Origin of the sequence: Neomicrococcus aestuarii, assembly GCF_014201135.1 — a bacterium.
In the GTDB taxonomy this organism is placed as follows: Bacteria; Actinomycetota; Actinomycetes; order Actinomycetales; family Micrococcaceae; genus Neomicrococcus; species Neomicrococcus aestuarii.
In genome coordinates this window covers 2,187,082-2,646,864 of record NZ_JACHDR010000001.1, presented here as the reverse complement: position 1 = coordinate 2,646,864, position 459,783 = coordinate 2,187,082, and the positions used below count along the sequence as shown (strand labels likewise).

The window sequence follows — 459,783 nt, the reverse complement described above, 5'->3', positions numbered from 1 at the left end:
ATTGCTCACGTGGCACGGACCCGGTCAGTTGGTGGGTTACCCCATTATCGAGCTGGCTGACAAAGCCGCCATCCGCCCCTACGTGGAGACGCTCGAGCAAGCGCTCATGAACGTCATCGCCGATTACGGCATCAAAGGCGAACGCGTCAAAGGCCGCTCCGGCGTTTGGATTGTGGGCGACGGAATCACCCCAGATCGCAAGATCGCCGCTATTGGAATCCGCGTGGACCACGGCGTCACCATGCACGGATTCGCATTGAACTGCTCCCATACCTTGGACCCCTACAACATCATTGTTCCTTGCGGAATTAGCGATGCAGGCGTCACCACCATGTCCCTCGAAGCCGGACGGACCATCACCCCGTCTGACGTCGTCGAGCGAGTCTCCGAAGAATTGGTCAAGTTGCTGACGCCTCTCATGAAGAGCGTAGCGCCAGCCACCGAAGCACCCCAGATGGAAGGAATCAGCGCATGAGCCCGGCACCCGAAGGTCGTCGCATGTTGCGGATCGAAGCACGCAACGCGCAAACTCCCGTAGAGCGCAAGCCCGAATGGATCAAAGCCAAGGTCAACATTGGCCCGGAATACGTTGGGCTCAAAAAGCTGGTTCAGGGCGAAAACCTCCACACCGTGTGTGAAGAAGCTGGTTGCCCCAACATCTTTGAATGTTGGGAAGACAAGGAAGCAACCTTCCTCATTGGTGGCTCCGAGTGCACGCGCCGTTGCGACTTCTGCCAGATCCACACCGGCAAGCCATCCCCACTGGACGTTCTGGAACCACTTCGCGTTGCCGAATCCGTCAAGCAGATGGGCCTGCGCTACGCCACTGTCACCGGCGTTGCTCGTGATGACCTCGAAGACGAAGGCACCTGGCTGTACGCCGAGACCGTGCGCAAGATCCACGAGTTGAACCCCAACACGGGCGTTGAGCTCTTGATCCCTGACTTCTCCGGCAAGCGCGAGTACCTCGAAGAGATCTGCGCATCCGCTCCTGAGGTCTACGCTCACAACCTTGAGACCGTGCCCCGCTTGTTCAAGTCCATTCGTCCCGCGTTCCGCTACGAGCGCTCCCTGGACGTCATCAGCATCGGTCGTGAATTGGGCATGATCACCAAGTCCAACCTCATCTTGGGCATGGGCGAAACCCGTGAAGAAGTCTCCGAGGCGCTTCGCGATCTGCATGCTGCCGGCTGTGACTTGATCACCATCACCCAGTACTTGCGTCCAACCGAGCGTCACCACCCAGTGGAGCGTTGGGTCAAGCCACAGGAATTCGTTGACATCTCCGAAGAAGCTGAAGAGATTGGTTTCTTGGGCGTCATGTCCGGACCGTTGGTTCGCTCTTCTTACCGCGCTGGCCGCCTGTGGGCACGCGCTATGCGCAGCAAGGGTCGCGAGATTCCTGCAGAGCTGGCACACATTGCCGATTCCGGCAGCACGCGCCAAGAGGCAGCAACCCTGGTTGCCAGCCACTAGCTCGTAGTCAACACAAGTGAAGGGCCCAGTTCAGCTGGGTCCTTCACTTGTTTAAGCCTTGTTGTCCAGTTATGTCAGAACAGGCGAAATTTGGCCGAGTGCTGACGTAGAATAGGCCATTATGGCTTCACGTAATTCCCCAGAATCTTCGGCGGCAGAACCGCGCCGCGGTTTGTTCAATCGCAAACCAAAAGCGGAAAAGACCGACAAGCAGCCGGGTCGCTTCCGTCAGTTTGGTCAAGTCTTCCAAATGACGCGCCGCGAGGACCCCACCGTTGTGTGGGTCATGATTCTCGCGTTCCTCGGTGTTGTGGCAGTTGGCCTGCTTCTTGGCCTCTTGTTCAACAACTGGATTACTGGTTTGTTGATCGGTATTCCACTCGGCCTTCTTGCTGCCGTCTGGATCTTGTCTCGCCGCGCCGAACGTGCAGCCTTTAGCCAACTTGAAGGACGTCAGGGCGCCGTTGGCGCCTCCATGTCCGTCTTGCGCCGCGGGTGGATTCTGAAGGAACAGCCAGTAGCCATCAACCCACGCACCCAGGACTTGGTGTTCATGGGTATTGGACGCGCTGGTGTGGTACTCGTGACGGAAGGTCCTCCCGCTCGAGTACGCCCGTTGGTGGATGGCGAAAAGCGTCGCCTCAGCCGCGTTTTGCCAAACGTTCCCATTCACGTCATCAACGCTGGCTCGCTCGAAGGTCAAGTTGCCCTCGCAGACGTCGCCAAGACCATGAAGAAACTTCCGAAGTCCATCACCAAGGACGAGGTTCACGCAGTGGATATGCGTATTTCCACGTTGCCAAGCGCACGCTTGCCGATTCCGAAGGGCATCGACCCCATGAAGGCACGCCCAGACCGCCGTGCGATGCGGGGACGCTAAACCGAAGCTTTAAAGCGAGGGGCGTGGAGCAATCTTGATGATTGCTCCACGCCCCTCGCTTCTGTTTCTCTATATTTCTTGTCTTTGGTTGATTTCTTTTCTTCGTTTCGAGAGTTCGAATCCCTTAGATCCGAACTAGAACGGTGTTAACCGCGCGATCGTGAAGACCGCGCTGGTCTCCATCAATAATGAATGCCGGAATGAACAGCGCAAGAAGTACCGAACGGATGGTTCCGGAGAGTAGGTCGCTCGCAGTTCCATTCATCTTTTGAACCTGCATACCGAAGGCGCGGTGCCCCACCGAATGACCCGTCACCCCGACAAAAAGAATCTGTGTGACTAGGAATATCAGCAGTGTGACCATGGAATCGTAGTTAAAGAACACCGCCGAAATGATCAGCGCAATCCCCCAGTCAATGACAATCGCGCCGATGCGGCGAGGGAAACGGGCAATACTTCCAGGGCCGGATTCCGGCCTGCCTAGGCGCTGACCTGGGTATTCCTGCTGGTTGATTTGCGGCGGACCTTCCAGCCACGAGCCAACGTCTTTCCTGTTAATACGTGCAGGGTCGCGACCTTCTGAGCCGCCTTGATTCGACATACCCTCGAGCTTATCCAATCTGATTCTTGTAACCTGCCCGAAACAATTGCGATACACACACTTAACTGGCTGTTAGTACGGTGGTATGCAACGAGGACGCAAGAAAGTATGCTTCCTCACGGGGCTAATCGCCCCACCTTCTCTGTAACTACAGGAGCAAATAGATGTTCAAAAACGCGGATGAGGTCCTCAAGTTCATCAAGGACGAGGACGTCAAGTTTGTCGATATCCGATTCACTGACCTCCCAGGCGTGCAGCAGCACTTCAACGTGCCAGCAAGCACGGTAGACGCTGACTTCTTCGAGAACGGTCAGCTGTTCGACGGTTCGTCGATCCGCGGCTTCCAGGGCATCGCAGAGTCTGACATGCAGTTGATCCCAGATCCAACCACTGCATTCGTTGACACCTTCCGAGTCGAGAAGACGCTCGCGTTGAACTTCTCGATCGTGAACCCACGCACCGGCGACCCATACCACCGTGATCCACGTGGTGTTGCTGAGCGCGCTGAAGCTTACTTGGCTTCCACCGGCATCGCTGACACCGCGTTCTTCGCACCTGAAGCTGAATTCTTCATCTTCGACAACATCCAGTACGAATCCAGCCCACAGGGTTCTTTCTACAAGCTGGATTCTGAGGAAGCCTACTGGAACACCGGCCGCGAAGAGCAGGGCGGAAACCTCGGCTACAAGACGCCTCAGAAGGGTGGCTACTTCCCAGTGGCTCCCGTTGACAAGCAGGCTGACCTCCGTGACGCCATCTCCCTCGAGCTGGCAGCAGCTGGCCTTGAGGTTGAGCGCGCTCACCACGAAGTTGGATCCGCCGGCCAGGCAGAAATCAACTACAAGTTCGACACCCTGACACACGCTGCTGACGATCTCTTGAAGTTCAAGTACATCGTCAAGAACGTTGCTGACCAGTGGGGCAAGACCGCAACCTTCATGCCGAAGCCAGTCTTCGGTGACAACGGTTCCGGCATGCACTGCCACCAGTCGCTCTGGGCAAACGGTGAGCCTTTGTTCTACGACGAGAAGGGCTACGCAGGCCTTTCTGACCTCGCTCGCTGGTACATCGGTGGCTTGCTCAAGCACGCTTCTGCTGTCTTGGCATTCACCAACCCAACCGTGAACTCCTACCGCCGCTTGGTCAAGGGCTACGAAGCTCCGGTCAACATGGTGTACTCGCAGGGTAACCGCTCCGCTGGTATCCGTATCCCGATCACGGGCTCCAACCCGAAGGCAAAGCGCATCGAATTCCGCGCGCCGGATCCATCGAGCAACCCTTACCTCGCGTTCTCGGCACAGCTCATGGCTGGCCTTGACGGAATCAAGAACCGCATCGAGCCTGCTGCTCCGATCGACAAGGATCTCTACGAGCTCCCACCAGAGGAAGCTAAGGACATCCAGAAGGCTCCAGGCTCCCTCGAGGAAGCTCTTGAAGCTCTTGAGAACGACTACGAGTTCTTGCTTGCAGGCGACGTCTTCACCGAAGACCTCATCCGCACCTGGATCGAATACAAGCGCGAGAACGAGATTCTCCCGCTCTCGATCCGCCCGAACCCTTACGAGTTCGAGCTCTACTACGGTTGCTAAGTAGTACGAGAGGCTAAAGCTTCTCGAGCGAGAAGGTCCGCATCCCTCCACCTCTTGGTGGATTCGGATGCGGGCCTTCTTCTTTATGTTCAACGCGCGGCAACTGCGGCAAGAGCCCAACGAATGCCTTCAGGGCCCGGCGAATGTTTACAGGGCGCAGCGAATCGCAGCGCTTTCCTAGTGCTTCTGCCTAGTTCTTACGCGACGACGCGAGTCAACAGGAAGCACGCGGCGCCACCGAGGGGCGAAACGTTATGAACGGCGTTCGGGAGGACAAAGAGATCCCCCGTGGCGATCTCTTCTTGCTGAGCCACACCATTTTCGCCAGTCCACGCCACCGTGATGGTGCCACGCAGCACCTGGAGCGCCGCCGCAGGTGGTTTTGGATGGTCAGAAAGCTGGCCGCCCTCTGCTAGGTACACGAGCAATTGCGAGAGCTGCCCGTCACGCACCAATTCGTGCACAGCGTGCTTGGTGGGTCCCTCGGAAGTTTGACGCTCCATCAGCGCAATGTAGCGGTCAACTTGTTCTTGTGATTGCTTCGTCATGGCGAGGGTCCCTTGTCCTAACAGTCAGCGTAGAAGTGCTTCTCAAACACAGTTCGGGCACGGCGTGCCGACTTGAGGTAGTCGTCCTCGAGCTTGGTCGCTTGTCCTGCGGCGTATCCACACCATCTCGCGGCCGCTTCCATGTCCCGAATGTTGCGGGGTAATTGATCCGAGGCTCGCCCGGACACGATGATGTTTGCGCACCTGATTCGGGTAGCCAAGACCCACGCATGGTCCAGTACTTCGACGTCAGCGGCCGGCAGGATCCCCGCTTCACTAATCGCCCGAAGTGCCGCGCGCGTAGAGGTGGTCCGCAAGGACGGATAGGTCTTTGCGTGACACAGCTGAAGGTACTGGGCCAGCCATTCAACGTCGCTGAGTCCGCCGCGGCCCAGCTTGAGCTGGCGAGAGGGGTCGGCTCCACGGGGCATGCGTTCTGATTCCACGCGCGCCTTGATACGACGGATTTCGACGACGTCGCTCGGCGAGAGCCGCGCGTTATAGCGAACGCTGTCCACAAGTTCGAAGAACTCGGCGGCCAGGGTATCGGAGCCGCCTAGCGGGCGCGCTCTCAACAGAGCTTGCGTCTCCCACACGCCCGACCAGCGGGAATAGTATTCGCGGTAGGCGTCGAGAGTTCTCACAAGCGGACCTTGCCGCCCTTCAGGCCGAAGGTCAGCGTCCACTTCCAGCTTGGGTTCAGCCAAAATTGCTGGTTTGAGAGGCATGCCGACGAACGCCTGAATGTTGCCGACAATGCGGAGCGCCTGCTCTTGGGCTGCCTGCTCGTCGGCGCCGTCAACAGGTCGATGAACATACATTACGTCCACGTCAGAGCCATATCCGATCTCTCGGCCGCCCTGACGACCCATCGCCACAATCAGCAGTTCTGTGAGCTTGGTGTGTTCGCTGTATTCCTCTTGTTCGGCTACGCGAAGAATGCCGAGCACGGCGGCACGATCTGCGTCAGAGAGCGCTCGGCCCACCTGGTCCTGGTCGATGAGGCGTGCCGAGTCGGCCAACGCGATACGCAGAAGTTCTCGGCGACGAATCAGCCGGATGAGCCGCAGTCTTTTCTCGCGGTCCTTGTGGCGTCCCAGCTTGGAAGAGATCTCCGACCACAGGCTGTCGAAGGTGTACGGTTCGAGGTCGGCATCGTTCCCTAGCCACGCCGCCGACTCCGGCGAAACCTCCAGGAGATCCGTGATGAATCGGCTCGAGGACAGAATGGAGCACAATCGTTGCGCGCCCGCTGGTGAATCCCGGAGCATCCCCAAGAACCAGTGGGACTCCCCCAAGGATTCGGACAAGCGTCGGAAGCCCAAGAGTCCGGCGTCCGGGTCCACGCCCTCAGCGATCCATCCCAACAGCACGGGCAACAGTTGCCGCTGCAATTGTGCACGCCGGCTCACGCCCGAGGTCAACGCTTCGATGTGCCGCATGGCGTTCTTGGGATCCGCATAACCAAGGGCCTTGAGGCGAGCTTGAGCAGCCTCTGGGGTCAAGCGGACCTCGTCGGCGGACAAGTTTGCGGCCGTTGCCAAGAGAGGACGGTAGAAGATCTTTTCGTGAAGTCCGCGGACTTCACGTTTAGTGGACTGCCACCTCGCCAGCATTTCGTCGCCCGAGATCCAGGACTGCGCGTCCATCCCGAGAGACGCGCGCGCGATCGTGCGAATCTCCTCAGGCTTGGTGGGCATCAGGTGAGTACGGCGCAACCGCGTCAATTGGATGCGATGCTCCAGCACGCGCAAATAACGGTAGGCGCCACCAAATTTGGCGGCGTCCGCGCGGCTCATATACCCCGCTTCAGCAAGCACCTCGATGCCGCTGAGAGTGTCCCGAACGCGCAAAGATTCCTCAACTCGACCGTGGACCAGCTGCAGGAGCTGGACGGTAAATTCCACGTCTCTCAGACCGCCGGGGCCCAGTTTGATCTGGCGATTCACTTCGGCCGCTGGAATATTGTCTGTCACGCGACGACGCATGGCCTGCGTGGACTCCACAAACCCTTCGCGCTCGGAGCTGGCCCAGATCATAGGAGCCACAGCGGCCTCGTACTCGACCCCCAGCTCGGGATCACCTGCCAAGAAGCGAGCCTTCAACAGCGCTTGGAACTCCCACGTTTGAGCCCATCGCTTGTAGTAGGCGAGGTGGGAATCAAGAGTTCGTGAGAGGGCACCGTCTTTGCCCTCGGGACGCAAATTGGCGTCGAGCTCCCACAAGCCAGGCTCCGGTGCCGTCGCGTTCATGGCACGGGCAGTGAGCGTCGCCAACTGGGCCGCCATCTTAGATGCCGCTTGCTCATCAAGCCGCGCTGCGTCGTCGTCCTTCACGGAGTCCCGAACCGCATGCACGTAAATCACGTCAACATCGGAAATGTAATTGAGCTCGCGCGCGCCGCACTTACCCATGCCCATGACGGCGATGCGCAAGGAATCCACGATCTCCGGCGAGGATTTTTCCGATACGTCCGCGCGTGCCAAAGCCAACCCGGCGGCAATGGCTGCGCCCGCCAAATCGGCAAGCTCGGCCGCCACCTGGGGGAAAGCCTCTTCCGGATCACCGCAGCACAAATCCCGCATGGCAAGATCCAAGAGCAGAGCCCGGTACCGCACGCGCAGGGCAACGATCCCCGGCGTTCCGGTCACGGTGGCGACTGGGCGCTCGGCCTCAGGATCAGCACCGACAGAACGCAACATCTCCGCCGTCAAGGACGCAACATCGCGCTCGTGAAACGTACGTTCCGGGACCGTTTCCAGGGTGCTTAGAAAGCGCGGCTGGCGCACCAAGAACTCACCAAGTGCCTCACTGGCGCCCAGCACGCGAAACAGCGGGATGCTGGATTCTCCACGCCCCACGAGTTTCAGGACAGATTTGTCCCGTTCGGCAATCCGGACCAGCAGCAACAGAGCGCTGTCTGGATTCGCGCAGTGAGATAGTCCCTCAAGCAACTGCTCCCGGGAGACGGATTCGAGTTCGCGCGCTTGCAGGAAGCGCTCGGCTCGCTCAAGATCTGCGAAGCCGACCGCTATCAAGTCCCGCTGCGAAGCGACACGCACGATTAAAGGATCCCGAGGTACCGGTTCAGTTCGAACGGGCTCACGTCGTGACGGTACTCATCCCATTCATCGCGCTTGTTGCGCAAGAATGACTGGAAGACCTGTTCGCCCAGAATGTCAGCGACCAACTCCGACTCCTCCATGGCGCGGATTGCGTCATGCAAGCTACCAGGCAATGGCGTGTGTCCGGATGCGCGTCGCTCCGCCGTGGAGAGGCTCCAAATGTCATCCTCTGCGATCGGCATAAGTTCGTACTCTTCCTCGATGCCCTTCAAGCCAGCACCCAACAAGCACGCAAAGGCAAGGTACGGGTTCGCCGCAGAATCGATGCCGCGGTACTCAACACGAGCAGACTGGCCCTTGTGCGGCTTGTACAACGGGATGCGCACCAAAGCGGAACGGTTGTTGTGACCCCACGACAGGTGGCTTGGCGCTTCGCCGCCGCCCCACAGACGCTTGTAGGAGTTCACGAACTGGTTGGTCACGGCGGTGAACTCGGGAGCGTGCTTCAGGATGCCCGCAATGAAGTGACGCGCCGTGGTGGAAAGCTGGAATTCGCGGCCGGCTTCGAAGAACGCGTTGGAGTCACCCTCGAAGAGCGAGAAGTGCGTGTGCATTCCGGAGCCTGGGTGCTCCTTGAAAGGCTTCGGCATGAAGGTGGCGTAGCTTCCTTGCTGGAGCGCCACTTCCTTGATGACCGTTCGGAAGGTCATGATGTTGTCCGCGGTCTGCAGAGCATCCGCATAACGCAGATCGATCTCATTCTGACCCGGACCACCCTCGTGGTGGGAGAACTCTACGGAGATGCCAACGGCCTCAAGCATGTTGACTGCCGTGCGGCGGAAGTCCTGGGCAACGCCGCCAGGAACATGATCGAAGTAGCCGCCGTAATCTACCGGGACGGGCTGGCCACTGGCGCCGATTTCATCCGAGCGCAAGAGGTAGAACTCGATCTCGGGGTGCGTGTAGCACGTAAAGCCCATGTCAGCGGCGCTCTTGAGCTGGCGCTTCAGGACGTAGCGGGGATCCGCGTTAGAGGCGGTGCCATCCGGGTTCTGAATATCGCAGAACATACGGCTGGTGGGTTCTTCTTTGCTGCGCCACGGCAGGATCTGGAACGTGGACGGATCCGGCTGTGCCAGCATGTCCGATTCGAAGATGCGCGACAGTCCCTGAATCGAGGAACCGTCAAAACCAAGACCCTCTTCGAACGCGCCCTCAACCTCAGCCGGCGCCAAAGCGACGGACTTCAACGAACCCACAACGTCCGTGAACCACAAACGCACAAAACGAACGTCTCGTTCTTCAATGGTTCGCAGCACGAACTCTTGTTGACGATCCATGAAGGACTCCTCTCGCACGGCGGCAGACTGGATAGCGGGCGCTAGTCAGCTAAGAAAAACTTACTGCCCCAATGATGGTCACTTCCACTTTACTCAATGGTGTCCCTTTGTCCGCCTTGTTGTGGGTGATCTCCGCTAACGTCCTCCACGCCGGGGCGTAAACTAAGCCCCATGACGGCTCAAGAAACAGCACCCTACGCATCGTCGACGCCCCTCAAGAAGATCCGCACGGTCCACCTTGCAGAGATCAAGAAGAACGGCGGTCATTTCTCGATGCTGACCGCTTATGACCAGTACACGGCGGAAATCTTCGATGCCGCGGGCATCGAAATGTTGTTGATTGGTGATTCAGCGGCCAACAACGTCATGGGCTACGAGACCACGCTGCCCATCACCATGGATGAGATGGTCGTTTTCGCTAAAGCCGTTGCCGCAGGTGCCAAGCACTCGTTCTTGGTCTGCGATCTACCTTTCGGCTCCTATGAGATTTCTCCGCAGCAGGCCGTGGAATCGAGCATTCGCCTCATGAAAGAGACCGGGATTCACGCGGTCAAGATTGAATGCGACGAGCGTCATGCGGAGACGGTTGCGGCGATCGCGGCAGCTGGCATTCCGGTGCTCGCACACATTGGTTTTACTCCGCAATCAGAGCACGCCCTGGGCGGATACCGAGTTCAGGGCCGTGGCGAGGAAGCCGCGGCCGCAATGATTCACACGGCAAAGACGCTAGAAGAAGCTGGAGCCTTCTGCGTCCTAATGGAAATGGTTCCCGCCGAGGTTGCGCGCCGAGTCGACGAAGCACTCACAGTTCCAACGATCGGCATTGGTGCCGGCAACGGCACCACCGGACAGGTCTTGGTGTGGCAGGACATGCTGGGGTTGCGCTCTGGGCGCATGCCGAAATTCGTGAAGCAATACGCCCAGCTACGCCCCATCATTGAACAGGCCGCCCAGGCCTACAAGACTGACGTGGCTTCTGGAGCCTTCCCGGCCCCGGAACATAGCTTTGACTAAGCTTCTTCCTCGTCATCCCACGCGTCATTGTTGCGGTGGACCTTGTCCATGGCCTTCTGGGCCTCTTCGCGACTAGCGTAGGGACCAAGCAATTTAGTCCAGTCTGACTGGGCTCCAACTTCTACTTCGCCCGTTTCAACGTTGTACCAAAAGTCGCCCTGAGGGGCGTCTGGCGTGACTGCGTCATCGCTCATGGTTCCTCCTGAGTATGTGGTGAATCGCGGTGGATGTTTCTCAGAGTACTCGCTCGTGAAGTCGTTAGGATCAAGGTATGTCTGTTTCTGTTGCCCCCGTCGGGAATCTCAAGCCCGGTACGCTCTCCCCTGTTCGCTCGGTTCCGAATCACATCGCGCGCCCCGAGTACGTCGGGAAGCCCGCGCCACAGAAGTGGACTGGTGGCGACGTTCATTCTGCGGAAACCATCGAGAAGATCCGCGTTGCTTCCAAGCTTGCTGCGCAGGGTCTGCAGGAAATCGGTAAGGCTATTCGGCCGGGTATCACCACGGATGAGCTGGACCGCATTGGTCACGAGTTCCTGATTGATCACAACGCCTACCCGTCCTGCTTGGGGTATCGCGGATTCCCTAAGTCTGTCTGCACCTCGCTGAACGAAGTGATTTGCCACGGCATCCCGGACAGCACCGTGCTTCAGGACGGCGACATCATCAACATCGACATCACGGCCTACCTCTTTGGCGTCCACGGCGACACCAACGCGATGTTCCTCGTGGGCGATGTCGACGAAGAGTCCCGCTTGCTCGTAGAGCGCACCGAAGAGTCTTTGCGCCGTGCCATCAAGGCCGTCATGCCTGGGCGTCAGCTCAACGTCATTGGCCGCACTATTGAGTCGTACGCGAAGCGCTTCGGCTACGGTGTGGTTCGCGATTTCACGGGCCACGGTGTGGGCCCGGCCTTCCACACGGGCTTGATTATTCCGCATTACGACGCCGCACCACGGTTCTCAGATCTGATCGAACCGGGCATGACGCTCACCATTGAACCGATGCTGACGTTGGGTACCGTGGAGTGGGACATGTGGGAAGACGGCTGGACCGCCACCACGAAGGATAAGAAACGCACCGCTCAGTTCGAGCACACGCTTCTGGTCACCGATTCCGGCGCCGAAATTTTGACACTTCCGTAGTTATTTGTTGCCTAAATACGCCTTGTCCCGTTGAGCCTTGCTCAGCGGAGCTTGACCTCGTTAGCCTTTGTTAGGCGGCATCCGCCATCTAACGCACTGCACTCTTTGAGAGGACGTTCGTCCCATGTCTTTGACACCTGCTTCAGGCATCACTCCGCGACACCACTTCGGTATCGGTGTTGATATTGGAGGTACCGGCATCAAGGGAGGCATCGTCAATCTTGAGACGGGCGACCTGGTGGGTGAGCGATTCCGCATCGATACCCCTAAGCCGGCGACGCCTGAAGCGGTGGCCGAGGTTCTCAAGCAGATTGTCGACGAGCTCATGAGCCGTCCCGAGGCGCCAGAGGCGGATACTGCCGTGGGCGTGACGTTCCCGGCGATCATTGACAACGGCGTAGCGCTCTCAGCGGCAAACGTTGACAAGAGCTGGATTGGAACGGACGTAGATTCGCTTTTTACTGCGACGCTTGGCCGCCCCGTCACTGTGATCAACGATGCTGACGCTGCCGGGCTTGCGGAGGCTCGTTACGGTGCTGGCAAGGGGGTTGCCGGGACCGTGCTGACCATTACGTTGGGTACCGGTATTGGTTCCGGAATGGTCTTCAACGGTCAGTTGGTACCTAACCTTGAGTTGGGTCACTTAGAGATTGACGGGCACGACGCCGAAGCTGAAGCAAGTGCCTCAGCTCGCGAGCGCAAGGACTTGAGTTGGAACGAATACGCGAAGCTCTTGCAGCGCTATTTCAGCCATGTGGAGTTCTTGTTCTCCCCCAGCTTGTTCATTGTGGGCGGCGGTATTTCCAAGAAGTCTGAGAAGTACCTGCCACTTCTGGATCTTCGCACCAAGATCGTTCCCGCACAGTTGATCAACAACGCTGGCATCGCCGGCGCAGCGCTTCAGTCAACACTTCACGCTGAAGTCACCGGCGTTATCGCCAGTTAGTCACGATCGCGTAGCCTACTTAGCTCGTAGCTGCGCGATAGCTGTCTCGAAGTCATCCAGGGAATCAAAGCCCTGGTACACGCTTGCGAACCTCAAATACGCCACTTGATCTAGCTTTTGAAGAGGCTCGAGAATCGCAAGACCCACTTCGTGGGCTTTGATTTCTGCTGCTCCCGTGGCGCGGACGGCTTCTTCCACGTCTTGAGCCAGCACGGCGAGGTCATCATCGGTCACCGGCCGCCCCTGACAGGCTTTACGCACTCCACTAATCACTTTGGAGCGGCTAAACGGTTCAACCACACCTGAGCGCTTCACAACGTTCAGGGCTGTAGTTTCGAGCGTGGTGAATCGCTTAGAGCACTGGGCGCATTGGCGACGGCGACGAATCGCTGCGCCATCGTCGGTGACACGTGAGTCCACCACTCTGGAATCCGGATGACGGCAAAACGGGCACTGCATTAGCTTTGACTCCGTTCATTCATGCGAACCAGGACGGCGTCGCCGTGCGCTGGCAGATCCTCGGCTCGCGAAAGCTCCACGACGTGCTCGGCCACTTCTCCCAGCGCTTGTTCGCTATAGGAAATGTATTGGATGGCTTTGAGGAACACCGTGGGGTTCAGTGCGGACGAGTGAGCCGCGCTTCCCATGGTGGGCAGCACGTGGTTTGAGCCAGCCGAATAGTCACCCAAAGACACCGGGCTGTAGGGGCCAACGAAGATCGCCCCGGCTACCGTGATGCGGCCCGCGACATCCTGCGCGTTTTCGGTGTGAATCTCGAGGTGCTCGGCACCGTACGCGTCGCACACTTCAATTCCAGCGTCGAGTGAATCAACCAGCACAATGCTGGACTGCGCACCGGAAAGGGCTTGCTGGACTCGTTCGTGGTGCTTGGTTTGAGCCACTTGCTGTTCGAGTTCGGCCCGTACCTTGGTTGCCAGGTCCGAGCTCGGGGTAATCAGCACGGACGCCGCATTTGGATCGTGCTCTGCTTGGGAGATCATGTCCGCGGCTACAAAAGCCGGGTTGGCGCTGTCATCGGCGAGGATCGCGATCTCGGTCGGGCCAGCCTCAGCGTCAATGCCCACTCGACCCTTGACCAGCCGCTTGGCGGTCGCCACAAAAATGTTGCCCGGTCCCGTGATGACGTCTACGGGTTCAATGGCTGCGTCACCGGAGGCTTGATCCTCGGACACACCATAGGCGAGGGCTGCGATAGCCTGCGCGCCGCCGAGCGCGTACACCTCGGTAACGCCGAGCAAGTGAGCTGCCGCAAGGATAGTGGGGTGCGGGAGACCATTGAATTCTCGCTGTGGCGGAGAGACAAGGGCAATCGATGTGACGCCAGCTGCTTGGGCAGGAACCACGTTCATCACCACGCTGGACGGGTATACGGCCAGTCCGCCTGGCACGTACAAGCCCACACGACGAACAGGAACCCAGCGCTGGCTCACCGTGCTGCCATCGCCGTACGAAACTTCAGCGTCACGAGGCACGGAGGCCTGCGCAAAGATCCGGGCTCGACGAATCGACTCCTCAAGCGCCTTGCGCACCTTGGGATCCAAGTTCTCGAGCGCTTGCTCTAGCTGCTCCTCGGTGACCCGGAAATGTTCGGGGGCTGCGCCGTCGTACTTCTTAGCAAGCGAACGCAAAGCCGCGAAGCCTTCCGCGCGCACCGAAGCAATAATCTCCTCAACCGCAGCCGTGGCGTATTCGACGCTTCGCGTTGAACGCGGCATCGCAGCCAAAAGCTCGGCGCGGGTCAGCGACGATCCGCGCAGATCAAGGGTGGCCAGGGAAGGAAACAGCTCAGAATTCACCCCACTAGTCTACGGACGTCAAGTGCCCCGCCGAGCGAATAGCGGCCCGCATGACGAAAATCGGAGGTAATTCACGGACAAACGCCCCGCCTTAGATACCGACTGTCGCCCCCGAAGGCTTCGATTCAAGTGCGTCGGGACCCAAAAGCACCTTCAGGTCACCGAACATCGAGGAGCTCGGATTCACGCGGTATTTGGAACCTAAACGCATCAGTTCAACGCTTCGGTCTCCCGTGAGCTTGAGCCGAACCTCGGTCTTACCCGGGTACATTCTCAAAACCTCACCTAGTTGCGTCAACAACTGTTCGTTGGCGCGATAGTGCGGGAGGCTAATGACGATGGGACCACCAAGTCCGTCCTCGTGGATTTCCGGAATGGTCATTTCCTGAGCGCTCAACGTGATGCTGCCATCATCGCGGCGCTGGACGCGGCCCTTGATGGAAACAATGAGATCTTCTACGAGCAACGGGGCAATTGGCCCGTAAACCTTGCCGAAGAACATCACTTCCATGGAACCGCTCAGGTCCTCGAGCTCGCAGCGCGCGTACGGATTGCCACTGTTTTTGGCGATACGGCGTTGGAGGGAGGTAATCATGCCCGAGATCGTCACGAAGGATCCATCGGCAGGACCGTCTTCCGAGAGCACTTGGGAAATCTGGTGATCCGCATTGTCGTTGAGCACTTCGCCGAGACCCTGCAACGGGTGGTCGGAGACGTACAGGCCCAGCATTTCGCGTTCGAAGGACAGCTTGTCTTTCTTCTCCCACTCCGGAAGATCCGGGATGGACACCGCAAGGCTGGATCCGGCGCTCGGGTCATCGAACGCGCTGAAAAGGTCGAACTGGTTGGCGGCCTCGTTGCGCTTGAGAGCGATCACCGAGTCGATGGCTTCTTCGTGGATCACCAATAGCGCGCGGCGATGATGACCCATCGAGTCGAACGCGCCGGCCTTGATGAGGGATTCAATGGTGCGCTTGTTGCACACCACGGCAGGAACCTTGCTCAGGAAGTCGGAGAAGTCCTGGAAGGCGCCTTTCTCTTCGCGAGAAGCCACCATGGCGTCCACCACGTTGGAGCCCACGTTGCGGATAGCGCCCATGCCGAAGCGGATGTCCTCCCCCACTGGCGTAAAGGTCAGCGCCGATTCGTTCACGTCCGGCGGCAATACCGTGATGCCCATGTGACGGCACTCGTTCAGGTACAGCGCCAGTTTGTCTTTGTCATCGCCCACGGAGGTCAAGAGCGCGGCCATGTATTCGGCCGGGTAGTGAGCCTTCAAATAGGCGGTCCAGTAGGAGACCACGCCATAGGCCGCCGAGTGAGCCTTGTTGAACGCGTAGTCGGAGAACGGCAACAGGATGGCCCACAGTGTGTTGACGGCTTCCATCGAGTAACCGCGGTCCACCATGCCCTGGGAGAAGCCAGCGAACTGCTTATCCAGTTCAGACTTCTTCTTCTTACCCATGGCACGGCGCAGAATATCTGCTTGACCCAGCGTGTAGCCAGCCAGCTTCTGCGCGATTGCCATCACCTGCTCCTGATACACGATCAGGCCGAAGGTTCCGCCCAAAATCTCCTTGAGCGGCTCTTCAAGCTCAGGGTGAATCGGGGTGACCTCTTGGAGTTTGTTCTTTCGCAGCGCGTAGTTGTTGTGCGCGTTCGCACCCATGGGGCCCGGACGGTAGAGCGCCAAGACGGCGGAAATGTCTTCAAAGTTGTCCGGGCGCATGAGCTTGAGCAGCGAACGCATGGGTCCGCCGTCGAGCTGGAAAACGCCCAGCGTATCGCCGCGCGCCAGAAGGTCGTAAGAGTCTTTGTCATCAAGCGCGAGGGTCTCAAGGTCAAGCTCGAAATCACGATTCTGCTTGATGTTGTTGATGGCGTCGGAGATGATCGTCAGGTTTCGAAGGCCCAAGAAGTCCATCTTGATCAGCCCCAAGCCTTCGCACGTGGGGTAATCAAACTGGGTGATGACCTGTCCGTCTTGAAGGCGGCGCATGATCGGGATGACGTTGATGATCGGTTCCGAGGACATGATGACGCCAGCGGCGTGCACGCCCCACTGACGTTTCAGGCCCTCGAGGCCCTTGGCGGTTTCGAATACCGTCTTGGCTTCTGGGTCCGTGGCGATCAGCTCTCGGAAGTCCCCTGCCTCGCTGTAACGCTTGGCGTCGGGGTTCTCGATGTCCGCAAGCGGGATGTCCTTTGCCATCACCGCTGGCGGCAAAGCCTTAGTGAGGTTGTCACCCATGCTGAACGGGTAGCCCAGCACACGGGCGGAGTCCTTCAGAGCCTGCTTGGTCTTGATGGTTCCGTACGTCACGATCATTGCAACGCGTTCGTCACCATACTTCTTGGTCACGTACTCGATCACTTCGGGGCGGCGACGATCGTCAAAGTCCACGTCGAAGTCGGGCATGGACACACGGTCCGGGTTCAGGAATCGTTCGAAGATCAGACCGTGCTGGAGCGGATCCAGGTCCGTAATACGTAGCGCGTACGCCACCATGGAACCTGCACCGGAACCACGACCGGGACCCACGCGAATGCCGTTGTCCTTGGACCAGTTGATGAAGTCGGCCACCACCAGGAAGTATCCCGGGAAGCCCATCTTGGTGATGACGTCCAGCTCGTAGTCCGCTTGAGCGCGCACCTCATCCGTGACGCCGTTCGGGTAGCGGTACGCCAGACCCTTGGCGACTTCCTTGATGAGCCAGGATTCTTCCGTCTCCCCTTCCGGGCAAGGGAAGCGTGGCATGTAGTTGGCGCTCATATCGAAGGAGACTTCGCACTTTTCGGCGATGAGCAAGGTGTTATCGCATGCCTCTGGCAGCTCCTTGAAGACCTCACGCATCTCTTGCGAAGACTTCAAGTAGTAGCCGGTGCCGGCGAACGCGAAGCGCGAACCGCCCTCGTCATACGTGGGCTCGTCCAGCTTGGAACCCGACTGGATGGCAAGAAGGGCTTCGTGCGCTTTCGCGTCATGCTCGTGCGTGTAGTGAAGATCGTTCGTGGCAACCAGCGGCAAGTTGAGCTCTTTGGCCAACCGCATGAGACCTTCGCGCGTGCGACGCTCAATGCTCAGACCGTGATCCATGAGCTCGCAGTAGTAATTCTCTGCACCGAAAATGTCCCGGAACTCGGAGGCGGCCGCACGGGCTTCCTCATACTGACCCAAACGGAGACGGGTCTGAATCTCTCCCGAAGGACAACCCGTGGTGGCGATGAGGCCCTCACCGTATTTGTTGAGAAGTTCACGGTCCCACCGCGGCCATTTCGAGAACGGTGAATCCAGAGAGGCAATCGAGGAGGCCTCAAAGAGGTTGTGCATGCCCACGTTGTTGCGCGCAAGCAAAGTCATGTGGGTGATCACACCACCACCGGAGACGTCATCGCCCTTCTGGCTCATGTCACCCCAGCGCACACGGGTCTTGTCAGTGCGGGCTATGCCCGGGGCTACGTAGGCTTCAACACCGATGATCGGTTTGATGCCCGCGTCCGTTGCCTGACGCCAAAAGTCGAAAGCTCCAAAGAGGTAGCCGTGGTCTGTGATGGCCATGGCTGGCATCTCTAGGCGTTGCGCCTCAGCGAACAGCTCTTTGAGTCGCGCAGCCCCATCAAGCATCGAGTACTCGGTGTGAGTGTGTAGATGGACGAAGTTCTTCTCATTGCTGCTAGCCACCCATCCAGTCTAATGAGCATCCCCAACACTTAGAGGCAGCCCGGGTGAAGTCGCTAGTGAGCGCCGTCTCGAAGCAGCTCAAGGGCGTGTCGCAAATCCTCCGGGTAGTCGCTGACAAACTCCACGTACTCGCCCGTGACCGGGTGCGGGAAGCCCAGCTTATGAGCGTGCAGCCACTGGCGCACCAGCCCCAGCTCAGCGGACAATCGAGGGTCTGCTCCGTAGGTTTGATCGCCGGCACACGGGTGCTTCATCGCGGAGAAATGCACGCGGATCTGGTGCGTGCGTCCTGTTTCCAAGTGCACTTCCACCAAGGAAGCAGCACCAAAAGCTTCAAGCACTTCGTAGTGGGTGACCGCGTTGCGGCCATCTTCCAAGACCGCGAACTTCCACGAGTGATTCGGGTGGCGCCCAATGGGTGCATCAATGGTGCCCTTGAGCGGCTCTGGTAGACCCTGAACCACTGCGTGGTACACCTTGGTGGGCGTGCGCTCTTTGAACGCACGCTTGAGGGCTGTGTAGCCACGTTCGGTCTGGGCGACCACCATCACTCCCGAAGTGCCAACATCGAGACGGTGAACAATGCCCTGACGTTCCGGGCTTCCGGACGTAGAAATTCGGTAGCCAGCCCCGGCCAACGCACCCACCACGGTGGGACCAACCCATCCTGGGCTGGGATGAGCAGCTACGCCCACTGGCTTATCGATCACCACAAAGTCGGGGTCTTCGCCAAGAATCTTGAGATCTTGCACAGTCTCCACCTTTACAGCCATGGGATCGAAACGCTCGGGAACCCGAACGTTCACAGTTTCGCCAGCGCGGACCTTACGGGACTTCGCGGCAGGTTGCCCGGCAACGCTGACCCAACCAGAAGCGCACCACTGGGCCACTTCACCGCGAGGCTCCCCCAAGCGCGCAGAAAGGAAAGCATCCAGACGCAAGCCTGCGTCGTCGTCCTCTATCAGAAAATCTTCGGAAATCTCAGGCTTCACCTAGCCGCGCTCCGACTCACTCGAAGCATCCTCAACGGCACCCTTCGGCGCCACAACGTCCTTGGTGCCGTCAACGCGACGGCCCACGAACATGAGCAAGCAAATACCAATCATCGAACACACAATGAACGAATCAGCGATGTTGAAGATGGCGAAATTCGGCACCGAAATGAAATCCACTACGTGCCCCTGGAAGAACGCCGGCGGTCGGAAGAGACGGTCCGTCAGGTTTCCCGCGACGCCGCCCAACAAACCACCCAACGCCACAGCCCACCAGAGGGAGCCGAGCTTACGGAGCAAGAACAAGACAAAAATGAACACCGCGGCCATCAGCAGCGAAAAAACCCACGTAAATTCTGTGCCGATCGAGAACGCGGCCCCCGGGTTGCGAATGAAGTACCAGTTCAGAACGGGTGGAATCACCGGAATGACTTGGCCCTCATACATGTTGTTCTCAACCCACCACTTCGTGAGCTGATCGGCTGCGTACGCAATAATCGCCAGCGAAAGCGCCATCGCCACCAAACGCCCACGCGAATGCTTCTTGGCCGGTTCTTCGGTTGCTGTCACCACAGGGTCATCGTTCATTGCTCACCTTTTCTCAAGCCCACGAAACAACAATGTCGGCGACCCAAGGGCCACCGACATTGTGCCTAAATCACTCAATTAAGCCCGAGAGGCTTAGCGCTGCGTGTTCTCCGCCGATGCGGTCTCCACGGAGCCCTTGGACTCGAGATCGCGCAACTGACCCTCGATGTACGTCTTGAGACGTCCACGGTAGTCACGCTCAAAGCCACGCAACTGGTCAATCTTAGATTCAAGAACGGTCTTCTTCTGGTCAAGATCGGTCAGCGTCTTGCGAGTGGTTTCCTCGGCGTCGCTCACCATCTTCTTGGAACGCGTATCTGCGTCCGTGACCAGCTTCTGGGACTTGGCGTTGGCGTCAGACACGAGGGTCTCAGCCTTGCTCTTCGCCTCAGCGATGAGCTTGTCGCGCTGCTCGATGCCGGCGCTGACGTATTCGTCATGCAAGCGCTGAGCCATGGCAAGAACGCCGGTGGCAGATTCTGCCGTAACGCGGTGCTGTTCTCCACCTGGAGCGGCGGTTGCGGTGGCTGCCGACTGAGTCGAAGCGAAGTTCGCAGCAGCAACAGTCTTATCTGCACCCTTGTCATCAGCTGCAGCAGCGTCCTTGACGGCTGGAACCGGAGCCGGAACCTTGGTGTCATCCGCAGTAGCTGCAGCAGGAGCGGCGGCTTCCTTGCCAGCCTGAAGTTCTGTAACGCGCTGACGAAGCTCGTTATTTTCCTTGTTCAGGCGGCGCAACTCAGTCACGATCTCATCGAGGAAGTCATCCACCTCGATCTGGTCATAACCTTCACGGAACTTGGTGGGCTGGAACCGCTTGTTGACAACGTCTTCAGGCGTGAGCGCCATAATTCACCTCTGATACTCGTTTGTTCGCCCGCACCTCGTATGAAAATGCGGACTTGGCCGGGGGAATCTCTGCATCCGTCATTGACACACTGGGACGCGTCCCTCTGTTTACTGACGATTGCACAGCCCCACCCGGAGACTACTCGTTGTTCATAGTATCGCGACGACACGCAGACTATTAACTTTCGGCCACAAGAAAAATGGGCCAACAGTCCTCAGGGGACGCGAATTATCCGAATTGCAGAACGATGAACTTCAAAATGATGACAGCGAAGAACAGCAAGATGAAGGCCAGATCCAGGCGAATACCGCCGAAATCCAACGTAGGAACCTTGGAACGGATCCAGCGCATCGGCGGATCCGTCACGGTATACACCGCCATAGCTGTCATGAGGGCAACACCCTTAGGACGCCAGGATCGCGCGAAAGACTGGGTCACATCCAGCACAATGCGGATAATGAGCAGCACTTGAATAACTGTCAGTGCCGCGTAGAGCAAACCGAATAGAAGACTCACAGCGTGAGCTGACCTCGCCTAGCTTTGGTTGAAGAAGGTCGTCTGACCTTCGGCAGCTTTTTTGTCCTCGCCGATGACCTCAACGGTCGCTGGCGAGAGCAAGAACACCTTGTTGGTGATGCGATCAATCGTACCGTGTAGTGCGAACACGAGTCCGGCGGAGAAATCAACGAGGCGCTTAGCGTCCGACTCTCCCATGTCCGTCACGTTCATGATGACCGGAATTCCTTCACGGAAAGCCTCGCCAATGAGCTTCGCATCGTTGTAAGAACGCGGGTGCACGGTGGTGATTTGACGCACGGAGAATTCCTCTTCACGACTTGAGCTAGCGCGCTTAATAGGGGTAACAGGTGCGCGGTACTCTTCCACGCGGCTCACGGTAGCAGGACGCGGAGCGGCTTCTTCTCGAAGCGGACGCACCACGTCATCATCGCGGCGCACTGGTGCAACCTGGGCACGAGCGTCATCGCGATCATCGTCACGCTCGTCGACAGCGACGCGGCGCGATTCTGGGCGCGCTTCGTGCTCAATTTTGTCGTTGTAATCCTGGTCTTCGCTATCCGCGAGGCCCAAGTAAATCATGGTCTTCCGCAAGGCGCCGGACATGGCTTCTCCTTAGTGCTGTTCCTTGATCATGCGGCGCCAGAGGGCACTACCACACGATTTGTCTTCGCTGATTCGACGCTACCGCACAGCAGGGCGGGGCCCGAGGACATCCGAGCCAATCCGCAGGTGTGTCGCACCAGACTCTATGGCTGCTTCTAAATCGTGGCTCATGCCGGCAGACATGATGCTTGCGTCTGGGTAGAGACGGTTCAGTCCGTCCAGTTCCTCACGCAATCGGTCAAATACTTTGCCCGGTTCAGCACCCAGCGGGGCTACCGTCATGAGACCTCGCAAGGTGAGGTGCTGGGTTTCGCTGATGGCCGCGGCGAGTGCGGCAATTTCTTGGGGTACGACGCCGCCACGTTGCGCGCCGCTACTCGCTGGCGTTGCGTCGTGGTCGGGTGAGAATTCCTCACCGAAATCTACTTGGATGAGCACTTCGAGATCCGGACGCGCTGGCTCGCCGGCTTCTTCAGCAGCGGCGATTTCCCGGGCCATGGCTTTACCCAAAGCGTTCACGATTGAAGCGCGGTCCACCGAATGCACCATAGAGGCATACCGCACGACGCTCTTGGCCTTGTTGGATTGCAGCTGGCCAATGAAGTGCCACCGCAGGTTCAGGTCGCTGAGTTCGGCCGACTTAGCAGCTGCCTCTTGATCCTTGTTTTCGCCGAAGTCGGTCATGCCAAACTCGTGCAGGATTTGCACGTCGCTGGCTGGGAAGAACTTGGAGACCACAATGAGCTGGGGAGCTTGTTCCCGTCCCGCTTTTTCTGTCGCCTCTGCGATTCGCCGCTGGACGCTTTCAAGCCGGGTGCGCAGATCACGTGCGCGGTCTTCAGCCGAGGCGGTCATTTTTGTCCCTCCACGGACAACCAGACGAGTCCCGCTAGACGTCCGGTCTTGGAGTCTCGACGGTAGGAGAAGTAGGAATCGTTTTCGAGGGTGCACTCGTGAGTCTCGTGTGGGATGCCTCCGAGCTCACGCACGATCTGTGCGGCGGTGCGTGGAAGATCGAGAGCAGGAGTGTCCCACGAAGTAGTGCTGGCGATACCGGGGTGGGTAGCTTCGGCATCCTCTTGCATCTGCTGCGGAACTTCGTAGCACGATCCGCAAATGGACGGTCCAATCCATGCTTCGAAGGATGTGGCACCTGCTGTGCGAAGTTCAGCGACGGTGTTCTCGATGATGCCGTCTAAAAGTCCTTTTCGCCCCGCGTGTGCAACCGCAGTGACGGGAGCACCGTCCGCTTCGTTGACACCTACAAAGACCAGTGGCACGCAATCGGCCACAAGCACCGCCATGGGTTGATTGCCGGCGGCGCTGATGAGACCGTCAGCGGTGGGCGCATCCTGACCCGGACTTGCTGGCTCCGCCACCACGGCAGAATGCACTTGGTTCATGTAAGCGATGGGGGTTTCGGTTAGTCCCAGCTGCTTTTCTAGACTCGCGCGATTCCTTGCCACGTTAAAAGGATCATCCCCCACGTGGCCTGCCAGATTGCCCTCTTCTTGAGAGGTGAATGCAACCTTGACGGCGGGGGCCAGCGTGGAGGAATAGATCTTCATTCGTTATGCAACTTTTCGTACGTGTTGCCGCATCCCCTCATGCAAGCGGATGCGGCAACGGGCGTTTACGTTTACTTCAAGAAGTCTGGAACATCGAGTTCGTCGCCGCCGCCGGCGTTCAAGTCTGGCTCTACGACTGCAGGCAACTCTTCGAACTGCTGCTGTGGAGCGGCAGAGTTGTTATTGAAGTTGTTGTTCTGCTGGTTTCCCGGCTGGTTGCCTGCCGAGCCTGCGTTAGCTGGCTGAGCTGGACGGGTTGGGGCTGCGCCCCATCCACCGGACTGGCCTGGCTTGAGTGGCATGGTTCCTGGAACAGACGGAGCCTGTGGTGCGGTGGCCGGAGCAGGGTTGTTCTGCTGAACGGCCGGACGCTGAGCTGGAGCCTGAGCCGGCGCGGAAGGCTGGTTGTTCTGCGGAGCCTGCTGTGGCACTGCGCGCTGGTGATTCTGTGGCGACTGGCTGGTGGCATCCACCTGGTCAAAGCCGGCAGCAATCACGGTCACGCGAGCCTCATCTCCCAGAGCATCGTCAATGACGGCACCGAAGATGATGTTGGCTTCTGGGTGAGCGACTTCCTGAACCAAGCGAGCGGCTTCGTTGATTTCGAACAAGCCGAGATCCGAACCACCCTGAATGGACAACAGCACACCGTAGGCGCCGTCGATGGAAGCTTCAAGCAGTGGGGATGCGATGGCGAGCTCGGCTGCCTTGACCGCACGGTCTTCACCGCGAGCGGAGCCGATACCCATCAAAGCGGAGCCTGCGCCCTGCATGACGGACTTTACGTCGGCAAAGTCAAGGTTGATCAAACCTGGAGTGGTGATGAGGTCCGTGATGCCCTGAACACCGGAAAGCAAGACCTGGTCTGCGGAGCGGAAAGCATCCAAGACCGAGACGTTGCGGTCACTGATGGACAGCAAACGGTCGTTCGGGATCACAATGAGGGTGTCAACTTCGTCGCGCAACGAGTCAATGCCAGTCTCGGCAGAGTTTGCGCGGCGGCGACCTTCAAAAGTAAACGGACGCGTGACAACACCGATCGTCAACGCACCGAGGGACCGGGCGATGCGTGCAACGACGGGAGCGCCACCGGTACCGGTTCCGCCACCTTCGCCGGCGGTCACGAACACCATGTCTGCGCCACGAAGAACTTCTTCAATTTCTTCAGCGTGATCTTCGGCTGCCTGACGGCCAACCTCTGGGTTGGCACCGGCGCCAAGTCCGCGGGTAAGTTCACGTCCTACATCGAGCTTCACGTCAGCGTCGCTCATCAGGAGGGCCTGAGCATCGGTGTTGATAGCGATGAACTCTACGCCTCGCAAACCGACCTCGATCATTCGGTTCACGGCGTTGACGCCACCGCCGCCAATTCCGACGACCTTAATGACGGCCAAGTAATTCTGAGGAGCTGCCACAGCGTTTGTCCCTTTTTCTTGTGGTGTTGTACTGCTAGTTTCAAGTCTGCCAAGACGCGAACGGCGACACGCGCAACATTCGCAACCTTAACCCTTAACTTCAGGGTTAGAGTTATGTCAAGTTCTTCTGTTAGAACGCTATGGGGTGTGCCCTAGCGATTCAATGACATCCGTTGCGTGTCGCGAAATAACGATCATTCACACGCTTTACGCAGGATGCCTCAACCTACTTTGTCACGGGATGGTCCGGGCTCGAGACATCAATGGTCTCCCCTGATTCTTCAGGATCAACCGTCAAGAGTGCGGCGAGCACTGCAGCCTTCTTAGAACCCTCATCCGCTGAACCCCACACAATGGTGCGGCCATCGTTGAGTTTGAGCTGAACCGAATCAATTGAGGATGCCGTTGCCGAGGCAAGTTCCGCACGAACTTCTGAGGTGATCTCACCGAGCACTTGAGTTACGGCTAGAAAGACGTCCTGGTCCTTGCTTCCGTTGGCCAGCTCGATCACGGGAAGTGATTCGCTGTTCTTCTCGGTTGCAGGCGCTAGTGCGTGACCATCGGATGCCACCAAGTTCTGGGAGCTCCCGTCGCGCATCACGGCAACAGGAACGTACTCAATGACCTGGACATCCAGAGTGGCTGGCGTTTGGGCCTGAACCACTACGTCCTCCACCGCTGGGTCATCTTTCAAGAGCTCGAGCACGCGATCCGAACTGATTTGTGGAAGCGGGGTGCCCTTGATTGATTCCAGTCGTTCGGTCACAGCCTTAGCCGTGGTCAACGAAGTGCCATGGACGTTAATGTTTTTGACGGCCAGCAACGGCGAGAACCACAAAATCAGCATGACTGCAACAACGACTCCCACGGCACCGCCGAGCCACCACAGCAACTTTCGTCGTCGAAGTTTCGCCTCCACCACAGGCAGTCCAATAACGTTGGAGCTTTCCTCTGGGGAACCGGTTTCCTTGTTCCGAAGCAAGGAATTGGAGTTCAAATCTGTGGAGTCTTGATTCTTAGCCATTCAGCTCCGCCACGATCCGCGGGCCCAGTTCAGTCACATCGCCAGCACCGATGGTCATGATGATGTCGCCAGGCTCAGCCTTGGCAACAAGCTCGGACGGCGCGTGCTCAAAAGTAGTGAGGCTGCCGCTGATTTCAAGAGCGTCAACGATGAGGTCACTGGTAACCCCGGGGATTGCTTGTTCGCGAGCTGGATAAATATCCAGAATCAGTGCGGTATCAGCCAAAGAAAGCGCCTCAGCAAATTCACGCGTGAACTCTTTGGTCCGGGAGAACAAATGAGGCTGGAACACTACGTGTACTTTTCCGCCGCCAGCCACCGTGCGCGCTGCCTTGAGCGCGGCGAGAACTTCGGTGGGGTGGTGCGCGTAGTCATCGAATACACGGATATCGCGGGCTTCGCCCTTGGCTTCGAAGCGACGAGCGGATCCTCGGAAGAGTCCCACCGCGCGGGCGGCTTCCTCTGGATCGAGTCCGGCGTCCACGCCAACGGCGAAAGCGGCGGTGGCGTTGAGCAAGTTGTGGTTTCCAGGGACTTTCAGTTCAAGGTCAACGCTCTCGCCGCTCCCCCACTCTAGGGTGGCGGAGAAGGCGCTGCCTTCGGTTCTGACGTCGGTGATGCGCCGATCAGCGAAGTCAGCGAAACCATAGGTTTGGACTCGGATGTCGTCACGCTCGGCGCGCATTCGCTTTGCCAGCGCTAGGGATCCAGGATCATCCGCGCAGCACACCAGCAAGCCGTCGGCTGGCAGCAATGAAGCGAAGAGATGGAAGGCTTCATGAACAGCCTCGGCGGTGCCGTAGTGGTCCAAGTGGTCCGCTTCAACGTTCGTTACGACTACTGCGTTGGGGCGGTAGTTCAAGAACGAGGCATCGGATTCATCGGCTTCAGCAACAAAAACCTGACCTTCGCCAAGTTCGGCATTCTTACCAATACCGGCGACGTTCGCGCCAATGGCAAAGCTGGGCGACAACCCGGCTTCGCGGAACATCACGGCAATCATGGAAGACGTGGTGGTTTTTCCGTGGGTACCGGCAACGGTCACCGTGAAGTACCCGTTCATCACGGCGGAGAGCGCTTCGGAGCGGTGCAGAATGCGCAAGCCACGGCGCACTGCTTCGTCGTACTCAGGGTTTCCCGGCTTGATGATCGAAGAGATGACGACCGTGTCAACGTCTTCGAGGTTCTCTGCCGCGTACCCTACGAACGTGCGGGCACCGAGCTCTTCAAGTTCGTGAAGTACTGGTAGGTCCTTGGCGTCAGTACCGGACACGGTTACCCCGCGCGCCACGAGAAGCCGTGCTACCGCGGACACGCCCACGCCGCCGATGCCCAACAAGTGGGTCCGGCCCAGATCGTTGACATGAAGTTGCTGTTGCATTAGTCCTCTTTTGCGGCGGTGGATTGAGTGCGGAATTTGATAGCTTCTTCGCGAATAAGCACGGCCATGCGTTCGGCGGCATCGCGCCTACCCACTCGGGTTGACGCTTCGCTCATTGCATCGAGTCTCTGGGGGTTGAGCGCAAGCGGGACCACCGTCGAGAGGAACCACTCCGGAGTGAAACCGGTGTCCTCCACCATGTGCGCGCCACCAGCTTCAACCAAGGGCCGTGCGTTCAACTTCTGTTCGCCGTTTCCAATGGGAAGCGGCACCAGGATTGCTGGAACACCGACGGCGGCCAGTTCGCAGACAGTTCCTGCACCTGCCCGTGAAATGAAAAGATCTGCCGCTGCGTACGCGTTTTCCATACCGTCAACAAACTCAGTCTGGACGTAGCCTGGCTGCTGAACCGGCTGCCCTTGCTGGTCAAGAATGGCCTTGCCTTTTCCGGTGATGTGCAGAATCTGCAGCTCGGATGCGGGAAGCTTGGGCAGGACGGACTTCAAAGTCTGGTTCAGCGAAGCGGCCCCCAAGGATCCGCCTGTCACCACAATGGTGGGACGGTCTGGATCCAGGCCGAAGAACTCGCGCGCTTGACGCTGACGGGCCTTTCGGTCCAGGTTAGCGATTGCGGATTTCATCGGCATGCCGACGATTTCTACGCGCTCCAGCCCCGTGCCCGGGAATGCCGCCGCAATTCGAGCAGCGAAACGGGCGCCCAACTTGTTCGCTAAGCCGGCCTTCGCGTTCGCTTCGTGGAGCACAACAGGGATCCGGCGGCGTCGTGCAGCGAGGTACACCGGCGTACACACATAACCACCGACGCCCACGGCAACATCAGCCTGTGCGGCGTCCAAAATGTCACCGGCTTGACGAATCGCGGCTGCAAAACGGCCCGGGAACTTGAGCAGATCCACGGAAGGACGTCGCGGCATCGGCACGCGATGAATGGTCTTCAGCTCGTAGCCTGCAAGCGGAACAATGCGAGTTTCCATGCCTGAGGGCGTACCCACCACGGTTACGTCGGTGGCAGCGTCTTCCACCTTCAGAGCGTCGGCGATTGCGAGCATGGGAGAGATGTGCCCCGCGGTGCCGCCGCCCGCCAGGACGATCGAGACTGGCCTTGAGATCGAATTCTCCACAGTGTCCTTCAGTGTTGCGTTAGTTGCACGATCCGCCGTCGTGTGGAAAGCGCATCAGTTAGCGGGTGGTCAAGAGTGGGGACTCTGCGCATCCCAAAAATGGGCGGCACAGGGGCTGAGTCATTTTCCTCGTTTGGAAGCAACAGCAGCTTTCGAGGTCGCCCCGATGGAATCGTTGTGCGAATCTCGAGCAAAAGCCATTACTACGCCTACTGCCAAGAGGACCATGAACAAAGCAGTACCACCATAACTAATGAACGGCAATGGAACACCGATCACGGGCAGTAGACCCGTAACCATGCCAATGTTCACGAATGCTTGACCCACTACCCAGACCATGATGCCACCCGTTGCAATGCGCACGAACGGATCCTTGGCACGCGCTGCTACTCGGTACATCGCAACAGCCAGGGCACCGAAAAGAACAATCACCACGAGGGATCCAAAGAGGCCCAGCTCTTCTCCGAGGATGCTGAAAATGAAGTCGTTGTGCGCTTCGGGAATGTACTTCCACTTTTGGCGAGACTGGCCCAGCCCCACGCCAAACCAGGATCCGGAAGCCAGGGCTTGAAGTCCGGCAAGTGGCTGGTCGCACGCGGAGTTGGTGTCACAGTCAATGCGCAACCACGCGTTGATACGGCCTACGCGGTTACCCGAGAGCAGCACCATGGCGATAGCACCCACGATGGCAACGAGGCCGGTGATGCCAAAGAGTTTCATATTTGCCCCGCCCAAGAACAGGAGGGCGGTGAGGATCAGGCCAAGGATGATTGCGGTACCCAAGTCCTGACCCAACAGCACCAAGCCAATGAGCAGGGCGCCACCTGGGAAGACCACGGGAACGATGGCGTGAAGAGTCCGGTGCGCCAACGCGCCCTTCATCGCAAGGACGTGAGCGCCCCAAATGGCGAGAGCTAGCTTGGCGGCTTCAGAGGGCTGACCGGTGAATGAACCGATCTTGATCCAGTTACGGTTGCCGTACACTTCCACGCCGAGCGGTGTGAAGACCAAGCCCAATAAGCCCACAGCCAGCACCAGAAGGATCCACGACATTTTGCGAAAAGCAGCTACGGGGAAGCGAGATAACGCCAGCATTCCCACAACGCCTAAGGCAGCGAAGAGTCCCTGCCGCAAGAACAACGCGTAGGAGGAGTCCTCTTCCGTGATGGCTTCCACCGATGACGAGGACAGCACCATGACAAGGCCAATGACGGTCAGCGCTAGCGTGACACCCAAGATGACGTAGTACAAGGGGCCGGAGCCTTGGCTGGGGTTTCCGTCGATGCGCTTCCAGAACCGGTCCATGAACGTGTTGCGTCCGCGGTTTGACCCGTTGCGAGGAGACTTCTGTGCGGCGCCCGTTGGTGCTGATGCGTCGATAGCCACGAGGATCTCCTAACTGGGTAGTTTCTGTAGCAGAAATCCCTATCTCAGAAGATCCTGCACTGCTTGAACAAAAGCGTTGCCGCGATGCGCATAGGACTGGAATTGATCCATGGACGCGGCCGCTGGCGCCATCAACACGGTGTCCCCGTCTTGAGCCACACTCGCGGCTGCGGCAACGGCTTGTCTCATGACGTCTTCGCCACTCGACGAACGTTGCTCTACCGAGCCTTGCTCAGTCGCTTCACTTCCAGTTTCCTGCACTCCGGGACCTATCACCGGGACGTCTGGCGCGTGTCTTGCCAATGACTCAGCAAGCTTTGAGGAATCCGCTCCGATGAGGACGACGGCCCGCAATCGCTCGCGGTGCTTCAGCACTAGCTCGTCGTACTCCACACCCTTGGGCAGGCCACCGGCAACCCACACGATGGACTTGAAGGCGGATAGCGAGGCGCTGGCGGCGTGGGGGTTCGTGGCTTTGGAATCGTTGATCCAGGTCACGCCGTCTTTGGAGGCGATGACTTGGATGCGGTGATCGCCGGGCTCAAAATCGCTCAGGCCCTGCTTCACAGCTGCGGCGGAAACTCCGTAGGCGCGGCAGAGTGCGGCTGCCGCGAGAGCGTTGGCGGCGGTGTGCTGTGGCACGATTTCACCGAGATCACTCAGTGAGGCCAGTTCGGCGGCGGACGAGCGTCGTTCTTCAATGAAAGCACGGTCTACAAGGAGGCCTTCGACCACACCGAGCATGCTCAGTCCGGGAATGCCGGTGGTGAAACCGATTGCTCGGCAACCATCCACCACGTCGGCTTCTTCCACCATTTTCTCGGTTTCGCGCTGCTCCACGTTGTAGATCACGGCGGCACGGGTGCGTTCGTAGATCTTCGCTTTCGCGGCGAAGTACTCTTCGATGCTTCCGTGCCAGTCCACGTGGTCTTCAGCCAAATTCAGGACGGCGGAAGCTAGCGGTGACATGGTGTGCGTGTAGTGCAGCTGGAAGCTGGAGAGCTCGATCGCGAAGACGTCGTACCCTTGCGGATCACGGATTGCGTCGAGGATGGGAGTGCCTACGTTGCCCACGGCGATGGCTCGTTTGCCGGCGGCGCGAAGGATGGAGGCGGTCATTTCTACCGTGGTGGTTTTACCGTTGGTTCCGGTCAGCACTAGCCACTCAGCGGGGGTGCGGCCAGCTCGCTCACGGACTCGCCAAGCCACTTCGATGTCCCCCCAAATGGGGATTCCTGCCTCCGTTGCGGCGGCAAGTACGGGATGGCGGGGGTTCCAGCCTGGGGAGGTGACGACGACGTCTGGTTGCGCTCCGTCGATCAGCGGCAAGGAGTCGAGGTGTTCCGATCCCAACAGAACGTCGTGGGCACCCACAATTTTTAGGGTGTCGGCGCGCTGGGCTACGAGCTCGCTCGTTGAGCCATCTACCACCACCACAGTGGCGCCGAGCTCAATGAGCGTATCGGCGACGGAAAAACCGGTGACTCCGAGTCCCGTTACCAGGACGCGGACGCCCCTCCAATTGGCATCCCACGAAGTCAATTCATCAAGGTTGGTCACAGTCCAACAAGCCATTCTGCGTAGAAGATTCCAAGGGCAACGGCGACGCACAGTCCGGCAATGATCCAGAAGCGGACCACCACAGTGACCTCTAGCCATCCCTTGAGTTCAAAGTGGTGCTGCAAAGGTGCCATCAAGAACACGCGCTTACCGCCGCTCATCTTGAAGTAGAGCACCTGAATAATGACGGATGCGGAGATGATCACGAACAATCCGGCCAGGATCACGAACAGAACTTCCGTGCGGGACAGGATGGCGAACGCAGCGAACGCGCCACCGAGGGCCAGAGAACCGGTGTCCCCCATGAAGATCTTCGCGGGCGAGGTGTTCCACCACAAGAAGCCAACAAGGGCGCCACACAGGATGGCAGCAAGGAGTGCAAGGTCCATGGGGTCACGGACTTCGTAGCAGACGTTGCCAATGGAGCGCACGGAACCGCACGCTTGGTTGGTCTGCCAGATGCCCATCAGAACGTAGGCGGAAGACACCAAAATGGAAGCGCCCGTTGCCAAGCCGTCCAAACCGTCGGTGAGGTTCACACCATTGGTGCTGGCGGTAACAATCAGGTTGGCCCACAGGACAAAGAGGATAGCCCCGACGATCGGCCCGAAAACCGCGAGATCAAGCCACGGAATATCGCGAATGAAGGAGATATTCATGGACGCCGGAGTCAGGCCGGTCTCGTCCGGGAACTGAAGTGCCATGATGGCGAAGGAGATACCAACCACCGCTTGCAAAACGATCTTTTGCCATGCGGTCAATCCCAAGGATTGCTTCTTGGAGATCTTCTTGAAGTCGTCCAAGAAGCCCACAAGTCCCATGCCGGTCATCAAGAAGAGCAACAGCAGACCAGAAGCCGAAGGGCCAGAGATCTTTTCTTGGAACATCCCGGTGATCAGGTGGGTGGCGAAGTAGGACACCAGCACTGCCAGCACAATGACGAGTCCGCCCATGGTGGGGGTACCGCGCTTGACGTGGTGCGAAGTAGGTCCGTCATCGCGAACGAACTGACCGTAGGAACGGCGCACCAACAGCTTGATGAACAGCGGGGTGCCAAGGAAAGAAATCAGCAAGGCGATGCCGGCGCCAAGGATCATAGAAATCATGGTCGAGCATCCTCCGAATTATTCTGCTGCGGGGAGAGAGCGGCGATGCGGTCCCCCAGATACCGGAGGCCGGCACCGTTAGAAGACTTGAACAACACAATATCGCCTGGAGCCAGCTTCTCAGAGAGCAGCGCTTCAGCTTCGTTCACATCATTGACGAAGCAGGCCTCGTCACCCCAAGAACCTTCCAGGACTGCTGAGTTGAACGCAGCTTTTGCGCCCAGACCCACCACTACGAGCTTTTTAATGTTCATGCGCACCGCGATGCGGCCCAGCATGTCATGTTCCAAAATGCTGTCTTCGCCCAGCTCGAGCATTTCGCCGAGCACCGCCCACGTGCGCCGAGCGTTGCCGTTTTCGTCGGGAACACCGAGCTCAGCAAGCGTGCGGAGTGCGGCTCGCATGGATTCGGGGTTGGCGTTGTAGGCGTCGTTGATGATGGTGACACCGTCGGCACGTTCCGTGCGCTCCATGCGCCAACGGGAGGAAGCACCTAGACCGTTGAGGGTCTGTGAAATGACGCTTGGCTCCAGTCCCAAAGCAAAAGCAGCGGTTGCAGCAGCCAGAATGTTGCCCACGTTATGTCGGCCAATCAGGCCAGACACAATCGAGTGTGAAGAACCATCCGGGAATACCAGATCAAAGGTCGGGTGACCGTTTGCGTCAACGTTGAGATCTTCTGCGGTCACCGAATTTTCCGGAGCTGACGCCGCATCCCCCACACCGAAAGTCATGATGCTGGCAACGGTGTGCCCAGCCATTTCCATGACTCGCTGATCGTCGCGGTTGAGAATTGCCGTACCCACAGCGGGAAGCGATTCAACAAGCTCCCGCTTGGCGATGGCGATGTTCTCCACGCCGCCGAACTCTCCAGCGTGCGCTGAGCCCACGAAAAGTTCAATACCGATTTCGGGGTGGACCAGATCCGTCAAGTATTTGATGTGGCCGATACCCGTGGCACCCATTTCCACTACCAAATACTTGGTCTCCTCCGTGGCGCGGAAAACCGTCAGCGGAACGCCGACCTCGCCGTTGAACGAACCCACAGGAGCCACAGTTGGACCGGCGGTAGAAAGAAGAGCGGCTAGCAAATCCTTGGTCGTCGTCTTGCCAGCGGAACCGGTAATACCCACCACACGTGTGCCGCGCTCGCGCAGGGAAGCCACAACGAAAGCCGCGATCTTACCCATGGCGAGCACCGCGTCCTCAACAATGACTGCGGGATCCACCGCGGCGTCGTCGTCCTGGGTTTCACGTTCGGCCAGCACCAGAACGGCACCGTTGGAGCGCGCCTTCCCAATGAAGTGGTGACCGTCCGTGGTCTCCCCCGGCTTCGCAACGAACATCCAGCCTGGCTGGCACTCGCGGGAATCCGTGTCGACGCCGAGGACCACCGAGTTGGGGTCCGCCGTGGCGGTGAGGTATCCACCTGTGATGTCCGCAATCTGTGCGGCGTTTAGTTCAATCATGACCCTCTGGACTTTACTCTGCCGCGTTGTTTTCTGTGGACTGTGGCGCGTGATCCTGGACAGCAGTGTGAGCTATCCCAAATCCGCTCCGCGCACTCAAGGCGTCTCGCAGTTCTTGACGATCATCGAGCGGGAGATTAACTCCCTTGACCTCTTGCCAGATTTCGTGACCGCGGCCCGCCACCAAGATGGTGTCCTCGGATTTGGCCAGGCGAACTGCTTCCTCGATGGCTTCGGCGCGTGGGAAAACCTCGCGAACCAGCGGTGCCTTGGCCCCCATCGCGGCGGCTTCGTCAAGGACGCCAGCCATGACTGCGGTGCGGATGGTTTGTTCGTCTTCGTCGTGCGGATCGTCGTCCGTCACGATCACCACGTCGGCACCGCGCGCAGCGATTGCTCCCATGATGGGTCGCTTAGCTTGGTCGCGTTCGCCGGTAGCACCGAAGACCACAATCACGCGGCCTGACGTTCCGGGTCGAACAGCTTCAAGCGCACGGACCATGGCGTCCGGGTTGTGCGCAAAGTCGACGATAGATGCGGGCTCATGGCCCACCACTTCCATGCGTCCGGGGACGTTAGCGCTGAGAGGATCGTGCTCATCGAGTGCTTTTTGCAGGACCTCAAGCGGCACCAGATCCGCCGCAACCATCATGGTGAGCGCCAGCGCGGCGTTCGCCACGTTGAAGTCGCCCGGTAGTCCGGTATGCGCGCGAAGCGTCCGGCCATCGCGGTGCGTGAGGCTGAAGTTATGACCAAGACCGGAACGTTCTACGTTCGCCACAGTCCAGTCCGCGGCTTCCGTGGGCGTTCCCGTGGGGGTTGCGAACGTGATCACGGGCAGTCCGGAGTCACGAGCGGCTTGCGCTATGCGCGCACCCCACTCACTATCAATAAGGACGACGCCGCAGCTTGCGAACTCAGGCGTGAACAGTTTCGCTTTGGCCGCGAAATACTCCTCCATGGTGCCGTGAAGATCGAGGTGATCCTGAGTCAGGTTGGAGAATCCGGCAACCTTGAAGTTCAAGCCTTCAATGCGACGGAATTCGATCGCGTGGCTCGAAACCTCCATGGCTGCCGCCGTCACACCGGACTCGCGCATGCGAGCCAGAATCCCGTGAAGTTGTGAGGCTTCGGGCGTGGTCAGCACGCTAGGGATGACTTCCTCATCCGCCACGATTTCAATAGTGCCAATCAACCCGGTCTTATGGCCGAGAGCGCGAAGTAGCGCGCGCAAGAAGTAGGTGGTGGTGGTTTTGCCGTTCGTGCCGGTCACGCCAAACATCGATGGCGCCTCCGGCGTCGTACCGTAAATGAATTGCGCCGCAATTCCGGTAGCCTTCCGCGGATCTTCGGTGACAATAATCGGTGTGTCCGCTGGTAGTGAGCCTTCGCTCTGGAGGCGAGCTGCGGCGTCGTCGTCCGTCAAAATTCCTACGGCACCAGCGGCCAAAGCCTGCGCCGCGAATTCACTACCGTGCCGTTTGGCACCTGGCAGAGCCGCGTAGAGGTCCCCCGGCTGAACCGCTCGCGAGTTCAAACAGACACCCTGAACGGTGACCTGGTGTGCTCGCTCAACGTCACCCGACTCCAACAGCGTGGCACCGATAGCCCGCACTACCGCGTCGAGAGAGACGTGTGGTGCTGTGCGCGGTCGAAGCTCACGCTCTGTGTCGGCCGGTGAATTTTCTACCATGGGTACTTTTGCTGCTCTCCAATGAAGACCTTGTAAGGGTCAGGCTCTGTAGTATCTGGTGCCACGTTGTAGTGATTCAGAGTGGCACTCATGATGGTTTTGAAAGTATCCCCCACGGACCAGTCGCGCCAGTAGCCCTGCGGACGGTACATCGTCACCAGGACCATGTACTGAGGATCTTCGATAGGCACCATGCCGCCGAAGGAGCTCGTGTAGCCATCGTAGGTGCCGTTCTCGCCAGCGGCCTGACCGGTACCGGATTTTCCGCCCACGCGGTAACCATCGATCTGCATCTGCGTGCTGGTTCCGTTCGTCACCACGGTCTCCATCATGCGGCGCATTTCCGCAGACGTCTCATCCGAGTAGACGCGCTCTTGTTCCGGATCAGCAACGGCATGTTCCGTACCGTCCGCATCAACGTAAGCCTCAATGAGCTGTGGCTCAATGCGCACGCCGCTGTTGCCGATGGTCTGGAAGACGGAAGCCGTGTGAAGCGGCGTCAACGAATAGCCCTGGCCAAACATGGTGGTGTACTGCTGACGGCGATCCCACGCTGCGGGAGGCAGGAAGATGCCCTTGTTCACGCCCGGCAAACCGATGTCTAGGGTTTCGCCGATGCCCAGCTTCTTCATGTACTCATAGCGAGTCTCGGCCGGAACCTTGTCACCCACCATGACCGTGCCGGTGTTGTATGAACGCGCGAAGATGCCCGCCAACGTCATGTCATACGTGGCGTGCGGGAGGGAGTCGTTGATGGTCTCGTTGTTGACCGTGTACTTGTTGGGAACGCTGAACGCGTCCTCGGGGTTAGCCACGCCGGTTTCGAGCGCGGTAGCGAACGTGGCAACCTTGCCCGTCGAACCCGGCTCCACCGCCTGCGTAACGGAAGCGGAAGAACGATACTCAGCATCCGTGGCGGCTGGATCCTGCGGATCAACCGACTGGGAGTCCGCAATAGCGCGAATCTTGCCGGTCTTGACCTCAATAACAATAGCCGAAACCCACTCGGCACTGAACTGCTCTTGCTTAGCCATGACGGCTTCCTGAGCGGCCCACTGAATGTCCTGATCAATGGTGAGCTTGACGCTCTGACCGTCTTGGGCAGGAGTCTCTTCATTGGTGGCCATCGGAATACGGATACCGTCCGCGCCGACCTCGTAGGAACGCTCACCCGGAGTACCGGTCAGGACCTCATTCTGGGACTGTTCAATACCGGCGATGCCGTTGCCATCCGTGTCCGTGAAGCCCACCAAAGGCCCCGCCACGGAACCGCTGGGATAGTGACGCTCGCTCTCCGCGGTGGACCCCAGACCAGGCAATCCCACGTTGATCACGGCGTTCTTGATATCCGCGCTCACGCCTTCCACCAAGAGCGAGTAGCCCTTCTTGGTAGCGCCGTCCTCACCCACAATGATCTTCTTGACTTCAGCAGCGTCCTTGTTCAAGATCTGCGCGATCTCGCTCACGGCCTGCTCTTTAGTGACGGTTTCCGTCTGGTTGGTCTCTTTGTTGGTTCGATGGAAACTATCCGGAACGTGGCGCTGATCCGCTGCCAGATCGAAGCGCACAATCGAGGATGCCAACGTGCGACCCTGCGTGTCCAAGATGGACCCGCGGACCGGCTCAATAGTTTGAGTACGAAGACGATTGTTGACGGCCGCTTGCGCGAAGCCCTCGGGGTCAATGCCCTGAACTAGAAAAAGCCTGCCGGTGAGCAGCGTCAGCATCACCAGAGCAATGCCAATACCCATGCGCAAACGCCGGGTTCCGGTTGCGGTCCACTGAGCAGCCGCCTTCTTGCGAGCCGCGCTGGTGGGTTGGCGGGACATGGGGTGCTCCTTGCAGTGAAAATCAGTGAATGGGAACCACTCCAAGGGCGAGTGACGGCGCGGTTACCACATATGTTCGACTTTACGGTTCCGTCACGGTTGGGGCCGGAATTGACCCGCCGTTAAGGGACTGTTTGTCAAAGTCTGGTCGGCTCGCTTTCGCGTCCGATGCGGAATCTGCCGTAGCCGAATCCGCCGTGGCTTCCTCAGCGGTGGCGGTGTTCGTCAAGGAATCAGCCGTTGCCGCGTCCGCGGTTCCTGCTTCAGCGCTTCCAGCTTCAGCCTGCGAAGGAACCGGCATTTCGGCGGTTGCCTCGTCAGTGGCCGTTTCCTTCTCCGGAGCGGCCGCATCAGCGGGAGCAGCTTCGGCCGGATCAATGGTGCCAACCTCGGCCGTCACCGGGTTCTCCGGCACCGAGACCAGCTGGCCGACCTTCGTTTCAGACTCCGCAGCGGTGGTGGTGCCGAAAACCTTGCCCTGAGACAAGTCGATCGTCGCCGTCGTACCGGGAGCAACCATGCCCAACTTAGCCGCGGCAGCCGCCAAATTCTGTGGCGCCTGCAAGTATTCAGCCTGCTGACGCAAAGCCTCGTTCTGCTGGGTCAAGATGGTTTCTTGGCCGCGCAACTTCACGAGGTCGTACTGACCGTTGGACACCGTGATGTTCAAAACCAACACAGCGCCCAAAGCGGCAGCCAAAATCAGACCCAAGATGACCGCAAGTCGGCCGCGCTTCTGGGGTGCCACCGCGGGAACAATAGACAGCGGAATACGACGACGCTCGCTGACGGAACGCTGTTCTCTTTGCTTCTCGCGCTGTGGGGCGAGAAATTCTTGGACCAATGCTGGTGCACTCATGACGAGCTCCTGGGAAGGGTGCGCTCAGTGGCGCGGAGTCGGGCAGATGCTGCGCGAGGGTTTTCAGAGATTTCTTGTTCCGTAGGCTGTTCCGTGCCACGCGTGATGGTCTTGAAACGAGCCTTATGTTCTTCGAGTTCCACCGGGAATCCGGCAGGAGCCGAAGATTTTGCCGCGGAGGCAAAAAACTTCTTGGTGATCTTGTCTTCGAGCGAGTGGTAGCTCATGACTACTACTCGGCCTCCAACGTTCAGAACGTCCATAGAAGCCGGGATGGCTTCCTCGAGAACGTCCAATTCTTCGTTAACGGCAATGCGTAGCGCCTGGAAGGTTCGCTTTGCCGGGTGGCCTGCCGTCCGAGCCGCTGCTGCGGGAACGACCTTGCGAATGGATGCCACCAATTCGCCCGTGGTTTCGAAAGGCTTCTCTGCACGATCCTTGACGATCGAGCGTGCGATGCGGCCCGCGAACTTTTCCTCGCCGTAAACCCGGAGGATGCGAACGAGTTCTTCTTCGCTGAGAGTGTTGACGAGATCGGCGGCTGTTTCGCCCTCAGTGCGGTCCATGCGCATGTCCAACGGCGCGTCATAGGAGTACGCGAATCCGCGCTCGCGCTCGTCGAGCTGGAGGCTGGAAACACCGAGATCAAAGAGCACGCCGTCAACGCCAGGCAATGAGAGCTCGTGGACAATATCGTCCACTTCCGAGTACACAGCGTGAACTAAGTGGGTGCGGTCAGCGAAGCGAGCGAGCCGCTCGCCGGCAAGGGAGAGAGCCATGGTGTCACGGTCGATGCCAATGAGCAGGGCGTCCGGGTAACGCTGAAGCATCGCTTCGGAGTGGCCGCCCATGCCCAAAGTGCAATCAACAAGGACAGGCTGACGACCGGCAGCACGGGCGCTCTCTACTGAATCGGCAAACAGCGAAACGCAACGCTCAAGGAGAACCGGAAAGTGTCGCTCTGCCGTGTCTTTGCTGGAAAGCGAGGCAGCGTCGTCGTGCGCGCCAAGAGAGGCGGCAGAAACTGAAGGGTCAGCGGAGGAGCCAACTGCGGCGTCGTTGTGCACGGCGTCGTCGTGAGTCAAGGCGTACCCCGTTCCCTGATGTGGTGTCCGCTACGTACTAAGTAGTGCTGCTGTGTCTTGCTGAATTACGTGAATATTTGAGAAAGAGGCTTTCGATGCAACTGGGTCCCCCTCCGCAGTGCGTTCGTCCTGGCCTCGGGGAAGTGAGGTCAGGCACTAGCAGAGCGGCTGGAGACCCAGCTGCACCGATCGGCCCCTGAAGATCGGTGTTGTTCAACATCGATCTAGAAAATGCCCGGGAGCACGTCCTCATCGGTTTCGGAGAAAGCATTCTCCTGATCCTCCAAGTACTTGTCCCACGCGGCCGTATCCCAGATCTCCACGCGAGTGCCCGCCCCAATTACGGTCACATCGCGGTCCAGTCCTGCGTAAGTACGCAGCGCTGGCGGAATAGTGATTCGGCCTTGCTTGTCCGGAACTTCATCAGAAGCGCCGGAAAGAAAAACGCGGATGTAGTCGCGGGCCTGACGTGAAGACAAAGGCGCGCTGCGCATTTGCTCATGCACTCGCTCAAACTCGCCTGCGCTGAACACGTAGATGCACCGTTCTTGCCCTCGTGTTAGCACCAGACCAGCTTCAAGCTCGTCCCGATACTTAGCCGGAAGGATGAGTCGCCCTTTCTCATCAAGGCGCGGCGTATACGTCCCTAAGAACATGTGCACCGCCTCTTCATGGGATTGGGATTATCGCTTCTCGGCCCCTCGTTCCTCCTACATCCTCCACTTTACTCCACAACACTCCCCTGTCAACGCAAAACGGGCTCCGCAACACCGTTTTTAAGCTGGCAAATTCCTGAACACGCTTGAAATCGCGCGGATGGAGGCGATGTGGGAGGAAGTGGAGGGAAAATGGCGCACTTTGGGGTCCGTTTCCGCCAAAGGGGCGCATTGGGATGCCTTGTGGCGGAAAATCGGCCGAACTCTGGGGTTCTTTCGCGCGCGTGGAGGAAAGTGGGGGGACTTTGGGATGCTGCCGACGCTCATCGATGCAACATTCGCTTCGATCCCCGCCACACGCCGACACACGCCCTCCATGCGAGGCCATTTCTCTGCAACCCGCCACCAATGTGAGGCCAGTTCTCTACAACCCCTGGCATGTGAGAACGATTTGAGACTAGAACTAGCTGAAAACTTGTAGAAGTTTGACCACGCATCAGGGTGTGCGTGCGCACGCGTGGCCTCAGATGGTTTCAACCAGGACTATGAGGCCAGCTTGAAGAGGGGGACCCGTTAAAAAGAATGAACCGAGCACGAGGCTCGGTTCATATGTACAGTCGGCGGATCTCGAGGATCCACTGACGAGTCATGCATTTGCGCTAGATGTCGCGCCCGCGCTCTTCCCACTTCTTCTCAAGATTCTGCATGAAGGACCCTTGACGGTTTCCCTTGGCTTTAGAGGTGGCCGGCTTCGATGAGCCCGCTGCAGACTTAGTGCCGCGTGAGAGCGCGAAGTACATGGATCCGCACATCAGCAAGAAGCCCAGAACGCCAACGATGATGAGTTGCTGATTGATGCCCAGCAAAAGCACGACGATTCCCACGACCGCGCCGATAGCGCCGATCACTAGGCTCCGTGGCGAAAATCCACCTGGAGAGGTTGCTGATTCGAACGAGGACGTGAACTCGTGGTCGGCGTTGAGCTGCTTCTCAAGCTGTTCGAGCAATTTTTGCTCATGTTCTGACAGCGGCATTGCCATCCCCCGTTCTTCTATCTGGGACTTCATCAATTTTCTTGGCCACTATTTCGATGTCAGTCTCACACCCCATCCAGAAATGTGGCGGGAACTGTTAAGAGATCTAACGTCTTCCATAGGCTTTTTGTTCCCAAGTAGTTCCCGTTTCTTCCCCGTTACGGAAACTACTTGGACTTCTACTGTAGTCACTTGGGAGGCTCGGGCGGTAGTCTCGGCGACTGTGCCTTCGCTGGGGATTTCAGGAGTGTTGCCGGCAGGGGGCTGACGCCTGGGAATTTCTCCGCAATTGCGTCCGCAACGGTGTCCAGAGCGGGCCAATTACTGTCTGCTCGTTCAAAGGTGAACTGACGCTCCCCGCTGTCCTCTTGAAGGTGATCACACCGAACGCCGATGAGCCTGACGGCGCGCAGTCGCGGACGCTCATTCTTTAAAAGCTGGGTAGCCGCTTGGGCCACCACTGTTGCCGCGTTGCTCGGCGATCCAAGGGTGACACTGCGGGTGATCGTGGAGAAGTCTTCAAACTTGATTTTCAGGGTCACTCCTCGCGCAACGGCGGAGGAACTCCGGAGTCGGCGCGCCACCTTGTGGGACAGCTTGAGTATCTCAACTTCAAGGGAATCGAAGTCCCAGACGTCACTCGCGAACGTTTCTTCTGCCCCGATGCTCTTTTCTTCACGCTCGGTTTGAATGCCACGTTGGTCGATCCCCCACGCGAGGTCATGCAAGTGCGCACCAGATGAACCCAGCAACTTGGAAAGAGTGGCGCGAGGCGTGTGCGCGAGATCCGCGACGGTCTTGATTCCCACTCGCTCCAAGGTTTCTGCGGTTTTCGGTCCCACTCCCCACAGGGCGCGAATTGGCTTGGGATGCAGGAATGCCACCACGTCGCGCGGTGGTACTTCCAAAAGTCCCTGCGGCTTTGAACTGGTGGACGCCATCTTGGCGACGAACTTGTTCGGCCCAATTCCCACCGAGCAGGGCAAACTCAACCGTTCCCAAATCAGCTCGCGAACATGCTGCCCAATCTCGCGCGGCCGCCCTAAACGCCGCAGGGAACCCGTGACATCCAAAAATGCCTCGTCAACGCTGACCTGTTCCACGAGCGGGGTGATTTCACGAAGTGCGTCCATCACGCGATGCGAAGCCTCGTAGTAAAGAGTGTGCTTTGGTTCAACCACCAGCGCATGAGGAGCAAGTTGCTTGGCTCGCGAAATCGGCATAGCCGAACGAACCCCCAAGGCTCGACAGTCATAGGATGCCGAGAGCACCACGGAGCGGTCGGAATCGTGCGCCACAATGACTGGTCGGTTCGCCAGCGATGGATCGTGCAGAATCTCCACCGACACAAAGAACGCGTCCATATCCACGTGCAAGATCACCGCAGAGGGCCGCTGGCGCCCACCGCTGGTTTTCGGTTGCTCGATAGACATGCAAACAGTCTATCCGCCCACCACCTCAAAATCGAACATACATTCTAGAATTTTCCAAGTTGCTCAGCCTTCTTAGCGCCGAAACGACTAGAGTGTATGGGTGTCCGATTCATCCCCCAGCGCCACGTACATCGCTGCCCTCAACGAGCAATTAGCCGACTTCCTGAGTGAGCAGCGCACCATTGTCACCGCAATATCCCCCCACGCCACGGAGTTGATGGATTCCATTTCCGAATTGGCTACTGGCGGCAAGCGCTTGCGTGCGTCCTTGGCTTACTGGGGATTCAAGGGTGCTGGCGGCCAGGACGACGACGCCGCGATCGTTGCGCTGGGAGGTTCCATTGAGCTATTCCAAACGGCAGCGCTGATTCACGATGACATTATTGACGCTTCAGACACCAGGCGGGGAAATCCCAGTATTCACCGTCGTTTCGAGGCGATTCATCGACGCGAGAAGTGGCATAAGAACGCAGAACGATTCGGTGAGTCTGCAGCAATTCTGGCGGGAGATCTGTGCCTTTCCTTGAGTGAACAACTTTTCGGCACTATTGGAAACGTTCCCCGCCAAACTCGAATCATTTTTGATGAGATGCGCTTGCAAGTGATGGCTGGCCAGTACCTTGATGTACTCGAAGAGAACGCCGGTCCCGTGTGGGATCCGGCTGGCGCCCTTGACCGAGCTCGATCAATCCTGAGGTACAAATCCGCTAAATACTCGGCCGAGAATCCTGTTCTCTTGGGCGCATCTTTAGCGGGGGCAAACCAACACCTACTTGAAGGTTATTCGCGGTTTGCGCTGCCCTTAGGAGAGGCGTTTCAGCTTCGGGATGACGTACTGGGAGTCTTCGGAGATCCGGCAACCACGGGCAAGCCCAGCGGCGATGATTTGCGAGAAGGAAAGCGTACGGAGCTTATTGCCCACGGACTCCAGCTGTCCTCCGAATCGGAACGCACCTTCATTCAGTCCCGCCTAGGTGCGGCGGATCTGAGCGATGCAGAAGTGGCGCAGATGAGCCAACTACTTGTTGATTGCGGAGCCTTGGCAGCAACTGAACGCTCTATCGAGCAGCTCTCCACACAGTCCTTCGAGGCACTTGCTGAGCTTGATATCCCCGAGGAATCCCGTCAAGCCCTCCGCATCATCGGTGAAGCGGCCGTTAACCGCTCAAACTAAGGAACGCGGGGTGCGAGCCAAGTGAAATCACCTGACCCACACCCCGCGAATCTTTAGCCCCGATTAACGGATAGTTACCACGCCATCGCTTGCGCGCGTCGTCGTATTTCCGTCTTTCGACCCTGACGAAGCGCCTCGATAGGCGTGCCCGGTAGGGACTCGTCCGGGGTAAAGAGCCAACGGATAATTTCATCGTCTTGGAACCCGGAATCCAACAGCACCGAAATGGTGCCAGGAAGCGAATCCACTACTTCCCCGTCCTGGATGAAGGCGGCGGGGACGGCTCGAATGTTGTTTTCACCCACTCGAGCTTCAACAATTTGGTGGTCGCTGAGAAGTCCATGAACCTTCCGTAGTTGAAGGTTCAGAAGCTCTGCAACGTCGGGAAGAGCAAGCCATTCTCCGACGATTTTTTCTAGTTCTTGCACGCATCTAGGGTGCCACAGGATTATCCGACACGCGATATCAACGTATTCGCAAGCTTAAAAGGGGTTTTATGCTAGTGAATTTTCGGGTACATTTTTTACTAGCTATAGATGAGATTCACCTCATCCTTAGCTGAAATACTCGCACGCGGTCCCAACAATTCAACCGTTCACTCTGAATTGCCGCGACAAATTTGAGGAATATATGTCTGCCGTACCATCTGAAAAGATCACGGCGCGCCAGCCCCTGCGCGTCGCCATCGCCTCCGGAACGACTGTCTCCGCTCTGCTTCTGGCCTCTGCGGGCGCCACAGGCGCAATGGCTGATGACGTCATTACCGTCAAGCGCGGAGATACGGTTTCACACATCGCCGCCGCTAACAAGGTCTCTGTTTCCTCTGTTCTTTCCCTGAATGGGCTGAAGGGAAGCAGCTACATTTACCCGGGTCAGAAGCTTGTTGTCCGAAAGACCGGCACCAGCTCCACAAAGACTCCTACCAAGACCAGCACGCCAGCGAAGTCCACCACCACCTCGTCTTCACGTTCTTACGTCGTGGAGCGCGGGGACACGCTTTCACAGATCGCACGTCACCTGGGCGTCAGCCTTCAGGCCTTGCTCTCGGCGAATAACTTGAAGGTTACTTCGACCATTTACCCGGGTCAGCGACTCGTTACTGCGGGTGGTTCCACGAGCACCTCAACGGGCTCCACCGTGACCAAGCCAGCTACCAGCACGTCGTCTTTTTCGTCCCGCGTGTACATCGTGCAGCGCGGCGATACGCTCTCTCAGATTGCGGGCAAGCTCGGCGTCACCCTTCAGAAGTTGCTCACTGCTAACAATTTAAAGGCCACGTCCGTGATCTACCCGGGTCAGCGCATTGTCGCTGCGGGCGGCTCCACAACCACCACCACGAAGCCTGCTACCAGCACGACCAAGCCGGCTACCAGCACCGCATCCTCGAAGGTCTACACGGTGGTTCGTGGCGATTCGCTCGATTCGATCGCTCGCCGCATGAACAGCCAAGTTGATGCCATCATGAACGCCAACAAGCTTTCCTCGACGTTCTTGAGCGTGGGACAGCGACTGGTCATTCCTACGATTTCCTCAACGGGATCTACGCTCGTGGGCGGTTCCTTCTTGGGATACACCTATTCCAGCTCCACCGTGAACTCCGCGAACACCAACAAGCAGATCCTGTTGTCTCGTGGTGTTCCGTCCAAGGCTGAGATGAAGGCCATGATCATCCGCACGGCTCGCGCAATGGGTGTTGAGCCTCAGCTGGCTCTGGGCCACGCTATGCAGGAGTCCAGCTTCAACCACGCATCGGTCTCCCCCGCAAACGCCATTGGCGTGATGCAGGTGATTCCTTCGTCTGGCGCTTGGGCGTCTGATCTGGTGGGTCGCAAGCTGGATCTGTTGAACCCACAAGACAACGTGACTGCCGGTATCGCGATCATCCGTTCCCTCCAGCGCACCATGCCAACGATGCAGCAGGGCATTGGTGCTTACTACCAGGGCGCGGGCTCCGTTCGTAAGAACGGTCTGTACTCGGATACGCGCTCTTACGTCAGCAAGGTGCTAGCGTACCGCGCGCAGTTCTTCTAAACCGAAGACCTTTTCAACCGCATTGTTGCTCACGTGTTGAGCAGTGGGGATCAGCGTTCGCGCTGATCCCCTGCGACTTTAACCGACCGCTCCCACCTGGAACTTCAGGGTAACGGTGGTTCCGTTAGGCTTTCGCTCTTCCCAGGTGATGTCGCCGCGAAGGTCGTTGGAGACCAGGGTTTGCACAATCTGGAGGCCGAGGCCCGCGGTGGGTTGTTCGCCGCCGAGCCCGGCGCCGTTGTCGCTGACTTTGACGGTGACAAATTGCATGCCATCTTCGATGCTGCGTTGCGCGTCAAGCCACACGGTGCCGCCTTCCGTGGCGAGACCGTGCTCTACCGCGTTGGAGACCAGTTCAATAATGACGAGCGACAGCGGCGTCGCAAGTTCGCTTGAGAGGGATCCGAAGGTACCGGAACGCTCGGTGGTGATCTTGCGATCAGGTGTGGCGACCTCTGCCGCGAGCCTGAACTGACGGTCGATGAGCTCATCAAAGACCACATTCTGGGTGAGTCCTTGGGAGAGGGTCTCGTGAACCAGTGCGATTGCGGAGACGCGTCGCATCGCTTCTTGAAGCCCCTGCTTGCCCTCTTCAGAGTTCATACGGCGAGATTGGAGGCGCAACAGTGCCGCTACCGTTTGCAGGTTGTTCTTGACGCGGTGGTGGATTTCGCGGATGGTTGCGTCTTTGGACATCAGTTCTAGATCACGACGACGCAGCTCGCTGACATCTCGAACCAAGACTAGGGCTCCATAGCGTCGGTCGTGATCCCGAAGAGGGATAGCTCGCAAGGAGAGATTCACGCCCCCGGATTCGACTTCCGTGCGCCACGGCATCTTTCCAGTCACCACGAGCGGGAGCGATTCGTCTACCAGCCTGCGATCCTTCATGGCCGAGGCTGTAACTTCGGCGAGGGATCGGCCCTCAATTTGGTCGGCTCCGCCGAGACGGCGATAGGCGGAGACGGCGTTGGGGCTCGCATACTCCACCACGCCCTCAGCATTTAGCCGGACAAGTCCGTCACCCACGCGGGGTGCGCCGCGTCGTGCTCCCGTAGGGGTCGCAAAATCAGGCCAGAGCCCTCGCGAAATCATACGAAGCAAATCCTGGGCACACTGGCGGTACACCAGTTCCAGACGAGACGGCATTCGCGAACTGCCCAAGTCCATGTGCATGGTGATTACCGCGATGGCGCGCCCATTACGCGTTACAGGGATGGCCTCGACGCGCATCGCAGAATCGGTAGTCCAGTGATCTTCGCTGGCCCGCTGAACATCTTTCGCGTTGAAAGCCTGATCCACGAGACCGCGAAGCTCGCGCCGGATGCGCTCCCCCACGAAGTCCGTGTAGAACACGGTGGCCGTCGTGGAGGGGCGCACATGCGCGATAGCAACATAGCTTTGATCCTCCACTGGATACCAGAGGACCAGATCGGCGAACGCCAAATCCGCAACCATCTGCCAGTCCCCCACCAGAAGATGGATCCACTCCTGATCTTCGGAGTTAGAGGACTCGTAGTCGCTGATACTTGCGAATATGGCCATTCGCGTCATTCCTTACTTTCGAGCGATAGAACGCAAAACCCGCAAAGCCACGGACAAGGACGCCATGTCGTCGTGGTCAAGGGCGTTGACTTCCTCAAACACCTGCTTTGCTCGACCCAATTGTTCCTCATGATCGCTCAGCCACTCGTTTATTGCGACTTCTGCGTCCACCGGTGCGTCTTCACCTTCCAGCGAGGAGCGCGTCATATCGATGACGGTGGAGTACAGATCATCACGCATGGCAGCTCGGGCCAGGGCCTGCCAGCGGTCTTCTCGCGGCAACGTAGTGATGCGATCCAGCATGGAGTCCACATCAAAGGTTGCGTAGAAGCGGAAGTAGACCTCCGCCACCAAGCGCGCCGGTTTGCCAGACTGGTGAGCAAGCCGTGCGATCTCCAAGAGCGGGAACTCTTCGAAGAGCTGGCCGTAGCGAACAGCAACCTCTTCAGGGGCGCCCCACTCGCGAGCGGTGTCTGCGAAGGCGTTGACTCGTGCCACATCTTGCTCGAGGAGAAGCTCGGGAAGGATAGCGCGTAATTCCGTCACCTTGTCGCGGAACAGTTCCACGTCAGAGGCAATGTCCGTGCCGCTGCCCACGTTGTTGATGAACCAACGCACCGAGCGGTCTAGGAGTCGACGGATGGTCAAGTGGAGCTGCCACCAACCCTCTAGAGGGAAGCCCGCCGGGAGGGAGTTGATGGCGTCCAGGAGTCCGCGCAGGTCAAAGATGTCCATGATGGCGAGGTGGCTTCTGGCCACAACTGCCGCCGGAACACCCGTTTCTTCAAGCGCGCGGAACGCAAAGGTAATTCCACCAGTGTTTATGATCTCGTTGGAGACCACGGTGGAGATGATTTCTTTGCGCAGCGGATGCGTTTGAACCTGATCCCCAAACCGTTCCCCGATGGCGTCGGGGAAGTATCGCGTGAGCGTGTCCTGGAAATACGGGTCATCTGCGAGTGTGGAGTCCGCGAGATCCTTCGTGAGCTGGATCTTCGAGTACGCCAACAAGACGGCAAGCTCCGGAGAGGTGAGAGTCTTACCCTCATCAAGCCGCACTTCGAGCTCCTGATTGCTGGGCAGGAACTCAAGCTTTCGATCGAGATCTGCGTGCGTTTCGAGGTAGTCCAAGAAGCGTTCGAAGCTAGGGCTCCAGATCTTGAGCCGGAACTTGTCGTTGAGCAACGCGACGTTCTGGGCCACGTTGTTCTCGAGAACCATGTCGCCCACGTTGTCCGTCATGGACATCAAGAATTCGGTGCGTTCGCTTTCTGGCAGTTCACCGGCGCGAACCATGCGATCCACCAGGATCTTGATGTTCACTTCGTGGTCAGAGCAGTCAACGCCTGCTGAGTTGTCGATGGCGTCGGTGTTGAGTATGACGCCGTTGAGTGCAGCTTCGATGCGTCCAAGCTGCGTCATACCAAGGTTTCCACCTTCGCCAATGACGCGTGCGCGTACCTCGGCGCCGTCGATGCGGATGGCGTCGTTGGAACGGTCACCCACTTGCGTGTGGGTCTCGGTGGATGCCTTGATGTACGTGCCCACGCCGCCGTTGTACAAAAGATCAACCGGGGCTTTGAGGATCGCACTCAAGAGTTCTGGTGGGGAAAGTTGCTGGACGGAGTCGCCCAGCCCCAGCACCTCACGAACTTCGGCGCTCACCGGTACGGACTTCACGTCGCGGGCGAACACGCCACCGCCGGCGCTGATGAGTTCCCGGTTGTAGTCGTCCCAGCTTGAGCGAGGAAGCGCGAAGAGTCGTTCACGCTCCGCGAAGCTAGCAGCAGCGTCAGGATTCGGATCCAGGAAGATGTGCCGGTGGTCGAAGGCTGCCACGAGCTTCATGGTCTGCGAGCGCAACATGCCGTTACCGAACACGTCTCCGCTCATGTCGCCAATACCTGCCACCGTGAATTCTTCGGTTTGCGTATCTAGGCCAAGTTCAAAGAAGTGACGCTTCACGGATTCCCACGCGCCGCGAGCAGTGATGCCCATGGCCTTGTGGTCATAGCCCACGGAACCGCCTGAGGCGAAGGCATCGCCGAGCCAGTGGCCCACTTCCAAGGAAATGGCGTTGGCAATATCGGAGAAGGACGCGGTGCCCTTGTCTGCGGCCACTACCAAGTAGGTGTCATCGCCGTCTCGACGCACCACGTTTTGTGGAGGCTGCACTCGTTCTTCGCCGTCAACGGTGACCAAGTTGTCAGTGATATCCAGCAAGGAGCGGATAAAGATCCGGTAGGCGTCCTTGCCCGCTTCCATCCAGGCTTGACGATCGACGGCCGGGTTAGGCAGCTTCTTGGCAAAGAATCCGCCCTTGGCTCCGGTAGGAACAATCACTGCGTTCTTGACCAGCTGTGCCTTCACCAGCCCCAAGACTTCAGTGCGGAAATCTTCCGCGCGGTCGGACCAGCGTAGTCCGCCACGTGCAACGTCTCCGAAGCGCAAGTGCGTTCCTTCAACGCTAGGGGCGTAGACCCAGATCTCATGCTTGGGCCGCGGGAATGGTGCTTCTTCAAGTTCGTGTGGAGCAATCTTGAATGACAGGCTCGAGCTTCCTTGGAAGAAGTTGGTGCGTTGGGTCGCTTCAATGACGTCAACGAAGCGTCGCAAGATCCGGTCAGCGTCGAGGGTTGGCACGTGTTGCAAAGCGTCGGCAAGCTTCTCACGGGCAGACTCTACAGCTGGCGTCCGGTCCGCTTCAGAGAGCTCAGGATCAAAGAGTGCGTGGAATAGGGCAATGAGTGACTTGGTGACGTCAGGGTTGGCATCAAACGCTTGGGCGATGAAGCCATAGGTATTCGTGACACCCAGCTGACGCAAGTACTTGGCGTATGCGCGGAGTATGGAAACGTCTCGCCACTCGATGTGATGAGCCAGGACCAAACGGTTGAGCTGATCCGATTCCGACAGTCCGGTACTGACCGCAACGAATGCGGATTCCAGCAAACCGGTTACCGAGTCAAGGTCAATGGACTCGGGGACGCGAACGCCGAGGTCATACATGTGAAATTCGGTGTTGTCCGACCGCTTGAATTCGTACGGCCGTTCGTCAACAACCTCAATGCCGAAATTCTGGAAGATCGGCAGCAAGTGGGTGAGCGATTGCGGTCGGTCCAAGTAGAGTTTCACGCGCGTGGAGGTCGTTGGATGCTCTTGTGTGGGCTCTGGCCGATACACCGAAAGAATCGGGTCACCGTTGTCCGGCGATTCCAGCTGTTCGAACCGAACAATGTCCGTCAGGGCATCTTCGACTTCGAAGTTGACCTTGTACGCGGTAGGGAAAGCATCCCGCCACAAACGAGACGCCTCAGGGGCATCCGCATCTGGAAGATTCTCGGCCAGAACCTGGCTCACTCCGTCTTGCCACGACCGAACGGCCCGAGCAATCTTGGCTTCCAGCTCACGTTCGTCAATGCGAGAGGACTGGCTGTCGCGCGGCAACCGAATGCGGTAGAAGAGGCGGACAAGCGCAGACTCCGTGAGTCTCGCTTCGAAGTCCATCGATTCGCCGTTGAAGGCCTTTTGGAGTTCGTCTTCCACACGAAGACGCACCGAGGTGGTGTATCGATCTCGGGGGAAGAAGATGACAGCGGAGACAAAGCGTCCGTAGACGTCTTGTCGCAGGATGAGGCTGGTGCGGCGTCGTTCCTGAAGACCCAGAATTCTATGGGAGGTTGATTTGAGTTCCTCGTCGCTCATTTGGAAGAGCTCATCACGCGGATAGGTCTCAAGAATGGTCAAGAGGTCTTTGCCCGAGTGCGAGTTTCGTGCAAACCCGGAGCTCTGGAGCACTCGCTTGACCTTGTCCCGCACCAACGGAATGTTTATGACGGAGCTGATGTACGCGCTCGAGGCGAAGAGGCCGATGAAGCGGCGCTCCCCCACCACACGACCATCTGGACCGAATGACTTGATGCCGATGTAGTCCAAGTACACCGAACGGTGCACGGTGGACCGGGAGTTGGCCTTGGTAATAACCAGCGTTTTCCGCTCGCGAGCTTTCTTCCGGCCCGAGTCGGTCAAGTGTTGAACCTTCTGCTCGGGTACTCGGCGAAGCAGGCCTAGACCTGATTCAGGAAGCGGCCGCAATGCATCGACGCCGTCCTCGTTGATCAGTTGATATTCGCGATATCCCAAGAACGTGAAGTTGTCATCCGCTAGCCACTTCAAGAGATCTGTAGACACTGCTAGATCATCAATTTCGGAGGCGAACGGGTACCACGAGATTTCTTCGGTGATGCTGCGCATGCGATCTCGCATGGCGCTCCAGTCCTCGACGGCCGCGCGTACATCGCCGAGGGACCGTTCAAGGGAGTTCTGGACTTCGCGCTGCTGATCTTCGGAGAGCTGCCCTTCAAGCTCGATCGAGATCCAAGATTCAACGCCGATGGACTCATCTGGTGAAGCGACAAGTCCGGAGAGCACGGGTAAAGCTGCTGTGTCTCCGCTGGAGAGTGGAGTTGCGGTTCGCACGGTATTGATTCCCACGAGTTCGTGGGTGTGATTGTCTCGGCGTACCGCGAAAGTGGGGTGAATGACGCGCTCTATACCGAGCTTCATGGCGGTCAGCGCACCGGTCACGGAGTCCACCAAGAAGGGCATGTCGTCCGTGACGACCTGGACCAGAGTGGAGGCTCCAAGATTCGTGACACCGATTTGTGGAGTTTTTGGCGCTCGCGTGTTCCCGAGAGCTAAGTGGCTCTCTAGTACTCGATGGAGATGCGGGTCGTTGTCCTCCTCCGCAACCTCCGGTACGTGTAGGAAATAAGCGGCTTCAAGTTCCGGGGTGTGGAACTTAGAAAGCGTTGGCTCAACTGATGACGTGCCATGTTCGGACACAGTAATCCTCCGGTAATCGGTTTGCCGCGACGTTGCGGCTCAGCTCACACCAGCCTAGCCTTTTCGGCGCCCAAAGGTGGCCAAACGCCGAGATTGTCGAACAATTTTTGGCCTTTGTGGGAGATCTCGGTCACCCAACAGCTTTACGATGGCTTTTCGGAGGCTGCTCTTAGGCGCGGACTCAATGAGAGCCGTGCCGGACAGCAACGCCGTATCCGCTGCGTGCCCGTCAAAAGGCAAGAATCCGGAGATTGAAATCTTGGGCCCAAACCGTTCCCAGGACTCTGCAATCTGAGTCTCCGGTGTGGGGCCAACGGCAGCGGCACGCACTTTGTTGAAGTACACCTCGAGGTTTGCTTCCGGCGTCCGCGTGAGAATCTCATCCACGGCCTTGACCATCCGAGGAATTCCCACCGCGTCGCTGCGTCCCACCGCTATGACACGGTCGGCTTGTTTGACGAGCTCCGCGGCCACTGCGTTGCGTTGCGGTGCAGTGGTATCAAAACTCAGGTCTTCGTCCGTCTCTAGCGGGGAGGCAACGTCCACCACAATGAGGTCGAGTTCGTGCCGGAGCTCTTTGATGGCTCGCATGAGTGATTGCGGCCGAATTTCGGGCCACCGTGAGGATCGAGGAAGGCCCGTCGCCACCAAAAGGTTGACCCCAGCAAGGCTCACTCGGACCAGCGCCCGCTCCATCAACCGGGACGCTGGAGTTGCCTCGTCGGCCAGACGGCACAGGATTCCCACGCCTGCAGCCTCGTCGAAGAGCCCCAGATGGGAAGCAACCGCCGCACCATAGGTGTCCGCGTCAATCAACGCCACTCGGCGTCCCTGAGCAGCCGCCTCAGCCGCGAAATTCACCGCAACCGTTGTCGTTCCTGGCGCACCCTGTGGACCCCAGACAACTACAACCTCCGCGCGCTCGGAAGCTGCGTCGTCGTACTGTGAATCCTCGGTCTCCCCCGGCCGTTCGGCCAACGGTGTGGAACGATGTGACGGCCGTGCGGACGTGCTGGCGTTATCAGGACGCGATGGAAAACTGGAGCGCGCGCGTGGGCTCGCTGCCATGGTTTGGAGCTCAATGAGGTCCGCCACCGACTGTGGATCGGCGAGTGGGTTCTCAATGGCCACCCCGAGCGACCTCAATCGAGCACTCACGTCTGCATCAGCAACGAGCGCAATCACCGCTGTGCCCGCCGCCAGCAGAGCGTCAATGAGTTCGGCGTCAACGTCCTCCCACGAACCCGTCAACAAGGTCGCGTCGATCAAGCCGGAATCGGCCAAAGACACGGCCTCTGGAAGATCCACGCATTGACGAACCACAGTGACGTCGCTGTGGAGCTGTTCTATTCGCTGCGTCCAGTCGTCTCCGTCGCCCCAGACGGCAAGCGAAACCCTCATGACGTGGCGCTCGAGGTGTCGTGAATGACCGTTAATCGGGATTCATTGGCCAGCGCTTCCAGCAGATCCTGAAGCGATTCCTCCGGGACCATCACTTCGATGGAAGCTTTGGTGCCGCTTGAGAAACTGGCATCCGAAACACGAAGCGCAGAGACTTCGGAGCTATCAAGGAGCAACTCCGGAACATCGAACGTGTTTCCCGTCCCGGCCTTCTTGGCGCTCCAGATATCCACTCGACTGCCCGGCGTCACAGCTTCTGGCAACGTGTGGTCAAGATCGATGGTGACGGGCTTCGCGCCTTCATCTTGAGTGCTCGTTAACGCGTGCACGGGGACTAATTCACCCTCGCGCAAGAGCGACGCCGCCCGAGTCCCGGGCTCGAAAGCATGATCCGAGGACACATAAGCGCCACTCAGATCATCGAGCCGAACTTCTTTGACCGTGAATTTTGAGGCGTCCAGCTCTTCACCCAGGGTGATGTTCGCGGTGGGCACCAACATGGGTTGCGTGCGTTCGAGCGCGGAAATGAGGGCCACGATTCCTGCCACGGATGCCAGCACCAAAAGCAGCCCCAGTATCAGTCGCCCGTCTTTCCACCCCGGCCTCTTGAACCTGCCTACTGTTGGTACCTCTGAGATCTCGGTCAATGAATCCCCCTGACCCTCGCTTCTGGATGTTGTTCAAATCCACCAAGGCGAGCTTAAGGGTTCGGGGCACTTGAGCGACGTTTCGGTAAATCACTGTGGAAAACTAGGTGAAATCCTGACGTAGCCCTGTTCCAGATGTGGCGGTGCCGTTTAGTCTTGAGCGTCTCTGCGCAGACTCACAAGCGATTCCCACGGCATTACGAGGACTCCAGAAACCGCACCATGCCGGGAGAATTCGTCTCGAGGGTGTTCGAGGATTTCCAAGAAGTCTTTGCCAGGGGCTGCGAGAGTTCCGGATACCTCCAGACGGTCTGTGGGTGAACTGCGCAAGCGAGCCACCACGGCAGATCGGTCCCGCGCAATCGCGCGCATGGCGCTTCCAAAGCTAATTCGGCGTCGTGGATTTGCAGGATCCGTTTCCAAGTGCGCTCGAGTTGAGAGCTCGGAAATGGCGCTGACAGAACCGAGCGGCACCACCAGTTCGCTACGCCCTTGCCGCAAGCTGATCCAGTTCTCCCCCACAATTCGAAGCTCCCCGCGCTCTTGATCGCTGTTGATCAGGCGCAGGATCAGCGATTGCCCGATATGCCCTTCGAGCCGGTCCACCAGCCGAATCCGCGATCGCTGAACTCGAATCATGTCCTGAATCTCGGACGCTCGGTTGCGACGTTCTTCGCCGGCAAGTTGCGCTTCTAGGTCAATAAAGAGGGACTCCCACCGCATAAACCACAGCGTAGCGGACTCATCGGAAATCCACTGACTTTTATAACCCTTGATAAAAGTGCGTCAAAGTTGCTAATCTCAACTTGAAAGCACCAAATGATATCAAATTGCATGATTGGACTACAGATGATGCGACGGCATGTGCACGATCTCCTCACCCTGATTTCATTTCTTCTTCTCGGCGGCTTCTTCCTGGTAGTCGGCCACAGTCAGCTGACCCTTGCGGGAGCGCGTTTGAGCGGCATTTTTTCCCAGCACGACGCCGCAGCTTACGTCTCGCTCAAAGACGTTGAGTTCGTTGTGGGGCTTGCGTGCGGGACGGCCGGTCTGGCGATTCTCACGTGGCTTGCCGTGGGCGCCCTCTTCGGAACCGTTTCGGTGCTAGCTGCCCGGAGAGGTTTGCACTCGGTCTCTCAAAGGACAGCGAGTTACACGCCGCGCTTCATGAGATCGCTTCTGGCGCTTGTCTTCGGCGTCTCGCTTTTGGCGGCGCCGGGCGCTTTTGCCGAGAACTCCTCTTCTACTCAAGAGGTGCCAAGCCCCGCGTTCGTCAGCCAATCCATCACCGTTGAAACCGGTCCGGCCTCACCACCGGCCGCTCCCAGTAAAGCCGAGCGGGCGGTGCCACAAGCAGAACAGTCCCCCACTCCAGGCATCTCCGCCGAGACGTCATCAACACCTGTGCAGCACGAGGTGAATGAACATGTAGCGAAGAAGCACGAGGCGAAAGAACGCGAAAGCATGCGCGGGATTCCCGCTCAGCACCTCACGAGCGTCCTCTCGAGTGGTCAGCGGCAGAGCACCGCAGATCATCAAGAGATCACCGTGAAGAACGGTGACTCACTATGGGCGATTGTGTCCGAACACCTAGGTCCTCAGGCCACGAGCTCTGAAATCCATGCCGCTTGGCCCAAGTGGTACGAACGAAACCGTGCCGTGATCGGCGAGAATCCCCACGTGATTGTGCCTGGCACCGTCCTCATCAACCCCAATTTCTGAGTAACCCCACTAATTCTTAGGAGCACGTCATGGCACTTTCCACCCACGAAACCTTCGATTACCTAGACCACTCATTTGCCCGATCGGCCACGTCGCTGAAGCGCCCGGAGAGCTCGCGCAATAACGTGATCCATTTGCCGCAGCGTAGAAGTTTTCCGGCGATTGATGGCCAAGGCGCAGAGCCAGAGGGCGCCCCTGCATCACGTGACCTAGAGATTGCAGACTTTGAAACAAAGAGCACGCAGCTAGGCAAAACTCAGCGGCATGAGGCCACCGACATTGTGTCTCATTTGGTGACGTTCGTCAGCATTGCCTCTTTAGAGGCGGTGGCCGGCCAACGAAGCATGACGCAACTCCAACGCTTCGTCTCCGCCGCAGTCTTTGAAAAGCTCAAGCGCCGCGCAGAGCTCTTGGCATCCACCAGCTCTCCGATGGGATCGCGCGTCCATACCCTCCGCACGGCTGAAGGACGGAAACCGTCAAGGATTGCGCATGTGCGTTCCGTGCGCGTGTGCAATATCAGCGATCGCGTGTTTGAGGCTGTGGCGATCATTCAGGATCAAGAACGCGTTCGGCCGATCGCTATGCGCGTCGAGTTCCACAGAAACAATTGGCGTGTCACCCACTACGAAGTGGGGTGACACGCCAATTGTTCTAGGACTGCACTGTGGTGCTAGCTGTTCTTACGAGCCCGGCGGCCTTGCTTAGGTGCAGATTCCGACTTGCTAGGGGCTTCGTTGAAGGCCTCTTCTGCGCCTTCAAGAACGTTGACCTCTTCGACTTCTTCCGCGTCGCCGTCTTCAGTCGGTGCGGTGTAGCGCAAGGTGGCTGGTCGTGCTGGGGCGTTCAGGCCTGGTGTGGATAGCGGCGCCGATTCAGTAAGAACGCGTGCGTCCCGGATACCGGGAAGATTCACGGGTGCTGGCTGCTGACGTTCTACCTTCAGATTGAAGAGGTAGTTCACGCTCTCTTCACGGATGGATTCCATCATGGTCTGGAAGAGCGTAAATCCTTCACGCTGGTACTCCACCAGTGGATCACGCTGGGCCATGGCTCGAAGGCCAATGCCTTCTTTGAGGTAATCCATCTCGTACAGGTGCTCTTGCCACTTGGTACCGATGGTAGAGAGGATGACTCGGCGTTCTAGCTCGCGCATGTTATCTGCGCCAACTGCCTGTTCCCGCTCTTCGTACTGCACCTTGGCATCGGAGGATAGTTCCTTGATGAGGAACTCTGGAGTCAAGCGTGCACGGCTTCCAGCCTCTTCCACCACTTCGTCAACCGTAATTGAGACCGGGTAGAGGTTCTTGAGGTCAGCCCACAGTTTGTCCAGATCCCACGAGTCGCCGTGACCGGTGGCGGTCTGCTCGTTCACGATCGCGCCAATGGCGTCCTCAATGAATTCGAGTACGCGGCTGCGAAGGTCAGTTCCTTCGAGGATCTGACGGCGGTCACCGTAGATCGCTTCGCGCTGGCGGTTCATGACGTCGTCATACTTGAGAACGTTCTTACGCTGTTCAGCGTTGACCGCTTCAACCTGCGCCTGAGCGGACTCGATAACTCGAGAGACCATCTTGGATTCGAGCGCCATGTCATCTGGCATCGAGGGGTTGTTCATGATGGCCTGTGCGGGCTTCGCGTTGAAGCGGCGCATCAGTTCATCCGTCATGGACAAGTAGAAGCGAGATTCGCCGGGGTCGCCCTGACGTCCCGAACGTCCGCGCAACTGGTTATCGATGCGACGGGATTCGTGACGCTCGGTACCCAAAACGTACAGGCCACCGAGTTCGCGGATGCTGTCACCTTCGCGGTCTACTTCAGCCTTTGCGGCTTCGTAGACGCTGTCCCACACGAGCTCGTACTCTTCTGGGTTATCCGCGGCGTCCAGGCCGCGACGTTCCATTTCAGCGACGGCCATGAATTCGGCGTTTCCGCCCAGCATGATGTCCGTACCGCGACCAGCCATGTTGGTGGCAACAGTCACTGCGCCACGCTTACCGGCTTGGGCCACAATGGCGGCTTCACGAGCGTGCTGCTTTGCGTTAAGCACTTCGTGGCGAACGCCAGCCTGCGCGAGCTTGCGGGAGAGGTATTCGCTCTTTTCCACCGAGGTGGTACCCACGAGGACCGGCTGGCCGTTCTTGTGGCGCTCCACGATGTCCACCACAACCGCGTCAAACTTGGCAATCTCATTCTTGTAGATGAGGTCGGCTTTGTCTTCGCGCTGCATGCCGCGGTTAGTAGGAATTTCCACCACGCCGAGCTCGTACGTGCTCATGAATTCGGCGGCTTCGGTCTGTGCCGTACCGGTCATACCGGAGAGCTTGTCGTAAAGACGGAAGTAGTTCTGCAGCGTAACCGTTGCCAGCGTTTGGTTTTCGGGCTTGATCTCGACGCCTTCTTTGGCCTCGATCGCCTGGTGCACGCCTTCGTTGTAGCGGCGGCCGGACAGCGTACGTCCGGTGTGCTCGTCAACAATCATGACTTCGCCGTTCATGACGACGTAGTCCTTGTCCTTCTTGAACAGTTCCTTGGCCTTGATGGCGTTGTTGAGGAAGCCAATCAGCGGGGTGTTCTGGGATTCGTAGAGGTTGTCGATGCCCAAGTGGTCTTCAACGCGCTCAATACCCGGCTCCAAGATGCCAACGGTGCGCTTCTTTTCGTCGACCTCGTAGTCCTTACCGAGGGTCATCTTCTGCACGACGCGCGCAAACTCTGCGAACCAGCGATGCACATCGCCCGAAGCCTGACCGGAGATGATCAGCGGCGTACGGGCCTCGTCAATGAGGATCGAGTCAACTTCGTCAACGATCGCGAAGTAGTGGCCGCGCTGAACCAATTCGTCACGGGACCATGCCATGTTGTCGCGCAGGTAGTCGAAGCCGAATTCGTTGTTCGTACCGTAGGTGATGTCCGCGTTGTACTGCTCGCGGCGCTGCGCAGGATCCATGTGGGACAGGATGCAACCGGTCTGGATTCCCAAGAAGCGGTGGACGCGACCCATCAGATCTGACTGGTACTGCGCCAGGTAGTCGTTCGTGGTGACCACGTGGACACCCTTACCCGTGATGGCGTTGAGGTAGGACGGGCTCGTAGCAACGAGGGTCTTTCCTTCACCGGTCTTCATTTCGGCGATGTTGCCCAAGTGAAGAGCGGCGCCGCCCATCATCTGCACATCGAAGTGGCGCATGCCCAGCGTGCGGTCAGCGGCTTCGCGGACTGCGGCGAACGCTTCCGGCAGCATGATGTCGAGCGACTCACCGTCGATGTAACGCTGCTTGAACTTGTCAGTCTCGGCGCGCAATTCGGCGTCCGTCAACGACTTGAACTCGTCTTCGAGGACGTTGATGGCGTCCGCGTAGCCTCGCAGCGTGCGAAGAATCTTCTTATCGCCGGTCCGCAAGACGCGTTCTAGCAGTGATGCCACGTGGCAACTCCTGTTCGGGTGGGTGTTTTCGGCTGTCCTAGTCTACGGGAGCAAGCTCTCTGCCCCGTGCAAGCTTCCGCAGAGTTAGCTCAAAGCGTGAGAGACAGCCGCTGCAAGATCCCCGCGGGGAACAACTTCCACAGTACTCAGCTTCAGCCATTCGGCGAGCAGTTCGAGCTCTGCGGCGAGTTCGGTCGCCGTATCATCCGTAGCGTTCGCCTCTGCATGCGAGGCCTGCACCAGGAGTCTGCCGGCCGCACGGTCAGCTTTTAGATCCACCCGAGCCACCATCTGATCACGGAGCAAGAACGGAAGCACGTAGTACCCGTAGTGGCGTTTGGGTTCCGGCGTATAGATTTCCAGTCGGTACCGCATGCCAAAGAGGGATTCAAGGCGGTGCCGCTCAAAAACCATGGAATCAAAGGGACTCAGCAGCGCTCTTCCCTTTGCTTGCCGTGGTCTCTTTGCGTCCGGGTGAAGGTAGGCGGGCTCTTTCCACGCCGGTACGACGACGCTGGCTAGCGTTCCGTCCGCAACCATACGGTCCAGGATGGGTTGCACTCGCGAGTGGCGGATCCGGAAATAGTCGGCGAGGTGTCGGTTTGTCCCGATACCCAAGGCTTGCGCTGCCGCTAAGAGCAACCGACGCAACGCGTCGTCGTCGTCTTCCGGATCGTCAGTAATCTCTGGAACGAAACCGGCACGGACACTTGGCGGCAAAACGTTGGCGGTGAGCGCATAACGACGTTCGAAGCTGGAGTTTCGTCCCGCGCTCGAGACTAAGCCGCGCTCGAAGAGGATCTCTAAGGCGCGCTTGATGGTTGACCAGTTCCATCCCCATTCCTTGGGCGCGGAGGGGTCACGCGGCGGAATCAGATGGGAAAGTTCCAGTTCTATTTCGCGATTCGTCTTCGGACCTGAGCTAGAAAGAACCTTGAGGACAGCTTCTTCGGCAATGAGGAGATCTTGGGGATCAAACTGGTGGCTGCTGACCCACCGCCGGTATTGAAGACGGCGCAGGTCGTGGAAGTGTTCTGGCCGGATGTAGCTTGCCTCGTGTGCCCAGTACTCGATCATGGATCGCGGCGCCTTCGCGGACATCGAGTCGAAGTCCGCCACGCTGTAATTTCCGACTCGGGAAAACATCGGCAAGTAGTGGGATCGCGTCAGGACGTTGACTGAATCGATTTGAAGCAATTGGATTCGACGAAATTCGCGCCCCAGGCTTCGGGAGGAAGCTGGGGCGCTGATTCGTTCTTGGGAAAGGCCCTGTGCCGCTAACGCGATTCGTCGCGCTAGCGGCACAGGGATTACCGGTGAGGTCAAAACTTAGCTCTCTTCGGGTGCATGCACGGTGTCTCGGTAGGAGCGCGCGCCTTCAACAGGTTCGCTGCCATTCTCGAGGGAAATGATGCCGTAGGACCAACCGCGTCGACGGTACACCACCGAGTGGCAACCGGTTTCCTTGTCGATGTACAGGTAGAAGGGGTGTCCCACCAATTCCATGCGGTCAACAGCGTCGTCGGCAGTCATTTCATCCGCGGGGAATACTTTACGACGAATTTCCACGGGGCTTTCCGTGAGGGCTTCGAAGTCTTCTGAATGCTGAGATTCAGCGGTAGGTTCGGCGCTCAAAAGTGCATCAGCCAAAGTCACGTTGGTGGCCGCTGGTGGGAGCGAGGCCGTGGCCTCGTGAACTGCCACGGGAGCATGGCGCCCATGATGAACCTTGCGTCGATCTCTAGCCCTTCGTAGCTGTTCAAGCAGCTTTCCAAAGGCGAGATCAAAGGCCGCGAACTTATCTGCGGCGTGAGCTTCAGCGCGAATTGCGGGTCCGGAACCCACCACGGCGATTTCAACACTGACCTGATTGTCGGCATTGCGCGCATGCGGTTGATTGGTGACCTTCAGGTCGAGTCGCTGAACCTTCTTGGCCAGCTGTGAGACCTTCTCGATCTTCTCGGTAGCGTACTCGCGGAATCGGTCCGATACGGCGCCGTTCCTTGCGCTGATGTTCATCTCCACGGTGTCCTCCTTGGGAGTTCGGGTGACACAACAGCGGCACCAAGTTGCCCTTGAAGCCGCTGAAGATGGGGGTGTTTATTCCCGTTTCTGGGTGCCCATACTTCACCGTAGTCTGCTTTTACCGTTAAGCGAAGCTTTCTCGAGAATTAATCTGAAATTTCCAGAAAGCACACTTGTTTCACCTAGTCACCTAGGACTTTGAGTGGCTGCTAGAACTACCGCTCCGCACACGTCATAGCCAGCGTCGGCCAATGCTAGGTGCGCTCGAGCTACCGTTGAGCCGGTCGTTAAGACGTCATCAACTATGAGCACTTTGCATTTTGGCGGACTCGCCAAAACCACCGTCATAGTGCCGCGCCGCGAACGACGATCTCTGGCCCCGGCGCCTTGGTGCGAGCTCGTCCTTGACGAGCTCACCCGCAACAGTTGCGCCGCCTCCACCTGCTCGCTGCTTCGAAAGTTCCGCATGGCAACGTCCAGTAAGACGTTGACGGGCCTATAGCCACGTTTGCGAACACTCGCTGCACTCGCGGGCACCGGAACTATCAAGAGCCGTTCGCCAGGATCGAGCCCGACCCCCTCGATGGCTTCTCGCAGGGATCTGGCCAGCACTCGCCCTAGCTCTTTTCGCAGCGAATACCGTTCATGGTTCTTGAACGCCAAGATGCTTGCTGAGACGTGACCCTTATAAAGACCGGCCGCCCAGACTGGAAGCACACTGAAGGTTTCAAGGTCTAGCGGTAGCGCTTCTGCGGCTTCCTCAGCGCGAAATGGATGTGCGGTAGAGCGGTGCAATTCGCGCGTGCACCCCCGGCACAGGATCGCATCGTGTGCCCCGCAGGCGACGCAATCGGAGGGTAGGAAGACCCACGTCAGATCGGCGATGGCCCGCAACATGTGCTGAAGCCATCCCCACCTGCGAGCGCGATCCAACCAGCGCCATGCCCACTCAAGTTCCATACCCACAGTGTGCCGAGGTGAGGAACGCAAGCCAGCGTCGTCGTACTTTGTTGTGGATGAACCCCCACTCAACGGCAGCGCCAGCGGAACTGTGGGTGAATCCCTACCCGGGGTAGGCGAGCCCGGTAGCTTGGCCCTCGAGCTTGCGCCACGAGTTGCCCGAGCGCACGTAAATGCCCTCCGGGTTCTCCGCGTAGATATTGCGACGATCGCCGGCACCCGCCGAAACATTCGTAAGCCCCAGAAGCGGCGAGAACTCTTCACTCTTTCCGTCGATGGTTGCGCGGACCGGAGCCACCGGTTCCTCCGTGTCAGGGTTCCAAGCGATGATGCTGTCATCGCGCTCCCAGACCGCCCGTGTGAGGTGCTGCGAGAGCTGTAGCTTGACGGGCGTCTGCACGCCGCGGGGCACGCCTGCAGAATCGCGGATCAAACCGGCGATGTAGATCCCGGCTTCACCGTCGATCGTTGCAGCCACCACTACGCGGGCCCCATCGCGGGAGACACGGAAGCTCGTGACCTCGGCTCCGTCTAGCCATTCGGCCGAAATGTCTCTGGCTTCGCCGTCCAAAGCAGTATCGGAGGGCACTGCGATCACGTGCGCCCCGCCGTTGTGATTGACGGTCCACGTCCAACCCAAGTAATCCACGCTGGGCTGCGTGAAATTCGTGCCCGTAATAGCCACTCGCACCGTGCCGGCGTCGTCCACGGTGACGAGTCGTTTCCGGTCTCCCGACAAGAACGCGTAGCGCGTACCCACCGGCGACATGGCCGGATCCACCGGGTTGTAGGCGGAGACGTCCGGGATGTTTCCGATTGCCGTATAGCCGTTGCCCTGGAAATACACCAGAGCCTTATCCGCTACCGCAATTTGCGTGTTCGGCACAGACGCGTTGACTTGGGCCGCCTTGAACTCAGGGTCGGCTGCGCCAAGATCCACGGCTTGCTGATCCACCGTCATCACAACCGAACTGACGTTATCTAGTGAAGAGAGCGTGAGCTCGAGCTGCTGGCGCATGTGTTTGCGGCGCAGATCGGAAGCGTCCGCAAAGACGGTCGCGTCAAAATCGACTCGCGCCTCACCCGATTCAACCGGGACGGACGGCTGAGCGAGAGTAGCGCCCGGCGGGAACGCGCTGAAGACAGCATTGTTCAAGTGCGGAGCGGCGCCTTCCAGCATCGCGGAGATCACGGTTGCTGCGAGGCCCTGCTTGTTAGCGAACCAGCGCACGTCAGGGACCGCGTATTGGAAGGTTGAATCGTAGAAATACAGGGTGTGCGGCGAGAACAATGACTCAAAATTCCCCGCCTCAATGAGCACGCCATCTGGGGCTTGGCTGATACGCCATTGGCCGTTGACTTGGGTGAGCTGAAACGTCAGCAGTTGTGACGAACGATCCGGAAGAACCGCCCGGATTCCGGAATCATCCACGGTGGAGGACACTTCCACCGACACCCCGTAACTGCCTTCTTCAACATTGGAGACCACGGCAGGATCCGCGTCATAGACCGTCGCCTTGGCGGCGGGGTTCCAGGTGCCGGCGAACTCGGTGGTGAGGTATTCGCGCGCCGTTTTGTAGTCGTCGTTCGTGTCGACGCCGGCCTTGTAGAAGCCCTCAATGATTTCTTCGGGCGTCATGCCGTCACGCGGGCTGGCGGCGCTGAAGGAGAGGCTTCCGTCCGGTCCTTGCGTGGGCACGGTGGTGCTTACGCCAAGGGGCCCGGAGGTGGGAATTCCAGCGCAGCCGGTCAGCAACGCCATGACGGCGATGGTGACCGCGGCAACCATGTGTCTACCGTTCACTGCGTCCCTCCTGGTCGGTGAGCTGCTGGACTGGATGTGGTTCCGCTGCTGTGTCCGCAGCGTGTTGGATGGCCTCGGCGGTAGGTTCCTCGAAGGACGACGACGCAGCTTCCGTTTCAGGATCAGCCTCGGCTTCCGCGGCTTCAAGATCTGAGATCAGGGGCGCAATTTCCGGAGTCGGGGCATCCGCGGGGATCAGTGGCAGAGGAGACTCCCCCAGCACCATGTCCTTGGACTTCGGCAAAGTCAGCAGGAAGTTTGAGCCGTCACCCACCTGTCCCCAAGCCTGGAGCAGACCGCCGTGCAAGCGCGCATCTTCGGTGGCAATCGAAAGACCCAGACCGGAACCGCCTGTGGTTCGAGCACGAGCCGGATCCGCCCGCCAGAAGCGGTCAAAGACGCGGCTAGCCGCTTCTTCGGTGAGACCGATTCCATGGTCGCGCACGCTGACTGCGACGGCATGTTCGTTCTCGCCTATGAAAATGTCGATGGGCTTGCTTTCCGAGTGCTCCACCGCGTTGAGAACCAGGTTGCGGACCACGCGTTCGATTCGCCGCGGATCCATCGAAGCAACGATGGGCCCTTGCGGGTAGTGCGTGCGCAGTTCGGAGCCGATGCGGTCCGCGTGGATCTGAGCCATGTCTACCGCGCGCTGGACAATGGGCTTGATGTCCCAATTGTCCGAGTCCAGATCCACCACGCCGGCGTCGAATCGCGAGATTTCCAGCAGGTCGTTGAGCAGACTTTGGAAGCGCTCCACTTGGTTATAGAGCAGTTCGGCGGAGCGACGATTGATGGGGTCGAACTCGTCACGAGCGTCGTGCAGCACTTCGGCCGCCATGCGGACAGTGGTCAGCGGGGTGCGCAGCTCGTGGGACACGTCCGAGACGAAGCGTTGTTGCATGTGGGACAGCGTTTCGAGCTGTTGAATCTGGTCTTGCAAGCTATCCGCCATGCGGTTGAAGCTCTGTGCAAGTCGGGCGACTTCGTCCGCGCCGTGAACTTCCATTCGTTCTTCCAGCTGGCCCGCTGCAAGCTTCTCTGACACAGCCGCCGCATGGGCAACAGGTTGAAGGGACTGTCTGGTCACGTACCAGCCAATTCCACCAATGACGACCAACAGCAATGCGCCCGCGATCCATAGGATCCGGTGGATATAGTTCAGAGTTTCTTGGACGCTCTCAAGGTCATAGACCAGGTACAAGGCGTATTCGCGGCCCGGTGGCAGGGCCACTTTGGTACCGAAAACGAGTCCGGGTGAAACTCCGTCCGAGGTTGGAAGTGCGGTGGATTGCCAATACTGGCCCTGGTTCTCTCGAACCGCCGTGGCCAATTCTTCGGGAACCACAGCTGAGGTGATGCCACCGGAAGCTTGGGCCGAAACGTAGATGTTTCCTTCGCCCGGTAAAGGCGTCAAGATGAAGTCTCGTTGGACGGTGGCGCCGTCGCCTTCCAGCGTGCGCAAAGTATCCCGCACAAAAGCTACGGTTCCCGTACGGTCAGTGGAGCTCACCGCTTCGAGGGTGCTCTTGACCTGGCTCAGGCCTCTGTTGGCTTCGGACTCAACCTGTCGGAACCGTTCTTGAAACAGCCCACTGGCGATCTGCTGGGACAAGAACACACCTGTTCCCAGCAGCGCCAACGTAGAGAGAAGGACCGTAATCACCACGGTCCGGAGCTGCATAGAGCGGGCCCACCGCTGGTGCAACGCCGGAATCCACGTGCCGGGATTTCGCCATACGAAACGTGACTCTTCCGCGGTGATGGCCGGTCCACGGAAGAACAACAGACGTCGCGCGCGATCTCGGAGAACGGCAGACGCGGAAAACGGGACTATTCCACGCTGCGAGGGCGCGTGCTGTGATGCTTTTTCCGTGCTCGCTAAAGGCGCAAGCGTTGAGCCCTGATTCTTCTCGGGATCACGTGAATCGTCTGCCGCCGGTACCGCCTCAGACGATGGATCGCTCAGTGAGTTGGTCAGGACTTACCGGCCCGGTATCCCACGCCACGGACCGTGAGCACTACCTCAGGCGAATCCGGGTCAGTTTCCAACTTGGAGCGCAAGCGCTGAATATGCACGTTGACAAGGCGAGTATCCGCTGGGTGCTGGTAACCCCAGACGGCTTCCAAAAGCATGTCTCGGGTGAAGACTTGCCACGGCTTGCGAGCCAGCGTCACCAAGAGCTCAAACTCCAGTGGGGTCAGCGGGATCGCCTGGCCACCGCGGCGCACTTGGTGGCCAGCAACGTCAATCTCCACGTCAGCCACTTTGAGAACTTCGGGCATGCGGGTGTCGTTATCGCGCAAGCGCGCGCGAACACGAGCCACGATCTCGGCTGGCTTGAACGGCTTCGGAACGTAATCGTCGGCACCGGATTCAAGGCCGCGAACCACATCCGCAGTATCCGACTTCGCGGTGAGCATCACGATGGGAACGTCTGACTCAGCACGAATTTGGCGGCAAATCTCGATGCCGTCCATGCCAGGGAGCATCAGGTCCAGCAACACGAGATCGGGCTTGCTTGCGCGAAACGCTGCAAGAGCTTCGCCACCGTGATGACAAAAGACTGGTTCGAAGTCATCGTTCCGTAGAACGATGCCAATCATTTCTGAAAGGGCCTCGTCATCATCGACGACCAATACGCGCGCTTTCATTGCTCACCTCAAAGAGTTAATTTTCTCCCGCACAGAACCCTGTTGCGGCATCCCTCCCAGTATAGAAGCCAAGTTATCAACAGGCATGATCGGAGCACCGTGATTCTCACTAATCTGAAATTACCGAGAGAGGAACGGATCATGACTCACATCCCAAACGAGCCAATCGACCCCCACCGCCCACACACCACGCACTATTCCTACGAACCGCCTCGCCCAACGACCGTTGGAACCCAATACATCCCAGTTCCCGCACAACCAGGTTCGGTCCCGTTGCGGCCCCTCAACTTCAGCGACTTCCTGAGCGGATTGTTCAAGTCATTCGCTTACTCACCGTCTGTCTACATTGCTGCGTCTTTGGCTGGCAGCTTCTCATGTCTAATTGTTGCTGCTTCGCTCTACTTCTATTCCTTGGCCGGCGCTGTCATCGCTCTGATCTTCGCAACCTACGCGGTTGGCGCCATTTCCATTTCTGTCACACGCGGCATCGCAGGCCACAGGACGTCACTGAGCCAATCACTCAAACTGACCGTTCGCGGCTTCGTGGGAATCGCACTCCAACTCGGGATCCTCGGAATATTGCTACTCTTCATCACCTCGGCCAACACAATCGGAATTTTCTTGATGATGCTGATCGCAGATGTCTATCAGCACGATCCGTCAGTGACGTGGGTTTTGGCGGTGTTCTTCATCTGCCTATTGTTGGCAATTGGTCTGGCGTTCTTTTTCGTCAACTTCGCCGTGGCTCCTGCCGCCGCAGCCGTGGAGAGAGTCGGACTCTTTCGATCACTGAAGAGATCTTGGCGGCTTGTTCGAAAGCGCTACTGGAGAGTGCTTGGTACAACTCTCCTATCCGTCGTAGGAGTGCAGGCAGCCATCGGCATCTTTGGTGCCTTGCTGACAACTGTCGCAATTCCGCTCATCCCCGTCATCGCCCTTCTTGTAGGTGATGGGCTGACTTCTGGTGCGGTGTATCTCCTTGTAGTTCTTCTTGGGCTGCTCGTTGGAGCGGTACTCATTGCTCCATGTTTGGGGTTGGTCGTGATCAACGTCCTGCAATACATTGACTTGAGGTTTCGCCACGAAGGTTTGGATCACGTGATCGCTAGCGAAGACGCAACAGGTCAGAAACCCTTCATCCCAGGAACAGGCGCTTACGCGTCGGCGATGCGCTGACGCCCTGCGTCCACGAGGTCGGTCAATCGCCTGAGCGTGCGCGTAGCGTGCGCCGGCGATTGACTCTGTAGACCTTGGGTGGGTGTGAGAACGGTCTGGTGGAACTGGTCGAAGGACAAGCCCACGTTCCGCCATGGTTGAGAGATGCTCTCAAAGATCTGGGTCACGGGCTCGCGATCGTGAACTGCCAGCCCGGATCGCGACACATCAAGCGCCCCCAACCAGACCGACTTATCAGCCTCAATAAGTTCTGCGACGCCTTCCCACACACCCATGTCAGGTCGGTGTTTGAGGGCATCGACATACCAGCCGTCGGCTCCGATGCTAGCGAATCGGCCCAACGTCTCGGCATGCGCCCGCCCAACGGCACCGGACGTGTCCGAAAGGTTCAGAACGACGGAAGCTGCGTCGTCGTCCTTAATAACGCTCACGAAATTTGTCCATGTAGCCAGGGCCTCGGCGCGATCCACGGCACGAAGTGTCCGGTAACCGCTGATCGTCTTGATCTGTCCGGAAAGTGCGGCGTCTGCGTGGGGTTCTGAAACCAGCACGACGACGCTGCTCACCCCGGTAGCGCGGCGAACGGTGCGTACCCATTCAGAAATTCCGACCGCGAGCGATTGCGCAATATCGCGGCGCGCGCCCGAGTCGGAAATGACCTTTTCGCCGAAGTGCAAGTGCAGGCTCGAGGCGAGACTCAACGGCCCCAAGAACGGGAGCACGAGAGTCTCAGGCTGGTTCTGGGTCTCACCGATCACGTCGGCCATGATTCCCAGATCCGAGGTTCGAGCCGAAACGGCGCTTCGAACATCCTTGCCCGGGGCGTCCGTGACGCGCCAACCGTAAGGCTGAATATCGGCGAAGATTCCTTCAAGTACAGAAACGCTTCGGCCCAGTGTGTCAGAGGTGCGCCCACGATCAGGCAGCTCAAACACGGCTGGTAAATGAGGATGAACTAGCTCCCCGAGCACGACCTTTGCGTTCTCAACCGGGTCCGTTCCCGGCATCTGCCCGTGAACACTTGCTCGTAGCTCACGCTCGGGCATTCGACTCCCGGCTACCGACGCCCTCTTCAGAAGCGTGCTCTTCAGAGATCACCTGGTGATGGTGAATAACCTCGCTGATGATGAAATTCAAGAACTTCTCAGCGAATACCGGATCAAGATGAGCCTCAATAGCCAGTTTTCGAAGACGCTCTATCTGCGCCTTTTCGCGCTGCGGATCGCTCGGCGGCAACTGGTGACGAGCCTTGAGGTAACCCACCCGCTGGGTGGCCTTGAACCGCTCCGCCAACAAGTAGACGAGCGTCGCATCAAAGTTGTCGATGCTCCCGCGAATCGCATACAGCTCGTCAAGAACTGCTGGGTCCGTGGTGTTCACAAGCGACGATGCGTGCGGATCGTACTCTGCTCCAGACGCAGTGGTGGGGTCCTCAATACTCATGCGTTTCAGTCTATAGAGGTGCGCGCTCCGAGTTCGATTTTCGAAACACGCCCGTAACGCTAGACCTTAGATGGATCCCACGCTTGCGAATACGCCGCGTCAATGGTTGCCTGACCCAGCACTCGCGTTCCCTGGTAGAGCACCATCGTCTGGCCCGGAGCCACTCCGCCAAGCGCCTCGTTGAGGGTCGCGATCAACGTGCCCTCCGACGTGACGTGTGCGGTAGCCGCTACGGGATCAGCGTGTGCGCGCACCTGAACGGTGCACTCGAACGTCTCGCCTGTAATGACTTCGGGGATCGGAACGCCGGCCCAAGACACCTTGATGCCTTCAAGGCGATCCACCTTGAGCAAGTCCTTGGGACCAACAACAACCTTGTTTTCCTTCGGGCGCACCTGAAGGACGAAGCGCGGGCGGCCATCGGGAGCGGGACGCGAAATCGCCAATCCCTTACGCTGGCCCACCGTGAACGCTTCGGAGCCAGGGTGCTCACCAAGATCATTACCCTCATGATCCACAATGCGGCCCGGATTCATATCGATGCGCTCGGCAAGCCAACCACGGGTATCACCATCAGGGATGAAGCAAATATCGTGGCTGTCCGGCTTCTGGGCAACGGAGAGTCCGCGGCGTTCCGCTTCGGCGCGAACCTCGGCCTTAGACGGCGTATCAGCGAGCGGGAAGAACGCGTGCTTCAGCTGTTCGTGCGTCAGAACACCCAGCACGTAGGACTGATCCTTGGCCCAGTCAGCGGCGCGGTGAAGTTCCTTATTGCCGGCCTCATCCTCTGTAACCTTGGCGTAGTGACCGGTGACTACGGCGTCGAAGCCCAGCGCGAGGGCGCGGTCCAGGAGGGCCGCGAACTTGATGCGTTCGTTGCATCGCATGCAGGGGTTCGGGGTGCGTCCGGCGGCGTATTCGGAGACGAAGTCGTCAACGACTTCCTCGGCGAATCGCTCGGAGAAGTCCCACACGTAGAACGGGATGCCGAGCTTGTCGCATGCACGCCACGCGTCATTGGAGTCTTCAACGGTGCAACAACCACGGCTGCCGGTCCGCAAGGTTCCGGGCATGCGTGATAGCGCCAAGTGAACGCCGACCACCTCGTGGCCCGCTTCCACGGCGCGTGCCGCTGCAACAGCGGAGTCCACTCCGCCGCTCATTGCTGCCAAAACCTTCATGAAGACCTCTCTGACACGGTGGATTCATGCAACCCCGTGCGGATTATTAGTGAAATTCTCGGTTGCTCGATGCTTATTGGTATCGCTCAGTAGCTACTTACGCCCCGCAGCCATACCGGCCGCCTTGGAACGCTGATAAACGTCGGCAATTACGCTCAATACAGCGTCAACGTCTTCTTGGCTCGAAGTATGCCCCAACGTGATGCGTTGCACGCTTCGCGCGTCGTCGTCATTGCGTCCCATCGCCACCAGGACGTGGCTCGCGCGTGCCACCCCAGCGGTGCACGCGGACCCCGTCGATGTCTGCAAGCCTACGGAATCCAGCAAGAAGAGCAAGGTATCGCCCTCGCAGCCGGGGAAGGTGAAGTGGACGTTTCCGGGCAAGCGCTCCCCTTGATGGTCAGCATCCCGAGAGCCGTTCAGCGTGGCTTCCGGCACGCGCTCTTCGATGCCTGCAATGAGCGTGTCCCGCAAAGAAGCGATCCGCTCGTATTCGGCCTCCAAGTGTCCGACCGCTTCCTCCGCCGCTACCGCGAAGGCCGTAGCCGCCGCAGCGTTGAGCGTTCCCGAGCGCAAAGATCGCTCGTGCCCACCGCCATGTTGGACCGGCGTGAGTTTGACATCTCGGCGCACCAAGAGCGCCCCGATGCCTACCGGCCCGCCGATCTTGTGGGCCGAGATTGCCATGGTGGCTGCGCCGGAATCTTTGAAGGACACAGGCACTGAACCAAAGGCTTGCACCGCGTCCGTGTGCAAGGGCACGCCGTGTTCGGCGGCCGTTCGAGCCACCGCGGCAATGTCCTGAACCGTGCCGACCTCATTATTGGCCCACATCAGCGTGGCAAGGGCAATAGTTTCTGGCTCGTGCGCCACGGCCTTCGCGAAGGCGTCGACGTCAAGACGGCCGTCGCGATCCACGGGAATCACCTCGAGCACAGCGCCCTCGTGCGCTTCGAGCCACTCGGCGGTATCTAGCACCGCGTGATGTTCAATCCCTGTCAGCAAAATACGACGGCGACGTGTGTCCTCGGCTTGGCAAGTCCAGTACAGACCCTTGAGTGCCAGGTTGTCCGCTTCGGTTCCGCCCGAGGTGAAGATGATCTCGGTGGCGTGTGCGCCGGCGGCTTTCGCTAGGCGCTCGCGTGCTTCTTCCATCACTCGGTGTCCGCGCCGGCCGGAGGTGTGAAGCGATGACGGATTGCCAGTAGTGGCAAGCTCGCGGGTCATCGCCTCGAGCGCCGCGGGTGTCATAGACGTGGTGGCGGCGTGATCAAGATAAATGGGGGGATTAAAGGAAGAAGAGATCATTTCTCACCATTTTACGCCGTCTGTGACAGTAAACTGCGGGAGGTCCCACCACCTCATGGAGAGTCAGCCGCATATGTTTGAACCCACCTTCCGAGCGCCAGTCCACACGTTTGTCAACGATCTCACCCAGCAGTCGCGAACCATCGACTTTTCGCGCCGCCTTGTGGTGATGGCGGTGGTGAATCGCACGAAGGATTCGTTCTTCGATTCGGGTGCGACGTTTGCGTTGGATCGAGCCGTCGAGGCGTCCCTGGCTGCCGCAGATTCCGGCGCGGATTGGGTGGACATTGGGGGCGTTTCCTTCTCCCCCGGCCCGGCATTGAGCTGGGAAGAAGAAGCCGATCGCGTGGTACAGGTCATTCAGGCCGTCCGCGAGCGCAGCGACGTGATCCTCTCCGCGGACACCTTCGACGCCAAGGTCGCAAATGCTGCGCTCTCGGCCGGCGCGAACGTCGTCAATGACACCACGGGCCTGAGCGATCCTGATTTGCTGGGTGTGGTGGCGGACCACGGCGCGCATTTGGTGATCACTCACTCCCTCGCCGCGCCCCGGACGGTGTACCCGCGGCCACAGTATGACGACGTCGTAGCATCCGTCCGCAGCTTCCTTGAGGTTCGCATTGAGCGGGCGTTAAGCGAGGGCGTTGCCGCTGACAAGATCCTGATTGATCCCGGTCACGACTTGAACAAGAACACGCTGCACTCTCTCGAGCTGACGCGACGATACGCGGAGATCGCGAATTTGGGATTCCCGGGGTTGGCTGCGGTGAGCAACAAGGACTTCATCGGTGAAGCCATTGGTGTCCCGAAGTTTGAGCGTCAATCCGCGTCCATCGCGGCAGCCACCATGAGCGTGCTCAATGGTGCACGGGTAGTTCGCATGCATAACGCGGCCGAGTCCGAGAAGGCCATGCGCTTCCTCGAGGTAGCGCTGGGGTGGCGAGAGCCCGTTGAACTCAAACACAATATGGGTGACGTGAATCAGCCTGCGGACTTAGCGCCGCTCACCAACGGAGCGCAACCCGCTGACGCAGCACAACGCCGCCTCTAGGATGAACGCATGAGAAACCTGACGGGTAGTGGTGAGGTACTTTCCGAAGACGATCTCTTGGCGCTCTATGAGCCACCAGCGGATTCGTCCGCAGGGTTTGTGCGATTCAACTTCGTCATGACGGCCGACGGCGGGGCGACGCATCGCGGCGTCTCCGGAGATATTGGCGGGCCCGCGGACAAGCAAATGTTCCAGCTGCTACGGCGCTTCGCACACGTGCTGCTCATGGGCGCGGGAACAGTGCGGGCGGAAGGCTACGAGGGCGACGTGCTCAGCCTCGAGGACAAGTCGTGGCGTTCCCAGCGCGGGTTATCCGAGTACCTCCGGGTGGCGCTAATTTCAGGCAGCCTTCATCTTGATCCCCAGGATAAATTCTTTCAGCAGTCCCCTACCGTGCCTCTGATCTATACGTCGGAGAGCTCTTCGCCAGATCAACGCGCCAAGCTGTCGGACGTTGCAGAAATCGTCCTTGCGGGAAAGGACCGAGTGGAGCCACAGCTGGTGGTCCAGGACTTGCTCCAACGCGGCTACTCCATGATTCATTCGGAGGGCGGTCCTACGGTGCTAGGAGAATTTCAACAGGCGAACCTCGTGGATTCGCTGTGCGTGACGCTCGCACCTAAGACAGCCGGCCCGGGCGAAAAGCGCATCGGCGGAGACGCTGGAAACACCGCCACCAACGAGCTGCGGGACATGCAGCTTCATCACGTCCTCAAACAGGACGGCGAGTTGGTGCTCGAATACCGCAAGTAGTTCTTGCGGGCGCAGACCGGACAAAGGGCCAGACCACAAAGCTAAACCAACAGCGAGATCGCTCGAGGAATCACCGTCACGCTGACAGGTGCTGGCCCCAGTGCCTCACCATCACCGAACGCCGTCATGTTGGGGGTCTCTAACGCGACCTGTGTGACGCGCTGATTGGTCATCGCATCACGACTGGCGTGCCTGCCGGAGAAGATTCGTGGGAAAAGGGTAGCAAACTCTCGCAGGTTCAGCGGCCTGATAATGCCCAAGTCAAGCAGACCGTCATCGAGCAGCGCGTCCGGAATAATGCGCATCCCACCCCCGAGGTACTGGCCGTTCGCTACGGAGGCGAGCCACGCCGTCGTACTCCATTGCGTCACGGAACCCGCAGCGTCCGTAGCCTCAATGCGGTAGGTGCGCGGTTTCAAACTGCGAAATTCGCGGGCCAACCCCACCACGTATTTGGCTTGCCCGGGCGGAAACCGCAACGCGTTCGCCCGCTGATTCACGATGGCGTCCACGCCGACGCTCACGATTCCCATCACGATCCTGCTCCCCCACGCCCCGCTGACCTGCATGGCGTCCACCTCGCGAAGGCTGCCGGTTCGCAGGCTGTTCGCCAGTTTGGCCGCAGCCGCCGCCATGTCCCGACGCTGTCTCCGTGATTGCCGGGTTCCGAGCGACCTCACGAAGTCATCTCCACTTCCGACGGGCACGATCCCGAGCGGCACGGGCGCGGGAACTTCGGTTCCTGCCAAGACGTTGGCACCTATATGCACCATTCCATCCCCGCCCAGCACTACCAGCGCAGCTACGGGGGTGGAGGTATCGGCGAGCTCTTGCGTGAAGGCCGCTTCAAGCTCGGTAGCGGACGGCGCAGTCATCAACAGCACGGGAACGCTAGGAATTTCGCGGCGCAAGTGCTCCACGAAAGTGCTGGCCAGTCGGGGGCGGTTGCTGGCCACCAGGATGCGAGATTCCGGGCGGAGAGTCCACGCGCTACGTTGCGCTGCAGGCTGATTCATGACCAGAGCGTACGATACTCCCGCAGGATCGATAAGATTTGTTCACAATTGCGGCCTGACGTGGCCGCCCGAGTTGCTGTCAGCAAGGAGACCCCAGAGTGAGCGAGGCCCCCAGCCACTACCGCGTCTTGGGTGTGTCCGTCACCGCCACCGCCGCTGAAATCAAGAGTGCCTACCGGCGCAAAGTGCGCGAAACTCACCCCGATTTGGGTGGAGATTCGGCGCAGTTCGACGTCGTGCGGCGCGCTTTTGAGGTGCTCTCTGACGAGAAAGCCCGCGAGAGTTATGACCGTAGCTTTGGTTCGCGGCGGCCCGCTGGTCAGCCTGCGAATTACGGTTCGGGCTATTCCGGCGCGGGGTACGACGACGCTGGCCCCGGAAATTCTGGAGCGGACCGTAACGCTCGGATGTGGCGTACGGACGCCCACGGTGACACGCGTTCCGGCAAAGCGAAAGCAACGGATCCGGTGGATTTTGTGCCTCCTTTCCGAGACGGCGAGTATTCCGAGCTGACGCGAGCGCAAGCCATGCAGCGGGTTTACGGCGCACCCCGGAAACGCGGGTTGTTCTCGCAGCGTTCGCGGCTCGAGCGTGAGGCGCGCGTGATTCGTCTGCTCATGAGCAATGTGCTGGAGGCGTTCCCTTCCGCACGGCTGGTGAACGGACTGCACACCCCACACGGCCGCGGCTACATTGATCACGCCGTGCTCTCTGGTTACCGGCTGGCGTTGATCGACTCCATGATGTTGCCCGAAGGCGTGTACCAGTGGGACGGGCAGACCTTGCGCCGTGACGGACGAGTGATCGAGCCTCCGCGCTTGATCGATTCCGTCCGGCTCATGCAATCCGTGTTCCCGGAACTGAATGTGATGGGCTTTGCGATAGTGCTGACCCCTGGAGGGTCTCCCTTTGAACCGGTGATCGATGAAGTGCGGCGCGGGAACTCCGAGTTCACTTCACCGTTGGAGGTCACCAACTCGGCCAACGCTATGCGTGAGCTCAAAATGTTCTTGGGCTCTGGCCCGCAGCCGAATGTGGTGGATGTTGGCTTGTATGCGCGCCTCATTCGGGCGATGCACGACTAACCCAGACGCCCACGCCACTATGATGGCTGAGTGTTTCGCATTCTCTTTGTAAATCCAGAAATCCCCGGTAACACCGGAAATGCCATTCGTCTAGCTGCCGTTACCGGCGCTGAACTGCACATCGTGGAGCCGGTGGGCTTCGACTTTGAGGACGCCAAGCTACGCCGGGCCGGACTGGATTATCACGACCTCGCCGTCATGACGGTGCACCCGAACTTTGAGGCCGCTCTTGAGGCTCTCGGTGAAGGCCGGCTCTTCGCGTACACGTCCCGCGGAGAAGTGCGTTACTCGGATATTGAGTACCGTGCTGATGACATTTTGATGTTCGGCAAAGAATCCACTGGTTTGGATGAAGAACATTTGGTTCACCCCCGCGTCACGTCGCGAGTGAACATCCCGATGCTTCCGGGGCGGCGCTCCTTGAACCTCGCAAACTCTGCGTCACTTGTGGTTTACGAAGCGTGGCGACAGGTTGGCTTCAGCAACGCCGGGTAGTCTGGGCACGTAGTCCTCGCACAACACCGCGACCACCTCAAAAGCCCGCAGTTTCCGCCGTACCAAGGCCGGAACCTCGCCAAGGATTCTTCACATGAGCTTCAATTCGCCCTCCGCCCCTCGTTCTTCTGACGGACGGAGCTTGGACGACCTCCATGGAGTCAACCATCCGGATGCAGACTCTCAGGATGACTTTGGCTTAGACCTCGTTGATGAGCTCAGCGAGCATCCCGAGGAGCCCGCGAACCGTCCGGTGAAGAAGTGGATGCTGGTTGCCGGAATGTTGGCCATTCTGGTGGTCGGCGGAATTGTGTTGCTGACGCTGCTGACGCCTAGGGACTCCTCCGGGAAGATCGTTGACGCCTCCGACGCGCAGACCTCTGCCCAGGACATCACCAATGGCGGCAGCGCAAACATTGTGATCTCAGAGTCCGAAGATGGAATTGCCGTTCAGGCGCTTGACCTTCCGCTGGCTCCCGAAGGTTTTGACTACCAGTGGTCCGCAACCGCGAGCGATGGTTCCATTCGACTCTTGGACGCCCTTGAGGATGACAAGACGGACAAGTGGGTGAGCGTTCACGATCTTGCACGACTCGACGATCTCACCCTGTCCCTTGAGACCGACGGCGGACTCGATGTTCCTGAGGGCGAACCCCTTGTGGTGATCGCAACCCCGTAAGGTCCGCCGCTCAGGAACTACGTTCTAATACCCCGGCACCGGAATCAGAAGAACTTTGTTGTCAGAGAGATTCTGAACTTAGAAGCCGGAGATGGTCGATGCTCCATTGACGGTGACCGCGTGGAAAGCTTCGCTCAGCGCACCTTCTGGCTGTCCCCCGCGACGTGCAACATTCACTAGTTTGTTGTTGACGTGGTCCATCATGCGCGCCGGATCCGGATGCTGGCTCAAGTGAGCCATGAGAGCCTCGTGCTTCTTGTCCAGCACGCTGGAGATGTCCACGAAGTGGTTCTCCCGCTCTTCCGGTCCGCCGAACAGCCACAGTTCGCGCAACCGATACGCTTCAAGCCCTTGAGCCTGCAACTCTGGGAACGCAAAAGGATTCTCTAGCGCCGGGTAGCTCGCACGCACCACGGCCTCTCCCACGGAGAGGTGATCTGGGTGCTGGCTCTGCATGTTGCCCCAGTTCCGCTCGGGATGGTGGGCCAAAACAACTTGTGGCCGCAGTTGGCGCAAGAGCGCAACGATCTTCTTCTGCAGTTCAAGCGTCGGAGCCACATAGCCGTCCCGCTCGCCCAAGAAGTGAACGTCGGCAACGCCTACTCGGGCGGCGGCCGCGCGTTGCTCATCTTGGCGCATGCGCTCAATATCCGGGCGGTGGCTTTCATCGAATCCGCCCGCGTCACCGTTGGTAACGAGGCAGTATTCGACGTGGACGCCGGCCTGGGTCAACCGTGCAATGGTTCCGGCAGCCCCGAAATCAAGATCATCCGGGTGAGCTGCGATGGCTACCACGTGCGTGAGCTCAAAGTCGTCTCCCCCGAGGAATCGTGGCGCTTCAGTCATTGCGCTTCCGAAGCTCCGCTGCAGCCTGTGGCAACACATTCTTCAGATCGCCCACGATGCCGAGGTCAGCGATCTCAAAGATCGGCGAATCGGGATCATCATTGACGGCGACGATCACACGCGAGGTCTGCATGCCGGCCTTGTGCTGGATGGCCCCGGAGATACCGGCGGCGATATAAAGCTGCGGAGCAACCGTCTTACCGGTCTGACCCACTTGAAGATCATGGTTGATCCAGCCCGCATCAACGGCGGCACGGGACGCGCCCACGGCTGCACCCAGTGCGTCGGCAAGATCCTCCACGGGAGTGAAGTCACCATCCACACCGCGACCACCGGAGACCACGATGCGTGCGGCTGTCAGATCCGGACGACCGCTAACGGCCTTCTCCCGAACCTCCACCACACGAGCGCCAGGAGCCGGATCCTCGACAGGAATTTCCAGCAGGTCAGGTTCCTCAGCGGCAGCTGGAGCGGTGTACTCCACGCTGTTTGCCTTGAGCGTCACGATCAGCGGGCCTTCGGTCACTCGAGCCTGCGTGGTGTACGCGCCAGCCAGTACCGACTTGGTCACGGTGCCGTCTTCAGCGATATCCACGGCGTCCGTGACGACGCCGGCGTTGAGCTTGACGCCGAGCCGGGCCGCAATTTCCTTGCCGTTGAGGGAGTTAGGAAGTACGACGCCGCTGGCTTCCGTCTCGCTCAAAGCGATAGCAAGCAATTGGGTTTCGAAAGTGAGGAAGTTGGTGTGCGCTTCAGTGCCTGCGTTTTCAGGAACTACGACGCCGGAGACGCCAGCGGCGCCTAGCTCAGCCACCGATTCGTCGCTGACTGGTTGAGCGGAAACTACCACGGGGTCTCCGAGACGACGGCCAGCCGCAATGAGCTCTAAGGACGCGCCGCTGAGAGGGGAAGAAATCGAATCAAGATAAACCAATGAAAATGCCATGTGTGAAACCCCTTAGAGAACCTTCTGGGCAAGAATAAATTCAGCCAAGCGCAAGCCGGCTTCGCCGTCGTCCGTAATGACGTTGCCGCCCACGCGAGCTGGGCGTTCCTCAGAAGCAACCACTACAGTGCGGGAACCGGCCGTGCCCACCTCATCGGCGCTCACGCCGAGATCGGCGAGGGTCAGCGTCTCAACGGTTTTACGCTTCGCGGCCATGATGCCCTTGAAGTTCGGGTAGCGGGGCTCGTTCGCCTGGTCCGTCACCGAGAGCACCGCGGGAAGGTCTGCTTCAAGCACGTAGGACACTGCGTCAGAATCGCGAGTGATGCGAAGGGTCGAACCTTCGAGCTCCACGCTGTTCGCGAAGGACAACAACGGCACGCTCAGACGCTCAGCCAATTGAGCGGGGACCAACGAGGTCTCGGCGTCCGTGGAAGACAAACCGGTGATGACAACGTCGAACGGGCCAGCCTTCTCAATCGCTGCCGCGAGCACGCGGGAGGTCGCCAACGCGTCCGAGCCAGCAATCGCAGGATCGCTCACGTGAATGCCTTCGTCGGCACCCATCTGCAGAGCCTTCTTGACCGCGTTAACGGCTTGCTCCGGGCCTACGGTAAGAGCCACTACCGTGCTGCCTGCAGCGCTTGATTCTTTGAGCTGCAACGCTGCTTCAACCGCGTATTCGTCCAGTTCCGACAGAATGCTTTCGGTGCGCACCATGCGGTGCTCGGCCGAATCGATGTGCCGGTCAAACTGTGCATCGGGAACGTACTTGACGAGCGCAAGAACACGCACGGGATTGGGTGAACCCATGATGGCCTCTCGATAGTGGGCGGGAAAATAAACCTTCTTTCAATGCTAGTGGGTGCTTCGCAGGCCACCGTCTGATCTAGCTCAGGGTGAAAGGAACCCCACACCGAAAAGTCGATGCGGGGTTCCTCAGAAGGTTGTGCTGTGGGGTGAGCCGAGCTCGCTTAGTTGGCTTCGGTCACTTGCTCAAACGTGACGTCTACCGTCTGCTCTTGGCCGTTACGTTCGAAGGTGACCTTCGCGGTGTCACCCTTGGCGAACTCGCGCACCGCAGCGGTCAAGGACTCGGAATCGCTGACCACGCGCTCACCGATTCCCACAATGACATCGCCCGACTGCAGGCCGGCCTTCTCAGCAGCAGAGCCGCTCGAGACCTCGGCAACTTCGGCGCCGACGCTGAACGAAGTGTTGCTTTCGTTTACGACCGAGGCCTTCGCTTGAACGGTCACGCCCAGGAGCGCGTGCGTTGCTTCGCCGTTATCGATGATTTCCTGGGCCACACGCTGCGCGTAATCCACCGGGATCGAGAATCCAACGCCGATGTTGCCGGTGTCACCCGTGGAGGCGGAGCTGGAGCTCGAAGAAGCAATAGCCACGTTGATGCCAATCAGCTTTCCGTTGACATCCACCAGCGCGCCGCCGGAGTTACCCTGGTTGATCGCCGCATCCGTCTGGATCACGTTCAAGTAGATGGAACCCTGCGAGCTAGTGCTCTGCTGTGGGACGCCCGGGATGTTGAAGTTGAACTGGTCGCTGCCGTCCTCTTGAGTGGACGTATCAGCGGACTCTTCCGGCACTGCCGAGGACTGGACCGAGATGGTGCGGTTCAGGGTGGACACGATGCCGTCGGTGACGGTTCCGCTCAATCCCAGCGGCGCACCAATGGCGATCGCCGTGTCACCGACGTTGAGCTCGGACGAGTCACCAATTTCAACTGGCGTCAGGTTTTCGGCATCGATCTTGATCACGGCAAGATCAGAGAGCGGATCCGTGCCCACTACCGTCGCTGAGTACACCTGACCGTCGGACAACTGAACCGTTACTTGCGGATCGGACACCTCACCGCCGAGCGTGACCACGTGCGTATTGGTGAGAATGTGTCCTTCTTTATCCAAAATGACGCCTGAGCCTGAGCCCGAAGTAGAACCGCTCGAAACCTCAATGGTGACAACGCTCGGGCTCGCCTTAGCGGCTGCCGCGGTCACTGCGGTGACGTTCTCAGGATTATTGATGACGACGGCGCTATCTGCGGTCCCCGAGGACACTTGCGACGAAGAAGAGGTCAGCAAGGAATTACCGGTCAGTGCGTTGACTCCTACGACCGCGCCGCCGCCCACCACGCCACCGAGCAACCCTGCTAGAACCATGCCGCCAACGAGCGACTTTGCCGTAAAACGCTTTGCAGAACGGTTGTTCTCCGCGGCAGCGTCGCTGACCAGAAGCGCTTCCGCCGACTGGTCACCGTTCTCAGTGCTGTATGCCTGGGAATACGGTGACTGAGAATTCTGTGGGGCCTGAGGCACTCCGTACTGACCGTAACGAGGCTGCACGGGAATAGGTGAGGTCCGCGGATCTCCCTGCTCAGACTCGTGGGCTGTAGGAATAGCCTCGGTGTGCTGAGCGTCGTCTTGCAAACCAGCCTGATGGCTCTGACCTGGCGCACGGTTTGGCACCTCTGGGATGCTGGAACCGCTTGCGTTACGAGGAGTTGAGTCATTCATGGCTCGGACCTTTCAAAAAGTTTTCTGTGAACATCTGCAAGCAACTTTGCCATTGCTCACTGTGCCGTTCTCATGTGACTCCTGAGTGTTTTCTGAGTGTTACATGGGGGTGCTCTGTAGTTCGCTCTAGGCGCATGTGTTGCGGTGGACTCAGGAGTTTTTCAAAACATAGACTCTAATAAGACTTGCTCGTTGAGATTTGTCAACGCAGTCGGAACTACCGCACAACGAAGGGTTCCACATGCTTTCGAAGGTCTCCCGCGCCGCGGGGGTTGCTAGCGTCCTGCTCATTGCCGGTGCCTTGACAGCGCCTGCAGCTTTTGCCGAGTCCCCCGTTACCATCCCACCGGGCGAGTTTTTGGTGGACTCCGCAAACGTCTTGAGCTCTGCCGAAGAGTCTGAGGTCAATGCTGCAATCGAGAAGATGCAGGATGAGACTGGCCAGAACCTCTTCGTCATCTTCGTGGATAAGTTCACGTCCCCGACGGATGCGAAGACCTGGGTAGCAGAGGTCGCCAGCAACAAGAGCATGGGAACCTCGGATACGGTTTTCGCGGTTGCCGTTGATTCTCGTGTTGCACGATTGGTGTCTAATTCTTCGTCGAAGTTCGCTTCCGTTGATCAGGCCGTCTACCGAGACTTCGTTACGCCTGAACTCAGCGACTTGAACTGGGTAGATGCCGCAGTGGCCGCTACCGAAGGCTACATCGAGGCAGATCAGAGCGGTTCCACCACCTCGAGCGGCGGAACTTCTTCCTCTTCCGGTTCCTCTTCTGGCGGTAGCTCCGCCGTGCCGTGGATTATTGGCGCGGGAGGTGTCGGTGTCATTGCCGCCGTCATGTACGCACGCCGCAAGAAGGTGCCAAACGCTCAAACTCAGCAAGGACCTCTGCCCGGCCAAGACGGCAAGCCTGTTGATCCGCTCTCCACGTTCTCTGTTGAAGAGTTGCGCACCAAGGCTGGCAGCCTTCTGATTGCCGCCGATGATGCCATCCGTTCCAGCGAACAAGAGCTCGGATTTGCTGAAGCCTCCTACGGCAAGGATGCCGTAAAGGTTTTCGCTGAGGACATCGCCAGTGCCAAGGAGCACATGAACGAGTCCTTCAAGCTCCAGCAGCAGCTCGATGACCACATTCCTGACACGGAAGAGCAGCAGCGCACGTGGCTTGGCGACATCATCCGCCGTTGCGAAGCTGTCAACGAGTCCCTTGAAGAACACCGTGCGGACTTCCAGGCTCTGCGCCAGTTGGAGGACAAAGCTCCGGAAGCCATCTCGGTACTGAAGGCCGAGGCGCCGTCGTACCGCCAACGACTCGCGACCGCAGAATCCTCGCTCTCCGCGCTGGCACAGAAGTACGCTCCTACTGCCCTTCAGCAGGTTCAGGACAACGTAGCCCAGGCCAAGGAACGCTTGGACTTCGTGGATAACGCTGCTGAGACCGCGGAGCGCAAGATTTCAGAAGGAAGCAAGAGCGAAGCCGCGCTTGCTGTCCGAGCGGGCGAAGAAGGCCTACACCAGGCTGGCGTTCTCTTGGACGCCATCGAGCGCACTGGCGCCGATCTGGACAAGGCGCAGCAGGATGTGGAAGTTGCCATCTCCTCAACCGCCCAAGACTTGGCTCAGGCGAAGGCTCTTGTTTCGAGTGGCCAGAACCCTGAGCTTGCTGGCCCCGTGACCCGCGTTGAACAAGCGTTGGCGCGGGTCAAGCAGCAGTTCGCCAGCGGTAAGACGGATCCGAACGCCATTTTGGACACCATTGAGCGCGCGCACGCCGAGCTCGACGGGCCGCTGACCTCCATCCGTGATCAACGTGAACAAGCCGCTCGCGCGTCGTCGCAGGTACAGACGGCCATCCGTCAGGCGCAAGCCAAGATCGCCGGTACCGAGGACTTTATCCAGGCTCGCCGCGGCGCGGTGGGTTCCACGGCTCGTACGCGTATCGCCGAGGCGAAGCGCAACCTCGAAGAAGCTATGCGTCTAGCCGGCTCTGACCCAGTGCAGGCTCTCACCTACGCGCAGCAGGCTAGCTATCTTGCCGAGCAGGCTGCCCGTGATGCTGAAAACGACGTCAACCACTTTGACGACGGCGGCTATGGTGGCGGCGGCTTCGGCGGACGACGCGGCGGCGGCGGACCTTTTGGTTCTAACGGTTTGGGTGGCGCCATCCTTGGCGGCATCTTGATTGATTCAATTCTCCGTGGCGGTACCGGTGGAGGACACTCCTCCGGTGGCGACTCCTTCGGCGGTGGCGGCTTTGGCGGCTTCGGCGGAGGCGGGGGCTTCGGCGGTTTCGGCGGAGGCGGAGGATTCGGCGGCGATGGTGGAGGCGGAAGCTTCTAGCCGGGCCAGACCCCCAAGACGGCCCAACCGCTCCGCGGCCTCGGCCAGCATTCATCCAAGGAAACCCCACTGAAAGGTGACACCGTGGTTAAGCAGTCAATTTTTGGACGTATCACCCAGCTAGCACGAGCCAACATCAACGCCATTCTTGATCAGGCTGAGGATCCACAGAAGATGCTGGATCAGATGGTTCGCGATTACACGAACAACATTGCCGAAGCTGAGACTGCAGTTGCTCAGACCATCGGTAACCTGCGCATGACCCAGGCTGACTACAAAGAAGACGTTGAGTCGGCCAAGGAGTGGGGCAACAAGGCACTCGCCGCGTCCAAAAAGGCAGACGAGTACCGCACCGCCGGCGATGCAGCTAACGCCGACAAGTTCGACAACCTCGCGAAGGTGGCTCTTCAGCGCCAGATGCAGTCCGAGCGCGAAGCTAAGGCTGCCGAGCCCACCATTCAGTCTCAGGAAGAGATTGTTGAGAAGCTCAAGTCTGGCTTGAACGCCATGAAGGGCAAGCGCCAGGAACTCGTTTCCAAGCGCGACGAACTGGTGGCTCGCCAGAAGTCTGCCGATGCGCAGACCAAGGTTCACGACGCCATCAAAAGCATCGACATCTTGGACCCAAGCAGCGAAGTCAGCCGTTTCGAGGAGAAGATCCGTCGCGAAGAGGCTCGCGTCCTCGGCGCTCAGGAACTTGCAGCATCCAGCTTGGACGCTCAGTTCAACTCCCTCGAGGACTTGGGCGAGCAGACCGAGATCGAAGCACGCTTGGCCGCGCTGAAGTCCGGTGGCAAGCCTGCTCCTGCAGCCATCGAGGCGGATTCTGACGACTCCCCTGTTGACTACAGCCTCAACGCTGAAGCACCAACCAAGCAGAACACCTACGAGTAAACCTCAAGGGATTCCGGCCGTTGACGGAAATTAGCTAGGTCAAGCGGCGGGTTCAGAGTTTTCTGGGCTCGCCGCTTTTCTTCTGCCCGCTAGCCACTTTGGAGACAAAAAAGAAGAACGGTCTGGATGAATAAACATCCAAACCGTTCTTTTTCGTTGCGGGGATAGGATTTGAACCTATGACCTCCGGGTTATGAGCCCGGCGAGCTACCGAACTGCTCCACCCCGCGGCGACTTGTTTAACTATACCGGTATCGAAGAGTCGTTTCAAATCGGGAGGGCCTTTTGCGGTGCACATCACAAATAGCCTCTGAGTAGCCCCTTTAAACGGAGAAGGCCACCGGACTAATGTGTCCGGTGGCCTTCCCTCAGATACGTCGTGCTACCTACGGTTGGCTAGAGCTTTCCGCGGCTGCACTCTCACTTGCCGGAGCCGATTCGGTGGAGGCAGCGTCTGAGGACTCTGCAGCACCAGATTCGGTGGCGGCTTCACCGGTGATCTCTTCATCGGCAGCAATGGCGCGAGACAAAGCAGACTGCAGCTTCGTCTGCTCTTCGCCGTACTTCGCGAAGTCGCCTTCAGCGAGCGCTTCCTGACCGGCCTTGATGGCAGCGTCTGCATCCGCAAGCGCCTGCTTGAGGCGAGTTTGGGCATCTACTTCAGCAGGCGGCGTCGTACCACCATCGCCACCGGAAGAAGTGCCATCCTCCTCCGTCACCACAGCGCCGGAGGAACCTTCGAACAAGTCGTCCAAAGCTTCAGACAACGTGTCGGCGAAGCCAACTCGGTCACCGAAGGACACTAGGACCTTACGAAGGGTCGGGTAGGACGTCTGGCCCGTGGATTGCACGTAGACCGGCTGGACGTACAAGATGCCGCCACCCACAGGGAGCGAAAGCAAGTTACCGTTCAGAACGGTCGATGCACCCGTACGGAGCAGGTTCAGCTCTCGAGACACCGTGGTGTTGGAGTCAAAGTTCTGCTGCGCCTGACCGGGACCAGGGACTGAAGTGGAACGCGGAAGTTCCAGCAACCTCAAGGTTCCATAGCCTTCGGACTTGACGCCTGCCTCCCCTGTTCCCGCGTCAGCTTCAGCGGACAAGAATCCGTACAGCACGTTGCGCTGTGCGCCGCTGGCTGCAGAGGCTGGGATGAAGGTGGACGTCAGGGAGAAAGTTTCCTCTTCCTGATCCGGCATGCGCAAGGACAAGTAGTACGGAGGCTGCTTGACGCTAGCTTCGGTCACCGTGGGATCATTCGGGACGGACCATGCATCGTTGGACTCGTAGAAGTCCTCGGGGTTGGTCACATGGTACAGGCTCAGGAGCTCGCGCTGAACCTTGAACTGATCCTCGGGGTAACGCACGTGAGCCATCAGCTCTGCACTCATCTCAGAGAACGGCTTGATGGAGGTCGGGAAGACCTTCTGCCATGCCTGAAGAATCGGCTCGTCCGGCTCCCAAGCGTAGAGCTCCACAGAACCGTCGTAGGCATCAACCGTTGCCTTGACGGAGTTACGCAAGTAGTTGACCTGACCGCTCAAAGCCGCGGTGGTCTGCTGACCAGTCAGTGAGTCCGTGACCGCCGAATCGAGACGCTGCGACTGTGAGTACGGGTACTCATTGCTGGTGGTGTAGGCGTCAACGATCCACTTGACGCGGCCGTCAATGATGGCCGGGTAAGCGTTGGAATCCACGGTCAAGTACGGGGCAACCTTTTCAACGCGCTCGCGAGGTGTGCGGTCGTACAAGATCTGCGATTCCGAGTTCACATCGCCCGAAAGCAAGAGGTCCGTGGAACCGAACTTGATGGAGTACACCAAGCGGTTGAAGAAGTTACCGACGCTTGGTCCGCCGTCGCCTTGGAAGGTGGTTTTCGCATCGCCGGCACCGTCGGACTGATCCTGTGGGCGGTCCAGTTCGCGTGGGTCCCAGTTCTCGGTTGGTCCACCCACTACTGAGTAGCTAGGTGAGGATTCACCGAAGTAGATGCGAGGTTCGTAGGTTGAGTCATCGCCCAGAACACCCGTGGATGGAATGCCCTCGAGCATGAAGGACGGGCGGCCACCGTTAGCAACCTTCGCACCGTACGCTGCCACCACGCCGTAGCCGTGGGTGTAGGTGATGTGCTGGTTGACCCAGGAGTCGTTCGGGTCAACGCTGACTTCGCGCACCGCGATCACCGTGTCCTGCATGCTTCCGTCAACCTCGTAGCGGTCAACGTTCAGCGTGCTGGCGAAGCTGTAGTACGGGCGGAACTGCTGCAATTGGGAGAACGCGTCAGAGACCAGGTTGGGGTCTAGCAAACGGATGTTCGTGGTGGTCGCAGAGTCTTTCGCGAGAGCGTTTTGCTTGGTATCAACTTCAGCGCGGTACGGCTGCATCTGGACGTCGGTGAGCCCGTAGGCGTCGCGCGTCATGTTGATGTTCCGCTCGATGTACTCCTTTTCAAGAGTCTTCTCGGAGGGCTGCACGTTGTATTCCTGCACCACGTACGGGTAGAGACCGCCGGCAACGATTGCCGTGACGACCATCATCGCTGCACCGATCAACGGCAACTTCCAGCGGCCCAGGACGGCGCCCACAATGAACAGAAGCGCAACAATGATCGCGGCAATCGCCAAGATGGTCTTGGTGGGGATGACAGCGTTGACATCCGTGTAGAGGGCACCAGCCACGCGGCCTGACTGGTTCGTCAGCGTCGCGTAACGGTCCAGGAAGAAGGTGACACCTTGAAGGATCAAGAACAGCGCCGCGGCGATTCCCACGTGTACTTGCACGGCGCGGGAGAATTTGATGCCGCCGCGTTCCTCGATACGAATTCCACCATAGAGGTAGTGGGTCAGAATGCCCGCGATTCCGGCGATCAGCACTACGGAAATCAGGTAGCCCACCAAGAGAGAGATGACAGGCAACGTGTTGATGTAGAAGCTGAGGTCAAGCCCGAATTCCGGGTCAGTCTTACCGAACTCCACCTGGTTCAGGAAGAGCAGCACTTCTTTCCACTGCGAAGAAAGCGCGGTAGCGGAGAAGACTCCGAGTGCAATGGGGATACCCACCATCATGAGACGGCGCACGGGTTCCAGCTGTCGCTGGTAGCGGTACAGGCTGTCCGTGGTGGTGTCCGGCGCGTAGACCGGTCGGTGCTTGTAAGCCGAACGAAGGCTGAACCAGACTGGGACGGCCATGAGCACAAAGCCGACCAAGAAGATCAGCGCTCGTGTGATGATCTCCGTCCACAGCACTTCTTCAAAGCCCAGCTGGGTGTACCAGAGGATGTCTGAATAGAAGTTCGCGAAGAACACGAACCCCGCCACCAAAATGGCCACCACAATAATGGTGATCAGTAAGGGCGACGGCTTACCAGGCGTTGCCCCTCCTACCGGACTCGATGTTCTCTCCGGACCGCCGGGGCCGCCAGGGCCTCCGGGGGCTGGGAAATCTGTTCCAAAACTCACAAGTTACCTCAACAAGGTCGAAAATACGGCCACCCCCACCTCACTGTGGAAAGGGGATACTTCCATTCTGCCTTGTTGCAGGGTGCGCTTGGCTAATCATTCCGCTAAGAGGTTCATATCGATACCAATTTGAAACTCTGTTTGGCTCAATAAATACGACGACGAAGCTCACCTTGCGCTGTTTCGTTACGGAGCTGAACTGGTGACGAACGTGCGCGGGTTAGCTCGCAGTGCATTGCGGCAACGAGGAGGTGTCTTCTCCGGCGCCGATGGTTTTCACTGCGTCGATGGCCTCATCCAGTGTGGACACCTTGATGACCTGAAGTCCGTCGGGAATGCGTCCCAGCACGTCTGCGCAGTTGTCCGCTGGGGCCAGGAAATACTCTGCACCGGAGTCCTGGGCACCCACGAGCTTCTGGGCAATTCCTCCGATTGCTCCCACCTGACCGCCGGCATCAATGGTTCCGGTTCCGGCAATGTGCTTGCCTCCGGTGATACTTCCGGGGGTCAGCTTGTCGTAAATACCCAGCGCGAACATCATGCCGGCGCTTGGTCCACCCACGTTGTCGAGCGCAAAATCAACCGACAGCGGGAACGTGTAGCTGGTGCCCAAATAGATTCCCATCACGCGCCCGTTTTCCGGAGACACTTCGGTCTTGATGGGGACCTTTACTTCGGAGCCGTCGCGGCGAACCGTGAGTTCGCTGTCCTCGTCGCCTCTATCCTGAATTTCTTGGCGGAATTGCTCGGTACCAGTGACGGGAACGCCGTTGATCGCAACCAGGATGTCCCCTTCTTCTACTGAGCCCTTGTTCAGGTCCGTGGCAAAGCCAGCAACCTTGATCTCTTGTTCAAAGGAAATATCCAGTGCCGAGAGCGCTGCGGCTATGGAATCTTGTTGCGAGTCGGTCATCGCCAACTCGTTCTCTTCATTTACCTCATCCTGCGAGGTGCCTCGTGGGTAGACGTAGTCCTCCGGCTGAATGTCGTACTGCGGATTCGCCCAGGCGTTGATGACTTCAGCCGTTGTTGCTTGGCGGTCAGTTCCACCGGCAACGTACACGGTGGTCATGTCCAGATTGCCTTCAGCGGGGTAGGTTTCGTGACCTGAAATCGTGAAGAGGTCTTTGCCCTCGTATTGGCCAATGGTGTTGAGCGCTGGGCCAGGCGATTCGATGACATACGGCGAAGGCAAGATGAGCGCAATGGCGCCGATGACAATGGGGACGGTCAGTGACAACGATTTGAGGTTCCGACGATTTCCTCGCGGAGCGCCGCTAGCGGCTGCGTTGCTGGTCTCACCCATAGGTGCTGACCATCCTGGGAGATTCTTGTTCGCTCTTGGCAAGGTTTTCCTTAGAATTGGGCTCGCTTCTAGGGTACTGCCAGTCCGGGCGGGTACCGTTGACACATGGCAGAATTCCCCCCAAACAACAACCCGAATGATCCTGACGACAATGACCCGATGCAGGAAATGTTCAAGCGCATGTTTGGGGGTCAGTTACCACCTGGCTTTGATCCTTCCGCGCTTGGCATGACGCCTGGTCAGGGAGCAGATCCTGTTCAGATGCAAGCTATCTTCCGGCAGCTCCAAGGTCTCTTCGGAGCCATGGCATCTGGCGAAACCGGTCCAGTGAACTGGACGCTGGCTCAGCAATCCGCACGCGAGGCCACAGCGGGTCAGGATCCATCGCTCACCACTAATGCGAAAGCTGCCGTGGAGAATGCCACCAAGTTGGCCGATCTCTGGCTGTCTCAAGCAACTTCGTTCGGTCCTGTGATCCAAGCTCCTCAAGCGCTCACGCGTTCCGAGTGGGTTGATAAGACCATGGCGTCGTGGAAGCGACTCACCGAACCCGTTGCCATCTCGGTATCCCAGGCAATGACTGCTGCAATGCAGGCCCAGGTGCCCGAAGAAATGCGCGCCATGATGGGCGGCGCTCAGGGCATGATGCAGTCGTTGGGCGGCGCGCTCTTTGGCTCCCAGCTCGGTGCTGCCGTAGGCGCGTTGGCACAAGAAGTGTTGGGTTCCACGGACATCGGTCTTCCGCTGTCCGGTGATCGTCCAGCCTTGTTGCCGGTCAACATCACGGGTTTCGGCGAAGGACTCGATCTCCCAGAGAACGAGATTCTGCTCTTTGTAGCGCTTCGGGAACTGGCTCACATGCGCTTGTACCACGCAGTTCCGTGGCTCAAGGATCACGTGATCGGGGCCATCGAGGACTACGCTCGCGGCATCACTATTGATACCTCCCACTTGGATGAAGCGCTTCGAGGATTCGACCCTTCACGCCCTGAAACCATGCAAGATGTCTTCAACGAAGGTCTCTTCACTCCGCAACGTAGCCCCGCTCAAGAGGCTGCGCTCGCCAAGTTGGAGACCGTGCTTGCCCTGATTGAAGGATGGGTTGACGAAGTTGTTGCTGACGCGGCAGTGAATCTTCCATCTGCCGGAGCACTTCGCGAGACCATGCGTCGCCGTCGAGCATCCGGCGGTCCTGCCGAGCAGGCCTTTGCGTCAATCGTGGGACTCGAGCTTCGCCCTCGGCGTTTGCGCGAGGCCTCCCAGTTCTGGGCTCATCTAAAGCAAGAGCGTGGACTTGAGGGCCGCGACGCAGCATGGGATGCAGAAGATCTCATGCCAACCGGCGAGGATCTCGACGATCCAGCAGGCTTCACCTCGCGTCGAGCCCTCGTCAACGCGAGCGACGAAGACTTGGACGCCGCTTTGGATCGCTTGCTCTCTGGCGGTTACGAAGAGCAGACGGAGTCCGGCGATGACTCCCCGTCTAGCGATTCAGGAGATGCGCCTGATTCCGGCGACGAGCCAACCGATCCTCAGGACAAGCCGCAGGGCTAAGGTCGAGATTCAGAGAACCCGCTAACTAGCGACAATCAATAAGGGTGGCCCAGCACATCTCGTGTCGGGCCACCCTTATTGCGTCACGAGCTTTCTCCTAAAGTTCAAAAGGAGCTCTCCTCAGCTTTCTAGCTTTCGCCGTCACCCCGCCGAGTTAGGCGCCGTCGTCATCATCATCGCCGAGGAAATCGTCGTCGAAAATACCCGGCGCCTCCTCAAGTGTTGCCCCGTGGTAATGACCTGAGTTCTGCGCTTGCCACTCGGCGAAGGCTTTTCCATGGCTAAATCCCTGAAGGAAGATATCCGCTTCATCCATTCGGGGGTAACTGGCAATTCGCGCCTTGAAAGCTGCACCGTGACCGTCGGGCGCCACCAGGTGTGAGAGTTCGTGGACAAGGACTGCGTCAATGACCCAGTCCGGCATAGCCATGAGTCGATGCGAAAGATTTATGGACTGCTTGCTATAGGTCGCCGAACCCCAGCGACGGTTTTGGTTTGTCACCCACCGAACGCTCTGCGGATTGGCCTTCCCACCCATATACAAAGCGTTCAACCGAAGGGCTCGGTCCATGAGGTCGTCCTTGCCCTTTTCCCCGTATTTCAGTTCACGTTTTTGAAGTACTCGCGCGGAGAGTTTCAGGGCAACGTCCCGTGTTGCCTCAAAGCTCATGAAGGACGGAGTACGCACTTCAACGTAGTTGGACACCCATCGGGCTTGCGACGAGCGCGTTCGCCGCGGTGACTTGATGATCTTGATGCGCACACCTGTGGCGGTGGTCATCCATGAGATCTCTTCTTTTGAGCTCACAATCTCTCCTGTGGAAAACGGCTGATAGTCAACGATTCGATGGAATCATAAATTTTGTTGGCATTTGATGGAATTTAATGAATTGGGGATAACGTGCGCATCAACCCGGGTTTAAGAATCGTTGATCTGCAAGATGGCTACCTGAGGATCGGCACCGATGACTTCTCGGTGTCATTCTCTGGTCTTACTCCACGAGAACGAGAGTTCATTCATTCTCTCAGCCACCCCGGACAAGGGGCCGGTTATGACGGCCGGGACATCCCCGAAGCGCGTCGCGCGTGGATACTTGGACGGCTCAAAGAAGTGTCGGTACCGTCTCCTCGCTACCGCATCTCTGGCACACTCAACGACGTCCTGAGCCCAGAAATCACCCGCGCTTCGGCGACCTACAGAACGCATGCGGGACCGCTGATCCAACGACGCCACGAATCTCATGTGCACCTCTTCGGGCTGGACCGCTGTTCGGTGCAACTGGCCATCACGCTGGCAAACGCAGGGGTGGGACATCTGCACCTGTACGACCTTGCCGATGTTGATCTGACCGATCTGGGCGGAGCATTGCTCACCATTGCAGATCTGGGTCTCCCCCGCGCCATTCAAGTAGCCAAACAGCTCAAGCGGCTCCATCATCGACTCGACGTGACGGTGCACCGGCAGATCTCGATCTCCCCCGCGGACGGTTCTCTTGTCAACGGGCGTTCCTCCACAGACTCGAGGCCTGTCGTTTCCGTGGCAATGGGAAGAGATAGCCTCCAGCCTGCCGTCCGCGAAGCACTCACGACCTCGGCGCACGCCTACACGCAAGTCATCTTCAGTGACTCGGCGGCCACGCTCGGACCCATGGTTCTGAGCGGCATTCCGGGCTGTTTCGATTGTCTCGATCACAAGATCCCTCCCCTTACGGACGCCGATCACGACGCTTCCACTCAGTTCCCACTGCCACCGGGCGTCTTAATTCCCGATGCTGCGAGCGCCAGCGTCATGGCAGGTCTGGCTGCTCAACAAATCCTGATGGTGCTGGACGGACAGCTGCTTCCTGCGACCGTGGGTGCGCTGATGACGTTTCAGTTGGAGACTGGAGCGACTGTCACCAGGTCCATTCCGGACAACATCCTGTGCGCGTGCCACAGCTCAGCCGCCTAGTCCCGAACGCTACTCGGCGACGTGCTCTTTGAGGATGCCCAACACTTGCTCACCAAAACGCTCCAGTTTGGATTCACCCACACCCGAGATTCGAGAGAGCGCTTCCATGGTCTCCGGGCTGTCCTCGGCGATAGCCATCAACGTGGCATCAGTAAACACCACATAGGCCGGAACTTCGGCGGCGCGTGAGGTCTCTAGACGCCAGGCTTTCAACGCATCGAGCAGAGCTTCGTCGTAGGACGCCGGGCAATCCAGGCATCGCTTGAGTTTGCGCTCAGCCGGGGTGTCCAGAACCTTGCCACACGTACGGCAACGGACGGGACCACGAGCCTTGGCCCGCGGAGCCGAACGGGACAGCGAGGCTGAACCTGCGGCGTCGTCTTCTCGCCTCATCCGGGCCTTCTGCGGACGCAAGCCATCAAGGAATCGGGACGGCGTGCGGTGAGCGCGTCCGCCCGGGGTGCGTGCAAGGGACCAGCTCAAGTGCAGGAAATCTCGGGCTCGGGTGATGCCCACGTAAAGCAGTCGCCGTTCTTCGTCGTAACCGGCTTGGTCTTTCGCGAAGGAGATCGGCAAGAGGCCTTCGCTCAGTCCGGCTAAGAACACGGCGCCCCACTCGAGGCCCTTGGCGGAGTGAAGGCTCGCCACGGTGACGCCTTCAACCTGGGGTGCGTGCTGGGTGGCTGCTCGCGCTTCCATTTCCGCCACGAACTGACCCAAGGATGCTGCGGGGCCCTCCGTGGTTGCGTCCCCTAGCTCTTCGGACAAGGTGACCAAGGCGGAGAGGGACTCCCAGCGCTCGCGGGTTGCTCCACCAGATTCCGGCGCTTGGGCCGAGTAGCCGATGCTCATGAGCAGCTCGGCAACCGTGCCGGAGGCCGGCTCACCGGATCGAGTCTTTGCCGCCGCGCGAAGCAGCATCATGGCCTCACGGATCTCGTTGCGCTGGAAGAACCGTTCGCCACCACGCAACTGGTAGCTCAACCCTGCAGCGGAGAGGGCGCGCTCGTAGGCTTCAGTTTGGCCGTTGGTACGCAAGAGGATCGCGATGTCTCGGGCACTGGTGCCGTGATCCACCAGATCCTTGATGCGTGCGGCGATGCTTGAGGCCTCGGCTTCATCATCCGGGAATTCTTTGAACTCCACGGTCCTGCCGCTCTCGCGCTGAGATACCAAGTGCAGCGGTTGCGGCCAGCGCACGTCGGCGTCAGGCATGTTGCGTTCAATACGCCGCGACTCCAACAGTTTGTTGGCCAGCTGAACCACTTGAGGAGTGGAACGGTAGTCGCGAATCAGGCGAACCACTTTGGCGTCCGGGTAGGTCTTGGAGAACTCCAGCAAGTGACGAGGCGTCGCGCCCGTGAAGGAGTAGATGGTCTGGCTAGCATCGCCCACAACGCACAGCTCGTTGCGATCGCCGACCCAGAGTTTGAGGAGCCGCTCCTGAAGCGGCGAAACGTCCTGGTACTCGTCCACGGTGAAGTGGCGGTACTGGCGGTGAATCTCCCCCAAGATCCGCGGATCCTCTTCAAGGATGGCCACCGTCAGCAGGAGAACGTCTTCGAAGTCGATCAGCACTCGATCCTTCTTGACGTCCTCATACGCAGAGAAGAGCCGGGCCACCGTTTGCGGTTCCAAATCCCCCACTCGAGCACGACCCTCAGCAGCCTTCACATAGCTGTCCGCTGTGAGCATCGAAACTTTGGCCCACTCAATTTCAGAAGCGAGGTCTCGGATCAATGCCCGGTCCGCGCTCAAGCGCAATCGGCGCACGGCTTCAGCGATGTGTGGCGCCTTGTGGTCCACCAATTGAGGAATAGAGCCACCCACGGCCTGCGGCCAGAAGTACTGGAGCTGACGCAACGCGGCGGAGTGGAAGGTGCGCGCTTGAACCAGCGGCGCCCCCAACTCTCGCAATCGTGTGCGCATCTCTCCAGCTGCTCGCGCCGTAAACGTCACGGCCAACAGTTGCTGCTGAACGTACACTCCTGAATGCACGCCCAGGGCAATGCGGTGCGTGATGGCACGGGTCTTACCGGTACCCGCACCCGCGAGGACGCACATGGGCCCGGACAGGTTGCTAGCGACTTCGCGCTGTTCTTCGTCAAGGCCGGCGAGGATTCGTTCCTCAGACATTTCTAGAGAGATGCTCAACTACTTCTTCTTCAGCAAGGAATGGGTGACTGCAGGGATTCTAGTTTTCCAGAACCTTCGGCTCCGGAACGGGCCCGCCGTACCAATCATCTATAAGCGCACGCGCAATGGAGACCGATGAAGGAATTCCCATTCCTCCCTCTTCCACAGCACGTGCCAGTTCTTCACGGCTGAACCACTTCACGCTCAGGATCTCTTCGCCGTCCGCTTTCACCTCTTGCGAGGTGGCTTTCGCAGTGAAGCCCAACATCAAAGACGCGGGGAAAGGCCACGGCTGTGATCCCTTGTAGGTGACATCCGTGACCCACACACCGGCTTCTTCATGGATTTCTCGGACCACGGCAGCTTCGAGTGACTCTCCCGGCTCCACGAAACCTGCAAGAACCGAGTATCGCGTTCCGCCCCAGGCGGCGTTTGCCCCCAAGAGAATTCGATCCTCGTGATCGGTGATGGCCACAATCACGGCGGGGTCCGTACGCGGGAAGTGCTGAGACTGATCCTGCGTGCACTCGCGCACCCACCCGCTCTGCGTGACTACGGTCTTCGCACCGCATCGTGGACAAAAAGCGTGCTTCTCATGCCAGTTCGCAATGGCCACGGCCTCAACGAACGTTCCCGAGTCCACTGGGCTCAGCGTTGCCGCAACATCTCGAAGCCCCAGCCACTGCAGAGATTCCCCAGCCGGAACGGGACCGCCGCCGGCAATGAATTCGCCCAAGCGCTCCACGCTTTCATCCGGCCTGGCAACGGCCAGCACCACATGGCTCTGCGCGGTTCGACCCAAGTACACCACCAGGCGTGGTTCCGCGCCTTCTTGAGCGGCGTCGTCGTACTGCAAAGAATCAGCACCCGCGAACTGCAAGGCACCGTGGCGCACTGGAGCGTTGCCGCCGTGCAGCCACAGCACTCGCGTGGCCGGATCCGTCAAAAGGGTTGGTAGGAACTCGGCATCGGCGCGCTGTTCGCACGCGCGGTCCAAGCCGGTTCGTGAAAGGGGCAAGCGGTCAGTGAATTTTTCCGTCACCCCTCTACCGTACCCACCCTTCCTGACACTTACATCGCCCACAAGAACACTGTGAGTAACTGCGACTCGCCCGCAAGCGCGCAACGGGAGCGCTAGAAAACGTCTACGGTGGAATGTGTGAAACGGACAGCTATGGAACTTGCGGCCCTTGCGACTGCCGCCGTGCCCGGCCTCACTCCCGCTGGCGTGGCCTCGATCCCAGATGAGCCCGAGGATTTTGACTCGGCCATGATCGTCGACGACGCCAACCAGCGTTGGCGTGTGCGTGCTCCTCGGCACGAAGAAGCCTCCATGCGGCTCGAACGAGAGCTCACCGTACTCCACGCATTTTCACCTGCTGTGCGCGCGGAATTGCCGTTTTTGATTCCGTCTGTGGTGGGAACTATCCGCCAGGGTGCCTTGCGAACGTTTGTGTACAACCACGTGCAAGGCACGCATTATGACCTCGATGGCATGGCGATTCTTGGCGAATCCACTGCCATTCAGTTGGGTCGCGCGCTTGCCGCGGTCCACGGTTTGCCGGATGACGTTGCCGAACGTGGCGACTTCCCCTCATACTCTGCGGAAGAATTTCGCCAGCGCCGGCTCAACGAGCTTGATCAGGCTGCGATGACCGGGAAGATTCCCGTCACGCTGTTGCGCCGTTGGGAGCACGCTCTCGAAGACGTCAATCTTTGGCGGTTCAACCCCACGTTGGTTCACGGTGATCTGCATGAGGAGAGCTTCCTCATCAACGATTCCCGTGTGGTGGCTATTTCAGGGTGGACGGATGTTCATGTAGGCGACCCGGCCGATGATTTCGCGTGGTTGCAGGCGTGCCAGGACTCCGCGTTTGTTACGAGCGTTATGGACGCCTACGTTGCCGAACGCGGCGAACATGCCGACCCACACTTGTCCCGTCGTGCCGCCCTTGCCGCTGAGTTTGCGCTGGCGCAGTGGCTCTCTCGATCAATTGCTTCCGGCGACGAGGAATCCATCACCGAGGCCCAGCACATGCTGGAGGATTTGGATAAGGACATCCGCGAGTTCGGCGGTCAGCCGATCAGCGTGATTGAGCAGCCTCAGATGCCAGCTCACTCCCCTACGGTTTCCGTTCTTGAGGACGACGACGCAGCTTCCGTCAGCGACGAGACTTCGTCTATCGCTGTGGTCCCCGTAGGTGACGCCGACGTTGCGGCTGACGAGGAAGACTCTGAGTCCGTGGCTGAGTCTGAGCCTGAGTCTGAGCCTGAGTCTGAGGACGATTCCGAAGAGTCCCCGGTGACGATTTCGAACGAGGATTCTTCCGAGATCAGCGTTGAGGAAGACGAGGCTGACCCGGAAGCTTCCGAGCCAGCCAACGCCAAGGATTCAGACCAGCGCTAGTTCGTCGACGCCGACCTGTAGGTGTCGATCAGCGCTTCGAGTTCAGCTTCGGAATGGAACTCCGTAAAACGTAACGTCTGGCCGTGGTTCACGTAATAGAACGCCGCGCTGACCTTTTCCGGGTCTACTCCGCGACTGCGTGCGAACGCTAGCCGGTACATGGACAGCTGAACCTTCTTGTTTTCCCGGTCCTGGCCGGATGGGACGTGGCCGGTTTTCCAGTCCACGATCTCAAAGGTGTCTCCGTGTTTGAACACGGCGTCGATGCGCCCTCGAACGGGTACTCCTGCGACCAGCTGATCGAAGGGGACTTCCACTTCCTCAGCTTGTTTCGAGGACCATTCGGAGGCCCGGAACTTGTCTTTGAGTACTTCGAGCTGCTGCAAGGATTCCTCGTCCGAGGCTGGCATGACATCTTCGAGGTCCAAGAGCACAGGCGTTTTGTAGAACCGCTCCACCCACTCGTGGAAGAGGTTGCCCAAGTGCGCTTCCTTTGATGGACGCGAGGGCACGGGCCGCAAGTATTGACGTTGAGCGGCTTCGGCATTGGAGGCCGCTTCCACGAGCATCGACGGGCTCAAGTGCTTTGGTACACCCACCGAGTGAATTGCGCGAGAACCCGAAAGTTCCATGCGTCGGGTCAACACGGCGAGGGTCTCCTGAAGAAGGTCCTTGCCAAGATCTGATTGCATCAAGCTTGAAGGATCCGATCCCGGCTGAGTTCTCAGCGTCTCCCACGGCTCGAAGCCATCGCGAACTAGACGGGCGAGTGTGGTCAGCGCAGGCCGACGTGAGTTCAGCGGCTCTTTGACGATCGGCACTTCAAGCTGCGGTCCCCTTTCCGTCACCGTAGGCCCGGCAAGCGGGTCGAAAGGCCAGGCGGCCGCGCTTTCACGTCCCGCTTCAGGGTTGTCTGCTGGGATTTCGTCTTCTTCGAGCCACTCCAGCACGCGTACTGAGGTTGCGTCCGAGCTTTCTTTCAGGGTGTTGTCGCTCAGTTCCTTCACTTCTAAGAGGAATGGAGAGGGTTCGTGTGGTTTGACGGCCGCACCGTAGTAGGCGGCGGCAGTGCATAACAACAAGTCCTTTGCCCGAGTTAGGGCCACGTAGGCGAGGCGCCGCTCCTCGTTCTCTCGATGCTCTTTCTCATCCTCCGCGTACGCCTTCTCTGCTTCAACAACTTCTTTGAGTGTCTCTCCGTCCGTTCGCCATTGCGGGAGGGACCTGTGGTCACCGCGAAGCTCCCACGGCAAGGCGGAAGAACCCACCGTCCACCGCGATGAATTCGACATCGACGGGAATTTCTTAGCCGTCATGGACGGGACAGCCACAACATCCCATTCGAGTCCCTTCGACGAGTGAACGGTAAGGATCTGAATGGTGCCCGGCTTCGGTTCGTCCGGAGCCAGATCCAGTCCGTTTTCATGTTCCGCGGCAGCGTCCACCCAGTCCAGGAACTCTTGAAGACGCGGGCGATCTGCAGCACGCACAAATTCGTCCACCACATCAAAGAACGCATCAAGCTGCTTCCGCGCCGAGTGGTGGTTGACCCCTGGTTTGGCATCCAACTCGATATCGAGATTGGTGGTGCGCTCAACGAGTCGCACCAGATCTCCCAGATCATCGTGCGCGTGGCGCCGCAGGCTCTTGAGCTCAGCAGATAAAGTCTGGAGTCGTTCCCGAGCGACGGCAGACAGCGTTCTGCCGCTACGGCTACTCACCCAATCGGTGCGCGGAAGCTCCTCAATGGCCTCAATCAGCGAAGCCGACTCCAGCAATTCCGTTGCAAAAAGTGGTGTGTCCGCATCATCCGCTACCGCTTGACGCGGGCTGCGTCGTCGTTCAAGCTCTCTGGACCAATCATTCAACGCAATCAGATCCGCGGCACCCAAACGCCATCGCGCGCCCGCAAGCAAGCGCCACAAGTGATCAGGGCGATGAGGATTAGAGATGATCTGAAGCGTGCTGACAATGACACCGACCTCTGGGGCATCCAACAACCCACCCAATCCGGTGGTCTCGTAGGGCAGCCCACGTTCGTCCAACGCATCGGCAATGGCAGCGAAGCCCGCCTTGGTGCGGCTCAAAACCGCCGCAGACTTCAACGGCTCTTTTCCTTCAAGCCCAGGCCTGAGCTCGAGATCCAGTTGCTCGGCGATCAGCCGCGCTTCGGCGACTTCGGTTTCAACGAACGCAATGTGCACTCGCCCTTCCGTTGCTGCCGGGCTTTCGGTGAGCTTCTTGAGTGGAACACTGCGGCCGTCCGCCATCGAGGCGGTCAACAGTGGTGCTGCCACCTGATTTGCTGCGCTCAAGACCGTACGGGAATTGCGCCATGCTGTGGTGAGGTAGGCGACCTTTGCTCGCTCGCGATTACCGTCTGGTTGTACCAGCGGGAACTGAAGCGGGAACTCGTTGAGCTGGCCAGCAGAAGCGCCGCGGAATCCGTAGATGGACTGGTTCGGGTCACCCACAGCGGTTACGGGATGACCGTCGCCGAAGATCTTCGAGAACAACACCATCTGCGCGTGTGAGGTGTCTTGGAATTCGTCCAGGAGCACCACTTTGAAGCGGTCACGCTCGGTCTGACGGGCAACGGGGACCCTCTCAGCAATATCTGCCGCAATGGCTATCAAGTCACCGAAGTCCAGGAAGTCGTGTTCGTGCTTGTACCGTTGGTAGGCGCCCACGAGCTCGGCGACAATTTCCCGCTCAAGCAGCTTGCCGAGAAGCTTCGTGTCAGCTGCGATTCTCTTTTTTCGTCCGAGGGGAAGCGCTTCTAGCTGCAAGCGAAGTGATTTCAAGTAGTCTCGAGCCTGCTCCTGAGAAACCTGATGCTCCGCGAGCTCCCCGGAAAACTTCAGCACGGCCTGGGTCAGGGTGCTGGCATTCGAGTTCTCGACGCTTTCGAGATTGCCCGAATAATTGCGAACAATCCTGTGCGCGATTTGCCACGCTTCGGCCTCGCCCAGAAGCCGCGCGTCCGGTTCAACCCCGAGTCGCAGACCGTAGTCCTTGACCAGATCGCCAGCGTACGAGTGGTAGGTGGAGATGCTGGGCGGAACTGGGGTGTCCTCCATCGGACCGATCCCAGCACGTCGAAGCATGTCCAATTGTGCGTTGATGCGTGCCGTGAGCTCGCCCGCGGCTTTACGGGTAAAGGTCACGCCAAGAATCTCTTCCGGTTTGGCGAAGCCATTGGCAACGATCCACACCACGCGGTCAGCCATGGTCGCAGTCTTTCCGGAACCCGCGCCGGCCACCACCAAGAGCGGTTCGAGCGGACTCTCAATGATCCGCGCCTGATCTTCCGTAGGGAAAATCTGTTTGCCGCGGTACTGATTCAACACGGCGGCGAGCTCGTGAGGCGAGTATTTCACTGATGCTTCGTTGACGAGTGGTTGGTTGTTCATGGTTGCGTCACTTGCCTTCCGCTCGCACACAATGGGCACATCAAGCCCACTCGGCAATTTCCGTTTTCTCCCTTGGGGTGGATTGACTCGAACTGCGAGTCCCCCATCAATTCGGCAGCCTTGAGCACCAGATCTTTGGCCCAGTTGTCCCCCGGGTCAATTCCGGGCTGATCGCGTTCGCTGGGGCTGACCCCCGTTACACCCACATACACGAGCTTTGCACCAGCTGTCTGCTGCCCAACGCTCGGAATTGCGCCTTCAACAATCGCGGCTTGATAGGTGGCCATCTGAGGATTCTCCACGGCATCACCATTGGCGATTGCAGAGCCTCCCGTCTTCAGATCCACGACGAGCGGAAGGCCGTCCTCTCCCACCTCGAGACGGTCAATTGACCCACTGACTATAGCAGTGCGTGACCTGTGCTCGGCCTCAAGTCGTGCCTCAAAACGAAGTTCTCGATGCTCCACTGTCCGCTTTTCCCTGATGGACTTGGAGAAGTACTGAGCGAGGAGATCGATGATGTGCTCGGCCCGGACTCGCAGGCTGTGGGAGATCCAAGAATCGTCAAGTCCTAACGTGTGCCACCGCTGTTCCAAGGCTTCCAGAAGGACATCACGAGGCGCGTCGGGATACTCTTCGGCAATAGCGTGAACCAGGCTTCCGAGGGCGCTCGCGGCGATCTCACGAATCTCTTCACCACCCGAGGCTGAAACAAACCAGGCAAGCGGACTCTTCAGCGCCATTTCCACTTTGGAAGGCGAAACGCCTACGGGCTCGTCGAGAGGCGTCACCGGCTGGTCGGAAGAGAGCTCGAGCAATCCCCACCACTCGTTGGGGTCCGCTCCGCGCACCGGTGGCGCGGCAGACGCCAGCAGGGACAGGACAAGTCCCAAATCGTGAACCAAAGACACCGAGCGAGGGTCGGTACCGGATGGGTCAGCTTCGAGGGCCTCCTCGGCTGTTCGGCGGAGGTACCCCACCATGCCGGGCAGGGTTCGAGGACGCTTTACAGGGGTGATTGGCCGGGCTGACTCTGGATCCGTCCAGGGGTCAACGAAGTCCAGGAAGGATGACGGCGCGGATTCTTCGCTACTCACGCCTATGCATAGAAGTTCTTTGCGCGCCCGACTGCAAGCCACGGCGAAGAGCCTGAGCTCATCTGCGCGCACGGCGTTCAACAGAGTCGAGTAGGTCCTCTGCCCCAGAATTTCGGTTCCGTAGTCTGCAACATCAGCGATGGCGTCAGCACCGAGGAGCGCTCCGCGCAAGCGCGTATTGGGCCACATGCCCTCTTGAAGACCCACCACGATGACAAGGTCCCATTCCCGTCCGGCGGCGTTTGCTGGCGTAAGAACTTCCACGCCAGGCGCTATGTGCGATGGCCGCGCGAGGGTATCCATAGGCACGTCTTGATCCAGCAAGAACTCTGCGAACTGGCGCGCGCTGGCACCCGGGTTCTGAGAGCTGAAGCGTTCCGCGGCTTGGGTCAGAGACATGACAGCGTCGAGGTCTGCATTTGCGCGGTCGATGTCCTCAGCAGAAACGCCCTGTTTCTCGCCCGCAAGCACGCGTTCTTGCCATTCATCCGCTAAACGCGCGGCCTCCCAGATGGCCCAGAGGACGGTCTGCGGTGTGGCTCCTGGCTTAGCTTGTTCGGCTAGTCCGGCGCGCGCCATGCTGAGCACCCGCAAGATGCCACGAGACCTGTTGCCCGCAAGCTTCCACATCTCTTCGTCGCCGGGCTCACCGAAAACCTGCTCTTCGAAGTAAGCGGCGAGAAGTTCCGTGGAACCTCGCAACCCGTTCCCGGCGCGTTCACGGTTGAGCAGTCCGCGGCGGATTCTGCGCACGTCCATCACGGTGGCTTCGCCGTAGCGTGAAGCCAGCAAGGACTCAATCAATGCCACGCGATCCTCGAGACCTTGACGGCGCACCACGTCCATGACGCCGTCCTCATCCCCCAGCGTTAGCAGAGGTGTGGGGGCTAGCATCATGAGATCCAGCAGCGGACGCACGGCCGGCGCATCCTTGAGTGGGATCTCAGACGGCGGCACCGCTACCGGAATTCCCTGAATGCTCAGATGACGCGAGAGCGTCCGCAACCGTTGCCCGTGGCGTGCGATCACCACCATGCGATCCCAGGGCAGCCCCTCGTCAACGAAGGCTTCAAGGAGTCTGTTGGCCACCATTCGCTCTTCATGAAGCGGCGTATCAACGAGGGCTACCTTCGCGATGCCATCTTCTTGACCTTCCCGCAGGGCTTGACGACCTCGACCACCCACGGCCACGGGAATCGACTGCGCCATACGCTCCCATGCCGCGGCAATCGATCGAGGCAAGCGGAAGGAGCCTTCAAGCTCGCTAGTCTCGGCTCCGCGAACGCTGCCGCCGAAGATCTCATCAAAGCGGGACAGCATGTCTGGGCGCGCACCGCGGAAGCCTTGGACCGCGGATTCGGGGCTGGCAAACATGACGACCCGTGGCGCCGGATCTGAACCGGCCAGAACGTTCAGCAGTTCCCACTGTGACGGGGTCATCTCTTGAGCATCGTCCACCATGATGAGGTCTAGGCCTGCTCGCTCGTCGGCCAAGAATTCGGGCCGTCCGTCCAAGATAAACGCGGCCGCCGAGATGAGTTCTGCGGGGTCGTAAGCGTTCTCGTTGGAGATCCCCAAGAGTTCCAGGTATTCGCGGTACACGGAGGCGGTGGAGATCCAGTCGGGACGGCCTACCGCACGGCCCATGTCGCCGAGCGCTTCGGGGGCTAGTCCGCGCTCAGAGAGACGGTCAAACACTTCGCGCAGCTCAGCTCGGAATCCGCGTGTCTGCACAGCCTCGGCGAGATCGGCTGGCCACTTTGGGTCGCGTCCAATGCCGCGCGCGTGCCCCTCGAGGATGTGCCCAATGAGGCGATCCTGTTCGGCTCCGGTGAGGAGTCGTTCACGGGAGCCGAAGGCGTTTTCATCAAAGTAGTTGCGTTCGCGACGGATGACGTCGAACGAATAGGACTGCCACGAACGTACGGGCGTCTCGGCGAATTGCGCGCTTCCTTGCGCGCTCAGTAGGTCGCGAATCGAACCGGCAGAAAGTCGTGATGGTGTCAGAATCAGCAAGCGTGACGGATCCATCCCTGCACTCAAGGACGAGCTCGCAAGCCCGAGCAGCGTCGTCGTCTTCCCAGATCCCGGTGCCCCGAGAACTAAGCGGTGCGCTGTATCTTCTTGCATTTTCTCCCCGCCGTTGACCCATCGTTTCTGAATTCCATTCAATCAGCACCCGCTGACACTTAGAACGTCACGGCCTGCTCGATCGCGTCAAAGTCCTCATCTAACGGTTGCCAACGTGCCGTCGCTATGCGCACTGCCGCCTCGCCGTCCCCAGTTTCACGCACAGGCGTCTGCTCGGAAACCCATGACGGATGTGCAAGCGCGGCAAGATCCGCCGGAAGCGTGCCGTTCGATCGCACCACCCGCCACCACGGCAACTGACCGTCGCTCGTGGACATGATCTTCGCTACTTGCCGCGGCCCTCCCCGGAGTTGAGGCCATTCGCTGAGAATTTCCGCGATATCCCCATAGGACAGCACGGTTCCCGCCGGAATCAGGCGCACCAGTGCGTAAACGGCGGCCCGGTAATTTTCTTGCACGCTTAGACATTACGACGACGCAGCTCGGTTTCCAGCGTCGCTTTCGTGGGGAGGTTATCCCCACAGCGGGCGGTGGCATTCTGAAAAACGTGCAGGCTTCGATAACTTGGAGCCATGAACAACTGGCATGAACTTCCCCGAGCAGCATTTGACCTCGAGACCACGGGGCGCGATCCACACGCCGCACGAATCGTCACGGCGTCGATTCTGGTGGTCAACGCGAAGGCGGAGATCCTGCAGCATCGCGAATGGCTCGTGAATCCGGGCGTCCGCATCCCTGAGGAAGCCAGTGACATTCACGGTGTCACCACGGAGATCGCCGAGCGGGACGGTATGGATCCACGCCAAGCGGTCACCGAAATTTCGGAGTTCTTGGACGCGCTCTTCCAGACCATGCCGGTGATGGTCTTCAACGCCCCCTACGACTTCACGGTCCTGCGCCAAGAGGCCGAGCGCTACGGGGTGGCCCAAATTGATCCGCGACCCGTGATTGATCCGTTCATCATCGACAAGCAAGTGGATAAGTACCGCCGCGGCAAGCGCACGCTGGTAGCGATTTCCGAGTTCTATCAGGTTCCGTTGATCAACGCCCACACTTCAGTTGCTGACGCGGCCGCGACCATCGCCGTGGCGGATCGCCTCGCGGAGAAGTATCCGAAAGAGCTCCAGATCGATCCCCTGCTGTTGCACTCAAACCAAATTGAATGGTCCGCTGATCAGGCTGCGAGCTTCCAGGAGTACTTGCGCCGCCGCGATCCATCTGCCGTCGTTGACGGTGAATGGCCGCTCAAGCAACAGCACTAGAACATTCTTGGCGTGACGGGCGTAACATTTCGCCCGTCACCTTGCCGGGAAACCGGCGCTCTAACCGTTGAATCTTCGACTAAGAGGGCGACTTCTCGCGTCATTATTTGACAAATTCCGCAACATTTACGTGAGTTACGAACGGAATACACCAAAATAGGCCGATTGGTTTAGTTTTGTTCGAAGGTGCTGTAATGGTACGTCCGCTGTTCATGCGGCCTGTTTACCAATCGGCAGTTTTTCGAGAGGCTGATTTGATCTCCGTTACTGATCTCCGCAAGGTTTACCGTCAAGGTAACCGCGAAGTTGTTGCGCTCGATGGCGTGACAATGGATGTTCCTCAAGGATCCATCCATGGCATCATCGGCCACTCTGGCGCGGGCAAGTCCACGCTAGTGCGTTGTTTGACTCTGCTCGATCGCCCTACGTCCGGCTCCGTTGCCCTCAACGGTAAAGACCTGACCAATGTGAGCGACAAAGAGCTGTTGACCGCACGCCGCCGCATCGGCATGGTGTTCCAGCACGCAAACCTGTTTGACTCACGCACCACGGAAGAGAACGTGGCGTTCCCACTGGAACTCACGGGACAATCCAAAGAGGAACGCGCCAAGAAGGTGCAGGACCTCTTGCGCTTGACCGGTCTCACCGACTTCGCAAAGGCCTACCCCTCCCAGCTCTCCGGCGGTCAGCGCCAGCGCGTGGGCATTGCCCGAGCGCTCGCTGCAGACCCCGACGTGTTGCTGTGTGATGAGCCAACGTCCGCGTTGGACCCACGCACCACGGAAGAAATTCTTGACCTCATCCGCTCGTTGCGCGATCGCCTCAACATCACCGTCTTGGTCATCACGCACGAGATGCACGTGGTCAAGCGCATTTGCGACTCGGTCTCCCTGCTTGAAGGCGGAAAGATCGTAGAAAGCGGTGCCCTGTCTGAGGTTGTCTCCGCGGGCGGACGCCTGTCTGAGGCCGTCTTGCCGCTTCCTGGAAACGCAGCGACCATCGCCGAGGGACCCATCCTTGAACTCTTGTACTCGGGAGACCAGGCGTACTCGCCCGTCATCTCTGCGATCACCAAGACTTTCGGCATCGACGTCAACGTTTTGGCCGGATCCATCGAGGAACTGGGAACCAACAAGTTCGCGCACTTGCGCTTGCAGCTTGATCCCAGCACAGACGTCGACGCGGTCCTCCAGTTCCTGACTGACCGCGGTATCTCTGCAACCGTGAAGGGGACATAACGTGGACTGGTTTACAGCACTTTTGAACAACCCGGGCATTACGCGGGCCCTCCCACCGGCAATTCTTGAAACGTTGCAGATGGTTGCCATCTCCGGCGTTGCCACCATTCTCATTGGTTTGCCGCTCGGAATCCTGCTCTTCACTTCGCGCCCCGGCGGCCTCGCCCCGGTGCCGTGGTTGCACGCCATCTTGTCCAATATCATCGTGAATATCACTCGCTCGGTGCCTTACGCCATCTTGATGGTTGCGCTGATCCCGTTCACGCAGTTCATCGTGGGCACCGCCATTGGTCCCATCGCAGCAACCGTGTCCCTCACCATCGGTACCGTGCCGTTCTTTGCACGCCTGGTGGAAGTGGCATTGCGCGAAGTCAACAGCGGAAAGCTCGATGCCGCCCACGTCATGGGATCAACTCGAATGCAGATCATCCGCAAGGTGCTGCTGCCTGAATCCCTCCCCGGAATCATCTCCGGCATCACCACCACGCTCGTCATGCTGGTGGGATACTCCGCGATGGCTGGTCTGATTGGCGGCGGCGGCTTGGGCCGGCTCGCCTACAACTATGGCTACCAGCGCTTTGACACCACGGTCATGGTCATCACGATCATCCTGATGGTGGTTTTGGTCCAGGTGATTCAGATCATCGGTGACCGCATCGCCCGCGCAGTCGACCACCGCTAACCCACCCAATACTTTCTCTCCATTTTCACAACACTCACCCTGAAGGAAACACAATGCGCAACAAGCTTATTCTGTCTGTCGCCTCACTCGCAGCAGCTGTCTCTTTGACGGCCTGCGGTGCGTCCACCACCGGTTCGACGTCCTCTGCCGCTTCCTCCGCCGCTTCCGGCGAGGTTGCAGTAGTCAAGGTTGGCGCCAACCCAGTTCCACACGCAAAGGTCCTCGAGTACATCGATGAGAACTTGGCCAAGGATGCTGGCATTGATCTTGAGATCACCGAATTCGATGACTACCAGACGCCAAACATCGCACTGAGCGAAGGCAGCATCGACGCCAACTACTACATGCACGAGCCATTCTTCAACGATCAAGTGAAGACCAAGGGCTACAAGTTCGAGCACGGCGCTGGCGTCCACATTGAGCCATACGCTGCTTTCTCTGAGAACTACAAGACCACCGAAGAGATCCCAGAAGGCGCAACCATCGCCATCACCAACGATCCAGGCAACCAGCCACGCGCACTCAAGATGCTTGAAACCGCTGGCCTCTTGCAGAACATTGAAGATGACTCTGCGGCTCTCACCCTGACGGATGAGCAGAACCCTAAGAAGCTCAAGTTCGAAGAGAACCAGCCAGAAATCTTGGTACAGGTTGCCAAGGATCCAAAGGTTGACCTTGCGATCATCAACGGCAACTACATCCTTCAGGCCGGAATGTCCACGAAGGACGCCGTGATTGTGGAGTCCACCGAGGACAACCCATACGCCAACTTCCTTGCATGGCGCACCGGTGAGCAGACGGACGCTACCAAGAAGCTGGACGAGCTCTTGCACTCTGACGAGGTCAAGAAGTTCATCGAAGAGACCTGGCCAAACGGCGACGTCATTCCTGCCGCCTAATTTGCAGCAGAACAGCGCAACCTAGCGCACCGTACCTCACCCGTACATAAGTGAAGGGCCCGAGTTCAATGAACTCGGGCCCTTCACCGTTGTAGAACTCTGTAGCCCTACTTAGCCGGGACGGCACTAGCGGCTGCCTTGGCGGCCGCGGGAAGTGCGCTGATAATGCGATCCATCGCTGCGTCGTCGTGCGCCGCCGACAAGAACCAGGCCTCGAAAACGCTCGGCGGCAAGTAGACACCAGAATCCAAGAGCGAGTGGAAGAACGGTCCATAGCGGAACGCTTCCTGAGCCAACGCGTCTGCGTAGTTGTGCACGCCGCGCTCGGAGGTTCCGAACGAGACGGAGAAGAGGTTGCCAGCGTGCTGGATCGAGTGGTCCACACCTTCGGCCTTGAGCGCCTCTGAGAGCGCCGTGGAGAGCTGCAAAGAGCGCGAGTCCACCGTCTGGTACACGCGGTCGTCGGCGAGCGTCAGCGTCGCGACACCAGCAGCCATAGCCACGGGGTTACCGGACAGCGTGCCTGCCTGGTACACCGGGCCCAACGGCGCGAGGCGATCCATCACCACGGCCTTGCCGCCCACAGCAGCGGCTGGCATGCCGCCACCAATGACCTTGCCGAACGTGAACAGGTCAGGCGTCCAGCCCTCTGCAGCTCCCGTAAGACCCCAGTAGCCGGCAGGTCCGGTGCGGAATCCGGTGAGAACCTCGTCGAGGATCAGCAATGCGCCGTTCTCCGAGGTGATGCGAGCCAGCGAGGCGTTGAAGCCATCGCCGGGCGTCACCACACCCATGTTGGCAGGAGCGGCCTCGGTGATGACGGCAGCGATGCGGTCACCGTGCTGGGCGAAGACTTCGCGGACAGCTTCGATGTCGTTGTACGGAAGCACCAGCGTCTCGGCGGCGGTCGCGGCGGTGACACCAGCGGAACCCGGAAGAGCCAACGTAGCCACGCCGGAACCGGCCTGCGCCAAGAGCGCGTCGAGGTGGCCGTGGTAGCAACCGGCGAACTTCACGATGAGATCGCGGCCCGTGTAGCCGCGCGCCAAACGCACAGCGGTCATGGTGGCCTCGGTGCCGGTAGAGACCATGCGCACGCGCTCCACACCGGGAACGCGCTTCATGATCAGCTCAGCCAAGCGGGATTCATCCAGCGTGGATGCGCCGAAGGACAGACCGCGGGAAACGGCCTCCTGAACGGCGGCGATCACGTCTGGGTGCGCGTGACCTAGCAACGCTGGCCCCCACGAGCACACCAAGTCCACGTATTCGTTTCCGTCGACGTCCGTGAGGTACGCGCCGCGAGCCGATGCCATGAACGGCGGCACACCGCCCACGGAACCAAACGCGCGTACCGGCGAGTTCACGCCGCCTGGCATGAGGCGCTGGGCGTTCTCGAAATATTCAGATGACTTCGTCATGCTTATCGTCCTTCTCGTAGCCACTGGGCAATTTCGCTCGCCCAATACGTCAAAACGGTGTCCGCGCCAGCGCGGCGAATGCTCAAAACAGATTCCACAATGGACGCTCGGCGGTCAATCCAGCCGTTCGCTGCGGCCGCTTCGATCATCGCGTACTCGCCGGAGATCTGGTAGGCGGAGACAGGAACTGGGGACATCTCGGCAACGTCCGCCAAGACGTCGAGGTAGCTCATGGCCGGCTTGACCATGATCAGATCAGCGCCTTCGGCAAGGTCCAGTTCTACTTCGCGAATGGCTTCGCGGCGGTTGGCCGGATCCATCTGGTACGTGCGGCGATCGCCCTTGAGCTGGGAGTCCACGGCTTCGCGGAACGGGCCGTAGAACGCGGAGGCGTACTTCGCGGCGTAAGCCAGGATGCTGGTGTTCTGGAGTCCTGCGGCGTCGAGTGCTTGGCGCATGACGGCGACTTGGCCGTCCATCATTCCGGAGGGGCCTAGCATGTGAGCGCCGGCCTGTGCCTGCACCACGGCCATCTCGGCGTAGATATCCAGGGTGGCGTCATTGTCTACGGAGCCGTCTGCGGCAAGGACGCCGCAGTGGCCGTGATCGGTGAATTCGTCGAGGCAGACATCGGACATGATGACCAGGTCATCGCCCACTTCTTCGCGCACGGCTGCAATGCCGCGGTTCAGGATGCCGTTCGGGTCAATGCCAGCGGTGCCGCGCGCGTCGCGGGTTTCCGGGATGCCGAACAGCATGATGCCGCCGAGCCCCAGCTCCACGGCTTCCGCGGCCGCACGACGCAGCGTGTCTTCGGTGTGCTGGACGACGCCCGGCATCGAGACGATCGGGTTGGGTTCGGTGATGCCTTCGCGAATGAAAGCGGGCAGGATCAGCTCTTGGGGCTGAATCTTCACTTCGGATACCAACCGGCGCATGGCGGGGGTGGTACGCAATCGGCGTGGTCGTACCGCTGGGAAATTCATGATGGTTCCTCTCCGTTCAAGAATTCTTGGTCTCAAGCTGTGCCAACATCGAGGCGGCATCGGGGCGTTCGGCAATTCCGGCCACGGTCAGGCCAAGCGCGGTGGCTTCCGCACCGGTGCTCTTGCCGATCGCTACCACGCGGGTTTCCGGGGGCACGGTTCCCACGAGTTCAACGAACTTGCGTGCAATGGACGGCGACGTCAACAGCACGGCCTCAATTCTGCCACTGCGTACCTCTTCCGCGAAGTCTTGCGGTTCCAGCGTGATGCTGTCATCCAGTACGACGCCGCCTGCACCGGACATTGCCACCTTCAGTGGGGCGGTGATGCGGTGGGTGGGATCTGCTGGAGCATCCACCGTGAGGTAAGCATCAACGGCGTCGACCTCATACCCCAAGGCCTTGAGTCCGATTTCGAGCTTGGGGTCTGCGAGATTGGCGTGCGGCAAGTAAATCCGCTGTCCGCCATTTCGGATGGGTTCCTTCGAGAGCATTTCGAGGATTCCTGCCGCGGATTGCTCCGGCGACGGCATCCGATCAACTCCGAAGCCTTCAGCTTCGAGGGCGCGTTTCGTGGGATCTCCCACGGAGATCAGCTCACCTGCCGGGCGCTCCCACTGCACGGATGCGCCCGAAGCGCCGAGGGCGATTGCTCGCTGTTTGAGCGCGCGGACAGTGGTGATGGACGTGAAGATGGCGGCGTCGTACTCCCTCGCAAGCCACCGCTTGAGTGAGCGGTCGATCGCCGTCGTATTTTCTGGGAACGCGAAGTCGATCAGTGGGCACAGTACCGGGGTGTGCCCACTGTTGCGGATCTCGGTGACGAAGGCGCCTGCTCGATCCGCGCTTCGCAATACCGCAATGCGCATGTGAACTCTGATGCCCTACCGAGTGAGCCCGGCGATGTCCGCCGCGCCCGCATCAAGTAGCTCGGTGGCCAGCTGGACGCCGAGTGCACGCACATCCGCGAGGGAGGCGACGGTCTTTTGCGCACGGCGGCGCATCATCCGCGAGCCATCTGGGCTGCATGCAACAGCTTCCAGGACCAGCTCGCCTGCTACTGAGACCGAGCTGTGCTCGGAACCTAGCGTGAACCGTCCCAGCGCACCGATGGGTGCTGCACAGCCGGCCTCGAGGTGACCCAAGAGCGCTCGTTCAGCCGTGACTTCCCAACGGGCAGCCTGATTCTCTACGGTGTGCAGAGCGGTGCTGAGCAAGTCACCGTTGAGAGCAGTTTCTGGCCGGCACTCGATCGCGAGGGCACCTTGCCCAGGAGCGGGCAACACGATGGACGGATCCAAGCGTTCGGTGATGAACCGTTCGAGTCCCAAGCGTTCCAGTCCGGCGGTCGCCAACACCACGGCGTCCAAGTCAGAGCGCAATTCTCCACCGACCCCAACGTCTACCAAACTAGGGTCTTCGCCGAAGACGCGAGCCAAACGCGTCGGCACGTTGCCGCGGATATCCACGATCGTCAGATCCGGACGAGCAGCCAGCAGCTGAGCCGCACGACGCGGCGAACCCGTGCCGACCTTGGCGTTCGTTGGCAGGTCATCAAGCGTCAAACCATCCCGCGCGCAGAGTGCATCGCGCACATCGGCGCGCTCAGGAACCGTTGCAATGACCAAACCCTCAGGCTGAGCGGTGGGGAGGTCCTTGAGGGAATGCACCGCGAGATCGCACTTGCCCTCCAAGAGGGAGACTCGCAACGCGGCAGCGAAGACGCCGGTTCCACCCAACTGGGCCAAAGGCCCGGTAACAATGTCTCCCTCGGTCTTGACCTGAATGAGCTCGAACCCAAGACCACTGGCCTGCTCAAGGAGCTGCGCGGTGGCCGTCGATTGCGTGACTGCGAGCGCAGACCCACGGGTTCCTACCGTGAACTGCGAGCGCGGTGTTCCAAGGGATTCGCTCACAGTGCTGGTGCTTTCACTTCGGCGTCGACCGCGGCGATCGTGGGCTTTGTGGTGCCATCACGCATCACCTTGACGCAGCATTCGGGGCGGCAAACATCGAACCACGCGCCGCACGTGGTGGCGGCTGCGCGACCGGTGGACAGGCCAAGGCGTTCCTTGACGAGTCCCACGAGTCCTTGCACGAACGCGGGGTGCGTTCCTGCGGTAGGTGCGCGGTGGAAGGCTAGGCCAAGATCCGCCGCGGTTTGCTTTGCTTCGGTGTCCAGGTCCCAGAGCACTTCCATGTGATCGGAGATGAAGCCGATCGGCATCACCACCACGCCTGCTACGCCTTGCTCTTTGTATTCTTCGAACGCGTCGTTGATGTCAGGTTCAAGCCACGGAATGTGTGGCGCCCCGGAGCGCGATTGGAACACCAACGAGTGCTCGAGCCCGGCAGCTTCCGGAACCTGAGCAAGGATCTCTTGGGCCACCGCTAGGTGCTGCGCGCTGTAGAGATCGGCGGCGGGCCACTCCTCTACTGGGAACGTGCCTTCAAGGTAGCTCTTGTCCCGCGGTCCGGCAGCGTCGGCGTCCGAGTTCGGGATGGAGTGCGTCGCAAAGACAATCTTGATCTGCCCATCGGGGTTGCCCGACTGAGCCAATTGTTCGCGAACGGAGGCGAGGCCTTCCTTCAATCCCTCCACGGACGGCTGGATGAAGCCAGGAGTGTTGAAGTACTGACGCACCTTGTCCACTTCGAGCTTGCCTTCAAGCCCGGACGCTTTCAGTGCCACTCCGGCGTCCTCGCGGTACTGGCGGCAGCTTGAGTACCCGGAGTAGGCGCTCGTGGACAGCATGAGCACGCGACGGTGACCGGATTCGTACATCTGCTCGAGCGTGGGCTGGATGAACGGATCCCAGTTACGGTTGCCCCAGTACACCGGCAGGTCGATGCCCTGAGCTGCGAGCTCTGCTTCGAGCGCAGCCTTCAGTGCCCGGTTCTGTTCGTTGATAGGGCTGACGCCACCGTTTGCACGGTAGTGGGTGGCCACTTCTTCGAGGCGCTCATCAGGGATGCCGCGGCCTCGCGTGACGTTGCGCAAGAACGGAATGACGTCCTCTTGCCCTTCCGGTCCACCAAAGGATGCGAGCAACAACGCATCGTATGGCTTAGGGGTCATCACACCTTGTGCATCGTAATCAGCTGTGCTGGTCAAGGCACTCTCCAGATCGTTCATAGATGTCGAATGGGGCCGAGTTAGTGAGAGGGAAGCTCCTCGGCACTACAACACTTCGCTGCCGTGCATTACGGAAGCAAAGCGCGGGATCTTTAGCGCAAAACTTCAGCGATTTGCGCGGTGGTGATGCGCTTGCCCGTGTAGAACGGGGTCTCTTCGCGCACGTGGTTGCGGGCCTCGGTGTAACGCAAGTGACGCATCATGTCCACGAGGTCAATGACGTCCGGGGCCTCAAGAGCGATCATCCACTCGTAGTCGCCAAGAGCGAAAGCGGCAACCGTGTTGGCGAGGACGTTCGGGAAGTCGCGGCCCAGGATGCCGTGATCGCGCAGCATCTTGCCGCGTTCCTTGGGATCCAGGATGTACCAGTCGTGGGAGCGCACGAATGGGTAGACCGTGAGCCATTCCAAGGGCTCAGCACCGCGAGCGAAGGCTGGGCTGTGATCCTTGGCGAACTCTGCTTCGCGGTGGACGCCGAAGGAAGACCAAGCGATCTCCGCGCCGTCGAAGAGGTAGGTGCGGCGAATCTGTCGGACAGCCGCCTGAAGACCTTCAAACGTGGGGCCGTGAAGCCACACCATGACGTCAGCATCTTCGCGCATAGCGGAGACATCGTAAGCACCGCGCAGGGTCACGCCCTGAGCCTTGAGCTCTTCCACGAGGGTGTCGAAGGCTTCTGCACCCTCGGAGCGGTCTTCACCGGAATCTCCACGACGGAACACGGTCCAGAGCGTGTAGTAGAAGGTGTCGTTCTCGCGTTCGCGCTCACCCATGACCGGGCTCGCGTGCGTTGGACGGTATTCGCTAGGAGTGGTTGATGCTGCTTGTTCCGGGCGTTGCGCCTGATCGCTCATGGGCTCTTTCCTTCTTGTTGTTAATCGTCGTTTAGGACTGTGAGCTAGCTGAGACGCGTCTTCGCGTATCGGCAACTACTGCCGCAAGTCCTGTTCCTGCAATCCATGCTCCTACAACGTGGAGCCCTTCATGCTGTTCCAGCTGCTCCCGCAAGGAAGCCATGTGCTGGCGATGGCCGGGACGTGCAAAGGGCAGGCCGGCGCGGAAACGAACCACGTCAGAAGCCAGCACGTCAGCGTCAGAAAGGCTCACGCCCAAGAGCGTACTCGCGTCCGCGACGGCGGCGGCAACGAGTGCTTCATCTTCCGAAGTCGCGGAGACGGAACCTGCGCCAGAACCCGCACCTTCAGCTGCCACATCATCCAACCGGCCAAAGGACAGTCGCACTACGTGGGTTCCAGGACCTGCTGCGTCGGCAAGCCATTGCCACTTGGCGCTCGCGTGTGTGAGCGCCTTCGCGGTGACCCCGGGCGTTCCCGGTGCTACCAAAAGTCCGGTTCCTCGAGGCGCTTGATCCAGCAGCGGGGCGTCCAACACCAACGTGACGAGGGCAATCGGAGCACCAGTGCTGGGTATCTGGCTGTTGACCGTCTCAGTGGCGTGGGCGAACTGCTCTGGCAAGAGCGCGGCGGCGGTTGGCCCGTCCGTTGCCATGACCAGGTGCTCGGTGGCAAAGGAGTCTTCGCCGGTTTCCAGGCGCCACGATTCGTCATCGGCCTGCGTCACCGACACCACGGAAGTGTTCAGCAACAGCTCCGCGCCGCGTTCTTCAAGATCGCTCACAAGCGCCCGCGTGAAGCTCTGCATGCCGCCCACCAATCCGCCCACGGCGGACCCGGCGGGTGCTGCTGCCCGAAGCGATGCGGCAGCCCGCGCTAACGAGCCCTCGCGAGCGAGCGCTGCCCGCAAGCCCGGGGCTGCGGCGTCGCAATCCAAAAAATCAGGGTGAGCGGATAGCACGCCCGCAACCACAGGGGTGACCAGTCGGTCCAGGACGGCCTCGCCCATGCGGGCGCGCACCACCTGACCAAGGCTGACACCAGGTTCGAGCAACGCCGAATCCACGGGCAGCTCAAGATCGCGGGCGGCTTCAATTGCGGCCGCCTCACCAATGATGACGACGACGTCCGCTGCGGTCGGGTCAGCCGGAATTCCAAAAAGCCCCTGCTTCGGGGAGGGGAACGCTTCCGGCACGCCTTCGCTGTTGACCGTGTAGAGCCACGAACCGCCTGGCCGTGGGATCACGATCTCAGAGTCCAGCCCCAGTTCCTTCAACAGATCCGGAACGGCCGTGGACTTCGTCGCAAAAGATTCCGCTCCGGCATCCAGGCTGAGGCCATCGAGTTCGTGCGCGTACACGCAACCGCCCCAGTGCTCAGCAGCTTCTAGGACGGTCACTTCGAAACCTCGCACCGCAAGCTCGCGCGCGGCAACGAGGCCAGAAATTCCGCCGCCCACCACGATGGCCGGCTGCGCTGGCGCTGACTGTGCTGTGTCCTCAGCCATGATCTAGGAGTTCATCTCCGTTGCCCCAGCGACCGGAATGGAGTGGATCAGTTCAACTACGCGTGTGAGGATTTCCGGGTCCGTTTCCGGCGGGACGCCGTGACCCAGATTGACCACGTGGCCTGGAGCGGATTCGCCGGCAGCAATGACTTCGCGAACGTGCGCTTCGAGAACCTCCCACGGAGCGCTCAAGAGAGCCGGATCAATGTTGCCCTGCAGCGGAACGCTTCCACCGAGGCGACGGTTCGCTTCATCGAGCGGGAGACGGTAGTCAACGCCCACGACGTCCACGCCAACATCGCGCATGGCCACCAAGAGCTCCGAAGTGCCGGTGCCGAAGTGAATGAGCGGGGCGCCCAGATCACGCACATGATCCAAAGCGCGCGCCGATGCCGGAGCGGCAAACTTGGTGTAGTCGGCAAGCCCCAAAGAACCCGCCCATGAATCGAAGAGCTGTCCTGCGGAGGCGCCAGCCTCAAGCTGGGCGCGCAAGAACTTTCCGGAAGCGTCCGCGGCCCAGTTAGCGAGCGCCGTCCAGGTTTCCGGATCTGCGTGCATCATGGTGCGCGGGCCCAAGTGATCGCGGGACGGCTTTCCCTCAACCATGTAGGCAGCCAAGGTGAACGGTGCCCCCGCGAAGCCGATCAGCGGCGTCGTCCCTAATTCTGCAACCGTCAGCGCAACCGCCTGGCGGATTGGTTCGAGTGCCTCGTCCGTGAGCTCGGGAAGGTAGGCAACGTCCGCAGCGGTGCGAACAGGCGATCCCAGCACGGGTCCCACACCGGGGACGATCTCCACGTCAACACCTGCGAGCTTGAGCGGAATGACAATGTCAGAGAAGAAAATGCCTGCGTCTACGTCGTGACGACGCACTGGTTGCAGGGTAATTTCGGAGGCGAGATCCGGTCGCAAGCACGAATCCAGCATGGAAATACCCTCGCGAAGCTTGCGGTATTCGGGCAACGAACGGCCCGCTTGGCGCATAAACCACACCGGACGGCGGGAGGGCTTTCCCCCGCGCAACGCTGTCACGAGGGGTGAGTTTGAAGTACGACCATCAACAAGCGGGTGATTCGCAGAAAGGCTCATGAATCAATTCTCGCCAATTTAACCTCAGTTCTATAATCCGTTCACCTGTAAGCCGAAGAGTTGTGGGGTTATTCACTCATTGCCAAATTAGGCTTCCCTAACAGGTTCACGTGGCACTGACAGGCTATCCTTGAGGCACTGTGGTTTTAGTTTCACTCGTTGCCTCTCACTCGAATTTAGACCTGGAAACCGTTGCCCGCTTAAGCGAAGGCGCCTCCCAGGTCGCTTCTCGCGTGCTTGAAGCCGACGTCCCAGTCAAAGGCGCAGTGGTTCTCTCCACGTGTAACCGCTACGAAATCTACGTTGAAGCCGAATCCGCGCAAGACGTCCACACCGCCCGCGATGCCGTGGTTTCCCACGTTGCCGACGCCGCCGGATTGGACATTGAAGACGTCACCAAGGCGCTCCAAACCAAAATTGATGACGACGCCGTAGCTCACCTCTTTTCTGTCGGCGCTGGACTCGATTCCGCGGTCATTGGCGAACGCGAAATCGCCGGTCAAGTGCGGCGTGCGCTGATTGAGGCACAGCAAGGCGGGACCGCTTCAGGCTCGCTGGTCCGTTTGTTCCAGACCGCTTCCCGCACGGCCAAGGATGTTGGCACCAAAACTTCGCTGGGTTCGCGCGGACTCTCCATTGTCTCCGTGGCACTGGATCTTGCCGCGGACCTGGATTCGCGTACCTGGGCTGAGAAGAACGTTGTGGTCTTCGGAACCGGCGCTTACGCTGGCGCCACCATGGCGTTGCTGAAGGAACTCGGCGTCAAGAACGTCTCCGTGTACTCGCAGACCGGCCGCGCCGAAACCTTTGTAGAGACCCGCGGCGGCGTTGCACTCGATGCCATGTCCTTGGGTCCGGCGCTTCTGAACGCAGACGTGTTGGTAGGTTGCTCCGGCGGCGGCCAGCAGATCTCCGCCGCAGACCTGGCCGTCGACGGAAACCGTGCACACCCATTGGTGCTCGTTGACCTTGCCTTGACGCACGACTTTGACCCAAACATCGACGAGCTGGACGGCGTTCATTTGATCTCGCTCGAGTCCGTTCGTATGGCCGCTCCTACCGAGACGGCCGACGCGGTCCGTGCCGCCCGCCGCATTGTTGAGGTCGCCACCTCCGAATTCACCACGAGCCTCAAAGAGCGCTCGGCTGACTCCGCGATTGTCGCTTTGCGCAAGCACACCATGAGCGTGCTGGACGAAGAGATGAACAAGGTTCGTGCTCAGCACGGTTGCACCGCAGCGGCTGAAGAGGTCGAATTCGCGATGCGCCGTATGGTCAAGCAGCTGTTGCACGTACCCACCGTGCGTGGTCGCGAGCTTGCTGCTCAGGGCCGTGCCGATGAGTACGCGAAGGCGATCGAGACCCTGTACGGCATCACCGTGGAAGACAAGCGCGCTGAGGCTACAACTCCGGTAGCAACCGAAGTGGCCCCGGCTTCTCCAGTGGATACTCCTGCCGCCGAGTGCCCGGTGGATCACCGCCTCATCGGCTAATAGCAGTCGCTGTTAATACACCGATTAGTACACCGACCCGCCAGGTTGCCCCGAGGAAATCCACGCGTTGACTCCCCCACGTACGTGGCGAACGTGCTCGTAGCCCTGCGCCATGAGGAACCTTCCCACTTCGGCTGAGCGCCCTCCGGACTTGCAGTGCAAAATAATCTCCGCGTCTCGCGGCAGTTCCACTTCGCCGGACAGGACGTCGGCGCGTGGCACCAGTGTTGCCCCCGAAATACGCGCGATATCCGCTTCTCCTGCTTCTCGAACATCAATGAGCTCGAAGCTCTGCGTTCCCGCTTCGCGCGCGTCGAGTAGCTCTTTGAGCTCTTGAACGCTCACTTCGGGAACCTCGATGCTGGGTTCGCCCCGGGACGGCATCCCGCAGAATGCTGGATAGTCCGCCAAAAGCTCGCGCGGTTGAACAGTCTCCGGGTCCTTCTCGAGAGTCACTTCGGTCCAGGACATTTCCAGAGCATCCAGAATCATGACTCGACCCACCAGCGGGTTGCCGATTCCGGTGATGAGCTTGATGGCTTCGCCGGCCATCACGCTACCAATTTGTGCGCATAAGACTCCGAACACGCCAGCCTCCGCACAGGACGGCACAAGGCCCGCGGGCGGCGCTTCCGGGTAGAGGTCCCGGTAGGTTGGACCCTTCTCATTCCAAAAGACGGAAACTTGCCCGTCAAAACGCAGGATCGATCCCCAAATGAGTGGAATCCCCGCGATAGCGGCCGCGTCATTGACCAAGTAGCGCGTGGCGAAGTTATCCGTCCCGTCCAGAACCAAGTCATACCGGCGGAACAGATCTAAGACATTGCTCGAGTCAAGGCGCAGCTGGTGCCTGACGACAGTCACGAGAGGGTTCAGGCCATGAACAAAGTGCTGCGCGGAATCCACTTTCGGCTGGCCCACGGCGTCTTCACGGTGGATGACTTGGCGTTGCAGGTTGGAGCTGTCCACCACATCGTCATCAACGATCCCAATGGTCCCCACGCCCGCCGCCGCGAGATACATGATGGTGGGAGCGCCCAAGCCACCGGCGCCGATGATCAGTACGCGCGCATTCTTGAGTCGTCGCTGACCTTCAAGACCCACTCCAGGCAAGATAATTTGTCGCGAATAGCGCTCAATTTCTGCAGAGCTCAGAGTTTCGGCGGGTTCCACTTGCGGATCAAAGCCAGACATGCCCTCCAGCTTAGTCCGCCTGCGCCCACGAGAGGCTGTGAGTATTTAGCCGAGGATGAGGACGTAACCTTGTCCCCCGGGATACCATGCAAGTGAGCAGTACAGATCCCCAGAAAGGCCCACTCGTGTCATCCGACCCCAGTCCCACTGGACGAACCGTTCGCATGCCGCGGGACGAACGCCGCCGTCAACTCCTCAGTGCCGCGCACAAGGTCTTCGTGGACAGCGGCTATCACGGCGCCTCTATGGATGAAATCGCCGAACTCGCACAGGTTTCTAAGCCCGTCTTGTACCAGCACTTCCCTGGTAAGCGAGATCTGTACCTCGCAATTTTGGATTCCCATGTGGAGTCTTTGTTGTCCAAGCTGCTCGATGCCGTCCAGTCCACAGACAACAACAAGGCACGCGTACGGGCAACCATCGGTGCCTACTTTGAGTTCGTTGCCTCGGACTCTCAAGCCCACCGGCTGCTCTTCGAATCGGACGTCGCACGAGACCCTGATGTTGCGGAGCGTCTGGAGAACTTCAACCAGACCTTCGCTGAAGCGGTTTCCCGCGTGGTCCACGACCAGACCAGCCTGCCGGAATCCTCCTCGATCCTGCTAGGTCACGCGTTGATTGGGATGTCCCAGGTTGCGGCCCGCGCGTGGCTCGACCAAGAGGGATCGGTAGATCTGGAAACAGCCATCGATCTGGTGTCTCGTTTAGCTTGGCGCGGAATCGGGCGCGTGGATCAAGAAGCACCGGCCGAATAACATAGCGTTAGAACACGTCCACCCTTTGTCTTAGGAGCAGTCATGGAAATTCGCGTCGGAATTCAGCATGTCAACCGCGAAATTGTGCTGGAATCAAACAAGACCGCTGAGGAAATCATCGAGGCTGCTTCCCGCGCCACGAATGGCGGCACGGAGCTTCGCCTCGAGGACTCAACCGGTCGCGTGGTGTTGATTCCTGGAGCCAACATTGGCTACGTCGAAGTTGGCGCCGAACAGATTCGCCGCGTGGGCTTCGCTCACTAGTCCGTCAGCGATGACGCACCAGTAGGCCTCACGCCTAGATTCCGAATTGCTCTCCGTAGCGCGCTGGCTCGGCGGTCCCGCCTAGTTCAGCAGCCGTTGCGGAGAGCAATTCTGCTAAATGGGCATCCAACGTTGTGATCTGCGAACCTTTCGAATGAGTTGAAAGGGCCAAGAACACCGTATTCCACCGCCACTCGAGGTCCGGGTGGTGGTTTGCCTCTTCCGCGGCCGCACCCACGCGCGCAATAAATTCCACGGCCGTTGCGGATCGCTTGAACTTGAACACCGCAACTAGTCGTGACGCGTCTTCGCGCCAATCCGTAAGGGTTTCTAGCACGGTGATAATGGCCGAGGTGGATAAAACTTTTGGCTGATCTTCAGACTCGCTCATGGTTTCAGCGTACGCGCAGCCACTACGCCTCGGTAGGGTAACACCATGGTGCATCAGCATATTGACCTCAGCAGTAGCGCTCACAGCACGCGGTTGGAGAAGGCGCTTTCCGCGCTGGTTCTCAAACTCGAGCTGCCCACGGATTTCCCTGCAGCCGCCGTGCAGGAGGCCCAAGAGGCTGTCGCGCGCAAGCCGCTTCAGGAAGAGGACCGCACGGACATCGAGTTCGTCACCATTGATCCTGAGTCCTCCACGGATCTGGACCAAGCTGTCTGCATTCGGCGCGAGAACAGCGGATATCGGGTCTTTTACGCCATCGCGGACGTTCCCTCCTTCATCCTTCCTGGCGGCGCACTCGATGCCGAGACGCGTGCCCGAGGGATGACCATCTACTTGCCGCAGGGTCGCATTCCGCTGCACCCCGAGGTCATTAGCGAGGACGCCGGTAGCTTGCTGCCGGATCAGGTGCGCGGTGCGTACGTCTGGGATTTTGAGCTCGACGACGCAGCTCAGGTAGTGCGCGTGGGCTTGGGTCGGGCGCAAGTGAAGAGCCGCGCCAAGCTTTCCTATGTGGGAGTGCAAGAAGAACTCGATTCCGGGAAAGCTTCGGAGAATCTGCAGCTTCTCAAAGAAGTAGGTCAAAAGCGCATCGCTTTGGAACGGGCTCGCGGCGGCGCAAGCCTTCGCATCCCCGAGCAAGAAGTGGAAGCTGACGGCAGCCACTATAAGTTGGTCCAGCGAGCTCCTTTGCCGGTGGAGGACTGGAACGCCCAGATCTCCCTCATGACAGGCATGGCCGCCGCCTCCATCATGGTGGAGCACAAGGTGGGAATCCTCCGAACCATGCCTGCACCGGATGAGTCGAGCGTTGCCAAGTTCCGAGCGCAAGCTCGTGCCCTGGGAGCGCCATGGTCTACCGAGGTGCAGTACGGCGAGTTCTTGCGCTCACTTGATTTGAACGATCCCAAACAGCTGGCGCTCATGCATCAGGCTGCGAGTCTCTTCCGCGGAGCGGGCTATACAGCTTTCGACGGTGAAGTGCCTGCAGACCCAACGCAAGCTGCTATCGCGGCACCCTATGCTCACACCACGGCACCCCTGCGACGTCTCGTAGACCGCTTCGTGCTGGAACTGTGCGATTGCCTGGTCAACGGACGCGAGGTACCTCAGCTTCTTCGTGAGTCCCTCCCGTTGCTGCCTGAGCTCATGCAGAAGGCGGGCCAGTTGGTGTCCAAGGCGGAGCGCAGCGCTATGGATACAGTGGAGGCTGCCATCCTCGCGAGCCACGTCGGGGAAGAGTTTGAGGGCGTCAGTATTGAGGGCCCGGATGCTCAGCAAGTGGAGAAGGCTAAACAGAATGGTCGGTCTCCTTACGGCACCGTGCAGCTGACGAACCCGCCGGTCACGGCGAAATACGTCGGCAATATGCCGGTGGGCCAAAAGATTCGGGTGGTGCTCAAGGAAGCAAACATTGAAGAGGGCAAGGTTTCCTTCGACGTTGTTGGCGGTTCCGTGGAGGGCGACGATGCGGCGCCTAACGGGGAAAACACGGCCGACACGGTAGACTAAGCACGTAGTTAAGGATGCCCGGTCGTATCTTTCAATTTTTCTCACAGGATCTCCCAGCGAACCTGTACGCGAGAACGCTCAAGCTTTTCGCACGTTAGCCCACGATCGGCTCCGCTGGACAGCGCTCCCCTTCCGCACCATTACGCCACACGGCGATGCGGCACTACAGGGTTGAGGCGCACGAACGAATGTGAATATTGCACGTGAACACCACTGATCTAAATACGAGTGAACCCATTGAAGAAGAATCACTCGAAAACTTGCCCCTTGCCGGGGACATCGAGGTAGAAGCCACTCGCGAGGCCATCGAAGAGAAGACGTTCGCCGAATACGGCGTGCGCCAAGACATCGCTGATTCCCTCGCAGCGGATGGAATTCTGCACCCCTTCCCCATTCAGGCCATGACACTCCCAGTGGCTCTGGGCGGAAATGACATCATCGGCCAGGCCAAGACCGGTACCGGTAAAACCCTCGGCTTCGGCATCCCAGCACTTCAGCTGGTCGTCGGACCGGACGACGAAGGCTACGCCAGCCTTCCCGTTCCTGGCGCCCCTCAAGCACTCATCATTGTTCCCACCCGTGAGCTCGCCGTTCAGGTCGGCGCGGATCTGAACACCGCCTCGAAGTACCGCAACGCTCGCGTTGCCGTCATCTACGGTGGCCGTTCCTATGACTCGCAGATCGAAGAGCTCAAGCGTGGCGTTGAGATCGTCGTGGGCACCCCCGGACGCTTGATGGACTTGCAGCGCCAGCGCTTCTTGAACCTCAAGAACGTCAAAATGGTCATCCTTGATGAGGCTGACGAAATGCTGGATCTTGGCTTCTTGCCTGACGTAGAGAAGATCCTCTCCAGCATTCCTGCCACCCGCCAGACCATGCTGTTCTCCGCCACCATGCCCGGTCCTGTGATCGCCATGGCGCGTCGTTACATGTCCCGCCCCATGCACATTCGTGCGGCTGATCCTTTCGATGAGTCCATCACGAAGAAGAGCATCCGCCAGCTGATCTACCGCGTCCACCAGCTGGACAAGGAAGAAATGGTGGCTCGCCTCCTTCAGGCTGAGGGCCGCGGACGCACCATCATCTTCACCAAGACCAAGCGCAGCGCCGCAAAGCTTACCGAAGAACTGTTGGACCGCGGCTTCGCAGCCGGCGCACTTCACGGTGACCTCGGCCAGGGCGCTCGCGAGCAAGCTCTCCGCGCGTTCCGCAATGACAAGGTGGACGTCCTTGTAGCAACGGACGTCGCCGCTCGGGGTATCGACGTAGACGATGTCACTCACGTGATCAACTTCCAGTGCCCTGAAGACGAAAAGGCGTACCTGCACCGTGTGGGCCGCACTGGCCGCGCGGGCAACAAGGGTACTGCCGTGACGTTCGTGGACTGGGAGGACGTCCCTCGCTGGAGCCTGATCAACAAGGCCCTCGGCCTGGATTCGGCAGCGCCGCAGGAAACGTACTCCTCATCCCCACACTTCTTTGAAGACCTCAACATCCCAGCAGGCACGAAGGGCCGTTTGCCACGCGATAAGCGCGTTCGCGAAGGTTTGGGTGCCGAGGAGCTAGAGCGTCTTGACCCCAAGAAGGACAACAACCGTGGCGGCGGATCGTCCCGCGATTCCGCACGCAGTGGTTCCCGTTCTTCCGGCTCGCGCACGTCCGGTTCTCGGTCCGCTGGTTCCGGTTCCACTTCCGGACGCTCGCGCACCACGCAGCGTACGGACAAGCCTGCTGACGGCGCGCAAGCAACCGAGTCCACGGACGAAGGCACCCGCGCACGGCGTCGTCGTCGTACGGTCAAAGCTACCGACGCAACCGCTGAGGTAACCCCGAAGCGCGAAGAAGGCGAAGGCAAGCACGGTCACTCGCACGGTCGCGCTGATCGTCCGCATGACGAGCACAAGGCACCACGCCGTCGCCGCACGCGCCGCGTGGTAGGCGAGGGCGAGTCCTCCAACCAGCAGGACAGCAACGAGTAGTGACAGCGCATGTGGATACGGCGGACTCCCCTGCGGAGTCGCCCGTCCAGCTGATTATCCACGGCGATAACGCGGACGTTTTATCTCAGCTTCCGGATGAATTCGCGCAGGTCATTTACGTTGATCCGCCGTTCAATACGGGGCGCGCGCAAGTGCGTCAAGAAGTGAAGACCGTCCGCGCTGCGCCGGGCGAGGGTGATCGTCGTGGCTTCAAGGGCAAGGATTACGCCACGGTGTTGGGCGCTTTGCACCGCTACGACGACGCCTTCGCGGATTACTGGGAATTCCTGGAACCGCGCATGCGCGAGGCTTGGCGCCTCCTTTCCCCCACCGGCACCCTCTACGTGCATTTGGATTATCGGGAGGCGCACTACGTCAAGGTCATGCTGGACATGATTTTTGGGCGCGAGTGCTTCCTCAACGAGATCATTTGGGCCTATGACTACGGCGCACGTTCGAAGTCTCGCTGGCCTACGAAGCACGACACGATCCTGGTGTACGTCAAGGATCCAAAGAACTATCACTTCGACGCGAGCGCTGTGGATCGCGAACCGTACATGGCTCCTGGCCTGGTGACGCCGGAAAAGGCTGCGCTGGGCAAGCTGCCCACGGATGTGTGGTGGCACACGATTGTCTCCCCCACGGGCAAGGAAAAAACCGGTTACCCCACGCAAAAGCCGTTGGGAATTCTGCGGCGCATCCTTAGCGCGTCGTCGCGTCCTGGGGATATTGTGCTTGATTTCTTTGCGGGCTCCGGAACCACGGGTGCCGCGGCGGCGGAGTTGGGCCGCGGTTTTGTCCTGTTGGATCAGAACCCTGCCGCGATTTCCGTCATGACTGCGCGCATACCGTCCGCTACCGTGATGATGGCCGGGGATTACGACGACGCCAGCTTGCGCGCCGCCGTAGGCGAAGCTTTGTCTGGTGATGGGCTAGCGAATCCCGACGCTGTGACTTCCGGTCCCGAGCTCGAGGATGCGCTCTAACTGATCCCTCGCGGTGGAGTTTTCGCCGAGGCGGTTGGGCTTTCCGGCGCCGTGATAATCACTTGAACCGGTGACGATGAGGCGCTCTTTCTGCGCCATCTCCAACAGTCGTTGTTGCGCGTGCGCAGGATTGTCGCGATGGAAGACTTCCAAACCGGCGAGTCCGGCATCGATCATGTCGTGAAAAACCTGGTCCTGAACCACTCGCCCGCGCGCTGCTGCGAGAGGATGCGCGAAAACCGGCACGCCGTTTGCTTGCTTGACGAGCTCAACCGCTGTCACCGGATCCATCGCGTAGTGACCCACATAGTATTTCGAGCCCGGAATCAAGATTCTCTCGAATGCCTCAGACCTGTTCTCTACCGCACCAATGGCAACAAGCGCGTCCGCGATGTGCGGGCGGCCAATAGTGGCGTCGCGGTGGGAGTGTTCGAGCACAAGCTCCCACGAGATGGGGTAGTCCTCTGACAACATCTCAACCATGCGCTGAGCGCGCGTCACGCGGGCATCGCGGGCTTTGTTGATCTCGGCCAAGAGCGCCTCATTGAGCGGATCATGCAAGTAGGCCAACAAATGCACCGAAATGTGGTTGTCAGTGCGGCACGAAATTTCGATGCCCGGAACCAGTCCGATTCCCACTTCTAGGGCCGTCTCGGCCGCCTCTTGCCAACCGGACGTTTGGTCATGATCCGTCAGCGCCACGACGTCCACACCCTGCTCCGCAGCCGACCGCACGAGCACCTCTGGGGATTCGGTGCCGTCTGAGACGAAAGAGTGGGTATGTAGGTCAATTAGCATGTAAGTACCCTACCGATTTCCGCGATTGATGCGGCAACCGGGCAGGTTGGCTGATGCCATGAGTTTTTGAAAGACTAGCGGGATGAACACTGCTGCCGATCCCCAATCATCTTCTGACTCCTCTTCTGACGCCCAGCCGCTTGCTGAGCGTGTGGAAAACCGCAGCCAACGCCCTTCATCCAGCGCTTTCAAAGAATTCATGGCCTCGCAGTGGGCGCCAGCGTCCACCGATGTTGCCGGATTGGACGCTTCAGCGCCTTTCGCAGCTCAGCGACGCTCAGCGCTCTCGGCCATCTTCCCCGAGGATCGTCTTGTCATTCCCGCTGGCCCGCTCAAGGTCCGCTCGAACGATACGGACTACCGGTTCCGCCCCCATTCAGCCTTCGCACATTTGACCGGTCTGGGCCTCGATCACGAACCAGAAGCCGTCCTAGTCCTGGAACCTGTTGCCGCTGGCACGGGCGATTCGGGCAGCAACCACATGGCTACCTTGTACTTCCGCCCCATGGCCGGCCGTGACAGCGAAGAGTTCTACTCCAACTCCCGAACCGGAGAGTTCTGGATTGGCCGCCGTCCCACCCTCGAAGAGTTCCAGGCACGTCTTGGACTACCAACGCTTCATATGGATCTTCACCTCGAAGACGCCATCACGCAAGATGCCGGCCCCAAGGAATTCGGTGGCAAGCGCATTCGCTTGATGCGTGACGTGGACCTGACGTGCGATGCCCTCGTGGACACCTCCCGCATCAACACGAACGTTGATTTGGAAGAGTCAGATGGTTTCGATGCCCAGCTGGCCGAGGCCGTCTCCGAACTTCGCCTGATCAAGGATGAATGGGAAGTAGAGCAGATGCGTTCGGCCGTGGAGGCCACCATCAACGGCTTCCATTCCGTAGTCAAGGCGCTCCCCCGAGCCGTCGAACACAAGCGCGGCGAGCGCGTGGTGGAAACCGCGTTCTTCGCCCACGCTCGCGAAGAAGGCAACGATCTTGGCTATGACACCATTGCAGCCTCCGGCAACAACGCCACGGTTCTTCACTGGATCCGCAACAACGGTCAGGTAAACACGGGAGATCTCATCCTCGTGGACGCCGGAGTTGAGGCTGATTCGCTCTACACCGCCGACGTCACGCGTACGCTTCCAGTCAACGGAACATTCTCCGAGGTTCAGCGCCGTGTGTATCAGGCCGTGCTTGACGCTGCAGATGCCGCGTTCGCTGTGGCAGAGCCAGGCGCGAAATTCCGCGATGTCCACGCGGCCGCCGTTAAGGTGCTCGCCGAGAACCTAGACCAGTGGGGATTGCTTCCGGTATCGCTCGAGGTTGCTTTGTCCGAGGAAGGTCAGCACCACCGCCGGTGGATGCCGCACGGTACCAGCCACCACTTGGGTCTCGACGTCCACGACTGCGCCCAGGCAAAGAAGGAGCTTTACCTGGACGGCGTCATCCAGCCTGGCATGATCTTCACCATTGAGCCGGGCCTGTACTTCAAGGCTGACGATCTCGCCGTGCCTGAGGAGTACCGTGGAATCGGTGTGCGCATTGAGGACGACGTCCTGATCACCGAAGACGGCAACATCAACCTCTCCGAGTCGCTTCCTCGCAGCCCTGACGACGTTGAAAAGTGGATGCGCGGATTGCTTCAGCCATAGAAGTATTTTCGCTGCTCCCTTAAGCGAAACGCCGGTTCCCTTCCCCACAGTGTGGGCGAGAGGGAACCGGCGTTTCTGCGTTTTGTCGCGGAGCTAAAGGAGCATCATCTCAGGACCTTGCGGACGGAAGTGACAAAGACCTTTACTGCTTTTCTGGTTCGTCTTTCGATGACGGATCCGAAGACTCCGGCGAAGCTGCTGGTTCTTGAACTCTCGAAGGAGTCTGCTGAGCAGGATCAACCCGAATGCCATACTGCGGGCGGCCATCGGGAAGATCCGAATAGCTCGTGCGAGCCGTCTGGTCAGGTGTTTGGGTTGGTGCCTCAGCTGATCGTGGCGACGCACCTGTTTGCTGTTCCGAAGTTCCAGCCGCGGCGGGCTGCGTAGGAGCGCTGGCCGTGGGCTGGGTGCCGAACTGTGGTGGGTTCACTGGTTGCTGGCCTGCGAATCCTCCGCCCTGAGCGGCAAAGTTGCCGCGCATCGGAAGCTTCGCAGCGAGCGCGCGCGCCGCTTGCGCGTGTTCAAAGCCCACCACCACGTCATAAGAGGTTGCAAGCACTTGCTGTGACGACGCGAAATCGCGCTTACCACCGCGCATCGAATAGGTGATCACTCCGAAGATCATCCAGATCGCCATGCCCAGCACCACGGAGGTGATGACCTGGAAAATGTCTCCGGTCCCAAACATCGAGAGGATGATGCCCACGAACGCCCCGAAGAGCGCTCCTTGAGCTGCACCAGAGAGGGCAACTTTCGGGTAGGACAGCTTCGCGGTCACGCGCTCCACCATCTTCAAATCGTTGCCCACGATCGAGACGTTTGCCACAGGAAAGTTGTTATCCGCGAGGAAATCAACGAGCTTCTGCGCATCGAGGTAGGACTCGAACCGTCCCAGCAAATCGCCTTTCGGCAAACCAGAATCAAGCAGAGCGGATACAGGAGCGCCATAAGGAGTAGACATATTCCTATTCTGCCTGTCACACCGGCAAATGCGTGGCATTTATCGCCACTGGTGAACCGCGAACTAGGCTAGACCTATGAATATGCCCAAAGTCTTCGTCGCGCGCCTTCTGGGCCTCGACGTATTTGATCCCCTGGGAGATCGACTGGGCCGCATGCGAGACGCGGTCGTTGTTGATCGTGGCCCCAGTAAACCTGCCCAGTGCGTTGGCCTGTTGGTGGAAGTTCCGGGAAAGAAGCGCGTTTTCGTGCCGATGACTCGCGTGCAATCAATTGATTCTGTCCAGATCATTTGCTCTGGACTGGTCAATTTGCGCCGCTTCCAACAGCGCGGCGTGGAAACTCTTGTGGCCGCCGAGCTTTTTGACCGTCAAGTCACCTTCCGGGACGGCTCCGGCGCCGGCATTGTTGAAGACATCGGCTTGGAGCGCCAGCGCAGTGGCGACTGGGTGCTCTCTGACTTCTACGTGCGCCGTGGAGACCCTTCCGCTTTCGGTTTCAGGGCCTTGCGCCGTGGTGAACGAATTCTTGCGTCGTGGGATGAAACTTCGGCTCAAGGCCATTCGAATCCTCAAGGTGCCACGAACTTCATTGAGGCCCACGAAGAGATGAAGGCCGCCGACTTCGCTGATGCGCTCCACGAGATGAGCGATAAGCGACGTGTTGAGGTGGCTCAAGAGCTTCAAGATGATCGTTTGGCTGACATTCTTCAAGAGTTGCCGGACGAAGAACAGGTCCAGATTCTTGAATCCCTCGAGATTGAGCGTGCAGCTGACGTGCTCGAAGAGATGGACCCGGATGACGCGGCTGACCTCTTGGCGGAGCTCCCGGAGCACCAGCAGGAAGCGCTGTTGGAATTGATGGAGCCCGAAGAGGCTGAAGACGTCCGCCGTCTGCTCGAGTATGAGGAAAATACGGCGGGTTCCATGATGACTCCCGTGCCCATTATCTTGCCTCCCGAAGCCACCGTTGCAGAGGCGCTTGCCTATGTGCGCCGCGAAGAAGTTAGCCCCGCGCTCGCCTCTTCCGTGTACGTGTGCCGTCCGCCGTTGGAAACTCCCACGGGCAAGTACCTTGGCGTAGTTCACACCCAGGCGCTCTTGCGCTGGCCCCCACCAGAGGCTCTGGGCAAGATCGTCGATAAGGATCTTGAACCTATTAGCGACCAAGCCGATGTCAGCGAAGTCGCGCGCATGCTCGCTACCTACAACCTGACCGCCGCTCCCGTGGTGAGCCAAGACGGTCGCCTCGTAGGAGCGGTCACCGTCGATGACGTGCTGGATCATTTGTTGCCGGACGATTGGCGTACGCGCGATGATGACGACGTTGAACGCCCGAAGAAGAAAGCGTCCAGCCAGCTTCCACGTTTGAATCCGCTCAACGCTAAGAAGGGAGGGGCACGCCGTGGCTGAGCGTACTCCGATCATCCCCGTTGACTCCAAGGGACTAGACACCCCCATGAAGGCGAAGGAGCGTTTCCTTCCGCGCTTCTCCCCCAACCCGGACGCGTTTGGCAGCGCTACGGAAAAGTTTGCGCGCTTCATGGGCACCCCGTCCTTCTTGGTTTGGATGACCATCTTTTGCATCGTCTGGATCATCTGGAACACGGTCATGCCGGAGCCTGTTCGCTTCGACTCCGCCGCTCTGGGCTTCACGGCGTTGACGCTGATGTTGTCCTTGCAGGCTTCCTACGCCGCTCCGCTCTTGCTGTTGGCGCAGAACCGTCAGGATGACCGCGACCGCGTTTCCGTGGCCGAGGATCGCCAGCGTGCCGAGCGCAACCTCTCCGACACCGAGTATTTGACTCGCGAGCTTGCTGCCTTGCGCATTGCCTTGCGCGACGTGGCCACTCGTGACTACGTACGTTCCGAGCTCCGCAGCGTTCTCGAGGAACTCATCGAGACCAGCGACGGCGAGGAAATTCGCTTGCGCAGTAAGTCGAAGAAGAAGGATCGCGACCCGCAGACCACCACTATCAAGCAAGTTAAGCCCAAAAAGAAGGAATCAAAGCCGGAGAACGACGACGCAGCTCAGCTCCCCGAGGCCGCTTCCACCTCCGAAGGGGTCCAGAATGATGTGGTCAAGACTGAGGTAGATAAGAACGAAGGGGACGCTGTATAGCGTGACGGAATTAGAGAACGCGGTCAGCGCGGCATTAGCTCACGTGCAGGATCCGGAAATCCGCCGACCCATTACGGATCTTGGAATGGTCAAGTCCGTGGTGGAGAACCCGGCTGGGGATACCCCTGGGCTCGTGGAGGTCTCAGTCCTGTTGACTATTGCGGGATGCCCGCTGAGCACGACCATCGAGAACGATGTGCGCTTGGCTGCTCTGTCCGTCCCTGAGGTGACGAACGTGAGCGTGAACGTGGGCGTCATGACGCCTGAGCAGCGCGCCGAGCTGATCGGTTCCTTGAAGCGCCGGACGATTCCCTTTGCCGACCCTCAATCGCTGACCCGCGTGATCGGTGTTGCCTCCGGCAAGGGCGGAGTGGGAAAGTCCACCGTAACCGTGAATCTGGCAGCGGCGCTGGCCGCGCAGGGTTTCAAGGTGGGCGTGGTGGACGCGGACGTCCACGGCTTCTCCGTGCCCGCGCTCATGGGACTCAGCGATACCAAGCCCACTCGCGTAGGCGAGTTGATCCTTCCGCCGGTCGCTTACGGTGTGAAGGTGATTTCCATTGGCATGTTCCTCGATGAATCTCGACCCATCATGTGGCGTGGGCCCATGTTGCACCGTGCGCTCGAACAATTTTTGACCGACGTGCACTTTGGGGATCTGGACTTCTTGCTCCTAGATCTGCCCCCTGGCACCGGCGACATCGCCATTTCTGCCGCTCAGCTCCTGCCCGGCTCCGAGCTGGTCATTGTCACCACCCCGCAAGGCGCTGCCGCCGATGTAGCGCGGCGTGCGGGCGAAGCCACCACGCAGACCGGCCAAAAGGTTATCGGCGTGATCGAGAATATGAGCTGGATGGAACTCCCGGATGGAAGCCGTGTCTCGCCGTTTGGCGAGGGCGGTGGGCGCCAGGTTGCCGAACAGTTGGGGGTGGAGCTCTTAGGCTCAATTCCGCTGGAGTCCGGGGTTCGAGCAGGCGGCGATGAGGGCCAACCAATAGTAGTGAGCGATTCAACCGCACCGGCGGCAGTGGCACTTGCGGCACTAGCCGAGAAAATTGCAGTGGTTCCCCGAGGCCTCAGCGGTCGTCGCCTCGGCGTGCAACCGCGTTAGACCCTGAAATTGCTACGTTGCTTCGGTATCAAAGGGGGCGCGCTCTCCGGCAGCTAACTGCGGAACCGGGGCTGCGTCGTCGTCCTTAATGGTGCTACCAGCGGTGAGCGCACGCTGGGACTGATCACGGGACGACGAATCTGCCAGCGGCTCTTTCGCGGCATTGATAGCGTCATCAAAATCATCCAGCAACGCATCGCGAATAATCTTGCGAGGGTCATACTGGCGGGGATCTAGCTTGCGCCAATCGAGGTCGGCGATCTCGTCGCCCACCTCTTCACGCAACTGTTCCTTAGCGCCCGTGGCCATCCGGCGCAATTCGCGCACCAAGCGGCCCAGCTGCTGCGCATATTCGGGCAACTTTTCCGGCCCCAAAATGAGCACAGCAAGAATGGCAAGGACAATAAACTCGCCACCATTAATTCCAAGCACTTCTCAAGCCTACTAGTTATCAGAGGGAATTATTGCCGTCGTGAACCGCTCAAGAACCACGTGTCACGAGACGCCCACAAGGCGTCGAAGACCGTCGACCACGCGATCCCACGGGTCCGTGCCCCCCTCCACAAACTGCAATCGCGCCTGATCTGTGGTCTTGATGCGATCAAGAACACGGGAGGCCAACGCCGCAGCTTCGCTGTTGACGGAACTCCCTTGCGAGCTCGTGGAACCGTCAGCCAGCGTCACATCCACTTGATAGTGGGCGGCCGGCACGTCCAACGTGCGCATGATGCGCAACGGATGAGGATCCTCATCCGCACTCGCCACGCGGGAACCTGGACGATCCGCAGCTTCAAGAGAGGCGCTCTCCAGGGCGGTCTCACGGCTTCGCTGCTCAGTCACGCTCACGGCAGCGGCGGCGCTGGTCGGGGTGGCATCGCGGACAAAGTTCATGACCACTTCGAAGGTGTCCCCCACCGCTCGCGCGTGCGCGGAATCAAAACGCAACCCCACATAATCCAAGCTCGCCAAGTTCCAGCCCTCGCGGCGCAAGCTTGCGATGTCCGTGGTGGAGAGTTCGCGCGGAGAATTACTCCACGAATCCGTCTCTTGGGGCAAAGCGGCCTGCGCGTCGGGGGAAGAACCGCCCACGCTCCACGCCGCAAACAGAGCGCCCGTTAGGAGCACGAGCGCCGTCATGCACGCCATGATGGGTGCAAACGCACGGGATTGGCGGTGCGGCTCAACCCAATCGTAGTGATGCTCCGGCGCCATGGTCTTAGCGGCCAAGAGCTTGGACTGCAGGGACTGCGGCACAGCCGTCTGCGACTGCTGCTTAGGTTGCAAGCGCTGCTTGAGACGGCGCTTCTGCGCGAAATCCGCTTGGCACGAGCCACACGTTTCCAGATGGCGCTTAAAACTCTCGGCGTGCTGGGTGTCCAGCTCGCCGTCGAGGTAATCATCAATCCACCGCCGGTAGCGGTCGAAGACGCTCACCCTTTAGTGATCCCCTGCGCGTGGGCTGGCGTGGATCGGCGCACCAGTCCAGTGATCGCAGTCTTCATGCCAGCTGTGGACAGCGAGCCCTTGCTGGGTTGGGTGGGTGCGCGGTGGGCTAGCTTTTCTCGAAGCATGGTGCGGCCGCGGTGGATGCGGGAACGGACGGTTCCCAGCTTCACGCCCAAGATCTCCGCGACCTCGTTGTACGGCAAGCCTTCAAGGTCACACAGGACCACGGCTGCGCGGAATTCTGCGGGGAGCTCGTCGAGGGCCCGTTGTACGTCCAGGTCAAGATGCATTTCTTCGAAAACGCGCTCTGGGCCGGAGTTCGTGGCGGGTACGCGCTCTTCGCTGCCGTCAATGAAAGCATCGAAGCGGATGCGTTGCTTGCGGCGGGTCTGATCGAGGAACAAGTTGGTGGTGATGCGGTGCAGCCATCCGCCGAAGGTTCCGGGCTCATACGCGTGGAGCGAGCGGAACACCCGGAAGAACGTTTCTTGGGTGAGGTCCTCGGCGTCCTGACGGTTGCCCGTTAAGCGGTAGGCAAGTCGGTAGACTTGGGCAGAATAATCTGCAACGATTTCCTCCCAGCTGGGAACGTCTGGCGCTTCAGCGACAGGTGGGATCTGGGTGGCGACGAGGTCTTTCACGCAACTAATTATTCCGCCCAACTCTGTAAAGATCCTGTGCATGAGCTGGACATGATCCCAGACCCTTCGAACCCCTTTTAAGGAATTACTGCCCCCATGAGCGCCGAAAAATTTAGTAGCTGGTCCTACACCGAAGCCCTTCCCCTCGAGGACGAAGTTTTGGTGCGCGCCCGCGAACGCGCTCACGAACTCGGTGTGACCGCAGTATCCCCCGGGACTGCCGCGCTCATCACGTCCATTGCAGCGAGCTCGGGTGCCCGCAACGCTGTGGAGGTAGGCACGGGCGCCGGCATTTCCACGTTGGCACTTTTGCGCGGGCTTCCGCAGGACGCCATTTTGACCACCATCGATGTGGACATTGAACATTTGGGTGCCGCTCGCGAGACGCTTGCCGATGCGGGCTTCCGGGCCAACCGCACGCGCATCATCACGGGCAAGGCGCAAGATGTTCTCAATCGCCTGACGGATAACGCTTATGACTTGGTGCTCATCGATGCCGACAAAGCGAACGTGCTGACCTATGTGGAGCATGCGTGCCGTCTCTTGCGCGCCGGCGGTACCTTGCTGCTCAACGATGCCCTGGATGCGGATCGCGTACCGCAGCCGGCCATCCGCCAGGCGTCCACCACGGCGACGCGCCAAGCGGTTCGCTTTGTGCGGGATCGCGATGACTTTGTCACGTCCACTGTCCCTACCGGCACGGGCGTGCTGATTGGCGCTAAGCGCGGCTGATTTTTTGAGTACGACGACGCTGGGTTCAGTTTCGCTACTGAGCTTGCGTTGTTGACTAGCTCGCGTTCTCTTTGCCGCTCTCGTTAACGGAAGAAGCGCCGCACCTTCACAGTCTGTGAGAGTGCGGCGCTTCCGCAGTATTTATTCGGTAACGCCCAGCAGGCATTCCTTCAAGTTCTTGGCTTCCTCGGCGTTGAGCTCGAGAACAAGGCGACCGCCGCCATCGATCGGTACGCGCATAATGAGGCTGCGCCCCTCCTTGGTGACTTCCATCGGGCCGTCGCCAGTGCGTGGTTTCATTGCAGCCATAGCTACTCCTTGCCTCCTGGGCCGAACATACTTCGAGCCCACCATTTGTCACGAGTGTCGGATTCCAGTGCGAGTGAGAAGCCCGAAATCCGCAAGTTACGTTTCATATTATCCCCCGGATGTGTCCGTGGCGCTAATCACAGCGGGCTTGTCGCGTTCTTCAAGGACGCCGTGAAGCCGTTCAATTTCTTGAGCGAGGGTGTCAATGACGGAGTCCACGTGATCTGCCCGGTAGCCCCGCAGCCCTACGGGAAGCTTCAGCTGTTGCAGGTCTTCTGCGCGCGGATGTTCGGGCAACAGCGTGGGCGGAAGGTTGGGCGTTGGCTCATGAAGTCCCACTAGCCAAGTGTTGCTGTGGATCGTTTCGGCATTCTCTCGAGGCGCTTTACTCCCCTTGATGCCCCAGAAAATGGTGCCACCTGCAACGAGGATTGCAAGAATTAAGATCACCGTTTGCATAACTACTCCGCGCTCTCGTGGTGGGGTTGAGGCGCGTGGCGCTCATCAAATTCTGGGACGTCTTCTGGGCCTAGCAGTTCCTTGTGGCCCTCTATCACCCACGCCACGGCTTCTTCCGTGCTGTCCGTGAGTCGCAAGAGGTCAAGATCGCTGGCGGAGATCATGCCTTCGGCCAGGACGGTGTTGCGCATCCAGTCCAGCAGCGGGGTCCAGTATTCGGTGCCGAACAGCACTATGGGGAAGTTGGTGATCTTCTCCGTCTGAACCAGCGTGATGGCTTCAAAGAGTTCATCAAGAGTGCCCAGTCCCCCGGGCATCACCACAAAGCCTTGGGAGTACTTCACGAACATCGTTTTGCGGGCAAAGAAATAACGGAAGTTGATGCCAAGATCAACGTATTCGTTCATGCCAGATTCGAAAGGCAGCTCGATTCCCAGTCCCACGGAGACGCCGCCGCCTTCAACCGCACCCTTGTTGCCAGCTTCCATGGTTCCCGGGCCACCACCGGTGATGACGGCGAGAGCTTCGCTAACCAGCCGGCGCGCGATCTCTTCAGCGGCCACGTAGTACTTCGAACCTCGCGCGGTGCGCGCAGACCCAAAGATTGAGATAGCCGGGCCCAACTCTGAGAGCGTGCCGAACCCTTCAACAAATTCGCTCTGAATGCGAAGCACTCGCCACGGATCAGTGTGGGTGAAATCCACCGGCGCGCGCGTGTCCAGCAAGTAGTTATCCGCTTGCGGGATTTTTGCCTGTCCGCGGCGGAGCGTGACCGAGCCTTTATGGCGTCCACTGTGAGGCATCGAGTCGAAGTACTTCGGGTCATAGTGTCCAGGGCTCATGCTTTGTACTTTACGTGACCCACTTAATTGCCTCTACGCAACGACCCTGTAAAACCCTTACAACTCTGCAGAAACTTTCCAGAGATCCACGTTTGTGCCCTCCGACGTAAGCGAATCAATTCGAGTTAGCTCTTCTTCCGAAAACTCGGTGTTTGCTAGTGCACCAAGATTCTCATCTAGCTGCTCAGTAGAAGATGCCCCTAGAAGCACCGAGGTCACTCCCCCGTCTCTTAGCAACCAAGCGATGGCAAGCTGGGCTAGCGTTTGCCCACGTCCTTCAGCAATGGCCTGCAATTTCTTCGCCCTATCAAGATTCTCCGGAGTGACGTGGCCATCAATGGAACCGCGTCCACCTCCGGGAAGTGCGTCAGGATCAGACAAGTACTTATCGGTCAATAGCCCCTGAGCCAACGGAGTGAATGCAATCGAACCCATCCCATTTCGTTTCAAAGTATCAAGCAAACCCTTCTCCACCCAGCGATTAAAGAGGGAATACGCAGGCTGGTGAATAACCAATGGGGTGCCCAAGTCTGCCGCAACTTCGGCAGCGCGCTGGGTACGTTCCGCCGAGTAAGAAGAAATGCCTACATAAAGAGCCTTCCCTTGGCGAACCAGCGAATCGAGCGCTCCAATCGTCTCCTCAATGGGCGTGAAGGCATCCACTCGGTGCGAGTAAAAAATATCGACATAGTCCACGCCAAGGCGTGATAGCGACTCATCCGCCGATGCCAGCAGATACTTCCTGGAGCCATAATTACCGTAGGGACCCGCCCACATATCCCAGCCGGCTTTTGAGGAAACAATTAGCTCATTACGGTACGGCCTAAAGTCGCCGCGCAGCATGCGTCCAAAGTTTTCTTCGGCAGCGCCGTATGGAGGGCCATAGTTGTTAGCCAAGTCGAAATGAGTGATGCCGCGATCGAAAGCGTGCCTCAGAATTTTCCGCTGGTTGTCGAATGGTCGATTATCGCCAAAATTCCACCACAGTCCAAGGCTAATAGGCGGCAACAGTAATCCACTATTTCCAACTCTGTTGTAATCGAATTTCTTATATCGACTCTCGTTCGCCACATAAGGGCGGTGGATGTCTGGAACATCTCCGACCTGAACCTGGCGTGAATTCTGGGACATTTGAAACTTTCTCCTCAATTTCGTCTATTGACACGCACGAGCATGATGCTCCGTGCCGCAAACTGGACCCGAAACGCCTGCCATAGATACATGACCTAAGCCACACAAGTCATCAATCCTATAGTGCTTCATTACGCAGAAATCCCGTCAAAATTCCCGGATTTACAGGATTTCTATGTACTTATGTGACGCAGGATGGCGCTACATGTCGTCACAAATCAAAAGCATTGACCGTGCTTAAAGCACGCAAATAGAGTCTCTCGCACCCAAGCATCTCACCGCAGCCGTTTCTTAGGAGAAACAAAATGAACTCCCCAAATTTCGCAACTTCTCGCCGAAACTTCTTGGCCGGGACTGGCCTCTTTGCAGTAACTGTTTTTGCGGCCGGGTGCAGCACCGGGACTCAGGCTGCACCCAGCGGTACAACTTCCTTCGCAGGTCAGGAACTAAACGTTCTTCTGATCAGCTCGCATGAAGGAGCAGCAAAGTGGCTCAGCGAGGAATATGAGAAAAGGACCGGCGCGAAAGTGAACCCGACAATCGTTCCTTACGATGAAATCGGAGCCACTCTTGCCCTAGACCAACAATCAGGCGCCAACAAGTTCGATGCGGCTGCTCCTTGGTACGTATCACTTGGTGATTTGGCGTCGGATGGCTCCATCAAAGACCTCACCGATTGGATTGGCACAGACATTGCCGATGCTGATGACTTCATCCCGTCAATTAATGATCCTTATACCCTGGTGGACGGGCGGCGATATGGACTCGCTTTTGATGGCGACACCCATGTCTTGTTCTACAACAAAGAAATCCTAAGCCGTAATGGATTCAGCACGCCGCCAGCGACTTGGGACGAATACATTGAGCAGTCAAAGACCATCACCGAGAATGAGGGCCGCAAGGGAACCTACGGCGCTGCCGTTTTTGGGCAAAAATCACCATTGATTCTTGGAGCTTCGTTCGCAAACCGGCTCGCCGGCTTTGGCGGCGCCTTTCTGGATGAAAGTGGTAAACCAGCACTGAACACAGACGCAGCCATCGGTGCCGCAGAGAACCTCATCGAGTCCGCAAAGTACGCGTTCCCAACCGCAACTGAGACCGACTTCGGAGTCGGAAACGGAGCGTGGTTTGACGGCAAGGTTGGCTTTATTGAGAACTGGACCGACCTCGGAGTCGGATCGGAAGTTAATGAAGACTCTAAGGTTGCCGGTAAGTGGGGCGTCACAACTTTGCCAGTTGGAGGCGACAACAAGACTCCACGTGCCTCGCTAGTGGCTGGGTTCACTTGGGTCATTGCCGGAAACACGGAAAAGGAAGAACTCGCCAGAGACTTCATTAAGTGGGCAACTTCATCACAAGTAAATGAAGCATTGTTAACCAGCGAACCGCCCACGGGCATTGATCCTAACCGCAAGAGTTCATTGGAAAGTTCGAGCTACGAGAAAGCTTATCCAGAGCTGCAAAAGGTCAACCGAACGACGTTGCAGAGCTCACTTGCATGGCCTACTGGATCGAACGCTAGTGAGGCAGCTCAGGTAATGACGGATGAATTGTCCAAGCTCCTCTCCGGGCAAGGCGGTACTGCGAAAGAAACCCTTGACCGCATTCAGAGCCAGTGGGAGTCAATACTTGGGTAAGTCAATAGCTTCTGCCTGGCAAAATCGAGTATCTTTCCAACAGTTGCGCAAGGGCGCTCGGTTCTCACAAAACGAAAGCGCAGCAGCCCGAATATTCGTCACTCCAACAATTTTGAGTTTGATAGTTCTTGGCGCGTTCCCGTTGGTATTTATCGTTACTGCAGCTCTCACGGAATCCTCGCTGGGAAAACCTTTCAAGAAGTTTGTAGGAGCAGAAAATTTTGAAGCTGTACTCCGGGATTCGGACGTACTTCAGTCTATTTTTCGAACCGTCAGCTACAGTTTCGCAGTCACGGCAGTTAGCGTTGTTCTTGGCGTCCTACTTGCCTGCGCCGTATACGAAGGCGCTCGCAAGGGCTCCGTACTTAGGACCCTGCTTTTATTGCCGCTCATCATTCCCCCAGTAATCGTCGGCACTTTGTGGAAACTGATATACAACCCTTCGGGCGGATTGATAGCAACAGTGCTGGGATACGCATCAATCCCCGCACCTCAAATACTTTCGGATGGAAGTCTCGCGCTTGCGGCCGTTGGCGTTGCAGATATCTGGCAATGGACACCGCTCGTATTCTTGTTGGTTTACGCGTCATTACTCGGGCAAGACTCGTCACTGAATGAAGCGGCCCGACTGGACGGCGCCCACGGGTGGAAGCTCTTTGTACACATAACTTTGCCTGCAATCGGAGGCACAATTGCGGCGGCCGCCTTCATCCGGCTAGTAATCGCGCTTAAAGTCTTTGATCTTGTATTCATGATGACAAGTGGGGGTCCAGGCCAGTCAACTACGACTACTTCGTATTTGATATACCAAGCGGCCATCAAAGAATTCGACGTCGATCGAGCATCTGCAATCACCCTCTTGCTTGCTGTTGTGGTCACAGTAATAACAGTTCCAATTGGTTTGATGATTGCCCGAATACGCCGTAGTGAAGGAAGTAACGCATGAAAGCGATCGAACTCTCGCCGCAGGGTGAAGCTCCTACTCGACCTCGGCAATTCACGGAGAAGCCGAGCTTCGAAGAGCAGAAGCAGAATAAACCCGCTCAAAGCCATTTCTGGGCGCGCGGGATTATCGGAATTTCGGTTGTTGCGACATTCTTGCCGCTCGCCTATCTCATTTCCGTGTCTCTCATGGGGCGCGACGAAACCGTGTCAGGAATCTTGTGGACTTTGGACCCACAATTTTCAAACTGGAGTGATGTTCTCTTTTCCTCCGACATACCGCGGAGTATCGGAAATTCACTGATAGCTGCGACATTCGGAGCGCTGCTCTCCCTCGCTGGAGGATTGCCTGGCGCTTGGGCAATCGTCCACTATAAGACCGGCGGACGAGCCCTATCTGCGCTCGTTACTAGTCCATGGCTACTTCCACCAGTAGTTGCCGTCATTCCGCTATTCATATTGCTGCGAGTATTAAACCTCAACGATTCGCTCGTTGGCTTGACACTAATTTATGCATTGATCAACTTACCGATTGCTGTGTGGCTACTTGAGGGATTCCTACATAAGATTCCATCGTCAATATTTGATGCCGCTGCCGTGGACGGAGCCGGCCCATGGCGCACACTTGTCTCGATAGTGACTCCACTCATGCTCCCCGCGCTCATCGCGATCGGCACCATCATCGCTATTTTGAATTACAACGAGTTTCTACTCGCTACGTTTTTGACGCAAAGCGTCGAGTCTCAGACCGCCCCAGTTGCACTGTCTTTGTTCTATGGCGATCGCACACCACACTTCGGGAAAATTGCCGCGGCATCGGTAATTGTGGTCATCCCCGTCTTTGCAGCAGCGACCTTCCTGCAGCGCTGGATGATAGATGGACTTGTGAACGGCGTCGGCAAATAGGAAGGAAATTCCAGAACTAAACTTGGCATCTCGTTCTTGTACGCCTCCATGTCTCAAGCAATTTAGGATTCAAGCTTTCAGTTCAGCTGTATGCCAAATATTGATGATTAGTCACGGCAAGATTTCGTTTTGACGAATTTCCAAGCTAAAACACATGAAAACCACCGTGATGGGCATTACATGCAGTATTCTTCTGGCCATGACCCAAGAACATGACCCCGCCTCAGTTGGACCCGGCACGGACAACGTTCTGGTACCTGAAGCGAGCAAAAACGCAGCAGCGTCAGCCGCACAGCCAGTAGTCCAGATGCGAGACGTCAACAAGCACTACGGACCTTTGCACGTCCTCCAAAACATTAATCTTGAGGTCAAGCGCGGAGAAGTAGTGGTGGTTCTGGGGCCATCGGGTTCCGGTAAGTCCACCCTCTGCCGCACCATCAACCGTCTGGAAACCATTGACACCGGTGAGATTCTCATCGATGGCGTCAAGCTCCCCGAAGAAGGCAAACTGCTTGCCAAGCTCCGGGCAGACGTTGGCATGGTGTTCCAGTCCTTTAACCTTTTCGCGCACAAATCAATTCTTGAAAACGTGACGATGGGCCCCATCAAGGTCAAGGGAATGAAGAAGAGCGAAGCTGACAAGCTCGCCCTTCAGCTCCTTGAGCGCGTGGGTGTGGCCAACCAGAAGGACAAGCTGCCTGCTCAGCTTTCTGGCGGACAGCAGCAGCGTGTCGCCATCGCTCGAGCGCTAGCGATGCGCCCCAAGGTGATGCTCTTTGACGAGCCAACCTCCGCCCTGGATCCGGAAATGATTCAGGAAGTTTTGGACACCATGATCGCCCTGGCAAAAGAGGGCATGACCATGATTGTGGTGACCCACGAGATGGGCTTCGCTCGCCGCGCTGCAGACCGCGTGATCTTCATGGCCGACGGTCAGATCGTGGAGCAAGCCACTCCAGAAGAGTTCTTTACCAACCCTCAGACCAACCGTGCCAAGGACTTCCTCGGCAAACTCATCAAGCACTAAAACTTTTTACAACTCCTCCCTCTCTCACTACACCTTCAACCCACTGAGCACTGGCTCTGGTTGACAAACACAAGGAGAAAAACATGCGACGCACTGGACTAGCAGTAGCCGCGATGGCCGCCGTTGGCGCCCTCACCCTGACCGCTTGTGGAGGTGGCACCACTGGCGCCTCCGGCAGCAGCGACACCATCAAGATCGGTATCAAGTTTGATCAGCCAGGTCTTGGCTACAAAGACGGCGAAAACTACAAGGGCTTTGACGTCGACGTAGCTCGCTATGTCGCCAAGGAACTCGGCTACGCGGAGGACAAGATCGAATGGGTCTCCGCACCATCTGCAAACCGCGAAAACATGTTGCAGAACAACCAGGTAGACATGATCTTCGCGACCTACTCCATCACGGACAAGCGCAAGGAAACGGTTGCCTTCGCGGGACCGTACTTCATCGCTGGCCAGGACCTCTTGGTCGCGGCAGACTCTGACATCACCGGCCCTGAAGACTTGAACGGCAAGAACCTCTGCTCAGTCACCGGTTCCACCTCCGCTCAGAAGGTCAAAGACAACTACGCGGACTCGGTTAACCTGCAGGAGCTTCCGGGCTACGCCGAGTGTGTGAGCACCATGGCTGGCGGTTCCATCGAAGCCGTCACCACGGATGACATCATCCTCGCCGGCCTCGCCGCCCAGGACGCTTACAAGGGCAAGTTCAAGGTTGTTGGCAACCCATTCTCCACAGAGAAGTACGGCGTTGGCCTCAACAAGGAATCTGACAAATGTGAAGCCATCAACACGGCTATCCAGAAGATGATCGACTCCGGCGAGTGGAAGACCGCTCTCGAGTCCAACACCGCTGGCACGGGCTACAAGCCATCTGACGAGAACCCTCCAAAGACCGACGCCTGCGCCTAAGTCTCTGACTCTGGCTCTGAACGTTTGATCTAGTGCTGTGGGGGTGGCCGTCCACTCGACGGTCACCCCCACAGCTTTTCACCAACTGACGCACCAAGGAGAGTGATGGACAGTTATCTTTCCATCTTCACGGAATACAACATTCCGGCCGCGTTCTGGGTAAACATACAGTTGACCTTTTGGGCAGCCATCGGATCTTTGATCCTCGGCACCATCGTGGCGATGATGCGCATTTCGCCGATCCCCAGCTTTCAATGGTTTGGCGCCGCTTACGTCAACATCATCCGAAACACCCCACTGACCATCATCATCCTGTTCGGCGTCCTAGCGCTGATCGGGCAGTTGGGCGTTCAGTTGGGCGGGTTCCAAGAGAACTTCTTCCGCATGGCGATTGTGGGACTCTCCGTCTATCACGCAGCTTTCGTGTGTGAAGCGATTCGATCCGGCGTCAACACGGTTCCGCTGGGTCAGGCTGAAGCCGCCCGTGCCATTGGGTTGAGCTTCATTCCAGCAGCGCGTCTGGTGATCTTGCCTCAGGCTTTCCGTGGCGCCATTGTTCCGCTCGGCAATACGCTGATCGCTTTGCTCAAGAACTCCACCGTTGCTGCTGCCGGCTCAGTTGCCACCGAAGCCTCCTCGGTCATGAAGACCATGATCGAATTCCGCGGTGACATTGTCATCCCCATCTTCTTGACGTTCGCACTCGGCTTCGTGATTTTGGTGATCCCTATTGGGCTCCTGACCACGTGGCTCTCTAAGAAATTGAAGGTGGCCCGATGAGCGCATCAGTCCTCTTCGACACTCCCGGTCCCAAGGGACAGCGAGCCATTCTTGTTGTCAACATCGTCGGCGTGCTCATCCTTCTGGGATTCCTCGCGTGGATCATCAGCGGTCTGGCCGCTAAGGGCCAAATGGCCTGGACGCAATGGGATGACTTCCTCCAAGCCCGCACCTGGGTTGACTATCTTCTACCAGGCCTGCGGAACACGCTCTTAGCTGCTTCGCTCGGCATCGTGGGATCGATCATCTTCGGCTTGGTTTTCGGTGTAGGCCGACTCGCCCAGAACAAGCTGATCCGCTGGTTCTCCTCGATTGTGGTGGAGTTCTTCCGCGCCGTTCCCGTGCTTTTGATGATCGTGTTCTTCAACATCTTCATTGCCCGCGTACTCGGCATCACGCAGAACTCAACCCTCATTGCGGTCGTCGCTGGTTTGATCTTGTACAACGGCGCTGTGGTTGCCGAACTGGTTCGTTCAGGTGTCTACGGTTTGCCGAAGGGTCAGCGTGAGGCTGCCACGGCGATCGGCATGACGAACGGCCAGTCTTTGCGACTCGTTGAAATCCCTCAGGCCTTGATCGCGATGCTTCCGGCCTTGATCGGCCAGTTCGTGGTCATCCTGAAGGACTCCGCGTTGGGCTACATGATCAGCTTCAACGAGCTGCTGTTCTTCGGCCGCACCTACGCGTCGCCAAACGGCAACGTGTTGCAGGCCCTCGTGGTGGTGGCGATCATCTTCATCATCATCAACTTCTCACTCACCAAGCTCGCCGAATTGATTTCCAAGCGCCTCTCCTCACGAGGTCAGCGCGTCAAGAAACCTGAGGCAGCCATCAACGCTGAAGCGTAGCGTCAGCTAGCAAGCCACCTCGTCAAAGCCGCGAGACATTCTTGGATGTCCGCGGCTTTGACGTTTTCATCGTCAGTGTGCGCCAAGAGCGAATCGCCCGGGCCGAAGTTCACGGCAGGAACGCCCAGCTCGGAGAACCGCGCCACGTCCGTCCAGCCATACTTCGGCTTCGGCTGGGACCCCACGGCCGCCACGAACGCCGCCGCAGCCGGCCGATCCAAGCCAGGACGAGCACCCGATGCCGCATCCGTCCTCACCACCTCAAAACCGTCCAGCAACTCGCGAACGTAAGCTTCGGCGTCGTCCACCGATAACGACGGCGCAAACCGGTAGTTAATCTCAATCTCGCAAGCATCCGGAATCACGTTGCCCGCTACGCCGCCGGTAATGCGCACCGCGTTCAGCGACTCGCGATACTCGAGGCCCTCCACCGTGCGAGTCAGTGGCTCGTGCTCGGCCAGACGCCGCAGAATCTCCCCCGCACCGTGAATGGCATTCTTCCCGCGCCACGCCCGGGCAGAGTGCGCGCGCACGCCGTGAGTACGAGCCACGAAGCGCGTGGTGCCGTTGCAGCCGCCCTCAACATCCCCATTCGTAGGCTCCAAGAGCACCGCGAAATCAGCCTTCAACCACTCCGGGAAGTTCCGCGCCACGCGGCCCAAGCCGGACAGCGACGCCTCAACTTCCTCGTGATCGTAGAAAATGAACGTAATATCGCGGACCGGTTCTTTGACGGTCGCGGCAATTGCCAGCTGGACCGCCACGCCACCCTTCATGTCCGTGGCACCACGCCCGTAGAGCGTCTCCCCCACCCATTCCGACGGCACAGTACCGCGCCGCGGATCGCCGCCTTCAGGGGCAGGTTCAGGCAAAGGAACGGTATCGAGGTGGCCCGCCAAAATGACGCGCTCCCCACGATTCAAGCGGGTACGCGCCATGACGGTGTCACCATCGCGCACCACCTCGAGGTGCCCCAATGCCCGCAAGCTCGACTCCACCAAGTCAGCGATGACCTTTTCATTCCCGCTGACCGACTCAATATCAATGAGCTGCGCCGTCAACTGGGCAACATCCTGGGTCAAGTCCAAGTGGGATGGCTGGGTGGACTGTGGGTGGCTGTTCACGCGTTCCTCCGAAAGTCGTTGAACCTCTAGCTTAGAGTCCCCTCACTTAGAATGGAGCTATGACTACAACGCCTTCTGACTCTGCCGTGCCCGAGACCGGGCTCAAGATCATTTCCGGATACGGCCTAGCCACCTACGCTGCGGACGGTTCCGTCCTCGACGCATGGTTCCCAGCTCCCGTGCTCGGCGGCCTTGATCAGGCCGAGAACCTCGAAGGTGAGCTGCGCGCTACCGCCGACGAAGATCCGGATCGTGGCACTCGCCAAGAAGTGATCAAGCTCGAGATCGATGGCTCGGTTGCTCCGGCCGACACCGCCGACGCATGGTTGCGTTTGCACGCTTTGTCCCACCGCCTGGTGCAGCCGAACACCATCAACCTCGATGGCGTCTTTGGCCTCTTGAACAACGTGGTGTGGACCAGCGCCGGCCCCTGCGCCGTGAAGGACTTCGAGATGACGCGCTTGCGCCTCAAGCGCCGCGGCACCCTGACCGTGTACGGCGTGGACAAGTTCCCACGCATGGTGGACTACGTGATCCCATCCGGCGTTCGCATCGGCGATGCCGACCGCGTACGTTTGGGCGCTCACTTGGCCGAAGGCACCACCGTGATGCACGAAGGCTTCGTGAACTTCAACGCTGGAACCTTGGGCACCTCCATGGTTGAGGGCCGCATCTCCGCGTCTGTTGTAGTGGGCGACGGTTCCGACATCGGCGGCGGCGCCTCCATCATGGGCACGCTGTCCGGTGGCGGCAAGGAAAAGATTGTCATCGGCGAGCGCGTGCTGTTGGGCGCAAACTCCGGCGTGGGAATCTCCATCGGCGACGACTGCGTTGTTGAAGCCGGCCTCTACGTCACCGCGGGCTCGCGAGTGACCCTGCAGGGCAAGACGGTCAAGGCTGTGGAACTCTCCGGCGTTCCTAACCTCTTGTTCCGTCGCAACTCCACCACGGGTGCTATCGAGGCGTTGCCTCGCGAGAACCAGGTGGTTGAGCTGAACTCGGCTTTGCACGCTAACTAATTCGCGGCGGGGAGCGTTGCGTACTTTTCTTGAGTACGACGGCGCTCCCTGTCTTTTCTTGGAAAGCTTTCTCTCCTTCCCCTTATGAAACGAAAAACTCGAGCGGCTACCGCCATTGCGTTGTCAGTAGGCATCGTCGGCGGTGGAATCTGGGCCGCAACGGCGTTCATCGATCAGCAACAGACCCTGTTGATTGAGCGATGCACCGCCGCTGTGGGCGCTGACGAGCACCGACTCGATCCCGAGCAGGCTTCCAACGCGGCCTTGATTGCAGCTGTCTCGATTGACCGTGGGCTCCAAGCTCGCGCGGCAACCATTGGCATCGCCACGTCCGTTCAAGAGTCCAAGCTTCGCAACATCGACTACGGGGACACCGCCGGGCCGGATTCCCGGGGTCTCTTCCAACAGCGTCCATCTCAAGGGTGGGGCACCGAAGCTCAGGTCATGGATCCCGTGTACGCGGCGAACCGGTTCTATCAAGAGCTCGAGAAGTTCGATTACGTCACCATGGAAGTCACGGACGCCGCCCAGAAGGTGCAGCGCTCCGCTTTCCCGAAGGCCTATGCCGATCACGAGCCCGAGGGCCGCGCCTACGCGTCCGCTCTGACTGGCAACTCCCCTGCAGCCGTCAACTGCATCCTGAAACGCACCGAGACCGCGGGCGATCCAGAGCTCGTGATTTCTCAGCTTGAGGAGCAGTTCGGCGACCAGAACATCCAGGCCGAAGCGCTGGGCAACGAAGTCCACGTGAGCGCTTCAAACACTTTGGGCTGGGCTGTCGCCCAGTGGGCGGTCGCTAACGCCAAGTCGCAGTCCTCTGTGGCCGTCAGCCACTCCGGCCTCCAGTGGGACCGTAAGGCTCAAGCGTGGAAACAGGCGATCACCGAAGACGGCAAGGTCATCATCACGCTGGCCCGCTCCAACGGCGAAGGCTAAAACCCCGCCAGTCCCCCGTTTGGGCCCCTGTGCCTCGCTTCCGGCCGCCCTGCCTCCCATGTGAGGCCACTTTGCGACGATAGCGCCCATGCGTGGACGAATTTCGACGAGAAAACCGCGAAAAGTTGTAGAACTTTGGCCTCACAGGGAGGCGGGACTGTAGCGTTTTGGCCTCACATGGCAGAGAGTGGGGCGCGAGAGCGCTGAGAGTCGGTCGCGATAGGTCTAGGAAACGGAAAAGGTGGTGTGGTTACCGGAATGATCCGGCGGCCACACCACCTTTTCGCTGCTTCACGCTACTTAGAACTCGGAGCCAGGGAACTTCTGGTTCCTTGGACAAGCACTTGAGGAAGCGCGTTTAGAACTGCGGGTATTCGCGCTCGGACGAACCCGTGTAGATCTGGCGCGGACGGCCGATCTTGCGCTCTGGGTCTTCCATCATTTCGCGCCACTGGGCGATCCAGCCTGGAAGGCGACCGATAGCGAATAGTACGGTGAACATCTTCTCCGGGAAGCCCATGGCCTTGTAGATGATGCCCGTGTAGAAGTCCACGTTCGGGTAAAGCTTGCGCTGGATGAAGTAATCATCGGCCAGTGCTCGCTCTTCGAGGCGCATGGCGATATCCAACAACTCGTCGCCACCGGCAGACTTCGCGAGGACGCTCTCGGCGGCCTTCTTGATGATCTTGGCGCGTGGGTCGTAGTTCTTATAGACGCGGTGTCCGAAGCCCATGAGGCGGACGCCGTCTTCCTTGTTCTTGACCTTCTCCATGTACTTCTCCGGGGAAATACCCTCGGCCTGGATCTGGCGAAGCATCTTCAGCACGGCTTCGTTAGCGCCACCGTGTGCTGGGCCGAACAAAGCGTTCACACCAGCGGAAACGGATGCGAAGAGGTTGGCGTCAGAGGAGCCCACCAAACGAACTGTGGAGGTGGAGCAGTTCTGCTCGTGGTCTGCGTGGAGCACGAAGAGCAGGTCAAGGATCTTGACCATTTCAGGATCGAGCTCGTATGGTTCGGCGGCAAGGCCGAAGCACAAACGCATGAAGTTCTCCACAAGGTTCATGGAGTTGTCCGGGTACAGGAGCGCCTGACCGATGGACTTCTTGTGTGCGTAGGCTGCGATGACCGGAACCTTGGACAGCAAACGGATCGTGGAGAGTTCAACCTGCTCCGGATCGAATGGGTTCAGGGAGTCCTGGTACCACGTGGACAGCGCGGAAACTGCCGAGGACAGCACTGGCATCGGGTGCGCGTCGCGTGGGAAGCCGTCGAAGAAGCCCTTGAGCTCTTCGTGAAGCAGGGTGTGGCGGCGGATCTTCGTATCGAAGGCGTCGCGCTGCTCGGGGGTTGGCAACTCGCCGTAGATCAACAGGTAGGAGACCTCGAGGAAGCTCGAGTTCTCGGCCAACTGCTCAATGGGATAACCGCGATAACGCAGGATGCCCTGGTCACCGTCGATGAACGTGATGGCGGACTTTACGCCAGCGGTGTTCATGTATCCGGGGTCGTACGTGACGTTGCCCGTTTCCTTGAGCAAAGGAGAGATTGCAAAACCGTTGTTACCTTCAACGGCCTCTACAACACTCAGATCAACACTCTTATCCGCGAACTGGAGTCGCGCAGTGTTTTCAGTCATTCAAGCTCCTTCAGACAATAGATCAGGGAAGGCGGACCTTAAGCTATTCCCTGATAACCTACCGCGAGCGTGGCCCGTGCCACTAATTTCGTTTCGTCAGGCGGGACACCGCTGACGCAATTCGTTCATCACTCGCAGTAAGGGAAACGCGCACAAAGCCGGCGCCCGCATCCCCATAAAATACGCCCGGCCCCGCAATGATTCCTAACTCGGCCAGATCCTGAATACTCTCCCACGAATCTTTGCCTGCGGTGCACCACAAGTACAGTCCGGCTTCGGAAAAGTGAACGGAGAACCCGAAGGCTTCAAGCGCTGGCTTCAACGCTTCGCGGCGCGCCCGGTACAAGTCCTTTTGAACCTGCACGTGAGCGTCGTCGGAGATGGCTACACGCAATGCTTCTTGCACGGGGTACGGCATGATCATGCCGGTGTGCTTGCGTGAGTTGATCAGGGTCGGCATGAGATTCGGTGCGCCAGCAACAAACGAGGCCCGGTATCCAGCCACGTTGGATTGCTTGGACAGCGAGTAGACGGACAGCAAGTTCGTCAGGTCTCCACCGGATACTGCGGGTTCCAGGATGCACGGCACGTGCTCTTCCCAGTCGCCCCAACCGAGCTCGGCGTAGCATTCGTCGGCTGCCACAACGGCGCCCAAGGAACGCGCATCGTCCACGATTTCGCGTAGCCCAGCAGCATCAAGCACCTTGCCCGTGGGGTTGCCCGGGGAGTTCGTCCACACGAGCTTCACGCGCGAACGCTGTTCGTCCGTGAGATCGCGCAAGGAATCGGCTGCGATAGATTCGGCGCCGACCAAGAGAGCGCCAATGTCATAGGTCGGGTACGCCACCAGCGGTCGCACCATGATGTCGCCCGGACCGAGTCCTAGAAACAGCGGCAACCACGCCACGAGTTCCTTGGAACCAATCGTGGGCATAATGTCCTGCGCCTGCAGATCTGGTGAGCGGCGTCGTCGTACGTACCATGCCGCAATTGCCTCGCGCAGAGCGGGGGTTCCGTGCGTACCGGGGTATCCGGGTGCGTCGGCGGCGGCGCGCAACGCATCTTGGATGACGGCAGGCGTGGGATCCACGGGTGTACCGATGGACAAGTCCACTACTCCGTCCGGGTGCTCGGCCGCGAGCTTACGGTACGGCGCGAGCGTGTCCCAGGGGTAGTCCGGGAGCGTGAGCATTAGGCGTTTTGTGGAGGTAGCGCCGCGATGAGCGGGTGGTCCTTACCGGTGTTGCCGAGCTTTGCGGCTCCGCCCGGGGATCCGATCTCGTCGAAGAACTCGACGTTGGCCTTGTAGTAGTCGGCCCAATCCTCTGGGACGTCGTCTTCGTAGTAGATGGCCTCTACTGGGCAGACGGGCTCGCAAGCGCCGCAGTCAACGCACTCGTCCGGGTGGATGTAGAGCGAACGATCGCCCTCGTAGATGCAGTCAACAGGACATTCATCGATGCACGCCTTGTCCTTTACGTCAACACACGGCTGAGCGATGATGTACGTCACGGTTCACATACCTTTCTGAGTGCCAAAACCTTCTAGTATCTTAGACCCCGCGCGCCCCTTGTGAGTAAGCTGGGCACGTGACATCCCCTACGCCCGCCGCCGCTCGCTTGCTGAAGCATGGCGCTGTGGGCCAGCGGTGGGTGGTTCGTTTTGCTCTTTCGGAGGACGACGACGCAGCTCACCTCGGTCACTCGCTCTCAGATGCGCTGGGGTTACTGACCGCGCTGAGTGAGGATGCGGTGGAGATCGAGACGCGTAGCGGGTTAGTTCGCGTGGAGTTATCCGCTGTCCGATTGGCGAAGCCGGTGCCTCCCCCACGGAAGCCGCGTCGTTTAGCGGAAAGTTAGCGCGTCACTGATCGGGGCGAAGTGATTGGCTTTGCTCTATGATTTAGTGCATGGCAACTGACGAAGAAGTTCAAGCACGAGCCCGCGCGTTGAGCTCGCCCGTTCGACTCCGCATCCTGCGCTTGTGCCTGCACAAAGCACGCACCAATAAGGAGATCGCGGACCTGTTGGGGATCAACCCGGCAACGTCTTTGCATCACGTGCGCACGCTGCTTGCCAACGGTTTTATTGAAGCTGAAGAGGAGCGTCGCGGAAAGCGGGGCGCCAAAGAAGTCCCCTACCGGGCCACTAAGAAGTCCTGGGGAACCCGAATTCCAGACGCCTCCCCTGTTCTCGTGGAGACGTTCTTGCAAGAGATCGACGGCCTAGCGCCGGATGAAATGCAGATCATGCGCGTGGGGCTCAAGCTCAGCGAAGAGGATCAGAAAGAGTTTCTGCAGCGCATGTCTGACCTCGTGACGGAATACGCCTTCCGGCCATCGGACGAGGACGGCTTGGCCACGTCGCTGTTTGTAGCCCATCACGTGGACCAAACTGCCAACTGATTAGCGTGAGCGCTTGAGGCGCCGCGCCACCACTATCAGAGCCACGAGCGTGGCTGCTGCCACGCCGTACACCCAGATGGCTCCTGCGATTGCAGGGCCGGGGAAATAGCTCACGTAGTCCATGGGGACGATGAATCGGTTGTTGGGATCCATCGCCGACCACGCCACCAGCACGTAAGCGATGATGCCAGCGACAGCGGTACTCCACACGCGGAGCGTCTTCAGACCCACGTAGATGAACAAGAGTCCGGCGGCCACGAGTGAAACTACCGCTCCCCAGGTGAGCGGGAAGTCGCCGAAGAAAATGATCTGGGCATGCAAAATGGTGCCTATGAACGCGGCTGCCGCGCCGCACACCACCGCATAGGCGATGGTGGCGGGCACGGAAGACGGAGTTTCCGGCCGCTCGCTAGTAGTGGCGAGCGGCGGTGTTGGAAACTGCGAAGTCATAGACACCAGATTAGTTTGCTTTCGCGAAACTAGTTGCGTGAACGCTGACGAGCTGCCTTAGCGCGCTCGTTGGCGTCAAGGATGACCTTGCGGATGCGGATGGACTCTGGGGTCACTTCCACACACTCGTCTTCGCGAGCGAATTCGAGGGACTCTTCCAAAGTCAGCTTGCGAGGAGGCGTCAGGCCTTCGAAGTTATCAGCCGTGGAAGAGCGCATGTTGGTGAGCTTCTTTTCCTTGGTGATGTTCACGTCCATGTCATCTGCGCGGGAGTTCTCGCCGACGATCATGCCTTCGTAGACCTCAGAGGTTGGTTCCACGAAGAAGGTGCCGCGCTCTTGCAGGTTGATCATGGCGAACGGCGTTGCCACACCGGCGCGGTCGGCGATGAGCGAACCGTTGATGCGGTACTCGATGTCGCCGGCCCATGGCTCGTAGCCACCGGAGTAGGAGGACGCGATGCCAGCGCCGCGGGTTTCGGTCAAGAACTTGGTACGGAAGCCGATCAAGCCACGGGCAGGAACAGCGAATTCCATACGAACCCAGCCGGTGCCGTGGTTGGTCATGGAGGACATGCGGCCCTTGCGAGCTGCCATGAGCTGCGTGACAGCGCCCAAGAACTCTTCAGGAACGTCGATGGTCATGTGCTCGATTGGCTCGTGCACCTTGCCGTCAACAATCTTGGTCACAACCTGTGGCTTACCCACGGTGAGCTCAAAGTTTTCGCGACGCATCTGCTCCACGAGGATAGCCAGTGCCAATTCGCCACGGCCCTGAACTTCCCAAGCGTCTGGACGCTCGGTAGGAAGAACCTTGATGGACACGTTACCGATGAGCTCGCGCTCCAAACGGTCCTTGACCTGGCGCGCGGTGACCTTGGCGCCCTTGACGCGGCCGGCCAGCGGTGAGGTGTTGATACCCACGGTCATGGAGATCGCAGGATCGTCCACGGTGATCAGTGGGAGTGGCTTGGGGTTGTCGAGATCCGTGAGGGTCTCGCCAATCATGATGTCTTCGATACCTGCAACAGCCACGATCTCGCCTGGTCCAGCGGATTCAGCTGGGACGCGGTCAAGTCCGCGAGTAGCAAGAAGTTCGGTGATCTTCACGGTCTTGGTGGTGCCATCCTGGCGTGCCCACGCAACCTGCTGGCCCTTCTTCAGGGTGCCGTTGAAGATACGGAGCAGTGCCAAACGGCCCAAGAACGGCGATGCGTCAAGGTTGGTGACGTGTGCCTGAAGAACTTCCTGCGGGTCGTAGCTAGGAGCAGGAATGTGCTTGATGATGGCTGCGAACAGTGGCTCGAGGTCTTCTTCGTTAGGAAGCGTGCCATCTGCAGGCTGTTCGAGGGATGCGCGGCCGGCCTTACCGGATGCGTAAACCACAGGAACATCCAGAACGGAGTCAAGGTCAAGGTCAGGAACTTCTTCTGCGAGGTCGGAAGCCAAGCCCAAGAGAAGGTCCATGGAGTCAGAGACAACGCCTTCGATGCGAGCATCGGGACGGTCGGTCTTGTTCACCACGAGGATAACGGGGAGCTTCGCGGCAAGAGCCTTGCGCAATACGAAGCGCGTCTGTGGGAGCGGGCCCTCGGAGGAGTCAACGAGGAGCACCACGCCATCAACCATGGACAGACCGCGTTCCACTTCGCCACCGAAGTCGGCGTGGCCCGGGGTGTCAATCACGTTGATGACGATGTTGTTGCCTTCAGCGGCAGGACCGGAGTAGAACACGGTGGTGTTCTTCGCGAGGATGGTAATACCCTTTTCGCGTTCCAGTTCGCCAGAGTCCATAACGCGGTCTTCTTTTTCTCCGTGATCAGAGAAAGCACCGGTCTGGCCGAGCATAGCGTCCACAAGAGTGGTCTTGCCGTGGTCAACGTGCGCAACGATAGCGACATTGCGCAAATCATTGCGTACTGCGGTATTTGCTTCCGAGGAGAAATCAGACATGCGTAAAGACTCAATTCGATGGGGAACGGGACACCGCCGCAAATGACGGCCCAACACACAATTCTAAACCCCTAATGCACCCTCCTCCTACCACACCCGCCGCGGCGGGGGAAGACTCGCCCAAGACAGTACGACGCCGCAGCTCGCGTTAAGAACGGAAGCTGCGGCGTCGTACTAGTAAAGAAGGAGCAAACCGGGGCTCAGAAAGAAATTACGAAGCGTTCGATTCTGCCAATTTCTGGCGCAGTTCGCGACGCTGACGCTGGATTTCTGGATCCGGCACCGGAACCGCAGCCATGAGTCGCTGCGTGTAAGCGTCCTGAGGGTTGCGCAGGATTTCATCGCGCGATCCCTGCTCCACGATCCGACCGTGACGCATCACCACAATGTGGGAAGCGAGTACGTCGATGACCGCGAGGTCGTGGGTCACGAAGAGGCACGCGAATCCCATTTCTCGCTGCAAGTTCTGGAACAAGTCCAAGACCTTGGCCTGCACGGACACGTCCAAAGCGGAGGTTGGCTCATCTGCCACCATGAGCTTTGGCTCGAGGGAAAGCGCTCGAGCGATGCCCACGCGCTGCTTCTGACCGCCGGAGAGTTCGTGCGGGTAACGGTTACGGTACGCGCGAGGCAGCTCCACCTGGTCCAGCAAACGCTCGATGCGCTTCTGGAGTTCGGCGCCCTTGGCTACGCCAGCGAGATACATTGGCTCGCCAATGGATTCGCCGATCGGCAAGCGGGGGTTCAGTGAGCTCGACGGGTCCTGGAAGACCACGCCGACGTTACGGCGGACGTCATGCATTTCCTTCGACGTTGACTTCAAGCCAAAGATTTCGCGTCCGTTGACTACCAGTGAGCCTTCGGCCACAGGCAGGAGGCCAACGGCTGCGCGGCCAATGGTCGTCTTGCCGGAGCCAGACTCGCCCACCAAGCCCACCACTTCGCCCTGATGAACAATCAGGTCCGCATGCTCCACCGCGCGGAACGCGGGAACGCGACCCTGCTTGGGGTACTCGATGGCAACATCTTTGAGTTCCAACACCACGGGGCGGTCCGTGAGACGGTGGCTGTCCTTTGCCGCAATCTTGGCTTCTGCCTTGATCTGGGCTTCGCGGCGCGCAAACTCTTCAGCATCAGCGGTCTCTTCGAGCTCAACATTGGTGGCTGCCGCAACGGCTGCCACGATGTCCACCTCGGAATCGCTCTCGCTACCCTGACCCAGCTTCGGCACGGCGGCCAACAAGTCCTGCGTGTAAGGGTGCTTCGGGTTCGCGAAGATCTCGGCCGAAGAACCGGTCTCCACGATGCGACCATGACGCATCACGGCGATGCGGTCGGACAGGTCCGCGACTACGCCCATGTCGTGTGTGATCAAGACGATCGCCGCGTTCAGCTTGTTTCGCAGGTTGCGCATGAGGTCCAGGATTTCGGCCTGAACCGTCACGTCAAGAGCGGTGGTGGGCTCATCGGCGATGAGCAATCGTGGATCCGTGGAGAGCGACTGCGCAATCATGGCGCGCTGACGCTGACCGCCGGACAACTGGTGTGGGTAGGACCGGAAGGCTTTCTTGGGATCTGGAAGTTCCACGAGAGCCAACATCTCCAAAGCGCGCTCTTCAGCTTGCTTGGGCGACATCTCCGTGTGGAGTCGCAAGGTCTCAATGATTTGGAAGCCCACGGTGTACACCGGGTTCAGAGCCGTCATGGGCTCCTGGAAGATCACGGCGACCTCTTGGCCGCGCACTTGGCGAAGTTTCGCTGGCGAAGCGTTGAGGATCTCGCGGCCGTTGACCTTGACCGAACCGCTCGTGCGAGCGTTCGACGGCAAGAGCCCCAAGGTGGCCATGGTGGAAACGGACTTTCCGGAACCGGACTCGCCTACGAGGGCCAGCACTTCGCCGGCGTTCACGTGGAAGCTCACGTCCATCGCTGCGGGGACCCATTCGCGGTCCACGCCAAAGTCCACCGAAAGGTTGGTGACCTCAAGCACCGGACCCTTCTTCGCGGCCGGCTCAAGCGTTGGCTTGTCCGTGTATTCGGCTTCGTTGTTCTCAGTCATGAGTCTGATCGTCCTTTGCGAGACGGAGAGGTGAAAAGGTGGTAATTCGCTCAATCGCCATTTTCTTGTCAGCATGGAGCGCATGGCTTCGAATGCAAACCGGTTCCCGGACTACACCTTCCGCCCTCGCAATGCGCTGATCTTGGCGATCGTCGCGATAATTCTGTGTGCCGTGGGCGTTGTAGCCTCGGTGCTGGGTGGAGTGCACTGGTTCGGCGTGCTGTTGTGGCTGACGGCCGGCCTTTTGGCCTACATCCTGTGGGTGCATCCGCGAGTGGCAGTGACCGATGATGCGGTGACGTTCGTCAATCCGTTCAGCGATGTCACCATCCCGTGGGACGCCATCATCAACGTGGAGACCAAGTACTCCGTCACCGTGAACACGCCCGGCAAGAAATACGCTGCGTGGGCTGCCCCAGCACCGGGTGCCACGAGCTCCTTGCGGGAATCGCGCCGGACCGAGCGTGAATACCAGCGCGCTGATGGCCGGGACAAAGCCAAGTTCACCACCATGCGTGCCGGTGATCACTTCACGACGGATTCCGGCATTGTCGCCAAGCAGATCCGAGATCGACTCGCGGACAAAGCGGAGCGAGGCCTTCTGGATATCGACCGAACCGAGACCGCAGTGGTCTGTCGCCGATGGAATCTTCTCCATCTTGCTTCCCTCCTTCTCTTGCTCGTGGCGACCGTCGTCACCGGAATCGCTGCTGTCTAAGTTCTGCTTGGTCCGAAGCTTCTGCTGAACTGATTGGATCTGCAGGATCTGAATCTTGCAGATCCTGCAGATCCAATCAGCGTCGGTTAGTCCTGACGGTGCTTTCCACCGCGGGATTCGCCTTCAGGATCTTCTGGCCTATACGGGCCACCGTCCGCCTCAAGTGCGGCCCCGGGACCGGAAACTGCCGGGCCTGAGCCGAGCTGCGTCGTCGGACTGGTACCCATGTCCTGAATCACCGCTGAAGCCGTAGGAGCGTGCCCCTCCGCGGTCTGCGCAGTCACCGCAGGAGCAGTAGCCGCGGCAGCACCGGACCCAGCCACGTCCGCGCGTTCCTTCGCGCGCTTAGCGCTGAACTTCTTCTGACGCGGGTCAAAAGCATCTCGCAAGCCGTCACCAATGAAGTTGATGCACAAGCAGATGATCACAATGAACAAGCCAGGGAACCAGAACAACCACGGACGCGTGGTGAACGCCTGCTGGTTCTCAGAAATCAAAGAACCGAGCGACACGTCCGGTGCTTTCACGCCCAAGCCCAAGAAGGACAGCGCGGTTTCCAAGAGGATCGCGCTGGACATCAAGAGCGTCACGTTCACAATGATCACGCCCACCGAGTTCGGCAGGATGTGCTTGAAAATGATGCGGGTGTTCGACGCGCCAGCGATGCGTGCCGCATCCACGAACTCACGTTCGCGAAGGGACAAGAATTCACCGCGAACGAGTCGCGCCAAGCCGGTCCAAATGGCCAAGCCAATGAACAAGCCCAAAGCGACGACTGCGCTAGTACCAGTGAAGGTGCCACCGGCAACGCGACCCAAGACGGCAGCGAGGATGATGAGCGGGATGATGATGACAACGTCAACCAGGCGCATCAGCACCGATTCGACCCAGCCGCGGAAGTAACCGGAAACGGCTCCAACGACCACGCCAATAACGCCGCCGACGATGCCGATGACCAACATGATGATGATGGACAGCTGAGCGCCACGCATCGTCATCGCGAAGTAGTCACGACCAATGCGGTCCTGGCCGAAGGGGTGATCGCCCCAAGAGAACGGTCCCGCGAAGGTGGGGGCACCGTTGTTCACCGTGCCACCGAAGTCCGTGTAGCTGTACTTCCACCAACCCGGAATTCCTAAGAACCCGATGGATGAGAAGGACAGCACCACAATGCCCAGCAGGACAAAGATGGAGATCACTGCCGCAGTGTTGCCGAAGAAACGCTTGCGAACAATGGCGCCCTGTGAAAGGCCCTTGGTTTCGCCCCCGCCTTGAGAGCGTTCATCAATTACTTGAGGAGCGGTTGTCATGCTTTCACCCTTACGCGTGGATCGAGGACCGAGTAGACCAGGTCAGCGATCAGGTTGAAGATCAAGGCCACGATGCCGATCACGAGGAACGTTCCCATCACCGGGTTAGGGTCAGGAATGGGCACCAGAGAGTGAACGAACAGATCACCCATACCGGTGAACGCAAACACTCGCTCGGTGACCACCGCGCCGCCGATCAGGCCGCCGATATCGAAAGCCACGAGGGTAGCCAGCGGAATCAGCGCGTTGCGGAAAGCGTGACGCATCACCACGGTGCGCTCAGGAAGACCCTTCGCACGAGCCGTGCGGATGTAATCCTGCTGCATGATTTCTAGCATGGACGCACGCGAGTAGCGGGAGTAGCCAGCCAAGGAAACGAGCATGAGCGCGATCGTTGGCAACAGCAAGTGGGTGAACGTGTCAGTGGTTTGAATCCACCAGTCACCCTGCAGGTTTGGCGTGTTCGAGCCGATGGTGGCGATAGGACGGCCACGCACTCGAGAGTTATCGAAGTAGTTTGGCCACTCGATCATGAAGCGGTCCAGCACCACCAAACCACCCATGAGAAGTGCCGTGATGCTGGCAGCGCGCATGGACTGACCGCGATCGTAGCCGCCCATGAAGTAACCCACGGCGCAACCGATGATGATGCACACGACGGCGCCGGCGAAGATGCCCCACCAGCTCATGTTGCCGAAGAGCGGGTTCAACGCGTAGTAGGAAATAAGACCCACCGCGACCATGATCAGCGCCGAGTACAGGGCACGGCGGTTACGGATACCGGACACCAGCTGAGTCACCAAGAAGGCCGCTGCAACTCCGAAGAGCACAATCAGTACTGGGCCCAAACCAGGGTTGCGGAACCAGCCGGTTGCCGACAGCAAGGCCATGAGGCCTGCAGTGACGGCCGCGCCAATCACGAAGCCGATCGCCCGGCGAACAAAGCCGCCGCGCATAAAGACCACTACGACGATGCCCATGAAGATGGAGGCGATCACGATGGCCGCCGGCGAAAAGACGGGGTTCTTCAAGAAGTCGTTGAAGCCGATGGCTCCGTACTCCTTGAGAAGAACGGCCAACCAGAAGATCGGCAAGGAGAAGAAGAGGAAGGCCATGAACGTCACGCCGTAATCCAGCGCGGAATACTGACGCAGTGCCGAGATGATTCCCAGGGCGATACCAATGAAGATCGCGAGGAAGGTTGCTGCGGTCACCAAGAGGATGGTCTGACCCATAGCCCTTCCCAGAGCTTCGGTTACCGGGGCGCCTACCAAGTTGACTCCGAGGTCACACTTGGCGGCAAAAGGAATAAGACATTGGGCGGCGCCACCAATCCACTTGAAATAGCGAAGCGGTGCGGGGGTGCCGAGGTCAAGCGCTTGGGCACGAGCGGCCATGAGCGCTTCTTTGTTGGGGTTGTTACTCTCGCGAAGATCGGCCAGCGGATCACCAGAAAGTGCGGTGAGCTGGTACACGATGAACGAGGCACCCAGCAGGATAAGAACGGCGGCAATGAGACGCCGGACGATGTAAGTCACCATGTGAGTCGGGAACCTTTGACTGGATTGCAGTTGAGGAGTTTGGAACGAAGAAGTGCCGGGACCAGGTAAGGTCCCGGCACTTCTTTAGACGCTGTAGGACGTCAGGAGGTGACGACTAGCTCTTGACGGACCAATCCCAGAAGTTCCACCAAACACCGGTCTGGTTTGGCATTGGCTTCACACCATCAATATTGGAGGAGTAAGCGTCAACGCCAACCGACTGGAACAGTGGCAGTCCGTACTTCGAGTCCCAGATGAGCTTGTCAATCTGGACCTGGAGCTTGTCCTGCTCTGCCTTGTCCGTGGTCTTGATCAATTCTGCGATCAACTTGTCAGCCTCTTTATCAGAGAACTTGTTGAAGTTGGAGGATGAGCCGGATCCGAAGATCTGTGGGACACCCGAGACACCAACACCGGAAGAAATCCAGCCGAAGATCACGGCATCGTACGTGCCGCCACCAAGAGCTGCACCCCAAGCGTTACCTGCAAGACCGCCGTCTACAACCTTGAAGCCAGCTTCAGTAGCGGACTTTGCGATCAAGGTGTAAGAGTCAACGCGGTTTGGGTTGTCCTTGTTGTACATGATGCGAACCGTTGGGGTTGCGCCAGCAAGAAGTTCCTTAGCGCCCTCAATGTCAGGCTCGCCGTATGCGGAGGATCCGTTGTTGGCTGCGGACTCTTCGTAGGCTGCGTTAGCAGGAACGAACAGCTGCGAGTTCAACGGAGTTGCATCTGGCTTGAGCTTCTTGATGATCGAGTCCACAATCTGCTGACGTGGAATGGTCTTCAAGAATGCTTCACGGACGTTCTCTTCCTTGAACGGACCGTTGAAGTTCAAGTCGAGGTGGTCGTAAGAAAGCTGATCGAAGGTGTCAACCGTTGCGGCGTCGCCCAAAGCTTCGAGCTGCTCCAGGGTGTCTGCGGATGCCTGAGGAGCGATGATGTCAACTTCACCGTTCTTCAATGCAGCGACCTGAGCCTGCGCATCGCCGATGTAGCGAACAACGATCGAGTCAACCTTTGGCATTGGGCCCCAGTTGTAGTCTGGGTTCCGCTTCAAGGTCATGGACTTGCCATCTTCAATGCTGTCCGCAATGAATGGGCCTGAGGACAAGTACAAGGACTTGTCACTTGGCAACGTGGTGGTGTCGAAGCCCGTGTTCCAGAAGTCAGCTGCCTTCTTGAGTTCAGCGTTAGGCTTTACCGGCTTCGCTGGATCGCCCTTTGCGGTTTCGGTGAAGATCTTCGTCAGATCTGCAACTTCAAGGCCGGCCTTTTCAGCAACAACGTGCGCAGGTGCCAACATCGTGGAGATTGCAAGCTCCCAGTCAGCGTAAGGCGTGTTGTAGGTCAAAGTGATGGAACGTCCATCTTCGCCAATCTCGGGCACCTTGGTGTCATTGAGACCGGAGGTGGAGCCGGCGTACTGGAAGTACTGGGTGCCCTTGGTGACAGCACCATCAGCATCAAGCGTTGCGTCATCGAAATAGCCCGAGGTGATGGCCCAGGTGAGCATCAAGTCGTCTGCGCCGATCTGCGTTCCATCAGACCACTTGACACCTTCGTTGATGGTGTACTTGATGGTCAACGGATCGTCAGAGACCTTCTCGTAAGTTCCGAACTTATCGTTCTTGACAATGTTGAATTCGTTGTCAATGTAGTTAAATCCGGACTGCGTTGCGTATGCAATCTTCGAGTTGATATCGACGTTGCCCTTGGCGCTGTTGGCGTTGAACGAGCTGAAGCCGTTCACCTCAACGACGCGAACTTCGCCACCGGTAGCGGCTGATTCGGAAGCGCTAGAGCTTCCCGAAGAGTTGCTTGAGCCCGTGGTTGCAGCGCAAGCGCTGAGGGCAAGGGTTGCTGCGGCGCCGAGCGCTACTGCCTTGGAAATACGCGAGAAACGCATTCCGCCTCCTAGTAGAGAGAGATAAACGAGTGTGTGATGCTTACCCAAGCTTCGTGGCTCTTATCAAGTCACAGCACCAAGTGGTGCGCCTCACATTCCTGAAACTTTAGACGTTTTCTCAGATCTCGCAATGTCAAAAGTCTGTTTCAGACCTAGTTGTTACACAGTCTTAATATTCGGAGACGCCCGTCACACTACCCAGCGGTAACCCTTCACGGCCTCGATTGCCGCGAAAACTCAAGGATTTCTTTCAGAGTGGTAATTCCCAATCACTACACCTCCGAGTTCTTGGGCGTTATCAAAAAAATATCCGCAATATTTCAATCGCTCGGCGCGTCTCTTCCACTGTCACGTTCAGCAATTCAAACTCACCGCCATCGGCGCCAACCGCAGGGTTTGCAAATTTGAGTGATTACTACCCACCAGTAGGTGAAGTTGACAGTGGAATTATTTAGGTGCATTTAGTGCGAAGAATTACTCCAACTGATATCCTGAGCGTAGGTCACGTTATTGCGGCCCGATTTCAACCAGGTTGAGGCCTACCTAGGCTTCTCATGGAGTCCCATGGTTTCGACTATCGGACATCACACACCGGCCCGGTAGAAGTTGGTTTCCCAATGCAATAACGCACATCCAACGGACCGTTACCAACCAGGGGGCATCATGACCGACCACAAGACGAACGGCATCTCTCGCCGTTCAATCGCCAAGGGAGCAGCTTGGGCTGCCCCCGTTATTGCCGTCGCTGCGACCGCGCCTTTCGCGGCAGCTTCGCACCACGTGCCACCACCACCGGTATCTGTGCCGGGTAACAGTTGCAAGACTTCGGGCAATAGCGGCACAATCAAAAAGGGCTTCTACGGCCAGTTCAAGATCACCAATAACACTGGTGCTGATCTGGTTTACACCATCACGTCATTCGCTTCATCCTCGATGATTCTCAGCGATGTTCAGGTAATGCCGCTCTCCAGCACCGACTGGAGCACCGCGACTAGCACATTCACCGTTCCAGATGGTGGCACCACCACGTTCTGGATTCGCGCAGTCGGTGACGACTCTGGAAACACGTCTTTCACCATGACATACACAGTTGTGGGCTACGGAGACACTTACGACGAACAACTCAACTACATCGACATGCCGGTTTGTTGCGATCCAGCTCCTCTGTGCCCTCCGGGCGCCTACCCTGAGGGAGTCACTCCGACGACTTCCTCGGCACCTGTCGAAGCCAAGACGTCGGCAGCGCCAACGACAGAGGCTGCGCCGTCTACTGCGACTGAACAGGCTGCACCGACTTCCGAGGCCGCTGCGCCTGTCACCGAGACTGAGACTGTTAAGGCGACCGAGTCCGCTGTAGCAACTGAGGCACCCGCCTCGTCCTCGAACTAGTCTTCAGTTCTAGATTCGTAAGAATTAGTGGGTCCTTCATCGAAAGGTGAGGGACCCACTTTTTTTGCGTTCCGACGACGGTAAGACAATCTCTGAATTCCCGTAAAGGTAACCCCCGCTAGGTCTGCGTAGCTAGATATTGAGAGCTTCCAAGATCTCTTCGACCGCTCCGTCGAGAGTCAGATCACTGACATCGATTCGAACGTGGGCGTCGTTCCACGAGGCATAGGATTCCTTACGAGCCTGGACATCAGCCCACGAGGGTTCTTGAACATGGGCGAGGTTTCGGCGACGGTTCTCGAGCCGCTGTCGGTGGACTTCAGGATCAGAAACTTCAAGCACCACAAACGAGAGCATCGCGCCCGTCGCTCGAGCAGCTCGTCTCCACGTTTCCCGCGCCGGCTCACTGTCATTCACCGCGTCAACTATCACTCGTCGCCCCGATTCCAGCTCCGTTTCGGCGTTAGCCCGCGCGGCTTCATAAGCCGCCACCCCGGTTGACCAGCCCCGCTCGAATCCCTGCTCCAGAAGATCGTCCTCTACGGTATCGATGGAAATGTGCGTTGCGCCCAGCTCCTCCGCTAAGCGTTCAGCAACCGTGGTCTTTCCGGTTCCCGGAAGACCCGAGATGACGATGAGGAGCGGAGACTCGTCCATACATTCAGGCCTTCTTGTAGTGCACAAAGAGCGTTCCGTTGCTGAATACCCGCTGCTCGACGAGGGCGAGGTCGAGTTTTGCATTCGCAGGAATTGCCGCGAGTCCCCCACCGACAGTCACGGGGACCACGAAAAAGCGATAGTCATCCACAAGATTTCCCACGATGGCGTCCCGAGCAACGGTCGGCCCAAATATCTCAACCTCTCCGGAGGCATCCGCAACGATTCGACGGAGAAAGTCCAGATTCAGGCGGTCGACCAACGTGGTGCGCGGGTCAGCTACGTCGGCACTCTCGAGAGAGCCCGACGCAACGAATAGCTTCACTCCTTGCCACAAAGCCGCGAACTCGCGTTCCTGCTCACCCCAATCCTCCCCCGCTGGCTCAGTGTCCCAATACTTCATGAGTTCATAGGTCTTACGTCCCAGCACCTCCGCCGATACATCCCCGACCCTTTCAATGTGAAATCTAAAGATCTCCTCATTCGGCGCCGCCCACTGGAAATCTCCATCAGCATCCGCAACGAAACCGTCCAGTGGCATGGCGGTGGTGTAGCTCAGGGTACCCATGGGCACAGACTAGGCGTCCCGTTGCCTTTCCACAAGGGACGCTGACGCAACGATGATGCGCAACCCAATTTGCGTCGTCGTACCAAAAATTGGCGGCACTATGCTGGTGAAAAGTTCTGAATTGCGGGTCAAGGAGGCAATTTCCAGTGGTCGCGAACGTCAGCACCGTGGGCTGGGAAACGTATGAGGCATTGCGACGCCACCCGGTGAGCCATCCTGAAGTTACTGAAGCTATGGCCGCGCGTGGTCTCCCTGTGGGTGAACCAGAAGGCGGCTGGCGTTTGGGGCATACGTCGTCTTGGGCGCGTTGGGGACCGCGCGGAAATTTGTTGGAACCCATCACCGCCAGGTCAAAGGAAGAGTTTCAATCTCTGCCTCCGATGACCCCGTCGATCATGTTCTTCGGCCTGAATTGGGGCGGGGAGTCACCGCCCGTTCACGGTCAGGACTGGGAAAATTTTCACACTCACGGCCACCGCGGTGATACCTCGTTGGCGCGTGCTTTCGCTGAAGCGACAGAACAAACTGGCTTCACGGCTGCTTCGTACATGACCGACGTCTTCAAACTGTTACCCACAAAGAATGCGGCGAGCCTAGACCTTACCGTGCGATCCGAAGAGGCGGCCACCGTGGCCGTCCCGGGTTTCCGAGGCTATGAGCGAACTACTCCAGGACGACGCCGCAGCTGCAGTTCGTTGGGCACCTCACTACACCTTTGGGTCAGCTAAGCACGTTGACCGGGTGGCTGCGATATCGTCAATATTTCGCGGGGCCGAGTACATGTAATGCTGAGCCGGCTAAGTCCGGGGACGCAAGGCTGCGTCGTCGTACTGAAAATCTTTAGAACGTGGTGGCCGCGACGACTTCGTTGACTAGGTCGTGATCCACGGTTCCTTCTTTACGCATGCGCGCCACGAGATTATCCAGCCAAGCGCCTACGTTCTTTCGGGCCTCCGGCGTATCAGGGAAACGGCACCGCAAGTGGATTCCGGCGTTGTCGGTGATGAACCAGACCATTACGCCATCGGTTCGGATTCCGGCGCTGATGTACTGCGCATCGATGTCTCGAGAGTTGATAGAGACCGGGAGCCTGCGCATGTCCAGCCAGGAAATCGCAAGCATTCCGGGAACAGCGGGCATTCCGCTCCATGGCTTCATGATCTCGGCGAGTGGATGAGAACCGAGCCTCAGTGATTCCTTCACCGCCGCCGCACACGCCGCGGGAGCAGGATCATCAGACTCGAGCACCGAGTTTGTAATAAACCAGCCCACGGAATCATGCCAGCGCTCTTCGTAACGACTGTGCACAGGGAATACCGCCCGCAGCGGGGAATCGGCGAGCTCGCGAGTGGTGCTGGTCATCGCAGAAATCGTCAGAGCTAGCGCGGACACGCCATACTGCCTCGCTCGAGCTGAATAGGCCTCCAGCCCTGCGCGGTCAAGCACATCGCGAACCACCACGCGTTCGGGCTGAACACCGGGCGAGCCCACGGACAGCGGAAAGCGCGGCATAGCTCCGCCGCCCGCCTCAATGACTTCACGCCAGCGACGGTGAATTTCTTCGGGGGCGGCCGGACGGTCAAGAAGTGCTTGGGTGTGTTCGGCAAACGCCGGAACATCCTTGATCCGAGGCTGCTCTCCCTGTTGCACCTGCGCCAAAGCGTCAAGAAGATCGCGAACAATGAGCAACATGGACCACATATCGACGTGCGAGTGATCGGCTGCGACCACCAAAGACGGCCCATCAGCTGTCTCAATGACGCACAGCCGATGAGATGGCTTCGCGTAAGACCGGCAATTCTCATCCAGCACCGACTGCAACGCGAGGTTCATTGTTTGACCAGCGGGAATGTCGTGCTCAACCCACGATCCCTGGCCCAGAGTCACCTCACGCAACAACGGTGCGCCGTCGTCCCCCGGCACGAATGCCGTCCGCAACGTGCCGTGAGTCGCTACCACTGCTTCCCACGCCGCGGCGAGATGCTCGCGATCAACCGGGGCAGACAATCTGAAGGCCAGCGCCATCCACGAGCCCGGCCGATCACCGATGCCCACATGCCGCTTCTGATCAAACGACACCGGGAGCGACTGTCCCAGCGACGCTGTCCCAAACTCATAGCTGAGTAACGGACCGAATGGCAGACTCAAATATGAGATGTGCGTAAGGCGCATGGTGTTATTGTAAGCGCAATCACAGCACTCATAGAGACGGCGTTCACATGCACAGATTCGAGGTTCCGGGCGCCAGGATCGCCTGGTCATTTAGTGACGAATCCGGTCACCCTGTTGTCCAGCTGCACGGGCTAACGTCAAGCCGCTTCCGTGATCGCGTGCTGGATCTTGATTTGGGGCGCGGGCTCTCAGGAACGCGGCTACTTCGCTATGACGCGCGCGGGCACGGTCACTCGACGGGCAGGCCAGTTCCGGAAGATTACCAATGGACCGCACTCGCGGAAGACCTTCTGCGGTTGCTTGATCTGTGGTTTCCGGACGAGCAAGTTCATGGCGTAGGGCCATCCATGGGCGCGGGAACATTGCTGCATGCTGCGGTCCGCGAGCCTGATCGATTTAGCGGTTTCACGCTTCTCTTGCCGCCAACAGCATGGGAAACGCGCGCCGTTCGAGCTTCGGATTACGTGCGCTCAGCGGAGTTCATCGAGACGTATGGTTTCGACCGTTTTGTGGAGGCCGGACGTAATGCTCCCCACCCTCCGGCATCCGTGGGTCACCCAGACAGCGTGCCGCATGTGAGCGAAGAGTTGTTGCCGTCGATTTATCGTGGAGCGGCTTTGAGCGATCTGCCGCATCCGGATCAGATTGCCACCTTGGATCACCCAACGAGCATCTTGGCGTGGATTGATGACCCTGGGCACCCGATTTCAACGGCGGAAGCTTTGGTGGAGCTCATGCCGAATTCGCAGCTTCAGATAGCGTCTACGCCTTCGGATGTGCAGGGTTGGCCTGCTGTGCTTGCCGCGGACGTTGTTCGTCACGAACAGTGAAAGCCTGTCAGCGGCGCAATCGCTGACAGGCTCCCCCTGTGTTGTTCTTCTATCTCGCTACTAGAACGGCCAGACCCAGCCGCCCTCCTCTTGCGGGGAGTAGCTCAGTTGACCTGTCTTCAGCGGGGAGTCCAGAACTAGATTGCCCTTGGCCGTGTGTCCGCCCTCAACCTGGAAATCCAGTGGATTCTCCACATCGCAGGAGAACGCGGCATGGCTACTCAGATCCATGGTCGCCGCCGCATCCACGGACGAACTCACCCCAAAGTTCTCAGCACCCAAAGGCATAACTGCCTTTTCCTTGTCCACGAGCTTATTGGCGCTTTCCGGCATGGACGCAGTGATGTTGACAATCAAGAAGGTGCCCTTTTCCGGCTTCATGGTGCCACCGAAACCTCGCACGACGCACTCGGACGCCGTCTTGACGGAGTTCACGGTGATCGAAAAGACTTCCTTGCCCGATTTATCAACAAGGGTTCCCGCTTCTCCCTTGTTTTTGATGACCTGATCTTGTCCGCTCGTTTTGACCGGCTTTCCAACATCATCCGTTGGCGCCGAATCGATCGCGTGCTGTTGCGCTGGATCCGTGGAACTCGCTGCTGGATCCGATGACGATGCGCATCCAGCCAAGGTCAGAGACGCTGCCAGCAACGATATTGTGCCGCCCAGCAATAGAGCCTTCTGCTTCTTCGCGTTCTTGCTCATCTCTCCTACTTTCCTAAAGCTTTGAAACATACCCATCACAATGACCACCAACTCAGAATCGCTTGAGGAAGTCGGCTTCTTCGATCAGTCGACCAGACTGCTTTGCAACCTGCTCGCCCCAGGCGCTTGTGCGGTATGTCCAACTCTGTGACCCGTCCGCGGTGGGCATCATGGTGCGCCGGTACATGTTTTGACCTTGGTAGTTAATGACTTCGTACTCATCCATCGCCGCGATTTTTGCTGGCGCCGTGGACGTTGGGTAAATGTACTGTTCAGCGACCACTGCACGATATCCGGTGGTGACGAACGTCCAGTCCGGCTTCCACAGTTGGTACATGTCCGTGCGAGGAAGCATGGTCAAGAAGTAGTTTCTGTAGCCAGCCATAAATTCGTGAGCGACCTGACCGGAGCGGAACGTGCCATAAGCCATGACCGTGTTCTCGCCACGTGATTGGAGCGCAGTGCTCAACACGTAACCCGTTTTACCGGCGTAACTGATCTTCTTGTACGTGCCGGCCGTATGAGTTACCTTGACCTTCGCTCCGGCGGGTGCCGTGAGAAGGATCGAGGATCCCGCATACGCTTGGGAACGCACTGATGTGGATCCAATGGTGAACCGCCCATAGTCAGCCACGTTCACGTCCGCCGGAATGGATTCGGCGGCCGTAGGAAGTCTCAGGTAAGACGTCAAAACCCAGCCGTGATACGTAGAAGTCTTGATGTGGGTCCAGCTGCCAGAAACTTCCAATCGCTGCACCCTGGTACCAGCATTTACACCGGCGATGCGGAACCGATCGGGACTGATCGGATGACTCATCATGCTCGTGTAGCTCTTAACGTAACGAACCGACGTATCGGTGCTGACCGTCCTCAGCGTCAAGTAGCTACTGGGAGCCCAGCCGATCTTTGTGCCCCACCTCAGCTGGCGCCACGTGACCGAACCAATGACCTTTACTGAACCCGTCGCAGTGGTCACGGTGCCGCTCGGCATGATGCCCAGCGAGGTTGATGTAGTCGATGCGCTGGAGCGCAAGTGCAGGTTTACTTTGGTGATCGCTTGAGTGGTAGTGGTAATGAAGTCAGAAGGAGGAGCGTACGCCGCGAGGAACGGCGTGAGTTTGTTGACTGTTGCCGATGGTGGCGTGAGGCTCACGAAGGATGCCTGAACCCACCCCTGATATTTATCCGTCTTGATGAGTAGCCATCCCCCAGAGTTGTCTAGGAGCTGCACTTTGGTTCCGGCGTTGATCCCGGAGATCCGGTAACGCGTAGGGCTCACGGGGTGACTCATGATGCTGGTGTAAGCGTTGATGTAGCCAACGGAAGTATCGACGGTGACAGTTCTGAGGGAAAGATATTTCGCAGAGGACCACCCCGTTTTAGTCCCCCACCGCACTTTGCGCCACAATGTTGTGCCACTCAGTTTTGTCTCGCCGGTCGCGATTGTCACGGTCCCGGTCGGCATAATCCCCAGCGACTCCGTGGAACTTGATGCCGCTAAACGTAGATGCAAATTCATGGTGGTGGTCGCATATGTAGTGGTGAGGAGTGCTACTGAAGGCGAAAGCACTGATGCCAGTGGACTAGCGGGAACCGCAATCTGCGCCTGCGCTGAATGCGCCGCCGCACCTCCGGCTATGGTGGCAACGGCGCCAACCATGATTGCCGATGCCGCCGCTAGAAACCTCGTTGTTGCTTTTTCGGACTTGATCATGGCCATCGGCCTTCCCTCGTTGCAATTGCGGATATCCGCAATAGTGTTCGGGTAACCGAAGGAATCTGGCGACCCGCTTGGAGTGCAAGCTAGAAGGGTTTTCCCAGACGTCGAAGCCGCTCAATCTCAGACTTTTCAGTAGCGAGAATCCGTCTAACTGTTGTCGTTACATTGAGCGTAACCCTGATTACGCACCACGTAAAGAGGTCTGGACAAATCGTTGGACAAACTCGCTAAAAGAAATCCACTGTTGAAAGATCGTTTCAACAGTGGATTTTGCCAGCCCCAGCAAAGCCTCGAGCGGGGCGTTAGGCCTTCTTGACTACGGAGGATTTAAGATTCATCCGTCCGAAACCCGAAACAGTTGCGTCGATGTCGTGGCCATTCACAGGCTCTGCGAGAAGGCGGATTCCTTTGACTTTGGTTCCGACCTTAATCGCACCGCCACCGCCGCCGGAGACTTTCAGACCTTTGACGATGGTCACCGTGTCACCATCGGAAAGCACGTTACCCACGGCATCGCGCACCACGGAATCCGCGGTCAAAGCGTCCTCGGCTACTGACGAATCAGCTGACCATTCGTGACCGCACATCGGGCACACCAACAGGTCGCCCTGCTCGTAGGTGTAGCTCTCGGAACACTGCGGACATGCCGGTAGGGTCGCCTCGTTAGACATTGAAACGGAACTCGACCGGGTTCCGTCACAGACCAACCTCTAGCCGCCACCGACGAGCGAGACTCGACGCAAGCGCAAATCATGGCTGCGGGGCCGATCATAAAGCAGCGGGCACCGCGGCTACCGAGGTACGCGGCAGAAGATGCTTGCGCGCTTCATCCATCATCATTTCGTAGTGACCAATATGAGCGCCACCAGAGTTTTTCTCGAATACCCGAGCGAACGCTGCCAGCCATCGGCCGTTCGTCGCGACAGGTTGGGTGTAGGTTTCCGCATCCATGATCGTATGAGAACCACTGTGAGACCACGCAATCAACGCATCGTGGAATGCGCGTTCATTGATCGAGAGGTCCTCTCCGAGTTCGTAGAGATTCCCCTTACCACCAAGAGTCGTGAAGTAACTCTCAAGGATTCGCCGAAGCACGTTAGGGAGCCACGGCATACTTCCTTCGGGTCGGACCTCAGCGGCGGCCACCTCGTCCCATAGCTCTTGGTACGCCGTTCGAATTGGGTTCCTCTGCCCACAGTCCTCTACTTGATTGGGGTCCGGCGAGAATTTCCTGATGCGATAGAACTTTACCGCGGGCGACAGCTCACCTTGATGTTCATAGCAGACTTCATTATGGAAACGGCTGTTATGCGTGAGCAGGATCATCTGGCTTACACGGGAATGCGCGTCACTCCTGACCTCTTTGACTAACCTCCGAGTCAGCGCCGAGACCACAAACATGATGTCGCCGTCGAGGCTTGAAATGGGATCATCTATGACAGCGGTTATCCTCTCTGTCTCGCCGTCTTGGCGGACGCCGGACAGTGAGTGGTAGAAGTAGAGGAACGTGATGAAGGTTCGTTCACCCTCACTTAGGGTCTGAATATCAGCGGGTTGCCCGTTGTCGCGAATGATCCGATAACCATCTGACTTGCTCAATGCCACCTCAAGTCTAAAACTGTGGAACTGGCTCAGCGCGAGCAAATCGTTGATCTCTTGTATTGTCCGGGCACTTGAGGTTGTTCCCTTCCTCAAGTCACGCAACTCGTGCTCAACTCCGGCAAGTCGCTCCCGCTGCTTACTCATGGCGTCTTTGACGCCATCAATTGACTTCTTTTTCCGCTCGCTTTTCTGATTGAATCCTTCAATGAGGTCGTTCAGGTGCCCACGCGCAAACTCTTGCCACGCTGCGTCAACAATGATGCTGCGTTGCTCGCGACGATCCGCAACGATCGCGTTTGTCGTCTTGACCATTTCGTTTGCTGAAGAAATAAGTTTTTCGAGTAAGTCATAGTCAGTTTTTATCGTGTTAGTCATGATCTTCTCGGATGACTTGACCACCTTCTGCTGGATGGCCTTCCCGACACCATCTATGGCGAGTTCCAATGCGCGGAATACTTGGGCAGGATCCTCTATGGGAACCAGCGCCTTGAGTCGATCAAGGTGAGTAGTCTTGTATTCCTTCAGCTCCAAAGCCGCGTTGCTCAGGGTCATCTGAAATTCAAGAACCTCATCACGTTTATCTTGGTATGTAGCGTCAAAGATGCTCGCGAGTTCTTCCGCCAAATCCTTCGGTACCGACCGTTGACAGAACGGACAGAGTTTCTCTGCGTTTTCCCCCTTGTGGAGGTGCTCCAATCCTTCTCGCACCCAGTCCGAGTTGGAAAGACGTTCAACTAGATCAGCGAGCGGCACATCCGCGCTACCCACAATCGGGGTCATCAGCACCGCCTGAACTGCCGCTTCGTCCCATTCGGGCTTCGGCGCGGGTGGCAGGAGCGAGGACTCCAAGATCGTCTCATCAAACGCAGTCTTCGCTTTGGCTTCAAGGGTGACGAAGGTGTCCGTTCCGCGTTCTGGATGGGTCTGCGCAGCCGCGAGAACCTTGTCCAAGCACCCCTCTTTGCTACCTTTGATGCCTGGCATCTTGTCCTTGAGCGCCACCGGAATGACAGCACGGCGTTCCCATGCTGTCTGAGCAAGAGCGGAGCGTTCGGCATTAAGCTGATTAAGAAACCTGTCGAGCGTCTCCTGTTGTTGTGCAAGCTTATTGTTGATCTTCTTCTGCTCGTCTTCTAGCGCGCCAATGCGCTGGAAGGTCTCGCGGCTGTCGTCACCCAACAAGAAGACCCCAGGCTCTTCACCGTCAGCGCTGGTAAAGGAAGCGCGAACATAACTTCGGTTATAGACCTTGACGCTGTTCGAATGCTGTTGCCAGCTGACAGAAGAGCTGCTGACGGGGTCGTACGAAGCCAGGTACTGACTGATCGTGGTCTTGCCGGAGCCGTTGGGACCGAAAATATAGTTGATTTGGCTGAGTCCTGGGAGCATTGCTTCTGCCCCAAAGCAAGGGAGCCCTGCCAGTCTGACTTCGGTGATCACGGTGTCCTCCTCGACTCCGATCAGTAGTCTTACACTAATTCTGAATAGTTATTCCGTCCAGCAAGTTGTCATTGGACGCGGATCTTTAAAATCCCAGCTTCCTACACGTTGAAGCGGAATTCGACCGCGTTTCGCCGCTTACGACCATCTGACGTAAATACTCACCGCCATCTTGGCACTCGCCAGATCCACCGAATCTAGAAATCCAGACCGAGGTCGATGCTAATCCATCGCTTGATCTCACGATTGATCGAAGCATCAATATCGAAGATGTCAAACTCCTTGTACAGACGGTGGACCACGTCTGAGGGGACCCGCGGCAAACGTTTCTCCTTTAAGAGCAACGTTCGCTTACCTCGGCCCATTAGATAGCCGAGTTCCAGCGACACATTAGGGTTGAAGTCGCGCTGCTCGATGTCCTCAAACACCGCGATGCCGTACTGACAGCCGGTTAAGTACACCTCGATATTGGACCACAGCTCCCCGGTATAGTCCCTGTCGTCAGCTCGCACAGCAGTCATCCCCAACTCTGCGAGTGCGGCCTTAACCGAATCGTAGATCTGGTTCATCTGTAAAGTGTCGGCGAAGCGCATCATGACGAAAACATTGCGGCTCGGCTCTGGGTGGTCTTCTAGAAAGCGGCGGAGGTCGCTTTCAAGGTGTCGAACATGGCTGATATCACCGAGCTTGCCGAGCGTATTCATGGTCTCCATTTCGTGTGCGTGCTCTGCCGCGACTCGCCGCACGACGCCAGACTGCTGCGGGCTGCCGGGGAGCGGCAACGAAACCACCGCCGCAACTGGCCAACCCTGTTGGTTCTGGAGTAGGTCGGCCATAGCTGAGAGCGGATAACGGTCGTTCGGGCGGTCCAGCCATCTGACCTGCGGCATACCTGTGGCCGGACTAATCCCAACCAAGATTTGCGAATTGTCTCGTACGGCAATGAACGAGAACTGTCGATAAAACGGGGAGGCATGAGGTGGCAGCCCGCGAGAAGCCAATTCGTCCTTCAAAGCGTCGCCGAACTCATCGACGACTGCTCGGCAGATCTCCTGTTCCGGTTCCGGTAGCTCGTTTCCGCCCATGAATGCGCCCGGCCAGTTCAACCCCATGGTGATTCCTTTCGTACGAGAGCATGTCTATTTGGATCTTAGCCGCGGCCGCCGACAACGACAGATGCGCGCGGACGCGCGGAAGGCATATCTGGACCTGCTGCCAGACGTTATATCGGAACGCTCGACCCCTTTGGCCGCAGGAACCCAAGCATCAAAGCCCCTGATCAGACTGATTTCCTACACGTTAAATCTAAACTCCACCACGTCGCCGCAGATACCAACCTCACGGACAACCGGCATATCGCTCACTCCTCGACTGCACGACGACCGACCGAGCTCTGGAAACGGATCAGGTAGCCATCGGGATCGATCACGAGGAATTGCCTTACGCCTGCCTCTTCTCCGTCGCTCACGCGGTACCACTTCGTCTCCGGTTGCATGAACAACGACCAGGATGCATCAGCGAGCGCTGAGAGGATCGGCGCAAGATCCGGCACTCTGATCTGGAAGTTGATCCCCCGACCGAACGGCCGCTCAAACTCGTCCGTCAGCCAGTTGCGGCCAACTCCGCGCTGCTCAAGCATGACGTGCGCAAGCCCGCGCGTAACGTACGCGAACCCCTCAGCTGGACGGTCGTACAGGATCTTAAAGCCGCAGAGACCGCACCAGAACTCAAGGCTCTCCGCGACGTCTGTGACGAGCAGTTCGGGAACGAGATCGGGTTCGAAGTCAGAAGCAACCATCAAGCCATCCTCTCAGCCTATGTGGTGGCAGATTCGGATCCGGCGATAGGGCGCGATGCCCATCGCCGAGAGGTTGAACCGGAACGCGACTAGACGTTGAATCGAAACTCCACCACGTCGCCGTCGCGCATGACGTATTCCTTGCCTTCCATGCGTGCTTTACCGGCGGAGCGAGCGTTCGCCACGGATCCGGCTTCCACGAGGTCGTCGAAAGAGATCACTTCGGCCTTGATAAAGCCGCGCTGGAAGTCGGTGTGAATGACGCCGGCAGCCTGTGGTGCCGTCCAGCCCTTCTTGATGGTCCAGGCGCGCGTTTCCTTGGGGCCGGCGGTCAGGTAGGACTGCAATCCCAGGGTGTCGTAGCCAACGCGAGCCAGCTTTTCGAGGCCGGATTCGTCGTAGCCAGCGTCGGCCAGCATTTCGGCTGCTTCATCTTCTTCAAGCTCGGCAAGCTCCGATTCGAACTGCGCATCCAAGAAGATTGCTTCAGCTGGCGCCACCATGGCGGACAGTTTCGAGCGAAGTTCTTCGTTCGCAAGCCCAGCCTCATCCATGTTGAACACGTAGATGAACGGTTTGGACGTCATGAGCTGCAAGGAGGCGATGTCCGCCAGATCCAGCTTGGCTTCAGCGGCGCCCGCGTAGAGGGTCTTGCCCGCTTCCAGAACGGTCTGGGCCAGTTTCACGTTCTCGATGAAGGAAGCTTCGATCTTCTTTGCGCGAAGTTCCTTCTCCAAACGTGGGAGCTGGTTTTCGATGGTCTGAAGGTCTGCGAGGATCAGTTCGGTGGCGATGGTTTCGATGTCCGATTCCGGATCGACCTTGCCATCCACGTGCACCACGTCGCTGTCTTCGAACGCGCGGGTCACCTGGCAAATTGCGTCGGCTTCACGAATGTTGGCGAGGAACTTGTTGCCAAGGCCTTCACCTTCGGAGGCGCCTTTGACGATGCCGGCGATGTCAACGAAGGACACGGTTGCGGGAAGAATGCGCTCCGAACCGAAGATGCCAGCAAGCACCTTGAGGCGGCTATCCGGAAGCGGAACCACACCCACGTTCGGCTCGATCGTCGCGAACGGATAGTTCGCCGCAAGCACTTGGGCGCGCGTCAGCGCGTTGAAGAGGGTCGATTTACCAACGTTGGGGAGTCCCACGATTCCAATAGTCAAAGCCACGGGAGGTAATTCTACCCGTGTAACGGAGAGTTGCGGTTCTAAGTGTCATACCTCGCTGGCACAGTGGAGGGCATGAACGATTTCACGTGGCTTTTTGTACTCTGCGCTTTGCTCGCGGGCGCGCTGATTGGCGGGTTGGCGGTGGCGGTGTATTCGCGTCGTGCGTACGGTCCGCAGTTGGATGAGTTGCGTCACGGTGTGTTCGTTGAGCAGCAGAAGGTGAGTGATTTGCAGGCGTTGAATGCGGGGTACGACGCCGAAGCTCGCCTCTTGCGCGAACGCTGCAGTGAGTACGAATTGCGTGAGGAGAAGGCCGCGGAACGGCAGTTGCAGGATCAGTCCGTGTTGCGCGCGCTTGCGCCGGTGGCTGAGCAGTTGCATCGGGTTCAGCAGCAGGTGGGGCAATTGGAACGAGACCGTTCAACCCAGTTTGGTCAGCTGAGCGAACAGTTGACGCGGGCGGCGTTGCAGGATGCCGAGATCCTCAAGAGCACCACGCAACTCACGGGTGCTCTCAAAGCTGGCCAGGTCCGTGGCACGTGGGGCGAAGTGCAACTCAAGCGCATTGTTGAGGCCGCTGGCATGTTGCCGCATGTTGATTTCAAAGAGCAGGTTGTCACTGATCAGGGCCAACGTCCTGACCTTGTGGTGACTCTGCCGGGTGGTAAGTCGATCATCGTGGATTCCAAGGTCCCGCTTGATTCGTACATGCGTGCCCAAGATCTGGATCCGCATGCGTCGGTCGAAGAATTGGAGCATTACCAAAAGCTCCTTGCGCAGCATGCCAAGGCGCTTCGCAATCACGTGGACACGTTGGGTTCCAAGGCCTATTGGAACGCCTTGCCGGGAAGCCCCGAAATGGTGGTGTGCTTCTTGCCGGCCGAGTCCTTCTTGGCGGAGGCTTTGCGCCAGGACGCTACCCTGCTGGAGCACGCGTTTTCGAAGTCGGTGATTCTGGCCTCTCCTGCGTCGCTGTTGGCCATTTTGAAGGGTCTTGCGGTGGCGTGGCGACAAGAGCTTTTAACGGAGAACGCTCGCGAACTATTCGAGCAAACTCAGGTTCTCTACGAGCGACTAGGAACTATGGGCACGCACGTGAGCCAGCTGGGACGTTCGCTCAAGTCCAGCGTGGAAAAGTACAACTCCTTCGTGGGCGCATTGGAGTCCCGCGTCCTGCCGTCCGTGCGACGTATTCGAGACCTAGATCCAGGGCTGGGCGCGGAGTCTTCCACGTCCGCGGAAGAACGCCGAGCCCTGCTGAATGTCTCAGCCCTCGAGAATGCGCCGCGGCCTTTGACCGCCACGGAGCTCATAGAGGAGCGACACCTCAGTGACAACGCTTCACAACCACAGCGAGAATCTCGAAACGATCTCTCTGAGTCCGCCTAGTTGCCACATTCAGCATTGTTGTGAATGTCGATAGAAGCTTCACTACTTAGAGCTGTGGCCCGTCAAAGCTGAGCTTTGACGGGCCACAGGTCTATAAGTAACAAATGGGCGGGGTGGAGATTAGCTACCCTTTGCCGGGCGGGAGCCGCGGCCGCCGAGGGAACGGGATTCATCGCCGCGCTCCTTGAGGGTGGCACGAAGTTCCTTCGGCAGCGAGAACAAGATGTCCTCTTCCGCCGTCACAACCTCGGAGACATCCGCGTAGCCGTAGTCGGCCAAGAGTCGAATGACGTCCTGAACCAAGATCTCTGGGACAGAGGCACCAGAGGTCACGCCAACGGTTCCCACGCCGGTGAACCAGTTCTCGTCCACTTGGTGCGCGTAGTCAACGCGGTACGCTGCCTTCGCACCGTATTCGAGGGCTACCTCAACCAGTCGCACAGAGTTCGACGAGTTGGCGGATCCCACCACGATCACCAGATCGGCCTGCGGAGCAATCTTCTTGATGGCCGCCTGACGGTTGCTGGTGGCGTAGCAAATGTCATCGCTGGGCGGATCCTGAAGGTTCGGGAAACGCTCGCGGAGGATCTGGACAATCTCCATGGTCTCGTCAACTGACAACGTGGTCTGAGAGAGCCAGATCAGCTTGTCCGGGTTCTTCACCTCAATGGTGCGAGCCTCTTCCGGGTTGTTCACAATGGTGGTGCTCTCCGGAGCCTCACCATAAGTGCCTTCAACCTCTTCGTGCCCTTCGTGACCAATGAGAAGTATCTCGTTGTCATTCTTGGCGAAGCGGACGGCTTCGCGGTGCACCTTGGTCACGAGCGGGCACGTGGCGTCGATGGTTCGAAGTCCGCGATCTTCAGCGGACTGCACTACTGCCGGGCTCACGCCGTGCGCGGAGAAGATGACGAGTTCGCCCTCTGGCACCTCGTCCGTTTCCTCAACAAAGATTGCTCCGCGCTCTTCGAGCGTGGAAACCACATGCTTGTTGTGCACAATCTGCTTGCGCACATAGACGGGAGCTCCGTAGTGCTCAAGCGCCTTCTCGACAGCGATCACGGCACGATCTACACCGGCGCAATAACCACGAGGGGCGGCCAGCAACACTCGCTTCTCCCCCGCTACGGGAGCGGCAGCTTCGATCTCGGCGCGGCTCTTGCGTTTGCGTGGCATCGCCGGCAGTGGCAAAGAGACAGGAGTGGAGGTTGTTGTGGTCATAGGTTCAAGTTTACCGGTGATCCACCGGCTGGCTGCGAGCCCTTGAGAGAAGGATCATGATGACTAACACCACGGCACCCACGCCCATGGTCACGAGCCCTGCACTCCATAACCACTCAGCGCGCTGATCGATGTGCACAGAGAGGCCCGCCAACAGCCGATCTCGCACTAATGAGGCCAACGGGTCAAGCTCCCCACCAAGACCCAATGCTTCTCCCCCGGATCGAGCGTTCGCCGCCACGGATCCTACAAAACGAGACAACAACATCAGCGCGGCCGCGCCCGTCAACAGTGCAATAGCCCGCCCACGTCCACGAGCGACCACCACTCCTGCGAGCCCCAGCACACCAGCGCCAACGAAGAACCACAGCCAGCTTCTAGACACCGCTAGCCACTGAGCCATGGTGCGCGGCGAAACCACGGTGGGATCAGGAAGATTGAGAGGAATCTCTACTCGCGCTCCGTTGCGAAGACCATCGAGTAGCCCTTGTAGTCCTACGGGACTGAGAACTTCGTCGAGTTTTTGGAGACCCAGTGCTGCGAACGGCTGAGCCTGCAGCACCATGGTGGGCCCCTCAGTGTCGGTCGCCCCGAAATTCGGTGGCGCAATGGCAATTTCCCCGCTGGTGACCATGTCCAGTCGGGTGACGTAGTCGGTCCGGGTGAGATCGATGGACTCATACCAAGCCTGTTTAAGGTCAGCGTCCTGCAGTGCGGTACTGATGGCAGTATCCATTCCGTTGCGCAATGACTCGCTCAAGAAGTCTGGGATGAGATCAAGAAGCTCGTCGTCATTGCCAAGAGCCGCCCCGATGATGCGGTCAGGAAGCATGTCCAGGATGCTTCGATCCTCCGCGAGCGGTCCCACTATTTCTCGCGCCGGTTCCGGAGTGTCCGCCAGCGCTTGCGCGTAGTGAAACATCACACCGGCAGCCGTACACAGCGCCGCCAGTGCACACAACAATGCGCCAACTAGGTTCCTCATAACCGCTTTCCCCTCATTCGTCTTAGCGACGGCTCATATCCACACTTGCACTCAAATGGTCCGCCCGGGAGTGTGACTCACTGATACAAATAAGAAGTGACCGAATTTCCCACTGAACCACCTAGCGCGTCCATTCCCGAAAGAGCCGGGGACACCACGCCTGAATCGCCGTGGCCGCTGCGAGTTCTGTCGGAGAATCTCAAACGATACTTTGAGCGCGCTCCTGAGGCGTGGATCGAAGGTCAGCTGATTGAAGCGAACATTCGTGGCGGGCACGCGTACCTGACCATGCGAGATCTCGACGTCGAGTACTCCTTGAGTCTGACGGTGTGGAGCTCGGTCCTGCGCGGTCTTGACGCCAAGCCCGAGGTCGGCTCCCGAGTGGTCGCCAGGGTCAAGCCAAGCTTCTGGCTCAAGAACGGCCGTCTCAGCATGAACGCACTCGACCTCAAGCCGGTGGGAATCGGCGATTTGATGGTGCGCCTTGAAAAGCTCCGCCAAGCCCTCTTTGACGAAGGACTCTTCGCCCCGGAGCGAAAGAAGAAGCTCCCCTTCTTGCCGCAACGCATTGGACTGATCACGGGCCGGGACTCGGACGCTGAAAAGGACGTTCTGCGTAACGCCGCACTGAGGTGGCCTGGCGTCACCTTCGAAGTCCGTCACACGGCAGTTCAAGGCGTCAACGCTGTCTCCCAAGTCATCGCGGCACTCAAAGAGCTGGACGCCCACCCAGATGTTGACGTGATTGTGATTGCCCGCGGCGGCGGTTCGTTCGAGGATCTTTTTCCGTTCAGCGATGAACAGCTTGTCCGAGCCGTGTCTGCCGCGAACACGCCAGTGGTTAGCGCTATCGGCCACGAGGCTGACCGCCCTATTTTGGACGATGTGGCGGACCTGCGCGCGTCGACGCCAACGGATGCCGCCAAACGGATCGTTCCCGATTTCCTGGAAGAGACTTCCAGAATCAATCACGCTCGGGACCGTATGGAGCTAGCGCTCACCCGATTCCTTGAACGTGAAGCTCGAAGCCTCGAGAGCCTCCGCACCCGCCCTGTCATGGCGGCCCCCGAAGGAATGGTCAACGTTCGCCGCGAGGACCTCGAGCGACTCACCGCCCGTTCGTACTCGGCAGTGACCCATAGGTTGCGCCGGGACACGGATGCCATCACGCACTTGCGTACCCAAGTCCGCGCGTTGTCGCCCCAAAAGACTTTGGACCGCGGCTACTCCGTGGTCCAGCGAGCAGAGGATCTGAGCATCGTCCGCCACCCCGAAGATGCACCATCAGGAGCATCACTACTCATCCGCCTCGCCGGCGGAAAGATCACTGCCGTCAGTGAAGGAGAACCACCTCATGGCAACTAATGCTTCTGAAGCATCGAATACACACCCAGACATCGCCTCGTTGAGCTACGAACAAGCTCGCGAGGAGCTCGTAGCTGTTGTCTCCCAGCTGGAGGCCGGCGGGACCAGCCTTGAGCAATCATTGGCTCTGTGGGAGCGCGGCGAAGCGCTTGCTCAGCGCTGTGAAGCATGGCTTGCTGGCGCTCAGGAGCGTATTGATCGCGCTCGCCAAGCAAACAGCGACGCTGAGGACTCCGAAAGCTAATAGCTGACGGAGGCATCAACGCCGCTGTTTAGGTCAGAACTCCTCTGTGGCAGTGACAACTCCCCTGTGACACTAAGAAGGCTGACACTGAGAAGGCCGCTGTATACGCGAGAAAGTTGCAGTCACGATCTAGCTAGCTAGCTGCGAGCCGCTTCTTTTCTTCTTCCACGTCAAAGTCAGCTGGCGGCCACGTGGGATTGATGTCCTTGAGCGCGTTGATCATCAGGCGCTGGACCGCCGCCCGGGCGTACCACTTCTTGTTCGCAGGAACTACATACCACGGGGCGTCGTTGAGGTCCGTCTGACGGATCGCGATTTGGTAGGCCTCTTGGAACTGATCCCACAAAGCGCGGTCTTCAAGGTCGCCTGGGTTGTATTTCCAGTACTTGTCCGGGCGTTCCAGTCGCTCCAACAAGCGTGCTCCCTGCTCCTCTTTAGAGATGTGCAGCATCACCTTGATCACGCGCGTGCCTTCGGCAACCAGACCTCGTTCGAAATCCTTGATGGCCGCGTAGCGGCGCGTGATCTCCTCGCTCGGCGAAAGGGACTTCACGCGGTGCACCAGCACGTCCTCGTAATGCGAGCGGTCGAAGACACCAATGATTCCGGCACCGGGAAGCTGCTTCTCGATGCGCCACAAGAAATCGTGGCTCTTCTCTTCGTCCGTCGGCGCTTTGAACGCGTGATGCTCAATGCCCTGCGGATCCACTGCACCCACCACGTGGCGGACAATTCCGCCCTTACCGGCGGTGTCCATGGCCTGAAGAATCAGCAACACACGCTCAGGCGCGCCCTCGCGGGATGATGCAAACAGCCGCTCTTGAAGTTCGGAAAGCTCGGTTGCCTCTGCTGCGAGAACGGCTTGGCCATCGGCCTTTTTCCCGTTGAAGCCCGGCGTCGAGTTGGGATCAATCGCGGACAGGTCCACGGATCGTCCCCCTCGAAGGAGTGCCTGTGGGTCTTCAACAAAGCCGATTTTCTTAGCCATCGTTAGTCCGTTCCGTAGCGCTGTCGGTAATTTTCCAAAAATTCTGCAATACGGTGCAGGGCCTCATCAAGCATGTCTACGCTTGGGAGTGTCACGAGTCGGAAGTGATCCGAGCTCTTCCAGTTGAAGCCCGTGCCCTGAGTGATCAGGATCTTTTGCTCTTGCAACAGCTCGAGTGCGAACTGCTGATCATCCTCAATCGGGTAGATCTCTGGATCAAGCTTCGGGAACAAGTACATGGCGCCGCGGGCCTGTTGCACGGAAACACCTGGCATGTCATTGAGTAGTTTGTACGCGATGTTGCGCTGTTCCAAGAGCCGACCGCCCGGGAGGATCAAGTCATTGATGGACTGGTAACCGCCCAACGCCGTCTGGATGGCGTGCTGCGCGGGCACGTTGGCGCACAAACGCATGTTCGTGAGCATGTTGATGCCCTCGATGTAGCTCTTGGCATGGAATTTCGGACCGGAAATGGCCATCCATCCGGAACGGAAGCCACAGACTCGGTACGCTTTTGACAAACCGGAGAACGTTAACGTGAGCACATCGTCGCTCAAAGCTGCAACGTTGTAGTGGACCGCGTCGTCGTACAGGATTTTTTCGTAAATCTCATCCGCAAACACAATGAGCTTGTGGCGGAACGCAATGTCCAGCATGCCCTCAAGAATGTGCTTGGGGTACACAGCGCCCGTGGGGTTGTTCGGGTTGATGATCACCATGCCCTTGGTGCGCTCCGTCACGAGGGACTCAAGCTCTTCAAGGTCTGGCAGCCAGCCCTCTTCTTCCACGCACGTGTAGTGCACCGGGCTACCGCCAGCCAGAGAGACCGAAGCTGTCCACAACGGGTAATCCGGTGAGGGGATGAGCACTTCGTCGCCGTTGTTGAGCAACGCGTTCAGGCTCAACGTGATGAGCTCGGAGACGCCGTTGCCCAGGTAGACGTCGTCGACGCCGATGGTTTGGATGCCGCGCGTTTGGTAGTACTGGGAGACGGCGGTGCGGGCGGAGAGAATTCCGCGCGAATCGGAGTAGCCCTGCGCTTGTGGCAGGTTACGGATCATGTCCACCAAGATCGCGTCCGGCGCCTCGAAACCAAACGGCGCGGGGTTGCCGATGTTCAGCTTGAGGATCGAGTGACCCTCCGCTTCCATGCGCTGCGCTTGCTCCAAGAGCGGCCCGCGAATGTCATAGAGAACATTCGAGAGCTTGTCTGATTTTTGGTACCGGCCGGCGTTACTCATTCGACTATTCTCTACCTTCTTGTGTGTCACTACTGATCTGCCGTTACTAGACCTTGCGCCGTCAACCATTCGCGGGCCGCTTCTTGCGCTGACACCGCACCATCACCTGTGGTGGCGCGCGTCAGTTCTGCCATGGTGTTTTCGGTAATTTTCTCTGAGACACGGTTGGCGATGGATTCAATATCCGTCTCTTGCAAGTCCTCGGAGAGGAACGGCGTGACCTTTTGCTCGGGAAAAAGATTGCGCGGGTCTTCCAGAATCACCAGGCCGTTGTCATACAAGGAGGGGTCGGTTTCCGGAACCACGGCCAGCTGGATTTGATCGGTGAGTAACGCGGAGAGCAGTTGCCGGCGAGAGTCCAAAGAATTCACGGTGGACACCCGGCACGAATAGGTGCTCTCTAGGCTCTTTTTGAACGCTTCGGCAACCTTCAACGATTCGCTCACCGCTGCGCTGAGACCTTCACATTGCGGTCCCGCGTATTCGAGCGAGGTCACGGCGGTCTCTTGTGACTTCGCTGCTGTCATGACTACCACTTGGCGATCGCTCGCGTTCGTGGTGTTGAGCGCGAGGTCGGAAACGGTGTCGGTGGGAGCGGTTGCGGAGGCTGAGCTGGAACTTTGAGGCGCTAAGAGGTTGCCGGACTCGTCGAGGACGGGGATGAGGGCAAGCGTGTTTCCGGTGCTTTGCACGGCCTTCGCGGCGGCTTCCGGGGTGCTGGCCGCTGCCGATTCGGCGGGCACGGTGACGGTGTGGCCGGCATCGCGCAGGGCTTCGGCATAGAGCTCGGCCATGGCTTGCGGCACCATCGACGTCGCGGACACCACGCTGACGGAGAGCGCCTCGGACGGTGACGGGGTGGGCTGGCTGGAGGTTCCAGTACACCCGCTGACAGCTAGTACGACGGCGCAGCTCGCCACAGTGCCCCGCAAGAGTGCCGCGCGGCTTGAGCGAGTCATGTGGCTCCGTCCAGGGGTGAGGGAAAGCATGCGAAGCACGCACTGTTAAAGATCCACCCTAGTAGGATCGGTGCACGTTGGCCGCGATTGGCGTGGACGTATGGTGCAATATTGTTATGAGTTCCTCCGATGCAGCGCCGGTTCAACCCGCTCCACTCGATGCCGTAGATCAAAAGATCCTCACCGAGCTGATTGCCGATTCCCGTTTGAGTAACGCGGCTCTGGCACAGCGAGTCGGCGTTGCGCCGTCCACCGCACTCTTGCGTACGCGACAGCTTCAAGAGCGCGGCGTTATCGAGGGTTTCACGACGCGCTTGTCACTTTCCACGATTGGACGCACGGTTCAGGCGCTCATTGCCGTCAAACTGCGTGTGCACGATCGCGAGCAGATTGACGCCTTCACCACCAAGATCCCCCAGCTTTCCGGTGTCTTGTCCATGTTCCACGTCTCCGGTGTCACGGATTACCTCATTCACGTGGCCGTAGCGAGCACGGATGACTTGCGTGACTGGGTGCTCGATAACCTCGCGACCGACGACGCCGTGGCCCACACCGAAACCACTCTGGTCTTTGTCCAGCACATGGGGCAGTCTTCCCCGCTCGAGTAGATGAGAGTGCCGCCGCAACGGCTCTCATTTTCATCTCATGCGGAGTTGGTGAAATAAATCTATGGATCGACCACGCTCAAAGCTCCTCATTCCCAGCATCGCGCTTGCCTGCATTCTGATTGTGGGCGGCTTCATCATGTCGGCCTTCGCTCAGCCGCGCACCGCGGATCTGGGTCCCGGGCTGCAAGTGAACGCGAATACCTCGGCCGAGCAGTCTCAGGATTCCTCAAACCGACCCATCGATCCGCAAAGTGCGGCACCGACGGAAGCTGCGTCGTCGTCCTCCACTGCGTCTTCTAGAGCTTCAACTAGCTCTTCCAAGGCCGGCGCCACGTCCTCCAGCGCAGCAAAGGCAACCAAAGCAACGCAGACAACAAAGGCACCGGTAGCGGCTAGCCCGTCCACCACGAAGGCGAAGGCGGCCGCGCCGAGCACCACCGTCCCCAAGGTAGCCGCCCCCACCGCCGCGGCGTCGACGCCGAAGAAGGCTGCAACTACCTCGAAGGCCACCGTAAGTCCGGTCAAGCCGGTGGCGCCGAAGTCCGCACCAACCAGCGCCTCGGACGATGATGACGACGACGACAGCGACGACAGTGATGACGACGGCGAGGATAGCTCTGACGACGATGATTAATGGCCGCTAAGGAAACCTCCGCGAGCCCAGAAGCCGCGGCACCCACAGCACGCATAGCCCCCGCCTTCTCCAAGGGAACGGTTGGGGGCCGCGTCCTCGTGGCCATCATTCTCTTGACGCTGACCACGCTGGTGGCCGCCGGCGCTTCCATGTATCTGATTCAGCGCGGGCAGACCATTGCTCGACTCGATGATTCGCTCACCCGCAGCGTGGACGAATTCCGCGCACTGGCTCAAGAAGGTGTGAACCCGGAGACCGGACAGCGCTTCACAAAGGCCGAGGACCTGGCCTACGTAGCGATGCAGCGCACCATGCCCTCAACGAACGAGGGACTCGTGGCGCTGAGCGAGAATCGTGTCCGCTGGGTGGCGCCCGATCACGTGGAGCTACGCCTTGAAGCAGATCAAGAACTCCTGGATTTCATCAACGCATCCGCGGACTCGGGCCGAGTTTCCCTAGCCACGGTGACCACCGCCCAGCGCGAGTATCGCGTGGTGTCCATCCCGGTGAAGTTGGACGGTGACTCCTCCGAGGTGCGGTTCGCGCTCGCCTATGACATGGGCGCCGAGCTGTTCACGCTCACGCGGGGGTACGTGGTGTTTGGCGGTGTGGCGCTCGGGATTTTGGCGCTTGCCTCGCTCGCATCCTGGATCTTGGTTCGGAGGCTCCTGGCGCCGCTGACGAAACTTGAACAGACATCCGCACGCATTACCGAAAACCAGTTGGACGAGCGCGTTCCCGTGGAGGGTACGGACGATCTGCGCGCTCTTGCGGGTTCCTTCAACGAGATGGTGGATCACCTACAGTCCTCGCTGCAAGCGCAGCGGCAGTTACTCGACGACGTAGGCCACGAGCTACGCACGCCCATCACCATTGTTCAGGGCCACTTGGAACTTCAGGACAACGACGATCCCGATGACGTCCGGAACACCCAAGAGCTCTCGCTCGATGAGCTCGCGCGCATGAACCTACTGGTGGATGACATCGTGACCATCGCTCAGGCCAACCGCAAGGGTTTTGTGCACACCGAGACCGTCGACATTTCTTCGCTCTTGGATGACATCCTCTCCAAGGCGCACGGTCTGGGACAGCGGCAGTGGGAGATTCGCGAGCGAGTGAGCGGCGAAGTCACGCTGGATCCGCAGCGCATCACCCAAGCCATGCTGCAGCTGTGTTCCAACGCGGTGAAGTTCTCGCCTCGGGACTCGCGCATTGCGCTCGGCGCCGCGATTTCCAACGGCCTGCTGCGGTTGTGGGTGCGCGATGAAGGAATCGGCATCTCCGAAGAGGACCAATCACGCATCTTCACACGCTTCGCCCGCGGCACCAACGGCTCCCGCCACGAAGGTTCGGGCTTGGGACTGTCCATTGTTCAGGCCATCGCTACCGCCCACGGCGGCCACGTCAGCGTGTTCTCGCACGAGGGCGAAGGCTCCATCTTTTCGATCTACCTGCCATTGCACACGGCACCATCCACACTGACGGAATCCACGGGGGAACATTCCTAAGTCATGAGCAAGATACTGATTATTGAAGACGAAGAACGCATCGCCCAGTTCGTTGCCAAGGGTCTCACGAAGCAGGGCTTCCACCCCACGGTGGCACTGACGGGCCGCGAGGGCCTGCACCTTGCCCAGACCGGAGACTTCGAACTGGTCCTGCTGGACTTGGGCTTACCGGACATGGACGGCTTTGGCGTCCTCCAGGAGATCCGTTCAGCCCACAACGATGTTCCGGTGATTGTGCTGACCGCCCGCACCAGCATCGAGGATACGGTCTACGGGCTTGAAGAGGGCGCCGACGACTATGTGGCCAAACCGTTCCGCTTCGAGGAGCTGGTGGCCCGTATTCGGCTCCGTCTGCCCAGCGACACCAACGGCGCGGACCTCAACGATCTCACCGGCGGCAACATCACTTTGGAGCTTCGCACGCGACAAGCGCGCGTCGGCGATGACATTGTGGAGCTCTCAGCTCGCGAGTTCGCGCTCGCGGAAGCGTTCTTGCGGAATCCCCGCGTGGTGTTGAGCCGTGAGCAGTTGCTTTCACGCGTGTGGGGCCAGGATTCTGACCCAGCATCCAACGTGGTGGATGTGTACGTGCGCTATTTGCGGAAGAAGCTGGGTGCCGAACATTTCGAGACCGTGCGTGGTCTCGGGTATCGCTTTGTAGCGTGAGAGGCTCTTGGCAACCGCGCGTTAGGCGCGACGGCGGCGAAGGACCTTGTCAATGTCGATGCGGCCGGTTTCCAGGGACTCTGCGTATCCCTGAATTAGGGCATCGGTTCCGGCGCGATGAACTACGCGAGCCAAATCTTCTGACTGACGGATGCTGGGCGCTCCGGGGGTCGCTTTCTTTTCTTCCGGCTTTGGAAGTGGTTCCGCGACGTCGCGCTTGATCACTGGCGCTTCGGTGTAGAGCGGCTTAGGAACGTTTACTGGTTCCCATTCTTCGCGCGCGAGCTTCGAGGTCAGCGTGCTGTCCTGAGTGCTTTTCTGGGAGGACGACGACGCCTCCGCGGCTTCCTCTTCAGCGGCCAGTTGCGCGCCGGTTACGGCGTGTGCCGTGCCCCGCGAGGAGGAGTTCGTTGCGGTACCTTCGGCCGGTTCGACGGCCTGTGCGTCAAAAGGGCGGCTTGGTCCTTTGTAATCCGAGGCAATGGCGAGCCGTGGGCGGTCATCTTCGTCAATGGAATTATCGAAGTGCGGATTCATGGCGTCAGCAAACGCTTGCTGCACGCGTTCCATGGCGCGGCGCTGGCGTGCTCGCAAGGCAAGAGCCCGCAATCCGACGAAAGATGCAAAGACGATCAGGAGCATGGAGAAGCTGAGGCCACCCGTTCCTTTGCCTGCGAGCGCAAGGATGCCGGCGACCAACATCGTGACGAAGGCAAGGAGACCAACTGCGGCGACAGCGAGTCGCCCATAGTTGATCTTGAGTGGTGCCTGGTCTGCCATGGAAGAACTCCGAAAATCGCGGTCAAAGGAAGCTTGTTTCGAGATTATCGGGTGGGTGGGTATTCACATGGAGCTTGGTCGGTGTGTCCCGAGTCTGTCGATCATTCGAGTTTGCACTTCTTCGCGCGTGAGTGCAAAAGAGCGGTGGTCCGTCCAGGCTCCGTTGATGTGTAGGTAGGACTTTCGAAGGCCCTCGTCCCGTAGCCCAAGCTTTTCCACGATGCGAAGGCTCGGCTGGTTCTCGGGTCGAATATTGATCTCAATCCGATGCAAGTCACGGTCAAAGAAGCAATAGTCCATCGCCAGCGCTACCGCGGTAGGCATGATTCCCAGGCCCGCCCACTGATGACCAATCCAGTACCCGATCTGACCGCTCCGAGCCGCGCCCAGCATGATGCCGGAAACGGACAACTGGCCCACCATGCGCCCTTCGTACGTCACAACGAACGGAAGGAGCCTGCCTGCTTTAGCTTCGGCGTCGTAATTCTTAACCATCTGCCGGAAAGTCACGAAGGTGGCCTCCTCGACCGGGCGCGTGGCCTCCCACGGGCCGAGCCATTCTTCGTTCGTGCGGCGCAGCCAGAGCCATTCCTCCTTGTCACGAAGGCGTAAGGGTCGCAACCCCACGCTTTCGTGCTCCATTGTTTGGGGCCACTTCGCACTCATCACAGTCGGTAGCCTACTCGTCTAGGATGTGGCAATGGATACCAGCGCCTCCTTCTCGAGTGATCAGCACAAGCACGAACTTCGTCTCGCGGCCCGTGCCGCACGAAAGAACCTGACCGCCCCGGTTCGCGAGTCGCAAATGCAGGCAACCAGCGCTCACATTGCCGAGTGGCTCCGCGCGAACGCGGAATTCAAGGCATTCACCGCAGTACTCCCCTACGGTTCTGAGCCGCCGTTGCTGCCGTTTCTCCAAGAAATGCACGCGGAGGGATTCAGGATCCTGGTTCCGGTGACAGAGCCCGATCGCCGCATGAGTTTTGTGGAGTGGACGCCCGGAGTCGCGATGGAGCGTTCGCCCGTGGCGCCGATCGACGAGCCTGTGGGTGAACGGCTGGACTTCACTGAGATGGGCCGGGTGGACGTCATGCTCGTTCCTGCCCAGCTCATTGACACGAGCGGTGGACGCATGGGCCAAGGTGGCGGCTACTACGATCGTTTCCTCGAAAAAGTACGAACGCTTCCTACTTCCCCGAAGCTTTACGCGGTGGTGTTTGATCATGAGCTTGTGGCGCCAGGAATGTTCCCTGTGGAGGCCTTTGATCAGCGCGTGGACGGCGTTTTCACGTCGGCAGGGTTGACACGTTTCGACCGGTAGAATAGTAAAGGCTATTTTCTGGGAGGACTCATGCCTACTTATTCTTACGCGTGTAAAGACTGCGACCGCGAAATGGATATTGTTCAGTCATTCGACGAGGACACGTTGACCGTGTGCCCCGAATGCGGTGGACGATTGCGCAAGAAGTTCAATAGCGTCGGAGTGGTCTTCAAGGGTTCCGGCTTCTACCGCAATGACTCTCGCGGTAGCTCCACGAGCTCTTCTGCCCCGGCCGCGCCGGCAACTCCGTCCAGCGGAGATTCTGCGTCTTCGGCTTCGACAACAACCTCGACGCCTTCAGCACCGTCTTCGCCTGCGTCTCCTTCGACGCCTAGCGCAACCTCATAAGTTCTTTCGGGGCGTGACCCCCGTGAGATTCACCCACAGACTGGCTCTTGCTGGTCTGTGGGTTTTTCTTTTCCACATCCGAAGGCTTTTCCGCTGTAGTTTTTGATGCGCGGTGATGTGCTGGAGCGGTGAATAGGAATACGCCACACCGCTCAACACTCCCCCGCTCCGGCTTGGCAGCCCGCAAGTCGGAGCGAAGCACCCTCGCGCCGCCAAGAGTTTCCGCTTCATCCCGGCCTGCACGGCGGCGGCAACGGCGTACCTTGACGGAGTGGAAAGCTCGATACCGGCGCCCGCTAGCCGCACTGTTGGCCGGCGCTGCTGTCGCGTTAGCCCTATTGCACTTTGGACCGCGGATTGAACCCACCCGGTCCGTGCTGACGGCGGTGCGGGATCTTCCCGCTGGTCACCACCTCGCCGCTGGTGACTTGGTGACGGTTCAGTTGGCGTCTGATGCTATTCCTCCGAGCTCTACTCGGGAGCTGACGGAGGTTGTGGGACAGCAGCTCGCGGTTCCCCTTGAACGCGGAGCTCCGGTGCCGGCCGCTTCGTTGGTGGGACCGGGTCTGCTCACCGGTGCACCGACTGGAACGTCTGCCGTTCCGGTGCGCGCCGCCGATGCGGAAGGAACAGCAATCCTGCGCCCGGGCATGAGAGTGAACGTCATCCTGACCACCGGCAATGGGTACGAGGCACCCACGCAGTCACGGGTGATTGCACGCAACGTCACGGTTCTGTGGAATGGCGACAGCTCAGAAGGTTCTAGCTCATGGCTCTCCAGTGGCAACAGTCAGCCAGGGACCATCATTGTGGCGGCCCCGGAAGCCGATGCTGCACAGCTCGCCGGGGCAACAAGCGAAGGAAAAGTGTCCCTCGTGATTAGCCCCAATGCGGAGGACGCTGCTCCTTGAGCCACTGGTCATGGTTCGAGTCTTCGCGATCGCCCCACGCTCGAGGATCATCTTCCTTAGCAACGCGCGGAAGTACCGCACTCGCCGGAGGAATGTCCTTGATAGTGGTCGGCTTCGGTGGGACTACCGTGACGTTCATTGGCTCCGAATCCGATTGCTGCGCAGCGTCTTCCTGCGCGGTGCCGGAATCCGGTACAACAGCGTCCGACGCTTCGACGTTGCCAGCTGCAGCTGCTTGTTGGTCTGGTGCCACGCTGTCCTCCTGAGAAGTCGACGGAGTTGGTTCCGATGCCGTGAACAGGCCCAGGTACTCGCCCAGTCGTTGCGATACGGTCTCTGGATCGCTGAAGACGTCAATGGTCCACAACGGAATGTAGCGCCAGCCCATTGTTTCGAGGCGCTGCGGTCGAAGGCGGCTGCGTTCGCGCACGCTCAACGAGCGGTAGCTCTGGGTACCGTCGGACACCACGGCTAGCGGGTGCTGACCCTTGGCCACTTCGGCGTCGCGCGACGCCACGGCCATATCCAGCACACCTCGGTAGGACTGCTGAACGCGAGCGCCCAACATTTCCAAACGCTCCTTGAGATCCCGCACCAACGGGTCCTCAATTGCTTGGCCCTCGCCCTTGAAACCGGATTCACCGTCAAGCAAACGTCCCATGAGCGTCAAGAAGAAGCGCGGAGCGGAGCTCAAACGATCCCAGTCCACGTCCCCCTTACGCAGGGAGGAGACCAGCTGAAGTGACACTCGTGGGCGTGTCAGGGCGCTGACCAGGTATTCGTCGCCCTGCGGCTCGCTGAGCAAACCAAATTGGTGGGAGACCTTGCCATGGGTATTGCGTGCGAAACCAAGAGCGAAGATCACGGCGTCACGTTCTACAGAATGTGCACGCTGAACGCTCGTGACGACGAATGGCTCCTGCTGGGACTTGAAGAATTCGCTGGCCCAACGGTAGTTCGGCAGCTGGATGCGAATTGCTTCGGCGATCTTGCGGGCATGCGCCTCGTTACCGGCCACCACGGCAAGCGTGTGCTGCGGACGGCGGCGAATGTGCGCGAACACCAAGTCCACTACGCGGTTCACTTCGGCGATCGTGGACTCAACTGGCTGGGTGGGGATGCTCGGCACGCCGGTGCCGTCCTGGACATACTCCGCGGACAGGCTTGGGAACGCACCAGAGAAGGCGCGAGAACCAGGCAGACGTTCCAACTCAGAGTTGTAGTACCACTCGCTCAGCAAGGCGGTGAGGCGCTCGTCAACGCCGCGGTATACCTTCTCCAGCGAGCACGTAGGCAACACGGTGCTCAGCTGTTGCAAGGCGCTGCGCGGTTCGTCTGGTTCGCGGCTCGTTGCCGTGGGGTCCACAGATACTTCGAAGCCGCGAGGTGCGCCTAGCATCTTGTCGCCGAACGCGATGACCTGGGATGACTTAGAGATCACGCCGATTGCCGAGCGCAAGGACAGCGAGTATGCGTCCAGAAGGATAACGGCGTCAAAGACCATGGTGGATGGAATGTGCGAAGCCAAGTGCAGTGGCGAACCCACCAACACAGGAACCATCGAATTCACCAAGGCAGTGGGTAGCGCGGCGAACTGATCGAGGGTGGGGTCCCCGATCTTGATCATGGTGCGCAGATCGCGCGAAGCCGCGCGGTGGTCTGCGAGGGCGTCTCGCCAGTTCTTGGCAAGGCTCCAGCGCAAGCGATCCGCACCGGAGTGCACATGAGCGGCATCTGCCAAGCGGTACTCGGCTTCGATCTTGCGCAGCATGTTGCCGTCTGACATGGCCAAGAAATCGTCGCCGCTGATCATGGCTACCAGGGCGGAGCGCCACCATGCCAGGTTGAGCTCGTCCTTGACCAGATCAGCGCGAACTTCGCGAGTGCGCAAGTCATCGACGAACTCGGAGAGTCCGCGCTCCTTGAGCTGGTCTTCAAGGATGTTGCGCTCTGGCAAGATGCGCAAGGTGTCCGTATCAGCGGCCAAGTCCTTGAGTCGTTTACTCAGGTCCTCGATGCTTTGCTGTTCAACGTTCATGGACTGCTGATCCGGCAGCAGTTCGGCAAGCTTCTGGAGTCGCTCTGCCACAGACTCAAACTCGCGCTTGAGTTCGCCCAGCCCCAACGGCACGGACGGGTGGCGCTGGCTGGTGGCGTACTTCTGCCACCGCTCGCGCTGTACTTGAACGTCGATGAGTGCTTCGTGCAGGTCCGTGAGGTGAACACCCGGACGCACGAATTCCTTGGCGACGCGGCGCAAGCGCGAGCGCGTCATGGAGCTCATCTCCACCTTGTTAGCACGGCGCCAGGCGGACGTGCTGGTTGCCGCGATGAGGTCTTCCACCGAGTGGTCAAAGATATCCGGCTCAAACTTGTCCAGTGAGCCACGCACGGTGATGAGCATGTCGAGCTGTTCGCGCCACTGCTCAAACGTGTTGCCGGGGCGAATCTGGGATTGCTCGGCCGTCCTGGCAAGACGGTCCTTGAGCGGATCGAAGTCCTTCTTGAGGCTCTCGACGAGTTCCAGCGCGGCCTCTGCCGACTGGCGGTTACGCACCTTAGCGCCGTACCACGGCTTATCTGCGGCAGTGCGAGAGAAGGAGCCCAGCTCAGCGGCTCGTTCTAGCTTCGCGGCAACATCGGTCCGCTCCAGCAACGTGTCCAGAACTGAACGCTTGAGTTGCACTTCCGTTGCCGGGGCTGGATTCAATGCCGTGAGGGCCGCAAGTTCTTGCATGGCCTGGTACGGCGAGCACTGCCAGCGCTCACGAACCGTGTGGAGGGAGGCCACATGATCCACTAAGGCGTGGCGGTGCGCCACGAGAGTCTCGTGGAGCTTTTCGAGCTTTGGCTCGGTGGCTCGCTCGTTACGCAGAATGGCTTGAGTGAGTTTGGTGCGAAGTTCTTCGACCCCAAACTGAGGCGTGAGGTGGGCGGCAATCGAATCGAGCTTGAGGGATTCGAGGCGCTCTACAAAGCCACGCGCGGTGTTCTTGCGCTCGGCCACCACCAGCACGCGCTTACCGTCACGCACCAATTGCGCCACGGCGTTGACAGCGGTCTGTGTCTGACCGGCGCCGGCAGCCGCATTGACCACAATGGATTCACCGGCGGCAACATAATCCAGGACGTGCTGCTGGCTTGCGTCAGCATCGAGCACCAGGAATTCATCCGCGGGGTGCCGCTCATCGGAAGAGGGGTGCTCCACCTGCGGTTCCGGGAATTCAAAGGACGACGACGCAGCTGCGGTCTCGCTGGCTACTTCCGTAACTTCGGGGTCGTTTGAGGCGGGAGTGTTCGCATCTGCAGGATCCGTAGATTCAGGTGCGGCGACGGAGGCTCCCAGCAGCGGTGCCGAATCCCCCTCGAGTTCTTGCGCATGGGCTGCGATGAGGCGGCCGATCACAGGGTGCGTGGGGTCCACGTGGTCTGGATCTGCGGGGTCAACCAAATCCGCAAAGGTGGAGATCAGAATCTGGTCCTGGGCATAGAAGCCAGGTAGCTCGGTGGTTTCGCGGCGAACCACAGCCAGCGCTGCGTGGGGGTCGAAACGGGCCGTGGTGTAAGCGGACGCGTTGAGCTGCTGAGCGGACAAGTGGACGTCGAGCTCGCGAGCCAAGTGTCGCAACAGTGCCGGGTTGGCGCTTGCGCGTTCGGTGATCTGAACGTCGTAGTCGTCATCTTCTTCGCGACGAACCAACGTGATTTTGCCCAGCATGACTGGTGCACCGAACTGCTCGCTGCGACCGTTGACGATGGCCCGCCACGACGTCACGCCAGCGGCAACATAGCCAACGTCGATTCCGCGGTCTTCGCTGAGCTCGCTGATCTTCGCTACGAGGTGCGCTGCTACAGTGGCCGCTTCGAGATACGTTTCGCGGTCACGTAGCAACATGGACAGTCGCGTCTTGCGACCCATCAAGAACTGCGAGAGGCCCGAGGGATGGGCGTGCGTCAGGTCAATGCTGTTGGACTTTGAGCCAGCGAAACGGATGAGCGTATCGGTTCCCGCCCCCGTGCCCAAAGATTTCATCCACGACGAAAACACGTCCTGGTGTGAATCTGTTGTAGTCACGGATCAGCGTCCTCTCTCAGTCAACTCAAATCGGCGATGCGCGCAATTCGCCTTAAATGCCGCGGCGACTCGGCCGCAGAAGTTTTCACTTCCACGTTAGCCGAGTCGCCGCGGTTCAGACCTGAGTGAAACACCACTACCGGGTACTCTCAACTACTGCCTGAAGGTTTGCGGGGAGGTCAACGACCTACTCCCATTCGATGGTTCCTGGTGGCTTGCTGGTGACGTCGAGAACCACACGGTTCACTCCGTCGACTTCGTTCGTGATGCGGTTGGAGATGCGAGCCAACAGATCGTACGGAAGTCGTGACCAGTCGGCCGTCATGGCGTCTTCACTGGAGACGGGGCGCAAGACAATCGGGTGACCGTAGGTACGGCCATCGCCTTGAACACCCACGGAGCGAACGTCTGCCAAAAGCACAACAGGCATCTGCCAGACTTCTTGATCCAAGCCTGCTGCGGTCAGCTCGGCGCGAGCAATCGCGTCCGCTGCACGCAGGGTTTCGAGTCGCTCTTCGGTAACTTCACCGATGATGCGGATACCGAGGCCTGGTCCTGGGAACGGTTGACGCTGCACAATTTCGCTTGGCAAGCCCAGCTCTGCGCCAACGGCGCGAACTTCGTCCTTGAACAAGGTGCGCAGGGGTTCAACGAGCGCGAACTCGAGATCCTCGGGAAGACCGCCCACGTTGTGGTGGCTCTTGATATTGGCGGCGCCTTCGCCTCCACCGGACTCAACCACGTCCGGGTAAAGGGTGCCCTGTACCAAGAAACCGACCTTCCCACCGCTGGCTGCGGCGTCGTTCAAGACAGCAGCCTCTGCAGCCTCAAACGCGCGAATGAACTCGCGGCCAATGATCTTGCGTTTTTCTTCGGGATCCGTGACGCCAGCCAGCGCGCTCAAGAAGCGCTCTTGCTCGTTCGCAACGTAAAGCTTTGCACCGGTGGAAGCCACGAAGTCGCGCTCCACCTGCTCAGCCTCGTCCTGACGGAGCAGGCCGTGGTTCACGAACACACAGGTGAGGCGATCGCCGATGGCGCGCTGCACGATTGCGGCAGCAACGGCAGAGTCAACGCCGCCGGACAAACCACAAATGGCTCGACCGTTCTCGCCGATCTGTTCGCGGATCTTGGCGACTTGCTCTTCAACAATGTTGCCGGCGGTCCACACGGGCTCAAGGCCTGCCTCGTTTTTAAGGAAGTTCTCGATCACACGCTGTCCGTAGTCCGAGTGCTTCACCTCTGGGTGCCACTGCACGCCGTAGAGCTTGCGCTCAGCGTCAGCGAATGCAGCAACTGGGGCGCCTGCCGTGGTGGCAAGAACCTCGAAGCCTTCGGGAGCCTCAGACACGGAGTCGCCGTGGCTCATCCAGACGTTCTGCACCTCTGGCAAACCAGCCAGTACCGAACGGCTTCCACCCTCAGAGGTGGCATCCGTAGCGCCGTATTCGCGCAGACCAGTCTTTGCAACAGTTCCACCCAAAGCCTTCGCCATAGCCTGGAAGCCATAGCAAATACCGAGGACAGGAACTCCTGCTTCAAAGAGGTCAGCGCCCACGCTAGGAGCTCCCTCGGCGTACACCGAAGACGGTCCGCCGGAGAGGATGATCGCGGCTGGATTCTTAGCCAGAATCTGGGCCGTGGAGTGGGTATGAGGAACAATCTCAGAGTAGATGTTCGCTTCGCGGACACGGCGAGCGATCAGCTGCGCGTACTGTGCACCGTAATCAACAACGATGACAGGGCGCGCGTCCGGGGTCGCTGCCGAGTTTTCCGAGCTATTCAGGGCCGGATCCTGTTCAGATGCCTGCGATGTCACCGCTACAGCCTATCTTTTCTATGCCACCTTGTGGTGCCGAGTGATGGAGAAAACGTGGGATGGTGCCCGCTGCTAGTAACGCAGCAGAGCTTCCGGGTTGGCAGCGAGCTCGCGCTCAACTTCCTTGTGAACCTTGGTTTCCATGATGAAGGACAACAGTGGAACCACGCCACCGAGCGCAATCGTAATGAAACGGCTAAACGGCCAACGCATGAGGGACCACAAACGGAAGTCTGCAATGAGGTAAAGAACATACATCCAGCCGTGGACAATGAGTACGGCCGTGGACAGGTTGAAACCTCCGGTGTAGTCGCCGTCGTGCAGGAATCCCAGAACGGAAGTGGAACCATCCGCCAAAGTGGCGCCGGCGACAATTTCCGTACCGAAACCGTACTTGGCCACCATCTCAACCACCACGAGCAGCAGCATCACACCGGTCGCGTAAGCGAGCACCTTGTAGAAACTGGCTGCTGAGGAGATCTGAGCCTTCGTTCCGGCGAACCGGCGCTTGCGAGGCGGGACGTTCTGGGTCACTGCATTATTCCTTTGCCGAGGGGCTGTGTGGGGTTGGTTCACGATCCGCGTGTTGATCATCGCCGTGCAACTGGTTATCCGGCTGGGCTAGACGCTCTTGCTGGGCCTGCCATTCTGCTAGATCGGCCTCGTCCTCTTGCTGACGGCGGTAGTCGTCGGCGACGAGGCGCCACCACATGAAAATAGCGAAGCCGGCGAAGACTACCCATTCGAAGCCGTAGAAGATGTTGAGCCAGTTGATGGGCGTCTCTTGAGGCTGCGGATCAACGATGGCGGGAGTGAGTCCCGCGACAGTCGAATTGTTCTGGGTCACGAATCCGGAGTAGGTCACGCGGTCCCACTGGTTCGTGAGCTGAGCCGGTGAGAGCGAACCCATGTTGTTCACGTCGGGGTGCTCGTCAACGGGAGCTTCCGGCGGGAGCAGTCGGCCTTCAACCGTGATCTGACCAGCGGGTTCCGGATCTGCGGTCTTGTCGAGCCAATCATTGGTGGCGGTCCACCCACGAACTACGGGCATTACGGCGTTCTCTGGAGCGCCATCGACGGCAATCGCGGAGACCACCCAATAACCTTTGACGCCCTCATTGAGGCGATCCTTCACCAAGAACGTGGAATCAGGGACAATCTCGCCGGTGAACTCCACGATCTGATCGGCGACTGTGCCGAACATCTCTTGATTCGGAACGAAATGTTGCGTCAATGGGACGGCGTTTTCCGTGGTGGTGGGAGCTGGCGGTGCGGATTCGCTTGATCGTTCAAACTGCCATTGGCTCAACAGCACAAAGCCTGTGGCCACTGCCAGCGCAAGCACCAAGGAGAGTATCCAGTTGAGTTTGAGGGCAGTTCGGAGCACCCAACTATCCTACTTTGAAGCGTGCGAAGTCGCGAAACGGGGCGTGCTGGACCAATCCCGCTCATGCTTGCTCAATCGCACCGCGTCCGCACCCTCGTCGGTGAGCTGTTCTTGCGACTCGCGCTCTGCTTCCACGCGGGCGGTATACGAGTCGATTTCTTGCTGCGTGAACTCGTCCGACCACCCCAACAGCGGCTGCATGAGGCGCGCAACCTGTGGAGCGGCGCCCAGTCCGCGATCCCACGATTCGATGCTGATGCGGGTGCGCCTGGTGAGCACATCCGTGAGGTGACGTGCACCTTCGTGGGTCACTGCATAGACGGCCTCCGCGGCAAGATAATCTTCGGATCCGTCCAAGTCCTCTGCGAGCGCTGGGTCCTGAGCAATCAAGTCCAGCAGCCCATGGATCATGGATCCGTAGCGGTGCAAGAGGTGCTCAATTTTGGTGTCTGAAATCCCGGATCTGTCAGCTAGCCGTTCACGCTGATTCCACAGAGCCTGGTGGCCTTCGGCTCCCACGAGAGAAATATCATTCGTCACCGAGTCCGGCACGGTGAACGGCAGCATGTTCGCCACTGCGTCGATCGCATCCTTCGCCATGACCCGGTACGTGGTGTATTTTCCGCCGGCAATGACAGCCAAGCCGGGCTCTGGATGCGTCACGACGTGTTCGCGAGAAAGCTTGGCGGTGGATTCCTGATTGCCTTCAACGAGCGGGCGAAGTCCCGCATAGACGCCCTCTACGTCATCGCGCGTGAGCGGGGTGATGAGGACCTTGTTGATTTCGTTGAGCAAGTAGTCGATGTCCCGGCTGGTTGCCGCGGGGTGTGCTTTGTCGAGCGACCACGGGGTATCCGTGGTGCCGATGATCCAGTGGCGTCCCCAGGGAATCACGAACAACACAGAGATGGCCGTCTTCAAGATCAGGCCAGTGGTGGCGTGGAAGCGATCCCTCGGAACCACCAAGTGGACGCCTTTGGACGCTCGCACTTTGAGTTCGGGAACGCCGTCCGGAATTTTTCCGCTGGCGTCGGCTTGAACGTCGTGGGTCCACACGCCGGCTGCGCTGAGGACTGTCTTGGCGCGGATCACGAATTCTTCGCCGGTTTCTTCAACGCGAACTCGTGCGCCAACTACTCGCCCGTTCTCGCGGACTAGTTCAGTGACGCTCGTGCGGTTCACTGCCGTGGCGCCGAATTTCACGGCGGTCCGCACGAGTGACATGACGAAACGCGCGTCATCCACTTGGGCGTCGTAATAGCGGATGGCACCTACAAAAGCGTCCGGCTTGAGCGATGGCGCGCCGCGGAGCATGGCTCGACGTGACAAGTGCTTGTGGACGGGCAGTCCCACGTTGCGCGATCCCACGAAGGACAGCGCATCGTAGAGCCCAATTCCGGCACCCACATAGGGGCGCTCGAAGTACTTCGTGGTCAGCGGGTACAGGAACGGTACGGGACGGACAAGGTGCGGCGCGAGGCGTTCCATGAGCAAACCGCGCTCTTGAAGCGCCTCACGCACCAACCCGAAATCCAGCATCTCGAGGTATCGCAGACCGCCATGGATCAGCTTGGAGGAGCGGCTCGAGGTACCGGCGGCCCAGTCACGAGCCTCCACAATCCCCACGGTGAGGCCGCGCGTGGCGGCGTCCAGTGCCGCACCGGCACCTACAACACCGCCACCAATGACCAAGACGTCCAGTTCCGTGCTGCGCAGCGTTTCGAGCGCGCGAGAGTGAACTGATGGGCTGAGTTCCCCTGAATCGCCCATAGGTCCTAGCGTCCCCCGATGGAATCGTTCACTAGCACGTCAACGCGCTGGAATTCCTTGAGCTCCGAGTAGCCGGTGGTGGCCATCGAGCGGCGCAGCATTCCCATGAGGTTGCTGGTGCCGTTGGAGTGGTGGGACGGTCCGTAGAGGAGCTCGGACATTGGTCCTACGCGTCCAATACGCACGCGGTCTCCGCGTGGTACGGATTCGTGGCTTGCTTCCATGCCCCAGTGCCAGCCTTGACCTGGTGCTTCATCCGCACGAGCCAGCGCTGTGCCGAGCATGACAGCGTCGGCGCCGAGGGCGATGGCCTTCACGATGTCGCCGGACGTTCCCAAACCACCGTCAGCGATGACGTGAACGTAGCGTCCACCGGATTCGTCGAGGTAGTCGCGGCGAGCGGCTGCGACGTCGGAGATCGCTGTCGCCGTTGGGACGTTGATGCCCAAGGCGCGGCGGGTGGTGGAGGTGGCACCGCCACCGAAGCCCACCAGCACGCCAGCGGCACCGGTGCGCATCAAGTGCAACGCCGGGGTGTAGCCGGCCGCGCCGCCCACAATCACGGGGACGTCGAGCTCGTAAATGAACTGCTTGAGGTTCAGCGGTTCTTGGTTCTGGGAGACGTGCTCGGCAGACACCGTGGTGCCGCGGATCACGAAGATATCGACGCCCGCTGCGAGCACGGTCTTGTAGTGCTCTTGGGTGCGCTGTGGCGTGAGGGAGCCAGCGACAACAACGCCGGAATCACGGATCTCCTTGAGGCGAGCCGAAATAAGCTCAGCCTGAATGGGCGCCGAATAGAGCTCCTGAAGCTTGCGAGTGACCTTGGTCTCCGCAGCAGCGTCCGCAAGATCGACTTCCAGGTTCGCGATCTCGTCCAGCACTGGCTGCACGTCCTCGTAGCGCGTCCAGAGACCTTCGAGGTTCAGCACACCGAGGCCGCCGAGCTTGCCGAGAGCGATGGCGGTTGCCGGGCTCATGACAGAGTCCATCGGCGCACCGATTACCGGGGTGTCAAAAGTGAAAGCGTCGATCTGCCACTTGGTGGACACATCTTCGGGATCGCGCGTGCGACGGCTGGGGACAATAGCGATGTCGTCCAAAGAGAACGCGCGACGTCCACGCTTGGCTCGACCAATTTCAATCTCATAACTCACGCATCTAGCCTACCGCTCAACCGCGGGATGGGCCGCGTTGTGTGAGCTCGGCGAAACTTTCGGGCCAGCGCGTCAATTGTTCGCTTCCGAAACTGCGAGCGCCGCGGCTTCCTCAGCGTCGGCGATGCGGTGCAGTTGCGTTCGTGCGGTGTTCAGAAATTCTGAGTACGACGACGCTGGATCGGTTTGCGCCGTCGTCATGAGGTCTGTGAATTCCTCCCATAAGGCACCAATGTTTCGGTAGGCGCTGGGATCGGCGCCTGACCGTTCCACGATCTCAGCATACTGGTACCGCAGTCCCCCACGGCCGCCGTGAGCGGTCCCGGTAAGAAACTTCTGCGCCATCTCAAAGCCCACCGCGCGCCGTGACGGATCCGCGAAGAGCTTGGCCCACCCGCGTGCCGAACCATCGGTGGTGGCATCGGCAAGTTTGCGAATCCCGCTGACGCCGAAGTTCTTGGCGAAACTCGCCGGTACGCCTTCAGGCTGCGTCTTGTTCAGCATGCGCAATGCACTTTCGCGAGCAGCCGCCGCGTACGTCTCGTTGGCGATGGTCGGAGGTTTCACCGCTCCATCCTGCGCCGGGATTCGTGCGAGCCAGTATTACTTCTTCTTCGTGGCTTTCGCGAGTTCGAGCTTATTGTCCGCAGTCAGCTCACGAAGAACCGCTTCTCCCCAGTTCTCACCGGACACCATCACGTAGCCCAGCACCCGCTCCCCCACTTCAAGCGCGGCACTCAACTCACGTTGCGCTTTCGCTGCGGACGTCGTCGTAATCACTGAAGCTCCCACGCCGGAGCCCTCCAGCACGGCGTCCACGAACGGAACGGGGTGCGCCCGGAACACAAAGGTGAGGGTGGTAATTTCGGCGTAGTCGAAGGTCGCCGCCATGAACCCGATGCCGCCACCCAAAGACAGCACCGCGGGTTCGTCAATACCTAAAACAGCACCCAGTAACGCGAGATCGGTGTTCCCGCTCGCTGTTACTGGGTGCTGTGAAAAGTCAGTCATGTACCGAGGATAAAGCCCTCGGTGACGGTTAGCGACTCTTGTAGTTAGGTGCCTCGACGGTCATCATGATGTCGTGCGGGTGGCTTTCCTTGAGGCCTGCAGCCGTGATGCGGACAAATTTGCCGCGGGCCTTGAGCTCAGGGATGGTAGCGCCGCCCACGTAGAACATGGTCTGTCGCAAGCCGCCCACCAACTGGTGAGCCACGGCGGACAAGGGGCCGCGGTAAGGAACCTGACCCTCGATGCCTTCGGGGATGAGCTTCTCGTCGCTCGGAACGTCAGCCTGGAAGTAACGGTCCTTCGAGTAGGACGTGTTCTTGCCACGAGTCTGCATCGCGCCGAGGGAACCCATGCCGCGGTACGCCTTGAACTGCTTTCCGTTCATGAACACGAGGTCACCTGGTGACTCAGCGGTACCGGCAAGGAGCGAGCCAAGCATCACTGAATTCGCGCCAGCCACGAGGGCCTTTCCAATGTCACCGGAGTGCTGCAAGCCACCGTCGGCGATCAGAGGGACGCCTGCAGGGATAGCTGCCTTGGCGGCTTCGTACACGGCGGTGACCTGTGGGACACCGACGCCAGCGACGATGCGCGTGGTGCAGATAGATCCTGGGCCAACGCCCACCTTGATAGCGTCAGCGCCGGCGTCAATGAGAGCCTGAGCGCCTTCGCGAGTAGCGGCCTGTCCGCCGATCACATCAACGTGTGCGGCAGCCTTCTCAGCCTTCAAGCGAGCGATCATGTCCAGCACGCCGCGGGTGTGGCCGTTGGCGGTGTCAACCACCAGCACGTCCACGCCGGCTTCGACGAGGGCCATGGCTCGGTCGAATCCTTCGCCGAAGAAGCCCACAGCTGCACCGACGCGCAAGCGGCCTTCGTCGTCCTTCGTAGCGAGCGGGTACTGCTCAGCCTTGTCGAAGTCCTTGACCGTGATCAAGCCCTGAAGGATGTCATTGTCATCAACGAGCGGAAGCTTCTCGATGCGGTGCTGGCCCAAGAGGTCAATGACTTCCTGGCGGGAGATTCCCACCTTTGCCGTGATCAGCGGCATGACGGTCATCTTTTCGTAGACCTTGGTGGTGGCGAATTCTTCGCGCGGCACAAAACGGATGTCGCGGTTGGTGATGATGCCCAAGAGCTTCTTGTTCTCATCCACCACGGGAAGGCCCGAGACGCGGTACTGGCCGCACAAATCATCGAGTTCCTGCAGGGAAGCATCCGGAGTGATGGTGACCGGATCCGTGATCATGCCGGACTCGGAGCGCTTGACGCGGTCCACTTCGTAGGCCTGATCTTCAATTGAAAGGTTGCGGTGAATGATGCCAATGCCACCCTGACGGGCCAAAGCGATTGCCATCGGGGATTCCGTGACCGTATCCATTGCAGCGGACACAATAGGAATGTTCAGCTCAATACGCTTGGTGAGCTTCGTGGTGGTGTCCGCTTCGGATGGGATGACATCCGTAGGGCCAGGCAAGAGCAGTACGTCGTCGTACGTCAGACCTTCAAATGCGAACGGGTTGAATTCGGTCACGTCTGTGCCTTTCATGCATGAGGGATGCTTTCATCCTAGAACGCTGAGGCGCTAGGAACGATTCCTACAGTCATATGTGGGATTCGTCATGTGGATTAGCCCGCGCTTGGGAGTGTTTGCGCAGTACTGGTGCCCGGATGAGGATCTCCGGGTGAAGTACTTGGGATGCAGAAACAGGTTGGGGTGGAGCACCCTTTCGGATGCCCCACCCCAACCTGCGTCAATCCTGGAGATCAAACCACGTGATTAGTGGTTGTGACCTGCGTGATCATCTTCGTCTTCTTCTGGCTTCTCCACCACAAGGGTTTCCGTGGTCAGCACGAGCGCTGCGATGGATGCAGCGTTGCGCAGGGCCGAACGGGTGACCTTGACTGGGTCGATGACGCCAGCGGCCAAGAGGTCCTCGAAAACACCGGTCTTCGCGTTGAAGCCACTGTTCACAGGAAGCTCGGCAACCTTGGCAGCAATGACGGAACCGTCGTGGCCAGCGTTGATAGCAATCCAGCGAAGTGGCTGCACCAATGCGCGGCGAACAATTCCAACGGCCGTAGCGGCATCGCCGGTCAGAGCCTTGACGGACTCGTCCTCGTCGAGAGCGCTCAGCGCGTCAACCAAAGCGGTTCCGCCACCGGCCACGATGCCCTCTTCAAGAGCAGCGCGGGTTGCGGAAACGGCATCCTCAATACGGTGCTTGCGCTCCTTGAGTTCAACCTCAGTTGCAGCACCTACCTTGATGACACCCACGCCGCCGGCCAGCTTCGCGAGGCGCTCCTGGAGCTTCTCACGATCCCAGTCGGAGTCCGTGCGGGAAACTTCAGCCTTGATCTGGGAGACGCGATCCTTGATGTCCTCTTCAGATCCGCCACCGTCAACAATGGTGGTGTTGTCCTTGGTGATGGTGATGCGGCGAGCCGTACCCAACACCTCGAGTCCCACCTGATCCAGCTTGAGGCCAAGATCAGGGGAAACAACCTGAGCACCCGTGAGGATGGCGATGTCCTGCATCATGGCCTTGCGGCGGTCGCCGAAGCCTGGAGCCTTGACGGCAACAGCGTTCAGGGTGCCACGGATCTTGTTGACAACGAGCGTGGACAAAGCCTCGCCCTCAACGTCCTCAGAGATGATGAAGAGTGGCTTCTTCTCCTGAAGAACCTTCTCCAACAGTGGCAAGAACTCTGCAACCGTGGAGATCTTGCCGGAGTTGATGAGGACGTAAGCATCCTCAAGAACGGCTTCCTGGCGCTCTGGGTCCGTCACGAAGTTCGGGGACAAGTAGCCCTTGTCGAACTGCATGCCTTCGGTGATCACCAATTCGGTGTTCGTGGTGTTGGACTCTTCGATGGTGATGACACCCTCGGTGCCCACCTTGCCGAAGGCCTCAGCCAAGAGTTCGCCGATTTCTTCGGACTGTGCCGAGATCGCGGCTACGTTTGCAACCTGCTGGCCCTCAACCGGACGAGCGTTGTCCTGAAGACGCTGTGCAACAGCCTCAACAGCAACCTCGATGCCGTGCTTGAGCTGACCCGGAGCGGCGCCTGCGGCAACGTTGCGCAAGCCTTCCTTCACGAGTGCCTGAGCAAGAACGGTTGCCGTGGTGGTTCCGTCGCCGGCCACGTCGTTGGTCTTGGTAGCTACTTCCTTGGCGAGCTGAGCACCCAAGTTCTCGTACGGGTCATCAAGCTCGATTTCGCGAGCGATCGTCACACCATCGTTCGTGATGGTGGGGGCGCCCCACTTCTTGTCCAGAACAACGTTGCGGCCACGTGGGCCGAGCGTCACCTTGACGGTGTCAGCCAAACGGTCAACACCGGCTTCTAGCGCTTTGCGGGCGGCGTCATTAAACACCAACTGCTTTGCCATGTGTATCTTCTTCTTTCAGTAAACGTGGCAAGAGCCCCGGCAGATCGCCAGGGCTCCGTGCTCAAAAACTACTTGACGACGACTGCGAGAACGTCGCGAGCGGAAAGCACCAAGTACTCCTGGCCGCCAACCTTAACTTCGGTTCCGCCGTACTTGGAGTAGATCACAACGTCGCCTTCGGCAACGTCTACAGGAACGCGGTTGCCGTTGTCATCAACGCGGCCCGGTCCAACAGCTACGACCTTGCCCTCTTGTGGCTTTTCCTTCGCGGTGTCAGGAATGACAAGACCGGAAGCGGTGGTCTGCTCAGCTTCGAGCGGCTGAACAACAATACGATCCTCGAGAGGCTTGATAGAGACCGACATTCGGTTCTCTCCTTTGCATGAGTTACCAATGGTGTCTTGGGCCTCAAGGGCTACCAACCGTCGTCGCGGTGCCAGCTGGCAAGTACCTCAGGCTTTAGCACCCGAAGGCATCGAGTGCTAACTACGACTCTAGGAAATGAATTAGCACTCGGTCAAGGCGAGTGCCAATGAATGGGATGCACTCCCAGCGAAGTCTAGGCTTGACGCATGCCCATTTCAGATGCCGAACTCCTCGAAGCGGTCTTGACCCCCGAAGGTTTCGCGCTCCTCGAATCCACCGATCCAACCTCCGCAAACACCGAGGATCAGGGCATCGCGCTCAATCTTGCCCTACGGAAAGCGAGCTATTCGCCGGAGGTGAGCAGCGGCGTCGTACACCAAATCCGCTTGCGGCACCTCGCTAAACCGAAATTGGGTGCGTTCGCTGAGCGCATGATTTTTACCCGCGCCGGGCTCGAGCAAGCCACCCGCCTCCAAGTGGCCGCGCACCACGCCGAACGATTCCGCGCCGCGGGGTTACGCCAGATTGCGGACCTCGGCTGCGGGCTGGGCACGGACGCCATGGCGCTAGCCGCGCTGGGAATGAACGTGACGGCCGTGGAGCTGGATGAGACGACGGCGGCTGCCGCAACGATCAACCTCATGCCGTTCGATAACGCGCGCGTGGAACTTGGCGACGCCACGGCCTTTGATCTTTCAGGTTTTGACGGCGTCTGGCTGGATCCGGCGCGACGCACGCACGCCGGCGGCAACACGCAACGCATCTTCGATCCCGAAGCCTTCAGCCCTCCGCTGTCCTTCGTCGAGCGGCTCGCGGACGCTGGCCTTCCCGTGGGCGTGAAGCTGGGACCCGGCATTCCGCACGGATCCGTGCCCGCAAACTGTGAAGCACAATGGGTCAGTGTGGACGGGGACGTCACCGAAGTTGCGCTGTGGTTCGGTGCGCTGCGGCGCGCGGACGTGCGGCGCTCGGCTTTGGTTCTGGACGACGACGGAGCCCACGAACTTCACGCTGCAACTGATTTCTCCGGCGCTACCGGTGTTGGGTCGCCGGTCTCCCCAGACGATATCTCCGGGTACATCTATGAACCTGACGGCGCCGTGATCCGGGCCGGATTGGTGCTTGATGTGGCTGAATCCGTGGGCGGTTCGTTGCTTGATCCGCACATCGCGTACTTCATGGCGCCGTCCTTGGTTTCGACGCCTTTCGCCCGCGCGTACCGGGTGGTGGCCGTGCGGCCGTATCACGTGAAGTCGCTGCGTTCTTGGGTGAAAGCGTCTGGAATAGGTGTCCTGGATATCAAGAAGCGCGGCCTCGATGTGTCACCCGAGGAGCTTCGGAAGGTGCTTCTTGCCGGGTCCGGCTCGAAGAAGAATAAGACCAAAGCGACACTCATCTTGACCCGCGTGGGCGATGAGCGAGTAGCGATCGAGGTAGAGCCGGTTTAGGAACTACAGCCCGTTCCGATCGGCAGATCGCCGACCTCCACCGGGAGCTTTCCGGTCGCCTCTGCGTCACCCGTGAGGACGTCAACGAGCGCGTCGAACGCACCCTCCGTTCGCCCGTAAAGCGCCACTTTGGTGGTTGCTTGCGAGTTCGCGAGACCATACGGGGCATCCAGTGCGACGACGACGTCTGCGGTTGCGTAGGCGCTTCCCGTTCCTAACAGGGCCACCGAGGTTCCGCTACCAACGCTGAGTCCGGCTTCCTCTGCGGCGCTCACTAGTCGTGCCCGGTCCGTGGCGTTTCCGCCAGAAATCCTGATCCCGCCCGTGACCAAAGGGCCGCTGCACTTTGAGCCGAAAGCGGTGATGGCCGCGGCGGAGATGGCCTGGCTTTCAGCGGCAGGATCAAGGTCGGAGGAGGCAGCCTCCAACTTTTGTTGCTGCATCATCTGCAAGGTAACCACTCGAGCGGCGGCCTCATCCAAACGCGACTCTTTCAAAGTCCCATTCTTCACAGCCGCCACAATCGCCGCATGAGCGGCCGAAACATCAGGCGGCATGATCAGCAGATCAGCACCGGCTTTGAGCGCGGCAACAGTTTCTTGGCCCGTCGAAAAGGACTCCGTCAACGCCCCCATGTTCAAGGCATCGGTCACCACTACACCTTCAAAGCCCAGATCCCGCAACGCTTTGTAGGACGCAGAGGACACCGATGAGGCCACGCCCGGGTCCAAAGAAGTGACGGCAATATGCCCCATCATGATCATCGGCACACCGGCAGATATGGACTCTTTGAAGGGCACCCAGTCGCGCGCTTCCAACGCCGACACGGATACGGATTGCACAGGAAGCCCCACGTGAGAATCGGTGGTCACAGAACCGTGTCCCGGAAAGTGCTTCAGTGAAGGCATAACACCGGCTGCCACGGCACCTTTCCACGCGGCCTCGGCGTTTGTGGCGACGAGCGAAGGATCGGACCCCATGGATCGCGCACCAATGACAGGATCAGCGGGACCAATGGTCACATCCGCGTCCGGCGCAAAGTTCATGGTGAAGCCCAGGTCCGCAAGATCCTGGTTCAGGGCCTGCGATGCCTTTTCAGTCAATACTGGATCGTTCGCGGCGCCGTAGGTCATGCCGGTGGGCCACTCGGTCAATGGCGCCTGAACACGCGCCACCTGCCCGCCTTCTTGGTCCACGCCAACGATGCCTGGCCATGAACGTTCGCTCGCCAAGGCGGAGCTAAGTTTCTTGGTGGCTGCTTTCAAAGCGGCAGTGTCAACGCCGGCAGCGCCCCCGGTCGCTCCCCCGGAATCGCCGGAGTTGGAGTTGGACCCTCCAGAGGACACCGGAATGTTGTCCCCCATCATGATCACTCCACCGAGGTGCAGCTTCTTCACAAGAGACGCCTGAGACGAGTAGTCCTTCCCGGAGAAGAACGCTACGAGCACCTGCCCGGCTTTCTCCTGCACCGTCATCTCAGCGACCTCGGCCTGAGCGGCAGAAATGGTGTCCACGGTTGGGCCCCAAGACGAAACTTGGGGCTCTGCCGGGGTGGCACTATCTGTTGCCGAACCGCCGGAGCCGGGCTGCGTCGTCGTAGTGGAAGAACCGCCACCAGAGGAACCGGATGACGGCGCAAAAGTGCACCCCGCCAACGCCACGGAAGCGGCACACGCCGCGCCAACCACGCCCACAAACAACTTAGAATTCACCTCACTAACGGTACCGCCGATACGATAAAGCGATCCGTTTTAGTCGAAAACCCGGATACTAGGAGCCGCATGCGCATCGATTTCGCCCAAAGCCGTCAGTCAACGCTCGGGGTTGAGTGGGAAATTGCCCTCGTTGACCGCGAGTCGGGCGATCTCAGAAGTGTGGCTCAGGAGATCCTGGACGGCGTCCACGCGAATCACGGGAACCTCGGCCCGGATGATGAACATCCCCATGTCAAGCAGGAATTGTTGCTGAACACGGTGGAGATCGTGACGGGCGTGTGTGACACAGTGGCGCAAGCGAAAAAGGAACTGCATGACAACATGCAGGCCGTTCGCGAGATCGCAGATCCCATGGGCGTCGAGCTGTTTTCGGCTGGCTCGCACCCTATCGCACAGCCGTCCACGCAGCCGGTCACGGACAAGGATCGTTACGGCAAGCTGATTGATCGCACGCAGTGGTGGGGCCGTCAGATGGTCATTTACGGCGTGCACGTGCACGTGGGTGTGGATCATAAGAGCAAGGTTTTGCCGATCGTTGACGGACTCATCAACTTCCAGCCGCACCTGCAGGCACTCTCCGCGTCCAGCCCGTATTGGGGCGGCGAGGATACCGGTTACGCGTCGCAGCGCGCGCTCATGTTCCAGCAGCTGCCCACCGCGGGCCTGCCGTACCACTTCTCCCAGTGGTCCGAGTATGAGAGCTACGTCGCTGACATGCTTCACACGGGCGTGATTGACGATATTTCCGAGATTCGCTGGGACGTGCGACCCGTCCCTCGCTTCGGCACCGTGGAGATGCGCATTGCCGATGGTTTGTCCTCGCTCAAGGACGTGGGTGCTATGGCCGCGCTGACGCAGTGCTTGGTGCAGTCCATGTCAGACCGCCTTGATGCCGGCGAGCGCATCCCTGTGATGCCACCGTGGTACCGCGTGGAGAACAAGTGGCGCGCGGCCCGTTACGGCCTCGACGCCATCATCATTCTGGACAAGGCCGGCAACGAAATGCTGGTCACGGATCACTTGACCGAGGTCCTGAACGAGCTCGAACCCATCGCGAAGCGCTTGGACTGCGAGAACGAGTTGCGGGACGTCGAGCGCATCATGCGCGGCGGCGCGGGCTACCAGTGGCAGCGCAAAATTGCCGCCGAGAATGATGGAGATCTGCGCGCTCTGGTGCGGGATAACACGGCTCGCATGCGGCTTACGTAGGTCGGTACGTCGTATTTTTGAGTACGACGACGCAGCTTACGCCCGCAGGGACACTTCCGTCACGGGCTGGCCGGTATCCGTACCAAAGGTGATGCCGGACGGCTCGATGCCGGCCATCACTACCTGAGCTCCGAGAGCCGCGACCATCGCGCCGTTGTCCGTGCACAGCGAGAACGGCGGGATGCGAAGCTCGATGCCAGCTGATTGGCAGCGGGCCGCGAGGAGTTCGCGGAGCCTCGAGTTAGCGGCCACGCCACCACCCAAAAGCAACGTCGTGAGCCCATGCTCTTGGCAGGCGAGGACGGCCTTCTTCGTAATGACATCCACGACGGCTTCTTGGAAGCTTGCTGCGACGTCCGCGACCGGGACTTCTTGGCCGTTCTTGTCGAAGTGCTCGACCGCGCGGGAAACGGCGGTCTTGAGTCCGGAGAAGGAGAAGTCGTAGCGGTGCGGACCGGGCTCTTCGACGGTGCCCATGAATTTGGGGACGCTGAGGCCGCGCGGGAAACGGATGGCTTTGGGGTTGCCTTCTTTGGCCGCGCGATCAATCGCCGGACCGCCCGGGTAGCCCAAACCTAAGAGCCGAGCGACCTTGTCATAGGCTTCGCCGGCGGCGTCGTCGATGGTGGCTCCGAGCAACGTGACGTCGCTGGTCAGATTATCGATCTTCAAGATCTCGGTGTGGCCGCCGGAGACCAAGAGCGCGCCGAGGTCTTTCGGGAGTTCTCCACCGTCCAGCACGCCGACGCCCACGTGAGCTACCAAGTGGTTGATCGCGTAGAGCGGCTTGTTGGCCGCGAAGGCGAGAGCCTTGGCCGCAGCCACGCCTACCATGAGCGCTCCGGCGAGACCTGGTCCGCTAGTTACGGCGATCGCGTCCACATCATCGAGGGTGAGTTCGGCGTCTGCGAGCGCTTTTTCGAGCGTGGGAATCATCGCTTCGAGGTGCGCGCGGGAGGCGATCTCAGGGATGACGCCGCCGAAGCGCACGTGTTCGTCCATCGAGGAACTGACCGCGTTGGCGAGCAGCTGGGATCCGCGCACAATGCCGATGCCAGTTTCATCGCACGAGGATTCGATACCCAACACCACGGGTGCTTCGCGATGAGTCACTGACTGCATGTTCTGGTCCTTTGGAAATCTGGAAAGTGTTGTGTGGTGACGACTGGTGCGCGTCTATGCGGTGGTTACTACTTCTGGGGCGAGTTCAAGGCGCATGATGAGCGCGTCCACGCCGTCCCGGTAATACTTTTTGCGCACGTGAATCTGTTCGAAACCGTGGCGCACGTACAGAGCCTGAGCGCGCGGGTTGTCCTCGCGAACTTCGAGGAGCACGTCGTGCGCGCCGCGTTCACGGGCGGAAGTGATGAGCCTCCGCAAGAGCGCCGTGCCGAGTCCCTTGCCTTCCAGCTCAGGCACTACGGCGATTGTCTGCACGTCCGCGATCGGTTCGATGCACATCAGTCCCGCGTAGCCCACGATCATCGCGGTCTCCGGAGTCCCAGCGTCCTCGGAGTGTGGGGATGCAACCTCCACCACCCAGTACTCGCGGGTTTCCGGCTGCGAGAGTTCATCGTGGAACATCTGGAGCGGCCACGCGTCGATCGGGAACAAACGATTCTCCAACGCAGACACCGCCGGGATGTCGGCCTCGGTCATGCCCCGCATCGAGGCTCCTGCTGAAAGGTCTACCTCGCCGCTCATGCGCCCTGGCCTTGCGTTTGGGCCTGTGCCTGCCGCGGGTTCAGGGTCATAGCGTCTGGCACTTTCGCGTCAGACTCGCGCAAGTACAGGGGCTCAAGTCCCAAGAGCTCTCCCCCACGCTCCACGACGCTCGCGCCATACGCACCCAGGGACTCGGCGGACGGCTGATGGTGCGCAAACTCCTCGCTCACTGAGATTCCGGCCGCGGACAACGCTTCCTTTTGTGCAGAAGCTCCGGCTCCAAAAACTGTGATTCCTGCCGGAAGTTCCCCCGGCGCGGAAACGTGGGGTCCGTCCAGAAGGGCGCCTTCGGCGTCGTACTGCGCCCAGTAGAGCTCCTTGCGGCGCGCATCAATCGCCACCACGAACGGTTCTCGCGACGCATCCGCGCGGTGGCTGACGTCGTAGGAAATCGCGTCGAGGCTCATGACGCCGTGCAGCGGCTTGCCCCATACGAAGGAGAGCATGTGCGCGGCCATGATGCCCACGCGCAACCCGGTGAACGGGCCGGGGCCGACGCCCACGAACATCACGTCGAGCTCGGACGGCTGGATCCCGCCCTCAGCGAGTACCTCCTCCACGAGCGAGACGAGGACCTCGGCTTGCGTATTAGTGGCCTCGGTGTGGCGGGCGGCGAGGGTGCGGCTAGTGCCATCGGTGCCGTGTTCTTGGAGGGCAACGGAGGTCACCGCGGACGTATCGATGGCAAGACTGAGCATCCCTCTATCTTACGTTTGCTACGAAAATCGTGGCGCTTCGAGCGGGCACCGTCACACTTTGCCCGTCCCAGTTCGCTCCCGGGAAGTCACCGAATTCGTGCGGTTCCGCGCTCGAGATCAAGAGTTCCCAGCCGCGGTCTGCTTCGTTGGGTGGGGCCACGTAAGTCACGGCATCGGCGGAAGCGTTAAGCATCACGAGGACGTCCCGCGAATCCCCGTGGAGCCCGCAGGCGTCGGCGGATCCGTTCAGGACATAGACGATGCTGTGCTGCCAGGTGTCGTTCCAGTCATCGTGTTGCATCGCGTCGCCGTCACGGTCCATCCAGACCACGTCCGGTTGGAGATCCCCGTCCACTGCCGCGGCTGCGGTTCCTTCGAAGAAACGACGACGACGCAGCGCGGCTAACGCTGTCCTGGCCTGTACCGCTCGGCGAGCGAAAGCCCAAAACTCGGAGTCCGCCTGCGCCCAATCAATCCAGGACACCGGGCTGTTGTGACAGTACGCGTTGTTGTTACCGCCTTGCGTGCGGCCTACTTCGTCACCGTGGGAGATCAGCGGGACGCCTTGGGAGACCATGAGCGTTAGGAAGAGGTTTTTGCGCTGCCTCAGCCGCGCCGCATTGATGGCCGGATCATCCGTAAGTCCCTCGACGCCGAAGTTGAGGGAGCGGTTGTCATCGGCACCGTCGCGGTTGTGTTCACCGTTGGCTTCGTTGTGCTTGTGTTCGTAGGACACGAGGTCTTGAAGCGTGAAACCGTCGTGGACCGTGACGAAGTTGACCGAGTTCGTGGGTCGCGCGCCAAGTTGCCGGAACACATCCGCCGAGCCAGCCACCCGTGAGACCAAAGGTCCCACCATTCCGGCGGTGCCCCGCCAGAAGTCTCGAACATCGTCCCGATACTTACCGTTCCATTCAGCCCACCTAGGTGAAAAGTTGCCTAGTTGATAACCGTCCGGTCCAACGTCCCAAGGTTCGGCGAACAACTTAGTGCGAGCAAGTGAGGGGTGAGCTTCAAGCTTTTGCATGAATTTGTTGCGAAGGTTCAACCCGTCCTGGATGTCCACCTGCCGTGGGCGAGGCCGCTGGTCCCAGCGCCAGTAGCCATTTGATCTGGCTAGTACCGGCGCCAAATCAAATCTGAAGCCGTCCACATGCATCTCATCCACCCAGTACGCGAGCGAATCCAACACCAGCTGCTGCGTGAGCGGGGACTCGAGATTCAGACTGTTTCCGGTACCTGTGAAGTCCACGTATTCGTGCGGCGCGTTGGGGTCTAGGTGGTAATACTCCTGATTCGCGATGCCTCGCATGCTCAGCTGCGGACCTAGGCGGTGTGTCTCGGCCGTGTGGTTATACACGACGTCAAGAATCACCTCGATGCCATTGCGGTGGAGCTCTTTCACCATGGACTTGAACTCATGTACTTGCTGGCCGGTGTCCCCACTGGCCGCGTAACCGCCGTGAGGGGCGAAAAATCCTAGGGTGTTGTAGCCCCAATAGTTGGAGAGCCCCAGTGACGTCAGGCGGGCATCATCGACAAAGTGGTGCACGGGCATCAGCTCAAGGGCTGTAACCCCGAGGCCTTGCAAGTGATCAATAATGGCCGGGTGCGCGAGTGCGGCATAAGTTCCGCGCAGATGCTCGGGAATCTCCGGATGAGTTTTCGTCAGTCCCACCACATGCGCTTCGTAGAGAACGGTCTCATGCATGGGCCTTCGCAAGGGAGCGTCATTGCCCCAATCAAACGTGGAATCAACCACCACGGAGAGTGGAACCTGCCCCAGCGAATCCTCATCGCTGATCACCCAGCCTGCCTCCGGCGGAACCTCGAGCGCCTCATACGGCGTCAACGTCATAGTGCGCTCACTGCGGGATCCGGACTCGAGCGACTCTGAGTCAGCAGACACAGAATCCAGGGAGAAACCAAACACTGAGCGATCCCACGTCACGACCCCGGAAATCGCTCGCGCGTACGGGTCAACCAAGATCTTGGACGGATTGAACCGTGAACCGTTGCGCGGGTCCCACTCCCCCTCGACGCGATACCCGTACCGCTGGCCCGGGTTCGCTCCCACCACGTCGCTGTGCCAGACCATGCCCAATGAATCATCGCGTGAGCCGCGCATAGGAAACTGACGCTCGCGGCCGTCGTCGTCCAGCAGGCACAACCAGACCGCTGATGCTAACGGCGCTGCGACCGCGAAGTGCGCCCCGGAATCGCGCAACGTGGCGCCTAATTGCCAGCCAACGGTGGACTCATGAACTAGCGATCGCGCTACGGAAGTCACGCTGTCAGCCTATCCGAGTGTGCGACTCGCGCGTTGCTTGACGACTAAATCCGCACTTGCTGATTACACTCGCTTTAGAGAAACACCAACGATGATGTTCTTCTCGAAAAACGTGGGCGTTCGCGCCCCACACTGGCCCGTTTCATACCTCCCCCAGGTGAAATGTTTGGGCCAGTGGAGGATCGGCCCCCCGACCGATCCAGAGCCCCTCGTGCGACGCCCCCTAGCCGCACGAGGGGCTCTCTCTTTGTACTAGTCAGACCGTGAACTGCGGCATGCCAGCTCAGCCCAAACGGCGCGTTGCCCAGGCGGGGCCAACGGCGCGGATGCTGACAGCGCGAGCCGGCTCTGCGGCGTCGTCCTCAAAACTCAGAATCTCGCCCTCGACTGTAGCGTCCAGCTCAATCTCCGGGCGCACCAACTCAATATCGAGGTAGGAATCGCTGAGCTGTTCGGCTTTGCCGCGGCCCCATTCAACCACCACGACCCCGCTTTCCAGCTGCGAATCAATGTCCAGGTCCGTGAGTTCTTCTGCGGAGTTCAACCGGTACGCATCAACGTGGATGAGTGCCGGGGCGTCGCTGGCGTCAGTGCGCTCGCTGGGGTGCACGCGAGCCAACACGAACGTGGGCGAAATAATCCCGGACCGCACGCCCAGTCCTTCGCCGATGCCCTGGGTAAGTGTGGTCTTTCCGGCGCCAAGCGGGCCGGTCAGGATGAGGACATCTCCGCTAACAAGGAGCTTCCCCAATTGGACGCCTAGGGCATGCATGTCCTCGGCGGTCTCCGCGGTGAGCTCTTGGGACCACTGTTCTGGCGATGACTCGTCTGTGGACGTTTGATCCGTGTGGGTGTTAGTCATCGGTGCGACCCCAGGCTCCGTCAATATAGCGACGAGGAACGCGGCCCGAAATGCGCGTCACGATCTCATAGTTAATGGTGTTGCACGCCGCCGCCCACTCATCCACGTGTGGACCGTTCTCGCCAAACAAGACGGCGTACTGGCCAATGAGCGCCTCAGGATCCTGATCCGGGCCAACGTCCATCATGAACTGGTCCATCGCGATGCGGCCAGCGCTTCGGAATTCGTTGCCGTTGATCATGACGGGCGCGTAGGTCGCGGAGCGCGGAATGCCGTCGGCGTATCCCAGAGGGACGTCCACCAGGATTGATTCCTCGTTGGTTTGGTAGCTCAGGCCGTAAGAGACGCCTTGGTGAGCAGGCACTCGTTTGGCGTTGGCGACGCGCGCTTTGAGAGTCATAGCTGGCTTGAGGCCCAGATCTTCCGAGCTCTGATCCGCAAAGGGGCTGAGACCGTAAATTCCGATACCGCAGCGCACCAAATCAAAGTGAGCGTCCGGGCGGCTCAGCGTGCCCGGGGTATTCGCAATGTGTCGGGCTTCCAAATGGAACCCGGCAGCTTCCGTGAGGGCAATCGCTTCGCGGAACACCTGAATCTGGTCATCCGTTTCCGTCCGATCCGGTTCATCCGCCACAGCGAGGTGAGAGAAGATGCCTACGACGCGAATCTTTCCTTCGCTCTGCAGCTGTTGCGCTTCCACAAGCAGGCTGGGAAGACGCTCCATGGTGGCGCCATTGCGGCCCAATCCGGTGTCCACTTTGAGGTGGATGCGCGCGGTCTTCGCGGCCTTTTCCGCTGCCTCAGCAATCACCGGTAGTTCCCACCCGGAAACGCCGAGATCAATGTCCGCTTCAATGGCAGCTTCAAATGGCGTGTCCGCTGTGTGCAGCCACGCCAGCAAGGCCACATCAATTCCGTGTTCGCGAAGCGCGAGCGCCTCACGAACGTGTGCTGTCCCCAACCATGCCGCCCCGGATTCCAACGCAGCCTTCGCGACGGGTACCGCACCGTGACCATACGCATCAGCTTTGACCACGGCCATGAGCTTCGCGGGAGCGGCCAGCTCCGCCAAGCGCTTCACATTGTGACGAATATGGGACAGATCAATCTCAGCGACGCGCTCAAATCCTTCACGGGATTCGGCAGTCACAGGAATGGCCTCGACGGGTTGGGGGGATTCAAAACTCACCCGGTAAGTATCCCACTTTGGCACTTACCGAGAGTGCTCATGTCAGCTTTCTGTGGAAACCCGAAGATTGCTGGTTACGGTTCGTTCACGTGGTATTCACGCGGGACTTGAACGGCATTCATTCTGGCCTCCTATGGTGCACGCAGTAGCCGATGAAGGTTACCGCGTACCGGACATCACTCAGGAGGCTTACCGTGCCATTGCGAATCACAGTGATTGGGACCGGATATCTTGGCGCCACCCATGCGGCGTGCATGGCTGAACTTGGCTTTGAAGTCCTCGGCGTCGATATTGACGAGCGCAAGATTGAAATGCTTGCCGCCGGCGAACTCCCCTTCCACGAACCCGGCCTGCCGGAGCTGCTGAAGAAGCACACGCAGAGCGGACGGCTCCGCTTCACCACGTCCTTTGAAGAAGCTGGCGCTTGGGGCGACGTGCACTTCATTGGCGTAGGAACACCTCAAAAGCCCGGCGGTTACGGTGCGGACATCCGCTACGTGGACGCCGCAGCCACCTCCCTCGCGGAGAACATCACCAAGGACGCCCTCATTGTGGGCAAGTCCACGGTTCCGGTCGGAACGGCCCGCCGCCTCGCCACACTGGTCCAAGAACGCCATACAGGGCCTGGGAGGATCAGCTTCGCGTGGAACCCCGAGTTCTTGCGCGAAGGCTTCGCGGTCAAGGACACCCTGACTCCGGACCGTTTGGTGATCGGTTTGGCCGAAGGCGATCTGGACGCGGAAGTGATTCTGCGCGAGGTCTACGCGAGCCAGCTGGCCGCCGAGACGCCCATGATTGTCACGGACTATGAGACGGCCGAACTCGTCAAGGTGGCCGCGAATGCGTTCTTGGCCACCAAGATCTCCTTCATCAACGCGTTCTCCGAAGTCACCGAGAGTGTGGGAGGAGATATCCGTACCTTGGCTGACGCTATTGGCCACGATGCACGCATTGGCCGACGCTTCTTGAACGCCGGCGTGGGCTTTGGCGGCGGTTGCTTGCCCAAGGATATTCGCGCGCTTCAGGCCCGCGTGAGCGAACTCGGTTTGGACCGCACCATGCGCTTCCTCACCGAGGTGGATGAGATCAACCTACGCCGCCGCGACCGCGTGGTCTCCCTTGCAGAAGAAGTACTGGGCCGCCTCAACGGGGCCACGGTAGGCATTTTGGGTGTTGCTTTCAAACCGGATTCCGACGACGTTCGGGACAGTCCCGCTCTCGATGTTGCGGCCCGCTTGTTCAACTCCGGCGCGGATGTGAACGTGTATGACCCGCAGGGTAACGCCAATGCCGCGAAGCGCTTCCCTCGTTTGAACTACGTGGATTCCTACGTGGCCGCTGCGACCGGCGCCCAAGTGGTCATGCTCTTGACCGAATGGAAAGAGTTCAAGGAGCTACGCCCAGAGGATTTGGACGGGTTGGTGCAGAACAAGGTCATCATCGATGGCCGCAACGTTCTGAACGTGCGCGAATGGGAAGACGCCGGCTGGACCGTTGCGGCGCTTGGCCGCAAGTTTGATCCAGCCCGCGACATGGTGGGCCTGAACGCCGGTGTTTAGACCAAAGGCGAGCCGATGTGTTCTGCGAGCGCCGTTGCCCCGAAGGAGGAGCGGCGCTCGAGGTCGATTCCCACTTGCCCGTGAAGGAACGCGGCGGCAGCTGCCAACTTCGCGAGGTCGTTCACGGGACGCTGTGTATCCCACGCGCTCAACAGCGCACCGATGAGTCCGGTCAGGACATCCCCGCTGCCAGCGGTTGCAAGCGCTGGGGTGGAGTTCGTGTTCACCCAAGTGAAGCCTTCCGGCGAGCACACGATGGTGGATGGACCCTTGAAAAGCACCACGGAGTTGTAGCTCACGGCGGCCCACCGCGCCCAGCGGACAGGGTCAGCTTCAATGTCCTCGCGGGACACCCGGAGGCCGGCGGCCGTGAGCATCCGTTCGAGCTCGCCCAGGTGTGGCGTGAGGACTACGTGGGATCCGCCGGAGGCCGGGGTGACGTACGGTAGCGCGGAAGCGTCCGCCACCGCTGGCAGTCCGGTCTTGAGCGCTGATTCCACGTTTGCTTGCTGTTGCTTGTCCTCACCGATTCCCGGCCCGAGCGCCCACGCGGTGATGCGGGATAAGCCGTTATCGCGAGAACCGCTCCCGTTGAGGTTCGCTGGAAGGGCGCCGTGGTGCGCTACGGATTCGGGAACTTCGGTGGCTAGGAGTTCAGCGGTGAGTCCGTCGGCAATCGTACGAAGCATGCCTACGCCGGCGTTGACGGCAGAGCGTGCGGAGAGGATCGCGGCCCCGGGGTACTGCGCGGAACCGGCAACAAGGCCCAGAACGCCGCGCGAGTATTTGTTGGCGTTACGCTCCAAACGAGGCAGCACGTCGGCCACATCCGCGCTTTCGATGACGTATAGGTCCGGTGCACCCAAATGCTCGCCTAGACCAATGTCGATCACTTCGACGCGCCCGGCGTACTCTGGCCCGCGGCCCACCACGAGCCCAGATTTCAAGGCGCCGAAGGTCACCGTGAGATCGGCTCGGATGGTTTCAGGCGCTACTCGCCCGGTGCCCGCGTGCAGCCCTGAGGGCACATCACACGCGATAACCCGGGCGTCGCGCGGCACTTCCGGCAGGCTCATGCCGCCGGTGGCGCCCGTTCCCAGCGCAGCGTCAATAATGACATCCGCGGCGGCGATCGCTCGCTGAGCTTCGGGGCTGTCCTTTTCCAGTACGACGCCGCCTGCTCGCTTTAGTTCCGCGGCTCCGGCTTCGTGAATTCGTTGGGTCAGTTGAATTGCGTGGGCGGCTACCCCGCGGGCCGCTAGTTTGGCGAGCGCAAAGAGGGCGTCACCGCCGTTGTTGCCGGGGCCGATCAAGGCTACGACTCGGGTGCCGTAAGTGCGCCCGTTGCGTTCGCGCAGTGCTCGGAGGGTGTGCTGGGCGAGGCCGTAGGCCGCTTTGGCCATGAGCCGATCGCCTTCGCCGCGTTCAAGCAAGGGCGCTTCCGCAGCACGAATCTGTTCACCGGTGAATGCAGGAATCATGTTGTTTTTCCTTATTTCTCAGCAATGACCATGGCTGTTGCCAAGTCGCCGTCATGGCTCATCGACAAGTGCCACGTCGTAATTCCTTTACGGGCGGCCACCTCGGCCACCGTACCGTCGACGAGGATGTGTGGGTCTCCGGCGTCGTCTTTGACTACCTGGCAGTGTTGCCAGTTCATGCCAACGGGGGCTCCAAGGGCCTTTGCCACGGCTTCTTTTGCCGCGAATCGGGCCGCAAGGGAGCGGACTGTAAGATCCCGCTCGGCGGGGACGAAGAGACGCTCAATCAGGCCAGGCGTCCGCTCTATTTGCTCTTTGAATCGTGAGACCTGCACGACATCAACACCAATGCCGACAATCATGGATTCCACTCTAGTAGGCGCTTCCCGTGTTCGCGGGCTCAGTCTGTCTTTCACGAAGTGACAAAGTTAACCTTGCGTTAATCACAACGACTAGTCTGGTGAGTTATGAGCACACAAAGAAAAGTACGTAAGGCCGTCTTCCCAGCGGCCGGGTTGGGTACGCGCTTTCTTCCGGCAACGAAGGCGATGCCCAAGGAAATGCTTCCCGTAGTGGACAAGCCTGCCATCCAATATGTGGTGCAGGAAGCCGTTACCGCCGGACTCACGGATCTGTTGATGATCACTGGCCGTTCCAAGCGTTCGCTCGAGGATCACTTTGACCGGGTTCCCTCGTTGGAAGCGCGCTTGCAGGAAAAGGGCGACACCAAGAAGCTCCGAGCCGTTCAGCAGGCCACGAGCCTCGGCGATATCCACTACATCCGTCAGGGCGACCCCAAGGGTCTTGGACACGCGGTGCTGTGTTCTCGCAGTCACGTCGGCGATGAGCCATTCGCTGTTCTCTTGGGCGATGACATCATCGACGCTAATGAAACGTTGTTGGCTGACATGATCGCCGTTCAGGAAAAGACCGGCGGCTCCGTCGTCGCCTTGATGGAAGTGGACCCCAGCGAAATCTCCGCTTACGGCTGCGCCGCAGTGGAAGCCGTCGACGGCGAAGACTTTGTGAGAATCACGGGCCTCGTTGAGAAGCCAGAACCTGCAGACGCACCATCTAACCTCGCCATCATTGGCCGCTACGTGCTGCACCCAGCCGTCTACGATGTGCTCGAGCACACCGAGCCAGGCCGTGGACACGAAATCCAACTCACCGATGCTCTCCAGACCCTCGCAGGCACGGACGCCGAGCAGGGCGGCGGTGTGTATGCCGTGATCTTCAAGGGCCGTCGTTACGACACCGGCGACAAGCTCTCCTACCTCAAGGCCGTCATTCAGATAGCTGCAGAGCGTAAGGATCTGGGGCCGGATCTGGTGCCCTGGCTTCAGGAGTACGTAAAGACTGCGCCGGCGTCTTGGGATGGTAAGCAGTAATTCACCCCTGGCGGTAGCCACGGAGCAACCCAATAGAGCAGGTTACTAGTTGAAAAATCTTCTAGTAGCCTGCTCTTTTCGTTGGTTGTAATTCTTGCTGATCGCGGGTCTGGTTGGTTGGAGCTGCACTTATGCTCGGGAGCACTCTTCTTATTCAACACCGCACACCAGTGGTTGCGGCACACTCTTGTGGCTAGCGGCGCGTGATCTTCTGGAGAGAACGTGTTGCTGGCCCTGAAGATGCGCTCTTCCGAATAGCTTCCGCTACCGACATCAAGTGCTGTTGCATTGCTAGAGCCGCGCCATCACCGTCCCCTGCACAGACAGCTTCAATGACGGCCAAGTGCTCGGGTAGGGACACTTGTGGACGTCCAGCCATGGTGGAGAGACGGAACTGATAGCGAACCGCTTGACCCTGCAAGCGGGCGATCGTAACCGCAGCTGTTTGTTGGTCAGCAAGCTCGATGAGGCGAGCATGGAGCTTTTCGTTGCCTCGCGTAAAGGCCTCAACGTCTCCGCGCTGGACGGCCTCTTCCATGTCACGCCCGAGGCCCTTCAATTCGGCGGCGCTCTCCGGAGTGATCTTTTCAGCAGCTTTTCGGGCGCAGAGAGACTCGATGGCTCCACGGACTTCTACGATCTCAATGGCTTCTTCGACGGTCACGGAGCGGACCCGGGCGCCACGGTTGGGAATGCGCTCGATGAGTCCCTCGACGGAAAGCTCCGCCAGTGCGGCCCGGACATTACCGCGGCTAGCACCGAAATCGTGGGCGATGTCCGCCTCGACGAGTCGTTGATTCGAGACGAAGTCACCGCGCATGATGGCTGCGCGCAGTTCTTGGGAGAGCTCGGCCGCGGACTTGCCACGGCTTGCCGAGTTCTCGCTGACTACAGCCACGGTGTCCGTCTCCTCTCGAATGCACTGCAAACGCTCTTCTGAGCGCGCGTTAAAAGACCATTGAATTGTTGACAGTCTAGTGAACAATGCACGAAAAAGGCGGCCCGCCACTGGGCGAACCGCCTTTTCCTTACAGCACTACGTGCTCAACGCTGTATTACTCGACCGTGACGGACTTGGCCAGGTTACGTGGCTGGTCAACGTCGTAGCCCTTCTGACGAGCAAGCTCGCAAGCGAAGATCTGCAACGGCACCGTGGCCAGAAGCGGCATCAACAAGGTCTTGGTTTCAGGAACGTAGAAGACCCACTCAGCGAACTGCTGGACCGACTCATCGTTTTCTTCAGCAATTACCAGCGTCTTGGCGCCGCGAGCGCGGACTTCCTGGATGTTGGAAACAACCTTGGAGTGCATCGAGTGGCGGCCGCGTGGGGATGGAACCACCACGAACACTGGCTTGCCTTCGTCGATCAAGGCAATCGGACCGTGCTTGAGCTCGCCAGCGGCGAAGCCCTCAGCGTGGATGTATGCCAGCTCCTTGAGCTTGAGAGCACCTTCCATTGCCACGGGGTATCCCACGTGACGGCCCAGGAAGAGCACCGACTCAGCGTCGGACATCGAGCGGGCAAGTTCCTTGATCTGCTCCGAACGGTCAAGAACCTGCTGGATCTTCTGCGGGATGTCCGCGAGATCAGCGAGGATGTCCTTGATTTCGCCGGAGAACAAGTTTCCGCGAATCTGCGCCAGGTAGAGTCCCAGCAAGTACGTTGCCGTGATCTGAGCCAAGAAAGCCTTCGTGGACGCCACAGCGATTTCCGGGCCGGCGTGCGTGTAAAGCACGGCGTCAGACTCGCGAGGAATCGTGGAGCCGTTGGTGTTACAGATAGAGAGGGTCTTTGCACCCTGCTCCTTGGCGTAACGAACAGCCATCAAAGTGTCCATGGTTTCACCGGACTGGGAGATGCTCACAATAAGGGTGGATGCATCCACAATTGGATCGCGGTAGCGGAACTCGTGGGAGAGCTCAACTTCTACCGGGATACGGCACCAGTGTTCGATGGCGTACTTGGCTACCTGGCCTGCGTAAGCGGAGGTACCGCACGCGAGCACAATGATCTTGGAAATCTTGGCGAGTTCTTCCGGGTCAATGCGCAGCTCGTCGAGCGTGAGCTTTCCGGTGGAATCAGAGCGACCCAGTAGGGTGTCTGCCACAGCGTGTGGCTGCTCGTTGATTTCCTTTTCCATGAAGGACTCGTAGCCGTCCTTTTCGGCGGCTGCAGCGTCCCAGTCCACGGTGAATTCTTTACCGGATGCTGGGTTGCCAAAGAAATCGGTAATGGTGTGGGATTCCGGCGTGATGGTCACGATCTGGTCCTGACCCAGCTCCACAGCGCGACGCGTGAAGTCAATGAAGCCGGAAACATCCGAGCCCAAGAAGTTCTCCCCGTCGCCCAGGCCCACCACGAGTGGCGAGTTACGACGAGCGGCAACCACGACGCCTGGCTGATCCGCGTGGATGGCCAAAAGGGTGAAAGCACCTTCGAGCTGCTGGCAAGCAAGCTGCATGGACTTCTGAAGGTTCTTCTCGCCGGCACCGTTGTAAATGTCGCCCAGCAAAACAGCGGCAACTTCGGTGTCGGTTTCGGACTTGAAGGTGCGACCCTTCTCTACCAAGGACTTCTTCAATTCTGAGAAGTTCTCGATGATGCCGTTGTGAATCACGGCCAACTTGTCACCATCAGCCAGGTGAGGGTGAGCGTTTGAGTCCGTAGGACCGCCATGAGTGGCCCAACGAGTGTGGCCAATGCCCGTCAGGGAATCCTTGAGCGGGTGAGATTCAATTTCTCCGGCCAGGTTGGCGAGTTTGCCCGCCTTCTTACGCATCTCAATGTCACCATCGGCGACAACAGCTACACCAGCGGAGTCGTATCCGCGATATTCCAAACGGCGCAACCCCTCCATCACTACATCGAGAGCTTGGTGCTCACCGACAGAGGGCAGACCGACATATCCAACAATTCCGCACATGCGCTCTAGATTACCTGTCTTTAGTCTTAACTATGGTTCTCACCGCTGACGGTGAACACGTGATTGCTCACATTGAATAGCAATTAATGAGCAACTGTAGTGGCAATAGGTGGAACCGTGACGAGTCAAAGAAGGAACCATGACGCTCTAAAAGCGCTTATGGCGACCCGACTCACCGCCTCAAGTGGCACCAGCCGCGAAAACTCGGCACAATTGCCCGAATGAGTGAATTCCCCACCGTGCCAACTCGCCGCGCTCCACAAGGTAGCAGCGGCGGTAGCTTGTCACCGTTTGTGGAATTGGATCGTGAAACGTGGGCGCGCCTGTCCGACCAGCTCGAACAACCCCTAAACGACAATGACGTTCAGCGGCTATCCGGTCTCGGCGAAGAACTAAACCTCGCTGAGATCCGCGAGGTCTATCTCCCACTCTCCAGACTTCTTAATCTGTACGTAGCGGCCGCCGGGCATCTACATCGGGCAACAAACACCTTCCTCGGTGAATCGACCAGACGCACCCCGTACGTTATTGGTGTTGCTGGTTCCGTGGCAGTAGGAAAGTCCACGACGTCGCGCGTTTTGCAAGAGCTTCTTCGCCGCTGGCCCGGAACTCCGAATGTAGAGCTCATCACCACGGATGGATTTTTGTACCCCAATGCCGTCCTCCAAGAACGCGGCATCATGAACCGCAAGGGATTCCCGGAATCCTACGATCGCCGTCGTCTTCTGAAATTTGTTGCCGACGTGAAATCTGGGGCAGAAGAAGTAACCGCACCTTGGTACTCACACCTCTCCTATGACATCGTTCCGGGCAAGCAGGTTGTCGTTCGCCGCCCCGATGTCCTAATCGTGGAGGGCCTCAATGTTCTCGCGCCGGCCAGGACGCGCGGTGATGGAACCGCCGGACTGGGTCTTTCCGACTTCTTCGACTTCTCTATCTACGTGGACGCGCGCACCCAGGACATCGAAAACTGGTACATCGACCGTTTCATGAAGCTTCGCCAAGGAGCATTCGCCGATCCCGCATCCTATTTCCACCGTTACTCCACGTTCACCGATGCCGAAGCTTTTGAGACTGCGGCCGACATTTGGAAGCGCATCAACGAGCCGAACCTGAGGGAAAACGTCTTGCCTACTCGTGGCCGAGCCACACTGGTTCTAACCAAGAACGCGCAACACGCTGTGCATCGCATGTTGTTAAGAAAGATTTAGCCCCAAGTTATAGATATGACTTATCGCACAAAAAGCATATAGTGTAAGCTTTTCCACTTTCGTGACCTATCTGTTACATTGGGAACATGCTTCAGGGATTTAAAGACTTCATCATGAAAGGCAACGTCGTAGATTTGGCCGTTGCCGTGGTTATGGGTGGCGCTTTCGGCGCCGTAGTGACCTCACTCGTCGACAAAATCATCATGCCGCTCATCAGCATGCTGGTGGGCTCGCCTAACTTCGATCAGTTCTTGGTCTTCGGCCAGGTTCAGATCGGCGCATTCTTGACCGCAGTGGTCAACTTCTTGCTCATCGCTCTCGCAATCTACTTCGTCATCGTTCTTCCAATGAACAAGATGATCGAGCGTCGCAACGCTCGTCTTGGCATCACGCCAGAAGAAGCAGCTGCAGACCCAAACACCGTTCTTCTTACCGAAATCCGCGATTCCCTCAAGGGTCGCATCAACTAGTCACTAGTTAGTTTCGAATGGCTCCGAACCTCCGGGTTCGGAGCCATTTTTTTGTGCCCACGTCTTTGGACCCAATTCTTCACGCCCGCCCCTTCCAACCACGCAACTGTGGCTACAGACTGACCGAGCCCAACGTCGTCGTGCTGAATTGCAGGTAGCCGAAACTCTCTGTACCCTTTCTCGACCTCATCTCGCGCCCTGTGAGGCCACTTCTCTACAAGCCGCTCCCCTGTGAGAACACTTTGCAGCTAGGAAACGCGAAGAACTTGTAGCAAAGTGGCCGCGCATGGGGTGGGGTGGCTATGGATGTTTGGGAGGTTGTAGCTTTGTGGCCGCTCGGATTGGATCTAACCTGGACGAGGGGTTCAGCACAAAGAAAAACCGTCCACTCGATGCTAAAAGCACGAGTGAACGGTTTCCCGAAGCAAATTCTTCTTAGATTAGAGGGCGAGCTCTTCGCTGACGACAGACGCGAGCTTGGTGCAGACCTCGCGAGCGTGCTCTTCAGTAGAGGCTTCCACCATGACGCGGACAACAGGTTCGGTTCCGGAAGGACGGAGCAACACACGTCCGGTGTCCCCCAGCTCTGCCTCCGCAACCGCGATCGCGCGCTGAACGCCCTCGTTAGCCGTCACTTGAGCTTTGTCGACACCCTTGACGTTGATCAGCACCTGCGGGAGGACGTTCACGACGCCGGCAAGGTCCTTCAACGTTGATCCGGTAACCGCCACACGAGCTGCCAGGTGGAGGCCCGTAAGAACGCCGTCTCCGGTGGTGGCGTGGTCCGCCATGATGACGTGTCCGGACTGTTCGCCGCCGAGGTTGTAGCCATTGGCGCGCATAGCTTCCAGCACGTAACGGTCCCCCACGCCGGTTTCTACGACATTGATGCCGTTGTTCTTCATGGCGATCTTGAGGCCCAGGTTGCTCATGACAGTGGCCACGAGCGTGTCGTCCTTGAGCTTTCCGGCTTCCTTGGCTGCGATAGCCAAAATTGCCATGATCTGATCACCGTTGACAACATTGCCTTCGTGATCCACGGCGAGGCAGCGGTCGGCGTCACCGTCGTGCGCGATGCCGAGATCCGCACCAAAGGACACCACTGCTTCCTGAAGCTTTTCGAGGTGGGTAGATCCGTAGCCTTCGTTGATGTTGAGGCCGTCCGGTTCTGCACCGATCACCATGACGTCTGCGCCGGCTGCTTTGAACGCTTCTGGGGAGCAACCAGAGGCTGCGCCGTGCGCGCAATCCAGAACCACCTTGATGCCGTCAAGGCGGCTTGGCATGGACTGCAGCAGGTGAACTACGTAGCGGTCCTCTGCATCAGCGAAACGGGCCACAGTGCCCACTTCAGCACCAACGGGACGCAACGGGGCAACGTTCAGCTGCGCTTCAATGGCGTCTTCTTGCGCATCCGTCAGCTTCTCGCCACCGCGGGCCAAGAACTTGATGCCGTTATCCGGTGCCGGGTTGTGCGAGGCAGAGATCATGACACCAAAATCTGCGCCAAGATCAGCCACGAGGTACGCCGCGGCGGGGGTTGGCAACGTGCCGGCATCCTGAACCTCGATGCCGCTCGAGGAAAGTCCCGCTTCAATGGCAGCCGAGATAAACCCACCCGAAATGCGCGGGTCCTTCGCTACGACAGCCACAGGGCGGCGGCCCGGTTCGCTTTCGTTGAAGCCCAATACGACGGCGGCGGCTTGCGCCAGCTGCATCGCCAATTCAGGGGTGATCAGTTCGTTCGCTTTTCCACGGACACCATCCGTGCCAAATAACCTAGTCATTGCTTCCCCATCTTATGCCCGAGACCCACATATATCCGTTAGGAAGGGTTAACAACAGGGAAAATTGCGCCGCCAGATTCGCCTTCTTCAAATACTCGTGAAGCCGGACCCACAATCAGCGGGTCGGGAGCGCGCACCAAACGCGCGTCCTTGTTGGGGTAATCGACGATGTGGAGCACGTGGCGCATGGCTTCTAGACGAGCACGCTTCTTGTCATTGGACTTCACTACGGTCCACGGGGCGTCCGCGGTATCCGTGTAGAAGAACATCGCCTCTTTGGCTTCGGTGTAGTCGTCCCACTTGTCTAAGGACGCGAGGTCAGTGGGCGAGAGCTTCCACTGCCTCACCGGGTCCGTCTCGCGACTCGCAAACCGGGATAGCTGTTCTTCACGACCCACCGAGAACCAGAACTTCACGAGATGAATCCCGGAATTGACCAGCATCCGTTCCAAGAGCGGCGCTTCCCGCATGAACTCCAAGTATTCTTGCGGCGTGCAGTAGCCCATGACCCGCTCAACACCGGCACGGTTGTACCAGGAACGGTCCATCATCACGATCTCCCCACCAGAGGGCAGGTGCTTGATGTAACGCTGGAAATACCACTGCGTCCGCTCTTCATCCGTGGGCTTCTCCAAAGCCACAATGCGGGCACCGCGCGGATTCAGGTGCTCGTTGAAGCGTTTGATGGCGCCACCCTTGCCGGCCGCGTCACGGCCTTCAAAGATGATGAGCACCTTCTCGCCGGACTCTTTCACCCACAGTTGCAGCTTGAGCAGTTCGATCTGCAGCTTGCGTTTCTCCCGCTCGTAGGACCGCCGCGAAAGCTTGGTGTCATACGGATAGTTGTGTCGCCACGCGTCGGGATTCAGCTTCGGGACGCTCTTGAGACCGTTCTTCCGGTTGAGCTCGTGAATCTCATCCAGCTCCGCCGAATAGTCCACCGTCACGGACACCCGCGGCTCCTTGCCACCGGCCTCTTGCAAGACGTGGGGTTGCTGGCCGTTTGGTTGATCTGCGGTCATTCGAGGATCCCTCCGTGTGCGCACTGAATGCGCCTTATCCTGAACGCTCAAGCCTGAGCTGATTGCATTCTAAACCGGAGAAAACAAAAGAACCCCACCCGAAGGTGAGGTTCTTTCGAGACGCCAGCTGCGGCGTCGTAAGCGAATATTAACGCTTGGAGTACTGAGGTGCCTTGCGAGCCTTCTTGAGACCGGCCTTCTTGCGTTCGATCACGCGAGCGTCACGGGTCAAGAAGCCAGCCTTCTTCAAAGCTGGGCGGTTGTTGTCGCGGTCGATCTCGTTGAGAGCGCGAGCAACACCCAAGCGAAGTGCACCGGCTTGGCCGGAAGCGCCACCGCCGTGAATGCGAGCAATCACGTCGTAAGCACCTTCAAGCTCAAGAAGCTTGAATGGCTCGTTGACTTCCTGCTGGTGCAACTTGTTTGGGAAGTAGTTGGCGAGTTCGCGACCGTTGATGAGCCACGAGCCGGAACCTGGAACAACGCGAACGCGAGCTACAGCTTCCTTACGGCGACCAACAGCTGCACCGGCAACGGTGAGAGCTGGGCGGTCAGCCTTGGCGGTCTCGTCAGCCGGAGCGGATTCCGACGTGTAGGACGCTGGAGCGTCCTCAAATTCATTGAGCTCTTCAGTATTCTGAGCCACTGTTTCTCCTTAGAAAATGGTTTTCTGGTGGCCCAGGACTACTGAGAGACCTGGGTGATTTCGAACGACTTTGGCTGCTGCGCGGCGTGCGGGTGCTCTGCACCACGGTAAACCTTCAGCTTCGTGAGCTGATCTGCAGCGAGGGAGTTCTTAGGAAGCATGCCCTTGACAGCCTTCTGGACTGCAAGCACAGGGTTCTTTTCCAAGAGCTCCGCGTAGTTAACGGACTTGAGGCCGCCCGGGTAACCCGAGTGACGGTAAGCGCGCTTCTGCTCAAGCTTTGCACCGGTAAGTGCTACCTTCTCGGCGTTGATGATGATGACGAAGTCACCCATATCAGCGTTCGGAGCAAAGGTTGGCTTGTGCTTTCCGCGCAGCAAGGTTGCGGTCTGGCTTGCGAGGCGGCCGAGCACGACGTCGGTGGCGTCAATGACGTGCCACTGACGATCTGCATCGCCTGGCTTCGGTGTGTACGTACGCACGGTAATTGCCTTCATTTCTTAGTGTCTGGTCAAGCGCTACTTCGATCGACGGCGTGAGAATCGCGAACGAATTGCACTGTGGTGTCTGCGCACTGACCAGTTTGCCCGTGTGAGGATTAAGCGAACCGGTCGTCCTAAACGCTGCCTCAAGCCTCGAAGACCAGGACTCTGCAACTGAGTCGTCACGCGAAGCAAGTTGTGTTAGGCATAGGACAAGCACAACAGCTATCAATCTTACCAAAGGACTGGCACGTCCACCAAACCTCGGTTATGCTTCGACGTTTCCTAGCGGTGCACGCTTAGCGCGGGTTTGGTTGGCGCGCGCTTCCAGCTCTTCATCAACCGGGTATTGGACCTGCTCAAGTACAAGCGGGTGCGGCGGTGCGAGCTTCGTCTTTGAGTCTCTGACCTGCGCTTCAAGGCGATGAGCCAGCCATCCCACCGGTTCCTTGCCCTCCCCCACCATGAGCGCGGTCCCAATCAGCGTGCGCACCATGTTGTGACAGAAAGCATCGGCCTGGAGGTGGACCGTGAGGTACCCATCGCTACCGCGCACGAACCGAAAGTCCTGCAGCGTGCGCAACGTGGTCGCTCTCTCGCGAGGTTTGCAGAAGCTGAGGAAGTCATGATGACCCAGAACGCTCTGGGCTTCATGGTTCAACAGGTCAACATCCAGTTCGGTTCCCACATTGTGCGTGTAGTGGCGTGCCAGTGGGTCAAGATCCACGGTGGAATCGGCAATACGGTAGCTGTAGCGACGCCATAGTGCGGAAAAGCGGGCGTCAAAACCGCGCGGGGCCTTGCGAGATTCGTGAATGACGACGGCGCCGCTTGAGGAACGCTTCAAGATTCCGTTCAGGCGGCGCGTGAGTGCGTACTCCGCGGTGATGTCCTTACCGCGGTTCAGTGCCGCGATTTCCGCGGGCGTCAGATCAAAGTGGACCACCTGGCCACGAGCGTGAACTCCGGCGTCCGTGCGGCCGGCAACCACCGTGCGTATCGGGCGCCGCACGATCATCGAGAGCGCTTCTTCTAGATCACCCTGAACGGTCTTCATGCCCGGCTGAATGGCCCACCCGAAGAAAGCCGCGCCGTCATACGCCAAACGAACCAACATACGCTCTGTAGCGGGCGACGCCGCCGACCCATCGCTAGCCAGCCAACCTTCATCTATCACCACGCAATCTTAACAGCGCAGCTCCCCCACCGCGCTCGAATCTCAACGTGAGGCTTAAAACGGAAGTTGCCCGCTACCAAAACGGTAACGGGCAACTTCGTCAGCTTCGAAGTGAAGACTACTTGGCTTCTTCAGCCTTCTCGTCTGCAACCTCTGCAGAAGCCTCTGCGGCAGGAGCCTCAGTGGTTTCTTCTGCTGGAGCTTCGGTGACCTCTGCAGGTGCCGTGGTCTCTTCAACCTCAACTGGAGCAGCAACTTCGGCAGCCTTCTCGGCTTCCGCAACAACTGCCTGCTTTGGAGAAAGAGGATCCATCACGAGCTCGATGACTGCCATAGGAGCGTTGTCGCCCTTACGGTTGCCGATCTTCGTGATGCGGGTGTAGCCACCATCGCGGTTAGCCATGACAGGAGCAATGTTTTCGAACAATTCGTAAACGATGCCCTTGTTGGTACGGCTGCGAGGAGCAATCACGGACTGCACCTGACGACGGGAAGCGAGGTCGCCGCGCTTCGCGAACGTGATGAGACGCTCTGCGAAAGGACGAAGACGCTTTGCCTTGGTCACCGTGGTGGTAATGGACTTGTGCTCAAACAGCTGAGCGGACAAGTTCGCGAGCATCAAACGCTCGTGGGCCGGTGAACCGCCGAGGCGTGGGCCCTTAGTAGGGGTAGGCATTGAAGTTCTCCTAGTGGGGAGCCGCGATACCCGTTAGGGCTCGAGGCACAATTTTGATGTTTTGCGACGGTTCTAGAGCGAGCTCTTAGAATTCGTCGTCGTAGTCTTCGTCGTCCATAGCGGCACGAGCAGCGAGATCGAAACCTGGAGGGGAATCCTTGAGAGCCATTCCCAGGTCTACGAGCTTCGCCTTGACCTCGTCAATGGACTTCGCACCAAAATTGCGGATATCCATCAGGTCAGCTTCGGAACGTGCAACCAGCTCGCCTACCGTGTGAATTCCTTCACGCTTCAGGCAGTTGTACGAACGAACCGTGAGCTCAAGCTCTTCGATTGGCATGTTGTACTTGATGGCGTCGCCACCCTCAGACGTGCTGGGGCCCAAATCGATGCCTTCGGCTTCGGTGTTGAGCTCGTGAGCAAGACCGAACAGCTCCACCAAGGTGGAACCAGCGGATGCCACTGCGTCGCGAGGCGACATGGAATCCTTGGTCTCGACGTCAAGAACCAACTTGTCGAAGTCAGTACGCTGCTCAACACGAGTAGCTTCCACGTTGAACGTCACCTTGAGAACAGGCGAGTAAATCGAGTCAACCGGAATACGGCCGATCTCTGCGTCTGCACTCTTGTTCTGGGAGGCCGAAACGTAGCCGCGGCCACGCTCGATCGTCAGTTCCATGTCAAACTTGCCGCTGCCATTCAACGTGGCAATGTGCAAGTCCGTGTTGTGGAACTCAACACCAGCCGGCGGCGTGATGTCCGCTGCCGTAACCTCGCCCGAGGTCTGCTTGCGCAAGTACGCAACAACAGGCTCGTCATGCTCCGAAGAGACAGCAAGATTCTTGATGTTCAAGATCAGTTCGGTGACATCTTCCTTGACACCCGGAACCGTGGTGAACTCGTGCAACACACCGTCAATGCGCACGCTGGTTACAGCGGCACCTGGGATGGATGAGAGCAACGTACGGCGCAGGGAGTTGCCAATGGTGTAGCCGAAGCCGGGTTCAAGCGGTTCGATCGTAAACCGAGAGCGAGTCTCGGAGATCTTTTCTTCAGTAAGGGTTGGGCGCTGTGCAATAAGCACTTTTATTTCCTTTCGCGAGCATCCGCTATATGACGCATCACATTTGGTTGGAAATGACGTCTGCCGTGCGGCCTGCGTCTCTTCGAGGCTGGCTCCCGAATGCCGCAGGTCACTTGACCAGCTTTCCTGATTGACCTAGTCAAATCAAGAACGCCAGCTGGGTGAGCCTGCGGCTCGAGTGCATCAGCTAATTAGACGCGGCGACGCTTTGGAGGGCGGCAGCCGTTGTGAGCGCTCGGGGAAACATCCGAAATGGATCCAACCTCAAGGCCAGCAGCCTGCAACGAACGGATCGCGGTTTCGCGTCCCGAGCCCGGGCCCTTCACGAATACGTCAACCTTGCGCATGCCGTGTTCCTGAGCGCGCTTTGCAGCAGACTCAGCAGCCATCTGGGCAGCGTATGGGGTGGACTTACGGGAACCCTTGAATCCAACCTCGCCGGCGGAAGCCCACGAGATCACAGCACCGGTTGGGTCCGTGATGGAAACGATGGTGTTGTTGAACGTGCTCTTGATGTGGGCCTGGCCCACGGCAACGTTCTTTTTATCCTTACGACGCGGCTTGCGAACCGCGCCACGAGTCTTTGGGGGCATTTCTTCTCCTACGAAATCTTTGGCTTAAGTGCCGCTATTTCTAGCGGGCCTTCTTCTTACCGGCAACGGTGCGCTTCGGTCCCTTACGGGTACGCGCGTTGGTCTTGGTACGCTGACCGCGGACCGGGAGGCCCTTACGGTGGCGGAGGCCCTCGTAGGAGCCGATCTCTACCTTGCGGCGGATATCCGCTGCCACTTCACGGCGGAGATCGCCTTCAACCTTGAAGTTGCCTTCGATGTAATCGCGGAGCTGGACGAGATCTGCGTCAGAAAGATCCTTGACGCGAGTGTCCGGGTTAATTCCGGTCTCAGCGATTGTCTGTTCTGCACGGGTCTTGCCCACGCCGTAGATGTAGGTGAGCGCAATGATCACGCGCTTTTCGCGCGGGATGTCTACGCCAGCGAGACGAGCCATATAGGTTCACTCTTTCTTTATTCGCGGAGGTCTGCAGCAATCCGGCCTCACGTTTCCGTAAGTCCCCGGCCTCCGTACCGGGGGTGCACATCCTTGAGAGATGCTGGATTGCCTTTATGTTGTGTAACTACGCGCAGGCCAGATTTCCCATTGCTGGGAATTCGTTCCTTAGTACAGGAATTTAGCCCTGGCGCTGCTTGTGGCGTGGGTTCTCGCAGATCACCATGACCCGGCCATTACGGCGGATCACTTTGCACTTATCGCAGATCGGCTTCACGCTCGGATTTACCTTCACGGTATTTGTCCTTTGCGGTTGCGGTTTTTACTTGTAGCGGTAAACGATGCGGCCGCGGTTGAGATCGTAGGGGCTGAGCTCAACCACAACGCGGTCCTCAGGGAGGATACGAATGTAGTGCTGACGCATCTTTCCCGAAATAGTCGCGAGAACCACGTGTTCGTTTTGCAACTTCACACGGAACATCGCATTAGGCAACGCCTCAGTGACGGTGCCCTCTACTTCAATCACACCTTCTTTTTTGGCCATATCCTCCGCTAACCTTGGGCACAACTCACCCGGTAGGTAAGTTGTGATGAATAGAATCGGCTTCACTACGTGCACCCGAGTACCAATGCATTCAATTCATTGGAAATTAGGCACACAGGTAGAGACAACCGAAGATCTAGTTTACTCACTTGTGTGGTACATAAGCAAACCGGCCTGCGCATGATACATGCAGGCCGGTTTGCTGGGGTGTAATTCGGTGAGAAATTCTGGCTCTTAGCTCAGAGGAGTTGGTGTCACGCCGTATTTGGCGAGACGCTCCGCTCCCCCATCATGTGCCGTGAGTACCCAGATGCCGCTCATGTGAACAGCAACCGTGTGCTCCCACTGGGATGCGCGGGACTTGTCATTGGTGACAACCGTCCACTCATCGGCCAGCACCGTGGTTTCGATGCTGCCGCGAACCAACATGGGTTCAATGGCCAAGCACAGTCCAGGCTTAACGCGTGGGCCGCGGTGGCCGGAGCGGTAGTTCAGAACATCCGGGGCTTGGTGCATAGCGGAACCGATGCCGTGTCCCACGTAATCCTCGAGGATGCCCAGAGGCGCCCCTTCGGCGGCAGACACGTAGTCATCAATCGCTTCGCCGATTTCGCCCACGTAGCGAGCCTTTGCAAGAGCGGCGATACCGGCCCACATAGCTTCTTCGGTGATGTCAGAGAGGCGCTGATCCGCTGGATCAACGTTCTCCCCCACAATCACCGTACGAGCGGAATCGGCGTGCCAACCCTCAACAATGGCGCCGCCATCAATCTTGAGAACGTCTCCGTCTTTCAAGACGCGAGATCCGGGGATCCCGTGGACAACCTCTTCATTGACTGACGCGCAGATGGTGGCCGGAAAGTCGAAGTACCCCAAGAAGTTGCTCTTCGCGTCATGACGGGCCAAAACGCCCGCAAATACGTTGTCGAGTTCCTTCGTGGTGACGCCCACGGCAGCCGCAGCTACCGTTTCGTCCAGCGCTTCTGCAAGAACAAGACCCGCTTTGCGCATGCGCAAAATATCGGCGTTGCTCTTGTACTCAATCTTGGGTTGGCCGAATGCCATGAATTCCTTCTTCTAACTATTCTGCGCCGAGAGCAGCGAGCACGCGCTCGGTCACTTCGTCGATTTCGCCCAGGCCGTCGACTTCGCGAACGATTCCGCGGTCCTGGTACTGATCGATAACCACTTGGGTCTCTTGGTGGTAGAGGGAGAGACGGTGACGAATCACGTCTGCGTTGTCATCCTGGCGGCCTTCGATCTCTGCGCGCTTGAGCAAGCGCTCAACCAGTTCGTCATCGTTTGCGGTCAGCAAGAGCACGGCGTCGAGCTTGGCGTCCTTCTCGGCGAGGATCTCGTCGAGGGCGATCACCTGTGGAGCGGTACGCGGGTATCCGTCCAGCAGGAAGCCGTCGATGACGTCCTCTTGGTGCAAGCGATCGCGAACCATGTTGTTCGTGACGGAGTCAGGAACAAAGTCACCGTTGTCGATGTACTTCTTGGCCTCTACGCCAAGCGGGGTCATTTCCTTGACGTTGGCACGGAAAATATCTCCCGTGGAGATTGCTACCACGCCCAAGCGCTCGGAGATACGAGCAGCCTGGGTGCCTTTGCCGGAACCTGGAGGGCCAATGATCAAGAGTCGAGTCATCGCAAGAGTCCTTCGTAGTGTCGCTGTTGCATTTGGGCATTGATTTGTTTGACGGTCTCAAGTCCCACACCCACCATGATGAGGATTGAGGTTCCACCAAACGGGAAGTTCTGGTTGGCGCCGATCATCACGAACGCCACGAGTGGAATCAGCGCCACGAACGCCAGGTAAATAGCACCGGCGAAGGTGATTCGGCTCAAGACGTACTGCAGGTATTCCGCAGTGGGTCGGCCGGCACGAATTCCAGGGATAAAGCCTCCGTACTTCTTCATATTGTCCGAGACTTCATCAGGATTGAAAGTAATCGAGACATAGAAGTACGTAAAGAACAACGTAAGCAGTACGTAGATGGTCATGTAGAGCGGCGAGGTGCCGGTCAGGTGCGTCTGTACCCAGAGCGCCCAATCGGGCAGCGTCCCGTCCGGACGCATGTTGAACTGGACCAGGGTTCCCGGAAGCGCCAACATGGAGCTTGCGAAGATCACGGGGATCACGCCTGCCATGTTCACCTTGATGGGAATGTAGGTGGAGGTGCCACCCACGGTACGACGTCCAATCATTCGCTTGGCATACTGCACCGGAACACGGCGCTGCGACTGCTCCACGAAGACCACCAGACCAAGGATGACCAAACCGATCAGGATGACGAGGGCAAACACGCCCCAGCCCTGCGAAGTGGCGATGGCGCCCATGGATGCTGGGAAGCCGGAAGCGATCGAGACGAAGATCAGGATAGACATGCCGTTGCCGACGCCACGTTCGGTCACCAGTTCGCCCAGCCACATGATGAGGGAGGTGCCCGCGGTGAGCGCGATGATCATCAGCAGAACGTGGATGAGGTCATCGTTCGGGACGATCGGATACTGGCAGCCTGCAAAGAGCGAGCCTGAACGTGCGAGCGATACGAGCGTGGTGGCCTGCAATAGACCCAGAGCGATCGTCAGGTAGCGCGTGTACTGCGTGAGCTTGGACTGGCCGGACTGGCCTTCCTTATGCAGTTCCTCAAAGCGTGGGATCACCACGCGAAGCAGCTGCACAATGATGGAGGCGGTGATGTACGGCATGATGCCCATCGCGAAGATGGAAACCTGGAGGAGCGCGCCACCACTGAAGAGGTTCACGAACTGGTACAAGCCGCCGGTGGTGTTACCGAGAGCGAGACACTGCTGCACATTCCCGTAGTCCACTCCTGGTGCGGGGATGTAAACCCCGAGGCGATAGATCGCGATGATTCCCAGCGTGAACAGCACTTTGTTGCGCAGGTCAGGCGTCCGGAATACCCGGGCAATGGCGCTAAACAAGCGTCCTCCTGAAAAGAATGAGGTTCCGAGATGTCGGAAATGACTAGTTGAGTGTATCGGCTCTCACTGAATGTGCGGTGAATCGGTGGTTCCTTATAAGGAACGACGACGCTGCCTTGCGTTCAGTTCTTAGGCTTACGGCACTCGGTGGTGCAGAAATTTTGCTAACAGAGAAACGAAAAGGCCTTTGGCGAGACGGTTACCCGCCTCACCAAAGGCCTGACGCTTTGCTCATTCTCGAACTACTTCGAGGTGAGACTTAGAGCTCGGAGATGGATCCGCCGGCTGCCTGAATCTTTTCTGCTGCGGAAGCAGAGAAAGCGTCAACCTTCACATCCACCTTGACCGTGATGTCGCCAGAGCCAAGCACCTTTACAGGCTGGTTCTTGCGAACAGCACCGGCTGCTACAAGCTTGTCAACGGTGATTTCGCCGCCTTCTGGGAACAACTCCGAGATGCGGTCCAGGTTAACAACCTGGAACTCAACGCGGAAGGGGTTCTTGAAGCCGCGAAGCTTCGGCAAGCGCATCTGCAGCGGCAACTGGCCACCGGCGAAGCCGGCCTTGACCTGGTAGCGCGCCTTGGTGCCCTTGGTACCGCGACCAGCGGTCTTACCCTTGGAAGCCTCACCACGACCAACACGGGTCTTAGCGGTCTTCGCGCCGGGTGCCGGACGCAGGTCGTGGACCTTGATTGCGTTCTCTTCAGCCATGATTACTCAGCCTCCTCTACCTTCACGAGGTGCGGAACCGTGTTAACCATGCCCACCGTTACGGCGTCAGCTTTGCGAACGACCGTGTGGCCGATGCGCTTGAGACCGAGGGAGCGGAGGGTGTCCCGCTGGTTCTGCTTGCCGCCAATGACGGACTTGATCTGGGTGATTTCCAGTGACTTTTCGCTGGGAACAAGGTTCTTAGCCATTTAGACCCCTGCCTTCTGGTTCTGGAGGGTGCGCAACATTGCGTGTGGCACAACCTCGTCCAATGGCAGACCACGGCGAGCAGCAACAGCTGCAGGCTCCTCGAGGCGCTTGAGCGCATCGATGGTGCCATGAACCATGTTGATCTGGTTGGTCGAACCCATGGACTTGGAAAGAACGTCGTGGATGCCTGCGCATTCCAAGACGGCGCGGATAGGACCACCGGCGATAACACCGGTACCCGGCGAAGCCGGACGCAAGAGGACAACGCCTGCAGCGGCTTCACCCTGCACGAGGTGCGGGATGGTGGTGCCAACGCGTGGAACGCGGAAGAAGGACTTCTTAGCCTCTTCAACGCCCTTAGCGATTGCTGCTGGAACTTCCTTAGCCTTGCCGTAGCCAACGCCGACCAAGCCGTTGCCGTCACCGACAACTACGAGAGCGGTGAAGCTAAAGCGACGACCACCCTTGACAACCTTGGACACACGGTTGATGGTCACAACGCGCTCAAGGAACTTGTCCTTTTCTTCGTTGCGATCGTTGCCACGACGGTCTCCACGTCCGCGGCCTTCGCCACGTCCACGGCCTTCGCCACGGCCACGGTTGTCACCGCGTCCACCGCGAGCGTTAGCCTCGGTGGTCTCTTCGGTTGCCTCGGTGTTTTCAGTCACCTGGGGATCCTTCTGGTTGTTCTCTTCGCTCACAGTGCCAACCCACCTTCACGTGCTCCGTCGGCAACCGCGGCCACACGGCCGTGGTACTTGTTGCCGCCACGGTCGAAGACAACTGCTTCAACACCGGCAGCCTTGGCGCGCTCTGCTACGAGCTCGCCAACACGCTTTGCCTTTGCGGTCTTGTCACCTTCGAAGCCGCGCAAGTCAGCTTCCATGGTGGACGCGTAAGCAACGGTCTTGCCCTGGGTGTCATCGACAACCTGGACGAAGATGTGGCGTGCAGAGCGGTTGACAACCAAACGCGGACGTGCGCTGGTGCCGGCAATACGCTTGCGGACGCGCAGGTGGCGGCGGCCACGGGCAGCGGCCTTGGACTTGCCTCGAATTCCGATAGCCATAATTACTTACCAGCCTTTCCGACCTTGCGGCGGATGTTCTCGCCCGCGTAGCGGATGCCCTTGCCCTTATATGGGTCCGGCTTGCGGAGCTTACGAATGTTGGCCGCAACTTCGCCGACCTGCTGCTTGCTAATGCCAGAAACAGTGAGCTTGTTAGCGCCCTCAACGGTGAACGAGATGCCTTCTGGCGCCTCGACAACGACCGGGTGGGAGTAACCGAGAGCGAACTCAAGGTTTGCGCCCTTGGCCTGAACACGGTAACCGGTACCGTGGATCTCAAGTGCCTTCGAGTAGCCCTCGGTGACACCCTGGATCATGTTGGCGATCAAAGTACGGGTCAAACCGTGCAATGCACGGGAATCGCGCTCATCGTTCGGACGAGAAACAGTAAGGGTGTTCTCCTCCTGAGCAACCGTAATGACGGAAGGAACCGTGTGGCTCAATTCGCCCTTGGATCCCTTGACGTTCACCACGGGGCCGTCGATCTTAACTTCAACGCCGGCGGGAACGGTGATGGGAAGACGTCCAATACGTGACATGGTTTCTTCTCCTTTCCGTTACCAGACGTAGGCGAGGACTTCCCCACCCACGCCCTTCTTTGCAGCCTGGCGGTCCGTCAACAGACCGGAAGACGTGGACAAGATTGCAATTCCAAGGCCACCCAAAACGTGTGGGAGGTTGGTGGACTTTGCGTAAACGCGAAGACCTGGCTTGGAGATGCGGCGAACACCCGCGATGGAGCGCTCACGGTTCGGGCCGAACTTCAGCGAGATGGTCAGCTTCTTGCCAACCTCTGCCTCTTCTTCAGCGAAATCGGCGATGTAACCCTCGTTCTTGAGGATCTCCGCTACGCGCACCTTCAGCTTGGAAGATGGCATCGCCACGGAATCGTGGTGAGCGGAGTTAGCGTTGCGCAGACGCGTCAGCATATCTGCGACAGGATCTGTCATAGTCATGTGGGCTATAGCCCTTCCTCGTCATGGTTTCCGGCGTGCCGGACCTGTGACGTAGTTGGTTTAGTTTTCGTCAGACTTGAAAGGGAAGCCAAGCGCCTTGAGAAGCGCGAAGCCTTCCGCATCGCTCTTGGCGGTGGTCACCAAAGTGATGTCCATACCGCGTGGACGGTCAACCTGATCCTGGTTGATCTCGTGGAACATAACCTGTTCCGTCAAACCAAAGGTGTAGTTGCCGTTACCGTCGAACTGCTTGCCGTTGAGGCCGCGGAAGTCGCGGATACGGGGCAATGCGAGGGTGACCAAGCGATCAACGAATTCCCACATGCGGTCGCCGCGCAGCGTGGTGTGCGCGCCAATTGGCATGCCTTCGCGAAGCTTGAACTGTGCAATGGACTTGCGAGCCTTCGTTACCATCGGCTTCTGGCCGGTGATAGCGGTGAGGTCACGAATTGCACCTTCAATGAGCTTGGAGTCCTTAGCGGCTTCTCCAACACCCATGTTCACGACGACCTTGACAAGGCCTGGAATCTGCATGACGTTTCCGTAGCCGAACTCCTGCTGGAGGGACTCACGGATTTCGCTCTTGTACTTCGCCTTGAGGCGTGGCTCAATCTTAACTGCGGTCTCAGTCATTACAGTGCCTTTCCGGAAGCCTTGGCGAAGCGAACGCGAACGGTCTTCTTGACACCGTTCTTTTCGACTTCTTCCTCGCGGAATCCAACGCGGGTTGGCTTCTTGGTCTCTGGGTCTACGACCATCACGTTAGAAACGTGGACCGGAGCCTCAACAACCGTGATGCCGCCGGTAACTGCGCCGGACTCGTTCTGACCAGCACGAACGTGCTTGGTCACGCGGTTGACGCCTTCAACGAGGACACGCTGGCCTTCAGGAAGGACACGAAGAACCTTGCCAGTCTTACCCTTGTCCTTGCCGCTGATGACCTGGACCAGATCGTCTTTTTTGATCTTTGCACCCATGGTTACAGCACCTCCGGAGCCAAGGAGACAATCTTCATGAACTTCTTATCGCGCAACTCGCGGCCCACTGGGCCAAAGATACGAGTGCCACGAGGTTCGCCGTCATTCTTCAAGATGACTGCTGCGTTCTCATCGAACTTGATGTAGGAACCATCCGCACGGCGGCGTTCCTTCTTGGTACGGACAACAACCGCCTTAACGACGTCGCCCTTCTTAACGTTTCCGCCAGGGATAGCGTCCTTGACGGTGGCGACGATTACGTCACCAATGCCTGCGTAGCGGCGCTTGGAGCCACCGAGCACACGAATAGCCAAGATTTCCTTGGCACCGGTGTTATCGGCAACCTTCAGCCGCGACTCCTGCTGAATCACTTGTGATCTCCTGTCGTCTCACTGGTTCTCAAAATGAGCCTTGTGGAACGGATGATGGACTCATTGGACGCTTCGCTTACCCCTGCCTTTGGAGGGCAACCGGCCACGCCCCACAAGGGCGGACTGGAGGTTACCAAAAAGCAGGGCCGAGGCACTGGGCCCAATGCCGTGTGCGCGCCTGTTGGCACGCGTGTTCCGCGGCGGAAGGTGGATAGTCTTTCGCCCTGGAACGCACAGAACCTCAAGTCTACCCGATTCCTATAGTTTCCGCGAATTCTGTTGTCAAGCCGAACCGCACTGCCGGCAACCAACGCAAGCTGCGTCGTCGTTCTAAAAATCACGCAATCTTAAACGCCGGCAGGCCCGGCAGGATCTCTCCTACCGGGCCTGCCGAGTAAAGAATGCTTACTTAGCCTTCTCGACGATCTCAACGAGACGCCAGCGCTTGTCAGCAGACAGCGGACGGGTCTCGGCGATAACTACCAAGTCGCCAATGCCGGCCTGGTTGTTCTCATCGTGAGCCTTGACCTTCTTGTTGCGGCGGAGAACCTTGCCGTAAAGCGCGTGCTTCTTGCGGTCCTCAACGTCAACGACGATGGTCTTCTGCATCTTGTCAGACACGACGTAACCACGAAGGGTACGGCGCGAATTACGCTCAGCCTGTTCAGCTGCTGCATTTTCGATTTCGCTCATTACTTAGCCTCCTCCGTAGCCTCGTCGGTAGCGGTCTCTTCGGCCTTCTTGGAAGACTTCTTAGCCTTCTTCTCAGCCTTCTCTTCAGCAGCTGGAGCAGCAACCTCGGCGCGAAGGCCGAGCTCACGCTCACGCAACACCGTGTAAATACGGGCGATGTCACGCTTGACTGCCTTGAGACGTCCGCTGGAGTCAAGCTGACCCGTTGCGGACTGGAAGCGAAGGTTGAACAACTCTTCCTTAGCCTTCTTCAACTCGTCTGCAAGACGAGCGTTGTCGAACTGATCCAGCTGCTCTACGGCAAGATCCTTGGTACCAATAGCCATGGATTATTCACCACCCTCACGACGAATGATGCGAGCCTTAAGCGGAAGCTTGTGGATCGCAAGACGGAGTGCTTCACGAGCAACTTCATCACTGACACCGGACAGTTCGAAAAGAACGCGTCCTGGCTTGACGTTAGCAACCCACCACTCCGGGGAACCCTTACCGGAACCCATACGGGTTTCAGCAGGCTTCTTGGTCAATGGGCGGTCTGGATAAATGTTGATCCAGACCTTACCGCCACGCTTGATGTGACGGGTCATGGCGATACGAGCTGCTTCGATCTGGCGGTTCGTAACGTATGCAGGCGTCAAAGCCTGGATACCGTACTCACCGAACGAAACAGTGGTGCCGCCCTTAGCAGCGCCGGAACGACCCGGGTGGTGCTGCTTACGGTGCTTCACACGACGGGGAATAAGCATTTAGGCTTCTCCTCCTTCAGATGCAGCTGGTGCTGCGGTCTCTACTGCTGGTGCCTGAGCCTCAGCGGCAGGTGCAGCATTGCGGTCATTACGACGGCGACGCTCGCCAGAAGCAGGGCGTCCCGGACGGTCGCTACGGCCTCGAGCTGGAGCTGCTGCAGCCTGAGCTGCGAGTTCCTTCGAGGTCAAGTCGCCCTTGTAGACCCAAACCTTCACGCCAATGCGGCCGAAGGTGGTCTTAGCTTCGAACTTGCCGTAGTCGATGTTCGCACGGAGGGTGTGAAGCGGCACGCGGCCTTCACGGTAGAACTCCTTGCGGGACATTTCAGCGCCACCGAGGCGGCCCGAGCACTGCACACGGATGCCCTTGGCACCAGCGCGCATAGCCGACTGCATAGCCTTCTTCATCGCACGGCGGAAAGCCACGCGGGAAGCAAGCTGCTCGGCGATGCCCTGAGCAACAAGCTGAGCTTCGATCTCAGGGTTCTTGACCTCGAGGATGTTCAGCTGAACCTGCTTGCTCGTGAGCTTCTCAAGCTCACCACGGATGCGGTCAGCTTCAGCGCCACGACGGCCGATTACGATGCCTGGACGAGCGGTGTGGATGTCAACACGAACGCGGTCACGCGTACGCTCGATCTCAACCTTGGCGATGCCTGCTCGTTCCATGCCCGTGGTCATGAGTTCGCGGATCTTGATGTCCTCGCGAACATAGTCCTTGTAACGCTGACCTGGCTTGTTACCGTCTGCGTACCAGTGAGCAACGTGATCCGTCGTGATGCCAAGACGGAATCCATTGGGATTAACCTTCTGACCCATTTACTTCTCCCCACCCTTCTCAGGGGTAGCTACGACCACGGTGATGTGGCTGGTGCGCTTGTTGATACGGTAAGCGCGGCCTTGGGCACGCGGCTGGAACCGCTTCATGGTTGGTCCTTCGTCAACGAATGCTTCGGTGACAAAGAGTTCGTCTTCGTTGAAGGCTACGCCGTCGCGGTCTGCGGCGACGCGAGCGTTGGCCACAGCTGAGGCCAACACCTTGTACACAGGCTCCGAAGCGCCCTGCTGGGCAAACTTCAGGATCGCCAATGCCTCATTCGCTTGCTTACCACGAACCAGGTTGACGACGCGCCGGGCCTTCATGGGCGTTACGCGGATGTGGCGCGCAATTGCCTTGGCTTCCATTGCTTTCCTCTTCTTTCAAAAATCGGAAGAAGTGCGAGCATGGCTAAAAATCCTCGTGAGAGGGATTTAGCGACGCTTGCCCTTCTTGTCGTCCTTCACGTGGCTGCGGAAAGTACGCGTAGGAGCGAACTCGCCGAGCTTGTGTCCAACCATGGCTTCGGTAACGAAAACAGGGATGTGCTTGCGTCCGTCGTGTACGGCAATCGTGTGTCCGAGCATGTCGGGGACGATCATCGAACGGCGGGACCAGGTCTTGATGACGTTCTTGGTGCCCTTTTCGTTCTGATCTGCGACCTTTACATAAAGGTGCTGATCGACGAAGGGGCCCTTCTTCAGGCTACGTGGCATGTCTCCAGGCTCCTATCGCTTGTTATTGCCAGTACGACGGCGACGAACAATGAGCTTGTCGCTTTCCTTATTCGGACGACGGGTGCGGCCTTCCGGCTTACCGTTCGGGTTGACCGGGTGACGACCACCGGAGGTCTTACCTTCACCACCACCATGTGGGTGATCGACCGGGTTCATGGCAACACCGCGGACGGTTGGGCGAACGCCCTTCCAGCGCATACGGCCAGCCTTACCCCAGTTGATGTTCGACTGCTCGGCGTTGCCGACCTCGCCGATCGTCGCGCGGCAGCGGACGTCAACGTTGCGGATTTCGCCGGAAGGCAAACGCAACTGAGCGAAGCGGCCTTCACGAGCAACCAACTGAATGGATGCGCCGGCAGAGCGAGCCATCTTCGCGCCGCCACCTGGGCGGAGCTCCACTGCGTGGATAACAGTACCCACTGGGATGTTGCGAAGTGGCAAGTTGTTGCCTGGCTTGATGTCAGCGTTTGGACCGGCCTCAACCTTGTCACCCTGCTGCAGCTTTTCCGGAGCGATGATGTAGCGCTTCGTGCCATCTGCATAGTGAAGGAGAGCGATACGTGCCGTGCGGTTTGGATCGTACTCAATGTGAGCAACGGTTGCTGGCACGCCGTCCTTGTCGTGGCGGCGGAAGTCGATCAGACGGTACTGACGCTTGTGTCCACCACCCTTGTGGCGCGTGGTGATCTTACCGGAGTTGTTACGGCCGCCAGTCTTGTGGAGCGGGCGGAGCAACGACTTTTCCGGAGTCGATCGCGTGATTTCTGCAAAGTCGGCTACCGAGGAGCCACGAAGGCCCGGGGTAGTCGGCTTGAACTTACGGATTCCCATAATTTATTTCCTCGTTAAAGTGGTCTCCGCTTAGGAAAGCGGACCGCCGAAGATGTCGATAGTGCCTTCCTTCAAGGTGACGATCGCGCGCTTCGTCTTGTTGCGCGATCCCCACCCGAGGCGGGTGCGCTTACGCTTCCCGGCACGGTTGATGGTGTTAACGGAATCAACCTTCACGTTGAAGATAGCTTCAATCGCTTGCTTGATTTCCGTCTTGTTCGAGCGTGGGTCAACGATGAAGGTGTAACGACCTTCGTCATTGAGTACGTAGCTCTTCTCGGAAACGACCGGACGAATGATTACGTCGTGCGGTGCCTTGCCAATGAGGTGGCTCACTTGGCGTCCTCCTTGTTGACGAGTGCCTCGAAAGCAGCCTTCGTGAAGACAACATCGTCAGAAACCAAGACATCGTAGGTGTTGAGCTGGTCAACGTAGATGGCGTGGACTTCCTGGAGGTTGCGCACGGACAAAGCCGTCACGTCGTTGTTGCGGTCGATGACAACGAGCAAATTCTTGCGATCAGACAAGCCGCGCAACGTAGCCAAAGCTTCCTTGGTGGATGGCTTGGTGCCAGAAACCAAAGACTCGATTACGTGGATGCGGTTGTTACGAGCGCGATCAGAAAGTGCGCCGCGAAGTGCAGCGGCCTTCATCTTCTTAGGGGTGCGCTGCGAGTAATCGCGAGGCGTTGGACCGTGGACGATGCCACCGCCGGTCATGTGAGGAGCACGGATCGAGCCCTGACGAGCGCGGCCGGTACCCTTCTGCTTGAACGGCTTGCGTCCAGCGCCAGAAACTTCGCCGCGGGACTTTACCTTGTGGGTACCCTGACGAGCTGCTGCGAGCTGTGCAACGACAACCTGGTGCATGAGCGGAACGTTCGCTTGAACGTCGAAGATCTCTGCTGGGAGATCGACATTAAGTGCCTGAGCCATTTACTTATGCTCCCTTCACGGCGCTACGGACGAGAACGACCTGGCCGCGAGCGCCTGGAACAGCGCCCTTGATCAACAGAAGGTTCTTCTCAACGTCAACACCGTGAAGCGTGAGGTTGAGCGTGGTGTGGCGTTCAGCACCCATACGGCCAGCCATGCGAACACCCTTGAAAACGCGGGACGGGGTGGAAGCTCCACCGATCGAACCGGGCTTACGGTGGTTCTTGTGGGCACCGTGGGATGCTCCAACACCGGAGAAGCCGTGGCGCTTCATAACACCTGCGAAGCCCTTACCCTTGGACTTGCCAACAACGTCAACCTTTTGTCCAGCTTCGAAAAGCTCAACGGTGAGTTCCTGGCCAAGTGCGTAGGATTCAGCATCTTCGGTGCGAAGTTCCACAACGTGGCGGCGTGGGGTAACGCCTGCGGCCTCAAAGTGGCCGGCGAGTGGCTTGGTTACCTTGCGCGGATCGATCTGGCCGTAGCCGATCTGGACTGCGGTGTATCCATCGCGGTCTGCGTTACGCAACTGAGTGACGACGTTGGCGTCAGCCTGTACAACCGTGACGGGGATGAGCTTGTTGTTCTCGTCCCACACCTGGGTCATGCCGAGCTTCGTGCCCAACAATCCTTTGACATTACGAACAGTGGTCATAGTTCTCTCAGCACCTCCCTCTAAAGCTTGATTTCGATGTTGACGTCAGCTGGCAAGTCAAGACGCATAAGCGAATCGACGGCCTTTGGCGTCGGGTCAATGATGTCGATCAACCGCTTGTGGGTGCGCATTTCGAAGTGCTCGCGGCTGTCCTTGTACTTGTGCGGCGAACGGATAACGCAATAAACGTTCTTTTCCGTAGGCAGCGGCACTGGGCCAACCACGGTAGCGCCTGCGCGCGTCACCGTCTCAACGATCTTCCGTGCTGAAACGTCAATGACCTCGTGGTCATACGACTTCAGCCGGATGCGGATTTTCTGTCCCGCCATGGCTCTTAGCCTCTTTCTGCAGTAAATAACTGTTTCGGTCAATGTGCCGAACGGGTCCATACGTGTGGACCGGCACGCCTCCAACGGACTGAATCCGGATGAAATCCGGGTTCCTCACCCCGTCGAGGCTCCGACCCCCGAACTCGGGCGTGTCGCGATCTTGACGATACGAAAACACCTAAATTCTTGGGTGGGTTATGTTTGGGCTTCTCTGATTCGGTCGGTCAACGACCCCTACCCCGGGCATTATCCCGAGAGGGACGTTGTCTCAGTCGAGTCTCTCGAAGGCAACTTCGTGAACATTACTGAACAGAAGTGGCGGAAGAGCATGAGAAAGCGCTTGAACAACTTGTCTATTGTGTCAGACAAAGGCACCCTACGGCAAACCGGGCCGCTGCTGGCCCGCTTGGATGCGGTGCGCGGAGGCTCTAGACCCCAAATAGGTTCAGCGCGACGACGACGCCGGCTGCAGCTCCCCCGCTACTTACGATCGATCTCTTCCGAGCGGCGAATCTTCTTGTATCGCTCAATCTCGGGCGAGAAGTTCCGGCGCACCCACAGCGCGCCCAGAACCACGAGGACAATAATGACGAGGGCAATAATCCACTCCATACCCTCATCCTACGCAACGTGAGGTTGCGCACCTAAGTGAGCTGCGTCGTCGTACTTCCGTCCTGTTCATGATCCCCTCCCCCATGCGCGGCCACTTTGCTACAAAATTCCGCGAAATTTCTGTCGCAGAATGACCGCGCATAGCAGGCGGGTTGCAGAGAAATGGCCTCACTTCTCCTGGGGTGGTCTGGATCCGTAGCGAGAGTTGCGGCCCTAAACCAGTACGACGACGCTGCGCCCGGTCAGTTGGTATCTCGCGGTGCACTCAACCCGGCCGGCATATGGTTCTCAAGTGAACGCGCCTGGAGAGTGGGCATACAAAAAGAACTGGGCCCCACCGCCGAAGCAGTGGAGCCCAGTTCCTAGAATTCGTTAGAAACGAACCACTAGATCAACCAAATTACTTGGTGATCTTGGTGACGCGTCCCGAACCAACGGTGCGGCCGCCTTCGCGGATAGCGAAGCCGAGGCCCTCTTCCATAGCGATTGGCTGGATAAGCTCAACCGACATTTCGGTGTTGTCGCCAGGCATAACCATTTCGGTTCCCTCTGGGAGGGTGATAACGCCGGTGACGTCCGTGGTACGGAAGTAGAACTGCGGACGGTAGTTCGAGTAGAACGGGTTGTGACGTCCGCCTTCATCCTTGGAAAGGATGTAGACGTTAGCCTCGAAGTTGGTGTGAGGGGTAATGGAACCCGGCTTCACAACAACCTGTCCACGCTCTACGTCTTCGCGCTTGATACCGCGAAGAAGAAGGCCACAGTTCTCGCCAGCCCAAGCTTCGTCGAGCTGCTTGTGGAACATTTCGATACCGGTAACGGTGGTCTTCTGAACTGGGCGGATGCCAACAATCTCAACTTCAGAGTTGATTGGCAAGGTGCCACGCTCAGCACGGCCCGTAACAACGGTACCGCGGCCGGTGATGGTGAAGACGTCCTCAATAGGCATGAGGAACGGCTTGTCGCGGTCACGCACTGGATCCGGGATGGACTCGTCAACAGCTTCCATCAGGTCTTCAACAGACTTGACCCACTGTGGATCGCCTTCGAGAGCCTTAAGGCCCGAAACGCGGATCACAGGAGCGTTGTCGCCATCGAATTCCTGGGAAGAAAGAAGTTCACGAACTTCCATCTCGACGAGGTCAAGAAGTTCCTCATCCTCAACCATGTCAGCCTTGTTAAGGGCAACAAGAAGGTAAGGAACGCCAACCTGACGAGCAAGAAGAACGTGCTCGCGGGTCTGTGCCATTGGGCCGTCAGTAGCGGCAACCACGAGGATTGCGCCGTCCATCTGAGCAGCACCGGTGATCATGTTCTTGATGTAGTCAGCGTGGCCCGGGGCGTCAACGTGTGCGTAGTGACGCTTCTCGGTCTGGTACTCAACGTGAGAAATGTTGATCGTAATACCGCGCTGGCGCTCTTCCGGAGCCGAGTCGATGGAGCCGAAGTCGCGCTGCTCATTAAGGTCAGGGTACTTGTCTGCAAGCACCTTGGAAATGGCAGCCGTCAACGTGGTCTTTCCATGGTCAACGTGACCGATGGTGCCAATGTTGACGTGTGGCTTGCTGCGCTCGAACTTTGCCTTCGCCACAGGTTCCTCCTAGAACTTTGATTTCAGAAGACTTACATTCGCCGCTGATCGCGGTCGAAACTCGTATAAGTCTACTGTGGTCTTTGCTGGTTGATGAAATTACTGGTCCCCCGGAGCTTGATAGTCAAGCACTGGGAACTCTCCCTAACCGCCAGTCTTACACATCGCACCTACTGATCCACTCAGTTGTGCTCTGCGCTTAAGCTAGACGGCCTGGGCGCATTGGTTGCGGCAACGTTTCCGGCACCGCAACCAATGCACTGTTCCCCCGACTATTCGCCGCGGGACTTCTGGATGATCTCGTCGGCAACAGCCTTCGGGACCTCGGCGTAGCTGCTGAACTCCATGGAGTACACAGCGCGGCCCTGAGTCTTGGAACGCAAGTCACCAATGTATCCGAACATCTCGGACAATGGCACAAACGCCTTGACAACCTTCACGCCTGCAGCGTCTTCCATCGACTGGATGGAACCACGGCGGGAGTTCAAGTCACCAATTACGTCGCCCATGTACTCCTCAGGAGTACGGACTTCGACGTTCATAACCGGCTCAAGAAGAATCGGGTTAGCGCGACGTGCGCCTTCCTTGAAGACCTGCGAACCTGCGAGCTTGAACGCCATTTCAGACGAGTCAACATCGTGGTAAGCGCCGTCGATCAAGGTAGCCTTCACGCCCACCATTGGGTAGCCGGCCAAGATGCCGAACTGCATGGCGTCCTGGATACCAGCGTCCACAGATGGGATGTATTCGCGAGGAATACGTCCACCGGTCACACCATTGACGAACTCGTAGAACGTTCCGTCTGCGGTGTCCAAAGGCTCGAAAGTAACCTGAACCTTTGCGAACTGGCCGGATCCACCCGTTTGCTTCTTGTGGGTGTAGTCGACCTTCTCGACCTTCTTCTTGATGGTCTCGCGGTAAGCAACCTGTGGCTTACCAACGTTAGCTTCCACCTTGAATTCGCGACGCATACGGTCAACGAGGATGTCGAGGTGGAGCTCGCCCATGCCGCCGATTTCCGTCTGGCCAGTTTCTTCGTTGAGGGAAACCGTAAAGGTTGGGTCCTCAGCGGAGAGCTTCTGGATAGCGGTGGACAGCTTTTCCTGGTCACCCTTGGTCTTAGGCTCGATGGCCACGAAGATCACTGGTTCAGGGAAGGACATGGATTCAAGAACGATCGGAGCGTCAACTGCGCACAAGGTGTCACCGGTGGTGGTGTCCTTGAGGCCAATGACAGCGTAGATGTGACCTGCGGTCACTTCGTCCACTGGCATTTCCTTGTTGGCGTGCATCTGGAAGAGCTTTCCGATGCGCTCCTTCTTGCCCTTGGTCGAGTTCAGAACCTGCATACCGCCGGTTGCCTTACCCGAGTAAACGCGCACGAAGGTGAGCTGACCGAAGAATGGGTGAGCTGCAATCTTGAACGCAAGTGCGGAGAATGGCTCATCAGCGGAAGGCTCGCGAGTAGCTTCTGCTTCTTCGTCGTTCGGCAAGTGACCGATCATAGCTGGCACGTCGAGTGGCGAAGGAAGGAAGTCAATCACAGCGTCGAGCATTGGCTGCACGCCGCGGTTCTTGAAGGCAGAACCACAGAACACTGGGTAAGCCTCAGAGTTGATGACCATCTTGCGGATGCCGGCCTTGATCTCATCGATCGTCAGCTCTTCACCCTCAAGGAACTTCTCCATGAGCTCATCGGTGGATTCCGAAACCTGCTCAACGAGCTTGGCACGGTATTCCTCAGCGCGCTCCTGAAGATCCGCCGGGATCTCCTGGATTTCGTAGTTGGCGCCCATGGTTACGTCACCCTTGGCGTCGCCTGGCCATACGAAAGCCTTCATGGTCAAGAGGTCAACAACGCCAACGAAGTCGTTCTCTGCACCAATTGGAAGCTGCATAACCAACGGGGTAGCGCCAAGGCGCTTGATGATGGTGTCAACGGTGAAGTAGAAGTCCGCACCGAGCTTGTCCATCTTGTTCACGAAGCAAATACGTGGAACGTTGTACTTGTCAGCCTGACGCCACACGGTCTCAGACTGTGGCTCCACGCCTTCCTTGCCGTCGAAGACTGCAACGGCGCCGTCGAGCACGCGAAGTGAGCGCTCAACTTCCACCGTGAAGTCAACGTGGCCCGGGGTGTCGATGATGTTGATCTGGTTCTGGTTCCAGAAGCAGGTAACGGCAGCCGAGGTAATGGTGATACCGCGTTCCTTTTCCTGCTCCATCCAGTCGGTCGTCGAGGCGCCGTCGTGGGTCTCGCCGAGCTTGTGGTTTACACCCGTGTAGAACAGGATGCGCTCGGTGGTAGTGGTCTTGCCAGCATCGATGTGGGCCATGATGCCGATGTTACGAACCTTTTTGAGGTCAGTGAGCACGTCCTGTGCCACGGTGTCTCCCTTGATAGGTGTGATGGCTGTCGTTGCAGTCGATAAAACTTTATCGCTCCTGCAACGACAACCGATCCGTTATTACCAGCGGTAGTGTGCGAAGGCCTTGTTGGACTCAGCCATCTTGTGCGTATCTTCGCGGCGCTTCACAGCGGCACCGAGACCGTTGGAGGCATCCAGGATTTCGTTCTGGAGGCGCTCGATCATCGTCTTCTCGCGGCGAGCCTTGGAGTATCCAACGAGCCAGCGGAGGGCGAGAGCAGTTGCACGGCCTGGCTTAACGTCGACCGGAACCTGGTAAGTTGCGCCACCAACGCGGCGGGAGCGAACCTCGAGGGCTGGACGGATGTTGTCCATAGCCTTCTTGAGGGTTGCTACTGGATCCTGGCCGGTCTTAGCCTGTGCACCTTCGAGGGCACCGTAAACGATGCGCTCTGCGGTGGACTTCTTACCGTCCAAGAGAACCTTGTTGATGAGCTGCGTAACGAGAGCGGATCCGTATACCGGATCGTTCACGATGGGGCGCTTAGGCGCTGGACCCTTACGTGGCATTACTTCTTCTCCTTCTTAGCGCCGTAGCGGGAGCGAGCCTGCTGGCGGTTCTTAACGCCCTGGGTGTCAAGTGCGCCGCGAACGATCTTGTAGCGAACGCCAGGAAGGTCCTTCACACGGCCGCCGCGAACGAGCACAATGGAGTGCTCCTGCAAGTTGTGTCCAACGCCCGGGATGTAAGCGGTTACTTCGATGCCGCCGGCGAGGCGCACACGTGCAACCTTACGGAGAGCAGAGTTTGGCTTCTTTGGGGTCGTGGTGTACACACGGGTGCATACGCCACGACGCATCGGGTTGCCCTTCAGGGCTGGAGCCTTGGTCTTATTGACCTTCGGCGAGCGGCCCTTACGGACCAGCTGCTGAATAGTAGGCACTGTTGTGTCCTCCAGTTGATATTAATTCCATGCAAGTTGTCCGCCTGAGCGCGGTTGCGAACTCGCATTTGATGGTCGTTTCCAGCACGATCTGCGGAAAGACCGTAGGCGTGCAAAAATGTGGCATTCGTTGCGCAACCTACCCGCAACCCGGACCGTGTCCCTTTGCCACATAAAAACAATTGGATCTAGCCTAGCACGCCATGGGCCTCTCCTCCGAATTGGTGCTTGACACCGTTCGGCTTTTGGGATGAGATTCGCCCGCCATTGCCTATAACTAGGGCCGCGGGCTGCGGTTCAGTGGTTCGCCTTCTTCCAGTACGACGACGCAGCTCACCTCAGGCACTCCCCTGCAGTTCTGCGGGAGTATAGAAAGAAATGCTTCTGACTAGCGTTTTTCGCGTAAACAACTAAATGAGAATACACCCAGTTGTTTCTTCACCTCTGAGGGATTCTACTGGGCTGCACGAGCCACTCTCACACAGCCGTTAGGCTCTCACACAGCTGTTAACGGCGCAGGGCCCGCACTCCGAAGAGTACGGGCCCTGCGTTTCGTGAGCTATTCCTTAGCGGAAGTCGCCACCGAAGTTGTAGTCGTCCATCGACATGGCGAGGTAGTCCGGTGCACCCTGTGCGGTGTCCAGTCCCTCGTAGTCGAATCCGGAGAAGGCGCTTGGACCGGTGAAGACGTTTGCACGTGCTTCTTCGGTCGGCTCCACGTCAACCTGGGTGTAGCGATCCAAGCCGGTGCCGGCTGGGATGAGCTTACCGATGATGACGTTCTCCTTCAGACCAAGCAAGGTATCTTCCTTGGCTTCCATTGCCGCCTGCGTCAAGACGCGGGTGGTTTCTTGGAAGGATGCGGCCGAGAGCCACGATTCCGTAGCCAACGATGCCTTCGTGATACCCATGAGTTCGTCACGGCCGGATGCAGGAGTCAAGCCCTGCTGTACGGCCGCACGGTTCTCATCGGTGAAGCGAGCACGGTCGGTCAACTCGCCCGGGAGCAAGTTGGTGTCGCCGGACTCGATCACGGTGATGCGGCGAAGCATCTGGCGAACGATGACTTCCACGTGCTTATCGTGGATGCCCACACCCTGGGACTGGTACACGTTCTGAACTTCGCGAACCAAGAACTTCTGGGCTTCACGAGGGCCAAGAACACGAAGAACCTGCTTCGGGTCAATAGCACCGGCAACAAGCTGCTGGCCAACGGTGACGGACTCGCCATCCTTGACCAAGAGACGTGCACGACGCAAGACCGGGTAAGCAATCTCTTCGGTGCCATCATCAGGCGTGATCACCAAGCGAAGCTGGCGATCCGTGTCTTCGATGTTGACGCGACCTGCAACCTCGGAAATCGGAGCGACACCCTTAGGGGTACGCGCTTCGAAGAGTTCCTGAATACGAGGCAGACCCTGGGTGATGTCTTCTGCGGAAGCAACACCACCGGTGTGGAAGGTACGCATGGTCAGCTGGGTACCCGGCTCACCAATGGACTGTGCGGCAATAATGCCAACAGCCTCGCCGATGTCAACGGTCTTACCCGTTGCCAAGGAGCGGCCGTAGCAAGCTGCACAGGTTCCAACCTTGGACTCACACGTGAGTACGGAGCGAACCTTGACGGTGGTAACGCCAGCCTCAAAGAACTTGTTGATTGCAACGTCTCCCACGTCATCGCCGGCGCTGCCGAGGATTTCACCGTTGGCGTCAACGACGTCAACAGCCAGGGTACGTGCGTATGCAGAGTTCTCTACGGTCTCATCAAGAACCAACTCGCCCGTGGTCTCGTTTGGACGCGCGATCGTGACGGTCAAGCCACGCTCGGTGCCACAGTCAGCTTCGCGAACAATAACGTCCTGCGAAACGTCCACGAGACGACGCGTCAAGTAACCCGAGTTAGCGGTCTTCAACGCGGTATCAGCAAGACCCTTACGGGCACCGTGGGTAGCGATGAAGTACTCAAGAACGGACAAGCCTTCACGGTAAGAAGACTTAATCGGGCGAGGGATAATTTCGCCCTTCGGGTTGGACACGAGGCCACGGATACCGGCGATCTGACGCAATTGCAGCCAGTTACCACGAGCCTTGGAGGTCACCATACGGTTAATGGTGTTGAGCTTCTCCATGCCGTTCTTCATGGCCTCAGCAACTTCGTCAGTTGCCTTGTTCCAGATCTCGATGAGCTCCTGACGACGCTCGTCATCAGCGATCAAACCGGAATCGTAGTTCTGCTGAACCTTGAGAGCACGCTCTTCGTATGGAGCAAGGATGGCTGCCTTGTCCATGTTGGAGGTGATGTCAGAGATAGCAACCGTCACACCGGAGCGAGTAGCCCAACGGAAGCCAGCATCCTTGAGGTGATCAAGGGTCAATGCCACCTGAACCTTCGGGTAACGCTCAGCCAAGTCGTTAACAATCTCGGACAGCTTGTCCTTGCCCGCAACGCCTTCAACCCATGGGTAGTCCTCGGGAAGTGTGTCGTTGAACAGAACCTGACCCAGCGACGTCGTAATCAGTGCTGGCTCACCCTCAACCCAACCTTCAGGTGCAGGCATCTCGGAAGATGGCACGAAGTTTGGTACGCGGATGTTCACGATTGCGTTCAAGTGCAAATCGCGCTTATCCAACGCCATGACGGCTTCTGCTGGGGTCGAGAACGAACGTCCCTCACCCTTTTCACCTGGACGCTTGGTGGTCAAGTGGTGCAGACCAATGATCATGTCCTGGGAAGGCAAAGCAACTGGACGGCCATCGGACGGCTTCAGGATGTTGTGGCTCGAGAGCATCAGGATGCGAGCTTCAGCCTGAGCTTCTGGGGACAGCGGCAAGTGAACTGCCATCTGGTCACCGTCGAAGTCAGCGTTGAAGGCTGCACACACGAGCGGGTGAAGCTGAAGTGCCTTACCTTCAACGAGCTGTGGCTCGAACGCCTGGATGCCCAAGCGGTGAAGGGTAGGTGCACGGTTCAGCAGCACTGGGTGCTCGGTGATGATCTCTTCGAGAACGTCCCACACGTGTGGGTTGTAACGCTCCACCATGCGCTTAGCGCTCTTGATGTTCTGTGCGTGGTTGAGGTCAACCAAGCGCTTCATCACGAACGGCTTGAAGAGCTCAAGCGCCATCTGCTTAGGCAGACCACACTGGTGCAACTTCAGCTGCGGACCAACAACGATCACGGAACGGCCGGAGTAGTCAACGCGCTTACCCAAGAGGTTCTGGCGGAAACGACCCTGCTTACCCTTGAGCATGTCAGAGAGCGACTTGAGCGGACGGTTGCCCGGTCCGGTCACCGGACGTCCACGACGGCCGTTGTCGAACAACGAGTCCACAGCTTCTTGAAGCATGCGCTTTTCGTTGTTCACGATGATTTCCGGTGCACCCAAGTCCAACAAACGCTTGAGGCGGTTGTTGCGGTTGATCACACGGCGGTACAGGTCGTTGAGGTCGGACGTTGCGAAACGGCCACCGTCGAGCTGAACCATCGGGCGAAGCTCCGGTGGGATCACTGGAACGGCGTCAAGGACCATGCCAAGTGGCGAGTTGTCCGTGGACAAGAACGCGTTGACAACCTTGAGGCGCTTGAGGGCGCGGGTCTTGCGCTGGCCCTTGCCGTTCTGGATGATGTCGTGCAGCAGCTCAGATTCAGCGGCCATGTCGAAGTTCTCAAGACGCTTCTTGATAGCTTCGGCACCCATGGAGCCTTCGAAGTACAGTCCGTACTTTTCGCGCAGGGCGCGGTACAGGCCTTCGTCACCTTCAAGGTCAGCGACCTTGAGGTTCTTGAAGCGGTCCCAGACCTGGTCCATGCGTTCGATCTCAGCGTCGGCGCGCTTACGGATCTGCGCCATGGTCTTGTCGGCCATATCGCGAGCCTTCTTGGTAGCTGGGCTCTTAGCGCCCTCAGCTTCCAAAGCGGCAAGCTCGGTCTCAAGATCCTTCGCAACAGCGGCGATGTCGGCGTCGCGCTGATCCTGCAAGCGCTTCTTGTCGATGTCGTGCTGAGCCTGAAGGTTAGGCAATTCCGCGTGACGACGCTCTTCGTCAACAGAGGTGATCATGTAGGCAGCGAAGTAGATGACCTTTTCGAGGTCCTTCGGAGCCAAGTCAAGCAAGTAGCCCAAACGGGATGGGACACCCTTGAAGTACCAGATGTGGGTTACAGGAGCGGCGAGCTCGATGTGGCCCATGCGCTCACGGCGAACCTTGGCGCGGGTAACTTCAACGCCACAGCGCTCACAAATGATGCCCTTGAAGCGGACACGCTTGTACTTACCGCAGTAGCATTCCCAGTCACGTGACGGGCCGAAGATCTTTTCGCAGAACAAGCCGTCCTTCTCGGGCTTGAGCGTGCGGTAGTTGATGGTTTCCGGCTTCTTAACCTCGCCGTAGCTCCACTCGCGGATGTTCTCCGCGGTAGCGAGGCCAATGCGCATCTTGCCGAATGAGGGTTCGTTGGACATGTAGGTCCTGTCTCTCTCTTTTGCTTAGAAATCTTGTGAAGGGCGAGAGTTGATCTCGCCGAGGAGCGGGTAGTTTCGCTCGGTGATAAAGGGGAAATACGACGCCGCCGTTTGGCTTGGGTGCCTCGCGGCGGCTACCGCATTAGACCTCTTCTACCGAGTTCGGCTCCGCCCGCGACAGGTCGATTCCGAGTTCTTCGGCGGCCCGGAAGTGTTCTTCATCCGAGTCGCGCATGTCGATCAGCTGGTTATCAGCAGTGAGGACCTCAACGTTCAAGCACAAGGACTGCATTTCCTTGATCAAAACCTTGAAGGATTCCGGCACACCTGGCTCGGGGATGTTCTCGCCCTTGACGATGGCTTCGTAGACCTTCACACGACCGTGAATATCGTCAGACTTGATGGTCAAGAGTTCTTGGAGGGTGTAAGCGGCGCCATAAGCTTCGAGCGCCCACACTTCCATTTCACCGAAGCGCTGACCACCGAACTGTGCCTTACCACCCAATGGCTGCTGCGTAATCATCGAGTAAGGACCCGTGGAACGCGCGTGGATCTTGTCATCCACCAAGTGGTGAAGCTTCAAGATGTACATGTAGCCAATGGAGATTGGATCCGGGAACGGTTCGCCGGAGCGGCCGTCAATCAGACGAGCCTTACCGGTGGTCTCAACCAAGCGAACGCCATCGCGGGTTGGGTTGGTGTGACCCAAGATTCCGCGGATTTCGGTTTCGCTAGCACCATCGAACACTGGGGTTGCAACCGTCGTTGGACCGGTTTCACGCGGCAAGTTCGGAAGGTTCTTCACCCAATCAGGCTCGCCCTCGATCTTCCAACCCTGCTTAGCTGCCCAAGCGAGGTGGATTTCAAGAACCTGGCCCACGTTCATACGGCCCGGCACACCCAGTGGGTTCAAGACCACGTCAACTGGGGTTCCGTCTTCAAGGAATGGCATGTCTTCGATCGGGAGGATCTTAGAAATAACACCCTTGTTACCGTGACGGCCTGCAAGCTTGTCACCGTTGGTGATCTTACGCTTCTGGGCAACGTACACGCGGACCAATTGGTTCACGCCTGGTGGCAACTCGTCGTCGTCATCGCGATCGAAGATACGAACGCCAATAACGGTTCCGGATTCACCGTGTGGAACCTTGAGCGAGGTGTCGCGAACTTCGCGAGACTTCTCACCGAAGATAGCGCGGAGCAAGCGCTCTTCAGGGGTCAATTCGGTTTCACCCTTTGGAGTCACACGACCCACAAGGATGTCGCCAGCTTCAACCTCTGCACCGATGTGGATGATGCCGCGCTCGTCGAGCTGAGCAAGGATTTCTTCGGAAACATTCGGGATGTCTCGCGTGATTTCCTCGGCACCCAGCTTGGTGTCGCGAGCGTCAACTTCGTGCTCTTCGATGTGAATCGAGGTCAGCACATCGTCAGAGACCATGCGCTGGGACAGGATGATGGCGTCCTCGAAGTTGTGGCCTTCCCATGACATGAATGCCACGAGGAGGTTCTTACCGAGAGCCAATTCGCCCTTGTCCGTGGAAGGACCGTCAGCGATGATCGAGTTGAACTCAACGCGATCGCCTTCGGTCACGCGCACGCGCTGGTTGTAAGCGTTGCCCTGGTTAGAGCGAGCGAACTTCATGATCGGGTAGTGCGTCTGCGTTCCGTCATCGTTCATCACGGTGACGAGGTCAGCGGACACATCGGTCACGACGCCAGACTGACGAGCGGTGACAGAGTCGCCGGCGTCAACAGCTGCGAACTTCTCCATGCCGGTACCCACCAAAGGAGCCTCGGACTGAAGGAGTGGAACAGCCTGACGCTGCATGTTGGCACCCATGAGTGCGCGGTTAGCATCGTCGTGCTCGAGGAACGGAATCAAAGCCGTTGCCACAGACACCATCTGGCGTGGGGAAACGTCCATGTAGTCGATCTCAGCAGGCTCAACGAGCACAGGCTCACCGCCACCGCCACGTTCGCGGCAGAGGACCAGTTCTTCGGTGAAGAAGTTCTTCTCATCAAGAGGAGCGTTTGCCTGAGCCAACACTGCTTCGAGCTCTTCGTCTGCCGTGAGGTAGTCGATCTGCTCCGTGACCTGGCCGTTGACGACCTTACGGTACGGGGTCTCGATGAAGCCGAAGGCGTTGATGCGGCCGTAGGTTGCCAACGAACCGATCAGACCAATGTTCGGGCCTTCAGGGGTTTCGATGGGGCACATACGTCCGTAGTGAGACGGGTGAACGTCTCGAACTTCCATGCCTGCACGGTCACGAGAAAGACCACCTGGGCCAAGCGCAGACAAACGGCGCTTGTGGGTCAAACCGGCGAGCGGGTTGTTCTGGTCCATGAACTGGGACAGCTGGGAGGTTCCGAAGAACTCCTTGATAGCTGCAACCACTGGACGGATGTTGATCAGGGTCTGCGGCGTGATGGCCTCGACGTCCTGGGTGGTCATGCGTTCGCGAACCACGCGCTCCATACGGGAAAGACCCGTACGAACCTGGTTCTCGATGAGCTCGCCCACGGCGCGGATACGACGGTTGCCGAAGTGGTCGATGTCATCAACATCGATACGTACGTCAACCTCTTCGCCCTTGCGGACACCCTTCATGGTCTTCTCGCCAGCGTGGAGAGCAACCAAGAAGTGGATCATGGCAACGATGTCGTTCTCGGAAAGAACGGATGCCTTCGGGTCATTGAGGGCAACGTCAACACCGAGCTTGCGGTTGATCTTGTAACGACCAACCTTTGCGAGGTCGTAGCGCTTCGAGTTGAAGTACAAGTTCTCGAGGAGCGCCCAACCAGCTTCAACCGTTGGTGGCTCGCCCGGGCGAAGCTTGCGGTAGATGTCGAGAAGAGCTTCTTCGCGAGTCTTAACAGAGTCCTTCTCGAGCGTTGCACGGATCGAGTCGTAGCTGCCGAACTCTTCCAGAATGCGGGAGTCGGTCCAGCCAAGAGCCTTCAACAGGACAGTGACGGACTGCTTACGCTTACGGTCAAGACGAACGCCAACCTGGTCGCGCTTATCAATTTCGAGCTCGAACCAAGCGCCGCGGGACGGGATGATCTTCGCGGTGAAGATGTCCTTGTCACTGGTCTTGTCCGGCGTGCGCTCGAAGTAAGCACCAGGGGAACGAACCAACTGAGACACAACAACACGCTCGGTGCCGTTGATGATGAAGGTTCCCTTGTCCGTCATGAGTGGGAAGTCGCCCATGAACACGGTCTGCTGCTTGATTTCGCCCGTGGTGTTGTTCATGAACTCGGCCTTGACGTACAAAGGAGCCGCGTACGTTGCGTCGCGGTCCTTGCACTCGGCCATGGTGTACTTTGGATCTGCGAATTCTGGATCCGAGAAGCTCAAGGACATGGTGCCCTGGAAGTCTTCAATCGGGGAGATTTCTTCGAAGATTTCTGCCAGACCCGAGGTCGTTGCAAGTCCGTGGTCACCACGGGCTACAGCTTCCTCAACGCGAGCCTTCCAGGCGTCGTTGCCGACAAGCCAGTCAAAGCTTTGGGTTTGCAGCGCCAAGAGGTCAGGAACATCCAAAGGTTCCTGAATCTTAGCGAATGAGAGTCGACCTGCCGCTTCCGCGGTACGGGCCGAGCTAGCGGTATGGTTTGCTGGGGTGCTCGAGGCCACCAAGAGAGATCCTTCCACAGACCGTCATGTTTCCGGACGTTCCCCTCAGAGCGCACTAGTCGCTACTATGGCTGAGCCCACCGCTATATGAAGGCTGCAAAAAAATGAGGGAGACGCAAAGATCCATATTACACGCTTGCGCATAACATGTAAAAGCGAATTTCTCCACTCGATCACGGGTAGCCTAGTTCCTGAACACAGCGATGTGTCGTAGAACATATTTTGGGTGAGATTGTGAGGATTTCCATGACGTCAGATTCTGTCAATGACGACGCCGCAGCTGCGGTTTCGCTCGAAAACCCGCGTGATGCGGTGATTGTTGGGGGCGCACGTACCCCGTTTGGAAAGTTCAAGGGCGCTCTCGCCAGCCAGTCGGCAGTCGAACTCGGCGCTGTCGCTATCGTCGGCGCGTTGGAGAAGGCTGGGGTCTCCCCCGAAGCCGTTCAACAAGTCATCATGGGTCATGTGGTGCAAGCCGGGCAAGGTCAGAACCCGGCACGCCAGTCCGCTATCAAAGCGGGCCTTGGCTGGAACACCCCCACCGTCACCATCAACAAGGTGTGCCTCTCCGGCCTCGCCGCCATTACCGACGCCGCTCGGCTCGTTCGCCTGAACGAAGCTGACGTTGTGGTGGCAGGTGGCCAGGAATCGATGACGAACGCCCCTTATCTTCTCCCCGGCGCCCGCGTGGGCTGGAGCTACGGTGACATGAAGGCCGTTGACTCGGTAGCCTTCGACGGTCTCACGGACGCTTTCGACGGCCAATCCATGGGAATTTCCACCGAACGCAAGAACGGTGAGTTGGGCATTGCCCGCGAGCCTCAAGATGACGTTGCCGCCCAATCCCACCAGCGCGCGGGTAAGGCAGCAGCCGACGGCGTTTTCGACGACGAAATTGTTCCCGTCGTCATTCCGCAGCGCAAGGGCGACCCCGTTCAGGTAACCAAGGACGAAGGCATCCGCCCCGATTCCACAGTTGAATCCCTCGGCGCGCTTCGCCCCGCCTTCGACAAAGAAGGCACCATCACCGCCGGAAACTCCTCGCCACTTTCAGATGGCGCAGCCGCCGTCGTCATTACCTCGCGAGAGTACGCACAACAGCACGGGCTCACGATCCTCGCAACCATCGGCGCTCCCGGACAAGTCGCCGGACCAGACACGTCCCTGCATTCGCAACCGTCCAACGCCATCATCTCCGCGGTCCAGCGTCAAGGCTGGAACGTTGAGGATCTGGACTTCATCGAGATCAACGAAGCCTTCGGCGCCGTCGCCGTTCAGTCCCTCAAGGACCTGAACTACCCGCTCGAGAAAACCAACATCCACGGTGGCGCCATCGCACTCGGGCATCCCATTGGCGCATCCGGAGCGCGACTGGCCCTGCATGCGGCGCTTGAGCTGCGTCGTCGTGGTGGCGGAAAAGCAGCCGTCAGCCTCTGCGGCGGCGGCGGCCAAGGCGAGGCCCTGACCCTCTTCCTCTAGGAACTACGCAACCCCTTCTGGGCCGGTGCTGTCTCACGACGGTGCCGGCTCAGCTTTTTCTCCACCAACTTCGCGAGTCGCCCACCAAAGGGGACCTCAACCCAGCGGTTGACGCCCCACGCCGCCACGGCAATGAGCGCGATGACCAGCGCGAGCGTCGCCCAACGAGGCAGCACCGGAGACAGCAAACCAATGAGCCACCAGCCAATCACCTGATGCAACAGGTACATCGGGTACGTGATGGCGCCAGCCGTCTTCAACCCGCCGAAGTTCACGCGATTCAGCCGCGTGAGCGTCAAGATGCTCAACATCGCGAAGAAGCCCAACACGATCAACCAATAGGCGATCGCGGGCGGCTCGATCCCCACAAATTCCTTCGCCTCATGCGGGCCGTAAATGCTCGTGTGGAACGCCGCGATCGTGGCCGAAAGTATCAACGCCGCCCCACGTTGCCACGAGGGGCCAAACTTATAGATCAAAAAGAGCGCCATGCCGCCCGTGAAAAGCCCTGCATACTTCGGCATGAGCAACTGGGAAATCCAGACCTGCGCGGGACCATCCGGAAACGCCAGCTGAAGAATGAGTCCTACGACGGGCCAGATGAAGGCGAACGCGAGGACTTTTGTGGGTGTGAGCCATTTCAGACTCATGAGAAGCAGAATCATGATGTAGAAGCGAAGCTCCGCCCACAGCGTCCAATAGACACCGTCGACGTCCTCGATCTTGAAGGCGCCCTGGAACATGGTGAGGTTCACCAGAATCTCCCCCACCGTCAACGTGGGGCTGGGCTGCTGCCAAATAAAAAACACCAACGTACCGGTAATGATGACACCCACCCAATACGCCGGATACAAGCGGCCCACTCGCGAACCCACAAACTTCGCCTTGCTGCGGCCATAGCTGGATAGCAAGATCACGAAGCCAGAAATGATGAAAAAGAGCTGCACGCCCATGTTTCCGAAGACCGTGAACTGGGCCAGCTGTGGCCACGCTTGCGCCGCTGTTGCGGTTCCCCACCGATCGTGATGCCACGCGGTGTAGTGGTACAACACCACAATCACGGCCGCAATCAGACGAACCCCGTCGATCAGGGCGATTCGACCGTCTCGACCAGGGACGGTTTTGAGCGCCGAGAACTGGGAGGGGATGTTAGACATGACACAGAGAGCTTACCGTGACTATTTTGTGTCTCGACATAACTATGCGGCCGAGTTGCCGGATCATTCACAGACCCGCATTCAAAGCTTGGAAATGCGAGAATCCCCCGCCACCCGAAGGCGACGAGGGATTCTCGTGAATTCGAAACCTATTACTTGAGGGTAACGGTTGCGCCTGCTGCTTCGAGCTTTTCCTTAGCAGCTTCAGCGGTTTCCTTGTTAACACCTTCAAGGATTGCCTTAGGAGCGGAATCAACAAGATCCTTAGCTTCCTTCAGGCCGAGGGAAGTCAACGCGCGGACTTCCTTGATAACGCCGATCTTCTTGTCGCCAGCGGCTTCAAGAACAACGTCGAACTCGTCCTTCTCTTCAGCTGCGCCGGCATCGCCAGCACCGCCTGCAGGACCTGCAACTGCAACAGCAGCAGCGGTAACTTCAAACTTCTCTTCGAATGCCTTCACGAACTCGGAAAGTTCGATGATGGTCATTTCCTTGAACGCTTCAAGGAGCTCGTCGGTCGTGAGCTTCGCCATGGTGTGGCGTCCTTTCGTTGGGTGCGCTCTTCAGCGCAAAATGAATGGGGGTTGGGCCTAGGCCTCGGCAGGTGCCTCGGCAGCAGGTGCTGCGCCGTCGGTCTCTTCGAGCTTCAAACGCAAAGCATCGATGATACGAACTGCTGCAGCTGCCGGAGCCTTGAGGACGCCAGCAACCTTTGCGAGCTGGAGCTCGCGGGATTCAAGAGCAGCGAGAGCAGCGATGCCGCTTGCGTCAAGGGCCTTGCCCTCGAACACGCCGGTCTTGATGATGAGCTTGTCATTAGCCTTCGCGAAGTCCGTGAGCGCCTTGGCTGCTGCCACTGCGTCACCCTTGATGAAAGCGATTGCGGTAGGACCGGCAAGCTGGCCTTCGAAGGCCTCGATGCCGGCTTCCTTTGCCGCAATGCCAGCCAAGGTGTTCTTCACAACCGAGTACTTGGTTTCAGCACCAAGCGAACGGCGAAGTTCCTTCAACTGGCCAACGGAAAGCCCACGGTATTCGGTTAGGACAGCTGCTTCCGACTCTTTGAAATCGGTAGTGATCTCCTCAACTGCGGAGATCTTATTCGGCGTTGCCATAACCCTCCTTCCTGGGTTCGAATTCTTGTTGGCTGGAAGGAAGTCAATAAAAAACGCCCCGGTGCAGGTGCACGGGGCGTAAACATTCTTCGAGTTTTCACTCAACATTCACTGTGTGTCACCTACGCGGGCGTCCTCTTGATGAGGATCCTTCGAGTTCTTTGAGATCTCCGTCTTCAGCAATCAGCCGTTCATGACGAATCAGGAACAAGTTGACTGAATGAAACCAGAGAACACAAAAAACCAACCAACGGTCTTTGGTACGTACTACTTTAGCGGGAGTGCGGGTGTAACTCCAAATCCGCGGCCACTTTGCGACGTCAATCAGCCACTGCGGGAGATCGCGCGACCCATTCACGAGGTCACGTCACTGCATTTCGTGTTCGCAGCACTTGGTCACGTCCTTGTGAGGCCACTTTGCGACGACCGGGAAGCTGATCGTCGCTAGGCTTGCCGATTCGCCGCCAGGTCGCCAGGTCGCCAACGAACCTGCAAGTCTAGGGACGATTGACTAGCCCAACCGCAAAGGTGTCGCTCGTCGAGCCATGGGCAGGTCGAAGAAGCACCGGCAATCGTAGGCATTGTTGCAGATGCATGGTTCGGCGAACATCTCGGGCGCCATCTAGGCCACCGGATCGTAGCTGGTGTTGCGTTTCGCCCCTGTTTTCGGGCCCGCTGAGGGCCCATTTCCATCCAAATGTAGCTGGAGTTGCGAAATCACTGTCTCAATCAAGACGATCCCGCAACTCAGGCTACGAGTAACTCTGAATGGCCCCGAAGATGGAGGCGGCACCGCCCGATCGCCACGAGCCACCCGTCATCACCGGAAGTAGCGAGGTACGCGAGAGGCGGCACCCCGAGTTTTCGAGATGCCGCCTCTGCGACTAGCAGTCAATTAGCTCAGCATTCACTCCGAAGAGCGAAGGCCAGGGCTACATCAACCGCTTGAGTTAGAAAGCGTCTGAATTACTCAGAAACAACCTTGGTGACGTTCGGGTCAACCTGGATGCCAGGGCCGAAGGTCGTTGCAACGGTTGCCTTGGAGATGTAACGACCCTTAGAAGCGGAAGGCTTCAGACGGAGGATTTCATCCAATGCAGCTGCGTAGTTCTCGGCCAACTTGTTGGTGTCGAAGGAGACCTTGCCGATGATGAAGTGAAGGTTGGAGTGCTTGTCGACGCGGAAGTCGATCTTGCCACCCTTGATGTCGGTGACAGCCTTAGCAACATCCATGGTCACGGTGCCGGTCTTAGGGTTTGGCATGAGGTTACGAGGACCCAATACCTTACCAAGACGGCCAACCTTGCCCATGAGGTCCGGGGTTGCAACTGCTGCGTCGAAGTCGGTCCAGCCGGCGGCGATCTTTTCGATCAAGTCGTCGGAACCAACGAAGTCAGCGCCAGCTTCGCGAGCTGCGTCTGCCTTGTCACCGTTTGCGAACACCAAGACGCGAGCGGTCTTGCCGGTGCCGTGTGGGAGGTTGACCGTACCGCGGACCATCTGGTCTGCCTTACGTGGGTCAACACCCAAACGGAATGCAACCTCAACGGTTGCGTCCATCTTCGAGGTGGCCGTCTCCTTGGCGAGGGCTACTGCCTCGGCCGGGGTGTACAGCTTGTCCGCCTGAATCTTGGCGGCAGCTGCCTCATATGCTTTGCTGCGCTTTGCCATCTGCGTTTTCTCCTTATGCAGTCGTGGTCTGTTGGACCGCGCTCGGCCCTGCCACTACGACGTCGCTACTCGCTTCCGGCGAGATCATTGCGGGTCGTTTGTTAATGATTTGGTTCCGATCGAGGACTAGCCCTCGACGGTGATGCCCATCGAACGAGCGGTGCCGGCGATGATCTTGGCAGCAGCCTTGATGTCGTTGGCGTTGAGGTCTTCCATCTTGGAAGAAGCAATTTCCTCGACCTGAGCCTGGGTCAACTTTGCAACCTTGACGGTGTGCGGGGTCGACGAGCCCTTCTGGACGCCAGCAGCCTTCTTGATGAGCTCTGCTGCCGGTGGGGTCTTGGTGATGAACGTGAACGAACGGTCTTCGTAGACGGTGATTTCTACTGGGATAACGTTGCCGCGCTGGGATTCCGTTGCAGCGTTGTACGCCTTGCAGAATTCCATGATGTTGACGCCGTGCTGACCAAGTGCAGGACCGATTGGAGGAGCTGGGTTAGCAGCACCTGCCTGGATCTGCAGCTTGATGAGGCCGGTGACCTTTTTCTTGGGGGCCATGTCGGGTCCTTCTACTCTTCTTCTGCCCACGAACACAGGAGTGTGTTTGCGGGGTTTGGCTACCGTGGCGCGGTAGCCGAATCGTTTCCGCCAAGTAAGCGGCCTGACAGAAACGAAGTTTTCAAACTTTCAAGGCGAACCGGTTCAGGACGGATCCTGCAGTTCGCTCAAAGGGGGGGGTCGCTAGATCTTGTTGACCTGGCTGAACGAGAGGGTTACCGGGGTCTCGCGCTCAAACACGGAGATCAGTACCACAAGCTGGCGGGTCTCGAGCTTGATCTCGGAGATCGTGGCCGGCATGGTCTCGAACGGACCGTCGTTGACGATCACAGATTCGCCAACTTCGAAGTCCACGTTGACCTCGGAAATCGGGAGGCGAACAGCCTTGCCCGTCTCTTCAGCCTCAGCTTCAGCAACAACAGTGTGAGCGAGCATCGAAACAACTTCATCCAAGGTGAGCGGCACTGGATCGTGAGCGTTGCCCACGAAGCCCGTCACACCTGGAGTGTGGCGCACGGCGCCCCACGAAGCGTCCGTCAGTTCCATACGCACCAAGACGTAGCCTGGGATACGCACGCGGCGAACGATCTTCTTGGTGGTGTTCTTGATTTCCACGACCTCTTCCATGGGAACCTGGATTTCGTAGATGAAATCCTCCATGTTCAAGGTCTGGATACGAGTCTCAAGGTTTACCTTGACGCGGTTTTCGTAGCCAGCGTAGGAGTGGATGACGTACCAGTCACCAGGCTGACGACGCAGCTTGGTGCGGAACTCAGCAATGAGCTCTTCTTCGGTCTTGGCTTCGGCAGGTTCGCCGTCCTCGTCCTCAGCACCCTCTTCTTCAGAGGATCCTTCGGACTCACCGTCGGTATCGTCATCGTCGGACTCGGCGTCCTCAGACTCCGTGTCCTCATCCGCTACATCGACGTCCGCTTCTTCTTCTACGTCAGCCGACTCCGCCTCAACGGATGCGTCCTCAGCAACGGAAGCTGCGTCGTCGTTCTCTAGCGAGAAATTGTCAGCATCAGAGAAGGAAGCGTTAACGTCAGAAGCCACCGGTGCATCCTGCACATCGGCGCTCTCGTTCACTGCTTCGATTTCCTGCTGTTCGAGTTCTTCCCGAGACACTAAAGCTCCTGATTCCTGATTACTTGCCAGCCGTGACTATTTCACGCCCTCTTGCTTTCATAAGCCGTACGGCTTCGCCCATAGGCTCGTCCGCGAGGGGCTAGCTTACTGCTCTGGTGGATTTGTAAAGACGGCGATAGAGCCAGTTCCGAACAAGAAATCCAAGCCAGCAACCAGAAGCATGACCACGATGACGAAGCCAAGCACTACGAGCGTGTAGTTCAGCAACTCGCTACGAGTGGGGGTTACTACCTTGCGGAGCTCATCGATGACTTGTCGAAAGAACAGTGCGATGCGAGCGAAGAAGCCTCGCTTCGCTGCGCTATCACCGCGCGGCGATTGCGAAGAGTTCGCCGTCGTCTCAGTCACTTAGGTTCCTCCAGCAATGAATCATTGACGATCTCAGCGCGTCCGCACTGTGGCGGAACGTTGAAACCCCATCCCGCTCGGGGATAACTGCTACTGCGCAGGGCAGACAGGACTCGAACCTGCAACCTGCGGTTTTGGAGACCGCTGCGCTACCAATTGCGCCACTACCCTTCAGACGTTTGCACGCCGAGGAAATAGTTTACGCAATCAAAGCCCTCAAGTCGAACTGAGTACATCCTGCACATGAATCCGCGCTCAGCGATAGGCTGGTGACAACCGTTTTTCGGTTCGTTCCCCCTCTACATTTTCGAGCATCGAGGACAGTGACTATGGCCCGCATTTCACAACGCATCGGATCCATCGCAGAATCCGCCACTCTCGCGGTAGATGCCAAGGCAAAAGCCCTCAAGGCCGCGGGTCGTCCCGTCATTGGCTTCGGCGCTGGCGAGCCAGATTTCCCGACCCCGGATTACATCGTGGAAGCGGCCGTCGCCGCCGCGAAGCAGCCGAAGTTCCACCGTTACTCCCCTGCTGCCGGTTTGCCGGAGCTTCGTGAAGCGATTGCGCAAAAAACGGCGCGTGATTCTTCTTACAACATCGAGGCCTCGCAGGTTCTTGTCACCAACGGTGGCAAGCAGGCCGTCTTCAACACCTTTGCAACGTTGCTTGATCCAGGTGACGAAGTTTTGCTTCCTACCCCGTTCTGGACCACGTACCCGGAGGCCATTCGCTTGGCCGAGGGTGTTCCCGTGGAGGTTTTCGCTGGCCCAGAGCAGGGCTATTTGGTGACTGTTGATCAGCTTGAGGCTGCGTTGACGGAGAAGACCAAGATTCTGCTGTTCGTTTCCCCGTCCAACCCCACGGGCGCGGTTTACTCACCTGAGCAGGTCGCTGAGATTGGGCGCTGGGCTGCGGAAAAGGGTCTGTGGGTGGTGACGGATGAGATTTACGAGCACTTGGTGTACGACGACGCCTCGTTTACGTCGATTGCCACGGCTGCCCCTGAACTCGCAGATCGAGTGGTCATCCTTAATGGTGTCGCTAAGACGTACGCCATGACCGGCTGGCGCGTGGGATGGATGGCCGGCCCAGCCGATGTCATCAAGGCAGCCACCAACTTGCAGTCGCACACGACGTCCAACGTGGCGAACGTGTCCCAGATGGCAGCCCTCGCCGCTGTATCCGGCTCTTTGGATGCAGTGAATGAGATGAAGGTAGCCTTCGACCGTCGTCGCCGCGCGATGGTCGACGCCCTGAACTCGATCGACGGCATTGAGTGCCCCACTCCGAAGGGTGCGTTCTACGCATATGCGGATGTGCGCGGACTTCTTGGCCGCGAGATCGCAGGCGTTACGCCGCAGACCTCCGCCGAATTGGCTTCGCTGATCCTTGAACAGGCCGAAGTTGCCGTGGTTCCAGGCGAAGCATTCGGCCCGTCCGGATTCATCCGCTTGTCCTACGCACTCGGTGACGAAGACCTGCACGAGGGCATGGATCGCCTCAAGCGTTTCTTGGGCTAACAACGCCGGGCCACATAAGGCTCAGAGATAGCACCAACGCGGGGCACAACCCAGCAGATAAAAACTCAATGAAGTTCACCCCGATGGGCGTCGAATTGCTGCTAAATAATGCGGCGGTCCGACGCCCATCGTGCTAGTTCGTACCGATTGGACAACTGCAACTTCCGCAGAACCGCCGAGACATGAGTTTCCACCGTCTTGATGGAAATGAAGAGCTCTTTCGCGGTTTCCTTATAGGTGTAACCGCGCGCAATCAGCCGCATGACCTGCATTTCTCTCGCCGACAGCAGATCGAGATTGTCCTCGGTGTCAGTCGCCGCCGTCGTACCGAATGCGTCCAACACAAATCCCGCAAGCCGCGGAGAGAACACGGCATCCCCCGCAGCCACGCGATACGCCGCACTGGTGATGTCAGCGCCGGTAGCGGATTTCGTCAGGTATCCGCGAGCGCCGGCGCGGATCACGGCAACCACGTCTTCGGCGGCATCGGAGACGGACAGCGCCAAGAATCTCGTGGGCACGGACGCGCACGCTTGCGCCACTTCGGCTCCCCCGCCACCGCGGCCGCCGGGCAAGTGCACGTCGAGCAGAACCACGTCCGGGGCGAGCTCATGAATCGCGCGCACGGCTTCTTCGACGGACGCGGCCTCCCCCACAATGTTCAGTTCCGGCCCCAGTTCCGCGCGCAGGCCGGCACGGAAGATGCCGTGGTCATCGACGAGCACCACGCGCAATGGTTCACGAGCGCTACCGGGACTGTTCAGAGCGTCTTCGGTCATGCTGTTTTCTCCTGTTCGTGCGCGGTCACGGGTAGTTGGAGGGAGATTTCGCTCCCTTCGGGCGTGCTGGCGACTCGGGCCGTGCCGCCGTGGCGTTCCATGCGCCCCACAATGGAGTCTTTCAGTCCGCGCCGATCCTCCGGAATATCGGAGATCTTGAAGCCTGGCCCGTGGTCCCTGATGAAGATCTCAATGCGTTCTGGTGCGGCCTCACAGTAGACGGACACTTTGCCGCCACCGTGTTTGACGGCGTTGAGCATGGCTTCGCGCGTCGCGTGCAGGAGCGCTTCGGCACCGGGAAGCTCGCTCGGCGTGCTGCCCACGCTCACAATGCTGATCTCACCGCCGAAATCATCCTCAATCCGCCCGGCCTCACGCTTGATGTTCGCAAACAAGTCCGCCGCAACGTCCTCTTGATCGCCGTAAAGCCATTCGCGCAGCTCTCGTTCTTGAGAACGTGCGAGGCGCGCCACCATGGCGGGATCATCCGCGCGGCGTTGGATGAGCGCGAGGGTTTGAAGGACGGAATCGTGCAGGTGCGCTGCGATTTCCGCGCGCTCTGCCGCTCGCCACCCTGCGGATCGCTCCGCTACGAAGCGCCTCCACTCGCGGAGCGCCCACGGCAACAGCACCAGCACGACGCCAGCCAGGATCGCGACAGCAATGAGCGTTCCTGACACCAAAGAGTCAACCGGCACCACCCCGGTCAACAGAGCGAGTGCTCCACCTACCACCAGAACAAGCCCGGCGATCAGGCGAATCGCGCCAATCCAGCGTTCGGCGCCCACGCTCTTTCGCAGATCGCCACGACGGTCCGCATCGAGTTGCAGCCACGCCGTCACCGCACCCACCACGATGGCCGCCGCCGGCAGAATGATGCGCCATTCAACACTGAATCCAAAAATGGTTGCCGCGAGTAGCGCCGCGACCACGAGCAAGAGCGCACCTGCCAGCAGCTCGCGCCCGGCAATATTGCGGTTGACTTGGGCGGGCTCCTCCGCTGCGTTGAGGTCCTGTTGCTTTTGTTGCACGACGGCGCTGCTCACCGAGCGCTTTCCCGCTTCAGAAATACTGCGAGCGCGATCCGTCTCGCCAGCACGCGGTACGAAAATCCATAACCAGGCGTAGAGCAGGACACCGGCCCCGCCGAAGACGGTCAGCACTGCCATGGCGATACGGACGGCGCGGACATCCACGTCGAGGTGCCTCGCAACTCCGGTGCAGACACCCGCCACCCACTTTTCGGGTCCCCGCACCAAGGGCGGGCGTTGCAGCGGGGTCTCGGGAAGCATGCTTCCATCAAAACACGCTCAGGGTGTTTTAGGTGCAGGATTCGGGGGCGGAAGGGGGCCCGTTCAGGGTTCAATCAGGGTGTTACCTCATAGCGGGGATCCCCTGTACTTGGGAAGGATGGAGTCATGAACGATTCACTCTCTCCAACACCTGCCGAGGAACCGGGCCACGCGCCGTCGGACCCTTCGGATGACTCTCGTCCCGAGCCGCCCCGCGAACCGCCCCGAGCGCCAAGCCGCGAGCCTGGGTTCTTTGGCTGGTTGCGCTCTTTGCACATGCCACGGTCTCAAGATCGGTGGATCGGTGGTGTGGTGGGTGGCATCGCGAATCGAATTGGTATTGATCCAACGCTGGCGCGCGGCATCTTTGTGGTGCTGGGCTTGCTTTCGCTCGTTGGCCCCTTGGTCTATGGCGTGTTGTGGGCGCTGTTGCCAGAACCTGACGGCAGGATTCACGCTCAAGAAGCGGGTCGAGGCCGCTGGAGCGCCGGCATGACGGGCGCCACCGTCTTTGCGGCCATCGGACTGTTCAGTAGCCCCGGCTACTTTGGGCGGCGTTGGGGCAATGACGGGGATGCCGGAGACGTCATCCGGGTCCTTCTCACCCTTGCGGTGATCGGCTTCATCATCTACCTGATCACAACTACGCGCGGACGCCGGCCGAACGGCTCCTCCTGGACAGCTACAACAACTGGCACGCCTGGAGCGGCGTCTTCAGAGAAGGCAACTCACGCAAGCACCGCGTCGCCGTCGTATTCATACTCCTACCAGTACGACTACCCCAGCTCGACCGCGCCTCTCCACTCGGGATCGGCTCCGCAGTCCGGAACCGCGCAGCAACCGGGAGCGTATACGGACCCGCGTGCGCAAGAACGGTACGAGCGCGCCATGGAGCGTGAACGCGTGGCCCGCGAACGCGCCGCACGTCCCAAGCTCCCGGGCAACATCGCGATGATCTTCTTGGGCTTGGCGCTCCTCACGGTGGGCTTCTTGGTCTTCGCCAACATCGAAAACTGGATCCCGGGATTCGAAATCACGGCTGGCACCATCGCGGCTGCAGCACTCTTAGTGCTAGGTCTGGGCCTCGTTTTCGCGGCGAGCACTCGCCGACGCGGAGGCGCTTTGGTGCCCTTCACGATTGTGGTCCTGATTTTCACCATGATCTCTGCTGCACGTGATCACACCGAGCTGACCACGTACCCCGCCTATGTGGGCACGGGTGCCGGTGTTGACCAGCCCACCATCTTTGGAACCCGCACGGTTGACCTGCGCGATGTGTCCAACGAGATCTCTGAGGACACCACGGTGAGTGTCACGAGCGCTTTCAGCACGCTGAACCTCAAAGTTCCCAACGATCGCCGCGTAGTGATCGACGCCGAAGCCGCGTTCTATTCGCTATCCATCACCGACGCCGACGGGGAAAGCAGTCGCTCGACAGGTCTTGCGGTAAACAGCCCCTACATCATCAACGGCGAGGTCACTGGCCCCACCCTGACCGTGAACGTCGAGGGCGCCTTCAGCAGCCTCGAGGTCACGACGGAGGAGAATTAGACATGAGTACCAATCATCCGTCGCCGAGCGAAGACTCCCAGAACATCTTCGAGTCAACGCCGGTCTCAGAAACAGAAACACACGACGAGTCTCACTACGCGTCAACGCCCGTCCCGCAACGTCCGCCCTTCCCCACCGCAACGCTCGTGCTGGGACTTGTGGCAGTCGTCGTCGCAATCCTGGTTCTCGGTGCAAACCTCCTGCAGTGGACGTATGACCCAGCCATCGTGGGAGCATCCATCCTCGCCGGCGCAGGCTTCCTGTTGATCATCGGCGGCATCCTGACTCATCGAAATTCAAGCAGAAAGGCAAACTCATGAATCCCATGTTCGAAACCTTGCGATCCATCCCGTTTCGTCGCGGACCCGAGCGTTGGCTCGGCGGCGTGTGTGGCGGAATCGCCGCAAAGTTTGGTCTCAATACGCTCTTGGTGCGAGCGCTCATGCTCGTCGCTTTTCTGCTCCCCGTAGTGGGCTGGGTGACCTATCTTGTGGCCTGGCTAGTGCTGCCGTGGCAAGACGGAAGCATCCCAATTGAGCGCGCATTCACGTCCGGCCAGAAACGCTAACTTCACGAATCAACATCTCTGGGCTCACCCGATACACTCAAAGGGTGAGCCCAGTGCTGTGCTCAGCGACAAGTGTGACAGCGCGAGCAGAAAGCGAAATTCTTCATGAGAATTGGCATCATGACGAGCGGCGGCGACTGCCCCGGACTTAACGCAGTGATTCGAGGCGCAGTCCTTGGCGGAATCAAGCGTCACGGGGATGAATTTGTTGGCTTCAAGGACGGCTGGAAGGGCGTCACTGAAGGCGAAATCATCGACCTTCCACGGCAATCAGTGCGCGGTATTTCCAAGCAGGGCGGCACCATCCTTGGCACCTCGCGCGTCAACCCATTTGACGGTCCGTTGGGCGGTCCTGAGCACATCAGCAAGGTGCTCAAAGAGAACAGCGTCGACGCGCTCATGGTCATTGGCGGCGAAGGCACCCTCGCTGGAGCGAAGCGCCTGGCTGACGCCGGACTTCCCATCGTGGGCGTCCCCAAAACTATCGACAACGATCTCAACGGCACGGACTACACCTTCGGCTTTGACACCGCGGTACAGATCGGCACTGAAGCCATCGACCGCTTGCGCACCACCGGCGAATCGCACCACCGCGTCATGGTGGCCGAAGTGATGGGTCGCCACGTGGGCTGGATCGCTTTGCACGCCGGTATGGCCGCTGGAGCTCACGCCATCCTCATCCCCGAAGTTTCTGTCACCGCAGATGACATTGTTCAATGGGTGGACGAGGCTTTCGATCGTGGACGCGCGCCGCTCGTGGTAGTGGCTGAGGGCTTCTTGCTCGACGGTTCGGACGAGGCCTATTCACACCTTGGCCTCGATGAGGCCGGCCGTCCTCGCTTGGGCGGTGTGGGCGAAGTCGTGGCTCGTCTGGTGCAAGAACGCACGGGGCTCGAGACCCGGTGCACCACGCTGGGGTACATCCAGCGCGGCGGCGTTCCCAGCGCTTACGACCGCGTCTTGGCTACTCGTCTGGGCATGGCCGCTGCTGAGGCGGCGCATGATCACGCGTGGGGCCAAATGGTGGCGCTCCGTGGCACCGAGTTGCACCGCGTGCCCTTCTCTGCGGCTTTGCAAAGCTTGAAAAAGGTGCCGCAATCCCGGTACGACGAAGCGGCTATTCTCTTTGGCTAGGTATTCCACGCTGCAAGATCGTGCCAGAATCAAGGTATGAGACTTTCAGCAAGTAGCCGCGCAGTCGCGGCCCTGGCATGGTCTCGCGTGCTGGGTTTACCTGACCAGTCGTTGCACGCTGGAGCTATGGGTGAGGCTACGGAGTTCATCTCCAAGCCGTCACGTCCTGGCGCCACGCGCGCCACGTTCTTGCAGTTGATGCAATCGTCCGCGCTCATTGCACCGCAGTGGTTCATTGATGCGTGTGAGAACGCTCCCGCCTCCGAGGTTTCCGAGCCTCGGCTTCTGGTGGACATGGCCCGGCACCACGGCTTCCACAACGCGCGCATCCTCACGGAGGAAGCAATTTACTTCCTGGATGAGGTGCCGCATTACGGTCCACCGCGGGGTCCCGAACCGAACGAGGTTATAGTGTCCCTCCACGTCAGTGACGCCGAGCGCGTGGAGAAGGCGTCACCGGTTGACGATTACGTCTCCGTGCAGCCGAGTACTCGCGACGTGCAGTTTACGACCATTTCTGAGGACGAATCCACGGTCTGGTCTACGGGCGCGTACGACCTGTGGGAAGGTCTCGTGGCGGATATCGCCGTGCTGACACGGCCGGAGGTTCGGCTCAAAGGCTTTGGCTCGTTCATTACCGGCGTCGCCGCGGAAGAAGCGCTCTCTGACGGCTTGGTTCCGCAGCTGCGCGTGGGCATGGGAAATTCTGCCGCGATGTTGTTGGCTGAGTCCCTTGGCTTTGAGCTTGCGGGTTCCGTGACGTCCGTCTTTTTGGGTGAACCTACGACGACGCAGGCTTAGGTTCGCGACGGAGGCTTGATGAAGCCTTTGGCCCGGCCTACTACCTGACCGGCATCCGTTGCGACGATGACTTCCTGAGTTGCCGGGCTAGTTGCACCGGAACCGTCCAGAACGTCGAGGGTTGATTCTGGATCTACAGCGCGTTTAATGACGGCCAGAGCAATGGGTCCAGCCTCGTAGTGCAGGGCACTCGTGGTGACCTTTCCAACGCTCCTGCCGCCCAACTGCACATCGCTTCCCGGTGCTGGGAGCGTGTGTTCGCTGCCGTCGAGGTGCAAGAACACCAGGCGACGTGGCGGGTGACCCAAGTTATGGACACGAGCGATGGTTTCTTGGCCCTTGTAGCAACCCTTTGCTAGGTGCACGGAGGTGCGCAGCAAGTCCAGTTCGTGAGGGATGGTCTTCTCATCCGTCTCGGCACCGAAGCGCGGCTTCCAATCGGCGATGCGCAAGGCTTCGGAGGCCATGCTGCCCGAAAGCTTGATACCGCGGGACACGAGTTCATCTACGGTGGCGTCAAACTCCGCGAGCGGAATGAGCTGCTCAACCCAGGTGGTGTCCTCTGCGGGGTGTTCTGCTCCTGAGTAGGCGAATCCGCCGGCGCCGACGTGCGGCCAAGGGTCCGTCCAAGTGAGTGCGTTCTCCACCAGCGGCTTTCGTGCACCCAGGACGGCCCATTCGTCCGTCTCATTTGTGACCTCGACGCGCATCATGAACCGCATCGAGGAGAGGAAGTCAGCGAGACCTTGGGCGCTCTCGCGCTCAGTAATGAGGAACGTCGCGTCCTCCGTTTCAAGGACCTTGGCATCAAAATCGATGCGTCCCTGAATCGTCAAGAACAAAGCGCGGGTGGAGTCCCCTTCTCGCAAGCTATTGAGTGCTTGCGAAGCCAAAGAGTGCAGCAAGCGTCCGCGATCTTGACCGCTCACACGTACGACGCCCAGATGGGACAAGTCGGTGACGGCTAGGCCGCGGTCCAGCGAGCGCTGCTCGGGAAGTGGTGCCCCGTAATGCAGCGCAACCCCCGCATCGAGTCCGGTGCCGGCGACGGCGCCTGGTCGTTGCAGGAGTTGTGAAGAATAAGTCACTGCTGGTCCGGCTTTCCTGCGTCATTCTCGTTGGTGTCTTGCTTGTCCGCTTCCGGGGCAATGGAATCATCCAAGGTGTCCCCGGTGCTTTCAACCGTTGGCGTGGCAATCTTCTTCAGCGCTGCCGAGGCGTGGGCAGCCAATTCCTGACCGCCGATGCTCGCATCCCAACGCCAGAAGAGGTCCCCGTTGACCAGACCGTAGATGCGGGTTGCAGATGAGTACTCTTTCGAGTGCGTTCCGCGCATCACCAAGTCTGTTGCAAGGTGAATCTGAGGGCCCTTGATCTGGCCGTAGTACATCTCGGTCAGCCCACGTGGGTGCGTGATGCTGACTTGAATGTCAAAGCCGCCATCAGCGTTACGCAACCCTTCGACGTCGTCCGCCGAACGAAGCACCGGGTAAATGTCACCAGGAATCATGCCGGGGCCGCCATCAGCTTCCTCAAGAGGACGCTCTAGCTGCCAAAAGCCGAGCTCAACGCCAAGTGGACGCAACTTCGTGCCGCGCTCGTCTGCTAGCCAGCTTTCGGCGCGGTATTCAAGGTACGGAAGCCCCGACTGGCGGAACTCCACGCGCTGAACGAAGTATTCGTCGTCGGCTTCGCCTTCCCCGAGACGACCCATGCCTTCCCAAGTACCCAGCAACCATGACAGCGGTACTAGTTCAGGAGTGAGATCCGTAGGGATTTCAATAGCCATACTGACGAACTACTTACTTCTGGCCCTTGAACAAGCGAGAAACCACAAGTCCAGCGAAACCAGCCATGCCGAGGGAGGCAAGGCCCAACAAAACCAAGAAGAAGATCTCAAGACCCAAGTAATTTTCCATAACCAATATCCTACCTATCCTGTGCTATCCGATGACTAATCGTTCGGCGAAATATACAAGCGCGCCGGACATCATGATGGGCGTCAACCCAAAAGCTATCGCGGCAGAGCGGGTCTCCGCCCCACCTTCCGTAATGAACACGGCTCGGCAACTTGCCGTAATAGCGGCCGCTACGGCGGAGAACACCATGGCGTGCCACGGCGGCACCGAAACAAAGGCAATAGCCGCAAGCCCCGAAATAAGAGCAGCGGTCACGATTGCCAACGGCGCAATGATGCGGTCCGGCCAGCGAATGCAACACACCAGTACGGCGGCGACCACGCCGATTCCCACGAGGAACGTCAGCGGCGAGTTGAAGTCGTTGGTCCCCAAACGTTCTACGGCAACCCACCCGGAGGTGGAAGCGGCGATGAAGGACGCCGCCGCACCGGCGGTCACCGAGTACAAGCGCTGCGCTGCACCCGTTCCCCGGAACAGCTGAACCAAGAACGTGAGCGCCAGTCCAGCCACTACAAACACCGCAAAATACGTCAAAGATTGCTGCGGTGGAGCGTTGAGTGCCGCAACAATTGCGCCAAGCCCTGCAACAAGTGTGACGAAGCCCATACTCAGGCTTGCCGGGAGGTCTGAGATTTTGGTCCACGTAAAGGAAAAAACGCCCACAATCACGGCACAAATAGCCGCCACTAGTAAGGGACCCGTTCTTTCAAGCCCTACGTAACTGAACAGCACAATGGCAGCCAGGCTCATAACGGCGGTCGACGCTACGGTTACGCTCTTCACCCCAACAGTCTGCCGCATTTGCCACACTAAGATGGAACATCTGAGCATCAGGGTGCGCGAATCATCCGCGTAGGGTGCGCGAAAGGAGCCATTCATGACCAATATCGCGCTGCTCACCGCGAGCACGGAGCAACCGGGAGTGATCTTGCCGGCGCTCGATGTGCTGTCCCATCCCGTGAGCATTCATCCGGCCGCCGCCGCGTCCATGCTGGAGGCCAGCAACGCCGACGTGGTGATTGTTGATGCGCGTAAGGATTTCACCGGCGCGCGTTCGTTGTGCCAGCTCTTGCGTCAGACCGGAATTGAGGTTCCACTCTTGGCATTGTTGACCGAGGGCGGCACCGCTGCGATATCTACCGCGTGGACCACGGATGATTTTCTGTTGGATTCGTGTGGCCCTGCCGAGCTCGAAGCTCGATTGCGATTGGCCGTTGGCAAACTGAAGTCCGCTCAACCGGACGAAGCCAACGAAATCCGGGCTGCCGGCGTCGTCATTGATGAATCCAGCTATACCGCACGCCTTCACGGGCAACCGCTCAACCTCACTTACAAAGAATTTGAACTGCTGAAATATTTGGCGCAGTTCCCCGGGCGAGTCTTCACCCGTGAGCAGCTCCTGCACGAGGTTTGGGGCTACGACTACTTCGGTGGCACCCGCACTGTGGACGTTCACGTGCGACGCTTGCGCGCAAAGTTGGGTGCGGATCACGAACAGCTCATCGCGACCGTTCGCAACGTGGGCTACCGCTTCAACGCAAACCGCTCCCCCGAAGATAACTAAGACGCCTCTTCCTGTTCTGCGAATTTGATCTAGATTGGATTCATGAGCGCAGAACCCAACGTTGACTACTCGCTTCACCTCTCTTCGGGGCGACCGGACGAATCACTCTTCAAAGACATTAAGGCGTTAGCACTGGCCGCCGAGGAGTCCGACGGCCACCCGCCACTCTCCGAGCAAACCCTCGTTGACCTGCGCACACAGTCCGATCCTGACCGTCTCACCGTGGTCAGCGCTTACCTTCGCGAAGGCGCCGACCGCGAGTCCAACGAGCTCGTGGGCGTTGCGGTGGCTACCTTCCCCGCTTCAGATAGCGCCGATTCAGAAACGGCGGAGGACGACGACGCAGCTCACCTCCCAGAAGCTGCTGTGGGAACGCTCGAATTAGTAGTGCATCCTGAGTACCGCAATTCCGGTATCGCGACCGCTCTTGCCGCACAGCTCGCGAGCGCGATCCCCGCCGATTCAGTGCGCGCCTGGTCTCATGGCAACCACGAGGGCGCCGCCCGACTCGCAGAAAAGCACGACTTTTCAATTCAGCGAGAGCTGTTCCGATTGCGTCTGGTCAACAGCGCGCCTTTGCCCGAGGCAGGCCTGCCTGCAGGAGTCACCATCCGCGGGTTCGAGCCCGGCGTTGACGAAGAGCCGTGGCTCGCAGCCAACGCGGCTGCTTTTGCGCACCACCCCGAGCAAGGTTCTCTCACTCGCGCCGATCTTGACGCCCGGATGGAAGAAGATTGGTTCGATCCAGCAGGATTCTTGATGGCTGTGAGTGAAGACGGCACTTTGCTGGGCTACCACTGGACCAAGGTTCACCCGGCTGTTCATTCACCGCGTACCGGTGACCACGAAGCCGTGGGCGAGGTTTACGTCGTTGGCGTTGTCCCCGAAGCTCAAGGCACTGGCCTCGGCAAAGCCCTCACGATTGCCGGCATCAATCATTTGCGCGATCAGGGTTTGCACGCGGTCATGCTGTACGTGGATGCGGACAACACTCCGGCGATTGAGCTCTACCGAAAGCTTGGTTTCACCAAGTGGGACGTCGACGTGATGTACGGACCACGAATTCCGCAGTCTTAACCGGTTTTTGAAGGACCACGACCGGTAGAGTTTATGGCAAGGCAAGCCATTGAGTTGGGAGTTTATTGGTGAATCAACCACAGTCCAGAAGCTTCGGTACCAGTGAGGTACCGGCAGCTCGCGCAACCATCGACCGCATAGAGCTCCCTGAATTTGTTCCGCCGGCTCAGCCCGCGGGCGGCTTCTCCGGTGAACGTTTCTTGGACCGTGAGTTGTCTTGGCTCCAGTTCAACGCTCGCGTGCTGGAACTGGCGGAAGATCCTGACTTGTTCCTTTTGGAGCGCGTGAACTTCCTTTCCATCTTTGGCTCAAACCTTGACGAGTTCTTCATGGTCCGCGTGGCCGGATTGAAGCGACGCATTGCCGCGGGCATGGCTGTGCCCTCTGCCGCGGGCATCAACCCGGTAGATCAGCTGGAGTTGTTGCTGAGCCAGGCTCACGAACTGCAGAAGCGCCACGCTCAGGTGTTCGGCCAGCAGGTCAAGCCTGCCCTCGAAGGGCAAGGCATTCGCATCAAGAAGTGGGACGCTCTCAACCCAGAGCAAAAGGCTGGACTGCGCGAATGGTTCGTCGATCAAGTCTTCCCGATCCTGACCCCCCTCGCTGTTGACCCGGCTCACCCGTTCCCGTACATTTCCGGTCTTTCCCTCAACCTTGCCGTGATTGTTCGTAACCCGGTCTCCGGTAAGGAACTGTTTGCCCGCATCAAGGTGCCGGACGTGTTGCCTCGCCTCATTGCGGTGGATCACCCAGGTTCGCGCAACGTGCCGTCGCGTGATGTTGAATTCATTTCTCTCGAGGACGTCATCGCCGTCCACTTGGATAACCTCTTCCCCGGCATGGAAGTTGTTGAAAACTACGCCTTCCGCGTCACCCGCAACGAAGACCTCGAGGTAGAAGAAGACGACGCCGAGAACCTTCTTCAAGCGCTCGAGAAAGAACTCTTGCGCCGTCGTTTCGGCCCTCCAGTGCGTCTCGAAGTGGTCGATGACATGAACCCGGCCGTCAAGGCTCTCTTGGTGCGCGAACTCAATGTGGAAGAGGACGAGGTCTTCTCGCTTCCTGCTCCGCTTGATCTGCGCGGTCTGAGTGTCATCGCCGGCATTGACCGACCCGACCTGCACTACCCCAAGCACGTGGCACACACCTCGCGCGCGCTCAACGAGTCCGAGACGTCGAAAGCTGCGGACGTTTTCGCGGCCATGCGTCGTCGTGACATCCTGCTGCACCATCCGTACGATTCTTTCTCCACGTCCGTCCAGGCGTTCTTGGAGCAGGCCGCCGCGGATCCGCAGGTAGTGGCTATCAAGCAGACGTTGTACCGCACCTCGGGTGATTCCCCGATTGTGGATGCGCTCATCGATGCCGCCGAGTCCGGCAAGCAGGTTCTTGCGCTGGTGGAAATCAAGGCGCGCTTTGACGAACAAGCGAACATCGATTGGGCTCGCAAGCTCGAGCAGGCTGGCGTGCACGTGGTGTACGGCATTGTGGGATTGAAGACGCACTCAAAGCTCTCGCTCGTGGTGCGCCGCGAGTCCAAGGGACTGCGCCGCTATTGCCACATCGGTACCGGCAACTACCACCCACGCACGGCTCGTTACTACGAGGACCTGGGCTTGTTGACCACGGATGAGCAAGTGGGCGAGGACGTATCCCGTCTGTTCAACCAGCTCTCCGGCTATGCCCCCAAGACCACCTTCAAGCGACTCTTGGTAGCTCCGCGTTCGGTACGTTCAGGCTTGATCGATTGCATCGAGAAGGAAATCGCCCACAAGAAGGCCGGACGTGAAGCTCGCGTCATCATCAAGGTCAACTCGATTGTGGACGAAGCCATCATCGATGCGCTGTACCGCGCATCGCAGGCGGGCGTGAAAGTTGACGTCATTGTGCGCGGTATTTGCGCCATCCGTCCGGGAGTTCCTGGATTGAGCGAGAACATTCGTGTGCGCTCCTTCTTGGGACGTTTCCTGGAGCACTCGCGCGTCTTCGCCTTCCGCAACGGAGACGATCCGCTCGTGTACATCGGCTCGGCTGACATGATGCACCGCAACCTCGACCGACGAGTGGAGGCTTTGGTGCGACTGTCTAACAAGTCAGACGTCACCGAGCTGCTTGCTTTGCTCAACCGCTACTTGGATGCCGGCACTGCTAGCTGGCACCTCGATTCAGAGGGCAACTGGACGCGTCATCATCAGGACGCTAACGGCAAGCCGCTTCTGGACATTCAGACGTACCTCCTTGAATCACGGGCACGTCAGACTGGAGCCGGACGACGTTGAACGGTCTGATCCGACGATCTTCTGACGCCCCAGAGATCTCGAAGGATGCAACCATCTTTGCTGCCGGTGCGCTCATTTGGCGTGAGCGTGCCGGCGCACTCGAGGTTCTTTTGATTCACCGCCCGCGCTACGACGATTGGTCATGGCCTAAGGGCAAACTCGATGATGGCGAGACTCTGCCCGAATGCGCGGTGCGTGAGGTCCACGAAGAAATCGGGATGAGAATCCGCTTGGGCCTACCATTGCCGGCCATCAGCTACCCGGTTCGTCAAGAAACCAAAGTGGTGTACTACTGGGCGGCCAAGACAAATGGCACGGCTCAACCGGACGGCAAAGAAGTGGACGGATACCAGTGGGTGTCCCCTCAAATCGCTCGTCAGCTGCTGACAAACGTTTCTGACATCGAACCGCTTGACGCGTTGATTGAGGCGTACGCGAAGGGCCATCTCAATGTCATTCCCTTCATTCTGTTGCGTCACGCCAAGGCGAAGCCTCGCTCGAGTTGGACGAGAGATGAGGGTCTTAGGCCACTTGCTGCTACTGGCAAACGTCAGGCCCTCTCGGTTCAGAAAATTCTTCGCACGTGGCAACCAGAACGTATCTACACGAGTCCATGGACCCGATGCGTTCAAACTATTACTCCGTACGCGCGGGATATCAAGGTTGACTACAAAGAGGTCGGCGCCCTCACGGAGAAAGCTGCCAAACGCAATCCGCGTTCGGCGCGCAAAGCCTTCCAGAAGTTGATTGACCGGCCAGAGTCCTTGGTGGTTTGCACACATCGTCCGGTCCTTCCGCTCGCTTTTGAGGTCCTGGACAGCAATCTTGCTGGAGGTTTGAGCCGTCACTTGCCAAGCGATGATCCTTATCTTCGACCAGGCGCGCTTTTGATTGCGCTGCGTTCACCCAGCCGCCCCAACAAGTTGCTTTCCCTCTCCCACTACGAGCCGTACGATGACTGAACACATCGTTTGATGACTATCACCCTTAGGAGATCGCGATGACCGCTTCACCCTCAGCTGGCCAGCCAAACACACCGGTTCAGAAGATCGCGCATGAAAACTTGCGACTTGAGCATAACGAGGACCGCGGACGATTCGACCTCTGGCAGGGTGATCAGTTCATCGGTTTCTTGGGATACCACGAGGAAGATGGCGTGGTGGAAGTCCAGCACACCATCATTGACGAGAAGTTTGGCCGCAAAGGCTACGCTCGCGCTTTGGTGACTATGGTTCTTGAACAGCTCCGTACTGAAGGGAAGAAGATCATCCCGCAGTGCTCTTACGTTCTGGATTATTTGGGGCGCTACCCCGAGTACAAGGACATGGTGCTACGCACCTAAGTTCCGATCGAATCACCGTTGGCTTCTTCAGCCGCGTAGTCCCGCAGGGTCGTTTGCTTCGTTTCCTTTTGGAAAGCAAAGCAGGCGACCTTTGCTTTTACACCCACAGGTGCTTTTACACCCAGAGGGCCCAGGCCTCAATAGCCGAAGGTCTAAGATAAACCATCCCGTCAGCTTCCCATTGAGAAATCTCAATGATTTTTCACTAAAGCCTTGACTATGACCCTCATCTCACGTTGGCTGGAAACCTCGGTATATGAATCCCCATTTTTACCGAGTGTAGAAAACTCCAATGGAAAGATGAGCAATGCGTAAACATCCAGATGGAAAGACAATTTCTCGACGTTCCCTAGGAATTCTTGGCTTCACGACCGTTTTTGCAGCCGGCGGTCTCGCCACGGCGCCCGCTGCCTTCGGCGTGGGAGAAGGCCCTGGCTATGGAGGAAACGAGACCATCAATTCCTCAATCCTTCACACCTATGACGAGCTAGTGGCAGAGCTCAAAAAGCAGGCGACACGGCAACAGAGCCTCGAGCTGGAAGTCATCGGTCAGTCCGTCAAAGGTCGCGATCTCTACCTGGCGAAGTACCTCACCAATCCCGCCAACCCAACGATTCTTTTCCTGACCCAACAGCATGGAAACGAACAGCTGACCACCGAAGGTGCACTCGAATTCATCAAGCATCTTGGCACAGGCAAGAACAGCGCCGTTCTTGAGGGTGTCAACGTGTTGATCGTTCCCATGCTCAACCCGGATGGCGCCATGGGAGATGTTAATTTCTCGCTTGACGACTACATTGCGACCGGCCGTCATCTCACGCGCTACAACGCCAACGAAGTGGATCTGAACCGAGATCACGTTGTCAAAATCCAGCCTGAAACTCAGGCCCTCCACACCAACGTCATGCGCAAGTACAAGATCGACTACATGATCGATCTGCATCATCAAGGGGCCACCGCCGCGCGCGACGGTGAACTCGTCTCCGGATCCATCCTTTACCCCACCACACCCAATGTGGACGCAACTGTCCTCGAAGGATCGAAGCGACTAGGCGCCGTCGTATTCCATGCCATTGACCCCACCGGATGGGGGCATCTTGGCCGATACGTAGGTGGCACCGCCGAAACTATTTCCCGCAACGGAATTGCCGTCGAGTATGGAATTTCCACTCTTCTCTTTGAGATGCGCGGAATGAGCGACCACTTCTACGACTCGTACGTTTTGGGACAAAAGAGTAACGGTTACCTCATCAAGCAAACCGTGGTCACGTTGACGGAAACCACCCGTGCAATCGCCGACGGATCCATCGACACCGCGGACACTTCTTTCTGGGAAACGCTGGCTGAACAGGGCAGCCGCGGCGAAGAGTAACCGCCTGCAATAAACCACCTTCGGCGGGTCAGCCTTCCCACTGTTTGAAGCCCGACCCGCCGATCTCTCCCTGTGAATACGGGCAATCTCAGAGCACCAGAACGAAAATAGGTAGACTGACCCGGTGACTATTCCAACCCCGTATGAAGATCTCTTGAGGGACGTCCTCGAAAACGGCACCCAGAAAAGCGACCGAACGGGCACGGGAACACGAAGCGTTTTTGGCCGCCAAATTCGCTTCGATCTTGGCCAGTCCTTCCCGCTGATCACCACTAAGCGCGTGCACTTCAAGTCCGTCGCGATCGAACTCTTGTGGTTCTTGCGCGGAGAATCGAACACCGCTTTCATGAAAGAAAATGGCGTCACCATTTGGGACGAGTGGGCTGATGAGAACGGTGAGCTGGGCCCGGTTTACGGAGTGCAGTGGCGTTCTTGGCCGACGCCGGATGGCGAGCACATCGACCAGATCGCTCGGCTCATTCAAGATTTGAAGGACAAACCAGATTCACGCCGCCACATTGTGTCCGCGTGGAACGTCGCCGAACTTCACAACATGGCACTTCCCCCGTGCCACGCGTTCTTCCAGTTCTACGTCGCCGATGGCAAGCTCTCCTGCCAGTTGTATCAGCGCAGCGCCGATATGTTCTTGGGCGTCCCGTTCAACATTGCGTCCTACTCGTTGCTCACCCTCATGGTGGCGCAACAAGTGGGCCTAGAGCCGGGCGAATTCATTTGGACTGGCGGTGATTGCCATATCTATGACAACCACGTGGAGCAGGTCACCGAGCAGCTCTCACGGGAGCCCTTCCCGTACCCCACTTTGACCATTGACCGTCAGCCGGAGGACATCTTCGGCTACAAGTTCGAGGATTTTACGATTCACAACTATCAGCACCACGCGACGATTGCGGCCCCGATTGCCGTCTAGAGATCCACTGCACCGGCTCGAAACGCCGGCCAAAAACCGCATAGCGATGATCTGGGCACAGTCCACCAACGGAGTGATTGGCGATGCCGGCTCCATGCCTTGGCACCTGCCCGAAGATCTGCAGCACTTCCAGCGAGTCACCAGCGGACACCCCATCATCATGGGCCGCCGTACGTGGGAATCCTTACCTCCACGGTTCCGTCCGCTCAAGGACCGCACCTCAATTGTGCTGACATCCCACGAGGAGATCGCCAAGGAAGTCACTGACAAGGGCGGCTTGGTGGTTTCCGCGACTGCCGACGCCATGGAGCTTGCCCGCAAGCAGCCAGGCGCCGAGGAGATTTGGGTGATTGGTGGTGGGAAGCTTTACGAAGCTCTGCTTCCTCTCGCGGATACTCTGGTGATCACCCGCATCGATCTGGAGCTCGAGGGTGACACCCGTGCGCCCGAGCTGACCGATGAGTGGGAGCAGGTCACGGTGGATCCAGCGGAGGATTGGAAGACCTCCATGAGTGGACTGCGCTATCGCTTTGAACTGTGGGAACGAAAAGGAGCTTAGGCACCTATGAAGGAAGCATTCCGCGAATTATCTCGACGCCCGGACATCCTGTTTGTTCTGGGCTACATGCTGTTCCCGCTCCTTGCTTTGATCTGCGCAGGGCTGGGATTGTGGATGGTCCTGACCGGCCAACGCATTGCTGGACTCATTGTCCTGCTGGTGGTCACTCAGGTCTTTGCGTTCTCCGCCTTCTGGGCTATCAACCAGCGCCGCAAGGCACTTGAGCTGGAGCAATCCACCACAGAGGACCCTGCCGCCTAGGTTTTTGGTGTGACGTACACGTGACACAACTCCTAGGTACTGAGCCTGAGATCGCTTTAGAATGGTCAGATGACTTCATCCGTAGGCTTTGTGGGCTACCGCGGCATGGTGGGCTCCGTCCTCATGCAGCGATTGCAAGAAGAGGGCGACTTCGAGCACCTCGATCCCGTATTTTTCTCGACGTCCAACCCAGGCGGCGCAGCACCGGAGTTCGCTTCGGGCGCGCCCGCTCTTAAGGACGCCCATGACGTAGACGAGTTGGCGAAGCTGCCGATCATCGTCACGGCTCAGGGCGGCGACTACACCAAAGACGTGCACACGAAGCTCCGTTCGCAGGGCTGGGACGGTCTCTGGATCGACGCCGCATCCTCTTTGCGCATGAACGATGACTCCATCATTGTTCTGGACCCCATCAACCGCGATGTCATTGACCGCGGCCTCGAGTCCGGCGTGAAGGACTTTGTGGGCGGCAACTGCACCGTCTCCTGCATGCTTATGGGCTTGGGCGGCTTGTTCCGCAACAATCTGGTGGAGTGGGGCACGTCCATGACGTATCAGGCCGCTTCCGGCGGTGGAGCTAAGCACATGCGTGAACTGCTCAACCAGTTCGGCGACATCAATGCTGCAGTCAGCGATGAGCTGGCAGACCCGGCCTCTGCCATCCTCGAGATCGACCGTAAGGTCCTTGAGAAGCAGCGCACTGAACTCGACGCTAGCCAGTTCGGTGTTCCCCTTGGCGGATCCTTGATCCCGTGGATCGACTCCGATCTTGGCAACGGCCAGTCACGCGAAGAGTGGAAGGCCGGCGTTGAGACCAACAAGATCCTTCAGACCGGCGATGACAACAAGATCATCATGGACGGCCTCTGCGTCCGTATTGGTGCCATGCGCTCGCACTCTCAGGCGCTGACCATCAAGCTTAGGGAAGAGCTGTCAGTGGCCGAGATTGAGAAGTTGCTGGCCGAGGACAACGAGTGGGCACAGGTAGTTCCTAACACCAAGGAAGCCACCATGCAGGATCTCACCCCGGTCGCTGCTTCCGGCACGCTCCGCGTTCCTGTGGGCCGCATCCGCCAGCTCGAAATGGGTCCTCAGTACATCAGCGCGTTCACCGTAGGTGACCAGCTGCTGTGGGGCGCTGCGGAGCCTTTGCGCCGCATGCTCGCGATCGCCACTGGTCGCCTCTAAGAACTAAGCTTCAGCAAGACAAAGTCGGCTCCCGCGCTTTCCATTCAGGAAGGTGCGGGAGCCGACTTTTTAGCTGTGATTTGAGGTTCGCTAGGATTCGCGGTTGGTACGAATGTGGTCCTCGACTGCGGTGTCGTAGAGCCGTTGCAACTCGTCAAGACGAGACTGCGGGATGTCGCCAGCCGCGAACTTCTTCTTCGCGTCATCGAGCAAACGTTTCGCTTGCTTCTCGTTAGCTTCCGCCATGGCGAGAGCTTGCTCAAGACTAGTGGTGTGCTCCACTACGGGACTGCCAATATTCGGATGAAATTTTTCGCCTGTCATGCACCCCATGTTCCTCCCCCTCTCGCCCGGCGTCTAGGGCTTTGAGGAAGAAAGGAGGAACAATGTGGGGGGCTGAGAAATCTAGTCCAGCGACGTGTTGATCAGCAGTGGTTCGTTGTGAAGAACAATGCCGAATTTCGCTTCCACACCTGCGCGGACGGCTTGGGCCAGATTCACGATGTCGTACGACGACGCAGCTCCCCTATTCGTGAGAGCTAGCGTGTGCTTGGTGGACAGTGAGGCGCGGCCTTGCGTGATCGGGAAACCTTCAGTTCCTTCGAGGCCGTAGCCCTTTCCGAAGCCGGCTCGGTCGATGAGCCAGGCGGCGGAGGTCTTGAACTCGTTCGGGTTCAGCGTGGGGTACCGCGGTGCGTCCTCGGGAAGCTGGTCGATGACCGCTTGGGACACGATGGGATTGGTGAAGAAAGAACCGGTGGAATAGGTGTCCCGGTCCTCGGGATCCAAGACCATGCCCTTTGATGCACGCAATCGCAACACCTCGCGGCGCACGTCAGCGGAGGGAGCTCGCTCCCCCACTTCGACGCCCAAAGCCTTAGCAAGCTCCGCATATTGAACTGGTGCGGAGAGCTCGGATGTCTTCAAGCGGAAATCCACCGTCAACACCACATAGCGCGGCGACCCGTTGGTGGTGGAATGTTTGAGCAGCGAATCGCGGTAGCCGAACACCAGCTCCGCGGCGGAGAAATCTCGGTAGTCCTCTTCCACGCGATCCCACGTCAGAATGCTCTCAAGCGTCTGTGAGACGTCAGAACCGTAGGCGCCGACGTTCTGGACAGGAGTGGCTCCCGCGGCCCCTGGAATGCCGGAGAGCGCTTCGAGACCGGACAAGCGGCGAGCGACGGTCTTCGCTACGACGTCGTCCCACGGGTGACCCGCTTGAACCCTGACGAGGGCGCTTTGGGGAGCTGCGTCGTCGTTCTCAAAAGAAATACCTCGCGACGCAACGTGAATCACGGTGCCGGGGTAGCCAGCGTCATCCACCACCAAGTTGGACCCGCCGCCCACAATGAGGACATCCTCGCCCGCCTGATCGGCCGCGCGCACCGCAGCAACGATCGCGTCGCTCGAGCCCGCACGCACGTAGTTGCCCGCCGGACCGCCCACGCCGGTGGTGGTCAGTTCACTGAGTTTCACGCAGTCAACCTCACGAGTGCTTGCGCCTTTACTAGGACTTTTTGGCCATCAACGCTGACCGTGAGATCAATGCGAGCCGTGTACGCCTCGAGATCCAGAGCACCAATCTTGCCCGTAATCTCAACGGACGTGCCGTCAGCCTCTGCAGGGTTGGACCCGGCGGGATCGGCGATAGGCACGGGCTTGGAGAAACGGGTCTGGTAATCCATGGCAGCGCCAGGATCGCCGCACCAATCGCTCACCAGCTGCACCGCAGTACCCATGGTCCACATGCCGTGGGCAATCACGCCGGGAAGCCCTACTTCGGTAGCGAAGCGTTCGTTCCAGTGAATGGGGTTGAAATCCCCGCTGGCGCCCGCGTACTTGACCAAATCCGCGCGGTTCACCTGAACCGTACGCTCACCAATGACGTCACCAACGCTCAGGTCCGCGATCTTCATTCCAATACCTTCAGCCATTACTGATCCTCCCCGCGTACCAACAAGCTCGAGACCGCGGTAGCGACCTTCTCCCCCGCAACCGTCTCAATCTCGGCGCGGCTAGAGACCAGCGCACCACCGCCCATAGCGCGCACGGTGTCCACGGTCAGCGTGGCCACAAGCTCATCACCCGCCACGATAGGCCGGTGATGCGTGAATCGCTCATCCGCGTGCACCACACGGGAGAAATCAATGCCGGAGTCAGGATCCTCCACCATGAGGGCCTCGGCACGCTGCGCCACAATGATGGCGAAGGTGGGAGGAGCCAAGAGATCGTTATAGCCGAGCTCGCGAGCCGTCTCCACGCTGAAGTGCGCAGGATGCTGCGCCTTCACTGCGTGGGCGAACTCGCGAATCTTCTCTCGCCCTACCGAATAGGGTTCCGTGGTGGGATACGTTTTCCCTTGTAACTCTGGATTGATCGCCACGTAGTCTCCTCTGTCCGCGAGCGCGAGTGCTCATTCTTGCAGAATTAACCCTACTAGTGGCTAGCGGCCTCATCTTTCTGACGCGCCCGCGCGATCTCTTCCTTACGGATCTCTGCGGCCTCTTCCGTAGCCCGCGCGCCAGCCTCGGCATCACGCGTGAGGTTTTCGCCCGTGCGCGGATCGAAGAGGTGAATCTTGCGGGTATCAAGCCACAGTTCGCTGCTCTGGCCGCCACGGATGCGGCTCGCGGCATCGAGGGTCACCACAATCTGCGGGCGGAGCTCATCGGCGTCCATGTCCCGTGCCAGGCCGTTGAGCACTTCGGCGACCTCCGCGGTGGGCTCAAAATCGATGTAACCGTACTGCTCGTTACCCAACCACTCGGTGTGGCTGATTTCGGCGTTGAAGATAGAACCGTTGCTGCGGTGACGGTCATCCACGAGTGCTGCATCTTCGAAGAACTCTGGACGGACACCCACCAGGATCAACTCCTTGCCGGCCGCGGCCTGCGCCTTCTCCGGGGGAACTGGGATGTTGCCGATCGGAGTCTTCAGGACGCCGCCTTCGAGCGTTGCCGGGAGGAAGTTCATGGACGGCGAACCAATGAAACCCGCCACGAACAGGTTGACCGGCTGTTCGTAGAGCTCGCGTGGAGACGCGATCTGCTGCAGGACGCCTTTCTTGAGGACGGCCACGCGGTCACCGAGGGTCATCGCCTCGGTTTGATCGTGCGTGACGTACATGCTCGTGATGCCCAAGCGGCGTTGCATCTGGCTAATCTCCGAACGCATCTGGCCGCGGAGCTTGGCGTCCAGGTTGGAGAGGGGCTCATCAAAGAGGAACGCGTCCGCTTGGCGCACAATCGCGCGGCCCATGGCCACACGCTGACGCTGACCGCCGGAGAGGTTTCCGGGCTTGCGGTCCAAGTGGTCCGTGAGCTCCAGGCGCTTGGCGGCGTCCGTCACGAGACGGTTGATTTCCTCTTCGCTGAGCTTCGCCTTGTTGAGGCGCAGCGGGAAGGCGATGTTCTCAAAGACCGTGAGGTGCGGGTACAGCGCGTAGTTCTGGAACACCATCGCGAGGTTGCGATCACGCGGGGCGAGCTCGTTCACGCGCTTGCCGTTGATCTGCAACTCACCGCTTGTAATGTCTTCCAGGCCCACCACCATGCGCAACAGCGTGGACTTTCCACAGCCCGACGGACCCACGAGGATGATGAACTCGCCATCCTCAACGTCGATCGAGACATCGTTCACCGCAGGGAAGCCGTCGTCGTAATTCTTGACAATATTTTTGAGAGTAATTGAAGCCATGTCTGTAAATTCCTTTGCTCGTGTCCGTCAGTTAGGGCGCCCGCGCGGCTAGCCCTTGACGGCTCCCTGGGTAAGTCCGGAGACGATCTGCCGCTGGAACAGCAGCACCAAAACCACCACGGGAATGGTGACGATGATGGCTGCCGCCGAGATGGCGCCGGTGGGTGACTCAAACTGCGAAGCACCGGTGAAGAACGCGAGGGCGGCCGGCACTGGTCGCGCTGCCTCCGTAGAGGTGAGCGAAATGCCGTACACGAAGTCGTTCCATGCAATGAAAAACGCGATGATCGCGGTGGTGAACACGCCCGGGGCGGCGAGCGGGACGATGGCTTTGCGGAACGCCTGCCAGTGCGTGGCGCCGTCCACTTGGGCTGCCTGCTCAAGTTCCCACGGGATCTGCCGGAAGAACGCGGCGAGTGTCCAAATGGAGATCGGGAGCGTGAGCGAGAGATACGGGATGATCAAGCCCAGCCAGGTGTCATACAAGCCGATGGTGCGCCACACGTTGAACAGTGGAGTAACGATCGAAATCACGGGGAAAATCGAGACGGCCAGCGCCGTCGTAAGAATCAACTTCTTGCCCGGGAAATCAAGCCGCGCAATCGCGTAAGCACACAACGTTGCCAGTACGACGGCGATCACGGTTGCGATCAGTGCGATGCCAATCGAGTTGCGCAGCGAAGACAAGAACAGTCCTTGAGCGTCGCCCACCAGGATTTGTTCATAGTTCACGGTGGAGAACGTGGTGGGCAAGAACTTGCCGTTGGTGAGATCCGAGGGCGTCTTGAAGCTCGTCATGAGGATCGAGGCCACCGGGAAGAGCGCGTAGACAACCACGACGATGGTGGCGATGGCCCACAGCACCTTGGTTTTAGTGGTTTCTTTCTTTGCCATTACTTGACACCCCTTGAACCTGCGAGATCAACCTTGAACAGCTTCACCGCAACAAAAGTGATGAGCAGGACGCAAATGAACAGAATCACCGAGACCGCCGATCCGAGGCCGATCTCGAGTCGGCCAATCGAGGTGCGGTAGGCCAGCAAGGACAGCACTTCCGTGCCGTACGCGCCGTTGGTCATGATGAAGACGTTGTCAAAGATGCGGAAGGCATCGAGCGCTCGGAACAGGAGCGCCACCATGATGGCCGCCTTCATGTTCGGCAAGATGACGCGCTTCATACGTTCCCACCATGTGGCACCGTCAACCTCTGCCGCTTCCGTGAGCTCGTCCGGCACTTGGGCCAGACCCGCGAGGAGCAAGAGCGAGATGAACGGTGTGGTCTTCCAAATTTCGGAAGCCATAATCACGAAGAGGCTGGTTCCAGCGTTTGCGAACCAGTTGGTGTCCGCGCCGATTCCTGGGATCCAGTCAAACCAGGAGTTGATGAACCCGGATTTGATGTCAAACATGTAGTACCAGGAGAAAGCGCTGACAACAGTGATGATGCCGTAAGGAATCAGGATCGCGGTGCGAACCAGTCCACGGACCGATTTCAAGGCCTTGTGCATTACGAGTGCAAGAGCGAAGCCCAACACGAGTTCCACAGCGACCGTCACCACGGTGATCAGGAGCGTGACGCCGAGGTCTCGCCAGAAGATCGCGTCTGAGAAGATCACGCCATAGTTCTTGAGCCACACGAGCTCGCGATCATCCGGTGCCGTGAGACGGAAACTAAAGAGCGAATCCCAGACGGCTTGCAAGATGGGGTACAGCGTCACCAACAGCATGATGATGAAGGCCGGGCCAGCTAGGAGCCAGCCGAGTCTTGTCTCTGCCCGTTGCCGGGCGCTAACAACTTTGCTCATAGCAAGCGCTCCCCTCGCAGAACCTGCAGGATGAATTCAGTGTTGTTCTTGGGGGTGTCCGCGGTGACGTCCGAAGCCGGCGCCCAGAACTGCTGAATGGAGGTGGATACCTCGTTGTAGTACGGAGTCTGCGGGCGAGGAGCTGCCTGATCCAGCGATTCACGAATGACCGGGGCCATCGGGAACTTTTCCTTCACCTCAGCGGCGTCATACGCAGTGGAGTCAGACGGCGGGTTGCCGTTCGTGACGAAATATTGCGTTTGGTGCTCTGGCGAGACGATGCACTCGATGGCTTCATAAGCGAGGTCCGGGTGCTTCGAGGAGGAACCGACGCCAAGGTTGATGCCACCCAGTGGCGGCGCTGATTCCTTGGAAGCATCCGTGCGAGGGTAGATGGTCCAACCAATGTCACTAGCGAGTGAGGCTGGAAGGGTTCCGGCCTTGATCGCTGAGTTGGTGGCTGGCCAGACGAACGGCCAGTTCACCATGAAGGAGCCGTCATCGCCCTGGAACAGTAGCATGGAGGCGTTTTCTGCCTGCGTGGGAAGACCCGGTGAGCCCAGGCCTTCTCGACCGATAGTGCCGACGATTTCGGCGGCCTTCTGACCGGCTTCCGAATCGAGGCCGATGCTGATTTCGTCAGCAGGTGCCTCGGGGTTCTCCACCACGTGGCCGCCGGAGGATTCCACCAGCGCGTTGATCCACACCGTCATGGATTCCGCCCGGCTACCTTGAACGCCGAGGAACTTCTTTTGGTCCCGCGCTACTTCGATGAGCTGATCCCACGTGATCGGCTTGGACGCGTCCAGCCCGGCCTTTTCAACGACGGACTTGCGGTACCACAAGAGCTGCGTGTTAGCCCAGAACGGGACGGTGACGAGCTCACCCTTCCATTGGGCGCCTGCAAGAGCGCCCTCGAGCGTGTTTTGCGTGGTGCGCTCGGCGACATCCTCTGGAATGGGCGCTAGGAAGCCTGGTTCTGCGAGCTCCGGGATGAACGGCGGGTCAAGACTCATGATGTCCATCGAGGAATCGCCAGCCGCAAGGCGGCGAGCCAGTTGCTCTCGCTGCGATGCCGCTTCATTGGGCAGCAGGGAGGTCTGGATCCGGTACTTACCGTTAGCCTCGGTGGTGCATTGCTGAGCCAGTTCGGCCTGACCGCCATCGTCTGGATTGATGTACCACGTCAGCGTCGGGGTGGTCTCCTGAGCTGGTCCGCAGCCTGTCATAACCACAGCGGAGCACGCTGCCAGCGCTAAGGCGACCCAGCGTCGTCGTCCTCGCGATTGCGCAGGCAACGGTGTCACCCCCAACCCCTGACCCGTACCTGTTTTGGGTTTCCGAGTGAGCATACGCCCCTCCCCCTCGAGTGCGATTGAAAACTACCGGTGACCCCGCTCAGTAGCGAAGTCACGTTGTCCTTCATCCTGCGAGCCTATGACTCTCGTCACAAAATATCTACTTCAGGAAACATTTAAAGTCACCGCACAAACAATCTATATGGTGAATCCAACGTATTTAGTAACAGTGTATGTATATTGGAGCTATTCGCGGGGAACAGCAAGTTTCCGGCATTTCGGGGGCACCATGTTGTTAGAACCACGGCTCATGCCGCTGTATGAAATCAAGGCCAATCTCTTCAAGAGTCTGGGCCACCCGGCGCGCATTCGAGTCCTTGAGCTCTTGCGCGACTCAGAGGACAACACCGCTCCCGTTTCCCACTTCTTGGACTACATGGAAATTGAGCCGAGCCATCTCTCGCAGCATTTGAAGGTGCTGCGCAAAAACCGGGTTGTGAGTTCGCGACGCGATGGTGCACACGTGTACTACACGGTCACCGACGACGGCATCCTGGAACTCCTGGACGTCGCTTTGGCGTTCTTGACCGCGGATCCTGCGCCCAAGAAAACTACCAAGGTTCTCGCGACAACCGGTTCTTGAAGATCCTCGTCGGGCGTGCCTGCTACTTCTTGAGGCTCTTGCGGTAAACGCGAGCGTCTCGCGTGCGGATAAACAGCCCCACGATGTGAATCACGATTCCCACAATCAGGAACCCGATAGCCGTGAACATCACCGGCTGATTCTGCACCTGGGAACCAATGACGGCAAGCACAATGCCAAGGATCGAGAAAGCAAACGATCCAATGATGGCAATTTTGTACGCTTTAGAGGTCTGGTCCCAGGGCAACATGGTCTCCAGTTTATGGCAACCGCGCGGTTCTCTCGCCACCTCTATGTGCGGACAAAGTTCTACAGAGTCCGAGCATTTTCTAGCTGTAAAACGTTCTCGCATGGAGGCGGGTTGTTGTGAAGGGGCCTCACATAGATCTGGATCGTCGAGAAGTGGCCTCACATGGGCGTGAGTTGCAGTTTAGCGGCCTCACATGCGGTTCAGGGTGGGATGGGCTCACGTAGCCACAGTTGCGTCGCCTACGCGCCCTTCTGAGCGGGCGCGCAATATTCGCTACTTACCAGCAGTGGCGCGAAACAGTCGCGACGTTCAGCCAGTACGACGACGCTGGGCCCGGTCCGCACGTAACAAACGTTTACATTTGTTTGGGTTCGGAATCGCGACAGCGGGGAAACGAAAAAGTCTCGCAACATCCAGGATGCTGCGAGACTTTTTGTTGTTGGTAGCGGTGGCGGGACTCGATCCCGCGACCTCACGATTATGAGTCGTGCGCAAAGTACACTTGAGAGATGGAATACCTCAAAGTTCCGCGGATTCTAGGGGTTTTCCAATAGACAGAGTACGCTAGCCTATGGTGGCAATGGGTACACCAATGGGTACACCTAGGGATTAGTAAAATGGCAAGAGGTAAAGGCGAGGGTTCAATCTTCAAGAACCCACAAGGTTTATGGGAAGTCCGAGTGGAGTTACCGCCCGGTCTCGATGGGAAGCGTCGCCGTAAAGTGGTGCGTCGAAAGTCGAAGCAAGAAGCCTTGAGTGAGCTGCGGAAGATCAAGGGCGAACTCTCGAAGTCTCACGACGTGGCGACAAGCTCGATCACACTAGAGCGATGGTCTGAGCAATGGCTGGCAGATGTGCGTAAGAAGCGCTCGCCGTCCACGGTCAACGGCTATGTGATCGCATTCCGTGAGTACATCAATCCACTACTTGGACGACGGCGACTCGATAAGATCACACCTAGCGATGTGCGCCGAATGCATGAAGTCCTATTCGAGACGCCAAAGGATAAGAAGCTTCGGTTCTTGTCGGATCCCCCAGAAGATGCAGAGATGCTTTCGAGTACGTACATCCTGCTCATTCACAACACGCTAAGTGGTGCGCTCAAAGGTGCAGTTCGCGAGGGGATCATTGCATCGAATGTCTGCGAGCGCGTAGACCGCCCACAGAAGCGCGTCGCCAAGGAGGTGGCACTGACGATTGACGAATACCGCCGCGTGTTCGCTTATGTGGTCACTCGCCCCGATGGTGCGCTATGGGCAACCTACCTACTGACCGGAGCGCGTCGCAATGAAGTGATCGGCTTGGAAGTTGATCGTGTGTCTGACGTTCTAGATATTTCGTGGCAGATGCAGCGCATCAAAGATATATCCCAGGTTCCCGAATCTTTCGAGTATCGGCATGTCGAAAAGAGCTTGTACCTCACGCGTCCGAAGTCTCAAGCGGGCTGGCGAACTCCGCCTGTTGTGGATGTGCTCAAAGCTATCCTTGATCGGCATATCGGCGACAGGACTAGCGGCCTCGTGTTCACTGATCCTAATGGTGGCGCACTGGATCCAGCCGAGGTGTCGAAGCAATGGCGACAGTTACTCATAGACGCCGGTGTCAATGGCGACGTGAAGCTCCACGGCGTGCGACATACCACGGTGGATTTCCTCTATGAGATTGGAACCTCTGAGCACATCATCATGCAGCTCGTTGGACACTCGACACGCGGCGTCACGCGAGGATATAAGACTCGTGGCAATGTCGGCGAAATGAAGAAGTCCATGGAGGGCATCGTCGCCATGCTTCAGCTCCCCCAAAAGTAGGCACAAAAAAAGAACCCCCGCCGACTCGCAATGAGTAAGCGGGGGTCTTTTTGAGGATTCGCGGTGTGCTCTTTCAAGCCCTACGGATCATAGTGATTACAGTCTACTCGCTAACATCCACATACTTGCCGTCGTAGCTCGTGCCAGCCGTGAATTCAGCGTTGCCGATGGAGGTCAGCAATGACGCAACAAGCGCGCCACCCGCAAGGGATAGCGAGGTGATCCAGTTGAACTCTATGAGTCCCGTGGTGCCAACGGCGAAGTAGCTCGCGAGGACTTGTGCGAAAGTCTTGATCGCTCTTTCCGCCGCACCTTTCCAGAATGCGCTAGTCCACAACATTACTCAGCCGCCTTGAGCTCTACGGTCGCCGTGCCTTCGATGGTGACACCTTCCGCGATAGCTGCGGATGCGCCAGCCTTTGCGGCTTCCTTGACCTTGCCGTAGTCGATGGTGGTCTTGGTGGCTTCTGCGAGCTGTCGAATCTGCTCGTCGGTGGATGCCTGATATTCGCGTTGGCGGATGTAGACGCTGTTGACCTGGTTGGCCGTGGCGAGCTTGCTTACTGCGGTGTCGATTGCTTTGGTGACGATGATGCGGAGGTCTGCTAGTGATGCCATGTCGATTTCGTCCTTTGCGGTGGTGGAGGTTGGTGTAACGGTTGGCTTGTAGCCAATTGGCCAGACGCCGTTAGCTTTGAGTACTGGGGTTGGGTCTTGCCATTCGCCGTTTACGCGAAGTCCCATGTGCAGGTGGACGCCGGACACGTTGCCGGATTTCCACATGTCGCAGAGGTGCTGGCCTGACTCGACGCGCTGTCCGTACTTCACTTGGAAGTTACGCCCGTGCTGGTATGTCCACACGCGTCCAAGATCGTCGCGGATTGCGACGACATTGCCGGTGTGGCGCGGGTAGAGCGGATTGCTCAGGTCGCCGGGTTTGATCTCAGTGAACAGCGCTTCGACAACGCCGGCCACTACCGCGTACACAGGTACGCCGAGTTGCCCAGCGGTTGGAGGTTGGAAGTCGATACCCGCGTGTGGGATGCCGCCACGGATAGCTGAGATTTTCGCGAACTCTGAGCCGCTAATGTGACGGCAGTTCGAGGGTACTGGTGGGCTGTACTGCATGTCTCACTCCAATAAAAAGCACCCTCTCAGGCGCTTAGGTTGTCCGGTGGTGGTGGTGCGTGTGGTTTCTGGCGGTGGACTTCCCAGCCCACAGCAAGTTGCTGATACCAGATCACCCAGCGTTCGAGGCGGGTAGTGAAGTTCTTGCGCTCTGAGTCGAGTTCCGTCTTGACGGTCTCTAGTTCATCTCGTAGAGATTTCAGGTCTTCCCGAAGCTCTTTTGCGTCTTCCTGAACAGCCTCCAAAGAAGCCATCATGATCTGATTGACACCCGCCGCCAGCGCAAGATCGTGCGCACCTTGCTTGAGTGGCGTTTCGGCTCGTGATGCTTTGTAGCTCCAAAAGCCAGCGCCGCCGAAGATCGTAAGGATGCCCGCGACGATGGAGATGATTAGCGTCTCACTCATTTCACCCCCAACTTTCTGCGCGCCACCAGCCATATGACGAGTAACGATATTGCGCGTAGAGATGAGGCGATACCCAGCCCGGCAGGTACGAGCCATGAGAAAACAGAGTTTGGATAGCTAATGGCTACGGCGATTGCGTAGACGAAGAAACCGCCTGCTGAGAGTATCCAGCCGGTGCGCTCAATCCCCCACGCCCTGTTGATGGCTTGCGAGTCGTGCCAGTGCAAGCCGATCACGCTCGTCACTCCACCGATGCCAACGAAGCCCGCGCAGATTGCCACGAGCGGCCACGGCATATCTGCCATTGATGCAGACGGTTGGAAATTACCGAGCGGGATACTTGCGGCTGTGACCGCGCCGAACGCAATAGCTAGGATCGCGAGCACGTTCTCCATCGGATGGACGAGGATGCGCTCCCACCACTTCGGCGGCGTATAGATCGGATGATAGGTGCGGATCATCTGGAATACCAGCTAAGCCTTGAGGCAGTCATATGTAGACTCCTTAGTAATATTTCAACGCCCTGTATACAGGCATGGTTACGCCCTGTTACTGTGGGGTGCATGATGACCCCATTGGATCGGATCATGCTGTGGTGGCATGAGCGCGACATACGCGCACGCCGGTGTGACTGGTGCGGCGAGACCTACGTGCCCACGCAGTCCACGTCAACAATGCCCACGCGCTTTTGCGAAGAGACCTGCGCCGTTGAGGATCAGATCTTCGTTACGCTGTGATCCCTAGAGAAGCCGCTATAAACGCGGCCAACTTCTCGGCATAAAGGCGATTTCCAAAGGTCGTTAAGTGCGCATTGTCGTAAGAGTTGTTCACGAGACCCGCATGCGCACTGGTCACCCAGTTCTCAACATTCGGCTCGACATGCCCAGCAACATTCGGCGATGCCGCGGCTGCTGCCCCGTGTCCCGGGTTTGGCGCGGTCGCTGCAGGCGCGCCCTCACCATAGTCCTGAGTAGCACACACTAGAACCGGCACGCCCGGAAGCTCATTGGCGATCCGCCCATAAACCTCCAGCGCGGCGGCTTCAACGCCTGAGTTCGCGCCGTCGTTGATAGATCCGAAGACAAGAACCATGTCTGGCTGATGTCCGATAAGCCGATCCATGCGAGATGCTACCCCATAGTGTGAGTTAGGGTACCGGTTCACATACCCAGTGCCCCCGATGCCTCCGATGATCGGAGCGGCATTGAGTAGGCGAGCCGTAAGGAACGCCATATGCTCAAATCCCGGGCCATTGTCAACACCCGTGCCGTCCGCATTAGGTCGGTACGATTTTCCTTCCACCCACGAATCACCGAGGATGTAGAGCTTCTTACGTGCCGCGGTCGCCTGAATGTCTGCCGCTCCAGGTATGTCTACGCCAGTAAGTGTGATGCCGCCAATATCTACTCGAATGGTTCGCCACGTTGAACCGTCCCGGGTTTGATGCCGCTATCTTCTGTGAGAAAGATAGTGACTATGCCCAAGCAGTTCCCGCCCGAAGTTCGTGACCGTGCAGTGCGCATGACCATGGATCGGTTGTCCGAATACCCGTCTGTCTATGCTGCCTGCAAGGCACTGGCCCCGAAGCTCGGGGTGGGCCCTGAATCGCTCCGGCGCTGGGTTGTCCAGGCTCAGATCGATGCCGGTGAGAAGACCGGACCAAGCACTGATGAGTTGGAGGAAATCAAGCGGCTCCGGGCTGAGGTGCGGGACTTGAAAGAGTCTAACGAGATCCTGAAACAGGCCTCGATTTTCTTCGCGAGGGAGCTCGACCCTCGCCGCCGTTGATCTGTCGATTCATCGACGAAATGCGCGCTGAAGGTTACGCGGTCGAGTCGATCTGTGCCGTCCTGCGGGAGCAGGGCGTGCGGGTCGCCGCACGAACCTACCGGGCGTGGAAGAAACGCCTTCCAGCCCTGCGCACCATCGAAGACGCCCGCCTCACCGATGCACTTCGTGCTGTGAAAGTCCCCGACGCGAAGGGACGCCCCCGTCCCGAGATCATCTACGGACGGCGGAAAATGACACAGTGGCTGCGCCGTAACGGCTTCCCGGAAGCCTCCAAACACACCGTGGACCGGCTCATGCGCGAAGAAGGCATGAACGGGCTCGTCAGAGGCCGCAAGACCCGCACCACCATCCCCGGCAAGGACGGCCGCCGTGCCGGGGACCTGGTGAACCGGGACTTCACCGCCGCGGCTCCGAACCAGATCTGGGTCACTGATTTTACGTACGTCCCGGTCTACTCCGGATTCGTCTACGTTGCCCTGGTCATCGACCTGTATTCCCGGGCGATCCTCGGCTGGGAAACTTCAACCGTCAAGGACACCGCGTTTGTCGAACACTGCCTGCGGATGGCCTTGTGGCGGCGCGAACACACCGGCCGCCCGGCACCGACGGGACTAATTCACCACAGCGATGCCGGAAGCCAGTACACCTCGATCCGGTACACCGACACCCTGGCCTTGGAGGGCCTACAACCGTCCATTGGCAGCGTTGGTGACGCCTATGACAACGCAGCAGCCGAGACCGTGATGGGGTTGTTCAAGAACGAGGCCGTTGCGAAGGATTCACCGTTCCGCAGCGGGGCGTTGAAGACCGAAACCGACGTCATGGAAATCGTCTTCGAGTGGGTCCACTGGTACAACAACGAACGCCTGCATTCCGCCCTGGACCACCAAACGCCAGAGGAATACGAGCAGACATATTATGATCTACAAACCAGCTCGTTACCCGACGACGCCGCCAACAAACAAGCGGCATGATTCCCGGGACGGTTCACGTACCGTGCGCCCCCAACGGGATCTGCATCTGAGAGTTTTCCGTAATACGAATATACGGGTGAGCAGTTGGCTCGTCGTCCACAAACACCTGCACAGCAGGCGTAGTGAACCCGCTTAGTTGCAGACGAAGCGTCACCTCCGAGGCGTTCGTCTGCCACTCCCACGAATGAGCCTCTACGCCTCCCCGGTCACCCCCGGAAGTGGAGCCGATCAGTCGAAGGCTTGCAGTTGGCACGGTATATCCGCCTGACGTTAGAGCGGGGCCGGCCAGTGGTGCAATAGTCGCCGTTCGTTCAACTACGGGCGCATCCACAGTCTGCGCAAGCGACAGCAAGCGAAGGGGCTGCTCCAACACCTCCGGCGCTGAGTTGGGGGGCGTCAATCCCGACGCGGTCAAAATAGCTAGTAGGCTCATGCCAGACCTGCCGCCTGCGCGTGGGCGAGCACCCGAGCGGGAGCGAGCGCCGTTGTGTATGTCGCTACGCCAGCAATCCGACCAGCGAACCCGCCACCGATTTCGCCACCCACGCCGGTAAATGCATTATGGGTTGACGTATACGCTTTGCGAGCAACTTCTGCGCCGTTCACATAGAAGACGGCTTCAGTTCCCGTCCACACTGCCGCGATATGGGATCTTCCGCCGGGCAAACTTCCAGAAGAGACGTACCCCGTTGAGCCCGACTGGTAAGTGAACCCTTGATACCGCTTTATATTCCACGATCCGGTGAGCTGTGCCAAGATGGGAATGCTCTGGCCGCCACTACCAATAGAGATGATCATCTCCATGCTCGATGCCGTCATAGCGGGTGCGGCGAGACCGGTAAGTGCAATCTTGTTGCTCGTGGAAGTGCCCGCGAAAGACGCAGATGTTGCTCCATCACCAATACCAGCCGCACCGAGAGTGACACCCGTGAGCGTTTGCGTGCCCTGCGAACCAGACCCAAGATTACGCACCGAAGCGGAGCCAGCCGCATCATCCAGTGGCCAATAATATAGAGGCGCATCAGCGAGAACGGCGTCATCGTAAGCACCCGAAGGAACATACTCAGGAGTCGCCTTCGTAACCGGCGCACCTAGGGTCAGATTAGTCCCGTCCGAAACACGATGCCGCCACGTGTACGAAGTCAACGGAGCAAGCCCCGTGAACGTATACGTGGGGTCAGACTGAAGACCCGTGTACGTGGTGCCACCATCCTTAGAGAAGGCATACAACACCGCCCCACGATCATCAGACGCCCCCGTAACAGTAAGCGTCGCAGTAGTACCAGTCGTATCCACCGCCAACGTACCCGCAACAGGTGCCGTCGTATCCGGCGTAGCAGCTGGAGTCGTCCAAGACTCCGGCACAATCTGGTAACCCCACGAACCCGCGCCAGTACGCCGCCACACAACAGCCGTATAACTGCTGATCAGCGTGTCCGTACCGTTGGCCGTAAACGTCGTCGCGCCGGTCGTATAGAACTCGCGGATTGGATCACCCGTCGAGTCAAGAGTGACCGTGCCGGAAACCTGCTCGATGCCACCGCCCGTTGCTGGCTCGAACGCAGCAAGCTCAGCCGCCAGTTTCTCTTCCGTGACCAGTCGCTTATCAGGTGTTTGCATACTAGGCTCCTAGCTCGAAAAGGCCGATAAAGTTTTTGTGTTCCATTGCGCTAAACCTGTTCAAAGTAGGGCGTCCCATCTGTGTCAATGAGGATGCGAGCGCCAGTTGACCCAATGCTGATATAAGGGGTGCCGTCTGTATCAATGGCGAGATTTGTGACCGTCAGCCGTTCGAGTTCATCCACAGCATTGCCGACTTGGAGGATCATTTCGTCACACCAGCGCGAGTACTCCACGCCACCGACGATCATCTTCACGCGGCGAGTGGCGTCTAACGTCTGAAATGGTGTCACTAGACCGTTTGCGCCGGAGACAAGGAGTGTTGCTACGTCGTCGCGATATGCGTCAACTTCTGCGCCAGTCTCGAAGTCAAGCAGTTTCACAACCTGATTCGCGAGTGGCCGCCCGGTAGTGGAGTCCGCCACTACTAGTTCTGCGTAATGGTTATATGCCACAACTCCCCTTATTTAGATTCGTACCAATCGCCAGCCGAGCGTGACGATGAGGTCACTAGGCGGCGTTGTTGTGTCGTAGGTAAAGACTCGAAGCGTGACGGTTGACTCTGTTTGCGCGGCAACCGAGACCCACACCCATCCAGATGTTTGGGTGGTGTAAACCTGGAAGCCGTAGCCCTCTGGTGGTGCGTAGGGCGTCGAGACGTTCGCCGTTGCCACGTATGCCGGTGAGTAGGTAGACGCCCATGTGAGCGCTGGCCCCGCGATTGTTCCGGAAGTCTCACGCGGCGTGATGAGGCCGATAATGAACAAGCGGCGGTTGCGAATCTGCACCCACACTCGATCACCTGCCGCAAGTGGCATGTCATTGAGTGCGATAGGTTCCGCGTCCGATGGATCGTCATCCGTAATGAGATGCACCTTGAGCGGCGACACCTGCGTGACGGTTGCTTCAATCCATGAATCCGAAGCGCTCGACGTTGCGGGCATAATGTCAGCTAGTGGATTACGCACCGACAACCTCCCGAAGAGTCGTGCTGCACAGTGCGCCAAGCTCCGAAGAGTAGGACACCTTTTGCACTACGGCGCGAATTGAAATATCACTAGTCGAGTTGGCGAACGTGACCACATCGCCGCCAACTAGTGGGATCGGCGCGTGCTCAATATCGAAGCCGGAAGTGATCTGTTGCAGCTCACCAAGTCGCCGTTTCGCGTAGGCCATTGCGACAGCCTCAGATGTAAGCTCTACGCTCTCGGGCTCTGCTGTGAGGATGCGCCCCGTTGTCACCGTGGAGAACGGCGAGTTAGGGTCATTGTCTTGCGCGAATCCGCGAATTGCTGGAGCGTCACTGTCACCCTCTGAGACGACCACAACACGGTTAGGCACTGCGTAATCGTCATAGTCCTCAGTGAACTCCGGCGCGTAGATGCCCTTTTCGTCGTCAACGAATCCGAACTCAACCGCTCGATCCTGTGGCCGCTGATATGGCTGTGACCGGAAATAGCCGTTGCCGTCCGCGTAGATCGAAAAGTAATTCACGGCAGCGAGTAGATCGTTCACGATACGAAGAACCGTTGTTCCTGGTTCCCATGTAATTGCCGTGCGCAATACTTCATCGGAGTCGTCAATCACATATTGAGGTAAGCCCCAGAATGTGAGTAAGTACTTCACTCGACCAATGGCGTTGATGCCCTTTGCCGCCGTGTAGGTGTTGCTCATCTTGATATCCCGCAACAGCATCATGCGGTCGTACATCTGAAATTCCCACGGCGAACCCGTAGCACCATGCTTGCGTTGCGGCGACATGGGAACGTAAACACCCAGCGGCCACGACGCGACAGAATCCCCAGCCTTGACCGTATAGACCGGACGAATCAAGTTGCCCTTGCGCCAGTCAATTGAGCCAAGGTAGGAGAATGAGCCGGAGCCGCGCACATCCGAATTGAAGTTCAGCTCGACCGAACACGCATCAACCCCATCCACTTCCTCGATGAGGTTTAGGTTTCGGTCGAGCCGCTGATACGTCCAATACTCTTCGTGGCGGTCAGTGAGTGCGTCATAAGTCCGAGGGTCAATGAGATCCGAAAATATGACGCTACTCAATGAAATCCACCTTTCGGAAGCTCAGTGAGACAGTGCCCTTGATGCGCTCAAATTCCAGTGCAGTCCCAGAGTTGGGCTGCACAAACTCGCGAACGTTTCCACCCGCGCCTTGCTTCATATAAGGAGCGCGCACGCAGAAGGTTCCCGCGAGATCCATGAGCGCTTCAACCTCGGACGGCGTAGAAGAGTTATCCCCTAGTCGCCCCGAAACGCTCACGGTCTTGTCGCGCGTCTCGCCGGTAGTAGCTACTGGATACGAGCGCCCTGCAAAGTTATTGAATACCCGCTCGCGTGTCGCGTTGACCGAAGCCGTGGCGAAATCAGCAAACTTGATCACTTGCGAGAATCCGGGACCCGCGTTGACGTATACGAAACCCCGATGCTTGGACGTGTCGAGGATAACTTCTGCCGATGTGGCCGTGGATGGAAGCTCGGAGGTCGTGATCACCCGGTACCGATTGAGGGCATTCACGGCCGGGAGTGGGTCAACAACGGACTCGGAAAGACCTGGAGTAACCGAGATTGAGTTAGTGACCGCAACCCAATCGCCCGCGCCGGTATGCCGCTCTAGGTGCCACGTAACCGCGTCCACTTCGCCAGACCCGGGGCCGGGAATGGTGACCTCGACAACCGCCGCACCTGTGGAAGTGTCATAGATCGCCGTAGCTGTGGCAGATGGCGGCGGCGCATAGGAGACCGTGAACACCTGCGAAGTATCCGCAGACCACAACCCCGCCCCGTCACGAACGGCAACTTTGAGCGTATAAGTTCCACCATTATCGAGTCGCGTTGCAAGCGCTCGCGAAGATGCCGAACCTGATCCGGTATATGTTTCGAGAGTCTGCCCAGACTGAATGAGCGTGACACGGTAAGCTGACTGATTCGTTGACTCTGGATCCGCATAAGCCCATTGAGCGGTCAACTTGGATCCTAGAACCGTTTCAGGGCTAAGGATCGTCGCAATAGGAGTTGCAGACAGTGGCACAACAGCAACCGCGCTCCACTCGGAGCCGGTAGCATGATCACCCCACGTTTGAACCTGCCACTCAAAGCTAGTGCCGTTCGCGTAGGTTCCAGCCGTGAGCGCGTAGGACTGTGTAGGGCTTGCCGTCTTGGCAACCGTTGTCCACGTCGAAGCACCCACGGCGCGGTGACGTAGCGAGTAGTACGTTTGCGCGGTCGTATCAACGGGATTGTGACGCCATGAGAGCGTGATCGCCTTTGCGCCGTCCGCAGCATTGCCACTTGGTGCGAGATTCGTTGGCGCGTTCGGTGGTGCCATAAGTTGCACGGTCGCCGATCGCGCCGAATAGACAGAATAGAGTCGCCCAAAGGTTGCATCGTCCACGAAAGCGCGCACCTGGTAAGCGTGCGTCTTAGCTGGATCCGGCGACGTTGCGACAGTAGATGCCGCGTTTGCCGCCGTGAGAATCGTTGGCGTTGTCGCAACACCGTTCGCCCAGTCCTCGACCTCGTAGCGCGCTTCAATATGTGCGCGTCGAGTCCACGAAACGGTAATGTCGCCGCCAGACTTCGCGGCCTTGACATCGGTTGGCGAGATTGGCGCGGTGTAAAAGGTGGGCGAGTAAGCCCACGCCGAAGAACCGCTGTCATTGTTGGCGCGGACACGGTAACGGTATTTCTTATTCGAGACCGTAGACGTGTCCACGAATGACGACGATGAACCCGCAAGCGTGGAGATCGTGACGTATGAGCCGGAGCCTAGAACGTCCGCGCGCTGGATCGTTTGCGTGTCATAGATCTTCGTGGGATCCGTGGCATTCGTGCGCGTCCACGAGACCGTGTGCCGCGTCGAATCCGTGCGAGCTACAGTTACAGCAGTTGGCGCGTCCGGTGCGTATGGTGGCCGCTTGGCCGTCGTCGTAGAACCCGAAGCCGTAGCCGTGACGGATCCGCCCACCGCTTCAATGCCACTCAGCGAGCCGGAGAAGCTAGACGTAACCGCACCGCCATATAGTGGCGAGAAAGTACGGTTGATCGTCTTGATGAGCTGCTGATTAGACGTAGACCACGATGAACCCGATGACGTGGAAACTGAGACGCTACCGGAGAATGAGAAATCGCCGCTTACCGTGAGCGAGTTAGACGAATCAGAGATTGCGCCCATCGTCCAGATGTACAGCTTGAGCGTAACCGTAACCGAAGATGTGCCGGTTCCAACGGTGGCTGGGCTTTGAGTAAACTCGTAGCCCAGCCGAATACCGTTAGAACCGCCAGTCTTAGATGCGCCCCAAGTGATAGCCAAGATAGCTCCTTATCGTGCGCGGACAACCCTGCGAGCGTCACGCGCTAGTTCGTCTAGTTGGCTTCCAGCAACTTCGCGCACATATCCGGAAAGGCGCTGGCCGTTTTCAAGAACCAGTTCCATCCGTGACGGCGTGCGCGATGCCGCGAGAGACGCGTTGATTGCGTCGAAGCTCTGCGAGTTGCTGGCATTGCTCAGAGCGCCTAGAAGCGCTGTGAGGCCTGCCGAATCGCGAGCCGTGAACACGTTGCCAGGAGAGCTGAAATTCACCAGCTCAGGGCCTTGCTCGCCCACGAGAGACCACCCGGAAGCGCGCCCGCCATTAGCGAACGCCTTGATGGGACCGCCACCCCCGCGCTGGAGGTATCCAGCCCAGTTGAACGGCTGCCCGTTCTTCCACATTTCAACGTGAGCGTGAGGGCCGGTGGACTTGCCCGTGTTGCCGGTAAGTGCCGTGATCTGGCCGCCCTTGACGCGAGAACCTGCACCCGCGAGAACCTTTGAAAGGTGGCCCACGTAGGTGGAAATGCCGTTCGCGTGATCAATGAGCTGACCAATACCTGTACGCCCTGCAACGATGTTCCAGCCCGCCTTGCGAACGATGCCGTTGTACATTGCACGGAATGGCGTACCGACCGCCGAGGCAAAGTCAATACCGGCGTGCGGGTAACGTCCGCGAGAGGCGCCGAATCCCGAAGTGATGACACCGCGAGGACGGTAGAAGTTGCCAAGCGGGCCGTCATAACCGAAGTACCCGCCAGCGCCGCCACCGAAATCACCGGTCATCTGATCCTTGCCGCGAATCCACGAAATGGCCGCGTCAATTGCGCCCGTCGAAGCACGGCGAGCAATATCCGGGAAAGCATTCTCTCCAGGTAGGAGCGTCTTGATTGCATCCTTGACGGGATTCAGTAGCATAGACGCCACATCCGCCAGACCGCCACGCACCCAGTCGAGACCGTTGCCGATATTGCGCACCGTGTCGCGCCCGAAGTTTCCAAGCTCTTCCAGCCAGCCGCCGATTGGCAGTGGGGAATTCTTGGAGCGTCCGCCGTTGAGCGTATCGAGTGCATCCATTGGCGCTTGTTGCTGTGATGCCAACATGCGCTTGGTCTCGTTCGCCGTGTAGACATAGCCGGGGCCGGTGTGGATAAGCTCAGGGCCTTCTTCGCCCACGAGCTTCCAGCCGTTGCGCATTTGTCCACCAGTGGCATATGCGGGAACGTCAATCAATCCGAGCCGTGGCAGTGCGTCGCCACCAACGATCTCGCGAACCTTATTCAGTGCAACGCGGAGACCGTCATTGTAGACAGTGCCAATAACAAAGTTGATCGGAGCCGCTGCAATGCGCTGAACGTTGTTCCAGATCTTCTTGATCGCATCAACGCCCTTTTTGAACGCTGGCTCAAGAACGTCGCGGAAGAAGTTACCGAACTCGCGCAATGCGGGCTGAATAACGTCCTCCCACGCATCCGTAATGACCTTAGAGACCTTGTCCCAAACCGGCTTGATGATGTTCTCATAGAGCCATGTAAAGGCTGGTGAGAGAACGTTTTTCACAACCCATACGATGGTTCGGAAGATCGTATCCAGAATGCCCCACGCGATGGTTACCGCAGCGACGATACCCTGCCATACCGGCTTGATAACGTTCAGGTAAAGCCAGTTGAAGACCGGAGCGAGGACGTTGTTTATAAAGCCTTCAATCGCACGGAACGCGGGCTGAATAACATTCTCCCAGGCCCACTTCACGGCGGCAGAAATGCCATTCCATGTAGGTACGACGACGTTCTGCCAGAACCAAACGAGTGCGGGCGCTAGGACGTTCACGAGGAAGTCGCCAATAGCCTTGAGTGCGGGCTGAATGAACTGCTCCCACGCGATCTTGATGACCTTTTGAATGCCAGCCCATGCTTCATCCATGAACTTCCGGGCGTCCTCATTGGTCTGGTAGAGATACACCAGAGCACCAACTAGGAGCGCGATAAGCCCAATCACAATGAAGATCGGATTCGCGAGCATCGCCGCATTGAGTTTCAGGAATGCGACGCGAGCGGCGGCTAAGAACCCGATAATTCCGGTGACCGTCTTGTAAATAAGAAGCCCAGTGAAGAATGCAGCCGCAGCGCCCGCGATAGACCATAGGAGCGGCGTATTCTTACCGAGCCAATCCCAGAGCGTCGCGAAGAATGGCACGAGCTGTTCGTCAAAGAACTTGCCGATAGCCTCGCCAGCCTTTTTAGCCCACTCTTCTACCGGCTCTAGAAGCTTGAGTAGCCCCTTGAAGAACTCCGTGAACTTCGGGTAAACCTTGCTTAGGAGGTTTGCGCCAACGCGACCGATAGACGCGAGCGTGTTATTGAAAGCACCTTGCAACGTGTCGCCAGACTTGAGAGCAGCGCCACCCATGCCCTGCTCCATAGCTTTTTGGAAATCCTCGAAGCCGATCTTTCCCTCTGATGCCATTTTCTGGACTGACTCAGGGGTTTCGCCCAACGACTTTCCAAGGAGCTGGAGAATGGGAATGCCGCGCTCTCCAAGCTGTGCGAGAACTTCACCCTGAATCTTGCCGGTACCCGCAACCTTGTTGAAGATTGCGCCCATTTCATTCATGGGAACGCCGGCAATAGTGGAAGCATCCGCAACAAGCTTGAGCGTGCGCTCTAGATCCTTACCAGGCTTCACGCCAGACGCCACAGCCGAAGCCGCAACCGTGGCCGCTTCATCCATGCCAAACGCGGTACCCTTTACGGACTTCAGCGCGTCATTCATGATGGTCTCAACGGTCTTAGTATCATGACCAAGGCCAGCGAGTTTAGCGCGTGCATTCTCTAGGCTCTGCAAGCGCCCGAAGCCCTTAGTGAGTGCAAGCGCGAAACCGCCAGCCGCAGCCGCAGCGCCGCCAAGCAATGCACCCTTAGCGGCACCAGAAAACCCAGAGCCGAAGCCCTTGCCGGACTCCTTGCCGCCCTTAGAGGTGCCGTCAACAACCTTGCCAACTTCCTTCTGGAAGTCCTTGAAAGACGGTCGAATCAGTACCTCAGCAACGCCGATAGTAGGCATGCGACCCCCTAAAAGGATTTAGTTTTTTGGCGGCTTTAGAGTGACGTCAGAGCGCTTGAAGCCGAACATCTCAGCGAGTCCCGCAACGTGCTCAATCTCGCGTTCGGCGCGTGCTTCGGCGAGCGGATCGAATGGCGCTGGGAATGGCTTAGGTTTCGGAGGTTTGCCACCAGCGGCACGCATGGCGATCATGTTGCCCTCTTGGATTGAGTGCAGAAGCTCGCGAAGTAGCTGCTCAGTGAGTCCAAACTCTGTGATGCTTGGATGCCACTCTGGAGTGTTATCCTCTTCGTCGTCGGTGCGAGATTCTTCAATCTCTAGACGCGCCTGAATAAACTCAGGATCCTTAGACATCGCCTCGAAGTAACGCGAGGTGCGCGGGAGCTGATCAATAAGATCCAGCAATGCCACGTACCTGCGGCGCTGATAGAACAATGAGAGATCCACGCCGTACTCATGAGCGAGATCGGCGCGGATCTCTGGCCTAAATCGTTCTAGGAGCGCGTCGAGGCGTTCTAGTTTCCCAGGTGACCGAAGTACTCTTCAAAGTGAGACTTAACCGCCTCTAGGATGCGGACAACCTGACCGAGCGTGAGCTTTTCCTTGCGGATAGCTACAAGCTCCTTCTCGGAAATCCACTCGCCGAGAATCTCCCAAATTTCATGAGGTCGAATCGTGGCGACGCGAAGAAGCCGAATACCAGACTCGGCGTCCAGATCCTCTGGGGATCGGAATGTAATTTCAGTACCATTTTCCAGAACAAGAATGTACGGCTCAACCTCAGCCCCATCCTTGCGGATCGAGTTGATGCTGTGACGTGGTGCTGGCTTATCAGAGGTAATGCGGGCGGCTGCCATGGCTGGCTCCTTTACTTAGATGGGTTTACTGGCTTGGCTTCAACGATTGGCGCTGGCTTCTCTTCGAAGAATCCGAGTGCCTTGAGTCGCTGAATTTCTGCGCGGGTTGGCTTGCTTACGGTGACCTTTTGGGCACCATTGGAAAAAGTAGGCATGACTACCTTTCGTGGGGCGGCAATGAAAAGCGGCGCGCACGAGCCGCCCAAGGACGTGCGCGCCACAACTAGGGGTTAGACGCCCTGGGCGTATCCCAGAATGTCCTTAGCGAGAATCGCGCCGGAGCCGCCGAAGTAATGGCGAACCGGGACGCCCTCGACGTCATCATTGAAGATGTCGAACGTCACTTGGCGCTGGTGAGCACCTTCATGCGCCCACGTCTCTTCGCCAAGGGATGAGATCTTTGCGGCGAAGAATCCGCGCCCCTCGATCCAGTGATTGGACAGTGGGCCGTCGGCGGATACAACGATCAAGCGGACTTCATCGAAGTTCGGGAGGTCTGGTTCATCGAAGACAACTTCGCCAGTCGTAGCGGACTGCGTTTCGGTGATCTTCGTACCGCGCACGAGTTCCTGAATGGCCTTTTTGCCGGATTCAAGAAGCGTCATGGAAACGGTGCGAGGAACGCGGGTAACATCCGAGCGGACCGGGCTGTAATAGCCGAGTGCGTCAACGTCTTCCTTTTCGATCTCGCCGGAGAACGTGTAACCTTCGCGGGTAACCATGCCAATGGGAATGAAGCCCAGCGTGGACAGGTCTACGATTTCGGTTGCAGAAGTAAGGAGGGTAGCCGGAAGCTCGACAGTCTTAGGTGCAAAGCACGCGAGACCTACGGTAGTTTTCCGAACGAGTGCGCGGGAGTCGAAGTCCTTGCGCTCAGTTTCTACTGTGGACATAGCAAATAACCCCTTTCGAGGGTGTCAATGTGGAGAAACCCCGAGTGGGGTGAAAGGTGGGCGACTAGTCGAGCGGGCGAACGATAGTCTCAATGACCGCAGTTGCCAGATTTAGAGTGTCTTGCGGGTAAGGCGATTCAGTAGGCGGGACGATGCACTGAATGGAATCGAAGAACACATCAGGCCCCTCGATGCCGTCACCACACAATGAGGTGATGATGCTTTCAAGGATCTTCTTCGCAAGCTCACCCGGCGCGTAAACCTCAATCAGCGCACGGTCGGCGCGGTCAACGTAACCGATGTTTCCGCCAGCCGAATCGAGGAATAACGCGAGCGGAATATGTGAGATTCCGTTAGCGTCAACTTCCATATGCTGTGCTGCGTAGATGACCGAACCAGCGTGTTCCTCGCCGTCCACCATGAGCACGAGAGCCTTGCGAATATTCGGCCAGATAAGAGCGTCGTACATTACTTACTCACCTTCATAACCTGAATAAGGCGAAGAAGAACCTGATCGCGAGCGTCGCGCCAATGCTGCGTCGTCACCTGCACGGATGCACCAGAACGCTCTTCATTGTTGCGACCAAAGCGAACCGACATGGGCACCGCCGAATACTCAGCTTCGCCCATCGAGTTAGCCGTTCCAGCAACACCCTCGGCAACCTCTAGAGTCGCCTTGCCGATCTCGCTAGACGCGCCCAGTACGCGCAAGCCTTGATTTAGCGAGCGGTAATTCTTAACGCCGGGAATCTTCTGGAGCTTCATTTCTTTAGCCCCACTTCCCAGCCGAACGGCCATTCACCAGGACGCCCGACGACTGACCAAATACCAGCCAAACGCGAGCCTTCTGGGATGCGTATCCGGTCAGTGTTCGAGAACGATAAACCGGGCGTTAGATCGCAATACAGCACGGCGGTTGCGTCTGCGAGATCCGAAAAGTCGTCCTGCTCAGTCGAAACGCGAGGTGCGATTAGACCGTGCGGAACTTCAACCTCAGATTCAGGAAGCGGATTAGTGAACTTGTCGCGACCGCCGCCGCGAAGAATCGTGAACGAGGTGCGCCATGAGGCAGGGAAGCGGGTGACTATGCGGTTATTCATAAATTGGAACCCCCGCAATGTCAGCACCGCACGAGCAGTCGAGAGCGCCGAAATTCAAGTTGCACCACGGACGATGAACAACCGCACAGAATGACGCGATCTGAACCCCGAACGCCGTTTGACGCCCCTCACCCAGCGCGCGGCGCTCTTGCTTGGTTAGGTAGAAGTCGCCGTGTGGATTGGTCGGCTTGGCGGTCATCTGGAATGGGCCGGTTCCATACTGGACCGACTCATTGCCAGCCATGTCGCCAGATGCCATTGCACGTTTTACGACAGCACAAACGATGCGCCGAAGTGTGCTCGCCGATGCGGTCAGCGCACTGGGAACGGTGTCCACAATGAACTGACTAGCATCAGCGAGCAACACGTTGGCGTGATCCTCAGCCCCTGCGGGAAAGTCTGGCCAGCGCTCAATAAGCTCAGCAAGTGTCGCAAACTGCGTTACTTCGGCCATGACTTACCTCTTATTTCTCAGAAGCTGCGGATGCCTTTTCGACAACCTTTACGAACGTCTGATCCAGAGTCTTTGCAGTCTCTTCGTCAACATTCACAATGGAGCCGGTTACCTTATTTTTGAAGCGAGGCAAGTTATGCAACCTTGTCTTCGATAACAGCGAAGCGATCAGCGAATACGTACCAGCCGTAAACAACTTCGAGGCGAAGTGCGATCTGGTTCTTGCGCTTGAGGTCACCCTGACCGTCTGGATCGCCGAAGCGGATAAGCTCAACAGGAAGCTCGCGCTGAATACCCCAGCGGATGCCGTTCTGGAAGTCGCCAAGGATTGCGCGGACCTTCGTATCGACTGCCTCTGGGGTGCCGGAGACGGTGTTGCCCTGAGCTGCTGGGATGGATGCGAACGAGGTGATATCCGTTCCGAGTCCAAGGTTCGGGTAGCGCTGCGAACCAGAAGGGGATCCGTCTGCATTCTTGGTCTGGAGATTGGCGAGCGCCCACGCAAACTTAGGGTCAATCGCGATGCCATTTACGCCCCAAGATGGTGCCGAATTGATGAGCAGGCCAGCTGCGGTACGGACATCCGCATCAGCGTCAGCCGTGGCGATTTCAACACGCTTCGTGGTTGCGCCAACATAGTTATCCCAAGCGGTGATAACGGATCCGGTAAGCGGATTGATGCGATGGTAGACGCCAAGGTCTAGGCCGCGAGAAAGTGCTTCCTGACCGGCGCTTGCAAGCTCGCTAAAGATGTTCAGCTGGTAATCCTCGGATGCCCACTGAACTTCTTCGTTGAAGCGCATCGTAACCTGCGCCTTGTGAGGCTTAGCCGTAACGGAGCCGAAGCCGCCGCTCGTGCTCGCCTTGTCGGCACCCTCTTCAACAAACTCCGCCTTTGGGAAGTCGTTGAATACGATGTGATCGGTCTCGCCGAACTTCATAGGCTCGCGGCCTGAAAGCTTTGCGACGGTAGAAAGTGAACGGGTTTCCTTGATCATGCCGTCCGCGATATTGCGCGGGAGCAGAACCTTGGCTTCAGCGGTGCTGAAAATAGCCATGATTTACCTTTCGGTTTATGCGCCAAACAGGGAGCGAACGGCCTTGATTTCGTCGCTCGCCTCAATGGGCGCTGGAACTTTTTCTTGCCCTTGAATGACTGGGCCGGATTGTGGAATAAGGAATGACTTCAACTGCTCAGCGTGGGCAGCTAGTTCGTCTCGCGTGCCACCTCGGAGGACGTCTGGCGCAATGCCGTATTCCTTGGAGATTTCAGCGAGCCAACCGTTGCGCTCAGACTGCGCTTCGAACTCAGCAACCTTGTTTTCGAGTGCAGACTTTTCAGAGAGAACCGACTCGAACTGCTCAGCCTTAGCCTTGAGCTCGTCGAATCCCTCATACTTTTTGCGCTCACGTGCAACGCGCTCGCCAATGATCCGATCAAGCTCTTCCTGTGAAGAAGGAGCCTTGAATTCTTGAGCACTGGTTACCGCGTCCGCCTGAACGGCGTTAGTGGTTTGTTCGTCCACCGTGCTGGTGTTGTTTACTGCATCGGACATGCCGAATCACCTCTCCGTTTAGCCACGTCTGGCATCATTGACCGCACTTGAACGGGTGCGTGCCGCTTCACGGTGGGCCGTGAAAACCTTGTTAGCGCATTCCTAATTCGGAGCGCATTGAAGCGAGGATCTGTTGCTTCTTTTCCTTGTCGGAGCGGGTTTTTCCGTCAGCGTCAACCCATCGCCCCTTAGTGGTGCGATTTCCGTCAGCGTCACGCTCTCCAGGAATCCACTCTTGACCCTCAGAAACCTTCTTCGCCGATTCGCTATATTGCTCGTAGTAGCGATCTGCGTCTTGTTCGAGCTTGAAAGAGTTGCCCTCATGCACCGCAACTACGGTGCATCGGCAATAGTCGTGAAAGCTGTCTCCGAGTCGGCGGGATCCGCGTGGACGGATGCCCTTTGCTTGACCGCCACGGCGTCGAACCTTTGGAATCTCAGTTCCACGCCCTACGACCGTTTTTGCGGACTCGTAGGAGCCATACGCAGCGCCACGAGACGCGAGCATTGCGCAGAACGCGCAACAGCCGGCACTGGGAACGCGCTGGTAGCCAACCGGGGTTGTGTCAATCTCAGCGTTGCCAATAATTGTGTCGAATGACGCCTCAGTGAGAACCCATGTCAGCCCGCCCGCAATACGCCCAAATGCATCAGCGTCAACAGCTTCGTCAAGTGCAACGGAGCTCGTGCCATAACCCGCCAAGGAGTGCCACCGTGAGCGAGACACAGACTCAAGCGGTTCCGCCACGAATGATCCGGAGACCTCTTGAAGCTCGCGTAGTTCGTCGTACCATTTGACGCTCGCGGTGATCATGAGATCACCTAGCGGGCCGAATATCTCAGGAGCAATATCAATCAATTGCTCGCGAGTAATTCCAGCGGCAACCAATTGCGATAATCGCGCATAGGCTTCACGGCGAATCTCTTCTTGAACCAGCCGAAAGCCTTGAGTGACCTCAATGGGGAAAACCGTCACGAGATCCCCTAACTAGTCACCGATCCGGTGCCGGTTGAACCCTCTGCGGTTGCGACCATTGATTGCGCATCACTTCCGCGATTCGCGCTGATGTTCTGAACTAACTGCGTAATTGCAGAGCGGTTCACGTCAGACTGAATGCGCTTCACCTGATCGTCGTCAAAGACCGTTTCAAGCAATACCTGGGACTGTGCAAGCGCCGGATTCGCACTCGCCAGCTTCACGTAAGAATCGGCATTCGCGGAGGTGGAGCGGAACTCAGGATCTGCAAACTTTGCGGAGAGTTGCCACATGTCAGAAGGTGGTTCGCTTAGCCCATCGCGCACCATGACGGCGAGGGAGGCAATATCGCGAACGGCAGTTCCAAGAACGTACTTGTTCTGGAATGTCGCATCCACGAGTAGGTCATGCTTATTCGCTCGGATAGCTTCGGCGGATGAAGGATTGTCATGAATGATTCCAAGGCTCGCTGGCGGAATTCCAGTCTCGCCAGAGAATGCCATTGCTACCGTGCGCAACATGTCCGAGTGTGGAGCCATTGTTGCTTGCTGGAGTTGCTTGATATTCGGCGCATGACCGTCAGCGTCTCGCGTGAGAGCGATAAGACGATCCATTGCGAGCTTGAAGCGCTTCTGGGACGACGGATCGCCGTCAAACGCATCAGCGTCAATGCCCTCAATGGCGACCTGTGGCGATGAGTAGAACTCAGCGTTGCCTTCCATGCGCACATACGCACGCACCGCCATATCGGTTAGAGACATAACCGGATTAGTGATGCGCGAACGTCCAAACGGCTTCCCTAGCTGCGGATCATAGGTGATCGCGACCGCTAGGGTGCGCCCAATAATGTTTTTCGTGCGCTCCGTGATCCACGTTCCCTTGCCACCTAAGCGGCAATGAAGAATCGCGTCAGGAAGATAAACAATAAATGCGGACGGTCTACCGTTTTTAGTGTCGGTAATCGTGAGCGCCGCAGAGATTGCGCGGCGTCGAGCGTCCCAGAGTGCCGAGCTATGCTCTGCGGAATGCGTCTGAATCTGAACATCAGGCTCACCAGAGGCACCCTTGGCGACCGTCGCAAAAGAGACGCCGTGCTTATATGCAGACGTGACGCCTTGCGAGAATTCGAGACCGAAACGATTGGCTTCAAAAACCTCGCCAAGCTCAAATGGATCCTCGGATCCTGGGAGCCGCAAGCCCTCAAATTGACTCATTGACGCCAGCTTGCGAACTGCCATAGTCGCCCAGCCAAGGTAGAACTTCGCGTTCTTTAGCTGTGGCGGAAGCATGAGTCCAAGATCCTTGAACGCCTGCTCTCCGTCGTAATAGAGGCTACGGCGCTGATTCTTCTCTAGGCGGTCATTCCACGCCTTCAAGAGTCCAATAATCACGTCTCGCTCGACGTCGGTTACGCCTGAGATTGAAATACTCGATATATCCGAGGTAGTCCAAGTGCTCACAAGAACACCGCCTTTCTTCTCGGATTTCGAGTTGTAGTCTTTGCGCCCCAGAATGCGAACGTCACTGCGTCAAATAGGACGACCGTGCCGCCGTCAGGGGAAGCCCAGCCAAAGCCGCCGTTGTTGCCGATTTTTCTCTTTACGGCTGGTTTTATTTGGTCATCGAGCGCTTTTTGGCTGATATGAGTAATGCCGTTATCAGTGATTGCAGATTCAAACATTCCGTGAGCTGCAATAGCTTCATCGGCGGAGGGGGTCTTGATCACCGATTCCGGAATTCCCTCAGTCCTAAGAGCGTTTACCAAATACCCAACTCCAGACTTTCCTTCAATGACAATCTGGGCGGTGCTTTCTTTGCGCTCAACAAGCCAATCAATGAGCCATGCCGTGCCGTTGCTTGACGGGGCCTGCTTGATAGCCTCCACATGCACGGGGCCATTGGCGGGGCGAGTTGCAGCGGCGAGACCTATTGCAGATCCATCAATTGAGAACTTCACTGCAAAAACTCGGATGCCGTCACGCGGAACGTCGGTAGATGAGATGGAACAAGCCGCCCACTTATCGAAGTTGACGGCCTTTCGGGTGAGCGAGGTTTCATCCCAGATGCCAAGAGCTTCACGCTTGAACGAATCCTCAGAGCCGAGCAACTTCTTCATGCGAAGAATTGCCGTCTCCGTGGTTCGGTGAGGAAATGACGGATTCGCTATAGCCCACTGCTTGCGATCATTCGGATTCGCTTTTTCATCGGCTGAAAACTCGACATAAAGAATGTCTTCATCTTCGCCAGATAGAGCAGCGGCGCGACGGTTCATGAAAACTTCGCCAGGATCAGACGGCCTAGGCGGTGTGCCCATTAGGATTACTAGGCCATTAGGTGCCGCGTTCGTCGCCGGAACCATGTCTTCCATGGCCTTTTCGGTGAGGATTTGGGCTTCATCGAGGACAAGAATGTCAACCTTTGGAATGCCTCGACCGAAGCCGTGTTCACGCGCGCCAAAGAGGATTCGTGAGCCGTTCTTGAACTCGACCGCCTCAGTGCCGGCACCCGTTAGGACCCGCTCAATGAACGGCGCTATCTTTTGGCGCTTCGCCATTGACCCCATTGTCCTAAACGTCTCAGAGTGAGTCCTGGAACGATGCGCAGACCATAGGACAAGCAAGCCGGGGTTACCGAGGCAAAGTGCGAATATCAACGCGCCAATGGTGTGCGTCTTGCCAGACTGCCTAGGGATCGAGGCTACAGCGCCACCGATTCCGCACGCATATAAGCCGTCTTCGCGCTTGGCGACGATTGACATGCAGAGACCTTGTTGCCACTTATCAAGCGGTGTGCCCATGCGGTCGAGGTTATATTCAACAATCGGCCAGTCGGTGGCGACAATCCCACTTGGTAGCACCAAGTGGCGAGCAACTTCAGATAGCTTCCGGTCTCCAGGCTGTCGAGGAAGGCTCAATTTGCTTCACTCCCCCTTGATTTGAATCTTCGGCCTCTACAAGCTCGATTGATTCAATCTCCTTGGAGATCTCGCGAAGCTGTCGCATCAATGCAGCCAAGTCGCGCGCCAAAGTCTGTTCGTTGTCAATATGCGCCGCAAGAACGCGGCGCATTGCGTAGAGCTCATCAAGTCGCGTTCCGCCATTTATCGCGCCGGATACCGTGGTGATATGCGAGCTTTCAGACGGGGCTACAGATCGGAGCTGCTTTTTTCCAGCCAAAAAGATCACCCACTTTCGAGGCGTCTAAATCGCGACGCTTCGCATTACAGTACATATGCGCCGTTCTAAGGTTTTCAGGGTTATGATCGCCACCCTTTGAGCGCGGGATAATGTGATCTAGCGAAGGGTAGTAATTCGAGCGCGGAAGCGCAGTATCGTCAACAGCCTCGTTGCATAACCAGCAGATCCAGTTATCTCGCTCGTAGATAGTGCGACGAACCTTGCGGTCGATCCATTCGACGCGTGGAGGCATTCCGCCGTTGTCGCGCTTCCACTTACTAGATGGGCCAATCCCATGAATGGCGCGAAACTCTTCTTTATACTTGCGATTCTTCTCAGCTTTTGAAGCCTTACATGCGTCGCAACGGCAACCGTGTTTGTATCCAGTCAGATTATGTCCATCGCCTATGCGACAGTCTAGGCATTTGGCGATACCCTGGGGCGCGGAGGTCTTATGCTCCCACATCTTCTTGCCGCATTCGCAGCATGTAAGACTGCTGCGTGAAAGCTTCTTTGCGTCCTGAGCTGATGAAATCGAGCGGCCACCATTGGAAGCAAGGCGGAGAGCGTCCTCCGCTGGTACTGAATTGCGAGGCGCGGAATGAACCTTTGTCGCGTCACCGTATTTGCGGAAGCGCTGGTAATGCTTCGGGCACATGCCGCGAGTGAGCTTCCCGGGCGTGTGGCTGACATCCTCGACAGAGCATGCAAGAATAGGCATATCGAACTCCTAATCAGTTCGGTCAAGCCCTGAGTTGTTAGCGCAACGTCAGGGCGTTTCTATGTGTGGAAAAACATTTCTAGCCAATAGGGCATTTGTGGAATCGGCTGAAAATATATAGCTACGCCAGAGGAGCGACCATTGGCCGGGGGGTGAGGGTAACCTGCCACTCCTTCTCACCAAATCCCGGACGACTCAACCTCGATCGCCTCGATTGTCGGCGTGTCGCGGCGCGTTGACGATCCAAGCCTCTGATTGCACAGGCGACAGATCACGCGGACGTTATCAAGCGAGTCTCGACCGCCTTTTGCGTGCGGAATAACATGGTCAACCTCAGGGCTATTAGGTCGGCGCGAGTACTCCCAGTCGAGAGGAACGCGACACAGTGGACAGTTGAATAATCCAACTTCGAGCGCTTCCTTTAGCGCTTCGTTGCGCACGCGCTTCCACTTAGCGGTTCCAGTCCTCGACACGTAACACCCCTTGCATTCATCCACCAGATAGCCAAGACTTAGCGAATGGGCATCTTCTCTGACAGACCAACGGATAACTTCGGCACGCTCTTGCTGTACAAGAACGGCGACATTGAAGATCTCAGCAAGCCAAAGGGTGAGCGTCGTCAATCCCTTATCGGCGCTGAGATCGAGCTAGAGGACGGCGCTGCACTGTCGAAGCGCGTAACGGCATCTCGCGTGCTACTGACTGGCGTGTTCGCATTGGCACTCAAAAAGAAGAGCGGCGGCGAATCCTGGTTGTCGGTAACCTCGCCGGATTTCTCATGGCTTCTTGAGGTGGACCGCAAGGATGCAGCTAAGGCAACGAAGTTTGTGCAAGCGTGCAAGCAACGTCAACGTGAGCTACTGCTCAACGCTTAGGTCATCCCCCGCAAAGCTCCACACGTAACAATCCACTAGCCCAACGATCAGACCCGCAACCTCGCGAGCATGGTGTTGGCAGAAATGTAGATCCCCCGCGATCAGACCCAGCCGCGCATAAGCAAGCACAGCCGGACCGCAACGATCGCAGGTCTCTTGGTCAATGTCTTTCATGACACCGCCCTAGAAAGTTTGACGCGTACTATTCGCCCGGTACGCGGTCGGTCGGAGTCGTGCGCACGCGGTCAATTCAGCTGCGGACTCTCGGTAAGCAAATCATCGAAGAATCGAACTTCGGACTGCGGTTTTGGAGACCGCCGTGATACCACTTCACCAATGAGATAGGGAATGCCCGCGGTGCGAAAGGAAGGGAAACTCACCGCGGGCATAAAAAAAGACCGCCGAAGCGATCTGAAATGTTTTGTAGGGTCGTCAATTACGCCCTCGCATAACGATTCTAACAGTAAATTGGTCCGCTTGCATACCTTGATGGGCCACGAATTTCCATAACCATGTTCTCCGTCTGCTCGTTGTAGCTAAACCATTCTCGGCCAGCTACAAGATGTTCACGGAATTGTTTATGGTAGGCGGCTTCGTCCTTGCGAGTTCCTTGCTGGAAATGCAGCAGGGCATCCGCTTGAAGTGTGCTGATCCTCCCTCTTAGGTTCGACGTCCAGCCGATCTTCAACATGTCCATTACGCGAACGAAGTAGACGACACCCGGAAGATTCGGGTCACCGAAGTCGGCTCGCTCGTCTTTTGCGTTCTCAACTTCGGCACCATGCAAGACCTCGAACTCTGCCCATGCTTTAGCGAGGTGGCGCTCACATAGTGGCATGTGTTGTGTGGCGTGCGCCTTGCGTTCACAGTGAGGTATGCAGCATGTTGCTTCGGTGTCAGTTCGACCATATACAACACCGCCTCTTGCTCCGCCGAAGTTGCGCACGTGGCGGGACCTTTGGTTACTCATCGTTTGCTCCTTTCGTATTCCTTGAGAACTTCTACTGGGTCGTATGCAGGATGCCCGCCTGTTTCGATCTTCTGGATCTTTTTTAGGAACACCCATTGGCGTAGCGTTCCAGCGTGGATGGTGACTCCTAGTTTTTCTTTGAACCAGGGGATGAGGTGTCGCGCTGGCATTGGTTGGACGCCTTGGAGTTTGAGGCGTGTTTCCCATTCGGTGCGCGTCACTTCTGGCTCGCCGTCTACGAGTAGCTTGGCGGCCTTGGCTTGACTTTCGATGTACTGCTTTGACCATGCGCCGTCTTGATGCGTGGCGTATTGGTGTGGCGTGTACGCGAGCGCCATGTTGAGGTTGAGTGCGAGTTGGTAGGCGTTCAGGTTCATTGGTGGTTTTGATCCTGCTTTGCCACCTCCACCACCACGTGCTGCTTTCTGGGTGAAAGCCTTCTCAATGTTTGTACTTATGAGCTTGAGGACTTCGATTAGACGCGGGATGTCGCTCATGGTTTTGGCGAGTGATGTTGTGCAGTCGCCGCAAAGATAATGGGTGGTCGGTTTGTCACAACCGCCACCCGTGCATTCTTGTTCGTAAACGAATTTCTCGCTCACAACTCCCCCATCCTCGACAACGCCAACCGTCGCGCAGTCAGCTCGGCCGTTTCGCGTCTAACCCTCATGTCGTGCGCCACCATTTCGTCGGTGAGTGCGCGCCATTCTTGATCCAGGTCTTGCCGCTCCCTCCACAGCGCGAACGTCCACGCGGGGAGGATGATCAGCAACAGGATCCCGATTGCAGCTAGAAACTCGGTCATGGTCTACCTCCGTAATTGGTCATAAAAAAAGACCCTTTCGGATCTAGTGCGAATTGCAGTGCGTCGTGCCAGTCTTGGAATGGTCGCCGGTGCAGCATGTATCGGCTCGTGCGAATCTCGACGCGCCACATGGAATCCAGCGCGCTCCAGTAGATGCGGGGCTTAGTCACGCCCACGATCAGCCGCTGTTGAATCACAAACGGATCCTTAGTTGGCTCGCTCATGGCTTGCCGCCCTTCTTGATGATCGGCTTCATGCCGTAGCCCCGAAAGACTTTTCCGCACACTAGGCAGATTCGGTAACGCTTACTCCAAGCTCCTGGTTCGTAGCGTCCGTAGTGCTTAGTCATTTCCGCGCCTCTCTGCTCCGATGCGCATTTCTGGGTACGCATGGAACCCCATCCGGTAAGCCTCGGCAGTGCTCGTCGCGCCTTCCTTTTGTGGTTCACATTCACAGGCAAGACTTACCGCCTTGGCCTCAATCAGCGCGCAAATAGCGTCATAGATTCTCATTCCGATACACGCAGCCAATGAACACCGTCTTCGCGCCCTTCGCGCCACTCACGGCACACATGCTTCTTGTTGCAAACCGTGCATTTGATCACTGTGCCCACTTGGAAATTCTCAGCAGGCGGAAGTTCGCAATCGTGGCGAGGTGGTGGCGTTGATACAATTTCCCACTTATTTGGTGCGCTCATTTCAGATCCAGCCTTTCTTCGACTTGAAGCTTTAGCTCTTCGCGGTCAAACGTCCCCTGTGATCGTGCTGAAATTTCTAGCGCGTGCAGTAGGTTCGCCGTGCGTTGCTCGTAGGCGAGAGCGAGGCTGGCGTGCGTGTTGGCGTCAATGGTTGCCATCATTGCCGTTGTCTCAGTCCACCCCTCGTCCTGGATGAAATTTTCCCCGGCTGTTTCAATGATCTTCAATGCATTGTCATAGTGCTTATTCATAGTCCACGCTCCTCGACTGGTTCGGCATATGGATTCGTTGCCAGGCAGAGGGCAACGGTCGTTTCTGATTCCATCGTCATGTCCTGCAATGCGCGCACGCCGTTGATCCAAGCCGTCGCCATGAGCTCTTTCTTCGAGCCTTCAAGCCGGTCGGTCATGCCCACGATCAGGCGGGCGAGTTGGTTGTTGCGGGTCAGTAATTCTTCGTAGGTTGGCTCACTCATGATTCCTCCAGATTTCGAAGCTTCATCATTTCGGCCTCGCTTTTGAGCTTCATCGCTTCGATCTCGCGAACCGCATTATCGAGGCGCTTGAAGAAGCTGGGAGCGTCATGGCGCTCAGGAATGCTAGGAACAATGTCCAAGTTGCAGGTTGGCTCACTCATGATTCCTCCGTAGGCTTCTTGATGATTAGCGCGATTGAGTGGCAGTAGTATCCGCTAGTCGAGTTGCCGTCGATTTCTATAGCGCACACAGCTTTATCCACGGATAGGACGGTTAGCTCCCAGTGCTCGTCATACTCGTCTTCGCCAAGGTTTTTATACTGCACCGCGGTTATGGCATTCTCGGTGAGGTCTATCTTCTTGAGGATTCCGTCGAAGTAGGCACAGCAATCTTGAACATCCTCAAGTTGAAGCACCGTCCGGTCACTCAATGTAATTTCTCGGGTTTCTTCATTGATTTCGGTAATGGTTTTACCGATCAGAAGGCTGGCCAAATCTTGCTCGCCTAGGTCATAAATGCGTTCGCTCATAATTCCTCCAATAGGTTTTTCATTTGCGTGATTGCGTGGTTTATTCCGGTGATGATGCCTTTGTGGTAGGGGCAGTAGTCGGGGTGTCCGCCTGCTGCGATTGTGGTGCAGGTGTTGCATTCTTCGGGGTCTTGGTTTTGGTTTTGTTGCATCCATGTGGCGACTGTTGCGAGGCCGTATGGTGTGAGTTCGTAGCCGTTCGGGAATTCGCCATACCCGTTCCTTTTTAGTTCCAGATCACTCCGGCCCCCGGAGTGCACGATGTATGGCAGTTCGATGTCGCTCATGATTCCTCCAAAGCGTTGTTGATTGCCTCGTCAATTTTTTGCGCAAGAATGTCTTGGCCGACTCCGAACCCCTCCGCGTAGCTGTCGAAGCCCTCTGGCGGAAGGTCGCCTTTGGTAATCTCGCGCACAGCTTCCACCGCAGCAGTGAGCTTCGGGAGCGCGGTTCGTGCGGCGATGATAAACTTCCGATCCTCCGGCGTGTATGTATGCGCCACAGGGTTCACATCCACCCCCTCAATGGATAGCTCCCCATTAGGGATGACCGCTTCAGCGTTCCCCACCATGAGCATGTTGTTCATGTGTTCGGCGCCGTCCTGATCAAGCCATGCAGCCCACGGCCCCGGCGTTGCTTTCTCGCACAGTGCTTTCAGTTCTTCGAGGCTCATGCCCCGCTCCTTACTCGCGCAATGGCGATTCGTTGTAGTTGTCTGATGCCGTCCTGTTCCGGCTTCCATGTCGCGTAGGAGTTGCGCAGGATCGTGAGCCGGTCCGAGTGGTCATTGCGGCGCTGATCGGCACGCAAGATCACGTAACCGATAGCGACGATGGTTGCCGCGATGATGGTGGGCTTCATGACTCACGCACCACGAAATCGGCGGGCTTCCATGCGGTGATGTGCTCGGCATAGTGAGATTCCCATCCGTTAATCCGCATGGAACCAACCCATGCTTCATAGTCATTCAACGTCAGCCACCACTCGCCCTTCACTCCGCGCACTTCCGTAGCGAGGATCACGGCAGGGGCTTCGGTAGGCAGTTGCGGCGCTGGACGGTGGAGGATGCGGAAGGTTGACTCTTCTTCGCGGTAGCCGATATATCCACCTTGCTCCGTGTAAAAGCTCCCGGAGCTGCTGATGTGACCCACGATTCCGGCGTACACCTTGCGCACTCCATTGACATTCCATGTCACCTCAATCTCATCCCCCTCGCGCACGTCCTCCCAGCTAATCGGCTCACCCTCGCGCTTGGCTGGGAGGGCGTTGGCGAGCTTGATGTAACGCTCTCGCGCCGCAGTTGAATAGAGTTCCCATTTACCAAAGCCAATTTCCTCGGCTACAGCCTTCACTTCTTCTTCCGTAAACATTTCCGTTCCTTTCACAACAAAGCCCCTCAAAGCGCTTCTAAGGGGCTGGGATTATTCCGGCGAGTATTTACCCGCCTTAGTGGTTTGCGCGTCTTAGAGCGCGGGTTACGCCGCGATAGCAGCGCGCTTGGTGAGGTAGATGATCTGTCCATCTTCAATTTCCGCGATGACGACACCAGGTGAGCCAATGTCACCGGTTCGGTGCTTCCACCAGACTGATTCCGCTTCCATGCTCGGAGCCATGCACCAGATCACCCCGGAGCGCTCAAAGACTTGGAAGTGGTGGCCGTGCCCCGTGAGCAGAAGTCTCACGTGACCGACTGGATTGTTGGCGAGCTTGTTGCGAGCTATCCACGCCATGACGCGATCACCACTTGGGAAGCCCTGAATGAGATGCCCGTGCGCGTGACCGATCACCAGCCCGCCAACTTCCACAACGACATCCGCGTGATCATTGCCGGGTACAAAGCACTGAACATGCCTGTAGCGCTTCCGGTTCATCCGCAGCGAGTCATCTACCGCGATCAGCGACTCCACGCTCCAGTCGTCATCTGAGCGCGTGCCCACAGGTTCGCGCATTGCTTGACCGTGATTCGATGGGACGGCGACAACGGTGACCTTCTGAGCACCCGCATCCACGAATCGGTCGATGATTTCCAGCATGGTTCGTCTCACGATGCGCGTTTGCTCGGTGATCGTGATCGGAGTGCGCCACATGTTCTTGCCACCTTGTGAGACGACGCCCTCAAGTTCATCGCCAAGGAATGCGATATGCACCCACGGACGACCGGAGCGCTTGAAGTCATGCACTACGTCATCCACGATGCCGTTGATGCGTGTTGCCAGATCCACGAGCGGGTTTTCAGACTTGCCCACCTGCCAGTCGGCGATAGCGAACACGAACGCCCCACCCTTTTTCGTGCCGCGCTTCTTAGTAGGAGGTTGCGCCGTGATTGCCGCGATGATCTCGTCCATGTCCACGGACTGACCGCGTGGCACCACCTCGATGCGCACCGACTTTAGCGGCACTGACTCAACAATGACGTCGCCGCTTTCGTCCTTGGTTCGCCGCAATCCGTCCCAGTGTGTGGACTTCGCGCCGGTACCAGGTTTGAGCATCCACACTTTCGGATCAAAGTCATGCTCAATGAGGATCGAGTCAATGTCATCAGCGTCGGCGGGGAGGATTGACGACGTGAGCGAATACCCGCCGTCTACAGTCTCCTTGCGCTTCTCCCACGCCTTGGTGAACGTCGGAATCTGCACACCCTTTGGAGCGCCCGGCGCGACTGGCTTGTTCAGTAGATCCTCTAGTGCTCCCATGCGTGACCCGCCTTGAGCTTTTCGCGCATGGTCTTGACCATTGAGATGCTGGCATGATGCCCAACGGACTTGAGCGCTTCGGCTATGACGGTAGGGCCAATAGCTAGATTCTCGACGGCCTCACGTAGCGCTTGCTTGTCGTCGTCGTCGAGCGTGGCGTAAATCTTTTCCAGCGCGCATAGTGTGCGGATTGGCTCGGCTTGCTTTGCGAGTGCTGCTTTTAGGCTCATGGTGTCCCTCTCTAGATCTTGTCTTCAATGCGTGCGTAGTGACCAACGAAATCCATTGACGCGCCACCTGTTGGCCCGTGGCGGTTCTTGGCAACGAGCATCTGGATTTCATACTTCTTGTCGCCGTCAATTTCTCGATGCAGAAGAATCACAACGTCGGCGTCTTGCTCGACCGCGCCAGACTCGCGAAGGTCACTGATGCGTGGTCGTCGATCCTCGCGTGACTCACTGCCGCGATTGAGTTGCGATAGTGCAATGACCGGAACGTTCAGCTCCATCGCCATAACCTTGAGCGCCCGCGACATTTCCGCGACGTACTCATGGCGTGGACGACGATCACCTGGCGCTTGGTTCATGAGCTGGAGGTAATCAATCACGACGCCCGCGAGAGGCTTGCGTCGGTGGACGTTGCGAACGAATCGCTTGATGTCCGTGATGGATGCGCCCGCGTTGTCGAGCACTCCGATGGGCAGCGACTGCCTTGCGTGTCGCCATTCCGATACCAGCGCCCAATGTTGCGGTGCGAGCGTCTTGCGCATGAGTACTTCCATGCTCAGTGACAGCTCGGCGGACATGAGACGAATGTTCACATCGTTCTTGGACATTTCCAGCGACACGAAAGCAACCGAGCCGTGCTTGCTCAGTTCCCGTGCGAGCTGCAACCCCACGACCGACTTGCCCACGCTCGGACGCGCACCAACGACGTACAGCGCGCCGGGCTTGAGTCCATTCATGATCCGGTTCAGCGATCCCCATGGCGTCGGAATATCGTGCGTCTCAGATTCGAGATACGCGATAGTGTCGCCGATGGTTTCGCCGATGAACTCAACGCGAGATGTGCGCACCGTGGATTGCGTGCCGTCAATGATCGAGCGAGCCGCTTCAACAATTGCGTCCGCGTCTCCCCCGTCCTCGACCATTTGCCGAATCTGACCCGCCGCCGTGGACACTCTGCGAAGCGTTGCCGCGTCACTGACGATGCCCGCATAGTATTCCGCGCTCGCAACTGTTGGAGTTGATTGTGCGGCTTCGTGGAGTAGTCCAGGTTTGACCTTGACGCCCGCAAGTGTGAGCTCATTGCCTACGGTGAGAACGTCAATCGGCTTACCTAGGTTCTTCATGTCTGCCACGACGCGGTGAATCTGCTCGTAGACGGGTTGGCGATAGTCACTAGGTGAGAAATCAAGTTCGTCTAAGACTCGACCGCCGCTAAGGATCAATGAGCCAATGACGGATAGTTCAGCTTGCTCAATGTCGCTCATGAGTTGCCCCCAATCTGATCCCAAGGTGAGTAAGTTTCTTTCGGCTTGATCACTTCGTCATCCCATCTGCCAGCGTTGAGCCAAGTAGCAGGATGTGGAATGTACTGAGAGTCAGTGACGTCAATCTTCTGGATACCCTCAAGAATCTTTTGAGGATCAGCTAACTTCATAGCTTTCGAGTAAGCCTTGATAGCTGCTTGCTTGCCAACCTTGCGCGGATAGGCTGCCCAGAACTCGGTGAACTCCATCGACGGCGTAGCCGGTGATGATGAAGTGTTTATATCTCTCTTTCTCTCTCTCTCTCTAGGCATGCGATCCGCAGTGCGATCCGCATGCGATCCGCTCGCGTCTTGCATGGCACTAGCATTGCCTTTCGCCTGCCGTTTGCTATGCAATGCGAGTGCCCCTGCTCGCCCTGCCTCGGAAGCGCGCTTAGCTTCTTCCGATGAGCGGTTGTGCTCTAGAAAGTCGTGGACGTAGATCTTGCCCTCTGGGACTTCTGGGCACGCAATGCAGTCATGTCCGGCGACATGCCATAGCCCGGCATCGAGTAGTAGTCGCGTATCCGCACTTGTGCCGCCGATCTTGCGCTCCATTGCTCGACTAACCGCAAGACCGTTCGTGAGATGCTGGGCGCAATACAAAATGGATGCTGCGTGCATAAGTACAGCCGAAACACTCACGTCCAGAACGGGAGACATTTTCGGATTGTCGAGATACCCGATATCGAACTTTGCGAAAGCCCGCTTGTCTGCCAACTACTTCACCGCCCGACGAATCAAGCCGCGAACTGCTACTTCGGTTATCCCGTAAGCGTCCGCGATTTCTTGATTTGTTAGGCCGTGTTCCTTGGCTATCCGTGCGTAGTATCCACGGTGGATGTTGTGCTTCTGATACTCGTCATTGGCGAGCGCGAGAAACGTCCTCGCGATTTCTTTGCGGCCTTCCAAGCCGTCTGTGGGTACACTCATTAGTGCCACTCCTTGTCAGTGGTAGGCCCCGGGTTTCAGTGTTGGTAGCACTGCCGGGGCCGTTTTTCTTACCACTACTAGTATATCGAACCTGTGTGCGATTTTGTTGCGCTGTGGGTGATTGATCATTACAATTTCGCTTTTCATTCGTTGAGTCACGTCAGCAGCCTCACCAAATCACCCAGCGTCATGGTCACGTACTGATCCTCAGCAGCACCTTTTCCGCGCCGTTTATGGATCACCATGCCCACTTGAGCGTCGTCGTTCAGGCGCTCTACTTCGGCCTCGGCGATCCAGGTTCCAAGCTCTAGCCGGTTCGTGTTTTTACACTCGACGACGATGCGCTTGCCCGCATATCGCCAGCCTGAAATATCCCCACGATCCGAAGCGCCACTCTTTGCGCGCCGTTCAATCCGATCGTCAATCACTGCCGCGAGATGCTTCACGATGAGCGTTTCAAAGCTCGTTCCAGCGGCTCTTGCAGATGCTCTACTTCGGGTCACGGTTCCTCCATTTGCAGTAGTCGAGTTCGGCCTCTTGGCGCGTGTCTCGAAGTGGTGCGCCGTCGTATTTCGCAGCGAACTTATACGGCTTCACAAAGTAGGATCCGGCGACTCGTGCGCTTGTCGTAGTCGGGTGAGGATTACTGCAGTGCGGGCAGATGGTGATCACGCCGCCCACCCCACGACGCTAGGAATCCCACGACGGCGGCGATCCAAGACGTAAGCCCTTAGTCCCTCGTTGCGCCTTAGAACGTCGTCAGGCAACTTGGCGGGGATCTTGACATTGGATGCTTCAAGCGGCTTCAAGAACACCTTTTCGCGGCCTGTCATGACGCGCCGAAAGCAGGTTGCGCAAGATGCTCGCCCGTCCGGCGTGATCCCGTAGTAAACGACAGTGTCCGGCGCTTCCTTGGCCGATACTCCAGTGCGACGCATGGGGCGTTCGCAGACTTTGCAGTGACTTGGTGTTGTTCTTGGCTTAGGCATTACTTTTCTTCCTCTCGAAAATTCAAAATGTTGTCGTGTGGCACTTTGCATTTGCCGCGCCACATCCACTCGCCGCACGTTCCGCAGCGGGCTACTTCCGCATCTGCGTAGTAGAGGCGGTCACGTTGCTTGCGCGCTCGCCAATCCTCGACGGCGCTGGTTTTCGTCCACTCAGTCGCAGTCATGGCCGTCGTCTGCCCACTCGAAACTTGGCGGCTCAATGAACACGGGCATCGCGTTTACTGGTGGACGATGGCACGCGCATTTGTAGTCCTTGTAGCATCCGTGTGCACCCTCGCAGCAGTAGTGATCGCAGTCGAACGGGCTGTGGAATGTGGCTTCAACTTTGTTGCTCATGACTTCCTTTCGGGCATAAAAAAAGACCCTGTGTGGGTCAGTGGTTGATTTGGTCTCGCAGCTTGCGGTTCTCCGTGGCGTACCGTGCGCGCAATACCTGTAGGAGCAGAATGTACTCCTTGGCCTTCTTGAGTTTCGCGGTCAGGTCGTCAACTTCCGCTTCCCATTGGTCATTGGTTTGCGGGTCCGTGTCAGTGCCAGCGAGTAGGCGTCCTATTTGCCGGGCAAGTGACTTTCTGCCAGTGTCTACACCTAGCTGGAAATCGCTAGTGGAAATAGGCTCCTCGCCGTAAACCTCTTTGACGATCCGCGCCACTTCATCCATAAATTCGGTGCGATATTTGCTCACGTTTCCTCTTCCTTTCCATTTCCCGATCAGCGCGTGCGGATGCTTTATCACCCGTGGGATCTCGGTATGTCTGCCGCGCTCGATGGTCTCGTTCTTCGCTGGTATGGTGTTCGCATCGTCGCTGGTGGTAGCAGACGCCTAGACCGTTTCGGCAGCACTCGCCGTCGCAAGTCACTCTGGATCCTCGACGTCAACGCGTAGGGTCCTCATGGTGCCCGTGATGGATTCGCTAAGTTGCCGCAACCCATATGAGTCCGTCGCGTGCGAAATGCGTTGTATGCGCCAGTACCACTCGACGGCATCACGTGCATCCCTGAGCGCTCTGTATACGTCCAGATTCGCGTCTGGCACATGGCCTTTAGTCGTCACTGAATATCCACCGATCTTCCACGCGGCCTGTCGTGAGCGCGTCTCCGCTGACTGGGTATGCGGTGCCGTCCTTGGCGTATATATAGTTCGCCGTCTCACACGTGGCGATCTGTGCAAACCAGCGGCTCAGGTGCGCGTCGTCGTCAATTTCCGACATGTTCTTCCTCCAGGTTGGTAGCTAGTGAGTTGAGTGCGTCCACGGCATCCGAGACCGCGAAACCGTCGCGCAATGTCCAGCGCCGCTCGCGTCCGCCGTGGTGAAACATGAACGTCAATCCGTCGATGCCCCACGTGAACTCATAGAAAGCGCCGCCGTGAGCCTCGATGCGCTCCAGCGACTTCGACGCTTGCCGTAGTAGCGATTGCATGAGGTAAATGTGATGATGGGCGTAGCTCATGACTTCCTCTCAGGTATGCCAATGGCGCGCCACTTAGGACGCGCCACGGCATATTGACTAGTGATTGTTAGTTGATTACTTCGCCGTCTTCGATAACGATTCCGCGACCGTCGCCGTCGCTCACCATTTCGATCCAGACTTGGAAGTCGTGAGCCTTAGCCATCGACTCAATGAGTGCAAGGTTGTCGCTGTCGAGTAGTGAGCCGTCTGCAATGCGAATGACGCGCAACTTTGGATTGAGGGCAATTGCCATAGCGAGCGACACTCGGAGCTGTTCGCCGGAGGACGCTTGCTTGAACGGCACACCCTGATAAGTGACGCCGCCTTCGTCGAATCCAAGTCCGTCAATCGGGAACTTTGCGCTCGCGAGTCCATCGGCGCGAGTCTTGTCGATGGTCTCAATCTCAGTCGTAAGCGCCTCATACTTCGCCCGCAGAGAGTCCTTTTCGGCCAGCTTTTCGCGTGCGGAATTATTGACGCGAATCGCGGCGTTAGTGTCCTCGACGGTGGCGAGCCGCGACTCTAGGTCGGAAGTGTCGTGCTCGACATTCTTCTTGAGCCAGTTCTTCGCATCGACCCCATTTGCGATCAGGCGTTCCAGCTTGCGTTGCAGTAACTCGATCTGCTGAGTAACCTCAGACGCTTCGGATTCCGACTCGCTAAGCTGCTTACGCCATGCGGCGACATTCCGGTTATGTTCTTCGGCCTCCCTGATCTGGCCGATGATCTCCGATGCGCTGGACTCTTCGACGGGCAGTGAGTCATCCACCGCAACCTCACCAATGGACTTACCCTGCCGCCCGATATCTGCGCGCTCATCGAAAATGCACTTGCGGTCAGCGTCGAGCTTTGCAGGATCAAATGGCAACTCAACAAGATCCAGGAGCGTCGCCACCTGATCCTTGTCTGATAGCTGCGTGAATGCCAGCGGGTCGAGTGAGAGCCTGCCCAGCAGTCCATCGAGGTGCGCCTGACCTTTGCCGTAGGTCGCGCCATCCTTTGACTTGACCGTGATTGTCGAGCCGGATTGCGTGAACTTCCGGGTAACGGTCACATCCTCAGTCTCAACAACGATTTCGGCGCGCTCTTCACCCTCGCGAATCGGCTTCGGCGTCACCTTTGAACTTACGCCGCCGAGAGCTGCCGTGATGCTATCGAGGATGGAGGACTTGCCTTGGCCGTTCTTGCCGGAGATGATAACCAGGTTTCCGTCTGGGTCTGGCTTGATTTCGACGGCTTTGAGGCGCTTGTAGTTGGTCGATTCCAACCGGATGATTTTGGACATTGTTTCTTCCTTTCAGGACAATGGCGCGCCCGTCATGAGCGCACCACGGCATAAAAAAAGCGCCACACAAGGCGCGGGGGTTGTAGTTTGGATTACAAGGTTTTAGAACGGTGGAGCGTCGGATTCGAATCCGCCAGCGCCAACAGCTTCCCACCCGCTCGATTCGGCGGGGGCTTGATTCGTCCAAGCGTCATTCGCGGGCTGTTGCTGTGAGCGTTGACCTCGTGGCGGGTGAATGGTGATTGCGTTGGCGCGAACATCGAGCGAAAGAGCCTTACCGTTCTTGCCCTCGTACTCGCGACTGTAGAACTCGCCGTAGACCGTGACGCGAGTTCCTTTTCTGAGTAACGGCGCGTACATCTCTGCGCCGTCCCACATGTCAACGTTGAGCCATTGCGACGCGGTAGTTTCCCACTCGCCGTTCTCCAGCTTGCGACTCTTGGAGTCATTGGCGCGGAACTTGAGAAACGCAACCCCGCTCTTCGTGAACTTCATTTCTGCATCAGCGGCGAGATTGCCGGTGAACTTGATTTCAGCCATTTACTGGTCCTCTTTCATTGCGTCGTAGGCGGCATCTGCTAGGTCCCAGACGTCCACCTCGGTTACTTCGTCGGGTTCTTCGTGGTAGTGGCGCTCAAGTCGTGCGAGGTTTGGGAAGTTCACTCCTCCTCCTTGCGCCGCGCAACCTCGGCCTCAACAAGTTCGCGGGCTTCGGGATTCGCTTGCCAGATGTTGCGGAGCTCTTCGGCGTTGCAGGCCGTGACGATTCCAGCCCAGTTTTTGGGTTCCGGAATTTCCACCACAATGACTCCGTGATCTTCCTCGACCGGATCAGCGAGGACGTTGACGGCGCTCTCTGCCGCTTCCGGCTGACCAAATGACTCCAGCTCTTCGCTTGAGTATTGGATACCGTGGAGCGCGTCTGGCGCTCCGTTCCTGCACACCTCGGTAATGGCGCGGGCTTTCAGCATTGCGCCGGGGTAACTCTTCCACGTTGGCGTATTCAGCCCCGCTTGCTTCGCCTTCACCAAGTCCCAGCGAGACTTGAACGCGAAGTCTGGATCATCCTTGCGAACAAGCACCGCTTCCGCGAAGGTATCGTCACCCGTGACACGGAGCTTGTGCCCAGCGCGCCGAACAAGCGTGCCAATTAGGTCAGCGCTCGCAGACGGTCGCCCATTGATGACGTGAACCGAAGTGATTGCGTGAATCGGCTTCATGTCCAGTGCTTCCGCGAATTCGATTGCATAGAGCAGGTTCGCGGGGTTGTTCTGAAAATGCTTCGGCAATAGGTTTGAGCGCGACAGCGTTTGCGCGTACTCGACCTTGTTGCCGATCTGGTTTTTGACTAGTTCGGTCATCGTTCTAGCAACTCCTCTTCCTTGTAGAAACTCCAGCGTGGCAATTCCAGGGGCTTCCCGATTAGGTAGCCCGGCCATACGCCGGTCTTGGTGCATTCGTTGTAGACGCGGATTCCGCGCTCTACTAGCTCAGCGCCGCGCGCCACGTCCGTGCTGTGAATCTGGTGGACATTCGGTAGGTACGGGGGTTCTTTCTCGACTGTCACGAACAAGAACGTGAAGTCCTCGCCGTAAGCCGCCTTGACGCCCGCCGTGTAGTGGGCTTGTTGCAAGTGGTAGCCATACCTTGCCGCCGATGAAGCGAAGTCGTCCGGAGCGGCGCTCACCGTCGTCTTGAGGTCAACGATCAGGTTGCCCCGCTTGCCGCCGACGTGGAGCGCGTCAGGTCGGCACTTGAGCCTCGTTCCCGTCTCGTGTTCCCAGAAGATGGAAACTTCCGGCTCGTGACCAATGAACGCGTTTCGTGCGAGTGGGTGCGTCATCACTGAACTGCGCATGGCTTTGACCGCTTCAAACTCTTTCGTTAGCAGCGGCACGAGGCCCTCAGCGTAAGCCGCTTGGCGCGCTTCCTTGGCCGCCTTGGATAGCCAGTTTGGCGCGTCAATGACCTCAAACTTTGAGGTGTCATTCTCCAGGATTAGCGAGTGCGCCGCCGTCCCGATATCAAACGTTGTCGAGTGCGTTTGATTATGCGACTCATACAGATAATGCGCTGGGGTTCGAGTCGCCAACGTCTTGATGCTTGAGCTACCCAGCGCGGGGTTCGCATGATATGACGTGTTGCTCAAACCTTTGGTAACCGTGGCCATACCGAAGGTTTCGCTAGTTTCCTTTGGTATGGAGCTCACGGGGTCACCTCGAATACCTCAGCGAGGGTCCACTCTTGGATATTGTCGTCGGTGTGCCATTGGGTGTCGTTGATGCGCTCAGGTGAAAGCCACACTTCATACATGGCGAGCATCATTCGCCACTTGCCCTCAACCCCGCGAACCTTGGTCGCGATGATCACTGAACCCGGCTCGGTTGGCAGCTTCGGGGTTGGGCGGTTGACGAGGATGTAGGTTTTGCCGTCCCTCTGGCACCACAAACCTTCCCCTTCGACCTCAACGCAGAGGTCGTCAGCGTGAACCGCCGTAATCTCACCCTTGGACGTCCACTCCACCTTGCGACGCACCCATTCACGCCGGATCGTATCGCCAACACGGATGTCCTTGAACTCAATTTCGCGCTCGCTCACGGGGTCACCTCGAAGATTTCGATGTGGTGCCACTCTTCGATGTGATGCGGGGCCGCCCAGAGCACATCGGCTTCTCTAGTTAGGTCGAAGAGGCTCCATGTCCCATTAGCACCGAGCCTCGCAAGCCATTCGCCAGTATCGAAGATGATCTTCGTCACCTTGATGCGTGAACCTGGCTCAGTCGGCAGCGGTGGGGCTGGACGGTGGACGAGGTAGAAAGTGGTCGCCTCGGCATAGTCATCAAAGAACCAACGGAGGCTGTCGTCCTCAGAATTGCCGACGTAGACCTTTTCGCTATCGACATGCTGAACGATTCCGGTAGCCGTCATCTCCACGCCAAAGACTTCATACTCGCGCCGGATTCTGTCAGATACTCGCGCATCTGATAGAAGAATCTGTTTTTCTATCACTTCTTTTCCTTTCAGAGTGCCCACGCCGCGATGCACGGCGCGAGAATGATGATAAAAACGAAACCCACGCCAGCGAGGACGTGGGATAGAGGTGGGTAGTCGGTGGGGTTCATGCTGCGGCCTTTCGTTCAAGGCGAGCCTTACTTGCGGCTCGCTCGATGCGCTTTGCTTCTCGGCATTCTTCGCAGCGACACCCGCGCTTGTAGGCCGCCCCCGTCCCGCATGGGAACAGTCCGCGCTGTTGCTGAGTCTTTTCCTTATGGCATTCAGCGCAGAGCACTTGGCACTTGGCTAACTCAGCCTCACGGAATGCCTTGCCGCCTGACCAGATGCGGTGAGTCACCTTCTCGCTCGGGTCGATGTGGTCAACTTCGAGCGATTGAGTGGATCCGCATTTGACGCACGACTTGCCCGCCATAAACTCGGCGCGATTCTTCCGCGCCCAGTTGCGCATGTACTCGCGGTGATATTCCTTGGCGTAAGTCATGCCGCCACCTGCTCATTTGCGGCTTCGCAGTTGTGGCAGAGCTTGTGCCATGGTTGGCCAGCATCTGCACAGGCGACAGCTTCTTCGCCAACTGGATCCGAATAGCCGATAATGCGCATCAAGTCCGGGTCGTAGTGACCTTTCTTGAAGTTGGTTGCGAGATTGTGCGCCCGCGCCTTGGATAATGGCTCGCCGTTCGCAGATGCAATATCCAAGAGCGCATCGCGAATCTCGGCCTTGGTTGCCGACTTATCTACAAACCTAAAAAACACAGAGTTCTCCCTATGAAACTCAGTCTCCGAAAAGAAAGAGGGTGTTACTTGGTGGGTGCCGGATGTCGGCTAGTTGTCTGAGTCGTATTCAGACGGGAGGGCTTCAAACCACTCTTGGAGTTCCTGCGCTCCGAGTACTGGACGCGAGGTGGGATACTTCGCCACGAGCCGGTTAGCGCGGATATGAGCGCGGATAACATCGGCACTCACGCCATACGCGGCGGCGGCTTCCTGAACGGTGTAGGCGGCCTTTTCCATTAGGCCGCACTCCTGTGCTCAGTCTTGAACTCTTTAGGCAAGAGGCTGTTTGGGTCTACATCGAGGGCAATTGCAATGCGGGCAAGCTCATACACGGTGAAGTCTGTACCGCCAGCTAGCTTACGGATTAGCGTGGTGCGCGGAATCCCGGTCTCTTTAGCGACTCCGTAGACGGTTGCGCCTTCACGCTTCTTGATCGCCTTGGCGACTCTCTGGGCTGTTTCGTTGATCATGATTACGACAGTACACGACCATTTGGACGCGTGCAAGTCCATATGGACGTATTCAAAAGATTTTCCCGGCTGGTCGCGCGCACGCCCAAAATGGTGCTAGTGTGTCCATATGGATATAAACAATCCGCTATCCCAATCCATAGCGAACCAATTGTTCGCAAGGATCAAGGGGCGTGGCATGTCAATGCAGGGAATCTCGGAGCGCACCAATATAGGCATCGGCTCACTGAGCCGCTATGTCAACGGCAAACGGGATATCCCAGCACCGCTCTTTGCACTCATTTGCAAGGAGGTGGGATTAGATCCTGGCGAAGTGCTGCGAAATGCTATTGAAGAGTTCACTAGGGCAGACTCCGGTAGCAAGTGATATCGCCGCAACATCGGTTGCGGTCAACTTGGAGAGCGTCACTTCTAAGGAGGTGGCGCTCTCCTCGTTTGGCGTGGTGCTCAATACTTCCATTGGCGACACGAGTCCCCCTCGGGTAGGCGATATTCCGAAAGCCTACTTTGCGGCACTGTCATTTAGAACATTATTTCGATAGCTTGCGATGTAGAGGGATAGCGTAGGCTCACATACTTTTTGCGAATGGGTACACCTATGGGTACACCTAGCCACTTTCTGCCTGAAAATTTAGACAAAAAAAGACCCCCAGATCGTTGTGATCTAGGGGTTTTTTAGGGGTAGCGGTGGCGGGACTCGATCCCGCGACCTCACGATTATGAGTCGTGCGCTCTAACCAGCTGAGCTACACCGCCACGAATGAAGACGCCCACGCCGCGCCATTTTGCAGGTGCATTGTGGGCCTTCATTCAGAGCCCCCCACGGGAATCGATCCCGTGACCTCAGTCTTACCAAGACTGCGCTCTACCACTGAGCTAGGGGGGCAACGAGGAAAAATTCTACCGAAGTTCTCCTCAAATCCGAAATCGAGAGTGGTGTGTGCTCACACACACCACTCAAATCGCTTCGGAAGCCTTATTTTTAGGCTTAGTCGCGGCGAAAACCACGGTTTGGACGTGACGCCCCGAAGGTCTTTCCGCCGTGACGAGGCTTGCGGAAGCCACCTTCACGATTGTCAGAAAAATCACGTTCTGGACGATCAGCGCTTGCAGCGCGGTCGCCACCGAAGCCGCCACGGTCACCACGATCGGCGCCAAAGCCACCGCGCTCAGCACGGTCTCCGCCGAAACCACCACGATCGGAACGCTCGCCACCGAAGCCGCCGCTACGGCCACCACGGTCGTCACGGTCCTTACGGAAGCCACCGGAAGAACGTCCGCCGCCACCGAAACCGCCACGGCTACCGCCACCTTCACGACCGCCACGGTAGCCACCTTCGCGGCCACCACGATCGCCGCGGTCCTTACGGAAGCCGCCACGGTCGCCGTCGTCATCACGTGCAGGGCGACGACCATTGTCCAATTCAAGATGAATCAGCTGGCCACCAATGCGCGTGCTGCTCAAGCGATCAAGCGTTTCGCGGGAAAGATCGGCTGGAAGCTCCACGAGGGAGTGATCCGCACGAATGTCGATGCCACCGATAGCGCTGGATGGGATGCCACCCTCGTTAGCGAGAGCGCCAACAATCGAGCCTGGCAAGACGCGCTGACGGCGACCCACAGAGATGCGGTAGGTAACGCCACCCTCGGAGCGACCGCGGGATGGGCCACGGGAACCGAAGCCATCACGCATGTCGCGGCCATCGCGGCCTTCACGAGCCTGCTTGGCAGGTGCTGCTGGAATTTCTTCCGCGAGCAAGAGTGGGCGACCACCCTGTGCCATGTGAGCCAACGCTGCAGCGATTTCAGCTGCAGTGACATCGTGAGTACCTTCGTACTTCTCCACGAGTTCGCGGAAGACACCCAAGTCCTCAGACTCGATGGTTTCCGTGATGCGCTCAGCGAACTTGTTCAAGCGAACATCGTTGACTGCTTCAACGCTTGGAAGACGCATGTGCTCGACTTCTTGGCGGGTTGCCTTTTCGATGGCGCGCAACAAGTACTTTTCGCGTGGCGTCATGAAGAGGATCGCGTCACCCTGACGGCCGGCACGTCCCGTGCGACCAATGCGGTGCACGTAGGACTCGGTGTCGTGAGGGATGTCGTAGTTGATGACGTGGCTGATGCGCTCAACGTCAAGACCACGCGCAGCAACGTCCGTTGCCACGAGGATGTCGATCTTGCCATCGCGCAACTGCTCAACCGTGCGCTCACGCTGCTGCTGTGGGATGTCACCGTTGATTGCGGCAGCGCGGAATCCGCGAGCCTTCAACTTGTCGGCGAGATCTTCGGTAGCCATCTTGGTGCGCACGAAGGTGATAACGCCATCGAACTCTTCGGTTTCGAAGATACGGGTCATGGCATCGAGCTTGTAAGGGCCCATTACCTGAACGTAACGCTGGCGAATGTTCTTGCCGGTGGTGGTCTGCGACTTCACCGTAACTTCTTGCGGGTTACGCAAGTACTGCTTAGCGATGCGGCGAATCGAGCTCGGCATCGTGGCAGAGAAGAGTGCAACCTGCTTGTCCTTGGGAGTCGACTCAAGAATGCGGTCAACTTCTTCAGCGAAGCCCATGCGAAGCATTTCGTCTGCTTCGTCAAGAACGACGTACTGAAGGTTGGAAAGGTCCAAAGAACCCTTCTGAATGTGGTCAATCACGCGACCTGGGGTACCAACAACAACCTGTGCGCCACGGCGAAGGCCGGAGAGCTGTGGGCCGTAGGGGGATCCACCGTAAACCGGGAGAACCGTGAAGTTTTCCAAGTGACGTGCGTAAGAAGTGAAAGCTTCGGCAACCTGAAGCGCGAGCTCGCGGGTTGGAGCCAACACGAGGACCTGGGTGTCGCGGCTAGGACCGTTGATGTCAGCAAGTTCTGCCATCTTGGAAAGCGCTGGAACGGCGAACGCGGCAGTCTTACCGGTACCGGTCTGGGCGAGGCCCACGACGTCATTGCCTTCGAGCAAGAGTGGGATGGTTGCTGCCTGAATGGGGCTTGGCTTCTCGTAGCCAACTTCCAAGAGTGCGGTCAGCACGCGGCCGTCGATGCCAAGGTCAGCGAACGTGACCTCCGCGTCATCCTTAGGAGCATCCTTCTTGGAGCGCTTCTCAGAAGACTCATCAGATGCGGATTCGGTGCGATCCTGAGCGGCTGGTGCCTGCTCGGAGGCAGCTTCTTGAACTGGAACTTCCTGGGCTGGCGCTTCCACGGAAACCTGCTCAGTCGCGGTTTCTTCTACTGGGGCCTGCTCAACGGAAGCGGTTTCAGCTTCGGTGGTAGCGGCGTCGTAATTATTTTCGGGCATGTCTGTAGACAAGATTTCAACCTCACAGATTGGGGGCGGGAGGCCGCGCTATTGCGGCTCACATGGGACAAAAACACCACGTCTCCGGCAGCTCCCCCTATGAATATCTCATCGCAGGCGCTCCACCCAAGGGTGAAGACTTCACTTTTTATTGACCTGCGCTATACACACGCACAAGTACTTCTGCCTCAGATACTGGGCAGAAAAGAGGGGAATTCCGGAAATCGGCGAACACTCTATGCTACAGCACCCGGAGGACTTCGCGCACAACTTTAGGTGTGAGCTGTAGCTCGCCAGCCTTCTCGGCGTCCTGTAGAGCCCGGGCCTGCGCGGGAGTTGGCCCTCGAAAGAGATCCTTGACACTCACTCCGTGGCTAGGCAAAAACGTCACTGTGATCTCATCTCCAGCCTGAATGCTGCCCTTCCGCGTGACGCGCAAATAGGCGCCCGTATTGCCGTTGTCAGTGAATCGCTGCACCCAGTTGTCTTCACCCATGCGTCGCGCGAACGTGGAGCACGGGGTACGCGGAATGGTGACCTCAAATTCCGCCGAACCGATGGCGCAGCGAGTGCCAATCACGGCATTCGAGACATCCAGCCCTTCAGTCCGGAGGTTCTCACCGAATTCACCGGGCGCAATCTCACGACCCAGCTCAGCCGCCCACACGGCGGCGTCTTCGGCAGCGAACGCGTAAACGGCCTGCTCGTCACCGCCATGGTGAGCCCGATCGGCCTGAACATCCGCATAGAGCCCCAACTTGCCGACCTTCACTTTGCCCTCCACCGAACGCTTGTCGATGGCCGTGACGCCCACCGTGCCGCGATCTGGGAGGAGCTGAAAGACTCGGCAAACATGCGTGACGCGAGCTGTTGTGATGGTTTCACTAGATTCCATAGACCTACTCTATGAAACCTTCGGGACATGCGCTCCCCTAACACCGAGCGGCATTGGCTACGCTGGAAGAGTGTCACGCCCTTCCGAAACATCGAAGCCCTCTTCCGCCTCTTCGCAGCCTGCCTCCAAATCGGCGTCGCGGCGGCTCCCCGGCGTGATCCGCGCGGCTGTTGGCTGGTGGACGGCGGCCGCCCTGGTCTGCGGCGCCTTCGCGGTGGCGTCTTTCCTGAATTCAGACATCGCCGGCACCACGAGCCCCGTGGGCTTCATCGGTTTGGGCTTGTTGCTGTCCGTGCTGACGATCATTTTGGGAATCGGCGCATGGCGTTTGTGGCGGGGACAATTGCAGGGCCGCATCATGTTGACGACGTTCGGCATCATCGGCGGATTGCCGTTGCTTTTCCGCGGCCCACGACTCATGCCGATCGCCATCGCCCTGCTGGTGGGCGTCGTGTTGCTGTACTTGCCAGCGAGTATTCGCTTCTTCAAACCTCAGGTCGATGAAGCACGAGCTCAGCGTAAAGCTGCTCGTAAAGCGGAAAAGGCTGCACGCAAGCGCTGAGAGCGCCATCTGGCTCACTTGACCGCCCCATGCGTGGCCAAAATGCTACAACTTTTCGCGATTTCCTCGTCGAAAAGCGTTCTCACATGGGGTGAGTTGTAGCGAAGTGGCCTCACATGGGAGGTGGCAGCTCTTAGAGAGCGCCGAAGGCCTGCTTCAAGTCAGCCAACAGGTCCTGCTCGTCCTCGATACCCACGGACAAGCGCAAGAGATCCTCTGGAACGGCAAGCTCGGTGCCCTTGACGGACGCATGAGTCATCTCAGACGGGTAGTTCACGAGAGACTCGATGCCCCCCAAAGACTCGGCCAAGGTAAACAAGCGCAGGGACTCGGCGAACTTGCGAGCTGCAGCCTCGCCGCCCTTGAGACGGAAGGACACCACTCCACCGAAGGACTTCATCTGCTTGGCGGCGAGATCGTGACCTGGGTGCTCTGGAAGTCCCGGGTACATCACGTGAGATACCTCGGGGCGGGTCAGCAAGAACTCGGCCACGGCCTGACCGTTACGCGAGTGGCGATCCATACGAACACCCAAGGTCTTGAGTCCACGCGTGGTCAAGAACGCGTCCATCGGACCGGAGACAGCGCCCACGGCGAACTGGACGAAGCCAATCTTCTCGGCGAGCTCGTCATCATTCACAATGACGGCACCGCCAACCACGTCAGAGTGTCCGCCAATGTACTTGGTGGTGGAGTGCACCACGATGTCAGCGCCGAAGGACAGCGGCTGCTGCAGGTAAGGCGTGGCGAAAGTGTTGTCCACGACGAAGAGCGCGCCAGCTGCGTGCGCAATTTCTGCGAGCGCCGCGAGGTCGGAGATCTTCATCATCGGGTTGGATGGGGTTTCCACCCACAGGATGCGGGTCTGGCCGTCGGCCACAGCGGCCTTCACCGCGTCCAAATCAGCCATATCAACTGGCTTGTTGGTGATGCCCCATTCGCCCAAGACACGGCTGATGAGTCGGTAGGTTCCGCCGTAGGCGTCGTTACCCAAAACAATGTGATCGCCCGGACGCGTGAGCGCGCGAATCAGCGAATCTTCCGCGGCGAGTCCCGAGGAGAAGGAGAAAGCATGCTTGCCACCTTCGAGGGAGGCAAGCTGCTCTTGAAGTGCATCGCGCGTGGGATTGGTGCCGCGGCCGTACTCATAGCCGTCCCGCAGGCCACCAATTCCATCTTGCGCGTATGTGGTGCTGAAGTGCACCGGCGGAATAACAGCGCCCGTGCGAGGTTCAAACGCCTGACCGGCGTGCACGGCGCGGGTGTTGAAACCGCCCTTTGCGTTGTTCTCAGAAGTCAACGAAGATTCAGAAGCAGACATGCCTCCTAGGCTACGCTCACTCCCCTGCCTTTTGGCTAGCTACATCGCCACTATTCGTCACAAGCGAAGTCTTCGTCACAACGCCGGCAACGACGCCGTCCTTAGCTACCAACACCACGTCGGCAGCTTCCGGAACATTCACGGTTTCCACGCCCTGGTATGCGCCGGCGAGCGGCAATGGGCCACCCACAAAGTCCGCAAGTGGCGCGCTTGCTTGAGCTCCGTCGTCGTACGCCTTCTGAATTCCCGCAGCGGAAATGGAGCCGCGCAATTCACCCAACATCACAGGTGGCTCGTGCGAGACCACAGGCAAGGTAGGCAGGCCGGACTCGGTGATGCGCTGCAAAGCGTCGCCGAGAGTTGCTTCCAAACGCACGTGAGGGACGGTGGCGGTGTCCAAAGACAGCACGTCCTGCACGCGGGCGCCGGAGACCTCAGGGGAAATGAATCCGCGCTCGGTCATCCAGGCATCGTTGAAGATCTTGCCGAGGTAGCCACGGCCGGAGTCCGGCAAGAGCACCACCACAACGGCGGATTCGGGCAGATCGCGGGCGGCCTGCAAAGCTGCCACGACGGCCATACCTGAAGAGCCACCCACGAGGAGTCCCTCTTCGCGGGCCAAACGGCGGGTCATGGCGAAGGCGTCGTTGTCCGAGACCGCGATGACCTCATCCGGCACGTTCTTGTCATAGTTGTCCGGCCACATATCCTCGCCCACGCCTTCAACGAAGTACGGGCGGCCCGTGCCACCGGAGTAGACGGAGCCTTCTGGGTCTGCGGCGATGATCTGCACGCGGCCCGAAGCGCGGTCTGCCGAGATGTCGCGCAAGTAGCGGCCGGTGCCGGTGATGGTTCCGCCCGTGCCCGCGCCTGCCACGAAGTGCGTGACCTGGCCTTCGGTGTCGTCCCAAATCTCTGGACCGGTGGTTTCGTAGTGGCTATTCGGCGCGGCCGGGTTGGAGAACTGGTCCGGCTTGTACGCGCCGTCGATCTCGGAAACCAAACGGTCAGAGACGCCGTAGTAGGACTCCGGGGAATCAGGGGCGACGGCAGTCGGGGTGACCACGACATCGGCGCCGTACGCGCGCAGCACGTCACGTTTTTCTTCGCCCACCTTGTCAGGCGTCACGAAGATGGTGTTGTAACCCTTCATTTGCGCTACGAGCGCCAGGCCTACGCCAGTGTTGCCGGAGGTAGGTTCAACCACGGTTCCGCCGGGCTTAAGGTGCCCCTGCTTTTCCGCTTCTTCAATCATCTTGAGCGCGATGCGGTCTTTGACCGATCCGCCCGGATTCAAGTATTCGAGCTTGACGAGGACGGTGGCTTTGACGCCATCAGTGACCTTGCTCAGCTTGACGAGGGGAGTTTTTCCAATGAGATCCAGGACGGAATTCGCGTACTTCATTTGGCAAACTCTACTCGGCGGGCGCCGCGCTCGCCTAAGCTTCGTGACCTATTTGTCATGTGCGAGTGGGACGATAGTGGGATGAGTTTTTCAGCGCCCTTGATCACGCATTGGGATCCTTGCGGTCCCTTTGATCTTGCGCGCACACTCGGCGTGCTGCAGCGCGGGGCCAATGACCCCACCGTGCGCGTGAGCACCGGCGAGGCCTGGCTTTGCTTCCAGTACGACGGCGCAGCTACCGCCGTGCGCGTCCGTCACCTCTCCGCTGGGGCACCGGTGGAGTTCGCCGTGTGGAGTTCTGCTGCGGAGGCCGTGGCGGACTCACTTCCGCGATTGGTGGGAGCGCACGACGATTGGGCTGCGTTCGATGATCCGGCTTTCGTAGATACCCTGCCCCGTCTGGTGACAGAAGCACGACGCCGCCACCCCGGCATCCGCTTTCCAGCGACCGGCCGCGTGTTTGATGCGTTAGTGCCCGCCATTTTGGAGCAGAAAGTCACGGGCATGGAAGCCCGGTACGCGTGGGCCTATCTGGTGAATCGCTTTGGTACTGCCGCGCCGGGACCGGTTCCTCGCGGTATGAAGATTGCGCCGACGGCTGCTGGTTGGCGACGAGTTCCCACGTGGGAATGGCACAAGGCTCGCGTTGATTACAAGCGCCGAGATGCGATTCTGCGTTGCGCTCATCTGGGTTCCGGATTGGACCGATTGTCCGACAACCCTGACGCCCATGAGGTGGAGGAGAAGATGCGCACCGTTCCGGGCGTTGGCGCATGGACGGCCGCCGAAGTACTTCAGCGCACGCACGGCTCCCCCGACCACATTTCGGTGGGCGACTTTCACTTGGCGCACTTTGTAGGCCAAGCCTTGACCGGCCGCCGCACGGATGACGCCGGCATGCTTGAGCTTCTCGAGCCATGGACGGGTCATCGGCAGCGGGTAGTCCGCATGTTGGGACTTTCCGGCGCCAAGAACCCGTCCTACGGTCCTCGATTACACCCGATGGATCACCGAGCGCGCTGAAGCGCCTCTGCTGCCTCGTTGCGTAGTTCGACCTTGCGGATCTTGCCAGAGATGGTCATCGGGAAAGACTCACGGATCTGGATGTAGCGTGGGATCTTGTAGTGCGCGATCTTGCCGGAGCAGAAGGCTTTGATGCCGTCGGCGTCGAGGGGCTCACGGTCCTCGTGCAGGATGATGCACGCCATGAGTTCTTCACCGTATTTCTCATCCGGAACACCAATGACCTGAACGTCGCGGATGTCTGGGTGGCTGTAGAGGAACTCTTCAATCTCACGCGGGGAGATGTTTTCGCCGCCGCGGATCACGATGTCCTTGATGCGACCCTCAATGCGCACGTAGCCGTCCTCGTCCATGACTGCGAGGTCGCCGGTGTGCATCCAGCCGTCTTCGTCGACGGCTTGGGCGGTCTTCTCTGGTTCGTTCCAGTAGCCGGTCATGACGGAGTAGCCCTGGGTGCAGAGCTCGCCGGCGCTGCCACGAGGAACCGTATCGCCGTCCGCGCCGACCACCTTGATTTCCAACTGCGGCATGACGCGTCCGACGGTCTGGGTGCGGCGCTCGAGGGAATCATCCACGCGCGTCATGGTGGACACCGGGCTGGTCTCCGTCATGCCGTAGCAAATAGCGACTTCGGACATGTTCATCTCGGAGATGACCCTCTTCATGACCTCCACCGGGCAATTGGAGCCTGCCATGACGCCGGTGCGCAACGTGGAAAGGTCATAGTCTGCGAAGTTCGGCAGTGCGAGTTCGGCAATGAACATTGTGGGGACGCCATAAAGCGAGGTGCCGCCGTACTTCTGAACGGCTTCGAGAGCGAGATCAGGTTTGAAGGCCCGGCCTGGGAGCACCGTGGCCGAGCCGTGCGAAAGCGCCGCCAAGTTGCCGATCACCATGCCGAAGCAGTGGAAGAACGGTACAGGAAGAACGACGCGGTCCTTCTCGGTGTAGGACAAGAGCTCACCGATATGGAAGCCGTTGTTGAGCAAGTTCTTGTGGGTGAGCGTAGCGCCTTTCGGAAACCCCGTGGTGCCAGAGGTGTACTGCAAGTTGATGGGGTCATCCGGCGTGAGGCTCGCTTCGCGGGCCGCCAAGTCTGCGTCCGAAACGTTCGCACCCAAGGTGAGGAAATCCGCCCACGCAAGCTCGTGCTCGCCGAAGGTGGTGTTCGGGACGGAAGCTGCGGCGTCGTCCGCTAAGAAAATGAGGTCCTGCAAACCCGCGGCCTCATCGCGAGCGGCGCGGGCCATGGCGGGGTAATCACCGATTGCCTCGGCGGGTGCCACGACGAGTCCTCGCATGCCGTTCTGGTTCACGACGAAGTTGAGCTCGTGTTGGCGGTAGGCGGGGTTGACGTTGACCAGGATGACGCCGGCCTTCGCCGTGGCGTACTGCAAGAACGTCCACTCGTGGCAATTGGGGCTCCAAATGCCGAGTCGATCGTCGCGCTCATAGCCCATGGCGAGCAGCGACTTAGCGATCTGGTCCGTTGCCTCGTCCACCTTGCGGTAGGTGAAGCTGCGGTCCGTGGCCGCTTCAATGACGGCGATGGAGTCAGGAAAACGCTGGACGACCGAACGGAAATTCGCACCAATCGTCTCGCTCAGGATAGGGATATCCGTGGGTCCAATAGCGTGCGACAGTTCCTGAACGGTCATTCTCACAACTCCTCGGTTAGTGCTGATTCACTCAATCATAGCGTGACGCAGAACACATTCCCGAGGAGGTGTGAGTTGACGATTACTGCTTGTCAGAGCCTTGCTGCTGAGCCGCAATCTGTGCGTGAACCTCTTCCATATCCAAACCCTTGACGGCCTGAACCAGCTCTTCGAAGTTCGCTTCAGGCAGTGCGCCAGGCTGGCTGAACACCAGCACGCGATCGCGGAAAGCCATGAGCGTTGGGATAGACGTGATGCCAGCGGCCGCTGCGAGACCCTGCTCAGCTTCCGTGTCTACCTTTGCGAAGGTGACATCAGGGTGCTTCTCCGAAACCTTGTCATAGACCGGCGCGAAGTTGCGGCACGGACCGCACCAAGCGGCCCAGAAGTCGATGAAGACGATCTCGTTGTCCGTAATGGTCTTCTCGAACGACGATTCTTTGATGTTGATGGTTGCCATGAACTAACGGTAGCGGCTGAAGCGAGTTATCCACAGAGTTTTTGCCGGGAGTCCGCTGACGGAAGAAAACGGCTAAATTCACTAGCAAGCGCTTAGAAGAACGGAAACTAGCCACCACCAAAACTGGAAATGGGACCAATCATGGGCCGCTACACCCTCCTTCTCGTCATTGAAAACTGCATCTTGCGCGATGCCATAGCCCTCACCACCACTCTCAGCGCCGACTACACGCGCCGCTTTCCTGAGACCGTTGAAGTCGTTGACACCGAGATCTACGCCGTGGGCGTTGCCCGCCCCATTCAAGAACGACTCCGGGTGCCACGGGCGCTTGAGGAACCGTCCGAGTCCGGGACGGTCCAGGGACAGGTCCACGCGATCTGGAAGAACGACAAGTGGTTTTACCCGGACCAGTGTCCGAGCCCTCCCGAGGATGACAACGGAGCGACTTCTTGGCAGTGGACGCACTTCGACGTCATTTCCTCCGCAGATCCGGAATCGTTCATGTTTGTCATGGACGTCTACGTGCGCGAATACGAGGCGCTTGAAGCTGCGTAGGCAAACGACGGACTGGGAACCGTGACTAAGTGTTCCATGAAGGTTCCTTGTATCGAAACGTGGAAGCACAAAGCAAAAGGCTCCGAATCTTACTTCCCCCCTCAGCCCGGAACAGACGATAACCGCGTCGGGCTACGCTTGAGGTACTCGAAGTACTAGAACCAGCCCTTCATGCGTGACTGTCGCGCCAAGTAAATCCCCGCCGGCATCAAGGAAAGCCACATCAACATTGCCCAGGTCCGTTTCATGAATCTGGTCCCCTGTCGGAGTTGCCACGTAACTAAAAAACCCGCCCAGATCTTCAAGAGCCCTAACGATTTCCCGGTCATAGCGATACCGAAGCAACACAGCATCCGGCTGTGAACGGGAGTACCCAGGACGCACGCCGACGCCTTCACGCCGACTCGGCTTCAAAACCGAAAGACGCCCAACCAAGGGATGCGAATCATCGCCATCACAAAAAACCAACTCGATAAACGCAGTCCTCGGCCTCAACGAGCGCATCCATTCAAGCTGCGCACCACGATCAAGACCAGTCACAACCTCAAACTCACACCCAGCCACGCTAAGACACTCCCCACTGAGACAAACAAGAACTCAGACAACAGATTATGGGCTACCAACCCCAACTTTCACTTCCACGCAAAAGAAAGAACCCACGCTGCCCCGATTCTTTCTCTCCAAAAAGGAGAAGAGTCGCGCTGCCCCTTCCACAAAGAACAGCGCGACTCTCATCAACGACTTTCCTAGCAGCTAGGAAGTTCGTCCGGTTTGTTCGGCGAATACGCATCTGGGGTTAGCCTGAATTAGTGGACACCCGAACATTCGGAACCACCCGATCCCGCATTTGGCAGGATGTCACTGATGAGCAATACGAAAAGCAACGCAGGTCCTTCACCGGGGAATATCCCCGAGAAGCCGCCGGCCTGATCATCGATACCGGACGCAACATCAGCGCGGTAGCCAAGGAACTGAACCTCGGCGAGCAGACACTGGGCACAGGTGAAGAAAGAACGATCCCGCCGAGGCCCGGACGGTGAGCCGACCGCAGCGATGGACGAGTCCGATAGCGAGGAACTCAAACGCTTGCGCAAAGAAGTCTTCGAACTGCGGAAGGACAACCGCTTCCGGGGAAAGCCGCCTCCTTCTTCGCGTCGAAGCAACATCGGTCGAACGGTTCGAACTGATGCACGCGTTAAAGGATGAGTTCACCCTGACACGGATGGCGGCATTACTTCAGGTATCAAAGTCAAGCTATTACGCCTGGAGGCAACGCCAAACCTCTGGCCCACCCCCAAGGATTGCTGCGCAACGGGCAGAACACCGATTTGGTGAAGAGGGCTCTGCGCATAGCCAGGACCCTGCGAGAACAGATTCCGGGTCAGGTGGTGTTCCACACGGACCGCGGCGCGCAGTTCACCTCGACCCAGCTGAATAAGCTAGATCATGTGTCCACTAGTTGCGGAGAACCCCATGCCCAGCTCTGGATTTCTATGTGCCGTCAGCTGACTTCCCGGTGCGGGTTATAGCAGAACCGTGAAGACCACACCCGGTAAAACCACTAAAATTAGTCCTCTACACGTTTTCACCGGGCAGCTTATATGCAAGCACATCGACGTTCTCAACGTTCGGGTCTACGCTGAACAGATCTGCTCCCTGGGCAGCGAGCGCTTGGCCGACGCCTCCAGACAAGTGAGTCTGGCGGGCCCCGTCGTCTGGGAACACGTCAAAGATCCCGAAGGTCGATGCATCGAACTTCAAAGCGAACCAGGCCCGCGTCCCTTCTTCTTGCTCGACAATCGAGCGCGCGCTACGGAGAAACTCCGCGACTTCCTCTTCTTTGCCTGGCTTGGCCCGCAGTACTACCGACAATGCAACCTCAATCATGGTCGCCTCCCTTGGCTTCGCTGAGCTGTTCTACGATCGCGGAGCAAAAAGCCGGAAGATCGTCGGGCCAGCGACTGGTGATGAGGTTCCCATCACGTACGACCTCTTCATCCACGACATTCGCACCGGCATTGCGCAAGTCAGTGCGGATGCTCGGGTAGGAAGTCAGCGTCCGACCGTTCGCGACACCGGCTTCGATCAGCGTCCATGGGCCGTGGCAGATCGAGGCGACCAGCTTGCCGGTGGCCACGAAATCGCGCACAAAACCTACCGCATCGGCATCCATCCGAAGCTGGTCCGGGTTGACCGTGCCACCAGGAAGCAACAGTGCATCATAGTCACCGACCGAAACTGATTTCACTAGGGCATCTACTGAGAATGTCCCAGCTTCATCCAGGTCATTCTTTCGAGCTTTGATCTCGCCCTCGTGCAGCGACAGCAGCTCAGTCGTGGCGCCGGCATCAAGTAGCGCCTGTCTCGGCTGTTCCAGCTCGACTCGCTCCACGCCGTCTGCGGCAAGGATCGCTACCCGCTTGCCTTTCAATTCGTCTGCCATTTTGTGCTCCGTTCTTTAAGAGGTGATGACCTGCCTGTGTAGGCGGGTCATCACCTGTCCATAAACGACAACATAATCTAGGTGCAGCACTACCTTGGTACAGTCGTCAGTGTACTCTTCGAAGTTCCAAAAGGCGTCAGCCCGCCTGCCCAAGGACAGGGCGTAGGTAACTACCAGACGCGGCTTTGTCTTGGCACCAACGATGAGATCCCTGTGTCGACTGTTTTACTTTTATATCAAGGCCAAACTTGCGATAACGACTGGCCTTTCGAGCAGTGTATACCGTCAAAGAACCACTGCATATAGCAATCCCGGGTGCTTTGACTTTCCTTTCTCATCTGATCCGCCGCAGGGTTTTGAGGTATAAAACGCCTGACATCTGATACCGCCAGTGAACTGCATCAACTACACCAGACGATTCAGGGAATTTCGTCCGAGCAGCCCACCGGCTCATCGTCAATGCCTGCGCCACAAGCTCGCAACCTGGTTCTCATATCAGGCACAGCACATACTCTTTTGATGTGCTCACCAGTCCGGCCAGCTCCCTCTGCGAAGCCCACCGGCGCTCACCCGCGGGAGGCAGCCTCGTGCAATGCCGCTTCGAGGTACGGTGCCGACGCGCCGACTCCGCGCGAGGCGACTTCCTCAGGGGTTCCTGAGGATACCACTGTGCCCCCGTCCTCACCTGCGCCCGGGCCGAGGTCGATGACGTAGTCGGCCGTTGCGACAACGCGCATGTCGAGCTCGACCGCGATGACAGTATTTCCTGCGTCAACGAGTGTCTGTAGGTGAGCCACAAGCCGGTCGGAATCTGCACAGTGGAGCCCTGAGGTAGGTTCGTCAAGTATATAAAGCGTGTCTCCACGCTGGGATCGTTGCAGCTCAGAAGCGAGCTTGACGCGTTGCGCCTCGCCTCCGGACAGCTCGGTAGCCGGCTGTCCGAGCCGCAGGTACCCGAGACCGACATCGATCAGTGCCCCCAGCGAGCGCATGATATCGAGCTCCTCGTGAAAGAAATCGTGAGCCTCCTCAACACTCATGGCGAGAATCTGCGCGATGTTGCAGCCGCGCCAGATGATCTCCAACGTGGTGGATTGGTAACGGGTGCCGTGGCAGTCGGGGCATTCGGTGTAGACCGATGGCAGGAATAGCAGTTCTACCATCACCGATCCTTCTCCCTTGCAGGTAGGACAACGGCCGCCAGTGACGTTGAAGGAGAATCGACCCGGTTTGTACCCGCGTGCACGAGCCTCGGGCGTTTCGGAGAACCTCCGCCTCACATGATCAAACAGCCCGGTATAGGTGGCGACGTTCGAACGCGGGGTGCGTCCGATAGGCCTCTGGTCAATGCTTACGACGCGGCGCACCCCAGAGAAGTCTCCGCGGACCGATCCTTTGACCTCCTCGGGTTCATCCGACAGCAAAAGCTCGTCATCTTCGGGAGTGTCAGTATCCTCTGCCTGCGCAGTCCGACCCAGTCGTTCGCCGATCAGCGCCGGCAGGGCCTGGCTGACTAGGCTCGACTTTCCTGATCCTGAAACTCCGGTGACAGCGGTGAACACCCCGAGCGGAACGGATAACGACACATTGTGCAGATTGTTACGGGTGACTTGCTCGAGGCGCAGCCATCCCTGTGGCTGGCGGGGCGTCCGCTGAAGCAGTCCATTGCCCTCGAACAGATACCCGCGGGTGACGGATTCCTCCACCTCCGCGAGCCCTTCGGTAGGCCCGCTGTAGACGACACGACCGCCGCGCTCTCCCGCGCCTGGTCCGATGTCAACTAACCAGTCAGCATGGCGCATCACGTCCACCGAATGTTCGACGACGAATAGACTGTTGCCTCGTCGCTTGAGCCCGTCCAGAATGCCGAGCAGCGCGGTGACATCCTGCGGATGCAATCCAGCGGAAGGCTCATCGAGAACGTATACCACCCCGAAGAGTTCAGAGGTCAGTTGGGTTGCGAGACGCAGTCGTTGTAATTCTCCTCCGGAGAGTGTGGGAGTGGTCCGTCCTAGGGAAAGATACCCCAGCCCTAGGTCAATGATGGGCCGTAGCCTATTGACGAGTTCTGCGCCCAGCCGGGCTGTGGCGGCCAGCCTTCCCGCTGAGTGGTTCGCTTCCCTGTTCACCGTATGGGCACCCCGGTGGGTTGTTTCCTCGGCATCGACGCGCTGCTGCGCTGCATCTGGTCGGGCTGCGTCGTCTGTTCTGTGACTTGCTTTCTCGATCCCGTCGAGATCGGCGGTGGCCTGCTCAACTGCTTTTTCGATCAGTACCGAGAGTTGCGCCAGCGGCAAGCTGGAGAGGTCTGAGACATCTAGGCCTTCGAACGTCACCGACAGGGCCTCCGGCTTCAGCCGTTTACCATGGCAAGCAGGGCAAGGAGCGACTGTAAGGAACTGCGCCACACGCCGCTTCATTGCCTCGCTCTTGCTATTCGCGAACGTGTCGAGTACGTACCGGCGAGCACCCACGAACGTTCCCGAGTAACTAGGTTCGACACCTCGCGCGATTGCGGCCCGTGCCTCGGCGAGAGTCAGCCGCGAATGGACCGGGACATACGGAGTCTGATCTGTGTAAAGGATCCAGTCACGTTCTTTCTTTGGCAGATCCTTCCAGGGGACGTCCACGTCGTACCCGAGGGCGACAAGCACATCGCGCAACTGATGACCGTGCCAGGCTTTTGGCCACGAGGCGATAGCCCGCTCGCGAATCGTAAGCGAGGGGTCGGGCACCATCTTGTCTTCAGGGACTTCGTACACCCGGCCAATGCCGTGACACTCCGGACAAGCTCCCTGCACGGTGTTGGCAGAGAAGTCTTCGGCGTAGAGCATCGGCTGATCATCAGGATAGTGTCCAGCCCGGGAAAAGAGCATGCGCACTAGCGAAGACACCGTAGTGATGCTACCGACCGAAGAGCGAGCGCTACGACCTCCACGTTGCTGCTGAAGAGCAACGGCCGGCGGCATACCTGTAATTGAATCGACGTCCGGAACGCCAGCCTGGTCAATCAGACGACGCGCATAGGGAGCGACCGACTCTAGGTAGCGGCGTTGGGACTCTGCGAACAGCGTTCCGAAAGCCAGAGAGGACTTCCCAGAGCCAGAGACTCCAGTGAAAACCACCAGCGCATCGCGGGGCACCGTGAGATCGATGTCCTGAAGGTTGTGTTCACGAGCGCCTAAAACACGTACGTTTTGCTGAACGGACAAGGACTGCGCTGACGCGGGCACGGGTGGTTCGAACATATTCGCGATACTAGCAACTACTAGCGACTCGTATCACCAATCTCGCAAGCTCGGGCACTAATTTGTTGACGGTTCACCTTTCTGCGGCGCGCCTTGTGGGCGCGAGGAACGACCGATCCGCTGGGCGTGGCGCTCTACCTTTAAGGCGGTCCTCCTGTGATTCAAGAACAGACCAACCAAGGCCTCTTCGCAAAAGGTGTTTACCCAGTGCTTATGTCTAAGCATTGACCCGATTCATTTATGGCCCGACCAGCATGTCTAAGGAACCGAAACCCATGGATTTCCGAATTTCACACTGAGCGATCAGTCTCTGACACGCATCGCACAACCTTGCACCGATAACAGCCCAAAAGAGAACACCACCGCCAACCTGGGACTCAGCGCCTAAGCGACCTGTAAATCACCTAGCAACGCGCCACAGTGAGCCGTCCCGGGTTTGATGCCGCTATCTTCTGTGAGAAAGATAGTGACTATGCCCAAGCAGTTCCCGCCCGAAGTTCGTGACCGTGCAGTGCGCATGACCATGGATCGGTTGTCCGAATACCCGTCTGTCTACGCTGCCTGCAAGGCACTGGCCCCGAAGCTCGGGGTCGGCCCTGAATCGCTCCGGCGCTGGGTTGTCCAGGCTCAAATCGATGCCGGTGAGAAGACCGGACCAAGCACTGATGAGTTGGAGGAAATCAAGCGGCTCCGGGCTGAGGTGCGGGACTTGAAAGAGTCTAACGAGATCCTGAAACAGGCCTCGATTTTCTTCGCGAGGGAGCTCGACCCTCGCCGCCGCTGATCTGTCGATTCATCGACGAAATGCGGGCTGTTGGTTACGCGGTCGAGTCGATCTGTGCCGTCCTGCGGGAGCAGGGCGTGCGGGTCGCCGCACGAACCTACCGGGCGTGGAAGAAACGCCTTCCAGCCCTGCGCACCATCGAAGACGCCCGCCTCACCGATGCACTTCGTGCTGTGAAAGTCCCCGACGCGAAGGGACGCCCCCGTCCCGAGATCATCTACGGACGGCGGAAAATGACACAGTGGCTGCGCCGTAACGGCTTCCCGGAAGCCTCCAAACACACCGTGGACCGGCTCATGCGCGAAGAAGGCATGAACGGGCTCGTCAGAGGCCGCAAGACCCGTACCACCATCTCCGGCAAGGACGGCCGCCGTGCCGGGGACCTGGTGAACCGGGACTTCACCGCCGCGGCTCCGAACCAGATCTGGGTCACTGATTTTACGTACGTCCCGGTCTACTCCGGATTCGTCTACGTTGCCCTGGTCATCGACCTGTATTCCCGGGCGATCCTCGGCTGGGAAACTTCAACCGTCAAGGACACCGCGTTCGTCGAACACTGCCTGCGGATGGCCTTGTGGCGGCGCGAACACACCGGCCGCCCGGCACCGACGGGACTAATTCACCACAGCGATGCCGGAAGCCAGTACACCTCGATCCGGTACACCGACACCCTGGCCTTGGAGGGCCTACAACCGTCCATTGGCAGTGTTGGTGACGCCTATGACAACGCAGCAGCCGAGACCGTGATGGGGTTGTTCAAGAACGAGGCCGTTGCGAAGGACTCACCGTTCCGCAGCGGGGCGTTGAAGACCGAAACCGACGTCATGGAAATCGTCTTCGAGTGGGTCCACTGGTACAACAACGAACGCCTGCATTCCGCCCTGGACCACCAAACGCCAGAGGAATACGAGCAGACATATTATGATCTTGAACCGTACTGGGTTTGATAGACAGTTTGTGTTCACGCACTGAGGGTTCCAGCCGTGGTTTGTTGGTGGTAATTGTTCTCGAATTCCGTGGGAGTTTGATACCCGATGCTCGAGTGCACGCGCATGGTGTTGAACCAGTCCACCCATTCGGCGGTCCTGGTTTCGACTTCTTGCACAGAGCCCCACACTTTCCGCTTCCTCGCGTGAATGAGTTCAGTCTTATACAAACCGATCGCCGATTCCATCAACGCGTTATCCAACGCGTCACCCACCGTCCCGATAGAACCCCGCACACCCGCATGTGACAAGGCTTCTTTGAGTTCAGTGGACGTGTATTGAGTGCCGGCGTCTGAATGATGAATCAGCTTTTTCACGCTGAAACGTTGCCCACTGAGCCGTCGAACCATGAGTGCATGATTCAACGCATTCGTCACCAACGAGGTACGCCGGGACGTATCCACGTTCCATCCCAGAATCCTGCGGGAGGCCACATCGGTGATGAAAGCGACATACACAAACCCTGACGGGACACGCACATAAGTGAAATCAGCCACCCAGACCGTGTTCAAATCCGTGACGTCCCACCCGCGTTTGACAAGATCAGGGAACCGGTGCGCGCTCCGATCGGAAACCGTGGTCACCGGTTTCCTGCCCCGAACGACCCCGTGAACACCGGCCAGTCGCATCAACCGTGCCACGTGATCACGGCCCACAACATGGCCTTCACGCTTGAGTGCATGCCACATTTTCACAATCCCATACACTCCGTAATGACGCTCATGCAGCTGCCTCACGACCGGCACAAGCTCACTATCACGTCGTGTTCTGGCGCTTATTGGTCGGGATTTGAAAGCGTAATACGTGCTCGGGGCGATCTTCACACCCGCATGACGCGTGAGCACCGTGCAGATCGGCTTGACCCCATAGCGATCCCGATGATGATCAATGAATTTCACGATCAACCTCGTGGGCGGTCGAGCTCCGCCGCGAAAAAAGACGCTGCCGAACGCAAGATCTCGTTCGCCCGCTTCGCTTCCGCGAGCTCGCGCTTCAACCTACGATTCTCGCTCGCCAAATCCACACTCACAGCCCCCGCCAAACCAGGAGTTGATTGTCGATTCCATGTCCGCAACGTGTCATACGGCATCCCCACCACGCCAGCAACCTGCCGGATCGACGCCGTAAGAGACTCTTCCTGATACTCCGAACGGCGTTCCTGCAACAACCGGACCGCGCGCTCCCGAAACGCTGTGTCGTACTTCACTCCACTGGGCATAACTCATTCTCCGATCAATCATGAGTGTCTAGCAAACCCAGTACGGTTCACCTACAGCGGCCACAAAATACGAATGCTCATCGACAACGCCGACATCACCGTCATCGACACAAAAACCGGAGAAATACTCAAACAGTTCGAAATCGACCCCAACAAGAACTACCAAAAACAAAAACCCAGCACCCACCAGGCACCAAGTTAAACAAAAATGTCCTGGGACATCGTTCAGAACGATGTCCCAGGACATTACAACGGTGGCAGATGAGGGATTCGAACCCCCGTAGGCGTTGCCAGCTGATTTACAGTCAGCCCCCTTTGGCCGCTCGGGTAATCTGCCGAACGTTCCTTTTGGAACGAATAGATACTTTACAGAGTGCGGGCGCAGAAATCTAATTGAGGGTTCGCAACATCCCCCACACTTCACCCTCACGTGGCGTGTATAGATGTGTACCTGCACTCAAAAACCCGGAATCTTCGCGAATTCTGCTCCAGAAATGGATAGTGTAGTGCGAAAGTAATCCCTCAAATGTCAGGAGTTTCACATGGCTAGCGATTCTAGTTTTGATGTTGTCAGCAAGGTTGACAAGCAAGAAGTCTCAAACGCACTGAACCAGGCTCAGAAGGAAATCGCACAGCGCTACGACTTCAAGGGCGTTGGCGCAGACGTTGATTTCTCCGGCGAGAAGATCCTCATGAAGGCAAACTCCGAAGAGCGCGTCAAGGCTGTGTTGGACGTTTTGCAGTCCAAGTTGGTCAAGCGCAATATCTCCTTGAAGTCCTTGGATGCGGGCGAACCTTTTGCGTCCGGCAAGGAGTACCGTATCGAGGCTTCCATCAAGGAAGGCATCGAGCAGGATGTAGCCAAGAAAATCACCAAGCTCATCCGCGACGAAGGACCCAAGGGCGTCAAGGCGCAGATCCAGGGCGACGAGCTCCGCGTGACCTCGAAGTCCCGCGATGATCTTCAGGAAGTCATCTCCATGCTCAAGGACTTCCCTGACGCTGCGTTGCAGTTCGTGAACTACCGCTAAGAGGTTCTGTACAAATCTGTACAAACAACTCAGGCGGTGAGCACCGGGGATTCCACATCGCCCGGCGCTCACGGCCTGATTGCTTTTCTCAGCCTGGCCAAACGCCTCTCACCCTTTCAGGCGAGGAGGCTACGCAGCCTCAAACAACCCTTGGCCCACGTACTGGCCTTCGCTCACGCCAGCTGGGATAGCGAACAATCCAGAGCCGGTGTGGCGCAAGTACTCGGACAGAAGATCGTTCTTCGCCATTGCGGTCTGCATGGGAACGTAGTGCGTGCGCGGATCCACCACGAAGGCAATAAAGAACAGCCCAGCGTCGAGGCGTCCAAGATTGTCCGAACCGTCCGTGTCGTTGAAGCCACGACGCAGCATCCGCACGCCGTTGTTGCGTGACGGATGAGCCAAGGCCACGTGGGAGTTCTCGTCGATGAGTGGACCGCGTCGTCCCGCGAGCTCAAAGTTCGGCTCAGTGAACTCTTCGCCGCCGGAGAGTGGTGCACCGGTCTTCTTGGTGCGACCAATGACCGTTTCCTGCTCGGCGAGAGAAGAGCGGTCCCAGGTTTCAATCGTCATGCGGATACGGCGAGTGACCATGTAGGTGCCCTCGTTCATCCACGCAGATCCACCGGCGGCCCCACTAACCCACACGTGTTCATCCATCACGGCTTCGTCCTCAGACTTGGGATTAGCCGTGCCGTCCTTAAATCCAAAGAGGTTTCGAGGCGTCACTTGGGAGGTGGACGTGGAGGAGGTTCGACCAAAGCCCAGCTGGGACCAACGCACGCGCGCCGTACCGAAGGCGAGACGCACGAGGTTTCGTACCGCGTGCACGGCCACTTGCGGGTCATCAGCGCAGGCTTGAACCACAATGTCCCCATCTGAGCGCGACGACTCGAGCTGGTCACCAGAGAAGTGCGGCAGCTCAATCAACGCTTCGGGCAAGTGATCCTTGAGCCCAAAACGGGCTTTGCCGTCAGCATCCACGAACAGCGAACGCCCGAAACCCACCGTCACGGTCAAATGGCTCGCGCTCAGATCCAAAGCTTCGCCGGTGTCTTCCGGAGGCGCCTCGTAGGACCCTTCGGTCGCCGCGCCATCTCCGCCCACTTCCTGACCAGCCGTCATGGACGCGATCGCCGCAGTCCACTCCTTGAGTAGCTCGATCAGCTCGTCCCGCGAATCAGTGGTCACATCAAACGCAGCGATGTGCAAGCGGTCTTGCACCGCCGTCGTAATTCCTGCTTGATGCGCACCGTAAAAAGGGACGGTGTCCGCCACCGCAGGCTCTTCTTGAGACGCGGCCGTTACTGCCTGCGCGCTCAAGACTCCGCCGGCGCCAACCGCGAGGCCCACTCCCCCGACACCCAGCGCCGATAAAATTTTGCGCCGACCAACGCCGGCAGTGCTCTCAGCCAAGTGCTACTTCACAACTTCGCTTGTGAGCTGGGACAGCGGCTCACCAAGAGCATCCACCGCGGCGGAAAGCTCCTGGATCTGCGCTTCCGTCAGATCCGTGTACAGCACGTAGCCGTCGCCCTTTTCGTACTTGGCGAGCAGGGTTTCCAGCTCAGTAAAGTTCTTGGTCAACGTTGCGGAAAGTTCGTCGTTGGTGCCCTTGAGCAGCGGCTTGAGGTCCTCAAATGCCGTCTTGGCGCCTTCGATGTTGGCCGCGAAATCCCAGAGGTCGGTGTGGGAGAAGGCTTCTTCTTCGCCTGTGACCTTGCCGGTGGCGACTTCGTCCAGCAGTCCCTTGGAGCCGTTGGAGAGCGCGTCTACTGTGAACTCGATTTCCTTGGCGCGGGAGACCAGCTCCTTGGTGTTGGTGACCATGCCGTCGGCGATTTCTTGACGCTCAGCGGCGGTCATCTTGGTGTAGGACGCGTCGGTCACCCACAGGTCCTTCTCGACGCGGTGCCAACCGGTGAACTCTTGGCCTTCTTCGAGGTCCGCTTCGCGAGCGTCCAAGATGGGGTCGAGGTCGCCGAAGGATTCCGCGACGGGCTCGATGCGCTCCCAGTGCATGCGCACGGCGGGGTAGAGCGCCTTGGCTTCTGCCACGTTGCCGGCGGCGAAGGCGGCCGCGAACTCTCCGGTTCCGGCCTCGAGTGCGTCAGCTTCTTGGGCCACGAACTCTTGGTACTGCTTCACGGCGTCTTCTTGGAGGGCAACGCGGTTGGCGTCGACGGTACCGTTGGCGCCTGCCGTGAGGGTGAAGTCCTGCGTGATGCCGTCGCCCACCATGCCCGGCTTGCACTGGGTGGTGTAGCTGCCGGGTCCGGCGATGACGGTGAGCTGGCGCGAAAGTCCCGGGCCGATGTTCTCAACTTCACCCACAATGCGGTTTCCGTCGCTGGCGATCAGGTAGAACTCGGTGACCTGGGTGCCGTCGTTCTTGACGTTGAAGGTGACCGTGCCGCTGCTGGTTTCGCTGGCCGTGAGCGTGCATTCGGTGTCCGTGCTGGAGACGGCGATGGGTCCGCCGGCTTCCGTTCCGGTGGCGCTGCTGGGTTGCGCGTTGGAGGTGCAGCCGGTCAGGCCGAGGCCCGCGATGAGCGCAAGAGGGACGGCGCGCTGGATGAGCTTCATGGAAGGACAGTACTTTCGTAAGAGGGATACAGAGGGAGTACGACGACGCCGCTTAGTGCGCGCTGACAACGGCACTGTGGGTGCCACTTGCGGAGGCGGACGGCTGGGAGTTTCCGCCGCGAAGGCGAGCGAAATACAAGGCCATGACCGGGATGACGTAGGCCACCCACGCGATCGCTTCGAGCCAGGTGGTTTGTGGGGAGAAGTTGAAGATGCCCTTCAAGAGCACGCCATACCAGCTTGCTGGCGGAATGATGGTGGAAACATCGAAGGCGAGGTTGTGCAGTCCGGGCAGGACACCAGCCTCTTGGAGATCGTGAATGCCATAGGCGAGCACACCACCGGCGATGATGATCAGCAGGGCGCCGGTCCACTTGAAGAAAGGTGCCAGCTTGATGGCCAGCACGCCCTTGTGAATCAGGAATCCCATGAGGATTGCCACGGCCAAGCCGATTGCGGCGCCAACGAGTGGCTCCCACGTCTCGCCGGTAGCGCGAGCCGCGGCCCACAAGAACAGTGCTGTTTCGAGCCCTTCGCGACCCACTGCGAGCGCAGCGACCGCAACGAGTGCTCCGGTACTGGCCGCTGCGGCGTCGTCCACTTTGGACCGCAAATCAGCGCCCAGACCGCGGGCAGCGCGCGCCATCCAGAAGACCATCCACGTCACGAAGCCCACGGCAATGATGGACAGCGTGCCGCCGATGATTTCTTGGGCTTCGAAGGTCAGTCCGCTGGGGCCAAACGTGAGGAGTGCACCGAAACCCAGAGACACCACAACAGCCGCTGCGACGCCGATCCAGATTCGTTTCGCCAGATGGGAGGGACCAGTTTTGTTCAGGTAAGCCAGCAAGAGAACAACAACGAGTGCAGCTTCGAGGCCTTCGCGGAGGCCAATCAGAAAGTTTCCGGTCATGCGGATGGTGCCCTTTGTCCAAACCAGGTGGACACGCGGCCCTCAAGGTCTTTGAATTACGCAAGGTCAATCTTGCTTTACAAAGGTTAGGCTCACCTATATAAATTCACAAGTCCATTGAGAGGACCCACTGATGGCTAGCCGTCGAGGCGACGACCAGCCATGGCTTCAAGGCGGGCAACACGGTCATCCATGGGTGGGTGTGTTGCGAAAAGTTTCTGCACACCGCCGCCACGGAATGGATTCGCGATCATCATGTGCGAGGCGTTGACCACGCGCGGCTCTTCTTGAAGCGGCCGAGCCTGCACTCCTCGCTCGAGCTTGCGCAGCGCCGAGGCGAGAGCGAGCGGATCGTTGGTCAAGCGTGCGCCGTCTTCATCGGCGTCGTACTCTCGAGTGCGGCTGATGGCCATCTGAATGACCGACGCAGCGATAGGCGCCAAGAGGGCGATCGCGATGGTCGCGATGGGGTTTTGGTTTCGGCGATCTCCACCGCCGAAGAACATCAAGAACTGGGCCACCGAGGTGATGACGCCGGCCACGGCAGCGGCTACGGACGAGGTCAGAATGTCTCGGTTATAGACGTGCATGAGCTCATGCCCCAGGACTCCGCGCAATTCGCGCTCATCCAAGATTTCCAGGATTCCCTCAGTGCAGCAGACCGCTGCGTGATGCGGGTCGCGGCCGGTCGCAAAAGCGTTCGGGGCGATGGTCGGTGACACGTACAGCGCGGGCATAGGCTGGCCAGCCGTCTGGGACAGCTCGCGCACAATGCGGTACATCTCAGGCTGCTGAGCTTCCGTCACGGGGTAAGCGCGCATAGCGCGGATGGCCAGCTTGTCAGAATTCCAGTAACCGTAGGCCGTCGTTGCCAAACCGATCAGCCCAAAAATCCAGATGAACGCGGACTGTTGGGTGGAGGAAGCAATGAGTCCACCGATGGCCAGGAGAATGGCAAACATTCCACCTAACAATCCGACAGTCTTCAGTCCGTTGTTGTGGGAATGCATGATGGTCCTTTCGCTGAACAAGCCACCCGTGGTGTGTCACATCTACTGTAATAACAACGCGTGAAAGTGCGGGAGTGTTCCGCTCAGGGCATGGAGCAAGTGAGTGGAACTACAGTGCAGAATTACGGCGTGGAACTACCGCGTGAAATTACGGCGTGAGATGACGCGAATCGTACTTGAGGAAGCCTGGCTGCCACAGCATGAGCGCCGCTGCCGTGGCGGCGCTGACGATGCCGCCGATCACGAGCGTCCACCCTTCACCCATGGCAGTCGCGACGCCACCGGCGATCATGTCGCCTAGCCGCGGTCCTCCGGCAACCACCACAATGAAGACGCCTTGGAGTCGTCCGCGCATGTGGTCTGGTGCCGCCGATTGCAAGATGGTGTTGCGGAAGACAGCACTGATGGAATCCGCGATGCCGGCGGTGAGCATGAAGATCGCTGCGATCCACACGTATCCGGTCATCGGCGCGTTCAGCGGGAGTGGACCGCCGTTGGCTCGGATGGCCCACAGCACCACGATGCCAAAGCCCACCATGGAGAGGGCCCAGCCGGTGACGGAGAGATACACGGCTTTACCTTGATGATGGATGCTTCCTAGCGGACCGGAGAACAGTCCGGTCAACAAGGTTCCTAGCGCCACCGCGCCTAGGAGGATGCCCACGGTGGTTCCGCCGCCGCCCAAGAGGAGTGCGCCGATGGCGGGAAGCAACGCACGGGGCGAGGCGAGCACCATGGAGGCCATGTCGATGAGGAACGTCATGCGCACGTTGGGGTGCGTGCCCAAGAATTTGAAGCCGTCAATGACGGACTTGACTCCCGCGACGCGAGCGCTGCCGTCCGCATTCGGTTCGGGCGGTAGGGCGGGGAGCCGGTACACCGAGTAGAGCGCCGCCAAGAACGTCACGACGTCCAGGGTGTAGGTCCACGCGTAGCCAACCCACGCCACCAACAGTCCGCCCACCAGCGGACCCACCATCATGGCCACACCGAAGGTCACCATGTTCAGTGAGTTCGCCGCCGGCAGGAGTTTGCGCCCCACAAGGGCGGGAATGATGGCGCCGCGCGTGGGCTGGTTGATGCCGGACGCGGCCGCGTGCAAGGCGATGAGAATCAGGATGACCCACACGTTGCGCCAGCCCAGCCACGCTTGAAGCGCGATCCCACACGTCACGATCCACAGGGCGATCGAAGAGAACAGTGCCACTTTGCGGCGATCGTAAACGTCCGCGATGGAACCGCCATAGAGCCCGGTGATGACCAGCGGCACGAGGCCGAACAGCCCCACGAGCCCCACATAAAAGCTGGAGCCGGTGATCTCAAAGATTTCCAAGCTCACCGCGATCATGGTGACTTGCAGACCTACCGCCGAGAGCGAATTGCCCACCCACAAGCGTCGATACGCGGGAGAGGTGCGCAGAGGGGTGAGGTCAGCTAGGAGCCGAGCCATGACCGGGGTGACCGGGACTATTCAGCGCGCGAGATGTTGACCATCTCGTCGCGGGGCACAACCTTGACGCGCTCGCGGGCCACGGGGCCCTGAGCGGTGGCTTGGGCGCCGAGTTCACGTTCGTGAGCGTCGAGCTTGTTCCAGCCTTCCCACGTGGTGTAGTCGATGCCGCGCTCTTCCAGAAGTTCAATAACGGCTTCTTCAGAAGGCACCTCGGGGGTTGGCAAGGACGCGGAATCTTCCAGCAAGTTTCCGATGGTCTCGAGCGCATCGCCCTTGGTGTGGCCGATGAGGCCCACGGGGCCGCGCTTGATCCAACCCGTGGTGTAGAGGCCAGCCAAGTGCTGCTGATCCGCGTCTACCACGCGGCCGCCGACGTTCGTGATGACGCCGCGGCGCGCATCGAACGGCAAACCGGGAAGCTCGGAGCCGAAGTAACCGATGGCGCGGTAGACGGCCTGGAGTGGGTATTCCACGATCTCGCCGGTGCCGCGCACGTTGCCGGTGCCGTCCAGCTCTTGGCGCTCAAATTTCATGCCGACGACCTTGCCGTCTTCGCCGAGGATCTCGACGGGAGCGTGCAAGAAGTGCAAGTGCAAGCGGCGGGAAGCGCCCGTGTCCTGATCTTCCACAATCCAGTTGGTCAACGTGTTGACCATGGTCTTGACCTGGTTGTTGGTCTTGATGGCCTCATCTGAGGCTTCATCGAATTCAAAGTCTTCCGGGTACAGCACAATGTCCACGTCGCGAGAGTGGGACAGTTCGCGCAGTTCCAGCGGCGTGAACTTGATCTGCGCGGGGCCACGGCGGCCGAACACATGCACGTCCGTGACGGGGCTCTGCTTGAGGCCCTGGTACACGTTGTCTGGGATTTCGGTGACCAGCAGATCGTCCGCGTGCTTGGACAACACGCGCGCCACGTCCAAGGCCACGTTGCCGTTACCAATCACGGCAACCTGCTGGGCATTTAGCGGCCACTCGCGTGGCACGTCCGGCTGTCCGTCATACCAAGACACAAAATCTGCTGCGCCGTAAGAGCCATCAAGCTCCACGCCCGGGATGTTCAGCGGGGCGTCCTTGATGGCGCCGGTTGCGAAAATCACTGCGTGGTAGTGCTTCTTGAGGTCCTCGAGCGTGAGGTCTCGGCCAAAGGTGACGTTACCGATGAAGCGGATGTCACCACGGTCCAGCACCTTGTGCAGTGCGGTCACGATGCCCTTGATGCGTGGGTGATCCGGGGCGACGCCGTAGCGGATCAGGCCGTAAGGCGCGGGGTAAGCGTCAAAGAGGTCAATACTGACCTCGAACTCGCGGTCTGCTTTCGTCAGGATGTCCGCTGCATAAACGCCCGCCGGCCCGGCTCCAATAATGGCAACGCGCAGGGGCGAGGTTTCAGTCGTCGAGGACACAGAATTCCTTTCGAGCAAGTGGCGCTGACAGCAGCCCACGTGAGGTTTCGCCCGGATCGGGACCCCGGGCACCAACTTACTATTCTAATAGGCGCCGCAAATCGGAAAGCGGCCCACGGAACCGAGTTGCGTCGTCGTACGCAGAAGGCAGTATGTACTAGTGACGAAAACCGCGCCGACCCCCGCGCCCAACGCTCAAGCTGGAGGCATCCTTGCGGGCCTCGGCGCCTATTTTTTGTGGGGGCTTTTGCCGCTGTACTTCGCGCTGCTGGCTCCGGCCGGTCCGCTCGAAATCGTGGCGGCGCGCGTGTTCTTCTCCTTGGTGGTATGCCTCGCGCTAGTGCTGATTCTCAAGGAATGGGGCACGCTCAAGACGGCGTTGCGCACTCCGCGTACGGTGGGGATGCTCGCGCTGGCGTCGGCGCTGATCGCCGTGAATTGGGTGGTCTATACCTTCGCGGTGCTCAACGGTGAGACCGTGTCCGCGGCACTGGGGTATTTCATCAACCCGCTGGTGTCCACGTTCTTGGGCGTCGTGATCCTGAAGGAGCGCTTGCGTCCTTTGCAATGGGTCGCGGTGGGCTTTGGCCTGCTGGCTGTGGTGGTACTAACGGTGGGTTACGGCTCGCTACCGCTTATAGCGCTTACGTTGGCGTTCTCGTTTGGGCTCTACGGGCTGGTCAAGAACCGTTTGGGGCACTCCATTACGACGACGACCGGGCTCACCATTGAGACGCTGGTTTTGGTTCCGTTTTCGCTAGCGTTCTTGGCCTATCTGGCCGCGACCGGGCAGACGACGATCACGTCTGAAGGCCCGGGGCACTTCTTGTTGCTCATGGGCACCGGCATCATCACGGCTGTCCCGCTGTTGTTCTTCGGTTACGCAGCACAGCGTTTGCCGCTGAGCGTGATTGGGTCCTTGCAGTACATCGCTCCGGCGCTTCAATTCGTGACTGCCGTTGTGGTGTTTCACGAAGAGATGCCGCCGGAGCGATGGTGGGGTTTTGCGTTGGTCTGGGTTGCTATCGCAATCCTGACCGTTGATTCAATTAGGAGTTTTTCCGGATCACGTCCACCAAAACGGTGAGTGCTTCCTCGAAGAGTTCCTCAGTCATCACGAGTGGTGGCAGCAAACGAATAACGTTGCCGAAGGTTCCACAGGTGAGGATGACAATGCCTTCTGCAAGGCAGTCAGCTGCGATCTTCTTGGTGAGCTCAGCGTCTGGCTGCTTGCCACCGGCCTTGACGAATTCGATCGCGAGCATGGCACCGCGGCCGCGGACGTCGCCGACCGTCTGAACTTCCTTCTGGAGCGGAAGAAGGGTGTCGAAGAACTTCTTCTCCATGACTCGAGCCTTTTCGTTGAGGCCCTCTTCTTCCATGACCTCGATAGCTGCGAGCGCTGCGGCCACTGCTACTGGGTTACCGCCGTAGGTTCCGCCAAGGCCACCTGCGTGGACCTTGTCGAGGATGTCAGCGCGTCCCACGATGCCGGACAGTGGCATACCGCCTGCGATGCCCTTGGCCATGGTCATGATGTCTGGGACAACACCTTCGTGCTGGGAAGCGAACCATTCGCCGGTGCGGCAGAAGCCGGACTGCACTTCATCAGCGATGAAGACGATGCCCTGTTCCTTCGCCCATTCGGCGATGCGAGGCAAGAAGCCCTCGGCAGGAACAATGAAGCCGCCTTCGCCCTGGATGGGCTCGATGATGATGGCTGCGATCGCTTCGCCACCGATCTGCTTCTCCATGGTCAAGATGGCGCGCTCAGCGGCTTCCTTACCGGAGATGTTCGGGTTCTCTTCGCGGTACGGGTAGGACATTGGAATGCGGTAGATCTCCGGAGCGGTAGGGCCCATGCCCTTCTTGTACGGAGCAGCCTTCGCAGTCAAACCCATGGTGAGGTTGGTGCGGCCGTGGTAGGCGTGATCGAAGGCCACGACTGCCGAGCGGCCGGTAGCAACGCGAGCTACCTTGACGGCGTTCTCGACGGCCTCGGAGCCGGAGTTGAAGAACGCAACGCGCTTCTCATGCTCACCGGGAGCAAGCTGTGCGATCTTCTCTGCGAGCTCTACGTAGCCTGCGTAAGGGGTGATCATGAAGCACGTGTGGTTGAAGCGCTGCGTCTGAGCAGCAACGGCTGCGGCAACCTTCGGGTGGGATGCACCCACGGTGGTCACGGCGATGCCGGAGCCCATGTCGATCAGCTGGTTGCCATCGACGTCCACAATGATGCCGCCGTCGGCGTCTTCAACGTAGACCGGGAGGGTGGAGCTAACGCCGGCCGAGATGATCTGGCTGCGGCGTGCTGCCAATTCTTGGGACTTGGGGCCGGGGAAGGCGCCCGTCATCTTGCGCTGCTGTGCAATACGGAATTCTGCCGTAGTGGTTGCCATGAGCTATTCCTTTTCTCTTCGACAACGATCACGCGCAATCGCAGGCCGGGGGGTGAAAGTGGCGAATGCGTCTTTTCCGCGCGTGAAGGATTAGCTCCGATCCTAGAACCCTCAAGCAACCGGCGTCTTGTACCAAAATACAAATCGACCCGCAGTCCGTAGTGCAAGAGCACTGGGCTGCGGGTCGATCTTGTTTGCACGACAGATAGCGACTATCTGCGACGGTGCGGTCTAGCGTTTGCTTCTAGAAAGCCGGTCTAGAGTTCGGGAGCGTGCATGGTGGGAAGAACTTCGGGTTCTTCATCCTCCGGGTGACGGCTCAAGTTCCACATGGACAGCGCCAGTCCGCCCCAAACGGTGAGGATGGCAATGATCAGCATGATGATGGCGGTGGTGGTCATCGCTGACCTCCCTTCGTGTAGGAATCCGCTTCAGCGTTTTCGGCATCGCGGATCGCGTCATACTCGGGATCGAAATTGAGCTTGGACTTCGCAGACCACGGCACAAAGGACATCAGGATGGCGAACACAATCAGCGCAACGGACATGCCCCAACCAAAGATGGCGTTGAACCACAGCGGGTACCCGGAGTAGGACTCCGTGGACTTGGCGATGATCTCAGTGACCAGCATGTAGGCCAGCACGACGGGCGCAATAACGCCCGCGAGAATGAACCAGACGCCACCCAGCTTGAAGCTCGAGTAGCGGTTGACGTGCTCGCGCAACGACGGAAGATTGCGGTAGATCCACACCACCACAATGACCGCCACGAGGGCGCCTGCGACGATACCGAACTGGTTCACGAAGCCGTCCACCGTGTCCAGCACGTACAAGCCAGTGGTGGTCGGGAACAAAACGATCGAGATGATGGCCATCGGGATAGAAACAATCAGGGTAGAGAACGTACGACCCGCGCCCAGCTTATCCTGAACGGCTGCGACGATCACTTCCAAGATGGAGATGAGCGACGTAACACCAGCAAACACCAACGAGCCAAAGAACAGCACGCCGATGAGCTGGCCGGCAGGTGCCTCAGAAACGATGGCAGGGAAGGCGATGAACGCCAGGCCAATGCCACCCGTTGCTTGGTCGGCCACCGTGGTTCCGGCAGCCTGGGCCATGAAGCCAATGGCTGCGAACACACCAATACCGGCGAGGATCTCGAACGCTGAGTTGGCGAAGCCCACTACCAAGCCGGAACCCGTGAGGTCCGTCTTGCGCTTGAGGTAGGAGGAGTAGGTAACCATGATGCCGAAGCCCACGGAGAGGGAGAAGAAGATGTGACCGTAGGCGGCAGCCCAGACGGATGGGTCACCGAGTGCTTCCCAGCTTGGCGTGAAGAAAGCGTTGAGTCCATCCACGGCACCTGGCAAGAACAAGGACTGCACTACCAGGATCACGAACATCACCACGAGGAGCGGCAAGAAGATGGCGTTCGCGCGAGCGATACCCTTGCTTACGCCCGCAATCATGATGCCGATGGTGACAATCCAAACGATGATCAACGGAATGAGGATGCCTGGCACGAAGTCCAGAGACACCGAGGCCTCTGTTGCCGCGCCAGCTCGCTGAAGGAAATCTCCCATAAAGAACGCTTCGGGATCCTCACCCCACGCCTTCGTGACGGAGAAGATCGTGTACATCGAAGACCAGGCGATGATCACCGCGTAGTACACGGCGATCACGAAGCAGACCAGCACTTGCCACCAGCCGAGCGCTTCGGCCGGGCGGGCCAAACGTCGGAATGCCAGCGGCGCGGAGCCACGGAACTTGTGGCCCACGGCGTAGTCGAAGAAGAGAAGTGGGATACCTGCGGTCAAAAGCGCGGCGAGGTAAGGGATGAGGAAGGCGCCGCCGCCGTTTTCATAGGCGACATAAGGGAAGCGCCAAATGTTGCCAAGTCCAACGGCTGAGCCAATGGCTGACAGAATAAAGAGTCGTCGAGAGCTAAAGGTCTCGCGACGAACCGGCGTTTTGCCGTTCGTTGCTGTAGTCATGCCCACAAGACTAGGTTCACTCTGGGCGAACTCCAAGCTTCTAGGCACCATTTTTTGAGTTTCTTCCGCTAGCTATGCACAAATTAGGATGAGTTCATGGCCATGACCCTCGCGCAGTTGCTAGCGGTTCCCAGTCTTGGACTGACTCTGGTGCCGTCTGCGAAGGGTGCCGATCCGGCCTCGATTCAGCTGGCCTGGGCAGCTGTTACCGAGCAAGTGGACCCCTCCGTTTTCCTCACCGGCGACGAAGTTCTCCTCACCACCGGCATCCGCTTGCGCACTGCAGCGCTACAGCGCGATTTCGTGGTCAGCGCCAAGCGAGGTGGCGCTTCGGCGCTTGGTTTCGGGGTGGGATTAGGGCACGACGCCGTTCCCTCGGCTTTGCGTCTCACCGCTGAGGAAGTGGGACTTCCGTTATTCAAGGTCCCCTACCAAACCGCTTTCGCCGCGATCTCCCGCATCATTGCCGAAGACCTCGCTGCTGAGCACGTTTCCGGCATCCAACAGCTTCTCGCGGGACACCAAAAACTCTCTGCCGCACTGTTGCGCGGCGGTGGCATCGACGCGCTCCTTGACGTCCTTGAGAATTTCGTGGGCAACGCCGCCCGGGTGGAGCAGTACGGGATTGAACTGGGTAGCTCTCACCTCGCGACACAGGGCACCTCGGACCCGGTGTCCACGGATTCTGATGCAGAGTGGGCCGACTGGCCGATCGCCTCCGGGCTTCGTGACCGAGCCTCCTTGTTCATCCGGAAACCGCTCACCTCCGAAGCTCTCATTCCCTACGCGCAAAGCCTGCTGGGACTCGAACTCTCCAACCAAGCCCGCTTGCGCCGCACGTCCCGCATCGCCGTGGGCCAAGTGCTCGACGATGTCCTGCACGGTGGACTGCGCGGTTACGACGCATCTCTACGCATGCAATCTGTAGGTCTCGACGCAACGCAAGCGCACGGCGTCGTACTGGTTGAATCCAGTAGCGGGCACGCACCGCTAGGAGAAATGCCGCTACCCAGCCTGCCTCCTCGCGTCATCACCGCCATTCTGGATGGTCGACTCGCGATCATCGTGCCCTCGCGCGCCGCCGGCGGAAGTAAAGATGGCGGAACCGGCAACGACAGCGGACCAGGTCATGACGCCAGCGCTTCGGAACCGGGCGTCATCGCGGCGCAAGCCGCCGAGCTGTTCAGCTCCGCAACCACCCATCTCACCATCGGTTACGGGCGCTTGTACCCGGACGCGAATGGTTTGCGGCTGAGCTACTACGAGGCTCGTGAATCCTTGCGCTCCCTGCAGCCCATCAACGAACCCAGCCGTCTCTCGCTCACATCGCTGCTCCTCACGGCCAAGGATGTGCCGCTCATGGATCTGGCCCGCGAGATCCTGGAACCCCTTGAGAACGCCGACGCTCAACACAACGGTGAACTCATCAACACCTTGCGCCGGTTCCTTCATAGCTCAGGCGAAATCGGGCAAGTAGCGCGCGAACTCGGCGTGCACCGCAACACCGTGCGCTACCGCCTCCAACGAGTGACAGATTTGACCGGCTACTCCCCTGCCAACATGCAAGATCGCGTGCAGCTCTGGCTGGCCCTCGAAGCGAAGGAGCTCTCGTGAATCCGCTCATGCTCTCCGCGGACCTGCTCGGCATCTTCTTCTTCGCGGTCTCCGGCTCGTTGCTGGCGGCACGTAAGGGCTTCGACATCATCGGGTCCCTCGCCCTCGCCTACATGACCGGCCTCGGCGGCGGAATTGTGCGTGACCTGATCATCGATCAAGGCGTCCCGAACGTCTTCGTGAACACCATCTACCTGCTCCCGCCGTTCTTGGCGGCCATCGCCGTGTATTTGATGTCCACCCACTTGCAAAAGCTGCGCTATTTCATCTCCCTCTTCGACGCCGGCGGACTGGCTCTTTTCTGCATCACGGGAACGCTCGTTGCGCTAGAGGCCGGAATTGAACCCATCGTCGCCGTGCTCTTAGGTGTGGCCACGGCGTGCGGCGGCGGCTTGCTGCGTGACATCACCGCAAACGAAACACCTGGCCTGTTCAACCCTCGAGACCTCTACGCGGTTCCAGCATTCTTGGGCGCCAGCGTGACGGTTCTCTTGGAGATGACGGGCTGGTTTAACCTCCTCACGGCGACCATCACGGCGGTGGCCGTGTTCGTGATGCGCATGCTGGCGGTCCGCTTCAAGTGGAGTGCGCCACTTGCGGTTCGCGGTTGGTCCCGGCCTAGCCTGCGTTTGCCCCGATCTAGGGCTGACAACGCCAAGTAAGAGCGCACGGTAGGCCCGCATCTGCCGATAAGATCGAAGCATGGCCGATATGTTTCTTGAAAAGTTCCGCTCACTCGTTCCCGAATACCTCGATGACCAGTGGCAGCCCGAAGACGGTTTGAGCGAGGACGAGTTTGAGGACATGGTCCAGGAATCGTTGGGACGCTCCGCAACTCTGCTCCCCCAAGTGCTCCGCGAGTTCTACATGAGCGTGGGCGGCGTGGAAGACCTCATGGAGGCCTACTACTTTGTGTGGGAGCCAGACGAGTTTGAGATCGAAGACGGCTACCTCTTGTTCATGGAAGATGAGGAAGAACTCTTTGTGTGGGGCATCCGCGAGGATCAGCTCAACGTTCCGGACCCCATTGTGCACCGCCGCAATAACGCTACCGGCCGCTGGATGAGCGAGGACGGCACCTTCAGCGAATACATGCTGGATATGTATACGTGGGTGTTTGAAGAGCTCGAGCCTGAACTCGAAGACTGAGAAGTGACCCGTCGATGAGCGAACTCTGGCATTCTCACGCACCCGAGGGGTACGTCTGCCCGTTCTGCGAGCTGTTGAGTGGCAAGATCGAGTCCCCGGACAATCTCTGCGCCCTTACTGACTTCATTTACGCGAATGACAAGGCCGCAGCCATCATGGCGTGCGACGGTTTCGGCAACCACGGCGGCCACGTCATGATCATCCCCACGCAGCACCAAGAGGCGCTCTACGACGTTGATGAGGACACCGCGACGGCCATCATGCTGCTTGCTCGACGCATGACCTTGGCCATGAAAATTGCGTGGGATCCGGATGGCACCAGCGTGCGTCAGCACAACGAACCTGCTGGGAATCAGCACGTGTGGCACTACCACATGCATGTTTTCCCGAGGTATTTCGGCGATGACCTCTACAAGCAGTTGCGCCATCGCGTACCCGTGGAGGTGCGGGCGCGCAAGGCCCTCGAGTTGCGTGGGGCGTTGGATCAGGTTGACGCGTACGACGACGTAGCTCACCACTGATTCTCCCCTTGCGGACTCGCGGCTCACGCACGCTTAGTTCACGGAGGTACAAATGATTTCCGGTAACGGTTCCCTGGATTTCCTGAATGAACGCGCGTCCTTGGTAGCGCCGCAACTGTTGGGGTGGCGGCTTCGGCATACGAACGCCGAGGGCACCGTGGTGGTGGAGCTGACCGAAACGGAAGCCTACGAGGGCGAGATCGACCCAGCCTCTCACGCTTACCGTGGACTCACGGCGCGCACGGAGGCCATGTTCGGCCCCACGGGCAGGCTCTATATGTACCGCTCCTACGGCAATCACTGGGCGTGCAACATTGTGGCCCATACGCCCGAGGGTTCTGGCGGTGTGCTGTTGCGCGCGGGGAAAGTCGTGGAGGGTCTTGAGCTAGCTCATGCTCGTCGCGAACGTGTTCCGCGCAAACAGACGGTGCCGCGCAAGGTAGCGCTCACGGATGCCCAGCTCGCTCGGGGGCCAGGGAATCTAGCGCAAGCCCTTGGACTCAATCTCGAGCACTACGGCGCTGTCATCAACACCGAAATTGGCGCTGATAACGGCTCGCAACTTGGCACTTCTACTAGCTCCGCGAGTGGCGCAGTGGTGAGCTTGGAATGTCCCGAAGCTGCGTCGTCGTACTCCCAAATTTCTTCGGGACCCCGCGTAGGGGTGTCTCAAGCGGCGGACTGGCCGTGGCGGTTTTGGATCGACGGTGAGCCGAGCGTTACCGCGTACCGGCGCAATCCGCGCGCTTGAATCGCGTTTAACTACCTACTGATCGCGGACTAGTTACTGGTCGCGGGAGACCACAGCGTCGGCGAAGTCCAACAGCGCGTTCTTGACAGGACCGTTAGGAAGTGGAGACAGCGCCTCGCGAGCCTCGTCAGCCCACTGGCGGGCAACAGCCCAGGCCTCGTTCGTCGCTGGGTGCGTGGCAACCGCCTGAACAGCTGCAGCAAGCTGCTCGTCGCTGGTCAGATCGCCGTCGACCAAGGTGAGAACTTCGGTAGCGGTGGCGTCGCCCTCGGCGGACATGCGCCGCAAGATCAACACCGGCAAGGTGGGGACGCGCTCGCGCAGGTCCGTTCCCGGAGTCTTACCGGACTTCACCTTGGCGCCAGTCAGGTCAATGACGTCATCGGCGAGCTGGAAGGCAACGCCCACCTTTTCGCCGTATTCGCTCAGCAAGTTCATCTGGGCATCGCCGGAGCCGCCGAAGCGGGAGCCGAACTCGCCAGCGGCAGCCAGCAAGGATGCGGTCTTATCAGAGATCACGCTCAAGTGGTGCGTGAGCGCGTCCTCTTCAGGGCGCGGTCCCACGGATTCATGCAGCTGTCCCAAGCACAAGCGTTCGAACGTGCGAGCCTGCAAGTCAACAGCTTCCGGGCCCAAGGACGCGGCAAGAATGGAGGCACGCGCGAAGATCAGGTCGCCGGTAAGAATAGCAACCGAGTTGCCCCACACTTCATGAGCAGTGGGTGCGCCGCGGCGCAAGGGCGCGGAGTCCATGACGTCATCGTGGTACAGCGTCGCCAAGTGGGTAAGCTCCACCATTGCGGCGGCCTTGACCACGTCATCGCTGATCTCCTCGTTGCCGCTGAGCAAAGAGCTCAACAGCACCAGAAGCGGGCGAACGCGCTTACCGCCAGCCTCTACCAAATGGCGGCTGGTCTGATCAACGAAAGGGTCAGAATTCGCGATGGCATCGCGCAACATCTTCTCCACACGAGCCATACCCGTGAAAACGGCCGGGCCCAACGTGGGGTCATCTGCGATCTCCGCGAACCCTGGCGGAAGCTTGACGAGCTCGGCAAGGGCACGAGTTTCGGCGTCCAATTCCATGGATTCGGGCACAGAGTGCCCCGCAGCGGTCCAAGTGTTGTGGGATTGAGTCACGATTTATCAGACTTACTGTTGGTTGAGAGAGCTCGCACTAAGCCCAGCGGGCCGCGTACGTTCTGTGAAATGTTGCTCAAGGAACGGACGGAGTTTTGGTTGTTCGTGGCGGGTGTAAGCCGCTCGAGAACATGGATAACTCTATCTTCAATTGTTCGCGGCGCTTCATCCGAAAGGTTCGCGAGCAACCGCACCACCATGTTCATGAGAACTTGGCTGGACATGCCCAACTTCAGGGACAGACGCATGATGTGCGGGTTGCCGATCACTTGCGCGAACAGCCGGCCCTGTGTGAAGTGTGAACCCCACTCGTCACGGATGACATCCGCGTACCGAGCCAAGGATTCTTCCTTCGCAGCACCTGTGGTGGCCTTGAACGCATCCAGTACGGACTGCGCCGCCATGCGACCGGATTCCATCGCGTAAGAAATGCCCTCGCCGTTGAATGGGGACACCATGCCACCGGCGTCGCCGAGCAGCATGAACCCTGGCGAATAGTGCGGTGTCCGATTGAAGGCCATGGGAAGCGCGGCTCCCAGAATGCGTGAAGTCTGGTTTTCCTCCGTGAAGCCCCACTCTTCGGGCATCGCGGCGGTCCATTCTTTGAGGACCTGACGATAATCGAGCTTGCCGAACTCCTTGGACGAGTTCAGGATGCCAAGACCCACGTTGGAGGTGCCGTCGCCAACACCGAATACCCAGCCGTAACCCGGCAACGGATCGCCGTTCTTGCCGGGTAGCTCCAGCCAGCCTTCCATCCAGTCATCGAGGTGACGCGGAGAGCGGTAGTAGGTGCGGTAAGCAACGCCCATGGGACGGTCATCGCGCTTTTCGAAGCCGCGGCTTACGGCGGAGCGGCTGGAGTTTCCATCTGCTGCCAGTACGACGTCGCCGCTCACCTCGAGCGTCTCGCCCGTCTTACGTCCGGCTTCATTGAGGATCTGGGCGCGGACGCCGGTGACGCGGCCACTTTCGTTCGTGATGGTTTCCGTGACGGAGTGACCCTCAAGAATGCGGGCACCCGCGGATTGTGCGTGGCGGGCGAGGGCTTCGTCGAAGCCGAGGCGGGTCCGGATCAGACCGTAGTCAGGGAAGTCCGTGAGCTCAGGCCACGGAAGCTCCATCGAATTTCCGGCGGCTACTAGGCGCAATCCCTTGATGCGTCGCCATCCGGCTGACTCTTCATGCGGCAAGCCGAGGCGCTGGATTTCCCGAACTGCGCGTGGGGTCAGTGCGTCTCCGCAGACCTTTTCGCGTGGGAAACGGGTCTTCTCAAGCACCGTGACGTCTACGCCAGCACGCGCCAAGTAATAGGCGGCGGTTGACCCCGCGGGCCCAGCCCCCACAATAACTACAGACACAAAGACCCTTTGCTACTTCTTGAAACCGCGGTGCACGGCAACAATGCCACCGGCGAGATTACGGTACTGAACATCGCGCCAACCGACCGCGTCCAGCCACGCGGCGAGACCGTCCTGGTTAGGCCACGCACGAATGGACTCGGCAAGGTACTGGTACGCGGTGGGGTTTGAAGACACCTTGGTGGCGATCGCCGGAAGAGCACGCATGAGGTACTCCGTGTAAACGGTGCGCCATGGGGAGAACGTCGGGTGGGAGAACTCAGCGATCACCAAGCGTGCGCCGGGCTTGGCCACGCGGTACATCTCGCTCAATGCCAAGCGAGGATCCTGAATGTTGCGCAGACCAAAGCTGATGGTCACGGCGTCGAAGGAGTTATCTGCGAACGGCAGGTTCATGGCATCGCCCTTGACGAAGTCAATGTCCGGGCGGCGCTTCTTACCCACTTCAAGCATTCCGGTGGAGAAGTCGCAAGCAACCACGGAGACGCCAGCGTCTGCGTAGGGTTCGGAGGAGGTTCCGGTGCCCGCTGCGAGATCAAGGACGCGCTCGCCACGCTTGGCGTCTACTGCGTCCACCACGATCTTGCGCCAGCGGCGGGTCTGACCCATCGACAGAATGTCATTGGTGATGTCATAGCGGGCAGCTACGGCATCAAACATGCTCTGGACTTCGTCGGGTCGTTTTTCGAGAGTTGCGCGATTCACCCGTTCATTCTCCCAGCCACACGCAAGCCGCGCTAATCCGCCCCACCGGTAAGGGGCATGATGCGGGCAACCTCATATGCATTGCCCGGCCTATGGAATCGCCGTGACTGAACACTTACGAGTAATCTTGACTCACCATGTCCACAGGCACTCAGGGCACTTCAACGCCCACTCCCCTCGCGTCGCTCCCTCGCCTCGCCAGCGCGACCTTCGACTTCCCGGCGGCCGTCAACGTCCCACTCGATGATTTCGTGACGACTGATTCAGCACTGGTCTGGCTGCGGAACTCCGAGGGCATGATTGGGCTCGGCGAGGTTTTCTCCGTTGCCGCTCAAGGCACGGATCGATTCCACGAACTCCGCCAGGCCTGGAACGAGCTGCTGTCCGCCAAGGCTTCTTCCGACGCCGAACTTTTCGCATTCGTGGCCGTGGCCTTCAGCCACACGAGCGCACACGCGTCCCGACTGGTAGTGCCGGAGATGGTGATCCGCAAGAAAGGCGGAGATGCCTACCTGACGTGGCTCTTCGACCCAGAATCAGGGATTGCACCGGAGGCTGATCACGAGACATTGCGCGAACGCGCGCTGGAACGCCTCGCCGTCTTGCAACATGAATCCAGCGTGGGTCACCTCGACTTCCCGGATGTCGCCGACGTTCCGACCGAAGATCGCCTCCTGGTAGGCCATGTCAGCGACGAGCAATATGTTGAGTCCATCAAACGCGGCGTGGAGCGCATCAACTCCGGCGAACTCACCAAACTGGTGTTGGCTCGAGATGCCGTTGCAGAACTTGCTCAGCCGGTTCAGGTGTCACGCATTCTCAAAGAGCTTTCCGTGCGCTACCGCGACTGCTGGACCTACTCGATGCGCGGCCTGATTGGCGCCACCCCGGAGATGCTCATCCAGGTCATCAACGGAACCGCTCGCGCTCGCGTGCTGGCAGGAACCTTAGACCGCAAGTCGGCTCCCGTAGCCGATCCCGACTACGCGAAGCGCGCCTTGTCCGAGGACGAAAAACAGCGCCACGAACACCAATTGGCCATTGATTCGCTCACGTCTCAGCTGCTTCCCTACGTGACTCATATGGACGCCCACATTGAGCCCTTCGTGCTCGAGCTACCTAACGTATGGCACCTCGCCTCTGACGTCACCGCCAAGCTCCCCAGCAAGGACGCGCCCAACGCGCTGGATCTAGCAGAAATTCTTCATCCCACAGCAGCCGTCTGTGGCACTCCCACAGATGCAGCAGCATCAGCAATTCTGGAGCTCGAAGGCATGGACCGCGGACGATACGCCGGTCCCGTGGGATGGATCGACTCGCACGGTAACGGCGAGTTCGGAATTGCGCTGCGCGGCGGAATCGTTGAGTCAGCACACCGAATTCGCCTGTTCGCAGGCTGCGGAGTGGTCGCTGCGTCTGACCCCGCTTCAGAACTCGCGGAGTCCTGGGCAAAGATGCGTCCCATGCAACAAGCCCTCAATCTCTAACGAAAAATCCTCACGCTAGCGGCGCCGTCGTTCTGTATTTCGCTAGAAGTCGCGAATAATGTGACATAACGCTCAGATAGACTATGCGTTCAGTTCCCTAGCGAACCGAAAAGTTCCATCACTCCTTAGAAAAGGAACCCTTCATGACTCGCACCTCAAAGTCACTCAAAGTGCTTGCACTGTCCGCAGCGGCAGCTCTTGCACTGACGGCTTGTGGCGGATCCTCCACCGCATCCACCTCAAGCTCGGCCGCTTCCTCCGGCGCCTCCAGCGTCACACTCCTCAATGCTGGAAAGCTCACCGTCTGCTCTGACGTTCCTTACCCACCTTTCGAGTACCTCGAAAACGGAAAGACCGTTGGCTACGACATGGACGTGGCTGCGGAAGTCGCCAAGGATCTCAGCGTTGAAGTTAGCGTGATCGACGATTCCTTCGAATCCATCCAGTCCGGACTGGCCTTGGCTAAGTGCGATGTTTCGATCTCCTCGATCTCCATCACCGAAGAGCGCAAGAACAACATGGACTTCTCCGACCCATACTTGGATGACGACCTCGCGTTGTTCGCCAAGGACGGCTCCGGCATCACGGACCTCGAGTCCGCAAAGGGCAAGCGTGTAGGCGTTCAGGGCGCCACCACGGGCGAGTCCTACGCTAAGGACAACGGCCTTGAGACCATGCAGTTCGAAGATGGTGGCTTGCAGATTGAAGCTCTCAAGAACGGCCAGGTTGACGCTGTTCTTGGAAACATCTCCGTGCTGAACTACGGCCTCAAGGACACCGCAGAGTTCAAGAACGTAGCCAACTTCCCGACCGGTGAAAAGCTCGGCATTTCAATCAAGAAGGGCAACACGGCACTTCTTGAGGCCGTCAATGCAACGCTGAAGCGCATCGAGGGTGACGGCACCCTTGAGAAATACAAGGAAAAGTACGGACTGAGCACCCCAGCTGCAGCTTCCGCATCCTCTTCTTCCTAATTAACGTCGTCTTAACAGGACCGTAACGATCGCAAGTGCGTCCGGCGAAAAACTCGCTTTGAGTGCTTTTCGCCGGACGCACTTGCGTATACGGTTGATTCACCCTTCTGTCACACTTGCACCAACACTAGGAAGGCTCCGCCATGGCCATGACCGCACGGCAGCGCGCGCGGACCAGTAAGATCATCCAGCTGGCAATCTTTGTTGTCATTCTTGCTGCTCTCATCTTCTCCATTGACTGGCCGGTCATTTTCCGGTCCTTCTTCAATTTCGAGCGCATCGGCCCGATGTTCCCGGATCTGATCCTCGTGGGCCTCAAGAACACCCTCATTTACACGGTGCTCGGGTTCATCTTTGGTCTCACCGGCGGCCTCCTCTTGGCACTCATGAAGATGGCGTCCTTCGCCCCGTACCGCTGGTTCGCCACCGGTTACATTGAGTTCTTCCGCGGCATCCCAGCACTTCTGGTGTTCATCACCTTGGGCCTCGGCGTCCCCGCCGCGTTCCCCGGCACCAACTGGCCCGTACCCGTTGTGGTCATGATGTCCCTTGGCTTGGTGTCCTCCGCGTACATCGCAGAAACCCTTCGCGCCGGCCTACAAGCCGTGCCAAAGGGCCAAATGGAGGCAGCCCGCTCGTTGGGTATGCCAGCCTGGCGCGCCATGATTTCGATCATCATTCCGCAGGCCTTCCGCATTGTTCTTCCACCGCTCACCAACGAAGTTATCCTGCTCACCAAGGACTCCTCTTTGGTGTACGTGCTGGGTCTCTTGGCAACGCAGTACGAACTCACGAAGTTCGGCCGTGACGGCATCTCGAGCCTCGGTGCAGGTATCACCCCGCTGGTAGTTGCCGGCGCCATGTACTTGGTCATCACCATTCCATTGAGCTTCTTGGCACGCCGCTTCGAAGCCCGCACCGCTAAGACACGTCGGTAGGAGGACGCCATGACTACCACGAATCAGCCCGCTTTCAAGGCCGCGGGCGTATCCATCAAGGATCTTCGCAAGAGCTACGGCACCAACGAAGTTCTCAAGGGAATCAACCTTGATATTCAGCCAGGCGAAGTGGTTTGCCTCATTGGACCTTCGGGTTCTGGCAAGTCCACTGTGCTTCGATGCGTGAATCGCCTCGAGACCGCGAACGCCGGCACCATTGAGGTAGGCGGTTTCGAAACCACCGATCCCGAAGTGGACATCGACAAGATGCGTCAAAAAGTGGGCATGGTTTTCCAGCAGTTCAACCTGTTCCCGCACTTGACCGTGTTGGAGAACTGCACCATTTCACCCGTCAAGGTTCTCAAGAAGAGCGCTGCAGAAACAACGGCAAAGGCTCTGAAGAACTTGGCCGCCGTGGGTCTCGGCGACTTCGGTCACCGCTACCCTGACCAGCTTTCGGGCGGTCAGCAGCAGCGCGTGGCGATCGCTCGAGCGCTCACCATGGACCCTGAGCTCATGCTCTTTGACGAGCCAACCTCCGCGCTTGACCCGGAAACCGTTGGCGATGTGCTCGCAATCATGCGCCGTCTGGCACAGGATGGCATGACGATGCTTGTGGTCACCCACGAGATGGCCTTCGCTCGCGAAGTGGCCGACCGCGTGGTGTTCATGGATCAGGGCATTGTGGTGGAGCAGGGACCTGCCGAGCAGGTCATCGCTAACCCGCAGCAGCCGCGTACCCAGGACTTCCTCAAGCGCGTTCTTGATCCGACGCACGTCAAGATCGAAGACTAGACACACTCACCCGCGAGGTTGGCCCGCAGATGTTGCGCGGGGTTGACCCGCAGTTGTTGAATGACCCGCCACTCCCGCTTTGAATAGAGGAGAGGGCGGGTCATTTGTTTTTAGAGCGTGACGTTCAACGAAGCCTGGTACCCGGACGTCACGTTGCCGGACGTGCTGGCGAGCTGGTACACGCCGCCGTCGTCACCGAAGACGTTGTCTGAGGTCAGCGTTGTCTTGGGGAAGTTCTGGGCGCTGGATTCGTAGCCCTCGGTCTCGTACACGGCGCGGCATGAGGCGTCCGTCATGGCGACTTGCGAGACCTTGAGGATTTGGCCCGTGGAGCCCACGTTGTTGAGGGAGTCGAAGACTTCGAAGTGGATGTGCGGCCAGCGACCCATGTAGGCGCCCGGGAAGATGGTGGTGAAGGTGACTTGCCCGTTTTCGTCGGCTTCCTGGACGCCACGCAAGAAGTTGTCATCTTCGAAGCCGGTGTCATACATCGAGTACTTGCCGTCCTTGTTGCAGTGCCACGCGTACACGGCCGCACCTTCGTAGGGCACGCAGCCGTTGGCGTTGTCCAGGATGGTCAGGGTCAGCGTCAGCGGGATGCCTTCTTGCACGCCCGCATCTCCTCCGCCGAAGCTGCCACGGATGTCTTCGCGCACAATTCCCGATTCCTCGAGGACGTTCGGCCCGTTGGAGCCGTCAGCCGGGTATGGGCCCTCGGTCTCGTCTGGGATTTCCACGCCGCATTCGGCGATAGCGCGGGTGGTTCCGGCCGCGCTTGAGGAGCTGCTTGCGGAAGCGCCAGTTGAAGCACTGGAGGATGAGGACGACGACGCAGCTGCGGTCGAGCTCGAAGCGGAAGTTGAGGGTTGGCTTGCGCTTTGGGACGGGGCGCACGCGGCAAGAGCGGCCGAAGCCATGCCCACGAGGCCAACGCCGACGGCGCGACGGCGGGTCAGGAGGGTCTTGAGGTCGAACTCGAGTCCGCGGTCATGGTCTGGATGTGGCTGCTCAGTGTTTGTCATACCTACATCTTGTGACCCGCACGTATGTTTGTGGTCAGGCTTTCCTATGAATCAGCTATGGATATTTTCGAGCACCGCTTCCACTGCCTCGCGCATGGCACGCGTATGTGCCGTTCGTTCGGCACGGCTCACGTGAGTCTCAATCACGCGCACACCGTCCGATTCTTCCCTCAGTATCGATTCGAGTTCCCCAGCCGATCCGACGCCTCGATACTCCGCGCCATACCCGCGAGCAATCGAAGAAACGTCTACGTCTTGTGGCGTTCCGAAGAACCGCTCCACGGCGTCTTGCCACTGCGGACGCTGACCCACCGTGCCGTGCTCGAGCGTCGAAAAGATGCCGCCACCGTGGTCATTGAGCACAACGACGTCGAGTTGCTGGCTCGTTTCAAGGGCTCCGCGCACGAGCGCGGCGGCGTCATGCAAGAACGTCACGTCTCCCACGACCAGCGTGGTGCGCGTGGACTGATTTGTAGCTCCATCGGTTTCCGCGCTGGCCGCGATGCCGAGCGCCGTGGAGATGGTGCCGTCGATGCCCGCCAGTCCACGGTTCGCAAACACGCGCAAGGGCCGCGAGCGCGCGGGGGCGGCGATATCAATGTCACGAATGATGTTCGATGACCCGATAACCAGATTTCCGTCGACCGTGTTCCAGACAGCCCGAGCTACATCGTGTGCGCTCAGTGCATTCGGTTGTGACCGCCAGATGGGTTCAAGGACGTCCACGGCTTGTTCGGCTGCATGGTGCCAGGAGGAGAGCCAGTCGGCAGGTCCTCGGCCCGCGAACAGCAGAAGATCCTCAAGGTCCTCGATCATTCGCTCGGTGCGTTTTCCGGCGTCGAACCAGGCCACCGGCTCCGGAACATAAAGTGCAGAGGGAACGCGTTCGCTCTTCAAGAGGGCTGCGATCTCGCGATTGAGCGTAGGACGGCCGAACACCACGGCTCGGTCGATGTTCTCAACGAAGGAGGGAATCAGGAGACGGTACGCAGTCACCGCGTTCTCACCGTATCGGGCGTTCGAGCTCGGCTCGGCCAGCAACGGCAATCCCGTGTGGTTCGCGAAGTGTTCGGCGATCGGGCCGGCATCGTGCCCTGCGATCACCACGGTTCGACGCTCTTCGAGTTGCAGCGTTCCCGCCAAAAGGCGCAAGGACTCGGCGGTGTCTTCGGAAACGGTGGCGCTCCCAGCACCACTGTCGCCAGAGCCACTTGCCCTGTTCTCAACCGGGCCACCACTCTCAACCGGGCCACCACTTTCAACCGGGCCCCCGCTCTCAGCCGACGTATCCTCGGGACGCAAGGCTGCGTCGTCGTCCTCTATGCCGGGAGTGAGCGGATCGCGGAAGCTGAGGTTCACGTGAACCGGCCCCGGAGCAACGTCGTGGGAGGTGACGCCCTCGGGGGCGAACTGCGGGTTGCTCTCGTTGAGCAGCTGCGAGTGTTCGTGCGTGAGAATGCCGAGCGAGGCGGTGAGTGCTTGTCGAAGGCACCCCGTGGGATCGGCGCCGGCCGGAACGGCGACCGCGAAGCGCACGTGCCCGCCAAAAATTCCATCCTGCACGGTGGTCTGGTTAGCGCCAGTGCCCAGAAGCTCCTCGGGACGATCCGCGGTCAGGAGCAACAACGGCACCGACGCGTGATTCGCCTCCATCGCAGCAGGAAGCAAATTCCCCACCGCCGTACCGGACGTGGTGATAACAGCCGCGGGACGGCCCGTGTTCAAGCCAATACCCAGCGCAAAGAAGGCCGCGGAACGTTCATCAATGCGCACGTGGCTGGTCAACAGGTCGGGGTGCTGCGCCTCAAATTCAGCGATGGCGTAGGCAAGAGGCGCGCTCCGCGAACCCGGGGACACCACGACGTGCCGCACCCCACCGTCTACCATTTGCAGCACTGCTCTGCGCGCTGCTGTCATCGCCGAAATTTCCGGAGTGGATGGCTGTACCTGCTGAGAGCTCATGAATTCATCCTACGGACACGGTGGTTCAATGCCGGGGTAGGTGCGTCCTCTGGGCCTGACGTCGCGTCCAGTTTTCCTTTCATGTAGCGCAGTCTTCCGTCATCCCTATTGACTTTGATAGTTCATACGCGAAACTAGAGAAAAGGCGTGCCAATTCGGCTAATTCCTTTAGCTTTCGACCATGTTTCACCAAGACATGACCTCGAAAGCTACTGCACCGTCTAGCCCGATTCCGGCGATTGAAGGAATGGAGGAACGTGACACTGATGTCCTTGTTCTTCCCATTCATACTTCACACCGAGCGCGCGAGAATCGAATCCCACCCGCGATTCGATCAGCGACGCTTCCACCCCATCCCAAGTCCTCGGAACCTCCTGAATTCTTGGACCCCCTTTACTCACGTGGACCTCTTTAGCGGCTTCTTCGCGAAGAGTCACAGCCCCGCACTTCTACTCCACTCTCCACCTGCGCCCTGTTAAGGATCTCGACATGCAACACCACGCTCGGACAACACCCGAGGACCGCACTGTTACTTCCGCATCCGAAAACGATGCCACGAAGGTCAGTTTGGAGCCGGATCCCGGGATGTCTTCGAGCACGTGGAGGATGCGCTCCGACGCGTGGGAGTACTTGCTGTTCGCCATCAAGCGTCTAGTCACCAGCCATGACCCCGAATCAACCTACGTAGCGGACACCGAGCTGCACCGATCCCTCCGGTCCCTCGAGACCATCGAAATGTATTGGGCGGGCGGCGGAACCGAATACGTACAGAGCATTCGTCGACTGCTGGAAGCTGGCGAATACAAGGCGGCCCTGGATCGTGTGGCACGCGTCGTGACTCGCCAACGCGGCGACCAACCCACCACCAACGAAACTTTTGAAGACGCCGCCGATGAGTCAGAGCGCCTCATGACCTCTGACGACGGCGACCCACGTCCACGATTCGAAGTCTTGGTCATCGATGAAATGTCTCCGGATGAAATCGAAAGCGTGATCAAGAGCGTGCACCGCATGCGGTCAGCCGCGGACGCATTCATCTACGAGTTCGTGATTGTTCCCTCCGCCGAGGATGCGATCGCCGCCATTCTCACAAACCCGAACATCTTGGCTTGCGTGGTGCGTCCGGGCTTTAGCGACAAGACCCGCTTGCCGCTCAGCAAGGATCTTCAGGACACCATTGCTCTCGCAAGCGAATCCGTGACGTCGTGGACGCCACCGCGCAGCAAGCTCGCCCACATTCAGCGCGTGGTGGGGCTTGCAGACACACTGGCTTCGTTGCGTCCTGAACTGGACTTGTACTTGATGGCAGGTGCTCACATTGAGGACCTGGCACGCTTCTTGACGCGACGATTCCGCCGCGTGTTCCGCCGCGAAGACCGCTTGGAACTGCACTTGTCCTTGCTGCGGCGCGTGTCCCACCTCTACGACACCCCGTTCTTCACGGCAATTCAGGATCACGCTCGACGCCCCGTGGGTGTCTTCCACGCGTTGCCGATTGCGCGTGGCGGCTCCGTGATCGCCTCGAAGTGGATTCGCGACCTAGCCGATTTCTATGGGCTGAACCTGTTGCTGGCCGAAACCTCTGCCACCTCCGGCGGACTGGACTCCTTGCTTGCCCCGGTGGGCACGTTGAAGAAGGCTCAGGATCTTGCCGCACGCGCGTACGGCGCGAAACACACGTTCTTTGTCACGAACGGAACCTCCACCGCCAACAAGATTGTTCACCAGGCACTCACGGGACCTGGCGACATTGTGATGGTGGATAGGAACTGCCATAAATCTCACCACCACGCGTTCGTGCTGACCGGGGCGAAGCCTGCGTACCTCGAGGCGTATCCGCTGGACGAGTTCGCTTTCTACGGCGCCGTGCCGCTGAGCCGTATCAAGGAGATGCTGCTCAAGTACCGTGCGGCCGGCCGGTTGGACGAAGTTCGCATGATCACCCTCACCAACTGCACGTTCGATGGCATCGTGTACGACCCAGAACGCGTCATGGCTGAATGCTTGGCCATCAAGCCCGACTTGGTGTTTTTGTGGGATGAGGCGTGGTTCGCTTTCGCCACGTTCCACCCCGTCACTCGTCGTCGCACGGCGATGGCGGCCGCGAAGTCACTTGAAGGGAAGCTGGCGTCCAACGAGCTCGAAAGCGCCTACGCGGAGCAGCAGAAGATCCTGTTCAACGAGGACGGCACTCCAGCTTCAGACGAGGTGTGGCTCAAGGAAAAGCTCATCCCGGCACCGGACTCCAAGATCCGCGTCTATGCCACCCAGTCCACACACAAGACGCTGACGGCACTGCGTCAGGGCTCGATGATTCACGTGTACGACTCCGAGTGGAAGTACGAAGCCGAGGACGCGTTCCACGAGGCGTACATGACTCACACGTCCACCTCGCCGAACTACCAGATTCTGGCGTCGTTGGACATTGGACGCCGCCAAGTGGAGCTCGAGGGCTTCGCTTTGGTGCAGCGTCAGCTGGATCTTGCGACGAGCCTGACACATTCGATTGCGCGCCACCCGTTGCTCCGCCGCACGTTCCGTGTGCTGACAGCTAACGAGTTGATTTCCAAGGAGCTTCGCGGATCTGGCCGTCCGCTTCCCCACCGCGATGGACTCTCCGCTATGTGGAAAGCTTGGGAGAACGACGAGTTCGTGGTTGACCCCAGCCGCATCACCATCGAGATCAGCCGCACCGGTATCGATGGCGACACGTTCAAGCACGACTACCTGATGGACCGCTACGGCATCCAGATCAACAAGACCAGCCGGAACACCGTGCTGTTCATGACGAACATCGGCACTTCGCGAAGCGCCATCGCCTACTTGCTTGAGGTTCTGGTCAAGGTGGCCGAGCGCATCGACGAGCACTATCAGGGCTCCAACATTCCGGCAGGCGGCGTGGACCAGGACTTGCCGCCATTGCCGGACTTCAGCGAGTTTGCTGCCGAGTTCAGCGAGGATCGGTCTTTGCCGGACGGTGACATGCGCACCGCTTTCTTCCGCGGCCAGAAGCGCTCCGAGGTGGACTACGTGAACCCTGCTGAGCTAGCGGAACGCGTGGCGAAGGGCGAGCAACCGGTCTCGGCAGGCTTCGTGACGCCGTACCCACCAGGCTTCCCGGTACTGGTGCCAGGTCAGGTCATCACGGCTGAGGTCTTGAACTTCATGGCCGTGCTGGACACCCGTGAGATCCACGGTTTCGATTCCGTCCGAGGGTACCGAATCTTCAAAGACAACACCGCTTCGGATGATCCGAAGGCCCTGAAAGCAGGGACGACCGAGGACCACCCGAAGCTTCCTCGCCGGAAGAAGTAGTACAGAAGGACGTAAAGAAGGTTGCAAAGAGAGAAGTGTGGCGGTGGTCCCCCTGAGAACCACCGCCACACTTCTTTGTTCACATCAGCTCGCTAGGCGAACCTAGCGAGCCAACGCGCGTTTGCTACTTGTTGCCCTTGCCGTTGTTGGCACCAGCTGGCGAGTACACCTGTACAACAGATGGACGTGGGCCGGAGAACTGGCCCTTCTTAGCCAGTGCTGGGGTTGCAACGTAGTCAGGGAAGTAGGAGTTCGGAGCCGCGAAGGTTCCGCCTTCACCTGGGTGCTGCACGTTGATGAACACCGAGTTGTCACGGTCGTGGATGAGTGGACCACAAGTCTCTGCGCCGACTGGAACAGCAAGGAACTGCTCCACCTTGCCGCGCTCAGCACCGGTCAAGGTTACCTTGTGCAAAGCGTCGGAGTAGCCGATGGTGCCTGGCTGGCCGTCGGTCGAGATCCACAAGGTGCCCTTGGAGTCGAACGCGATGTTGTCTGGGCAAGAGATCGGCGATACCTTCTCCGCTGGGTAGCCAGCGAAGTAGAGTTCCGAAGCTGGCTTTGCAGGATCGCCGCAGAGCAACAAGATGCTCCAGTTGAACGTCAGCGCGGTGGCTTCGTTCTTGGTCTCGGTGAGCTCGATGACGTGGCCGTCGCGGTTAGCCGTTGCGCTGGTGAGGCCTGCGCGTGGGTTAGCCTCGTCAGCGCCAGCCTTCTTGCCAATCTTGCCGCGGTCGGTGTTGTTGGTCAGTGCGATGTAGAGCTTGCCGGTAACCGGGCTAGGCTCGACGTCTTCTGGGCGGTCCATCTTCGTTGCGCCCATCTTGTCAGCTGCCAAGCGGGTGTAGACGAGAACTTCTTCGATGCTCATGCCTGGAACCATGGACTTGCCGTCCTTGGTCAGTGCAATCCACTTGCCGGAGCCGTCGAAGGCGCCATCGGAAGGAAGCTTGCCGGAGCCATCGATCTCAGATACTGGGGAATCGCCCGTGAACTGAGCAACGAACAAGTCACCCTCGGAGAGAAGCTTCTTATTGGCTTCGCGATCCTTGGAGATCTTGTTCTTGGAGATGAACTTGTACACGTAGTCGAAACGCTCGTCGTCGCCGGAGTATGCAACAACGCGGCCGTCAGCGGCGACGCGGATGTTGGCACCTTCGTGCTTGAAGCGGCCGAGTGCGGTGTGCTTTACCGGGGTGGAGGTTGGATCCTGTGGATCGATCTCAACAACCCAGCCGAAGCGGTTGACTTCGTTCTCGTAGCCAGCGTTCTGAGCGGAGAAACGTGGGTCCGTGAGTTCCCAGCCGCGCTCGGTGGGGCCGGAGCCGATTCCGTAGCGGGCGTCGGTTGCGGAACCTGTTCCCTGGAAGTACTGGTTGAAGTTCTCTTCGCCGGAAAGCACGGTGCCCCAAGGGGTGGTGCCACCTGCACAGTTGTTGAAGGTACCCAAGGCGAGCTTGCCCGTAGGGTCAGCAACGGTCTTCAAGAGGGCAGAACCTGCAGCCGGGCCGTCGATGGCGAACGGCGTAGTTCCGGTGATGCGGCGGTTGCGAGCGCCACCCTTGATGTAGTTCCAAGGCTCTCCGGCCTTGTCGCGGCGAACTTCCACGATGCCCATACCGTGAGCTTGGATGGCGATGCGGCGAACTTCGTCCGCGTTTTCAGCAGCCCACGCTGCATCAAACATCATTTCTTCGTTGGTGTATTCGTGGTTAGCAACCAAGACACCGCGGCGGGAGTTACCCTGATCGGCGATGATGTTCAGGTAGTCAGCGTTGTAACCGAACTGCTTTGCCTGGGCCTTTGCGGACTGGTTGAAAGCGTCAAATTCTGGAGCATCGTTGAAGATTGGATCGCCCCAGCGGATGATGACGTGGGAATCGTAGCCGGCAGGAACCGTCACGCCGTCAACGGTGCGTGGGACAGGCGCGATGGCCTTGAAGTTAAGCTTTCCGCCGCCCTTGCCGTGTCCGCCGAAGTCAGCAGCTGCCTGTGGAGCGTTAGCGAGGGATGCGCCTACAACAACAGCGCCAGCGGCTACGCCACCGAGGCCAAGAGCTGCACGACGGGTCAGTGCTGCATCAGCAATGTCGCGGAAGTAGTTGTTCGTCGAGGTGTTGCATACGTCTTTGGCGCAAGCGTTGCCGCACTTGTAGTGGCAGGTTGCGGCGGAACGGTTGCCGCGGGTGTGGCCGAACATTGGCAAAAGGTTGAGCGGAGTGCCCATGGTGATTTCCTCCAGAAAATGGGTAGAAGAACTACATTCATGAGCTTGTCACTACAATTTTAAGTTTCGGGTGTTTTCAAGTGAACAATTATTTAGCTGTTGTTCACCAACACTTCATGTACGGCCCTGATTCGTTCTACCCATGCACTACGACGCTCCTCGCTAGCGGCCAAAACACGCAATTTTCCCTGATCAGGTTCTATTTTTCGCACGTCAAGCGCCCCTGAGCGTGGTAGGAGGGGGTGAGCTGCGACGTCGTCCGTCATGAGCGACCCCGTCCCCAACCCGCACGCAAACGGAAGTTCCGGTAAAGCGGCTGCGAGCGCAACTCCAGCCGAAAGTCCCACCGAGGTGTCCAGCGCGCTCGAAATTACCGCCGGCATGCCCGCTTCACGCACAATCCGCAGCGCGTTTCGCACTCCCCCGAGCGGCGCGGCCTTGATCACCAAGAGATCCGCGGCGCCCGCTCGCGCCACTTCAAGCGGGTCGGTAGCCTTCCGCACAGATTCGTCGGCGGCGATCAACGTGGGATTCCCCGCGGCCCGCAACTGCGAGCGCAACCAGGCGAGGCCCTCAATTCCGGCGACGGGCTGCTCCGCATATTGGAGGTTGTATTCGGCTAGCCGCTGCAGCGCGTCGAACGCTTCCGGCACACTCCACCCGGCGTTTGCGTCGATGCGCAACGCTGCCTCCGGCAAATACTTACGCACTTCGGCCACGCGGGCGAGGTCGTTCTCAAGACTCTGTCCGTGCTCGGCGACCTTGATTTTGACGGTGTGGTGCGCATCGAAATTTTCTAGAACCCGTACGACGTCGCTGCTCGGCACCGCGGGCACCGTTGCGTTGACGGGGACGTGCGATCGCAACGGTTCAGGAAAGCCCTCCCACGCTGCTTCGATTCCGCTCGCGAGCCAGGCCGATGCCTCTTGCGGCCCGTATTCAAGGAAGGGCGAAAACTCGCCCCACCCGTAGGGTCCTTCAAAGAGTGCGGCTTCGCGGTGCATGATGCCGCGGAACGTCACGCGCATAGGAATGGACACCACGTGAAGGTTGTCCAAAAGGTCGCTGAGGGTGGGGAAGACGGTCACCTACTCAGGGTACCGAGAGACCTCGCTGTTGCGGTGCGGTGGATACACGAACACAACGCAAAGCTATGTCGTTGCAAGGAAGTCCACAGCTTAGCCTGACACCATTCTTAGTATGACCCAGCAGAATCTCTTGGAATCCCGTGACAAGCGGGGAGCACCGCATCTGTTCGTGAGCACTGCTCGCGTGATGCCTCGTTGGGTTGCTGCAGTTCTTGGGATGGCCGTCTCCGTGGCGCTGTTCGGGCTCGCGTTTTGGTACTTCGTGCTCACGCCGAACGGGCAGTTCGCCGACGAGGCAGCGTTCGCTGGTGCTCAGCAGTATCTTGGCGACGGCACCGAATACAGCTCGGCACTTCGTCGCTTCCTTGGCTACTTACCAGAACTTGCTGGCGGTATCGGCGCTCTTGCCTTGATCATCACCGCAATTGCGAGACGTTCCCTCGTGGCTCCGCTGATCGCGGCAGCCGGTTGGGCTGGGGCAACCTTGAGCACTCAGGTTCTCAAGCACTCGATCTTGAACCGCCCGGACTTCAACATCTCCGACGCTACCGTGAACTCCTTCCCTTCCGGTCACACCACTTTTGCGACGGCCGCAATGATCGCGGTCCTCGTGGTGGCGGCTCCCCGCTGGCGTCCACTTCTTGCCTTGTTCGGCGGTCTTTTCGCTCTCCTGACGGGCGTCTCGACGGTGGCTTTGGGATGGCACCGCCCCAGCGACATTGTTGGCGCCTTCTTGGTCTGTGCGTTCTGGGGATTCCTGAGCGGCGTCCTGGTTCTGTCCACGGGAAAGAGCTGGAACGCACGAAGCACCAACGAACGCTTCTTTTCCCGCTTCCATATTGGACGGTTCGGCTTGTGGCCGCTGTTGCTCTGGATGCCAGCACTCTTGAGCGGAGTAGCGTCGGTCATCATCTTCTTCTTCGCCACCCAAACCGCGCTGGCGAAAGAACTCTTGAGCGCCAACTCGTGGCTGTTCCTCTCCGGAACGCTGTTCATCAGCTCCGCGGCGCTGTTCTTGTTCGGGATCTTCAACAAGTTCTTGTCCCCGCTCCGTTTGCGGACCGTGGCGCAGCAGCCCGAAAGTTTTGATCAGGTAGCACCGGCAGCAGTGCAATTTCCCACGACTACCCAGATGCCAGCTGCTCACACCGCTCCCCTTCAGACCTCGCCCGGTCAGTCGTACCCGGGTCAGACAAACCCCGGCCAAGCACACCCCGGATACGCAACGCCGGACCAGCGCGTGCCTGCTGGAAGTGGGAGCAATTCGGGGAACCGAGCTACGTCGTCGTACGAGTTGTAATTCGTACGAAAGCCAGAACGCTCAGGCTTGCCGCGGCGTGCGGGGAATGAAAATTCCCAGAATCAGCGCGCCCAGGAAGGCAGCGGCGCTGACTACCCAGATGCCGGACGCAAGGCTCGCCGTCGCGGTGACGGTGGAGAGGATGAGCGGCATCGCCATGATGCCCGTATCCGAGCCGAGCCGCCACAGCCCCAAGAACTGCGGTCGAGTGGCGGCGGGCGCGTAGTCGGCGCCCAGCGTCATCACGATTCCCGAGCCCAGACCGTTGCCGAAACCCAGCAGCATCGCCACGATCGCGAGGCTCACCACGCCATCAGTGAACGGCAAGAACACGAGCGCAACGCCCATAAGCGCCATGCTCGGAACCGCCACAAACACGCGGCCACGCTGATCCATGAGCTTGCCCGCGGGGTAAAACACGAACACCTCAATCAGCCCGGACAGCCCATAAATGAGGGCTGCGACGGACGGCTCCAAACCTATTGCGTCCGCCCACAGCGGGACCACTGCGACGCGGGCGGCTCGGACTCCTGAAATAAGCACGACGCCGATGCCCACCGTCCCGAAGACCCTTGCGTGCCGCTTCGCTACAGCACGCACCGAGGTTCCGCGAGGTAGCGGGGAGAGCGGCTCCTTTGCTACGTGACGGGTATGCGAACCTTGCGAGGGTTGCGACGACGGTGAGTCTTTCGAAGACGGTGAGTCTTTCGAAGATGATGCCCCGCTGTCGGGAAGCGGCGTATCGCGCTCGTGGGTGAGCAGTTCCGGGATCCACCAGCACACCACGAGGGCGACGAGCATCGAGATGAGACCCACCCAATAGGCGCCGTCGAGCCCTAACGGAATCATGACGCCCGCCGCGGCGAACGGACCGATGAGCGAACCGATGCGCAACGTCCCGCCGAGCGTGGACATCGCTCGTGCGCGCTGAGCGGGGGCGATGACTTCGGCGAGGTAGCTTTGGCGCGCCAAATTGAAGGCCGCGCCGGCCATGCCCACAAAGAAGATACCGACCGCGAGCAAGGGCAAATGCTCCGACCACAGCGCCACGCCCATTCCGATCGCAGCCCACGCAGCAGCCCCAATCATGGTGGTGCGCTCGCCAAAGCGTGAGGTCAGAAGGGACGCGGGCACGTTCATGCACAGCGATCCCAGACCGATGATGGTGATCATCGCCGCCGCCAGTCCGGTGGAAGCGCCCAAAGAAAGTGCCGTCAAGGACACGATGGGCGAAACGGCCCCCAACCCTACCGAGTACAGCAGGGATGGCGCGTAGATCTTGACGGCACTTTTGAGCCACGAAGACTCAGCGGGTTCGGTGATAAGTGATCAGTCCTCGGTAGCGCGGGTGGCCGACTTCTTGAGGCGCTGAATCAAGTGACGGGACTGCAACGGCCCGTAAGGAAGAACCGGGATGGCCTTCGTGTAGTCCGCGGAAGCTTCGTGAATTGCGGCCTCGGACACGCGAATACCCTGGCGCAACTTGTGGAACTGCATGCGCACAAAGTCCATGTCCACCGGCTGGCCGTGGCCTGGAATCACTACCGGGTAGAGCTCGTCGATGGCGATAATCTTGCCCAGAACGCGCTGCCAGTCGTGCGGGTAGGAATCCTCGAAGGACGGGTGTCCGCCTTCTTCGACGATGTCACCGGCGAACAGGATGCCGTCCACGCCAACCAACATGTCGCCGCGAGAGTGCGCCTTTCCCAAGTAGAAGAACGTCACCGTCACGCCACCCAAATCAAGGTCAACCGGTGCTTCTTCGAGGAGTCGGTTCGGGAAGTCGAGCTCGGTATCGAGTCCTTCAGCGAGTTCCATTTCTGGTTCTACGCCGCGCACGAACTTGCGCTGAAGCAGTCCGGTTTCCAGCAGGTCCTTGACCACGGAGTGGTGGGCCCAAATATCCATGACACCGAGGTGGTTACGGAAGTACGCGTTACCGAAGACGTGGTCAAAGTGTGCGTGCGTGTTTGCCACGGTGATGGGCAGGTCCGTGATTGCTCGGACGGCGTCTGCAAGCTCCTTCGCTTGGCGAGGTCCCCCACCGGTGTCAATCACGAGTGCCTTTTCCGAACCAACAACCAGTCCAGTGTTAGCACCCCACTCCGCGCTGGAACGAACATAGGTGTGGTCATTGAGTTGAATCCACCCAGAAACTACTGGGTACTTCGGTTGCGAAGAACTTGTGATGTTCTCTGCAGGATTGGACGTGGTCACGTCGAGTGCCTTTCAGTCATGCGTGGGGGCTCAAGCTTTGATTAGGTTCAAAAATACCCTTAGCTGAGAATGGAACGTATGAATGAGTCAGATTCTGTTCCTGTAAAGCCGCCGGTTGCCCGCAAAGAACCAACGTATCGCACGCATCACGGCGACACGTTCGTGGATGACTACGAATGGTTGCGTAACAAGGAATCCGCTGAGGTTCTCGAGCATCTTGCCGCCGAGAACAAGCACGTCAGGGAACTGACTCAGCACCAGCAGCCCACGCGCGACGCTATTTTCCAGGAGATCAAACAGCGCACGCAGGAGACGGACAAGTCCGTTCCGAGCCGTATTGGTGACTGGTGGTACTTCACTCGCACCTCCGAGGGTCAGCAGTACGCGAAATACTGCCGCGTCCCCGCGCAGAACACTGGCGACGAGCACGCCGATTGGACCCCTCCGGAGATCCCCACCGACGCCGTGCTCGATGGCGAAGTGGTGCTGCTCGACGGCAACAAGGAAAAGGAAGGCCAACCCTTCTTCTCGCTCGGCGCGATGGCTTTCGCCGAGGATGGCTCGCTCTTTGCGTACGCGGTGGATAACGCGGGCGATGAGCGCTTTACGGTGCGCTTCATGGATCCAGTAACGCTGAGCCATTACGACGACGTCATCCCCGGCGCGTTTTACGACCTTGCGTTGGCGCCAGCTAACGATCGCGTCTTTTACACCGTGGTTGATGACACGTGGCGCCCCTTCCAGATTCGTCAGCACGTGCTTGGCACCCCTGTGGAGCAGGACACCGTGGTGTTCGAGGAGAACGACGCCAGCATGTGGCTGGGCTTCGACCTCAGCGCCGACCGCACGGAGATGGTGATTCAGGCCGGTAACTCCGAATACGCCGAGACCTGGGTGATGGATCTTGTAGATCCCGGCGCACAGCCTCGCTTGCTTGTGAGCCGCGACGAGCGCGTATTGCACGGGATTGATCCAGTACAGATTGGCGATCAGCGCTACTACTTGCTGGTACACAATCGGCAAGCACCCAACAACGAGTTGGCGATTGCCGCCGCGAGTGAGTTTGAGAAGCCGTACGCGGATCAGCAGTGGCTGACACTCATCAAGCACCGCGAGACCGTCAAGCTCTCCGGTTCCGCAGTGAACCGCCGGTACCTCATTCTTTCCTTGCGAGAAAACACCACCGAGCGCGTGCAGTTCCTCTCGCTCGCTCACGTGGCGGAGTTCATCGCAAGCAACGCCACCGCCTCAGCTGACAGCGCCACCGCGCCCGCCCCGGCTGACAGCGCTGAACCGCTGAATACAGCAGCAGACAGCGCTGACTTGAGCGGCGTCGTCGTACAGCCTCAGTTTGACGAGGAACTGTGCAGCGTCTGGTTCTCAGATGCGCCTTACGATTCCCCGTTCGTGCGCTTGAGCTACACCTCTTTCTTCACTCCCGCGCAGATCTTTGATTTCGATGCCTCCCAGCAACAGCTCGAGCTCCGCAAGGAGACCGTGGTGCCCGGTGGCTACGACTCCTCGCAGTACGTGGCAACCCGCGAATGGGCTGACGCTGCGGACGGAACCAAGATCCCGCTGTCCGTACTTCGCCGCGCAGATGTCACCGCCGACGGCACGAATCCCACGCTGGTCTACGGCTACGGATCGTACGAGGCGTCCATGGATCCACAGTTCACGGTGCCTCGGTTGAGCGTGCTGGATCGTGGCGTGGTCTTTGTGATCGCGCATATTCGCGGTGGCGGCGAACTGGGCCGCAGCTGGTATGAGCAAGGCAAGAAGCTTCAGAAGAAGAACACGTTCACCGACTTTGTGGACGCCACGCGTTGGCTGATTGCTCATGGGTGGGCTGATCCGAAGCGGGTAGCGGCAATGGGGGGTTCGGCTGGCGGCCTCCTCATTGGTGCCGTCGCAAACTTGGCGCCTGAGCTTTACAAGGTGATCGTGGCGCAGGTTCCGTTCGTGGACGCGCTGACCACCATCTTGGATCCAGAGCTGCCACTCTCGGCACTCGAATGGGAGGAATGGGGCAACCCCATTACCGACCCCGAGGTCTACGCATACATGAAGTCTTATACCCCGTATGAGAACATTCGGGCTGTTGAATACCCTCGGATCGCAGCGGTGACGTCTTTGAATGACACTCGCGTGCTGTACGTGGAACCTGCAAAGTGGGTTGCCAAGCTTCGCGAAGTTACCACCGGTTCTGAACCGATCTTCTTGAAGACGGAGATTGATGGCGGCCACGGCGGCGCGTCCGGACGGTATGAAAAGTGGAAAGACATCGCGTGGGATTACGCGTTCATTCTTGATGGATTGGAAGTATCGCAGTGACTGAAATTATCCAGAACCTCACCAATCAGGAGGCTGGATCTGAGACCGCAACCATCGTGATGCTCAATGCCCTGGCTTATGTGCTGATGGCTGTGGGGGCTTGGTTGTTGGGCCGACGGAACGACCTTGGCTGGTGGGCTTACATGCTGGGCGTGTTCGCGGGGCCGATCGTCACTGCTTTGTTGTACGGCTACGAAGGGTTGCTTTCGGCGATCCCTGCCATGCTGATCGGTGTTTTTGGGCTGTGGAAGTGGTCCAAATCTGCGATGGTGGGACGTTTCGGTAGAGCCGTTCCCACACGCGCTTTGAAGGTTCGTAGCGTCGTCACGTTTGTAATCTTGGTCATAGTCCTGACCGCCTTGAACCTTGGCCCCATGCTGACTTCCGGATTCGCGTTCTCCTCCGGAGCCGAGATCATCCTGATCAATATGGCGCTCATGGGCATCATCACCGCGAGCTTTGCCGGAATCGCTTTCGGCCAGCGGTGGTCATTCATTGCGTTGGCTCTTGCCGCGGCGGGCGTTGTGGCGCTTGTTGTGGCGAACGATCCTGCCCTTGCCACCCTCGGCGCCTACGTATTTTTGGCGCTGGGTGCAATTGTTGGCTGGTTCTCGTGGCGTACTACTGAACCTATTGCAGTACCGAACGCTGAACCCACCGCTGGGCGTGCAGCCTCAGAAACGGCTACTGAAGAAGTCACCGATTCCAAGAATTAGTCGAAACATTTCCGTCCCACTGTGCGGTCACACCTTGTGGTGTCGTACATTGTGGCGAAGAATTCGATGAATTTCTAGACCGTCGATGGTTTCCCTCGATCTTTTCAATGTTGAAAGGCACTACTTTGTCCGATAATTCGACGCCGAGTCCCGCACGTAAGTCCGCCGGGCATGTCATTGTTGACTCCCTTGTTGCTCACGGTGTGAATCGGACCTATGTTGTTCCAGGCGAGTCCTACCTCGATGTGCTTGACGGTTTGTACAAGTCTGAGATCGAAACCGTTGTCTGCCGCCACGAGGGTGGAGCCGCTTACATGGCTGAAGCCGACGGCAAGATGGACTCGGTTCCTGGCATTGCCATGGTGACTCGCGGCCCGGGTGCGGCTAACGCTCACGTCGGCTTGCACACCGCTTGGCAGGACTCCACTCCTATGGTTCTCTTTGTGGGTCTGATTCCGTTTGAGCACCGCGACCGCGAAGCGTTCCAGGAGTTCGATCCCAAGTCGTGGTTCGCCTCTGGCGCTAAGCGCGTCATGACGCTTGATCACGCAGAGCGCGCTTCGGAGATCGTGGCTGAGGCCATGTTTGCCGCTGTTTCTGGCCGTCCGGGCCCCGTCGTCATCGGCTTGCCTGAGGACATCATCAAGCAGGAAATCGACGCTACGTTGCACCCGGTCATCCCGGTTGGCGTGGGCGGCATGACTGTTGAGGACTGGAAGGCCCTCGAGTCTGCACTTCAGGAATCTGAGAAGCCACTCTTCGTCTTCGGCGGCAACGACTGGACGCACCAGGGTGCTGAGCTGTTCACGAAGTGGCTCGAAGATCACCACATCCCGGCAGCTGCTGAGTGGCGTTGCGAAGGCACCGTGCCGTTCACGTCGCCGTCGTACGTCGGCCCCATCGGCTATGGCCGTCCGAAGCCAACCTACGATTTGCTCGACGAAACCGACCTCTTGGTCTTCGTGGGCACCGTCCCCGGCGACGTCATCACCGATGGTTTCACGGCTCGTCAGAACTGGGATCAGAAGAACTTCATCGTCACGATCGATCCTTCCTTGCGTGGTCGTTCCGGCCCCGTGACTCACCAGATCGTTGCCAAGCCGGATGTCTTTGTCCGCGACTTGGTCCGCATCGCGCTTCCTGCCAAGGATTCGTGGAAGGCGTGGACCAAGCAGATGCGCGAAGAGCAAGAGAAGTTCGCTGCTCTGCCAACCACCAACAACGGTGACGGTCAGGCGCAGATGGACACCCTCATGGCCACGATGGTTCCGCAGCTTCCCGAAGATGCGATGGTTACCTTCGGCGCTGGCGAGCACACCAACTGGGCTCACCGCTACTTCCCCACGAACTCCTACGCGTCCATGATCTCGGCTCGCAATGGTTCCATGGGTTATTCGATCCCATCTGCCGTTGCAGCGTCCTTGAAGTACCCTGGCCGCCGCGTGGTCACGATCGCTGGTGACGGCGAATTCTTGATGAACGGTCAGGAGCTCGCCACGGCTACCCAGTACGGTGCCACCCCGCTGGTCATCGTGATGGACAACCAGGAATACGGCACCATCCGCACGCACCAGGAGCGCGATTACCCGGAGCGCATCTCCGGTACGCAGCTCGAGAATCCTGATTTCGCTTTGTTGGCAAAGGCTTACGGCGGATTTGGCGTTCGTGTTGAGAAGGATTCTGAGATCCCTGCGGCTCTCGAGGCCGCGTACAAGGCGATCGACGAAGAGAAGAAGTTTGCGCTCATCCACTTGATCGTGGAGCAGCGCCGCAAGGCATACTAGGCCGATCGTTCGGATCTGCCAAGGGTTCGGCTGTTGCCTTAAGCTTCACGCTGATTGAGCACCAAAAAGGGAGCGTCTTTCGGGGCGTTCCCTTTACGTTTAAGGAGTCAGCGAAGATTTCGGAATATTCAGGAGGCAAGAATGTCCAATTCTCACGCACATCAGGCAGCGACGGAGCACAAGCTCACGGTCAGCCGCACCATCGAGGCTCCGGTCCGCGATATTTTCAATATCCTCACTCTTCCCGCAAACCATCCCAAGTTTGATGGATCAGGATTCGTCCGCTCCGCGCTCAACACCGAGCGCATCAAGGAAGTTGGCGACGTCTTCACCATGAACATGGAGGGCGAGCACATGGGTGGCGAGTACCAGATGGAAAACCACGTCGTCGCATTCGCCGAGAACAAGCTCGTTGGGTGGCAGCCTGCCGCCCCTAAGTCCGAACCGAAGGGTTGGGAGTGGGTTTACGAGCTCACCTCCGTGGACGCCGACACCACCGAAGTCACCTTGACCTACGACTGGAGCAAGGTCACGGACAAGGAACTCCTCAAGAAGGTGTCATTCCCGCTCGTGAAGGAAGACTCTCTCGAGCAGTCTTTGCAGTTGCTCTCTGAGGTCTCCACCGCCAGCTAGCAGCCTCCACCGCTAGCCTGGCTCCTTCAGCTAGAAGGACGACCTATTCAGTACGACGGCGCAGCTCGCCTTTCGTGACCACCCCGCCTCGGGTGCGGCCACCGTGAGGCGAGCTACGTCGTCGCTATTTAAGTCACTATTTAGGATCCGATGCGATTTGACTCGCTAGATCCGTTCGATCTTCTCCACAGTGAAGAGTGGGACGGTGGCGCTTCCGCCGATCGAAGTGTCGTACGTGTAGGCCATCAGCACGGTGGCTGTAATCCGCACTTCGTCGTCCTGCAGGACGTCATCAAGCTCAGGGCAGTCTGACTCAAGATCGCCGGCCACGAACATGGAGTTGTGCTCATAGTCCCAGTCGTACCGCATGTTCGTATGGCCGATGTCGGCTCGGAATGTACACTCGCCGGTTGCCGCGTCGAACTGCGACACGGTTCCGTACACCACAACCGTTTCGGTGATGTGATCATCCGGGCTCTTGACGATTCGTTGCAACTCGCGGGCGCTCAGCTCTGGGGCGTCCGCTACTTTCTTCTTGCGCGCAGCTGCAGCCTCTTTCTCAGCCTGCGCAGACTCGCTAGCAGCGGCTTCAGCCTCACGGCTAGCTTCCGCTTCTGCTTCTGCTTCGGCCGCGGCTTCAGACGATGCTGCCGCCTCTGATTTCGCAGCTTCTACTTCGCGCTCAGCTGCTTCTGCTTCTTCGTAAGCCGCCGCCTCAGCAGCAGACTCGCTAGCTGCGGACTCGCTCGCCGCGCTCTCGGATGCAGCGCTTTCAGAGGCAGCACTTTCTGACGCGGCCGAAGAAGCGCCACTCGCACAACCGGTAGCCAACATAACCACCGCTGCGGTGACTGCCACCGTCCGTAGACCATTTCTAATTCCAGCATTGACCTGCTGGGACAGGTGAGTGAAGGGAAGCATCACACCATGCCTTTCTATGACGCTGGCGCCCCCGTCCTCAGGCCGAGAATGACCACCTCGCGTTCATACAAAGAACGGTACGAACGACGTATGACAGTTAGAACCGACCGGCTGTTCCTCCCCCGCGAACCACGACAAAGTTCCTGCATTTGAGCGCTGATTTTCTGGTATCGATTTCATATTCTTCTTTCTAGTTTTCCCTCTATCTAACGCGCTCTCAGAAGCCTATGATTCAGGTACTGGAGCCATCTGACTTTAGATCTCAGCGTGGAGATCTCGAACCGATACGAGTCGCACACACTCGATGGTGATGGGGTTTTTCTCGAGTCCTCTGCGCCTGTTGGAAGGTTTTCTCATGGCAAGGAACGTCACTCGAAGGGTGGGTAGTTTCGTAGCAGCCGTTGCATTAGCAGCCGCCGCTTTCGGACCCACAGCGAATGCAGCAGAGCGCAACATCGATTACGTGAATTTGGGCGATTCATATTCCGCGGGTTTTGGAACCGGCGGCATCGCCAGCACTGGTGGATGTTTTCAGGGAAGCGGAGCTGACCACGTCTCAAAGCTCGACGCCAAGAAGGGGGTGGACCTCAAACTCGATCTAGCATGCGGAGGATTCACAACCTCGGACATTGCTTTCTACTCTCAAGTCGTCGCAGCCGGAGCGCTCAGCCAGGCAGAGGTTGTCACAATCACCCTTGGCGGCAACGACCTGCCGTGGAAGGAACTCGTGCAAGCGTGTGCCATGGGATCTCCTGAACAATGCGCATGGGCATTTGGATCAGCTCAGACGGCACTTGGCAGTGTGGGAGCTAATGTCTACAGCACGTTGAGCACTATCCGTAGCCTCACCAATGCGAGGATCGTGGTTCTTGGCTATCCGCAACTCTTCGATGGCGTCTACCCGAACCCCTATCTGTCGCCCGGCCAGATTGCCGGAATGCGGCAACTTACAACTGGTCTAAACGCCCAGATCGCTGGTGCAACCGCACCCATCACCAATGCATCTTTTGTTGATGTCAATTCCTGGTTCGGTGGTCATGGTGTGGACTCCCCGGATCCGTGGATCTACTTCAATCCCACGAATCTCGATGATCCGAACAACCTGCACCCAACATCCGAGGGTTACCTGAACGCCTACTACCCGGCAACCATGAGCGCCATCAGTTTTGGCTTGCTTGGTCGCTAAATCTCGCACTGACGACTAGCTAGTCTCGAATAGCTGTCGTCGTCTGGTCCGGCGTTGTTGCTTAACGCCGGACCGTTTCTATGTGGTTGTCAGGGCACGCCCGTCGTGCTCACCAGTGGTGTCTAGTGGCGTGACGGGGTGTCACGATCAGGCTGACCCAAACCTCGGATCACCTGAAGCTTTTCGAAACGGACTCGAACCAATCCCACGAACCAACCAGGAAGCATCGGGCGCCCCTTAAGACACTTCCGTAGTGTGGGCACGCGCGCTTCATCAAGGCGCGGGCGTCTTGGCTGGTGTTAGGGTGTGAGGCCGTGGCGGAAGTAGTGGTTTCGTAACGGGATCTGGTTGGGGTCGACGGCTTTCGGGGGAACCCAGTACGGGACCCCGGAACTAATGTTGATTCGCCAGTCGGTTTCGTGCACGAGTTGGTGATGGTAGTGACAGACCAGTGCCCCGTTATCAATCGTGGTCGGACCGCCTTGGGACCATTCCTTCACATGATGGGCTTCGCACCCATCCGCCGGAACCGTGCACCCCGGGGCAGTGCACCCGAGATCTCTCGCGTACAAGATCTTTCGTTGTTCTTGAGTGAACAACCGTTGCGGCTCCCCCACATCCAACACCCTGCCCTCACCATTCAACACAACCGGCAGGATCTGCGCATCACACGCGATCTTACGGATCATGCTCGGATCTACCGGGCCTAGCTGGGCTGAATGCGATAAATACTTCTCATCAGCTGCCACCCGACCCTGCAACGTCTCCAAATCGATCGCGACCATCACCTGCGGCCGTAACCCACCGTTGACTGGTAGCTTCTTAGACTCCAACCCAGCCCGCACACTACGCACCAAACCGTCGGCAAGCTTTTGCGCGCGAGTACGCGAATCCTTCAACACCACCGGCACCTCATGAACGTCACCATTCGCATCAAGGCACGATCCTGCAGCTTCCACCTCATTGGCATCACTGGTGCTGGCATCAGTGCTGGCGGTGGTTTTGACGCGGGGGTTGGCTTCGAAGGTGGAACCAGCTGCGATGACGGCCCATTGTTCGTCGTCGAAATAGAACTCCCCATGATTCAAACCGTATTTACGTCCGAGCAAGTGCAAGCCCTGGAACTGACGCTTGAGCTCATCAGTCGCGGTGACATTGTTGGTGTTGAGTCGGTTCAACCAGTTCTTCGCCACCGTTGACACCAACGGGCACCCACCGGTGCGGTTAGCCCCCACCAGGGCCGCTTCCATCCCCTCCCGCGTCGCATCAGCATCCACACCTTCAGTAGCACTGGCGATGGTTTCGGCTTTACTGATCTCCCGGACCATCGTGGAAGCGGCAAGCAACGACATGTTCCCGTTCATGAACACATCAGCCACCAACGGCAATTTCGCGCCTAAGGATTCCCCGTACTCGTCGAGTCGGTCTCGTAAGCCTTCGGCCACGCTAAGACGGCGCCGAATCTCGGCCTTAGACACACCCAAATGGGCGGCGAGTTCTTCTTCCGGGTTCTTAGACCGCAACCGGTTCCCGGACCCAGTAGCAGCTTCCCGTGTAGCAGCATCAACAAACGCCTCCGCAGCCCGAACCTGCCCGCGGGCGATCTGGTGTGAAAGTTGTTCGATCAAACCCGCGCATTCTTTCCACGCACCCCGAGACATCGACGCCCCCATCAACGAATCCATCGCCGACGAAACAGCCTCGTGGATCAACCGAAACCGGTCAACCCCACCCCCAGCAGGCACAGCAACACGAGGCATAGCAGCACCGCTCGCGGCAAGCGAAGAAGCACCAGTTGGTGCAGTGCTAGTAGTTGGGTAAGTGGGTTGAATTTCTAGTGCGGTAGTCATGCGTTCAGGCCCCCAGCCTTCGAAATTTCGAACACTTTTATTCTACCGAAGAAACATTCGAAACACCACCCCCGCAACACCCCTGTGCACAACAATCACCTGTGCGTGAAACACACCAGAAAACCCCCGCAAACGAGCGCAGAAAACAAATACGACGCCGCACCCCGCCTCCCATAACTACCTCAAGAAAACCGGGGGCAAGAAACAGAAAGCGAGCTGCGACGTCGTACTAGAAATACTGAAGTGAGAACCTACAGAACCTTAGACAAGAAGTCCTGCAAGCGCGGCGCCTTCGGGTTGCCGAAAAGCTCGGCGGGGGCACCTTCCTCGGTGACCACACCGTCGGACATGAAGATCACGCGGTCAGAAACTTCGCGCGCGAAGCCCATCTCGTGCGTCACGAGGACCATGGTCATGCCCTCCTTCGTGAGGTCGCGAATTACCTGAAGCACTTCGCCCACCATCTCAGGGTCCAAAGCGGAAGTCGCCTCGTCAAAGAGCATGATGCCTGGATTCATCGCCAGCGCACGCGCAATAGCCACACGCTGCTTCTGACCACCGGACAAAGAAACCGGACGAGCATCCGCCTTCTCCTTCAGCCCCACCCGGTCCAACAAGGAAATAGCCTGCGCACGAGCTTCCTCCCGCGCAACCCCCTTGACCTCCATGGGAGCCAACATGATGTTCTCCGCCACCGTCATGTGCGGGAAGAGGTTGAAGTGCTGGAACACCATGCCAATGGAGCGTCGGACCTCGTTGATATCCACTTTGGGATCGGTGAGATCGCGCCCGTCAACAATCACATGCCCGGAGGTAATGTCCTCGAGCTTGTTCAAGCAGCGCAACACCGTGGACTTACCGGAACCGGAAGGCCCAATGATCGAGACCACTTCGCCCTCGCCCACGGTCAGGTTGATGCCTTTGAGAACCTCATTGGTGCCGAAGGACTTACGAAGGTCCTTCACCACAATTTTGTCTTTGAGTGCCACCGTTTCAGTGCTCATCGGTTGTACTTCCTATCTGCATAATTCGCGAGTTTCGTCAGCAAGAAGATCGCGATGAAGTAGATCACGGCCACAATGATCAGAACTTCAGTCACGCGGAAGTTCGCCGCGTAGATCTGCTGCGCCTGGTACAAGAGCTCAACGAAGCCGATAGCCAGCAACAGCGAGGAGTCCTTCAGCATGATGATGAGCTGGTTGATCAAGCTCGGAGTCATGATCTTGAACGCTTGCGGAACCACTACGCGCTGCATGGACTTGCCGTAGCCAAGACCCAAGGATCGTGCAGCTTCAAGCTGTCCCGGATCCACGGATTGGATACCACCGCGCACAATTTCGGCCACATACGCACCCGAGTTCAGCGCCAACGTCAGAACGCCGGCCACCCAGATGCTCACGGGCTGACCCGTGATCTGCGGGATGCCGAAGTAGAAGAAGAACGCCCACACCAGCAGCGGGGTACCGCGGAAGATGTTCACGAACGTGGTGGCGATGCCGCGGAGCACAATGTTCTGCGAGATCTTCATGAAGCCGAAGATCAAACCAAGAATCATCGCGAAGATAAAGGAGATACCCGTGACAAGAAGAGTATTTCCGAGGCCCTTCATCAGGGCCGGCAAGGACTGACCCAAGAGGTCAAAGAAGCTGCCACCGGAGGTGTTCTTCGGCTCAGCAAGGTATTTGTCCAACAGCGCCTGGTAGGAGCCGTCTGCCTTCATCTTGGCGAGGCCATCGTTGAAGGCGGCCAAGAGTTCAGGGTTCTGACCCTTGTTCACTGCGAAGCCGTAGGAGCCGCCCGGAACTTTGTCCGTCACGGTCTTCAGGCCGTTGCCCTGCGCAATGCCGTAGGCGAGCACTGGGTAGTCATCGAATACGGCTACCGCGTTTCCGGACTTCACGGATTCGTACATGGTGGCGGACTGGTCCAGGGACTGGACCGTGAAGCCGTACTGTTCCGCGATGGACTTTGCGTAGGTTTCACCTTCGGAGCCGGTCTTGGCGACAACCGTCTTGCCCTTGAGAGACTCGTACCCGGTGATTTCGGTGTCGTTCTGGGCGATTGCCATTTGGACGCCGGATTCGAAGTACGGCTCTGAGAAGTCGTAGATCTTCTTGCGCTCGTCCGTGATGGACATACCGGCGATCACGCCGTCGACCTGGTTTGAGCTCAAAGCTTGGAGTGCAGCGTTGAATCCGAGGGAGCGGATCTCTACCGTGAAGCCCTGATCTTCGGCGATGGCACGGATCAAGTCCATGTCAATGCCGGTCATTTCGCCGGAGGAATCCCGGAATTCGAAGGGCGCGAACGTGGTGTCCGTACCAATAACGTAGTTCTTACCGTCTGCGGAGGCTACTACGACGGCGGCAGGTGCCGCGTTCGAAGTCCCTGCCCTGACAGATGTGGTGGCTGGTGCGAGAGGGGCGGCCATGGCGCCTGTGCTGCCGAACAGCACCGCGAAAACGGCGAACAACGAAGCAATGACAGCTCCGATTCGCGTTCGCGGATTGACGCCGAGGAGCCCTCGTTGAAGTGCAATCATAATCCCCTGATTTCTTCGTTGTGTGTCTAAGAGCGTAGTCCCGTTTGTGACTGCGAGCACAGTTAATTCGCGTTCGACACCCCGGCGGAGCGCCCCAGCGAAGTATGATCCACAGTGTGAATGACGTTGCACCTGAAGAAATGAATGCCGCCTCCCTCGCTCTCGTTGAAGCGCGCGGTTCCTTGAAAGGAATCGAGTACCTCCAGAAGGTCATTACCGGCGAAATCCCACAGTCCCCGTTCAACTCCATGTTGGGCATTCGTTTGGTGGAAGCCACCGAGGGTCGAGTGGTCGCTGAGTGCGATGTTCGCGCAGATCATTTCAATAAGGGCGGCACCGGCCACGGCGGTTTCATTTCCACACTGTGCGATAACGCGTGCGGCATGGCGCTGGATTCGGTCTCTGACGAGGGCGTTTCTTGGACGACCATGGATCTGCAGGTTCGCTTCCACAAGGCAGTTCGCCCGGATGCGACTACGTTGCGCACCGTCGGCACCGTCATCAAGGCCGGCCGTCAGGTGGGCGTGACGCAAGCAGAGGTCCGCACCATCCACGGCGCGCTGATCGCCACCGCGACGTCCTCCTTGCACGTAGTCCCGAAACGCTAGTTCCCGAACGCCAGCCCCCAAGAAAATCGCACACCATTAAGAGGAGAACGAAGATGATTTCCGGAATCCAAGTCACTTTTGACGCCTTTAACCCGCACGAGCTCGCCGCCTGGTGGGCAGAAACCTTGGGCTGGGAGGTAGAGGCGTCCAATCCGGAATTCATCCAGAAAATGATTGACGAAGGTCAAGCCACGGAAGAGGACACTGTCCTAGTCAACGGCGTCTTGGCATGGAAGGACGGAGCGGCCATCAACCCGCCAGCTGGTTCGCCAGGAGTGCGCATCCTTTTCCAGCTCACCGAGAACGTCAAGATCCTCAAAGACCGCATTCACTTGGACCTGCGCCTTGACCCCAACGAGGACCTCACCGAGGTACGCAAGCGACTCGAATCGCGCGGCGCTCGTTTGCTGTGGAAAGCCAATCAGGGTCCGCACTCGTGGTGGACCATGGCAGATCCCGAAGGTAATGAGTTCTGCGTGTAACGCTTCAACAACCACCTTTTAGGCGGGAACTTCCATGCCTCGATAGACTCAAGAGGTGACTGACAACGCCGTATTTGCCGAATCTCTGCCCGAAAAAGTCTCTGACATCTTTGACCCCACCCGCTGGCGCGTGGTGGAGGGCTTCGATTTTGAGGACATGACTTATCACCGTCAGGTGGAGCGGGACGTAAACGGCAAGATCATCCGCGATCTTCCTACGGTTCGTATCGCGTTCAACCGCCCCGAAGTTCGCAACGCGTTCCGTCCGGGCACCGTGGACGAGCTATACCGCGCGATGGATCACGCTCGCATGAGCTCGGATGTGGCCACCGTGCTGCTCACCGGCAACGGCCCATCCCCCAAGGACGGCGGACACTCGTTCTGCTCCGGCGGCGACCAGCGTATTCGTGGCCGCGACGGCTACCGTTACGCCGAGGGTGAGACGGCCGATTCCATCGATCCTGCTCGCGCCGGTCGCTTGCACATCCTCGAAGTTCAGCGCCTCATGCGCTCGATGTCGAAGGTCGTTATTGCCGTGGTCAACGGTTGGGCTGCTGGCGGCGGACACTCGCTGCATGTGGTTTCTGACCTCACTATCGCCAGCAAGCAGCATGGCAAGTTCAAGCAGACCGACGCCACCGTGGGCTCCTTTGACGCCGGTTACGGCTCGGCGCTTCTCGCCCGTCAGATTGGCCAGAAGAACGCTCGCGAAATCTTCTTCCTTGCTCGCGAATACTCCGCCGATAACATGGTGCAGATGGGCGCCGTCAACGAGGCCGTCGATCACGAGCGCCTCGAAGAAGTTGCCCTGGAGTACGCCGCGGACATCGCCCGCCAGTCCCCGCAGGCCATCCGCATGCTCAAGTTCGCGTTCAACCTCGCCGATGACGGACTCGCCGGCCAGCAGGTCTTCGCGGGCGAAGCCACCCGCCTCGCCTACATGACGGACGAAGCCGTAGAGGGCCGGGACGCGTTCTTGCAAAAGCGCGATCCCAACTGGTCTGACTACCCGTACTACTTCTAGGCCTGCGCGGATTCGCATGCCACATACGGACCTCGAACATCCAAACCCAAAGTTCCTCGACGCACCCCTGCGCGCATTGTCACTCGCGCTCGCTGAAGAGGGCCCCGCCGTCGAAATCCTGGAAGGCAACCAGCTCACGTACGCGAGCCACGCGCCTGACGGGACTGGCGCCGTCGTACGAACTTCCGGTTCCACCGGAACGCCGAAGCGCACCGCTCTATCCGTGGACGCGATCGCAGCGAATGCCCAGATCACCGCGGAATTTTTGGGATTCGAAGGGCAATGGCTGCTCGCCTTGCCGCTCAATTACGTAGCCGGGCTGACGGTGCTCACGCGCTCGCTGTTCGCGGGCACGGAGCCTGTCGCAACGGAGCCAGGTGCGCACTTTAGCGCCGACGCGTTCAACGAGGCAGCCGCGCTCATGACGGATCGGCGGCGCATCACGTCGCTGGTCCCCACCATGTTGCAGCGCCTCCTGACGGATCCGTCCGCGGAAACGCTCGCTCATCTGAAGCGCTTCGACGCGCTCTTGATCGGCGGCGGCCGCACACCCGCTTGGGTCCTCGAGGCCGCGGCGCGCGAAAACCTCAACGTCTTTCTGACCTACGGATCCGCGGAAACCTGCGGCGGCTGCGTCTACAACGGCGTGCCACTGCCGGGAGTGAGCGTGCGCGAAGAGGGCGGCCGGCTGTGGCTTGGCGGCCCCACGCTCGCCACCGAGTACCTCAACGATCCTGATCGGACCACCGAGCACTTCCGCGAGCACGATTCCGAGCGCTGGTACCTCACCGATGATCTCGGCACGTTCACGAACGGCGTGGTCAGCGTGAGCGGCCGCGTGGATGACGTGATCAATTCCGCCGGCATCAAGCTCTCCGCCGCGCACATTCAGCGCTTCGTGGAGACTCAGCCGGGCGTCACCTCCGCGCTGGTGCTTGGGGTTCCGCATCCCGAATGGGGCGAGGCCGTGGGGCTTGCCGTGACCGGGGAGTACGACGACGCTGCCTTGCTTTCCGCAATTCGCTCCGAGTTGGGTGCCACTTCCGTCCCGAAATTTGTGTGGCACCCCGACGAGTTGCCGCTACTGGGGAACGGAAAACCGGACCGGTTGCGTGCTGCGGCGGAGCTTGCAAAGCACCCGCGGTGAGTCTTACGCAGCAACCGCGGTGAAAGCACCCCGTCCGTCCTAGATAATTGAGTGTTGAAGTTTTCTGGTTCTACCGTTGATTCGTGGAGGATTCTTGGCCAGCTTTGCCCAATGGGTTGAAGGCGCGCGAGTGCGCACTTTGCCTCTCGCCGTTGCACCCGTAGTGATCGGCACCGCCGCGGCCTATGAGATTTCCGCCAATGACGGTTCCGGCACGGTCTTCTGGGGCCGCGCGCTCTTGGCCGCCATCGTGGCCCTAGCGCTGCAGGTCGGCGTGAACTACGCGAACGACTACTCGGACGGAATCCGCGGAACCGACGACGTCCGCGTTGGCCCCCTCCGACTCACCGGTTCCGGTGCCGCCGCGCCTGGCGCCGTCAAACGCGCCGCGTTCTTAAGCTTCGGTGTTGCTGCACTCGCCGGGCTGGCTCTCGTGGCCATTTCCGGTTTGTGGTGGGCCATCTTGGTTGGCGTGCTCTGCATCCTCGCCGCGTGGGGCTACACCGGCGGCAAGAAGCCGTACGGCTACATGGGCCTTGGCGATGTCATGGTGTTCATCTTCTTTGGACTCGTTGCCACGTTGGGCACCACGTTCTCGCAGGACTATCAGCTCTCGGCGCCGGCGTGGGTAGGCGCGTGCAGCATCGGACTAATTTCCATGTCCGTCCTCATGGCTAACAATATTCGCGACATTCCTACCGACCGCGAAGTCGGAAAGATGACCCTTGCCGTCCGACTCGGAGAAACCAACGCACGCCGCGCTTTCGTCGGCATGCTGTTCCTCGCCGTGCTGTTGCCACTCGTTCTACTGGGCAGCCACCCATGGCTCTCGTTGACCGTGCTGGCGGCGCTCTTGTGCATCAAGCCGTCGAAGGCGGTGCTCTCCCCCAGCCTGGACCGCCGAACCCTGATCCCGGTCTTGAAGACCACCGGCATCATTGGCCTTGTCTATGCGGCGCTCTTCACCATCGGCGCTGTGTTGTCCTAGAAGCGTTGTCCTTTCCTAAGAACGCACGGCTGTCTAATTGGCCTGCGTTGGCCTAGTGCCCGAACTCGTCAGAATCGTGGCGCGCACCCTTGCCGGTATCCAGCGCCCCGATGGCGGCCGTTTCCTCCGGCGTGAGGGAGAAGTCGAAGATCTCTAGGTTTTGGCGCTGATGCTCCTCGTTAGCGCTGCGTGGGATGGCCACGCGTCCGGCTTCAAGGTGCCAGCGAAGCACCACTTGAGCCGCGGACTTCCCGTACTTCTCGGCCGGACCCGCGATGGCAGGATCGGCAAAGAAGTCCCCTGCACGGCCCAACGGGCTGTACGCAACCGTCGGGATACCGTGCGAGTCGGTGAACGCGATCAACTCCCGCTGTTGCACCAACGGATCCACCTGAATCTGATTCACCGCAGGCGTCAAACCCGCCGCAACCACCTGCTCGAGGTGGTTCTGCTTGAAGTTGGAAACGCCCCAAGCCCGCAAGCGCCCAGCATCCACGAGGCTTTGCAGTCCACGGGAGGCTTCAACGAAACCACCAACCGACGGATTCGGCCAGTGAATCAAGAACAAATCTAGGTACTCAAGGCCCATCTCCCGCAAGGTGGAATCGTAAGCCGCGATTGCGCCGTCGTACGAGTGGGATTCTTTATTGAACTTGCTCGTCACCCAAATCTCGGAGCGGTCAACGCCGCTACGACGAATACCCTCGCCCACGCCGTCGTGATTGAGGTAATTCTTCGCCGTATCCAAGTGACGGTAACCGTTACGCAGAGCGCACTCCACCATGTCAGCGGCCTCTTCACCCTGTAACGGCCACGTGCCCAAACCGATCAGCGGAATCTCCAAACCTGATCCCAGAGTGGCGGTCTTCGTGGTGTGGTTTTCAGTCACAGGATTCTCCTTACCGGCGGCGTGCAGCTCTACGGGTCAGATTACTCTGGCTTCATTACTCCGAAGCGCGGGAGTCCTTAGATGGCTTTGTGTCCTCTTGTGGCTCCGCATAGGGATCCGGGAGGGTTTCTTGGAAGGCGTCTTCGGCTTCGGCGTCGTGATCCACGACGCGCTCGTTGCGAGGGCCCTTGCCGCTCAAACGTCCCACCACTTGCTGGTTCGCCGCGAGGCGGAGCTTGTTGAAGAACAAGTAGCTCACTGCGAAGGCAATAATCATGGCCACGATCAACGCCATGATCATGTTCCACTGCAGCAAGAAGTACAGCACTGCGAAGGAAACGAAGAAGATACCGAGGCGAAGGAGCGTGTATTTGAGAAAAGGCACGCTTTCCATTCTACAGACCGCGGTTTCGCCTGCAGACGATCCCCAGACTCCGAACAGGAGTTTGAGAGGTATCTCCCTACAATGGAGGCATGGTCAGGTATTACATTGCGGGCGGCATCGTTGCGGTGTCCATCATCATTTACGCACTCATTCAGTGCATTCTTTCCGATTCCCGCCGCGTGCGCAGCATCTCGAAGCCCGCGTGGATTCTGGCCATCGTCCTGCTCCCCCTCGTGGGCGCGCTGCTGTGGTTCTGGTTGGGCCGCCCGATCTCCGGCCCACGGCCGGCGGTAGCGAGCGCGTCCGGTTACGATGCTCCCGGACGTCCCACAGCCCCGGATGACGACGACGCCTTCTTGCGTAATTTGGAACGCCAGCGTGAGTTGAAGAAGCGCGAGGAAGAACTCAAACGCCGCGAAGAAGAGCTCAAGAAACGCGAAGGGGAATCAGGAACTGATCCCGACTCCCCTTCTGCAGGCGACACCACCAAGTAATCGCCGCCGGGACGATGCCCGGACTATTTCTCAGACGCTACCCAGAGCGTCAATCGCCTACGAGTACAGCTCGCTCTTGGCCACGTTCTTACGCACCTTGAGCCAGCCTAGCCACAGTGCCAGCGCAAAGAACGGGATCGTAGCGATCGTGTAGAGGCCCAGGTGGAAGACCTCGCCGGTTTCCGCGTCCGTCATGGTGTCGAAGGAAATCAGGATGCCAATGATGACCAGACTGATGATGCCGATCCAGCTGGTCCACGGGCTACCAGGCATGGGCAGCGAGGACACGTTGCCCTTTTTGCGACGCAGCATGATCTGGCACGCGAAGATGGATCCCCACGTGAACAGCACGCCGATGGACGCGGTGTTGAGTGCGAGGTCGAACGCGTGGGTGCCGCCCAGCCAAATGTTCAGCAGGATGCCCAGCAGGTAAATGGCAGCAACCGTCAAAATGGCAACGTACGGGACGTAGTGGCTGTTCATCTTGGTGAGCCAACGCGGAGCGTGACCATTATTTGCCATGGCGCGGAAAACGCGGCCAATGGAATACAAGCCAGAGTTACAGGAGCTCAACGCTGCCGTGATGACCACGAGGTTCATGATGTCGCCAATCCAGCGCACACCCAGCTGGTCAAAGACCGTCACGAACGGGCTCTCACCGGCCTTGTACTGGTCCCACGGCAACAACATGGCCAAGAGTGTCACTGAGCCCACGTAGAACACCACAATGCGGAAGACCACGGCACGGACGGCGCGCGGCACTTCGCGCTGAGGGTCTTCCATCTCGCCCGCGGTGATGCCCACGAGCTCAATAGCGTTGTACGCGAAGATCACGGCGTTCAGCACCAAGATAGAGGCGGCAACGCCACGGGGGAACATGCCGCCGTCAGAGGCGAAGAGGTTAGCGACGGAAGCCTGGTGCTCACCGATCTGCGTGTTCATGACCACCATGACGGTGCCAACAACCAGGAACAGCACAATTGCGGTGACCTTGAGCGCGGCTGCCCAGAATTCCACTTCGCCAAAGGCCTTTGCGCTGAACAGGTTCACGGAGACCAAGAGCACCAGCGCACAAATAGCCGCTACTTCCACGGGAACGTTCGGGAAGAAGAACTGGAAGTACAGGCCAATGGCGATGAGCTCGGCGATGCCGGTCATGACCCAGTTCAGGACGTACATCCAACCGGTCAAGTACGCGCCCTTCGCCCCGAAGAGCTCCCCCGCGTAGCTCACAAAGGAGCCGGAGGTTTGGCGGTACATGATGAGTTCGCCGAGCGCTCGCATCAAGAAGTACGCGATCACACCCGCGAGCGCGTAGGAAAAGATCAGCGCCGGGCCCGTGGACGCCAAGCGTCCGCCTGCACCCATGAAGAGTCCCACACCGATGGCGCCGCCCATGGCGATCATTTGGACGTGGCGCCTCGTCAGCGTCTTCTTGTAGCCCTCAGCGGTGACTTCCGCTTCGGCGGTGGTGACGTGGTGGTGATGTCCTTGAGTGATGTGCTCTGTTACTGAGCGTTTTTCATCCGGCACGTGAGAATGCTCCAACCTGTCATCAGCGAAGCGCACCGTGAAAGCTCACAATGAAGGATCATCGTGAAGAATCACGGTGCGCTGAAAGTTCAGGCTGAAATTTTACTCCCGCTTCCTGAGAGGGCGTGACTCGCCTCCCAATCGGAAGGCGGATGCAGGACTTCTAGACTCCCGCGTAGGAGTGAAGTCCGTTGAAGTACAGGTTCACCACGGTGAAGTTGAAGACCAAGCAGGCCCAGCCGATGATGGAGAGCCATGCTGAGCGAACGCCCGTCCAGCCGCGCGTTGCGCGAGCGTGCAGGTAGCCCGCGTAGACGGTCCAGGTCACGAAGCTCCAGACTTCCTTGACGTCCCAGCCCCAGTAGCGTCCCCAGGCGGCTTCGGCCCAAATGGCGCCGGCCATGACGGTGAAGGTCCACATCACAAAGCCGATGGTGTTGATGCGGTAGGCAGCGTTCTCGAGGGCCACGGCGGTGGGCACGAGTCGCAAGAACGGGAAACGATCCTTCTTGCCAGCCACGAGGTTCTTCTGGCGGTAGTGCTGCACCAGCTGCAGAGCGCTCATCGCGAAAGAGATCGTGAACAGTGCCGAAGAAAGCACGGCGATGGACACGTGAATGACCAACCACGGCGACTGTAACGCTGGAATCAAGTGAGCAACGGGAGTTGGGAAGCCTATGGTGGCCGCACACAACATCAACGTCACAAGGCCCACCACGAAGGCGCCCATGAAGCGCAGGTCCTTCTTGCGCAAAGCAATCAGGTACACCACGGCCACAATCGCGGCACCCGTGGACAGGAACTCGTACATGTTGCCCCACGGCACACGCGCCGCGGCGATGCCGCGAGAGATCACAGCAGCCACGTGGATGATGGCAGCCAAGATGGTGAGCGTGATGGCAATGTTGGCGAAACGTCGCTTCGGGGCGGCGCCGTCGTAATCCATGGAATCGCCCACCAGAACGTCCGAATCCCCCGCATCCGCACCACGGCGTGAGGATCCACGGCGAACCGCGGCACCCGCGCCCACGCTCGCGAGCTCGCGCTGTTCCTCAGTGACAAGGTTCTTCTCGAGTTCGCGGATGGTCTCGTTGGACTTCGCAAGATCGAACGCGAAGCAAATGAAGGCCACCGCGTAGACCATGGCCGCGAGCAGCATGAACAAATCGCTGTACTGCCCTAGGGTTTCGTTGATGGTTGGCATGGTTCCTCGTTATTTCTCAGAAGTGGAGTGTGGGCCGCTGGCAACGGCCTCGTCTAGAAGTTCGCGCAGCTTCAAGGATTCGTCATCAAGTCGCGGATCCTCGCCTCGGGCCAGCAGACCGTACTCGATCATACGTTCCTCACCTGTGCCGGGGCTTGTGCCGGAGCCTGCGCCATTGCCAGCGCTTGCGCCCGTCGAGGTGACAACCACCCACGCGCGGCGACGCGGCACGAACAAGGACGTAGCGAGACCAATTAGGGCGAGCGCCGCGAAGATTGCGACGGCGACCTTTCCGGGATCGTGTTGCACGTCGATGCCGATGTACCGCTTGAGACCGTCAAAGGAGATGGAACCCTTGCCGTCTGGCAGTGTGTAGGACTGGCCGGCGTTCAGGGTGATGCCGCCCGCTTCCAGGTTGCGGCTGTTGAGCTCGGTCATCTGATCCGTGTCAATGACGTACACGTTCTGCGGATTGCCCGAGTCCAAGCCCAGGTCACCGTAGTAGGAGTTCAGGCTGATCTGCGGGTTCACGGCGGACGGGTCAGCGGAGAACGACACTCCGTCAGAGCCCATCACGGCCGTGGGCAGCAAGAAGCCGGTGAAACCCAGCTGATCCGGCTGCGCGTCCGGGACCTTGAGCACAATCAGGGACGTGTAGACGCCGTCTTGTGGCACGGACACCACGGGACCTTGGAACGCGACGTTTCCTTCGCCGTCGCGGACCGTGATGATCGGCGCGTAGCCGTTACCCACGAGGTACACGTCCGTGGCGCCGATGCGCAGTGGGTGATTCACGCGGAGCTGTTCGCGGCGGGTTGCGCCGTCCGATTCCGTCACGTCCACCGTGGCGTCAAAGTTGATGGGCTGGCCGAAGTGCGTGGAGGATTCGCGGTCGAATTCCACTTTGAAGTTATCCAGCGTCACCGCGAACGGGTCCAGGGTGTCCTCGTTGAACGCGGTTCCGGGGCGGAAGCTGTCATAGGACACCAGCGTGTTGACGAAGGATTCACCCTCCACCAGGATGCGCTGGGCGGTGTAGCTGAACATGCCGCCGAGCGCCACGGACGCAAGGATTCCGACGAGGCTCACGTGGAAGAGCAGGTTGCCGGACTCGCGCAAGTAGCCGCGTTCAGCGCCGACGCTGGGTCGGTTTCCCTCGGGACGGAGGTCCACGCGGTAGCCACGCTTTTTCAGAACTGCGGCTGACGTTTCAAGGATCTGCTCGGTCGTTAGCGTCGAATCTTCCAGAGCAATAGTGCCTGAGTGCGGCAAGCGTCCTAGTCGCGCTGGGGTGCGGGCCGGCTTGGAGCGCAGCGCTTCCCAGTGCTTCTTCACGCGCGGAATGATGCAGCCGATCAGCGAGATGAACAGCAAAATGTAGATCGCCGAGAACCACACGGACGAGTACACGTCAAAGAACTGGAAACGATCCAGCCACGGTCCGGTGGTGGGATTGTTCGTCAGGTACGTCGATACCAGGTTGGCGTTCACCGAGCGTTGCGGGAACAGCGACCCTGGCACCGCGGCGATCGCGAGCAGCAACAGCAAGAACAGCGCCGTGCGCATCGAGGTCAGTTGCGTCCATGCCCAGCGCAGCAGTTCCACCGGCCCGAGCGCGGGTACGGCAACATCGTCCTTACTGTTTTTTTTACCGGAGGACGACGACGCAGCTTGCGTTTCGTTCTTTGCCTCGCCCTGCGTACTGGCCGCTTCGAGCGATTCCGGGGCTTCGGCGTCGTGCTCCGATTGCGCTAATTCCGTGTCCCGGACGTTATCTGCTTTTGCCATTAGATGGGCAACCTCACTTCGTTAGCAAACCAGTCTTGGAGCTGGGTAACCCACTGCCCCCACAAGCCCACGGCCATGAGCAGGCCAAGCACAATCAACAGTGCCCCACCGATCCGCATCAGCAGCACTTGGTGCTTGCGCATCACCTTCAGGGCTCCCATGCCCTTGCGGAAAGCGAGCGCGATAATCAGGAACGGAATTCCCAGACCCATGCAATAAGCGAACGTCAGCAGCGCCGCCTTGCCGGGTTGCGGGTTGGCGCCCGAGCTCAGTGCCAGCACCGCTGCAAGCGTCGGGCCGATGCACGGAGCCCATCCGAGGCCGAACGTCATGCCAAGGATCGGGGCGCCCCAGAGGCCCGCGCGCGGGCGGGCGTGAACCTTGACGTCACGTTGCATGAAGCCGAAGCCGCCCATGAACACGATGCCCATCAGGATCACGAGGACACCGAGGACGCGGGTAACCCACTCGCCTTCAAAGCGAAGCCAAATGGAGAGCTGCGCGAACAGCACGCCAGTGAGCATGAAGACCGCGGTGAAGCCCAGAATGAAGAGGGTGATGCCCCAGGCCATGCGGCCGCGGCCCTGCTTTTCGAGATCCACACCGGTCAGGCCCGTGACGTAGCCCAGGTAGCCAGGAACCAGCGGCAACACACACGGCGACAAGAAGGACACCAAGCCGGCGAGTACCGCGATGGGGACCGCGAGTAAGAGCGAGCCGTCAAGCACGGTCTCCGCGAACGGGTTTGCGGCGGCTGCGATGTTTACCGAGCTAGCGATATTCGCCGTGCCGGCGAGAACTGAGGGGACGGAGGTCAACAAATTCTCACGCCTTCTCGGCGAGCGCGGTTTCGATCAACGCTTTCAGCGTGGACTTGTCCGCGAGCCCCAGGATGCGGGCTGCTACACGGCCCTGCTTATCCAGCACCAACGTGGTGGGGTACGCCTGAGCGGGGACGTACTTGGTCAGCTGCAAGAGCACGCGGCCATTGGAATCCGGTACGGAAGAGTAAGGGACTTCGAAGGTGCGCTCGAAGGCTTCGGCGGTTGCCTTTTCATCCCGACCGTTGATTCCGAGCCAGGTCACGCCATCGGCTTTGAACTCGTCATGGAGTTCGCGCAAGTGCGGGGCTTCCACGCGGCAGGGGGCGCAGGCGGCGTACCAGAAGTTCAAAATGCCCACGTTGCCGCGCCAGTCTGCGGTGCTCACGCTTTCGCCGTCGTAGGTTTCGGCGGTTAGATCAACAGGATCCGTTCGCTGGTCAGCGTCATAGACCTCAACCGAGCCGTCGCCGGCGATGTAGTTCTTGTTGTTCCCCTCGTTGGCCTGCTGGGACAGGCTGGACTGCTCGGGCGCGCACGCGCTCAAGAATCCGGCGATCGGAAGTGCCAAGGCGCCAGCGATCACAGCCCGTCGCGCTGGGCGGCCAGCGGAACGGCGATCAGCGCCGCCTTCTGGCTTGTCAGACGCGGAGAACAAATGGGGGTCATGCATTCTGGCTAAGCTCCTGGCAGGTTTGAGGCGTCTTTGAGCAAGTCGCCACAGGGTTCGGAATATTCAACGTTGACGAGGTTTTCGCCGTCGAAGTGAAGCGAAGTGATGGACGCGAGTGAGCATTCGCGCTGGCGCGGATCGTGCCACAGCGGCTTCTTTTCAGCGGAGAGGCGGGTGACCCAGATCGGCAGCTGGTGGGCCACGATGATGGCCTCGGCGCCATTGCCCTCGAGCTTTACCGCGAGATCTCGGTGGATCTTCACGGCTTCCACCACGCGTTTGACCTGAGCCTTATAGGCTTCGCCCCAGCTGGGACGGAACGGGTTCACGAGGTACGGCCAGTGATTGGGGCGGCCAAGTTCCTTCTTGATGTGAGACAGGCCCTCAAAGTGGTTCTTGGCTTCAATGACACGCGGCTCTTCCAAAAGCGTGAGCCCGAGGGCTTCGGCAGTGGGGCGCGCGGTTTCTTGAGCTCGGAGTAGCGGTGATGCGGCCACGGTGGCGATGCGGGCGCCCGCCTCTTTGCGGTCAGCAAAGTGTTCGCTCAGGCGATCCGCCATGCGGTAGCCGAGCTCAGAGAGATGGAATCCGGGGAGTCGCCCATAGAGAACGCGATCTGGATTGAAGACTTCTCCATGGCGCACAAGATGGACCGTCGATTGAAGCATGTCTTCCATTCTCTCAGATGGACCCAAACGAACCGAACCAGATGGAAGTTCCCAGGTGGGAGTTTGCACAGAGTTTCCCTACTCATCCCCCAGTTGTCACATTCCTGTGAAAGTCTTCGAATGGTTCGAAGTTCTACTTAGTGATTAACGCCACTCGGAATCTTTACTTGAATCTTCAATAAAGTGTGGACATATGCAAATGAATACATTAGAGTTTTAGTAATGGCTCACGAAGTCGACCTACCAACCGTCAGACCTTGACACATTTTTAGAGGAGTTTTCACATGACTGCACTTGCAACCGGAACCTGGACCTTGGACATGTCCCACACGGACATCGCATTCGTTGTTCGCCACGCTGGCATCTCGAAGGTTCGCGGAAAGTTCACCTCCGCTGAAGGCACCCTTGAGGTTGCTGAGACCGTTGCCGATTCTTCCGTCAACGTCACCATCGACGCTGCATCCTTCAACTCGGGCGACGAAGGCCGCGACGGCCACGTCAAGTCTGCTGACTTCTTCGACGTTGAGACCTTCTCCACCCTCAAGTTCGTTTCCACCGGCGTTTCCGGCAACGACGAAGAGTTCGAGCTCACCGGTGACCTCACCATCCGCGATGAGACCCACCCAGTTACTCTCAAGGTTTCCTCTGAAGGCGTTGCTGTTGACCCATTCGGTGCAACCCGCGCAGCTTTCTCCGGCAAGACCACCATCTCCCGCAAGCAGTGGGGCCTGACCTGGAACGCTGCTCTTGAAGCTGGCGGCGTGCTTGTTTCTGACAAGGTTGTTCTTGAGATCGACGCAGCATTCGTCAAGGCTGCCTAGTTTCTAGCCTTCTCGAGGCATCCCCCTCAGGATGATCCTTCAGCCGTGGGCCGTCGCATTCGTTGCGACGGCCCACGGTCCTTTAATTCCTCGCCTGTTTATACCCTGGCAGTACCGAGGATGCTTTCCTCTGACAGCAAAGTCATTCCCCGTGATGATCCCTCCAAGCAATCGAGTTGACTATTCTTGAGATAGTCATCGGTACCGAATTACAGGAGGCTCACGATGAGCAACAACGATTCCACCCCGCAGGTCCCAGAACCACCACGGTATGGTCAGCGCTTGCCGGAGGGCGATTCCGCTCCTTTCGGAAACGACGCCGCAGGTCAGGGCCCACGCTACGGCCAGCAGCAGGGTGCTCAAGGACAGAGCTCCCAGGCTCAGGGCACACAGGGGCAGTCGCTTCCGTCTGCAAACCCTTACGGCCAGAATCCCTACGGTCAGAACGCAGGAACTCAGAACACGGGCGCTTCCACTGCCGGTGGCACCGGCATTCCGCAGTACCCCGGACAACAGGCCGGCGGTCAGCAGAATCCTTACGGTCAGAACCCGTATGGCCAGAACCAGCAAGGTCAGGCCCCCTACGGCGCTAATCCATATGGACAGCCGGGCGCACAGCAGGGCTGGAACTCGCCACTGCAACAGGGCGGCTTCGGCGCACCAGTGCTTCCTCCGAAGCCTAAAGAGCTCAAGATCGCCTCGATTCTTTTGTACGTTGCAGCAGTTTTGACGGCCATCGGTGGAATCGCCCTCATGATGATTCCTGATCAGGCGATCATCGATCTCTTCAACGCCACCCCCGGTGCGGCAGAACAGCTCGATGAGTTGGAAAAGCAGGGCGTCGTCCTCGCTGAACTCGTGGGAATCATGAAGACCACAGCTCTGGTGCTGTCCTTGATTTTCGCGGTTTTGTACGCCGTGATCGGCTTCTTCATCGGCAAGGGCAGCAACGGCGCCCGCATCACCGGAACCGTGCTCGCCGTGATTTCCGTCTTCACCTACGTGGGCAGCGGATTCTTCGGCTGGATCATGCTTGCTCTTGGTGTTGGAGCGATCGTTCTTGCTTGGTTGCGTCCGTCCAGCGCCTACATCGCAGCAAAGTCCGCGATCAAGCGCTCGCGTCGCCGCTAACAACGCGGCATCACCAAAACTCAATAGTCGGTCCTTGAGGCCGCGGTTCTCGTTTGAGGGGATCTCCGGAGACGGAGGTCCCCTTTTTCGACGCCACCACAGTATTTTCAACCCCAACACAGTGCAACTTTGGCTACGAACCGCACCCCCTAAAAAACCCCTGCGAGGCCATTTCTCTACAACCCGCCCCATATGCGAGAACACTTTGCGACAGAAAAACTCAAAAAAGTTGTAGCAAAGTGGCCGCACAGGGAGCTCAGTGAAGGAAAGTGGCCGCACATCGGGAGGAACGAGAGGGAGCAGTTCGCGGGCTAGGTTCCGTCGGAGGCTTCGCCCATGACCGCGAAGTACGCGAGCATCTGGATTTCGCGGGCCACATCCACGCGTCGGACGGTGACTCCATCGGGAACGCGCAGCGGGACTGGGGCGAAGGACAGAATGTTGTGCACCCCAGCCGCCACCAGCTGATCGACCACCGGTTGGGCGGCGACGCCCGGGACGGTCAAGACGGCCATGTTCGCGCGATGCTTGGTGGCCAGTGCTTCCAGATCCGAGGCGGCGGAAACTTCAAGGTCGTTGATGGTGGTCCCGACGAGCTCCGGATTGCTATCGATCACGCCAACAAAGCGGAAGCCGTGGGATCGGAAACCGGCGTAGCCTGCAAAAGCCCGACCCAGGTTACCGGCGCCAACCAGTAGGACGCGCCATTCGCGCGTCAGGCCTAGCGTCGTTTCCAACAACACCCGAACCCTTTGAACATCATAGCCAACACCACGGCGCCCAAACGTCCCCAAGAGGGACATGTCCTTGCGCAAGGTGGCCGAATTCGTGCCCGCAAAAGCCGCAAGATCCTGCGAAGACACCGTCGATTGCTCATCCACGAGCTGATCCAAGACCCGTAAATACGTGGTCAACCGGCGGACCGTGGCTTCTGGCAAATGCGCGGGGGCGCTCACAGCAGTGGCAAGTTCCGCAGGTAAGGCACGTGAAATAGCTGCGGCGTCGTACTCCCCAGAACGAGTCATGAGCGCTCCGTCAGCAAGCGGCGCAACCGGGCCGGGTCGATCACCCAAAAATCACGCACGACGCCATCGATACGCAACACCGGCACTTCCTCACTGTGGAGGGCAACGAGTTCAGGCGAAGACTGGAGGGAGACTTCCTCCCACGGCACACCCAGTTCTCGAGTGACCTCATCCACCACGGTTCGCGCGTCCTCGCATAAATGGCAGCCGGCATTGGTGATGAGTTCGATCTTGGGGAAATTCACGCTCAAAAGCCTAACGGAGTCCGGGAACGCAAAAGGCCGCCATCTCTCCACAGAGGGAGTGAGTGGCGGCCTGAGCACAGAAGATTTACTTCTTGTTGCGGCGCTGGTGGCGGGTCTTACGAAGCAATTTGCGGTGCTTCTTCTTCGCCATACGCTTGCGGCGCTTCTTAATAACTGAGCCCATAGAGATTCCTCGCAATGTTGATTGTTGACTATCGCTCGAGTGCGCAAAGCGCAACCTTCAAGAGCTGAATCTTTGCTAAACGATCCTTAACAGATTACTCGCTCAAAGCAAATACTCCGAATGCGCGCGCGTTCTTCAAGCCTTTCGCGCACATTCGGAGTATAAAGCTACCGAGTGAAGGGCGAGTTAGATGACACCCAGCGCCATCATGGCGTCCGCAACCTTGACGAAGCCGGCAATGTTGGCGCCCGTCACGTAGTTGCCCGGCGCACCGTATTCCTCAGCGGTTTCGGCGCACTGGTTGTGAATCTTGATCATGATTTCTTCAAGGCGAGCCTCGGTGTGCTCGAAGCTCCACGCATCGCGCGAAGCGTTCTGCTGCATTTCGAGAGCTGACGTTGCCACGCCGCCGGCGTTGGCAGCCTTGCCCGGAGCGAACAGCACGTTGGCGTCCTGGAACAACGCGGTGGCTTCCGCCGTGCACGGCATGTTGGCGCCTTCAGCGACGGCGATGACGCCGCCCTCAACCAGTCGGCGAGCATTGTTCTCGTCGAGCTCGTTCTGCGTTGCACATGGCAAAGCAACATCACCGGTGACGTCCCACACGGACCCGCCCGCAACGAAGTGCGCAGTGCCAGTGCCACCACGACGTTCTGCGTATTCGCGGATACGCCCACGCTCCACTTCCTTGATCTGACGCAGCAGATCCAGGTCAACGCCTGCCTCATCCACGATGTAGCCGGAGGAATCGGAAGCCGTGACACACGTAGCGCCCAGAGCCGTGGCCTTCTCAATAGCGTTCAAGGCGACGTTTCCGGAGCCGGACACAATCACGCGGCGTCCATCGAAGGAAGCACCACGGGTCTTGAGCATCTCGTTGGCGAACATCACGGCACCGTAACCGGTGGCTTCCGGACGCACCAGCGATCCACCCCACGAAACACCCTTGCCGGTCAGCACGCCGGACTCGTAGCGGTTGGTGATGCGCTTGTACTGGCCAAAGAGGTAGCCGATCTCGCGGCCACCCACTCCAATGTCACCTGCGGGTACGTCCGTGTACTCGCCAATGTGACGGTAGAGCTCCGTCATGAAGGACTGGCAGAAACGCATGACTTCAGCGTCAGACTTCCCGCGCGGATCAAAGTCAGAACCGCCCTTACCGCCGCCAATGGGCATGCCAGTCAGCGCGTTCTTGAAGATCTGCTCAAAGCCCAAGAACTTCACGATGCCCAAGTACACGCTCGGGTGGAATCGCAGACCACCCTTGTACGGGCCCAAAGCGGAGTTGAACTCCACGCGGAAACCGCGGTTGATCTGGACCTGGCCCTTGTCATCAACCCACGGCACGCGAAAGATGATCTGGCGCTCTGGCTCACACATGCGCGAAAGAATTGCGGCCTCAACGAACTCCGGGTGCTTCTTTGTCACAGGTTCAAGAGAATCAAATACTTCGTTGACTGCCTGGTGGAATTCAACTTCACCAGGGTTACGGCGCATCACTTCGTCGCGAATATCCAGTAGATGTTGGTTCATAGTAGCTCCTCGCACTGATGGAGCGGGCACTCCGCTCGCAGTTCTCTTATTCACCAAGAACAATGCCACGGTTGCGGCAGGCTTCTGAAACTCGGGAGACTTAGGTTGCGATCCCATGATATTCAGCAATCGGTTCTACATGGAGCCGTTAATCCGCGTCATCTCGCGGGTTAGTCAAACCACGGGTCGAGCCCATACAGCGGGAAGATTTCCTTGCGCGTCGCCATGATGGTGCGGTCAATGGGGTCCGAAGGGTCATATCCCACTTCCCACGAACGCCACCATAACTCCGCACCGTCACTCATGAACTCGGGAGCTTCCACCCCATAGGTTTCCAGCACATACTCCCGGTAGGACGCGGGAACCTCGGTGCGCAGCGGAATGGGTTGACCGCCAGCGATAGCCATCAAATGCGTCCACGCGCGCGGCACCACTTCGATGACGTTGTAGCCGCCGCCACCGGTGGCAATCCACCGATCATTCGAGAAACGCTTTGCTAGCTCAGCAATATCCAGCATGTTCTGACGCTGGGCGTCCACACTCAAACGCAGGTTGGTGAGGTCATCGTGGGCGTGAGCGTCGCAGCCGTGTTGAGACACAATGACTTGCGGCTCAAACTGTTCCGTGATTTGGGGGACGATCGAATGGAACGCGCGCAGCCAGCCGGCGTCGCTCGTACGTGAGGGCACGGCAACATTTACTGCGGTTCCTAGCGCGTCCGGCCCGCCTGTTTCGTTGGCGAATCCGGTCCCTGGGAACAGCGAGACACCACTTTCGTGCAAAGAAATGGTCATGACGCGGGGATCGTTCCAGAAAATCTGTTCCGTGCCGTCGCCATGGTGGGCATCAACGTCGATGTAGAGCACGCGCTCAAAGCCGTGATCCAGCAGCTCTTGAATGGCGAGGGCGGCGTCGTTATAGATGCAGAAGCCGCTCGCTTTCGCTGCCGCGGCATGGTGGAGCCCGCCAGCAAAGTTCACGACGTGCTGTGCCGTACCAGCGATGATTTCGCGGGCCGCTGCGATGCTTCCACCAGCGATGAGCGCTGCCGAGTCATGAATGGCCGGGAACAGCGGGTTATCTTCAGAGCCAAGTCCGAACTCCGGAATTTCTTCTGAGGGGTTCTCGGCGCCACGATGCACGGCGGCAATATATTCGGGGGTGTGGACGGCCGCGAGTTCCTCATCCGAGGCAACAAAGGGCTCAATGAGTGCCATGTCGCGGCTCTCACACACATTTAGCGCTTCAGCTAGGCGCATGGTGAGATCGAGGCGAATAGGATTCATAGGGTGTGAATCGCTAAATCGGTACGACAAGTAGTCCTGAGACCACACCACCTTGCTGACAATTTTCGCCGATGAAACTTCCGTCACACCTACCACCGTACTTGTTTCGTGGCAAGAGTCACGTTTTTGCCGCACGCTAATGATTGAATGTGAAGATGACCGAGACCTCCGCGACCCTCGCTTCGCGATGGCGTCAACGGGCAATGCAGCCGTTGAACGCGGCTCGCTTGTACGTGCAAACGGTAGCGTCGAACTCCCCCGCCCGCCTCGCGCTTTTGGCGTTTTTGAGCGTGATTGCGGTGTTTACGTTGCTCTTGGCGCTCCCCATCTCCTCAGCGAACAATGAGTTCACCGCCCTTCACGATGCGCTTTTCACAGCAGTGTCGGCGGTCTGCGTTACAGGCCTCACGGTGGTTTCGACCGCCGACCATTGGTCCTTTTGGGGACAAGTTTTCATTTCTTTGGGCGTGTTCATCGGCGGTTTGGGTATTTTGACCATCGCCGCGCTGCTGTCTCTTGCGGTGAGCAAGAAGTTGGGCGTGCGCGGAAAGCTGATGGCTCAGTCTTCAATGAGTACGACGGCGTCCGGTACCTTGGGCGAGGTTCGCTCACTTTTGAAGATCGTGGTTACGACGTCCGTCATTATTCAGTTGGCGTTGATGTTGGTGCTCACTCCTCGCTTTGTAGTGTTGGGAGAGTCCTTCCCCACGGCGCTGTGGCATGGAATGTTCTACGCGATCTCCGCTTTCAACAACGCAGGATTCACGCCGCACTCCAACGGCCTGGTGCCCTATGAGATGGATCTCTACATCCTGATTCCGCTCATGGTGGGCGTCTTCATTGGCAGCTTGGGCTTTCCCGTCATCTTGGTGCTCTTGCAGTTCAAGGGCGTGTTCTCCAAGTGGAACCTGCACACCAAGATCACGATTATCGGCTCTTTTGCCTTGGTGGTCATCGGCGCCATGGGCTGGGGACTTTTGGAGTGGAATAACGTCCGCACCATCGGCGGAATGGCAGCCGGGGACAAGATTGTGCATGCCATTTTCGCGTCCATCATGACCCGCTCTGGCGGATTCAATCTGGTGGATCAGGCGTACATGGAAACCAACACCATGCTCGCCACGGATGCTTTGATGTTCGTGGGCGGCGGTTCAGCCTCCACCGCCGGCGGCATCAAGATCACCACTCTGGCCGTGCTGTTCTTGGCGATCTTCGCCGAAGCCCGCGGTGAACGTGACGTGAAGGCGTTCGGCCGCACCATCCCCGAGGGCACGCTACGCGTGGCCATCTCCGTGGTGGTCTTGGGAGCAACCCTGGTAGCCACCGCGTGTGGCCTCATCATGATGCTGACGCCGGCCTCGCTGGACCGTGTGCTCTTCGAATCGATTTCGGCGTTCGCCACCGTAGGCTTGAGTACCAACCTCAGTGCTGAATTGCCGCCAGCCGGCAAGTACATTCTGGCCGCGTTGATGTTTGCTGGCCGTATTGGCACTATTACTTTGGCATCGGCGCTGTCCTTGAAGCAGCGCGATCAGTTGTACCGCTATCCCGAGGAAAGGCCGATCATTGGCTGACAAGATTCAGCAAGACCACAACGCCCCCGTACTCGTTATTGGGTTGGGGCGTTTCGGCGCATCGGTAGCCAGTCAGCTGGTCAAGCAGGGTCGTGAAGTCCTCGCGATCGAGCGTAATCCTGACCTCGTGCAGAAGTGGTCCGGGCTGCTCACCCACGTCGTGGAAGCGGACGCCACCAACATTGAAGCGCTCCGCCAGCTCGGTGCTCAAGAGTTCAGCTCCGCCGTGGTGGGCGTGGGAACGTCCATCGAATCCTCGGTGCTCATCACCGTGAACCTCGTGGATTTGGGAATTGAACACTTGTGGGTGAAGGCCATTACGCCGTCCCACGGCAAGATCCTCACGCGCATCGGCGCAAATCACGTGATCTACCCGGAAGCGGACGCCGGCGTGCGTACCGCTCACCTCGTGGGCGGCCGCATGCTGGACTTCATCGAATTCGATGACGGCTTCGCGATCGTGAAGATGTACCCACCCAAGGAAACCCAGGGTTTCACACTGGCCGAATCTCAGGTTCGCGCCAAGTACGGCGTCACCATCGTGGGCGTAAAGACCCCCGGCGAGGACTTCACCTACGCGCAGCCGAATACGAAGGTCACGCACCGAGACGTGCTGATCGTATCCGGCCACACGGAGTTGCTCGAGCGGTTCGCCGCCCGCCCGTAGCTCTCAAGCTTGCGAGCCCGAAGCAACGGGCGGCAGCGCTAACGCCTAGGCGTTAGGTGTCACCACAGCACGGCCGGCGACCTTACCGTCCACCAGCAGCTGGTACGCCTCGAGCGCCTGATCCATGGGGTACGCCGTGAACTGCGGGACCACGAGGCCGCTCTTGTAGAGAGCCACCACATCGTAGAGGTCCTCGATGGTGCCCCAATAGGTGCTCGTGAGTTCAACCTCGTACGGTGCGCTGAAGAAGGACCAGTCGTACGGCTGACCTGCGATACCCACAACGGTGCAACGACCCATGAGTGCCATGGACTGCATCGCCGTCGTAATGGTGGGCGTAATTCCCACGAAATCGAAAGCCGCGTCAACACCGTTACCACCCGTGATCTCGCGGATCCTTGCCACCTGATCCTGCCCGGCAGGAACCGTCAGCGCTCCAAGCTTCTCAGCCTCAGCCATCGCTTCTGGCTTCGCATCCGTGGCAATGATCGTGGCGCCCGTGAGCGCTTTGAGGATCTGCACGCCCACCAACCCAAGACCGCCCAAGCCAATGACCAGCGCAAACTTTCCGCCGCCATTGAGCTTCGGCAGCGCCAGCTTGATGGCGTGGTACGGGGTCAGGCCAGCATCAGAGAGCGGGGCGGCGGCCACAGGGTCGGCGTCGCCGAGCGGAACCAGGTTGCGGGCGGGAACCGTGACGTACTCAGCCATGCCACCGTTGCGACCCAAGCCAATGCCCATGTAGGGGTTGGTGGCGGCGTTGAGGCAGTAGGTGTCTTGACCGCGCGAGCACGCACGGCAGCGTCCGCAGCCGATTGGCCCGTAGACCAAGTAGGCCTCACCCTTGTTGAATCCGGTGACGCCCGGTCCAACTTCTTCAATCCAGCCTGAGTTCTCGTGGCCCAGCACGAATCCTGGCTTCAAACCGGCAGGGTTGTTGGCTTCGAAATCCTGGAAAATTGCCACGTCAGAGTGGCAAGCACCCGCGCCAGCGACCTTCAGCAATACTTCGCCGGGGCCGGGGGTGGGCTTTTCAATGTCTTTGAGAACGGGGAAAGTCTTGAAATCTTCGAATACGACTGCGCGCATGAGCGTCTCCTGAACGGAACTTCATTTCGAACGTGGTGATGCGGAATGCCTCACACCACCACGCTACCGAATTACTCAGGGGTACACACGAAGAATTTTGACTAAGAAGCGAGGTCTTTGCTGATCTCTTGAGCGCGAGCCGTGGCGCCTGCTGCACCTTCGGCGATGATGTCTCCGAGGCCGCGTTCTGCGAAGATCCGCAACGCTACTTCCGTGGTGCCATTAGGGCTCGTGACGGACTTGCGCAGCTCTACCGGGTTGGCGGCGGGATCGTCCAACATCAGGCCCGCGCCGGCCACTGTGGCGCGCGCGAGTTCGCGAGAAAGCTCTGGGGCCAGTCCCAGTTTCTCCCCCGCCTCGGCTATTAGTTCGGCGAGGTAGAAGGCGTAGGCCGGTCCGGATCCTGAGATAGCAGAAACCGCATCCAGTTGCTCTTCGGGAACGCGCACCACGATTCCGGACGGCTCAAAGAGCTCAGTTGCAGCCTTGACGTGCGATTCGCTGGCGTTAGTTCCCGCGGACAGTCCGACGGCGCCCTTCCCCACTTGGAGAGGCACGTTCGGCATGGTGCGGATGACGGATTGGCCCGGGTTGAGGTGCTTCTCCATGGTTTCCGTGGTGATGGCGGCCGCCACGGAAACGACGACGGAGCCTTCCTTCAGGTGATCCTTGAGGTGCTCGCACATCTCCGCGATCCCGAACGGCTTCACGCCCAAGAACACGATGTCCGCGTCCTGCACAGCGTCCTGATTGGCTGATGGATTGCTGTTCTCAGACAGCACGGTCACTCCGAGCTCGCTGGCGAGCGCCTGTGACTTCTCTGTGTTCCGGACGGTCCCGACCACGCGGGATGTGTCGAAGCCAGAAGCCAAAATTCCGCGCAGAATAGCGCCATTCATGTTGCCGAGACCAATAAAGGCGAGGCGCGGTGAATCCATCAGAATGTCCTTTCGTAGCGAATCACAGGAACCGTACAGGTTCTACTTTGAGCGCACACAAAGTAGGTCCATAACGTAGGTACTACCTTCAAAGGTGCGAGTGAAAAACCGAATCGATTATTTGGAGAGAGGTAATCGATTCAAGTGCTGGCGAGCGAAGTTGAGTGTTTCCCCCAACCACTCTTCTCGCTCGCCAGCTCCTTTTGCTTTACGGGTAGAAACTTCTACCACCACAGCGCCGTCCCATTCGGAGTCGCGCAAGTATTCCAAGGTCTCTTGGACGCGCTGGGTACCGCGACCTGGCACGAGGTGCTCGTCTTTGGCGTTGTTGTTGCCGTCGCACAAGTGCAGGTGGGTGAGGCGATCGCCGAGGGCCTGAACGGCTTCGAGCGAATCGTGGTTGGCGATGGAGGCGTGGGAGAAGTCCCACGTCACGAAATCATAGGGTTGCGGCACGGGGTTCCAGTGCGGCAAGTACATGAGCGCTTCACGGCCGCGAGCTCGCCACGGGTACATGTTTTCCACGCAAATTTTCACGCCGTGTTCTTCATTGATGCGGCGCACGCCTTCTGCGAATTGCGTCGCGTAGGTGCCTTGCCAGCGGAACGGCGGGTGCGCCACCACACTGCTGCAGCCCACTTCTTTAGCCATGAGCGCGGATTTCTCAATCTTGTTCCACGCGCTTCCCCACACTTGCTGCGTCAGCAAAAGCGTAGGAGCGTGAATGGCGGAGATCGGCTGATCGTAGCGCTCTGAGAGCTTCAGGAGCTGCTTGGGATCTTGGCTGATGCTGTTGCCGGTGACCATGACTTCTACGCCGTCATAGCCCACATCGCGGGCGAGGGAGAAAGCGTCCACCACGGAGAGCGGGTAGACCGAGGAGCTTGAGAGCGCTACGGGGTAGGTTTTCCCGGACGACGACGCAGGCTTGCGTTCGGCGCCATTGCTGGGGTTCGCGTTGCTTGTGTTAGCGTCGCTCGCTTCGCCGTTGCTTCCTTGGTTCTGGCTTTCTTCGCTCATAGCTGTGGTCCCTAGTGCTGTTGTGCGGCGCTGGCCACCGAGTGCGGTGTTCCTGGAACGTGGGGTTCTTTGCCCAAGGGCAGGTTACTCCCTAGATGTCCCGGAACGTTGAGTGATTGGCCGCTCTCTGCCATCAAGTGGTCAAAGCGCTGCAGCAAAATTCCTTCGCGCAATGCCCATGGGCAGATGCGTACTTGTTCGAGGCCAAGCATTTCCATGGCGATCTCTGCAGAGAGTGCGCCGGCGAGAACTTGAGGAGCGCGGACCTCGGACACGCCAGGTAACAGGGCGCGGTCCTCGATAGTCATGGCTTCAAGGCGCCGGGTCCACAGTTTCAGATCTTCGAGTCGCAAGAGCCGCTTGACGTACGGACCTTCGGCGCTCGGCGCGGCGCCACAAATGCGGGCCAGGCTCCGGAACGTCTTGGACGTTGCCGCCACGAGCTTGGGCTTTTCATACTCTTTGAGCACGGCGACCGGCTCTTTGAGAGTGGACTTGATGTATTTGCGCAGATCCTTCACGTCGCGAGGACTCGGCGGATCATCGGGCAAAAAGTCACGCGTGAGCCGGCCCGCACCGAGCGGTACGGAGTAGGCGGCGGCAGGTAGCGCATCCCAACCGATGGTCAGTTCCATGGAACCTCCACCAATGTCCAGGTTCATGATGTTCTTGGCACTCCAGCCGAACCAACGACGCACCGCGAAGTAAGTGACAGCCGCTTCTTGCTCGCCGCTGAGCTCCATGAGAGTGACGCCGGTTTCCGTCATCACACGATCTAGGACCGAAGGGCCGTTGGCCGACTCGCGAATTGCGGAGGTGCAGAATGCAAGGAAGTCCTCGGCGTGATGACGGCGCGCGAAATCGGCGGCCTCGGACACGAAGTCGATCAGCTCTCGCTGACCTTCCTCCGTGATGGCGCCGGATTCGTCCTGATACTGGATCAGTGAGAGCGGCCGCTTGTGAGAGGCAAACGCCACAGGCCGTGCGCCCGGGTGCGCATCAACCAGCAACAAGTGGACGGTGTTTGATCCGATGTCGAGAACGCCAAGGCGCATGAACCATCTAGCCTTTTATTTCGAGGTGGACGTGGAACGCGTTGCAGGCTTTTTCGCGGCAGGCTTCTTTGCGGCCGTCGTCTTAGCCGCTGTTGTCTTCGCAGCGGTGGACTTTGCCGTGGATTTGGCGGCCGTGGACTTCGTCGTGGTGGTCTTTGCTCCACGCTTAACCGGTCCACGAGCACGCTTATCAGCCAACAGCTCGATGGCACGTTCGCGAGTGAGCTCTTCAATGGTGGTATCACGAGGGATCGTGATGTTCGTGACGCCATCAGTGATGTACGGACCAAAGCGGCCGTCCTTGACCACAATGTTCTTCTCGCTCACGGGGTCCGGACCAAACTCCGCCAACGGGGCGGCCGCTTGGCGGGCACCGCGCTGCTTAGGCTGCGAGTAGATCTCAAGAGCCTGCTCCAAGGTGGTGGAGAAGATCTCGTCTTCGCTTGCCAGCGAACGCGAGTCCGTGCCCTTCTTCAGGTACGGGCCAAAGCGACCGTTCTGAGCTGTGATCTCCACGCCTTCAGCGTCCGTTCCCAGGACGCGCGGCAAGCTCAACAGCTTAAGCGCGTCGTCAAGAGTGACGGTTTCAAGACTCATGGACTTGAACAAAGAACCAGTGCGTGGCTTCTCCTTGACCGGCTTCTTGCGCGGCTTCGGCTTGCCGTTCTTGTAGTACTCCACTGGAAGAGCGGCGAGCTCTTCCTCGGTAGGCTCCTCGATCACTTCGGTGACGTACGCGCCGTAGCGGCCGTCCTTCGCCACGATCTGGCGGCCGGTGGAAGGATCTACGCCGAGCACGCGCTCGTCCGGTCCCGTGGACTCCATGAGCTCACGGGCCTTCTCAGCGGTCAGCTCATCCGGCGCCAAGTCTTCGGGCACATTCGCACGCGCCGGCTCGGTACCTTCAGGAGCGTCGGCGGGAAGCACTTGCTCGAGGTAGGGACCGAACTTTCCAACGCGCAACACAATGCCGTCAGCGATTTCGATGGAGTTGATGGCGCGGGCGTCGATCTCGCCGAGGTTCTCCACGTCAGCGGCCAAACCTTCAAGGTCATCGCCTCCGAAGTAGAAGCGCTGCAACCAGTCCGTGCGCTTGACGTGACCGGCAGCGATCTCATCCAGGTCATCTTCAAGACGAGCCGTGAATTCGTAATCCACGTACTTCGCGAAGTGCTCTTCCAGCAAGCGGATCACGGAGAACGCAATCCAGCTGGGCACCAAGGCGCCGCCACGTTTGGTCACGTAACCTCGGTCCATGATGGTGGAAATCGTCGGTGCGTACGTGGACGGGCGACCGATCTCGCGCTTTTCCAGTTCGGCAACAATCGATGCTTCGGTGTAGCGAGCTGGTGGTGAGGTGTCGTGTCCCGTGGCTTCGATCTTGGAGCCTTTGAGGCCGTCCTTGACCACGAGTTGAGGCAAGCGGCGCTCGTCCTCGGCCTCTTGAGCGGCCTGCGGATCAATGTCTTTACCTTCTTCGTACGCGGCCATGAAGCCGGGGAAGGTAATGACGGTGCCGGACGCGGAGAACTCAGCCTGACGGCCCTCAGCAGTAGAACCGGCCAAGCGAATGGTTGCAGTGGAGCCCTTGGCATCAGCCATCTGTGAAGCCACCGTGCGCTTCCAGATCAACTCATACAAACGGAACTCATCGGCGCTCAAAACGGAGCGCACATCCTGCGGACGGCGGAACGAGTCACCTGCGGGACGGATCGCTTCGTGAGCTTCCTGAGCGGAATCGTTCTTGGCCTTGTACAAGCGCGGGCTGTTAGGCACGTACTCGCCGCCGTAGAGTTCGGTGGCCTGACGACGAGCAGCCGTGACGGCCTCGTTCGACAGGAACACCGAGTCAGTACGCATATAGGTGATGTAGCCGTTTTCATACAGGCGCTGTGCAACCTGCATGGTGGATCGGCTGGACCAACGCAACTTGCGCGAGGCTTCCTGCTGCAACGTTGAGGTGGTGAACGGTGCGGCTGGGCGGCGTGTGTACGGCTTGTTCTCAACGCTCGTGACAGCGAACGGAACGCCTTCTAACGCGGCAGCCAAAGCGGTCGCAGACTCTTCGTTGAGGTGAACTGCAGAGCCGTTACGGCCGGAAACCAGCTGGCCCTTGTCATCAAAGTCGCGGCCGGAGGCAACGCGCTTTCCGTCAAGCTGGCTGAGCTTCGCGGTGAAGGATTCGGACTTCTCCGTGGTGAAGGTGCCCGCAAGATCCCAGTAGTTCGCGGAACGGAACGCCATGCGTTCGCGCTCGCGCTCCACCACCAGGCGGGTGGCCACGGACTGCACACGTCCCGCGGAGAGTCCGCGCGCTACTTTGCGCCAGAGAACCGGGGAAATTTCGTAGCCGTACAACCGGTCCAGGACGCGGCGGGTTTCCTGAGCGTCCACCAGGTCGGTGTCCAGATCACGGATGTTTTCGAGCGCTCGAGAAATACCCTCTTGGGTGATTTCGGTGAACGTCATACGGTGCACTGGCACCGTTGGCTTGAGAACCTCTAGCAAGTGCCATGCAATAGCTTCGCCTTCGCGATCCGCATCGGTTGCGAGAAAGAGTTCGTCGGACTGCTTGAGCTTGGCCTTGAGCTCGGCCACGCGCTTCTTCTTGTCCGGATACACCACGTAGTACGGCTCAAAGTTGTTGTCCACGTCAACGGCGAACTTGCCAACGCTGGTTTTCTTGAGCTCTGCGGGCAGTTCTGACGGCTGCGGCAAGTCACGAATGTGGCCTACCGATGCGTCGACGTCGAACCCTTCGCCCAAGTATTTAGCGATGGATTTGCTCTTAGCCGGAGACTCGACGATGACGAGTTTACGACCGGTGGGTGCTTTGGCCTTTGCGGGCACTGGACTCCTCTTTACTGCCTTAACCACGCGTCTTTAACACGAGACACTTGTTTTCAAGAGTAACTGCATCCGCGGAATTCTCCGCAAAACTGCAGGAGCCCTTGCGCAGATGACTGTATCGCACCCAACTCAATGCCCGCCGACGCAAGAACTATTTAAGAAGTGGCCTCAGCGTCGTCGTGCTCCACGAAATCATCCTCAGCAACGGCCGGTGCGCCTCCAGCGTGACCGCGCTCGGGCAGCAACGACAACATGTAATAGAGGCGCTCGCCACCGATGGAACGGTCCTCGGGACCGGAGACGTGCTCGTATTCATCAACGAGCGCGTACATCTTGCGGATGAATTCTTTCTGCTTCTCTTCGTTCATGAACATCATGCCCGCGGACAGTACCGGCGCACGGTCTGCTGGCGGCTCGATGTTCTCGGCGCGTTCGGCCTCGCGAAACTGAATTTCGCTCGTGAGGCGATCGCGGAACGTGTTGAGCTGCACGCTCAAGAACGCGTTCTTCGCGGCATAGGATTCGCGGAACGAACCCACCACCAAGTGATCGCCAGCGGCCCGCCAGCGCCGTTCACGCCCGTCACCTTCGCTCGGCGCGCGCGTCACGTACCCGTATTTCTCGAGGGCGCGCAAGTGATAGCTCATGGCGCTCGGCGTGAGCTGGCACCGGGAGGCAAGTTCCGTTGCCGTGCGGGAAGCTTGGGACGCGAAAAGCTCCTCCAAAGCCTCCAGTCGCGCTTCGTGAGCGAGCGCGCGGATGGCCTGGGGATCGGAGATGACGACGGCGTTAGCGGCGTTCTTACGTAACGCTTCGGCCTTCTCCGGAATGCCATTGGAACTGTTCTGCATCATGAGGGAAAAGTCTAATGGTTGTTTCGCGTCTGGTGTGACGCATCACTCAAAATGACGCGAACACGTTGCATTCCTCGCAAATTGTTGCGTTTAGCCATGCGTGACATGCAGGAATCCCATCAAGAACAAGTGCTCAATCTGCGCCAACAGGTTGTCGATGAAGGCAGGTTCATCCTCTTCAGCGATGTCCGGGGAGAGCGTCGCGATCGCTTGAGCCAGCACGCCTGCGCTCAACTCGCCGTCACAGGCCGAGACGAAGCCTGCGGCCTCGCTCGTCAAGATGGTGCTGCGGCGGAATCCGGAGCCTTGACGCAACAGAATCACGCTGGGGTGCTCGGAGCCCGGACGCTGGTGGCGTTCCTCCGTGACGTCCTCGGGGATGGCGAAGAACTGATCTTGCAAGGCGTGGGTGACGTCCCACTGAGCGGCCTGATCGGCGCGCTCCACGGCGGCGGCGAACGCTGGGCCGATGGGCTCTTCGAGCGGGTGCAACACCTCTTCGAAACGGTCCACCGCTCCCCCGCGGGCGCGCAACCACACCAGGCCAAAGCCCACGCCGGCGACAGATCGAGCCGCAAAGTCATCCAAGTATTGGCCGTAGCGATCTGCGTAGAGCTGCGGGTCCCGCGCCTCGGCCGCGTCGCGCAGCCACGTTTCGGCGTACTCGTACCCGTTGGCCTGGTCGCGCTGAATGAACCACGCATCCAGATCGTGTCCGGCCGATCGCGCCGCGGCCACCCATTCCTGAGGGCGTTCTCGCCAGTCCATCTGCGAGAGGTCTTCTCCCTCGCCTGAAATCTCCCAGTTGGCGAGCATGTACACGTTGCCGTGCGGCGCCAACACCGTGGGGACATCGCGAATCAGCTCACCGACCAGGCGGTCCCCCGGACGTCCACCGTCGCGGTAGGTATAGACGTCGCGGCCGGGCACGCGAGGAGTGATGACGAACGGCGGGTTAGTGACCACTAGGTCAAAGCGCTCGCCGGCCACCGGCTTGAGCATGTCCCCCTTAACCAAGTGCAGGCGTCCGCCGCGCTTGAGATCTCGCGGTTCGAGTCCCCACGTGCGGCGGTTGAGCAACACATTGAAGCGCGTATAGGCGAGGGCGCGGTCAGAGATATCCGTGGCGGTGACGCGTTCGCTGTGCTCCAGCAGGTGGAAGGTCTGGATTCCGCAGCCGGTTCCCAGATCCAGCGCGTGCTGGACGGGTTCGCGGTTCACAAAGCGCGCGAGCGTGAGGGATGCCTGGCCGATGCCGAGGACGTAGTCCGTGCGCAGTGCGCCGCTTGATTGTGAGGATCCCAGATCGCTCGCAACCCAGATTTCAGTGGTGTCCGAGGCGAAAGGACGCAGATCTACCGTGGACCTAACCCCGAAGTCCGTCCATTCAATCAGGCGCAACTCTTCGAGTCCCTCAACGCCGAGGGTCGGAAACGCGTCCCCCACGAGCGCGGCATTCACCTCATCACCCAGCAGGAACAGGCTCAGAAATACTGCCAGCGGATTAGGCGTGGGGTTCTGGAATTCTCGGGCGATCACGCGGCGCGCAGGCACGGTCTGATCCCGGTCCAGCGCGGCAAATTCTTCACGCCCCAAGAACGCTTCAATACCGTCATAGTCAAAGCGGGCACGTTCCAGTTCCGCTGCTAGTGCGTCAAGAAGTACGACGTCGCCACTTGCGGGAGCGTCCGGAACCGCAGCAAATTCGGGGCTTGCGGAAGAAGAGAAAGTCACGGGCTTATTTTAGTGCGGCAATGGTGCGAATCAGCGCCGCCACTTGGCGGCTCACCGTGAGTAGGGTAGTCAGTGTGGTTGAAGTAACGACAACGTACCTAGAAATGCGCAGCCCCTTCGTGTTGCGCCCTGCCAGCCGGGCCCTGCCCGAACACTGCGAGATTGCCTTAGTTCCGCATATTTCGGCGGACTTCTCCAAGTTCTTGTACCGCAGTGTGGGAAGTGAGCTGTATTGGGCGGATCGTCTGGTGCTCTCCCGCGAGCAGTGGCAAGCGCTCGTCAGTGCGGACGGTACGGAAACGTACGTGTTGTCCGTGAATCACGCGCCGGCCGGTTACATCGAGCTGGTGTCCCGAGTCACGGGCACCGCCGACTCCCTCGCCACTTCCCCCACCACCGAAGTGGAGATCATGTATTTCGGGCTGTTCCCCGAAGCCACCGGCCAAGGACTAGGCGGAATCCTCCTCACCGAAGGTATCTCGCAAGCGTGGACCATGGATTCGCGCTGGGAAACGCTTCCTCCGGTGTCCCGAGTCTGGGTGCACACCTGCAGCCTCGACGGGCCCGCCGCTATCCCCAATTACGAAGCCCGCGGACTTACCGTGTACCGCACCGAAACTGAGGACCTCGATCCGCAAGACGGTGCTACCGGACTGTGGCCAGCGTCGTCGTAATCCGCTGTCCTTCTATCAGTGCAGAACTAAGCGTTCACGCCTTCGCTCGCGAGGACCTTGGGCTCATCTGAGCACTGACCGCAATCGCGCTTGACGGGATCAGCGGCGCACTCCGCGCAGAATAAACGCAAGTTACGGCAGGACAAGTTCGAGCAGTTTTCGAACTTGTTGGTGCCCTTGCCACAGTGCACGCACTCGCCGATGGTGACAGCTTCCGGTGTGAACTCCATGTGCATGCGACGGTCAAAGACGTAGAGGGAACCTTCCCAAAGGCCGGCGTCACCGAAGGTTTCGCCGTAACGGACAATGCCGCCCTGGATCTGGTAAACCTCTTTGAAGCCGCGGTTCTTCATGAGCGCCGAGAGGACTTCGCATCGGATACCGCCGGTGCAGTAGGTGACGATCGGCTTGTCTTTGAGATCGTCGTACTTGCCGGAATCGAGTTCCTTGATGAAGTCATGCGTGGTGTCTACCGCGGGGACAATCGCGTTCTTGAAGCGGCCAATCTGGGCTTCGAAAGCGTTGCGGCCATCAAAGAAGACCACCTCTTCGCCCGCGGCCTTCTTCTCTTCCACGAGCTCGTGAACCTGCTCGGGGCGCAAGTGAACGCCGCCGCCCACCACGCCGTTCTCATCCACCACTAGCTCATCAGGTGCGCCGAAAGACACGATTTCCTTGCGGGCCTTGACGGAGATGCGCGGGAAGTCCTCGGCGCCGCCATCGCTCCACTTCACATCCAGCTTCTTGAAACCGGGGTGCTGGCGCGTGGCCTTAACGTATTGCTTGAGGGCGTTGATCTCGCCGCCAGCGGTGCCGTTGATGCCGTGTTTGGACACAATAATGCGCCCCTTCAAGCCCCACTGTTCCAGCAGGGAAATCTGCCACAAGCGGATCGCTTCAGGGTCAGGTAGCGGGGTGAAGGCGTAAAACAAGACAATTCGACTCAAAGACACCTATCAATTTTAGGCGATCTTTCGTCACGCACAGACCCGCGTTCTGCAGCTCACACTTGGCGTCCGTGTCATCTTTCGCAACCACGTCACACGGCACTCTTGACATTTCCTGCGTGAAAGCTCGGAAGAAGCGGGGAGAGCTGTTGCAATCGTGTATCGACTCTTGACGCACACTCTGTGATCGGAATGGTTCAAGGTAAGGTCGTCTTATGGCTAACTCCGCGAACGATGAATTGATTGGCACCTGGGTCACCGGCTGGTCTGGCGCCCGCGGCTACGAGAACCGTCACGACGGCCGCGTTCACGCGTCGTTGCGTCACGACACTACGGGCGACTGGGAATATGTAGTCCACGAGCCCACCAACGAAGAGCTGGTGGCTATCGCCGAGACTCTCATTAAGCACCCGAACCGCCGCTTGGTGGCGTTCACGGATAAGACTCACGAACTTGTTGGTGCCGCGCGTACCGCTGGCATGTCAATCGTTGCTCAGGACGAAGTCATCATGTCCACGGACATGGCTGGGCACGATGTTGAAGACCCGAAGCCCGCCGAGGGTTTTGAGTGGCAGATTGAGCGTGAAGGTCAGCACGCATGGGTGTCTTTGCACCCAGAAGATGACCATGACATTGTTGCGGCTTCCGGCCACGTGTCTGTAGTGGGAGACGTCGCCGTCTTCGACCGCATCCTCACCGCCGCCGATTACCGCCGCCGCGGTTTCGCTTCCCTCGTCATGCGCGCTCTCGCTGCAATCGCGTTGGAGGACGAAGTTGAAGATGGCCTTTTGGTGGCAACACAGGACGGCCAGGAGCTCTACAAGTACTTGGGTTGGAAGACCCTCGGCTACGCGCTGGTGTTCGAGGGCGGCGAGCCTCACATCGTGAACAGCCCCACCGCGCACTCCTGATTGAACAACACACTTTGGATTGACGTCGTCGGCGAATCGGAAACGGTTCGCCGATCTTCGTCTGCCCTCCCTGTAGCTGACGTACTGTGACCGATTTCCGCACCCTCATTCCTTTGTTGGGGCACGGGGACGCCCCTGAATCGTTGCGCCACGTCCATCAGGTTCCGTCTCGCGACGCTGTCACGGGCCCGTGGCCCGAGTGGGTTGCGCCTTCCTTGCGCGAAGCCTACGAGCGTCGTTGCGTGGAGCGCCCTTGGTTGCACCAAGTGGAAGCCGCGCAGCACGCGTGGAACGGGAGCAACGTCATTCTTGCTACCGGCACTGCGTCCGGAAAGTCGTTGGCGTACTTGATGCCCTCGCTGTCACGGATTCTTGCAGGTGAGGCTGCTGGGGGCGTATCCGGTGGTGCTACTGCGGCCGGTAGCGCTGCGACGGTTCTGTATTTGGCTCCGACGAAAGCGCTGTCAGCGGATCAGCTCACCTCGTTGCGCGAGTTGCGATTGCCGGGCTTGCGTGCGGAGACGTACGACGGCGACACCGACCCTCAGGAACGCCGCTGGATCCGGGATCACGCCAACTTTTTGCTGACCAACCCAGACATGTTGCACTACGGGATCCTGGGCAACCACGCCCAGTGGTCGCGCTTCTTCCGAGACCTATCTTTCGTCATCATCGACGAAGCCCACTCCTACAAAGGTGTCTTCGGTTCACATATTGCCAACCTGATGCGGCGCCTGAATCGGATTTGCCGACGCTTCGGATCAGCTCCAGTGTTCATTGGCGCTTCCGCCACTTCCGCCGAGCCCGAGCTTTCCTTCGGCAAGCTCATCGGCCAGCCCGCTACCGCGGTCGCCACGGACTTCTCACCGCATGGTGAGGTCACCGTGGCGTTGTGGGAGCCGCCGCTTACCGATTTTGCGGACGAGAACGGTGCTCCACGTCGCCGATCCGTGGTGGCTGAAACCTCTGACTTGTTGGCGAATTTGGTGTCTTCTCATGTGCGAACCATTGCCTTCATCAAGTCCCGGCGCGGTGCCGAAGCGATCTCTTCGCTGACTCAGAGTCATCTGACTGAGGTGGATCCCGGGTTGGGTCAACGAGTCGCCGCCTACCGTTCGGGCTACCTGCCCGAAGAGCGGCGCGAGCTCGAGACACGGCTACGCAACGGCGAGCTCTTGGGCATCGCTTCCACCTCGGCTCTTGAACTGGGGATTGATATCGCTGGTCTCGATGCCGTCTTGGTTTCTGGCTGGCCGGGCACTCGAGCGTCCTTCTTCCAGCAGATTGGCCGCGCTGGGCGTGCCGGGCAAGATGCCTTGTCCGTCCTCGTGGCCAGCGATGACCCGCTGGATACGTATTTGGTGAATCACCCGGATGCCATCTTCGATCGTTCCGTTGAGGCCACCGTTTTTGACCCGTCGAACCCGTACGTGCTTGGTCCACACTTGTGTGCGGCGGCCGAGGAACTCCCGTTGCGTCCCGAAGAAATCGAGGACTTTGGACCCACAGCCGCGTTCTTGTTGGAGCGTTTGGTGGAGCAAGGGTACTTACGACGACGCCCGTCCGGTTGGTTCTGGGCGCACCCGCAGTCTGCGGCCGGGATGGTGAACCTTCGCGCCGATGGCGGCGGTCCGGTGAACATTGTGGATACGGAGACCGGCGCTTTGTTGGGCACCATGGATTCTCCCCAAACTCATTTCCAAGCTCACAACGGGGCCATCTATACCCATCAGGGCCAAACCTTCGTGGTGGATGAGCTCAACGAGACCGATCACTGCGTGTTCGTAACCCGGGCTAAGCCGAACTTCTATACGCAGGCTCGAGACATCACCAAGATCGACGTCATTGACGTTCACCGAGAGGACGTCTGGGGTCCCGTTCACGCTCATTGGGGCGAGGTTGTGGTGACCACTCAAGTGGTGTCCTTCCAACGCAAAGCACTGATCAGCAACGAGATCTTGAGCGAAGAACCCCTCGAGCTTGCACCTCGCGACCTTCATACGAAGGCCGTGTGGTTCACGATTCCTGAGACTTCTTTGGCTGCCGCGGGTATTTCTATCGACGAGGTTCCTGGCGCTCTGCATGCGGCCGAGCACGCGATGATCGGATTGCTTCCCTTGGTGGCATCGAGTGACCGTTGGGATATTGGCGGCGTTTCGACTGCCCTGCACGTGGACACCGAAGCCCCGACGATTTTTGTGTACGACGGTCACCCCGGCGGCGCAGGATTCGTGGAGCGCGGCTATGAGCGGGCGTTCGAGTGGATTACCGCCACCCGAGACGCCGTTGCTGCCTGCGAATGCGAGTCCGGTTGCCCGTCCTGCGTGCAGAGCCCGAAGTGCGGTAACAAGAACAACCCGCTGAGCAAGTCCGGTGCCATCGCCTTGTTAGGCGCGTTGTTGAAGAATTACCCTCAGCATCCACCGCGTTTCTGAGTTCGGGCGACGGAGACTCACTCTTCATTCGCCACCCACGCAACGCTTCTTCGCCCCTCACTCGATGGGCGGCGGACCGGCCCGAGCTTTGCCCACTCCCGCAAGATCGAAATCTTGTATCCATTCGAGCCAATAGACCGTTGATACTCGCGTCGTGACAGCCACGGCTCCTGGGCCGCCAGCGTCACGCTGGCAAGACGTCAGTTCCGCGTCATGAGCGCTCGCCAGGTGCGCCGCCACTTGGCACGGCTCCCCCGAGGTCAGTCCTCGTGCGGCGTCTGCTGCTGCGAGCGCAGCTAAGTCGGCCGCGGTCGCGGCTTTGGATTGGGCGCTCACGCTTGTGACGATCGCTAGCACCATGCCGATCAGCATGATGGCCGACCCGATGAGTGCCAGCATCAGTCCGCTTCCTGCTCCGCGTTCCTGACTGCGTGTGAAACCGGGTTCGTGGTGGTGTTCCCGAGTGGGTTCGTCGGTGCGTTCGTTTTCGCTCGCAGGTTCAGCTGCGTGATGGCTGTTCACGGGGTCTCGTTCAAGACGCTCGCCTCGGCGGACACCTGGATGGTGAGCCACTCGATGCCGCCCATGGAGACGGGCTTTGCGACGATCACTCGGGTGAGATTCCCGTCGCCGCTTTGACGTCCCGTGGCTTGATCGCCGGCCACCCGCTTGACGGTGGCCATGAACGATTCAGAATCTTCGCCTCGCGCCAATTCGCGTGCTGCTTCCCGGGCAGCTTGCTGCACGGAGATTTGGGCTACGCCTACCATTCCCACCCACAAGAGCACCGAGAGCAACAACGCGATGCTTGGTAGTAGTACCGCCACTTCGGCAGTACTACTACCAGCCGTTCGCGCTCGACGAGTGTCGTCGTCAATACCGTCTTCTGGGAAGTGAGGAGTATCAAAACGTCGGACTCGTTCCTGTACCCGCGCTCCGCGACGTACGTGCTCTTCGCTGTTTACATCTCTCTCAAATCGCTTGTGACTACCCGCAGCAGAGTCCTGCATATTGGGAGAGCGACGCCTCTCCGGCCGCCATCCTTTTGCCGCTTGTGGTCGGGCTCGGTGTGGACGATGAGTGCCGCGTGGTGACATTGCCGTTCCCTTCTGTGAGTGAGTCAGTCGCTGAGTCGTGAGAGATGAGTGCTGAGCGCAGTGTGGTCAAGCGCTGTGTAGGTAAGCGCTGCGTGGTTCGGTGAGCGTGGTGTTATCCGCCGAGTGCGCTGCGGACCATGCCGAGCAACATTTCGCGGACTTCACCGCTTGCAAGGATGGTGACGAGAAGCCCGGCGAAGCCAACGGCGGCAAGCGTCACGATGCTAAATTCAGCGGTTGCGATGCCCTCTTCTGCGGAGAGGTTCACGGCAGAAGAGCGTTGGCCGTCGAAGTTATGTACGTAGGCCAAGGCGTCCACGGGGTGTGGCGTAGGTACTGCCTCAGACGAAAGAACGACGCCGGAATTGTGGTGATTGGTGGACATGAGATCTCCTAATTTCGATTGAATGACTGGTTCGGCTGGATGAATAGTTCGGTTGGATGAATAGTTCGGTTGGATGTGGCTCTGCTTCGGATGAAGTGGCCACCTTTAGCTTTGTTCGCTTTGTTTTCCTTCGCGGCGCCCACTGCGAAGAATGTGGACATCTGAGGGTGAGCGCACGGAACTTCGCAGCTTGTGGGTGAACCTGGATGTTGCGAAGCTGGATGCCGTGAACCTGGATGTTGTGAAGCTGGATGCCGTGAACCTGGATGTTGTGAAGCTCATTGCAATGAACCTCATCGCGGCAAGAGCGAGATGACGAGTGGGCCGACGCCCAAAAGCATGAACGCTGGAAGTGCGCAGAGACCCAGAGGCAGGATGAGCTTGACGCCGAGCTCGCTCGCCTTCTTTTCAAAGACTCGGTGGACTACTCGGCGCGAGGATGCCGCTGAATCCTTGAGCAAGCTGGCGCTCGAGGCGCCGGCCAACCGGGAGAACGCGAGCGCCGATTCGAGTGGACGAAGCTGATCGTCAACACCATCCCACGCGTCTTCCCAGCTCATTCCGAGTTCAAGCGATCGGGCCACACGGGTGAGCGGTCTACAGCTGGGAACACTCATCGCCAAAGCGCGCAGCGCCTCAGTGAGAGAAAGCCCAGTGCTGAGCATTGCCGCGGTGAGGTCCAAAATCAGCGGAACCTTGTCTTCGACGAGGCATACGGATTCATCGGCTGACGGGGTCGATTCGCTATTGCCCCGTCGCGGAAGGAGTCCTTGGCTCTTCTGCGTACCGGGACCAGGCACTCGTCTACGAGGTTGATCTGCACCCATCCATATCCAGACAGCCCCCGCGACGAGCACCGCGATGATTCCCATGGTGATGAGCGAGTTCACCGCATCACCTGCTGAAGGAGTCGATTACTCCACCAGAGATTGGTGAACCACAACAGGCAGCCACCCACCAAGAGAGCGAGACCGAAGAGACTGCCGAACAGAACGGCTAGTGGTCCTGCCCCTAGCAGTTGAGCCATCGCCACACCGGCTGCGGGAAGCCAACTGAGGAGTCGGCTCGTGGTCTTAGGTCCGGCGAGGATGCTCTCGAGTGCTCGTCCGCGATCGGCTCGGTCCGTCTCATCCGCCGCGACTTGTTCGAACAAGGTGGACAGCGGCGTACCGGTTTTCTTGCTCAGACTCACGCACCAGCTCAAACGCGACCACAAGTCTCCGGAATCTCGGGATGCTTTCTGGAGCGGCTGGTCCGGTTCAAGGCCCAGCCTCATTGCGGCACTGACCCGCTTGGCAACCAGCGCAAACTCTTGAGCCGACTCTCCATCAGCACCAGTGGAAACATGATGATGCGCCATAAGCTCCCACGCTTTAACAGGTGGAACCCCTGCGCGCATCAGCGCCGCAACCTTTCGCACGCTTTGCGCGGTCTGCTCTTGCACAATCCATTCGTCCTGACCGGCTCGCGTCCACGGTAAACGGAGGTTCCACCGGCCAGAAGGCGGAGAACCGGACGCAAGGCTGCGTCGTCGTACTAAAGCGCTGAGCCCGCTCTGGTGAGAGCTCGCGAGAGGGTGGGGTTCCGGGCGTAGCCACCACCACACGCTTGCCGCAGCGAGGGCGCTAATGATCCAGACCATGAGAATCCACCTCGCGCTCGTCAAGGATCCTCCGGAACCAGTCAGCGCCGGGTCCCCATCGAAGCGTCCCGCTGGCATCTCTCACTGCGATGCTTTCCACGTGGAGGCGGCCTTCGTCCATGACCAACCGCGCGATCTCGGCCGGGTAGCGTTGTCCGGCACGACGTTGCATGTGAATGACCACGTCAATGGCGCTGGAGGCTTGATAGCCCAGCGCAACAGGATCCAAACCTGCGAGCGCGCCGAGTGCGTAGAGCCTGGCGGGAACGGACTCGACGTTGTTGGCATGTACGGTTCCACCGGCTCCCTCGTGGCCTGTATTCATGGCGGAGAGGAAGTCGCCCACCTCGGCGCCGCGGCATTCCCCGACAACTAGTCGGTCTGGTCTCATGCGCAGGGCGTTGCGCACCAGGTCCGTCAGCGACACCACGCCGGTGCCTTCAACGTTCGCGGTGCGGCACTGAAGAGAAACGACGTGGGGGTGCTCGGGTCGGAGCTCTTGGGTGTCTTCGACGATCACGAGGCGTTCGGATTGCGGAACGGCGGTGAGTAGTGCCGAGAGGAGTGTGGTTTTGCCGGTTCCGGTGCCGCCGCTGACCAGAAAGTTGAGTCGGCCAGCCACGATTGCGGCCAGTAGCGGGAGCCACTCGCGGTTGGAGTCCGCGCACCATTCGGTCAGAGTGAGCGCTTCGCGGGTGGCGCGCCGGATGGAGATGAGAGTGCCTTCCGTGGCGACCGGTGGGATCACGGCATGAAGTCGGTACCCGGCAACCATGGCGTCGACGAAGGGTTGGGCGTCATCGAGTCGTCGTCCTGCCCGTGATGCCAAGCGCACGGCGAGTTCTCGCACTTCGTCCGGGCCGGAGAACCCCCTCCCGTGACAGGTAAGACCGCGAGCGCCGTCCGTCCAGATCTGCCCACTACCATCCACGAGGACGTCCGTCACAGAATCCATGTCCACATACTTTTGAAGCGGGCCTAAACCCACCAGATGTTCGCGCAACATCAACACGGCCCGAGCGGCCGCCTCACCGTTAATTGCTCGGCCCACAGCACGGACGGCATCCGCGAGATCCGCGGTAGTCAAGGGGCGCTCCACAAGCGCAGCTTGTTCCCTCACATGCGCCAGCAAATGCTCATCGCTAATCTCGCTTCCAGGCGGCAGCGCGCGCCACTCGATCGGCGCTGAACTCACGGCTGCACTCGTCACCGAAGTCGGCGCTGAGTTGAGGGCCGAAGTCAGAACCGCGCTCATGCGTACCGCTCATCGAAATAGCGGCGGTCTTCAAAGTGCCGATCCTCGCTGAGGAACGTAGCGAATGCCAGATCATCCAGGAACGGACGGACGGCGCCCAGCGTGGAGGCTTCGAAGACCCGACCTTGAGCGCTCATAGTGGCAACACGTTTCGACAGCGGCAGGGACGAGCGGAAGGAGGCTTCTGTGCGTTCCAAAAGTTCGTAGGCGTCAAAGCCTTTGGGGTGCGGCCCTAGGATGGCCAGCCCAAAGCGCCGGGGAACCGCACCGAAGCGCGCACCGGTAATCAACACATCGGACTGACCGGCCGCAAGACCCACGGCGTGGGCCACCAGCACGTTGTGCTCAGAAGATTCGGCAAGCTGAAGGGCTGTGGGTGAAATACGTCCTGCGTCCACCACCACGCAGTCGTACGCTGAGCGCAGTTCGTGGATGGTCTCCGCCACAAAGTCCGCAGGCAGATTGCCGGCCACACCACGACCACTCGCCTCGGGGCTCCACGTCAGCACGCTCACCCCGTGATGGTGAGGCAACACCTCGGCGATGTGCACGCCCCACGGCACGGGTTCATTCCGGTTCAAAGACTCCCACGCAGAGTCTTGATGCGGTTCGCGGCTCAAGCGTTCCCAGATCCCGCCGCTGAGCGGGTCGGCATCCACCAACACCACGGACTGCCCGGCACCGGCGCAACGCGCTGCGAACAGGGCCGCCGTCGTACTGGTACCAACTCCCCCAGCCAATCCCATAAAAGTGATCTGCTCAGATTCGCCGTTGCGCCGGGATAATTCCGTCAGGAAGCTTCCTAACCATTCCATCGCGAACGGGATGATCGCTATCCGCATCCGCGGCAAGCGCGCCGCAACTGCCAGCAAGGCTTCCTGATGGTCTTCGCTACCCAGCAGCACCCATTCCGACGTGAGCATGTCCGCCGGCGAGTGCGGTGCCGCCGCAAGCGCATCCGGCCCCAGAAGCACCACGCGCGGATCCCACCCGTGCAGATCCATGCCGTCCCGCAACCACTCCCCGCGCGCTTGAGCCACCGGCACTACCGCGGCATCCGCCCCGGCAACGGTCGCCAGCAGCACCATTTCATCCGAGAGGCCGGGAAGGTCCGTCACCACCAGAACGTTGGCGCTGCGACGACGCTTAGTGAAGGAAATCGATTCCTCATCCTGACTCACTGCTGTGTCAAAAGTTTTCATGACCCCACAGTGCCCCGCAGCCACACCGCCACGCTCAGCACCCGGCGCAACTGTGGATGAATCACCGATTCTTCGCCCGCAACCCACTACTGTGGGTGAATAAAGTCCGCACTGCCCGAAGGTTTCACATCCGCATGACACGTTACGTAGTGGTGGCCACCCACTCCGTGTCCCAACCGGAACTGGAAGCCCAAGCCGCCTCGAGCGTCATCCAATTCCTCGACGCTGACCTGCAGGAAATCGGTCACCCGATGGTGAACTTCGGATCAGCTTCCCTCGCCGCAGCAGCACGCGACATCACGCAAAAGCATCCCACCGCGCGATGGGTGTGGTCAGATACCACCCGCTGGTACCGCCGCATCCTGGAAGCGGACGCAGCCACCCGCCCTGCGCGCCCGATCGCGATCCAGCGCGCGCACGATCTGCGCTTGACCAGGAACCTGCTGCGCTTCGCAGCCAACACGGTCCGCACTTCCTACATCGACGAAATCAGCGCGGACTGGCATGAGGAAAACCACGGCACGCTCACGCAGTTCTTGCCAGAAAATGATCCAGGAGCCTCCCCGCAAGAGACCCTTTTTGAGCCGCACAAAGAGAAGAACGCATCCCTCGAATACCAGATCGCGGAGCTTCGTCTACAGTTCGCCGCCATCCCGCACTCCCCCGCCGGGAACCGTTTGCGCATGCTGATTGCCGCGGAGTCCGCAGGAGCCATCGCGGCAACGGAGATGGGTTTCTTCGGGCTGCCGTGGAACGAGACCGAGCACAAACGTCTCCTCGAGGAAGCGCTCGGCACGGAAACTCCGCACGGTCAGCGCCCACCTAAGCTCCAAGCGCTCGCAGAAGAGATTACCCAGTTGCTCTATACGCCGTCGCTGAATCCGGATTCGCCGCAGGATTTGGTGCGCGCGCTGCAGCGCAACGGTATCCCGGTTAATTCCACGAGCAAGTGGGAGCTTAAAGGCAAAGATCACCCGGTGATCGAGCCGCTGCTGCGCTACAAGAAGATGTATCGCCTCTATACGGCGAACGGTTGGCACTGGCTCAAGACCTGGGTACGGGACGGCCGGTTCCATCCTGAGTACGTGGTGGGCGGCGTCATTACGGGGCGTTGGGCTTCTCGCGGCGGTGGGGCCCTGCAGATTCCGCGCGGGATTCGTGAGGCGGTGCTCGCCGAGCCTGGCTGGAAGCTCGTGGTAGCGGATGCTTCTCAGCTGGAGCCACGCATTCTGGCCGCCATGTCCCGCGATGAAGGTCTGAGCACGGCGTCTCGCGGTAAGGATCTGTACGAGTCCGTGGCGGAGCAGGGCTTCGGCGGCGATCGCGCGCATGCGAAAGTTGCCATGCTCGGGGCGATGTACGGTGCCACCACGGGCGAGTCCGCACGTCTCATGCCCACGCTGCGAAAGCTCTATCCCACGGCGATTGCCGCGCTCGAGAAGGCGGCGCGCTCCGGCGAACAGGGCGGCGTGGTCTCCACTCATTTGGGGCGCACCACTCCCGCGCCGGGCCCACGCTGGCTCTCGTCCCAGCAGACCTCCACTCAGGAGGAGCAAGCGCGTGCCGGGAACATTGCTCGCACTCGCGGCCGCTACACCCGCAATTTTTTGGTGCAGGGCAGCGCGGCAGAGTGGGCGCTGATGTGGATTGCGGAGTTGCGGAGGCAGTTGGCGACGGTTTTTGTGGAGGACGACGACGCGTCTCGGCCTGAGCTGGTGTTCTTCCTGCACGATGAAATTATGGTTCACACGCCCGAGCGGCTCGCCGATCGGGTCCACGAGTGCGTGTTGGACGCCGCGGCTCAGGCGACGCGTTGGATGTTCGGGGACACCACCGTGGAATTTCCGCTCACGGTGGCGATCGTGGATCGGTACTCGGACGCGAAGTAGCTGAAACTTAGTGTTTCGACGAGAACGGCGGAACGATTTCTGGCGCTGGTTCCCACGGGATGGTCCAGCCGGCTTCGTTGAAAAGCCTGTCCAGCACGATCGCCGTGAACCCCCACACCACGCGCTCTCCCACCACAAAACCGGGGCTGAAATGAGTGTGTCCGTCTCTTTTGACGCGGACGCTGCGGCGAAATTCGGGGTTTAGCAGGTCCGCTACGGGCGCCCGGAAGACAGTGCGGGATTCGTTGACGTCTACCGCTTGGACTGGTGACGGCTTGGTCCACCAACCAATCACGGGAGTCACCAAGAAGTTCGTCACCGGAAGCTCGGCGATCTGAAGCTGCCCCAGCACTTCCACGCCGGCAGGATCCAAGCCAGTTTCCTCGACCGCTTCGCGAAGCGCCGTGTGCGTCACATCCCGGTCTGTGTCGTCGACTCCCCCACCCGGAAAAGCGATCTGACCGGGGTGTTTGCGCAGGTTCGCGGAGCGCTCCAGCAAGAGCACGTCGAGGTCCCCGGGGACCGTCGAGTCGTGTGAGACCGCCGGAACGTCATCCAAGTGACCAAAGAGAATCAGGACTGCGGCGTTCCGGGCGGTCTCATCTTCGACGCGGCCGAACGTCCACTTGCTGGGCATCGGCTCGCGCTGGCCGCGCTCCACCGCAGGGGCGTGGGCTTGGATGACCCGTTTGAGGTCTTCGCGTGCGCTCATGCTGACAACTTATATCCAGCGGCACGCAATTCGCGGCGTGTGGCGCCTTCGAGCATGAGTCGGTGGAGTTCTTCGCGGCCCGGCGCCATCTCATACTTCAAGAGCTTCTTGGCTTTCTCCGGGTCCGTTTCACCTTCGCCGAAGCTCGGGCACCACTGAGCCACAGGGCATACGCCGCACGCGGGCTTACGTGAGTGACAGATTCGACGGCCGTGAAACACCACGTAGTGGGAGAGCATGGTCCAGTCTTTGCGGGCAAACAGCTCCCCGACCTCGTGCTCCACTGCTACGGGGTCCTCGGAATCGGTCCATCCGAAGCGCCGGGCGAGTCTGCCGAAGTGCGTATCGACAGTGATGCCGGGGGTATTGAAAGCGTTGCCCAGCACCACGTTGGCGGTTTTTCGTCCCACGCCCGGTAGCGTCACCAGATCTTCGAGGCGGCCCGGAACGACCGAGTCGAAGTCCACGTAGATCCGTTGGGCAAGCTTCACAATGTTCTCCGCTTTCGTGCGGAAAAATCCGGTGGGCTTGATGATGGTTTGGACGTCACTCAGATCCGCTTCGGCGAGCGCTTGCGGCGTGGGGTACTTGCCGAAGAGCACCGGGGTGACCTCGTTAACCACCACGTCCGTGGTTTGCGCGGACAGCACCGTAGCCACGAGCAATTCGAACGGGTTGGAGAAGTCCAATTCGGCCACGGCGTAGGGGTAGGTTTCCCCGAGCGTGCGGAAGATCTTACGGGCCCGGCGTTTACGACCAAGCTCCGTTTCGCCCTGAAAATTGCGCATACTAGCCGCGCTCAACACCATTCAGATCGCGCAGAACACCCACAGTTCCGTTCGTGTCCTGCACCAAGAATTCCTGGCCGCGATCTTCAAGCGCCAGAATCCACGTGCCCGGCTCCAACGTAAACGCTGTCTCCCCGGTGTTCGGATCCACGGCGTTGCGCTCGGCCGGAACAGCAAACCAGAACGCCTCAGGCTCATCGCGCGGTGCGTCATCCGCATCCGCGGCTGACGACTCAATGACGTCAAAGTCATCTTCGTTGGATACTGCCTTGTCAGAATCAGTGGTCGACTCCGTGGCAACTACGGGCGCAACCGTCGGCGCGGGGCGCTTCTCATCCTTGGCAGGAACGGAATCCGTGGAACGAACGGAAGTCGAGGAAACTTCTGAATCCGCACCTTCATCAGAGAAGAGCGGGCTGGAATCCTCAGCCGAGCTACCGGGGTGAGCTGCGGCGTCGTACGTAGAAACAGGAACCGCAGGCTTTACCGGCTTAGGCGCGCGCGGCTTAGGCTCCGTCAGTACGACGGCGCCGCTCAAGAATGCGGCATCGCTCGGGACAAAGTCCTTGCGGAAGGCGCCAATGTAACGGGACATCGATGTGCCCACGATGATGGCAACAGCTCCGATGATTCCGAGAGCCGGGGCGATGTTGATGATGGTCGCGAACTCAATCACGTACGCAAGAGCGGCCGCAACGCCGGCGACTGCGGCAAACTGATCCAGCGTGAGTGAGGCGATCGAAAAGCGTGAACGATTCGCGTAACGGCGGATCACGAACATGATGGCAACGGCCAGCGGGAAGACGCCCTTGACGAGGTTGTCAAAAAGGTTGGACGTCAAAGACCAATTGTTGATCCACACGCCATCAACGCCAGGAAGGTACAAGCCCGTAGCGCTCGCGGCCACGTAACGCGGCACGAAGGAGGCAATTACGCACAAGAGGGCGCCGCCTACCACCACGAGGTCGCGGACGGTGAGTTTGCCCAGCGTCCCCGTCAATCGATCCGAACCAGCGCTCATGCCGAACTCCCTGTATGCATTCAAAAGGTCTAGAACGCCCCTGAGGGCGCTACTTTCAGACTACCCCGGAGGCGCTGTCCCCCTTGGGAACCATGTGGATAAACGTAAGGCATGAAACGGCCACTCATCGCAGAATTTCTGCCGTTCGCACCACGAAGGCGTCTCCAAATAGGTGACACACAACAGCACTCTGTAACCTGTGTCACAGATACTTTCATCGTGGAAGGGATAGCCGTGTCTGATAATGGATCCGCAACGCTCGACAACTTGCTGACGGAAAATCGCAAGTTCCCGCCTAGCCCGGAGTTCGCGGCCCAAGCCGTCGCGAAGGCTGATAAGTACGAGGAAGCCAACGCTGACCGCCTCGCTTACTGGGCAGACCAAGCACGATCCGTGCTCACGTGGGACAAAGACTTCGAAGAGACGCTGGACTTCTCCGATGCACCCTTCGCCAAGTGGTTTGTAGGTGGCGAACTCAACGCCGCGTACAACGCCTTGGATCGTCACGTTGAACGCGGTATCGGCGACCGTGTCGCCATCTACTTTGAAGGCGAACCGGGCGACCAGGAGACCATCACCTACGTCCAGCTCACCGAGCGCGTCAAGCAGGCCGCCAACGCTTTCGAGTCCTTGGGTGTTTCCAAGGGCGATCGCGTGGCCGTGTACTTGCCGATGATCCCAGAAGCTGTCATCACGATGCTCGCATGTGCGCGCATCGGCGCTATTCACTCCGTGGTTTTCGGTGGCTTCAGCGCTGACGCTCTACGTAGCCGCATCGACGACGCCGAAGCGAAGCTTGTAGTGACCTCCGATGGCACGTGGCGCCGCGGCAAGGCCTCCGGCCTCAAGGACGCCGTGGATGCGGCGTTGGAGAAGCCCGGTCACACCGTGGAGAACGTGGTGGTGGTACAGCGCACCGGCCAGGACATCAAGTGGACTGACGGTCTGGACCGTTGGTGGAAGGACGTTGTTGAGACTGCCTCCACCGAGCACACTGCCGTCCCGCACGATTCCGAGCACCCGCTCTTCATCCTTTACACCTCCGGAACCACAGGTAAGCCCAAGGGCATCCTGCACACCACCGGCGGCTACCTGACGCAGACCGCCGTTACGCACCGCGACACTTTCGACATCCACCCAGAATCTGACGTGTACTGGTGCACCGCCGACGTGGGATGGATTACCGGACACTCCTACGTGGCCTACGCACCCTTGGTCAACGGCTCGACGCAGCTCATGTACGAAGGAACGCCGGACACCCCGGGTCGCGACCGCTGGGCCACCCTCGTGGAGAAGTACGGCGTCACCGTGATGTACACGGCTCCAACCGCCATCCGCACCATGATGAAGTGGGGCCGCGAGCTCGTTGACGCTCACGACCTTTCCTCCATCCGTGTGCTCGGATCCGTGGGCGAACCCATCAACCCTGAAGCGTGGATGTGGTACCGCGATGTCTTCGGCGGCAACGCCGGTGTAGGCAAGCGCCGCGAAAACCCAGCTCCGATTGCGGACACCTGGTGGCAGACCGAAACTGGCGCTCACATGATCGCTCCGCTTCCCGGCGTCACCGCCACGAAGCCTGGCTCCGCTCAAGTTGCCGTTCCGGGCATCACCATCGACGTGGTCGATGACCTCGGCAACTCCGTGGAAAACGGCCAGGGCGGCCTCTTGGTCATCCGCGATCCATGGCCTTCCATGGCGCGCACCATCTGGAAGGACCCAGAGCGTTTCAAGGACACCTACTGGTCCCGTTTTGACGGCATGTACTTTGCCGGCGACGGCGCCAAGAAGGACGCCGACGGCGATATCTGGCTCTTGGGCCGCGTGGATGACGTCATGAATGTGTCCGGTCACCGACTCTCCACCACGGAGATCGAATCCGCGCTGGTTTCCCATCCTTCGGTTGCGGAAGCCGCCGTCGTAGGTGCCGCGGACGAAACCACCGGTGAAGCCGTGGTGGCCTTCGTCATCCTTCGCGGTGAGGCCGCAAACAGCGACACCATTGTTGAGGAACTGCGCGCCCACGTGGGCAAGGAAATTGGCCCGATCGCCAAGCCGCGCACCATCTTGGTGGTGCCGGAACTACCTAAGACCCGTTCCGGAAAGATCGTGCGTCGTCTGCTCAAGGAAATCGCCGAAGGTCGTGTGGGCGGTGACGCGAGCACGCTCGCCGACCAGTCCGTCATGCAGCAGATCACGGACGCGCTCAAGAAGTAACAGCGCCGACTAAAAAGGTGGGTCGCAGTACCAAACGGTACTGCGACCCACCTTTTTGCATTCCTAGAATCGTGCGCCGGCTAGTTGGTGGTGCAAGCTCCCGTGGAGACGGGTTCCGACAAGCTAGGGGCGGCGTTGATGACCGGTTGCACCTCGTCCATGCCGATCGCGTAGCCCACGGAGAGGCCATCCTTTGCGCGAGCGAAGATCACGCCAATGAGATCGCCATCTTCAGTGAGCAATGGACCACCGGAGTTGCCCTGCTGCACGTTAGCTGCGAGCTGGTAGACCTGCATGAGCGCGGGATCGGAGCCGTAGATGTTTTGCACGGAGACGTTGCGCATGGACTGCACGGTGGCAGGCTCCGCCGCGAACGGTCCACCGGCTGGGTAGCCCATGAAGACGGCCTGGTCGCCGGTATCCAACGGGTCCCCCACGTCGAGGGGTTCCTCGCTCAGATCTTCAACGGCCAAAACGGCAAGGTCTTTTTCAGCGTCGAAATAGACCACGTCTGCCGGCAGGGCAACCCCGTCGAGGGTTTCCACGACCGGCTCGGAAATGCCGGACACCACGTGGGCGTTGGTGATGATGCGATTATCGGCGGCCACAAAGCCAGATCCGGTCTGGTTCACGCCACACGCAATAGCGGTTCCCTTGATGCGAACTACGGATTCGGCCGCGAGAGCAAGCTGTTCAGACTCCGGCAATGAATCCGTGGCAGGAGGCGTTGAAACAGGAGCGAAGGGTTCCAGTAGCTCAGGGATGGTTTGACCCATCACGAGCGCGCGAGCCTCGGCCAATGCCCGGGAAACGGGAACCGGGGTGACATTCCGGATGCCGGAGATGACCTTGGAGCTTGAGATCAGTTGAGACGCCAGTCCAATACCCATGCTGGATACCGAGAATGCGATAGCAGAGATGACCAAGGCAGCGACCGCCGAATTGGCGATGCCGCCAAAGAGACGGTCCATGCCCTTGAGAGCGGGAAAGTTCAGCCAAAGACGAATGCGGCGACCAATGGCCGAGCCAATCGCCTGACCGGTGACAATCAGGATGACCGCGGCGGCGATGACGACAAAGAGTCGCCAGGCGGGGTCAGAGACCCACGAGGAAACCAAGGGAATGGCGAAGAACGCTGCGATACCGCCAGCTACAAATCCGGCGACGGATCCCAGCGTGACAGCAAGGCCTTTCCGCACTCCGGAGATGAAGAACAGCACCAACATCAAAAGCACTACGAGGTCGAGTACGTTGAGCTGGGCAATGTTGAATTCGACGATGGCCGGGGCAAATGGCAAGGACAGACTCCCGTGTTGCTGGCGGATAATCGTCGATCCGGTATAGTCAAATATTCAACTTCTGGGCAGAAGCGGGAATAAGAGCGAGGGCTCGACGATTACTTAAGTCTAGATGTGTAATCTGTGCCAAGCCTGAGACAGGCGGCGCGTATCCAGTGTGAATTGCACGGCACGGCGTATTTTGAGAACCGAGTGTGCATTCCGATACGGCTTTTTTGTGGAATTTTCCAGCAAAGTCTTCACATTGGGCCGCTGTGCGGCAGAATGGCATAAGCGTAATAACAAGTTTTAACAGGAGAAGCAATGGACAGTGAAGTGTTGCGTCGGGCCCCCTTGTTCGCAAATCTAGGCGATGACGTCTTTGCGGCAATCACCGAAGAGATGACCGAGGTAGACCTTTCCCGTGGCGCCTCCGTCTTCCGCGAAGGCGATCAGGGCGATCAGATGTACGTGATCGTGTCCGGCAAGATCAAGCTTGGTCGCACCTCCCCTGATGGTCGCGAAAACCTTTTGGCCGTTCTCGGCCCAGGCGAGCTCTTCGGTGAAATGGCTCTCTTCGATCCAAATCCGCGCAACGCGACGGCCACCGCCGTGTCTGAGACCCGTTTGGCTGGCTTGCGCCACGAGAACCTTCGTCGCGTGATTCGCACCAGCCCGGATGTTTCCGTACAGCTGTTGCAGGCTCTGGCACGCCGCTTGCGCCGCACCAACGAATCCCTCGCCGACCTCGTCTTCTCTGACGTTCCTGGCCGCGTAGCCAAGGCCCTCTTGGACCTCGCAGACCGCTTCGGCCGTCCAGCTACCGATGGCATCCTGGTTGCTCACGAACTGACTCAGGAAGAGTTGGCTCAGCTAGTGGGCGCTTCCCGCGAAACCGTGAACAAGGCTCTCGCCGAGTTCGTGCAGCGCGGCTGGTTGCGCCTCGAGGCTCGCGCCGTGGTGATCTTGGATATCCAGCGTTTGCGTCAGCGCTCCCGCTAAATCTTCACCGGAACGCACTAGCGCTCCACACAACGAAAGAGCGGTTCTTCGGTACACACCGAGGAACCGCTCTTTCGTTGTCTTTGTGAGGCCGTATTAGCGCCCGCGGGCGATCGCTCCACCCTCAGGCGCATTGGCCGTAGCAATATCCAGCAAGTACTCCCCGCCGACTTTAACAAGCTCCGGCGTGTACGTCTTGAGGTTTCGAGTGCAGCTCAAATAGGCCACGCACCCGCGAGTGGAAGAGATCTTTTCAAGGATGGCTTCCACGGCTGGCGTCGTGAGGTGGCTCAGCGGCCGGCCCACCGTTTCAGCCTGAGTGCTACTGGAACCGCCCAACACGCTGATGGCCTCGGCGACGTGATCGCCCAAGCTACTCGTGGCACGCTGTTCAATAATGTCCTTGGCGACTACCCATTCGCCCCACTGGCTCTTGCCTTCAAGCAAGGATGGGGACTGTCCTGGAGGAACCACAGCCACGAAAAACCGCGTATCAAAGCGGCGGTGCATAAAGTCCGGCGAGATCCACCGGGACAACGGCCGCAACAGATCGGTGCGAAGTCCCCACCCACGACGGGCCAGAACTTCGGAAAAACTCAGGTCCTGCGTGGCAACTGCTTGACGCGTTTCCCTCAGCTCGCCGCCGCGGATCTCCGCGGTAGACAAAGAATCGGGCCCCGCTAGCAAGACGCCCGTCTCTTCAAAGAGCTCGCGGATCGCACAGACAACCCACATTTTTGCGAGCCGATGATCATCAATCGACATCTTCTTGGCCCACTCGCCAACTGAGGGTCCGTGCCAGACGTAAGCTGCGTCGTCGTTCGCCTCAAAAGATCCGCCCGGGAACGCAACCTGCCCCAGCGGGGAATCAGGACCGCGGTACCCCAACCAGGTCTGCACGCCCACTCGCGAATCCTTCACCAGCACCACGGAGGACGCGCGACGGGTGGCGCGGGGCGTGCGGTCAGGAATGGACATCCACTGAGCGGCGGCCTCGCGCTGTTGCGGGGAAATAGGAAAGAGCCGGCGAACAACGCCCGTGGGGTCGTTTTTCTCCGGCGCAATGGCGATAGGCGCCGTCGCCGGGTGGGACATCTCCCCAGCCGGCGAGGCACTCATCGGATTATTCGAATTCTGCAATCAATTCAACTTCAACTGGAGCGTCCAGCGGAAGCACAGCAACACCCACGGCAGAACGCGCGTGCGTGCCAGCATCCCCAAACACCTGTCCCAATAGTTCCGAAGCGCCATTGATAACGCCCGGTTGTCCCGTGAATTCTGCATCAGAAGCAACGAAACCTACAACTTTAACGATGCGCTTCACACGGTCAAGATCGCCAATAACGCTCTTGACTGCGGCCAATGCGTTTAGGGCGCATGTTACGGCAAGTTCCTTGCCCTCTTCCGCGCTCACGCCAGCGCCGACCTTGCCGACGAGGGGAAGGGCGCCATTGACCATCGGCAACTGACCCGAGGTGTAGACGTAGTTGCCCGAAACGACGGCCGGCTGGTACGCGGCCACCGGGGCCACGACGTTAGGAAGCTCGCGGCCTAGTTCGAGGATGCGGCGTTCAATTGCCGACACAGCTTGTTGTTCCACATTTCTCCTTAGAGTTTGCTTAGCGTTTGGTAACGCTATGAAAGTG

The 459,783-nt window shown here is 58.9% G+C and carries 448 protein-coding genes, 5 tRNA genes, 4 pseudogenes and 1 other annotated feature (1 of these 458 only partly in view); of the genes and pseudogenes, 133 read left to right on the top strand and 324 right to left on the bottom strand.

Going from position 1 to position 459,783, the window contains the following annotated elements; all coding sequences use genetic code 11:
- The 3 genes from lipB to HD598_RS12140 all read left to right on the top strand — a co-directional run.
- Nucleotides 1-475, top strand: partial view of a lipoyl(octanoyl) transferase LipB gene (gene lipB, locus HD598_RS12150; RefSeq protein ID WP_071893229.1) — the 3' portion only. It extends 221 nt beyond the left edge of the window; 475 of the gene's 696 nt are visible here — the last part of the coding sequence; its start codon lies off the left edge, out of view; it ends in the stop codon at nt 473-475.
- Entirely contained in the window at nt 472-1,476 is a 1,005-nt protein-coding gene (gene lipA / locus HD598_RS12145) for a lipoyl synthase (RefSeq protein ID WP_183666199.1), read from the top strand. The genes lipB and lipA overlap by 4 nt, the downstream gene beginning before the upstream one ends.
- Nucleotides 1,477-1,597: 121 nt before the next feature.
- On the top strand, nt 1,598-2,356 hold the full coding sequence (locus HD598_RS12140; RefSeq protein ID WP_071893227.1) for a DUF4191 domain-containing protein: 759 nt from the start codon (nt 1,598-1,600) through the stop codon (nt 2,354-2,356).
- Nucleotides 2,357-2,480: 124 nt separating this feature from the next.
- Here the strand turns inward: HD598_RS12140 and HD598_RS12135 are convergent, their stop codons facing one another.
- Nucleotides 2,481-2,957, bottom strand: coding sequence for an RDD family protein (locus HD598_RS12135; RefSeq protein ID WP_071893226.1), 477 nt, complete (start codon nt 2,955-2,957; stop codon nt 2,481-2,483).
- Between the two features lie 164 nt (nt 2,958-3,121).
- On the opposite strand from HD598_RS12135, the gene glnA (HD598_RS12130) reads away from it, so the two are divergent.
- Complete coding sequence (gene glnA, locus HD598_RS12130) at nt 3,122-4,546, top strand: type I glutamate--ammonia ligase (RefSeq protein ID WP_183666197.1); 1,425 nt, start codon at nt 3,122-3,124, stop codon at nt 4,544-4,546.
- A gap of 197 nt (nt 4,547-4,743) precedes the next feature.
- Here the strand turns inward: glnA (HD598_RS12130) and HD598_RS12125 are convergent, their stop codons facing one another.
- Genes HD598_RS12125 through glnA (HD598_RS12115) form a run of 3 tightly spaced genes read right to left on the bottom strand, consistent with a single transcriptional unit; the run spans nt 4,744 to nt 9,499 of the window.
- The gene (locus HD598_RS12125; protein WP_071893224.1) at nt 4,744-5,094 is read right to left on the bottom strand and encodes a cupin domain-containing protein; all 351 of its coding nucleotides are present in this window, start codon (nt 5,092-5,094) and stop codon (nt 4,744-4,746) included.
- A 17-nt stretch (nt 5,095-5,111) separates the two neighbouring features.
- Nucleotides 5,112-8,156, bottom strand: coding sequence for a bifunctional [glutamine synthetase] adenylyltransferase/[glutamine synthetase]-adenylyl-L-tyrosine phosphorylase (locus HD598_RS12120; RefSeq protein ID WP_183666195.1), 3,045 nt, complete (start codon nt 8,154-8,156; stop codon nt 5,112-5,114).
- 2 nt (nt 8,157-8,158) lie between these two features.
- Complete coding sequence (gene glnA / locus HD598_RS12115) at nt 8,159-9,499, bottom strand: type I glutamate--ammonia ligase (RefSeq protein WP_183666192.1); 1,341 nt, start codon at nt 9,497-9,499, stop codon at nt 8,159-8,161.
- A gap of 171 nt (nt 9,500-9,670) precedes the next feature.
- Between glnA (HD598_RS12115) and panB the strand changes: the two genes are divergently transcribed.
- Nucleotides 9,671-10,513, top strand: a complete 843-nt coding sequence (panB, locus tag HD598_RS12110; RefSeq protein ID WP_071893221.1) for a 3-methyl-2-oxobutanoate hydroxymethyltransferase — start codon at nt 9,671-9,673, stop codon at nt 10,511-10,513.
- Here panB and HD598_RS12105 read toward each other — a convergent pair.
- Nucleotides 10,510-10,707 carry an SPOR domain-containing protein gene (locus HD598_RS12105; RefSeq protein ID WP_071893220.1) on the bottom strand — a complete coding sequence of 66 codons (198 nt, stop codon included), beginning with the start codon at nt 10,705-10,707 and terminating at the stop codon, nt 10,510-10,512. The two genes, panB and HD598_RS12105, sit on opposite strands and share 4 nt — an antisense overlap.
- A gap of 77 nt (nt 10,708-10,784) precedes the next feature.
- Between HD598_RS12105 and map (HD598_RS12100) the strand changes: the two genes are divergently transcribed.
- Both map (HD598_RS12100) and ppgK read left to right on the top strand, forming a co-directional pair.
- Nucleotides 10,785-11,657 (top strand): type I methionyl aminopeptidase, encoded by an 873-nt coding sequence (gene map, locus HD598_RS12100; protein WP_183666190.1) that lies wholly within the window; start codon nt 10,785-10,787, stop codon nt 11,655-11,657.
- A gap of 124 nt (nt 11,658-11,781) precedes the next feature.
- Nucleotides 11,782-12,603 (top strand): polyphosphate--glucose phosphotransferase, encoded by an 822-nt coding sequence (ppgK, locus tag HD598_RS12095; RefSeq protein WP_183666188.1) that lies wholly within the window; start codon nt 11,782-11,784, stop codon nt 12,601-12,603.
- 15 nt (nt 12,604-12,618) lie between these two features.
- On the opposite strand, the gene nrdR is transcribed toward ppgK, so the two are convergent.
- The 25 genes from nrdR to dinB form a co-directional block, all read right to left on the bottom strand.
- On the bottom strand, nt 12,619-13,062 hold the full coding sequence (gene nrdR / locus HD598_RS12090) for a transcriptional regulator NrdR (RefSeq protein WP_183666186.1): 444 nt from the start codon (nt 13,060-13,062) through the stop codon (nt 12,619-12,621).
- On the bottom strand, nt 13,062-14,420 hold the full coding sequence (hisD, locus tag HD598_RS12085) for a histidinol dehydrogenase (RefSeq protein WP_311539034.1): 1,359 nt from the start codon (nt 14,418-14,420) through the stop codon (nt 13,062-13,064). The genes nrdR and hisD overlap by 1 nt, the downstream gene beginning before the upstream one ends.
- 91 nt (nt 14,421-14,511) lie before the next feature.
- Entirely contained in the window at nt 14,512-18,102 is a 3,591-nt protein-coding gene (gene dnaE, locus HD598_RS12080) for a DNA polymerase III subunit alpha (RefSeq protein ID WP_183666184.1), read from the bottom strand.
- Nucleotides 18,103-18,155: 53 nt separating this feature from the next.
- Nucleotides 18,156-19,094: an RluA family pseudouridine synthase gene (locus HD598_RS12075; RefSeq protein WP_409366189.1), complete on the bottom strand. Its 939-nt coding sequence runs from the start codon at nt 19,092-19,094 to the stop codon at nt 18,156-18,158.
- The gene (gene lspA / locus HD598_RS12070; protein WP_183666182.1) at nt 19,095-19,682 is read right to left on the bottom strand and encodes a signal peptidase II; all 588 of its coding nucleotides are present in this window, start codon (nt 19,680-19,682) and stop codon (nt 19,095-19,097) included. It lies immediately after the preceding gene.
- A gap of 93 nt (nt 19,683-19,775) precedes the next feature.
- Nucleotides 19,776-20,531, bottom strand: coding sequence for a DivIVA domain-containing protein (locus HD598_RS12065; protein ID WP_183666179.1), 756 nt, complete (start codon nt 20,529-20,531; stop codon nt 19,776-19,778).
- Nucleotides 20,532-20,760: 229 nt separating this feature from the next.
- A complete protein-coding gene (locus HD598_RS12060; protein ID WP_071893212.1) occupies nt 20,761-21,048 on the bottom strand; it encodes a YggT family protein in 288 nt (95 codons plus the stop codon).
- Nucleotides 21,049-21,066: 18 nt separating this feature from the next.
- Nucleotides 21,067-21,654, bottom strand: a complete 588-nt coding sequence (locus HD598_RS12055) for a cell division protein SepF (protein WP_071893211.1) — start codon at nt 21,652-21,654, stop codon at nt 21,067-21,069.
- Nucleotides 21,655-21,732: 78 nt separating this feature from the next.
- On the bottom strand, nt 21,733-22,509 hold the full coding sequence (locus HD598_RS12050) for a YggS family pyridoxal phosphate-dependent enzyme (protein ID WP_183666177.1): 777 nt from the start codon (nt 22,507-22,509) through the stop codon (nt 21,733-21,735).
- On the bottom strand, nt 22,506-23,222 hold the full coding sequence (locus HD598_RS12045; protein ID WP_183666175.1) for a polyphenol oxidase family protein: 717 nt from the start codon (nt 23,220-23,222) through the stop codon (nt 22,506-22,508). Before HD598_RS12045 ends, HD598_RS12050 begins: the two co-directional genes overlap by 4 nt.
- A 71-nt stretch (nt 23,223-23,293) precedes the next feature.
- Complete coding sequence (gene ftsZ / locus HD598_RS12040; protein WP_183666173.1) at nt 23,294-24,637, bottom strand: cell division protein FtsZ; 1,344 nt, start codon at nt 24,635-24,637, stop codon at nt 23,294-23,296.
- 226 nt (nt 24,638-24,863) lie between these two features.
- Nucleotides 24,864-25,661 carry a cell division protein FtsQ/DivIB gene (locus HD598_RS12035; RefSeq protein WP_183666171.1) on the bottom strand — a complete coding sequence of 266 codons (798 nt, stop codon included), beginning with the start codon at nt 25,659-25,661 and terminating at the stop codon, nt 24,864-24,866.
- Nucleotides 25,654-27,042, bottom strand: coding sequence for a UDP-N-acetylmuramate--L-alanine ligase (gene murC, locus HD598_RS12030; RefSeq protein ID WP_183666169.1), 1,389 nt, complete (start codon nt 27,040-27,042; stop codon nt 25,654-25,656). The genes HD598_RS12035 and murC overlap by 8 nt, the downstream gene beginning before the upstream one ends.
- Nucleotides 27,042-28,184: an undecaprenyldiphospho-muramoylpentapeptide beta-N-acetylglucosaminyltransferase gene (gene murG, locus HD598_RS12025; protein ID WP_311539033.1), complete on the bottom strand. Its 1,143-nt coding sequence runs from the start codon at nt 28,182-28,184 to the stop codon at nt 27,042-27,044. Before murG ends, murC begins: the two co-directional genes overlap by 1 nt.
- 120 nt (nt 28,185-28,304) lie before the next feature.
- Nucleotides 28,305-29,570: a putative lipid II flippase FtsW gene (gene ftsW / locus HD598_RS12020; protein WP_311539032.1), complete on the bottom strand. Its 1,266-nt coding sequence runs from the start codon at nt 29,568-29,570 to the stop codon at nt 28,305-28,307.
- 39 nt (nt 29,571-29,609) lie between these two features.
- A complete protein-coding gene (gene murD, locus HD598_RS12015) occupies nt 29,610-31,145 on the bottom strand; it encodes a UDP-N-acetylmuramoyl-L-alanine--D-glutamate ligase (RefSeq protein ID WP_183666167.1) in 1,536 nt (511 codons plus the stop codon).
- Nucleotides 31,127-32,236 (bottom strand): phospho-N-acetylmuramoyl-pentapeptide-transferase, encoded by a 1,110-nt coding sequence (gene mraY, locus HD598_RS12010; protein ID WP_183666165.1) that lies wholly within the window; start codon nt 32,234-32,236, stop codon nt 31,127-31,129. The genes murD and mraY overlap by 19 nt, the downstream gene beginning before the upstream one ends.
- Nucleotides 32,233-33,705: a UDP-N-acetylmuramoyl-tripeptide--D-alanyl-D-alanine ligase gene (locus tag HD598_RS12005; protein ID WP_183666163.1), complete on the bottom strand. Its 1,473-nt coding sequence runs from the start codon at nt 33,703-33,705 to the stop codon at nt 32,233-32,235. Before HD598_RS12005 ends, mraY begins: the two co-directional genes overlap by 4 nt.
- 13 nt (nt 33,706-33,718) lie before the next feature.
- Complete coding sequence (locus tag HD598_RS12000) at nt 33,719-35,398, bottom strand: UDP-N-acetylmuramoyl-L-alanyl-D-glutamate--2,6-diaminopimelate ligase (protein WP_183666161.1); 1,680 nt, start codon at nt 35,396-35,398, stop codon at nt 33,719-33,721.
- Nucleotides 35,392-37,227, bottom strand: a complete 1,836-nt coding sequence (locus HD598_RS11995; RefSeq protein WP_183666159.1) for a peptidoglycan D,D-transpeptidase FtsI family protein — start codon at nt 37,225-37,227, stop codon at nt 35,392-35,394. Before HD598_RS11995 ends, HD598_RS12000 begins: the two co-directional genes overlap by 7 nt.
- An 82-nt stretch (nt 37,228-37,309) precedes the next feature.
- Nucleotides 37,310-38,086, bottom strand: coding sequence for a hypothetical protein (locus tag HD598_RS11990; RefSeq protein WP_183666157.1), 777 nt, complete (start codon nt 38,084-38,086; stop codon nt 37,310-37,312).
- Nucleotides 38,083-39,171: a 16S rRNA (cytosine(1402)-N(4))-methyltransferase RsmH gene (rsmH, locus tag HD598_RS11985; protein WP_221244641.1), complete on the bottom strand. Its 1,089-nt coding sequence runs from the start codon at nt 39,169-39,171 to the stop codon at nt 38,083-38,085. Before rsmH ends, HD598_RS11990 begins: the two co-directional genes overlap by 4 nt.
- 224 nt (nt 39,172-39,395) lie before the next feature.
- Nucleotides 39,396-39,827: a division/cell wall cluster transcriptional repressor MraZ gene (gene mraZ / locus HD598_RS11980; RefSeq protein ID WP_071893198.1), complete on the bottom strand. Its 432-nt coding sequence runs from the start codon at nt 39,825-39,827 to the stop codon at nt 39,396-39,398.
- A 659-nt stretch (nt 39,828-40,486) separates the two neighbouring features.
- Nucleotides 40,487-40,861, bottom strand: coding sequence for a DUF3040 domain-containing protein (locus HD598_RS11975; RefSeq protein ID WP_071895074.1), 375 nt, complete (start codon nt 40,859-40,861; stop codon nt 40,487-40,489).
- A 188-nt stretch (nt 40,862-41,049) separates the two neighbouring features.
- On the bottom strand, nt 41,050-42,294 hold the full coding sequence (gene dinB / locus HD598_RS11970) for a DNA polymerase IV (RefSeq protein ID WP_183666155.1): 1,245 nt from the start codon (nt 42,292-42,294) through the stop codon (nt 41,050-41,052).
- A gap of 100 nt (nt 42,295-42,394) precedes the next feature.
- On the opposite strand from dinB, the gene HD598_RS11965 reads away from it, so the two are divergent.
- The gene (locus HD598_RS11965; protein ID WP_311539031.1) at nt 42,395-43,468 is read left to right on the top strand and encodes a polyprenyl synthetase family protein; all 1,074 of its coding nucleotides are present in this window, start codon (nt 42,395-42,397) and stop codon (nt 43,466-43,468) included.
- Nucleotides 43,469-43,542: 74 nt separating this feature from the next.
- Here HD598_RS11965 and HD598_RS11960 read toward each other — a convergent pair whose 3' ends face one another.
- The gene (locus HD598_RS11960; RefSeq protein ID WP_183666153.1) at nt 43,543-43,896 is read right to left on the bottom strand and encodes an Rv2175c family DNA-binding protein; all 354 of its coding nucleotides are present in this window, start codon (nt 43,894-43,896) and stop codon (nt 43,543-43,545) included.
- Nucleotides 43,897-44,098: 202 nt separating this feature from the next.
- Between HD598_RS11960 and HD598_RS11955 the strand changes: the two genes are divergently transcribed.
- Nucleotides 44,099-45,499 carry a LysM peptidoglycan-binding domain-containing protein gene (locus tag HD598_RS11955; protein ID WP_183666151.1) on the top strand — a complete coding sequence of 467 codons (1,401 nt, stop codon included), beginning with the start codon at nt 44,099-44,101 and terminating at the stop codon, nt 45,497-45,499.
- Nucleotides 45,500-45,577: 78 nt separating this feature from the next.
- Here HD598_RS11955 and HD598_RS11950 read toward each other — a convergent pair whose 3' ends face one another.
- The 5 genes from HD598_RS11950 to HD598_RS11930 form a co-directional block, all read right to left on the bottom strand.
- Nucleotides 45,578-47,044: a sensor histidine kinase gene (locus HD598_RS11950; RefSeq protein WP_183666149.1), complete on the bottom strand. Its 1,467-nt coding sequence runs from the start codon at nt 47,042-47,044 to the stop codon at nt 45,578-45,580.
- 12 nt (nt 47,045-47,056) lie between these two features.
- On the bottom strand, nt 47,057-51,889 hold the full coding sequence (locus HD598_RS11945; protein ID WP_183666147.1) for an NAD-glutamate dehydrogenase: 4,833 nt from the start codon (nt 51,887-51,889) through the stop codon (nt 47,057-47,059).
- Nucleotides 51,890-51,943: 54 nt separating this feature from the next.
- Nucleotides 51,944-53,290, bottom strand: coding sequence for an AAA family ATPase (locus HD598_RS11940; protein WP_183666146.1), 1,347 nt, complete (start codon nt 53,288-53,290; stop codon nt 51,944-51,946).
- Nucleotides 53,287-53,826 (bottom strand): hypothetical protein, encoded by a 540-nt coding sequence (locus HD598_RS11935; RefSeq protein ID WP_183666144.1) that lies wholly within the window; start codon nt 53,824-53,826, stop codon nt 53,287-53,289. The genes HD598_RS11940 and HD598_RS11935 overlap by 4 nt, the downstream gene beginning before the upstream one ends.
- A 261-nt stretch (nt 53,827-54,087) precedes the next feature.
- On the bottom strand, nt 54,088-54,660 hold the full coding sequence (locus tag HD598_RS11930; RefSeq protein WP_183666142.1) for a hypothetical protein: 573 nt from the start codon (nt 54,658-54,660) through the stop codon (nt 54,088-54,090).
- 111 nt (nt 54,661-54,771) lie between these two features.
- Between HD598_RS11930 and HD598_RS11925 the strand changes: the two genes are divergently transcribed.
- Entirely contained in the window at nt 54,772-55,659 is an 888-nt protein-coding gene (locus tag HD598_RS11925) for a LysM peptidoglycan-binding domain-containing protein (protein WP_183666140.1), read from the top strand.
- A 29-nt stretch (nt 55,660-55,688) separates the two neighbouring features.
- A complete protein-coding gene (locus HD598_RS11920) occupies nt 55,689-56,300 on the top strand; it encodes an Rv3235 family protein (protein WP_071893164.1) in 612 nt (203 codons plus the stop codon).
- A 32-nt stretch (nt 56,301-56,332) separates the two neighbouring features.
- Here the strand turns inward: HD598_RS11920 and secA are convergent, their stop codons facing one another.
- The 3 genes from secA to hpf all read right to left on the bottom strand — a co-directional run bounded on the left by secA (nt 56,333) and on the right by hpf (nt 61,111).
- Complete coding sequence (gene secA, locus HD598_RS11915) at nt 56,333-59,086, bottom strand: preprotein translocase subunit SecA (RefSeq protein ID WP_183666138.1); 2,754 nt, start codon at nt 59,084-59,086, stop codon at nt 56,333-56,335.
- 84 nt (nt 59,087-59,170) lie between these two features.
- Nucleotides 59,171-60,412, bottom strand: a complete 1,242-nt coding sequence (locus HD598_RS11910; protein ID WP_221244640.1) for a winged helix-turn-helix domain-containing protein — start codon at nt 60,410-60,412, stop codon at nt 59,171-59,173.
- 3 nt (nt 60,413-60,415) lie between these two features.
- Nucleotides 60,416-61,111, bottom strand: a complete 696-nt coding sequence (hpf, locus tag HD598_RS11905) for a ribosome hibernation-promoting factor, HPF/YfiA family (protein ID WP_183666136.1) — start codon at nt 61,109-61,111, stop codon at nt 60,416-60,418.
- Between the two features lie 304 nt (nt 61,112-61,415).
- Here hpf and HD598_RS13630 point away from each other — a divergent pair, with 304 nt between their 5' ends.
- Nucleotides 61,416-61,613, top strand: coding sequence for a hypothetical protein (locus HD598_RS13630; RefSeq protein WP_260170566.1), 198 nt, complete (start codon nt 61,416-61,418; stop codon nt 61,611-61,613).
- Nucleotides 61,614-62,174: 561 nt separating this feature from the next.
- Here HD598_RS13630 and HD598_RS11895 read toward each other — a convergent pair.
- From HD598_RS11895 to mtrA, 3 genes are all read right to left on the bottom strand, one after another.
- Nucleotides 62,175-63,860, bottom strand: a complete 1,686-nt coding sequence (locus HD598_RS11895; RefSeq protein WP_183666132.1) for an LpqB family beta-propeller domain-containing protein — start codon at nt 63,858-63,860, stop codon at nt 62,175-62,177.
- 4 nt (nt 63,861-63,864) lie between these two features.
- Nucleotides 63,865-65,559, bottom strand: coding sequence for an MtrAB system histidine kinase MtrB (gene mtrB / locus HD598_RS11890; protein ID WP_183666130.1), 1,695 nt, complete (start codon nt 65,557-65,559; stop codon nt 63,865-63,867).
- 293 nt (nt 65,560-65,852) lie between these two features.
- Nucleotides 65,853-66,530 carry an MtrAB system response regulator MtrA gene (mtrA, locus tag HD598_RS11885; protein WP_183666128.1) on the bottom strand — a complete coding sequence of 226 codons (678 nt, stop codon included), beginning with the start codon at nt 66,528-66,530 and terminating at the stop codon, nt 65,853-65,855.
- Between the two features lie 141 nt (nt 66,531-66,671).
- On the opposite strand from mtrA, the gene HD598_RS11880 reads away from it, so the two are divergent.
- Nucleotides 66,672-67,706, top strand: coding sequence for a hypothetical protein (locus tag HD598_RS11880; protein ID WP_183666126.1), 1,035 nt, complete (start codon nt 66,672-66,674; stop codon nt 67,704-67,706).
- Here HD598_RS11880 and HD598_RS11875 read toward each other — a convergent pair.
- From HD598_RS11875 to HD598_RS11860, 4 genes are all read right to left on the bottom strand, one after another.
- Nucleotides 67,685-68,713: a uroporphyrinogen decarboxylase/cobalamine-independent methonine synthase family protein gene (locus HD598_RS11875; protein WP_183666124.1), complete on the bottom strand. Its 1,029-nt coding sequence runs from the start codon at nt 68,711-68,713 to the stop codon at nt 67,685-67,687. The two genes, HD598_RS11880 and HD598_RS11875, sit on opposite strands and share 22 nt — an antisense overlap.
- A gap of 25 nt (nt 68,714-68,738) precedes the next feature.
- The gene (locus HD598_RS11870; protein ID WP_071893133.1) at nt 68,739-69,149 is read right to left on the bottom strand and encodes a chorismate mutase; all 411 of its coding nucleotides are present in this window, start codon (nt 69,147-69,149) and stop codon (nt 68,739-68,741) included.
- 59 nt (nt 69,150-69,208) lie between these two features.
- Nucleotides 69,209-70,330, bottom strand: a complete 1,122-nt coding sequence (gene mnmA, locus HD598_RS11865; RefSeq protein ID WP_071893130.1) for a tRNA 2-thiouridine(34) synthase MnmA — start codon at nt 70,328-70,330, stop codon at nt 69,209-69,211.
- Nucleotides 70,331-70,423: 93 nt separating this feature from the next.
- Nucleotides 70,424-71,638 (bottom strand): cysteine desulfurase family protein, encoded by a 1,215-nt coding sequence (locus tag HD598_RS11860; protein WP_183666122.1) that lies wholly within the window; start codon nt 71,636-71,638, stop codon nt 70,424-70,426.
- A gap of 55 nt (nt 71,639-71,693) precedes the next feature.
- On the opposite strand from HD598_RS11860, the gene folP reads away from it, so the two are divergent.
- Nucleotides 71,694-72,689 carry a dihydropteroate synthase gene (folP, locus tag HD598_RS11855; RefSeq protein ID WP_260170563.1) on the top strand — a complete coding sequence of 332 codons (996 nt, stop codon included), beginning with the start codon at nt 71,694-71,696 and terminating at the stop codon, nt 72,687-72,689.
- Between the two features lie 9 nt (nt 72,690-72,698).
- Nucleotides 72,699-73,442: a dihydrofolate reductase family protein gene (locus tag HD598_RS11850; protein ID WP_183666120.1), complete on the top strand. Its 744-nt coding sequence runs from the start codon at nt 72,699-72,701 to the stop codon at nt 73,440-73,442.
- 41 nt (nt 73,443-73,483) lie between these two features.
- Here HD598_RS11850 and HD598_RS11845 read toward each other — a convergent pair whose 3' ends face one another.
- A complete protein-coding gene (locus tag HD598_RS11845; RefSeq protein WP_183666118.1) occupies nt 73,484-74,458 on the bottom strand; it encodes a diacylglycerol/lipid kinase family protein in 975 nt (324 codons plus the stop codon).
- 98 nt (nt 74,459-74,556) lie between these two features.
- Here HD598_RS11845 and HD598_RS11840 point away from each other — a divergent pair, with 98 nt between their 5' ends.
- The 3 genes from HD598_RS11840 (at nt 74,557) to HD598_RS11830 (ending at nt 76,717) form a co-directional block, all read left to right on the top strand.
- Nucleotides 74,557-75,543 carry a J domain-containing protein gene (locus tag HD598_RS11840; protein ID WP_183666116.1) on the top strand — a complete coding sequence of 329 codons (987 nt, stop codon included), beginning with the start codon at nt 74,557-74,559 and terminating at the stop codon, nt 75,541-75,543.
- 30 nt (nt 75,544-75,573) lie between these two features.
- A complete protein-coding gene (locus tag HD598_RS11835) occupies nt 75,574-76,038 on the top strand; it encodes a tRNA (cytidine(34)-2'-O)-methyltransferase (protein WP_183666115.1) in 465 nt (154 codons plus the stop codon).
- Between the two features lie 94 nt (nt 76,039-76,132).
- Complete coding sequence (locus HD598_RS11830) at nt 76,133-76,717, top strand: hypothetical protein (protein WP_183666113.1); 585 nt, start codon at nt 76,133-76,135, stop codon at nt 76,715-76,717.
- Between the two features lie 78 nt (nt 76,718-76,795).
- On the opposite strand, the gene HD598_RS11825 is transcribed toward HD598_RS11830, so the two are convergent.
- From HD598_RS11825 to HD598_RS11810, 4 genes are all read right to left on the bottom strand, one after another.
- On the bottom strand, nt 76,796-77,563 hold the full coding sequence (locus HD598_RS11825; protein ID WP_221244638.1) for a PIG-L deacetylase family protein: 768 nt from the start codon (nt 77,561-77,563) through the stop codon (nt 76,796-76,798).
- Nucleotides 77,556-78,509: an electron transfer flavoprotein subunit alpha/FixB family protein gene (locus HD598_RS11820; protein ID WP_183666111.1), complete on the bottom strand. Its 954-nt coding sequence runs from the start codon at nt 78,507-78,509 to the stop codon at nt 77,556-77,558. Before HD598_RS11820 ends, HD598_RS11825 begins: the two co-directional genes overlap by 8 nt.
- A gap of 12 nt (nt 78,510-78,521) precedes the next feature.
- Complete coding sequence (locus HD598_RS11815; RefSeq protein WP_183666109.1) at nt 78,522-79,322, bottom strand: electron transfer flavoprotein subunit beta/FixA family protein; 801 nt, start codon at nt 79,320-79,322, stop codon at nt 78,522-78,524.
- A 161-nt stretch (nt 79,323-79,483) separates the two neighbouring features.
- Nucleotides 79,484-81,040 (bottom strand): S1C family serine protease, encoded by a 1,557-nt coding sequence (locus HD598_RS11810; protein WP_183666107.1) that lies wholly within the window; start codon nt 81,038-81,040, stop codon nt 79,484-79,486.
- Between the two features lie 241 nt (nt 81,041-81,281).
- Here HD598_RS11810 and HD598_RS11805 point away from each other — a divergent pair, with 241 nt between their 5' ends.
- Both HD598_RS11805 and HD598_RS11800 read left to right on the top strand, forming a co-directional pair.
- Nucleotides 81,282-83,381 carry a TPM domain-containing protein gene (locus HD598_RS11805; protein WP_183666105.1) on the top strand — a complete coding sequence of 700 codons (2,100 nt, stop codon included), beginning with the start codon at nt 81,282-81,284 and terminating at the stop codon, nt 83,379-83,381.
- A gap of 84 nt (nt 83,382-83,465) precedes the next feature.
- Nucleotides 83,466-84,275 (top strand): PspA/IM30 family protein, encoded by an 810-nt coding sequence (locus HD598_RS11800; RefSeq protein ID WP_071895070.1) that lies wholly within the window; start codon nt 83,466-83,468, stop codon nt 84,273-84,275.
- A gap of 156 nt (nt 84,276-84,431) precedes the next feature.
- Here the strand turns inward: HD598_RS11800 and HD598_RS11795 are convergent.
- The 3 genes from HD598_RS11795 to HD598_RS11785 form a co-directional block, all read right to left on the bottom strand.
- Nucleotides 84,432-84,505 (bottom strand) — tRNA-Met (locus HD598_RS11795).
- Between the two features lie 156 nt (nt 84,506-84,661).
- Complete coding sequence (locus tag HD598_RS11790; protein WP_183666103.1) at nt 84,662-87,733, bottom strand: UPF0182 family membrane protein; 3,072 nt, start codon at nt 87,731-87,733, stop codon at nt 84,662-84,664.
- A 220-nt stretch (nt 87,734-87,953) separates the two neighbouring features.
- Nucleotides 87,954-89,039 (bottom strand): YlbL family protein, encoded by a 1,086-nt coding sequence (locus HD598_RS11785; protein ID WP_183666101.1) that lies wholly within the window; start codon nt 89,037-89,039, stop codon nt 87,954-87,956.
- A 105-nt stretch (nt 89,040-89,144) separates the two neighbouring features.
- Here HD598_RS11785 and HD598_RS11780 point away from each other — a divergent pair, with 105 nt between their 5' ends.
- Entirely contained in the window at nt 89,145-90,593 is a 1,449-nt protein-coding gene (locus HD598_RS11780) for a zinc-dependent metalloprotease (protein ID WP_183666099.1), read from the top strand.
- Between the two features lie 154 nt (nt 90,594-90,747).
- On the opposite strand, the gene HD598_RS13790 is transcribed toward HD598_RS11780, so the two are convergent.
- Nucleotides 90,748-91,401 (bottom strand): SprT-like domain-containing protein, encoded by a 654-nt coding sequence (locus HD598_RS13790; RefSeq protein WP_183666097.1) that lies wholly within the window; start codon nt 91,399-91,401, stop codon nt 90,748-90,750.
- A gap of 93 nt (nt 91,402-91,494) precedes the next feature.
- Between HD598_RS13790 and HD598_RS11770 the strand changes: the two genes are divergently transcribed.
- Nucleotides 91,495-92,544 (top strand): ThiF family adenylyltransferase, encoded by a 1,050-nt coding sequence (locus HD598_RS11770; protein WP_183666095.1) that lies wholly within the window; start codon nt 91,495-91,497, stop codon nt 92,542-92,544.
- 9 nt (nt 92,545-92,553) lie between these two features.
- Here the strand turns inward: HD598_RS11770 and HD598_RS11765 are convergent, their stop codons facing one another.
- Both HD598_RS11765 and nudC read right to left on the bottom strand, forming a co-directional pair.
- Entirely contained in the window at nt 92,554-94,680 is a 2,127-nt protein-coding gene (locus HD598_RS11765) for a UvrD-helicase domain-containing protein (protein WP_183666854.1), read from the bottom strand.
- A 58-nt stretch (nt 94,681-94,738) separates the two neighbouring features.
- Nucleotides 94,739-95,722: an NAD(+) diphosphatase gene (gene nudC / locus HD598_RS11760; RefSeq protein ID WP_071893073.1), complete on the bottom strand. Its 984-nt coding sequence runs from the start codon at nt 95,720-95,722 to the stop codon at nt 94,739-94,741.
- 117 nt (nt 95,723-95,839) lie between these two features.
- On the opposite strand from nudC, the gene HD598_RS11755 reads away from it, so the two are divergent.
- Nucleotides 95,840-97,087: a macrolide 2'-phosphotransferase gene (locus tag HD598_RS11755; RefSeq protein WP_183666093.1), complete on the top strand. Its 1,248-nt coding sequence runs from the start codon at nt 95,840-95,842 to the stop codon at nt 97,085-97,087.
- On the opposite strand, the gene HD598_RS11750 is transcribed toward HD598_RS11755, so the two are convergent.
- Genes HD598_RS11750 through HD598_RS11740 form a run of 3 tightly spaced genes read right to left on the bottom strand, consistent with a single transcriptional unit; the run spans nt 97,084 to nt 104,146 of the window.
- Entirely contained in the window at nt 97,084-100,500 is a 3,417-nt protein-coding gene (locus tag HD598_RS11750) for an ATP-dependent helicase (protein WP_183666091.1), read from the bottom strand. The genes HD598_RS11755 and HD598_RS11750 overlap by 4 nt on opposite strands.
- A complete protein-coding gene (locus HD598_RS11745) occupies nt 100,497-103,727 on the bottom strand; it encodes an ATP-dependent DNA helicase (protein WP_183666089.1) in 3,231 nt (1,076 codons plus the stop codon). The genes HD598_RS11750 and HD598_RS11745 overlap by 4 nt, the downstream gene beginning before the upstream one ends.
- Before the next feature lie 59 nt (nt 103,728-103,786).
- Nucleotides 103,787-104,146, bottom strand: a complete 360-nt coding sequence (locus HD598_RS11740; protein WP_183666087.1) for an MGMT family protein — start codon at nt 104,144-104,146, stop codon at nt 103,787-103,789.
- Nucleotides 104,147-104,260: 114 nt separating this feature from the next.
- Here HD598_RS11740 and HD598_RS11735 point away from each other — a divergent pair, with 114 nt between their 5' ends.
- The 4 genes from HD598_RS11735 to HD598_RS11720 all read left to right on the top strand — a co-directional run bounded on the left by HD598_RS11735 (nt 104,261) and on the right by HD598_RS11720 (nt 107,769).
- The gene (locus HD598_RS11735) at nt 104,261-104,950 is read left to right on the top strand and encodes a 3'-5' exonuclease (protein ID WP_183666085.1); all 690 of its coding nucleotides are present in this window, start codon (nt 104,261-104,263) and stop codon (nt 104,948-104,950) included.
- Between the two features lie 254 nt (nt 104,951-105,204).
- The gene (locus HD598_RS11730; protein WP_183666084.1) at nt 105,205-106,188 is read left to right on the top strand and encodes a methionine ABC transporter ATP-binding protein; all 984 of its coding nucleotides are present in this window, start codon (nt 105,205-105,207) and stop codon (nt 106,186-106,188) included.
- 1 nt (nt 106,189) lies between these two features.
- Nucleotides 106,190-106,870 (top strand): methionine ABC transporter permease, encoded by a 681-nt coding sequence (locus HD598_RS11725; protein ID WP_071893058.1) that lies wholly within the window; start codon nt 106,190-106,192, stop codon nt 106,868-106,870.
- Nucleotides 106,871-106,923: 53 nt separating this feature from the next.
- Nucleotides 106,924-107,769, top strand: coding sequence for a MetQ/NlpA family ABC transporter substrate-binding protein (locus HD598_RS11720; RefSeq protein WP_183666082.1), 846 nt, complete (start codon nt 106,924-106,926; stop codon nt 107,767-107,769).
- A gap of 107 nt (nt 107,770-107,876) precedes the next feature.
- On the opposite strand, the gene hemL is transcribed toward HD598_RS11720, so the two are convergent.
- The 8 genes from hemL to hemE form a co-directional block, all read right to left on the bottom strand.
- Nucleotides 107,877-109,190 (bottom strand): glutamate-1-semialdehyde 2,1-aminomutase, encoded by a 1,314-nt coding sequence (gene hemL / locus HD598_RS11715; protein WP_183666080.1) that lies wholly within the window; start codon nt 109,188-109,190, stop codon nt 107,877-107,879.
- A gap of 2 nt (nt 109,191-109,192) precedes the next feature.
- Complete coding sequence (hemB, locus tag HD598_RS11710; protein ID WP_183666078.1) at nt 109,193-110,176, bottom strand: porphobilinogen synthase; 984 nt, start codon at nt 110,174-110,176, stop codon at nt 109,193-109,195.
- 16 nt (nt 110,177-110,192) lie between these two features.
- Entirely contained in the window at nt 110,193-111,044 is an 852-nt protein-coding gene (locus HD598_RS11705; protein WP_183666076.1) for a uroporphyrinogen-III synthase, read from the bottom strand.
- 15 nt (nt 111,045-111,059) lie between these two features.
- Nucleotides 111,060-112,091, bottom strand: coding sequence for a hydroxymethylbilane synthase (gene hemC, locus HD598_RS11700; protein ID WP_183666074.1), 1,032 nt, complete (start codon nt 112,089-112,091; stop codon nt 111,060-111,062).
- Nucleotides 112,088-113,311: a ferrochelatase gene (locus tag HD598_RS11695; RefSeq protein WP_183666072.1), complete on the bottom strand. Its 1,224-nt coding sequence runs from the start codon at nt 113,309-113,311 to the stop codon at nt 112,088-112,090. The genes hemC and HD598_RS11695 overlap by 4 nt, the downstream gene beginning before the upstream one ends.
- 92 nt (nt 113,312-113,403) lie before the next feature.
- On the bottom strand, nt 113,404-114,084 hold the full coding sequence (gene hemQ, locus HD598_RS11690; protein ID WP_071895066.1) for a hydrogen peroxide-dependent heme synthase: 681 nt from the start codon (nt 114,082-114,084) through the stop codon (nt 113,404-113,406).
- Between the two features lie 112 nt (nt 114,085-114,196).
- Nucleotides 114,197-115,672 carry a protoporphyrinogen oxidase gene (gene hemG / locus HD598_RS11685; RefSeq protein WP_183666070.1) on the bottom strand — a complete coding sequence of 492 codons (1,476 nt, stop codon included), beginning with the start codon at nt 115,670-115,672 and terminating at the stop codon, nt 114,197-114,199.
- Between the two features lie 3 nt (nt 115,673-115,675).
- A complete protein-coding gene (gene hemE, locus HD598_RS11680) occupies nt 115,676-116,761 on the bottom strand; it encodes a uroporphyrinogen decarboxylase (RefSeq protein WP_183666068.1) in 1,086 nt (361 codons plus the stop codon).
- A gap of 140 nt (nt 116,762-116,901) precedes the next feature.
- Between hemE and HD598_RS11675 the strand changes: the two genes are divergently transcribed.
- Complete coding sequence (locus HD598_RS11675) at nt 116,902-118,254, top strand: glutamyl-tRNA reductase (protein WP_183666066.1); 1,353 nt, start codon at nt 116,902-116,904, stop codon at nt 118,252-118,254.
- A gap of 24 nt (nt 118,255-118,278) precedes the next feature.
- Here the strand turns inward: HD598_RS11675 and moeB are convergent, their stop codons facing one another.
- Nucleotides 118,279-119,448, bottom strand: a complete 1,170-nt coding sequence (moeB, locus tag HD598_RS11670; protein WP_183666064.1) for a molybdopterin-synthase adenylyltransferase MoeB — start codon at nt 119,446-119,448, stop codon at nt 118,279-118,281.
- Nucleotides 119,449-119,573: 125 nt separating this feature from the next.
- Between moeB and HD598_RS11665 the strand changes: the two genes are divergently transcribed.
- Together HD598_RS11665 and HD598_RS11660 are read left to right on the top strand one after the other, a co-directional pair.
- Nucleotides 119,574-120,203, top strand: a complete 630-nt coding sequence (locus HD598_RS11665) for a TetR/AcrR family transcriptional regulator (protein ID WP_311539030.1) — start codon at nt 119,574-119,576, stop codon at nt 120,201-120,203.
- 42 nt (nt 120,204-120,245) lie between these two features.
- On the top strand, nt 120,246-120,467 hold the full coding sequence (locus tag HD598_RS11660; protein ID WP_071893016.1) for a DUF3107 domain-containing protein: 222 nt from the start codon (nt 120,246-120,248) through the stop codon (nt 120,465-120,467).
- 34 nt (nt 120,468-120,501) lie between these two features.
- Here the strand turns inward: HD598_RS11660 and HD598_RS11655 are convergent, their stop codons facing one another.
- Nucleotides 120,502-120,858 (bottom strand): 4a-hydroxytetrahydrobiopterin dehydratase, encoded by a 357-nt coding sequence (locus tag HD598_RS11655; protein WP_183666062.1) that lies wholly within the window; start codon nt 120,856-120,858, stop codon nt 120,502-120,504.
- A gap of 45 nt (nt 120,859-120,903) precedes the next feature.
- Here HD598_RS11655 and HD598_RS11650 point away from each other — a divergent pair, with 45 nt between their 5' ends.
- The 3 genes from HD598_RS11650 (at nt 120,904) to HD598_RS11640 (ending at nt 125,392) form a co-directional block, all read left to right on the top strand.
- Nucleotides 120,904-122,427, top strand: a complete 1,524-nt coding sequence (locus HD598_RS11650) for an RNB domain-containing ribonuclease (RefSeq protein ID WP_183666060.1) — start codon at nt 120,904-120,906, stop codon at nt 122,425-122,427.
- Nucleotides 122,428-122,630: 203 nt separating this feature from the next.
- A complete protein-coding gene (locus HD598_RS11645) occupies nt 122,631-124,406 on the top strand; it encodes a DEAD/DEAH box helicase (protein WP_409366188.1) in 1,776 nt (591 codons plus the stop codon).
- Nucleotides 124,406-125,392 (top strand): DNA-methyltransferase, encoded by a 987-nt coding sequence (locus HD598_RS11640; RefSeq protein WP_311539029.1) that lies wholly within the window; start codon nt 124,406-124,408, stop codon nt 125,390-125,392. Before HD598_RS11645 ends, HD598_RS11640 begins: the two co-directional genes overlap by 1 nt.
- Here HD598_RS11640 and HD598_RS11635 read toward each other — a convergent pair.
- Nucleotides 125,339-126,190 carry a PHP domain-containing protein gene (locus tag HD598_RS11635; RefSeq protein ID WP_183666058.1) on the bottom strand — a complete coding sequence of 284 codons (852 nt, stop codon included), beginning with the start codon at nt 126,188-126,190 and terminating at the stop codon, nt 125,339-125,341. The two genes, HD598_RS11640 and HD598_RS11635, sit on opposite strands and share 54 nt — an antisense overlap.
- An 82-nt stretch (nt 126,191-126,272) precedes the next feature.
- Between HD598_RS11635 and HD598_RS11630 the strand changes: the two genes are divergently transcribed.
- On the top strand, nt 126,273-127,841 hold the full coding sequence (locus HD598_RS11630) for an aminopeptidase P family protein (RefSeq protein WP_183666056.1): 1,569 nt from the start codon (nt 126,273-126,275) through the stop codon (nt 127,839-127,841).
- A gap of 142 nt (nt 127,842-127,983) precedes the next feature.
- On the opposite strand, the gene HD598_RS11625 is transcribed toward HD598_RS11630, so the two are convergent.
- Nucleotides 127,984-128,802, bottom strand: a complete 819-nt coding sequence (locus HD598_RS11625) for a general stress protein (protein WP_183666054.1) — start codon at nt 128,800-128,802, stop codon at nt 127,984-127,986.
- A 76-nt stretch (nt 128,803-128,878) separates the two neighbouring features.
- On the opposite strand from HD598_RS11625, the gene HD598_RS11620 reads away from it, so the two are divergent.
- From HD598_RS11620 to HD598_RS11610, 3 genes are read left to right on the top strand one after another with little or no spacing between them, the layout of a single operon-like run.
- Complete coding sequence (locus HD598_RS11620; protein ID WP_183666052.1) at nt 128,879-130,213, top strand: magnesium transporter MgtE N-terminal domain-containing protein; 1,335 nt, start codon at nt 128,879-128,881, stop codon at nt 130,211-130,213.
- A 46-nt stretch (nt 130,214-130,259) separates the two neighbouring features.
- A complete protein-coding gene (locus HD598_RS11615; RefSeq protein WP_183666846.1) occupies nt 130,260-130,922 on the top strand; it encodes a DUF1003 domain-containing protein in 663 nt (220 codons plus the stop codon).
- 1 nt (nt 130,923) lies between these two features.
- Nucleotides 130,924-132,033: an Mrp/NBP35 family ATP-binding protein gene (locus tag HD598_RS11610; RefSeq protein ID WP_311539028.1), complete on the top strand. Its 1,110-nt coding sequence runs from the start codon at nt 130,924-130,926 to the stop codon at nt 132,031-132,033.
- 12 nt (nt 132,034-132,045) lie between these two features.
- Here the strand turns inward: HD598_RS11610 and HD598_RS11605 are convergent, their stop codons facing one another.
- The 3 genes from HD598_RS11605 to sigE form a co-directional block, all read right to left on the bottom strand.
- Nucleotides 132,046-132,465: a sec-independent translocase gene (locus tag HD598_RS11605; protein ID WP_183666050.1), complete on the bottom strand. Its 420-nt coding sequence runs from the start codon at nt 132,463-132,465 to the stop codon at nt 132,046-132,048.
- Between the two features lie 63 nt (nt 132,466-132,528).
- Nucleotides 132,529-133,467, bottom strand: a complete 939-nt coding sequence (locus HD598_RS11600; protein ID WP_183666047.1) for an anti-sigma factor family protein — start codon at nt 133,465-133,467, stop codon at nt 132,529-132,531.
- Nucleotides 133,464-134,120 (bottom strand): RNA polymerase sigma factor SigE, encoded by a 657-nt coding sequence (sigE, locus tag HD598_RS11595; protein ID WP_232318026.1) that lies wholly within the window; start codon nt 134,118-134,120, stop codon nt 133,464-133,466. The genes HD598_RS11600 and sigE overlap by 4 nt, the downstream gene beginning before the upstream one ends.
- 96 nt (nt 134,121-134,216) lie before the next feature.
- On the opposite strand from sigE, the gene HD598_RS11590 reads away from it, so the two are divergent.
- Nucleotides 134,217-134,852, top strand: coding sequence for an O-methyltransferase (locus HD598_RS11590; RefSeq protein ID WP_183666045.1), 636 nt, complete (start codon nt 134,217-134,219; stop codon nt 134,850-134,852).
- Nucleotides 134,853-134,993: 141 nt separating this feature from the next.
- On the opposite strand, the gene HD598_RS11585 is transcribed toward HD598_RS11590, so the two are convergent.
- The 4 genes from HD598_RS11585 to mgrA form a co-directional block, all read right to left on the bottom strand.
- Entirely contained in the window at nt 134,994-135,161 is a 168-nt protein-coding gene (locus tag HD598_RS11585; protein ID WP_071895057.1) for a DUF3117 domain-containing protein, read from the bottom strand.
- A gap of 108 nt (nt 135,162-135,269) precedes the next feature.
- Nucleotides 135,270-135,611, bottom strand: a complete 342-nt coding sequence (locus HD598_RS11580; protein WP_183666043.1) for a DivIVA domain-containing protein — start codon at nt 135,609-135,611, stop codon at nt 135,270-135,272.
- Between the two features lie 11 nt (nt 135,612-135,622).
- Complete coding sequence (locus tag HD598_RS11575) at nt 135,623-136,462, bottom strand: LOG family protein (RefSeq protein WP_183666041.1); 840 nt, start codon at nt 136,460-136,462, stop codon at nt 135,623-135,625.
- 57 nt (nt 136,463-136,519) lie between these two features.
- Complete coding sequence (gene mgrA / locus HD598_RS11570; protein ID WP_183666039.1) at nt 136,520-137,593, bottom strand: L-glyceraldehyde 3-phosphate reductase; 1,074 nt, start codon at nt 137,591-137,593, stop codon at nt 136,520-136,522.
- Nucleotides 137,594-137,898: 305 nt separating this feature from the next.
- Here mgrA and HD598_RS11565 point away from each other — a divergent pair, with 305 nt between their 5' ends.
- The 7 genes from HD598_RS11565 to HD598_RS11535 all read left to right on the top strand — a co-directional run bounded on the left by HD598_RS11565 (nt 137,899) and on the right by HD598_RS11535 (nt 144,641).
- Complete coding sequence (locus tag HD598_RS11565) at nt 137,899-139,230, top strand: ABC transporter substrate-binding protein (RefSeq protein ID WP_183666037.1); 1,332 nt, start codon at nt 137,899-137,901, stop codon at nt 139,228-139,230.
- A 118-nt stretch (nt 139,231-139,348) separates the two neighbouring features.
- Nucleotides 139,349-140,176: a carbohydrate ABC transporter permease gene (locus HD598_RS11560; RefSeq protein WP_260170559.1), complete on the top strand. Its 828-nt coding sequence runs from the start codon at nt 139,349-139,351 to the stop codon at nt 140,174-140,176.
- On the top strand, nt 140,173-141,078 hold the full coding sequence (locus HD598_RS11555; protein WP_183666033.1) for a carbohydrate ABC transporter permease: 906 nt from the start codon (nt 140,173-140,175) through the stop codon (nt 141,076-141,078). Before HD598_RS11560 ends, HD598_RS11555 begins: the two co-directional genes overlap by 4 nt.
- Before the next feature lie 307 nt (nt 141,079-141,385).
- Nucleotides 141,386-142,105 (top strand): amino acid ABC transporter ATP-binding protein, encoded by a 720-nt coding sequence (locus HD598_RS11550; protein ID WP_071895417.1) that lies wholly within the window; start codon nt 141,386-141,388, stop codon nt 142,103-142,105.
- 83 nt (nt 142,106-142,188) lie between these two features.
- Nucleotides 142,189-143,013 carry a glutamate ABC transporter substrate-binding protein gene (locus tag HD598_RS11545; RefSeq protein ID WP_071895056.1) on the top strand — a complete coding sequence of 275 codons (825 nt, stop codon included), beginning with the start codon at nt 142,189-142,191 and terminating at the stop codon, nt 143,011-143,013.
- Between the two features lie 105 nt (nt 143,014-143,118).
- The gene (locus tag HD598_RS11540) at nt 143,119-143,793 is read left to right on the top strand and encodes an amino acid ABC transporter permease (protein ID WP_071895055.1); all 675 of its coding nucleotides are present in this window, start codon (nt 143,119-143,121) and stop codon (nt 143,791-143,793) included.
- Nucleotides 143,790-144,641 carry an amino acid ABC transporter permease gene (locus HD598_RS11535; protein ID WP_183666032.1) on the top strand — a complete coding sequence of 284 codons (852 nt, stop codon included), beginning with the start codon at nt 143,790-143,792 and terminating at the stop codon, nt 144,639-144,641. Before HD598_RS11540 ends, HD598_RS11535 begins: the two co-directional genes overlap by 4 nt.
- Nucleotides 144,642-144,643: 2 nt before the next feature.
- Here the strand turns inward: HD598_RS11535 and dapE are convergent, their stop codons facing one another.
- Nucleotides 144,644-145,765, bottom strand: coding sequence for a succinyl-diaminopimelate desuccinylase (gene dapE / locus HD598_RS11530; protein ID WP_183666030.1), 1,122 nt, complete (start codon nt 145,763-145,765; stop codon nt 144,644-144,646).
- A gap of 59 nt (nt 145,766-145,824) precedes the next feature.
- Between dapE and dapD the strand changes: the two genes are divergently transcribed.
- Together dapD and HD598_RS11520 are read left to right on the top strand one after the other, a co-directional pair.
- Nucleotides 145,825-146,784: a 2,3,4,5-tetrahydropyridine-2,6-dicarboxylate N-succinyltransferase gene (gene dapD / locus HD598_RS11525; RefSeq protein WP_183666028.1), complete on the top strand. Its 960-nt coding sequence runs from the start codon at nt 145,825-145,827 to the stop codon at nt 146,782-146,784.
- An 84-nt stretch (nt 146,785-146,868) separates the two neighbouring features.
- A complete protein-coding gene (locus tag HD598_RS11520) occupies nt 146,869-147,720 on the top strand; it encodes a hypothetical protein (protein WP_183666025.1) in 852 nt (283 codons plus the stop codon).
- Nucleotides 147,721-148,078: 358 nt separating this feature from the next.
- Here HD598_RS11520 and HD598_RS11515 read toward each other — a convergent pair whose 3' ends face one another.
- The 3 genes from HD598_RS11515 to fdxA form a co-directional block, all read right to left on the bottom strand.
- On the bottom strand, nt 148,079-149,359 hold the full coding sequence (locus HD598_RS11515; protein WP_183666023.1) for a citrate synthase: 1,281 nt from the start codon (nt 149,357-149,359) through the stop codon (nt 148,079-148,081).
- A gap of 82 nt (nt 149,360-149,441) precedes the next feature.
- Nucleotides 149,442-150,551: a succinyldiaminopimelate transaminase gene (gene dapC, locus HD598_RS11510; protein WP_183666015.1), complete on the bottom strand. Its 1,110-nt coding sequence runs from the start codon at nt 150,549-150,551 to the stop codon at nt 149,442-149,444.
- A complete protein-coding gene (gene fdxA, locus HD598_RS11505; protein WP_071895048.1) occupies nt 150,551-150,871 on the bottom strand; it encodes a ferredoxin in 321 nt (106 codons plus the stop codon). The genes dapC and fdxA overlap by 1 nt, the downstream gene beginning before the upstream one ends.
- 77 nt (nt 150,872-150,948) lie before the next feature.
- On the opposite strand from fdxA, the gene HD598_RS11500 reads away from it, so the two are divergent.
- Nucleotides 150,949-151,218, top strand: a complete 270-nt coding sequence (locus tag HD598_RS11500) for an acetyltransferase (protein ID WP_157103312.1) — start codon at nt 150,949-150,951, stop codon at nt 151,216-151,218.
- Nucleotides 151,219-151,268: 50 nt separating this feature from the next.
- Entirely contained in the window at nt 151,269-151,763 is a 495-nt protein-coding gene (locus HD598_RS11495; RefSeq protein WP_071895047.1) for an ArsR/SmtB family transcription factor, read from the top strand.
- On the opposite strand, the gene HD598_RS11490 is transcribed toward HD598_RS11495, so the two are convergent.
- The 3 genes from HD598_RS11490 to HD598_RS11480 form a co-directional block, all read right to left on the bottom strand.
- Complete coding sequence (locus HD598_RS11490) at nt 151,764-152,213, bottom strand: hypothetical protein (protein ID WP_183666013.1); 450 nt, start codon at nt 152,211-152,213, stop codon at nt 151,764-151,766. It lies immediately after the preceding gene.
- Between the two features lie 29 nt (nt 152,214-152,242).
- Nucleotides 152,243-154,165, bottom strand: a complete 1,923-nt coding sequence (gene typA / locus HD598_RS11485; protein ID WP_071895045.1) for a translational GTPase TypA — start codon at nt 154,163-154,165, stop codon at nt 152,243-152,245.
- 211 nt (nt 154,166-154,376) lie between these two features.
- Nucleotides 154,377-156,224, bottom strand: coding sequence for an ABC transporter ATP-binding protein (locus HD598_RS11480; RefSeq protein WP_183666011.1), 1,848 nt, complete (start codon nt 156,222-156,224; stop codon nt 154,377-154,379).
- An 82-nt stretch (nt 156,225-156,306) separates the two neighbouring features.
- Here HD598_RS11480 and HD598_RS11475 point away from each other — a divergent pair, with 82 nt between their 5' ends.
- Nucleotides 156,307-156,942 (top strand): PH domain-containing protein, encoded by a 636-nt coding sequence (locus HD598_RS11475; RefSeq protein ID WP_183666009.1) that lies wholly within the window; start codon nt 156,307-156,309, stop codon nt 156,940-156,942.
- Nucleotides 156,943-157,028: 86 nt separating this feature from the next.
- On the opposite strand, the gene HD598_RS11470 is transcribed toward HD598_RS11475, so the two are convergent.
- From HD598_RS11470 to HD598_RS11460, 3 genes are all read right to left on the bottom strand, one after another.
- On the bottom strand, nt 157,029-158,252 hold the full coding sequence (locus tag HD598_RS11470; protein WP_183666007.1) for an ABC transporter permease: 1,224 nt from the start codon (nt 158,250-158,252) through the stop codon (nt 157,029-157,031).
- Nucleotides 158,249-159,793, bottom strand: a complete 1,545-nt coding sequence (locus HD598_RS11465; protein WP_183666005.1) for an ABC transporter permease — start codon at nt 159,791-159,793, stop codon at nt 158,249-158,251. The genes HD598_RS11470 and HD598_RS11465 overlap by 4 nt, the downstream gene beginning before the upstream one ends.
- A 115-nt stretch (nt 159,794-159,908) precedes the next feature.
- Nucleotides 159,909-161,702, bottom strand: coding sequence for an ABC transporter family substrate-binding protein (locus HD598_RS11460; protein WP_183666003.1), 1,794 nt, complete (start codon nt 161,700-161,702; stop codon nt 159,909-159,911).
- Between the two features lie 663 nt (nt 161,703-162,365).
- Between HD598_RS11460 and HD598_RS11455 the strand changes: the two genes are divergently transcribed.
- Entirely contained in the window at nt 162,366-163,091 is a 726-nt protein-coding gene (locus HD598_RS11455; RefSeq protein ID WP_183666001.1) for a hypothetical protein, read from the top strand.
- Between the two features lie 132 nt (nt 163,092-163,223).
- Here the strand turns inward: HD598_RS11455 and HD598_RS11450 are convergent, their stop codons facing one another.
- Together HD598_RS11450 and HD598_RS11445 are read right to left on the bottom strand one after the other, a co-directional pair.
- The gene (locus HD598_RS11450) at nt 163,224-163,748 is read right to left on the bottom strand and encodes an AAA family ATPase (protein WP_183665999.1); all 525 of its coding nucleotides are present in this window, start codon (nt 163,746-163,748) and stop codon (nt 163,224-163,226) included.
- Between the two features lie 4 nt (nt 163,749-163,752).
- Nucleotides 163,753-164,316, bottom strand: coding sequence for a dihydrofolate reductase family protein (locus HD598_RS11445; protein ID WP_183665997.1), 564 nt, complete (start codon nt 164,314-164,316; stop codon nt 163,753-163,755).
- 654 nt (nt 164,317-164,970) lie between these two features.
- On the opposite strand from HD598_RS11445, the gene HD598_RS13620 reads away from it, so the two are divergent.
- Nucleotides 164,971-165,102 carry a hypothetical protein gene (locus HD598_RS13620; protein ID WP_260170557.1) on the top strand — a complete coding sequence of 44 codons (132 nt, stop codon included), beginning with the start codon at nt 164,971-164,973 and terminating at the stop codon, nt 165,100-165,102.
- Between the two features lie 54 nt (nt 165,103-165,156).
- Here the strand turns inward: HD598_RS13620 and HD598_RS11440 are convergent, their stop codons facing one another.
- On the bottom strand, nt 165,157-166,395 hold the full coding sequence (locus HD598_RS11440) for a condensation domain-containing protein (protein ID WP_311539027.1): 1,239 nt from the start codon (nt 166,393-166,395) through the stop codon (nt 165,157-165,159).
- A gap of 140 nt (nt 166,396-166,535) precedes the next feature.
- On the opposite strand from HD598_RS11440, the gene HD598_RS11435 reads away from it, so the two are divergent.
- Nucleotides 166,536-167,318, top strand: coding sequence for an alpha/beta fold hydrolase (locus HD598_RS11435; protein ID WP_183665993.1), 783 nt, complete (start codon nt 166,536-166,538; stop codon nt 167,316-167,318).
- A 60-nt stretch (nt 167,319-167,378) separates the two neighbouring features.
- Here HD598_RS11435 and HD598_RS11430 read toward each other — a convergent pair whose 3' ends face one another.
- The 7 genes from HD598_RS11430 to ychF all read right to left on the bottom strand — a co-directional run bounded on the left by HD598_RS11430 (nt 167,379) and on the right by ychF (nt 175,758).
- Nucleotides 167,379-168,023: a hypothetical protein gene (locus HD598_RS11430; RefSeq protein ID WP_071895033.1), complete on the bottom strand. Its 645-nt coding sequence runs from the start codon at nt 168,021-168,023 to the stop codon at nt 167,379-167,381.
- A gap of 52 nt (nt 168,024-168,075) precedes the next feature.
- Nucleotides 168,076-169,314, bottom strand: coding sequence for a gamma-glutamylcyclotransferase (locus HD598_RS11425; protein WP_183665991.1), 1,239 nt, complete (start codon nt 169,312-169,314; stop codon nt 168,076-168,078).
- Between the two features lie 731 nt (nt 169,315-170,045).
- Nucleotides 170,046-170,414 carry a zinc ribbon domain-containing protein YjdM gene (locus HD598_RS11420; RefSeq protein ID WP_183665989.1) on the bottom strand — a complete coding sequence of 123 codons (369 nt, stop codon included), beginning with the start codon at nt 170,412-170,414 and terminating at the stop codon, nt 170,046-170,048.
- Nucleotides 170,415-170,511: 97 nt separating this feature from the next.
- Nucleotides 170,512-172,785: an AAA family ATPase gene (locus HD598_RS11415; protein WP_183665987.1), complete on the bottom strand. Its 2,274-nt coding sequence runs from the start codon at nt 172,783-172,785 to the stop codon at nt 170,512-170,514.
- A gap of 197 nt (nt 172,786-172,982) precedes the next feature.
- Nucleotides 172,983-173,897: a hypothetical protein gene (locus HD598_RS11410; RefSeq protein WP_183665985.1), complete on the bottom strand. Its 915-nt coding sequence runs from the start codon at nt 173,895-173,897 to the stop codon at nt 172,983-172,985.
- Nucleotides 173,898-174,145: 248 nt separating this feature from the next.
- Nucleotides 174,146-174,583 carry a bleomycin resistance protein gene (locus tag HD598_RS11405; protein ID WP_183665983.1) on the bottom strand — a complete coding sequence of 146 codons (438 nt, stop codon included), beginning with the start codon at nt 174,581-174,583 and terminating at the stop codon, nt 174,146-174,148.
- A gap of 89 nt (nt 174,584-174,672) precedes the next feature.
- The gene (gene ychF / locus HD598_RS11400; RefSeq protein WP_183665981.1) at nt 174,673-175,758 is read right to left on the bottom strand and encodes a redox-regulated ATPase YchF; all 1,086 of its coding nucleotides are present in this window, start codon (nt 175,756-175,758) and stop codon (nt 174,673-174,675) included.
- 72 nt (nt 175,759-175,830) lie between these two features.
- On the opposite strand from ychF, the gene rmuC reads away from it, so the two are divergent.
- A complete protein-coding gene (gene rmuC, locus HD598_RS11395; RefSeq protein WP_183665979.1) occupies nt 175,831-177,147 on the top strand; it encodes a DNA recombination protein RmuC in 1,317 nt (438 codons plus the stop codon).
- 120 nt (nt 177,148-177,267) lie between these two features.
- Here the strand turns inward: rmuC and HD598_RS11390 are convergent, their stop codons facing one another.
- Entirely contained in the window at nt 177,268-178,368 is a 1,101-nt protein-coding gene (locus tag HD598_RS11390; RefSeq protein WP_183665977.1) for a 4-hydroxy-3-methylbut-2-enyl diphosphate reductase, read from the bottom strand.
- A gap of 10 nt (nt 178,369-178,378) precedes the next feature.
- Entirely contained in the window at nt 178,379-179,353 is a 975-nt protein-coding gene (locus HD598_RS11385) for a hypothetical protein (protein WP_183665975.1), read from the bottom strand.
- Between the two features lie 96 nt (nt 179,354-179,449).
- Here HD598_RS11385 and xseA point away from each other — a divergent pair, with 96 nt between their 5' ends.
- Both xseA and HD598_RS11375 read left to right on the top strand, forming a co-directional pair.
- A complete protein-coding gene (gene xseA, locus HD598_RS11380) occupies nt 179,450-180,718 on the top strand; it encodes an exodeoxyribonuclease VII large subunit (protein ID WP_183665973.1) in 1,269 nt (422 codons plus the stop codon).
- Nucleotides 180,708-180,962 (top strand): exodeoxyribonuclease VII small subunit, encoded by a 255-nt coding sequence (locus tag HD598_RS11375; protein ID WP_183665971.1) that lies wholly within the window; start codon nt 180,708-180,710, stop codon nt 180,960-180,962. Before xseA ends, HD598_RS11375 begins: the two co-directional genes overlap by 11 nt.
- Before the next feature lie 133 nt (nt 180,963-181,095).
- On the opposite strand, the gene HD598_RS11370 is transcribed toward HD598_RS11375, so the two are convergent.
- From HD598_RS11370 to HD598_RS11360, 3 genes are read right to left on the bottom strand one after another with little or no spacing between them, the layout of a single operon-like run.
- Complete coding sequence (locus HD598_RS11370) at nt 181,096-181,950, bottom strand: PPK2 family polyphosphate kinase (protein WP_183665969.1); 855 nt, start codon at nt 181,948-181,950, stop codon at nt 181,096-181,098.
- Nucleotides 181,951-181,952: 2 nt separating this feature from the next.
- The gene (locus HD598_RS11365) at nt 181,953-183,191 is read right to left on the bottom strand and encodes a pyridoxal phosphate-dependent aminotransferase (protein WP_071895024.1); all 1,239 of its coding nucleotides are present in this window, start codon (nt 183,189-183,191) and stop codon (nt 181,953-181,955) included.
- A 29-nt stretch (nt 183,192-183,220) separates the two neighbouring features.
- Nucleotides 183,221-184,150 carry a glycine betaine ABC transporter substrate-binding protein gene (locus HD598_RS11360; RefSeq protein ID WP_183665967.1) on the bottom strand — a complete coding sequence of 310 codons (930 nt, stop codon included), beginning with the start codon at nt 184,148-184,150 and terminating at the stop codon, nt 183,221-183,223.
- Nucleotides 184,151-184,266: 116 nt separating this feature from the next.
- Here HD598_RS11360 and HD598_RS11355 point away from each other — a divergent pair, with 116 nt between their 5' ends.
- The 4 genes from HD598_RS11355 to HD598_RS11340 all read left to right on the top strand — a co-directional run bounded on the left by HD598_RS11355 (nt 184,267) and on the right by HD598_RS11340 (nt 187,566).
- Nucleotides 184,267-184,758 carry an Lrp/AsnC family transcriptional regulator gene (locus HD598_RS11355; RefSeq protein ID WP_183665965.1) on the top strand — a complete coding sequence of 164 codons (492 nt, stop codon included), beginning with the start codon at nt 184,267-184,269 and terminating at the stop codon, nt 184,756-184,758.
- Nucleotides 184,759-184,819: 61 nt separating this feature from the next.
- On the top strand, nt 184,820-185,392 hold the full coding sequence (locus HD598_RS11350; RefSeq protein WP_183665963.1) for a hypothetical protein: 573 nt from the start codon (nt 184,820-184,822) through the stop codon (nt 185,390-185,392).
- A complete protein-coding gene (locus HD598_RS11345; protein ID WP_183665961.1) occupies nt 185,392-186,900 on the top strand; it encodes a sensor histidine kinase in 1,509 nt (502 codons plus the stop codon). The genes HD598_RS11350 and HD598_RS11345 overlap by 1 nt, the downstream gene beginning before the upstream one ends.
- A 3-nt stretch (nt 186,901-186,903) precedes the next feature.
- Nucleotides 186,904-187,566 carry a response regulator transcription factor gene (locus HD598_RS11340; RefSeq protein WP_071895021.1) on the top strand — a complete coding sequence of 221 codons (663 nt, stop codon included), beginning with the start codon at nt 186,904-186,906 and terminating at the stop codon, nt 187,564-187,566.
- Nucleotides 187,567-187,587: 21 nt separating this feature from the next.
- Here the strand turns inward: HD598_RS11340 and HD598_RS11335 are convergent, their stop codons facing one another.
- Together HD598_RS11335 and HD598_RS11330 are read right to left on the bottom strand one after the other, a co-directional pair.
- Nucleotides 187,588-188,346, bottom strand: coding sequence for a hypothetical protein (locus HD598_RS11335; protein WP_183665959.1), 759 nt, complete (start codon nt 188,344-188,346; stop codon nt 187,588-187,590).
- Nucleotides 188,347-188,409: 63 nt separating this feature from the next.
- Nucleotides 188,410-188,973: a GNAT family N-acetyltransferase gene (locus tag HD598_RS11330; RefSeq protein WP_311539026.1), complete on the bottom strand. Its 564-nt coding sequence runs from the start codon at nt 188,971-188,973 to the stop codon at nt 188,410-188,412.
- A 73-nt stretch (nt 188,974-189,046) separates the two neighbouring features.
- On the opposite strand from HD598_RS11330, the gene HD598_RS11325 reads away from it, so the two are divergent.
- The 3 genes from HD598_RS11325 to cpaB all read left to right on the top strand — a co-directional run bounded on the left by HD598_RS11325 (nt 189,047) and on the right by cpaB (nt 190,926).
- Nucleotides 189,047-189,667, top strand: a complete 621-nt coding sequence (locus HD598_RS11325) for a 5-formyltetrahydrofolate cyclo-ligase (RefSeq protein WP_183665955.1) — start codon at nt 189,047-189,049, stop codon at nt 189,665-189,667.
- A gap of 30 nt (nt 189,668-189,697) precedes the next feature.
- A complete protein-coding gene (locus HD598_RS11320) occupies nt 189,698-190,015 on the top strand; it encodes an FmdB family zinc ribbon protein (protein WP_183665953.1) in 318 nt (105 codons plus the stop codon).
- Nucleotides 190,016-190,278: 263 nt separating this feature from the next.
- Nucleotides 190,279-190,926 carry a Flp pilus assembly protein CpaB gene (cpaB, locus tag HD598_RS11315; protein ID WP_183665951.1) on the top strand — a complete coding sequence of 216 codons (648 nt, stop codon included), beginning with the start codon at nt 190,279-190,281 and terminating at the stop codon, nt 190,924-190,926.
- On the opposite strand, the gene HD598_RS11310 is transcribed toward cpaB, so the two are convergent.
- From HD598_RS11310 to groES, 11 genes are all read right to left on the bottom strand, one after another.
- Nucleotides 190,895-195,001: a DNA helicase gene (locus HD598_RS11310; protein WP_183665949.1), complete on the bottom strand. Its 4,107-nt coding sequence runs from the start codon at nt 194,999-195,001 to the stop codon at nt 190,895-190,897. The two genes, cpaB and HD598_RS11310, sit on opposite strands and share 32 nt — an antisense overlap.
- A 187-nt stretch (nt 195,002-195,188) precedes the next feature.
- Entirely contained in the window at nt 195,189-196,787 is a 1,599-nt protein-coding gene (gene guaA, locus HD598_RS11305; RefSeq protein WP_183666844.1) for a glutamine-hydrolyzing GMP synthase, read from the bottom strand.
- Between the two features lie 105 nt (nt 196,788-196,892).
- Nucleotides 196,893-197,354 carry a DUF3817 domain-containing protein gene (locus tag HD598_RS11300; RefSeq protein WP_311539025.1) on the bottom strand — a complete coding sequence of 154 codons (462 nt, stop codon included), beginning with the start codon at nt 197,352-197,354 and terminating at the stop codon, nt 196,893-196,895.
- A 4-nt stretch (nt 197,355-197,358) separates the two neighbouring features.
- A complete protein-coding gene (locus tag HD598_RS11295; protein WP_183665945.1) occupies nt 197,359-198,207 on the bottom strand; it encodes an SURF1 family protein in 849 nt (282 codons plus the stop codon).
- Between the two features lie 9 nt (nt 198,208-198,216).
- On the bottom strand, nt 198,217-199,977 hold the full coding sequence (locus tag HD598_RS11290; RefSeq protein ID WP_183665943.1) for a glycerol-3-phosphate dehydrogenase/oxidase: 1,761 nt from the start codon (nt 199,975-199,977) through the stop codon (nt 198,217-198,219).
- 5 nt (nt 199,978-199,982) lie between these two features.
- On the bottom strand, nt 199,983-201,134 hold the full coding sequence (locus HD598_RS11285) for a GuaB3 family IMP dehydrogenase-related protein (protein WP_183665941.1): 1,152 nt from the start codon (nt 201,132-201,134) through the stop codon (nt 199,983-199,985).
- Nucleotides 201,135-201,206: 72 nt separating this feature from the next.
- On the bottom strand, nt 201,207-201,701 hold the full coding sequence (locus HD598_RS11280; protein ID WP_183665939.1) for a hypothetical protein: 495 nt from the start codon (nt 201,699-201,701) through the stop codon (nt 201,207-201,209).
- Nucleotides 201,702-201,737: 36 nt separating this feature from the next.
- Nucleotides 201,738-202,145, bottom strand: coding sequence for a cysteine peptidase family C39 domain-containing protein (locus HD598_RS11275; protein ID WP_183665937.1), 408 nt, complete (start codon nt 202,143-202,145; stop codon nt 201,738-201,740).
- A 28-nt stretch (nt 202,146-202,173) separates the two neighbouring features.
- Nucleotides 202,174-203,694 carry an IMP dehydrogenase gene (guaB, locus tag HD598_RS11270; RefSeq protein WP_183665930.1) on the bottom strand — a complete coding sequence of 507 codons (1,521 nt, stop codon included), beginning with the start codon at nt 203,692-203,694 and terminating at the stop codon, nt 202,174-202,176.
- A gap of 231 nt (nt 203,695-203,925) precedes the next feature.
- A complete protein-coding gene (groL, locus tag HD598_RS11265; protein WP_071895009.1) occupies nt 203,926-205,539 on the bottom strand; it encodes a chaperonin GroEL in 1,614 nt (537 codons plus the stop codon).
- A 68-nt stretch (nt 205,540-205,607) separates the two neighbouring features.
- A complete protein-coding gene (groES, locus tag HD598_RS11260; RefSeq protein WP_071895008.1) occupies nt 205,608-205,904 on the bottom strand; it encodes a co-chaperone GroES in 297 nt (98 codons plus the stop codon).
- A gap of 207 nt (nt 205,905-206,111) precedes the next feature.
- Between groES and HD598_RS11255 the strand changes: the two genes are divergently transcribed.
- Nucleotides 206,112-207,353: a class I SAM-dependent methyltransferase gene (locus HD598_RS11255; RefSeq protein WP_183665927.1), complete on the top strand. Its 1,242-nt coding sequence runs from the start codon at nt 206,112-206,114 to the stop codon at nt 207,351-207,353.
- Here the strand turns inward: HD598_RS11255 and HD598_RS11250 are convergent.
- Entirely contained in the window at nt 207,350-209,065 is a 1,716-nt protein-coding gene (locus HD598_RS11250; RefSeq protein WP_311539024.1) for a glycoside hydrolase family 3 protein, read from the bottom strand. The genes HD598_RS11255 and HD598_RS11250 overlap by 4 nt on opposite strands.
- 69 nt (nt 209,066-209,134) lie before the next feature.
- On the opposite strand from HD598_RS11250, the gene HD598_RS11245 reads away from it, so the two are divergent.
- Nucleotides 209,135-210,277, top strand: a complete 1,143-nt coding sequence (locus HD598_RS11245; protein ID WP_183665925.1) for a glutamate--cysteine ligase — start codon at nt 209,135-209,137, stop codon at nt 210,275-210,277.
- 36 nt (nt 210,278-210,313) lie between these two features.
- Here HD598_RS11245 and tsaD read toward each other — a convergent pair whose 3' ends face one another.
- From tsaD to alr, 6 genes are all read right to left on the bottom strand, one after another.
- Nucleotides 210,314-211,399: a tRNA (adenosine(37)-N6)-threonylcarbamoyltransferase complex transferase subunit TsaD gene (tsaD, locus tag HD598_RS11240; protein WP_183665923.1), complete on the bottom strand. Its 1,086-nt coding sequence runs from the start codon at nt 211,397-211,399 to the stop codon at nt 210,314-210,316.
- Nucleotides 211,400-211,453: 54 nt separating this feature from the next.
- On the bottom strand, nt 211,454-211,981 hold the full coding sequence (gene rimI / locus HD598_RS11235; RefSeq protein WP_183665921.1) for a ribosomal protein S18-alanine N-acetyltransferase: 528 nt from the start codon (nt 211,979-211,981) through the stop codon (nt 211,454-211,456).
- Nucleotides 211,978-212,700, bottom strand: a complete 723-nt coding sequence (gene tsaB, locus HD598_RS11230; RefSeq protein WP_183665919.1) for a tRNA (adenosine(37)-N6)-threonylcarbamoyltransferase complex dimerization subunit type 1 TsaB — start codon at nt 212,698-212,700, stop codon at nt 211,978-211,980. Before tsaB ends, rimI begins: the two co-directional genes overlap by 4 nt.
- A gap of 4 nt (nt 212,701-212,704) precedes the next feature.
- Nucleotides 212,705-214,990, bottom strand: a complete 2,286-nt coding sequence (gene glgX / locus HD598_RS11225; protein ID WP_183665917.1) for a glycogen debranching protein GlgX — start codon at nt 214,988-214,990, stop codon at nt 212,705-212,707.
- Nucleotides 214,991-215,273: 283 nt separating this feature from the next.
- On the bottom strand, nt 215,274-215,852 hold the full coding sequence (gene tsaE, locus HD598_RS11220) for a tRNA (adenosine(37)-N6)-threonylcarbamoyltransferase complex ATPase subunit type 1 TsaE (protein ID WP_183665915.1): 579 nt from the start codon (nt 215,850-215,852) through the stop codon (nt 215,274-215,276).
- Nucleotides 215,845-217,041 carry an alanine racemase gene (gene alr, locus HD598_RS11215; RefSeq protein ID WP_409366187.1) on the bottom strand — a complete coding sequence of 399 codons (1,197 nt, stop codon included), beginning with the start codon at nt 217,039-217,041 and terminating at the stop codon, nt 215,845-215,847. Before alr ends, tsaE begins: the two co-directional genes overlap by 8 nt.
- Nucleotides 217,042-217,241: 200 nt before the next feature.
- On the opposite strand from alr, the gene HD598_RS11210 reads away from it, so the two are divergent.
- Nucleotides 217,242-218,600 (top strand): UDP-glucose dehydrogenase family protein, encoded by a 1,359-nt coding sequence (locus HD598_RS11210; RefSeq protein ID WP_260170732.1) that lies wholly within the window; start codon nt 217,242-217,244, stop codon nt 218,598-218,600.
- On the opposite strand, the gene HD598_RS11205 is transcribed toward HD598_RS11210, so the two are convergent.
- Nucleotides 218,597-220,081 carry an NAD(P)H-hydrate dehydratase gene (locus HD598_RS11205; RefSeq protein WP_183665911.1) on the bottom strand — a complete coding sequence of 495 codons (1,485 nt, stop codon included), beginning with the start codon at nt 220,079-220,081 and terminating at the stop codon, nt 218,597-218,599. The two genes, HD598_RS11210 and HD598_RS11205, sit on opposite strands and share 4 nt — an antisense overlap.
- Nucleotides 220,082-220,092: 11 nt before the next feature.
- Entirely contained in the window at nt 220,093-220,443 is a 351-nt protein-coding gene (locus tag HD598_RS11200) for a holo-ACP synthase (RefSeq protein ID WP_183665909.1), read from the bottom strand.
- A gap of 105 nt (nt 220,444-220,548) precedes the next feature.
- Here HD598_RS11200 and galU point away from each other — a divergent pair, with 105 nt between their 5' ends.
- Nucleotides 220,549-221,472, top strand: a complete 924-nt coding sequence (gene galU / locus HD598_RS11195) for a UTP--glucose-1-phosphate uridylyltransferase GalU (RefSeq protein WP_183665907.1) — start codon at nt 220,549-220,551, stop codon at nt 221,470-221,472.
- Nucleotides 221,473-221,665: 193 nt separating this feature from the next.
- Here galU and HD598_RS11190 read toward each other — a convergent pair whose 3' ends face one another.
- The gene (locus HD598_RS11190; RefSeq protein ID WP_311539023.1) at nt 221,666-222,370 is read right to left on the bottom strand and encodes a GntR family transcriptional regulator; all 705 of its coding nucleotides are present in this window, start codon (nt 222,368-222,370) and stop codon (nt 221,666-221,668) included.
- Nucleotides 222,371-222,527: 157 nt separating this feature from the next.
- On the bottom strand, nt 222,528-224,396 hold the full coding sequence (gene glmS, locus HD598_RS11185) for a glutamine--fructose-6-phosphate transaminase (isomerizing) (protein WP_071894996.1): 1,869 nt from the start codon (nt 224,394-224,396) through the stop codon (nt 222,528-222,530).
- A 221-nt stretch (nt 224,397-224,617) separates the two neighbouring features.
- Here glmS and coaA point away from each other — a divergent pair, with 221 nt between their 5' ends.
- Both coaA and mscL read left to right on the top strand, forming a co-directional pair.
- Nucleotides 224,618-225,607, top strand: coding sequence for a type I pantothenate kinase (gene coaA, locus HD598_RS11180; RefSeq protein WP_071894995.1), 990 nt, complete (start codon nt 224,618-224,620; stop codon nt 225,605-225,607).
- An 86-nt stretch (nt 225,608-225,693) separates the two neighbouring features.
- Complete coding sequence (mscL, locus tag HD598_RS11175; protein ID WP_183665905.1) at nt 225,694-226,077, top strand: large conductance mechanosensitive channel protein MscL; 384 nt, start codon at nt 225,694-225,696, stop codon at nt 226,075-226,077.
- 440 nt (nt 226,078-226,517) lie between these two features.
- Here mscL and glmM read toward each other — a convergent pair whose 3' ends face one another.
- The 41 genes from glmM to rpoB all read right to left on the bottom strand — a co-directional run bounded on the left by glmM (nt 226,518) and on the right by rpoB (nt 261,121).
- Nucleotides 226,518-227,864, bottom strand: coding sequence for a phosphoglucosamine mutase (gene glmM, locus HD598_RS11170; protein ID WP_071894992.1), 1,347 nt, complete (start codon nt 227,862-227,864; stop codon nt 226,518-226,520).
- Nucleotides 227,865-227,902: 38 nt separating this feature from the next.
- Nucleotides 227,903-228,886, bottom strand: a complete 984-nt coding sequence (ppk2, locus tag HD598_RS11165; protein WP_183665903.1) for a polyphosphate kinase 2 — start codon at nt 228,884-228,886, stop codon at nt 227,903-227,905.
- A gap of 148 nt (nt 228,887-229,034) precedes the next feature.
- Nucleotides 229,035-229,532 carry a 30S ribosomal protein S9 gene (gene rpsI, locus HD598_RS11160; protein WP_071894991.1) on the bottom strand — a complete coding sequence of 166 codons (498 nt, stop codon included), beginning with the start codon at nt 229,530-229,532 and terminating at the stop codon, nt 229,035-229,037.
- Nucleotides 229,533-229,570: 38 nt separating this feature from the next.
- Nucleotides 229,571-230,014 (bottom strand): 50S ribosomal protein L13, encoded by a 444-nt coding sequence (rplM, locus tag HD598_RS11155; protein ID WP_071895406.1) that lies wholly within the window; start codon nt 230,012-230,014, stop codon nt 229,571-229,573.
- A 268-nt stretch (nt 230,015-230,282) separates the two neighbouring features.
- The gene (truA, locus tag HD598_RS11150; protein ID WP_183666835.1) at nt 230,283-231,131 is read right to left on the bottom strand and encodes a tRNA pseudouridine(38-40) synthase TruA; all 849 of its coding nucleotides are present in this window, start codon (nt 231,129-231,131) and stop codon (nt 230,283-230,285) included.
- A gap of 178 nt (nt 231,132-231,309) precedes the next feature.
- Nucleotides 231,310-231,867, bottom strand: a complete 558-nt coding sequence (rplQ, locus tag HD598_RS11145) for a 50S ribosomal protein L17 (protein ID WP_071894989.1) — start codon at nt 231,865-231,867, stop codon at nt 231,310-231,312.
- Nucleotides 231,868-231,952: 85 nt separating this feature from the next.
- On the bottom strand, nt 231,953-232,951 hold the full coding sequence (locus HD598_RS11140; protein ID WP_071894988.1) for a DNA-directed RNA polymerase subunit alpha: 999 nt from the start codon (nt 232,949-232,951) through the stop codon (nt 231,953-231,955).
- Between the two features lie 191 nt (nt 232,952-233,142).
- Complete coding sequence (gene rpsK / locus HD598_RS11135) at nt 233,143-233,544, bottom strand: 30S ribosomal protein S11 (protein WP_071894987.1); 402 nt, start codon at nt 233,542-233,544, stop codon at nt 233,143-233,145.
- A 40-nt stretch (nt 233,545-233,584) separates the two neighbouring features.
- The gene (rpsM, locus tag HD598_RS11130; RefSeq protein ID WP_071894986.1) at nt 233,585-233,959 is read right to left on the bottom strand and encodes a 30S ribosomal protein S13; all 375 of its coding nucleotides are present in this window, start codon (nt 233,957-233,959) and stop codon (nt 233,585-233,587) included.
- 181 nt (nt 233,960-234,140) lie between these two features.
- Complete coding sequence (rpmJ, locus tag HD598_RS11125) at nt 234,141-234,254, bottom strand: 50S ribosomal protein L36 (protein WP_071894985.1); 114 nt, start codon at nt 234,252-234,254, stop codon at nt 234,141-234,143.
- A gap of 27 nt (nt 234,255-234,281) precedes the next feature.
- Nucleotides 234,282-234,503 carry a translation initiation factor IF-1 gene (gene infA / locus HD598_RS11120; protein WP_071894984.1) on the bottom strand — a complete coding sequence of 74 codons (222 nt, stop codon included), beginning with the start codon at nt 234,501-234,503 and terminating at the stop codon, nt 234,282-234,284.
- 234 nt (nt 234,504-234,737) lie between these two features.
- Nucleotides 234,738-235,568: a type I methionyl aminopeptidase gene (map, locus tag HD598_RS11115; RefSeq protein WP_071894983.1), complete on the bottom strand. Its 831-nt coding sequence runs from the start codon at nt 235,566-235,568 to the stop codon at nt 234,738-234,740.
- A 16-nt stretch (nt 235,569-235,584) separates the two neighbouring features.
- On the bottom strand, nt 235,585-236,154 hold the full coding sequence (locus tag HD598_RS11110; protein ID WP_183665901.1) for an adenylate kinase: 570 nt from the start codon (nt 236,152-236,154) through the stop codon (nt 235,585-235,587).
- A complete protein-coding gene (gene secY, locus HD598_RS11105) occupies nt 236,151-237,455 on the bottom strand; it encodes a preprotein translocase subunit SecY (protein WP_071894981.1) in 1,305 nt (434 codons plus the stop codon). Before secY ends, HD598_RS11110 begins: the two co-directional genes overlap by 4 nt.
- A gap of 259 nt (nt 237,456-237,714) precedes the next feature.
- Nucleotides 237,715-238,167: a 50S ribosomal protein L15 gene (gene rplO, locus HD598_RS11100; RefSeq protein ID WP_071894980.1), complete on the bottom strand. Its 453-nt coding sequence runs from the start codon at nt 238,165-238,167 to the stop codon at nt 237,715-237,717.
- 2 nt (nt 238,168-238,169) lie between these two features.
- On the bottom strand, nt 238,170-238,376 hold the full coding sequence (rpmD, locus tag HD598_RS11095; protein WP_071894979.1) for a 50S ribosomal protein L30: 207 nt from the start codon (nt 238,374-238,376) through the stop codon (nt 238,170-238,172).
- Nucleotides 238,377-239,078 (bottom strand): 30S ribosomal protein S5, encoded by a 702-nt coding sequence (gene rpsE, locus HD598_RS11090; RefSeq protein ID WP_071894978.1) that lies wholly within the window; start codon nt 239,076-239,078, stop codon nt 238,377-238,379.
- Complete coding sequence (gene rplR / locus HD598_RS11085) at nt 239,075-239,446, bottom strand: 50S ribosomal protein L18 (protein ID WP_071894977.1); 372 nt, start codon at nt 239,444-239,446, stop codon at nt 239,075-239,077. Before rplR ends, rpsE begins: the two co-directional genes overlap by 4 nt.
- Before the next feature lie 2 nt (nt 239,447-239,448).
- A complete protein-coding gene (gene rplF, locus HD598_RS11080; protein WP_071894976.1) occupies nt 239,449-239,985 on the bottom strand; it encodes a 50S ribosomal protein L6 in 537 nt (178 codons plus the stop codon).
- 18 nt (nt 239,986-240,003) lie between these two features.
- Complete coding sequence (rpsH, locus tag HD598_RS11075) at nt 240,004-240,402, bottom strand: 30S ribosomal protein S8 (RefSeq protein WP_071894975.1); 399 nt, start codon at nt 240,400-240,402, stop codon at nt 240,004-240,006.
- 60 nt (nt 240,403-240,462) lie between these two features.
- Nucleotides 240,463-241,035 (bottom strand): 50S ribosomal protein L5, encoded by a 573-nt coding sequence (gene rplE / locus HD598_RS11070; RefSeq protein WP_071894974.1) that lies wholly within the window; start codon nt 241,033-241,035, stop codon nt 240,463-240,465.
- Nucleotides 241,035-241,379 carry a 50S ribosomal protein L24 gene (rplX, locus tag HD598_RS11065; RefSeq protein ID WP_071894973.1) on the bottom strand — a complete coding sequence of 115 codons (345 nt, stop codon included), beginning with the start codon at nt 241,377-241,379 and terminating at the stop codon, nt 241,035-241,037. The genes rplE and rplX overlap by 1 nt, the downstream gene beginning before the upstream one ends.
- Nucleotides 241,380-241,381: 2 nt before the next feature.
- Nucleotides 241,382-241,750, bottom strand: a complete 369-nt coding sequence (gene rplN / locus HD598_RS11060) for a 50S ribosomal protein L14 (protein WP_071894972.1) — start codon at nt 241,748-241,750, stop codon at nt 241,382-241,384.
- A 405-nt stretch (nt 241,751-242,155) separates the two neighbouring features.
- Nucleotides 242,156-242,443 carry a 30S ribosomal protein S17 gene (gene rpsQ, locus HD598_RS11055; protein ID WP_071894971.1) on the bottom strand — a complete coding sequence of 96 codons (288 nt, stop codon included), beginning with the start codon at nt 242,441-242,443 and terminating at the stop codon, nt 242,156-242,158.
- Nucleotides 242,443-242,769 (bottom strand): 50S ribosomal protein L29, encoded by a 327-nt coding sequence (gene rpmC / locus HD598_RS11050; RefSeq protein WP_071894970.1) that lies wholly within the window; start codon nt 242,767-242,769, stop codon nt 242,443-242,445. Before rpmC ends, rpsQ begins: the two co-directional genes overlap by 1 nt.
- A gap of 3 nt (nt 242,770-242,772) precedes the next feature.
- A complete protein-coding gene (rplP, locus tag HD598_RS11045; RefSeq protein WP_071894969.1) occupies nt 242,773-243,189 on the bottom strand; it encodes a 50S ribosomal protein L16 in 417 nt (138 codons plus the stop codon).
- Nucleotides 243,190-244,008 carry a 30S ribosomal protein S3 gene (gene rpsC, locus HD598_RS11040; protein WP_183665897.1) on the bottom strand — a complete coding sequence of 273 codons (819 nt, stop codon included), beginning with the start codon at nt 244,006-244,008 and terminating at the stop codon, nt 243,190-243,192. It abuts the gene before it with no gap.
- Nucleotides 244,009-244,374: a 50S ribosomal protein L22 gene (gene rplV, locus HD598_RS11035; RefSeq protein ID WP_071894967.1), complete on the bottom strand. Its 366-nt coding sequence runs from the start codon at nt 244,372-244,374 to the stop codon at nt 244,009-244,011.
- 66 nt (nt 244,375-244,440) lie between these two features.
- The gene (gene rpsS, locus HD598_RS11030) at nt 244,441-244,722 is read right to left on the bottom strand and encodes a 30S ribosomal protein S19 (protein ID WP_071894966.1); all 282 of its coding nucleotides are present in this window, start codon (nt 244,720-244,722) and stop codon (nt 244,441-244,443) included.
- 12 nt (nt 244,723-244,734) lie between these two features.
- A complete protein-coding gene (gene rplB, locus HD598_RS11025) occupies nt 244,735-245,574 on the bottom strand; it encodes a 50S ribosomal protein L2 (RefSeq protein ID WP_071894965.1) in 840 nt (279 codons plus the stop codon).
- A gap of 30 nt (nt 245,575-245,604) precedes the next feature.
- Nucleotides 245,605-245,910, bottom strand: coding sequence for a 50S ribosomal protein L23 (gene rplW / locus HD598_RS11020; RefSeq protein ID WP_183665895.1), 306 nt, complete (start codon nt 245,908-245,910; stop codon nt 245,605-245,607).
- Nucleotides 245,907-246,509, bottom strand: coding sequence for a 50S ribosomal protein L4 (rplD, locus tag HD598_RS11015; RefSeq protein WP_071894963.1), 603 nt, complete (start codon nt 246,507-246,509; stop codon nt 245,907-245,909). Before rplD ends, rplW begins: the two co-directional genes overlap by 4 nt.
- 4 nt (nt 246,510-246,513) lie before the next feature.
- A complete protein-coding gene (rplC, locus tag HD598_RS11010; RefSeq protein WP_071894962.1) occupies nt 246,514-247,164 on the bottom strand; it encodes a 50S ribosomal protein L3 in 651 nt (216 codons plus the stop codon).
- 20 nt (nt 247,165-247,184) lie between these two features.
- Complete coding sequence (gene rpsJ / locus HD598_RS11005) at nt 247,185-247,493, bottom strand: 30S ribosomal protein S10 (RefSeq protein WP_003803825.1); 309 nt, start codon at nt 247,491-247,493, stop codon at nt 247,185-247,187.
- A 480-nt stretch (nt 247,494-247,973) separates the two neighbouring features.
- Nucleotides 247,974-248,105: a hypothetical protein gene (locus HD598_RS13610; RefSeq protein WP_260170549.1), complete on the bottom strand. Its 132-nt coding sequence runs from the start codon at nt 248,103-248,105 to the stop codon at nt 247,974-247,976.
- 400 nt (nt 248,106-248,505) lie between these two features.
- A complete protein-coding gene (tuf, locus tag HD598_RS11000; protein ID WP_071894961.1) occupies nt 248,506-249,696 on the bottom strand; it encodes an elongation factor Tu in 1,191 nt (396 codons plus the stop codon).
- 272 nt (nt 249,697-249,968) lie between these two features.
- On the bottom strand, nt 249,969-252,083 hold the full coding sequence (gene fusA, locus HD598_RS10995) for an elongation factor G (protein WP_071894960.1): 2,115 nt from the start codon (nt 252,081-252,083) through the stop codon (nt 249,969-249,971).
- An 81-nt stretch (nt 252,084-252,164) separates the two neighbouring features.
- A complete protein-coding gene (rpsG, locus tag HD598_RS10990; RefSeq protein WP_071894959.1) occupies nt 252,165-252,635 on the bottom strand; it encodes a 30S ribosomal protein S7 in 471 nt (156 codons plus the stop codon).
- On the bottom strand, nt 252,635-253,009 hold the full coding sequence (gene rpsL / locus HD598_RS10985) for a 30S ribosomal protein S12 (protein WP_071894958.1): 375 nt from the start codon (nt 253,007-253,009) through the stop codon (nt 252,635-252,637). The genes rpsG and rpsL overlap by 1 nt, the downstream gene beginning before the upstream one ends.
- Nucleotides 253,010-253,575: 566 nt before the next feature.
- Nucleotides 253,576-257,472, bottom strand: a complete 3,897-nt coding sequence (locus tag HD598_RS10980) for a DNA-directed RNA polymerase subunit beta' (RefSeq protein WP_183665893.1) — start codon at nt 257,470-257,472, stop codon at nt 253,576-253,578.
- A gap of 142 nt (nt 257,473-257,614) precedes the next feature.
- A complete protein-coding gene (gene rpoB, locus HD598_RS10975; protein ID WP_183665891.1) occupies nt 257,615-261,121 on the bottom strand; it encodes a DNA-directed RNA polymerase subunit beta in 3,507 nt (1,168 codons plus the stop codon).
- Between the two features lie 243 nt (nt 261,122-261,364).
- Here rpoB and HD598_RS10970 point away from each other — a divergent pair, with 243 nt between their 5' ends.
- Nucleotides 261,365-262,597, top strand: a complete 1,233-nt coding sequence (locus HD598_RS10970) for an acetyl-CoA C-acetyltransferase (protein ID WP_183665889.1) — start codon at nt 261,365-261,367, stop codon at nt 262,595-262,597.
- Here the strand turns inward: HD598_RS10970 and HD598_RS10965 are convergent.
- From HD598_RS10965 to HD598_RS10930, 8 genes are all read right to left on the bottom strand, one after another.
- Nucleotides 262,594-263,754: an acyltransferase family protein gene (locus tag HD598_RS10965; RefSeq protein WP_183665886.1), complete on the bottom strand. Its 1,161-nt coding sequence runs from the start codon at nt 263,752-263,754 to the stop codon at nt 262,594-262,596. The two genes, HD598_RS10970 and HD598_RS10965, sit on opposite strands and share 4 nt — an antisense overlap.
- A 152-nt stretch (nt 263,755-263,906) precedes the next feature.
- The gene (gene rplL / locus HD598_RS10960; protein ID WP_071894954.1) at nt 263,907-264,287 is read right to left on the bottom strand and encodes a 50S ribosomal protein L7/L12; all 381 of its coding nucleotides are present in this window, start codon (nt 264,285-264,287) and stop codon (nt 263,907-263,909) included.
- Between the two features lie 57 nt (nt 264,288-264,344).
- A complete protein-coding gene (rplJ, locus tag HD598_RS10955; RefSeq protein WP_183665884.1) occupies nt 264,345-264,869 on the bottom strand; it encodes a 50S ribosomal protein L10 in 525 nt (174 codons plus the stop codon).
- Between the two features lie 966 nt (nt 264,870-265,835).
- Nucleotides 265,836-266,540, bottom strand: coding sequence for a 50S ribosomal protein L1 (gene rplA / locus HD598_RS10950; RefSeq protein WP_071894952.1), 705 nt, complete (start codon nt 266,538-266,540; stop codon nt 265,836-265,838).
- A gap of 126 nt (nt 266,541-266,666) precedes the next feature.
- Nucleotides 266,667-267,098: a 50S ribosomal protein L11 gene (gene rplK, locus HD598_RS10945; RefSeq protein WP_071894951.1), complete on the bottom strand. Its 432-nt coding sequence runs from the start codon at nt 267,096-267,098 to the stop codon at nt 266,667-266,669.
- A 183-nt stretch (nt 267,099-267,281) separates the two neighbouring features.
- Nucleotides 267,282-268,226 carry a transcription termination/antitermination protein NusG gene (nusG, locus tag HD598_RS10940; RefSeq protein WP_311539022.1) on the bottom strand — a complete coding sequence of 315 codons (945 nt, stop codon included), beginning with the start codon at nt 268,224-268,226 and terminating at the stop codon, nt 267,282-267,284.
- Between the two features lie 105 nt (nt 268,227-268,331).
- Nucleotides 268,332-268,595 (bottom strand): preprotein translocase subunit SecE, encoded by a 264-nt coding sequence (secE, locus tag HD598_RS10935; RefSeq protein ID WP_071894950.1) that lies wholly within the window; start codon nt 268,593-268,595, stop codon nt 268,332-268,334.
- Nucleotides 268,596-268,693: 98 nt separating this feature from the next.
- Nucleotides 268,694-268,766, bottom strand: a tRNA-Trp gene (locus HD598_RS10930).
- Between the two features lie 158 nt (nt 268,767-268,924).
- Between HD598_RS10930 and HD598_RS10925 the strand changes: the two genes are divergently transcribed.
- A complete protein-coding gene (locus HD598_RS10925; RefSeq protein WP_183665883.1) occupies nt 268,925-270,115 on the top strand; it encodes a pyridoxal phosphate-dependent aminotransferase in 1,191 nt (396 codons plus the stop codon).
- Nucleotides 270,116-270,216: 101 nt separating this feature from the next.
- On the opposite strand, the gene HD598_RS10920 is transcribed toward HD598_RS10925, so the two are convergent.
- Nucleotides 270,217-270,894 carry a LuxR C-terminal-related transcriptional regulator gene (locus HD598_RS10920; protein ID WP_071894948.1) on the bottom strand — a complete coding sequence of 226 codons (678 nt, stop codon included), beginning with the start codon at nt 270,892-270,894 and terminating at the stop codon, nt 270,217-270,219.
- Nucleotides 270,891-272,186, bottom strand: a complete 1,296-nt coding sequence (locus tag HD598_RS10915) for an ATP-binding protein (protein WP_183665882.1) — start codon at nt 272,184-272,186, stop codon at nt 270,891-270,893. The genes HD598_RS10920 and HD598_RS10915 overlap by 4 nt, the downstream gene beginning before the upstream one ends.
- Nucleotides 272,187-272,312: 126 nt before the next feature.
- Between HD598_RS10915 and HD598_RS10910 the strand changes: the two genes are divergently transcribed.
- The 5 genes from HD598_RS10910 to HD598_RS10890 all read left to right on the top strand — a co-directional run bounded on the left by HD598_RS10910 (nt 272,313) and on the right by HD598_RS10890 (nt 276,240).
- On the top strand, nt 272,313-273,737 hold the full coding sequence (locus tag HD598_RS10910) for a PspC domain-containing protein (RefSeq protein WP_183665881.1): 1,425 nt from the start codon (nt 272,313-272,315) through the stop codon (nt 273,735-273,737).
- Between the two features lie 2 nt (nt 273,738-273,739).
- Entirely contained in the window at nt 273,740-274,057 is a 318-nt protein-coding gene (locus HD598_RS10905; protein ID WP_183665879.1) for a hypothetical protein, read from the top strand.
- Nucleotides 274,054-274,305 carry a PspC domain-containing protein gene (locus tag HD598_RS10900; RefSeq protein WP_183665877.1) on the top strand — a complete coding sequence of 84 codons (252 nt, stop codon included), beginning with the start codon at nt 274,054-274,056 and terminating at the stop codon, nt 274,303-274,305. Before HD598_RS10905 ends, HD598_RS10900 begins: the two co-directional genes overlap by 4 nt.
- A 105-nt stretch (nt 274,306-274,410) precedes the next feature.
- Nucleotides 274,411-275,439, top strand: coding sequence for an ATP-dependent 6-phosphofructokinase (locus HD598_RS10895; protein WP_183665875.1), 1,029 nt, complete (start codon nt 274,411-274,413; stop codon nt 275,437-275,439).
- 36 nt (nt 275,440-275,475) lie between these two features.
- Complete coding sequence (locus HD598_RS10890; protein ID WP_183665873.1) at nt 275,476-276,240, top strand: GNAT family protein; 765 nt, start codon at nt 275,476-275,478, stop codon at nt 276,238-276,240.
- Here the strand turns inward: HD598_RS10890 and ygfZ are convergent.
- The 3 genes and pseudogenes from ygfZ to HD598_RS10875 all read right to left on the bottom strand — a co-directional run bounded on the left by ygfZ (nt 276,237) and on the right by HD598_RS10875 (nt 278,942).
- A complete protein-coding gene (gene ygfZ / locus HD598_RS10885) occupies nt 276,237-277,328 on the bottom strand; it encodes a CAF17-like 4Fe-4S cluster assembly/insertion protein YgfZ (RefSeq protein WP_183665871.1) in 1,092 nt (363 codons plus the stop codon). The two genes, HD598_RS10890 and ygfZ, sit on opposite strands and share 4 nt — an antisense overlap.
- Before the next feature lie 104 nt (nt 277,329-277,432).
- Nucleotides 277,433-278,029, bottom strand: a pseudogene (locus HD598_RS10880) (FABP family protein); the annotation flags it as partial.
- 154 nt (nt 278,030-278,183) lie between these two features.
- Entirely contained in the window at nt 278,184-278,942 is a 759-nt protein-coding gene (locus tag HD598_RS10875) for a hypothetical protein (RefSeq protein ID WP_183665867.1), read from the bottom strand.
- Between the two features lie 94 nt (nt 278,943-279,036).
- Here HD598_RS10875 and HD598_RS10870 point away from each other — a divergent pair, with 94 nt between their 5' ends.
- The 10 genes from HD598_RS10870 (at nt 279,037) to asd (ending at nt 288,729) form a co-directional block, all read left to right on the top strand.
- On the top strand, nt 279,037-279,723 hold the full coding sequence (locus HD598_RS10870; RefSeq protein WP_183665865.1) for a winged helix-turn-helix transcriptional regulator: 687 nt from the start codon (nt 279,037-279,039) through the stop codon (nt 279,721-279,723).
- 42 nt (nt 279,724-279,765) lie between these two features.
- Nucleotides 279,766-280,800 (top strand): mycothiol synthase, encoded by a 1,035-nt coding sequence (gene mshD, locus HD598_RS10865; RefSeq protein WP_183665863.1) that lies wholly within the window; start codon nt 279,766-279,768, stop codon nt 280,798-280,800.
- Nucleotides 280,801-280,868: 68 nt separating this feature from the next.
- Nucleotides 280,869-283,079 carry an RNA degradosome polyphosphate kinase gene (locus HD598_RS10860; protein ID WP_409366186.1) on the top strand — a complete coding sequence of 737 codons (2,211 nt, stop codon included), beginning with the start codon at nt 280,869-280,871 and terminating at the stop codon, nt 283,077-283,079.
- Nucleotides 283,076-284,041 (top strand): NUDIX hydrolase, encoded by a 966-nt coding sequence (locus tag HD598_RS10855; RefSeq protein ID WP_071894937.1) that lies wholly within the window; start codon nt 283,076-283,078, stop codon nt 284,039-284,041. The genes HD598_RS10860 and HD598_RS10855 overlap by 4 nt, the downstream gene beginning before the upstream one ends.
- A 38-nt stretch (nt 284,042-284,079) precedes the next feature.
- A complete protein-coding gene (locus HD598_RS10850; protein WP_071894936.1) occupies nt 284,080-284,421 on the top strand; it encodes a GNAT family N-acetyltransferase in 342 nt (113 codons plus the stop codon).
- Between the two features lie 307 nt (nt 284,422-284,728).
- Entirely contained in the window at nt 284,729-285,793 is a 1,065-nt protein-coding gene (locus tag HD598_RS10845; protein WP_183665859.1) for a M14 family zinc carboxypeptidase, read from the top strand.
- A gap of 124 nt (nt 285,794-285,917) precedes the next feature.
- Nucleotides 285,918-286,721: a thymidylate synthase gene (locus HD598_RS10840; RefSeq protein ID WP_071894934.1), complete on the top strand. Its 804-nt coding sequence runs from the start codon at nt 285,918-285,920 to the stop codon at nt 286,719-286,721.
- Between the two features lie 46 nt (nt 286,722-286,767).
- Nucleotides 286,768-287,280: a dihydrofolate reductase gene (locus HD598_RS10835; RefSeq protein ID WP_183665857.1), complete on the top strand. Its 513-nt coding sequence runs from the start codon at nt 286,768-286,770 to the stop codon at nt 287,278-287,280.
- A 6-nt stretch (nt 287,281-287,286) separates the two neighbouring features.
- Nucleotides 287,287-287,541, top strand: a complete 255-nt coding sequence (locus tag HD598_RS10830; RefSeq protein ID WP_183665855.1) for an NF038396 family protein — start codon at nt 287,287-287,289, stop codon at nt 287,539-287,541.
- A 69-nt stretch (nt 287,542-287,610) separates the two neighbouring features.
- The gene (gene asd / locus HD598_RS10825; protein ID WP_183665853.1) at nt 287,611-288,729 is read left to right on the top strand and encodes an aspartate-semialdehyde dehydrogenase; all 1,119 of its coding nucleotides are present in this window, start codon (nt 287,611-287,613) and stop codon (nt 288,727-288,729) included.
- Between the two features lie 90 nt (nt 288,730-288,819).
- Here the strand turns inward: asd and HD598_RS10820 are convergent, their stop codons facing one another.
- From HD598_RS10820 to HD598_RS10785, 8 genes are all read right to left on the bottom strand, one after another.
- A complete protein-coding gene (locus tag HD598_RS10820; protein WP_183665851.1) occupies nt 288,820-289,053 on the bottom strand; it encodes a hypothetical protein in 234 nt (77 codons plus the stop codon).
- 81 nt (nt 289,054-289,134) lie between these two features.
- Complete coding sequence (locus HD598_RS10815) at nt 289,135-290,208, bottom strand: UDP-N-acetylmuramate dehydrogenase (RefSeq protein ID WP_183665849.1); 1,074 nt, start codon at nt 290,206-290,208, stop codon at nt 289,135-289,137.
- Nucleotides 290,205-290,666 (bottom strand): MaoC family dehydratase, encoded by a 462-nt coding sequence (locus HD598_RS10810; RefSeq protein WP_183665847.1) that lies wholly within the window; start codon nt 290,664-290,666, stop codon nt 290,205-290,207. The genes HD598_RS10815 and HD598_RS10810 overlap by 4 nt, the downstream gene beginning before the upstream one ends.
- The gene (locus tag HD598_RS10805) at nt 290,666-291,115 is read right to left on the bottom strand and encodes an FAS1-like dehydratase domain-containing protein (protein WP_183665845.1); all 450 of its coding nucleotides are present in this window, start codon (nt 291,113-291,115) and stop codon (nt 290,666-290,668) included. Before HD598_RS10805 ends, HD598_RS10810 begins: the two co-directional genes overlap by 1 nt.
- Before the next feature lie 53 nt (nt 291,116-291,168).
- Nucleotides 291,169-292,428, bottom strand: coding sequence for an ABC transporter ATP-binding protein (locus HD598_RS10800; protein WP_183665843.1), 1,260 nt, complete (start codon nt 292,426-292,428; stop codon nt 291,169-291,171).
- A gap of 48 nt (nt 292,429-292,476) precedes the next feature.
- Nucleotides 292,477-293,322 carry a carbohydrate ABC transporter permease gene (locus HD598_RS10795; protein ID WP_071894925.1) on the bottom strand — a complete coding sequence of 282 codons (846 nt, stop codon included), beginning with the start codon at nt 293,320-293,322 and terminating at the stop codon, nt 292,477-292,479.
- Entirely contained in the window at nt 293,322-294,233 is a 912-nt protein-coding gene (locus HD598_RS10790) for a carbohydrate ABC transporter permease (protein ID WP_183665841.1), read from the bottom strand. The genes HD598_RS10795 and HD598_RS10790 overlap by 1 nt, the downstream gene beginning before the upstream one ends.
- Nucleotides 294,230-295,462, bottom strand: coding sequence for an extracellular solute-binding protein (locus HD598_RS10785; RefSeq protein ID WP_260170731.1), 1,233 nt, complete (start codon nt 295,460-295,462; stop codon nt 294,230-294,232). Before HD598_RS10785 ends, HD598_RS10790 begins: the two co-directional genes overlap by 4 nt.
- Nucleotides 295,463-295,820: 358 nt before the next feature.
- Between HD598_RS10785 and HD598_RS10780 the strand changes: the two genes are divergently transcribed.
- Nucleotides 295,821-296,174: an ArsR/SmtB family transcription factor gene (locus HD598_RS10780; RefSeq protein ID WP_183665837.1), complete on the top strand. Its 354-nt coding sequence runs from the start codon at nt 295,821-295,823 to the stop codon at nt 296,172-296,174.
- A 22-nt stretch (nt 296,175-296,196) separates the two neighbouring features.
- Here HD598_RS10780 and HD598_RS10775 read toward each other — a convergent pair whose 3' ends face one another.
- Nucleotides 296,197-296,424 (bottom strand): hypothetical protein, encoded by a 228-nt coding sequence (locus tag HD598_RS10775; RefSeq protein WP_071894922.1) that lies wholly within the window; start codon nt 296,422-296,424, stop codon nt 296,197-296,199.
- A 680-nt stretch (nt 296,425-297,104) separates the two neighbouring features.
- Between HD598_RS10775 and HD598_RS10770 the strand changes: the two genes are divergently transcribed.
- Entirely contained in the window at nt 297,105-298,232 is a 1,128-nt protein-coding gene (locus tag HD598_RS10770) for a tyrosine-type recombinase/integrase (protein ID WP_183665835.1), read from the top strand.
- 103 nt (nt 298,233-298,335) lie between these two features.
- Here HD598_RS10770 and HD598_RS10765 read toward each other — a convergent pair whose 3' ends face one another.
- From HD598_RS10765 to HD598_RS10745, 5 genes are all read right to left on the bottom strand, one after another.
- A complete protein-coding gene (locus tag HD598_RS10765) occupies nt 298,336-298,572 on the bottom strand; it encodes a holin (RefSeq protein ID WP_221244636.1) in 237 nt (78 codons plus the stop codon).
- Nucleotides 298,572-299,360 carry a M23 family metallopeptidase gene (locus HD598_RS10760; protein WP_183665833.1) on the bottom strand — a complete coding sequence of 263 codons (789 nt, stop codon included), beginning with the start codon at nt 299,358-299,360 and terminating at the stop codon, nt 298,572-298,574. The genes HD598_RS10765 and HD598_RS10760 overlap by 1 nt, the downstream gene beginning before the upstream one ends.
- A gap of 26 nt (nt 299,361-299,386) precedes the next feature.
- Entirely contained in the window at nt 299,387-299,767 is a 381-nt protein-coding gene (locus HD598_RS10755; protein ID WP_183665831.1) for a hypothetical protein, read from the bottom strand.
- Nucleotides 299,764-300,228: a hypothetical protein gene (locus HD598_RS10750; RefSeq protein ID WP_183665829.1), complete on the bottom strand. Its 465-nt coding sequence runs from the start codon at nt 300,226-300,228 to the stop codon at nt 299,764-299,766. Before HD598_RS10750 ends, HD598_RS10755 begins: the two co-directional genes overlap by 4 nt.
- Nucleotides 300,229-300,493: 265 nt before the next feature.
- A complete protein-coding gene (locus HD598_RS10745) occupies nt 300,494-301,087 on the bottom strand; it encodes a GDSL-type esterase/lipase family protein (protein WP_409366203.1) in 594 nt (197 codons plus the stop codon).
- Nucleotides 301,088-301,243: 156 nt separating this feature from the next.
- On the opposite strand from HD598_RS10745, the gene HD598_RS10740 reads away from it, so the two are divergent.
- Nucleotides 301,244-302,532 (top strand): IS3 family transposase gene (locus tag HD598_RS10740; RefSeq protein WP_183662812.1). Its coding sequence is split into 2 segments (ribosomal slippage): nt 301,244-301,517 and nt 301,517-302,532, totalling 1,290 coding nucleotides; the frame shifts between segments, so codons are not numbered across the junction.
- Between the two features lie 13 nt (nt 302,533-302,545).
- Here the strand turns inward: HD598_RS10740 and HD598_RS10735 are convergent.
- The 24 genes and pseudogenes from HD598_RS10735 to HD598_RS13860 all read right to left on the bottom strand — a co-directional run bounded on the left by HD598_RS10735 (nt 302,546) and on the right by HD598_RS13860 (nt 321,712).
- Nucleotides 302,546-302,785, bottom strand: a complete 240-nt coding sequence (locus HD598_RS10735) for a hypothetical protein (protein WP_183665825.1) — start codon at nt 302,783-302,785, stop codon at nt 302,546-302,548.
- 176 nt (nt 302,786-302,961) lie between these two features.
- The gene (locus HD598_RS10730) at nt 302,962-304,152 is read right to left on the bottom strand and encodes a LamG-like jellyroll fold domain-containing protein (protein ID WP_183665823.1); all 1,191 of its coding nucleotides are present in this window, start codon (nt 304,150-304,152) and stop codon (nt 302,962-302,964) included.
- Nucleotides 304,153-304,202: 50 nt separating this feature from the next.
- Entirely contained in the window at nt 304,203-304,607 is a 405-nt protein-coding gene (locus HD598_RS10725) for a hypothetical protein (RefSeq protein ID WP_183665821.1), read from the bottom strand.
- Nucleotides 304,608-304,619: 12 nt separating this feature from the next.
- Nucleotides 304,620-305,120: a hypothetical protein gene (locus HD598_RS10720; RefSeq protein ID WP_183665819.1), complete on the bottom strand. Its 501-nt coding sequence runs from the start codon at nt 305,118-305,120 to the stop codon at nt 304,620-304,622.
- Nucleotides 305,113-306,210, bottom strand: coding sequence for a hypothetical protein (locus HD598_RS10715; protein ID WP_183665817.1), 1,098 nt, complete (start codon nt 306,208-306,210; stop codon nt 305,113-305,115). The genes HD598_RS10720 and HD598_RS10715 overlap by 8 nt, the downstream gene beginning before the upstream one ends.
- The gene (locus HD598_RS10710) at nt 306,203-308,476 is read right to left on the bottom strand and encodes a fibronectin type III domain-containing protein (protein WP_183665815.1); all 2,274 of its coding nucleotides are present in this window, start codon (nt 308,474-308,476) and stop codon (nt 306,203-306,205) included. Before HD598_RS10710 ends, HD598_RS10715 begins: the two co-directional genes overlap by 8 nt.
- Before the next feature lie 9 nt (nt 308,477-308,485).
- Nucleotides 308,486-311,539 carry a peptidoglycan DD-metalloendopeptidase family protein gene (locus HD598_RS10705; protein WP_183665813.1) on the bottom strand — a complete coding sequence of 1,018 codons (3,054 nt, stop codon included), beginning with the start codon at nt 311,537-311,539 and terminating at the stop codon, nt 308,486-308,488.
- A gap of 18 nt (nt 311,540-311,557) precedes the next feature.
- The gene (locus HD598_RS10700) at nt 311,558-311,986 is read right to left on the bottom strand and encodes a hypothetical protein (protein WP_183665812.1); all 429 of its coding nucleotides are present in this window, start codon (nt 311,984-311,986) and stop codon (nt 311,558-311,560) included.
- A 68-nt stretch (nt 311,987-312,054) separates the two neighbouring features.
- Entirely contained in the window at nt 312,055-312,396 is a 342-nt protein-coding gene (locus HD598_RS10695) for a hypothetical protein (RefSeq protein ID WP_183665810.1), read from the bottom strand.
- Between the two features lie 11 nt (nt 312,397-312,407).
- Nucleotides 312,408-312,551: a hypothetical protein gene (locus HD598_RS10690; protein ID WP_183665808.1), complete on the bottom strand. Its 144-nt coding sequence runs from the start codon at nt 312,549-312,551 to the stop codon at nt 312,408-312,410.
- 75 nt (nt 312,552-312,626) lie between these two features.
- Nucleotides 312,627-313,289: a hypothetical protein gene (locus HD598_RS10685; protein ID WP_183665806.1), complete on the bottom strand. Its 663-nt coding sequence runs from the start codon at nt 313,287-313,289 to the stop codon at nt 312,627-312,629.
- A 64-nt stretch (nt 313,290-313,353) separates the two neighbouring features.
- Nucleotides 313,354-313,758 (bottom strand): hypothetical protein, encoded by a 405-nt coding sequence (locus tag HD598_RS10680; protein WP_183665804.1) that lies wholly within the window; start codon nt 313,756-313,758, stop codon nt 313,354-313,356.
- Nucleotides 313,758-314,054 carry a hypothetical protein gene (locus tag HD598_RS10675; protein ID WP_183665802.1) on the bottom strand — a complete coding sequence of 99 codons (297 nt, stop codon included), beginning with the start codon at nt 314,052-314,054 and terminating at the stop codon, nt 313,758-313,760. The genes HD598_RS10680 and HD598_RS10675 overlap by 1 nt, the downstream gene beginning before the upstream one ends.
- Nucleotides 314,051-314,389, bottom strand: coding sequence for a hypothetical protein (locus tag HD598_RS10670; protein ID WP_183665800.1), 339 nt, complete (start codon nt 314,387-314,389; stop codon nt 314,051-314,053). Before HD598_RS10670 ends, HD598_RS10675 begins: the two co-directional genes overlap by 4 nt.
- Nucleotides 314,382-314,843 (bottom strand): hypothetical protein, encoded by a 462-nt coding sequence (locus HD598_RS10665; RefSeq protein WP_183665798.1) that lies wholly within the window; start codon nt 314,841-314,843, stop codon nt 314,382-314,384. The genes HD598_RS10670 and HD598_RS10665 overlap by 8 nt, the downstream gene beginning before the upstream one ends.
- Nucleotides 314,844-314,853: 10 nt before the next feature.
- Nucleotides 314,854-314,976 carry a hypothetical protein gene (locus tag HD598_RS13605; protein ID WP_260170544.1) on the bottom strand — a complete coding sequence of 41 codons (123 nt, stop codon included), beginning with the start codon at nt 314,974-314,976 and terminating at the stop codon, nt 314,854-314,856.
- Nucleotide 314,977: 1 nt separating this feature from the next.
- Nucleotides 314,978-315,901 carry a phage major capsid protein gene (locus HD598_RS10660; protein ID WP_183665796.1) on the bottom strand — a complete coding sequence of 308 codons (924 nt, stop codon included), beginning with the start codon at nt 315,899-315,901 and terminating at the stop codon, nt 314,978-314,980.
- Nucleotides 315,902-315,916: 15 nt separating this feature from the next.
- The gene (locus HD598_RS10655; RefSeq protein ID WP_183665795.1) at nt 315,917-316,399 is read right to left on the bottom strand and encodes a hypothetical protein; all 483 of its coding nucleotides are present in this window, start codon (nt 316,397-316,399) and stop codon (nt 315,917-315,919) included.
- A gap of 91 nt (nt 316,400-316,490) precedes the next feature.
- Nucleotides 316,491-317,375, bottom strand: coding sequence for a VG15 protein (locus HD598_RS10650; protein ID WP_183665793.1), 885 nt, complete (start codon nt 317,373-317,375; stop codon nt 316,491-316,493).
- Between the two features lie 8 nt (nt 317,376-317,383).
- Nucleotides 317,384-318,835 (bottom strand): phage portal protein, encoded by a 1,452-nt coding sequence (locus tag HD598_RS10645; RefSeq protein WP_183665791.1) that lies wholly within the window; start codon nt 318,833-318,835, stop codon nt 317,384-317,386.
- Nucleotides 318,832-319,647, bottom strand: coding sequence for a hypothetical protein (locus tag HD598_RS13320; protein ID WP_221244635.1), 816 nt, complete (start codon nt 319,645-319,647; stop codon nt 318,832-318,834). The genes HD598_RS10645 and HD598_RS13320 overlap by 4 nt, the downstream gene beginning before the upstream one ends.
- A 129-nt stretch (nt 319,648-319,776) precedes the next feature.
- Nucleotides 319,777-320,133, bottom strand: a pseudogene (locus HD598_RS13865) (terminase large subunit domain-containing protein); the annotation flags it as partial.
- 377 nt (nt 320,134-320,510) lie between these two features.
- Entirely contained in the window at nt 320,511-321,272 is a 762-nt protein-coding gene (locus HD598_RS10635) for an HNH endonuclease (RefSeq protein WP_183665790.1), read from the bottom strand.
- Between the two features lie 176 nt (nt 321,273-321,448).
- Nucleotides 321,449-321,712, bottom strand: coding sequence for an HNH endonuclease (locus HD598_RS13860; RefSeq protein ID WP_183665788.1), 264 nt, complete (start codon nt 321,710-321,712; stop codon nt 321,449-321,451).
- A gap of 78 nt (nt 321,713-321,790) precedes the next feature.
- On the opposite strand from HD598_RS13860, the gene HD598_RS10625 reads away from it, so the two are divergent.
- On the top strand, nt 321,791-322,147 hold the full coding sequence (locus HD598_RS10625) for a hypothetical protein (protein WP_183665786.1): 357 nt from the start codon (nt 321,791-321,793) through the stop codon (nt 322,145-322,147).
- Here the strand turns inward: HD598_RS10625 and HD598_RS10620 are convergent.
- The 21 genes from HD598_RS10620 to HD598_RS10525 all read right to left on the bottom strand — a co-directional run bounded on the left by HD598_RS10620 (nt 322,130) and on the right by HD598_RS10525 (nt 332,474).
- Nucleotides 322,130-322,321, bottom strand: a complete 192-nt coding sequence (locus HD598_RS10620; protein WP_183665784.1) for a DUF7455 domain-containing protein — start codon at nt 322,319-322,321, stop codon at nt 322,130-322,132. The genes HD598_RS10625 and HD598_RS10620 overlap by 18 nt on opposite strands.
- A gap of 283 nt (nt 322,322-322,604) precedes the next feature.
- Entirely contained in the window at nt 322,605-323,093 is a 489-nt protein-coding gene (locus HD598_RS10615; RefSeq protein WP_183665782.1) for a GIY-YIG nuclease family protein, read from the bottom strand.
- Between the two features lie 20 nt (nt 323,094-323,113).
- On the bottom strand, nt 323,114-323,719 hold the full coding sequence (locus HD598_RS10610; protein WP_183665780.1) for a hypothetical protein: 606 nt from the start codon (nt 323,717-323,719) through the stop codon (nt 323,114-323,116).
- Entirely contained in the window at nt 323,716-323,922 is a 207-nt protein-coding gene (locus HD598_RS10605) for a hypothetical protein (RefSeq protein WP_183665778.1), read from the bottom strand. The genes HD598_RS10610 and HD598_RS10605 overlap by 4 nt, the downstream gene beginning before the upstream one ends.
- Nucleotides 323,923-324,142: 220 nt before the next feature.
- Nucleotides 324,143-324,271 carry a hypothetical protein gene (locus HD598_RS13600; protein ID WP_260170542.1) on the bottom strand — a complete coding sequence of 43 codons (129 nt, stop codon included), beginning with the start codon at nt 324,269-324,271 and terminating at the stop codon, nt 324,143-324,145.
- Between the two features lie 344 nt (nt 324,272-324,615).
- Entirely contained in the window at nt 324,616-324,870 is a 255-nt protein-coding gene (locus HD598_RS10600) for a hypothetical protein (protein ID WP_183665776.1), read from the bottom strand.
- Entirely contained in the window at nt 324,867-325,094 is a 228-nt protein-coding gene (locus HD598_RS10595; protein WP_183665774.1) for a hypothetical protein, read from the bottom strand. Before HD598_RS10595 ends, HD598_RS10600 begins: the two co-directional genes overlap by 4 nt.
- Complete coding sequence (locus HD598_RS10590; RefSeq protein ID WP_183665772.1) at nt 325,091-325,255, bottom strand: hypothetical protein; 165 nt, start codon at nt 325,253-325,255, stop codon at nt 325,091-325,093. The genes HD598_RS10595 and HD598_RS10590 overlap by 4 nt, the downstream gene beginning before the upstream one ends.
- Nucleotides 325,252-325,623 carry a DUF7448 domain-containing protein gene (locus tag HD598_RS10585; RefSeq protein WP_183665770.1) on the bottom strand — a complete coding sequence of 124 codons (372 nt, stop codon included), beginning with the start codon at nt 325,621-325,623 and terminating at the stop codon, nt 325,252-325,254. Before HD598_RS10585 ends, HD598_RS10590 begins: the two co-directional genes overlap by 4 nt.
- Complete coding sequence (locus HD598_RS10580) at nt 325,620-325,910, bottom strand: hypothetical protein (RefSeq protein ID WP_183665768.1); 291 nt, start codon at nt 325,908-325,910, stop codon at nt 325,620-325,622. The genes HD598_RS10585 and HD598_RS10580 overlap by 4 nt, the downstream gene beginning before the upstream one ends.
- On the bottom strand, nt 325,907-326,296 hold the full coding sequence (locus tag HD598_RS10575) for a hypothetical protein (protein ID WP_183665765.1): 390 nt from the start codon (nt 326,294-326,296) through the stop codon (nt 325,907-325,909). The genes HD598_RS10580 and HD598_RS10575 overlap by 4 nt, the downstream gene beginning before the upstream one ends.
- Nucleotides 326,293-326,484, bottom strand: coding sequence for a hypothetical protein (locus tag HD598_RS10570; RefSeq protein ID WP_183665764.1), 192 nt, complete (start codon nt 326,482-326,484; stop codon nt 326,293-326,295). The genes HD598_RS10575 and HD598_RS10570 overlap by 4 nt, the downstream gene beginning before the upstream one ends.
- Nucleotides 326,481-326,993 carry a hypothetical protein gene (locus HD598_RS10565; protein ID WP_183665762.1) on the bottom strand — a complete coding sequence of 171 codons (513 nt, stop codon included), beginning with the start codon at nt 326,991-326,993 and terminating at the stop codon, nt 326,481-326,483. Before HD598_RS10565 ends, HD598_RS10570 begins: the two co-directional genes overlap by 4 nt.
- A gap of 105 nt (nt 326,994-327,098) precedes the next feature.
- Nucleotides 327,099-328,316, bottom strand: a complete 1,218-nt coding sequence (locus HD598_RS10560; RefSeq protein ID WP_183665760.1) for a hypothetical protein — start codon at nt 328,314-328,316, stop codon at nt 327,099-327,101.
- Entirely contained in the window at nt 328,304-328,546 is a 243-nt protein-coding gene (locus HD598_RS10555) for a hypothetical protein (protein ID WP_183665758.1), read from the bottom strand. Before HD598_RS10555 ends, HD598_RS10560 begins: the two co-directional genes overlap by 13 nt.
- Before the next feature lie 11 nt (nt 328,547-328,557).
- On the bottom strand, nt 328,558-329,808 hold the full coding sequence (locus HD598_RS10550; RefSeq protein WP_183665756.1) for a replicative DNA helicase: 1,251 nt from the start codon (nt 329,806-329,808) through the stop codon (nt 328,558-328,560).
- Nucleotides 329,805-330,566 (bottom strand): hypothetical protein, encoded by a 762-nt coding sequence (locus tag HD598_RS10545; RefSeq protein WP_183665754.1) that lies wholly within the window; start codon nt 330,564-330,566, stop codon nt 329,805-329,807. The genes HD598_RS10550 and HD598_RS10545 overlap by 4 nt, the downstream gene beginning before the upstream one ends.
- The gene (locus tag HD598_RS10540) at nt 330,567-330,779 is read right to left on the bottom strand and encodes a sigma factor-like helix-turn-helix DNA-binding protein (RefSeq protein ID WP_183665752.1); all 213 of its coding nucleotides are present in this window, start codon (nt 330,777-330,779) and stop codon (nt 330,567-330,569) included.
- Nucleotides 330,780-330,934: 155 nt separating this feature from the next.
- Nucleotides 330,935-331,282 carry a hypothetical protein gene (locus tag HD598_RS10535; RefSeq protein WP_183665750.1) on the bottom strand — a complete coding sequence of 116 codons (348 nt, stop codon included), beginning with the start codon at nt 331,280-331,282 and terminating at the stop codon, nt 330,935-330,937.
- Between the two features lie 165 nt (nt 331,283-331,447).
- A complete protein-coding gene (locus HD598_RS10530) occupies nt 331,448-331,717 on the bottom strand; it encodes a hypothetical protein (protein ID WP_183665748.1) in 270 nt (89 codons plus the stop codon).
- Nucleotides 331,718-332,162: 445 nt separating this feature from the next.
- Entirely contained in the window at nt 332,163-332,474 is a 312-nt protein-coding gene (locus tag HD598_RS10525; RefSeq protein ID WP_183665746.1) for a hypothetical protein, read from the bottom strand.
- A 66-nt stretch (nt 332,475-332,540) separates the two neighbouring features.
- On the opposite strand from HD598_RS10525, the gene HD598_RS13595 reads away from it, so the two are divergent.
- Entirely contained in the window at nt 332,541-332,675 is a 135-nt protein-coding gene (locus tag HD598_RS13595; RefSeq protein ID WP_260170541.1) for a hypothetical protein, read from the top strand.
- 157 nt (nt 332,676-332,832) lie between these two features.
- Here HD598_RS13595 and HD598_RS10520 read toward each other — a convergent pair whose 3' ends face one another.
- The 13 genes from HD598_RS10520 to HD598_RS10465 form a co-directional block, all read right to left on the bottom strand.
- The gene (locus tag HD598_RS10520; RefSeq protein ID WP_183665744.1) at nt 332,833-333,000 is read right to left on the bottom strand and encodes a hypothetical protein; all 168 of its coding nucleotides are present in this window, start codon (nt 332,998-333,000) and stop codon (nt 332,833-332,835) included.
- Complete coding sequence (locus tag HD598_RS10515; protein ID WP_183665743.1) at nt 332,987-333,241, bottom strand: hypothetical protein; 255 nt, start codon at nt 333,239-333,241, stop codon at nt 332,987-332,989. Before HD598_RS10515 ends, HD598_RS10520 begins: the two co-directional genes overlap by 14 nt.
- Nucleotides 333,242-333,308: 67 nt before the next feature.
- Nucleotides 333,309-334,526 (bottom strand): AAA family ATPase, encoded by a 1,218-nt coding sequence (locus HD598_RS10510; protein WP_183665741.1) that lies wholly within the window; start codon nt 334,524-334,526, stop codon nt 333,309-333,311.
- A 102-nt stretch (nt 334,527-334,628) separates the two neighbouring features.
- Nucleotides 334,629-335,066: a single-stranded DNA-binding protein gene (locus HD598_RS10505; RefSeq protein WP_183665739.1), complete on the bottom strand. Its 438-nt coding sequence runs from the start codon at nt 335,064-335,066 to the stop codon at nt 334,629-334,631.
- The gene (locus tag HD598_RS13590) at nt 335,067-335,189 is read right to left on the bottom strand and encodes a hypothetical protein (protein WP_260170540.1); all 123 of its coding nucleotides are present in this window, start codon (nt 335,187-335,189) and stop codon (nt 335,067-335,069) included.
- On the bottom strand, nt 335,186-335,887 hold the full coding sequence (locus tag HD598_RS10500; protein ID WP_183665737.1) for a recombinase family protein: 702 nt from the start codon (nt 335,885-335,887) through the stop codon (nt 335,186-335,188). The genes HD598_RS13590 and HD598_RS10500 overlap by 4 nt, the downstream gene beginning before the upstream one ends.
- Nucleotides 335,884-336,735, bottom strand: a complete 852-nt coding sequence (locus HD598_RS10495) for a PD-(D/E)XK nuclease-like domain-containing protein (RefSeq protein WP_183665735.1) — start codon at nt 336,733-336,735, stop codon at nt 335,884-335,886. The genes HD598_RS10500 and HD598_RS10495 overlap by 4 nt, the downstream gene beginning before the upstream one ends.
- Nucleotides 336,732-337,124 (bottom strand): hypothetical protein, encoded by a 393-nt coding sequence (locus tag HD598_RS10490; protein WP_183665733.1) that lies wholly within the window; start codon nt 337,122-337,124, stop codon nt 336,732-336,734. Before HD598_RS10490 ends, HD598_RS10495 begins: the two co-directional genes overlap by 4 nt.
- On the bottom strand, nt 337,121-337,570 hold the full coding sequence (locus HD598_RS10485) for a hypothetical protein (RefSeq protein ID WP_183665731.1): 450 nt from the start codon (nt 337,568-337,570) through the stop codon (nt 337,121-337,123). Before HD598_RS10485 ends, HD598_RS10490 begins: the two co-directional genes overlap by 4 nt.
- Nucleotides 337,571-337,643: 73 nt before the next feature.
- Entirely contained in the window at nt 337,644-338,021 is a 378-nt protein-coding gene (locus tag HD598_RS10480; protein ID WP_183665729.1) for an HNH endonuclease signature motif containing protein, read from the bottom strand.
- On the bottom strand, nt 338,018-338,293 hold the full coding sequence (locus HD598_RS10475; RefSeq protein ID WP_183665727.1) for a hypothetical protein: 276 nt from the start codon (nt 338,291-338,293) through the stop codon (nt 338,018-338,020). The genes HD598_RS10480 and HD598_RS10475 overlap by 4 nt, the downstream gene beginning before the upstream one ends.
- A gap of 69 nt (nt 338,294-338,362) precedes the next feature.
- Complete coding sequence (locus tag HD598_RS10470; RefSeq protein ID WP_183665725.1) at nt 338,363-338,551, bottom strand: MerR family transcriptional regulator; 189 nt, start codon at nt 338,549-338,551, stop codon at nt 338,363-338,365.
- Nucleotides 338,551-338,784 carry a helix-turn-helix domain-containing protein gene (locus HD598_RS10465; protein ID WP_183665723.1) on the bottom strand — a complete coding sequence of 78 codons (234 nt, stop codon included), beginning with the start codon at nt 338,782-338,784 and terminating at the stop codon, nt 338,551-338,553. Before HD598_RS10465 ends, HD598_RS10470 begins: the two co-directional genes overlap by 1 nt.
- A 178-nt stretch (nt 338,785-338,962) precedes the next feature.
- On the opposite strand from HD598_RS10465, the gene HD598_RS10460 reads away from it, so the two are divergent.
- Entirely contained in the window at nt 338,963-339,151 is a 189-nt protein-coding gene (locus HD598_RS10460) for a helix-turn-helix domain-containing protein (RefSeq protein WP_183665721.1), read from the top strand.
- 315 nt (nt 339,152-339,466) lie between these two features.
- On the opposite strand, the gene HD598_RS10455 is transcribed toward HD598_RS10460, so the two are convergent.
- The 4 genes from HD598_RS10455 to HD598_RS10440 form a co-directional block, all read right to left on the bottom strand.
- Nucleotides 339,467-339,540 (bottom strand) — tRNA-Met (locus HD598_RS10455).
- 58 nt (nt 339,541-339,598) lie between these two features.
- Nucleotides 339,599-339,670: transfer RNA gene (locus HD598_RS10450), tRNA-Thr, on the bottom strand.
- A 102-nt stretch (nt 339,671-339,772) separates the two neighbouring features.
- Entirely contained in the window at nt 339,773-342,088 is a 2,316-nt protein-coding gene (locus HD598_RS10445; protein WP_071894921.1) for a DEAD/DEAH box helicase, read from the bottom strand.
- A gap of 241 nt (nt 342,089-342,329) precedes the next feature.
- Nucleotides 342,330-342,983, bottom strand: a complete 654-nt coding sequence (locus HD598_RS10440; protein ID WP_084637254.1) for an MOSC domain-containing protein — start codon at nt 342,981-342,983, stop codon at nt 342,330-342,332.
- Nucleotides 342,984-343,053: 70 nt separating this feature from the next.
- Between HD598_RS10440 and HD598_RS10435 the strand changes: the two genes are divergently transcribed.
- Complete coding sequence (locus HD598_RS10435) at nt 343,054-343,545, top strand: hypothetical protein (RefSeq protein ID WP_071894920.1); 492 nt, start codon at nt 343,054-343,056, stop codon at nt 343,543-343,545.
- A gap of 133 nt (nt 343,546-343,678) precedes the next feature.
- Here HD598_RS10435 and HD598_RS10430 read toward each other — a convergent pair whose 3' ends face one another.
- Nucleotides 343,679-344,866, bottom strand: coding sequence for a cystathionine gamma-synthase (locus HD598_RS10430; RefSeq protein WP_183665719.1), 1,188 nt, complete (start codon nt 344,864-344,866; stop codon nt 343,679-343,681).
- A gap of 16 nt (nt 344,867-344,882) precedes the next feature.
- On the bottom strand, nt 344,883-346,271 hold the full coding sequence (locus tag HD598_RS10425) for a cystathionine beta-synthase (RefSeq protein WP_183665717.1): 1,389 nt from the start codon (nt 346,269-346,271) through the stop codon (nt 344,883-344,885).
- An 81-nt stretch (nt 346,272-346,352) separates the two neighbouring features.
- Here HD598_RS10425 and HD598_RS10420 point away from each other — a divergent pair, with 81 nt between their 5' ends.
- Entirely contained in the window at nt 346,353-347,294 is a 942-nt protein-coding gene (locus tag HD598_RS10420) for a DNA-3-methyladenine glycosylase family protein (protein WP_260170538.1), read from the top strand.
- On the opposite strand, the gene HD598_RS10415 is transcribed toward HD598_RS10420, so the two are convergent.
- Entirely contained in the window at nt 347,279-348,952 is a 1,674-nt protein-coding gene (locus tag HD598_RS10415) for an AMP-binding protein (RefSeq protein ID WP_183665713.1), read from the bottom strand. The two genes, HD598_RS10420 and HD598_RS10415, sit on opposite strands and share 16 nt — an antisense overlap.
- An 82-nt stretch (nt 348,953-349,034) precedes the next feature.
- Complete coding sequence (gene trxA, locus HD598_RS10410) at nt 349,035-349,412, bottom strand: thioredoxin (RefSeq protein ID WP_183665711.1); 378 nt, start codon at nt 349,410-349,412, stop codon at nt 349,035-349,037.
- Between the two features lie 129 nt (nt 349,413-349,541).
- On the opposite strand from trxA, the gene HD598_RS10405 reads away from it, so the two are divergent.
- Nucleotides 349,542-349,967: a hypothetical protein gene (locus tag HD598_RS10405; RefSeq protein WP_071894916.1), complete on the top strand. Its 426-nt coding sequence runs from the start codon at nt 349,542-349,544 to the stop codon at nt 349,965-349,967.
- Nucleotides 349,968-350,099: 132 nt separating this feature from the next.
- On the opposite strand, the gene HD598_RS10400 is transcribed toward HD598_RS10405, so the two are convergent.
- Nucleotides 350,100-350,507 carry a hypothetical protein gene (locus HD598_RS10400; RefSeq protein WP_157103301.1) on the bottom strand — a complete coding sequence of 136 codons (408 nt, stop codon included), beginning with the start codon at nt 350,505-350,507 and terminating at the stop codon, nt 350,100-350,102.
- A 305-nt stretch (nt 350,508-350,812) separates the two neighbouring features.
- Between HD598_RS10400 and HD598_RS10395 the strand changes: the two are divergent.
- A pseudogene (locus HD598_RS10395) lies at nt 350,813-351,409 on the top strand (transposase); the annotation flags it as partial.
- Between the two features lie 133 nt (nt 351,410-351,542).
- Here HD598_RS10395 and HD598_RS10390 read toward each other — a convergent pair.
- The 3 genes from HD598_RS10390 to HD598_RS10380 all read right to left on the bottom strand — a co-directional run bounded on the left by HD598_RS10390 (nt 351,543) and on the right by HD598_RS10380 (nt 355,658).
- Nucleotides 351,543-351,854: a putative quinol monooxygenase gene (locus HD598_RS10390; RefSeq protein ID WP_071894914.1), complete on the bottom strand. Its 312-nt coding sequence runs from the start codon at nt 351,852-351,854 to the stop codon at nt 351,543-351,545.
- Nucleotides 351,847-352,410 carry a type 1 glutamine amidotransferase domain-containing protein gene (locus tag HD598_RS10385; RefSeq protein WP_071894913.1) on the bottom strand — a complete coding sequence of 188 codons (564 nt, stop codon included), beginning with the start codon at nt 352,408-352,410 and terminating at the stop codon, nt 351,847-351,849. Before HD598_RS10385 ends, HD598_RS10390 begins: the two co-directional genes overlap by 8 nt.
- A gap of 566 nt (nt 352,411-352,976) precedes the next feature.
- A complete protein-coding gene (locus tag HD598_RS10380) occupies nt 352,977-355,658 on the bottom strand; it encodes an excinuclease ABC subunit UvrA (protein WP_183665709.1) in 2,682 nt (893 codons plus the stop codon).
- Nucleotides 355,659-356,130: 472 nt separating this feature from the next.
- Between HD598_RS10380 and HD598_RS10375 the strand changes: the two genes are divergently transcribed.
- Nucleotides 356,131-357,389, top strand: a protein-coding gene (locus tag HD598_RS10375) for an IS3 family transposase (RefSeq protein WP_183665707.1) whose coding sequence is annotated in 2 segments (ribosomal slippage) — nt 356,131-356,404 and nt 356,404-357,389 — 1,260 coding nt in all. Because the reading frame shifts where the segments join, the coding sequence is not laid out codon by codon here.
- Nucleotides 357,390-357,403: 14 nt separating this feature from the next.
- Here HD598_RS10375 and HD598_RS10370 read toward each other — a convergent pair.
- Nucleotides 357,404-358,647, bottom strand: a pseudogene (locus tag HD598_RS10370) (IS3 family transposase).
- Nucleotides 358,238-358,372, bottom strand: a sequence feature (AL1L pseudoknot). It overlaps the preceding pseudogene by 135 nt.
- Nucleotides 358,648-358,720: 73 nt before the next feature.
- Here HD598_RS10370 and HD598_RS13585 point away from each other — a divergent pair.
- On the top strand, nt 358,721-358,849 hold the full coding sequence (locus HD598_RS13585) for a hypothetical protein (RefSeq protein ID WP_260170537.1): 129 nt from the start codon (nt 358,721-358,723) through the stop codon (nt 358,847-358,849).
- 53 nt (nt 358,850-358,902) lie between these two features.
- On the opposite strand, the gene HD598_RS10365 is transcribed toward HD598_RS13585, so the two are convergent.
- A tRNA-Tyr gene (locus tag HD598_RS10365) sits at nt 358,903-358,984 on the bottom strand.
- Between the two features lie 205 nt (nt 358,985-359,189).
- Between HD598_RS10365 and HD598_RS10360 the strand changes: the two genes are divergently transcribed.
- Complete coding sequence (locus HD598_RS10360) at nt 359,190-359,678, top strand: YajQ family cyclic di-GMP-binding protein (RefSeq protein WP_071894910.1); 489 nt, start codon at nt 359,190-359,192, stop codon at nt 359,676-359,678.
- A 129-nt stretch (nt 359,679-359,807) separates the two neighbouring features.
- Here HD598_RS10360 and efeB read toward each other — a convergent pair whose 3' ends face one another.
- From efeB to HD598_RS10330, 6 genes are all read right to left on the bottom strand, one after another.
- Nucleotides 359,808-361,094, bottom strand: coding sequence for an iron uptake transporter deferrochelatase/peroxidase subunit (gene efeB, locus HD598_RS10355; protein WP_183665705.1), 1,287 nt, complete (start codon nt 361,092-361,094; stop codon nt 359,808-359,810).
- A gap of 3 nt (nt 361,095-361,097) precedes the next feature.
- Nucleotides 361,098-362,264 carry an iron uptake system protein EfeO gene (gene efeO, locus HD598_RS10350; RefSeq protein ID WP_183665703.1) on the bottom strand — a complete coding sequence of 389 codons (1,167 nt, stop codon included), beginning with the start codon at nt 362,262-362,264 and terminating at the stop codon, nt 361,098-361,100.
- Between the two features lie 52 nt (nt 362,265-362,316).
- Entirely contained in the window at nt 362,317-363,177 is an 861-nt protein-coding gene (gene efeU, locus HD598_RS10345; protein ID WP_183665701.1) for an iron uptake transporter permease EfeU, read from the bottom strand.
- 137 nt (nt 363,178-363,314) lie between these two features.
- On the bottom strand, nt 363,315-364,187 hold the full coding sequence (gene htpX, locus HD598_RS10340) for a zinc metalloprotease HtpX (protein WP_183665699.1): 873 nt from the start codon (nt 364,185-364,187) through the stop codon (nt 363,315-363,317).
- Between the two features lie 148 nt (nt 364,188-364,335).
- Entirely contained in the window at nt 364,336-365,637 is a 1,302-nt protein-coding gene (locus tag HD598_RS10335; protein ID WP_183665697.1) for an MFS transporter, read from the bottom strand.
- A 17-nt stretch (nt 365,638-365,654) separates the two neighbouring features.
- Nucleotides 365,655-367,046, bottom strand: a complete 1,392-nt coding sequence (locus HD598_RS10330) for an FAD-dependent oxidoreductase (RefSeq protein WP_232318020.1) — start codon at nt 367,044-367,046, stop codon at nt 365,655-365,657.
- A 160-nt stretch (nt 367,047-367,206) separates the two neighbouring features.
- Between HD598_RS10330 and rarD the strand changes: the two genes are divergently transcribed.
- Complete coding sequence (gene rarD / locus HD598_RS10325) at nt 367,207-368,133, top strand: EamA family transporter RarD (protein WP_183665695.1); 927 nt, start codon at nt 367,207-367,209, stop codon at nt 368,131-368,133.
- Here the strand turns inward: rarD and gabT are convergent.
- The 3 genes from gabT to HD598_RS10310 form a co-directional block, all read right to left on the bottom strand.
- Nucleotides 368,096-369,445, bottom strand: a complete 1,350-nt coding sequence (gabT, locus tag HD598_RS10320; RefSeq protein WP_183665692.1) for a 4-aminobutyrate--2-oxoglutarate transaminase — start codon at nt 369,443-369,445, stop codon at nt 368,096-368,098. The two genes, rarD and gabT, sit on opposite strands and share 38 nt — an antisense overlap.
- A gap of 257 nt (nt 369,446-369,702) precedes the next feature.
- Nucleotides 369,703-369,846, bottom strand: coding sequence for a methionine/alanine import family NSS transporter small subunit (locus tag HD598_RS10315; RefSeq protein ID WP_071894902.1), 144 nt, complete (start codon nt 369,844-369,846; stop codon nt 369,703-369,705).
- Entirely contained in the window at nt 369,843-371,441 is a 1,599-nt protein-coding gene (locus tag HD598_RS10310; protein ID WP_183665690.1) for a sodium-dependent transporter, read from the bottom strand. Before HD598_RS10310 ends, HD598_RS10315 begins: the two co-directional genes overlap by 4 nt.
- Nucleotides 371,442-371,537: 96 nt before the next feature.
- Between HD598_RS10310 and HD598_RS10305 the strand changes: the two genes are divergently transcribed.
- Genes HD598_RS10305 through HD598_RS10285 form a run of 5 tightly spaced genes read left to right on the top strand, consistent with a single transcriptional unit; the run spans nt 371,538 to nt 375,476 of the window.
- Entirely contained in the window at nt 371,538-373,055 is a 1,518-nt protein-coding gene (locus HD598_RS10305) for a PucR family transcriptional regulator (RefSeq protein ID WP_071894901.1), read from the top strand.
- A gap of 8 nt (nt 373,056-373,063) precedes the next feature.
- Nucleotides 373,064-373,717: a trimeric intracellular cation channel family protein gene (locus HD598_RS10300; protein ID WP_071895395.1), complete on the top strand. Its 654-nt coding sequence runs from the start codon at nt 373,064-373,066 to the stop codon at nt 373,715-373,717.
- Between the two features lie 40 nt (nt 373,718-373,757).
- Entirely contained in the window at nt 373,758-374,204 is a 447-nt protein-coding gene (locus tag HD598_RS10295; RefSeq protein WP_071894900.1) for a hypothetical protein, read from the top strand.
- 14 nt (nt 374,205-374,218) lie between these two features.
- On the top strand, nt 374,219-374,725 hold the full coding sequence (locus tag HD598_RS10290; protein WP_071894899.1) for an HIT family protein: 507 nt from the start codon (nt 374,219-374,221) through the stop codon (nt 374,723-374,725).
- Nucleotides 374,726-374,777: 52 nt separating this feature from the next.
- A complete protein-coding gene (locus tag HD598_RS10285; protein WP_183665688.1) occupies nt 374,778-375,476 on the top strand; it encodes a DNA-3-methyladenine glycosylase in 699 nt (232 codons plus the stop codon).
- Between the two features lie 33 nt (nt 375,477-375,509).
- Here the strand turns inward: HD598_RS10285 and HD598_RS10280 are convergent, their stop codons facing one another.
- The 3 genes from HD598_RS10280 to HD598_RS10270 are packed head-to-tail and all read right to left on the bottom strand — an operon-like array spanning nt 375,510 to nt 378,682.
- On the bottom strand, nt 375,510-376,619 hold the full coding sequence (locus HD598_RS10280; protein ID WP_157103299.1) for a polyprenyl synthetase family protein: 1,110 nt from the start codon (nt 376,617-376,619) through the stop codon (nt 375,510-375,512).
- Entirely contained in the window at nt 376,613-377,977 is a 1,365-nt protein-coding gene (locus tag HD598_RS10275) for a geranylgeranyl reductase family protein (protein WP_183665686.1), read from the bottom strand. Before HD598_RS10275 ends, HD598_RS10280 begins: the two co-directional genes overlap by 7 nt.
- 12 nt (nt 377,978-377,989) lie before the next feature.
- Nucleotides 377,990-378,682, bottom strand: coding sequence for a demethylmenaquinone methyltransferase (locus HD598_RS10270; protein ID WP_183665684.1), 693 nt, complete (start codon nt 378,680-378,682; stop codon nt 377,990-377,992).
- A 137-nt stretch (nt 378,683-378,819) separates the two neighbouring features.
- Between HD598_RS10270 and HD598_RS10265 the strand changes: the two genes are divergently transcribed.
- The 4 genes from HD598_RS10265 to HD598_RS10250 all read left to right on the top strand — a co-directional run bounded on the left by HD598_RS10265 (nt 378,820) and on the right by HD598_RS10250 (nt 382,876).
- Nucleotides 378,820-380,169: an isochorismate synthase gene (locus HD598_RS10265; RefSeq protein WP_183665681.1), complete on the top strand. Its 1,350-nt coding sequence runs from the start codon at nt 378,820-378,822 to the stop codon at nt 380,167-380,169.
- Between the two features lie 143 nt (nt 380,170-380,312).
- Nucleotides 380,313-381,143: an ABC transporter substrate-binding protein gene (locus HD598_RS10260; protein WP_071894895.1), complete on the top strand. Its 831-nt coding sequence runs from the start codon at nt 380,313-380,315 to the stop codon at nt 381,141-381,143.
- A gap of 143 nt (nt 381,144-381,286) precedes the next feature.
- On the top strand, nt 381,287-382,081 hold the full coding sequence (locus HD598_RS10255) for an amino acid ABC transporter permease (RefSeq protein WP_183665679.1): 795 nt from the start codon (nt 381,287-381,289) through the stop codon (nt 382,079-382,081).
- A gap of 9 nt (nt 382,082-382,090) precedes the next feature.
- Nucleotides 382,091-382,876 (top strand): amino acid ABC transporter ATP-binding protein, encoded by a 786-nt coding sequence (locus tag HD598_RS10250; protein ID WP_183665677.1) that lies wholly within the window; start codon nt 382,091-382,093, stop codon nt 382,874-382,876.
- Between the two features lie 110 nt (nt 382,877-382,986).
- Here the strand turns inward: HD598_RS10250 and HD598_RS10245 are convergent, their stop codons facing one another.
- Both HD598_RS10245 and menD read right to left on the bottom strand, forming a co-directional pair.
- On the bottom strand, nt 382,987-383,898 hold the full coding sequence (locus HD598_RS10245) for a dioxygenase family protein (protein ID WP_183665675.1): 912 nt from the start codon (nt 383,896-383,898) through the stop codon (nt 382,987-382,989).
- Between the two features lie 51 nt (nt 383,899-383,949).
- Complete coding sequence (gene menD / locus HD598_RS10240) at nt 383,950-385,860, bottom strand: 2-succinyl-5-enolpyruvyl-6-hydroxy-3-cyclohexene-1-carboxylic-acid synthase (RefSeq protein WP_183665673.1); 1,911 nt, start codon at nt 385,858-385,860, stop codon at nt 383,950-383,952.
- Nucleotides 385,861-386,349: 489 nt separating this feature from the next.
- On the opposite strand from menD, the gene HD598_RS10235 reads away from it, so the two are divergent.
- The gene (locus HD598_RS10235; RefSeq protein ID WP_183665671.1) at nt 386,350-389,175 is read left to right on the top strand and encodes an aminotransferase class I/II-fold pyridoxal phosphate-dependent enzyme; all 2,826 of its coding nucleotides are present in this window, start codon (nt 386,350-386,352) and stop codon (nt 389,173-389,175) included.
- A gap of 124 nt (nt 389,176-389,299) precedes the next feature.
- Here HD598_RS10235 and HD598_RS10230 read toward each other — a convergent pair whose 3' ends face one another.
- Complete coding sequence (locus HD598_RS10230; protein WP_183665669.1) at nt 389,300-391,402, bottom strand: PhoX family protein; 2,103 nt, start codon at nt 391,400-391,402, stop codon at nt 389,300-389,302.
- 92 nt (nt 391,403-391,494) lie between these two features.
- Nucleotides 391,495-392,490: an o-succinylbenzoate synthase gene (locus HD598_RS10225; protein ID WP_183665667.1), complete on the bottom strand. Its 996-nt coding sequence runs from the start codon at nt 392,488-392,490 to the stop codon at nt 391,495-391,497.
- Nucleotides 392,491-392,602: 112 nt separating this feature from the next.
- Here HD598_RS10225 and HD598_RS10220 point away from each other — a divergent pair, with 112 nt between their 5' ends.
- The gene (locus tag HD598_RS10220) at nt 392,603-393,790 is read left to right on the top strand and encodes a phosphatase PAP2 family protein (protein WP_183665665.1); all 1,188 of its coding nucleotides are present in this window, start codon (nt 392,603-392,605) and stop codon (nt 393,788-393,790) included.
- Between the two features lie 21 nt (nt 393,791-393,811).
- Here the strand turns inward: HD598_RS10220 and HD598_RS10215 are convergent, their stop codons facing one another.
- Together HD598_RS10215 and HD598_RS10210 are read right to left on the bottom strand one after the other, a co-directional pair.
- Complete coding sequence (locus HD598_RS10215; protein ID WP_260170726.1) at nt 393,812-395,050, bottom strand: MFS transporter; 1,239 nt, start codon at nt 395,048-395,050, stop codon at nt 393,812-393,814.
- 69 nt (nt 395,051-395,119) lie between these two features.
- Nucleotides 395,120-396,007, bottom strand: a complete 888-nt coding sequence (locus HD598_RS10210) for an MBL fold metallo-hydrolase (RefSeq protein ID WP_183665662.1) — start codon at nt 396,005-396,007, stop codon at nt 395,120-395,122.
- Nucleotides 396,008-396,085: 78 nt separating this feature from the next.
- Here HD598_RS10210 and HD598_RS10205 point away from each other — a divergent pair, with 78 nt between their 5' ends.
- From HD598_RS10205 to HD598_RS10190, 4 genes are all read left to right on the top strand, one after another.
- On the top strand, nt 396,086-398,341 hold the full coding sequence (locus HD598_RS10205; RefSeq protein ID WP_183665660.1) for a S9 family peptidase: 2,256 nt from the start codon (nt 396,086-396,088) through the stop codon (nt 398,339-398,341).
- Nucleotides 398,338-399,057 carry a nicotinamide mononucleotide transporter gene (locus HD598_RS10200; RefSeq protein WP_071894886.1) on the top strand — a complete coding sequence of 240 codons (720 nt, stop codon included), beginning with the start codon at nt 398,338-398,340 and terminating at the stop codon, nt 399,055-399,057. The genes HD598_RS10205 and HD598_RS10200 overlap by 4 nt, the downstream gene beginning before the upstream one ends.
- A gap of 125 nt (nt 399,058-399,182) precedes the next feature.
- Nucleotides 399,183-400,841, top strand: coding sequence for a thiamine pyrophosphate-dependent enzyme (locus HD598_RS10195; protein ID WP_409366185.1), 1,659 nt, complete (start codon nt 399,183-399,185; stop codon nt 400,839-400,841).
- 141 nt (nt 400,842-400,982) lie between these two features.
- Complete coding sequence (locus HD598_RS10190; RefSeq protein ID WP_183665656.1) at nt 400,983-401,474, top strand: SRPBCC family protein; 492 nt, start codon at nt 400,983-400,985, stop codon at nt 401,472-401,474.
- Between the two features lie 165 nt (nt 401,475-401,639).
- Here the strand turns inward: HD598_RS10190 and HD598_RS10185 are convergent, their stop codons facing one another.
- The gene (locus tag HD598_RS10185; protein WP_183665654.1) at nt 401,640-402,395 is read right to left on the bottom strand and encodes a hypothetical protein; all 756 of its coding nucleotides are present in this window, start codon (nt 402,393-402,395) and stop codon (nt 401,640-401,642) included.
- A 355-nt stretch (nt 402,396-402,750) separates the two neighbouring features.
- On the opposite strand from HD598_RS10185, the gene HD598_RS10180 reads away from it, so the two are divergent.
- Entirely contained in the window at nt 402,751-403,581 is an 831-nt protein-coding gene (locus HD598_RS10180) for an SGNH/GDSL hydrolase family protein (protein ID WP_183665652.1), read from the top strand.
- Between the two features lie 299 nt (nt 403,582-403,880).
- Here HD598_RS10180 and HD598_RS10175 read toward each other — a convergent pair whose 3' ends face one another.
- From HD598_RS10175 to HD598_RS10165, 3 genes are all read right to left on the bottom strand, one after another.
- Entirely contained in the window at nt 403,881-405,209 is a 1,329-nt protein-coding gene (locus HD598_RS10175) for an HNH endonuclease signature motif containing protein (RefSeq protein WP_183665649.1), read from the bottom strand.
- Between the two features lie 473 nt (nt 405,210-405,682).
- Nucleotides 405,683-406,435 (bottom strand): amino acid ABC transporter ATP-binding protein, encoded by a 753-nt coding sequence (locus tag HD598_RS10170; RefSeq protein ID WP_071894880.1) that lies wholly within the window; start codon nt 406,433-406,435, stop codon nt 405,683-405,685.
- Complete coding sequence (locus tag HD598_RS10165) at nt 406,432-407,973, bottom strand: amino acid ABC transporter substrate-binding protein/permease (RefSeq protein WP_260170536.1); 1,542 nt, start codon at nt 407,971-407,973, stop codon at nt 406,432-406,434. The genes HD598_RS10170 and HD598_RS10165 overlap by 4 nt, the downstream gene beginning before the upstream one ends.
- Nucleotides 407,974-408,089: 116 nt before the next feature.
- Here HD598_RS10165 and HD598_RS10160 point away from each other — a divergent pair, with 116 nt between their 5' ends.
- The 5 genes from HD598_RS10160 to HD598_RS10140 all read left to right on the top strand — a co-directional run bounded on the left by HD598_RS10160 (nt 408,090) and on the right by HD598_RS10140 (nt 412,222).
- A complete protein-coding gene (locus tag HD598_RS10160; protein ID WP_183665647.1) occupies nt 408,090-408,581 on the top strand; it encodes a PaaI family thioesterase in 492 nt (163 codons plus the stop codon).
- Nucleotides 408,582-408,634: 53 nt separating this feature from the next.
- Entirely contained in the window at nt 408,635-409,063 is a 429-nt protein-coding gene (locus HD598_RS10155) for a VOC family protein (protein WP_183665645.1), read from the top strand.
- 55 nt (nt 409,064-409,118) lie between these two features.
- Complete coding sequence (locus HD598_RS10150) at nt 409,119-410,087, top strand: 1,4-dihydroxy-2-naphthoyl-CoA synthase (RefSeq protein WP_183665643.1); 969 nt, start codon at nt 409,119-409,121, stop codon at nt 410,085-410,087.
- A 16-nt stretch (nt 410,088-410,103) separates the two neighbouring features.
- Complete coding sequence (locus HD598_RS10145; RefSeq protein ID WP_183665641.1) at nt 410,104-411,234, top strand: AMP-binding protein; 1,131 nt, start codon at nt 410,104-410,106, stop codon at nt 411,232-411,234.
- A gap of 94 nt (nt 411,235-411,328) precedes the next feature.
- Nucleotides 411,329-412,222 carry a 1,4-dihydroxy-2-naphthoate polyprenyltransferase gene (locus HD598_RS10140; RefSeq protein WP_183665639.1) on the top strand — a complete coding sequence of 298 codons (894 nt, stop codon included), beginning with the start codon at nt 411,329-411,331 and terminating at the stop codon, nt 412,220-412,222.
- A 52-nt stretch (nt 412,223-412,274) separates the two neighbouring features.
- Here the strand turns inward: HD598_RS10140 and HD598_RS10135 are convergent, their stop codons facing one another.
- Together HD598_RS10135 and HD598_RS10130 are read right to left on the bottom strand one after the other, a co-directional pair.
- Nucleotides 412,275-413,111: an aldo/keto reductase gene (locus HD598_RS10135; RefSeq protein ID WP_311539020.1), complete on the bottom strand. Its 837-nt coding sequence runs from the start codon at nt 413,109-413,111 to the stop codon at nt 412,275-412,277.
- Between the two features lie 55 nt (nt 413,112-413,166).
- On the bottom strand, nt 413,167-413,496 hold the full coding sequence (locus HD598_RS10130; RefSeq protein WP_071895389.1) for a DUF4229 domain-containing protein: 330 nt from the start codon (nt 413,494-413,496) through the stop codon (nt 413,167-413,169).
- Between the two features lie 89 nt (nt 413,497-413,585).
- On the opposite strand from HD598_RS10130, the gene HD598_RS10125 reads away from it, so the two are divergent.
- The gene (locus tag HD598_RS10125; RefSeq protein WP_183665637.1) at nt 413,586-413,990 is read left to right on the top strand and encodes a PLD nuclease N-terminal domain-containing protein; all 405 of its coding nucleotides are present in this window, start codon (nt 413,586-413,588) and stop codon (nt 413,988-413,990) included.
- Between the two features lie 57 nt (nt 413,991-414,047).
- Here HD598_RS10125 and HD598_RS10120 read toward each other — a convergent pair whose 3' ends face one another.
- The 6 genes from HD598_RS10120 to HD598_RS10095 form a co-directional block, all read right to left on the bottom strand.
- Nucleotides 414,048-415,490, bottom strand: a complete 1,443-nt coding sequence (locus HD598_RS10120; protein WP_311539055.1) for an amino acid permease — start codon at nt 415,488-415,490, stop codon at nt 414,048-414,050.
- 196 nt (nt 415,491-415,686) lie between these two features.
- A complete protein-coding gene (gene ccsB, locus HD598_RS10115) occupies nt 415,687-416,727 on the bottom strand; it encodes a c-type cytochrome biogenesis protein CcsB (RefSeq protein ID WP_183665635.1) in 1,041 nt (346 codons plus the stop codon).
- A 9-nt stretch (nt 416,728-416,736) separates the two neighbouring features.
- Nucleotides 416,737-418,515 (bottom strand): cytochrome c biogenesis protein ResB, encoded by a 1,779-nt coding sequence (gene resB, locus HD598_RS10110; RefSeq protein ID WP_183665633.1) that lies wholly within the window; start codon nt 418,513-418,515, stop codon nt 416,737-416,739.
- Nucleotides 418,515-419,276: a cytochrome c biogenesis CcdA family protein gene (locus HD598_RS10105; RefSeq protein WP_183666819.1), complete on the bottom strand. Its 762-nt coding sequence runs from the start codon at nt 419,274-419,276 to the stop codon at nt 418,515-418,517. The genes resB and HD598_RS10105 overlap by 1 nt, the downstream gene beginning before the upstream one ends.
- 64 nt (nt 419,277-419,340) lie before the next feature.
- Nucleotides 419,341-420,009 (bottom strand): TlpA family protein disulfide reductase, encoded by a 669-nt coding sequence (locus HD598_RS10100; RefSeq protein ID WP_183665632.1) that lies wholly within the window; start codon nt 420,007-420,009, stop codon nt 419,341-419,343.
- Between the two features lie 5 nt (nt 420,010-420,014).
- On the bottom strand, nt 420,015-420,677 hold the full coding sequence (locus tag HD598_RS10095) for a histidine phosphatase family protein (RefSeq protein ID WP_183665630.1): 663 nt from the start codon (nt 420,675-420,677) through the stop codon (nt 420,015-420,017).
- Nucleotides 420,678-420,961: 284 nt separating this feature from the next.
- On the opposite strand from HD598_RS10095, the gene HD598_RS10090 reads away from it, so the two are divergent.
- Nucleotides 420,962-421,498 (top strand): YceI family protein, encoded by a 537-nt coding sequence (locus tag HD598_RS10090; protein ID WP_183665627.1) that lies wholly within the window; start codon nt 420,962-420,964, stop codon nt 421,496-421,498.
- Nucleotides 421,499-421,723: 225 nt separating this feature from the next.
- Nucleotides 421,724-422,629 carry a hypothetical protein gene (locus HD598_RS10085; RefSeq protein WP_183665625.1) on the top strand — a complete coding sequence of 302 codons (906 nt, stop codon included), beginning with the start codon at nt 421,724-421,726 and terminating at the stop codon, nt 422,627-422,629.
- Between the two features lie 311 nt (nt 422,630-422,940).
- Here HD598_RS10085 and HD598_RS10080 read toward each other — a convergent pair whose 3' ends face one another.
- The 5 genes from HD598_RS10080 to HD598_RS10060 form a co-directional block, all read right to left on the bottom strand.
- Nucleotides 422,941-423,654 carry a redox-sensing transcriptional repressor Rex gene (locus HD598_RS10080; protein ID WP_183665623.1) on the bottom strand — a complete coding sequence of 238 codons (714 nt, stop codon included), beginning with the start codon at nt 423,652-423,654 and terminating at the stop codon, nt 422,941-422,943.
- Nucleotides 423,651-423,899 carry a glutaredoxin family protein gene (locus tag HD598_RS10075; RefSeq protein WP_183665621.1) on the bottom strand — a complete coding sequence of 83 codons (249 nt, stop codon included), beginning with the start codon at nt 423,897-423,899 and terminating at the stop codon, nt 423,651-423,653. Before HD598_RS10075 ends, HD598_RS10080 begins: the two co-directional genes overlap by 4 nt.
- An 85-nt stretch (nt 423,900-423,984) precedes the next feature.
- Entirely contained in the window at nt 423,985-424,083 is a 99-nt protein-coding gene (locus tag HD598_RS10070; protein ID WP_003792170.1) for a 30S ribosomal protein bS22, read from the bottom strand.
- A gap of 186 nt (nt 424,084-424,269) precedes the next feature.
- A complete protein-coding gene (gdhA, locus tag HD598_RS10065; protein ID WP_183665619.1) occupies nt 424,270-425,616 on the bottom strand; it encodes an NADP-specific glutamate dehydrogenase in 1,347 nt (448 codons plus the stop codon).
- Between the two features lie 170 nt (nt 425,617-425,786).
- A complete protein-coding gene (locus HD598_RS10060; protein WP_409366184.1) occupies nt 425,787-426,989 on the bottom strand; it encodes an acetoin utilization protein AcuC in 1,203 nt (400 codons plus the stop codon).
- A 116-nt stretch (nt 426,990-427,105) separates the two neighbouring features.
- Here HD598_RS10060 and HD598_RS10055 point away from each other — a divergent pair, with 116 nt between their 5' ends.
- Entirely contained in the window at nt 427,106-428,476 is a 1,371-nt protein-coding gene (locus tag HD598_RS10055) for a TrkH family potassium uptake protein (protein ID WP_260170722.1), read from the top strand.
- Nucleotides 428,469-429,143, top strand: a complete 675-nt coding sequence (locus tag HD598_RS10050) for a potassium channel family protein (protein WP_183665615.1) — start codon at nt 428,469-428,471, stop codon at nt 429,141-429,143. Before HD598_RS10055 ends, HD598_RS10050 begins: the two co-directional genes overlap by 8 nt.
- A 45-nt stretch (nt 429,144-429,188) precedes the next feature.
- Here the strand turns inward: HD598_RS10050 and HD598_RS10045 are convergent, their stop codons facing one another.
- The 7 genes from HD598_RS10045 to HD598_RS10015 form a co-directional block, all read right to left on the bottom strand.
- On the bottom strand, nt 429,189-430,232 hold the full coding sequence (locus HD598_RS10045; RefSeq protein WP_183665613.1) for an NAD(P)-dependent alcohol dehydrogenase: 1,044 nt from the start codon (nt 430,230-430,232) through the stop codon (nt 429,189-429,191).
- A 101-nt stretch (nt 430,233-430,333) separates the two neighbouring features.
- Nucleotides 430,334-431,170: a pyrroline-5-carboxylate reductase gene (proC, locus tag HD598_RS10040; RefSeq protein WP_183665611.1), complete on the bottom strand. Its 837-nt coding sequence runs from the start codon at nt 431,168-431,170 to the stop codon at nt 430,334-430,336.
- A gap of 117 nt (nt 431,171-431,287) precedes the next feature.
- Nucleotides 431,288-432,190, bottom strand: coding sequence for a sugar phosphate isomerase/epimerase family protein (locus HD598_RS10035; protein WP_183665609.1), 903 nt, complete (start codon nt 432,188-432,190; stop codon nt 431,288-431,290).
- Nucleotides 432,191-432,201: 11 nt separating this feature from the next.
- The gene (locus HD598_RS10030) at nt 432,202-433,245 is read right to left on the bottom strand and encodes a Ppx/GppA family phosphatase (RefSeq protein WP_183665607.1); all 1,044 of its coding nucleotides are present in this window, start codon (nt 433,243-433,245) and stop codon (nt 432,202-432,204) included.
- Nucleotides 433,246-433,260: 15 nt separating this feature from the next.
- Complete coding sequence (gene topA / locus HD598_RS10025) at nt 433,261-436,095, bottom strand: type I DNA topoisomerase (protein WP_183665605.1); 2,835 nt, start codon at nt 436,093-436,095, stop codon at nt 433,261-433,263.
- Between the two features lie 155 nt (nt 436,096-436,250).
- A complete protein-coding gene (locus tag HD598_RS10020; RefSeq protein WP_183665603.1) occupies nt 436,251-436,949 on the bottom strand; it encodes an ArsR/SmtB family transcription factor in 699 nt (232 codons plus the stop codon).
- 90 nt (nt 436,950-437,039) lie between these two features.
- Nucleotides 437,040-438,683: a DUF7059 domain-containing protein gene (locus HD598_RS10015; RefSeq protein ID WP_183665601.1), complete on the bottom strand. Its 1,644-nt coding sequence runs from the start codon at nt 438,681-438,683 to the stop codon at nt 437,040-437,042.
- Nucleotides 438,684-438,757: 74 nt separating this feature from the next.
- On the opposite strand from HD598_RS10015, the gene HD598_RS10010 reads away from it, so the two are divergent.
- A complete protein-coding gene (locus HD598_RS10010) occupies nt 438,758-439,357 on the top strand; it encodes a GNAT family acetyltransferase (RefSeq protein ID WP_311539019.1) in 600 nt (199 codons plus the stop codon).
- A gap of 26 nt (nt 439,358-439,383) precedes the next feature.
- Here the strand turns inward: HD598_RS10010 and trhO are convergent, their stop codons facing one another.
- Nucleotides 439,384-440,310 (bottom strand): oxygen-dependent tRNA uridine(34) hydroxylase TrhO, encoded by a 927-nt coding sequence (trhO, locus tag HD598_RS10005; protein ID WP_071894860.1) that lies wholly within the window; start codon nt 440,308-440,310, stop codon nt 439,384-439,386.
- A 209-nt stretch (nt 440,311-440,519) separates the two neighbouring features.
- Here trhO and HD598_RS10000 point away from each other — a divergent pair, with 209 nt between their 5' ends.
- Nucleotides 440,520-441,215, top strand: a complete 696-nt coding sequence (locus HD598_RS10000) for a GNAT family N-acetyltransferase (RefSeq protein WP_183665597.1) — start codon at nt 440,520-440,522, stop codon at nt 441,213-441,215.
- An 86-nt stretch (nt 441,216-441,301) separates the two neighbouring features.
- Nucleotides 441,302-443,650, top strand: a complete 2,349-nt coding sequence (locus HD598_RS09995; protein ID WP_183665595.1) for a DEAD/DEAH box helicase — start codon at nt 441,302-441,304, stop codon at nt 443,648-443,650.
- Nucleotides 443,651-443,707: 57 nt separating this feature from the next.
- Here the strand turns inward: HD598_RS09995 and HD598_RS09990 are convergent, their stop codons facing one another.
- The 3 genes from HD598_RS09990 to HD598_RS09980 all read right to left on the bottom strand — a co-directional run bounded on the left by HD598_RS09990 (nt 443,708) and on the right by HD598_RS09980 (nt 445,132).
- Nucleotides 443,708-444,172 (bottom strand): Rv3654c family TadE-like protein, encoded by a 465-nt coding sequence (locus HD598_RS09990; RefSeq protein ID WP_311539018.1) that lies wholly within the window; start codon nt 444,170-444,172, stop codon nt 443,708-443,710.
- Complete coding sequence (locus HD598_RS13580) at nt 444,169-444,660, bottom strand: TadE family type IV pilus minor pilin (protein WP_260170535.1); 492 nt, start codon at nt 444,658-444,660, stop codon at nt 444,169-444,171. Before HD598_RS13580 ends, HD598_RS09990 begins: the two co-directional genes overlap by 4 nt.
- Nucleotides 444,661-444,859: 199 nt before the next feature.
- Entirely contained in the window at nt 444,860-445,132 is a 273-nt protein-coding gene (locus HD598_RS09980) for a DUF4244 domain-containing protein (protein WP_183665591.1), read from the bottom strand.
- Between the two features lie 151 nt (nt 445,133-445,283).
- Between HD598_RS09980 and HD598_RS09975 the strand changes: the two genes are divergently transcribed.
- Nucleotides 445,284-445,448 carry a hypothetical protein gene (locus HD598_RS09975; protein ID WP_183665589.1) on the top strand — a complete coding sequence of 55 codons (165 nt, stop codon included), beginning with the start codon at nt 445,284-445,286 and terminating at the stop codon, nt 445,446-445,448.
- Here the strand turns inward: HD598_RS09975 and HD598_RS09970 are convergent.
- Genes HD598_RS09970 through HD598_RS09955 form a run of 4 tightly spaced genes read right to left on the bottom strand, consistent with a single transcriptional unit; the run spans nt 445,426 to nt 449,231 of the window.
- Nucleotides 445,426-446,022: a type II secretion system F family protein gene (locus tag HD598_RS09970; RefSeq protein WP_183665587.1), complete on the bottom strand. Its 597-nt coding sequence runs from the start codon at nt 446,020-446,022 to the stop codon at nt 445,426-445,428. The two genes, HD598_RS09975 and HD598_RS09970, sit on opposite strands and share 23 nt — an antisense overlap.
- Nucleotides 446,019-446,774, bottom strand: coding sequence for a type II secretion system F family protein (locus tag HD598_RS09965; RefSeq protein ID WP_183665585.1), 756 nt, complete (start codon nt 446,772-446,774; stop codon nt 446,019-446,021). The genes HD598_RS09970 and HD598_RS09965 overlap by 4 nt, the downstream gene beginning before the upstream one ends.
- Nucleotides 446,758-447,969 (bottom strand): TadA family conjugal transfer-associated ATPase, encoded by a 1,212-nt coding sequence (locus HD598_RS09960; RefSeq protein ID WP_183665583.1) that lies wholly within the window; start codon nt 447,967-447,969, stop codon nt 446,758-446,760. The genes HD598_RS09965 and HD598_RS09960 overlap by 17 nt, the downstream gene beginning before the upstream one ends.
- A 56-nt stretch (nt 447,970-448,025) precedes the next feature.
- Nucleotides 448,026-449,231 carry a hypothetical protein gene (locus HD598_RS09955; protein WP_183665581.1) on the bottom strand — a complete coding sequence of 402 codons (1,206 nt, stop codon included), beginning with the start codon at nt 449,229-449,231 and terminating at the stop codon, nt 448,026-448,028.
- 134 nt (nt 449,232-449,365) lie between these two features.
- Between HD598_RS09955 and HD598_RS09950 the strand changes: the two genes are divergently transcribed.
- Nucleotides 449,366-451,120: a bifunctional 3'-5' exonuclease/DNA polymerase gene (locus tag HD598_RS09950; protein ID WP_071894853.1), complete on the top strand. Its 1,755-nt coding sequence runs from the start codon at nt 449,366-449,368 to the stop codon at nt 451,118-451,120.
- 7 nt (nt 451,121-451,127) lie between these two features.
- On the opposite strand, the gene HD598_RS09945 is transcribed toward HD598_RS09950, so the two are convergent.
- Genes HD598_RS09945 through HD598_RS09935 form a run of 3 tightly spaced genes read right to left on the bottom strand, consistent with a single transcriptional unit; the run spans nt 451,128 to nt 453,641 of the window.
- On the bottom strand, nt 451,128-451,832 hold the full coding sequence (locus HD598_RS09945; protein ID WP_071894852.1) for an NUDIX hydrolase: 705 nt from the start codon (nt 451,830-451,832) through the stop codon (nt 451,128-451,130).
- On the bottom strand, nt 451,829-452,620 hold the full coding sequence (nth, locus tag HD598_RS09940) for an endonuclease III (protein ID WP_183665579.1): 792 nt from the start codon (nt 452,618-452,620) through the stop codon (nt 451,829-451,831). The genes HD598_RS09945 and nth overlap by 4 nt, the downstream gene beginning before the upstream one ends.
- A 1-nt stretch (nt 452,621) precedes the next feature.
- Nucleotides 452,622-453,641, bottom strand: a complete 1,020-nt coding sequence (locus HD598_RS09935) for a hypothetical protein (RefSeq protein ID WP_183665577.1) — start codon at nt 453,639-453,641, stop codon at nt 452,622-452,624.
- A gap of 234 nt (nt 453,642-453,875) precedes the next feature.
- On the opposite strand from HD598_RS09935, the gene acs reads away from it, so the two are divergent.
- Complete coding sequence (gene acs / locus HD598_RS09930; RefSeq protein ID WP_311539016.1) at nt 453,876-455,858, top strand: acetate--CoA ligase; 1,983 nt, start codon at nt 453,876-453,878, stop codon at nt 455,856-455,858.
- 80 nt (nt 455,859-455,938) lie between these two features.
- Here acs and HD598_RS09925 read toward each other — a convergent pair whose 3' ends face one another.
- The gene (locus HD598_RS09925; RefSeq protein WP_260170533.1) at nt 455,939-457,156 is read right to left on the bottom strand and encodes a MarP family serine protease; all 1,218 of its coding nucleotides are present in this window, start codon (nt 457,154-457,156) and stop codon (nt 455,939-455,941) included.
- Between the two features lie 303 nt (nt 457,157-457,459).
- Between HD598_RS09925 and HD598_RS09920 the strand changes: the two genes are divergently transcribed.
- Nucleotides 457,460-458,137 carry a Crp/Fnr family transcriptional regulator gene (locus HD598_RS09920; RefSeq protein WP_071894849.1) on the top strand — a complete coding sequence of 226 codons (678 nt, stop codon included), beginning with the start codon at nt 457,460-457,462 and terminating at the stop codon, nt 458,135-458,137.
- Between the two features lie 96 nt (nt 458,138-458,233).
- Here the strand turns inward: HD598_RS09920 and HD598_RS09915 are convergent, their stop codons facing one another.
- Both HD598_RS09915 and HD598_RS09910 read right to left on the bottom strand, forming a co-directional pair.
- On the bottom strand, nt 458,234-459,232 hold the full coding sequence (locus tag HD598_RS09915) for an NUDIX hydrolase (RefSeq protein WP_221244819.1): 999 nt from the start codon (nt 459,230-459,232) through the stop codon (nt 458,234-458,236).
- Between the two features lie 28 nt (nt 459,233-459,260).
- Nucleotides 459,261-459,737, bottom strand: coding sequence for a RidA family protein (locus HD598_RS09910; RefSeq protein WP_311539015.1), 477 nt, complete (start codon nt 459,735-459,737; stop codon nt 459,261-459,263).
- Nucleotides 459,738-459,783: the final 46 nt, after the last annotated feature.

Bases quoted from the DNA above. Each gene is read 5' to 3' on its own strand.
- lipA (WP_183666199.1), top strand. From the start codon at position 472: ATGAGCCCGGCACCCGAAGGTCGTCGCATGTTGCGGATCGAAGCACGC.
- HD598_RS12140 (WP_071893227.1), top strand. From the start codon at position 1,598: ATGGCTTCACGTAATTCCCCAGAATCTTCGGCGGCAGAACCGCGCCGC.
- HD598_RS12135 (WP_071893226.1), bottom strand. From the start codon at position 2,957: ATGTCGAATCAAGGCGGCTCAGAAGGTCGCGACCCTGCACGTATTAAC.
- glnA (WP_183666197.1), top strand. From the start codon at position 3,122: ATGTTCAAAAACGCGGATGAGGTCCTCAAGTTCATCAAGGACGAGGAC.
- HD598_RS12125 (WP_071893224.1), bottom strand. From the start codon at position 5,094: ATGACGAAGCAATCACAAGAACAAGTTGACCGCTACATTGCGCTGATG.
- glnA (WP_183666192.1), bottom strand. From the start codon at position 9,499: ATGGATCGTCAACAAGAGTTCGTGCTGCGAACCATTGAAGAACGAGAC.
- panB (WP_071893221.1), top strand. From the start codon at position 9,671: ATGACGGCTCAAGAAACAGCACCCTACGCATCGTCGACGCCCCTCAAG.
- HD598_RS12105 (WP_071893220.1), bottom strand. From the start codon at position 10,707: ATGAGCGATGACGCAGTCACGCCAGACGCCCCTCAGGGCGACTTTTGG.
- map (WP_183666190.1), top strand. From the start codon at position 10,785: ATGTCTGTTTCTGTTGCCCCCGTCGGGAATCTCAAGCCCGGTACGCTC.
- ppgK (WP_183666188.1), top strand. From the start codon at position 11,782: ATGTCTTTGACACCTGCTTCAGGCATCACTCCGCGACACCACTTCGGT.
- nrdR (WP_183666186.1), bottom strand. From the start codon at position 13,062: ATGCAGTGCCCGTTTTGCCGTCATCCGGATTCCAGAGTGGTGGACTCA.
- lspA (WP_183666182.1), bottom strand. From the start codon at position 19,682: ATGAACGATGACCCTGTGGTGACAGCAACCGAAGAACCGGCCAAGAAG.
- HD598_RS12065 (WP_183666179.1), bottom strand. From the start codon at position 20,531: ATGGCGCTCACGCCTGAAGACGTTGTCAACAAGCGGTTCCAGCCCACC.
- HD598_RS12055 (WP_071893211.1), bottom strand. From the start codon at position 21,654: ATGTCCGGCGCCTTGCGGAAGACCATGATTTACTTGGGCCTCGCGGAT.
- HD598_RS12050 (WP_183666177.1), bottom strand. From the start codon at position 22,509: ATGACCGCCTCGGCTGAAGACCGCGCACGTGATCTGCGCACCCGGCTT.
- HD598_RS12045 (WP_183666175.1), bottom strand. From the start codon at position 23,222: ATGAAGATCTATTCCTCCACGCTGGCCCCCGCCGTCAAGGTTGCATTC.
- HD598_RS12035 (WP_183666171.1), bottom strand. From the start codon at position 25,661: ATGGCTAAGAATCAAGACTCCACAGATTTGAACTCCAATTCCTTGCTT.
- murC (WP_183666169.1), bottom strand. From the start codon at position 27,042: ATGCAACAGCAACTTCATGTCAACGATCTGGGCCGGACCCACTTGTTG.
- murD (WP_183666167.1), bottom strand. From the start codon at position 31,145: ATGGCTTGTTGGACTGTGACCAACCTTGATGAATTGACTTCGTGGGAT.
- mraY (WP_183666165.1), bottom strand. From the start codon at position 32,236: ATGATTTCTATGATCCTTGGCGCCGGCATCGCCTTGCTGATTTCTTTC.
- HD598_RS12005 (WP_183666163.1), bottom strand. From the start codon at position 33,705: ATGATTGAACTAAACGCCGCACAGATTGCGGACATCACAGGTGGATAC.
- HD598_RS12000 (WP_183666161.1), bottom strand. From the start codon at position 35,398: ATGGTAGAAAATTCACCGGCCGACACAGAGCGTGAGCTTCGACCGCGC.
- HD598_RS11995 (WP_183666159.1), bottom strand. From the start codon at position 37,227: ATGTCCCGCCAACCCACCAGCGCGGCTCGCAAGAAGGCGGCTGCTCAG.
- HD598_RS11990 (WP_183666157.1), bottom strand. From the start codon at position 38,086: ATGAGTGCACCAGCATTGGTCCAAGAATTTCTCGCCCCACAGCGCGAG.
- mraZ (WP_071893198.1), bottom strand. From the start codon at position 39,827: ATGTTCTTAGGGACGTATACGCCGCGCCTTGATGAGAAAGGGCGACTC.
- HD598_RS11975 (WP_071895074.1), bottom strand. From the start codon at position 40,861: ATGCCGCTGTCAGAACATGAGCAAAAATTGCTCGAACAGCTTGAGAAG.
- dinB (WP_183666155.1), bottom strand. From the start codon at position 42,294: ATGTCTATCGAGCAACCGAAAACCAGCGGTGGGCGCCAGCGGCCCTCT.
- HD598_RS11955 (WP_183666151.1), top strand. From the start codon at position 44,099: ATGTCTGCCGTACCATCTGAAAAGATCACGGCGCGCCAGCCCCTGCGC.
- HD598_RS11950 (WP_183666149.1), bottom strand. From the start codon at position 47,044: ATGGCCATATTCGCAAGTATCAGCGACTACGAGTCCTCTAACTCCGAA.
- HD598_RS11940 (WP_183666146.1), bottom strand. From the start codon at position 53,290: ATGAGGGTTTCGCTTGCCGTCTGGGGCGACGGAGACGACTGGACGCAG.
- HD598_RS11930 (WP_183666142.1), bottom strand. From the start codon at position 54,660: ATGCGGTGGGAGTCCCTCTTTATTGACCTAGAAGCGCAACTTGCCGGC.
- HD598_RS11925 (WP_183666140.1), top strand. From the start codon at position 54,772: ATGATTGGACTACAGATGATGCGACGGCATGTGCACGATCTCCTCACC.
- HD598_RS11920 (WP_071893164.1), top strand. From the start codon at position 55,689: ATGGCACTTTCCACCCACGAAACCTTCGATTACCTAGACCACTCATTT.
- HD598_RS13630 (WP_260170566.1), top strand. From the start codon at position 61,416: ATGAGCACTTTGCATTTTGGCGGACTCGCCAAAACCACCGTCATAGTG.
- HD598_RS11895 (WP_183666132.1), bottom strand. From the start codon at position 63,860: ATGGTTGCCGCGGTCACCATCGCCGTCATGGCGTTGCTGACCGGCTGC.
- mtrB (WP_183666130.1), bottom strand. From the start codon at position 65,559: ATGCAGCTCCGGACCGTGGTGATTACGGTCCTTCTCTCTACGTTGGCG.
- mtrA (WP_183666128.1), bottom strand. From the start codon at position 66,530: ATGAAAGCGCGCGTATTGGTCGTCGATGATGACGAGGCCCTTTCAGAA.
- HD598_RS11880 (WP_183666126.1), top strand. From the start codon at position 66,672: ATGACTCACATCCCAAACGAGCCAATCGACCCCCACCGCCCACACACC.
- HD598_RS11875 (WP_183666124.1), bottom strand. From the start codon at position 68,713: ATGCCGGGAACGGACCCGGTTGAGAACGCAAAGGTCGTGCTCGGGGAG.
- HD598_RS11870 (WP_071893133.1), bottom strand. From the start codon at position 69,149: ATGAGTATTGAGGACCCCACCACTGCGTCTGGAGCAGAGTACGATCCG.
- mnmA (WP_071893130.1), bottom strand. From the start codon at position 70,330: ATGAAGGTTTTGGCAGCAATGAGCGGCGGAGTGGACTCCGCTGTTGCA.
- HD598_RS11860 (WP_183666122.1), bottom strand. From the start codon at position 71,638: ATGATCTCTTCTTCCTTTAATCCCCCCATTTATCTTGATCACGCCGCC.
- folP (WP_260170563.1), top strand. From the start codon at position 71,694: ATGGAGAGTCAGCCGCATATGTTTGAACCCACCTTCCGAGCGCCAGTC.
- HD598_RS11850 (WP_183666120.1), top strand. From the start codon at position 72,699: ATGAGAAACCTGACGGGTAGTGGTGAGGTACTTTCCGAAGACGATCTC.
- HD598_RS11845 (WP_183666118.1), bottom strand. From the start codon at position 74,458: ATGAATCAGCCTGCAGCGCAACGTAGCGCGTGGACTCTCCGCCCGGAA.
- HD598_RS11830 (WP_183666113.1), top strand. From the start codon at position 76,133: ATGAGCTTCAATTCGCCCTCCGCCCCTCGTTCTTCTGACGGACGGAGC.
- HD598_RS11825 (WP_221244638.1), bottom strand. From the start codon at position 77,563: ATGACTGAAGCGCCACGATTCCTCGGGGGAGACGACTTTGAGCTCACG.
- HD598_RS11820 (WP_183666111.1), bottom strand. From the start codon at position 78,509: ATGGCATTTTCATTGGTTTATCTTGATTCGATTTCTTCCCCTCTCAGC.
- HD598_RS11815 (WP_183666109.1), bottom strand. From the start codon at position 79,322: ATGGGTTCACCCAATCCCGTGCGTGTTCTTGCGCTCGTCAAGTACGTT.
- HD598_RS11810 (WP_183666107.1), bottom strand. From the start codon at position 81,040: ATGAATGACTCAACTCCTCGTAACGCAAGCGGTTCCAGCATCCCAGAG.
- HD598_RS11805 (WP_183666105.1), top strand. From the start codon at position 81,282: ATGCTTTCGAAGGTCTCCCGCGCCGCGGGGGTTGCTAGCGTCCTGCTC.
- HD598_RS11785 (WP_183666101.1), bottom strand. From the start codon at position 89,039: ATGGGTGAGACCAGCAACGCAGCCGCTAGCGGCGCTCCGCGAGGAAAT.
- HD598_RS11780 (WP_183666099.1), top strand. From the start codon at position 89,145: ATGGCAGAATTCCCCCCAAACAACAACCCGAATGATCCTGACGACAAT.
- HD598_RS11765 (WP_183666854.1), bottom strand. From the start codon at position 94,680: ATGTCTGAGGAACGAATCCTCGCCGGCCTTGACGAAGAACAGCGCGAA.
- HD598_RS11750 (WP_183666091.1), bottom strand. From the start codon at position 100,500: ATGAACAACCAACCACTCGTCAACGAAGCATCAGTGAAATACTCGCCT.
- HD598_RS11745 (WP_183666089.1), bottom strand. From the start codon at position 103,727: ATGCAAGAAGATACAGCGCACCGCTTAGTTCTCGGGGCACCGGGATCT.
- HD598_RS11735 (WP_183666085.1), top strand. From the start codon at position 104,261: ATGAACAACTGGCATGAACTTCCCCGAGCAGCATTTGACCTCGAGACC.
- HD598_RS11720 (WP_183666082.1), top strand. From the start codon at position 106,924: ATGCGCAACAAGCTTATTCTGTCTGTCGCCTCACTCGCAGCAGCTGTC.
- hemL (WP_183666080.1), bottom strand. From the start codon at position 109,190: ATGACGAAGTCATCTGAATATTTCGAGAACGCCCAGCGCCTCATGCCA.
- hemB (WP_183666078.1), bottom strand. From the start codon at position 110,176: ATGAATTTCCCAGCGGTACGACCACGCCGATTGCGTACCACCCCCGCC.
- HD598_RS11705 (WP_183666076.1), bottom strand. From the start codon at position 111,044: ATGCGCATTGCGGTATTGCGAAGCGCGGATCGAGCAGGCGCCTTCGTC.
- HD598_RS11695 (WP_183666072.1), bottom strand. From the start codon at position 113,311: ATGAACGATCTGGAGAGTGCCTTGACCAGCACAGCTGATTACGATGCA.
- hemQ (WP_071895066.1), bottom strand. From the start codon at position 114,084: ATGGGTGAGCGCGAACGCGAGAACGACACCTTCTACTACACGCTCTGG.
- hemG (WP_183666070.1), bottom strand. From the start codon at position 115,672: ATGGCTGAGGACACAGCACAGTCAGCGCCAGCGCAGCCGGCCATCGTG.
- hemE (WP_183666068.1), bottom strand. From the start codon at position 116,761: ATGAGCCTTTCTGCGAATCACCCGCTTGTTGATGGTCGTACTTCAAAC.
- moeB (WP_183666064.1), bottom strand. From the start codon at position 119,448: ATGTCTGGCTTTGATCCGCAAGTGGAACCCGCCGAAACTCTGAGCTCT.
- HD598_RS11660 (WP_071893016.1), top strand. From the start codon at position 120,246: ATGGAAATTCGCGTCGGAATTCAGCATGTCAACCGCGAAATTGTGCTG.
- HD598_RS11655 (WP_183666062.1), bottom strand. From the start codon at position 120,858: ATGAGCGAGTCTGAAGATCAGCCAAAAGTTTTATCCACCTCGGCCATT.
- HD598_RS11650 (WP_183666060.1), top strand. From the start codon at position 120,904: ATGGTGCATCAGCATATTGACCTCAGCAGTAGCGCTCACAGCACGCGG.
- HD598_RS11635 (WP_183666058.1), bottom strand. From the start codon at position 126,190: ATGCTAATTGACCTACATACCCACTCTTTCGTCTCAGACGGCACCGAA.
- HD598_RS11630 (WP_183666056.1), top strand. From the start codon at position 126,273: ATGAACACTGCTGCCGATCCCCAATCATCTTCTGACTCCTCTTCTGAC.
- HD598_RS11625 (WP_183666054.1), bottom strand. From the start codon at position 128,802: ATGTCTACTCCTTATGGCGCTCCTGTATCCGCTCTGCTTGATTCTGGT.
- HD598_RS11620 (WP_183666052.1), top strand. From the start codon at position 128,879: ATGAATATGCCCAAAGTCTTCGTCGCGCGCCTTCTGGGCCTCGACGTA.
- HD598_RS11615 (WP_183666846.1), top strand. From the start codon at position 130,260: ATGAAGGCGAAGGAGCGTTTCCTTCCGCGCTTCTCCCCCAACCCGGAC.
- HD598_RS11590 (WP_183666045.1), top strand. From the start codon at position 134,217: ATGAGCGCCGAAAAATTTAGTAGCTGGTCCTACACCGAAGCCCTTCCC.
- HD598_RS11585 (WP_071895057.1), bottom strand. From the start codon at position 135,161: ATGGCTGCAATGAAACCACGCACTGGCGACGGCCCGATGGAAGTCACC.
- HD598_RS11575 (WP_183666041.1), bottom strand. From the start codon at position 136,462: ATGAGCCCTGGACACTATGACCCGAAGTACTTCGACTCGATGCCTCAC.
- mgrA (WP_183666039.1), bottom strand. From the start codon at position 137,593: ATGTCCCAGAATTCACGCCAGGTTCAGGTCGGAGATGTTCCAGACATC.
- HD598_RS11565 (WP_183666037.1), top strand. From the start codon at position 137,899: ATGAACTCCCCAAATTTCGCAACTTCTCGCCGAAACTTCTTGGCCGGG.
- HD598_RS11555 (WP_183666033.1), top strand. From the start codon at position 140,173: ATGAAAGCGATCGAACTCTCGCCGCAGGGTGAAGCTCCTACTCGACCT.
- HD598_RS11550 (WP_071895417.1), top strand. From the start codon at position 141,386: ATGCGAGACGTCAACAAGCACTACGGACCTTTGCACGTCCTCCAAAAC.
- HD598_RS11545 (WP_071895056.1), top strand. From the start codon at position 142,189: ATGCGACGCACTGGACTAGCAGTAGCCGCGATGGCCGCCGTTGGCGCC.
- HD598_RS11540 (WP_071895055.1), top strand. From the start codon at position 143,119: ATGGACAGTTATCTTTCCATCTTCACGGAATACAACATTCCGGCCGCG.
- HD598_RS11535 (WP_183666032.1), top strand. From the start codon at position 143,790: ATGAGCGCATCAGTCCTCTTCGACACTCCCGGTCCCAAGGGACAGCGA.
- dapD (WP_183666028.1), top strand. From the start codon at position 145,825: ATGACTACAACGCCTTCTGACTCTGCCGTGCCCGAGACCGGGCTCAAG.
- HD598_RS11520 (WP_183666025.1), top strand. From the start codon at position 146,869: ATGAAACGAAAAACTCGAGCGGCTACCGCCATTGCGTTGTCAGTAGGC.
- HD598_RS11515 (WP_183666023.1), bottom strand. From the start codon at position 149,359: ATGACTGAAAACACTGCGCGACTCCAGTTCGCGGATAAGAGTGTTGAT.
- dapC (WP_183666015.1), bottom strand. From the start codon at position 150,551: ATGCTCACGCTCCCGGACTACCCCTGGGACACGCTCGCGCCGTACCGT.
- HD598_RS11495 (WP_071895047.1), top strand. From the start codon at position 151,269: ATGGCAACTGACGAAGAAGTTCAAGCACGAGCCCGCGCGTTGAGCTCG.
- HD598_RS11490 (WP_183666013.1), bottom strand. From the start codon at position 152,213: ATGACTTCGCAGTTTCCAACACCGCCGCTCGCCACTACTAGCGAGCGG.
- typA (WP_071895045.1), bottom strand. From the start codon at position 154,165: ATGTCTGATTTCTCCTCGGAAGCAAATACCGCAGTACGCAATGATTTG.
- HD598_RS11480 (WP_183666011.1), bottom strand. From the start codon at position 156,224: ATGACTGAGAACAACGAAGCCGAATACACGGACAAGCCAACGCTTGAG.
- HD598_RS11475 (WP_183666009.1), top strand. From the start codon at position 156,307: ATGGCTTCGAATGCAAACCGGTTCCCGGACTACACCTTCCGCCCTCGC.
- HD598_RS11470 (WP_183666007.1), bottom strand. From the start codon at position 158,252: ATGACAACCGCTCCTCAAGTAATTGATGAACGCTCTCAAGGCGGGGGC.
- HD598_RS11465 (WP_183666005.1), bottom strand. From the start codon at position 159,793: ATGGTGACTTACATCGTCCGGCGTCTCATTGCCGCCGTTCTTATCCTG.
- HD598_RS11460 (WP_183666003.1), bottom strand. From the start codon at position 161,702: ATGCGTTTCTCGCGTATTTCCAAGGCAGTAGCGCTCGGCGCCGCAGCA.
- HD598_RS11455 (WP_183666001.1), top strand. From the start codon at position 162,366: ATGACCGACCACAAGACGAACGGCATCTCTCGCCGTTCAATCGCCAAG.
- HD598_RS11450 (WP_183665999.1), bottom strand. From the start codon at position 163,748: ATGGACGAGTCTCCGCTCCTCATCGTCATCTCGGGTCTTCCGGGAACC.
- HD598_RS11445 (WP_183665997.1), bottom strand. From the start codon at position 164,316: ATGGGTACCCTGAGCTACACCACCGCCATGCCACTGGACGGTTTCGTT.
- HD598_RS13620 (WP_260170557.1), top strand. From the start codon at position 164,971: ATGAGCGAACTACTCCAGGACGACGCCGCAGCTGCAGTTCGTTGGGCA.
- HD598_RS11435 (WP_183665993.1), top strand. From the start codon at position 166,536: ATGCACAGATTCGAGGTTCCGGGCGCCAGGATCGCCTGGTCATTTAGT.
- HD598_RS11430 (WP_071895033.1), bottom strand. From the start codon at position 168,023: ATGAGCAAGAACGCGAAGAAGCAGAAGGCTCTATTGCTGGGCGGCACA.
- HD598_RS11425 (WP_183665991.1), bottom strand. From the start codon at position 169,314: ATGAGTCACCCCGTGAGCCCTACGCGTTACCGGATCTCCGGGATCAAC.
- HD598_RS11420 (WP_183665989.1), bottom strand. From the start codon at position 170,414: ATGTCTAACGAGGCGACCCTACCGGCATGTCCGCAGTGTTCCGAGAGC.
- HD598_RS11410 (WP_183665985.1), bottom strand. From the start codon at position 173,897: ATGGGGTTGAACTGGCCGGGCGCATTCATGGGCGGAAACGAGCTACCG.
- HD598_RS11405 (WP_183665983.1), bottom strand. From the start codon at position 174,583: ATGGTTGCTTCTGACTTCGAACCCGATCTCGTTCCCGAACTGCTCGTC.
- rmuC (WP_183665979.1), top strand. From the start codon at position 175,831: ATGAACGATTTCACGTGGCTTTTTGTACTCTGCGCTTTGCTCGCGGGC.
- HD598_RS11390 (WP_183665977.1), bottom strand. From the start codon at position 178,368: ATGACCACAACAACCTCCACTCCTGTCTCTTTGCCACTGCCGGCGATG.
- HD598_RS11385 (WP_183665975.1), bottom strand. From the start codon at position 179,353: ATGAGGAACCTAGTTGGCGCATTGTTGTGTGCACTGGCGGCGCTGTGT.
- HD598_RS11375 (WP_183665971.1), top strand. From the start codon at position 180,708: ATGGCAACTAATGCTTCTGAAGCATCGAATACACACCCAGACATCGCC.
- HD598_RS11370 (WP_183665969.1), bottom strand. From the start codon at position 181,950: ATGGCTAAGAAAATCGGCTTTGTTGAAGACCCACAGGCACTCCTTCGA.
- HD598_RS11365 (WP_071895024.1), bottom strand. From the start codon at position 183,191: ATGAGTAACGCCGGCCGGTACCAAAAATCAGACAAGCTCTCGAATGTT.
- HD598_RS11360 (WP_183665967.1), bottom strand. From the start codon at position 184,150: ATGACTCGCTCAAGCCGCGCGGCACTCTTGCGGGGCACTGTGGCGAGC.
- HD598_RS11355 (WP_183665965.1), top strand. From the start codon at position 184,267: ATGAGTTCCTCCGATGCAGCGCCGGTTCAACCCGCTCCACTCGATGCC.
- HD598_RS11350 (WP_183665963.1), top strand. From the start codon at position 184,820: ATGGATCGACCACGCTCAAAGCTCCTCATTCCCAGCATCGCGCTTGCC.
- HD598_RS11345 (WP_183665961.1), top strand. From the start codon at position 185,392: ATGGCCGCTAAGGAAACCTCCGCGAGCCCAGAAGCCGCGGCACCCACA.
- HD598_RS11340 (WP_071895021.1), top strand. From the start codon at position 186,904: ATGAGCAAGATACTGATTATTGAAGACGAAGAACGCATCGCCCAGTTC.
- HD598_RS11335 (WP_183665959.1), bottom strand. From the start codon at position 188,346: ATGGCAGACCAGGCACCACTCAAGATCAACTATGGGCGACTCGCTGTC.
- HD598_RS11325 (WP_183665955.1), top strand. From the start codon at position 189,047: ATGGATACCAGCGCCTCCTTCTCGAGTGATCAGCACAAGCACGAACTT.
- HD598_RS11320 (WP_183665953.1), top strand. From the start codon at position 189,698: ATGCCTACTTATTCTTACGCGTGTAAAGACTGCGACCGCGAAATGGAT.
- HD598_RS11290 (WP_183665943.1), bottom strand. From the start codon at position 199,977: ATGGGCGATTCAGGGGAACTCAGCCCATCAGTTCACTCTCGCGCGCTC.
- HD598_RS11275 (WP_183665937.1), bottom strand. From the start codon at position 202,145: ATGACTGACTTTTCACAGCACCCAGTAACAGCGAGCGGGAACACCGAT.
- guaB (WP_183665930.1), bottom strand. From the start codon at position 203,694: ATGAAAGGCACAGACGTGACCGAATTCAACCCGTTCGCATTTGAAGGT.
- groL (WP_071895009.1), bottom strand. From the start codon at position 205,539: ATGGCAAAGCAGTTGGTGTTTAATGACGCCGCCCGCAAAGCGCTAGAA.
- groES (WP_071895008.1), bottom strand. From the start codon at position 205,904: ATGTCGGTCTCTATCAAGCCTCTCGAGGATCGTATTGTTGTTCAGCCG.
- HD598_RS11255 (WP_183665927.1), top strand. From the start codon at position 206,112: ATGCCCATTTCAGATGCCGAACTCCTCGAAGCGGTCTTGACCCCCGAA.
- HD598_RS11245 (WP_183665925.1), top strand. From the start codon at position 209,135: ATGCGCATCGATTTCGCCCAAAGCCGTCAGTCAACGCTCGGGGTTGAG.
- tsaD (WP_183665923.1), bottom strand. From the start codon at position 211,399: ATGCAGTCAGTGACTCATCGCGAAGCACCCGTGGTGTTGGGTATCGAA.
- rimI (WP_183665921.1), bottom strand. From the start codon at position 211,981: ATGAGCGGCGAGGTAGACCTTTCAGCAGGAGCCTCGATGCGGGGCATG.
- tsaB (WP_183665919.1), bottom strand. From the start codon at position 212,700: ATGCTCAGTCTTGCCATCGATACGTCCGCGGTGACCTCCGTTGCCCTC.
- tsaE (WP_183665915.1), bottom strand. From the start codon at position 215,852: ATGACTAACACCCACACGGATCAAACGTCCACAGACGAGTCATCGCCA.
- HD598_RS11205 (WP_183665911.1), bottom strand. From the start codon at position 220,081: ATGATTCCTGCATTCACCGGTGAACAGATTCGTGCTGCGGAAGCGCCC.
- HD598_RS11200 (WP_183665909.1), bottom strand. From the start codon at position 220,443: ATGATTGTCGGCATTGGTGTTGATGTCGTGCAGGTCTCACGATTCAAA.
- galU (WP_183665907.1), top strand. From the start codon at position 220,549: ATGAGCACACAAAGAAAAGTACGTAAGGCCGTCTTCCCAGCGGCCGGG.
- glmS (WP_071894996.1), bottom strand. From the start codon at position 224,396: ATGTGCGGAATTGTTGGATATGTCGGTCTGCCCTCTGTCGGTGAGCAC.
- coaA (WP_071894995.1), top strand. From the start codon at position 224,618: ATGAGTGAATTCCCCACCGTGCCAACTCGCCGCGCTCCACAAGGTAGC.
- mscL (WP_183665905.1), top strand. From the start codon at position 225,694: ATGCTTCAGGGATTTAAAGACTTCATCATGAAAGGCAACGTCGTAGAT.
- glmM (WP_071894992.1), bottom strand. From the start codon at position 227,864: ATGACTAGGTTATTTGGCACGGATGGTGTCCGTGGAAAAGCGAACGAA.
- ppk2 (WP_183665903.1), bottom strand. From the start codon at position 228,886: ATGACCGCAGATCAACCAAACGGCCAGCAACCCCACGTCTTGCAAGAG.
- truA (WP_183666835.1), bottom strand. From the start codon at position 231,131: ATGTTGGTTCGTTTGGCGTATGACGGCGCGGCTTTCTTCGGGTGGGCC.
- rplQ (WP_071894989.1), bottom strand. From the start codon at position 231,867: ATGCCTACCCCTACTAAGGGCCCACGCCTCGGCGGTTCACCGGCCCAC.
- rpsK (WP_071894987.1), bottom strand. From the start codon at position 233,544: ATGCCCCCAAAGACTCGTGGCGCGGTTCGCAAGCCGCGTCGTAAGGAT.
- rpsM (WP_071894986.1), bottom strand. From the start codon at position 233,959: ATGGCTCGTCTCGCTGGCGTAGACATCCCGCGCGAAAAGCGCGTGATC.
- infA (WP_071894984.1), bottom strand. From the start codon at position 234,503: ATGGCCAAAAAAGAAGGTGTGATTGAAGTAGAGGGCACCGTCACTGAG.
- map (WP_071894983.1), bottom strand. From the start codon at position 235,568: ATGGCATTCGGCCAACCCAAGATTGAGTACAAGAGCAACGCCGATATT.
- HD598_RS11110 (WP_183665901.1), bottom strand. From the start codon at position 236,154: ATGACTCGACTCTTGATCATTGGCCCTCCAGGTTCCGGCAAAGGCACC.
- rplO (WP_071894980.1), bottom strand. From the start codon at position 238,167: ATGGCTGAAGAGAACGCAATCAAGGTCCACGACCTGCGTCCGGCACCC.
- rpmD (WP_071894979.1), bottom strand. From the start codon at position 238,376: ATGGCTAAGAACCTTGTTCCCAGCGAAAAGTCACTGGAAATCACCCAG.
- rplR (WP_071894977.1), bottom strand. From the start codon at position 239,446: ATGGCTATCGGAATTCGAGGCAAGTCCAAGGCCGCTGCCCGTGGCCGC.
- rplF (WP_071894976.1), bottom strand. From the start codon at position 239,985: ATGTCACGTATTGGACGTCTTCCCATCACCGTTCCCGCCGGCGTTGAA.
- rpsH (WP_071894975.1), bottom strand. From the start codon at position 240,402: ATGACTATGACAGATCCTGTCGCAGATATGCTGACGCGTCTGCGCAAC.
- rplE (WP_071894974.1), bottom strand. From the start codon at position 241,035: ATGACTGAGACCGCAGTTAAGATTGAGCCACGCCTCAAGGCGAAGTAC.
- rplX (WP_071894973.1), bottom strand. From the start codon at position 241,379: ATGGGTGCAAAGATCAAAAAAGACGATCTGGTCCAGGTCATCAGCGGC.
- rpsQ (WP_071894971.1), bottom strand. From the start codon at position 242,443: ATGAGCGAAATCGAAAATGCAGCAGCTGAACAGGCTGAGCGTAATTCG.
- rpmC (WP_071894970.1), bottom strand. From the start codon at position 242,769: ATGGCTATTGGTACCAAGGATCTTGCCGTAGAGCAGCTGGATCAGTTC.
- rplP (WP_071894969.1), bottom strand. From the start codon at position 243,189: ATGCTTATTCCCCGTCGTGTGAAGCACCGTAAGCAGCACCACCCGGGT.
- rpsC (WP_183665897.1), bottom strand. From the start codon at position 244,008: ATGGGTCAGAAGGTTAATCCCAATGGATTCCGTCTTGGCATCACGACG.
- rplV (WP_071894967.1), bottom strand. From the start codon at position 244,374: ATGGAAGCCAAGGCAATTGCGCGCCACATCCGCGTAACGCCCATGAAG.
- rpsS (WP_071894966.1), bottom strand. From the start codon at position 244,722: ATGCCACGTAGCCTGAAGAAGGGCCCCTTCGTCGATCAGCACCTTTAT.
- rplB (WP_071894965.1), bottom strand. From the start codon at position 245,574: ATGGGAATCCGTAAGTTCAAGCCGACTACCCCGGGCCTTCGTGGCTCC.
- rplD (WP_071894963.1), bottom strand. From the start codon at position 246,509: ATGGCTCAGGCACTTAATGTCGATCTCCCAGCAGAGATCTTCGACGTT.
- rplC (WP_071894962.1), bottom strand. From the start codon at position 247,164: ATGACCACTGTTCGTAATGTCAAAGGATTGTTGGGCACGAAGCTCGGC.
- rpsJ (WP_003803825.1), bottom strand. From the start codon at position 247,493: ATGGCGGGACAGAAAATCCGCATCCGGCTGAAGTCGTATGACCACGAG.
- HD598_RS13610 (WP_260170549.1), bottom strand. From the start codon at position 248,105: ATGGAGTGGATTATTGCCCTCGTCATTATTGTCCTCGTGGTTCTGGGC.
- rpsG (WP_071894959.1), bottom strand. From the start codon at position 252,635: ATGCCACGTAAGGGTCCAGCGCCTAAGCGCCCCATCGTGAACGATCCG.
- HD598_RS10980 (WP_183665893.1), bottom strand. From the start codon at position 257,472: ATGTCCAACGAACCCTCATTCGGCAAGATGCGCATTGGCCTCGCTACC.
- HD598_RS10970 (WP_183665889.1), top strand. From the start codon at position 261,365: ATGACGTCAGATTCTGTCAATGACGACGCCGCAGCTGCGGTTTCGCTC.
- HD598_RS10965 (WP_183665886.1), bottom strand. From the start codon at position 263,754: ATGTCTAACATCCCCTCCCAGTTCTCGGCGCTCAAAACCGTCCCTGGT.
- rplL (WP_071894954.1), bottom strand. From the start codon at position 264,287: ATGGCGAAGCTCACGACCGACGAGCTCCTTGAAGCGTTCAAGGAAATG.
- rplJ (WP_183665884.1), bottom strand. From the start codon at position 264,869: ATGGCAACGCCGAATAAGATCTCCGCAGTTGAGGAGATCACTACCGAT.
- rplA (WP_071894952.1), bottom strand. From the start codon at position 266,540: ATGGCAAAGCGCAGCAAAGCATATGAGGCAGCTGCCGCCAAGATTCAG.
- rplK (WP_071894951.1), bottom strand. From the start codon at position 267,098: ATGGCCCCCAAGAAAAAGGTCACCGGCCTCATCAAGCTGCAGATCCAG.
- HD598_RS10925 (WP_183665883.1), top strand. From the start codon at position 268,925: ATGGCCCGCATTTCACAACGCATCGGATCCATCGCAGAATCCGCCACT.
- HD598_RS10920 (WP_071894948.1), bottom strand. From the start codon at position 270,894: ATGACCGAAGACGCTCTGAACAGTCCCGGTAGCGCTCGTGAACCATTG.
- HD598_RS10915 (WP_183665882.1), bottom strand. From the start codon at position 272,186: ATGCTTCCCGAGACCCCGCTGCAACGCCCGCCCTTGGTGCGGGGACCC.
- HD598_RS10910 (WP_183665881.1), top strand. From the start codon at position 272,313: ATGAACGATTCACTCTCTCCAACACCTGCCGAGGAACCGGGCCACGCG.
- HD598_RS10905 (WP_183665879.1), top strand. From the start codon at position 273,740: ATGAGTACCAATCATCCGTCGCCGAGCGAAGACTCCCAGAACATCTTC.
- HD598_RS10900 (WP_183665877.1), top strand. From the start codon at position 274,054: ATGAATCCCATGTTCGAAACCTTGCGATCCATCCCGTTTCGTCGCGGA.
- HD598_RS10895 (WP_183665875.1), top strand. From the start codon at position 274,411: ATGAGAATTGGCATCATGACGAGCGGCGGCGACTGCCCCGGACTTAAC.
- HD598_RS10890 (WP_183665873.1), top strand. From the start codon at position 275,476: ATGAGACTTTCAGCAAGTAGCCGCGCAGTCGCGGCCCTGGCATGGTCT.
- HD598_RS10870 (WP_183665865.1), top strand. From the start codon at position 279,037: ATGACCAATATCGCGCTGCTCACCGCGAGCACGGAGCAACCGGGAGTG.
- mshD (WP_183665863.1), top strand. From the start codon at position 279,766: ATGAGCGCAGAACCCAACGTTGACTACTCGCTTCACCTCTCTTCGGGG.
- HD598_RS10850 (WP_071894936.1), top strand. From the start codon at position 284,080: ATGACCGCTTCACCCTCAGCTGGCCAGCCAAACACACCGGTTCAGAAG.
- HD598_RS10845 (WP_183665859.1), top strand. From the start codon at position 284,729: ATGCGTAAACATCCAGATGGAAAGACAATTTCTCGACGTTCCCTAGGA.
- HD598_RS10835 (WP_183665857.1), top strand. From the start codon at position 286,768: ATGATCTGGGCACAGTCCACCAACGGAGTGATTGGCGATGCCGGCTCC.
- HD598_RS10830 (WP_183665855.1), top strand. From the start codon at position 287,287: ATGAAGGAAGCATTCCGCGAATTATCTCGACGCCCGGACATCCTGTTT.
- asd (WP_183665853.1), top strand. From the start codon at position 287,611: ATGACTTCATCCGTAGGCTTTGTGGGCTACCGCGGCATGGTGGGCTCC.
- HD598_RS10820 (WP_183665851.1), bottom strand. From the start codon at position 289,053: ATGACAGGCGAAAAATTTCATCCGAATATTGGCAGTCCCGTAGTGGAG.
- HD598_RS10810 (WP_183665847.1), bottom strand. From the start codon at position 290,666: ATGGCTGAAGGTATTGGAATGAAGATCGCGGACCTGAGCGTTGGTGAC.
- HD598_RS10800 (WP_183665843.1), bottom strand. From the start codon at position 292,428: ATGGCTTCAATTACTCTCAAAAATATTGTCAAGAATTACGACGACGGC.
- HD598_RS10795 (WP_071894925.1), bottom strand. From the start codon at position 293,322: ATGGCAAAGAAAGAAACCACTAAAACCAAGGTGCTGTGGGCCATCGCC.
- HD598_RS10790 (WP_183665841.1), bottom strand. From the start codon at position 294,233: ATGAGCAAAGTTGTTAGCGCCCGGCAACGGGCAGAGACAAGACTCGGC.
- HD598_RS10785 (WP_260170731.1), bottom strand. From the start codon at position 295,462: ATGACAGGCTGCGGACCAGCTCAGGAGACCACCCCGACGCTGACGTGG.
- HD598_RS10780 (WP_183665837.1), top strand. From the start codon at position 295,821: ATGTTGTTAGAACCACGGCTCATGCCGCTGTATGAAATCAAGGCCAAT.
- HD598_RS10775 (WP_071894922.1), bottom strand. From the start codon at position 296,424: ATGTTGCCCTGGGACCAGACCTCTAAAGCGTACAAAATTGCCATCATT.
- HD598_RS10765 (WP_221244636.1), bottom strand. From the start codon at position 298,572: ATGTTGTGGACTAGCGCATTCTGGAAAGGTGCGGCGGAAAGAGCGATC.
- HD598_RS10760 (WP_183665833.1), bottom strand. From the start codon at position 299,360: ATGCAGTACAGCCCACCAGTACCCTCGAACTGCCGTCACATTAGCGGC.
- HD598_RS10755 (WP_183665831.1), bottom strand. From the start codon at position 299,767: ATGAGTGAGACGCTAATCATCTCCATCGTCGCGGGCATCCTTACGATC.
- HD598_RS10750 (WP_183665829.1), bottom strand. From the start codon at position 300,228: ATGATCCGCACCTATCATCCGATCTATACGCCGCCGAAGTGGTGGGAG.
- HD598_RS10730 (WP_183665823.1), bottom strand. From the start codon at position 304,152: ATGCAAACACCTGATAAGCGACTGGTCACGGAAGAGAAACTGGCGGCT.
- HD598_RS10705 (WP_183665813.1), bottom strand. From the start codon at position 311,539: ATGCCTACTATCGGCGTTGCTGAGGTACTGATTCGACCGTCTTTCAAG.
- HD598_RS10695 (WP_183665810.1), bottom strand. From the start codon at position 312,396: ATGGCAGCCGCCCGCATTACCTCTGATAAGCCAGCACCACGTCACAGC.
- HD598_RS10690 (WP_183665808.1), bottom strand. From the start codon at position 312,551: ATGCCTACTTTTTCCAATGGTGCCCAAAAGGTCACCGTAAGCAAGCCA.
- HD598_RS10685 (WP_183665806.1), bottom strand. From the start codon at position 313,289: ATGTCCACAGTAGAAACTGAGCGCAAGGACTTCGACTCCCGCGCACTC.
- HD598_RS10680 (WP_183665804.1), bottom strand. From the start codon at position 313,758: ATGTACGACGCTCTTATCTGGCCGAATATTCGCAAGGCTCTCGTGCTC.
- HD598_RS10675 (WP_183665802.1), bottom strand. From the start codon at position 314,054: ATGAAGCTCCAGAAGATTCCCGGCGTTAAGAATTACCGCTCGCTAAAT.
- HD598_RS10670 (WP_183665800.1), bottom strand. From the start codon at position 314,389: ATGAATAACCGCATAGTCACCCGCTTCCCTGCCTCATGGCGCACCTCG.
- HD598_RS10665 (WP_183665798.1), bottom strand. From the start codon at position 314,843: ATGGCCGAAGTAACGCAGTTTGCGACACTTGCTGAGCTTATTGAGCGC.
- HD598_RS10660 (WP_183665796.1), bottom strand. From the start codon at position 315,901: ATGGCTATTTTCAGCACCGCTGAAGCCAAGGTTCTGCTCCCGCGCAAT.
- HD598_RS10655 (WP_183665795.1), bottom strand. From the start codon at position 316,399: ATGTCCGATGCAGTAAACAACACCAGCACGGTGGACGAACAAACCACT.
- HD598_RS13320 (WP_221244635.1), bottom strand. From the start codon at position 319,647: ATGAACCGTCGCGCCGCTGCTCTATCTGGCGAAGATGAAGACATTCTT.
- HD598_RS10635 (WP_183665790.1), bottom strand. From the start codon at position 321,272: ATGCCTATTCTTGCATGCTCTGTCGAGGATGTCAGCCACACGCCCGGG.
- HD598_RS10625 (WP_183665786.1), top strand. From the start codon at position 321,791: ATGGGCATCTTCTCTGACAGACCAACGGATAACTTCGGCACGCTCTTG.
- HD598_RS10620 (WP_183665784.1), bottom strand. From the start codon at position 322,321: ATGAAAGACATTGACCAAGAGACCTGCGATCGTTGCGGTCCGGCTGTG.
- HD598_RS10605 (WP_183665778.1), bottom strand. From the start codon at position 323,922: ATGACCGAGTTTCTAGCTGCAATCGGGATCCTGTTGCTGATCATCCTC.
- HD598_RS13600 (WP_260170542.1), bottom strand. From the start codon at position 324,271: ATGACTAAGCACTACGGACGCTACGAACCAGGAGCTTGGAGTAAGCGT.
- HD598_RS10600 (WP_183665776.1), bottom strand. From the start codon at position 324,870: ATGAATAAGCACTATGACAATGCATTGAAGATCATTGAAACAGCCGGG.
- HD598_RS10595 (WP_183665774.1), bottom strand. From the start codon at position 325,094: ATGAGTGAGCCAACCTACGAAGAATTACTGACCCGCAACAACCAACTC.
- HD598_RS10590 (WP_183665772.1), bottom strand. From the start codon at position 325,255: ATGAGTGAGCCAACCTGCAACTTGGACATTGTTCCTAGCATTCCTGAG.
- HD598_RS10585 (WP_183665770.1), bottom strand. From the start codon at position 325,623: ATGAGCGAACGCATTTATGACCTAGGCGAGCAAGATTTGGCCAGCCTT.
- HD598_RS10580 (WP_183665768.1), bottom strand. From the start codon at position 325,910: ATGAGCGACATCGAACTGCCATACATCGTGCACTCCGGGGGCCGGAGT.
- HD598_RS10575 (WP_183665765.1), bottom strand. From the start codon at position 326,296: ATGAGCCTCGAAGAACTGAAAGCACTGTGCGAGAAAGCAACGCCGGGG.
- HD598_RS10570 (WP_183665764.1), bottom strand. From the start codon at position 326,484: ATGAAGCCCACCATCATCGCGGCAACCATCGTCGCTATCGGTTACGTG.
- HD598_RS10565 (WP_183665762.1), bottom strand. From the start codon at position 326,993: ATGTTTACGGAAGAAGAAGTGAAGGCTGTAGCCGAGGAAATTGGCTTT.
- HD598_RS10560 (WP_183665760.1), bottom strand. From the start codon at position 328,316: ATGGGAGCACTAGAGGATCTACTGAACAAGCCAGTCGCGCCGGGCGCT.
- HD598_RS10555 (WP_183665758.1), bottom strand. From the start codon at position 328,546: ATGAGCCTAAAAGCAGCACTCGCAAAGCAAGCCGAGCCAATCCGCACA.
- HD598_RS10550 (WP_183665756.1), bottom strand. From the start codon at position 329,808: ATGAGCGACATTGAGCAAGCTGAACTATCCGTCATTGGCTCATTGATC.
- HD598_RS10540 (WP_183665752.1), bottom strand. From the start codon at position 330,779: ATGAGTGTACCCACAGACGGCTTGGAAGGCCGCAAAGAAATCGCGAGG.
- HD598_RS10530 (WP_183665748.1), bottom strand. From the start codon at position 331,717: ATGCGTCGCACTGGAGTATCGGCCAAGGAAGCGCCGGACACTGTCGTT.
- HD598_RS13595 (WP_260170541.1), top strand. From the start codon at position 332,541: ATGTCTGCCGCGCTCGATGGTCTCGTTCTTCGCTGGTATGGTGTTCGC.
- HD598_RS10520 (WP_183665744.1), bottom strand. From the start codon at position 333,000: ATGTCGGAAATTGACGACGACGCGCACCTGAGCCGCTGGTTTGCACAG.
- HD598_RS10515 (WP_183665743.1), bottom strand. From the start codon at position 333,241: ATGAGCTACGCCCATCATCACATTTACCTCATGCAATCGCTACTACGG.
- HD598_RS10510 (WP_183665741.1), bottom strand. From the start codon at position 334,526: ATGTCCAAAATCATCCGGTTGGAATCGACCAACTACAAGCGCCTCAAA.
- HD598_RS10505 (WP_183665739.1), bottom strand. From the start codon at position 335,066: ATGGCTGAAATCAAGTTCACCGGCAATCTCGCCGCTGATGCAGAAATG.
- HD598_RS10500 (WP_183665737.1), bottom strand. From the start codon at position 335,887: ATGACCGAACTAGTCAAAAACCAGATCGGCAACAAGGTCGAGTACGCG.
- HD598_RS10480 (WP_183665729.1), bottom strand. From the start codon at position 338,021: ATGACTTACGCCAAGGAATATCACCGCGAGTACATGCGCAACTGGGCG.
- HD598_RS10470 (WP_183665725.1), bottom strand. From the start codon at position 338,551: ATGGAAAAGGCCGCCTACACCGTTCAGGAAGCCGCCGCCGCGTATGGC.
- HD598_RS10465 (WP_183665723.1), bottom strand. From the start codon at position 338,784: ATGATCAACGAAACAGCCCAGAGAGTCGCCAAGGCGATCAAGAAGCGT.
- HD598_RS10460 (WP_183665721.1), top strand. From the start codon at position 338,963: ATGTCAATGCAGGGAATCTCGGAGCGCACCAATATAGGCATCGGCTCA.
- HD598_RS10445 (WP_071894921.1), bottom strand. From the start codon at position 342,088: ATGCCCGAAAATAATTACGACGCCGCTACCACCGAAGCTGAAACCGCT.
- HD598_RS10440 (WP_084637254.1), bottom strand. From the start codon at position 342,983: ATGGAATCTAGTGAAACCATCACAACAGCTCGCGTCACGCATGTTTGC.
- HD598_RS10430 (WP_183665719.1), bottom strand. From the start codon at position 344,866: ATGTCTGCTTCTGAATCTTCGTTGACTTCTGAGAACAACGCAAAGGGC.
- HD598_RS10425 (WP_183665717.1), bottom strand. From the start codon at position 346,271: ATGAAGTACGCGAATTCCGTCCTGGATCTCATTGGAAAAACTCCCCTC.
- HD598_RS10420 (WP_260170538.1), top strand. From the start codon at position 346,353: ATGAGTTTTTCAGCGCCCTTGATCACGCATTGGGATCCTTGCGGTCCC.
- HD598_RS10415 (WP_183665713.1), bottom strand. From the start codon at position 348,952: ATGACCGTTCAGGAACTGTCGCACGCTATTGGACCCACGGATATCCCT.
- trxA (WP_183665711.1), bottom strand. From the start codon at position 349,412: ATGGCAACCATCAACATCAAAGAATCGTCGTTCGAGAAGACCATTACG.
- HD598_RS10405 (WP_071894916.1), top strand. From the start codon at position 349,542: ATGGGACCAATCATGGGCCGCTACACCCTCCTTCTCGTCATTGAAAAC.
- HD598_RS10390 (WP_071894914.1), bottom strand. From the start codon at position 351,854: ATGATTGAGGTTGCATTGTCGGTAGTACTGCGGGCCAAGCCAGGCAAA.
- HD598_RS10385 (WP_071894913.1), bottom strand. From the start codon at position 352,410: ATGGCAGACGAATTGAAAGGCAAGCGGGTAGCGATCCTTGCCGCAGAC.
- HD598_RS10380 (WP_183665709.1), bottom strand. From the start codon at position 355,658: ATGTTCGAACCACCCGTGCCCGCGTCAGCGCAGTCCTTGTCCGTTCAG.
- HD598_RS13585 (WP_260170537.1), top strand. From the start codon at position 358,721: ATGCTCATCGACAACGCCGACATCACCGTCATCGACACAAAAACCGGA.
- HD598_RS10360 (WP_071894910.1), top strand. From the start codon at position 359,190: ATGGCTAGCGATTCTAGTTTTGATGTTGTCAGCAAGGTTGACAAGCAA.
- efeO (WP_183665703.1), bottom strand. From the start codon at position 362,264: ATGAAGCTCATCCAGCGCGCCGTCCCTCTTGCGCTCATCGCGGGCCTC.
- efeU (WP_183665701.1), bottom strand. From the start codon at position 363,177: ATGACCGGAAACTTTCTGATTGGCCTCCGCGAAGGCCTCGAAGCTGCA.
- htpX (WP_183665699.1), bottom strand. From the start codon at position 364,187: ATGCATTCCCACAACAACGGACTGAAGACTGTCGGATTGTTAGGTGGA.
- HD598_RS10335 (WP_183665697.1), bottom strand. From the start codon at position 365,637: ATGGCTCGGCTCCTAGCTGACCTCACCCCTCTGCGCACCTCTCCCGCG.
- gabT (WP_183665692.1), bottom strand. From the start codon at position 369,445: ATGGCAACCACTACGGCAGAATTCCGTATTGCACAGCAGCGCAAGATG.
- HD598_RS10315 (WP_071894902.1), bottom strand. From the start codon at position 369,846: ATGACCACCACCGCCATCATCATGCTGATCATTGCCATCCTCACCGTT.
- HD598_RS10310 (WP_183665690.1), bottom strand. From the start codon at position 371,441: ATGACTACAGCAACGAACGGCAAAACGCCGGTTCGTCGCGAGACCTTT.
- HD598_RS10305 (WP_071894901.1), top strand. From the start codon at position 371,538: ATGGCCATGACCCTCGCGCAGTTGCTAGCGGTTCCCAGTCTTGGACTG.
- HD598_RS10300 (WP_071895395.1), top strand. From the start codon at position 373,064: ATGCTCTCCGCGGACCTGCTCGGCATCTTCTTCTTCGCGGTCTCCGGC.
- HD598_RS10295 (WP_071894900.1), top strand. From the start codon at position 373,758: ATGGCCGATATGTTTCTTGAAAAGTTCCGCTCACTCGTTCCCGAATAC.
- HD598_RS10290 (WP_071894899.1), top strand. From the start codon at position 374,219: ATGAGCGAACTCTGGCATTCTCACGCACCCGAGGGGTACGTCTGCCCG.
- HD598_RS10285 (WP_183665688.1), top strand. From the start codon at position 374,778: ATGATTTCCGGTAACGGTTCCCTGGATTTCCTGAATGAACGCGCGTCC.
- HD598_RS10265 (WP_183665681.1), top strand. From the start codon at position 378,820: ATGTCCACAGGCACTCAGGGCACTTCAACGCCCACTCCCCTCGCGTCG.
- HD598_RS10260 (WP_071894895.1), top strand. From the start codon at position 380,313: ATGACTCGCACCTCAAAGTCACTCAAAGTGCTTGCACTGTCCGCAGCG.
- HD598_RS10255 (WP_183665679.1), top strand. From the start codon at position 381,287: ATGGCCATGACCGCACGGCAGCGCGCGCGGACCAGTAAGATCATCCAG.
- HD598_RS10250 (WP_183665677.1), top strand. From the start codon at position 382,091: ATGACTACCACGAATCAGCCCGCTTTCAAGGCCGCGGGCGTATCCATC.
- HD598_RS10245 (WP_183665675.1), bottom strand. From the start codon at position 383,898: ATGACAAACACTGAGCAGCCACATCCAGACCATGACCGCGGACTCGAG.
- menD (WP_183665673.1), bottom strand. From the start codon at position 385,860: ATGAGCTCTCAGCAGGTACAGCCATCCACTCCGGAAATTTCGGCGATG.
- HD598_RS10235 (WP_183665671.1), top strand. From the start codon at position 386,350: ATGCAACACCACGCTCGGACAACACCCGAGGACCGCACTGTTACTTCC.
- HD598_RS10230 (WP_183665669.1), bottom strand. From the start codon at position 391,402: ATGGGCACTCCGCTCAACCTTTTGCCAATGTTCGGCCACACCCGCGGC.
- HD598_RS10220 (WP_183665665.1), top strand. From the start codon at position 392,603: ATGACCCAGCAGAATCTCTTGGAATCCCGTGACAAGCGGGGAGCACCG.
- HD598_RS10205 (WP_183665660.1), top strand. From the start codon at position 396,086: ATGAATGAGTCAGATTCTGTTCCTGTAAAGCCGCCGGTTGCCCGCAAA.
- HD598_RS10190 (WP_183665656.1), top strand. From the start codon at position 400,983: ATGTCCAATTCTCACGCACATCAGGCAGCGACGGAGCACAAGCTCACG.
- HD598_RS10185 (WP_183665654.1), bottom strand. From the start codon at position 402,395: ATGCTTCCCTTCACTCACCTGTCCCAGCAGGTCAATGCTGGAATTAGA.
- HD598_RS10180 (WP_183665652.1), top strand. From the start codon at position 402,751: ATGGCAAGGAACGTCACTCGAAGGGTGGGTAGTTTCGTAGCAGCCGTT.
- HD598_RS10170 (WP_071894880.1), bottom strand. From the start codon at position 406,435: ATGAGCACTGAAACGGTGGCACTCAAAGACAAAATTGTGGTGAAGGAC.
- HD598_RS10165 (WP_260170536.1), bottom strand. From the start codon at position 407,973: ATGATTGCACTTCAACGAGGGCTCCTCGGCGTCAATCCGCGAACGCGA.
- HD598_RS10155 (WP_183665645.1), top strand. From the start codon at position 408,635: ATGATTTCCGGAATCCAAGTCACTTTTGACGCCTTTAACCCGCACGAG.
- HD598_RS10145 (WP_183665641.1), top strand. From the start codon at position 410,104: ATGCCACATACGGACCTCGAACATCCAAACCCAAAGTTCCTCGACGCA.
- HD598_RS10125 (WP_183665637.1), top strand. From the start codon at position 413,586: ATGGTCAGGTATTACATTGCGGGCGGCATCGTTGCGGTGTCCATCATC.
- ccsB (WP_183665635.1), bottom strand. From the start codon at position 416,727: ATGCCAACCATCAACGAAACCCTAGGGCAGTACAGCGATTTGTTCATG.
- resB (WP_183665633.1), bottom strand. From the start codon at position 418,515: ATGGCAAAAGCAGATAACGTCCGGGACACGGAATTAGCGCAATCGGAG.
- HD598_RS10100 (WP_183665632.1), bottom strand. From the start codon at position 420,009: ATGCATGACCCCCATTTGTTCTCCGCGTCTGACAAGCCAGAAGGCGGC.
- HD598_RS10095 (WP_183665630.1), bottom strand. From the start codon at position 420,677: ATGCTTCAATCGACGGTCCATCTTGTGCGCCATGGAGAAGTCTTCAAT.
- HD598_RS10090 (WP_183665627.1), top strand. From the start codon at position 420,962: ATGACTGCACTTGCAACCGGAACCTGGACCTTGGACATGTCCCACACG.
- HD598_RS10085 (WP_183665625.1), top strand. From the start codon at position 421,724: ATGAGCAACAACGATTCCACCCCGCAGGTCCCAGAACCACCACGGTAT.
- HD598_RS10080 (WP_183665623.1), bottom strand. From the start codon at position 423,654: ATGACTCGTTCTGGGGAGTACGACGCCGCAGCTATTTCACGTGCCTTA.
- HD598_RS10070 (WP_003792170.1), bottom strand. From the start codon at position 424,083: ATGGGCTCAGTTATTAAGAAGCGCCGCAAGCGTATGGCGAAGAAGAAG.
- gdhA (WP_183665619.1), bottom strand. From the start codon at position 425,616: ATGAACCAACATCTACTGGATATTCGCGACGAAGTGATGCGCCGTAAC.
- HD598_RS10055 (WP_260170722.1), top strand. From the start codon at position 427,106: ATGCAGCCGTTGAACGCGGCTCGCTTGTACGTGCAAACGGTAGCGTCG.
- HD598_RS10045 (WP_183665613.1), bottom strand. From the start codon at position 430,232: ATGCGCGCAGTCGTATTCGAAGATTTCAAGACTTTCCCCGTTCTCAAA.
- proC (WP_183665611.1), bottom strand. From the start codon at position 431,170: ATGGATTCACCGCGCCTCGCCTTTATTGGTCTCGGCAACATGAATGGC.
- HD598_RS10035 (WP_183665609.1), bottom strand. From the start codon at position 432,190: ATGAGCGAAGAAAGCCAGAACCAAGGAAGCAACGGCGAAGCGAGCGAC.
- HD598_RS10030 (WP_183665607.1), bottom strand. From the start codon at position 433,245: ATGCGCCTTGGCGTTCTCGACATCGGATCAAACACCGTCCACTTGTTG.
- HD598_RS10020 (WP_183665603.1), bottom strand. From the start codon at position 436,949: ATGATGCAGAACAGTTCCAATGGCATTCCGGAGAAGGCCGAAGCGTTA.
- HD598_RS10000 (WP_183665597.1), top strand. From the start codon at position 440,520: ATGGCTAACTCCGCGAACGATGAATTGATTGGCACCTGGGTCACCGGC.
- HD598_RS13580 (WP_260170535.1), bottom strand. From the start codon at position 444,660: ATGCAGGACTCTGCTGCGGGTAGTCACAAGCGATTTGAGAGAGATGTA.
- HD598_RS09980 (WP_183665591.1), bottom strand. From the start codon at position 445,132: ATGTCCACCAATCACCACAATTCCGGCGTCGTTCTTTCGTCTGAGGCA.
- HD598_RS09975 (WP_183665589.1), top strand. From the start codon at position 445,284: ATGTGGACATCTGAGGGTGAGCGCACGGAACTTCGCAGCTTGTGGGTG.
- HD598_RS09965 (WP_183665585.1), bottom strand. From the start codon at position 446,774: ATGGTCTGGATCATTAGCGCCCTCGCTGCGGCAAGCGTGTGGTGGTGG.
- HD598_RS09955 (WP_183665581.1), bottom strand. From the start codon at position 449,231: ATGAAAACTTTTGACACAGCAGTGAGTCAGGATGAGGAATCGATTTCC.
- HD598_RS09950 (WP_071894853.1), top strand. From the start codon at position 449,366: ATGACACGTTACGTAGTGGTGGCCACCCACTCCGTGTCCCAACCGGAA.
- HD598_RS09945 (WP_071894852.1), bottom strand. From the start codon at position 451,832: ATGAGCGCACGCGAAGACCTCAAACGGGTCATCCAAGCCCACGCCCCT.
- nth (WP_183665579.1), bottom strand. From the start codon at position 452,620: ATGCGCAATTTTCAGGGCGAAACGGAGCTTGGTCGTAAACGCCGGGCC.
- HD598_RS09935 (WP_183665577.1), bottom strand. From the start codon at position 453,641: ATGAGCGCTGGTTCGGATCGATTGACGGGGACGCTGGGCAAACTCACC.
- HD598_RS09920 (WP_071894849.1), top strand. From the start codon at position 457,460: ATGGACAGTGAAGTGTTGCGTCGGGCCCCCTTGTTCGCAAATCTAGGC.
- HD598_RS09915 (WP_221244819.1), bottom strand. From the start codon at position 459,232: ATGTCCCACCCGGCGACGGCGCCTATCGCCATTGCGCCGGAGAAAAAC.